This window comes from Pseudomonas sp. MF5691 (genome assembly GCF_016405645.1).
Classification (GTDB): domain Bacteria; phylum Pseudomonadota; class Gammaproteobacteria; order Pseudomonadales; family Pseudomonadaceae; genus Aquipseudomonas; species Aquipseudomonas shahriarae.
In genome coordinates this window covers 1-449851 of record NZ_JAEKDC010000002.1, presented here as the reverse complement: position 1 = coordinate 449851, position 449851 = coordinate 1, and the positions used below count along the sequence as shown (strand labels likewise).

The following is a 449851-nucleotide window of genomic DNA, read 5'->3' as shown; positions in this document are numbered from 1 at the left end:
TGCCGTACATATAGGGCACGGCGAATTTATTGCCCGGGTCGTTGGCTTCAATCAACTGCATCAGCTTGGGATCGAGGTGGTTCCAGTTCGGCAACTGGCTGCGGTCCAGGGGTTGGAACACCCCGGCCTCGACCTGCTTGGCCAGGAACACGTTGGACGGCACTACCACGTCGTAGCCGGAGTTGCCGGTCAGCAGCTTGGCCTCCAGGGCCTCGTTGGTGTCGAAGATGTCGTAGATCAGTTTGATCGCCGGGTTCTGGGCCTTGAAGTCGTCCAGGGCCTTGGGGGTGATGTAGTCGAACCAGTTATAGACCCGCAGGGTTTTTTCTTCGGCGTGGGCGGCGGTGCTCAGCACGGCGGCACAGAGCACAAGCGACTTGAGCATGTTCATTGGGCAGCCCCCTCAAAACCTTCGAGAACGTTGACGGCATTGATGCCGATTTCTTCCACCGCATAGCCGCCTTCCATCAAAAACAGCGTCGGCTTGCCCAGGCGAGCGATGCGCGCACCCATGGCCAGGTAGTCCGGGCTGTCGAGCTTGAACTGCGAGATGGGGTCGTCCTTGAATGTGTCGACGCCCAGGGACACGACGATGATGTCCGCGCCATAGCCTTCGATTGCCTGGCAGGCCTGCTCCAGTGCGGCGCTCCAGGTGTCCCAGGCGGAACCGGCCGGCAGTGGGTAGTTGAAGTTGAAGCCTTCACCGGCACCGTCGCCCAGCTCATCGGCGTAGCCGAGGAAAAACGGAAACTCTGCCTCCGGATGCCCGTGGATCGAAGTGAACAGCACGTCACTGCGCTCATAGAAAATCGACTGGGTGCCGTTGCCGTGGTGGTAATCGACATCGAGGATCGCGACCTTTTTGTGGCCCTGATCGAGAAAGGCCTGGGCGGCGATGGCGGCGTTGTTGAGGTAGCAATAACCGCCCATCAAGTCACTGGCGGCATGATGCCCCGGCGGGCGGCACAGGGCGAAGGCACTGTGGGCACCGTTTTGGATCGCGTGTTGTGCGGTCAGCGCGACCTGCGCTGCGCTGTAGGCGGCTTGCCAGGTGCCGGCGGTGATCGGCGCACCGCCATCGAAGCTGTAATAGCCCAGTTGGCCATGCAGGCTGGTGGGTAATACGCGGCGCAGGGTGCGGGCGGGCCAGGTGTAGGGCAGCAGGTCACCGTCCTGGCCGAAGGCCGTCCAGCGTTGCCAGGCCCCTTTGAAAAACTCCAGGTAGTCGCGGCTGTGAACACGTTGCAGCGGCGCCAGGCCGAAGTCCTGCGGCGCTTGCACCGGGCCTAGTTCACGGTCCTTGACCCGTTGCAGCACATGGTCGGCGCGCGAAGGCATTTCGAAGCAGGGCATCAACTGGCCGTCCATCAATTCGCAACGGCCATGGTGCAGGTGGTGATCGTCCGAGTAGATCGTCAGCATTTTTATTGTTCTCCGCAGGCAGGTTGGGATGCCTTGCAGTGTTGCGGTGTACGCAGGTTTGGAGAACGGCAGGAGCGGCCAAAAGGGGATAAATATGGCCAAATTGTCTGTCCGAAATTCGCCCCTACATGGGGCGTCATGCTCGAAATTGACTCGGCGCTACACCGCTCCAGCGTACAAAGGCATGCCGGAAGCTCGCGGTCTCACTGAAACCCAACTGCTCGGCGATGCGGTAGATCGGCCACTGGTCTTGCGCCAACAGTTGCTTGGCGCGCTCAAAGCGCAGTTCGTCCAGCAGTTCCTGGTAGCTGCAGCCCAGGTCATGCAGGTGCCGGCGCAGGGTGCGGGGTGAACAGTTCATCTGCTGGGCCAGGCCATCCAGCCCGGGGGCGGCGTGCAGTTGCGCCGCGAGCAACTGGCGCACTCGCCCCAGCCAGGCCTCGCGCCCGGTGAATTCGGTGTTCTGTTTGCGGCAGCGTTCGGCCATTGCCCGGTGGGTCACCGTGTCGGCCAGGGGCAACGGTTGGGCGAGCCAGCGTTGGTCAAAGGCGAACGCATTGGCAGTGGCCTGGAATTGCAGCGGGCAGTCGAAACACTCGGCGTAGCGCGCCTGATAATCCGGCGCGGCATGCTCAAAGCGCGCACCCAGCAGCGGCAGCGGGTGGCCGAGCAAGTCGTCGCAGATTACCTTCAGCGATCCCAGGCACAGCTCCACATTGAAGGCGGTCAGTGCCGGGCTTTCGCGGTAATCGCTGGCGGTGAACCAGATACGCTCACCGTCTTGCTCCAGGCTCAGCTCGAACAGTGTTCCCAACAGCGCCGGATAACGTAGGGCCAGGCGCAAAGCGTCACCGAAAGTGGCACTGGTGAGCAGCGCATAGCCGAGCATGCCGTAGGCCGATACGTGCATCCGTCGCCCCACGATCAGCCCGATATCACGCTGCAAGGCCACGGCATTGGCGCACACCTGCATTTCCTGGTGCGTGGCGATGCGTGTGTCGGCGCGGCTCAAGTCCGCCGCACAGATGCCACTGCCGGCCAGCAGCGCTTCGGCGGGCAAGCCTTCGGCCTTGAAGGTGCTGAGCACCAGGGAAACGGCATTGAGGGTGGTGAGGTGGGAGTGCAGCATGGGAACTTCCAGCCAGGGGATGGCTGGAAGTGGAGCAAGTTATATGCCGCTCAGCTCAGTTCACCGCACAGGTCCAGTTCGACCAGACGCCGTACTGCGTCGTTGGGCAGCCCGGCGCCGAGCAGGGCTTGCAGCTTGCCGAACACGGCTTCGCGGGTCATGCCGCCACCGGACAACACGCCGACCCCACGCAAGCGGCTGCCCGCTTCATACACGTCCAGTTCCACGCCACCTTCATGGCATTGGGTGATTGCGACCACCACCACGTCCCGATCCAGCGCGCGCTGCAGGCTGGCGAGGAACGCCGGGTTATCGCTGGGCCCGGTGCCGCTGCCAAAGCATTCGAGCACCAGCGCCTGGATGCCGCTGGCGACCAGGGCGTCCAGTTGCCCGGCATCAATGCCCGGCACCAGCGGCAACACACCGACATTGGCCAGGGCCTTGGGCTGGCGGTAGTCCAGGGCGGCGGGCAGGGCCTGGGCCTTGGCCACGCCACCGTTGCGCTGCAGTGCAGCAAAGGGATGACGGCCAAAACTGCGGATTTTCGCGCAGCGGGTCGGCGCCATCAGTGCGCCGTGGAAGTACAGGTGCACGCCGGGCGCGAGGCCTTCGCCCAACGCTGCCAGGGCGCCGCTGACGTTTTCCCAGGCATCGCTGTCAGGCACGCCGGCCGGCAGCATTGAACCGGTGAACACTACGGGCGACGGTAGGCCCAGCAGTTGGAAACTCATGGCTGCCGCGCTGTAGGCCAGGGTGTCGGTGCCATGCAAAATCAGCACGCCACCGCAGCCCTCGTCCACAGCCTCGACCACGGCGCTGCGCAGGTGCTGCCAGTAGGCGGGCGTCATATTGGCGCTGTCGATCAGCGGCGACATTTCCCGAAAGCGCCAGGCTGGCGCTGGCAGGTGGGCAAGCTGTTCGCGCATGCGCGCTTCAAAGCCCGAAGCGGGCGCCAGGCCGTTGGCGCTGGCCTGCATGCCGATGGTGCCGCCGGTGTAGAGCACCATGATGGTGTTAGCTTTGGACATCGAAGAATCTCCTGAACGAAAAACGCCGCCGGGCCCAGAGCATGCCCAAGGCCGGGCGGCGTGTCATCTATCTAGGCTCAGCGTTGCACTTGGGCGTTCAGTTCAGCAGTCGCTTGAGCCGTTGGCTCCGGCTGCACCGGGTTGGCCGGCCAGGCCTTGCGGTCCAGGTCCAGGTCAGGGAACTGGCTGGAATCGAACACCGGGGTCTTGATGCCCGCCGCGCGCTGGCTGTCGTAGTCGTTGAGGATGCGCATAGCGATCTTGAACAGGAACGCCAGGGCGAACAGGTTGACGAACGCCAGCATGGTCATGGTGATGTCGGCGAAGGCGAACACGGTGCTCAGGTTCTCGATCGAACCCCAGAAGATCAGCACCAGCACCAGCGCGCGATAACCGATCAGCACCTTGCGGTTGTTGCCCACCAAAAAGCGCAGGTTGCTCTCGCCCAGGTAGTAGTTGTACATGATCGAGGTGAACACGAACAACGCCAGGGCCACCGAGATAAACATCCGGCCCCAGTCACCGACCACCGCCGCCAGGGAGTTCTGGGTCAGGGCAATGCCGTCGCCTTCAAAGCCTGGGGTGTAGAAGCCCGAGAGCAGGATCAGCAGGGCGGTGCAGGTGCAGATGATGAAGGTGTCGAGGAACACGCTGAACGCTTGCACCACACCTTGGGCGACCGGGTGTTCCACCGAGGCCACGGCTGCCACGTTGGGCGCGCTGCCCAGGCCCGCTTCGTTGGCAAACACGCCGCGCTTCACACCCATGATGATCGCGCTGCCCACCAGGCCGCCGAAGGCCTGGTCCAGGCCAAAGGCGCTCTTGACGATGGTCGCGAGCATGGCCGGTACCTGGTCGAATTGCAGCACGATCACGTAGACCGTCACGGCGATATAGACCAGGGTCTTGACCGGTACCAGCAGGTCGGCAATCGAGGCAATGCGCTTGATCCCGCCGATAAACACCAGGCCCAGCAACACCGCCAGCGCCAGGCCGGTGTAGGTGGTGTCGAAGCCAAAGGCGTTGTTCAGCGAGTGGGTCACGGCATGGGCTTGCAGGCCATTGAAGGCGAACCCGAAGGTCACCAGCAGCAGAAACGCCATGACCATCCCCAGCCAGCGTTTTTGCAGGCCGTGCTGGATGTAATAGGCCGGGCCGCCACGGTAGGTGCCTTCGGCGTCGGTACGTTTGTAGAGCTGGCCCAGGGAGCACTCGATAAAGCTCGAAGACATGCCCACCAGCGCGGTGACCCACATCCAGAACACTGCGCCCGGGCCGCCCAGGGTCACGGCAATGCCGACCCCGGCGATGTTACCGGCACCCACCCGTCCGGCCAGGCTGAGCATCAGCGCCTGGAACGAACTGAGTTGGCCGGCACTGCTTTTCAGGCTGTCGCGAAACACCGCGAACATATGAAAGAAGTGACGAAACTGAACGAAACGCGAGCGGATCGTGAAGTAACCACCGAGCCCGACAATGAGCACGATCAGTACTTTTCCTGAGAGGAAGTCGTTGATGACTTCTAGCATGGAGTATTCCTCGCTGTTTTCTGTAAAGGCAAAAGCCGGACGGCTCGACTCCACACCATTTCGCAGACAGCACGATAGGTGGGGCGAGGGCTCGTCCCGGTTCCATGTCGCGGGTTGTTATTAGTTCGGCGTTCGCATGCGGCTGACGATCGTGCATGCGAAGAGGGGCGGCACTATACCTAGGTGTGCGCCAGCCGTCTGCAAGCAGCGCAATTGAGCGAGGAATGGTCGAGCGTCACACTGACCTAATGTGGGAGCTGTTGAGCTTTGGCGAGGTTGCGATAGGCATGAGTCTTTACACAACTCTTTTCTCTGGTGCTTATTGGGTTTGTGTACATATCCGTTGCTGGGGTTACGGCGGCTATTGGTTCCGCTCTTACAGCGGGTCACTTTTGGAAAAGAGCCCCAAAAGTAACCAAAAGGGCTCCTGCCCCACCACTCGGCACCTCGCCTAGGCTCGGTGTGCCCGTCATCCGACATTGATTTGGGGGGCCGCCGCGATGGGCCATCCATGGCCCAGCGCGGCTAACCCGGCGTCCTGCCGGGTTACCCCCCAAATCAATATCGGATGACGGCCAGCGTGGTTTAACGGGGCGCCTAAGATCAAAATCACAAGCAAAGCGAGGCGGCCTGACAGCCGACCTGATCGTCCAGGCGTGCGCGGCCCCCTGTGGGAGCTGGCTTGCCTGCGATGGCGGCAGGTCAGCCAATAGATTTATCGACTGATACACCGTCATCGCGGGCAAGCCAGCTCCCACAGGGAATGCAGCTTCGCGCTCTGGCTCTGCTGTTGCTTTGCTGTTGCTCTGCTTTTGATCTGGCTTTTGATCTCAGGCGCCCCGTTAAACCACGATGGCCGCAGGCAGGTATTGCGCAGTGGGCACCCCGGCATGGATGCCGGGGTAGCCGCGACACGGCCATGGATGGCCGATCGCGGCGGGCCCACGGAGCAATGCCTGACTGCGGGCATGCCGAGCCTAGGCGAGGCACCGAGTGGTGGGGCAAGAGCGCTTTGCTTACTTTGGCGCTCTTCCAAAGTGAGCCGCCGTAAGGGCGGAACCCTAAGTGGCCATGACCGCAGCAATGGATATGTACTCACACCCCACAACCAAAAAAGAGCAAGTCGTGTAGATACTCATGCCTATCGCAACCTCGCCAAGGCTCAACAGCTCCCACCGTTGATTTTTGTTGCCTGGTTAGAAGTAGTAACCAATATTCACGTTGGTGCGGTAATACCACTCGTTGCTGCCCACCGAGCTGGTATTGGTAAAGCCGCTGCCATTCTCGGCCCCGCCATAGGGGTTGGCGTTGCGCGCCCAGGTAAAGTCGACCCAGGCCATCACCGGCATCGCCAGGAACTGCGCGCCCACGGTGAACATCTGCGAATCATCCCAGGCGCTCTTGTCTTTCATCATCCGGCTGTAGTCGGTGTACAACTTGACCTTCTTCAACTGCCCCAGCGTCGGCGTGTAGACGTCATAGCCGAGGTTGATCGAGGCGAGGGTGGCCTTGGACGCGATCAGGTACGCGGGGGGCAGGCCGTTGCCGCCCATCAGCACCGAGTCCTTGCTGACGCCGGTGGGGTTTTCAGGGTCGTATTCGTAGCGGATGGCCTGGCTGGTAACGGTCCACAGCCCCTTGTTGATGATGGCGTGTACACCGGCGGCCCAGTAGTCGCCGTCGTCCCGGGTGGTGGCGTTGTACAACTGGGCGGTGGCCAGCGAGGCGCCGATCTCGGTTTTCCAGCCATCGCTGTTGAAGGTCCGCGCTACGCGGGCGTTGAGTTGGTTGCGCTTCTCGTTGTCCTGGCGCGATTGGATCGCGGCAATCGCATTGTCCTTCAGGTCGGCGTAACGCCCGACTTCAGGCGAGTAGCGAAGGTCGCTGGGCAACATGCGCGGGAAGAAACCCAGTTGCACGTCCCAGTCCTGGTCCTTGTAGCTGTACTTGAGGCCGGTGCCGGCACTTGAGGCATAGCCCATGAAAAACGGCAGGTGGTAGCTCCAGCCAAATTGCGGATACGGCTCCAGGCCAAACGGCTTGAACGGCGCTCCCAGTTGCACGTTGGAGTTGGCATTGAGCCGATAGCCGACGAAACCACGGTCGATGGAGCGCTTGCCGTCGTCCTGGAACCAGTAGCCGATATCGCTATAGAGGCTCTTGTAGGTGGCCTGCACGTCCAGGCGGAACGTGTCGAAGAGGAAGCGGCCATTGTTCTCGGTGGTGTCCCAATGCTCGTCGCGATAGTTGGTACGCAGCGCACCACCGATATCCAGGCTGGCGTCGCCGGCCTCACTGCGCCAGGCAATATGCGGGAATGGTTTATTGGCGGCGTTGGCCCGCACCGGTTCGGAAGGGATGGGTTCTGCGGCGAAACTGCTGAAACTGGCAAACATCAATCCTGCACACAAGACACGCTTCATAGAGACCTCTCTACCGGGTAATCGGCAACACTCGTCCGCTTGCCTTTAAAGGCAACTAAGGAGGGAGCGGGTCTTACCGGGTTTAAGTGTTGGTTATTATTGTTTTATCGGCGAAACGCCGTTTAATCAGTGAATGCACAGGGGTAGAGCAGGAAGTGTGCCAGGCGGCGTATTTACTGGGGTTTTATAAAAACCTGCTTGAAAACAATTGTTTATATGGGAAACAAAGCGCTTTGTATAACCCATGAAACAACCTGTAAGTGCGGTAACAAAGTTGCTCGGGATAGGTGCGTCTTTATTGCACGCTGCCAATGAAACGGGCAATTTTGTGTTTTACGGGTGAATAATAAGTTGCCTACTTATTTACTCGATAGATGGTCTGCCTGACATCGTGGCGAGGGGACAAGCCCCCTCGCCACAACAGCCCCACCACCGAGCCTATGCAGACTAAAGGTCCAGCACCAAGCGCCGGCTCTTGCAGCCCGAAACGCACACCATCATCGACGTGTTCGCCGCACGCTCGGCCTTGGTCAGTACCCCGTCGCGGTGGTCGATCTCGCCTTCCACCACCCGCGTTTCACAGGAGCCGCACACCCCCTCGCGGCAGCTGTGGTCAATGTCGCAACCGGCTTCAAGCAGCACATCCAGCAAACTCAAACCGGGCTCCACCGACAGCGTCTTGCCGGACTTTTTCAGCTCCACGCTATAGCGGCTCTGGGCATCTTCGCTGGGCGGCAGTTCGGCGGCGGTAAAGCGCTCGATATGGGCATGGGGATAACCCAGGCGCTCACAGGTGCCCTCGAACGCATCCAGCATCGGCGTCGGCCCGCAGCAGTAGAAGTGCGTATCTGCCGGTTGGCCAGCGAGGTAGGCGGCGAGGTCCGGCGGCACGCCTTTCTCGTCGTTGAAGTGGTACACCACCCGCGCATCCAGGCCGTTCAAGGCTTCCACCAATGCCGCTTCCTGGCGCGAGCGTGCGCAATAGATCAGCTCGGCGGATTTTCCCTGGGCCAGCAACTGGCGGAACATGCAGTAGATCGGGGTAATGCCGATGCCACCGGCCACCAGCACACTGTGGCTGGCGCTCAGGTCCAGCGCGAAGTTGTTGCGCGGCGCCGAGATCGACAGCGGCATGCCGACCCGCAGTTGGCTGTGCACATATTCCGAGCCGCCGCGGCTGTTGCGGTCACGCAGGATGCCCACGGTGTAGCGCCCCTGGTCGCTGGGGGAGTTGAGCAGCGAGTAGCTGCGCACCAGGCCGTTGGCCAGGTGCAGGTCGATGTGCGAGCCGGCCTCGAACGGCGGGAACACGGTATCGCCCAACGGCCGAAACTCCACGCTGATGATGCCTTCGGCTTCATAGCGCAGGGTATGCACGCGGGCATTGAGCAGGGAGGGCTTAGACATCATTCACCTCTGTGACGGTACGCAGGTCGACATCGAGCTGGGCACTGGCCTCGATCTCGACCCGTAGTTCAGGAAACACCAGTGCGTTGACGGCCACCAGGGTGGACGTGGGAAACACGGCCTGCCCGGCGAAAAAATCCCGTCGGGCGCGGCCCACTTGGTCTTTGTCGGCGATATCAGTGAGGTACACCGTCAGCCGGTAGATATTGCCCACGTGCCCGCCGGCCGCCGTCACCAGCGCCTGGATCTTGCCCAGCACCACCAGGGTCTGGGCGTAGCAATCCAGGGGGGCCTCGCGGCTGGCGGGGTGCGCGGTCATCCCCGACATCACCACTTCGCGGCCGATCAGCAGCGCATTCGACCAACTGGCCCCGGCGGGCGCCACCACGACCGCGTTCATGGCAGTTGCTTCGCGTCGATCAGTTCAAGCTGGGCCTTGGCCGCGTTTTTCAGGTAACGGCGCATGCGCACCACGCCCAGGTCGTGCTGGTAGAGGTTTTCGCGCTGGTTGGCGTCCGGCTCCATGAATTCCAGCAGCACCCGATCCTGCTCCAGCACGGCCCAGTGCCGCGCTTCCAGGCGGTTCTTGTAAAGGAAGCGCCAGGTGTCGCGCTGCCAGCCGGTCAGCGGTCGGCAGCGCCAGTGGAACACCGCCGAGAGCGCGCGGCTGCTCGGCGTGTAGCTGCCGATAATGGTGAAGTTGCCGCCCGGGCCGCCGGTTTTCGGGTAGGGGATTTCCAGGCGCAGCCAATGGCAGCCGTTGTCCATGAACTCGGTCCAGTCGAAGTTCACCCCGCGCTGGCCTTCCTTCTCGAAGAAGAACCCGTTGTCGGTGTCGCGGGTGACGAACTTGGCGGTGGCTTCGCCTTCACTCATCGAGTGCGACATCTTGTGCAGGTAGGTGCCGTGCATCGGGTCCATGACGTTGTCGATCACGTAGCGGTAGTCGCCTTTCCACTCGGTGTAGCAGACGAAGCTGCTCCACTCCGGCGAGGTCAGTTGCTCGGGCAGCACCAGTTCCGGCGGGGTCTCTAAATGCGCGTCGGTGGCATTGAACAAAAAGATCGCGCCTGCCGCTTCGCGGGTATGGAACATGCGGGTCGGGCGGCTGCCTTCGAGTTTGCAGCCGGGGCTGCCGGGCACCTTGGTCACGGTGCCGTCACAGCGCACTTCGACGCCGTGATACGGGCATTGCAGGCGATCACCCAGCACCGGGCCCTGGGACAGCGGCGCGCCGCGATGGGGGCAATGGTCTTCGAGGGCGTGTACGCGGCCATCGTTGTCGCGCCACAGGGCGATCTTGTAGCCGAGGCGGCGCACCGACACCGGCTTCTCCCCCAACAGGTCCGAAGGCAACACCGGGAACCAGAGGTCTTTGAGGCCATTGGCCAGATGGTTTTCAACAGGGTCGACGGTCAATTGCATAGTCATTGTTCTATTCCTTCTGCCGGGTCATTCGCCCAGCCGGGCCATCAGGGTTTGATAGGCATCTGCCGTCCACTCGCCGCTGGTCAGCGGGCAGGGCGGGCCGGCCAGGTTGAGGTGGGCGAGCAGCGCCGGCAGCTCGGTCACGCCGTTGCCGAAGGCGCGTTCGATGGAGTCGCCCAGCAGCTCTTCAAACTGGGTATTGGGCCGTTTGCGCGCCTGATGGGGCTCGAGGAAGCGTTCGGTAGTGCTCATGTCATTGACCTCCGTTGCGTACCCGTTCGCGGATGGTTTCGCGCACGGGGATAAAGTCGTATGTCGGGAAAACTTCAGTGCTGAACACGCCCCACGCCGAGCGCTCAAGCTCGACGTTAAGGGCTGGCAGCAGGCTCGGCGGCAAGCGCAGGGTGACGATCTGGCCCAGGCCCATGGCCACGGTCCAGCTCACCAACTCCACGCCCTGCGGTGGAAAACGCTCCCACCAATCCTGCTGCTTCATATGCCGCTGAATGTCTTCCAGGTTCTTCGATTGGTCGTGCTTGAGCAGCACGGTCACCAGCAAGCTGTCGCTCATGTTCAGGCCGCGCTTTGGGTGGGGATGGTCCAGGCGTCGTAGCCATAGACCCAATCGGCGTTGCCGCCGTCCTTGAGCCACTGGTTGCCCCGCGAGCCGATCTGGATCTGGCTGGTGCGTTCCAGGCGCGCCTGCTGATAGCCCTGCAAGGCCGCGGCGACCTGGGACGGGCTGTCGAGGTCTTGCAGGTAACGGGCGAGCACCACCGCATCCTCGATGGCCTGGCCGGCACCCTGGGCCATGAACGGCATCATCGGGTGGCAGGCATCGCCCAGCAGGGTGATCGGGCCCTTGGACCAGAACGGCAGCGGGTCGCGCTCATACAGCGCGGTCTTGAGCACATCGCTGCACGCATCCAGCAGGGCGCGGGCGTCGGGGTGGAACGCCTGATAGTGGCTGCGCAGCTCGTCGGCATCGCCAGCGCTGGTCCACGATTCTTCGTGCCAGCTGTCCTGGGCGGTGGTGGCGAAGATAAAAATATCTTTGCCCTGGTTGAGCGGGAACGTAACGATCTGGCTCTGCGGGTTGGGGCCCCACCACTTGGTAAAGGCCTGGATATTCGGCACATGGGCCACCAACTCGGCCGGCACCACCGCGCGGTACGCCACCACCCCGGTAAAGCGCGGGTGCTCTTCGCCAAACAGCGCGTTGCGCACCACCGAGTGGATGCCGTCGGCGCCTATCAGCACATCGCAGCGGTGCTGGCTGCCGTCCTTGAAGTGCAGGCAGATGCCGTCGTCAGTGTGCTCAACCCGCTCGGCGCGCTTGGCGAATTGCACCTGCTCCAACGGGAACACTTCGGCCAGGGCAGCCAGCAGGTCGGCGCGGTGGATGGTCAGTTGCGGGGCGCCGTACTTTTGCTCGGCGGCGTCGGACATTTCCAGGCGTGAAGTCTCTTCGCCGCTGTCCCACATCCGGCTGATGCGATGGGTCGGCCGGGCGGCCGGGATGCGCACGGCGGCGCCAATCCCCAGGCCATCCAGCGCACGTACCGCGTTGGGGGTGAGGTTGATGTCGGCGCCGACCCGCAAAAAGGCCTTGGACTGTTCAAACACGGTGACCTGGTGACCGGCGCGGTGCAGGGCGATGGCGGCGGTCAGGCCGCCGATACCGGCACCGGCGATAGCAATATTCAGGGAAGGCATGGGCGACTCCTGCTCAGGATTTGGGTTTGTCGGTGAGGAACTTGCCTTGCGGCGCCTCGACGTGTTGTTGGCGCCGGGTATTGCCGTCGATACCGCCGGCAATTGCCCATTCGGCGAACACCGTGGGGCCCGGCTCAAAGGTGCGTGGCTGCCATTCGCCGGTCAGTTGATCTTCGTCGGCGTAGTACTCCACCAGCGCGCCGGCGGGGTTCTTGAAGTACCAGAAAAACGCCGAAGACACCGGGTGACGCCCAGGGCCGATCTCGGTCGGCCAGCCGCTGCGGGACACGTGCATGCCACCGCCAAACACCTCGTGCACATCGCGCACGGTAAAGGCCACATGGTTCAGTCCCGCCCGTGGCGCCGGCAGTTGCAGCATGAACAGGTCGTGGTGGCCACCTTCCTCGGCGGTGCGCAAAAAGGCCCCGCGATCCGGATAGCGGTCCGAGGCCTGGAAGCCGAAACGCTCGTGGTAGAAGGCTTCGCAGGCGTTCACGTCCTTGACGAAAAACACCACGTGACCGACTTCAATCGGCGTGGCGCGCTCGTAGATCGGCGCCGCCTTGTTGATCCGGCCCTTGGTCTGCCAGGTGTTGTGGCCGCTGCACTCGATCTCCAGCTCGCGCTTACGCGTGACTTGCAGGCGGATCGCTAGGCCGTTGGGGTCGGTGCAGCCGATGCGCCCGTTGCCTTCGACAAACCCCGGGTCGTTGGCGATGCGTTCGGCGTACAGCGCAAGGTCCGCCGCGTCGGCCACGCCCCACACCACTTCACGCACGGTGGAGCCGGCCTCGATGGCGGGCGGCAGGCCGGGTTTGTTCAGGTCGGCGAGCACTACGCGGCAGCCATTGAGGGTCTCGAAGATCACCTCATCGGGTTGCGTGCTGACCTGGGTCAGGCCCCAGTCGCTGAAAAAACGCACGCAGGTGTCGAGGTCCTCGACGCCATAGGTGACTTCATCAATACCTAAAACGCTCATCACGCTACCTCGTGTGGCACACCGGCCCAGGCCAGTGGCTGTTGGTTCATGCCCCAGTAGAGGCTCTTCTGTTCCATGTATTGCAGGATCCCCAGGCGGCCTTTTTCGCGGCCCAGGCCGCTGTCGCGCCAACCGCCGAACGGTGTGGAAATCGAGAACTGTTTGTAGGTGTTGATCCACACGGTGCCGGCCTGCAAGCGCCGGCCCAGGGCCCAGGCGCGCTTGTAGTCGCGGGTCCAGATGCCTGCCGCGAGGGCGTACAGGCTGTCGTTGGCCTGCTCCAGCAATTGCTCTTCGTCGTCGAAGGGCATGGCCACCAGCACCGGGCCGAAGATTTCTTCCTGGCATACCTGTTGTTGGTTGTGCAGGCCCTCAAGGATGGTCGGCGGGTAGAAGTAGCCCTGGTCATACAGGCCACCGCTGGGGCGCTGCCCGCCCAGGCGCAGGCGCCCGCCTTCGGCCAGGCCGAGGGCGACATAACGTTCCACCGATTCACGATGGCCGGCGCTGATCAGCGGGCCCATCTGCGTGTTTTCGTCGGCCGGGTCGCCCATGCGCAGGTTCGCGGCGGCGGCTACCAGGCGTTGCATAAAGGGCTCGTACAGGGCGCGCGCGACAAACAGCCGCGAGCCGGCAATACAGGCCTCGCCCGAGGAGCTGAAAATGCCGTAGAGCACGCCCGCCACTGCGTGGTCGAGGTCGGCGTCATCAAGGACGATGGTCGGCGACTTGCCGCCCAGCTCCAAAGACACCGGCATCATCTTGTCGGCGGCGATATGGGCGATGTGCTTGCCAGTGCGGGTGCCGCCGGTGAACGACACGCGCTTGACCAGCGGGTGGCGGGTCAGGGCGTCGCCCAGCAGCGAGCCCTTGCCGGGCAGCACGCTGATCAGGCCCTTGGGCAGGCCGGCCTCTTCGCACAGACTGGCCAGACGCAGGGCCAGCAGCGGGGTGATTTCCGCCGGTTTGATCACCACCGCATTGCCCGCCGCCAGGGCTGGCGCGACCTTCTGCGCCTCGCTGGCAATCGGTGAGTTCCACGGGGTGATCGCGGCGACCACGCCCATCGGCTCATACACGCTCATGCTGACGAAATCACCGCGCGACGGGGTGATGGTTTCTTCCAGGGTTTCGCAGGCGGCGGCGAAGAACTGGAAAGTGCCGGCCGCACTGGCCACCAGCGCACGGGTTTCATTGATCGGCTTGCCGTTGTCCTGGCGTTGCAGCTGCGCCAGTTCCTCACTGTGCAGGCGGATCAGCTCGGCGATGCGGTACAGCACACCGGCCCGCTCATGGGGTTTGCGCTGGGCCCAGCCGCTGTGCAGGAAGGCCTGGTGCGCGCCCTGGATGGCGTCTTCCACATCCTGCAAATCGGCAGCGTTAAGCCAGGCCACGGCCTCGCCAGTGGCCGGGTAGCGGCTGGCGTAGCGCTCGCCACGGCCCAGGCGCCAGTGGCCGGCGATGCAGATCGGTAAAGTCTGTTCGAGGGTCATCGACGGGCTCCTAAATTGAGATGGCATGGGCGTGGTTGCCCAAGGCACGGACCACGCTGTACACGGTCAGCGCCGAGGTCTTGGGGTTGGCCAAAAGCGGCTTGCCGCGCAGGCTCAACTCGAAACGGCCAAAGGCGCCACGGGCTTCGAAGTGGTGGACGTTTTCGTCGCTGTGGGGGTCGGCGATCAGCGTGACGTGGGTGCGATCCAGGCCCAGCCCGGCCAGGGACAGGGTGGCCGCAACGTTGGCGTTTTTCGGGTACAGCCGTGCGGCCTCACGGGCACTGCCCTGGAAGATCACCGTGGCTTCGCGGATGCTGTCCAGGTCGCAAGCCTGCTCGCCGGGAGTGTTCTTCCAGGCGCGGGCTGGCTTGCGCCCGGTGTAGTTGACTGAGTCCAGGCCGCCGACCTTGGCCGCCGACAACGCATCAATACCGCCAATCGCCCCGGGCAGCAGCTCGATGCGGGTCTTGCCGCGCTCGGCGGCGGCCTCCAGGCGTTCCACCAGGCCCACTTCGGACAAGGCGCCGACCGACACAATCAGGCAGGCAATCCCACGCTCCAGGGCCGGCAGCACATGCTCTTCGATGGCGCGGTGGCCGGCGCACTCCACCAGCAAATCCGGGCGCGTATCGGCCGGCAAGGCGGTCAGCACCTGCGGCGGTTGTTTGAAACTGGCCAGGCGCTGGCGCACCAGGGCTTCGGAGCCCTCGGAAGCGATGACGTAATCCACGCACAACTGCGGATCGTTCTCCAGCAGCTCCAGCACGCCGACGCCAATGGCGCCGCAGCCGATCATGGTGATATGCAACATGCGACGATCCTCAGGCGGTGGCCTTCTGGGCTTTGGTTTCGCTGTTGGGCGGGCCGGCGAACTGGGTGGCGAAGTTGCCCACGCTGAGCATGTCCACTTCCAGCAGGAACGGGCCGGGCTGGCTCAAGGCGCTGTCAACCACCTTGCCGAAATCCTTGAGGTCGGTGACCAGGCCATGGCGCAGGCCCATGGATTCGGCGAGCTTGGTGTAGTCCGGGGTGTGCAGGTCGACATAGCAATGCCGGCTGCCGTAGACCGCGTCCTGGATATTGCGGATCACCCCGTAGCGCTGGTCGTTCATCAGCAGAATCACCAGGTTGGCGCGCTCCTGGACCAGGGTCGCCAGCTCACCCAGGTTGAGGATGAAACCGCCATCGCCCGCCAGGGCAAACACCTTGCGCTCGGGCGCGGTTTCAGCGGCTGCCACCGCGGCACCGATGCCCATCGCCAGGCCCTGGCCAATACCGCCGCCCAAGGCGTGAACCCCGGCGCGTGGGTGGTACAGGTTGAGCAGGCGGTTGCCCCAGATGCTGTTGGACAGGGTCACATCGCGCACCCAGGAGAAGTTGCGCCCGGTGCTGGCCTGCAATTGCTCGACCATCGCCGAGTACGGGCCCAGGTCCGCCACCAGTTGGCTGCGCGACTGTTCACGCACGGCCTTGAGTTCGGCGAGGAACTGCGGGTCGGTGTGCAGGCGGCCTTCCAGGCGGTCAGCCAACCCTTCCAGGGCCAGGGCCGCGTCGCCGCAGATAAACAGTTCGCTGGCATAGCTGCGGCCTTCGATGGCCGGGTTGGCGTCGATGCGCAGCGTGTTCTGCGGCAGCTTGAGCGCGTACTTGAAGGTCTCATTGCTGCGCAGGCGCGACCCGGCGATCAGCAGTGCATCGCAGGTTTGCAGGAACTGCTCGACCCGCTTGTTCTGCGAAAAGGCCCCCAGGCAACGTTCGTCGTCTTCGTTAACCACGCCGCGACCCTGGGTCGAGGTGATCACCCCCACGCCCATCGCCAGCAGGCGCTTGACCTGCGCCCCGGCATGCCGCGCGCCGCCGCCGAGCCAGAGCATCGGGCGTTTGGCACTGGCCAGGCGCGCGGCCACCAGGTCGAGGGCTTCCGGTGCCGGCACAGCGACTGGGATCGGCAGTGGCGACAGGTCGGTGGGCATTGGGATAAAGGCCGACTGGATGTCGATCGGGATCTCGACGCTGACCGGGCCGGTGGGCGCGGTCAGCGCGGTCTGCACCGCGAGCTTCAGGGTACTGATGGCGGTCTCGACGCTGCGCACGCGGAAGGCCGCCTTGGACACGGCCTTGAGCATGTTCAACTGGTCGCGGGCTTCGTGGATATACGCCAGTTCCTGGTCCAGGTACGGCGTCTCGATCTGCCCGGTGATGTGCAGCACCGGGGTGCCGGCAGTCTGCGCTTCAACCATGGCCCCAGCCGCATTGCCGGCGGCAGTGCCGGTGGAGGTCAGGCACACGCCCAGGCCACCGGTGGTGCGGGCATAGGCGTCGGCCATGTTGGCGGCGCCGGCTTCACCCCGGGCCATGACAAAGCGGATATTGCCGCGCACGGCGAAGGCATCGAGGATCGGCATGTTGTGGATCGAGATCACGCCAAACGCGGCCTTGACGTCGCATTGTTCGAGAAAGGCGGTGATGGCAGCGCCCACGGTGACAGTGTTTTCATTACGCATGGCGGGACAGGCCTCCAGAGACATCGATATGGCTGCCTGTGGTGTAAGCCGACAGAGGCGAGGCCAGAAACAGGATCGCGCGGGCCGCTTCAATCGGCAGGCCCAGGCGCCCCAGGGGAATATGTTTTTGTTGGGCCAGGCGGGCGGTCCATTGCGCCCAGTCGAGGTCGCGTTCTTCACGCGCTTCGAAGCGGCGGCGCCATTGCCCGGACTCCACCAGGCCAATCAGGATGCCGTTGACGCGGATGCCTTGCGGGGCGAATTCGGTGGCCATCGAGCGCACCAGGTTCTTGATCCCGGCGCGGGCAGCGGAGGTGGCGACCATGTGCGGTTCCGGCTGGCTGGCCAGCAGTGAGTTGACGCAGACAATCGCGGCGTCGGCCTGGCTTTGCAGCTGCGGCGTGAAGGCGCGGACCGGGTTGATCACCGAAAAAAACTTCAGGTGCAGCTCTTCGGTCCAGGCGCTGTCGGTGGTGTCGGCAAAGGTCGAGACCCGGCCTTGCCCGGCGTTGTTGATCAGCACGCTGGCGGCGCCCAGCGCGGCCTGGCTGGCGCTGGCAAAGGCGTTGACCGATTCGCCATCGAGCACATCGCACACCTGGGCCAGCAGTTGGCCTTGCGGGAAACGTTGGCGCAGGTCGCTTTCGGCACGGCGCAGGCGTTCTGCATCGCGGCCGCAAAACGCAACGGCCGCACCGGCTTCCAGCAGCAGTTCGACGCATGCCAGGCCAATGCCCGAGGAGCCTCCGGTGACGATTGCGGTGCGGCCCTGCAATGAATAAAGGCTCATCTCAATCTCTCATCAAGGCAGTGACGCGGGGCTGCCCGCTGTGGGCGCCGCCGTTGTAGTTGAGCAGGCGCGACAGCTCGTCGGCGCTGCGCCGCACTTGGTTCAGCAGCTCCTCAAAATTCACATGACCGATCTGCGTGGTCGGGATGGTCACGCCGAGGGCGGCCACGATGTCGCCGCTCTGGTCGCGCACGGGCGCGGCCACTGTGGAAATCGCCGACTCAAAGAACCCTTCGCCGCTGACAAAGCCGCGCTGGCGGTCGGCCTGGAGCATGTCGAACAGCTCCATCACGGTTTTCGGGGTGCAGTGGGAGTGCTGTTCCAGGTGCTCCTCGGGGTACAGCTCGCGCAGTTCGGCCAGTGACAGGTCTTCGAGGAGGATGCGCCCCAGCACCGTGGCATGGGCCGGCAGGCGGGTGCCGACGTTGACCGCGTTGGAGAACACCGAAGGCGGCGACACCTTGGCCACGTACACGATGGAACGCCCGTCGCGCACCACCAGGTTGCTCGGGTAGTTAACCCGGTCGCACAAACGGGCCAGCAGTGGCTGGCCGAGTTCGGTCAGCTCCAGCGACGCCAGGTACTCGAAGCCCAGGCGCAGCACCGACATGCCCAGGCGGTATTCGTTGCCGCTGCGGGTGACGAAGCCCATGGTTTCCAGGGTGGTCAGCAAGCGGAAAATCGTCGAGCGCGGCAGCGCCAGGCGCCGCGCCAGTTCCGGCGCGGTCAGGGTCCGGTTGCGCCGGCTGAACTCGCAGAGCAGCAACAAGCCGCGCTCCAGGCCCGGCACGATGTATTTGTCCTGAGCATCCTTCAGCAGATCTGAGTCGTTCATAGGGTTCTACCTGTCAGGGATTGTTTGAGGGCGTAGGCCAGGCGACCGGCAACCACCAGCGGTTGTTCGATGGGGCTGGCATGGCCTGCGTCGGCGATCAGGTTGAAGCTGGCACCCAGGGCCTTGGCCACGCCCAGGCAGGTGTCGGGTGGGGTGATGCTGTCGGCTTCGCCGCAATGCACCTCGCAGGGCATTGCAGGTTGGCCGTGGCGCAGCAAGTCGTCGCCGCACAGCAGTTCGATGGCCTGGCGATAGCCCAGCGGGTTCAGGCGGGCCATGTTCCAGTGCACCCAGGCCAACGCTTGGGGCTGGGCACTGGGCGAGAGCATGTGGGCGCTGCGCTGCTCGGCCAGCCCGGCGATGCCCAGGCGTTGCAGGTTGTCCAGGCGTTGCTGGCGCACTTGCTGGCGCTGCGCGTTGCGCTCGGGCGCGCCATAGCCACGAGCGGGGCTGATCAGTACCAGGCGGCTCACGCGTCTGGCCTGGGCACTGCGGGCCAAGGCCAGGGCGGTCAGTGCGCCCAGGGAATGGCCGACCAGCACGCACTCGTCCACCTCCAGCGCATCGAGCATCTGCACCAGGCGCGCGGCGTATTGCTCGGCCTTGGGTACTTGCGATTCCAGGGGGCTGGAGTCGCCATAGCCGGGCGCGTCCCAGGCGATGACCCGCGCCTGGGCCGCCAGATGTTGTGCCACCTGCAGCCAGGACGCCGCGCCCGAGCCGATGCCGTGCAGCAACACCACTGCCGGTCCCGTGCCGCATACCCGCAGGGCCTGCTGACCACCTGCTGACGCGACCCGTTGCTGGGGGAAATCGCGCTGCAGTTGGGCTTGCAGGTCAGCCGTCGAAGCGGCGTGCGTGAGTCCTGGCAACATGGGCTTACCCGCGCTTGATCGAGGCCAGAGGGTGCTCTGGCGGATAGGTCGGGGTGATCGGTTTTTTCGCGCCGAGCATCACGCACATCAGCGCGTCTTCATCGCCGATGTTGATTTCTTCGCGGTACACGCCGGGCGGCACGGAAATCACGTCGCGGTCGGTGAGGATGGTCTCGAAGCGCTCGCCGTCCTTTTCCAGCACCACCTTGAGTTTGCCGCGCAGCACGAAAAACACTTCTTCGACGTCAATGTGCAGGTGCGGCGGGCCTTCATGGCCAGCCGGGATGACCATGGTGGAAAAGGTGAAGTGCTCCGACGGGATGGTGTTCATGTCGGTGCTGATGCCAGTGCCGCCCGTGCCGATGTAGCGCATTTGCGCGCGGCGGAACTTGGGGTCGTAGTCAGCCTGGAACTTCAGGGCATCCCAGTCGTACTTGCGCGTCTCGTAACGGGCGATGCGCGTGCTCATCCAGCTTTCCAGGCTGGCGCCGGCAGGGCGGTCCCAGCTTTTCGGGGTGTCGTTTTGGGCAGATAGATCAGTCATGACAGTCTCCAGATCAAGGCATGACGAACCCGCCGTTGACCGGCAGGGTTTGTCCAGTGATAAAGCGGGCAAGGTCGGACAGCGCGAACAGCACGGCGCCGCTGACGTCTTCGGGCAATTGCGGGCGTTGCAGGGCCCGTTGGTCGTTGTACAAACGGTGGCGCGCCTCGGGCACGTAGGCGGTGGCTTCCACCAGCACCAGGCCGGGGGCGATGGCGTTGACGGTGATGTTGTCGCTGCCCAGCTCTCGCGCCAGGCTGCGGGTCATGGCGATGATCGCGCCCTTGCTGGCGACATAGGCCAACAGGTTCGGCGCGCCCCACAGCGGAGTGTCCGAGGCCAGGTTGACGATGGCGCCCTGGCCGCTGGCGCGCAGGGCCGGCAGGCAGGCGGTGGTCATCAGCCAGGTGCCGCGCACGTTGACCTGCATCACCTGGTCCCAGGTGTCGATGCTCAATGCTTCGCAGCCCTTGCCGCCGGAGTTGGTGATCGAGGCGTTGTTCACCAAGCCATCGAGGCCGCCCAGCAGGCTGATCGTCGCGTCGACACAGGCCTGGATCGACGGGGGTTGGGCCAGGTCGACGGTGACGGCCTGCACATCCAGGCCCAGCGCCCGCAACTCACCGGCGGCCTGCTGCACACGTTCGTGCAGCACATCGGCAATCACCACTCGGGCACCGGCCTGGCCGATGGCCTGGGCAAAGGCATAGCCCAGGCCACGGGCGCCACCGGTGACCAGCACGCGACGGCCTGCAAGCAAAAGGTCATGGCGGCTCATCATTGGGTGCTCAACATGGCTTTGGGCATGTAGTGCAGGACGCGTTTTTCCGCCCACACCACTGCGCCGTAGGCGATCACCCCAATCAGGGTCAGCGCGACAATGGCGACGAACACCCCGGCGGTATTGCCCTGGCCCTCGGCGTCCACCAGCAAAAAGCCCAGGCCCTGGTTGCCGCCGACCAGTTCACCGACGGTGACGCCGATCACGGCCAGGGTCGAGGCAATGCGCAGGCCGGAAAACAGTGCGGCCATGGCCGAGGGGAACTCCACCAGGCGGAAGATCTGCCAGCGGTTGGCGTTCATGGTGCGTACCAGGTTGATCATGTCCGGGTCGACGGTGCGTATCGCCGAGAGCACGTTGATCATCACCGGGAAAAACACGATCAGGATCGCGATCAGAATCTTCGGGTAGATGGTGTAGCCCAGCCACATCACGAACAGCGGCGCGAAGGCGACTTTCGGCGCGATCTGCAAGGCCAGGATGTACGGCGACAACATGGCCTCGGCAGCCGGCGACAGGCCCAGCGAGACACCGATCACCACCCCCAGCAGGGCGCCGAGGGCGAAGCCGACAACGATCTCCAGCGCGGTGATCAGGGTGTGTTGCAGCAGGCCGCCGGTCTGCCACATCACCAGGCCTTCCTGGGCTACGCGGCTGAGTTTGGGCATGACGAACTCGGGCATGCCGAGCAGGCCGGGGCCCCATTGCCAGAGGACCAGGAACAGGATCAGCAGCGCGACGCTACCGAGCACGGAGTTATTGTTTTTCATCGTGTACGTACCTCAATGTCCCGGTGGTTCACTGTGCGGCGACCGGGCTGTCGACGAATTGGTTGGTGAAGAGGTCTTCAAGCGGAGTCGCCTGGGTGACGATGCCTTCGCTGACATAGAACTGCAGGACCTTGTCCAGGTGCTGCGGATCGATGTGCCCGAGCACGGCCTGCTTGGCGTAGACGTGTTCGACGTAGAGCTTGAAGATCTTCTCCAGCGAGTCCTCCTTGCCGGCATACGCCGGTACCGCCTTGGCGAAGGTCACGGCAGCGGCGCGCGGGTCCTGGATGATGTCGCGCATGCCTTGCAGGGTGCCCTGGATCACGCCGCGCACGAGCTTGGGCTGGTTCTTGATGGCGTCGTCGGAAGCGAGAATCGCCTGGGCCATGCTTTCGAAGATCTGGTCCTGGGGAATCAACTTGATCTGCACCCCGGCTTCCTCGGCATTGATCACCCAGTCCGGCACCCCGGCCATGGCCTGGGCCTTGTTGGCGGAGAACAACTGCCAGACGCCGGCGGGGCCGGCGGCCTGGATGTTCACGTCGTTCTTGCCCAGCCCGGCTTTGCGCAGCGAAGCGAGCAGGGCGTAGTAGGTGGTGTCGGAGTACGACATCACCGTCATGGTCTTGCCCTTGAGGTCGCTGATGCGGTTGATGTTGTCCTTGGCGTTGGTGGCGATCATCGTCACGCCGCCGTCGCCCAGCACCGCCACGGCGCGTACCGGGATGCCATTGGCCCGCACCACGATAGGCGTGTCACCGATGGCCCCGCCGATCAACGCGTTACCGGCGCCGATCTGCTTGGCCACATCCACGCCACCTTTGGCGGCGATGAACGTCAAGTCCAGGTCCTGGGCCGTGTAGTAGCCCTTTTCCTTGGCGATGATCCACGGTGCGAACGCGGGCGAGTTGGGCGGCGCCGGCAGCAGGTAGGTGACCTTGGTCGGCTGCGCCTGGGCGGCACAGGCCACACCGAGGCCCAGGCTGAGGGCGCAAAGACGTTGAAACAGAGACTTGAGCATGGGGACTCCGGAATCGGTTGGGGGCCGCAAGGGCGGTGATCAGTGCAGTTCGGTGTCGGCGCCGACCTGGAGCAACTCCATCAGGCGGCCTACCAGCGGGCCGATTTCCGGCAGCTTGCGGCGCTCCAGGGGGTTGTCGCGAAACGGCAGGTCGATGCTGATTTCTTCGATGATCGTGCCGGGGCGGGCGCTCATGACCAGCAAGCGGTCGGACATGGCGATGCCTTCGATCAGGTCGTGGGTGATGAACAGCGCGGTTTTCTTCTCGTCGAAGAGCATCCGTGCCATGTCCTGTTGCAGGATCATCTTGGTCTGGGCATCGAGGGCCGAGAACGGCTCGTCGAGGAACAGCACCTGCGGGTCGATGGCCAGGGTGCGGGCCAGGGCGGCGCGCTGGCGCATGCCACCGGAGAGCTGGAACGGGTAGTGATCGGCGTAGCCATTGAGGTGGCAGCGGTCGAGCAGGTCCAGGGCCACCTTCTGCCGGGTGGCGGCAGGCACGCCCTGGATTTCCAGGCCCAGTTCGACGTTGCGGCGGATGCTGCGCCAGGGCATCAGCAGGTCCTTTTGCAGCATGAACGCGACCTGCGGCACCGGCCCGGTGACCGGCTCGCCACCGACGAACACTTCACCTTCGCTGGGGCGGTACAGACCCGAACCCATGTTCAGGATGGTGCTCTTGCCGCAACCGGAAGGGCCGATGATCGACACCACTTCACCCCGGCGAATCTTGAAGTTCACCTCGCGAATGGCGAAGGGCGCGTCCGCTTTACCCTTGGCCGGGAAACATTTACCGACATTGCGAAATTCAATTTCAGTCGGCTCCAGCTCTTCCCTGAGAGCTTGGTTATTCCATTGGGGCGTCACGGCGTACATCTCTTTCACAGCCATCAGGAAGGTACTCTGGTCTGTTTTATAGGTGATACGCCGTTTAGTGCATGAACAATGCCAGGGGTTTATTTCCTACAGGTTTTTAGTAAATGTCCTTTTATATGAATGACTTGGGGTTAAGTAATTGAAAGTTTGACGTTTCATATATGAAACGTTGGTTCTTATATGGCACGAATTTGCACACTGTTCGGGCATGTAATGGGAAGTTGCGAGAGGTCGGTGCTTTTTCAGGTAACGCGGGGAAGTTAATAAACGGCTTATTTGTTTTATATATAAAACGCAGTTGCGCGCTTCTATATAGGTACTAGTGGGAGCGAGCCAACTCGCTCAGGGGGCAGGCGTTAAAAAAGCAAAAAAAAAGGGCCTGAAGATCGAAATCTTCAAGCCCTCAAAAGGGTGAGAGGTGTCTAGTCCCTCAACCTGGTGAGCGGTGCTACATGCGTTCAGGCCTTCAAAGGCACCAGACGCGGGGCAATCATGTTTTCCGGGCGCAGGATGTCGTCGAGCATGGCGTCGTCGAGCAAGCCTTCTTCGCGCACCAGTTCCAGCACGCCACGGCCGCTTTCAAGGGCGATACGGGCGATGCGGGTGGCGTTTTCATAGCCGATGTACGGGTTCAGCGCGGTGACCAGGCCGATGGAGTGCTCCACCAGTTCGCGGCAGCGTGCTTCGTTGGCGGTGATGCCGACGATGCAGTGTTCGCGCAGCATGTCCATGGCGCGTTGCAGCAGGCGGATCGAGTCGAAGATCTTGAAAGCGATCAGCGGCTCCATCACGTTCAGTTGCAGTTGGCCGCCTTCGGCCGCCATGGTCAGGGCCAGGTCGTTACCGATGACCTGGAAGGCCACCTGGTTCACGGCTTCCGGGATGACCGGGTTGACCTTGCCGGGCATGATCGAGCTGCCTGGCTGACGCGCTGGCAGGTTGATTTCGTTGATCCCGGTACGTGGGCCGCTGGACAGCAGGCGCAGGTCGTTGCAGATCTTCGACAGCTTCACCGCGGTACGCTTGAGCATGCCGGAGAACAGCACGAACGCGCCCATGTCGGAGGTGGCTTCGATCAGGTCGGCCGCCGGTACCAGCGGCTGGCCGCTGATGGTGGCCAGGCGTTGTACGGCCAGGGCCTGGTAACGCGGGTCGGCGTTGATGCCGGTACCGATGGCGGTGCCGCCCAGGTTGACTTCGGTCAGCAGCTCCGGAGCCAGGGTCTTGAGGCGTGCCAGGTCTTCACCCAGGGTCGTGGCGAAGGCGCGGAATTCCTGGCCGAGGGTCATCGGCACGGCGTCTTGCAGTTGGGTGCGGCCCATTTTCAGAACGTGGCCGAACTCGACACCTTTGGCGGCGAACGCCTGGATCAGGCTGTCGAGGCTGGCCAGCAGCGCGTCATGGCCCAACAGCAGACCCAGGCGGATCGCGGTCGGATAGGCGTCGTTGGTCGACTGCGCCATGTTCACGTCGTTGTTGGGGTGCAGGTATTGGTATTCGCCCTTGTTGTGGCCCATGGCCTCCAACGCGATGTTGGCGATGACTTCGTTGGCATTCATGTTGGTTGAAGTGCCAGCGCCGCCTTGAATCATGTCCACCACGAACTCTTCGTGGAAGTCGCCGCGTATCAGGCGGGCACAGGCTTCGCTGATGGCAGCGTGCTTGGCTTCGCTGAGCTGGCCCAACTCGCGGTTGGCATCAGCGGCGGCTTGCTTGACCATTGCCAGACCGACCACCAATTTCGGGTAATGCGAAATCGGAACGCCGGAGAGACGGAAGTTGTTCACCGCTCGCAGGGTCTGGATGCCGTAGTACGCTTGGGCAGGTACTTCGAGTACGCCAAGCAGGTCTTTTTCTGTACGGAATGATGCAGCAGAGGACATGACGGAAATCATCTCGATATGGACCCGGGCTAGGCCGGAACGCTGTGAATGCTAGGCTTGTGGAAATTTTTGGGCCAATGCTATTAAGCGCTGGCCTATGCACAAACGGCATAATGTTGATGTGACCCGGTTATCATGGCGGGCGTGTGTGCCAAAATGGTGCATGCCCTGGAGAATCAGATGAACCTTGAAAGCAAATGGCTGGAAGACTTTAGCGCCCTGGCGGCCACGCGCAGCTTCTCCCAGGCGGCGGAGCGGCGCTTTGTCACCCAGCCGGCCTTCAGTCGACGCATCCGCAGCCTTGAGGCGGCCCTGGGACTGACCCTGGTCAACCGCTCGCGCACGCCCGTCGAGCTGACGGCGGCGGGGCAGTTGTTTTTGGTCACGGCGCGCACGGTGGTCGAGCAACTGGGTGAAGTGCTGCGGCATTTGCATCACCTTGAAGGCGGCCAGGGCGAAGTCATGCAAGTGGCGGCAGCGCACTCCCTGGCGCTGGGTTTTTTCCCACGCTGGATCGCGCAATTGCGCAACGAAGGGCTGAACATCGCCACGCGCCTGGTGGCCACCAACGTCGGCGATGCGGTGCATGCCCTGCGCGAAGGCGGCTGCGACCTGATGTTGGCGTTCTACGACCCGGACGCAGCCATGCAAATGGATCCGGAGATTTTCCCGTCACTGCACTTGGGCAACACTGAAATGCTCCCGGTGTGCGCCGCCGATGCCGATGGCAAGCCGTTGTTCGACCTGGAAGGCGAGGGCAGTGTGCCGCTGCTGGCCTACAGCGCCGGGGCGTTCCTCGGCCGTTCGGTGAACCTGCTGTTGCGCCAGCGCGCGCTGCGCTTTACCACGGTGTATGAAACCGCCATGGCCGACAGCCTGAAAAGCATGGCCCTGGAAGGGTTGGGGATTGCCTGGGTGCCACAGTTGAGCGTGCGCGCCGAACTGGCCCGGGGCGAGCTGGTGGTGTGTGGCGGGCCGCAGTGGCATGTGCCGCTGGAGATTCGCCTGTATCGCTGTGCGTTGGTGCGCAAGGCGAACGTGCGATTGCTGTGGCGCAAGCTGGAAGGTGGGGCGGCGCAGAATAGCTGAGCCCAACACAAACTCAATAAGCACTAGATAGAGAGTTGTGTAGATACCTATGCTGCGATAGCGGTGTATCAGCCGACATTGCAGGCAAGCCAGCTCCCAGAGTATTTCGGGGTGTTTTCGCTGACTCTAAAGTCAATAAAACCGCAGGTTTGAAGCGTAAGACAGATGGTCGGCACAGGGGCTGTTTATCTGCATTATTACGGTATACTGCGCGGCCTTCGGCCGGTCCAACCGGCCTTAATTCGTACAACAAGCCACGCCGGATTTCCCGCGTGGCTTGTTGTTTTTTGACGCGCCTGCGGGCGCCCAGAGAGAAGAGGCACGACGATGAGTGCATTGGTTGGCGTGATCATGGGCTCCAAGTCCGATTGGTCCACCCTTAGCCACACCGCCGATATGCTGGAAAAACTCGGCATTCCGTTTGAAGTGAAGGTGGTTTCCGCCCACCGCACGCCGGACTTGCTGTTCCAGTATGCCGATGAAGCAGAATCCCGTGGCATCGAGGTGATTATCGCCGGTGCCGGTGGCGCAGCCCACCTGCCGGGCATGTGTGCGGCCAAGACCCACTTGCCGGTGCTCGGCGTGCCGGTGCAGTCGTCGATGCTCTCGGGTGTGGATTCGCTGCTGTCCATCGTGCAGATGCCCGCCGGGATTCCGGTGGCCACCCTGGCGATTGGCAAGGCCGGCGCGATCAACGCGGCATTGCTGTCGGCCAGTATCCTGGGCGCCAAGCATCCACAGTTCCACGCGGCCCTGAAGAAATTCCGCGCCGAACAGACTGACAGCGTCCTGGACAATCCAGACCCACGCATCGCCTGAGGTTGTTGATTGATGAAAATCGGTGTAATCGGTGGCGGCCAACTGGGTCGCATGCTGGCCTTGGCGGGTACGCCGCTGGGGATGAACTTCGCGTTTCTTGATCCGGCGCCGGACGCCTGTGCGGCGGCCCTGGGCGAACACCTGCGGGCGGACTACAGCGACCCGGACCACTTGCGCCAATTGGCCGATGAAGTCGATCTGGTGACCTTCGAATTCGAAAGCGTGCCAGCCGAAACCGTGGCGTTTCTGTCGCAATTCGTCCCGGTGTACCCGAGCGCTGAAGCACTGCGCATCGCCCGTGACCGCTGGTTCGAAAAGAGCATGTTCAAGGACCTGGGCATTCCGACTCCGGCCTTCGCCGACATCCAGTCCCAGGCGGACCTGGATGCGGCGGTCGCCAGCATCGGCCTGCCGGCGGTGCTGAAAACCCGCACCCTGGGTTATGACGGCAAGGGCCAGAAAGTCCTGCGTACCGAAGCCGATGTGGTCGGCACGTTCGCCGAACTGGGCAGTGTCGCCTGCCTGCTGGAAGGCTTCGTGCCGTTCACCGGCGAAGTCTCGCTGGTGGCCGTGCGCGCCCGTGATGGCGAAACGCGCTTCTACCCGTTGGTGCACAACACCCACGACAGCGGCATCCTCAAGCTGTCCGTGGCCAGCACCGACCACCCGTTGCAGGCCCTGGCCGAAGACTATTCCAGCCGAGTGCTCAAGCAACTGGATTATGTCGGCGTGATGGCATTCGAGTTCTTTGAAGTCGACGGTGGCCTCAAGGCCAACGAAATTGCCCCGCGCGTGCATAATTCCGGGCACTGGACCACCGAAGGCGCCGAGTGCAGCCAGTTCGAAAACCACCTGCGGGCGGTAGCGGGCTTGCCACTGGGTTCCACGGCCAAGGTGGGCGAGAGCGCGATGCTCAACTTCATTGGCGTGGTGCCGCCGGTAGAGCAGGTCATTGCGATTGATGACTGCCACCTGCATCACTACGGCAAGGCGTTCAAGGCCGGGCGCAAGGTCGGCCACGCCAACCTGCGTTGCAAGGACCGCGCGACACTCGACGCGCAGATCGCCAAGGTCCAGGCGCTGATCGCCGCGCAATAACCCACGGGCTGGCGGGAACCATTGGTGACCGCCATCCTCTGATTGCAGGACGCCAAAGTCTGACTAGGCTTCAGCTAACTTTCATTCAGAGGGAAATGCCATGGGTATCATTGGGACCATCTTTATCGGTTTGATCGTCGGCCTGCTGGCGCGTTTCCTGAAACCAGGCGACGACAGCATGGGCTGGATCATGACCATCCTGCTGGGTATCGCCGGCTCCCTGGCGGCGACCTATGGCGGTCAGGCCCTGGGTATCTACCAGGCAGGTCAGGGTGCAGGTTTCATTGGCGCGCTGGTGGGTGCCATTGTGTTGCTGGTGATCTACGGTCTGCTGAAAAAGAAGTAATTTAGCGACAGGCCCTCTGCGCTGCGCAGGCGCAGAGGGCTAGAATGCCGGCACTGTTCTTATTTGCCGAGCCCCTTCATGCGCCGCCTTCTGTTGACTGCCCTTTTGCTGGGTTCAAGCCTGGCCCACGCCGCTGAGCTTACGGAAACCGACTGGCTGGAACTGATGCCCGAGTCGGACCAGAAGGCTCTCGAACAAATGCCGGATATCGACCACAACTCCCCAGAAGCCCTGGGCACCTTTACCGAAAAGGGTGGCCTGAAACAGAGCAAGGGCTTGCCGGCGGTGATGTATTCGACCAAGACCGTGGCCGCCATGAACGGCAAGCACATCCGTCTTGGCGGTTATCCGGTGCCATTGGAAACCGATGCCAAGGGCCGCAGCACCCTGTTTTTCCTGGTGCCTTACCCGGGCGCCTGCATTCACGTACCGCCGCCGCCGCCCAATCAACTGGTGCTGGTGCGCTATCCCAAAGGCTTGAAGCTGGACGATATCTACACGCCGTTGTGGGTCACTGGCACGTTGAAGGTGGAGACGGTCAACAACGACCTGGCGGATGCAGCGTATGCGCTGGATGCAGGGGTGGTGCGGGTGGTGCAGGAGTCGGACCTGTAACCGGCGCCAAAAATCCCCTTGTGGGAGCAAGCCTGCTCCCACATTCGATTGGGATTACAGGGGCAGGCTGGCGATGCTCACACCCATGGTGTGACTAGCACCCGGTGCCAATGCCACCACATCGTCCAGCACGTTCGCCGTCTCGATGCACAGCATGCCCTGCCAGCCATCGTCGGCCATATCATCGAAAGCCTTGGCCCGTTCGGTCCATGGGTTCCAGATCACGGTCGATTTGGACCCTTCGCTGGTGAGCTGGATCCGGCGTTGCCAGTCTTGATCGACGATGTTCAATTGAGCTGGAGTATCGAGGTAGATACGATCGGTCTCTGCAGCGAAGTGCAGTGCGCCGGCCTGTTGCTTGGTCACCCAGCCGTCGGCGGTATCGATATAGTCCAATCCGTCCAGGCCTTCGACCTGCACCTTGCGCACGTCGCTGACTGCGAAGTAGCTGTGCAGCGCCTGGCTGATGGTCACGGTGTCGGTGCCACGGTTGTGGCTGGTCAGGCGGATATGCAGTTGCTCGTCGAGCAGGATGCTCATTTTCAGATCGACCTGATGCGGCCAATCCGGGAAGCCGCCAGCAGGTGCCGGCAATACCAGCTCAACCCGATTGTCTTCGACGCCGGCCAAGGTCCAGATGGCCGTGCGCGCGAAACCATGGGCGCCGGCCGGCTGATCACTCTGGCGCATCGCCTTGACGCTTTGCGGGTTGCGGTCAAACACACCAAACCACGGCCAGCACACCGGCACACCCGTACGGATACCTTTGCCAGCCTTGAATACGGCCTGGTCGTTGGGCCAGATCACCGGCTTGGCGCCCGCGGGCTGGTAGCTGAAGATGTGCGCGCCTTGTTGGGCCACCAGCACTTCGGCGCCGTTGTGGCGGATGCGCCAGCAGTCCAGCTCATCCATTTTCACGGTTTCAAGGTGGGGCGTAGGCATACAAGGCTCTCTTAGTGACAGGCAATGGGGCAATGGACCGCCAAACCGCCGCGAGGTTTAACGCGCCCGCGACGGAACCGAGCGAGTGCGACCGCTGCCATCAATGGCGACGAACACAAACACCGCCTCGGTGACTTTGCGCCATTCGCTGGACAGCGGGTCATCGCTCCACACTTCGACCATCATCTGGATCGAGCTGCGGCCGATTTCCAGGGCCTGGGTGTAGAAGGACAGCTGCGCGCCCACTGCCACCGGAACCAGGAAGGCCATGCGGTCAATGGCGACGGTAGCCACGCGACCACCGGCGACCTTGCTGGCCATTGCCGTGCCAGCCAGGTCCATCTGCGCCACCAGCCAGCCGCCGAAAATATCGCCGAAACCGTTGGTTTCACGGGGGAGTGCGGTGATTTGCAGGGCGAGATCGCCTTGCGGGATAGGATCTTCTTGTTCGAGTTCGATCATGCCGGGGGTGCCTCTGACCCGTGACTCTTGGACTATGTAATCGGTGAATAGCCGTCTTGGAAAAACGATTCAGCCCCGAACATACTACGTTCGTCACGTTTTTCGAAAGGCGCCTGAAGGGAAACTCTGCGAAATCGGCTGGCCGGTGCCAACGACGTTTTCGCGCAACTTCCACGGATATGCCGGTGCAAGGTGGGCAGTATATCGGTCGATAGCCTGCGCGACGACCGTCCGGCCCTGATTTTGTACATCTATCTGCACGGCTTTACAGGCGTCAAGGAAATGGCCAAAACAGTCATGCAACTTGAGGGGTTTGACCATTGTGCCTTTTGAACTCTGCGCTCCAGTATTTGCTGGCGTTTTCGGTCCCCGATAATAATTCGAAGAGGGAATAGGCGGGCCTTGCAAGGTGGTGACTTTGCGAGTCGGCGCCAGTCGCTGTGCAGGTGTTTAGACTGTGCTTTTGCGGGCAATTTGTTATCTTGCCGGACCTGCCAGGCCAAACCAGCACTGTTGCGGATTCCTGATCTGACCTAATAAGAGAAGCCTTGCCATGACCACAGTGCCTTCAAGCATTGCGCCGCCCGCACGACCGCTGAACCGCAACGACTACAAAACCCTGTCGCTGTCCGCCCTGGGGGGCGCGCTGGAGTTCTACGACTTCATCATCTTCGTGTTCTTCGCCACTGTGGTCGGGAAGCTGTTTTTCCCCGCCGACATGCCCGAATGGCTGCGCCTGATGCAGACCTTCGGCATCTTCGCCGCCGGCTACCTGGCGCGGCCGCTGGGCGGGATCATCATGGCGCACTTCGGCGACCTGCTGGGGCGCAAGAAGATGTTCACCCTGAGCATCTTCATGATGGCGGTGCCGACCCTGATCATGGGGCTGTTGCCGACCTACGCGCAGATCGGCCTGTGGGCCCCGATCCTGTTGTTGCTGATGCGCGTGATCCAGGGCGCGGCGATTGGTGGAGAAGTGCCGGGCGCGTGGGTTTTTGTTTCTGAACATGTACCGCCACGCCATATCGGCTATGCCTGCGGCACCCTGACCAGCGGCCTGACCGCCGGGATCCTCCTGGGTTCGCTGGTGGCCACCGCGATCAACACGATCTACACCCCGGAGCAAGTGTCGGACTACGCCTGGCGGATCCCGTTCCTGTTGGGCGGTGTGTTCGGCCTGTTCTCGGTGTACCTGCGCCGCTGGCTGCACGAAACCCCGATCTTCGCCGAAATGCAGCAGCGCAAGACCCTGGCCGCCGAGCTGCCATTGCGTGCGGTCCTGCGTGACCACCGTGGCGCCATCGTGCTGTCGATGCTGCTGACCTGGCTGCTGTCGGCCGGCATTGTCGTTGTGATCCTGATGACCCCGACCGTGCTGCAGACCATCTACCACTTCAGCCCGACAGTCTCGTTGCAGGCCAACAGCCTGGCGATCGTCACCCTGAGCCTGGGCTGCATCCTCTCCGGCGCACTGGCTGACCGCTTCGGCGCCGGGCGCGTGCTGATCGCCGGTTGCGCGTTGCTGCTCGCGACCTCGTGGACGCTGTATCACAGCCTGCTGGACCACCCAAACTGGTTGTTCCCGCTGTACACCCTTACCGGCCTGTTCGTCGGCGTGGTCGGCGTGGTGCCCTACGTGATGGTCAAGGCCTTCCCACCGGTGGTGCGCTTCAGCGGCCTGTCGTTTTCCTACAACGTTGCCTACGCGGTGTTCGGTGGTCTGACGCCGTTGGTGGTGTCGCTGCTGATGAAAGAAAGCCCGATGGGCCCGGCGTACTACGTCGCCGTGATCTGCACGATGGGGATGCTGGTGGGTGCCTACCTGTGGAAACGCGGGCGGTAAACGCCTCGGGCTTACTGATGCACATGGATGTGCTGATCAAAACTCAGGAAGGTTCGGACGCCAGGTAGACAGTCGGGCTTGGCATTCTGATACGGGCAAGCGAGAGCCTCCCGCTAACATGGTGTCTAGCGCCGTCGCTGCGTCGCCAGAGCTGATGACTTGATGCTCGACCATAAGGTCGAGTAGCCACAGTGCACCATGTACTTGCAGCCCGTCCTGGATAGCCTGGCGACGGAGCTTCCCATCTCCTGTGAGCAGTGGTCTTCCGGTTATCTGTGCCAGCAGGTAGCAGGAGACGTCAGCCAAGGCGCTGTTGTTGTGTGCAATTTTGAGCGCCCAGAGTTTTTGTACACCTCGCTCGTCAAATGACTCGACCACCAGCCCTTGGGCGAGCAGTTCATCATGAGCGAAGTCCTCGAGTTCGTGCATGACGAAATCAGTGCAGCAGAGCGTGAAAGGTAGCCTGAACATATGCTCCAGCAATCCCGCGTTTCTGAAATCAATCCAGATATTGGTATCGCTGATATAGATCAGGCTCATGCACTCTCCAGTGAGCCCAGAAAATTGGGGTCTAGAGCCTTCACTGGGCGACGCAGTAACTCAGCTGCCCGTGACTTGGTGATCAAGCCCTCCGCCAGGCCCCAGAACACCAGCGATTCGAAACGCTGAGGCGGCTTGCACGGCAACTGCTCGGGTTCTGCCTTGCGCCAGCCATTGCTGCTGAACTGAATGGTCAGGGATTTGTAGCCACTTTCTCCCAGCAGATTGAGGTCCTTCAACCGACGGAGCGCCGCATGCATCGAGAGTCCATACTGGCGTTTGGCAATCAAGAGTTCGCGAGGGTGGACGCGTGAGCGTTGATGGCTCCCGAAATCTCCGGTGACACTTTTGGCTGGATAAAGAAAAGCCCCCGCGAAGCGGTGACAGCAGTGTTCTTTATCGCGTTCGGACATCTCATCGGGTAGCTGCATCACCCAGTGTCCCAACTCATGAGCGGCGGTAAAGCGAATGCGCTCGCCTGGTCTTTGGGCGTTCAGAGCTATCAGCACATGTTCGCCATCATGGGTGGCGGCACAGGCTCCCTCGAAATCATCCGGGCCGTTGAGCATCACCACTTTGATACCGTGCTCCTCAAGTTGCTCAGTCAGATGGGCGATTGGGTCTGCGCCGATGCCCCAATATTTGCGCAGCTCCTCGGCCGCCCATTCGGCCTCCTCTATAGAGGTAACGGACAACATCTGTGGCGGCGTTCTGGCGGTCTGGATATCCAGCGGATCGAAGCACTCCTCTAGGGCTATGTATCGCTCCAGGTGTTCACGAACCTGTTCCTCGACCTGTACCTGGCGGTATTGAGGCATCTTCGCCAGCTTGCGGAACTCCAGCGGCGCAAGTGGCAGGGCTTCAGGGCGGAAAAAATACTCCGGGCTCACCTCCAGCGCCCTGGCCAATTGCAGAAGACGCTGGGAGTTCGGAGTACTCAAGCCTTTTTCATACTTGCTCAGGCCTTGCTTGGTGATGTCGCCGAGACTGAGTGCCAGTGCTTCCAGCGACATACCACGCAACAACCTTGCGCGGCGAATTCGGTCATTGATCATGTGAGGTCTCCTTAGGTTGACAAGACTATGCTTTGCTTATTTTTTGTCAACCTAAGGGGGCCTCTGGTTACGTCGTGTCATTGGCAGCGACGTGCGGAGGTTAGTCAGTGCGGTTCCTAGAGGAAACCCTAAAGATCTGTCGGAAAATTCCGGGCGACCTTTCGCTCAATACTGGCCTTTCATCTAATTGTCATATTCCAGACATAGAGTGTTCACACGGCCTACCGATACTTGGCCCCGATCCAACTATCCCTATCTGCTAGGAGTAAGGCATGAAACTGAAGCGTTTGATGGCGGCAATGACTTTTGTCGCTGCTGGCGTTGCGACTGCCCACGCGGTGGCCGCTGGTGTTGACCCGGCAATTCCGGCTTATACCAAAACCACTGGTGTATCGGGCAACTTGTCCAGCGTCGGTTCCGACACCCTGGCCAACCTGATGACCCTGTGGGCCGAGAACTACAAAAAAGAATACCCGAACGTCAACATCCAGATTCAAGCCGCCGGTTCTTCCACCGCGCCGCCTGCACTCACCGAAGGCACCGCTAACCTGGGCCCTATGAGCCGCAAGATGAAGGACAACGAACTGCAGGCTTTCGAGCAGAAGTACGGCTACAAGCCGACTGCTATCCCGGTGGCCGTGGACGCCCTGGCTGTGTTCGTACACAAGGACAACCCGATCAAGCACCTGACCATGGCCCAGGTTGACGCCGTGTTCTCGTCGACTCGTCTGTGCGGTGCCAAGGCTGACGTCAAGACCTGGGGCGACCTGGGTGTGACCGGTGACCTGGCCAACAAGCCGGTGCAACTGTTCGGTCGTAACTCGGTATCCGGCACCTACGGCTACTTCAAGGAAGAAGCCCTGTGCAAAGGTGACTACAAGCCCAATGTCAACGAACAGCCAGGTTCGGCTTCGGTCGTGCAGTCCATCAGCTCCTCGCTGAACGGCATCGGTTACTCGGGCATCGGCTACAAGACCGCCAGCGTGAAAACCGTGGCCCTGGCCAAGAAAGAAGGCGGCGAGTTCGTCGAAGACACCGAAGAGAACACCCTGAACGGCAAGTACCCGCTGTCGCGCTTCCTCTACGTGTACATCAACAAAGCCCCGAACAAGCCTCTGGCCCCGCTGGAAGCCGAGTTCGTGAAACTGGTTCTGTCCAAACAGGGCCAGGAAGTTGTAGTCAAAGACGGCTACATCCCACTGCCAGCCAAAGTTGCCGCCAAGGCATTGGCTGAGCTGGGTCTGCAAGAAGGCAAATAAGCCTGTACTACCTGGTGTAGATGCATGCTCTTGTGTGGGAGCGGGCTTGCCCGCTCCCACAACAAGCCGGCCTACACCCCTAATTTTTCGGTCCGCTGCCAGCCCTGCTACGCGGCGGATTTCTTGCGTCACTGCATTGTCATCTTTCTGTCATACAGGATCGCTAGGGTGTGCGCATGAATGATCTGGCCAATTCCACCATGACGACGACTTCTCCTCCCAAGCGCATTGACTTCAATACGCCTGAGCTGCAACGCAAGCGCCGCATCCGCGCGCTCAAGGACCGCCTGACCCGTTGGTACGTGCTGGTCGGCGGTCTCGCCGTCCTCGGCGCTATCACCCTGATTTTCTTCTTCCTGGCCTACGTGGTCGGGCCACTGTTCCAGGGTGCCAGCCTGACCAAGGACGAGGCCCTGACGCCTGCCTGGATGCAGGATGCCGGCAAGCCGTTGCTGATCTCGCTGGAAGAACAGAACCAGGTTGCCATGCGGGTTTCCGACAAGGGCCAGGCATTGTTCTTCACTGTCGACACCGGCGCTGAGCTCAAGCGGGTCGACCTGGCCCTGCCGGCCGGCGCCAGTGTGGTGTCCATCGGTGAAGACCAGCCGGGCAGCCCGCTGGTGATCCTCGGTCTGTCCAACGGCCAGTCCCTGGTGTTCCGCCACACTTATAAAGTGTCCTACCCGGACGGTAAGAAGACCATTTCGCCGGAAATCGAATACCCCTACGGCGAAGCGCCGATGGTGCTCGATGAGGCCGGTCGTCCGCTGGAGCATGTGGCCCTCAACGCCACCGACACCACGCTGGTCATTGCCGGTTCCTCTGGTTCGCACCTGAACGTGCTGTCGGTGAGCCGCGAAGAAAACATGATGACCGGCGAAGTGGTCAGCGAGCAGAAGCGCATCGACTTGCCGCAAATGACTGAGCCTGTGAAAGCGATCTTCGTCGATCCGCGCCAGCAATGGCTGTATGTGATCAACGGTCGCGCCCTGGCCGATGTGTTCAGCCTGCGCGACAACAGCCTCAACGGTCGATACAAGTTGTTGGAAGATGGCAGCGCCGAAATCACCGCCAGCACCCAGCTGGTGGGCGGTATCTCGCTGATCGTCGGCGACTCCAAGGGCGGCCTGGCACAGTGGTTCATGGCCCGCGACCCGGATGGCGAGCAACACCTCAAGCAGATCCGCACGTTCCAGATGGGCAGCACACCCGTGGTGGAAATCACCGCTGAAGAGCGTCGCAAAGGCTTTACCGCCCTGGATGCCTCCGGCAACTTCGGTGTGTTCCACAGCACCGCGCATCGCACCCTGCTGGTGGACCCGGTGGTAGAAGGCCAAGGCATCTTCGGCATGTCGCCACGGGCCAACCGCGTGCTCGTCGAAGCCGGCGGCAAGCTGCAGCCGTTGTCCCTCGACAACCCGCACCCGGAAGTGTCCTGGAGCGCGTTGTGGAGCAAGGTCTGGTACGAAAACTACGACGAACCTAAATACGTCTGGCAATCGACCGCCGCCAACAGCGACTTCGAACCCAAGATGAGCCTCGCGCCGCTGACCTTCGGTACGCTAAAGGCCGCGTTCTACGCCATGTTGCTGGCTGCACCACTGGCCATTGCCGCGGCGATCTACACCGCCTACTTCATGGCCCCGAGCCTGCGCCGCAAGGTCAAGCCGGTGATCGAGCTGATGGAAGCGATGCCGACGGTGATCCTCGGCTTCTTCGCCGGCCTGTTCCTGGCGCCGTATGTCGAAGGGCACCTGCCGGGGATTTTCAGCCTGCTGATGTTGTTGCCGATTGGCATCCTGGTAGCGGGTTTTGCTTTCAGCCGCCTGCCTGAGTCGATCCGCCTGCGTGTTCCCGATGGCTGGGAAAGTGCGATGTTGATCCCGGTGATCCTGTTTGTGGGCTGGCTCTCGTTGTACATGAGCCCGTACCTGGAAACCTGGTTCTTCGGTGGCGACATGCGCATGTGGATCTCCCACGACCTTGGCATCACCTACGACCAGCGCAACGCCCTGGTTGTCGGCCTGGCCATGGGTTTTGCGGTGATCCCGAACATCTACTCCATCGCCGAAGACGCCGTGTTCAGCGTACCGCGCGGCCTGACCCTGGGTTCCCTGGCCCTGGGCGCCACGCCTTGGCAGACCATGACCCGCGTCGTATTGCTGACCGCCAGCCCGGGGATTTTCTCGGCGCTGATGATCGGCATGGGCCGTGCGGTGGGTGAAACCATGATCGTGCTGATGGCCACGGGTAACACCCCGGTCATGGAGATGAACCTGTTCGAAGGCCTGCGAACGCTCGCAGCCAACGTCGCGGTGGAAATGCCCGAGTCGGAAGTGGGCGGCAGTCACTACCGGGTGCTGTTCCTCTCGGCGCTGGTACTGCTGTTGTTTACCTTCGTCATGAACACCCTCGCCGAGCTGATCCGTCAGCGTCTGCGCAAGAAATACTCGTCGCTTTAAGAAAGGTAGAAGTCTGTGAAACAGAACTCCCTGAATGGATGGTTCAAGAGCGGCGCCCCCGGCGTCTGGATCAGCGGTGGCGCGGTGGCCATCGCGGTCATCATGACCATTGGTTTGCTGGCTGTGATTGCCGTGCGCGGCTTGGGTCACTTCTGGCCGGCTGACCTGATCCAGGCCAACTACGGCGTGCCGGGCCAGGCCAACCACATCGTCATCGGCGAAGTGGTACAGAAAGAACAAGTGCCGCGCGAGCGCCTGAAAAGCGCTGGCCTGCCGGTGCCGGACGAAGGTCCGGAGTTCATGACCCGCGAGCTGATCAAGGTCGGCAACCGTGACTTGAACGGCAATGACTTCACCTGGATCGTCGGCGAGTGGCTGACCAACCAGACCACGCCTGCCGAGTTGATGGCCATCGAGCGTCGTGAGTGGGGTAACTTCTACGGCACCCTGGTCAACGTCAAGCAGGATGGCAAAGTCATCGCCGAAGGCGAGGCTGCGTGGCCAGAGCTGCAGGCGCGGGTTGAGCGGGTGAACAAGCTGGCTGCCGATCTCAAGACCCTTGAGAAGAGTGACATCGGCGCGATCAACGCCGGCCTCGAGCGCATCCGCCTGCAAGGTCGCAAGCTGGAGCTGGACGGCAAGCTCGACGCCGCCGCCCAGGCCGATATGGATGCCGATCGCGCCGAGCTGAATGCCCGTTACCAGGCTGTCGAAGCGCGCCTGGCCGACCTGCACGCCCAGTTCAACCGCGACAGCCTCACGGCCCGCGATGCCAACGGCAAAGAGCTGGAAATCAATATTGGCCACGTGGTGCACGCCTACCAGCCGAACGCCATGGGCACCCTGACCAAGATGGGTTTCTATGTCAGTAAGGTCTGGGAATTCCTCAGCGATGACCCACGGGAAGCCAACACCGAAGGCGGGATTTTCCCGGCGATCTTCGGCACCGTGATGATGACCCTGATCATGGCGATGATCGTGACCCCATTCGGCGTGCTGGCGGCGGTCTACCTGCGTGAATACGCCAAGCAGAACGCCTTGACCCGCATTATCCGTATCGCGGTGAACAACCTGGCGGGCGTCCCGGCGATTGTCTACGGCGTGTTCGGCCTGGGCTTCTTCGTCTACGTGCTGGGTGGCTCGGTGGACCGCCTGTTCTTCCCCGAAGCCCTGCCGGCACCGACCTTCGGTACGCCGGGCCTGTTGTGGGCTTCGTTGACCCTGGCGCTGCTGGCGGTGCCGGTGGTGATCGTGGCCACTGAGGAAGGCCTGGCGCGAATCCCACGCACCGTGCGTGAAGGTTCCCTGGCACTGGGTGCAACCAAGGCGGAGACCCTGTGGAAAATCGTCCTGCCCATGGCCAGCCCGGCGATGATGACCGGCATGATCCTCGCCGTGGCCCGCGCCGCGGGTGAAGTCGCACCGCTGATGCTGGTGGGTGTGGTCAAGCTGGCGCCGTCGCTGCCGCTGGACGGCAACTACCCGTACCTGCACCTGGACCAGAAGATCATGCACCTGGGCTTCCATATCTACGACGTCGGCTTCCAGAGCCCCAACGTCGAAGCGGCTCGCCCGCTGGTGTACGCCACCGCGTTCCTGCTGGTGCTGGTGATCGCCACGCTGAACCTGTCGGCGGTATGGATTCGTAACCACCTGCGCGAAAAATACAAGGCGCTGGATAGCTGATTGAATTGAACGCGGACCTAATGTGGGAGCGGGCTTGCTCGCGAATGCGGTGTCTCAGTAATAGATTGGTTGACTGACCTGACGCTTTCGCGAGTAAGCCCGCTCCCACAGGGAACCGAGTTGGAAACAGATTTGAGGTAAACCGCAAGGCCCACTATGAAGCCGCGGTTCAACGAAACGAATTGGTAGCACAGGGAGCATCCCATGCAACATGAAACCCATTCCCACGGCATCAACATGTCAGCCCTGGGTCGCGACAAGCAGAGCCTGAGCCTGGCCGAAGAAACCGTGGCCATCGAAGTTCCGGGCCTGAGCCTGTACTACGGTGAGAAGCAAGCGCTGTTCGACGTCAGCATGAACATCCCCAAGCAGCGCGTGACCGCCTTTATCGGCCCGTCGGGCTGCGGCAAGTCCACGCTGTTGCGCACCTTCAACCGCATGAACGACCTGGTGGACGGTTGCCGTGTGGAGGGCGCGATCAACCTCTACGGCAGCAACATCTACCGCAAGGGCGAAGATGTGGCCGAGCTGCGTCGCCGGGTAGGCATGGTGTTCCAGAAGCCCAACCCGTTCCCCAAGACCATCTACGAAAACGTGGTCTATGGCCTGCGCATCCAGGGCATCAACAAAAAGCGCATCCTCGACGAAGCAGTGGAGTGGGCCCTCAAAGGCGCGGCGCTGTGGGATGAGGTCAAGGACCGCCTGCACGAATCGGCCCTCGGCCTGTCCGGCGGCCAGCAGCAGCGTCTGGTGATTGCCCGGACCATCGCCGTGGAGCCGGAAGTACTGCTGCTCGACGAACCGTGCTCGGCACTCGATCCGATCTCGACGCTGAAAGTCGAAGAGTTGATCTACGAACTCAAGTCCAAGTTCACCATCGTCATCGTGACCCACAACATGCAACAGGCGGCACGGGTTTCCGATTACACCGCGTTCATGTACATGGGCAAACTGGTGGAATTCGGCGATACCGATACCCTGTTCACCAATCCGGCGAAGAAGCAGACCGAAGACTACATCACCGGTCGTTACGGCTAGGAAGCTGTGGTTCTGATTGCACTGACGCTGCGGTTCTCCGCACCTTACCGGACGCTCCAAGGACGCCAACATGATTAGCAAAGAAGGCCTTACCCACCACATCTCCGCGCAGTTCAACGCCGAGCTTGAGGAAGTGCGCAGCCACCTCCTGGCCATGGGCGGGCTGGTGGAGAAGCAAGTCAACGACGCGGTCACCGCGCTGATCGAGGCCGACTCGGGTCTGGCCCAGCAAGTGCGCGAGATCGACGACCAGATCAACCAGATGGAGCGCAACATCGACGAGGAATGCCTGCGCATCCTCGCCCGTCGCCAGCCGGCGGCGTCCGACCTGCGTCTGATCATCAGCATTTCCAAGTCGGTGATCGACCTCGAGCGTATCGGCGACGAAGCCACCAAAATCGCCCGTCGCGCCATCCAGTTGTGCGAAGAAGGCGAAGCGCCACGCGGTTACGTCGAAGTGCGCCACATCGGCGACCAGGTGCGCAACATGGTGCGCGACGCGCTGGATGCCTTTGCGCGCTTTGACGCCGACCTGGCATTGTCCGTGGCCCAGTACGACAAGATCATCGACCGCGAGTACAAGACCGCCCTGCGTGAGCTGGCGACCTACATGATGGAAGACCCGCGCTCTATCTCGCGGGTATTGAGCATCATCTGGGTGCTGCGTTCCCTGGAGCGGATCGGTGACCACGCGCGCAATATCTCGGAATTGGTGATTTATCTGGTGCGCGGCACCGACGTACGACACATGGGCCTCAAGCGCATGAAAGCCGAAGTTGAAGGCACAGCCGATCAAATCCCTAATGTTCCGGCCGAATCTGACGATAAGTAAGATTGCCCGAGAAATAAACGCCCGACCTCTGGTCGGGCGTTTGCGTTTGTGGCGTATGAGTTTTGCGCTGCGGGCGGCTGTAAAGTCCCGGCGTGACTGACGAGTTTTTGGCAAAATGCCATCAGTTAAGCGTTTTGCTTGCCGGGGTTTTGAGAGGATGAAGGGTCGATGAGTAAAGTCAGTGTATTGGTGGTGGATGACGCCTCGTTTATTCGCGACCTGGTGAAGAAGTGCCTGCGTAACTACTTCCCCGGTATCAAGATTGAAGATGCGGTGAACGGCAAAAAGGCCCAGGCCATCCTGATGCGCGAAACCTTCGACATGGTGCTGTGCGACTGGGAAATGCCGGAAATGTCTGGCCTGGAACTGTTGACCTGGTGCCGTGAGCAGCCTCAGCTCAAGTCCATGCCGTTCGTCATGGTCACCAGCCGCGGCGACAAGGAAAACGTGGTCCAGGCCATCCAGGCCGGCGTCTCCGGCTATGTCAGCAAGCCGTTCACCAACGAGCAATTGCTGAACAAGGTCAAGCAGGCCCTGAACAAGATCGGCCGCCTCGACGCCTTGCTGGCCAGTGCGCCGACCAAGATGAACTCGGCCTTTGGCAACGACTCCCTCAGCGCCCTGACCGGCGGCAAGCCCGAAGCGGTCAAACCGGCCCCGGTGGCTGCGCCGAGCAAAGGTTTGCTCAACAGCCCGGCAGTGCAGCCCACCGCCGCCCCCTCGGCCTCCAGCGGTCGCGGCCAGGGCCAACTGCGCCTGTCCAGTGGCACCCAGCAATGTGTGATCAAGGGCCTGAGCATCAAGGAGGCGCTGCTGGTGGTACGCCGGGGCGACGTCCTGCCACAAGTGCTGGAAAGCGCGGTGCTTGACCTTGAACAAGGCGAGAACGCCGAAACCGCACGCCTCAACGGCTACCTGCACGCCATCGTCGCCTACGAGCCGCGCCCTGACAGCGACTGGCTGCAACTGACCTTCCGCTTTATCGACCAGGACGCGCAGAAGCTCGACTACATCTCCCGGCTGATTGCCCGGGGCACCGCGCAGAAGCATTTTGTGCCGGGTGCCTGAAGCAAAACCTCGATCACCTGTAGGCGCTGGCTTGCCAGCGATCTCGGTCTGTCTGTCGCTGCATCAGTGACAGGCAAGCCGACTCCTACAGGGGTCGTTAGTCCACACAACATTGTCATGAACCCTTGCTAGCCTGCCGTTCAGTCATACCCGGCAGGTTTATCCGATGCTTGTGCGTTTTATGTTGTTTTGTGGCCTGTGCGCGGTCGCCTCATCGACCCTGGCCATGACCCTCTATCGTTCCACCGATGCCCGTGGCGTGGTGTTTTTCAGCGACCAGAAGACTCCTGGCGCCCAGGCGTTTGTCTTCCAGGAGCGTCGGGTGGCGCCGGTAAAGCGCCAGGCGCTTGATCCTCAGCCGCCACGTCACCTGCGGCCCGCCCAGTTCCAACGTTACTCCTTGCCCTGGCGTGGCGGTCCGTTCCGCCTGACCCAGGGCCCTGGGGGCACGTTCAGTCACTCTGACGTCAAGAGTCGCTACGCCATGGATATCGCCATGCCTGAGGGCACGCCGATCATCGCTGCGCGGGGCGGCTTGGTGGTGAAGACCGAGAACAACCAAGCCGGGCGCGGCAGTGACCCTTCGGGGAACTTCGTGCGGGTGTTGCACGATGACGGCACCCAGGGCGTGTATCTGCACCTCAAGCAAGGGTCGGTCAGCGTCAGGGGCGGGCAGCGCGTGGGGGTGGGCAGCCCGCTGGGGCTGTCGGGCAATACCGGCAACAGCAGCGGGCCACACCTGCATTTTGTGGTGCAGCGCGATACGGGGGCAGGGTGGGTGTCGATTCCGTATGAGTTCACGCAGCCGGTACAGGCCTTGCCCAACTTTGCGTCGGGGTTGTAGGAGCCGGCAAGCCGGCTCCTACAGGGGCTCAGTCGAGCATCAGGACCTTGGCCAGCACGATTTTCGGGCCTTTCATCTTCTTGATGATGATCCGCAGGCCTTCCACTTCCAGCACTTCTTCCTCTTCCGGCACCCGGTTGAGGGTGTCGTAGATCAGGCCGGCGAGGGTTTCGGCTTCGATGTGGTCCAGGTCGATACCCAGTAGGCGCTCGATCTTGAATAGCGGCGTGTCACCACGCACCAGCAGCTTGCCCGGCTGGTAGGCGAGAATGCCGCGCTCGGCCTTGCGGTGTTCGTCCTGGATATCGCCCACCAGCACTTCCAGCACGTCTTCCATGGTCAGGTAGCCGATGATGTTGCCGTCGGCTTCTTCTACCAGGGCAAAGTGCGCGCCGCCCTTGCGGAACTGCTCGAGCAGTTGCGACAGCGGCATGTGCCGGGATACGCGCTCCAGTGGGCGGGTCAGTTCGGCCAGGTTGAACGACTCGGGAATATGGTCCAGGGCCGCCAGTTCCAGCAGCAGGTCCTTGATGTGCAGCAGGCCGACAAACTCACCCCGCACCGGGTCGTACACCGGGTAGCGGCTGAATTTGTGGCGGCGGAACAGTGCAAGGATTTCCTTGAGCGGCGCGTTGAAGTCCAGGGTCACCAGGTCTTCCCGCGAGTTGGCCCAGTCCACCACTTCCAGCTCGCCCATTTCCACGGCCGAGGCCAGCACGCGCATGCCTTGGTCGCTCGGGTCCTGGCCACGGCTGGAGTGCAGGATCAGCTTGAGCTCTTCACGGCTGTAGTGGTGCTCGTGGTGCGGGCCGGGCTCGCCCTGGCCGGCGATGCGCAGGATCGCGTTGGCGCTGGCGTTGAGCAGGTAGATCGCCGGGTACATGGCCCAGTAGAACAGGTACAGCGGCACCGCCGTCCACAACGACAGCAACTCGGGTTTGCGAATGGCCCAGGACTTGGGGGCCAGCTCACCGACCACGATGTGCAAGTAGGAAATCACGAAGAAGGCAGCGAAGAACGACACACCCTTGATCACTTCGGCCGATTCGACGCCCATGGCGCCCAGCATCGGCTCCAGAATGTGCGCGAAGGCCGGCTCACCGACCCAGCCCAGGCCCAGGGAGGCAAGGGTGATACCCAGCTGGCAGGCCGACAGGTAGGCGTCGAGCTGGCTGTGTACGGTGCGCAGGATCTGCCCGCGCCAGCCATTGGTGTGGGCGATCGCCTCGACACGGGTGGCGCGCAGTTTGACCATGGCAAATTCCGCCGCAACGAAGAAACCGTTGAGCAGTACCAGGATCAGTGCAAAAAGAATCATGCCGAAATCGGCGAAGAGTGTCGCGAGGGTGATACCAGGGGAAGGGTCCATGATGGGGTTTTGCGGGTTCCGTGTATTCAAAAAGGGGTGAGGGCTGTGCCTCAAGGGCGGGCACAAGTCAGGCAATGTAGCGGCTGAAGGGGCGCTTGCCTAGTGGCGGCTGCCGGGTGGATCCGTGAATGCCTGCTGCAGCGGGCTTATGCGGGAGCTGGCTTGCCTGCGATGCAGGCGCCTGGGGCTTACAGAAGCACCCAGGAGATGCTATGGCAGGCAAGCCCGGTCCCACCGGCGGTGGGGGGTATTTTCAGATTAATCCTTCACCGCGATTGTTTGCGCATGGGTGACCTGGGTCGGCGCGAAGTGGCAGGTAAAGGTACTGCCGTGGCCCAGCACACTGCTGATTTCCAGGCGGGCCCGATGACGCAGCAACACATGCTTGACGATCGCCAGGCCCAGCCCGGTGCCGCCGGTGTTGGAGTTACGGCTGGAGTCGACGCGGTAGAAACGCTCGGTCAGGCGTGGCAAGTGCTTGCTGTCGATACCAATCCCCGAATCCTGCACGCTCAGGTGCGCCCCTTGGTGATCGGCCCACCAGCGGATGCGGATCGTGCCTTTGTCCTGGGTGTACTTCACGGCGTTGAACACCAGGTTGGAAAAGGCGCTGCGCAACTCGCCCTCGCTGCCCTTGAGCAGCACCGACGGGTCGGCTTCCAGGGTAATGATCTGGCCGCGCTCGCCGGACAAGGCCTGGGCATCGTTCTTGATGGTCTGCAGCAGGCCCTGTACGGCCACGGGGTGGTTGTCCGAGGGGTAGTCGGTGGCTTCCAGCTTGGCCAGCAGCAGCAGGTCGTTGAGCAGGGTCTGCATGCGTGAGCCTTGTTGCTGCATTTGCTGCAAGGCACGGCTCCAGCGCGGGTTGACCTCTTCGACGTTGTCCAGCAGCGTCTCCAGGTAGCCACAGATCACGGTCAGGGGCGTACGCAATTCGTGGGAGACGTTGGCGACGAAATCCTTGCGCATCTGTTCCAACTGATGGATGCGGGTGACGTCGCGCACCAGCATCAAATGCTCGTTGTTGCCGTAGCGCGTGAGGTACAGCTGGATGCGCACCCGGTCGTTGGTGGGCGAGGGGATTTCCAGGGCTTCCTCATAGTTTTCCTGCTCGAAGTATTCCTTGAAGCGCGGATGGCGTACCAGGTTGGTCACCGGCTGGCCGCTGTCCTGAGGCGTCTTCAGGCCCAGCAGGGTCTCGGCGGCGCGGTTCCACCATTCCAGGTTGCCGTCGCTGTCGAGCATGATCACCGCGTCCTTGAGCGCGGCAGTCGACTCCTGGACCCGGTCGATCACCGCCTGCAGGCGGCCACGTACCCGCTGATCGCGGCGTTGCAGGTGGTAGATGCTGTCAAACACCTCGCCCCACAGGCCGTAGCCGTCGGGTGGTGCCTCGTCGGGTTTGTGCTGGCGCAGCCATTCGTGCAGGCGCAGCAATTGCTTGAGGGTCCAGCCCAGGTAAAGGCCCAGGCCAATGGCCAGGCTCCAGCCGTAGTAGCCGCTGATCAGGCCCACCAACAGGCAGCCGGTGACCAGCAAGAGCATGTGGCGGATCAGGGTGCCATGCCAGTTTTGATTCACTTGAACATGCGTCCTTGTCGGCTGTTAAGTCTGAGTGGGGCTGGCTCAGCCCTTGGTGGAAAACCGATAACCGGTACCGCGCACGGTTTGTACCAGGTTCTCGTAGGCATCGCCCAAGGCTTTGCGCAGGCGGCGGATATGCACGTCCACGGTGCGTTCCTCGACATACACATTGCCGCCCCACACCTGATCGAGCAATTGCCCGCGGGTGTAGGCGCGCTCCTGGTGGGTCATGAAGAACTGCAACAGGCGGTATTCGGTGGGGCCCATCTCGGCAGGTTTGCCGTCGATGGTCACGCGGTGGCTGATCGGGTCCAGCAGCAGGCCACCGACTTCAATCGGTGCCTCGCCATCGGTCGGGCCGGCGCGGCGCAGCACGGCCTTCAGGCGGGCAACCAGTTCCCGTGGGGAAAATGGCTTGGTGATGTAGTCGTCGGCGCCGACTTCCAGGCCCTGGATCTTGTTGTCCTCTTCGCCCTTGGCGGTGAGCATGATGATCGGGATATCCCCGGTCAGCTCATCGCGCTTGAGGCGCCGAGCCAATTCGATGCCGGAGGTGCCGGGCAGCATCCAGTCCAGCAGGATCAGGTCCGGCTTGCGGTCGACGATAATGGCGTGGGCCTGCTGGGAGTTCTCTGCCTCCAGGCAGTCATAGCCGGCCATTTCCAACGCAACGGCGATCATTTCGCGAATGGGCGCTTCGTCGTCAACGATCAGAATGCTCCTGCCAACCATGCTAAGTCCTCTTGTCATTTAACTGTCTTGCGCCGCATTAGATAACGGAATTATTGCAGTCGTGTGACAGTATTTTACTGGCCTGCGCAATAGGCGTGGTCCTGAACTACGCTTTGAGTCCGAATCCTGACAACCGCAAAAGGAAGGTTCCGATGAATCAACGTACTTTTTCCTGGAAAGCCCTGCTGGTCACGGCGGCGTTGACCCTGCCGACACTGGCTTTCGCGGCAGAGCCCGCCATGACTAAAGACGGGATGTTGGTGGATCACAAGGAGATGACCCTCTACACCTTCGCCAAGGATGCCGACGGCAAGTCCATGTGCAATGACAAGTGCGCGACCAACTGGCCGCCGTTGAAGGCCGAGTCCACCGATAAACCGATGGGCAAGTGGACCGTGATCACCCGTGACGACAACACCAGCCAGTGGGCCTATGGCGGCAAGCCGCTGTACACCTTCATCATGGACAAAAAAGCTGGCGACGCGACCGGCGACGGCAAAATGGACGGGGCCTGGAAGATCGCCAAACCCTAAGCCATTACTGTGGCATGCGGGCTCCTCGTGATGAGGGTGTGGCCCGCTCGCCACGGTTATCGCAGGGCGTAGTCAGCGACAATCCCGAGGAAGATCGCCAACCCCGCCCAATGGTTGTGCAAAAATGCCTTGAAGCACTTCATCCGGTCCCGATCCCGGGTGTACCAGAACTCCCAGGCAAAACACCCTGCTGCCGCCAGCAACCCCAGGTGGAACCAACCGCCCAGCTCGAAGCGTGAGCCCGCCAGCAGCAGGCAGAGCAGCGCCAAACCCTGCAGGGTGAGGATGATCATCCGGTCGGCATCGCCAAACAGGATCGCGGTGGATTTGACGCCGATTTTCAAATCATCATCGCGGTCAGTCATCGCGTAATAGGTGTCGTAGGCCACCGTCCACAGCAGGTTGGCGATATACAGCAACCACGCAATGGCCGGCAGGCTGCCGGTCTCTGCGGTAAACGCCATGGGCATGCCCCAGGAAAACGCCGCGCCCAGCACCACTTGCGGGTAATAGGTGTAGCGCTTCATGAACGGGTAGCTGACCGCCAGCGCCAGGCCGCCCAGGGACAGCCAGATGGTCGCGGCGTTGGTCAGCAGCACCAGCACAAAGCTGATGCTCATCAATACGGCAAAAAACACCAGGGCTTCTTTCGAGCTGATCTTGCCACTCGCCAACGGGCGTTGCGCGGTGCGCTTCACGTGGCCGTCGACCTTGCGGTCAGCCCAGTCATTGATCACGCAACCCCCGGCTCGGGTCAGCGCGACGCCGAGCACGAAGATCACGATATTGCTCAACGAAGGCGAGCCCTCGCCGGCAATCCACAACGCCCAGAGGGTGGGCCACAGCAGCAGATAGATGCCGATGGGCTTGTCCATCCGCGTCAGTTGCACGAAGTCCCAGGCCCGTGGGTTCAGGCGGTTCAGGGATTGGAGCAGGCGCTGGTACATCAGCCATTCTCCGCAGATTGCTGCACCGCTTGCCACAGGCTCGGCAGGAACACTTCCGCCACCAACACGCTCAACGCCCCGCGATCAAAACGCGAGCGCCGCGCCCATAAGCCACGGGCCTGATCTGCCTTCGGCAGCCAGGCCCGTGGGTAATGGCAGACTTCGATGGCCTGGCGGCTGAAGGCCCGGTCACAGAACAGCAGCTCACCCAGGGAGCGGCTGCCCAACTCATCCATATGCAAGCCATCGCCCTGCAAGGCACTGCGCGCTGCAACGCTGCGGGCGAAGACCCAGGCCTGGCCGTGACCGCGTAAATACACCTCGCGCACCCAGCCAATACTGGCGACGGGTAGGTCGAGGGCGGCGCATTCGTCGTCTCGCAGGGGCTGCCAGCCTTCGTACAATGGCGTGACACTGAAGCCGTCGTTGGACAGGTGCGTCAGGCGGCGGGTCAGAGAGCCCTCATCGAACAGCCAGTCGAGGGCAGGAGGCGTGGGCAGGGGGTGCAGAAGGCTCTGGTTCAGCCATTGGCAAGCATCGGGAACGGCAATCGAATGCGGCACGGGGAGTCATTATTGGCAGTTAATGAGGCGCCGAGCTTACCATGCTCACCCGGATTTTTGCCGGGTTGCGCCAGGACATTGGGTCGAACGTGCTTGCATCTGGGCGCCCCGATCAGTACAAAACGCCCTGAGCCGCACAGCAATGCTGGATCTATCGACTGTCGGCCAGTACGCCTGGACCCTGAGGAAGTAAGTAATGAAGAAGTGGCAATGTGTAGTCTGTGGCCTGATCTACAACGAAGCGGACGGATGGCCGGATGACGGGATCGCCCCCGGCACCCTGTGGCAGGACGTCCCGGAAGACTGGCTGTGCCCGGACTGCGGCGTCGGCAAAATGGATTTCGAAATGATCGAAATCGGTTGATTCGCTGAATTTAAGAAACGTACTACAAGGAGAATGGAATGAGCGCACCTGTCGTGATCATCGGTACGGGCTTGGCCGGTTACAACCTGGCTCGGGAGTTTCGTAAACTCGACAGCGAAACTCCGTTGTTGCTGATCACCGCGGATGACGGGCGTTCCTACTCCAAACCCATGCTCTCCACCGGCTTTGGCAAAAACAAGGACGCCGATGGCCTGAGCATGGCGACCCCTGGCGCGATGGCCGAGCAACTCAAGGCCGAAGTGCGCACCCATACCCGCATCAGCGGCATCGACCCTGGCCACAAGCGCCTGTGGATCGGCGAGGAGGCGGTGGTCTACCGCGACCTGATCCTGGCCTGGGGCGCCCAGACGGTACAGGTACCGGTCGAGGGCGATGCCGCTGATCTGATTTTCCCGATCAACGACCTGGAAGACTACGCGCGCTTTCGCCGCGCCGCTGCCGGCAAGCGCCGTGTGCTGCTGTTGGGCGCGGGCCTGATCGGCTGTGAGTTTGCCAACGACTTGATCCTGGGCGGCTACACCATCGACCTGGTGGCTCCGTGCGAGCAAGTCATGCCGACCCTGCTGCACCCGGCCGCGGCCGCAGCAGTGCAAGCCGGGCTGGAAGGCCTTGGGGCACGCTTCCACCTGGGGCCGGTGCTCAACCGCCTGCAACGCACGGTGGACGGCCTGGAAGCCCATCTGTCCGATGGCACGGTGATCGAATGCGACCTGGTGGTCTCCGCCATTGGCTTGCGCCCACGGGTGGACCTGGCGGCTGCGGCCGGCCTGCAAATCAACCGTGGAATCATGGTCGACCGCCACCTCAAGACCTCCCACGCCAATATCTACGCCCTGGGCGACTGCGCCGAGGTCGATGGCCTGAACCTGCTGTACGTCATGCCCCTGATGAGCTGCGCCCGCGCCCTGGCCCAGACCCTGGCGGGCAACGCCACGGCGGTCAACTACGGGCCGATGCCCGTCACGGTGAAAACCCCGGCGTGCCCACTGGTAGTCTCGCCGCCGCCACGGGGCCTTGAGGGCGTGTGGAGCGTCGAAGGGCAGGGCGGTGACATCAAGGCCTTGTGCCGCGATGCCAGCGGGCGCCTGCTGGGTTACGCGCTGACGGGCACTGCGGTCATGGAAAAACTGGCCCTAAATAAGGAACTTCCGCCTCTGCTGGCGTAAATGCTGGTCGTTCTGTCGGAATAAGCACCTTTTTCCCCCTAGAAAGGTCGCCGCGAGACTGGCGCAGGCACCAATGGCATGCCATTCTCACTCCCGTCTGCCGCAGAGTAGAGCCTGCGGCGCCTTGGCGCTGCTCCAGCAGAGAGCAGCACGGACATAACAACAAAAAACCGTCAAAGAGGCTTCACCTATGCGTAAACCAGAACTCGCAGCCGCCATTGCAGAAAAAGCAGACCTGACCAAAGAACAGGCCAACCGCGTCCTCAACGCCGTTCTTGAAGAAATCACTGGCGCCTTGCACCGCAAGGACAGCGTGACCCTGGTTGGTTTCGGCACCTTCCTGCAGCGCCACCGCGGCGCCCGCACCGGCAAAAACCCGCAAACCGGCGAGCCGGTGAAAATCAAGGCGAGCAACACCGTAGCGTTCAAACCGGGCAAGTCGCTTAAAGACAGCGTCAACCCGTAAGCACGGCACCGTCTCGAAGGGAGGCGGGGAGGTATGAAAAATGGGCACGCCGACTGGGTTGGGTGCCCATTTTTATTTGCTCTTGAACAGCAACTGCATGCTGTACGCTGCCTTGTTTACACGTTCAAGTCCAATGTTTCTATCAGCTCGCAAGTCTTCCGGTAAATCAAAGTGCCCCATGCATTCGTTTTCCCCGATGGCTTCTCGTAGATGAGTAATTACGCGAAAAACAACATGGTCCCTTCGCCAACAGGGGGAATGCTCTATCCCCGAAAGTTGTTCTGCGGTCGCTGGATGGCTGGTACCACCCATCCAGATTCGCCTTTATAAAGGCAAATTGGATTTTGTCGTAATGGGAGTTGGGTTTTTTATACCCCGGATCACTGAAAAGTATCTTCCAGCTTGGAATGCCCGACGAGCGCAGGCTGCAGAATATCGGCCTGAATAATCGGCGCGACGTGTCTACTATCCTCGATAGAGGCAGGGATCTTTGTACAAAAATGGGCGAACACCTCGATCAAATGGCCGAGCGCTGGTGGTATGAGCTCAATGTAGCGTGCGATCACGAAGCCCGGTTCATCGTTTGCATTGACGGCCGGAAAGTAAAATAAATCGCCGGGCTTAGGTGCTGTCAGATCCGTCATGAATTGGGTTAGTCGCAATAAATAAAAACATTCAGTTTTTTGCTATAAGCACTTTGAAGGAACTTGACTAGATCTTTCAATTCGCTGGAGTTTAAGTTTTTTAACTTTGTCGCTTTTTCGATTTCAGTCACTAAAGGTAGAATTTCGCCGAATAGAATACTTGTGTCGGCGTAATAATCAGAAAATTTGTGCGTCTTTGGGAAATCTTTTCTTGGTGCTGATGCGCCCATAAGAGCGCCATGGGTAGATTCACTCAAGCAAAAAACTGGAGTGTTCTCATTAATGTCTTTCTGATTTTCTGCTGCCATAAAGTCAAGGGGCATAAAAATTTCCGTGTTGGACGGGACGAATATCACAGCACTTTATCAAATGAGGATCGTGATCTGTCAGGTTATCTCTAAATATCTTAAATAAATATTTAAGCTTTTTCCTGTGCCCGGCGGAATAATTGAGAATTTTAAGGGGCAGCGCTCAAGGAGTAAAAAGGTTAATGCGGGAGTTTCTTTGAATTGGCATTTGTAATTTACGAATTAAATGATAAGAATAAGTGATTCTGTCGTTTGTTTTTGAGCGTTCGTGATGTTTTTTGTATGAGTTGTTATTTTTCTGTTAGGTCTGAATTTATTATGGTCATACCTATCCTCGGGATAGCGTAAACCAAATAAGCAGTCAATTACTGTATCGACATTTTTGCCATAGTCCTCAGGGAACCCGATTTTTTCAGCAAGAGCTACGTACAGTTGATCCACGCCTTCTATTTTAGAAAAGTCCAGTTCAATAATCTCTTTTATATTCACAAATTTCACCTGCCAAGGTTGATTTCTATGAATGAAATCATGGGGATTTGAGTGTAATGGACTTTAAATAAAATAGTCCCGTTTTCCCCTTTGGTAAGTTTGCTCGCTTACTATCAGTTGGCCACTTTGCTCTTAAAAAGGCAAGGTGTTTTTGATGGCTGAAAGTTTCTCCACTATGGCACCTCTGCTGATTAAGTGACTCAATGCTTCATCGAGACTCGGAAATGTCAGTATTTCTTCGTTTTCATCATCTTCAATGACTTCCATTTGGGACTCGTCTATTGAGAAAAAATAGGTGTAATACAGATTGTTCTGTTTTTTTATGGCGTATTGAAATAGAAATGAGGCCCCATCTATTTCACGTCTTTCCTCGTAGCCTCGGCGTTTCCCAGCGTTGAGTGCCTCTATGAGATTGTTCATACTCTAACCTGTAATATCAATGCGGACCATTGTGCCATCGGCGCGCTTAATGTTGACGTGCGGTAGTTCACCGTGGCCTGTACCTTTCGGATCGTCGTGGCCATAAACACGACCTGTTTCTTTATTAATGGGGTAATCTTTTCTGTATCGTACTTTTCCATCTCTCTTTTTGAATTGGTCCATCTTGTTTTTCTTTCTTATACCTTGGGCGTCTTGCGATCCTATGCCTCTGACTTTTTGGCTGTTTGGAAATGCTTCTTTCAATAACTCGTTCGCTTCTTTTTTAGTTTTCACTTTTACGACGGTTTTTTGAGGGCCGTTACGCAGGGCGTCCACTTTCTTGGCGCAGGCTGCCAGGCCCAAGGGGTCTGACCACATGAATGGGTTGGGTGAGTAGGCATAGGTGTTTAGACCTCCCGCCAACCCAATCGGATCCGGCGTAGTAAACCGCCCCACATCCGGATCATAAAACCTGAACGTATTAAAATGCAGCCCCGTCTCCCGATCCAGGTACTGCCCCTGGAACCTCAGGTTCTGCTCTTCAATAAAGTAAGGCTCCCGCACCTCCTCCACGGTATTGCCCCACACCCGATAAGTCGCCTGCCACAGGGTGTGCCCATCAGCCTCGGTCAGTTGCTCCGGCAAGCCATTGAGGTCGTTGTGGTAATAGCGAATTTTTTGCAGCGCCCCGATGCCATCGACGCGGGCCAGGGGTTGGTAGCCTTCGTCTTCATAGAGGTAAAGGCTGGTCTGGCTGTGCTTTTGCTCCTGTAACAGGCGTAAACCGTCCCACATGAACTGGGTTTCGCCCAGTGGATAGCCATTGCTGTCATGTTCGGTTTTTCCGATGCGTCGGCCCAGCGGGTCGTAGGCCATGCGCACCACGCTGCCGCCTTCATTGCGCACTTCAATCAGCCGGCTTTCGGCGTCGTAGGCAAAGTATTGTACGCCACGGGCGCCGCTGCGTTTTTCGATCATCCGGCCAAAGGCATCGTAGCGGTAGCGTTTGTCCTGATAGGTCAGCAGCTTGTTATGCACCACCAGCCCGGCCCCGGACTGTGGGCCGTCCAACAGGTTGGCGGCCGCGTCGTAGGCGAAGGTTTCGCGCTGGCCGTGCAGGCTGTCCTGGCTGGCGATGACGCGGCCGGTGGCGTCGTAGTGCAGCAGTTGGCGATGCTGCGTAGAGGGTTGCTGGTCGAGCTTGCCGATCAGGTTGTCGGCGGGGTCGTATTCGAAGTGCTTCTGTACCGCCGCCGGCAACAACGCCGGCTGGCTGGTGTGGCGGCGTTGGCGCGCGCGCAGGCGGCCGCTACGGTCGTATTCGCTGCGGGTGCTGATCTGGCCTTGGGTGCGCAGGACTTCGCGGTGCAGGCGGTCGCGCTCAAAGTCACTGATGAGTTGGCCGTCGAGGTTGATCTGGTGCAGATGGCCGCTGCCGTAGTACAGGCGGTTGAGCCAGCGGCCGTCCGGCAGTTGGCTCTGGATCAGGTTGCCGAGTTCATCGTAGTGGTGCTGCAGTTCGCCGGCCGAGCTGCGTTCGGTGAGCAATTGGCCAACCGCGTCATAGGCAAAGCTCAAGGCTTGGGCATTGCCCTGCAGGTCGGTGAAGGACACGTCCGTAAGCTGGTCCAATGGATCGTAGGTGTAGTCGGTGCGGCCATCGTCGGTGGTTTTGGCGACCAGTCGGCCGACGGCATCGCGCTCCAGTCGATGCACGATAGGGGCGGGCGGCGTCTCCGGGATCACGGCCATGCCCGTGCCGTAAGGTGCCGCCAGGGCGGTCATGGTGGTGACGTTGTCCAGGCGGTCGTAGCTGTAGCGCTTGGCGCTGCCGTCGAGATCTTGCTGCTCCGTCAACCGATCCCCATCATCCCAGGCAAACCGATAACGTTCGCCGTTCTCGTTGATCAGCGCCTGCAGCCGACCAAAGCTGTCATACCCGAACTGCACCTGCCGGCCATGGGCGTCGGTGCGTTGGCGCACCTGGCCGCGACGGTTGTGTTGATAGTGTGTGGTGTGGCCGGCCGGGTCGGTGTAAGCCGTCAGTTGGCCGCTGATATCTCGCTGGTACTGCTCGCGACGACCGTCGGGTAATTGGCTGCTGAGCAGGCGGCCTTGGGCGTCATAGTGGAATTGGGTACGTTCGCCGAGGGCGTCGGTGATGACTTGCAAAAAGCCCTGTTCGTTGTAGCTGAACCGTGTCGGGTAACCCGAGCAGTCGATGTGCTCGAGCAGTTGCCCGAGCGGGTTCCAGCGCAGTTTTTTGCTTTTGCCCGTGGCGTCGATGATCTCGACGACTTGGCCATGGGCGTCATAGCGATAACGGGTGACATGGCCCAGCGGGTCAATGGCGACGGTGCAGTTGCCGCGCTGATCATAGCGGTAGCGCCAGCTGTTGCCGGCGGCGTCGGTTTGCACCAACGGCAGGGCCCAGTGCTCGAGCCATAACGTCGAGTCGCTGCGCCCCAGTGGGTCGGTTTCGCCGATGAGGTTGCCGGCCTCGTCGTAGCTGTATTCATAGCGGCCGCCCTGAGGGTCGGTGGCGTTGAGCAATTGACGCTCGTCGTTCCATTCGAACAGCCAGGTCTGGCCGAGGTTGTCACTGTAGCGGGTGATCTGGTGCTGGCTGTTCCAGTGCCGGGTGCTGACACGCTGCAAGCTGTCGGTAATGCGTGTGGTGCCGGCCAGCAGGTCATAGTCGAACCGGTAAGCATCGCCTTCATTGGTCCAGTGCTTGACCACCCGCCATTCCTGGCCATCCATCAGGGCCCACTCGTAAAAGCAGTGCAAGCCGGTGGGCAACTGGTGTTCCACCATGCGCTGCCCGGTGTTGTAGGCGAAGCGCCGTTGCACCTGGCCGCTGGCATCGCGTACCTCGGCCAGGTTGCCGATGGCGTCGTAACCATAGCTGACGAGCACTTCTCGGCGTTGATCGGGGTACACGCGCTCGATGCGGGTTACGTGGAGCGGGTCGCGGATCAGTTCGACCTGCACCAGGTCGAAGGTGTCGCGCAGCCGCACCAGGCTTCCGGCCTCGTCATAATCAAGGTAGATGCGGTTGTCGTTGCGGTCACCCAGTTGGCTCAGGCGCAATCGCGACGGGTTTGCCGGGGTGGCTTCGAACAGGCGATACACACCATCGTCGCTTTCAATCAGTAACGGCCCATCGCGGTGGCGCCGTACAGCAAGCCCTTCACCGGCACTGAACACCGCGCCGCCCAGTGGGATGGTGCCCATGTCGATGGGCCGGCCCTGTTCGTCGGTGTAGAGCAGGGTGTCGCCGCCTTCGGGGTGGGGCAGCACGTCGACGCACACTTCGTAGGGCACGCTCCAACCGGCGCCAAACAAGCTGCCTTGGCGTTCGTCGCGGCTGTTGTAGACGCGTTGCCAGTCAATCGGCAACAGACCGGGCAGGACGAAATCCAGATCGTCATCGCCGCCGAGCACCTTGGCCCCGGTGGCCGCATGTACCGGGTTCGACGAGCCCATGGCCGCGTTGGCCGCAGCACCCATGGCACTGCTGACGGCCATCGACACCGCCCCGCCAACCAGCATGCACGGCAATTTGCTGAAGAACTTGCCCTTGCCCCCCTTGAGCATCAGCAGCACTGTCACGGCCAGCCCGACCCCCGGGGTCTTGCCGCTGCGAATTTCGCGTACCACCACCGAACCGCCGCCGATGGTGACGTCGGAGGAGATCAGCCCGGAGGACACCACTTTCGCATCGCAGGTGCTGCGGTCACCGCTGCGTACCGCGGGCTGGCCGTTGATGGTCACCTTGGCCGAGCCTTCGGCCATGAACTGTGGCGGCATCGGTGGGTGCTTCATGCAAAGCACCAGGTCTTCGGGCTTGGTCTCTGTGCCTGGCGCAGGTGAAGCCACGGTGGGGCGCCACATCTGTGAGAAGAACTCGCCTGCCATGTCCAGGTAACTGGCTTCGGCTTCAGGCGCTTCTTCCGGCGCCTGCATTTCCAGCTCGGTGCCGGCCGGTGCCACATGGGAAACAACCGCCCCGGCGGCACGGGCCGAGGGGATGTTATTGGTAAACGTGTCGAAGGAACCGGTGAGGATATTGGCCTGCACCGTCGGCGGGAACAGAGCGTTGCCGATGCCCTCGCATAAATTGCTCAGGCCCTTGTCGGCCCCGCTCTTGCTCATCGCAAGCCCCACAACCACGCCCACGACCGCGCCGAGGAGGAAGCACCCCAGCCCGCCCGTGACAACCGTGATCCCGGTGGCGGCGACCACTGCAGCGGTGGCCAGCGCCGTAATCGCGATGTTCGCCGCCACCTCCAGCACGCCGCCGAGAATGTCGGCCATCATCGACGTGTGGTCCATGGCATCGCCCATTCGGGCGGCCCATAACGCGTCAGACATGCAGGATGCCCATCACGCAGGCACGTCGAACGACAACGAGTTCTTGATGATCGCCCAATGCGCCGCCTCAGCATCACCAAGCTTGTCGGCCTTTACATAACTCAAGGCAAGCATCTTGCGCGTCCCCGGCAACACCAGGGCCAACTGGTACTGGAACACCTTGTCGTTGCCCTTGTTGAACTGGCTGCGCAGCTCGATCCCTTCGACCTCCTGGGCGGCGCCCAGGCGTACCGGCACGCTGGGCAGGCAGCGCAGGTCCTGCACCTGTTTTTCCAGGCGCTTGAGCTGGTCGTCGAAGTTGCTGTGCAAGGTTTCGCCTTCCGCCAGCAAGCTGCGGCTGACGATCAGCGAAGTCCCCAGTTCCGGGAACTTGAGGATATTGATCGTCGCGTCCTGCAGCTCGCCGGCGGGCAGTTGAAACTGGAATTCGTTGATGCGGTACGTCATGGCAAACAGGTCTCGTCAGGAGCTTTTAGGCGCGGGGAACGCGGCTTTGATATTGGCGTCGATGCTGGTTTTTATGCCTTGGCCATCCGGTGTGGCGCCAGGCCCGCCGCCGTTGTTGAGGTGCAGCACGCCGCCGGTGTTGAATTCGGCGTCGCCGCTGGCGTAGAAGCTGATTTGCACGCCAGTGAGGTTGATCTGCCCGCTGGCGTTCAACTCGAGGATGCTTTCCCCGCACACCAGGCGCAGGTTTTCGCCGACCTCGATGACATAGCTCTGGCTGATGCTGTCGGTCTTCTTCTGGCCAACGGAGAGCACGTCTTCCTGCTTGACGATGCGCAGGCGGTTATTGCCAATGGTCACCGTCTCGTTATGCCCAATGCTCTTGTTGCGGTCATGCCCCACCGAGTGGCTTTCATCCACCTCCACCACGATGTCCTGATTGCGCTCGGCATGGATGTACAGCTGCTCCAGGCCCTTCTTGTCCTCCATGCGGATTTCATTGAAGTTCGCCGGGCTGCCGCCCTTGCTGGAGCGGCTTTTCATCCCGCTCTGGGTGGCGTTTTCCGGCAGGTCGTAGGGCACCGTCTGTTCGGCGTTGTACACCCGCCCGGTAATGATCGGCCGGTCCGGGTCGCCCTCAAGGAAGCTCACAATCACTTCCTGGCCGATGCGCGGGATCTGCATCGAACCCCAGTTTTTGCCGGCCCAGGATTGCGACACGCGAATCCAGCAGGAGCTGTTTTCGTTGGACTGATCGTGGCGGTCCCAATAGAAATGCACCTTTACCCGGCCATACTGGTCGGTCCAGATTTCCTCGCCCTTGGGCCCGACCACCAGTGCGGTCTGCGGGCCTTTGACGATGGGCCGGTGGGTGTTGGCCAGCGGGCGGAAGCTCTGTTGAGCGTCGATGCAGGTCAGGCTGCTGTCGAACTGCGCCGACGCCGCGCCGCCTCCGGATTCCAGGCGTTCCTGGGTGATGTAGTAGCGCGCGCCGAGGATCAGGTACTCGCGGTTCTGGTCGCGGCGGCTGAAGCCGGTGAGGCTGAACAGATGGCCGGAGCCCAGGCCCCGGGCGTTGCCGCTGAACTCCACTTGTTCGTGCAGGGTTTGCAGGGCTTCGATACGGGTGCGTGCGTAGTGTTCGCCGTCTTCGCTTTTGACGTAGGTGCCGGGGTAGTCGTACAGCGGATAGTCGCCAGCGGTGTGCGGGCGCGGCATGGCCGAGCGCACGTCGATGCTGGCGCTGGGGCGCTGAAAGTCGTAGTCGTTGAGCTCAAGGGAACCGGGCTGGACTTGCTGCACCAGGTGCCAGTTGTGCATATGGTCGCGTTCGCGCTGCTGCTCGTCCTTGGGGTAGTAGGGCACCGAGGTGTAGCCGGGCACCGTGGCGTGGGCGCCATAGGCGTCGGCCAGCACCAGCACGTGGCGGTCCTGCTCGTGACGGAAGAAGTAGTAGATGCCTTCCTGTTCCATCAGGCGGCTGACGAAATCGAAGCTGGTCTCGCGGTACTGCACGCAGTATTCCCACTCGCGATACGGTCGGCTCAGGGCATCTTCGAAGTCGGAAAAGCCCAGGTCGCGGAACACCTGCTTGATGATCTGCGGGATGCTCAGGTTCTGGAAAATCCGGCAGTCGGAGGTGCGGCTCAGCAGCCATAACCACGGGCGCAGGGTCACCTGGTAACTGGCGAACTGGCCCTGGTCGATGTTCTGGCTGCAGCGTGCGACGAGCCCATGGAAATACCGCTCGCCGCCATCCGCCAGTTGCAGGCTGACGCTCATCGGCTTGCCCAGCAACTGGTTGAGATCGATATTGGCGTCCAGCGAGTTCAGTTGCAGCTCGTAGCTGAACAGCCGCCCCAACTCTTCGTCACCGCCCATTTCATTGAGCAGCAGCACATCCGGCCCCAGGGGGCTGGTGATCTTGGCCAGGCGTGAGGCTTGGTTGAAAAGCATCGGTTGTCCCGTAAGTGTCTTAATAACTGAAGAAACCGAATCCGATGTGGGAGCGGGCTTGCTCGCGAATGCGGTGTATCAGTTGATACATCCGGCGACTGACTCACCGTATTCGCGAGCAAGCCCGCTCCCACATTTGGATTGCACTTCGTCAGGTTATTCGGTGTCGCTGAAGGTGTAGTGCAATTCGTTATCCCGCGTGCCGATCCGCACCCCCGCCAGTGCCTTACCTTCGAGCATGCGCGTGAGGAACTCGCGGCTCATGTCCGGCAGCAGGCTGTTGGTGAGGATGGTGTCGATCATCCGCCCGCCGCTTTCGGTTTCGGTGCAGCGCGAGACGATCAGGTCGATCACCGCGTCGTCGTAGTCGAACGCGACTTTGTGGGTGTTCTCTACACGCTTCTTGATGCGGTCCAGTTGCAGGCGGGTGATCGCCTTGAGCATCACGTCGCTGAGTGGGTAATACGGAATCGTCACCAGGCGCCCGAGCAGGGCCGGCGGGAAGATTTCCAGTAGTGGCTGGCGCAGGGCCTTGGCGATGTCCTCCGGGTCGGGCACGTTTGCCGGGTCTTTGCAGACGTGGGAAATCAGCTCGGTGCCGGCGTTGGTGGTCAGCAGGATCAAGGTGTTCTTGAAGTCGATCACCCGGCCTTCGCCGTCCTCCATCACGCCCTTGTCGAAGACCTGGAAGAAAATCTCATGCACGTCCGGGTGAGCCTTTTCCACTTCGTCCAGCAGCACCACGCTGTAGGGTTTGCGCCGCACGGCTTCGGTCAGCACGCCGCCTTCGCCATAACCGATATAGCCCGGTGGCGCACCTTTGAGGGTCGACACGGTATGGGCTTCCTGGAACTCGCTCATGTTGATGGTGATCACGTTCTGCTCGCCGCCGTACATGGCTTCGGCCAGGGCCAGGGCGGTTTCGGTCTTGCCCACGCCGGAGGTGCCGGCCAGCATGAACACGCCAATCGGCTTGCTCGGGTTGTCGAGGCCGGCGCGGGAGGTCTGGATGCGCTTGGCGATCATCTGCAACGCGTGGTCCTGGCCGATGATGCGTTTCTTCAGGTGCTGGTCGAGGTTGAGCACCGTCTCCAGTTCATTGCGCGCCATACGGCCCACCGGGATGCCGGTCCAGTCGGCAACCACCGAGGCCACGGCCTGGTAATCCACGGTCGGCAGGATCAGCGGGGTTTCGCCTTGCAGGGCGCTGAGGCGCTGTTGCAGGTCCACCAGTTGTGCGCGCAACTCGTCGTTGCCGCTGTCGACAGCGCCAGCCTTCTCGCGCAGGGTCGCCCGGGTGGCGAGCAGCTCGTCCACCAGGGTTTTCTCGTCGGCCCAGCGGCTTTCCAGCGTTGCCAGGCGCTCGCGCTCGGCGCTCAGCAAGGCTTCGCTATTGCTCTGGCGTGCACCAATGGCGATGCCGATCGCATGCTCACGGGCGATGATTTGCAGCTCGGTTTCCAGGGCTTCGATACGGCGGCGACTGTCGTCCACCTCGGCCGGCACTGCGTGGAGGCTGATGGCGACGCGGGCGCAGGCGGTGTCCAGCAGGCTCACCGATTTATCCGGCAACTGGCGTGCCGGGATATAGCGGTGGGACAGCTTCACCGAGGCTTCCAGGGCTTCATCGAGGATCTGCACCTGGTGGTGTTTTTCCATGGTCGAGGCCACGCCGCGCATCATCAGCAGCGCCTTGTCTTCCGACGGCTCGGCCACTTGCACTACCTGGAAGCGGCGGGTCAGGGCCGGGTCTTTCTCGATGTGCTTCTTGTACTCGGCCCAGGTGGTGGCCGCCACCGTGCGCAAGGTGCCACGGGCCAGGGCCGGCTTGAGCAGGTTGGCTGCATCACCGGTGCCGGCGGCGCCACCGGCACCGACCAGGGTGTGGGCTTCGTCGATAAACAGGATGATCGGTTTTGGCGAGGCCTGGACGTCTTCGATGACCTGGCGCAGGCGCTGTTCGAATTCGCCTTTCATGCTGGCGCCAGCTTGCAGCAGGCCCACATCCAGGCTGCGCAGTTCTACGTCCTTCAACGCCGGCGGCACGTCGCCGGCGACGATGCGCAGGGCAAAACCTTCGACCACCGCCGTCTTGCCCACCCCGGCCTCACCGGTGAGGATCGGGTTGTTCTGGCGTCGACGCATCAGGATATCCACCAGTTGCCGAATTTCTTCGTCACGCCCCACGATCGGGTCGAGCTTGCCGCTGCGCGCCTGCTCGGTGAGGTCAACGGTGAAACGCTTGAGAGCTTCCTGCTTGCCCATGGCACTCGGCGCCATGGCGCCGCTGGCTTCGCCCGGCACGGCACCGGCGTTGAAACCGTCACTGGCGCTCAGGGCGTTTTCCGGCGAATCACCGACATATTCATCAAAGCGCTCGCTCAGGGCCTCGGCCTTGATCTTGTCGAACTCCCCCGACAAACCCAGCAGCGCATGCCGCAGGCTCGGCGTCTTCAGAATGCCCAGCACCAGGTAGCCGGTACGCACCTGGCTTTCGCCAAACATCAGGCTGCCGTACACCCAGCCGCGCTCTACTGCTTCTTCCACGTGGGACGACAGGTCGGTGATCGAGGTCGAGCCACGGGGCAGGCGGTCCAGGGCTTCGGTGAGGTCGCGGGCCAGGCGCGCCGGCTCGACGTTGAACTGGCGGATGATGCGATGCAGGTCCGAGTCCTGCAGTTGCAGCAACTGGTGAAACCAGTGGGCCAGCTCCACGTAGGGGTTACCGCGCAATTTGCAGAACACCGTGGCGGCTTCGATGGCCTTGTAGGCCACGCTGTTGAGTTTGCCGAACAGTGCGGCGCGACTGATTTCACCCATGCTCTGAATTCCTTGAGGTGGTGGCCTGATCGGCGTAATGCCGGGCCAGGATTAGGTCGTTGGCGTCGTGCCCGGGTTGGCCGAGCCACGTGTTGAAGCCCAGGCGGAACTGGCCGTTGAGTTGCAGCGCCGGGACTTCGGGTTGTTGCAGAACCAGGTTCAAGTCCCAGTCCAGTTCATGGCCCAGGTATTCGGCAACCCAGGCCACAAGCTCGTTGAACGGCTGGCTGCCGGGCAACATGCCCATGTAGTCGTCCAGCATGAGCGGGCCCAGGCGGATGCGAAATTTATGCTGGCGGTCCCACACATGGCTGCCCAGGCAGAAGTCCACGCCCAACTGATTGGCGCTGACGCTGACCCGGCTGCGCTCTGGCAGCTCCAGCCATTGGCCGACGTACTCTTCAATCTCCACCGGCAGGCCGAAATACTCGCCGAGAATCGCCTTCAGGCCGTCCGGGTAGCGGGTTTGTGCCGAGAGGTGGCCGCTGTAATGCAGCTTTGCGGTGTCGGGGATCAGGCCCTGGTCGAGCAGGCTGGGCATGCCCCGGCCACTCAAGGCGGCGAGGCGTGCGGACCAGTAATCATCGTCGGGCCGATCATGGCTGACGGTCGGCCGCGCTTCGGCCCAGGCCCGGTAGAACAGGGTCAGCAGGCGGTGGTGGAACACATCAAGGAAGCGCTTGCTGGTGCTGTCGGCGTTGTTGCGCTGGCGTTCGCGCACGTATTCGGTGATGTGCAGCGGCAGCGGACCATTGGGGCCGCCGAGGCCAAAAAAGAACTGCTCCAGGCGCGCAGGCGTGCCGTCGGCGCCGGGCGCTACCGACGCCAGGGTGGCCGGGGCGAAGGTGCAATCGGCCTGTTGTCCGAGGCGCAACGGGTCATCGGCCAGGCGCAGGGAATGGCCCAGGCGCGGCAAGTCTGGCGATTCGCACTCGATACGGCGCAGCGCCTGGAAGAAGTCATATTCCCAGGGCTCCTGGTGCATCGCCTCCAGGGTACTCACAGGGTCGGACGACGTCCGGGCTTGGCTTTCCATCGCATGATCTCGCCGCGTTCGGTGGTACGGATCACCGTCTCGGTAAAACTGTTGATCGACACATAACGCGCCAGGAACCGTTCCAGTACCGCACCGAGCAGGAACACGCCGGTGCCGCGAAACGCGTTTTCATCAAATTCCAGGGTGATCTCCAGGCCACGACCAAACACGATCGGGCCGGGCATCGGCAGGCGGCGGGTCACCGCTTTGCTGCTGACCTCGCGCAGGCCTTCGATCTGCAGTTGCAGGGCGGCGTCGTTGCTGTCGCCATACAGGCGCAGCAGTTCACGCAACGCGGCGGCGCCCTGGCCCTCGCTGAGGGACAGGTAGTTGAGCGACAACTGGCTGATCAGCCGCCAGGCCTTGGCATCATGGGCGTGGCTGGCGCGCGGACGGCTGGGTCCGGCGACGCAGCGCACGGCCAGCACCGGGGCGCTGTCGGACAGGGTGAAGTCAGTCTTGCCGTTGCCCACACTCATGAACAGCGGCAGGTCGCGGTTGGTGCACAGCGCGGTCACGCCCAGTTGGCGCAGGTCGTGGCGGTAGGGCGCCTGCTGACTGTCGACCAGGCTGACAAAGGTCTCGCTGCCCACATACGTGGAGCGCGGGCCATTGCGCCGCTGGTCGCTGGATAGCACGCGCGGCTCGCGGCGCACGCTGTAATAACTCTGGTCGCGGCCGTAGCGCGACGGATCGCGCACGGCGTAGAACGGCAAAAAGGCTTGTTCCGGCCCGGTGCCATGGCCGGTGATGCCGCTCAGGGAGTGAATCTCGAAGTCCATGGGCCGGGTGCGGTCGGCAATCACATGGTGCTCGTTGACCCGTTCGGACAGGTGAATCCGGTCCACGCGCTTGGGGAACAGGTTGATCGCCGGGGTGCAGAACGGCACGAATTGCGCGGCCCCCACACTGCCTTCCAGGCTCGGGTCGTGGCGGTCGAACAGCACGATCAACTCCAACTCCTGGCCATCGCAGCGTCGTACCGCGCGGCTCAGTTCAGCGAACTCGACGAACAGGTAGCGATGGGGCAGGGCGAAGTATTCCTGCAACAGGCGATAACCCTGGAACGCCCGCGATACCACTGGCATCGCCGCCTCGGCGTCGTCGAACCCGCGCGGACGCAGTGCGTCCTGTGGCAGACGCTCCACCCAGTCACCGCCGGGCTGGCGCGCAAACACCGCGCAAACATTGCCGAGCAACTGCTCGTAGAGGCGGAACGGTTGCTCATCGGCGCCGCTCAGGTACAGCGGCAGGCTGTCCAGGGCCAGGCTGTTGAAGGGCAGCTCGGCGCCGGTACGCAAGGTCAGGCGCAAACCGGCCTTGGCCTTGGGTTCGCTGGCGGCCAGGCGCCCGAGCACGGCGGACGGGTTGCCGAAGTAATCGGCCTGGCTGACCTGCAACGGCCACAGCATCACTGGGTGCGCGGTGCGGTACTCGCAGCAGGTCTGGGTTTCGCGGCCCAGGGCGGCACGCAATACGGTGTCGCGAGGCAGTGGAAAGCCGCTGGCCAGGGAGCCCTCATCGGGATCGGCCTGCAGCTGCACCACGGTCATCGACGGGGTCGGCGCCAGGTAGTGCGGGTAGGCGATTTCCAGCAGATTGTGGGTGAAGGTCGGGTACTCGGCATCGAGCTTGAGCTGCACCCGGGCGGTGAGATAAGCGAAGCCTTCGAGCAAACGCTCGACGTACGGGTCGGCGCAGTCCATGCCGGACAGGGTCAGCCGGCTGGCGATCTTCGGGTATTCCTTGGCGAACTCCGCAGCGCTCTCGCGCACATGGTGCAGTTCCTGGTTGTACAGCTCCAGCAGGCGCGGGTTCATGGGCGTCTCCGCTGGTCGGCATTGACCACGCGTACATGGCCGGACTCCAGGTCCAGGTCGGTCTGCAGCAGCAGGCGCAAGGGCACCGGCTGCGCCCACAGGTCGCCTTCGATCTCGAAACTCAGGGCGTTGTGATTCATCTCGCCATGGGCCACGCGCGCCTTGACCCGCAGGGTGTGGCGCAGGATGCGCGGCTCGAAGGTGGCAATCGCCTGGTAGATCAGGGCTTCCAGAGCATTGATATCGACACTCGATGCACTGTTGCCCGCCAGCGCCGGCAGGCCGTAATTAATCACCGACGTCCCCGCCGGGGTGTGCAACGTGGCATCGGCGCTGAGCAGCGACGTGGTATTGAGCAGCCACGCCAGGTCCCGCAGCACCGAGGCTTTGAGCTGGGTCAGGGACAGCACGCGCTTGTCCGCGCTTTCCTTGGGATTGCTCGGCTCGTCGTCGGTCAACCGGTCCAACAGGGACGGTTGCAGGCGGTCGCGGGTGGCGATTTCGGTTACCACGTAAAAAATGCCACGAAGTTTTTCTGGTCCATAGCACCAAGCAAACAATGACCGCTTTCGGCAACCATAGACGCCTCCAAGCGACCCTCAATATGTCTGATGGCCTGATACTGAGAGCGACACTCCTGGCTCGGTGCAGGTTCTGGTGCAAAGTGCTGCACAATGATGATCTGTGCATTGTTAAAACTCTCGACCCTTGGTTGGCCATTGCGGTCGATGCTCAGATGGCAAGGCCAAGGCATATCCAGAGTCAACAGGCTCTGGTCGGGCTTACGCAATGCACAGCGTTGTGCATGACTTTCCAAGGTCAGTCGTTGACCTCCAACCACCACCTCGGGGTTGGATTGGGTGGCGTCGATTTGTTCAGCTTGCTCCGCACAGGCATTCAGGCTCAACAGCACGCTCATTGACAGTATGCATTGCAGGGTGCGTGTGATCATTTCAACTCCCAGAACCAGACCTGTCGGGATCGGTGCGCCTGGTCGGCAAAGTCACCCGTTACTGAGCCTCGGTTCCATAGGTCAATATGGTCGCCGGTACGTGCTTCCAGAGATTGTCCCATCCGGGCAAAACAATCTTTGAAGAAAATAATCCCGGTTTTTTGGTAAAGCGTACGACGGTCCTCGGCGCTGCCCGTAAGAATGGTTGGGCGACCGAGATGATGACGCCACAGCCAGTTAGCCAATGACTCCGCGCCTCGGGCGTGGTCATGCGCGCACTTGGGTTCGCTATAGGTCGATTTGTTTACCTTGATGGTTTTTTCGGCGTTAAGCGTGATGCTCATACGGATGGCGCATTGATTGTCCCAAGGGCCGTCGCAGGGTGTTGGCGTTGTGGGGTAGTTTGCCCACAAATTAATAAACGAAGGTTTGGCCATGACTCAGACACCGAAAAGAGGAAGGTCGAAATTCGAGCAAGCACCAAAATCCCCCGGCGTGTGGCGCCGGGGGGCTTCGTATCAACGCTTGGTGTTGGAACGGATATTCCAGCCGAACTTGATCGGGCCGCCGTCCTTGGTGCCGTCGGCTTTCTGCGGCTGGTAGTCGACCATCACCTGGGCAAAGTTCAGGGTGACGTTTTCGGTCAGGCGATCATCGCTGCCCGAACCGCCGGTGCTCAGGGAGGTGATCAGTACTTCTTCGAGGTTGATGATCATGTACTCGACCTGGCTTTCGCCGCCGGCCTTGCGCACGGTCAGCTTGACCTTGTCGATGTGCTTGCCGCTGGCGCAATGCATCATCAGGTTAGGCGAAGCCTTGTCCACGTACTTGGTCAGCGACAGGTCCTGGATATTCACCTTACCCGCACCGCCGCCACTGCCAACGTGCATGTTGCCGGACTGGGCCATGCCCCAGCTCCAGTTCAGCACGTCGATTTCGTCCTTGTGGGCCTTGTCCATGGACTCGCCCTTGATGTCGCCGATCTTGATGAAAATATCAACAGCCATGTTTTCTCCCTGTGTGGCACGGGCCACTTGATTTGGTGATCGTTCCCACGCTCTGCGTGGTAACGCATCCTGTGACGCTCTGCGTCACCGGGACGCCGAGCATCCCGGGCGGCATTCCCACGCGGAGCGTGGGAACGAGCGAATGACTTACGCGCTTTTTGCCGAAGGCAGTTTCGATACCAGGCGCAGCGACACGGTCAGCCCTTCGAGCTGGTAGTGCGGACGCAGGTAGAACTTGGAGTTGTAGTACCCCGGGTTGCCTTCGACGTCTTCCACGATCACTTCCGCCGCAGCCAATGGGTGCTGGGCCTTGGTGGTTTCGGTGGAGTGCGCCGGATCGCCGTCGACGTAGTTGAGGATCCAGTCCTGCAACCAGCGCTGCATCTCGTCCTTCTCTTTGAAGGAACCGATCTTGTCGCGCACGATGCACTTCAGGTAGTGGGCGAAACGGCAGGTGGCGAACAGGTACGGCAGGCGCGCGGCCAGGTTGGCGTTGGCGGTGGCGTCTGGGTCGTCGTATTCGGCCGGTTTCTGCAACGACTGGGCGCCGATGAACGCGGCGAAGTCGGTGTTTTTCTTGTGCAGCAGTGGCATGAAACCGTTCTTCGCCAGCTCTGCTTCACGGCGGTCGCTGATGGCGATTTCGGTCGGGCACTTCATGTCCACACCACCGTCATCGGTGGGGAAGGTGTGGGCCGGCAGGTTTTCCACTTCGCCGCCAGATTCCACGCCACGGATGCGCGAGCACCAGCCGTAGTGCTTGAACGAACGGTTGATGTTCACCGCCATCGCGTACGCGGCGTTGGCCCAGGTGTACTTCGAGCTGTCGGCGCCGTCGGTGTTTTCTTCGAAGGCGAAGGCTTCCACCGGGTCAGTCTTGGCGCCATACGGCAGGCGTGCCAGGAAACGCGGCATGGTCAGGCCGATGTAGCGCGAGTCTTCCGATTCGCGCAGCGAGCGCCAGCCGGCGTATTCCGGGGTGGTGAAGATCTTGGTCAGGTCACGCGGGTTCGACAGTTCCTGCCACGAGCCCATGCCCATCACGGTCGGCGATGCAGCTGCGATGAACGGTGAGTGCATCGCGGCGCAGACTTTCGACAGCTCGCCCAACAGTTCCACGTCAGGTGGCGACTGGTCGAAGTAGTAATCGCCCACCAGGCAACCGTAAGGTTCGCCGCCGAACTGGCCGTATTCTTCTTCGTACATCTTCTTGAAGATCGGGCTCTGGTCCCACGCGGTGCCCTTGAATTTCTTCAGGGTCTTGTGCAGGTCAGTCTTGGAGATATTGAGCACGCGAATCTTCAGCTGCTCGTCGCTCTCGGTGTTGTTGACCAGGTAGTGCAGGCCACGCCAGGCGCTTTCCAGCTGCTGGAAATCCGGGTGATGAATCACCTGGTTGACCTGGGCGGTGAGCTTGGCGTCGATGGCGGCGATGATCGACTCGATCGACTTGATCGCGTCGTTGGAGACCAGGTCGGTTTGCGCCAGGGCCTGCTCGGCCAGGGTGCGCACGGCCGTCTCGACGGCTTCGCGGGCACGCTCGGTCTTGGGCTTGAATTCTTGCAGCAACAGCGAGGCGAACTCACTGGTTTCTTCGGTGGCGCCCAGGTTCTGTGCGCCTTCGCGGGCGGTATTCTCGCTCATGATTACTGGTCCCCAGCAGGTTTTGGCGCGCTCGCAAGGGCCTGCAGCAGTGCCGGGTCCTTGATCGCCTTCATGATGATTTCTTCAGCGCCAGTCTTGCCGTCCATGTAGGTCAGCAGGTTGGCCAGCTGGGTACGCGCTTCGAGCAGCTTGTTCAGCGAGTCGACCTTGCGCGCCACGGCAGCCGGGCTGAAGTCGTCCATGCTTTCAAAGGTGATGTCCAGGCTCAGGTTGCCTTCGCCGGTCAGCTCGTTGGGTACGTGGAAGGCTACGCGCGGCTGCATGGCCTTGAGGCGTGAGTCGAAGTTGTCGACGTCCACTTCAAGGAACTTGCGATCAGCGACCGGCGCCAGAGGCTCGGCGGGCTTGCCGGCGAGGTCGGCCATCACACCCATCACGAAGGGCAGTTGGACCTTTTTCTCGGCGCCGTAAAGCTCGACGTCGTACTCGATCTGCACTCGAGGCGCGCGGTTGCGCGCGATGAATTTCTGAGAACTTTGCTTCGCCACGTTGCTGCTCCTGGTCGCTTGAGCGACGGTGTTGTTACTGCTCAGTCGGGCGGCTTACTCGCCGTCCGGGCCGCGCAGGTTTTCAAATTGGGACATGCCGTCGGGAATCAGATTGCGCACGATGGTCGCGAAATCGGCGTGCACCAGATTTTTCGCCCGGTTCAACAGCACCGGCAACGGGCTGGAAGGCTCGTGCCGGGTGTAGTACGCAAGGATTCGGTCCAGGTCGCGCAGCACCTCATCGCGGCTGGCGATGTCGCCAGTATTGCGGGGTGCGGCAGGGGCGGCGGCGTGTTCGACCGAGGCGTGGCTGTCGTCACTGACAACTTCGGGTTCACGGCTGTCGCCGCTCTGCGCAGCGAACTGGCTGAAAATCTGCAGGGCCTGCTTGAGCAGGTGTTTCAGCGCGCCGAGGTCTACGCCCTGGGCGGAACCGACTTGCTCGCTGACGTGTTTTTCAATGGTTTCACAGGCCGCACGGGCCTCGACGAGGGCTGCGTGGGTGGCTTGCAGCTGCTCTGGATCACTGTCGAGGAAGGCTCCGGCCAGTTGCTCGGTACCAAGGGTTTCGCCGGGGAAACTTTGCAGGCCGCTGGCGTTCAGGGCGCCACGCAGGCTCACGGGGCCAAACGCCCGCGAGCGCGTGAGGACACTTTCGCGCAGCAGGCGGATGTTCGTGTCGCAGGTCATTCCCGCGAGGGCGTTGATGCGTACGGTGGGGTCGTTGTGGTCATCGGCATCCAGGCGTGGATGCAGATCGGCCCAGTACTGCTGGAGCAGTTCACTGATCAGGGTCAGGACGCTGGCCAGCCCGCCAACACCTTGCAGGGCGAGGGAGCTTTGCAGCAAAAAATGAGTGATGCGCAGGTCTTTGCTGCGCTGCAGCAAGTCCAGGCACTGTTGCTGGATGCTGCGCCAGTCTGGCGGCTCGGCGGGCAAAATGGCGTCGCCCATGCTGCGCTCAGGTTGACCCTGGGCAGCACGTTCCAAGTGCAGGAAATCCGCGTCATATTCCAAGTCTTCGCCACACGGCGAAGTCGCGGAAACAGCGGTGAGCAGCAGCGGCACATCCACCAAATTCGATCTCCATATCGGCCCTTTAGTCTTGGGCAATTCATGCGTTAGTTGCGCGGCTAGTTGCGCAATTTATCGGCATGTTTTCCTGGTCAGGTCAGCGCACTGATTTCAGTGTGCCACTACTCATCTTCAAGAAGTTGTGCATTTTTGGTGTAGTAGTTATGCGTTGTCAAGGTAAGCTATTCGTCCTGTGTGACAGATGTGCGGTGTTTAACAACCTGTGCGACCGATGAGTCAAAATAGGAATTCCCTGACGCTTTTTGTCACATTGACTGGTTAAAATCGGCGATCATGCTGATAAGCCAGCCTTTTTGGCGTGGTTTAAAGGATTTGCCAGGGCGCGCTTGGGAAGGTATTTCCCTTAGGCCGCCCGCGCGTGAGGTACAGCAAGGAGGCAAGATGTCACTGTGTTTGACTATTACTAGTTATCACAAGATCACCCCAGGTCAATGTCCGGAAAAGTCCATGGATAATGGAGTGATGGCAATTGGCCGCTCCAGTGAAAACGACTGGATATTGCCTGATCCAGAACGTTTGGTCTCCGCGCAACATTGCGTTATTCAATACAAAGATGGTCGTTACTATCTAACCGATAACAGTACTAATGGTGTGGAATTGGTTAACGCCGGCATTCGTTTGCGCCGGGGAAACAGTGAGCCATTACAAGACGGTGAATTGATCCGCATCGGCGACTACGAGATCCAGGCACGGATTGATTCCGGGGTGAAGGTGACCGACAGCCAGCCTTTCGGCACTGACGGCTCCAACAGTTTCGAAGCCCTCATGGGGCGCCAGGGTGCCGGTGTGGTCACGCCGCTGCCGACCCCGGTGATCGCCCCACAGTTCCAGGGTGCGTCGTCAATGGACACGCTACCGGACCTGTTTGATTTCCTCACGCCGACGGCCGTACCGCCGCCCACCCAGCCTGACCATGTACCGGCTGAGCAGCATGATTTCCGCCCGCCCGTGGCGGTTACCGTGCCCGCCCCCGAGCAGCCGTTGCACTCAGGGTCGGTGATTCCAGAAGACTGGGATCTGTTTGGCGAAACACCTACGCCGTCGATCAGCCCGCCACCACCTGTCATCGCGCCGCCTGAGCCGCCCCTCGCGCCCCCTGTGCTCGAGCCTGCGCGCCCTGTGGCAGACGCCAACCAGCCCGATTTGCTGCAAGCCTTCCTGCGTGGTGCCGGTCTCGATCAACTGCGCCTGGACAAGGCCCAGGCCGAGGCGCAGATGGAAAGCATCGGCCGCAGCTACCGGCTGATGGTCGAAGGCTTGATCGACGTACTGCGCGCACGCAGCAGCCTCAAGGGCGAGTTCCGCATGCAGCAGACGACGATCCAGCCGGTGGAAAACAATCCGTTGAAATTCGCCCCGAATGCCGACGAAGCGTTACTGCTGCTGCTACGCCACGGCAACCAAGCGTTTATGGCGCCGGACCTGGCCGTGCGCGACAGTTTCGACGACCTGCGCGCGCACCAACTGGCGGTGATGGCCGGTGTCGAAGCGGCCATCAAGCATCTGTTGACGCGCTTCGAGCCGGCCCAATTGGAAGAGCGCATGGGCAAGCCCGGCGGGCTGTCGAGCCTGTTCAACGGTTCGCGCCAGGCCCAGTACTGGCAACAGTTCACTGAGCTCTACAACAGTATTTCCCGTGAGGCCCAGGAGGATTTCCAGGACCTGTTCGGCCGTGAATTCAGCCGGGCCTATGAAGCACACAGCGCACGACAGCGGCGCTGAAACCGGAACAACGGACAGCCACATACGTCATTGAGGACGCAGGATGATTTTCAGGTTTTTACTCGCAGCCGCCAGCGTGTTGCTGCTGACGGCCTGTGCCAAGGATGCCGCGCCGCCCCAGGCGCCAGAGGCACAAATCGACACCACCCGTGTCGAGTTGCACTTCCATGCCATCGCTGGGCTCAACCCCGGCACCACGGGCCAGCCAGCCCCGGTACGGGTGCGGATTTTCGAGCTGAAAAACGCCGCTGCCTTCAGCCGTGCCGACTATTTCGCCCTGGCAGATCGCGCCCAGCCGACCCTCGGTTTGGACCTGCTGGACCAGGATGAAGTGGTGGTCCAGCCCGGCCAGCAATTGAGCATCCAGCGCGACCTCGATCCGGCCACCCGGCAGATCGGCCTGCTGGTGGGCTATCGCGAGCTGGACCGCGCGCAATGGCGCACGGTGCTCAGCGTGCCACCCCGCCAGGCCAGCGAATACCAGATCAGCCTTGATGTGCGCGCCGTACGTGCGCACCTCAGCGTTTCCCCATCCAGCCCTGCCCAATAAGAAGCAATCGGAGCCCCCATGTCCTGGAACAATCGCGTGGTCTGGTCGGAAGGCATGTTCATCGGAACGCAGCACTTCCAGCAGCATGACCGTTACCTGGAAAACCTGATTGATGCCCGCAGCCGCCCGCTGTCGGCCGGCGCCTGGGGGTTTTCCGAACTGCTGATCGACCAGGGCCTGCTGGCCCAGGGCAAGCTGGCCATTGTCTCGGCCCGTGGCCTGTTGCCCGATGGCACGCCGTTCAATATCCCCCAGGATGACCTGGCGCCGAGCCCGCTGAACATCGACGACAACCTGCGTGACGGCCTGGTGTACCTGGCCTTGCCCCTCAAGCGTGCCGGTGCCCGCGATACGGTCGACGAAGGCGAGCCCCTGGGCGCTGCGCGTTACCTGAGCCAGGTGCGCGAGGTGCGGGATGACAACGCACCCTTCGAGAACCGCGCACCGGTGGCCGTCGGCTCCCGTGCCTTGCGCTTGCTGACCGCCGCCGATGGCATCAGCGACTACGCCGCCATCGGCCTGGTGCGCATCAAGGAAAAACGCGCCGACCGCGCCCTGGTGCTGGATGACAGCTACATCCCGCCGGTGCTCGATGTGGCCGCGAGCAAGCCGCTGACGGCGTTTCGCAGCGAACTGCTGGGCCTGTTGCACCAGCGCGGCGAAGCCCTGGCCGGGCGGGTGGTGGCCTCGGGTGCCGGTGGCGCCTCGGAGATTGCCGACTTCATGCTGCTGCAACTGGTCAATCGCGCCCAGCCGCTGATCCAGCACCTGAGCCAGTCGAGCCCGCTGCACCCAGAGCGTTTGTTCAGTGAACTGGTAAGCCTGGCCGGCGAGTTCTCGACCTTCTCCACCTCGGGGCGGCGCCCCGAGGAATACCCGCGCTACCAGCATGACGACCTGGCCCTCAGCTTCGCCCCGGTGATGCAGGCCCTGCGCGAGGCGCTGTCGATGCTGATCGACAGCAAGGCCACGCCTATCCCGATTGTCGAAAAAGCCTATGGCGTGCATGTGGCGATGCTGGCGGACAAAACCCTGATCGACAGCGCCAGCTTCATCCTTGTGGTGCGTGCCGATGTCCCGGGCGAAACCCTGCGTGCGCGCTTCGGCCAGCAGAGCAAGGTCGGCTCGGTGGAGCACATCCGCGACCTGGTCAACCTGCAACTGCCGGGCATCGGCCTGCTGCCGTTGCCGGTGGCGCCACGGCAAATCCCTTACCACGCGGGCTCCACCTACTACGAGCTGGATCGCGGCAGTGAGCATTGGCAGCAACTGATTCACTCCGGCGGCTTCGCCTTCCATATCGCCGGGCAGTTCCCGGGCTTGAACCTGGCCTTCTGGGCGATCCGAGGATAATCCGCGATGCATCCCAATGATGACGACCGCACCCAGTTCATGCCGCGTCCGGGTGGCCGAGCGCCGGAGCCTGCCCGCGCAGAACCAGCGCCTTTGTCGATGCCGGCGGCGCCGATCCTCACCGGCAAAAGCCAGGGCCTCAACCCGCTGGAAAGCGCCGCCGGCCCCTTGCTGGCACTGCTGACGCGCCTGCGCAATACCATCGCCCATCCCGCACCCTCAAGCCTGCGCGCGCAGTTGCTGGCCTACCTGCGCCAGTTCGAAGAACGCGCCGAGGCGGCCGGCGTGGCCCGCAACGAAGTGCTGTTGGCCCGCTACGCGCTGTGCACCGCCCTCGATGAAGCGGTGCTGAGCACGCCTTGGGGCAGCGCCAGTGACTGGGGCAAGCAGAGCCTGCTGATCACCGTGCACAACGAAGCCTGGGGCGGCGAAAAGGTCTTCCAACTGCTGGACCACTGCCTGCAAAGCCCGCGCGAACGCCTGTATCTGCTGGAGCTGTTGTACCTGTGCATGTGCCTGGGTTTCGAAGGCCGCTACCGGGTAATGAACGACGGCCGCAGCCAGCTCGAAGCCCTGCGCGAACGCACGGCGGCGGCGATTCGCAGTGCCCGTGGCGAGCATGAGCGCGAGCTGTCGCCCCATTGGCGCGGCGTGACCGTGGCCCGCGATCGACTGGCGCAATTCATGCCGCCGTGGATCGCCGTGGCCATCGGCCTGGCTTTGCTGCTGGCGCTACTGTTTGGCTTGCGCCTGAAACTGGCGTCGGATGCAGAGCCGGTGTTCAAGAACATCCATGCATTGGGGGAAATCCCGGTGCAGGCCATCGACCGCCCGGTGGCGCAGCCGAAAATCATCGAGCGCCCACGCCTGGCGGGCTTTCTGGTGGAGGACATCAAGGCGGGCCGGGTCGCGGTGGAAGATGCCGTCGACCGCTCCGTGGTGACGATCCGTGGCGATGAACTGTTCGCCTCGGCCAGCTCCAGCATTGTCGATGACTACCAACCCCTGATGCTGCGCATCGCCGATGCCATCCGCAAGGTCAAGGGCCAGGTGCGGGTGACCGGGCACAGCGACAATCGGCCGATTGCCACCCTGCGCTTCCCGTCCAACTGGGCCTTGTCCGAGGCGCGGGCCAAGTCGGTGCTGGAAATCCTCGCGGCCAAGACCGGCCAGGGCGAGCGCTTCAGCGCCGAGGGTCGCAGCGACACCGAGCCGGTGGCGACCAACGCCACAGCCGAAGGCCGTGCCCGCAATCGTCGGGTTGAAATCACCGTATTGGCGGAGGGCGTCGAGTGAAGGCGTTTTTCAGTTTCATGATTCGCTGGGTGATCCCCGTGCTGGGCCTGATTGCCCTGGGCCTGATCATCTGGTTTGTCGGGCCGTTGCTCGACGTGCTGGTGCCGGAAGGCCGGCGCTGGGCCTTGATCATCCTGGTCTTCGCGGTGTGGATTGCCTACCGCGTGTTTCGCATCATCCAGGCGCGCCGTCAGGCCGCCGAAGTGATGCGCAGCCTGGCCGCCGAAACCCCGGCCGACCCCAACAGTGTCGCCACTGCCGAAGAGTTGGCCACCCTGCGCCAACGCATGGACGAAGCCCTCGCGCTGTTGAAAAAGGCCAAGTTGGGCGGTGACGAACGGCGCAACCTCTATGAGTTGCCGTGGTACGTGATCATCGGCCCGCCGGGCTCGGGCAAGACCACCGCGCTGGTCAACTCCGGGTTGCACTTCCCCCTGGCTGCTCAGTTGGGTGCCGGTGCGGTGCGCGGCGTGGGCGGTACACGTAACTGTGATTGGTGGTTTACCGATCAAGCGGTGCTGCTGGACACCGCCGGGCGCTACACCACCCAGGACAGCAACTCCACGGTGGATAAAGCCGCCTGGCTGGGCTTCCTCGACCTGCTGAAAAAGCAGCGCGCCCGCCGCCCGATCGATGGCGCTTTTATCGCCATCAGCCTGTCGGACCTGCTGCTGGGCACTGACGCCGAGCGCGCCGCCCACGCTGCCGCAATCCGCCTGCGCATCCAGGAGTTGTACACCCAGTTGGGCGTGCGTTTCCCGATTTACCTGATGCTCACCAAGCTCGATCTGGTGCCGGGGTTCATGGAGTTTTTCGACAACCTGAGCAAGGAAGATCGCGCCCAGGTGTGGGGCATGACCTTTGCCCTGGACGACGGCAAGCACAGCGACAGCCCCCTGGCCCATCTGCAAAGCGAATTCGCCGGCCTGGAGCAGCGCCTCAACGAGCGCCTGGTGGAACGCCTGCAACAGGAGCGCGACCCGGCGCGGCGCGACCTGATCTATGGCTTCCCGCAGCAATTCGGTGCGCTGAAGGATTGCCTGCAAAGCTTCCTCGAGGGCGTGTTCAAGCCCAATGCCTTTGAAGAGCGCGTGTTGCTGCGCGGCGTCTATTTCACCAGCGGTACCCAGGAAGGCAGCCCGATTGACCGACTGATCGGCGCCATGGCCCAGAGCATGAACCTCGACCGCCAGCACCTGGCGCGCCAGAGCGGTACTGGGCGCAGCTACTTCATCGAGAAACTGTTCAGCGCCGTGGCCTTTGCCGAGCGTGGCCTGGTGGGGGTCAACCCGAAGGTCGAGCGCCGCCGCAAATGGGTCGCCCGTGGCGTGCTCGCCGCGACGGTTGCGCTGGTGCTGGTGGTCAGCAGTCTGTGGTGGCTGAGTTATCGCGCCAACCAGGCGTATATCGCCCAGGTCGACCACAAGGTCGCACCACTGGGCCAGGCCGTGCAGAGCCTGAGCCCGGCACAGCGTGATGTGCTGGCGGTGTTGCCGCTGCTCAACGCGGTTAAGAACCTGGCGGGCGATTCGCCAAGCTGGTCCGAGGGCCTGGGCCTGTATCAGGGCGACATGCTCGAAGCCGAATCTGCCAGTGTCTACCGCAAGCTGCTGATCGCGGTGTTCGCCCCGCGCCTGGTGACGCGCATCGAAGAGCAACTGCACGGTGGTGGCAGTTCCGATTTCCTCTACGAAGGCTTGAAGGCCTACCTGATGCTGGCGGACAGCGAGCATTACGACCCGGACTTTATCAAGGCCTGGATCGCCCTGGATTGGGACCGCAACCTGCAGCGCGACCTGCCCGCCGATCAGCGCCAGGCCCTCAGCGCTCACCTGCAGGCGCTGTTCGACCGCCATCCGCCGAATGCGCGCCTCGACCCACGGCTGATCGACGACTTGCGCCGGCAACTGCAACAACTGCCGGTGGCCCAGCGTGTGTACGACCGCGTCAAGCGCCAGAAACTGCCCGACGGCGTGACCGACTTCCGCATCAACGAAGCCGCTGGGCGGGATGCTGCGCTGGTGTTCAGCCGCAAAAGTGGCAAGCCGCTGGGCGAACCGTTGAGTGGCTTGTTTACCGCCAAGGGCTATCGCCAGGGCTTTTTGCTGACCAGCCTGAATCAGGCCGGGACCCTGGCCGAAGAGCAATGGGTATTTGGCCAGGCGCCGGCAGATCAACAGAATGTGGCGAGCCTTGCCGCCGACGTGCGACGCCTGTACTTCCAGGACTATCAGCGCCAGTGGGACGCCTTGCTGGCGGATATCGACTTTGTGCCCATCACCAGCGTGGCCCAGGCGGCGGACGTGTTGCGGGTGATCTCCGGGCCGACCTCGCCGCTGAAAAAGCTGCTGGTGGCGGTGGCCAAGGAAACCGACCTGCAAGCTGAAGAACGCCAATTGGCGGCCAAGGGCGTGCCGGTGGAAGGTGGTGTCGACAAGCTCAAGGAGCGCCTCGGCAGCCTGCTCGGCGAGGCCCAACCGACGGCCAGTGCACCGGCCCTCACGGAAGACCCGGTGACCGCGCACTTTGCCGAACTCAACAGCATCGTCGCCAAGAACGAAGGCGAGCCGGCGGCCATCGACGGCCTGCTGGCGGATATGAATGCGCTGTATGTGCAGGTCAGCGCCATGGTCGGAGCCAGTGGCGATGCCTTGCTCGGCGAAGCCAAGAACCAGGCCGCAGCGGCCGCCACCCGGGTCAGCCTGAATGCCGAACGCCAGCCGCCGCTGGTACAGGGCATGGTCAAGTCGGTGGTCAACTCCACCACCAACAGCATGATGGGCGGGGTGCGCAATCAACTGAACGCGGCCTGGGTCAGTGAAGTGGTGAATGTGTATCGCCAGTCCCTGGCCGGGCGCTACCCAATGTCCCCCGGCAGTGCTCGGGACGCCACCCTGGACGACTTCGGCCAGTTCTTCGGGGTGGGCGGGGTGATGGACAACTACTTCCGCAAATACCTGCAACCCTACGTCGATACCTCCGCGCAGACCTGGCGCTGGCAGCCGGGGGCGGCGCAGAAGCTCGGCATCGCGCCGGGCGTGCTGCAAACCTTCCAGCGCGCGGCGACTATTCGGGATGCGTTCTTTCGCACGGGGGGCACGCAGCCCATCGTGCGTTTCGAGCTCAAGCCGGTGGCGATGGACGCGACCATCACCCAGTTCCTGCTTGACCTGGACGGCCAGCAACTGAGCTACGACCACGGCCCGAGCCGGCCGGTGGCGATGCAATGGCCGAATCCCGGCAGCAGTGGCGGGGTGCGTATCTCGATCATGCCGCCATCGGCCAGCGGTCGCTCCGGCGTCACCCTGGATGGCCCATGGGCGTGGTTCCGCCTGTTAGAGCAATCGGAGCTTTCTGCCGGCAATTCGCCGGACCGCTTCAACCTGCGTCTGCGGGTCGACGGCGCGAGCATCGCCTATGAATTGCGTGCCAACAGCGCCTTCAATCCGTTCAAGAGCCGGGTGCTCAGTGGCTTCAGCCTGCCGGAGCGGTTATGACCACCCTGGGGTTCTACGGCAAGTTGGCCAGTCGCGGGGACTTTGTCAGCCGTGCCTTGCCCCAGAGCTTTATCGGCCCCTGGGACAGTTGGCTGGCTGCCGGTTTGCTCGCCAGCCAGCACAGCCTGGGCGACAACTGGCTCAACGCGTACCTGGTCAGCCCGCTGTGGCGTTTCGTGCTGGCGCCGGGGGTGTGCGGGCCGGATGCGGCGGCGGGTGTCGTGATGCCGAGCATTGATCGGGTCGGGCGGTATTTCCCGCTGGCGGTGGTCGCCTTGTTGGATCACGACACCAATCCGGCGTCCCTGGTGGGTGGCCCGGATGCCTGGTTCGAACAGATCGAGGAGCTGCTGCTCAGCACCTTGCAGCCCGGCGCCACGTTCGAAGGGTTTAACCACGGCGTTGACCGCCTGGGCTTGCCGGCCAGTGAACCGCGTGCCCTGGACAGTCGCTTCGCCAGCCTGCAACGGGTCGCCGCCACCGTGCCCCATGGGCGCATGACCGCCCTTGCCGAACAGGCCTGCGAAGGCGCCAGCCTGTGGTGGGGGCGTGGTTCGCAACGTATTTCCCCCGGTTTATTACGGTGCCAGGGTTTGCCTGCTGCCGGCGATTTTGCGCAATTTCTGCTCGGACAAGAAGGTGTGGTGTAGATGGGGTCGACGTACAAATCCGCGAGCAAAAGCCATGTGGGCATGGTGCGCCAGGTCAATGAAGACGCGTGCCTGGACCTCCCGGAAAACCGCCTGTGGGTGGTGGCCGACGGCATGGGCGGGCACGCGGCCGGCGACTATGTCAGCAGCCTGATCGTCGACAGCCTGCGCGGCCTGCCCGTGGGGCGGTCCCTGGACGAATATACGGCGGCGCTGCGCACCGAGCTGACCCGGGTCAACGCGGCCGTACGTGAAGAAACCGCCAACCGTGGCGTGACCATGATGGGCAGCACCGTGGTGGTGTTGGCCGCACGCGGCCTGCGCGGTGTGTGCCTGTGGGCCGGCGACAGCCGCTTGTATCGCCTGCGCGATGGCGAGTTGGAGCGCATCTCCCGCGACCACAGCTACGTGCAGGACCTGCAGGACAGCGGCCTGCTCAGCGAAGCCGATGCGCGGGTGCATCCGCGGGCCAATATCGTCACCCGCGCCATTGGTGTGGAGGCGCAATTGGAGCTGTCGGTGGTCGACCTGTTGATCGCCCCCGGTGACAGCTACCTGCTGTGCAGCGATGGCCTGAACAAGACCGTCGAAGACCACGAAATCCGTGACGTGCTGAGCCATGCCGAGCCTGACGAAATCGCCCGCAGCCTGGTGCACCTGGGGCTCAATCGCGGTGCGCCCGACAACATCACCACCCTCGTCGTGAAGGTGTCGCCATGACCCTGATCATCCCCGGCTACGACATCGACGGCGAAATCGGCGAAGGCGCCATGGCCAGCGTGTACCTGGCGACCCAGCGGTCGCTGGAGCGCAAGGTGGCGTTGAAAGTCATGGCCGCCGCGCTGGCTGCCGACCCGAGTTTCTGCGAGCGTTTCCTGCGCGAGGGCAAGACCCTGGCGCGGCTGTCGCACCCGCACACCGTGACCATCCACGACATCGGCAATGTCGGCGAGCTGTATTACATGGCCATGGAATACCTGCCCAATGGCACGCTCAAGGAGCGCATCGCCGCCGGCCTGACGCCGGAGCAGGGGCTGGTGTATATCCGCCAGATTGCCTCGGCCCTGGGTTACGCCCACGCCCAGGGTTTGGTGCACCGCGACGTCAAGCCGGCGAACATCCTGTTTCGCGCCGATGGCACGGCGGTGCTGTCGGACTTCGGGATCGCCAAGTCCCTGGATGACCGCACCCAGTTCACCCAGGCCGGGTTTGCCGTGGGCACCCCCAGCTACATGAGCCCGGAACAGGCGCGGGGCCAGGAAATCGACGGCCGCGCCGACCTGTACGCCCTCGGGGTGGTGCTCTACGAAATCCTCGTCGGCAAGCTGCCTTACAACGGCACCGATGCACTCTCTACCGCCCTGGCGCACCTGACCGAGCCCTTGCCGGAACTGCCGCTGCACCATGGCCGTTATCAAGAGGTGCTGAAAAAACTCCTGGCCAAGGATCCGGCGCAGCGTTTTCCGGATGCCGCGGCGCTGCTGCTGGCCCTGGACCGGTTGCCCCTGGAGGCGCCGAAAGAAGCCTTGGAGGCGACCTTGATTCGCCCCGCCGTGATGCCGGCCGGTCAGGATCTGGCCGGGTTGACCCCGGTGTCCATCGAAATTCCCAATGCCGCGCCGCAACCGCAACCGCAACCGCAACCGCAACCGCAGTCGCAAGCAGTGCGCCAGCCGGTGGTGAGCCCCACGCAGCATCGCGCGGAGTCCGAGCAGCGGCGTGGCCCGGTCCTGGCATTGGCCGCCGTGGCCGTGGCGGTCGCGCTGGCCATCGGTGGCGCCAGTTACTGGTGGCTGAGTGACGACGCCCCTGCGCCGCCGCCTGCTGCGGTCGTGCCCGCTACGCCGGCTGCGGTTAAACCGCTGGCCGCTGATAGCGACGGCGGCCAGCGCCCCTTGCTGATGGCCGGCAAGAAAACCCTGTTCCAGCGCGTCCTGAGCAAGCCCGGCGCCAAGCTCTCCAGCGAGGCGGGCGGCGCACCGGGTAAGGCCTTGCCCGCGTTCTCGGTGCTTTATGTGTACCAGCGCAAAGATGTCGACGGCAGCCCATGGCTGCGCATTGGCGCCGCCACCGACGGGCGCAGTGACGGTTGGTTGCCGGCCGCGCAAGTCAGCGACTGGAAGCAGAGCCTGGTGCTCAAGTTCACTGAGCGTTCGGGGCGGGCTCCGGTGATGTTCCTGCGCCAGCCTGGTGAGGTGGAAAAGCTCCTGGCTGACCCGGTCGCCGCGAAAAACCTGCTGCTCAAGGCGCAGAAAAACCCTGAGGACAATCAACAGGTCCTGGCCCTGGAGCCCACAGCCAGTGCCGTGCCGCAGAACCAGTTCTACCTGTTGCCGATCTTCGACGCCAAAGAGAGCTTCGATGAGAATGGCCAGCCGGTGCAGTTGCTCAATGTGGCGTCCATCGACCCCGGCACTGCCGCCGCCAAGCCGGCCACCCCGCTGATCAATGCGAATGCCGATGCGTTCCGCACCGCCGTGGTGCTGGTGGTGGATACCACGGTGTCGATGCAGCCGTATATCGACCAGGTGCGCGATGTGGTCCATGAACTGCAAACCCGCATTGCCGAGCGCGGCGAGTTGGACAGCGTCAGCTTTGGCATGGTCGGCTTTCGCAGCAGCGTGAAGAAAACCCCGGGCCTGGAGTACGTGGCCAAGACCCTGATCACCCTCGACCAGGGCCGCGACCCCCAGCGGTTTCTGGATATGGCGCGGCAGGTCAAAGCCTCCACCGTCTCCAGCCACTCGTTCAATGAAGATGCGTTTGCCGGGGTGATGCAGGCGGTGGAAGGCATGGATTGGTCCGGCTATGGCGGGCGCCTGATCCTGCTGGTGACCGATGCCGGGGCCCTGCGCAAGAACGACCCGTTTGCCGCGACCCAGATGAACGAAGCCGAAGTGCGCCAGGCGGCGCTGGGCAAGCAGATCAAGATCTATGCCCTGCACCTGCGCACCGACGCCGGCAAGAAAACCCATGGCGGCGCCGAATCCCAGTACCGCATCCTGACTGCCGACGCCAACCCACGGATCGGCGATCTGTACACGGCAGTGCCGGGCGGTGATGTGCGCAAGCTGGGCGAGCGGGTCGATGAGATCGGCACGGTGTTCGCCAACCTGGTGCATCAAGTGCGCAGCAATACCCCGCAGCCGGTGCCGTTGCTCAGCAGCGCGCCGAGCCTGGCGGACAAATCCGCCGCCGTCGGCTATGCCATGCACATGGACTTCCTCGGCCACAAAGGCGCGAGCCAGGCGCCGCAACTGGTCAGCGCCTGGACTGCCGACCGCGACCTGACCAACCCGGCACTGCCGGCGTTCCAGGTCTGCGTGATGCTGACCAAACTGCAGCTCAACGATTTGCAGCAATCGCTGAAATTGATCGTCGATGCGGCACGCAAGACCCAGACTTCGCCCAGGGATTTCTTCCAGGAAATCGCCAGCGCCTCGGCCTACATGAGCCGCGACCCGCAGGCCCTGCGCAAGGGTGGCAACCTCGCCGACGGCGGCATTCTGGGTGAATACCTGGAAGGCCTGCCGTACCGCAGCAAGTCCCTGAACATGACCCAGGACCTGTGGCTGTCATTGAGCGTGGCCGAACAGGAAGACTTTATCGACGAGCTGGATTCGAAGATCCGCCTCTATGAAACCTTCCATAACGACGTGGCCAACTGGGTCCGTTTCGGTGACGCCGAACCGGGCGATGCGTTGTACCGCGTGCCACTGTCGACGCTGCCTTGATGCTGAACCTGAGCGCGGTGCACAAGAACCGGGGCCTCGGTAGCCAGCGCTATAGCCTGGTGATCCCGGCACTGCACCTGGGTGCAGGTGAACAGCTGGCGATTGTCGGGCCGAGCGGTTGCGGCAAAAGCACCTTGCTCGATCTGCTGGCGTTGGTCCTGGCACCTGATCAGGTGGGCCGTTTTGAATTCAACCAGTTGGATATCGGCGGGCTGTGGCGGGCCAATCAGCAATCCACGTTGGCCGGGTTGCGCAGCCGGCATCTTGGTTACGTGCTGCAGACCGGTGGCCTGCTGGGCTTTCTCGATGTGCGCAGCAATATCGCCCTGTCCCGGCAGCTGTTGGGCCTGAAGGACGATGGCAGCGTGGCGCGGCTGGCTGCGCAGTTGCAAATCAGCGACCAGTTGGCCAAGAAGCCTGGCGCGTTGTCGGTGGGTCAGCGCCAGCGCGTCAGTTGCGCCCGTGCCCTGGCCCATGCCCCGCAATTGGTGCTGGCCGATGAGCCGACTGCGTCCCTGGATCCCCTCAATGCCGAGCGCGTGATGCAGGCGCTGCTGACCCAGGCCCGTGAGCACCGCGCCGCCTGCGTGATCGCCACCCATGACGAGCCCCTGGCCCGCGCCAGTGGCTTGCAGGTGCGGCGCATCAGTTGCCAGCGCGACAGCGACGGTGGCGTCACGGCGACTCTCGGGGAGGCGTGTTGATGCGTATCCCTCTGTTGGCTTCCCTCGCTTGGCAGGATTACCGCAACGATGGCTGGCTGTCGGCCTGTTCGGTGCTGGCGCTGGTGGCGGTGATCGCGCCGTTGCTGGTGTTGTTCGGCCTGAAATTCGGGCTGGTCAGCAGCTTGACCGAGCGCTTGGAGAATGACCCGGCGACCCGCGAAATCATCCCGTTGGGCGGGGGGCGGTTCAGTCGCGCCTTTGTCGAGCAACTTGGTCAGCGCAGCGATGTGGCGTTTGCCATCCCGCGTACGCGGCAGATTGCGGCCACGGCCCAGGTGGGCACGTTGACCCTGGAGATGCTGCCCACCGCGCCGGGTGATCCATTGCTGGGCGGTTTGCCTATCCCGGCGGGCCTGGAGCAGATCGTGCTGAGCCACACCGCCGCCGAGAAGCTGGCGGCGCGGCCGGGAGATTGGCTGCAAACCCGCTTTGCGCGGCAAGTGGCCGGGCGCGTCGAGGCCCGGGATGCGCGGTTGCAGGTGGTGGCCGTGCTGCCCCTGGAAGCGTTTGCGCGGGACGGTTTGTTTGCCGGCTTGAGCCTGCTGGAAGCGGCGGAAGATTATCGCGATGGCCGTGCGGTGCCGGCGTTGGGCTGGGAGGGTGACGCGGTGGGCGTGAGCGAGCAGCGGGTGTACCCGGCGTTTCGTTTATATGCACGCAGCCTTACCGATGTTGAGCCGCTACGGCTGTATTTCGCCGCGCAGAACCTGTTGGTCTCGACCCAGGCGCTGAGCATCGCCCAGGTGCAGTCGCTGAGTCGCAACTTGGCGATCGTGTTCTGGATCATCGCCGGCCTGGCCTTGACGGGGGCATTTGCGGCGATTTTCGCTGGGGCGTTGGCCGCTGTCGCGCGCAAGCGCCGGGAGTTATCGGTGTTGCGCCTGTTGGGGGTTTCCACGGGCGCGCTGTTGTTGTTCGTGACGCTGCAGGCGCTCTACAGCGCGGGGTTGGCCGCTGTGCTCAGCGCCGGGCTGTATGGCCTGGCCGAGGCGGGTTTGAATCAATTATTCGTGCAGGTGCCGGGCGAATACGCCAGCCACCTGTTGGCGCGGCATTACGCCCTGGCCCTGGTCGCGGTGCTCGGCGTCAGCGCCGTGGCGGCCGTGTGTGGGGGGTGGCGGGTCGCGCGTATCCAGGCTTCTGAGGGCATCAGAGATGTATAAGTTATTGGGCGCCGCCATGGCGCTGAGCCTGGCCACTGTGGTCTGGGCCGACGAGGCAAGCGATAAGCTCGACAACCCCAAGCCGTTGGCCGATGACGTCAGCCTGCCGCTGCCGTGTGAGGGCAACATGGTGTTCCGCTACGCCTATGTCCTGGCCCAGGGCACCCTGGACGACCGAGAGGTCAGCCTCGGCTACCCGTTCAGCGAAGGCGAGGCGGGCTACAAGCAGTCGTTTATCTCGGGTTATCGCCGCGACTTTATCAACGGTCAATTCACCCTCAAGGATTTGCCCAAGGGCTGGAACAAGGTCATCGCGCCACTGATGCCCAAGACCGACGCCAAGACCCCGCTCAAGCCGATGCTCTACTTTATCGGCAAGTACGAAGTCACCGCGCGCCAGTACGCGCAGGTCATGTCCCAGGCCCAGTCCCTGGCCAGTGGTGAGCCGGCGCCAGCGTGCGAGGTGCCTGAGGGCATGGCCGGGCGCTTGCCCAAGGTCAAGCTGTCGCGCTTTGAAGCCGAGCGTTTCTCGGCGGTCTACAGCGCCTGGTTGATGAAATATCACCGCGACTTGCTGCCGGTCAGTGGCCGCGGTGCTTCGGCGCAAGATGGCGGCCTGGGGTTTGTGCGGCTGCCCACCGAGGTGGAATGGGAGTTCGCCGCGCGCGGCGGCCAGGCAGTGAGCCGCCAGGATCTGGAAGGCCGCTTGTTCCCCCGGCGTATCGAGGGCAGCGACAGCGACGGCCCGCTGGGCGATTGGGCGGTGTTCAACCAGGTCGCCGGCGGCACCGGCCAGGCGGCGCGGCTGATGCCTATCGGTACCAAGTTACCGAACCCCATCGGCATGTTCGATGTGATCGGCAACGCCGCGGAGATGGTCCAGGAGTCGTTCCAGCTGGTTCACGCCGGGCGCCGCCAGGGCACCTACGGCGGCTTTATCGTCAAGGGCGGCAACTACCTGGAGGGCGAGGGCACGCTGTTCAGCGGCATGCGCCGCGAATACCCGCTGTTCGGCGCCGATGGCACGGAGCAAAGCAACGAGACCACGGGCTTCAGGGTGGCGATTGGCGCGCTGTCGGCACCGCGCTCACGCTACAACGAACTGTTCGCGCAGTGGCAGAAAGAGGGGCGCCTGGCCGCGCTGACCGACGCTATCGACGACGCCCAGGACCCGACCAAGCGCCTGGACAGCATCATCGCCGCCAGCGTCGACCCACGGCTGCAGGCCGAGCTGGGGCTGGTCAACGAAGAGCTCAAGCGCAACGTGTCGCTGATCGCCCAGCAGCGCGAGGAGGCGGCTGGCAACCTGATCCAGTCTGCCGCCCTGGTGGCCGAGACCATCAATAACTACAACATCCGCCTGATCAATCTGCAGAAGAGTCGCCAGCAGTCCCTGGACGCCAAGGACGAGGCCAGCGCGCAGTTGTTCGCCACGGCCATCGCCAATGGCCGCAGCGCGCTCGACGGCGCAGTGGCGATCTATATCGACAACCTGGCCACCGGCACGCGCTACACCGATGCGGTGATCCAGGCGCAGTTTCAACGGATCCAGCAAGAGTTGGAGCGCAAGCCGGTACTGGGCAAGAGCCTGGTGACACGCGCGACGTTATTCGTTCGCCATGTCGGCAACTATCGCAAACAACAGCGAGCCGACCCGGCAACGATTTTGAAGGAATTGCTCGCAGCGAGCGGTCAGCGGTCTTGACCGTTGGTTGTATAGCGAGCTTGGAAGGGACTCAGGCGGCATGGGCCGTGCTGGGCAAGACAAACTTAAAAGAGAACACACCTATGCTTTTTTCCCGTAAGGCGGTTTCCAAGCGTTACTTGCTGCTGATCGCGGCTGGCTTCAGCACCGTGCTGACCGGTTGCGCCACGTCGCCGGCCTCCAAGGTCGCGTCGAGCACCAAGGTCGAGTACTACCCCAGCTGCTACGAGCCGGTGCAGCACCTGCGCGCTACTGATTCGGACATGACCAAGTCGGTCGTCACCGGCGCCGCCCTCGGCGCGGCCGGTGGTGCGCTGTTGGGTGCCCTGACCGGCGACTCGGACAAGCGTGGCCGCAATGCCGCCATTGGCGCGGCGGGCGGAGCCTTGGCGGGCGGCGCGGCGGGTTACTACACCGAGCGCCAGAAGCAGATCAGCGATGACAACCAGCGCATCGCGTCCTACGCCACCGACTTCAACAAAAGCGCCTCCGATATCGACCGCAGCACCGCGTACGCCAAGGCGTCCCAGCAGTGCTACCAGAGCGCGTTCACCAAGCTGGTGGCTGACCGCAAGGCCAAGACCGTCAATGACATCGAAGGCCGCAAGCGCCTGGCAGAAATCGTCGCCGGTCTGAAGGAATCCAACGACCTGATCGTTGCGGTCAACGGCAAGGCCAGCGAAGACCTGAACAACTACACCCAGGCCTACGAGAAAGACCTGCAACAGGTGGGTGTGCAGCGCAATGACGTGGTGACCGTGGCCACGGCCGATACCGCCCCGGCGGCGGTGCCGGCGAAAAAAGGCAAGTCGACCGGCAAGGTCGTGACCAAGCGTCCGCCACTGCCCAAGGTGCCGACCGAAGCGGTGAGCACCGAGCGAAGCATCCAGACCGCCAAGGTCAAGCAGACTGAAAGCAAGCAAGTGGCCAGCGCCGGTAAAGCACAGATCGAAGGCACCTGCCGCGATCCGAACCTGGCCGACTGGGCACCGGTGCCTTGCCCTAACGTCTAAGCCAAGTTGTTGCTATAAGCGGTAAACGCCAGCCGATCTCCTGCTAACGCGGGAGATCGGTAGCGTTCCGCGCACAAATCGTTAAACTGCTGCGGCCACCCAATAATTACACTGAGGCCGTGTGCATGAAATTTCGTTTTCTTCTGTGGGTGCTGGGCCTGATGATGGCCAAAGCCAGCCGCAACAACCCTGCGTTCCAGCAGCAGTTGGGTGACAAGGATCTGGCATTCCAGCTGCAGACCCTTGACGGCAAGGTTGCCCGTCACTTCATCGTCAAAGATCAGCGCATCACCAGCCACTCGGGTGTCCACCCGGAGCCGGCATTTGCCATCGCGTTTAAAGACGCCGCCTACGGCTTCGCCACAATGCAGGCGAAGAACAAGCAACTGGCGTTCATGACGGGGATTCAGGACAAGTCGATCCAGATCAAGGGCAACCCGGCCCTGGTGATGTGGTTCCAGGGCTTGACCAAGTATCTGAAGCCGAAGAAAAAGAAGGCCTGAGAGACCGGGTTGGATTCATCGCAGGCAAGCCAGCTCCCCACATATTGAGTGCATTCCAACGTTGGAACCCGGTCAACTGTGGGAGCTGGCTTGCCTGCGATAGCGGTACAACAGGCGCCGGCTTCAGCCCTGGCTGAACTGCGACGCCAGTTCGCGCAACAACACCTCGGCATCCAACACCTTGCTCACCACCTCCTCGGCCTTGTCGCGGCTCAGGCCCAGGCGCTCCAGCAGTTCGTCCGGAATCTCGGCCTCAGGCCCGGAGCCAATCCCACGCCCGCGCAGCAAGCGCACGGCCAGGCATACCAGGTTCGGGTATTCGGCGTATTGGCCGTCGTAGCTCGGGTCATGCTGGAAGCGCAGGGCCGTGGACAGCTCTTGCGGCATATCCCAGTAACGCATCAGCCAGGCGCCGATCTGCTCGCGGCTGATGCCCAGCAAGTGCTGCTCGACATAGCTGTGGCACAGGTGCGGGTTGACCTCCAGGTGCCTGCAGATCAGCGAGAAGTGCGGCGGGAAGACGTGGGCCAGCAACAGGTAGCCAAAGTTGTGCAGCAGGCCCGCCAGGTAGGTCAGGCCGGCTTCCGGGCGCTGGGCGCGGGGCATGGCGCGGGTCAGGCCCTCGATCACTGCGGCGGTGTAGATCGACTGGTGCCAGTAGGGCGTGGCCTGTTGCGGATGGTCCTTGGGCAGGCTCAAGGTCTTGCCCAGCGCCAGGCCCAGGGCCAGGTTGATCACCAGGTCGAAGCCCAGCACACGCACAATTGCGTCTTCTACCGAACGGATCTTGCCCGGTGAGGCGTAGTACGGCGAGGCCGCCCAGCTCACTACTTGCGCGGCCAGGGCCGGGTCGGTCTCGACCACGCCGGTGATGTCGTCGATGGTTGCGTTGGGATCGACCCGCAGCTTGATGATCTTCTGCGCGGTATCGGCCAGCGGTGGAATTTCAATGGTGGCTTCCAGGCGTTGCTGGATGCGGCGCGCGGTAAACGCCTGCATCGCCTGGGTAATTTCGTCGCGGTCGTCGTTGGGACGGTCGAAGTTGGGCAGGATGCGGCTCAGGGGTTCGCCGAAGTTGGCGGCACTGGCTTTGTTCAGCAGGCGCTTGAAGTCGTCGCTGGCGATTTCCAGCAGCACGGTGGCTTCGCCCGAGTGCACCAGCAGGGTCGGCTCGCGCAGCAGGCTTTCCTCGTACAGGCAAGGCGAGCTGGTCAGCGGCGGCAGGCCGGGCAGCAGGCTCAGGCTGTGTTTGCCGAGCATGCGATCCAGGCGCTCCGGCGCGACAGCGGTCAGGTTGCGGCCGGTCAGTTCGGTGAGGCGATTGAGATCCAGCAACTGGCTCTGGGGAAACAGCACCATCAGGGCGCCCACCGCGTCATCGAGCAGTACCGCTTGAACCTTTCGGGCCGGGTTCAGGCCGGGGTGGTCGGTGACTTCCGTGTAGTTGACGGCGAGTTTTGCGAGCAAGTCCCGAATGACCGGGGGTGCGGTCGGCGGGGCTGTGGCGTGGGCAACTTCTGACATGGCCGGATCCAATTTCCTACATTTGCTTGGAGTATAACCAGCTTGGTCCGGCCGGGGGTGTCTAACTGCGGTTTGTGATGGTGTCGGCTATTGGCGGGCTGTCAGACCTGGCCGTATTGCTGGCCGTGGCGCAGCCAGCGATCCAGCAGCGGGCTGACGTGGTGCGGCCAGCGCTCCAGCAGGGCCTGGGCTGCATCGCGCACGGCAGGTAGCAGGTCGGCATCGCGCATCAGGTCGGCCACTTTGAATTGCAGCAGGCCGGTCTGGCGGGTGCCGAGCATTTCGCCGGGGCCACGCAGTTCCAGGTCTTTTTCGGCGATCACGAAGCCATCGTTGGTCTCGCGCATGATCCCCAGGCGCTGGCGACCAATCTGCGACAGCGGCGGATGGTAGAGCAGCACGCAGTGGCTGGCGGCACTGCCCCGGCCGACCCGGCCGCGCAGCTGGTGTAACTGTGCCAGGCCCAGGCGTTCGGGGTTTTCGATGATCATCAGGCTGGCGTTGGGCACGTCCACGCCGACTTCGATCACCGTGGTGGCCACCAGCAATTGCAGGTTGCCGGCCTTGAACTCGGCCATCACCGCGGCTTTTTCCGCAGGCTTCATGCGCCCGTGAATCAGCCCGACCTTGAGCTCGCCCAAGGCGCTGGTGAGGTCTTCATAGGTGGTTTCAGCGGCCTGGCAGGTCAGCTCTTCGGACTCTTCGATCAGCGTGCATACCCAATACGCCTGGCGCCCTTCGGCACAGGCGCCGCGCACCCGTTCGATCACTTCGACCCGTCGGGTGTCGGTGACCAGGACCGTGTTGACCGGCGTTCGGCCCGGCGGCAACTCGTCGAGGATCGAGGTGTCGAGATCGGCGTAGGCACTCATGGCCAGCGTGCGCGGGATCGGCGTGGCGGTCATGATCAACTGGTGCGGGTTCATCCGCCCGCCCACGCCCTTTTCGCGCAGGGCCAGGCGTTGTTGCACGCCGAAACGGTGCTGTTCGTCGATGATCACCAGGGCCAGGTTCTTGAATTTAACTTCGTCCTGGAACAGCGCGTGGGTACCCACCACCATCGGTGCGCCGGCGGCGATCTGTTCCAGGGCGGCCGTGCGGTTCTTGCCCTTGAGCTTGCCCGCCAGCCACGCCACTTCCAGGCCCAGGGGTTCGAGCCAGCGCTTGAAGGTGATGAAGTGCTGCTCGGCGAGGATCTCGGTCGGTGCCATCAGGGCCACCTGATAACCGGCCTCCAGGGCCTGCAGCGCGGCCAGGGCGGCGACCACGGTCTTGCCGGCGCCAACATCGCCCTGGATCAGGCGCAGCATCGGTTCTTTCTGGCTCAGGTCGTAGGCGATTTCATTGCCTACGCGTTGCTGCGCGCCAGTCGGTGCAAAGCCCAGGTTGGCCAGGTACTGCGCGGGCAGGCGCGTGGCCTTGGGCATCGCCGGCGCCCGCAGGGAGCGCATGCTTTCGCGCAGGCGCTGCTGGGACAGTTGGTGGGTCAGCAACTCTTCAAAGGCCAGGCGATGCTGGGCCCAGTGATGACCCAGGGCCAATTCATCGACATCGGCATCGGCCGGCGGGTGATGCAGGTAGCGGATCGCGTCGGCCAGGGGCGCCAACTGGTAGTCGCGGGCCAGCTCTTGCGGCAGCCAGTCGGGCAGGCTTTGGGGGCCGAGCAGGGTCAGGGTCTGCATGCACAGCTGGCGCAGGCGCTGTTGCGTCAGGCCTTCGGTGAGCGGGTAGATGGGGGTGAGGGTGGTGTCTACCGGCGGGGGTTCGTCGCCGGTAATGGCGCGGTATTCCGGGTGGTAGATTTCCAGGCCCGACGCGCCCGGCCGCGCTTCACCGTAGCAGCGCACACGGGTGCCGCGCTTGAGGCCTTCCTTTTGCGCGTTGCTGAAATGGTAGAAGCGCAGGCTCAGGCCGCCGGTACCGTCCTGCAGGCGCACCACCAGGCTGCGGCGCTTGCCCATCACCACATCGGCACCGCTGACGGTGCCTTCGACCACGGCATCCTGCCCAGGGCGCAGATGGCCGATGGGCACTACGCGGGTGCGGTCCTGGTAACGCAGGGGCAGGTGAAACAACACGTCCTGGAGGTTCTCCAGGCCGACCTTGGCCAGTTTCTCGGCCATGGCTTCACCGACACCCTTGAGTGCCGTCACCGACACCTGCGACAGCTCAGTCATACACGTACTTAGTTCGCGGCAGGCGGCTTGGCCACCGAGCACAGGCGGATCGAGTCGGCGAGGATATCAATCGCTTTCGGGCGCGGGAAACTGGCGCGCCAGGCAATCGCCACGGTACGGAACGGCACGGGCGGGGTGAGCGGACGCACTTCAATCACGCCGGCCGCGTAGTGGTGGCTGTCGACGGCCGACAGCGGCAGGATCGAGATGCCCAGGCCGGACGCCACCATATGGCGAATGGTCTCCAGGGAGCTGGACTCCACGGTGGTGTGCTTGGCGCCGTCGTTGCCCTTGGTCAGGGTCGGGCAGGCTTCCAGCACCTGGTCGCGGAAGCAATGGCCTTCACCGAGCAGCAGCAGGCTCTTGTCGTTGAGCAGGCTGGCGTCAATCGTGTCTTTTTGCGTCCACGGGTGCGAGGCCGGCATCAATACATAGAACGGCTCGTCGTAGAGCGGCAATGTCAGCACGTCGGCTTCGTTGAAAGGCAGGGCGATGATGATCGCGTCCAACTCACCGTTGCGCAGTTTGTCGCGCAGTACGTGGGTGAAGTTTTCTTCGATATACAGCGGCATCTGCGGCGCGACGCGGTGCAGTTGCGGGATCAGGTGCGGGAACAGGTACGGGCCGACGGTATAGATCGCGCCGACTTTCAGCGGGGCGGTCAGCTGGTTCTTGCCGGCCTGGGCCAGCTCACGAATGCTCTGGGCCTGCTCCAGCACCTTCTGCGCCTGGGCAACAATGCCTTCGCCAACCGGGGTGAGGCGCACGGCGCTTTTGCTGCGCTCGAAAATCAGCACACCGAGTTCGTCTTCAAGCTTTTTCACGCCCACCGACAGCGTCGGTTGGCTGACATGGCAACGTTCGGCTGCATGGCCGAAGTGTTGCTCTTGGGCGAGGGTCACGATGTAGCGTAATTCTGTAAGAGTCATAGCGGGCGTCCATGAGGTTGCGGGCCAAGCATACCGGCTGCAAACGATAGACGCACGTTATCAGAGCTTGATTGGGGATTGAGCGGTTTGTGCGGGGGATTTTGCTTAATGGCGTTGGCCGTTTTGTGTGGGGGTGGGCTTGTTCGCGATGGCGGTGTGTCAGTCACTGTGGATGTTGACTGTTACACCGTCATCGCGGGCAAGCCCGCTCCCACACAAACCCGCTCCCCCAGGGGTTAGCGGCGGCGCTTCTCGATGTTGTAGACAAACGGCGCAACGATTTCGATGCTGCCGTTGGTCAACATCTCGGCCGGAGGCTTGGGCAGCGGTTGGGCGCGACGGATCATCTCCAGGGTAGCGCGGTCCAGGTCGGCGTTGCCGGAGCGGCCCACCAGCTCATAGGACAGCACCTTGCCTTCGGCATCCACCACGAACCGCAAGCGGTTCAAGCCTTCCTTGCCACGGGCCTGGGCGCCTGGCGGGTACTTCTTGTACTTCGCCAGGTGACCGAGCAGCGTGCTTTGCCAGGTGGCCTTGGCCGCGATCTGTGCCGGCGAAGGGCCGGGTTGCGGCTGCGCGGATTTCTCCGAAGGCGCGTTGTTCTGAGGGGTTTCGCTCGGCGGATCCTCGGAGGGTTTCTCCTTGGGCTGCTCGACCTTTTTCTCAGGCTTGGGCGGCTGCGGCTTAGGCTTTGGCTTGACCGGCTTGGGCACGGAAATCGTGGGCTTGGGTGCCTCGGCCAGTTTCGGCAAGGGCAACTCTTCCACCGGTGCCGGCGGTTGCGGTGGCGTCACCACCTTCGGCGGGGCCGGAGGGGGTGGGGCTGGCATCGGCGCCAGGTCGATGACCATGGCAGCCGGTGGCAACTGCACCATCTGTGGCGCCGACCACTGGAGCGCGAGGATGATCGCGACGGCGTGGACGCCCAGCACGACGGCGAGGCTGGTGCCATAACGCGTCAGTTTGTGGCGCGTCGTGATCATTTCTTGGCTGCCGTCTCAAGTCCGACCAGACCGACCTTGAGGTAGCCGGCTGCCCGCAGGGCATCCATCACGCTCATCAGGTCGCCATAGTCCACGCCCTTGTCGGCCTGGAAGAAGATCGTCGTGTCTTTCTTGCCCTGGGTCCGGGCGTCGAGCACCGCACCGAGGGTTTCGGGTTTGACTTCGTCTTCGCCCAGGAACAGACGCTGGTCAGCCTTGACGCTGAGGAACACCGGTTTCTCCGGCCGGGGCGCGGGTTTCGCGCTGGAGGCGGGGAGGTCGACCTTGATATCCACCGTGGCCAAAGGGGCTGCCACCATGAAGATGATCAGCAGCACCAGCATCACGTCGATAAACGGCGTGACGTTGATTTCGTGGTTCTCGACGAGCTCGTCGTCGCCTTGATTCAAATGCAGGCCCATGGCCGATTACCCCACTTTCACCATGTGCGGTTGCGAGCTGCGCTCGGTAGGCAGGTGATCGAGGTCGCGGCTGACCAGCAACAGGACTTCTGCCGAAGCGTCCGACACCTGGGCCTTGTAGCCGGCGATCGAACGGGCGAACACGTTGTAGATCACCACCGCCGGAATTGCGGCGACCAGGCCCAGGGCAGTTGCCAGCAGGGCTTCGGCGATGCCGGGGGCAACGACGGCGAGGTTGGTGGTCTGGGTCTTGGCGATGCCGATGAAGCTGTTCATGATGCCCCACACGGTACCGAACAGACCGACGAACGGCGCGGTGGAACCGATGGTCGCCAGCACGCCGGTGCCGTTGCTCATGTTGCGACCGCAGGCTGCCACCAGGCGCTCCAGGCGGAAGCTCACGCGTTCCTTGATGCCTTCCTTTTCGCGGGTGTTGGCCGACAGACGCATTTCTTCCAGTGCGTCGTGTACCAGCAGGTGCGCCAGGGTGCCCTTGATGGCCGCGCTTTCGCTGGCTTCTTTAAGGGTGGTGGCTTTTTTCAGGTTGGCGATTTCCGTGCGCAGGCGGCGTTTGGCGCCCAGCAGCTCGAAGCCTTTGGCAATCCAGATGGTCCAGGTGATGATCGAGGCGATGGCCAGGCCGATCATCACGATCTTCACGATGATGTCAGCGTTCTGATACATGCCCCAAGGCGACAGGTCGTGAGCCATGCCCAGGGTGTTGTCTTCTTCCAGAACCACGCCGGTTTCATCTTGCGGGGCTACGCCTTCGGCGGCAGCCGGGTCGGTGGCCGCAGGAGCGACAGCTGGAGCACCGGGTGCTGCGGCATTTTGCTCTGGTGCGGGGGCCGCGGCCGGGGCTGGCGCAGTAGCGGCAGGCGGAGTGGCCGGTGCCGTGGCATCGGCGAGCGCGGCGGTCGGTGCCAGCAGGACGCTGAACAGCAACGCAGTTATCGCGCGCCAGACGCGGGACGGGCTGTGAGGCTTGGTTGGCGAAGCGGGGAGGTTATTGCGTGTCATGCTGGCCGGACCTGATAGAAAAAATAAGGGCTTGCCCTGCCAGACCGCATAAAGGGTCGAGGACAAATGGGCGGTTATTATTGCAAGTAATTCTTGTTAACAGAAGTAATACAGTATCTTTATTTGTGCTTTTTCTGGCCGCTGGTCACCTGCGAGGGCTAATCTAGACCTTTGAGAACGGAGTTTTGTGATGTCTGCGCCTTCTGTGGTGATCGCCGGTTGTGGTGATGTAGGTAGTCGGCTGGCTAGTCAATTGCTGGCTGCCGGATGGGAGGTGCATGGCCTGCGGCGTAATGTCTCGCGCCTGCCCGAAGGGGTGATCGGGATTGCCGGCGACCTGTTCAAAAAGGATTGTCCCGACACCTGGCCGATCGGCGGTGTGGACTACCTGGTGTACTGCGCAGCCGCCACCGACCATGACGAAGCGGGCTATCGCAAGGCCTATGTCGAAGGCTTGCAGCATGTGCTGGAATGGCTTGACGACTATGGCCAGCAGCCCAAGCAGCTTGTGTTTGTGTCCAGCAGCAGTGTCTATGGGCAGCAAAATGGCGAATGGGTCGATGAGGCGTCGCCTACCCAGGCCCTTGGCTATTCCGGGCAGGTGATGCTGGAAGCCGAGCAAGTGGCATTCGACAGCGGCATCCCGGCCACGACTGTGCGCTTGACCGGTATCTACGGGCCGGGGCGTGAATGGTTGTTGAGCCAGGTGCGCCAGGGCTATCGCGTGGCGGTGGAGCCGCCTTTGTACGGCAACCGGATACATGTTGATGATGCGGCAGGGTTGTTGGCGTTTCTGCTGCAACATGTAGAGCAGGGCGGTTCGTTGGACAAGGTCTATATCGGCGTCGACGACGCGCCGGCGCCGCTGGCTGAGGTTGTGGGCTGGCTGCGTGAGTACCTTGGGGTGACCGAGTGGGCCGAAGACGCCAGCGTGCGGCGCGCGGGCAGCAAGCAGTGCAGCAATGCGCGGGCCAAGGCGCTGGGCTGGACGCCAACCTATCCGAGTTATCGCGAAGGCTACGCCGCTATCCTCAAAGGCTGACTTTTCTTGCTAGGCACCGGCTTGTGTGGGAGCTGGCTTGTCGGATCGCTATGACAGCATCACCTCGGTGTCACTGACACACCGAGGTGCCTGCATCGCGGGCAAGCCCGGCTCCCACGCAAGCCCGCTCCCACATTGAGGTTACTGTTTTTCCAGCAACCACTGGCGTGGCCCGGGGGTAAACGAAGGGACTTCGTCGGCCTGGGAGGTATTGATCGCCTGGAAAATCTCCAACTGCTTGTCATTGCGACTGAAGATCCACGGGTTGCCCTGGCCACCTTGTTGCAGCCAGATGCTGTCGTAGCCACCGCTCATGGAGGCGCAGTCGCCCGCCAGGCACAGTGAGTACTGCTCGGCGCCCGGCAGCCCGCTTACTTGGCCGTTGGCCTGGAACTGCACGGTGGCGCCCAGGCCGCTGCCGCTGGTGATTTTCCAGCTGCCGCCCATATAGGCCGAGTACAGCGCCCGTTCGAAGTTGGCACCCAGGGGCGCGCCTTCGGGGGCAGGGTCCTTGGGGCGGTCAAATAGCTGTTCGGGCTCGTTGTCGTTGGCCACTTGCAGCAGCTGTTTGCCCTTGCGCTTGAGTTCGGTGGTCGAGCTACCGTAGAAATCAACGTTCCAGGTGCCGGACTTTTCCCCGGCCAGGGTGCCTTCGGGGCGTTCAAAGCCATTGAAGTAGCGTGCCTGGTTGGCCTTGGTGTTGACCTCCCATTCGAGGTTCGGACCGTAGGCTTGCAGGGCTTCGCGCAAAGGGCCGCCCTTGGACGCCGCATCAATGGCGACCTGGTTGATCCAGGTGCCGCTCACATCCCGGGTGGCAGGATTGCTGGCACAGCCGCCAAGGAACAGGGCGAGCAGCGTGGAGGCAACGAGCGCTTTGCGCATTATGAAATCCTTTTAAAACGAAGTCGGCGCAACCCTGTGGGTTGCGCCGAATGTATTACTCGATGACCAGAATCGCGTCCATCTCAACCTGGGAGCCCTTGGGAAGGGCGGCAACGCCAATGGCGGCGCGGGCTGGGTAGGGTTGTTCGAAGTACTTGCCCATGATCTCGTTGACCTTGGCGAAGTGGCTCAGGTCGGTGAGGAAGATGTTCAGCTTGACGATGTCCTTGAACGAACCGCCTGCGGCTTCGGCTACCGACTTGAGGTTTTCGAAGACTTGTACGGTCTGGGCTTCGAAGCCTTCAACCAGTTCCATGGTCTTTGGGTCCAGAGGGATCTGGCCGGACATGTAGACGGTGTTGCCCGCCTTGATCGCCTGGGAATAAGTACCGATGGCAGCAGGTGCCTTGTCGCTGGTGATAACAGTCTTGGTCATAAATGACTCCTTGTAATGTCCGGGCTATAGGGGGAGGCGTTATGCGCGCATGCGAGTGATGCGGATAACCCCAGTCAGGGCACGCAGTTTCTTGATCACGCGGGCCAGGTGTACACGGTCGTGCACGCTGACCACCAGTTGGACCACGCTGATGCGACCATCACGTTCGTCCATGCTGATTTTTTCGATATTGCCGTCGGCGGCGTTGACGCTACTGGCCAGCAAGGCGATCAGGCCGCGCTGATGCTCCAGCTCGACCCGCAGCTCGACGTTGAATTCGCCGGTCACATCCTTGGCCCAGGACAGCTGGATGCATTTTTCCGGGTTGTGGCGTATTTCGCTGATATTGCGGCAGTTGTCCAGGTGCACGACCATGCCTTTGCCGGCGGACAGGTGGCCGACAATCGGGTCGCCCGGGATCGGTGTGCAGCATTTGGCGTAGCTCAGCACCAGGCCTTCGGTGCCGCGAATGGCCAGCGGGCCTTCGGGGCTCGGCAGTTGCTCGCCCTCGCCGAGCAGGCGGCGGGCGACCACGTAGGCCATGCGATTGCCCAGGCCGATGTCTTCGAGCAAGTCCTCGATGGCTTCCTGGCGGTACTCGTGGAGGATCGCCTGCACGCGCTCGGCGGGGATCTTCTCCAAGGAACTGTCGAAACCGTTGAGCACCTTGTTCAGCAGGCGTTCGCCCAGGCTGATGGACTCGGAGCGGCGTTGCAGCTTCAGGGCGTGGCGGATATGGGTGCGGGCCTTGCCGGTGACTACGAAGTTGAGCCAGGCCGGGTTCGGCCGGGCCCCCGGCGCGCTGACGATCTCCACGGTGGAGCCGCTTTGCAGCGGTTCCGACAGCGGGGCCAGGCGGCGGTTGATCCGGCAGGCGATGCAACTGTTGCCGACGTCGGTGTGCACTGCGTAGGCAAAGTCGACCGCCGTGGAGCCCTTGGGCAGCTCCATGATCCGGCCTTTTGGCGTGAACACGTAGACCTCGTCCGGGAACAGGTCGATCTTCACGCTTTCGATGAACTCCAGGGAGTTGCCGGCACGTTGCTGCATTTCCAGCACGCCCTTGACCCACTGACGGGCGCGGGCATGGGTGCCTTTGGGCTGCTCGTCGCCGCTGGATTTGTACAGCCAATGGGCGGCGATGCCGTTGTTGGCCATCTCTTCCATTTCCCGGGTGCGGATCTGGATCTCGATCGGCACCCCATGCATACCGAACAGCGTGGTATGCAGCGACTGATAGCCGTTGGCTTTGGGGATGGCGATGTAGTCCTTGAAGCGGCCTGGCAGGGGTTTGTACAAATTATGTACAGCGCCCAGCACGCGGTAGCAGGTATCGACCTTGTCGACGATGATCCGGAACGCATACACGTCCATGATCTCGTTGAAGGCCCGGCGCTTGCCGCGCATCTTCTTGTAGATGCCGTAGATATGCTTCTGCCGCCCGCTGACTTCGCCTTCAATCTCGTCGATTGCCAGGCAGTGGCTCAGGGACTCTTCGATCTTGTTGACGATTTCCTTGCGATTGCCCCGGGCGCGCTTGACCGCCTGGTAGATGCGCGCCGAGCGCATCGGGTGCATCGCCTTGAAACCCAGGTCTTCGAATTCGATACGAATGGCATGCATGCCCAGCCGGTTGGCGATGGGCGCGTAGATTTCCAGGGTTTCCTTGGCAATGCGCCGGCGTTTCTCACCGGACAGCACTTCCAGCGTGCGCATGTTGTGCAGCCGGTCGGCCAGCTTGACCAGGATCACCCGGATGTCCCGGGCCATGGCCATGGCCATCTTCTGGAAGTTTTCCGCCTGGGCCTCGGCCTTGGTCTCGAAGTTCATCTGGGTCAGCTTGCTGACTCCGTCGACCAGGTCGGCCACGGTTTCGCCAAATTGCGCACTGAGCGCTTCCTTGGCAATGCCGGTGTCTTCGATCACGTCATGCAGCATCGCAGCCATCAGGCTCTGATGGTCCATGTGCATGTCGGCAAGAATATTGGCCACCGCAAGAGGATGGGTGACGTACGCCTCGCCGCTGCGGCGGCGTTGGCCGTCGTGGGCTTGTTCGGCATAGAAATACGCTCGGCGGACCAGGTTGACCTGGTCGGTGCCGAGGTAGGTCGATAAGCGATCGGCGAGGGCGTCTATGCTCGGCAAAGTGTTAACTCCTGCCGAATGCTGTGACCCCGCGCCGTGCTACGTCGACCAGGCATAGGCTTAGACGGCCTCGTTGGACTCGTCCTCGAACGCTGCAAACAGCGGTTCGTCTTCAACGATTTCAGCGCTGGCAATGTATTCATAGCTCATCACGCCGGCAGCGATTTCGCGCAGGGCCATCACGGTAGGCTTGTCATTTTCCCAATTGAGCAGTGGCTCTTTGCCGCCAGTGGCCAATTGACGGGCACGCTTGGTAGAGAGCATGACCAGCTCAAAGCGGTTATCCACGTGTTCTAGGCAGTCTTCAACGGTTACGCGGGCCATGGTATTCCTCGGAGCGAATGCAAGATGCGCGCTGCCCGGTTGGGCGAGCGGACTCAACAGTTTAAAAAATCACCAGCGTTTAGGGAAGCGCTGATTTTCTGCAGGCCCCGGCAAACACGCTACAAGTGCCAATGTAAGGCCCTTGCAGCGGTTTTGGGAAGAGCCATTCAACCGAGCAGTTCGGCCAACAATTTGCCAAAACGCTGCTGTTGGCGTTTTTGCTGGAGCTGATTGGCGCGGAAAATCGCCTTCAAGTCGTCCAGGGCGTGGGAAAAATCGTCGTTGATGATCAGGTAGTCGTAGTCCACATAGTGGCTCATTTCACTGACGGCTTCGCGCATACGGCCGTCGATGACCTGATCGCTGTCCTGGCCGCGATTGGTCAGGCGCTGTTGCAAGGCCTCCAGGGACGGCGGGAGGATAAAGATCGAGCGCGCCTTGGGCATCAATTGGCGCACCTGTTCGGCGCCCTGCCAGTCGATTTCCAGGATCAGGTCGTGGCCTTCGTCCAGGGTCTGCTGCAAGTGGCTCTGGGACGTGCCATAGAGGTTGCCGAACACCTCGGCGCGCTCCAGGAAGTCACCGTGTTCGATCATCTTCACGAATTCGCTGCGTTCGACGAAGTGATAGTTCACGCCGTTCACTTCACCCGGGCGCATGGCGCGAGTGGTGTGGGAGACCGATACGCGGATCTCCGGGTTGGTGTCGGTCAGGGCCTTGACCAGGCTGCTTTTGCCCGCGCCCGAGGGGGCGGAAATGATGTACAGGGTGCCGGTGCTGTGGGTCATGGGAGTTGCCTTACTCAATATTCTGTACTTGTTCGCGCATTTGCTCGATCAACACTTTGAGGTTGACCGCAGCCGTGGTGCTGCGCGGATCGAAGGCTTTGGAGCCCAGTGTATTGGCTTCGCGGTTGAGTTCCTGCATCAGGAAGTCCAGGCGCCGACCGGCGGCACCGGCCGACTTGAGCACGCGGCGCACTTCCAGGATATGGGTGCTCAGGCGGTCGAGTTCTTCGGCGACGTCGCTTTTTTGTGCGAGCAGGACCATTTCCTGTTCCAGGCGCACCGGGTCGAGGTCGGCCTTCATGTCGGTGAAGCGGTCGAGGACTTTCTGACGCTGGGTGGCCAGCATCTGCGGCACCAGTTCGCGCAGGGTCACGACGTCGGCCTCGATGGCCGTCAGGCGTTCGTTGATCAGGCGGGCCAGCTCGGCGCCTTCACGCTCGCGGCCGGCTTTAAGCTCCTTGAGGCCCTGGTTGAACAGGGCCAGGGCTTCGGCGTTCAGCGCTTGCGGGTCAGTGGCGTCGGCCACCAGCACCCCAGGCCAGGCCAACACTTCCAGGGGGTTCAGGGCCGCTGGCTGTTTGATCAGGCTGGCGATGGTCTCGGCGGCGGCGACCAGTTGCGCGGCGCGCTCGCGGTCAACCTGCAGCGGCTTGCCGGTGGTTTCCTCGGTAAAGCGCAGGGTGCATTCCAGTTTGCCGCGGGAGATGCCGGCACGCAGGGCTTCGCGCACTGCGCCTTCAAGGTCGCGGAAGGATTCGGGCAGGCGCAGGTGCGGCTCCAGGTAGCGGCTGTTGACCGAGCGCAATTCCCAGCTCAGGGTGCCCTGGACGCCGGCTTTTTCGACGCGGGCAAAGGCAGTCATGCTGTGCACCATGGAGGTACCTCGCGATGCAGTCCCGCAAACGGGCGGGCTGGTGGGTAGATTGAAGCCGACTGGCTGCGAAGGCGCAGGATTGTAGCGCAACGGGGCGGGCGCCCCCAAATGCGGGCTGTGACAAAGGGTGCCAGGGGTTGTCCATTCGTTACCGAATTTATTAGCAGTGCCGAGAAGCGGCCTGCGGCTCTATAATGCTCGGCAGTTTTTCGTCCTCTGTACAGGTATCCCCTATGAAACGTCCAAGTGGTCGCGCTGCCGATCAGCTCCGCTCGATCCGCATCACCCGCAACTACACCAAACACGCCGAGGGATCTGTACTGGTCGAGTTTGGCGATACCAAGGTCATCTGCACCGTCAGCGTCGAGAATGGCGTGCCGCGTTTCCTCAAGGGGCAGGGCCAGGGTTGGTTGACCGCAGAGTACGGCATGTTGCCGCGCGCCACCGGCGAGCGTAACCAGCGTGAAGCCAGCCGTGGCAAGCAGGGCGGTCGTACCCTGGAAATCCAGCGTCTGATCGGCCGTTCCCTGCGCGCTGCGCTGGACATGTCTAAACTGGGCGATGTAACCCTGTACGTCGACTGCGACGTGATCCAGGCCGACGGCGGCACCCGCACCGCCTCCATCACTGGCGCCATGGTGGCCCTGGTCGACGCGCTGAAAGTGATCAAGAAGCGCGGCGGCCTGAAAGGCGGCGACCCGCTCAAGCAGATGATTGCCGCCGTATCGGTGGGCATGTACCAGGGCGAGCCGGTGCTGGACCTGGACTACCTGGAAGACTCGGCTGCCGAGACCGACCTGAACGTGGTCATGACCAGCACCGGTGGGTTCATCGAAGTGCAGGGCACCGCCGAAGGCGCGCCATTCCAGCCGGCAGACCTGAACGCCATGCTGGCCCTGGCCCAGAAAGGCATGAGCGAAATCTTCGAACTGCAGAACGCCGCACTGGCTGACTGAAACCGGCCTCAAGGAGCAACGCGATGAGTGACAACCAGCTTCCCGTGTCAGCCCAGAACAAGGAAGTGCGCCAATGGGCGATGCTCTGTCACTTCGCGGCGTTCCTGGGCCTGGTGTTCCCCTTTGGTAGCGTGTTGGGGCCATTGATCCTGTGGCAGGTGAAGAAGGACATGGACCCGCTGATCGACGACCAGGGCAAGGAAGCGCTGAACTTCCAGCTGACCGTGGCCATCGCCTGGCTGGTCTGCTTTGTCCTGGGGTTCGTGGTGATCGGCTTCCTGTTGATGGTGGTGCTGGTAATTGCCGCACTGATCTTGACCATCATTGGCGGGATCAAGGCCAACAAAGGCATTGCCTACCGTTACCCGCTCACCTGGCGATTGATCAAATAATGATCGCCCACAAAAAAACCGACAGCGATGTCGGTTTTTTTGTACCTGGATATTGACCTCAGATGGTCAAGGTCCAGTCGTAGTCCACGATCAACGGCGCATGTTGCGAGAAGCGCGGTTGACGCGGCAGACGTGCGCTGCGGACAAACCGGCGCAGGCCGGGGGTCAGCAACTGGTAGTCAAAGCGCCAGCCCAGATTAAGCATCTCGGCCTGTTCGTTGTCCGGCCACCAGCTGTACTGGTCGCCTTCGCGGCTGACTTCACGCAGGGCATCTACATACCCCATGTTGCCGACAATCTCGTCCATCCAGGCCCGTTCCGGCGCCAGGAAGCCCGGGGATTGCTGGCTGTCGCGCCAGTTCTTGATATCCAGCTTCTGTTGCGCCACGTACAACGAGCCACAATAAATGTACTCGCGGCGTTTGCGTCGCTGTTTATCCAGATAACGGGCGAAATCGTCCATTAGCTTGAACTTCTGGTTCAAGTCTTCATCGCCGTTCATCCCCGAAGGGAGCAGCAAGGTAGCAATACTGACTTTGTCGAAATCGGCTTGCAGGTAGCGCCCGTAGCGATCGGCTGTCTCGAAGCCGAGGCCGCTGATGACCGCCTTGGGTTGCAACCGTGAGTACAGAGCCACGCCACCTTGGGCAGGGACTTCGGCATCACAGGCATAAAGGAAGTAGCCATCCAGTTGGAAGGCTGGGTCGTCCAGTTCAAAGGCGGAGGCGCGGGTGTCCTGCAGGCAGATGACGTCGGCATTCTGGGCTTGCAGCCAACTGAGCAAACCACGCTCGACTGCAGCCTGAATACCATTAACGTTCACACTGATGATCCGCATAAATGGCCCCAAAAATCGCGTGCGTGTATGATACACGCCGTCTACCTATTTAGCTAAATCCGTGGTATCTGAGGCTTTTTTCATGCAGGCGTATCAACGCGATTTCATTCGTTTTGCCATCGATCGCGGGGTTTTGCGCTTCGGTGAGTTCACCCTCAAGTCCGGGCGCACCAGCCCATACTTCTTCAATGCCGGCCTGTTCAACTCGGGTTCTGCCCTGGCGCAACTGGGGCGTTTCTACGCCGCCGCCATCGTTGAAAGCGGTATTGCCTTCGACGTGCTGTTTGGCCCGGCCTACAAAGGTATTCCGTTGGCCGCCGCAACCGCAGTGGCCCTGGCTGAACACCACGACCGCGATCTGCCGTGGTGCTTCAACCGCAAGGAAGCCAAGGCCCACGGTGAGGGCGGCAGCCTGGTCGGCGCGCCGCTGACCGGCGATGTGCTGATCATCGACGACGTGATCACTGCCGGTACCGCGATTCGTGAAGTGATGCAGATCATTGCGTCCCAGGACGGCGCCAAGGCTGCGGGCGTGCTGATCGCGTTGAACCGCCAGGAACGCGGCAACGGTGAGTTGTCGGCGATCCAGGAAGTGGAACGTGACTTCGGGATTCCCGTGGTGAGCATCGTGTCGCTGAACCAGGTATTGCAGTTCCTGGAAGACGACCCGCAGCTCAAGCAGCATCTGCCGGCAGTGCGTGCGTACCGCGAGCAGTTTGGCGTCTGACACAGGGGATACCCACCCTGTTGCAGATTGGCCACAAAAAAGCCCCCGTTCAATCCAGTTGAACGGGGGCTTTTTGTTTCAGCGCTTACGGACGCTTGCGATTGCTGATCAGCGTACCCATGCCCGTATCAGTGAAGATCTCCAGCAGCACCGCATTGGGCACCCGGCCGTCGATGATCAGCGAGCTGCCTACGCCACCCTGCACCGCTTCCAGTGCGCAGCGGATCTTCGGCAGCATGCCGCCGTAGATGGTGCCGTCGGCGATCAGATCGTCGACTTGCTGGGTAGTCAGGCCGGTCAGAACCTTGCCTTCCTTGTCCATCAGGCCGGCGATATTGGTCAGCAGCATCAGCTTCTCGGCCTTGAGTGCCTCGGCCACCTTGCCCGCCACCAGATCGGCGTTGATGTTGTAGGACTCGCCATTGGCCCCCACGCCAATCGGCGCGATGACCGGGATGAAGTCGCCCTTGACCAGCAGGTTGAGCAAATCGGTGTTGATGCCGATCACTTCGCCCACCTGGCCGATGTCGATGATTTCCGGCTGGGTCATCTCCGGAGTCTTGCGGGTCACGGTAAGTTTCTTCGCACGGATCAGCTCGGCGTCCTTGCCGGTCAGGCCGATGGCGCTGCCGCCGTGACGGTTGATCAGGTTGACGATGTCTTTGTTCACCTGGCCGCCCAGGACCATCTCCACCACGTCCATGGTCTGCGCATCGGTAACGCGCATGCCGTCGATGAAATGACTCTCGATGGACAGGCGCTTGAGCAGGTCACCGATTTGCGGGCCGCCGCCGTGCACCACCACCGGGTTGATCCCGACAGCTTTCATCAGCACGATGTCACGGGCAAAGCCGGTTTTCAGCTCGTCGCTTTCCATGGCATTGCCGCCGTACTTGATCACCAGCGTCTTGCCGACGTAGCGTCGAATGTAAGGCAACGCTTCGGAAAGGACCTTGGCGGTGTTGGCGGCGGCTTCGCGTTCGAGGGTCATTCAGGGCTCCGGGGCAAATAATCAGAACGGTAGTTGGAGATCAGGGGCAACACGTTTCAACTGGGCGTGGAACACGTCCTTGATGCGCTGCAACTCGGCCTCGGTATCCGCCTCGAAACGCAGGACCAGCACCGGAGTGGTGTTGGACGCGCGAACCAGGCCCCAGCCTTCGGCATAATCGACTCGCACACCATCAATGGTGGTCAGGTTGGCGCCTGCACCCCATTGCGCATCGTGCAATGCGTCAATGATGCTGAATTTGCTCTCTTCGGTCACATGGATATTGATTTCCGGCGTAGAAATATCGTTCGGGAAGGTCTCGAACAAGTCTTCAGCGCTGGATTTTTCCTTGCTGAGGATCTCCAGCAGGCGGGCGGCGCTGTAGATGCCGTCGTCAAAACCGAACCAGCGCTCCTTGAAGAACACATGGCCGCTCATTTCGCCGGCCAGCAGGGCGCCGGTTTCTTTCATTTTCTTTTTGATCAACGAGTGACCGGTCTTCCACATCAGTGGGCGGCCGCCGTATTCCTTGATCAACGGCGTCAGGCGCCGGGTGCATTTGACGTCGAAGATGATCTCGGCACCGGGGTTGCGCGCCACTACGTCGCGGGCGAACAGCATCAGCAGGCGGTCGGGGAACACGATGCTGCCGGTGTTGGTCACCACGCCTACGCGGTCGCCGTCGCCATCGAAGGCCAGGCCGACATCGGCGCCCACTTCTGCGACCTTGGCGATCAGGTCCACCAGATTTTCAGGCTTGCCCGGGTCCGGGTGATGGTTGGGGAAATTGCCGTCGACTTCGCAGAACAGCGGGATCACTTCGCAGTTCAAGGCTTCGAGCAGTTGCGGGGCGATCACGCCGGCCGCGCCGTTGCCGCAGTCCACCACGACTTTCAGGCGCCGCTCGAGCTTGACGTCACGGGTGATTTCGTCCGAGTAGCGCTGGAGGATATCGACCTTGGTGATGCTGCCCTTACCGCTGGTCAGGTCATTGGTCTTGAGGCGAGTGTGCAGGGCCTGGATCTGTTCGTTGGCAAGGGTATCGCCGGCAATCACGATCTTGAAGCCGTTGTAGTCCGATGGGTTGTGGCTGCCAGTGAGCATCACGCCGGATTTGCCGGCCAGCACGTTGGCGGCGTAGTACAGCGCCGGGGTCGGCACCAGGCCAACGTCGCTGACATGACAGCCGCTGTCGGCCAGGCCCTGGATCAGGCGCTCCACCAGCTCGGGGCCGGACAGGCGACCGTCACGTCCCACAGAGACGTTGGGCTCGCCCTGGGCCAGGCTTTGCGAGCCGATGGCGCGGCCGATCCAGTAGGCGGTTTCGGCGGTCAGGGTTTTCGGGACGACACCACGGATGTCGTAGGCGCGGAAAATGCTGTCGGGAAACGTCGGTGCGACTGGGGCTGCGTTGCTCATCACTGGGGAAACTCCATCGATACGGGGCGGACAGGCCTGAATGTGGCGACCGGCAGGCTCAAACTGAAGGGTAAGACGGCGTTTTTGCCCTAGAGTTCGTGGTGCGAAAATGCCACTGGGGCATGTCGGACGCAGAGTCCGGCATGCCTGAGCGTAGTCAGTGGCTGCCGGAATGCCCGAAACCGCCCGCGCCACGCTGGGTTTCGTCGAACTCGGTGACCAGTTCGAAATGTGCCTGCACCACCGGCACCAGGACCAGTTGAGCAATGCGCTCGCCGACGGCGATGTTGAAGGCAGTCTGGCCACGGTTCCAGCACGAGACCATCAATTCGCCCTGGTAGTCCGAGTCGATCAAGCCCACCAGGTTGCCCAGCACGATCCCGTGTTTGTGACCCAGGCCGGAGCGCGGCAGGATCAAGGCGGCCAGGCCGGGGTCGCCGACGTAGATCGACAGGCCGGTGGGGATCAGCAGGGTCTGGCCCGGCTCAAGGACGGTGTCTTGCTTGAGCATGGCGCGCAGGTCCAGGCCGGCGGAGCCCGGTGTGGCGTAGGCCGGCAGTGGGAAGTCGGTGCCGAGGCGGGGGTCGAGGATCTTGGCTTGCAAAGCGTGCATGGACATTAAACCTGGTTCAGCCGTTGGGCGATAAAAGAGATCAGTTGGCGGGCAATCTTGCCCTTGCTGGTCTGGGCGAAAAGGGTGGCGTGCAGCTCGCGATCAATCACGCTGCAGGCGTTTTCCTCGCTGTTGAAGCCGATGCTCGGGTTGGCGACGTCATTGGCAACGATCAGGTCGAGGTTTTTGTCTTTCAGTTTGCGTGCGGCGTAGTCCAGCAGGTTTTCGGTTTCGGCAGCGAAACCGACGCTGAACGGACGATCCGCGCGGGTGGCGATGGTGGCCAAAATGTCCGGGTTGCGCACCATTTGCAGGAGCAGGCCGTCGCCGCTTGTAGGGTCTTTCTTGAGTTTTTGTGGGGCAACCACTTCCGGGCGGTAGTCTGCGACCGCTGCCGACGCGATAAACACATCGCAGGGAATCGCCGCCTCACAGGCAGCGAGCATGTCGCGGGCGCTGACTACGTCGATGCGGGTGACCCGGTCCGGGGTCGGCAGATGCACCGGGCCGGTGATCAGAGTCACGCGTGCGCCTGCCTCAACCGCCGCTTCTGCCAGGGCAAAGCCCATTTTCCCTGAGCTATGGTTGGTGATGTAGCGCACCGGGTCGATGTTTTCCTGGGTCGGGCCGGCGGTAATCAGTACGTGCTTACCGGTCAGGGCCAGATGCTGGAAGCACTCGGCGGCACACAGCGCCAGGTCCGTGGCTTCGAGCATGCGCCCCAGGCCGACGTCGCCACAGGCCTGGCTGCCGGAGGCCGGGCCGAAGACCTTGAGGCCACGGCTTTGCAGGAGTTGGGTGTTGGCCTGGGTGGCGGGGTCGCGCCACATGGCCTGGTTCATTGCCGGGGCGATGGCGACGGTGGCGTCGGTGGCCAGCACCAGCGTGGTCAGCAGGTCGTCGGCAATGCCTTGGGCGAGGCGCGCGATGAGGTCAGCAGTGGCGGGTGCGATCAGCACCAGGTCGGCCCATTTGGCCAGTTCGATATGGCCCATGGCGGCTTCGGCTGCCGGGTCCAGCAGGTCCAGGTGCACCGGGTGGCCGGACAGGGCCTGCATGGTCAGCGGGGTAATGAACTCACTGCCGCCACGGGTCATGACCACGCGCACTTCGGCGCCCTGGTCCAGGAGCCTGCGAACCAACTCTGCGCTCTTGTAGGCGGCAATACCGCCGCCGACGCCGAGAACGATGCGTTTCCGATACAGACGCTGCATTGGTTTGCCTTTCCAGTTCAGTGATGGCGTTGCGATCCCCCTCCCCAGGTGAAATCGCGCGCAAAAAAGAGCGGCTAAGATAACACAGCGTCCGCCATGCAACAGCGGCGCACATGCACACGGAGGTGCCATGAGTATTCGCAATTGGCCTGCGGCGGAGCGCCCGCGGGAGAAGCTTTTGGAGTTGGGGGCGGCAAGTCTCTCGGATGCCGAGTTGCTGGCGATTTTCCTGCGTACCGGCGTCTCGGGTAAAAGCGCGGTGGACTTGGCGCGCCATCTGCTGGGGCAATTTGGCAGCCTGCGTTCGTTGCTGGAGGCCCGCCAAACCGTCTTCATCCAGCATCTGGGCCTGGGGCCGGCTAAGTTCGCCCAGTTGCAGGCGGTGCTGGAAATGGGCCGGCGCCATCTGGCCGAGCATGTGCGCAATGAGTCGGTACTGGAAAGCCCGGTTGCCGTGCGTGACTACCTCAAGGCGCTGCTGCGCCATGAGCCCCACGAAATATTCGGCTGCCTGTTTCTTGATTCAAGGCACCGGGTGCTGGGCTTCGAAGCGCTGTTCCAGGGCACCATAGACAATGCCATGGTGTACCCGCGACAGGTGGTCAAGCGCGCCCTGGACTACAACGCAGCGGCGTTGATCCTGTGCCACAACCACCCCTCCGGGAATGCCGAGCCCAGCATTGCTGATCGAAAACTGACCAAGCATCTGCAAAAGGCCCTCGATCTGGTGGACGTGCGGGTACTGGATCACATCATTATCGGCGACGGTGACCCGCTGTCGATGGCCGAATACGGTTGGCTGTAACGCAGTTGCTTGTAGGGGCCGGCTTGCCGGCTCCTACAACGGCCGGGTCAGGGCTTTACGCTGACCTTGGAGAAATCCTGGCGCCCAAACGGGCTGACCTGATACCCCTCGACATTTTTACGGGTCAGGGCAAAGGCCGTCGGATGAGCCAGTGGCAACCACAGCGCCTGCTGCTGGATCTGCGCCTGTGCCTGTTGATACAGCTTGCTGCGCACGCCTTGCTCATTGGTGGTCTTGCCGGCACTGATCAGCTTGTCCAGTGCCGGGTCGCAGTAACGGGCAAAGTTGGTGCCGGATTTTACCGCCGCGCAGGAAAATTGCGGGGTCAGGAAGTTATCCGGGTCGCCGTTGTCCCCGGCCCAGCCCATAAACAGCAGGTCGTGCTCGCCAGCCTTGGCGCGGCGGATCAGCTCGCCCCATTCGATCACGCGGATCTCGGCCTGGATGCCGACCTTGGCCAGGTCCGCCTGCAGCAGTTGTGCGCCCAGGCTTGGGTTGGGGTTGAGCAGGCTGCCCGAGGGCCGGGTCCAAAGGGTGGTCTTGAAGCCGTCACTCAGCCCGGCGCGGGCCAGCAGGGCCTTGGCCTTGGCGATGTCCTGTGGATAACCCGGCAATTCCTTGGCAAAACCCCAGGTATTGGGCGGGTAGGGGCCGGTGGCGGCTTCGGCGGTGCCTTCAAACACGGCCTTGAGGTAGCTGGCCTTGTCGAAGGCCAGGTTGATCGCCTGGCGCACTTCTGGCTTGTCCAACGGTGGGTGCTGGCTGTTGATGGCCACAAACGCGGTCATGAAGGCTGCGGTCTTTTCCACCTTGAGCGCCGCATCCTTTTGCGCCTCGCCGATATCCAGGGGCTTGGGTGACAAGGCGATCTGGCACTCATCCCGGCGCAGTTTCTGCAGGCGTACGTTGGCGTCCGGGGTGATGGCAAAGATCAAGTTATCCACAGCAGGCTTGCCGGCGAAGTAATCCGGGTTGGCTTTGTAGCGAATCGCTGCATCTTTCTGGAAACGCCCGAAAACAAAGGGGCCGGTGCCGATGGGTTGGCTATTGAGCTTTTCCGGGGTGCCGGCCTTGAGCAACTTGTCGGCGTATTCGGCCGGGTAGATCGAGGCAAAGCCCATGCTCAGCGCGGCGAGGAACGTGGAGTCGGCGTGATCCAGGGTAAAGCGCACGGTCAGCGGATCCAGGGCGTCGATCTTTTTGATCAGCGCCGGCAGTTGCAAGGACTGGGCGTGGGGGAAGCCGCTCTGGGCGATCTGGTGCCAGGGATTGGCCGGGTCGAGCATGCGTTCGAAGCTGAAACGTACATCTTCGGCGGTAAGGCTGCGGCTTGGGCTGAAATACGCGGTGCGGTGGAATTTGACGCCCGGGTGCAATTTAAAGGTGTAGGTCAGGCCGTCCGGCGAGACTTCCCAGCTGTCGGCCAGGCTCGGCACCAGCTTGCCGCTCGTGGCGTCGTAGTCCACCAGGCGGTTCATCAGCACATCCGCCGAGGCGTTGGTGGTGGTCAGCGAGTTGTACTGCACCACATCGAACCCTTCGGGGCTGGCCTCGGTGCAGACGCTCAACGTGGAGGCCGCCTGGGCCAGCGGGGCGAGGAAGAGCGGGGCGAGTAGAAGTGGCAGGGCAGCGAGGCGCATGGTCGGTTTCCTTTGCAGATCGGAGGCCCATCTGCGAGTGCAGTCTGGAAAAGGCCTACCGTAGTGGCCTGATTCACAAATGACTAGCCCATTTTTGCCTGTGCATTTAGGACAAATACTGTTTTGATGGCGCTTCAGGTCATTTTGCCCGGGGCCTTGGCCTACAAGCAGCGGCGATAAATCATTCGGTGCGACGAGCGGTCCGGCGGCACGGCGGCCCACCCTGGCAGCGCTTGAGAGCTGCTTGGGCGAGATTTACAGCGGGAAAAACACACCGGCTGTTGTTGCACTGGGGTCTTTCTGGTATAAAGCAGCGCTCTTTTCTAGGGGCCCGGTTCCTTCACTGTAGGTGTAGCCGGTAAGACCCTTAAAGAAACGCGGCGCCTGGCGCCAAATGACTGAGAGATTAAGCGGCCAACCCATGCCGGGTTGGGCATGTGGTTTTAGAGGGCTGAGGCATGTCGAGAGTCTGTCAAGTTACCGGTAAGGGTCCGGTGACTGGGAATAACATTTCCCACGCAAACAACAAAACCCGTCGTCGTTTCCTGCCAAACCTGCAGCATCACCGCTTCTGGGTTGAAGAAGAGAAACGTTTTGTCCGTCTGCGCGTATCTGCCAAAGGCATGCGCATCATCGACAAGCGTGGCATCACTGTCGTGCTCGCTGAACTGCGCCGCGACGGCAAAATCTAAGGAGCTAAATCATGCGTGAATTGATTCGAATGATCTCTAGCGCCGGTACTGGTCACTTCTACACTACCGACAAGAACAAGCGTACTACCCCGGACAAGCTCGAAAAGAAAATGTTCGACCCGCGCGTTCGCAAGCACGTGATCTACAAAGAAGGCAAAATCAAGTAATTGGTTTTCTTTCTTGTGAAAAAAACCCGCATCTCACGATGCGGGTTTTTTTTGCCTTTTGAAAAGTCGCGGTCGACCGATCAGGCTTTTTCTTCGAACACCACGTAGATCTTGCGGCACGGCTCCAGCACTTCCCAGGTGCCACTGAAACCGGCCGGGATCACGAAGCGGTCACCGGCGCGCAAGGTCTTGGCGTTGCCTTCGGCATCGCGTAGCACCGAAACCCCCTGCACGATCTCGCAGTACTCGTGCTCGGTGTAGTTCACCGTCCATTGCCCGACTTCACCCTCCCAGACCCCGGCGTTCATCTGGCCGCACGGGCTGTTGTAGTGGTTGAAGAGCGTCTGCTCGGGGTCGCCCTTGAGGATTTTTTCTGTGGCGGGGCGGTAGCGTTCGGCGGCGGTGTTCGCCTGGCTGAAATCGACGACATCCTGAATGTTCATGCACGTATCCCGTCTAGGCCTGGGGTTGGAGAGCCAAAGTCTATGTTTATTAAAATGAACATCGCAAGGGCGTTTGCGGCCGTTATGTCAAATATATTGAAACATCCCTTGCGGCTGGTTTAGGGTGGCGGGTGCCTCGGACCGAATAGCTGGCTGGCCGGGCAAGCATTTGGAAGGGAGCGGTTATAACGCCGGGCCCTTATATTTAATAAGAGGAGGACACTCGCATGACCACCCTGACCCGTGCCGACTGGGAACAACGCGCCAAGGATCTGAAGATCGAAGGCCGCGCCTATATCAATGGCGAGTACACCGCCGCAGTTTCCGGCGACACGTTCGAATGCCTCAGCCCAGTCGATGGCCGCCTGCTGACCACGGTTGCCAGTTGTGACGTCGCCGACGCCCAGCGCGCCGTGGAAAACGCCCGCGCCACTTTCAACTCCGGTGCATGGTCTCGCCTGGCCCCGGCCAAGCGCAAAGCCACCATGATCCGTTTCGCCGCGCTGCTCAAGGCCAACGCCGAAGAGCTGGCCCTGCTCGAAACCCTGGACATGGGCAAGCCCATCGGCGATTCCCTGGGCATCGACATCCCTGGCGCGGCGCAAGCCCTGAGCTGGAGTGGCGAGGCCATCGACAAGATTTACGACGAAGTCGCCGCCACCCCCCATGACCAACTGGGCCTGGTGACCCGCGAGCCCGTCGGCGTAGTGGCGGCCATCGTGCCGTGGAACTTCCCGCTGATGATGGCCTGCTGGAAGCTGGGGCCGGCGCTGTCCACCGGCAACTCGGTCGTGCTCAAGCCTTCGGAAAAATCGCCGCTGACCGCCATCCGCATCGCTGCCCTGGCCGTTGAAGCGGGTATCCCCAAGGGTGTGCTCAACGTGCTGCCGGGTTATGGCCACACTGTCGGCAAGGCCCTGGCGCTGCATATGGACGTCGATACCCTGGTGTTCACCGGTTCGACCAAGATCGCCAAGCAACTGATGATCTACTCCGGCGAATCGAACATGAAACGCGTCTGGCTGGAAGCTGGCGGCAAGAGCCCGAACATCGTGTTTGCCGATGCCCCGGACCTGCAAGCCGCTGCCGAATCCGCGGCTGGCGCCATTGCTTTCAACCAGGGCGAAGTCTGCACTGCCGGCTCGCGCCTGCTGGTGGAGCGTTCGATCAAGGACAAATTCCTGCCAATGGTGATCGAGGCCCTCAAGGGCTGGAAGCCGGGCAACCCGCTGGACCCGGCTACCAACGTCGGCGCGCTGGTGGATACCCAGCAGATGAACACCGTGCTGTCGTACATCGAAGCCGGGCACGCCGATGGCGCCAAGCTGGTGGCCGGTGGCAAGCGCACCCTGCAGGAAACTGGCGGTACCTACGTCGAACCGACGATTTTCGACGGCGTGACCAACGCCATGAAGATTGCCCAGGAAGAGATCTTTGGCCCTGTGCTGTCGGTGCTGACGTTCGACAGCGCGGAAGAAGCCGTGGCGATTGCCAACGACACGCCTTATGGCCTGGCCGCTGCGGTCTGGACTTCGGATATCTCCAAGGCGCACCTGACCGCCAAGGCCCTGCGCGCCGGTAGCGTGTGGGTCAACCAGTACGATGGCGGCGACATGACTGCGCCATTTGGCGGGTTCAAGCAGTCGGGCAACGGTCGCGACAAGTCGCTGCACGCGTTCGACAAGTACACCGAGCTGAAGGCGACCTGGATCAAGCTGTAAACCCGGACTCCGGGCCCCAGCTGCAGTAGATCCACATGTGGGAGCGGGCTTGCCCGCGATAGCGGTATATCAGTCACTCATGAGTTGGCTGGTACTCCCTCATCGCGGGCAAGCCCGCTCCCACAGTATTTTGCGTGATCTGGAAATAACCCACAGGAGCGTGGCAATGCGTTGGGCGACTTACTTCGCCGTCCTGGCCTCGGTACTCAGCGTCGGCCTCGCCCTGGGCGTGAGCATGCCGCTGGTGTCCCTGCGCCTGGAAAGCTGGGGCTATGGCAACTTTGCCATCGGCATCATGGCGGCGATGCCGGCGTTCGGTGTGCTGTTGGGCGCCAAGGTCTCCAGCCGCCTGGCTTCCTGGTTGGGCACGGCGAACCTGATGCGTCTGTGCCTGTGGGCTGGGGCGATTTCCATCGGTTTGCTGGCGGTACTGCCCAGCTATCCGGTGTGGCTGGTGCTGCGGTTGATGATCGGGGTGATCCTGACCATCGTGTTTATCCTCGGCGAAAGCTGGATCAATCAACTGGTGGTGGAGCAGTGGCGTGGCCGGCTGGTGGCGCTGTATGGCTGTACCTACGCCTTGAGCCAACTGTCGGGGCCGTTGTTGCTCGGCGTACTGGGGACCGATCATGACTATGGCTTCTGGGTCGGCGTCGGCCTGCTGATCATTGCGCCGTTCCTGCTGTTGGGGCGCAGCGGGGCGCCGACGGCGGAGGCCTTCAGCGTGACCTTTGGCGACTTGTGGGGTTTTTGCCGGGGCCTGCCGGCGATTGCCTGGGCGGTGGCGTTGTTTGCCGCGTTCGAGGCGATGATTCTGACGCTGCTGCCGGTGTATTGCCTGCAGCAGGGTTTTACCGCTGAGGTGGCGCTGGCGATGGTCAGCACCGTGGTGGTCGGCGATGCCTTGCTGCAATTGCCGATTGGCGCGCTGGCTGATTACCTGCCCAGGCGTACCCTGTTTCTGGGGTGCGCGGTGTTGTTGCTGCTGTCGAGCCTGGCCATTGCGCCGCTGCTCGATACCTGGCTGATCTGGCCGATCTGGGTGCTGTTCGGTGCCAGCGCCGGGGGCTTGTTCACCTTGTCGTTGATCCTGATCGGCGAGCGCTACCGTGACGATGCGTTGGTGCGGGCCAATGCCCATATTGCGCAGTTGTGGGGGATTGGTTGCCTGATCGGCCCACTGGTGGCGGGCGCGGGCAGCCAGTGGATCAGCGGGCATGCGTTGCCATTGTTAATGGCGGCGGGGGCCTTGGGGCTGGTGATTCTGTTGTTGCGCCAAGGGGCGTTTGGCGCCGAGCAGCCGGCCTGACCTGGAAGTGCTCCCAGATTGGATTTTGGTGGTGCTTAGAGCATGCGCTCCAGGCCCACAGTGGTGGCAAACCAGGCATTGAAGCGGCGCCACCAACTGCCCGGCTCGCGGGTCAGGGTGTGCAACTGGCCGTTGTCTTCTGTCACCCATACCACCTGGCCATCCTGCAGCTTCGCCTCATAACTCAAGGCCGGCGCCATCCCTTGCAGGGCCAGGTTGCGTACATGCTCGGCCAGCTCGGGGCTGTCCACCAGCACGCCAACCTCGGTGTTCCACAGCACCGAACGCGGGTCGAAATTGAATGAGCCGATAAACGACTTCTGCCGATCAAAGATCATCGCCTTGCTGTGGAGGCTGGAGTCCGAGCCATGCAGCGCGCGGCTGCCCAGCATGTGCGGGCCACTGCCGCCGCCGTCGCCCGGTTGGCGGCGCAGTTCGTACAGTTTCACCCCGTGCTCCAACAGCGCCTTGCGATAGGGCGCATAGCCGCCATGCACTGCCGGTACGTCGGTGGCCTCCAGAGCGTTGGTCAGCAGACGCACGTCGACACCGGCGTCCGCGCGGCCGGTCAGGTAAACCAGGCCCGGCTGACCGGGGACGAAGTAGGCCGAAATCATCATCAGTTCACTGTGCACGCCTTCCAGCTCCGGCCCCAGTTGGGTGGTGAGCAACAGTTGTGGGTCGGGATCGGCCTTGGCCAGCACCTTGCTCGGCGCATCCCACAGCGCCTGGTTCCACGCCCAGATCAGCTCCCGGCGCCAGATGTCCATGCGGGGCTGGGTCTGGTAGGTGCGCAGGCGGTTGTACAGGGCATGGTTTTGCTGGCGCGACTCGGCCAGGGAGTTCTCCAGAAGCCCGCGCGCCGTGGCCAGGTCGCGGGAGGACGGGGCGCTGGAGATGAAGTCGGCAATGGGTTTGCTCAGCGCACTGTTCCAGTACTGGTCAAAGCTGTGGCCCAGTTGCTCGGCCACAGGCCCGACGCTGAGCATGTCGATATCGGTGAAGTTCAGGTTGGGCTCGGCATCGAAATACTCATCCCCCAGGTTGCGCCCGCCGACAATCGCCACGCTGTTGTCCGCCAGCCACAGCTTGTTGTGCATGCGCCGGTGCTGCAGCGACAGGTTGAACAGCCGGCCCATGGCCCGTGTCACGCCGGTGCTGCGCCCCAGGTGCAAGGGGTTGAACAGGCGAATCTGGATCTGCGGGTGCGCGGCCAGGGTGGCGATGATCTGGTCCAGGCCGTCGCTGGTGGTGTCATCCAGGAGGATGCGCACCCGCACGCCACGGTCGGCCGCCGTGAGTAGCTCGGCCACCAGCATGCGCGTGCTGATGCCGTCATGGACGATGTAGTACTGCAAGTCGAGGCTGGTCTGGGCATTGCGGATCAATTCGGCGCGAGCCATGAACGCTTCGCTGCTGTTGGGCAGCAGGCGGAACCCGGAGCGGCCCTGGTAGGGCGCGGCCTGGGCCTGGATCGAGCGGCCAAAGGCGGACTGCGTCGCCGGCAGCGCCTCGCTGGCCACCCGGGGCACATCCAGGGTGGCGCAACCGCCCAGGCCCAGGAACCCCAGCAAAAAAAACGCTAACAGCCGTTGGCTCATCAAGGCGACAGGTTCCGAATCAGGGCGTTGGTGGGCATATGACGGTGATTGCTGGCAAAAGGTCAGTCCACCCGCTGTTCGGCTTCGGCGAGCATTTTGATCGCCGTTGCCCCGACCTTGCGCACCGCCTCTTCAATTTGGGGGGTTGGCTTGGCAGCGTAGTTCATCCGCAGGCAGTTACGGTATTTGCCCGAGGCCGAGAAGATGCTGCCCACGGCAATCTGTACGCCTTGCTCGACCAGGGCCCGGTTGAGCTTGAGGGTGTCGAAACCTTCTGGCAGTTCCACCCACAGCATAAAGCTGCCCTGGGGCCGGCTGGCGCGGGTGCCGGCGGGGAAATAGCGGCTGACCCAATCGAGCATCAGGTCGCGATTGCGCTGGTATTGGCTGCGCATCCGCCGCAAATGCGGCTCGAAGTGCCCGTTCTTGAGGAACTCGGCAATGGCGATCTGCGGCTGGGTGGCGGTGGAGCCGGTGCTGATGTATTTCATGTGCAGCACCCGCTCCAGATAGCGGCCCGGCGCTACCCAACCGATCCGCAGACCGGGGGCCAGGGTTTTGGAGAAGGAACTGCAGAGTAGGACGCGGCCATCTTCGTCGAAGGATTTGATGGTGCGTGGTCGCGGGTAGCTGTAGGCCAGCTCGCCATACACATCGTCTTCGATAATCGCCACGTCAAAGCGCTGGGCCAGGGTCAGCAGCGCCCGTTTGCGTGCCTCGGGCATGATGTAGCCCAGGGGGTTGTTGCAGTTGGGGGTCAACTGGATGACTTTGATCGGCCATTGCTCCAGGGCCAGTTCCAGGGCTTCCAGGCTGATGCCGGTGAGCGGGTCGGTGGGGATTTCCAGGGCTTTCATGCCCAGGCCCTTGAGGGTCTGCATGGCGCCGTGGAAGCTTGGCGAGTCGACGGCGACGATATCGCCGGGCTCGCAAATGGCACGGATGCTGGAGGACAGTGCCTCATGGCAGCCGGTGGTGATCACGATGTCCTGGGCGTCGAGTTGGCAGCCGGAATCCAATGACAGACGGGCTATTTGTTCACGCAGCTCCATACAGCCGTAGATATTGTCGTAGTACAGGCCTGGCAGATCCTGGCGGCGGCTGACCCGGGCCAGGCTGCGCAGCAGGGGTTTGAGGGTCGGTGACAGGACATCCGGCATGCCACGGCCCATCTGTATGACATCTTTGCGCGGCACCGCGCGGATCAGTTCCAGCACCTGGTCCCACTGGGAAATCTCCACCGGGCGCTGGGCCGGCCGACCCACGGCAGGCAGCGCGGGCAGTTCGCGACCGACGGGCACGAAGTAGCCGGATTTCGGCTTGGGCGTCGCCAGGCCGTTGTCTTCGAGCATTCGGTAAGCCTGTTGCACGGTGCTCAGGCTGACCCCGTGTTCCACACTCAAGGCACGCACGGAGGGTAAGCGATCGCCGGGGCGATAGAAGCCCTGTTCGATACGGGTGCCCAGCAGTTCGGCGAGGTTGACGTAGAGGGTCATTGCGGTCACTCCCAGGGGACCAGTACAGATGCAAGGAAAATACAGGATTCAGCCCGTGGTTGGGAGTATCTGTATGGATTTAATAAAAGTTGGTTGAATCTGTAATGGTTTTGCCGTGCCGTCCATTCTAGTCACTCATGGCAACAGGCAAATGAGGGGCAGGACAATGAATGGCTTGAGCGATGTGCGGCTGGCACTACACAGTCAGGAACTGGAAGCAGGGCAGGAGCGCGGGCTGACCGGGCTGGCGCCGGGTAATCCGAGCCGTTGGGAACTGTTCTGGCGCCGTCGCCACACGCGCCAGGCCTTGCTGGACCTGACCACGGAGCAACTGCGCGATATCGGCTTGAGTACTGAACAAGCGCGCCGGGAAGGCTTGAAGCCGTTCTGGCGCAGTTGAGTCAGAGCAGTTCTTTCAGGCGGTGCCAGAGCATGCCCAGGGCCAGTAGCGGTGAGCGCAAGTGCTTGCCGCCAGGGAAGGTGATGTGTGGCACCTGGGCAAACAGATCGAAGCGCCCACTCTGCTGGCCGCTGATGGCTTCTGCCAACAGTTTGCCGGCCAGGTGGGTGGCGTTCAGGCCATGGCCGGCGTAGGCCTGGGCAAAGTACACATTGGGCTGGTCGGCCAGCCGGCCAATCTGCGGCAGGCGGTTGGCGCCGATGCCGATCATGCCGCCCCATTGATAGTCGATCTTCGCTTCGGCCAATTGCGGGAAGACCTTGAGCATCTTCGGCCGCATATAGGCGCCAATGTCCTGGGGATCGCGTCCGGAATAGTGGCAAGCACCGCCAAACAGCAGGCGCCGGTCGGCCGATAAACGGAAGTAGTCCACCGTGACCCGCTGATCACACACCGCCATGTTTTGCGGCAGTAACTCGGCGGCCTGGGTTGGGCTCAAGGGTTCGGTGGCAATGATGTAGCTGCCGGCGGGCAGCACCTTGCCGCTCAGGTGAGGGTTGAGGCCATTGAGGTAGGCATTGCAGCCCAGCACCAGAGTCTTGGCGCGCACACTGCCGTGGGCGGTGTGGACTTTGACTTCAGGGCCGTAGTCGATGCGCAGGGCTTCGGACTGCTCGAACAGCCTCACGCCCAGTTGCTGCGCGGCGCCCGCTTCGCCAAGGGCCAGGTTCAGCGGGTGCAGGTGGCCGGAGCCCATGTCGATCATGCCGCCCACGTAACGGTCGGAGCCGATCACGCTGCGCATTTCCCCGGCTTGCAGCAGGCGCAGTTCATGTCGATAGCCCAGGTCGTGCAGCTCTTCGGCGTCGGCGGCCAGGCCCTGCAAGTCGCGGGGCTTGTTGGCCAGGTCGCAGTAGCCCCAGGTCAGGTCGCAATCAATCTGGAAGCGCTCGACCCGCTGGCGCACGATTTCCACGGCTTCCAGGCCCATCAGCTTCATCTGCCGCACGCCTTCGCTGCCGACCACATTGGCAAACTGATCGAGGCCATGGCCGACGCCGCGAATCAACTGCCCGCCGTTGCGCCCGCTGGCGCCCCAGGCGATCTTGCGTGCCTCCAGCAGCACCACGCTAAAGCCCCGTTCAGCCAGCTCCAGCGCGGTGTTCAGCCCGGAAAACCCGCCGCCGACCACGCACACATCGGCGACCACTTCGCCCGCCAATGCCTGGTAATCGGGTTGCGCCAGGCTGCTGGCGGCGTAGTAGGAAGCGGTGTGCCGGGCGCTGGCGGTCATGGGGAGCATCCGTGTTTGGAAAATTTGACGCAGGATACAGCGGTCGGGTGAAGCTGTCTCACTCGGGGCTTTTAGGGCAAAATCCACGCCTATTCGCCGTTCGGTATGGGTTTCGATGAGTTGCAACAGCCAGAAAGTCAACGCGCTGCGCCGGCAGATCCCCTCGTTCGAGTGTGTGCCGGGTTGCCATGATTGCTGTGGGCCGGTGACTACATCCACCGAGGAAATGTCGCGCCTGCCGCGCAAGACTGCGGCCGAGCAGGAAGCGGCCATGGATGAGCTGAACTGTGTGCACCTGGGGCCCAACGGTTGCACGGTGTACGACGAGCGCCCGTTGATCTGTAGGTTGTTTGGTACCACGCCCAGCCTGCCATGCCCCAACAATCGAGGCCCGGTGGAGCTGATTCACCCGCGGGTGGAGAAGCAGATTCACGAGTACATGGCGACGACGCGGCAGGTGCTGGTCTGACAGATGTACCCGGTCAAAAGGTGGGAGCTGGCTTGCCTGCGATGACGGTGTAGCGCCCACAGGGTCAATCCGGGATCGGCAGGTTCAGGCTCTCCTTCACCTCTTCCATCACGATATAGCTCTTGGACTCGCGCACATGGGGCAGCTTGAGCAGGATATCGCCCAGCAGTTTGCGGTACGACGCCATCTCGGAAATCCGCGCCTTCACCAGATAGTCGAAATCCCCCGAGACCAGGTGGCACTCCAGCACATGGGGCAGTTTCAGCACGGCACGTCGGAATTCTTCGAAGGTATCGCCGGATTTGTAGTCGAGGCTGATCTCGACAAACACCAGCAGGCTACCCTTCAAGTGCTGCGGATTGAGGCGGGCGTTGTAGCCCATGATGATCCCCTCGCGCTCCAGGCGCCGGACCCGTTCGGTGCACGGCGTGGTCGACAGTCCTACCTTCTCCCCTAGCTCGGTAAACGAAATCCGCCCGTCGGCCTGCAGGATGCGCAGGATGTTGCGGTCGATCTTGTCCAGCTCCCGCTTGGTCTGGGTATTGGTCCGCATAGGGGATGCTCCTCCGTGAAAAGGGTTTTTGCCGAGAATTGTCGCCAAATATAGGCACTTATATAGTGAAATGCACTGGTCATTGCTTTTTATACTGCTCACATCTTTGTGCCGAACAACAAACGTCAGCGGTCAAGCCGTGATGAGGATATAAAAATGCGGGTTTTGGTCTTGGGTAGCGGTGTCATTGGTGTGGCCAGTGCCTACTATTTGGCGCGTGCCGGTTTTGAGGTGGTCGTGGTCGACCGCCAGCCGGCCGTTGCAATGGAGACCAGCTTCGCCAACGCCGGCCAGGTCTCGCCCGGCTATGCATCGCCGTGGGCCGCGCCGGGTGTGCCGCTCAAGGCCATCAAGTGGTTGCTGCAGCGCCATGCGCCGCTGGCGATCAAGGCCACGGCCGATATCGACCAATACCTGTGGATGGCGCAGATGCTGCGCAACTGCACGGCCAACCGTTATGCCGTGAACAAAGAACGCATGGTGCGCCTGTCCGAGTACAGCCGCGACTGCCTCGATGAGCTGCGCGCCGAAACCGGCATTGCCTACGAAGGGCGCAGCCTGGGGACTACGCAATTGTTCCGCACCCAGGCGCAACTGGATGGCGCGGCCAAGGATATCGCCGTGCTGAAAGAGTCCGGCGTGCCGTTCGAGCTGCTTGACCGCGCCGGCATTGCCCGCGTCGAGCCGGCCCTGGCCAGTGTCACGGATATCCTCGCCGGTGCCTTGCGCCTGCCCAATGACCAGACCGGCGACTGCCAGATGTTCACCACCCGCCTGGCCGACATGTGCAAGCAGTTGGGGGTGGAATTCCGTTTTGAGCAGGACATTCAACGCCTGGACCACGCCGGTGATCGCATCAACGGCGTGTGGATCGACGGCAAGCTGGAAACCGCCGACCGCTACGTGCTGGCCCTGGGCAGTTACTCGCCGCAGTTGCTCAAGCCGCTGGGGATCAAGGCGCCGGTGTATCCGCTCAAGGGTTACTCCCTGACCGTGCCGATCACCAACCCGGCGATGGCCCCGACTTCGACTATTCTCGACGAAACCTACAAGGTTGCGATCACCCGTTTCGACAACCGCATCCGCGTCGGTGGCATGGCTGAAATAGCCGGTTTTGACCTGTCGCTGAACCCGCGTCGGCGCGAAACCCTGGAGATGATCGTCAACGACCTTTATCCTCAGGGCGGTGATTTGAGCGAAGCGACGTTCTGGACCGGCCTGCGCCCGACCACCCCGGACGGTACGCCGATCGTCGGCGCCACGCCTTTCAAAAACCTGTTCTTGAACACTGGCCACGGCACCCTCGGCTGGACCATGGCCTGTGGCTCTGGTCGCCTGCTGGCGGACCTGATGGCGAAGAAAACCCCGCAGATCAGTGCCGCTGGCCTTGATATTTCCCGTTACGGCAACCCTCAGGAGTCCACAAAACATGTCAATCCAGCGCCAGCTCACCAATGAGCGCATGAGCCAGATCGTTGTCCACAGCGGTACCGTGTATCTGGCAGGGCAAGTCGGCGACGACATGAGTGCCGGAATTGAACAGCAGACCCGTGAAACCCTGGCCAATATCGAGCGTTTGCTGGATTTGGCCGGTACCGATAAAACCAAGTTGCTGTCGGTGACGATCTACCTCAAAGACATCGACGCCGACTTTGCCGGCATGAACGCGGTTTGGGACAAGTGGCTGCCAAAAGGCGCGGCCCCGGCCCGTGCCACGGTCGAGTCGAAACTGTGTGAGCCAGAAATCCTGGTCGAGCTGTCTGTCGTGGCCGCTCTGCCTTAAACGATCCCTCTTGCGGTGCCGGCGCTATTGGCCGGTACCGGTTTTTTCTTCCCACCGCCGCCTAGAAGCCTGCCGCCATGCGTCCTGCCCGTGCCCTGATCGACCTACAAGCCCTGCGCCACAACTACCAATTGGCCCGCGAACTGACCGGGGCCAAGGCCCTTGCCGTGATCAAGGCCGACGCCTATGGCCATGGTGCCGTGCGCGTGGCCCAGGCCCTGGAAGACCAGGCCGACGGTTTTGCCGTGGCCTGTATCGAGGAGGCGCTGGAGCTGCGCGCCGCCGCAATTCGTGGGCCGGTGTTGTTGCTCGAAGGGTTCTTCGAGGCCGACGAACTGCCGCTGATCATTGAGCATGACTTGTGGTGCGTGGTGCATTCGCTGTGGCAACTGGAGGCGATTGAACAGGCGCGCCTGAGCAAGCCGCTGACGGTGTGGTTGAAGCTGGATTCGGGCATGCACCGGGTTGGTTTGCATCCCAAGGATTATCACGACGCCTACCAGCGCCTGCTGGCCAGTGGCAAAGTGGCCAAGATCGTGTTGATGAGCCACTTCGCTCGCGCCGATGAACTGGACTGCACAAGCAGCGATGAGCAGGTCGCGGTATTCGATGCGGCGCGCCAGGGCCTGGCGGCCCAGGTCAGCCTGCGCAACTCGCCGTCGGTAATGGGTTGGCCGGGCGTCTCCAGTGATTGGGTGCGGCCCGGCATCATGCTCTACGGCGCAACGCCCTTTGGCGAAGACCAGGCGGTTGCCGCGCGTTTGCAGCCGGTGATGACCCTGGAATCGAAAGTCATCTGCGTGCGCGAACTGCCGGCGGGCGAGCCCGTGGGTTATGGCGCACGGTTCGTGACGCCCAAGCCGATGCGTATCGGCGTGGTTGCCATGGGCTATGCCGATGGTTATCCGCGCCACGCGCCGACCGGTACGCCGGTGCTGGTCGCCGGCCAGCGCAGCCAGTTGCTGGGGCGGGTGTCGATGGACATGCTGTGTGTCGACCTGACCGATGTGCCCGAGGCCGGCCTGGGCTCGACCGTCGAGTTGTGGGGCAAAAACATCCTCGCCAGCGATGTGGCGACCGCCGCTGACACCATTCCCTACCAGATTTTTTGCAACCTGCGCCGAGTGCCACGGCTCTATTCCGGCGCCTAGCTGCCGGACGCCGAAGACGTCCAGCGGGATTCAGACCAAAGTGTTGTAAATACTGAACGCTGTCGCCATGATGACGCTCAATTACAACAAAGCCTGAATCCTAGGAGGCTCCTGCATTGGACGTCGGCGAACGACTGCAATCCATCCGTAAACTGAAAGGTCTTTCCCAGCGTGAACTCGCCAAACGTGCGGGCGTCACCAACAGCACCATTTCGATGATCGAGAAAAACAGTGTCAGCCCTTCCATCAGCTCCTTGCGCAAGGTGCTGGGCGGCATCCCCATGTCGATGGTCGAATTCTTTTCCGAGGAGATCCTCCAGGAAAAACCGACCCAGATCGTCTATAAAGCCAATGAGCTGATCGACATTTCCGATGGTGCGGTGACCATGAAGCTGGTGGGCCGTGCGCATCCCAGCCGGGCGATTGCGTTTCTCAACGAAATCTACCCGCCAGGCGCCGATACGGGCGAGGAAATGCTGACCCATGATGGCGAGGAAACCGGGATTCTGTTGGAAGGTCGTCTGGAATTGGTCGTGGGCGTCGAAACTTTTGTGCTCGAAGCCGGCGATAGCTACTACTTTGAAAGCACCAAGCCGCACCGTTTTCGCAATCCGTTCGATGTGCCGGCGCGACTAATCAGCGCAGCCACACCCGCGAACTTTTAACAGAAGAGGCGCCCTGCCTACCTTGCAGAGGTGCCCGTAGTTGTATTTCGCCATACTGAATCCCCCCTTGGATAATAGGGTTGTTTCAGTGAGGCGGCCTAACCGTTATACTTTCGCCGCCTGCGAAACCGTGGCCGCAGGCGTGAATAGCCACCATGAGGGTGAACGCGTGAACCTAATTATGAAAATGCTGGCTGTACCAGCAACCGTACTGGCCCTTTGGGCTGCCAGCGCTCAAGCTGCGACCAATGATGATATTGCCAAGCGTCTTGAACCCGTCGGGAAGGTCTGTATTCAGGGCGAAGAATGCAAGGGGATGGAAGTCGCTGTGACAGCAGGCGGCGGCGCGAAAACGCCGGACGAGATCATCGCCAAACACTGTACTGCTTGCCACAGCACTGGCCTGTTGGGCGCACCGAAAATCGGTGACACTGCTGCCTGGAAAGAGCGCGCCGACCACCAGGGCGGCCTTGATGGCATCCTGGCCAAGGCCATCACCGGTATCAACGCCATGCCGCCTAAAGGAACCTGCGCCGATTGCTCGGATGCTGACCTCAAGGGTGCGATCGAGAAGATGTCTGGTTTGAAATAAACCGATCTTCGCCAAAAAGCCGCTGACCAGCGGCTTTTTTGTGGGCGCAATTTGGCGGCCAAGGCTGTTCATTGCAGCAAAGACCCGGCAAGCTCGGTCCAACCCCTAATCATGGAATGTCAGGAGGGTCGGATGGTGCAGTTGTGTTCAATCGAGCAAGCGGTCGATGACGTACTGGAGCGCTTGCCTGCGCATATCCACATGGGTATGCCGCTGGGCCTGGGCAAGGCGAATCTGTTTGCCAATGCCTTGTACCGGCGCATCGCCAAGCTGCCTGAGCGGGCGCTGACGATTTACACCGCGCTGAGCCTGGGTCGCCCGCCGTTGGGCGATGGCTTGCAGAAGCGTTTTCTGGAGCCGTTTATCGAGCGGGTGTTCGGCGATTATCCTGAGCTGGACTTCCTCGCCGCCCTGCGCAAGGACAGCCTGCCGGCCAATATTCACGTGCAGCAGTTTTTTATGCAGCCCGGCAGCCTGCTGCATAGCACCTCGGCCCAGCAGGATTACGTCAGCAGCAACTACAGCCATGCCGCCCGCGATATCAACGCTGCCGGCCTGAACCTGATCGCGCAGTTGGTGGCCAGCAGCAGTGAGCACCCGGATCGCCTGAGCCTGAGCTGCAACCCCGATATCACCCTCGACCTGTTACCGATGATCGCCAAGCGCCGCGCGGCAGGCGAGACCATCCTGGTGGTGGGCCAGGTGCATGATGATTTGCCCTACATGCCCGGTGATGCCGAGCTGGGCATGGATCAGTTCGACTTCCTGATCGACGAAAAAGACCGCACCACGCTGTTTTCCACGCCGAACATGCCAGTGGGTTTGCAGGACCACTTCATTGGTTTGCACGCCAGTACCCTGGTACGCGATGGCGGCACCCTGCAGATCGGTATCGGTTCGATGGGCGACGCCCTGACTGCCGCATTGCTGGCGCGTCAGGCCGATAACGAAGGCTACCGGCAGTTGCTCACCGACCTGGATGTGTACCAATGGGCGCCGCTGATCAGCCGCGAGGGCGGGGTCGAGCCGTTTGCCCGGGGCCTCTATGGCTGCAGCGAAATGTTCGTCAATGGCCTGCTGGTGCTGGCCGACGCCGGCATTGTGCGGCGCAAGGTGTACCCCGATGTGGCGACGCAGCAGCAGGCCAATGCGGGTCTGCTGGACGACGCGGCACAACCGGATGGCGTGTCGATCCACGGTGGCTTCTTCCTCGGCCCCCGCAGTTTTTACCAGCGCTTGCAGGAAATGACCCACGCCAAGCGCCTGGAATTCAACATGACCCGCATCAGCTATATCAACGAGCTGTACGGGCAGGAAGAACTCAAGCGTTTACAGCGCCTGGATGCGCGGTTTATCAACAGCGCCATCATGGTCACGTTGCTGGGCGCCGGTGTTGCCGACCAACTGGAAGACGGCCGCGTGCTCAGTGGCGTGGGTGGGCAGTACAACTTTGTGGCCCAGGGCCATGCGCTGGAGGGCGCGCGCTCGATCCTGATCCTGCGCAGCTGGCGTGAAGCGGGCGGTGATGTCAGCTCCAATATCGTCTGGGAATATGGCCATTGCACGATTCCCCGGCACCTGCGCGATATTGTCATCACTGAATACGGCATCGCCGACCTGCGTGGCCAGACCGACGCCAAGGTGATCGAGGCGCTGCTCAATATCACCGACTCACGCTTCCAGGCGGGCTTGATCGAGCAGGCGCAAAAAGCCGGCAAGTTGCCCAAGGACTTTCAGCTCGACCCGCGCTTCGCCGACAACACGCCGGAGCGTTTGCAGGCGGTGCAGGCACGGCATTCAAGGCTGTTCCCGGAGTACCCGCTGGGCAGTGACTTCACCGATGAAGAACGGGATTTGTTGCGCGCGTTGAACTGGCTCAAGAGCAAATTCAAGCTGACGGAGATTCTGGAGTTGGGCAAAGCGGCGCTGGATGCGCCTGAGCCTGAGGCGTTTCCCGAGCACTTGGTGCGGATGCGCCTGGATAACCCGGAGGGGTTTAAAGAGGATTTGTATCAGCGCCTATTGCTTGCTGGCCTTAAGGCCACCGCACACTAACGGCCACCACAAACCAAATGTGGGAGCGGGCGTGCTCGCGATAGCAATGGATCAGCCACTCGTGAGTTGACTGACAGACCGCTATCGCGAGCAAGCCCGCTCCCACATTTTTAAGCGTGCCCGCTCAGGATTAATCGATGAAGGTCACGACGCCACCGGCCAGGGACTTGACCCGCGCCAGCGACTCAACCCGGTAACCCTGGGCATCCAGCTCAGCACGCCCACCCTGGAACGACTTCTCGATCACAATCCCCAGGCCCGCCACGGTGGCGCCGGCCTGTTTGATGATCGAAATCAGCGCCTGGGACGCCTTGCCGTTGGCCAGGAAGTCGTCGATCACCAGCACGCGGTCGCTGCTGGTCAGGTGGCGTGGGGAGATTGCCACGGTGCTTTCGACTTTCTTGGTGAAGGAATACACCGTCGCCGACAGCAGGTTTTCCGTCAGGGTCAGGGACTGCTGCTTGCGGGCGAAGATCACCGGTACGCCCAGGTTCAGGCCGGTCATGATCGCTGGCGCGATGCCTGAGGCTTCGATGGTGACGATCTTGGTGATCCCCGAATCCTTGAACAGCGCGGCGAATTCGTCGCCGATCAGTTTCATCAGCGCCGGGTCGATCTGATGGTTCAGAAAGGCGTCGACCTTGAGTACCTGGTCGGAAAGCACGATGCCTTCTTCGCGAATTTTCTTGTGCAGTGCTTCCACAAAAGCTTCCTCTGGTGGCGCAAGGGGCGCCGAAAGTAGATTAAAAAGTAGTCGATTCTAGCGCTTTAGCATCGCGCGTATATCCGCCAGGGCGGTGTTGCCGCGTACCGCCTTGACTTCAGTTGGGGTGTCGTCGTTGCCTTCCCAGGCCAGGTCGTCCGGTGGTAGCTCATCGAGGAACCGGCTTGGGGCGCAGTCGATGATTTCGCCGTATTGCTTGCGCTTGGCCGCAAAGGTGAAGGCCAGGGTCTGACGTGCGCGGGTAATGCCCACGTAGGCCAGGCGCCGTTCTTCCTCGATGGTGTCGGCTTCGATACTGGAGCGGTGTGGGAGGATTTCCTCTTCCATGCCCATGATGAACACGTAGGGGAATTCCAGGCCCTTGGACGCATGCAAGGTCATCATTTGCACACCTTCGGCGCCGTCTTCCTCTTCCTGCTGGCGCTCGAGCATGTCGCGCAGCACCAGCTTGCCGATGGCGTCTTCGACGGTCATTTCGCCGTCTTCGTCTTTTTCCAGGGTGTTCTTCAGCGCCTCGATCAGAAACCAGACGTTGCCCATGCGGTAGTCCGCGGCCTTGTCGCTGGAGCTGTTGGTGCGCAGCCAGTTTTCATAGTCGATATCCATGACCATGCTGCGCAGGGCGCTGATCGGGTCTTCGCCGGCGCATTGCTCGCGCACCCTGTCCATAAAACGCTTGAAGCGCGACAGGCGATCGGTGAAGCGCGTGTCCAGGTGTTCGCCCAGGCCGATTTCGTCGGTGGCGGCGTACATCGAGATCTTGCGTTCGGTGGCGTAGTTACCGAGTTTTTCCAGGGTGGTGGAGCCGATTTCCCGGCGCGGCACGTTGATCACGCGCAGGAAGGCGTTGTCGTCATCCGGGTTCACGATCAGCCGGAAGTAGGCCATCAGATCCTTTACTTCCTGGCGTCCGAAAAAGCTGTTGCCGCCGGACAGACGATACGGCACCTGATGGTGCTGCAACTTCAGCTCGATCAGCTTGGCCTGGTAGTTGCCGCGATAGAGGATCGCAAAGTCGCTGTAGGGCCGGTCGGTGCGCAGGTGCAGGCTGAGGATTTCCACGGCCACGCGTTCGGCTTCGGCGTCTTCGTTGCGGCAGCGGATCACGCGAATCTCATCGCCGTGGCCCATCTCGCTCCACAGCTGTTTTTCGAATTCGTGGGGGTTGTTCGAGATCAGCACGTTGGCGCAACGCAGGATGCGGCTGGTGGAGCGGTAGTTCTGCTCCAGCATCACCACTTTCAGGGACGGGTAGTCGTCCTTGAGCAGCATCAGGTTTTCCGGGCGCGCACCGCGCCAGGCGTAGATCGACTGGTCATCGTCGCCGACCACGGTGAACTGGTTGCGCGTGCCGATCAGCAGTTTCACCAGCAGGTATTGGCTGGCGTTGGTGTCCTGGTATTCGTCCACCAGCAGGTAGCGCACCTTGTTCTGCCACTTTTCGAGGATATCGGCGTGTTCCTGGAACAGCTTCACTGGCAGCAGGATCAGGTCGTCGAAGTCCACCGCGTTGAACGCCTTGAGCGTGCGTTGGTAGTGGGTGTAGACGATGGCGGCAGTCTGTTCCTTGGGGTTGCGCGCGTTTTCCAGGGCCTCGGGCGGCAGGATCAGGTCGTTTTTCCACGAGCCGATCATGTTCTTGATCTCGTCGACCCCGTCGTCGCCCGCGTATTCCTTCTGCATGATGTCGGTCATCAGGGCCTTGACGTCGGTCTCGTCGAAGATCGAGAAGCCCGGCTTGTAGCCCAGCCGCACATGCTCCTTGCGGATGATGTTCAGCCCCAGGTTGTGGAAGGTACACACAGTGAGGCCACGGCCTTCGCCACCCTTGAGCAGGGTGCCGACGCGCTCTTTCATTTCCCGCGCCGCCTTGTTGGTAAAGGTCATGGCGACGATGTACTGGGCACGGATGCCGCAGTTCTGGATCAGGTGCGCGATCTTGCGGGTGATCACGCTGGTCTTGCCGGAGCCAGCACCGGCGAGCACCAATAGAGGGCCGCCGACGTAGTTCACGGCTTCTTGCTGCCGGGGATTGAGTCGGGACATACAGGGTTTTGGGAGTCTTTGAGCGAAAAGGGCGGGCATTTTAACAGGCTGGCAAGATTCTGCCGCCTCTGAACGACAGTGTGACGTACCACTCGATCTAAATTTGCCGGTTTTGTTACTTTGCCGCAGGATGTGCGGTGTTTTTGGGTCTATTGTTCGATCTAGACCTGCACTGCGCGTATTTGATAACCAATATCATTGGTCATTATCAGGCTGCGCGTCATAATGCCCGCCGCCAACGAATTTTTGCAAAGTCTAGGGAGCTAGCTTGTCTACGCCTGTCGAACCCTTGCGTTTGCTGCTACTGGCCGATGAGCCAGCGTGGGCAGCGTTGTTGCGCGAGTGCCTGGCGCCGATGGGCGATGGGGCTGTGCTGGTCAGTGCGCCAAGCTGGGAGTCGGTGAGCAGCCTGTTCGACGACGACCGCACGGCTGTCTTGCTCACCACCCCGGGTCTGCAACCTGGCCCTGGCCGTTGTAACCTGCCCACCGTAATGCTGCTGGAGCAGGAACCGCTGGTTGCACCGTTGGGCGCCAGCGATTGGTTGATCCGTGGCGCGTTTGATGTGGATACGCTGCGCCGCTGCCTGCGCCATGTGCGCGAACGCGGCTTGCTGGAAAACACCCTGCAACGCCTGGCCGCACAAGACCCCTTGACCGGCATCGCCAACCGCCAGGGTTTCCAGACCCTGCTGGCCGCGCGCCTGGCGGAAAACGACGGGCGTGGCCTGGCCCTCGGCCACCTGGACCTGGACAACTTCCGCCATGCCAACGATGCCCTCGGCCATCAGGCGGGCGACCGGCTGATCCTGCAAGTGGTCTCGCGGCTCAAGAGCCAACTGGAGGTCGGCGACCAACTGGCGCGCCTGGGCAGTGATGAATTTGCCTTGTTGATCGACACCCGCCGTGCGCCGCAACGCGCCGAGTGGATGGCCGAGCGCATCACCGAGGCCATGGCCGAACCTTACTGGGTCGATGGCGAGAGCCTGCTGATCGGTTGCAGCCTCGGTGTGGCCCATGCCCGCGCCAAGGCCGGCGCCGACCCGTTGATGTGGCACGCGCATATCGCCATGCAACAGGCCAAGAGCACCCAGGGCTGCACCTTTCATATCTTCAATGAACGCATCAACCGCAATGCCCGTAGCCTCGCCGACCTGGAAAGCGAACTGCGCCGGGCGCTGCGCCGTGACGAACTGGAACTGCATTACCAGCCGCGGCTGGACCTGGACGATGGGCATATCGTCGGCCTCGAAGCCCTGGTGCGCTGGCGCCACGGTGAACGTGGCTTGCTGCCGCCGAGCGAGTTCGTGCCGCTGGCCGAGCAGAGCGGCCTGATCGTGCCGTTGGGCTACTGGGTGATTTCCCGGGCCCTGCGCGATATGCAGGACCTGCGCGAGCGCGGCCTGCCGCCGTTGCACATGGCGGTCAACCTGTCGTTCCGTCAGTTTCAGGACAGCCAGTTGCTCTCGACCCTGAGCCGTTTGATTGCCGAGCGTGGGGTGGAGGCGCAATGGCTCGAATTCGAGCTTACTGAAACCGCCGTGATGCGCCGCAGCGACCTGGTCAAGCAGACCATGGATGCCTTGGGCCGCCTGGGTGTGCGCTTCTCCCTGGATGACTTTGGCACCGGGTTCTCGTCCTTCGTGCACCTCAACAGCCTGCCGATTGCCTTGCTCAAGATCGACAAGAGCTTTGTCGGCGGTATGGAAGAGCGCGAAGAAAACCGCAAGCTGGTGCACGCCATGATCAACCTGGCCCACAACCTCAACCTGGAAGTGGTGGCCGAAGGCGTGGAAACCCCGGAGCAACTGGCGTTGTTGCGCTTGTTCGGCTGCGACCAGGCCCAGGGTTACCTGATCAGCAAGCCGTTGCCGCTGGCGGAATTGGTGGAATACCTGACGTTTGGCAGCAGCCAGCAGGCGTTGTTGGGCGATGTGATCTAGCCCTGTAAACCAATCAAAAAGGTGGGGGCTGGCAAGCCAGCTCCCACACTGACCGAGTACATCCTTCAGTTAGGCTGTGGGACCGCATCGACTTGCGGCTCCTGGGCAATCATCCGCTTCATCTTCGCCTCAAACGCCCAGGTCAGGGTAATCGCCGCACAGGCAAGCCCCAGCGCCAGACCCCACCACACGCCGGTCGGGCCCCAGTCCAAGGTAAACGCCATCAACCAGGCCGCCGGTGCGCCAATCAACCAGTAACAACCCAGGCCGACGAGGAACGTGGTCTTGGCATCCTTGAGCCCTCGGATGCAACCCATGGCGATGGTCTGCACGCCGTCGAACAGCTCGAACCACGCCGCCACGGCCAACAGGCTGACCGCCAGGCTGATCACTTGGGCGAAGGCCGGGTCGTCATGGTCGAGGAACAGGCCGATCAGCGGGTCTGAAAACAGCCAGAACACCATGGCAAACCCCAGCATCACGCTCGCGCCGAAGGCGATACCCACGCGTCCGGCCAGCCGTGCATCGAGCAGTTGCCCGCCGCCATAGTGCAAGCCGATGCGCATGGTGACGGCATAGGACATGCCCGCCGGCACCATGAACGCCACCGAGACGATTTGCAGGGCAATCTGGTGGGCCGCCAACTGCGTACTGCCCATGGTGCCCATGCACAGCGCCGCAAAGGCGAACAAGCCGACTTCCACCGCATAGGTGCCGCCAATCGGCAGGCCCAGGCGCCACAGCTCGCGTAAGTAATGCAGGTTGGGCCGCAGCAGGCCCTTGCCCAGGGGGTAGGCCGCGTAGGCGCGGTTGTATTTGATGTACCACAACAGTGCCAGGGCCATGCAGTTGGCGACAATCGCCGTGACCAGGCCAATGCCCATCAGGCCCAGCTTGGGCAGGCCGAACATGCCTTCGATCAACGCATGGTTGAGCAGGTAGTTGAGCACCGTGCCGCACAGGCTGATCACCATCACCGGCGTGGCTTTGCCGATGGCGCTGGTGAAGCCGCGCAGGGCCATGAACGTCAGGTAGCCGGGCAGGGCGAACGGCAGGATCATCAGGAATTGCCCGGCCGACTGCACGTTGGTTTCGGTCTGGCCGAACATCAGCAGCACCGGCTTGAGGTTCCACAGCAGCAGGCCGGCCACCAGGGCCATCAGCCAGGCCAGCCACAGGCCGGCCTGGGTCAGGCGGGTGGCGCCCTCGATGTCGCCGGCGCCCTGGCGAATGGCGACCAGGGTGCCCACGGCGGCAATCACGCCGATGCAAAAGATCGACACAAACGAATAGCTTGCCGCGCCCAGCCCGCCGCCGGCCAGGGCTTCGGGGCTGAGGCGGGCCATCATCAGGGTGTCGGTCAGCACCATCAACATGTGCGCCAACTGCGAGGCAATCAACGGCCCTGACAGCCGCAGAATGGCCCAGAGTTCGGTACGCGCCGGATGCTGCATGATCATCACGCTCAATAATTGCACAAGGGGTAGAAGGGTTGATTCTCGGCGCTCTCAGCGCTTTGCACAAAGGGATAAATGCGATCATTCGCATGATTAAAACTCATGCCAAGATGAATCTGGTAGGGTTTCGGAATCGTGCCGTCGGAGTTTTCCTCATGTCTCGTCGCCTGCCTCCGCTGTATGCCTTGCGTGCATTTGAAGCCGCCTCACGGCATAACTCCTTCACCCGTGCGGCCGAAGAACTGTCCATCACCCAAAGTGCAGTCAGCCGGCATATCCGTACCCTGGAGGTGCATTTCGCCTGCCGCCTGTTCCAGCGCAGCGGGCGCACCTTGCAGTTGACCGAGTCGGCGCGCCTGCTGCTGCCTGGGGTGCGCGAGGGTTTCGCCGCCCTGGAGCGCGCCTGCCATACCTTGAATGCCGAAGATGACATCCTGCGCATGAAGGCCCCGTCGACCCTGACCATGCGCTGGTTGCTGGCGCGCCTGAGCCGGTTCCGGCACTTGCAGCCGGGCAACGAGGTGCAGTTGACCAGCGCCTGGATGAGCATCGACGAAGTGGATTTCAATCAGGAACCGTTCGACTGCGCGGTCTTGCTGAGTGACGGGCACTTTCCGGCGGACTGGGAAGCCAGCTACCTGTTTCCCGAACTGTTGATCCCGGTGGGCGCGCCGAACCTGCTCAATGACGGCCCCTGGGATGTGGAGCGCCTGGCCAGCGCTGAACTGCTGCACCCCACGCCGGATCGGCGTGACTGGCGCCGCTGGTTGCAGCGTACGGGGCTGGCGTCCCGCGTCGCCATCAAGGGCGGGCAGGTGTTCGATACGCTGGAGCTGGGGATGATTGCCGCTGCCCGGGGCTATGGCGTGTCCATGGGCGATCTGTTGATGGTCGCCGAGGATGTGGCCCAGGGGCGCTTGAGTTTGCCATGGCCGACTGCGGTGGCCAGCGGCGAAAGCTATTACCTGGTCTGGCCCAAGACCCGCCCCGGCGGTGAGCGCCTGCGCAGGCTGTCGGACTTCCTGCAAAGTGAAGTCCAGGCCATGGCCTTGCCGGCGGTGGAACAGCTCGAGTGAAACGATGCAGCTCCCTACACACGGTGCCTTTGAGTGATGCCCCTGTAATTTGCTCAAGTATTGATTGGGGCCGCCGAAGTAGGTGTGTCGGAGTCGCCTTTAGTTGCGGCTCAGCGTGCCCCCAATCCAAGAAATTTGCCGATTAGCGCTATGAGATCAGGACGATCCGGGCCTCGGCCAGGAGCTGTCATGTCTCAACCCCGCGCCCGCATCGCTTCGCAGCTGGGCATTGCCTTGGCGGTCATATTGGCTGTCGTGATCAGCGGCAGCACGGTGTTTGCCCTGCGTTCCCTGGACTCGGCCAACCTGCTGACCCGTGAAGAACACCTGGCCAGCGAAGCGCGTTTGCTCGCCGACCAACTCAATACCTTCCACAGCACCCTGCGTGAGAGCACCCAGCGTTTGAGTGGGTTGTTTGAAAAGCGCTTCGGCGCCGGGTTGAGCGTACGTCCCGAGCAGATGGTGAGTGTGGCCGGGGTGCAGACCCCGAGCCTTTACCTGGGCACTGAAGTACTGAACAACAACTTCGACGAGGTCGATGAGTTCAAGCAGATGTCCGGCGGCGTGGCCACGGTGTTCGTGCGCAGCGGCGAAGACTTTGTCCGTATCAGCACCTCCCTGACCAAACAGGACGGCAACCGCGCCATCGGCACCGTGCTGGATCGCCAGGGGCCGGCCTACCAGCGCCTGCTCGCCGGGCAGAGCTACATCGGTCGCGCGGTGCTGTTCGAACGTTCCTACATGACCCAGTACAGCCCGGTACGTGATGCCAGCGGCCAGGTGATTGCGGTGTTGTTCATCGGTTTCGACTACACCGATGCGCAGAACGCCCAATTCGCCAACCTCAAGCGGTTCCGCATTGGCCAGACCGGCTCGCTGGCGCTGCTGGACGAGCAAAAACACTGGCTGGTGCCGCCTGCCGGCGTGCAGGCGCTGGAGCAGGCCGTTCCGGTGATCCTGGAGCTGGCGCAAAAGCCTGGCCAGGGGCGTTTCTGGAGTGACAAGGGCGAAGACTTCTACAGCGTTGCGGTGCCATTTGACGGCGGCCCGTGGTCGGTGGTGGCGAGCATGCCCAAGGCCGAGATCCGCGCGGTGACCTGGGCCGTGGGTATCCGCCTGGTGATCGGCAGCGTGCTGGCGATGCTGTTGGCGGTAGGCGCGGCGGTCTGGTTGCTGCGCAGCAAATTGCAGCCCCTGGGCGACCTGGTGCGCCAGGCCGAAGCCCTGGGGGCCGGTGATTTGAGTGCGCGGCTGAATGTGTCCAGCCACGATGAAATCGGACAGCTGGCACGCAGCTTCAACCAGATGGGCGAGGCCTTGTCGACCATGGTCTCCCATATCCGCAAGGCGGCCGAAGAGGTCAACAGCCGCGCCCAGGCGCTGTCAGGTTTGTCGGGAGGCGCTTATGAGGGCATGGAGCAGCAATCCGGCGAGATCACCAGCATGGCCGGCGCGGTGGAAGAGTTCAGCGCCACTTCGCTGAACATTGCCGACAACATGGGCAATACCGAACGCATGGCCCAGGAAAATGCCCAGCAGACCCGCATTGGCCGCAACTCGATGCAGGAGGCGTCGTCGTCCCTGGAGCATATCGCCACGGCACTGAACAGCACGGCCAAGGTGATCAATACCCTGGGCCAACGTTCCCAGGAAATCGGCGGCATCGTCGGCGTGATTACCTCGATCGCCGAACAGACCAACCTGCTGGCACTCAACGCCGCCATCGAGGCGGCGCGGGCCGGGGAGCAGGGGCGTGGATTTGCCGTGGTCGCCGATGAGGTGCGCAACCTGGCCTCGCGTACCCGCCAGGCCACCGATGAGATTTCCGGGATGATCCAGAGCATCCAGCAGGAAACCGGCAATGCCATCAGCACCATGGAACAGGGCAATGTGCTGATGCAGGAAGGCTTGTCGCGCAACGCCGACGTGGCCTCGGCCCTGGCGCGCATCGACGAGCAAAGCCGCTCGGCGGGGCAGCAGTTTGCCGCGATTACCACAGCGACCCAGGAGCAAAGCAGCACCGCGACCTTGCTCAGCAGCAACCTGCAGAGCATTGCCCTGGCCAACAGTGAGCAGCGGGAAGTGGTCTCGAACCTGGCGATTACCGCCAGGGAGCTGGAGACGTTGGCGGCAGGGCTGCGGCAAGAGGTGGATCGGTTTCGGTAAGGCTGATCAATTCCCGAGTCCCGGATCCACCCGTTTGCCGATGTCCTTGAGCCGCGCCAGTTGATCAACCATCCCTGGCGCTTCGTCGAGGCTGCTGGCGAAGGTCCACAGGTACGTCATCACCGCATAGACATGGCCGGCCTTGACCGCTGGCGACAAGGCCAGTTGGCTGATCGCTACGATGAACAGTAGCGCTGCCAGCGCGCCGAGAAACAGGTAGGCGACGGCTTCGCGGTCCGACAGCCAGATACGCAGGCGTGACAGCAGTTGGTAATGGCGTCGCAACGTCTGGGCGCCAACCTTTTCCACCAGGCCAATCTCTTTCTCCAGGCGGTTATTCAACCGTTCGTGCAACTGCTCGTTACGGCGGGCAAAGCGCGGTAGCAGGATGATGCAAAGCAGCAGTGCCGCAAAGCAGGCCAGGCCCACCCAAGGTTCAATCACCAATAACATCGCGGCCGCGCCAACGATGGAGACCAAGGCTGTTGCGATCACCGGCACATGCTTTTCGAAGAAGTCGACAAAGTCCCGCGCCAGCACCACCCGTGCGGCGGCCTTGGACGTGCTGTGATTCTGTAGACGCTGGTTGAGAATCACAGGCACGGCAAGATCGGCGTAGATCCGCGTGAAGGTACGGGTATCCAACGCCCGGCGTGCGGCGCCGACCACCCAGAACGCCATCACCACGGCCGCATAGAACAGCGCACTGCTGGCATCGCCGCGCAGGATCGAGTCCACGGCGAAACCGGCAAACAGGGGATAGGCCAGCAGCAACGCGTTCTCCAGCGCAACCAACGACAGCGTGCAGAACAGCTTGCCGGGATAAGCCTTGGCGATTGCCTTGAGGGTTTGGCTGGCCGATTGCTGGCCGATTTTCTTGCTTTCTTCGATCAGGATCTGTGGCGTTGTGGATGGCATGGGTGCACCAAAGGAGTAATAGGCGCTACTATTGAGCGACTGCTCAAGTATCCTTGAGCAGTCGCTCAAAAAGCAAGCGCCGCTTATCTGACGGCGCCCGTAAGGAATTGCCCATGTCGCGTATCGACCGTAAAGACCAGATCATCGCCGCTGCCTTGGAGCTGTTTCGCAGCAAGGGCTTTGCCGATGTCTCCACCCGCGATCTGGCGGAGCATGCGGGCTTGTCCCGCAGCCACGTGTATCACTACTTCAGCGACTGGAAAGAACTGCGCCGCGAAGCCTTTGTTCGCTTCGCCAATGAGCAGTTGGACGAAGTGCGCGGGCCATTGGCAGATGCGCCGCCGCTTGAGGCCTTGGTGGGTTTCCTCAAGGGTTGCCTGCCGTGTACCGCCGACGCCGGCTGGGCGCTCTGGCTGGATGCCTGGGATGAGGCGATGCATGACGCGGAACTGGCTCAGGCGTATCTGTTGGTCAATGCCCAGTGGCAAGCCATGCTTGCCGATGTGATCGAGCAGGGGATCGCTGCCGGGGTATTCCGCTGTGGCTCATCCAGTCGTGCGGCCCGCCAGATCTTTGCGGTGACGATGGGTTATACCGATGACCTGTTGCTCAAGCCCTCCGTCGAGTCGGCGCAAGTGGTACTGGGTGAGGTGATGGAAGTGGCGGGGCTGCTGCTGGATTTGCCCAGGGATCGCTAAGTCACGGCGGTTGGCCGGTACTGCAACGCTTCGGCCAGATGATGGCGAGCGATGGCGTCTGCCTGTTCCAGGTCGGCCAGGGTGCGCGCGACCTTGAGTAGCCGATGAGCTGCGCGCAACGACAGGGTCAGGCGCTCACAGGCGCTTTCCAGCCAACCCTCATCGGCTTTCGATAGCTCGCAGTGGCGCCGCAAACCCGTCAGGTCGAGGAATGCATTTGCACAGCCCTGGCGTTGTTGTTGGCGATCCCTGGCGCTGGCGACGAGGGTTGAAGCGCTGGCAGTGTCATTGCCGGTTTGTTTGGCTGGGTTCAGCGCGGTGCTTTCCCGGGCAACGGTCAGGTGCAGGTCGATTCGATCCAGCAACGGCCCCGAGAGCTTGTTGCGGTAGCGCTGGATCTGTTCCGGCGTACACCGACAGCGCCCGCTGGGTTCGCCCATATAGCCGCAGGGGCAAGGGTTCATGGCTGCCACCAGTTGAAAACGTGCGGGGAAGCTCACGCGGTCGCGCGCCCGGGAAATCACGATATGCCCGGACTCGAATGGTAGGGGTATTTATCACATATTTATACTGGCTCAATGATGTTGCCTAGCTGCTTGGCTGGTAAGATGAAGCAGACCTCTATGGATTGAGACCTTCATGAGAAATATAAAGAAATCGGAAACATTCAATAAGTCTGAAAAGCTCCTTGCTAAATTAGGTGATAAAGCATTTTTGTCACTCTGGTCTTTTGCAAATGTTTATACCGATGAAGGTTTAAAGATAGACGAAAAAGGTCAGCGAAAGGGTCAAGGAGAAGAGCTGTGTGACTTGTTGGTTGTGTTTGGCAATCACGTTCTTATTTTTTCGGATAAAGGACAGATTGAATATAGGCCAACGGATGATATTAAGGTGGGCTGGCGTCGTTGGGTAGATCGGGCATTTTTGAAATCGGCTTATTCTACCTATCGGGCTGAAAAATGGATCAAGCAAATGCCGCACAGGATATTTCTCGATAAAGAGTGTTCCGAGAAATTCCCCATAGCTATACCTGATAAAAATACGATGAAAGTCCATAGAATTGCTGTGGCACGCGGAATCACTGAGCATTCAAAAAAGTATTACAAAGATGATAGCGGGACTTTATTCATTAGGCCCGATATTGTTGGTAAGGACCATTTTGAAAACCCATTCATGATTGGGACAGCGGACTCAAAAAAAGGGTACGTGCATTTCTTTGATGAGGAAAGTATCGATAAGGTTTTCGATGAGCTAGATACCATCAAAGACTTTACGGATTATTTGTCACAAAAAGAAGATTTAATAAACGCCGGAATGCTTTTAGTCGCTCCGGGAGAAGATGAGCTATTGGGTTATTACCTTTCAAGTAGAGAGGACTCGGAACACATCAGTTCCCCTAAGTTCATAATACCAAAACAACGGAAAGATGAGATTTTAGCCGTTCAAACTGGATTTTATGAAGGGCATAGGAAAACAGAAGAATATAAGCTGTTGAAGGAGATAGGCCGAACCTCCTCTTTCTGGGATAGATGTATTGAGTTGATGGGTGGTGCCGCGTTCACTGGAAAATGGCACGAAACAAATGGTAAAAATTATGATGAGGAAATTACAGTATTAAAATATATGGCAGCCGAAAGCCGAATGGCTCGTGCCACCCTATCTGACGCATTTTTGGATGTTACCCGGAAGCCATTCCCATCCAGTGAGACACGCCCGAGAGTTCGAGTTTGCGGGTCGCCCACGAATCCGGAAATAGGTTATGTATGGTTAGTTCTTAAATTTTCAGAGCTGCAAAAGGATTATGCCGAATACCGTGAGCATCGCAAAGCGATGATTGCATCCTATTGCATGGCCTGCAAAGATGCGTTTCCACAGTTTGAGACGATAGTTGGAATCGCAGTGGATGCAGTTAATAATAAGGGTGCAAGCGAAGAGTTGATTTATGTCCATACGAATGAGTGGACAGAAGAAGAGTTCCAGCATGCAAGGTTCTTGCGAGAAGAACTGGGGCTTTTGAAAAACATTAAATCAGCTATTTTGAAATACACGATTAAGACCGAAGAAACTGAGCTGTCGAAGCTAAGAAGGCGGAAGAAAAAAAGTAATAAGCAACAAAAAACTGCCCGGAGAAAAAATCGTTAGGATAGTAGTCTGTCGTCAAGCTTGTTTTTAACGGTTGGACTTGTCCAAGCGTTAAAAATGAGCCTATATAAATTTTAGTATAAAGCACTTGATTAAGGTCCAACCATAAATCATCATTATCGTCCGACCTAAAAAATATTTTCGCTTCACTATTGACACGCACTTTTGTTGAATTTAAGCCATAAAACGAACTTCTCGAAAATTGAAATATCAAAAAAATGATATGAAAACATATAAAAAATAGCATGCACTTTTTTAGTGCGTTCGCGGAAATAGGTCAAAAACCGCCGATTATTTTTCTTGTGAACTATAGTAAAGTAAAAATATTACCCCCTCTAAAAACGGCCTTTTTTTGAGTTGCCATTTTTCCACTATCTAAAAAACATCAAAAAACAGCCAAGAAGTTTTGGACAAAATATTTTTAAAGGAAGCGATGCTTTTTAGATTGATGTGATAATCAAAATAGGTCATTTAAAGTTCTGTTTTAGTTTTTGATACCCAAAGTGCCAAGCAAATGTTAAGCACTCGATAATGAGCCGATTTTGAAGGTTTTAGATAGTATGGCTTGGCGGATGTGTGTCCGTGGGGGCTGTGGGGGCTGTGGGGGTGTGTATGTGTGTGTATGTGTGTGTGTATGTATGTGCGTGTCTTGAAAACCCTAGGGGGTTTTCGCTTTGTTTTTTAATTCCAGCATTGCCTGCGAAAGCAGGCTACGCCTTTGCTTTCTCAGGCAAAGCTAGTCTTCCTCGTTTTTGTCTGAAAAAACAAGTGACGCCTTACCTGATTTTTGAGTTTTACTCTCAGGGCTTAAATTCTCAAATACTAAGTTTAAGCATTGAACACTTAGTGGCTATACAAGCTATTTATGCCACGCTGGCACCCTGTTCAACATGTATTTTCATACACGGCTAGTGGGCTGATGAATTGCCTAACATCCCCGTTCTATTCATCTAGGCTGCTACAACGGAACAATCTCTTGAATTTCCTACGTTGAACGCAGGCGTGAATACTGAATTTATTATGGTTATGTGATTTTTACGCAGGAGAGACTTGAAGATATGAAATTATGTGATATAACTTAAATTACAAGTTGAAACTGCTGCTATCAGTATCAACGCCGAACCCTGAATGCAACTACATTCGGGGTTCACCTTTTCTTATGTTGTATCATTTTTTTTGATAAAGTCAAATCAAGGGCCGAAAATCCTTGCACTAACCTTATTAGTAGTAGATTTAATAACCTGCGTAGTGTCGTGAATCACAAGGCTTGTTTTTTCTCCAAAAGTAAGGCGTGTAGATATTAAAGCATCCAGTTGTTCACGTTTAAAACGTTCGGCATTCGCTTCTAAGAAGTCGATCCTCTCCTTTCGTGTCATCTGCTTCAATGCGTCTAAATTCTTTTCTTTGTAAGCATAAAAGGCCATTCGTATGTCCCTTTTCTCACTTTGTCGGAAAGCAATGACATCAATAGCTATGTCAACATCTTGGATTGCTTGATATTTGTCTTGGCTGCTCTTGATTGCCTCTTCAAGTTTTTTGTAGTTTTTCAAAGTTTTTTTGTATCTATCATCAAGGCTTTTTAGCTCATTGAGGCCCTTCTCAATTTCTCTATTCTGTTTGTTGAGTGTTGTAGTGTTCGCCTTAACTTCGGTCTTGAGATTTTCATTTTCTTCTTGAAGTGTTTTGTTATCTACTCTGCTTTCTTCCAGAATAGGTTTTATTTCTTGTATGTGTTTTTCAGCGTCAGCAATCGCCGACTCAGTTTGTGATAATAAATTAAAGCTCCTCATTATCTTGGCCTTGTGGGCGTCTTTTGCTATTGCTTCAAGTTTTTCTTTGTGCTCCTTGGTTTTCTCATGTATGGACGCTTCGATGTTGTAGCCAAATTCTTTCAACCTTTTGTTAACATACCCATAAACAAGACGCTGGTAAGTTTCGCCTATTTTCTGTGATGCTTTGAATGAGCTATTTTCAATTGCTGGCTCCCCCTTGCTTTTTAGATATCTATTAACTAAATCAAGCTGAGCTTGCACCAAGTCATATTGACCAGTCTTAGAGTTCTTTCCAGATATAAAGATGTGTGGGTGGACGCCAGTATTTGTTTGGCTCTGACTTAATACTTCATCGCCATGAAATACACAGGTTTTTATGTCGTATTCAGGTAGGTGCTTCTTGTGGAAGTCATGAATTATACGTAAATAGTCAACCGGCCTAACTTCGTTTATGTTGTTTCTTGTTGGGAATTTGAAAAAGCATTCCTGCACAACTGTTTTGCTTTTGTGTAATGAGTTATTGCCGAGTGCAATAATCTCATTGTGTAGCTCTATATAGGTGCCTATGGCCTTCTTTTTGTCACTTGCTCGCTTAACGCCTATCAAATCAATTTGATCGACAAGGGAAGGGGGAAGGGGGCTGCTTTGGGCCTCCAGAACACTCGTTAGAAGGTTTTTGAGGGCTTCCGGTTCGTCAGCCTTGGCTAACAGCTTTTTTAGCTTGTAGGCGTATTTTGAACGGTCGTCTTTGAGTTTTGAAAGGTCTTCATGTGTGCCTATGTCACTCTGAACCGATGACATTATTTCATTGACAAGCCCCTGCCTGTCTTCAAGAGTGAGACTGTCAAGCCTAATCATCTTGTTGTTGTGGATGATGAAATTGCGGTGAGATAGGTCTTGATTGAATTCGAGGTCTTTCTTCATCACAGTGCGGAGGCTGTGATTAAGTGAACTCTTTAATTGAGACAATCCGGCAGTTTTTTTTACTCTGCCCTGCTGGGCGGAGTAGTTCATTCTCTTCCATAGCATAGTGGTATTTTTTAATTCATTCATTTAGTCCTCATAGGTTGTTGTAATTTGCTGTCTGCTTCTGCCCTTCCGGCAGGAACCCGTGAAATACTCGCAAGCGAAGCGTCTTTCCGCAGGAAAGTGTGAGGATTTCATCAGCGGGTTGATAAAAACTCATACTTTAAGTATTTGAGTTGTTTAACTACAAGTTACCATGAATTGTTTTATTTTCAAGCGAGCACAAAAAAGGCCACCTGATTAGGTAGCCTACTTTGGTTGTGATGGTATCAATTAAAGTATTCGTTGAGATTGTTGATGCCAAACTCTTTAAGTGGATTATGTAGGCTGAACTGTTTTGCTATGCGGTCAATTTCAAAGCCATTCTGGAAAATCTTAGCAAACAAAGTTCTTGTTGTTTTGTCGAAGTTGAATTTGAAAGTGATGTCATTAGCAACAAAGAATTGATTTATTTTTAAACGGCCATCTTCTGTTTTATACAAATCAATTATGTCGTTTTCCGAGTAAATGTTTATAGTGGTTTTCTTGATATTTATTTGTATTTGTAATTCTGCAAGTTTTTGTTCAATGTCATTGATATTCGCTTCTGTTTTGCTAACTACCTCTAAGAATTCTTTTGGGATAATGCCGCTGGTGAAACCGGCAAAAGATTTCATTAGGTTGTCTCTATAACTTTTCTGTTCAAGCAAAAGGTTGTTCAGTTCCACAATTTTCTTGTTGTCTTTGGTTTGGCTCTCTCTATTCGACAGAAGCTTAATTAATAATTCTCTAAAATTCTCTACCCGTTCCTCTTCATCAATGTCTTCTTGTGTTGGGAGACGATAAGTCATCCCGCTTTCACGAGTTATCCATTCATATTGACGTTCGGGATTCGGGTCTTCGTTTTGCCATGGGTGAACGTCGAAGTCTTCCTTTGTTGTTGATTGATATATGAGTTCAAGAAATAACCCAAAAGCTAGGTCAAAACGAAAACGTGGTTGGTTACATCCATTTTTTAATTCTTTGCGTGTGTAGCATTGAAAATACGGATAAACAATACCTTTGGGGTTTGTTTGTTTTTCAAAAAGCATAGATGCTTCACAGCAATCGCACTTGATGCTATGGCGGAAAATGTTCAAGCTCCCAACACTTTGGTTGCCATAATTTTTTCTATGTGCTCTGTTTTTCATTGCGGCTATTGCTTCATTAAATAGCTCGTATGAAACAATTTGCGGGTAATAGTTTTCAATGTATCGCTCAAATACTTTCTTTTTGTTTTCGTCTCTTCGCTGAGCCATGTAGGCACCGAGAACGTATTTCGTATCTATTAGATGCTTTATATTTCTATTTGACCATTTTCGTTTTGAATAAGCATTGAGCTTTTTAATAGACAGCGACACGCCAACATATTTCAAGCTCTCAAAGAAGTCTCTTATTTCCTGAGCTTCTTCTTCCTCGATTTCAAAGCAGTTAAGCTCTGTATTGTATCGGATGCCATAAGGTGGGTTATGGGCGTTAAAAATGACCTTTTCTTCTTCCGCTAGTTTTTTGGCTCTATTCCATGCGGATTTTCTGCGAACTGATTTTGTCTTACTTTCTTCGTATGCTCGCTTTGCGATAACACTTAAAAGGATATCTTGCTGTAAGTCATCAATACGGTTTTTTTCGTTTGGTTTTTCATACCGTTGACCATCAATGGTGGTTATTAAAATAACCCCTTTTTCAAGGATGCCATTGACTAATTCTTTTGCTTGTAGAAGTCTTTGGCGACTAAGCCGGTCGATACTTTCAACGAATATATAATCGCCCTCTTTGATATGCATATCGCTAATCATATCAATGAGTTCTTTTAGTTTTCCTTTTCGTTTGTTGCTTCCATCGTGTGCAGATATGCCCGTATCCGAGTAGATATTCTCAGGCGGCAACTCAATACCTTGTTGCTTTGTAATGGCTTGGATTGAAGCCATTTGACGGTCTACGGAGTCCCTACCGGCTTCACCTTGGGCCTTAGATGAGTAGCGGATGTAAGCGTAGGCAGTAGGCATTCCGGGCTTCCTGTGACGTTTTAGAAAGTGTGAGAATACCACCTGCCAGTCTCCAATGGCTCGCGCAGCACCTCCAGCACCTTGCGATCAAATTCCGGCAGTTCATCGAGAAACAACACGCCGTGATGGGCCAGGGTGATTTCCCCAGGTTGTGGCTTCGAACCGCCGCCCACCAGCGCCGGCCCGGACGCCGAATGGTGCGGCTGACGAAATGGCCGGTGGGGCCAGTGGCTCAACGGTGCGAGGCTGACCACCGACTGGATGGCCGCCACTTCCAGGGCTTCCTGTTCGCTCAAGGGCGGCAGCAGGCCGGGCAGGCGGCTGGCGAGCAAGGTCTTGCCGGTGCCGGGTGGCCCGCTGAACAGGAGGTTGTAGTACGCTACACCCCCTCTCAAGAATTAGGCAGCACATCGTGGAATCCAGGAAGGCTTATAGCTATATCCGTTTCTCAAGCCCTGACCAGGCTAGGGGGGACAGCTACCGGCGGCAGAGGGCCGCAGCGGAAGCCTACTGCGCTGCGAAAGGTCTAGAGCTCGTAGATTCGGAGGAATATCGATTCTTCGACAAAGGCCGCTCTGCCTACAAAGGGGAGCACCTGGGAGACATGGGTCAGCTCGCGCGCTTCCTTCGGCATGTGAGGGACGAAACAATCCCGAAAGGGTCTGTTTTGATTGTCGAAAGTCTTGACCGGTTAAGCCGTGCAGAAGTCTGGGATGCACTCCCTAGATTTTTAGACATACTTAACCAAGGGATCGACATCTACACCTCAAGCGATGACACCTTGTATACCGCAAAGTTTGATGCCCAACAGCTGATCCTCAGCATATTCAATATGAGTCGGGCTCATAATGAGTCGAGTCTGAAGGCCGACAGGGTAGGTAAGGTATGGCGACGCAAGCAAGATGACGCTCGAGAGTTCGGCAAGGCGTTGGGCGCCGCGTGCCCGTATTGGATTCGGTATGTAAATGGTGCATACGAACTGATTCCAGAGCGAGTTAAGGTTGTAAAAGACATTTTCCGCTTGGCGGAAAATGGATATGGCCATCGAGTAATCGCCAAAACGCTAAATGAAGCAGGTATCCCGGTTTTTGGTTCAAACAGGAGAAACTCCACAGGCTTATGGGGGGGAAGCTCCTGCGCAAAAATATTATCTAATCGAGCGTTGATTGGGGAATACCAACCAACCGGTCTTGAAGACGATGGTAGTGGAGTGAAACGAACGAAGCGTGGGGAGCCGGTGAGTAATTTTTTCCCTGTAGTTCTCTCAGAAGAGGAGTTTTATTCTGCCCAAGCCGCCCGGGATTCCCGCAGGATTAGTAAGTCATCCAAACAGTCGGCAGACTTCAACGTTTGGCAGGGAATTGCGAAGTGCGTGAAGTGTGGAGGCCCCATGCACTTAGTAAATAAGGGGGCACCACCCAAAGGCGGGAAATATCTTCGATGTTATGTTTCCTCAAAAGGAGCATGCCCAAGCAAGCTGATCAGGTTTGATATCTGTCAGATAATATTTAAAGAGATGCTGGCCAAGATAAACAGTATTAGCCTGGTAAAAAACACCCAGTCTGATCTTAATCGAGAGCTAAATACAATTAACTCAAAAATTGGCGAGATTCAAAATCGTCAAAAAGAACTGAAGGATCAAATTCTTAGTATGGGAGGGCGTATTCCTTCCATGTTGGTATCAACTATGGCGGTGCTTGAGGATAAATTAGCGGAATACAGGATTCTGCAGAATAAACTTAACTTGGATATTGGTGAGCAGAGAATCACTAGCAAGGATGATTTTTTTGCTAGGTTAGATTTAGTCAGCTATGAAGGGCGCTCACGTGCTAATGCGTTGGTCAAACGACTGCATATCGTGGTGGAAATGGAGCGTCGTGAGGATGACGCGGTATTCCGGATTCGTGATGCGGGAGGTTTTTTGTTCTCCATAATTTATGATAATGATAATCATATAAGCTATTGGGGTAACTCAAAAGATGCGCACGCACTGATTACAGCGCATGGAGACAAAATAGCATACTTAAAAAGTCTGCCAGAGTTGGCTGTAGGCGAAAATGATTTATTTGATTTGGCTAGAGAGGTAGCAGGACTAGAAAGATTGTATAAGGATATCCTGTCAAAGAAATAAGCTATGGCCAGAGCCGAATAGTGGGAGGGTCAAGGGGCATCAGTTTGGTTCGTCTTACCGGCTTTTTGGTGAGGCGAATAAACTGTTGCGCGGAGCGTACCCTTGACGCTAACGAACTTAGCCCACCCTCTGCAAGGTGGTTGAGCTCGCTCAACTACCGCCGCCAGTCGGGCAAGCTCCGACGCGGGCCGCGAAGGGCGGGACTTTGACTTACACCCCGAAGGGGCCGCGCTTCTGAAATGTAGTCGAAGACGGAATGTAAGAAGCATAGTCGGTCGATATGTTTCGATTTGGCATTGAACGCACTAACTCTCCACTGTAATAATTACGTGATCTGCAGGGAGAACGCACAGTGTTCCAGTTTCTACATATCGACTCTTATAGCCTTTCGACGCCAAAAAAAGGAAAGCAGGGTGGGCACTGTGTAGCAAGCATAGTTGGTGAGGCATTACGCAATCCTCGCAACTGTCCCCATATTGCTCTTCCCAAACCACCAATCAAAGTGTATGGGAAAAACCTTGAGGATTTAGAGTCGGCGTGTGTTAGCTGGTCAGAGTCCTTAGCAGAGGTCACTGGTAGGAAAACTAGAAAGGATGCCTTATGTTTAGTTGCTGGGGTTGTTTCTGCTCCTCATACCATTGACACTGAAGCCTGGCAGAAATTTAAAGACGAAACGGTGGAATGGCTCAAAAGAAAATATGGGGATCAGCTTCATACAGTTTTAGAGCATACCGACGAGGATAATCCTCATATTCATTTTTATGTAGTACCCAAGACGGGCCATAGGTTCGATTCAATTCATGACGGAAAGCGAGCTGTATCGGAAAATACCGGAATCTTAAAAAGGGCTCAGAACGAAGCTTACAAGGCTGCTATGCGCGCTTTGCTTGATGACTTCAATGCATCTGTGGGGTTGCCAAATGGGATGCTGAGATATGGCCCGAGACGACGGAGATTAACCCGCAGGGCCTGGAAAGAGGAGCAGGCCCAAGCTTCAGGCTTGATGATTCAACTTGAGTCTATAGCAAACCGCAAAGAGAGTTTTGAGAAAGCCTCGAAAGAAATTAAGTCCAACCTCAAAGCTGCGCATTACAACGCTCGGATCGCCGGATACAACCAAGGAATTGAAAGTTTTGAGAAGCGAAGTTTTCTCAATAAGTTAATTATCAGTTCTAGAAAGGCAAAGACGGACATCCTGATGCTCAAGCAGCAGGTGGCTGTAACTACTAAGGAGTTGGAGGCATGGAAGTCGAAGGCCCGAAAAATAAATGTCAGGTCTAAAGAGTTTTTCACAAAGTGGCAGAATATGATTTTAATGTATTCTGAAGCCCGGAACAAGCTAGCCTACATGGCCAGCATTAGTCCCCGCGCCGAAGAATTACATGAGGAGCTCGAAACAGTACGCGCACAACTGAAAGAAGAGACGCGCCGTAGGTCGGCAGCGGAAGACTCTTTAGAAGCAAGCCAGGCAACTGAGGAGCGTAACGGCTTCCCAAAAAGCGCTAGAGTGTGGCTGGAGAAAAGTCAGCTTCGTGATGGCCCTGCCCTCTAATTTATCAATTTAACAAGACGTTATACATGCCGCACGACGTGGCCTCTTATATGAGGCTTTACCTATGACTAAGTTTTTGAAGCAGGAAGAAAAGCAACTCATGGCGGATCTCTCCCACCATGTGTCAGCGGAGAGTGTGAGATCTTTGATTTGGGATAATTCTGACATTTTTGATGCATGCCTTGAAGGTGGTGAGACTGTGACCATCCTGCGACGTAGTGTCCCTGATGATTTCTGGTTGGGTTTCCGGCAGCTAGTAAAATTAGGAGTAGCGAAAGATACATCGCCAGCAGCACTTTCAGACGAATATGACCAGACTGTAGAAGTGAGCAGAACGGTGCTAGAAGCGCTGCTACTGATGCTTGTAAAGCTCGTAGAGGCCCTTCTGTGCAAAGATCGTGACGAGCCGGAGGCAAAGCCGCGTGGAAGCCGTCATCATGCGCTGGGGGAAGGCCTGGAGCCTTAGAATCGATCAGCCCCTGAGCTTGATGTTCAATCTCTACGGGAAGAACGCTCTGGGCAGGCGGATTGGCTATGCCGCGCTTCGCGGCTAGCATTTGGTCGCATTTCACGCAGCCACATGAAAAGCTTGAATCATTAATGTTAACTCCCCTTCTCCACTTTTTAGGCTGCTCAGGCCAATCATTGGATGGTTCATCAATACAGGTGATTTCCTGGCTAACCATGCTTTGGATATATGTGATTCTGGGCACGATTTCGCCAAATTTGTTCAGTGTGTCCACTGATAGCAATTTTAAGTTATCAAGGCTTCCTTCCAAGACACCAACCATTGCCGTTAGCTGAGCATTTTTGCGCGCTGGGTTGGTCACTGCTGCTTTTAATGGAGCGGCAAGCTCCATAAGGCTTTCCGGTAGGGATACTTTATCGAAGGCCTTACGCAACACTTTTATTTTGGTGCTATGGCCTGTCACGCCGAATGGCTGAATTTGCCTTGCTCTTGCAGCCTTAATTGCATAGCGATGACGAATCGCATCTTCGTTTTCACTATGTGCGTATAGTTGAAATGCGTATGTAAGTTTTTTGAATATATAGGAAATTGCTGGGGTCGTGGTTCCGCCCTGGGTGTCTGCTGCGTTTGGTTCAGGGTATAAAAATATACTGTCTTTGTGGTCTCTAAGATAGTTTAAGGGGCGGCTTGGTTCTTGAGCATAAATACTAGACAGCTTCTGCTCTATAACCTTATTGAGGTTGCCAGTAAAATAATACAAGACGTGCCAGTGCGGTGTGCCGTCTTTATGCACTTCCACGACTCTTATCCCCTGGAAATCCTTCCCTGATTTGTAACCTGCATTGCCGATTGAACGCCCGATCTGAGCGAAGACCCTCTTGAGGTAAGATTGGCCATCATCAAAACTGGAACCATCAAAAGATTTAGAGCTGCTGTGATATTCAGGTGGGCAGGTAAGGGTCACGAAGACCCAGCTCATCCCTCGTTTCTTTGCCACAATGTCCATCGCTTTTGCCTGAAGGTAAGCCTGATTGAACGTAGACCGTGCTGAATTTTTATAAATTTCAGTCAGGTTTTTCCTTGGGCTTTTGGCTACGCGCTTAGCGATTTCTTCTTCACGCGCTTTCAGGATTTCAATTGTTGCGTCCGAACAATACGGCATCTTCCCTTTTTCTTGTGCGCCCAGGACGCCGTCGCCCCTGGCCTTTTGCTCCCTTGCTGAGTCTAGAAGTCTACCCAGGTTGCTCAACCAAAACTGCTGACTGCTAAGTCGCTTGAGCCTGCCAGAAACTGTTGACGACTTAATCGATGCGACAGATACGCCAAACTCGTGATCATGCAGTGAATGACATTCTTTGATTTCTTCTGTTGCGCTGGCTGTAAGCACCCAGTGTCGGCGGGCGATGTTGGTCGCAACCTTCCTAATCGCTTCAGGGGGAAATTTTAATAATTCTTCCAGGGACGGAGGGGAGTAACTGAAGGAAGGCTGAATCCCAGGCACGACGTCGCTCTAACAAAAGCGTCGTGCTCTGGTGGGTTGATTGATGGCTTCTAGCGCGAGAACTGTCTCAAAGCTAACCGTCCCTGGCTAGTTGAAAAAATGCAATAAGACAGGAGCAATGATAGAAATTGGCTATTGACAGATAGTCAAGGATAGATTTTAGCTTTTAAGGTGTTTCAGTGCTGGGCGTCGCGCAATACCCGCAAGCATTGTCGGCATAGGTATCAAAAAACGACCGTTTTATGACTCCATGAGATAAGCTCATAAAAGGTGTCATAAAAATAGTGTTTCTATTTAATGATACTAACGGTATGATACCTTTAGGTTTAATGATACCAGGAGCTAATTTGAGCCGGATATTTGCGTATTGCAGGGTTAGTACCACAGATCAGACCGTGAACAACCAGATTCATGAGATCGCTAATGCCGGATTCAGCATCGAAAACCATCGAACTGTGACCGAAACAATCAGCGGCTCAGTAGCCATGTCTGAGCGTCCGGGCTTTCAGAAGCTTATGGATCGGGTTGAACCAGGGGATGTGCTAGTTGTAACTAAGCTAGATCGGCTCGGTCGTAACGCGGTAGATGTGCGCCTTACGGTGGAGCTTTTGACGCGAATGGGCGTCAGAGTGCATTGTCTAGCCTTGGGCGGGGTGGATCTGACGAGCCCAGCTGGAAAAATGACTATGTCTGTCATAAACGCAATGGCGGAGTTTGAGAGGGATCTGTTAGTGGAGCGTACTCAGGCAGGGCTTACAAGGGCAAAGCTCGAAGGAAAAATTTTAGGTCGTCCCCCTGCCCACGAAACAACTGCTGATGTGCTAAAGCTGAAGGAGGAAAAATTCACTCAAACTCAAACAGCAGCGAAGCTGGAGGTCAGCCTCGCCACTGTTAAACGTCATTGGAATAAATCCCTAGGCTAGAACGGCATACCACCCAGGTTGCGTTTCAATAGGGCTTGTACGCGTGGACGTCCACCTATCGCAGACTTAAATCCTAAGCCCGTCCTATAAATCTCGGGAAGGTAAAATCGATCAGAGTCTTCGATTCGGTCGATGTCTTCGTAAATAACGCCAATATCTTTGAGTGACCTGATTAACTCTTCAGATAGGCCGACATTACCCGGATTGAACGGAACTTTCTTAAGTTCCTCAGGAATGTCCTGAAGCCTAAGTTGCCATTCGCGAAGAGGTAAAATTTCTGTGCTGGCCTCTTCAACCTTTTCCCGACTGCATTCGGAAAGAGACTGTCTGATAGCTTCAGGGTATAGAAGACGGTCTGGCCAGGCTTCCACTCTCTTAGCTTGCATTTGTTTAGCGGAGAACTTTAGGAACCTCACTACGTCCCTGGCCTGTAGCCTGCCGTTCAAATCGCAGAGCGCTGCAAATACCCACCTTGCGCTATTTGCCTCCTTAGACGCATTGCCGCCCATTTTCTTACCCCATAAATCTTCTAGGGCCAATAACAGCTCTTCTCTGGATAAGACTTCTGCAAGCTCGGTTCGCGCACCAATGATATTTGACTTACTGCACAACCAGTAAACTAATCTGAGGAACGTTTCAGGAGTCCATTCAAGCCTAAATGGCTGAAACCTAGAGAGGTATTGAGCGATATTTTGTCTAATTGATGCTTGAACGTAGTCCGCTCGCACAAAACAGACGAACCCAATGCGCCTTTGTCTAAGTGCGTTTAAGGTATTAGGAATCTCCAATAGTGCCTTGATAGCCGTTCGTTGTGATTCAGAAGACGGGCTATCAAACATGTCTTCGATGCCGTCAATTACGTACACAATAGATTTGTTGTTGTTGATAAGCCAGTTATTTAGCTCCACGAATGTATGGAAGGGCTGGCCAATAGCTCCGACCAAATTAGTTTCCCAGGTTTCAGTCCAGTCAATATCAGTTTTGGAAACTAGCTTCATGATCTTAACTTGAATGCTATTCAGGCTAATAGATGGAACTCCTAGCGCTGAAGTGAAGCTTTCAACAGCATCCTTAACTACGGCAAGAGAGTCACCATCAATGTTTTGAGAGCTCAAGGCTGGAAAAATATGGCATTCTGATAGTTTGGATGTGTTGATGTTTATCTTGATTAAAAACTGTTCCCAGGTTTTAGTTCTGCACAGCTGTAAGAAAGTAAACGTCTTGCCAGCGCCTTTAGCGCCCACTGATACAATATTGGGTAACTCGTCACTGTAATGTTTGGCAAGATTACGTAGTGGGTCGGTTACTAGCATTTCTGTACTCGTCGACTTCTCGGCGAACTGAAACCCTTCACAAACTTGATGCAGCGCGCTAATGTCGGACTTTAAGTTGGCTCGTTCAGTTTCTTCCTTATCAACCTCCAAGTCCTCAAGCTGTGTTCTAATTTCTGCCCATTTTTTTGCACTATCATAAAGCGGAGATTTTGATAAAATTTCGATGGCCTGGGTGACTGAGTTAATACTCATCAGAGATGATTCAAACTCAGCTTCAACCCAATCTATACTCGGAGAGATTTCTTCGAGGTCTTCCGTACTTCCGGCCCCTGTATACGCGCCGTTTAGACGCTCAATGGCCAGCGTATAATCTGGAAGCTTTCTCAACGTTGGTGTTAACAAACTCAATACGACGGATGGCTTCGTCAGTGACTCTAAGTCTTTTTTAATTCCAAATTGAGACTTTCCTACGTTTTCTAGTATGGCTGCCATCCCTAGGACAGACTGATGGGCTACTGTTGTGACGAAGAAGTGCTCCACCCTTGTATCAAATAAGATAGGGCTGGATAACTCAGAAAGTCCTGCTCGTAAATCAATAAATACCATATCTACGCCAAGTGACTTACCTAGCGCATGGATGTGATCAGTCAAGAGCCAGGGGTTCTTTGGGTTTTTTGCTATGTGAGAAGGGAGGACAGGCATGTCCATTATCTCGGATAGCTTAACTGCTGAAGGAAGTACGAAAAGTTCTTTTTTGGAGCCGTCATAATTTATTGACGTCTTGCGAAGTTCCCCCGCGAAATAAGATAGAGCATCGTCAGTCGTGTCTGGAGGGTAATGCATTGCTTCCAAAAACTTAACGAATGATACGGTCGGCATGCTTGTGGCGTCTAACCATAGGCTTATTCCGGGCGCCTCTAAGTCAGCATCCACTAAAAGTATTTTAGTCGTTTCAGTGGTCGGAGCATTGAGAACAGCCGACGCGTAAGTCATCAAGGCAGTAGTTCTGCCCACCCCGCCTTTAAATGAGTGGAATGAAACCATTTTTGGGCCGCTGACGAATTTTTCGGGTAACCGTCTATCTATCTGTGGTTTTAGATACGCCTGTTCGCGCCAAAGCGGGTATTGAGTCGGCTTAGCGACAGATTCATTCGGTGAACTGAAGGAGACCGGATAGTGGCTATCACCAATTGCCAGAATGATCGAGCTTGCCTCAGCGTCATAATTGGAGGCAAATACTTGTTCAAGCCAACCTGATGCTAACGTCTGGACAGATGTTTCAATTTCGACACCATCGTAAAAGCATCGCACTTGGCTGACGCCTAGAGGGAAAGTGCTAAAGTTTTCCGTCGATATTTTGAATTCTCTTTCAACATCGAGCCAAGTCAATGGTGGCTTCTTCAGCTGATCAAGGCTCATCTAATTTCTCCAGCTATCCATTCGTTGACCTTTTCTAAGGTCGCTTCCAGGTGTGTGTCATCTGCAGGATGCTCACATTTTGATCCGTATCGCCACACTTGATTGAGGGAGCCAGATCCGCATTTTCGCGGCGATAGTCCTCCTGCTGTCCTAAGTTGTGGCAGATTCAGGCTGACTGGCAATCTGTACTCTTTGCCCATTTTGAGCTTATCCATCACCTGGTTCAGATCATGGCTTTTAAGGCCAATGGTGTGCTCATCCAATACATCGGCATTGTTGTCTTTAAGGTAAATAGCTTTCAGACCGCATTCAGCAGCATAGAAAAGAAGCAAGCGATGCGGGTTGGCGCGGTTCATGGCATTGGAAGCTTGCCGAAGCTCGACCCAAGCCTTTACGAGTTCACGTCTTGTGATGGGGATCATCCGGCTGTTCCTCAATCCGAAGCGGACGATAGTATCAGCAGCAAACGATCCTGTGTTCGGGTGTGCTGGTTGCCACACTTGCCAGTCTGGGCAACCTAAGCAGATTTAGAGGTGTATTCGCGTACAACATGAGCAGGTTGTGGGCACCCGCTGCGGCAATCAGCAACGCGCGCTTGGCGGCAAGTTGGCCCTGCACCTCGCTCAGGTCCGGGTAAGGTTTGTTCAGGTACAGCAGCCCGTCGGACTTGTACGGCTCGATCGGCACCCGTCCATTCAGGTGCGCCACCACTTGCAGCAGATGATCCACTGCAATCACCTTCAACCCGGAGGCCAGGCACGCCTCCTCAGCATTGGCCCTGGGCACGATCACGCTGCGCCCGGCCTTGCGTGCCGCCAGCGCGGCCGGCAACACCCCTTTGACGGCACGCACTTCGCCAGACAGGGCCAGTTCGCCAAGGCATTCAACGTCATCCAACTCCAGCGCCGGTACCTGCACGCTGGCCGCGAGAATCCCCAGGGCAATCGCCAGATCAAAACGCCCGCCGTCCTTGGGCAGGTCGGCGGGCGCCAGGTTGAGGGTGATACGGCGTGCGGGGTATTGCAGCGCGCTGTTGAGAATGGCGCTGCGCACCCGGTCCTTGCTCTCCTTGACCGCGGTCTCCGGCAGGCCCACCAGGGTCAGGGACGGCAAGCCATTGGCCATATGCACTTCGACAGTGACGGCGGGGGCTTCGACGCCGATCTGGGCGCGGCTGTGGACGATGGCGAGGGACATGCTCGTTCCTTGAAAGGGAGGGCCGCGTGCTGCGGTTTTTCAAGGGTAGACGAGGGAGGGTGAGGCGCTGTGTGCAGGTTTTACAGAACGTATCCAGGCGCTGTCATTGCAGGAGCCGGCAAGCCGGCTCCAAGAGGGGACGCGGTGGTTATTCCTGAGGTGGATTCAGCCGCGCTTCCAACTCCGCCACCTTCGCCTCCAGGCTCTCCAGCCGCGCACGGGTGCGGGCCAGGACTACCATCTGGCTGTCGAACTCCTCACGGCTGACCAGGTCCAGCTTGCTGAACCCGCTTTGCAGCAGCGCCTTGAACTGGCTTTCGATTTCATTGCGGGGCAGCGGGGTTTCGCCGCTGAACAGGCGAGAGGCGTGGCCGCTCAGGGCGTCGAGGAGGTCTTTGGGCGCGAGCATGGGAAACATTCCGGAAAACAGTTGGCCGGCAGTGTATCACGCAGCGCCTATAGTCTTTTCAGCGTGGCCTGCGCACGCTTTTCGCGCATTGGGCTGAATGCGGATGCACTGTTTTTGTGCGTATCCAGGCTGCTGCACCGGCCCATTGGTGGGCGTAGACGGGCAACGGATTGATTTCAGTGACTTTTACGGAGCTGGCAAGGTTTCTGCTTAGACGATCATGACCCATGCACTGATGCAGTCGCTGTGACGAATGCAGTGCGCTGACGGACCAGGGTACATGTTTCGTCACCAACGGTTAGCTGGCGTCGCAAAGGCATTTGCCGAGGCGACGATGCGTTACAAAGCCAGGCACTGCGCTTAGACTTGAGACGGGTTTGTTTTCCTGGGGCAAGTCCACCAATTCGGGAGAGAGTTTTCATGAAGCTAGTCACTGCCATCATCAAGCCGTTCAAGTTGGACGATGTACGCGAGTCACTGTCCGAGATCGGCGTGCAGGGCATTACCGTCACTGAGGTCAAAGGCTTCGGTCGGCAGAAGGGTCATACCGAGCTGTATCGCGGCGCGGAATACGTAGTCGATTTCCTGCCGAAGGTGAAGATTGATGTCGCCATTGACGACAAGGATCTTGATCGGGTTATCGAGGCGATAACCAAGGCGGCCAACACTGGCAAGATCGGTGACGGCAAGATCTTCGTGGTCAATCTGGAACAGGCTATTCGCATCCGTACCGGCGAAACCGATACCGACGCAATCTAAGCCGCCAAACCCCAACGCCCCAGGAGAAAACAATATGACTCTGCGTAAATTCGCAGGGCTAGGAGCCCTGTTGTCCATCGTAATGCCCAGCCTGGCCATGGCGGCAGACGAAGTGGCGGCTCCAGTCCTCAATTCCGGCGACACTGCCTGGATGCTGACAGCCACCGCACTGGTGCTGTTCATGACCATCCCTGGCCTGGCGCTGTTCTACGGCGGCATGGTCCGCTCCAAAAACATTCTTTCTGTGATGATGCAGTGCTTCGCCATTACTGGTCTGATCAGCATCCTGTGGGTCGTCTACGGCTACAGCATCGCGTTCGACACCACGGGCATGGAACAGGGCGTCGTCAACTTCAACTCGTTCTTCGGCGGCATGGGCAAGGCGTTCCTGGCGGGTGTCACACCGTCCAGCATCACTGGGCCTGCGGCGCTGTTCCCGGAAGCGGTGTTCATCACCTTCCAGATGACCTTCGCGATCATCACCCCGGCGCTGATTGTCGGTGCGTTCGCCGAGCGCATGAAGTTCTCCGCCATGCTGCTGTTCATGGCCATCTGGTTCACCCTGGTCTATGCGCCGATCGCGCACATGGTCTGGAGCGGCAACGGCGGCCTGATGTGGGACTGGGGCGTGCTGGACTTCGCCGGCGGCACCGTGGTGCACATCAACGCCGGTGTGGCTGGCCTGGTGGCGTGCATCGTGCTCGGCAAGCGTAAAGGCTACCCGACCACCCCAATGGCCCCGCACAACCTGGGCTACACCCTGATCGGCGCGGCGATGCTGTGGATCGGCTGGTTCGGCTTCAACGCCGGCTCCGCTGCTGCGGCCAACGGCACGGCCGGCATGGCGATGCTGGTGACTCAGATCGCCACTGCTGCTGCGGCACTGGGCTGGATGTTCGCCGAGTGGATCACCCACGGCAAGCCAAGCGCCCTGGGCATTGCCTCGGGTGTGGTAGCCGGCCTGGTGGCCGTTACCCCGGCCGCCGGTACCGTAGGCCCGATGGGCGCCCTGGTGATCGGCCTGGCGTCTGGCGTGATCTGCTTCTTCTGCGCCACCAGCCTCAAGCGCAAGCTGGGCTACGATGACTCCCTGGACGCCTTCGGTGTGCACGGTGTGGGCGGGATTGTCGGGGCGATTCTCACTGGCGTATTCGCGGCGCCGATCCTGGGTGGCTTCGGCACCGTGACCGATATTGCCGCACAGGTCTGGATCCAGGCCAAGGGCGTAGGCTTTACCGTGATCTATACCGGCATCGTGACCTTCGTAATTCTCAAGGTGCTGGACTTGACCATCGGCCTGCGTGTGACCGAAGAGGAAGAGGCCGTTGGCCTGGACCTGGCGGAGCACAACGAACGTGGCTACAACTTGTAAGAACGTATGAAAAAAAACATGCCCGGCTTGCCGGGCATTTTTTTGTCTGGTATTTGCCTGTGGTGACGGCGCGTGAGCATTTTTGTGCCGAGTTTGTGATTGGATCCACACGGTACTTTTCAGTGTGCGAATGTCTTACAGGCATGTAGGCGTATTCGGCACTTTGTTTTTTCCCAGAGCGCGCTAGAATGCGCGCCGATGGGCGCAGAACTGTATATGGCGACAGACCCTGATTACCCTGTGGGCCAAGCCCCGGGTCATTTCAAGGGCAGCCTATCGGGTCGCCAACTGAGTTTGCCGGTCAAGGCCGGCCACTTGGCAATGGGCACATGGCAACGCGTTTATCTGGACGAGCACCCTGATCATGGCGGTGCTCGTAAAGTCCTCGCCACCTGCACGGTGATGGGGCATAAGCCACTGGTTATCCGGTGGACGTTGATTTTTTTCCGGCAGCCTTCGACAGATGGTGAAGCTGGGCTATAACTAATCTGCTTTTCGCAAGTCATGAGGTAGAACATGAGCGACGATGATCTGGAAAACGACGAACTGGAAGTAGGTGACGAAGACGACACCGAAGAAGGCCTTGAAGCGGTAGCGGAAGACGTTGCTGACGATGACGGTGGCGATGATGCACCTGTTCCGGCCGCCAAAGGCAAGGCCAAGGCTGCTGTTTCGGTAGACGAACTGCCGAGCGTCGAGGCCAAGAACAAAGAGCGCGATGCGCTGGCCCGTGCGATGGAAGAGTTCCTCGCCAAAGGCGGTAAAGTGCAGGAAGTCGAGGCCAACGTGGTGGCAGATCCACCGAAGAAGCCGGATAACAAGTACGGCAGTCGGCCTATCTGAGGCCGGTTACTTGCTTGCTGAAAAAGCCCGCCGTCGCTGCGGGTTTTTTCATGCCTGGAACAAGCTCCAGCAGGCTCCCACCTTGGATTTCCAGTGGTATCGCAGCCGCGTTATTTCCAGCTGTGGAGCAGCTCCGGTAGCTCGGTCAGGCTGCGAATCTGCGCATCCGGCAATGCCTCACCTTCCCAAACCTTGCCGGTCGGGTTGAACCACACGGCTCGCAGCCCCGCCTGCTGCGCCCCGGCGATGTCATCGCCAGGGTGATCGCCAATATGCACCGCCGCACTGGCATCCACCCCGCCCCGCTGCAACGCCTCTTGAAACAAGCGCGCATCCGGCTTGGCGATGCCGATATCCTCGGCCCTCAGGGCAAAGTGGAAGTAATCCGCCAGGCCTACGCGCTGCACATCGGCATTGCCATTGGTGATCACCCCCAGCAGAAAGTGCTGGCGCAGGGCTTGTAGCATCGGCTCGGCTTCGGGGAAGACGGTGAGCTGGTGCCGCGCATGAATGAACGCTTCAAAACACACATCGGCCATTTCCGTGGCTTGCGGCTGTGGATAACCGGCCTCTTCAAAGGCGTGCATCAGCACCCGCTGGCGCAGCACACTGATCCGGTGTTTGAGCTCGGGATGACGTTGCAGCACCTGCTGGCGCAGGCTGGCGAAATGCTCCAGGGGCAGGTCGCCGACCTTGGACGCATGGGTCGCCAGCCATTGGCGCATCGACGCTTCGGCGCTGATGATGACGGGGACGTTGTCCCACAGGGTGTCGTCCAGGTCGAAGGTGATTAGCTTGATGCTCATGAGTCGCCGCCTTTAACGCGTTTGGCCCTGGGATGGGCGCTGTCGTACACCGTTGCCAGGTGCTGGAAGTCCAGGTGGGTGTAGATCTGGGTGGTCTTGATATCCGAGTGGCCGAGCAGTTCCTGCACGGCGCGCAAGTCTTGTGACGATTCCAGCAGGTGGCTGGCAAAGGAGTGCCGGAGCATGTGCGGATGCAGGTTCTGCCCCAGCTCCCGCTCGCCGGCGGCCTTGACCCGCAACTGAATGGCCCGTGGCCCGAGGCGTCGGCCTTGCTGGCTGACAAACACCGCGTCGTCCGGCGGATTGCTCAGGGCTCGCAGGGGCAGCCACACCAGCAGGGCGTCGCGGGCCTTTTTGCCGATGGGCAGCACGCGGGTCTTGCTGCCTTTGCCGTGCACTTGCACCAGGCCGTCGGCCAGGTCCAGTTGCTCGAGGTTGAGGCTGGTCAGCTCCGACAGGCGCAGGCCCGAGGAATAGAACAGCTCCAGGATCGCCTGGTCGCGGTGCGCCAGGAAGTCATCTTCGACCGCGCCATCGAGCAATTGCAGGGTGCGGTCGGCATCCAGGGTCTTGGGCAGGCGGCGCTCACCCTTGGGCGGCGCCAGGCCGTTGGCCGGGTCGTGATCGCACAGGCCTTCGCGGTTGAGGTAGTGATACAGACCACGTACCGCCGACAGCAGGCGCGCCAGGCTGCGGGAGGATTGGCCTTGCTGGTGCAGGCGTGCAATCAGGCTGCGCAGGCCCTGGATATCAAGGGCCTTCCAGCTGCTGATCTGGTGTTTCTGGCAGAACGCCAGGACCTTGTTCAAGTCCCGTCGGTAGGCTTCCAGCGTATGGGGAGACACCTGGCGCTCGCTGCGCAGGTGAGCGCAGTAGGCGTCCAGTTGCCGTTCCATGGCTAGCGCACCGCGCGCAGGGCAGTGGTAAAGCGCGGCAGGCTGCGGCTTAACACTTCGGCAATGTAGGTCAAAAACAGCGTGCCTACCGTGCTCTTGTAGTGCTGCGGGTCACGGCTGGCAATGGCCAGGACGCCATGCAGGCCTTGATGGTTGAGGGCGACCACGGCAGTCGAGCCGATCTGCACGCGCTGGTCCTCGCCAAACAGGAAGTCCAGCTCATGCTCGCGCAGGGTGCCGCTGATGGTCTTGCCTTCCGACAACAGGCCGCCAATGGCGGTCTGCGCTTCGCTGCCCTTGACCCAGCGCCCGACCGGCATCGGGTTGTCACTGAACAGGATCAGGCTGACAAACGGCACCTGGAAGTCCTGGCGCAGGCTGTCTTCGACGGCAATGGTCAGGTCTTCCAGGCTGGCGGCATCCAGCAGTGCCAGGATCAGGCGGCGGGTCTTGTCGAACAGGCGGTCGTTGTCGCGGGCCACGTCCATCAACTGTGAGAGCCGATGGCGCATTTCGATATTGCGCTCGCGCAGGATCTTCATCTGCCGCTCCACCAGCGACACGGTATCGCCGCGCTGGTGAGGGATGCGCAGGGCCGGCAGCAGTTCGTCGTGTTCGACGAAGAAGTCCGGGTTAGCCTCCAGGTAAGCGGCGACGGCCGCTGCCTCCAGGCTTTCGCAAGGGGATCCTTCGGGCTGCTTGGCGGGTGCCTGGGGCTTATCGGTCATTGGCGAGTCGCTCTCATAGACGGACCTGTCCTTCGTATACACGGGATGCCGGGCCGGTCATCTTCACCGGTTGGCCTGGGCCTGCCCATTCGATGGACAGGCGTCCGCCGGGCAGGTCGATCAACAGGGGCGAATCCATCCAGCCCTGGCTGATCGCAGCCACGGCGGCGGCGCAAGCGCCGGTGCCACAAGCCTGGGTTTCCCCGGCGCCGCGTTCCCACACGCGCAATTGCGCACGGGAGCGGTCGATGACCTGCAGGAAGCCGACGTTGACCCGCGCCGGAAAGCGCGGGTGATGTTCGATCTTCGGTCCCAGTTCATGCACCGGCGCATTGTTGATGTCGTTGACCCGCAGCACCGCATGGGGGTTGCCCATGGACACAGCGGCCACCTCGACCACAGTGCCGTCGACATCCAGTGGATAACTCAAGGCCTGGGCCTCAGCCTGGAACGGAATATCGGCCGGCACCAGGCGCGGGGCGCCCATGTCGACGCTGATCTGGCCGTCGCTGCGGATATCCAGCTCGATAATGCCGCTTTTGGTCTCGACGCGAATCTGCCGTTTGGCGGTCAGGCGCTTGTCCAGCACGAACCGGGCGAAGCAGCGCGCACCGTTGCCGCACTGTTCCACTTCGGAACCGTCGGAGTTGAAGATCCGGTAACGGAAATCCACCTCCGGATTGCTTGGCGCCTCGACGATCAGCAACTGATCGAAGCCGATGCCGGTATGGCGGTCGCCCCACAGCTTGGCGTGCTTGGGCAGGATATGCGCGTGCTGGCTGACCAGGTCAAGGACCATAAAGTCATTGCCCAGGCCGTGCATCTTGGTAAAACGCAGCAGCATGGCTTACTCCGGCAGCAGGCTTTCGCCAGCAAACAACTCGGCTACCGTCTCGCGGCGACGCACTTCAAACGCTTGATCACCGTCCACCAACACTTCGGCGGTACGCCCGCGGGTGTTGTAGTTGGAGCTCATGACAAACCCGTAGGCACCGGCCGAATGCACGGCCAGCAGATCGCCTTCTGCCAGGGCCAGTTCACGGTCCTTGGCCAGGAAGTCGCTGGTTTCACAAATCGGGCCGACGATGTCATAGGTGCGCGGGGCGCTGTCGCGCGGGCGCACGGCGCTGACATCCATCCAGGCCTGGTACAGCGCCGGGCGGATCAGGTCGTTCATCGCCGCATCGACGATGGCGAAATCCTTGTGTTCGGTGTGCTTGAGGTACTCGACCTGGGTCAGCAGTACGCCTGCATTGGCAACGATGTAGCGGCCCGGCTCGAATATCAGCTTCAGGTCGCGGCCTTCGGTGCGCTCGCGTACGGCCTTGACGTAGTCGGCCACCAGCGGCGGCTCTTCGTCGCGATAACGCACGCCCACGCCACCGCCCAGATCAATGTGGTGCAGGTAGATGCCGCACTCGCCGAGGCGGTCGATCAGCGCCAGTAGGCGGTCGAGGGCATCGAGGAAGGGGGGCAGACTGGTCAGTTGCGAACCGATATGGCAGTCCACACCCAGTACTTCCAGGTTTGGCAGTTGGGCGGCGCGGATATACACGTCTTCGGCGTCGGCAATCGCGATGCCGAACTTGTTCTCTTTGAGACCGGTGGAAATGTACGGGTGGGTACCGGCATCGACATCCGGGTTGACGCGCAGGGAGATCGGCGCACGCACGCCCATCTCGGCGGCCACCACTTGCAGGCGCTCCAGCTCGTCGGTGGACTCGACGTTGAAGCAATGCACGCCGATTTCCAGGGCGCGGCGCATGTCTTCGCGGGTCTTGCCGACCCCGGAGAACACGATTTTGTCAGCCTTGCCGCCTGCGGCCAGTACACGCTCCAGCTCGCCACGGGACACGATGTCAAAACCAGCGCCCAGGCGCGCCAGGACATTGAGTACACCCAGGTTGGAGTTGGCTTTTACTGCATAGCACACCAGGCTTGGCGTGCCCTCCAGTGCATCGGCAAAGGTGCGGTATTGCGCTTCGATATGCGCTCGCGAGTACACATAGGTCGGGGTGCCGAAGCGTTCGGCAATCGCGGACAGCGCCACGCCTTCCGCGAACAGCTCGCCGTTCCGGTAGTTAAAAGCGTCCATGAAATTCCCTTAGTAGGTGTCGTGCTTGTGCGCTTTGGATTGCGACGTTTGCGCCTGTTCATTCGGGTCTTTGCTGTCATCGGGCAGGTACAACGGGCCTTTTTGACCACAGGCACTGACGAGGCAAGCGACCGCGACGAGCGCAGCAAGGGAAGAGATCAGGCGCTTCATGGCTAAATCCTTGAATATGCATTAATTGCGCCCGAGTATACCGACCACCCGCCAGCTTGCCTATGTGCCGGGACACCCGTCCGGCGGGGCTTTGCCGAGTATGTCGTGAAGTGGCCTACATTAATTTGGGATATTTCTCGCGGCTGATGGGAACGAAATCGGTATTCTTTGCAATCATGATGGCGCCTCCGTATCGTGCGGCGCTTGAGCGTGAGTAGACACTTTTTGAGGTTCCCACCATGAGTTTGACCGAAGCCCGCTTTCACGACCTGGTCGATGCGACCCAGCAAGCGCTGGAGGATATTTTCGACGAGAGTGGCCTGGATGTGGATCTGGAAAATTCTGCCGGCGTGCTGACCGTCAAGTTCGAGAACGGCAGCCAATTGATCTTCAGCCGCCAGGAGCCGCTGCGTCAGTTGTGGCTGGCGGCACGTTCCGGAGGTTTTCACTTCGACTATGACGAAGAAGAAAAACGCTGGTCCCACGACACCAGCGATGAGCTGCTGAGCGAAATGCTTGCACGCATCACTCAGGAACAGGCCGGCGTCGAGCTGGATTTCGACGAGATTTGATCGTGACCCAGCCCACACCCGCCCGTCCGCCCAAGCCGCTGTTCAGCAATGTCAGCCCGGCAGTGCCGTCACCTTGTATCAGTTTGTGTCGGCTGGATGAGCAGAAAGTCTGCCTTGGCTGCTTCCGACACGTGGAAGACATCCGGGAATGGCGTTCCGCCGACGATCAGCGGCGCCGCGTGATCGTCGCACAGGCCGAGCAACGCAAGGCCGGTGCCTGACCTTCAGACCAGCCCATCTTGTTTATTTGGTGTGCTGTGGTAGTGTCCGGGTACACCTCAACTCATCGAGGTCCGTGAGAACCCCGCCGTTTATTGGCGGGGTTTTGCTTTTTTGTGCAGAAAAAAAGGAGTCTGCCGCAATCATGACTGCACCTTCCATCATCCTCACCCGTCTCGATGTGCAACGTCTTGAGCAACTGATCGACCGTATGGACGATAAACTGCCAGGCGTCATCGCCCTGCAAGCCGAACTTGACCGCGCTGAAGACGTGGTTGGTCACGATGAAGTGCCTGCCGGTGTCGTGACCATGAACTCCAGCGTGCATTGCCGCGAGCAAAGCAGCGGCAAGGACTATCACCTGACCCTGGTCTACCCCAAGGACGCGAATGCCGACGAAGGCAAGATCTCGATCCTCGCCCCTGTGGGCAGTGCGCTGCTGGGCCTGCAGGTTGGCCAGCACATCGACTGGCCCGCTCCAGGTGGCAAGACCCTCAAGCTTGAGCTGCTGAGTGTCGAAGGCCAGCCTAAAGACGGCGGCGCATTCACGCTCTAGACCTGATTCAAGGCCTGGTTGAGCGCCTGCTCCAACTCGGCCTTGTAGCGCAGGTAGAGATTGCTTGGGCTTTGAACATCACCGAGTAGCCCGGACAGGTCCAGGTCGGTGATGTAGCAACGATAGCGCTCGGTTTCCCGACGCTGCCCGACGATCTCCTGGGCGACCACTGCAAACAGCTGGTCGCCAAATTCCAGTTCACAAAACTCCCGCTGATTGCAGTACAGGGTAATCCCTACCTGGCCTGGCGCGCCCTTGCCGATAATCGCCTGCACGTCGTAGAACGGTTTGTTGGCCGGGACCTGGGGTGCCGGTCGTGGCTCGACCCGACGGGCCCGACCGCTTGCCGATGGCAACAGCTGGTAATACAGCGTTTGCACGGCCCCCAGTGGCTGCTGCGGGTCCAGCGGTGAGAGCGCGTCCCGACGATAGATGACCGACTGCAGGAAGCGCTGCAAAGGGGCGAGCAAGCTTTGCTCATCATGAAACGGCAGGCGCTGTTGCCAGAGGGCGTTGAATTCGTCGAGCACGTACAGCTCGGCGAAACCGTCATTGATGCGGTAGAACACCTGCACACAATCCGCCTGGCCCATAGGTAGCAGCGCTGCCAGATCATGGTCTTCCAGGGCCATGGCATCCAGGTGCAACGGGCTGTAGCTGGCCAGTTCTTCACAGAGGTATTCCACCAGCGCCTGCTGGTTGGCCAGGGACACATGATTGGCCTGCCCCGGCGCCAGTTCCATGACGTGATAGTGCTGCTGCACCTGGATCAGATAGCGGTGGTTGAGCTGGCTGAGCATCAGGTTTTGCGCGGTATCGAAAATCTCTTCCACACGCTGGGCAATGAACTGCGCACGGTTATGGCAGAAACAGCGCACCCGCAGCCGTGGCAGTTGGTCGTGTGGTAACTGATTCAGGTAATCGCGCAGGCAATCGAGCAGGGCGTGGGGGCCCTCGTAACGGCTGACCATTACCTCGTTCCAGCTGTTGAGTGTCACCTGGTCCAGGGTCAACACCAGGTTTTCCCTGACGCCGGCGTAACTCAGGGAGTCGGTGCGCTCGGTGGTCATCAGGATATTCAAGTCACGGTGGTGCTTGAGCGGGTCGACGCCGACGTTGACCAGCAACAGCACCTCCTCGGGTATCGCCGTACGCAGCAGGCGTTCCTCATCCACCGTGGCCAGGGGCAGGGCGACGGTCTGTTGCAGGCTGCCCAGCAGATTGAACAGCTCGAATTCGCTCAAATCGCTGGTGCCCGGATGCAGGGCCAGGCGAGTACTGCTGTCGATCACGCCGTTGCGATGGCACCAGGTGAGCATCTCCAGCAGGTCGCGGCTGCGTTTGATCGGCGCAAAGTGCTCCCATTCCAGGGCCGTCAGGCTGCCGTTGTACAGGCCCCAATGGTACTGGCCCGGCTCCTTGCGATTAGGCGAGTGGACCAGGGTGAGGGTGTCTTCGGCCAGGTCCGGGGCAATCCCCGGGTTGATGAACTCGACCTTGCCGGCCTTGCGTTCAAAGGCGGCGTACAGGCGCCGGCCCAGCACATTGAGGTCGCGCTTGTTGATCAGGCTCACGGTCTGTTCGGTGCGGGCGAATTGGGTCAGGAAGCGATAGCTGTAATTGAGCTCATTGACCAGGGCGCGGCGTTCGGACGCGACCTGTCGCACTTTCCACTGGCTGCGGCTGTCGAGCAGGGCCAGTTGCCGCTGGTCCCAGCCCCATTCATGGGCCAGGCGCTCCAGCAGCGCACGTTGCCAGCCGGTGGCGCGCTGGCCGGTGGTGAGCTTGCGGTTGACCTTCAGGTACAGGCTGCGCCGCACCAGTTCCAGGCGCTCGGGTTCGTTGCGCCCGCGCAGGTATTCTTCGATGCGACGGTAGACCACGATATACGGGTCCAGCTCATCCAGGTCCAGTTGGTTGGCGAACACCGCACGTTTGAAACGCAGGCTCAGGCACTGCACCTTGGGGTGCTCGCTGGCATACACCTCGGTGAGCAACAGCTTGAGCACCGACTTGTAGGGTGACTCGATACCCTTGAACAACTGCCACAGGCCGGCGCCGATAAATTCTCCCGGCGGGATATGGGCCAGGTGCCCGAGGTCGAGGGTTTCGTCGGCGCGGATAAAACGTTTGGAAATCAGCGCGTGGGTAAATTCGGCGTAGCGCGCTTCTTCGTAGACTGGCACCAGCCACCAGATTGGCGTGCGCCCGGCCAGCCAGATGGCGGTGCGGTAGAACTCATCGAGCAACAGATAGTGCTGGCTGGTGCCGCAGTCATCTGAGCTGAGCTGGGTATCGCGACCGCCCTGAGCAAAACGGCTGGGTTCGATCAGGAAAAAATGCGCCTCGGCGCCCATGCTCAGGGCCCAGGCCTCCAGCAACTGGCACTTTTTGCGCAATTCGACCAGCTCGGCCTCGTTTACCTCGGCGGCGTGGCAGACCCACACGTCCATATCACTCTGGTCGGCCTGGGCCAGTGTGCCAAGGCTGCCCATCAGGAACAGACCGTGGATCGGGGTGGGCGGGTTGCCGTGGCGTGGCTTGTAGGAAAACGAGCGGGTCAGGCGCTGGGCTTCGGCCAGGACCTGGGCATCCGGTTCAAAATTCGACAAACCGGCCGGCGTGCTGCCCGAAACATAACCAGGCAACAAGGGGTGATTGACATGGAAAAACAGCGGCAGCAGTGCCAGCACGCTTTGCTGGCGCGGCGTCAGGCCTTCGACAGCCCGGGCCATGCGGCCGGCATTGAGGGTGAGGAAACGCGAGCGCAGTTGGGCCAGTACCTTGCGGTCAATGCCTTCATCCAAGTCAGGGCGGATTTCATGGGTACTGGTCATGTCGAACTCAACGGCTCGCAGGCCCGGCGTGGGCGGCCGTGTAGGAGTTTACAGACAGAATCGTAGGAGGTTTAAGGGGAATTTGTTTTTGGCGCCAGAATTTTATCGTCGGCGCAGAAGTGCCCGCGGAATCCGTGAACAGAGGATTCCGTGGGCGATACGGTGGGTCAGGCGGCTTCTTTGGTGGTAGCGGTGGTCAGGATCGTCAGCAGTGTTTGCGCTTGTTCTGCTGCGTCGCGGCCCAGACTGGTCAGGTAGCCGCCATCTGGCTGGTCGATCAGTTTTTTCTCGAACAGGCGTTTGGCCGCAGCAATGGCAGTGGGAGCAGCGGTCTGATGGACTTTCAGACCTTCCTGGGAACTGCCCAGGTTGAAAAGTGCAAGGATTTCCAGTTCGGCAACCAACTCAGGGGTATACGACATAAGGACTCCAGACGTTCTAGGAATTGTCAGACGCTAGCAGCCCCTAAGGTGAACGTACTTGGGCGAACTGTCCAGTCTGGAGGAGCGAGCTTGCTCGCGAAAAGCGTTAACGTTGACCCGGGGCAGTTGGAGAAACGCGGCGCGCTCAGGTTTTTCGCGAGCAAGGGCAGGGTTACTGGTTTTCCGGCGGCAGCTCTGGCAGGGCGCGCAGGGCGGTTTCATACCAGTCGGTGTTGAACGGCCGGTCTTCTTCCAGCATCGCGTCGATTTCCACGGCCAGCACGTGAGCCATCAGGTTCAGGATGTCTTCGCGCTCGTAGCCCACCAGGGTCAGCTTGTTGAATGTGGCCTTGGCCGCCGGCGGGTTATCGCTTTCGATCTGGTTTTCGATCGCTTGGGTCAAGGTGGATTCGGCGAACTCTTCGTCGTCGTTGTCGATATCGGTTGGCTCGCTCATGGCTGCCTCCTGTCAGGAAAGGGCGCCAGTCTACCTCCATTCAGCCCGGTGATGCTGCTGGTCAGGTGGCGCGTCACGTTCTATAACCTAACCAGCCAACCCCTGCACGGCCTGGAGGCTTTGTGATGCTCAAGCTCTACGGATTTTCGGTCAGTAACTACTACAACATGGTCAAGCTGGCGCTCCTGGAAAAGGGCCTGCCCTTCGAGGAAGTGGCGTTTTATGCCGGGCAAACCCCTGAAGCCCTGGCGGTGAGCCCGCGCGGCAAGGTGCCGGTGCTGAAGGTGGAAAACGGCTTTATCAACGAAACCAGCGTGATTCTCGAGTACCTCGAACAGACGCAATCGGGCCCGGCCCTGCTGCCAGGCGATGCGTTCCAGCGTGCCCAGGTGTTGGCGTTGTGCAGGGAAATCGAGTTGTACATCGAACTGCCGGCCCGGGCTTGCTATGGCGAGGCGTTCTTTGGCATGCCGGTACCGCAGGCGATCAAGGACAAGGCCAAGGCCGAGTTGCTGTTAGGGGTTGCTTCGCTGGGGCGGCACGGCAAGTTTGCGCCGTATGTGGCAGGGGAGCGTTTTACGCTTGCTGATGTGTACTTCATGTACAGCGTGGACTTGGCGTGCGCGGTTGGTGGGAAGCTGTTCGGCCTGGATCTGCTGGCTGAGTTGCCGAAGGCCAAGGCTTTGCTGAAGACGCTGCAAGACCTGCCCAACGCCCAGCGAGTGGCGGCGGACAAGGACGCGGCGATGCCGGCCTTTATGGCGATGGTCGCGGCGAAGAAGTAATAAATGTGGGAGCTGGGCTTGCCCGCGATGCAGGCACCTCGGTGTGTCAGTGACACTAAGGTGATGCTATCGCAGGCAAGCCAGCTCCCACACAAGCCAGCTCCCACAGTTGACCGAGGTGATTGAAGGCCACGGTCAAAGGTGGGAGCTGGCTTGCCTGCGATGCTTTTAGCGGCTGGCGAGCAGGGCCTGGCCGCGCACCACGGCTGCCTTGACCTGGGCTGGAGCCGTGCCGCCGATATGGTTGCGAGCATTGACCGAGCCTTCCAGGGTCAGTACCGCAAACACGTCCTGCTCGATCTGGTCGCTGAACTGGCGTAGCTCTTCCAGGCTCATTTCCGCCAGATCCTTGCCAGTATCCACGCCGTATTTCACCGCATGGCCAACGATTTCATGGCAGTCACGGAATGGCAGGCCACGGCGCACCAGGTAGTCCGCCAGGTCCGTGGCGGTAGAGAAACCGCGCAGGGCCGCCTCGCGCATGATGGCGTGCTTGGGCTTGATCGCCGGGATCATGTCGGCAAACGCGCGCAGCGAGTCGCGCAGGGTGTCGGCGGCGTCGAACAGCGGTTCCTTGTCTTCCTGGTTGTCCTTGTTGTAGGCCAGAGGCTGGCCTTTCATCAGGGTCAGCAGGCCCATCAGTGCGCCGAATACACGGCCGCTCTTGCCCCGCACCAGCTCTGGCACGTCGGGGTTTTTCTTTTGCGGCATGATCGAACTACCGGTGCAGAAACGATCCGGCAAGTCGATGAACTGGAACTGCGCGCTGGTCCACAACACCAGCTCTTCGGAGAATCGCGACAAGTGCATCATCGCGATGCTGGCGGCGGCGCAGAACTCGATGGCGAAGTCGCGATCCGATACGCCGTCCAGGGAGTTGCCGCCCACGGCGTCGAAACCCAGCAGTTGCGCGGTGTATTCGCGGTCGATCGGGTAGGTGGTGCCGGCCAGCGCGGCGCTGCCCAGGGGCATGCGGTTGGCGCGTTTGCGGCAATCGACCAGGCGCTCGTAGTCGCGGCTGAGCATTTCGAACCAGGCCAGCAGATGGTGGCCAAAGGTCACAGGCTGCGCGGTTTGCAGGTGGGTGAAGCCGGGCATGATGGTGCCCGATTCACGCTCTGCCTGCTCCAGCAGGCCTGTTTGCAGGCGGGTGATTTCGGCCAGGATCAAGTCGATTTCATCGCGCAGCCATAGGCGGATATCGGTGGCTACCTGATCGTTGCGGCTACGCCCGGTGTGCAGTTTTTTGCCGGTAACGCCGATGCGATCGGTCAGGCGCGCCTCGATATTCATGTGCACGTCTTCAAGGTCCACGCGCCAGTCGAAGGTACCGGCCTCGATTTCGCCACGGATCGTGGTCAGGCCGTCAATGATGCTGTCGCGCTCGGCATCGGTCAGCACGCCGACCTTGGCCAGCATGGTGGCGTGGGCGATGGAGCCCATGATGTCGTGGCGATAGAGGCGCTGGTCGAAATTGACGGAGGCGGTGAAGCGCGCGACGAAGGCGTCGACGGGCTCACTGAAGCGGCCGCCCCAGGACTGGTTGGTCTTGTCGGTGCTCATGGATTCGCTCGTGATCTGCTTAAAAGAGGCATGAAAGTGTGCCGCCGATAATAACAGGGTTGCTGATGGAGGCGTTGATACGCCGCGTCGGCATTTTTATTTGTTTGCTGGATGGCAAAGTGCCTTGCCGTCTGCCGCGTCCGGGATGAGACTGGAGGTGGGAGTGACGCGGGGGTTTAACCCGGCCGGTTCCTGAGGTAAACAAAGGATGTTTATTGAAACGATATTTGACGATTGAGCAATGTCGTCTTCATGAGCGTCTACAGTTGCACTGACAGGGGTGCACTGCACCAATGCCAGGCAATGAGGTCGAACTCCAGGCTAACCTTAAAGTAGAGGGGGTGTTCATATTGTGTATCAGCAAACCCTATGACGATGCCCTGCGGTATCGGGTTATGGGCGGTATTGAACAGGTCCGGGTAAATATTGGTGTCGCTCTCGGGGCACTTTTTGCCGCTCGCGCTAGTCTTAGCGTGGATCGCCGTGACGGAAGTCACCGCACCTGTCTACGCTATCCTTGTGCGAGACTCACGCAGGAATCCAGCGCAATATGAATGTCCTGATCGTTGATGACGAACCCCAAGCCCGCGAGCGACTGAGCCGTATGGTCAGTGAGCTTGAGGGATACAGTGTCCTTGAACCCAGCGCTTGCAGTGGCGACGAGGCATTGGCCTTGATCGAAAGCCTGAAGCCGGATGTGGTGCTGCTCGATATCGCCATGCCGGGCCTTGATGGCCTGCAGGTAGCTGCCCGCTTGAGCGAGCGCGAGTCGCCGCCGGCATTGGTGCTTTGTGCCAGTGAAGAGGAGTTTCCCTCGCAGGCCCTGGAGGCCAGCGGTGTCAGCTTCCTGGTCAAGCCAGTGGCTGCCGATGCGGTACTCAAGGCCTTGAAGAAGGCTGAGCGACCCAATCGCGCCCAACTCGGCGCCTTGACCCAGCCCGCAGCGCAAAGTGGCAACGGCCCGCGTAGCCATATCAGCGCGCGGACCCGCAAGGGCATCGAGCTGATTCCCGTGGACCAGGTGATTTATTTTATCGCCGACCACAAGTACGTGACCTTGCGCCACGAGGTCGGCGAAGTGCTGCTCGATGAGCCGCTCAAGGCCCTGGAAGACGAATTTGGCGAGCGCTTTGTGCGCATCCATCGCAATGCGCTGGTGGCCCGCGAGCGTATCGAGCGCCTGCAACGCACGCCCCTGGGGCATTTCCAGTTGTTCCTCAAAGGGCTCAACGGCGATGCGTTGATCGTCAGCCGACGCCATGTCGCAGGCGTGCGCAAAATGATGCAGCAGCTTTAGCCCGAGGGCTTGAGCGACCTGCATGCCCCGAATCCCGGAGTGACGCGGCCAGGGAGGCCCCGCACTTGCTGATTCAAATCAAGGCGGTTCTGCCTGAGCTGTTATTATCTGCCGTATCTATTCAGTACGGATTGATCCATGTCCTCTCGCGAAATCCGCATCGCCACCCGTAAAAGTGCCCTGGCCTTGTGGCAGGCCGAATACGTCAAAGCCCGCCTTGAGCAAGCCCATCCGGGCCTTACGGTGTCCCTGGTGCCCATGGTCAGTCGCGGCGACAAGCTGCTCGACTCGCCACTGTCGAAAATCGGCGGCAAGGGGCTGTTCGTCAAGGAGCTGGAAACCGCTCTCTTGGAGGATGAAGCCGACATCGCCGTGCACTCGATGAAAGACGTACCGATGGACTTTCCCGAGGGCCTGGGCCTGTATTGCATCTGCGAGCGTGAAGACCCGCGCGATGCCTTCGTGTCCAACACCTACGCCTCCCTTGATGAGTTGCCCCTGGGCAGCATCGTCGGCACATCCAGTCTGCGTCGCCAGGCCCAGTTGCTGACCCGTCGCCCGGACCTGCAGATCCGCTTCCTGCGGGGCAACGTCAATACCCGCCTGGCCAAGCTGGATGCCGGCGAGTACGACGCGATCATCCTGGCGGCGGCCGGCCTGATTCGCCTGGGCTTTGAAGACCGCATCACGTCGGCCATCAGTGTCGAAGACAGCTTGCCGGCCGGTGGGCAGGGGGCCGTCGGTATCGAATGCCGTACCGCAGACCGTGAAATCCAGGCGCTGCTCAAGCCCCTCGATCATCAGCAAACCGAAATTCGCGTCACCGCCGAACGCGCCCTGAACAAGCACCTCAACGGTGGCTGCCAGGTACCGATCGCCTGTTACGCGGTCCTTGAGGGTGACAACCTCTGGCTGCGCGGCCTGGTGGGCGATCCCGACGGTGGTTTACTGCTCACCGCTGAAATCCGCGGGCCACAAGCCGAGGCCGCCAGCCTGGGTGTGAAGGTTGCCGAAGAATTGCTGGCCAAAGGCGCCGGCGCCATTCTGCAAAAAGTCTATGGCGAGGCCGGTCCGCAGTGACCGGTTGGCGTGTGCTGCTGACGCGGCCTGCCGAGGAATCGGCAGCCCTGGCGGCCTCGTTGTTCGAAGCCGGTATCTTCAGCAGCTGCCTGCCGTTGCTGGAAACCGAACCCTTGCCCATCACTCCTGAGCACCAGGCGGTTTTCCAGGGCCTGGATCGCTACTGCGCGGTGATCGTGGTAAGCAAGCCGGCCGCGCGCGTGGCGCTGCAATTGCTCGATCAGTACGCGCCAGCGGTGCCGGCGTTGCCATGGTTCAGCGTCGGCGCAGCAACGGCCCAGGTTCTGGCTGACCAAGGCCTGGATGTGAGCTACCCCGAGGTTGGGGATGACAGCGAAGCCTTGCTTGAAGTGCCCAGGTTGCGCGAGGCTGTCGCCATTGGCGATGCCCGGGTATTGATCCTGCGCGGGCAGGGTGGGCGAGAGTTGCTGGCTGAGCGTTTACGCGGCCAAGGTGCTAGTGTCGATTATCTGGAGTTGTATCGTCGGTTTCTGCCGGCCTACGACCCGGATGTGCTCGCCCAGCGCATTGCTGTGGAACGCTTGAACGGCCTGGTGGTCAGCAGTGGGCAGGGTTTTTTGCATTTGCAAAGCCTTGCCGGCGCCCATTGGCCACGCGTGGCACAGTTGCCGTTGTTCGTGCCCAGCCCACGCGTCGCCGAAATGGCGCGGGCGGCGGGCGCGGAAAAAGTTGTGGATTGCCGCGGTGCCAGTGCCGCGGCTTTGCTAGTGGCGTTACGGAGCCAGCCCGTTCCCACTCTCTAATAACGCAAAGGATGGACACGTGAGCGAAACAGCCTTGCCTAAAGATGAAGCTCAGCCCGCGCTTGATGCGCCTGTTGAGACCCCGGTCACTGCGCCGCGCCGTGGCAACGGCCTGGCGGTCTTCGCCTTGCTGCTCGGTGCCGCCGGTGTTGCGGCCGGCGGCTGGGGGCTCTGGCAGGTCCGGGCCCTGCAAGCGAGCAGTCAGCAACAGTTGGGGCAGGTGCGTACCCTGGATGAACAATCCCAGGGTATTGAGCAGGCACAACAGCAGTTGGCCGCGCGCCTGGCGCAATTGCCGGGTGCTGATGAGCTGGAAGAACGCCGTCGATTGGTGGCGCAATTGCAGGGCGACCAGCAACGCCTGAATCAGCGTCTGGAAACCGTCCTGGGCGCTAGCCGCAAGGATTGGCGCCTGGCCGAGGCCGAGCATCTGCTGCGTCTGGCCAGCCTGCGCCTGTCGGCCTTGCAGGATATCAACAGTGCCCAGGCGCTGGTGCAGGGCGCCGATGAGATCCTGCGCGAGCAGAGCGATCCCGGTTCCTACGCCGCCCGTGAGCAGTTGGCCAAGAGTTTGGCGGCCTTGCGCAGCGTCGAGCAGCCAGACCGTACCGGGCTGTACCTGCAACTGGCGGCGCTGCGGGACCAGGTGGTGCAACTGGCCGCCGTGTCCCCGGAATATCAGCTGCAAGAGAGCCCACAGGGCCGTCCGAGCACCGACACGGACAGTCGCTGGAGCCAATGGTGGGAACAGATCTCCCGCTACTTCCGGATCGACTTCAACCCCGACGATAACATCCGCCCGCTGCTGGCAGGCCAAGGCTTGAACCAGGTGCGACTGGCCCTGAGCCTGGCGCTGGAGCAGGCGCAATGGGCGGCGCTCAATGGCGAACCGGCGGTGTACGCCCGTGCGTTGGGCGAGGCGCGCAGCGTCTTGCAAGACAACTTCAACCAGGACAACCCGCAAAGCCAGGCCATGTTGGCGCGTATCACCGAGCTTGAGCCCAAGGCCGTCTCGGTGGTGACCCCGGACCTCGCCGCGAGCTTGTCTGCGGTGCAGGCTTACCTTGAACGCCGCCATCTGTCTGCCGATGAAGCCAAGGCTTCCGCCGGTAAGCCGGCGACCCAGGAGTAAAGCCGATGAAGCGTTTCTATGTGATCCTGGTGCTGGCGATTGCCCTCGCCCTGGCGCTGGCGGTAGGCATCTCGAAACACACCGGCTATGTGCTGATCACCTATCCCCATGTGCTGCATTACGAGTCTGGCCTGTGGTCGACCCTGGTGGCGGTGTTTGTCGTCGGCCTGGCGATCTATCTGCTGCGGGTGCTGCTGGGGCTGGTGACAACCTCTGGTGGCGTGGTCAATCCCTGGTCGCGCCGCAATCGCAGCCGACGGGTGCAGGTCGCCATCGAGCAGGGGCAGATGGACCTGGCGGAAGGCCGCTGGGCCAGCGCCGAGCGACACCTGCACCGTGCTGCAGAAGCCGAGCGCCAGCCGCTGCTGTATTACCTTGGCGCGGCCCGGGCCGCCAACGAGCAGGGGCGTTATGAAGAGTCCGACGGCCTGCTGGAGCGCGCCCTGGAGCGTCAGCCCCAGGCCGAATTGGCCATCGCCTTGAGCCACGCGCAGTTGCAGATGGACCGTGGCGACACCGACGCCGCCCTGGTGACGCTGCAGGCCATGCATGAACGCCATCCGCACAACGCCCAGGTATTGCGTCAACTCCAGCGCTTGCACCAGCAGCGCGGTGACTGGTCTTCGGTGATCCGCCTGTTGCCAGAACTGCGCAAGGACAAAGTGCTGCCTGCCGCCGAACTGGCAGATCTGGAGCGCCGGGCCTGGGGTGAAAACCTGAGCCTGGCGGTCCAGCGTGAAGAGCACGGTGAAGCCGGCCTGCAATCCCTTGAGCGGGCCTGGCAGCAGTTGACCTCGGCCCAGCGCCAGGAGCCCCAACTGGTGCTGGCCTATGCCGAGCAGTTGCGTCAGATGGGCGCCGATGCCAAGGCCGAAGAGGCGTTGCGTGTGGCGCTCAAGCGCGGTTATGACAGCCACCTGATCCGGTTGTATGGCCTGTTGCGCGGTAGCGATCCGGCACGCCAGCTGAAATTCGCCGAAGGTTGGCTCAAGGATCATCCGGGGGATGCCAGCCTGTTGCTGACCTTGGGTCGGCTCTGCCTGCAAAACAGTTTGTGGGGCAAGGCGCGGGACTATCTGGAAAGCAGCCTGCAAGTGCAGCGCAACCCCGAGGCCTGCGCCGAGTTGGCGCGGTTGCTGGCGCAGTTGGGTGATACCGAGCGCAGTAATCAGCTGTTCCAGGAAGGCCTTGGGCTGCTGGATAGCCGTCTGCTGGCTTCACCGCTGCCGGTGCCTGCACGGGTTTGACGTAGGATTTTTTGAAGGGTTGGCTGGGAAACATCTGGCAGCCAGCCCTTCAAATCCCCTTGGTTAGGGGCGTTTCAGGGGCTGAGGTGGTTTCCCACACTGAGCCACGCAAAGTTACCTACCTTCTGACGGTATATCCCTGCGATCTCACGGAAGCGTCTGCTCCAGCGCGTATTGAAAGGGGTAAGGTCTTTCCTCTACCGTAACTACCTATCTCTTGCGTTGCGGATAAACAATGTCTTTGGCCCCCTCACGCTCCTTGTTCTTCCTGGCGTTCATGGCCGGTGTGCTGACGTTGGGCGCGTCTTTTTATCTGGAATATGGGGCATTGCTGCGACCTTGTTTCCTGTGCCTGATCCAGCGCAGCCTGCTGGCGGTGTTCACCCTGATCAACCTGATAGCGACGCTCCATGGCCCCAGGCGTGTGGGCATTTACCTGTATTGGGCGGCGAGCATGGGCTGTGCATTGCTCGGCGCAGTGACAGCGGTGCGCCAGGTGCTGTTGCAGAATATCCCGCCTGACCAGATGCCCAACTGCTGGCCAAGCCTGGAATACATGATCGAAAACCTGACGCTGGGGCAAGCCCTGCAACTGGCATTCAAGGGCACCGTCGACTGTGTGGAAATCAACTGGACGTTGTTCGACTTGAGCATCCCGGAATGGAGCCTGCTGTTCTTCATTGCCATGCTCATCCTGGGAGGGACGCAGTTTTCACGCCTGTTGTCCGGTCAGGGTTTGCGGTTTGTGAAGCACTGATTGGGGTTGTTGGCTCGTAGGATGGGATTAAACACTTGTATGAACTTTCTGGTCTGCGTACCTTGAAGCCATAGTCATGCGGGCATAATCTGGCCCGCACGCGTTATTGAAACAGTTTGTTCGATGCGGCGTTGTCCGGTGCCGCTTTATCCTCGAAGTGTTGCGCGGGCAAAAGCGGCACCGCCCATAAGGGAAGAGATCATCATGTTGGAAAGTTGTCAGAATGCTCAGGAACGCTGGGGTGGTGTGCATAAGCTGATCGACAGCTGGTTGAAGGCACGTCACGAATTGGTTCGAGCCTTTGATGCTCTCGGTGAGAAGCCCGAAGCGCTGGCTGAGAACCGTGGATCTCTGCAGGACTTCTGTGGTGTCTTGGTGGATTACGTCTCGGCAGGTCACTTCGGGGTCTATGAGCAATTGACCAAGGAGGCCGAGGCCTTCGACGACCAGCGTGGCCTGGACTTGGCCGAGACTATCTACCCGCGCATTGATGTCATCACCGAAAAACTCCTGGCCTTTAACGACCTTTGCGACAAAGGCAAGTGCGTTGCCGAAAAATTCAAAGAGCTGGGCGGCCTGCTCCATGAGCGTTTCGAACTGGAAGACTGCCTGATCGAAGTGCTGCACAACGCCCACAAGGAAGAGCCTGCAACCCAGGCTTGAGCCTCAGCGGCAAGACAAAAAACGGTGCGCATGGCGCACCGTTTTTCGTTGGGTTCAGCTACCGATTGCGAGCAGCTCAATCTCGAAAACCAGTGGCGTGTAAGGCGCGATCAGCTCACCCGCACCGTCTGCGCCATAAGCTTGGGCCGATGGAATGACCAGGCGCCACTTCGCGCCAACCGGCATCTGTTGCAATGCGCTTTGCCAGCCGCTGATCACGCTGTCCAGGCGAAACCATTGGGGCTGGGCACTCTGGTCGAAAATCGTCCCATCGGGCAATCGCCCCACGTACTTCACTTGGACCCTGTCACGGGCGCCCGGCTTTTTCCCGCTGCCGGCGGCCAACTCTGTGAGCAAGATGCCGTCGGCCAATTCGCGTACGCCGGCCCGGGCTTTTTCCGTGGACATGAATTGTTGCTCGGCGGCGAGGGCCTTTTCGCTTTGCGGCACTTGGGCCTCGGCGCTGGCCTGTGCTTCGTGCTGGGCAAGAATTTGTGTGATACGTGCGTCATCCAGGGCCAGGGGCTTGCCTTGATAGGCCTGCTTGAGACCTTCGAGCAAGGCCTGGATCTGCAAGTCGGGGACTTCCTGGCGCAGGCGTTCGCCTAGGCTGGCGCCCAGGCTGTAGGCCAGATCGTGGCTGTCTTTGGACGCCGTCGGCTCACTTGCGTTGGCCACTGAAAGCGACAAACCCAGGATGAAAAAAAGGTAACGCGACATGGGTGTTCTCCAGCCGAAAGTACGGTGGATTATGCCAGTGTGGATGGGCAAAAACCGGAGCGGTTTTTCGTTATATCAATAAGAATTTTTGTGCGGTGCAACGCAACGCATTCGATACTGTCAACATGCCCTAGCGGCGGTAAGAGCAGAGGGCTAGTATGAGCCGCACCCACGTCAGCCAGGAGGTAAACCATGTCGGCCAAACAGAAGCCTGTTAATACCCCGTTGCACTTGCTCCAACAACTCTCGGGCAGCCTGCTCGAACATTTGGAAAGTGCTTGCTCCCAAGCCTTGGCTGATGCAGAGAAATTGCTCGCCAAGCTGGAAAAACAACGCGGCAAGGCTCAAGAAAAACTGCACAAATCCCGCACTAAACTGCAAGACGCCGCGACCGCCGGCAAAGCCAAGGCGCAAACCAAAGCCAAGGGCGCCGTCAAAGAACTTGAGGACTTGCTCGATGCCCTCAAGGATCGTCAATCCGAAACCCGCACCTACATCCTTCAACTCAAGCGCGATGCCCAAGAGAGCCTGAAACTGGCGCAGGGCGTGGGTCGTGTGAAAGAAGCTGTGGCCAAAGTGTTGAGCACTCGTACACCAGCCAAGGCAGTTGCGGCCAAGGCGCCGGCCAAAGTTGCGGCCAAGCCTGCTGCTAAAAAAGCGCCTGCTAAAGCTGCTGCTGCGAAACCAGCCGCCAAGCCAGTTGCTAAAACTGCTGCTGCAAAACCAGCCGCCAAGCCAGCTGCTAAAACTGCTGCTGCAAAACCAGCCGCCAAGCCAGCTGCTAAAACTGCTGCTGCAAAACCAGCCGCCAAGCCAACTGCTAAAACTGTTGCTGCAAAACCAGCCGCCAAGCCAACTGCTAAAACTGCTGCTGCGAAACCAGCCGCCAAGCCTGCTGCTAAAGCTGCTGCTGCGAAACCAGCCGCCAAGCCAGTTGCTAAAACGGCTGCTGCGAAACCAGCCGCCAAGCCTGCTGCTAAAACTGCTGCTGCGAAACCAGCCGCCAAGCCAGTTGCTAAAACGGCTGCTGCGAAACCAGCCGCCAAGCCAGTTGCTAAAACTGCTGCTGCAAAGCCAGCGGCCAAGCCAGCTGCCAAACCTGCTGCTGCGAAACCAGCGGCCAAGCCGGCTGCCAAGCCTGCTGCTGCAAAACCAGCGGCCAAGCCAACTGCCAAACCTGCTGCTGCAAAACCAGCGGCCAAGCCAGCTGCCAAACCTGCTGCTGCGAAACCAGCAGCCAAGCCGGTTGCCAAACCTGCAGCTGCCAAACCCGCGCCAGCTCCAGCAGCTGCCAAGCCAGCGACTCCTGCCGCACCGGCAGCGCCAGCCGCTACCACTGCACCGGCCAGCAGCACGCCTGCCCCGGTAGCACCAGGCACCACCCCAACCAGCGCTTCCTAAGTGCCGGTGGCCGCGGCGCGCAGCTGAAGCAGCGCGTCGTGGTCAAGGTTGGCGGCTTCGGTCGCCAGTCCTTCAAGCCATGTCTGATGCGTGGCGCGTTCTCCCGTTGGCCAAGCCTGTGCCAGCGCTTCCAGACGTAACAGCAACTGCTGTTCGGCTTCCAGCTCCAGGGCCTTGACCCGCTCGCGCAACGCTCCCAGCCCCACATCCTGCTGCGCCATGGCGCGCCATTGCTTGCGCACCCTGCGCAAGGGCTCCACAACGTCTGCCTGCCAGGGACCGGCGATTGCTCGCAGCGCCTGCACGCGTCCAGGTTCAAGTGCCACCCCGCGCTGTTCCAGCCACAGCCCGCACAACAACAGACACACATCCGCCCCTTGCTCCTGCAAGCGCAGGCAGGCATCTTCAGCGCCCGTACGGGCGTAGGTCGAGAGGGCAAAGCTCCACAGGTCAGCGCACATGTTCACACCCAAGCCAGCGGCCAACGAAGCTGGTAGACTCCGCCGCCATTATGATCCGACTTCAAAGCCTAACATTACAGCGTGGCCCGCAACGTCTTCTCGAAGACGCCGAGCTGACCCTGCACGCCGGTCACAAAGCCGGCCTGATCGGTGCCAATGGCGCCGGCAAATCCACGTTGTTCGCCCTGTTGCTCGGTGAGCTGACCCCGGATTCCGGGGACTGCCTGCTGCCAGCCGACTGGCGTATCGCCCATATGCGCCAGGAGATCGACACCCTGGACCGCATCGCGATCGACTACGTGCTCGATGGCGACCTGCGTCTGCGTCAGGTGCAACACGACCTGGCCGAGGCCGAGAAAGCCCAGGACGGTGCCGCCCAGGCCCGCCTGCACTCGGAACTCGACAGTGCCGACGGCTACACCGCCGACGCCCGCGCGCGCAAAATGCTCGCCGGCCTCGGGTTCACCAACGAACAGATGGACCGCCCGGTTGCCGACTTCTCCGGTGGCTGGCGCATGCGCCTGAACCTGGCCCAGGCGCTGATGTGTCCCTCGGACCTGTTGCTGCTCGACGAACCGACCAACCACCTGGATCTGGATGCAATCCTGTGGCTGGAGGATTTCCTCAAGAGTTACCCAGGCACGTTGCTGCTGATCTCCCACGACCGGGATTTCCTCGACGCCGTGGTCGATAACATCGCCCATGTCGAACAGAAGAAAATCACCCTCTATCGCGGCGGCTACACCGCGTTCGAGCGGGCCCGTGCCGAACGCCTGGCCCAGCAACAGCAGGCCTTCGAGAAGCAGCAGGCGCAACGCGCGCATATGGAAAGCTACATCGCCCGGTTCAAGGCCCAGGCCACCAAGGCCCGTCAGGCCCAGAGCCGGATCAAGGCCCTGGAACGCATGGAAGAGCTGTCGGCGGCCCACGTCGATTCGCCGTTCGACTTTGTGTTCCGCGAGTCAGTGAAAATCTCCAGCCCCTTGCTCGACCTCTCGGATGCCCGCCTGGGTTATGGCGACAAGACCATCCTGGAGAGGGTCAAGCTGCAGCTCACCCCGGGCGCGCGCATCGGCTTGCTCGGCCCCAACGGCGCGGGCAAGTCGACGCTGATCAAGAACCTGTCGGGCGAGCTGCAACCCCTGGCGGGGCGCCTGACTCGTGGCGAGAACCTGGTGGTGGGCTACTTCGCCCAGCATCAATTGGACTCCCTCGACGCCAAGGCCAGCCCGCTGTTGCACCTGCAACGCCTGGCGCCAACCGAGCGCGAACAGACCCTGCGCGACTTCCTCGGCGGTTTCGACTTCCGTGGTGCGCGCATCGACGAGCCGGTGCTGAATTTCTCCGGCGGCGAAAAAGCCCGCCTGGCCCTGGCCCTGATCGCCTGGGACCGTCCCAACCTGCTGCTGCTCGACGAACCGACCAACCACCTGGACCTGGAAATGCGCCTGGCGCTGACCATGGCCCTGCAGGAATTCAGTGGCGCTGTGCTGGTGGTGTCTCACGACCGCCACTTGCTCAAGAGCACCACCGACAACTTCCTGCTGGTGGCCGATGGCAAGGTCGAAGAGTTTGATGGCGACCTGGACGACTACGCCCGTTGGTTGACCGACTACCGTCTGCGCAACGCGCCGGTCAGCAACACCCCGGTCAACCCGGACAAGACCGACAAAAAAGCCCAGCGCCAGGCTGCTGCGGCCCTGCGCCAGCAGTTGGCACCGCACAAACGCGAAGCCGACAAGCTTGAAGCCGAATTGGGCAAGGTCCACGAACGCCTGGCCAAGATCGAAACCAGCCTCGGCGACAGCGCGGTGTACGAAGCGGCCCGCAAGGATGAGCTGCGCGACCTGCTGGCCGAACAGGCCAAGCTCAAGGTGCGCGAAGGGCAACTGGAGGAGACCTGGATGGAAGCCCTCGAACTGCTGGAAGGCCTGCAAGCGGAGTTGGAGGCGCTGTCCTGATGGAAGCCTTGCAGCTGCCACTGCCGGCGCAATGGATCGAACCGATGTGGGTCGGTGTGCAAATCCTGCTGATCCTGCTGGCCGGTTACCTGGCCCAGCGCTTCGTCGCCAAGGGCCTGACGCGCCTGGGTGAGCGCTATCCGTTTCCGCCGCAACTGCTGATGCCCCTGCGTGGTGGCCTGCGTTGGCTGATCATGGGCAGTGCGCTGATCTTCGTCCTCGAACGCCTGGGGGTCTCGGCCACCGTGCTGTGGACCGCGCTCTCGGGTTTTGTGGCCGTCGCGGCGGTAGCGTTCTTTGCCATGTGGTCGGTGCTGTCCAACCTGCTGTGCGCGATCCTGATCTTCACCGTCGGGCCGTTTCGCCTGGGTGATGTGGTCGAGCTGGTGGACACCGTCGACAAGCCCGGCGTCAAAGGCCGGGTGATCGCGATCAACCTGCTGTACACCACGCTGATCGAAGTGGCCGAAGCGGGCACCGACAGCGCCGTGGTGCAAGTACCCAACAGCCTGTTCTTCCAGCGCTCGGTACGCCGCTGGCGCGGTAGCGATATCAGCCCTTTACCTTAAAAATTCTCTAGCCAGCCCTCGGTCCTTGGCGTTAGCTTAGTGCTGACAACGAATTTGCTACGAGGTGTGTAATGGCGCTCGACACATGGCTGGCCTTCTTCCTGGCCAGTTGGATCATCAGTCTCTCCCCCGGCGCGGGCGCCATCGCCTCCATGTCCAGCGGCCTGCAATATGGTTTCCTGCGCGGTTACTGGAACGCCATTGGCCTGCAATTGGGCCTGGCGATGCAGATTGCCGTGGTGGCGGGCGGCCTGGGCGCCGTTCTGGCGACGTCCTCAACCGCGTTCTATGCGATCAAATGGTTTGGCGTGGCGTACCTGGTGTACCTGGCCGTCAAGCAATGGCGCGCCCTGCCCATGGACATGAGCGATGACGGGCCAGTCCGCCCGATCGGCAAGCCGCTGGCGATGATGTTCCGTGGTTTCCTGGTCAATGCCAGCAACCCCAAGGCTCTGGTGTTCATGCTGGCGGTGCTGCCGCAGTTCGTGAACCCACAGGCGCCGCTGCTGATTCAGTACCTGATCCTCGGTGCGACCATGATTGGCGTGGATATGATCGTGATGGCGGGCTACACCGGGCTGGCGTCGAAGGTGCTGCGCCTGTTGCGCACGCCCAAGCAGCAGAAACGCGTGAACCGCACGTTTGCCGGGTTGTTCGTGGGCGCTGCGGGTTTCCTCGCCAGCCTGCATCGCGCCACGGCCTGACTGAACAAGTCCAATCAAAACTGTGGGAGCTGGCTTGCCTGCGATGCAAGCGCCGCGGTGTATCAGTGACACCGCGGCGCTTGCATCGCAGGCAAGCCAGCTCCCACATTGATGTGTGCTAGCCGAGCCATTGAGCTTCAGTGCAGGATTTTCGGCGCCTCATCCCTTGGCAGGTTGTTGCGCAATGCCGGCTGCCCAGGCTCCTGGTAGCCACCGCCCAGTTGCTCCTGCAGCTGGCGCGCCACATCTTCACCCAAGGTTTTCGACACTTCCTTCACCACCCGTGGCCGGCTCAGGCTGACGCGCACGTCGCGACTGTTCACCAGCTTGGTGTCCTGGCCCTCACCCATGGCGGTAAACGCCGAGGTGATTTCATAGGTGCGGGTGTTGATCAGGCTGAAGTCCGCCACGACCGCCAGTCCCAGCACCGCTGAATAGCTGTTGGTGCGATCCAGGGCGTTGATGTCCTGGGTGAAGTCGATATCCGACAAAGTACCAAACAGCACATAGTCGGCGCCCTTGAAGTGGCCGGCCTTGATCCGCTTGATCACGTCGTACACATCGCCCTTGGCCTCGCTGGTGTAGGGCGTGCCCTGGACCAACTGGAACTGGCGCGACTTGAGAATCTCCCCCTTGATATCGCCGCTGAATTTACGCAGCTCACTCTGTTCGATGTAGCTGTTGCGGCTCTCGAACTCGGTGTAGCTGGACGCACCGCTGGCGTTGTACGGGCTGGCCTGGAAGTTATTGGTCGCCGCGACGGCGTGGATGTATTCCTCCACCCGCGCCTCGTAGGCCAGGTCCGTCACCGCGATTTTCGGCGCCGCCCAGGCGCCAACGCTGCACAGCAGGGCGATGATGCCGATCCATGGACGCATGGCTTAGCGCTCCGTGGTCTTGCGGATTTCTTTTTCGTCCATCCATTCCGCCAGGCCGCTTTCGACGTCGATCAACTGCAGGCTGAACTTGTAGAACACGTCCTTGTAGTCGGCGCTGCGCTTAACGATGGAGCTGATGGAGCCTTCCAGGCGGTACTTGGCGGCAACCATGTTGCCGGTCTTGCTGACCGTGGATTTCTTGTACAGGCCGCTCTGGTTTTGCAGCTTGAGCTGGTCGACCTGGCTTTGCATATCGGTGTTGTCGCTGGCGAAGCGGGCGGTGCCGGTCTTCATCAGTTGGGTCTTAATCGAGGTGGTGATCTCGCGGGTGTCGATGTACTCGCTGGTCTTGTTCTTCACGTCATACACCTGCACCACCGGGCGGCCCTGGAGGATGCCGGACTGCGCCAGGGAGCGGGTCATGCTTTCGGCGATCATCTGCAGGTCGGTGGAACCGAACTCGTTGGTCACCAGTTCCACGGCCTTGGTGTCGCCGTAGCTGATATTTTTACCGCCGATGACCGGCGAGGTGTTGGCGCAGCCGCTGGCCAGGACGGCGACTACGGCGAGGAACGAAAAGCGTACAAACATGGGAATGTCTCTCGAAAACTGAATAGGGGGCTGGCTCAAGGCGTCTTGACTTCAAGGCGGAAGTCGGCGGCCTGGGGCAGGTTGGCGATGGCCGGCAGGAAGGTGGCCTGGTTGGCGTAGAGGTTCAGCACTTTCCAGGTTTCTTCGTCACCCACCGGGAAGCCATCGGCGCCCAGCCAGGCGAAGCGGTAATACATCATCTGGTTGCTGCTGGTGATGTTGCTCAGTTGCACCTTGGCCGTCAGGAAGCCGTTCTCGCGGGCTACCCGAATGGCGCCGACGGCGATGCCCTTGAACTTGCCCATCACCACGACTTTGCTCGCGGCGCTGCCTGGTTCCGGCGGCGGGGTGGCGCAACCGGCGAGGAAGATCAGCGCCAGGGCGCCGAGGATGAAATGACGCATAGCGTGCTCCTTAAGGTTGTTTGAGGCTGGCGACGGCCTGGGCCGGGTTGCTCGCGACCACATGGGCGGCCACGCCGCTGGTGAAGACCTGGTTGCCGACCACTCGCAAAGTGATCACCTGATGGCGTTGTTCGGCCTTGACCGTCACCAGGGTGCCGCCCAAGGCATTGGGCAGGCTCACCTGGTGCTCACCGTGCTTGAGGCGCAGGCGCGTGACCTGGGTCAGGTCCGGCAGGGTGCGCCAGGTGCGGGTATCGGCGCCTTCGGTGACGGCGGACGCGATGCCCAGCACCAGGCCGGCCATCGGGTTGGTCTGGTTGAGGTTTTTTTGCGTCACGCCGCGGCTGATGGCGCGCACGGTGGTACGCAGGATGATCCCCGGCATGTCGTCGCGCAGGGCGCGGCGCGACATTGCAGTGGTGCTGTTGAGGGGCGTGAGGTTCTGCTGCCGACCATCGACGCCGATCTGCGCAAAGGTGGCCGTCGAAGTGTCTGGCTTGATCACCGGGAACGACAGCGGTGTGATCACCCAATGCCCGTCGATAGGGATCGGCAACGGCAGGCGGATCGAGTCGCGGGCCGGCGCCAGGCCGCTCTGCACTACGATCAGCACGTCGCTTTCGTCAGCTGCCACGCGGGAGGCATCCAGGTCGAGCAGGGCCTGTTCCAGCAACGGTGTATTGGGGCGCAGTTCGGCGGCTTTGCGGTAGCCCGGCGCGGCCAGGTCCTTTTCGCCCAAGGCTTCGTAGATGAAACCGGCCAGGTAATGACTGAACGCGCTCTGGTAGCTGTTCTTCAGGCCCACCACGTCCGGCGCATCGAGACTTTCCACCGGATAGCCGCGCAGATCCTTGAACTGCGTGGCCACGCCCTGGCGCTCGGCTTCGTTTTCGCGCTTGAGGTATTCCTTGTCCCGCAGTTCGGCGATCACCGCTTCGCGTTCGTGGGTTTTCTTGATTTCGGTGCGCGCGCCGTCGAAGTCATTGACGGCCAGCAGGTTCAACGCCATCTGGGTGGTGAGCATGACTTTTTCATAGTCATACCCTTCGTAGCGCCGCACCTTGTCGTTGACCAGGAAGCTACCGAATTGCGCGAGATAGCGCTCGGTGTCGAACCTGACCGACTCTTCCCACTTGTACACCACCAGGTCTGCCCGGTGCCAAGCCGCCTGGCTGCCGGTCAGATCGCCCTTGGCCCGCAGCAACTCGCCTTTTTCGAAGTAGTAGAGAAGGTCTTTGTCTTCGCTGCTGTTGTTCTTCTCCAGCAGGGTCAGCGCGCCATCGACATTGCCGCTGGCCAACTGCTGGTTGGTGGCTTGCAGTTCAGTGTCGTAGCTGCGGAACATCGAACAGCCCGACAGCAGCGTGAGTGCCGCGAGGGCAAGGGAGGTAAAGACGCGAGATGCCATTGAGGTGCTGCTTCCCTGAGCGTAATCGGCCGAAGGGGCTGGTCGGGCCAAATAACCAAGTGCAGGAAAAACCTTTTCCCACACATCCCTCATAAAAAGAGGAGCCTAAATGCCGTTTCGCGATAACGAAGGCGGCGCATTATAGGCCTCGTTACTGGCAAAACAATGGCTTTTCCGCTGCTTTATTTGAGGGTTGGCCCCTACCTGAGCGAGTCATTTCAGCGGCCAAAGCACTAACGTCTTGAGTCAAACCGATTAACATTCGACAATGTGTTACTTCTTGTTTCCATTTGGGATTCATTCATGACTGCCCCCTCCCGTTTTCTCGCCTGGCTGTTGCTGCCGGCGTTGGTGTCGTGCAGCTTCAATCTGCTGGCTGCTACCGCAGAGGGTGCGCCCCAGGCCCTGCATTTACTGGACTACATTGGCGCTGACTATCCGCCGACGGTGGAGGCGGGCAAGGTGGTCGACGACTCCGAATACCGCGAACAGGTGGAGTTTCTCGGCGTGTTGCAGGGGCTGGTGGCAGAGCTGCCCGACAAGCCCGAGCGCGCGAGCCTGGTCAAAGGCGTCGATGAGCTGCTGGCCGCTGTCACTAACCGCCAGGATGGCAACGCGGTAGCGCGCCAGGCGCGTCAACTGGGTGCGCAACTGGCGGCCGCCTATGAGGTCAGCCAGGCGCCGGCCATTACCCCGGACCCTACGCGCGGTGCGCCGCTGTACGCCCAGCACTGTTCGGTGTGCCACGGTGACGCCGGTGCGGGCGATGGCCCGGCCGGTGTCGGTATGGCCCCACCGCCGGCCAACCTGCGCGATGCCCAGCGTCTGGACCGTCTGAGCCTCTACGGTATCTACAACACCCTGGGCCTGGGCGTCGAAGGCACCGACATGCCGTCGTTCGCCGACCAGTTGGATGACCGGCAGCGCTGGGACCTGGCCACCTATATCGCCGGCTTTACTGCCGACCCGGCCGCCGCGAAAAGCGAAAAATCCTTCAACCTGGCCGACCTGGCACGCCAGACCCCGGAAGAAGTGCTGGCCGCCGAGGGGCCGGACGCGGTCCGGGTGTTCCGCGCCCAGCGCGCCCAGCCGCCCCAGGTCCAGCGTGGCCCGGCGCAGTTGCTGGAGTACACCGCTGCCACCCTGGACAAGAGCCTGGCAGCGTTCCGCAGCGGTGAGCACGAACAGGCCTACGACCTGTCGGTAGCGGCGTACCTGGAAGGCTTCGAGCTGGTGGAAAGCTCCCTGGACAACGTCGATGCCAACGTGCGCAAGGACACCGAGAAAGCCCTGATGGCGTATCGGCAGTCGTTGCAGGATGGTTTGCCGATCGAGCAGGTCCAGCAGCGCCTGGACGTGGCCAAGGGCAAACTCACTGAAGCGGCCGGCCTGTTGGGCGGCGACGGCCTGAGCTGGTCGTTGAGCTACATCTCGGGCTTGCTGATTCTGCTGCGTGAAGGGTTGGAAGCGATTCTGGTGCTGGCGGCAATCCTGGCCTTTTTGCGTAACACCGGCCAGCAATCGGCGGTGCGCAGTGTCAACGTCGGTTGGGCCCTGGCGTTGGTCGCCGGTGCGGCGACCTGGGCCCTGGCGGCGTATGTGATTGACGTCAGCGGCGCCCAGCGTGAACTGCTCGAAGGCTGTACGGCGCTGTTTGCCAGCGTGATGGTGCTGTGGCTCGGGGTGTGGATGCACGACCGACGCCACGCGGCCGCCTGGCAGGACTACATCAAGAGCAGCCTGGTCGGCGGTGGTGGGCGTTTTGGGTTTGCGGTCCTGGCGTTCTTCTCGGTGTACCGCGAACTGTTCGAAGTGATCCTGTTCTACGAAACCCTGTGGCTGCAAGCCGGTCCTGCCGGGCATAACGCGGTACTGGCCGGTGGCGCCACGGCGCTGGTGCTGTTGATGGGCTTGGCGTGGATCATCCTGCGCGGCTCGGCGAAGCTGCCGTTGGCGCTGTTCTTCGGGATTAACGCGGCGTTGCTGTGCGCGCTGTCGGTGGTATTTGCCGGGCATGGCGTGAAGGCGTTGCAGGAAGCGGGCATCTTCGGCACCCGGCCGGTGGCGTTCTTTGACTTCGACTGGCTGGGCATCCATGCCGATGCGTATTCGTTGAGTGCCCAGGCCGTGGCGATCATTGCGATTGTGGTGCTGTACAGCCGCAGCCGGTTGGCCGATAAGCGCCGGGTGGCGGCTTCCTGAAGGTACTGGCGGTCAAGTTGTGGGAGCTGGCTTGTGTGGACGCTGGCTCCCACACAAGCCAGCTCCCACATTTTTAATCGGTGTCGCCCATTCAGTCGCTCTCGTGGGTCAGCTCCAGCACCCGGTCCACCAGCTTGTTGATCCCCGATGCCACTTCGCTGATGTTTTTGCCCAGCATATAGGCCGGCGTGCTCACCAGCTTGCGCGCCTTGTCTTCGACGATTTCGTCTACCGCGCATTCCTGGTGGGTGGCACCCATCTTGTCCAGGGCGGCCGCGGTGTCGGCGTCGTTGCCGATGGTGCAGGTCACGCCAGGGCCGTAGATTTTTGCCGCCAGGGCCGGCGAGATGCAGATCAGCCCCACGGGCTTGCCTGCTTCGGCAAAGGCTTCGGCCAGTGCCAGTACGTCCGGGTTGACGCTGCAACCGGCGCCTTCGATGGCAAAGTTCGACAGGTTCTTCGCCGCGCCAAAACCGCCGGGCACGACCAGCGCATCGAACTCTTCCACGCGGGCCTCGCGAATGTCTTTCACCTCGCCTCGGGCGATGCGCGCCGACTCCACCAATACATTGCGCGACTCGGGCATTTCTTCGCCCGTGAGGTGATTGATCACATGCAGCTGCGCGATGTCCGGGGCAAAGCACTGAACCTGAGCGCCGCGCTGATCCAGGCGCAGCAGCGTGATAACACTTTCATGGATTTCAGCGCCGTCGTACACGCCACAGCCGGAAAGGATCACTGCAATCTTTTTGCTCATGGGCATTTCTCCTGATTTATGGCGTTAAATGTCTACTTATTTGTCTCGCATTGCCATTGGGATATCCGGTCACTGGCCTAACCTTGATGTAACAATAATTGACCGGACTGGCCCATGGACTTCGTCCCTTACGCGGTACCGTTTTTCATTGCCTTGATTGTGGTCGAACTGTTGGCTGACCGTTGGCGCGGCGAGCGCAACTACCGGGTGGCTGACGCCATCAACAGCTTGAGCACCGGTGTATTGTCCACCACCACTGGGCTGCTGACCAAAGGCGTGGGCCTGCTGACCTACGCCTTCGCCCTCAAGCATTTGGCACTGTTCGAGCTGCCAACCCAGAGCGCCTGGACCTGGGTGTTCGCCTTTGTCCTCTACGACTTCTGCTACTACTGGCTGCATCGCTGCGGCCACGAGCGCAATATTCTGTGGGCGGCGCACTCGGTGCATCACCAGAGCGAGGACTATAACCTCACCACCGCCTTGCGCCAGACCAGCACGGGCTTTTTGCTGAGCTGGATCTTCTATCTGCCACTGGCTGTCGTCGGCGTGCCGCTGCTGGTGTTTATCAGCGTGGCGTCGCTCAACCTGTTGTATCAATTCTGGGTGCATACCCGCCATGTGCCCAAGCTCGGTTGGTTCGAGTGGTTTTTCGTCACCCCGTCCAATCATCGGGCCCACCATGCACAGAACGCTCTCTACATGGATCGCAACTACGGCGGGGTGTTCATTATTTGGGACCGTTTGTTTGGCTCGTTCCAGGAAGAAGACGAAAACGAGCCGGTGATCTTTGGCGTGACCACGCCTCTGGCCAGTTGGAATCCGCTGTGGGCCAACCTGCAGTTCTATGCCCAGCTGTGGAGTGATGCCCGGCGTACCGAAAGTGGGTGGGACAAACTGCGCATCTGGTTCATGCGCACCGGCTGGCGCCCGGCGGACGTCAAGGCCAAGTACCCACTGGCCAAGCCGGACTTGAGCCAGTTCCGTAAATTCGAGGTGCCCCTGGACGCGCGCCAGCAGATTTACATCGCCCTGCAATTTGCCGCGTATGTGGGGTTGGGCAGCTATTTGATGAATGTTGGCGAAGGCATGCCGACGGCTGCGCTGGTGCTGGGTTGGAGTGTGATGGCACTGGGACTGTTTACCCTGGGCGTGGCCCTGGAAAATCGCCCGTGGGCCTTGAAGGCCGAGTTGCTGCGGTTGGGGCTGAATGTGCCGCTGGTGTGGCTGGCGCCGCTGGTCGGGTTGTGGCCGGCCAGTGCGTTGGGCTGGCCGGGGCTTGCCAGCTATAGCCTGCTCAGTGTCATCGGCCTCTACTGTTGCAGGGGCCGGCTTACTCGATGGGTGTCGTAGGCTCGGGCTTTTTCAGCTCGGCCAGTTGCTCCTGCGCCAGCCGGGCTTTTTCGGTCGCGCAGTTTTCCCGGGTCAGGCGGGCGTTGCGGATGCGCCGGCGCAGCCACAAGCCCAGGCCGAGTACCAGCAAGGCACCCAACACCCACAGCTCATATTTCTTGACGCTGCCCAGCATACCTTCGAGCACAGCGCCGAAGTGGTAGGCCGCCGCGCCCAGTGCTGCTGCCCAGATCGCCGCGCCGATACCGTTGAGAAACAAGTAGCGCCCCGGCGGGTAGCCGGACAGGCCAATGGCCACGGGCATGACCGTGCGCAGGCCATAGACGAAGCGGAAACTCAGAACCCAGATATCGGGGTGTCGGCGGATATGCTCCAATGCCCGATCGCCCAGCAGTTGCCAGCGTGGCCTGCGCGCCAACAATTTGCGCCCATGCTTGCGGCCCATGAAGTACCAGAGCTGGTCGCCGGCGTAGCTGCCGAAGAACGCCACCACCACCACCACGTTGATATCCATGTATCCGCGGAACGCAAGGAAGCCTGCGAGAACCAGGATGGTCTCACCTTCAAAGAACGTCCCCAGGAAGAGGGCAAAGTAGCCAAAGTCATTCAGAAATTGTTGGAGCATTGTCTGGGTGCTGGCGAAATGAACGCGCAGCCTACGCCTTCGTGAACATTCATGAAAGTATCGAGATGTGTCACGAAGTGAACATTTCCTACGGAAAGCATGAATGCGACTACAGGTCACATGCCGGTCGTATGAGTAAGCACAACTGTCATTCCTTCGTCATAATGGCCGCTTATAACTGTCACGCTCGCCCGTCAAGTCGGGCTCAGGAGTCTGCCGTGAGCTTTACCCCCGCCCAACGCCTGTTTCCCGCTACCCGCCTGCGCCGCAACCGTCGTGATGATTTTTCCCGTCGTCTGGTGCGTGAAAACGTCCTGACGGTGAATGATCTGATCCTGCCGGTGTTTGTGCTCGACGGTGAAAATCGTCGGGAAGCGGTGGCGTCGATGCCGGGTGTCGAGCGTTTGACCATTGATCTGCTGCTGCAAGAGGCGGCGCAGTGGGTTGAACTGGGGATCCCGGCGCTGGCGCTGTTCCCGGTCACGCCCGCCGGGCTCAAGTCCCTGGACGCCGCCGAGGCCTGGAACCCCGAAGGCATTGCCCAGCGTGCGACCCGCGCCCTGCGCGAGCGTTTCCCGGAGCTTGGGGTGATTACTGACGTGGCGCTGGACCCGTTTACCACCCACGGGCAGGATGGCATCCTGGATGAAGAAGGCTATGTGCAGAACGACATCACCGTCGACGCACTGGTCAAGCAGGCGCTGTCCCATGCCGCTGCAGGCGCCCAGGTGGTGGCCCCGTCAGACATGATGGACGGCCGGATCCAGGCGATCCGCGAGGCGTTGGAACTGGCCGGGCACGTCAATGTGCGGATCATGGCCTATTCAGCCAAGTACGCCAGCGCCTACTACGGCCCGTTCCGCGATGCGGTCGGCTCGGCGTTGAACCTGGGCAAGGCCAACAAGGCCTCGTACCAGATGGACCCGGCCAATAGCCACGAAGCCCTGCACGAAGTGGCGGCGGACCTGGCTGAAGGCGCTGATATGGTGATGGTCAAGCCCGGTATGCCGTACCTGGACATCCTTTATCGGGTCAAGGAGGAATTCAAGGTGCCGACCTTTGTCTATCAGGTCAGTGGTGAATACGCCATGCACATGGCTGCGATTCAAAATGGCTGGTTGAGTGAAGGCGTCATCCTGGAATCCCTTACCGCCTTTAAACGTGCGGGTGCCGATGGCATCCTGACTTACTTTGCCGCCCGTGCCGCCCAATTGCTTAGAGAGCAACAATAGCCCTCACAGGAACACTCGATGAATACCGAAGGACTCACAGAAGTTGCCGTAAAAGATGCGCACCCGGTAGTTGAACAGGTCGCCGAAACCCCGCCGGAGCTTGCGCCTGAGCAGCCTGCCGTGGTCGCGGAGCCGGTGGTGGCGGCACCGCCTATCGTGATTCCGAACCTGGATGACAGCAGCCTGTACATCCATCGCGAGCTGTCGCAACTGCAATTCAATATCCGCGTGTTGGAACAGGCGCTGGATGAGTCCTATCCGTTGCTGGAGCGTTTGAAGTTCCTGCTGATCTTCTCCAGCAACCTGGACGAGTTCTTCGAGATTCGTGTCGCCGGCCTCAAGAAACAGATCACCTTTGCCCGTGAGCAGGCCGGCGCCGACGGCTTGCAGCCGCACCAGGCCCTGGCGCGCATCAGCGAGCTGGTGCATGGCCATGTGGATCGCCAATACGCCATCCTCAACGACATCCTGCTGCCGGAGCTGGAAAAGCACCAAGTGCGCTTCATCCGTCGCCGCAACTGGACCGTCAAGCTCAAGACCTGGGTCCGTCGCTATTTCCGTGACGAGATCGCGCCGATCATCACCCCGATTGGCCTGGACCCGACGCACCCGTTCCCGCTGCTGGTGAACAAGAGCCTGAACTTTATCGTCGAGCTCGAAGGGATCGATGCCTTCGGCCGTGATTCGGGCCTGGCGATCATCCCCGCACCGCGCCTGTTGCCACGCATCATCAAGGTACCGGAAGAGGTCGGGGGGGCTGGCGATAACTATGTATTCCTTTCGTCGATGATCCACGCCCACGCCGATGACCTGTTCCAGGGCATGAAGGTCAAGGGTTGCTACCAGTTCCGCCTGACCCGAAACGCCGACCTGGCGGTAGACACCGAAGACGTCGAAGACCTGGCCCGCGCCCTGCGTGGCGAGCTGTTCTCGCGGCGCTACGGTGACGCGGTGCGCCTGGAAGTGGCGGATACCTGCCCCAAACATTTGTCGGACTACCTGCTCAAGCAATTCAACCTGGCCGAGACCGAGCTGTACCAGGTCAACGGCCCGGTGAACCTGACGCGCCTGTTCAGCATCACCAGCCTGGACAGCCATCCGGAGCTGCAATACACGCCGTTCACCCCGCAGATTCCGAAACTGCTGCAAAACAGCGAAAACATCTTCAGCGTGGTCAGCAAGCAAGACATTCTGCTGCTGCACCCGTTCGAGTCGTTCACCCCGGTGGTCGATCTGTTGCGCCAGGCCGCCAAGGACCCCCATGTCCTGGCCGTGCGCCAGACCCTCTACCGCAGCGGTGCCAACTCGGAAATCGTCGATGCGCTGGTGGACGCCGCGCGTAACGGCAAGGAAGTCACGGTGGTGATCGAGCTGCGTGCGCGGTTCGACGAAGAGTCCAACCTGCAACTGGCCAGCCGCCTGCAAGCGGCCGGTGCGGTAGTGATCTATGGCGTGGTGGGCTTCAAGACCCACGCCAAGATGATGCTGATCCTGCGCCGCGAGGCCGGTGAGATCGTGCGTTACGCGCACCTGGGCACCGGTAACTATCACGCCGGCAACGCTAAGCTCTACACCGACTACAGCTTGCTGACTTCCGACGACGCGCTGTGCGAAGACGTCGGCAAACTGTTCAGCCAGTTGATCGGCATGGGCAAGACGCTGCGCATGAAAAAGCTGCTGCATGCGCCGTTCACCCTGAAGAAGGGCATGCTCGACATGATTGCCCGCGAGACCCAGTTCGCCATCGACGGCAAGCCGGCGCACATCATCGCCAAGTTCAACTCGCTGACCGATCCGAAGATCATCCGCGCGCTGTACAAGGCCAGCCAGTCCGGCGTGCGTATCGACCTGGTGGTGCGTGGCATGTGCTGCCTGCGCCCGGGCATTGCCGGGGTGTCCCACAATATCCACGTGCGTTCGATCATCGGCCGCTTCCTGGAGCACACGCGGGTGTTCTACTTCCTCAATGGCGGTGAAGAGCAGATGTTCCTCTCCAGCGCCGACTGGATGGAGCGCAACCTCGACAAGCGTGTGGAGACCTGCTTCCCGGTGGAAGGCAAGAAGCTGATCATGCGGGTCAAGAAAGAGTTGGAGAGTTATCTGACCGATAACACCCACAGCTGGAGCCTGCAGTCCGATGGGCGCTACGTGCGCAACACCCCGACGGGCAACCAGAACCCGCGCAGTGCCCAGGCCACGTTGCTGGAGCGGTTGGGCAGCCCGTTGCTGGCGGTTCGCTGATATCGACTAGACCTACATCTCTCACTGGGAAATCGGACAGGACCGTCAGATTTCCCAGGTTGGGGATCCCATGCTCCCGTTCCTAGACTGACCTTGGGCTATCAGACGATAGCCTGTACAGGGCAGTTAAGGAGTTTTCGATGGTGGGATCAGGCATAGGTATCGGGTTCGGAACTGCGGGGCTATTCGAGGCGCTGGCCTTGCCGCCGAAGGGCTACCGCAGTGCACAGGCCATGGCGTCCGATATGGCTGGGGCGGTAGTCACTTCAGAGTCCCTGGTGCGGGACTCATTAAAAAGTATTGCCAACATCGATCAGGGTCTGCAGGGCGGCAATGCCTTTGTGCAGGTTAACCCCGATGCGCGTGAACAGGCTCGGGCGCGTGACCAGGAGCGAGCCAGCGGTACCGTGCGCGGTTTTTTGCACGGCGTGCCGATTGCCCTGAAAGATGTCTTCGAAACCAGTGGGAAAATGCACACCAGTGCCGGTTCCCGTGCGCTGGTCGGCTCACCGACGAGCAAAAACGCCAAGGTTGTGGATAACTTGCTCAAGGCCGGGGCCGTGATCGTGGGCAAGACCAATATGAGCGAACTGTCCAACTTCCGCTCCAGCGTGCCGGTGGATGGCTGGAGCTCCCGTGGTGGGCAAACGCTTAACCCCCATCGGCTGGGAGGGCAGGTGGCAGGGTCCAGTTCGGGATCGGCGGTGGCGGTCGCCCAGGGGCTTGTGCCGCTGGCATTGGGCATCGAGACCAATGGCTCGGTGATTGCCCCGGCGGCCTACAACGGCGTGGTCGGTTTGAAAACCACGGCCGGGCTGGTGAGTACCGAAGGGGTGATGACCAGTTCAAAACTGGACGCGGTGGGCACCTTTACGCGCAACGTGCGCGATGCTGGCGAAGCGCTCAATGCCATGACCGAAACAACGGCCTACACCGCCGGGCTCACACCGGATGCCTTGCAGGGCAAGCGCATTGGCTACACGCCGCTGCCGGTGCTGTCGCCTGAAGACGCCAGGGACCCGGCCCTGCGCGCGGACCGGAAGCACTTCGAAGACGCGATCGCGATGCTCGGGGCCAAGGGGGCAGTCATGGTGCCGATAGGCAGGCTGGACGCGGGTGTCTCACGTGAGGCTTACGATCAATACAGTGACGCGCTGCTGGCCGGGATCAAGCAAAACCTGAACAGCTACCTGGCCGGCCGGGAAGGCCTGCCAGTGAAGTCGCTGGCTGAACTGATTGCCTTCAACGAGCGCGACAAGCAAGCCGGGGAACCGGACCAGGCGTTGCTGGAGCACATCAACAGCCTGGACGTGACGGATGAGCAGCGCGAGCAACTGTGGGCGGCCGTTCTGCCGATTTTCAAAGGCACCCTCGACAAGCCGCTGAGCGAACACCGCCTCGATGCCATCGTGTCGAACTTTCGCGCCGACAGTTACTACTTTGCCGCCGCCGCCGGTTACCCCGGCATCTCGGTGCCCTCGGGCATGGATGATGAGGGTATGCCGACCGCGCTGCACTTTTACGGTACGGGCAACAGTGAAGCCACACTGCTCGCGGTCGCCTATGGTTATGAACAGGCCACGCAGGCTATCCGTGAGCCGGCGTTCCTGCCGGGGGCGCCGGTGTCGTCCGAGAGCGTCTAGGGGTTAGCGCACATTCAGGCTGAAGCCCACTCGCGTCAGCCACTCGGCTTCCTGGGCGAAATCCGCCTGGGTCAGTTGGTTCTCGTCCAGCCAGCCTTTAGGGAACACCACATCCAGGCTGTCGCCGTTGGCGCGCAGGGTGACTTGCGGCATCTGCTGAGTGCCGCGAATGTGGTGGAACAGGATCGCAAAGCGCAGCAGGGCACACAGGCGAATCAGCTTGATGCCCTCGGCGCCGAACTCGGCGAACTTGTCCCTGGGGATGTTACGGCGATGGCCGCGCACCAGCAGCGCCAGCATCTGCTGATCCTCGCGGGAAAACCCTGCCAGGTCGGAGTGTTCGATCAGGTACGCGCCGTGTTTGTGGTAATGGTAGTGGGCGATATCCAGCCCTACTTCATGGACCTTGGCGGCCCAGCCCAGCAGTTCACGCCAGACCCCGTCTTCCAGTTCCCAATCTGCAGCGACCTGGTCGAAGGCATGCAACGCTTTGCGCTCGACCCGCGCCGCCTGTTCCAGGTCGACGTGGTAACGCTCCATTAGCGAGCCCAGGGTGCGTTCACGCACGTCTTCGTGGTGATGGCGACCCAGCAGGTCGTAGAGCACGCCTTCACGCAGGGCGCCATCGCAATGGTCCATGCGTTGCAGTTCGAGGGCGTCGAAGATGGCTTCGAGGATTGCCAGGCCTGCAGGGAAGATGGTCCGGCGGTCGGGCTTGATGCCGTCGAAGTCGATCTTCTCGGCATCCCCAAGTTTGAACAGCTTGCGCTTGAGCCAGGCCAGGCCTTCGGCATTCACCTCACCGGTGCCATGGCCGCCGGCCTTCAGGGCCAGGCCGATGGCGCGGATAGTGCCGGATGAGCCGATGGCTTCATCCCAGGTCAGGCGGTGCAGGGCGTGTTCGATGCTCATGATCTCCAGCCGCGCCGCCGTGTACGCCTGGGCGTAGCGGGCCGGGGTGATCTTGCCGTCCTTGAAATAGCGCTGGGTGTAGCTGACGCAACCCATTTGCAGGCTTTCGCGCAGCAACGGCTCGAAGCGCTGGCCGATGATGAACTCGGTGCTGCCGCCGCCAATGTCGGCCACCAGGCGCTTGCCGGGGGTGTCGGCCAGGGTGTGGGAGACGCCGAGGTAGATCAGGCGTGCTTCTTCACGGCCGGAAATCACTTCTACCGGGTGCCCGAGGATCTCCTCGGCACGGCGGATGAATTCGCCGCGGTTACGCGCTTCGCGCAACGCGTTGGTGCCGACGATGCGCACGGCGCCCTGGGGCATGCCGTTGATCAGTTGGGCAAAACGCTTGAGGCAATCGAGCCCGCGCTGCATGGATTCTTCGTTGAGCTTGCGCTCGTCGTCGATTCCGGCAGCCAGTTGTACCTTTTCGCCGAGCCGCTCAAGGATGCGGATCTCACCGTTCTGGGCCTTGGCCACGACCATGTGAAAGCTGTTGGAGCCCAGGTCGATGGCGGCGATCAGGGACAGATTCTTGGCTTGGGATTGCGGCATGGGTAGGGGATCTCGGTCGATAACCTCGCCATCGTGCCACGATCAAACGCTGACGCCAACGCGTAGTGCGCAGAGGAGTTCTCCTACGGAGGTTCGGGACGCAGGTTTGTAGGGAATGTAGGGGGGCTCCATTGGTTCCTTGTAATTATTCCGTAGGATCTATGGGAAACAGTAGAATTTCAAAATTTGGAAACTTCTCTTGATTTAACCTACATCTTAAGAACAGTTATACCCATTGGTTATTTGTTTGGTACTACTCTTAAGCTTGGTTAAGGCGACGATTGTTTTTTATTGTTCTGACAGTAATTAGGGTATTGTCTTATTCTTTAGTGGGGTGCATGCGGGAGAGACTGTCGCTCGGCAATTCTGCCTTGGTGTTATTTATTTACAGCTCATTTGTCACGGATGGCGGGATGTTGGGCAATGCAATTGCCCGGGTAGGAATAAAGGCACCTGATAACTTCTAGTGACAGGTTCAGCATGAAAAAAATATCTGGTTTGGTAATGGGTGTTGTCTGTTTGGCCGCAAGCGTGGTTGCACACGCCGATACAAGTGGTTCGGGGAACTTGAGGGTCATTGGTACTATCAAGCCAGCGCCCTGCACGGTCAGTATCAGCAGCGGCGTCATTGATTATGGTCAGATCAGTGCAGCTTCTATCTTGCCAAATGCTTTCAACCCCTTGCAGGAGAAAACCCTGCCGCTGTCCGTGAACTGCGGCACCGCGGCTACGCAGATGGCGCTGTCGGTATCTGACACGCAGGCGGCCAGCACCGTTGCGGGTATCCTGGGAACCGGCTTCGCTGAATCCCAGAACTTTGGCCTGGGTGCGGTGGATGGCCGGCGTACCGGTGGCTATTCGGTCAGGCTTTCGAACCTGTCCAGCGCCGGTGCCAGCCTGCTACCGCTCAAAAGGACCAGCTCTGTCGCAGCCTGGATGTATAGCGCCGATGGCCGGGTCGACAAGTTCCCGTACCAGCACTCCTGGAGCCGCACCACCAGCCCGGTTCCAGCACTGGTCAACGTTGTCAGCGGCACGATCAACGTCAAGGCCGTCATCAACCGGGGCAGCGCCCTGGACCTGAGCAAGGATGTTCCTTTGAACGGCCTTGCCACCTTAGTCGTTACTCGTATCTAAACAGGTAGTAAATCCGCACTGCAGTCGTAACTAGCTGTTGCGACTGCGTGCGGGCTGCTTACAGTTCTGGGTGTATTGACGGTCTCTTAAATTGTGTGTGGGTAGAACTTGATGAGTTTTCTTTTCAATACAGTTGCTGCCCTGCTAGGGGGCGTAAGTCTTTCTCTGCTACTACATGGCAACGTACTGGCTGACGGTATGGAGCCTGAAACATCTGTTGTAATTCTTTATGAAGAAAATGGCGAAGCGACTATTAATGTCAAGAATACCGATGCCGGTCCGGCTTTATTACATTCGGTCATTCAAAATCTTGCTGAAGACCCGGAACCATTATTGATTGTTACGCCGCCAATTGCGCGCGTGGAACCTGGCGAAACACAACTAGTGCGCTTTATCGCAACCCTCAAGGAACCACTCAAGACTCAACGCTTGAAGCGGGTCACTTTTGAAGGGATTCCCCAGGCCAGGGCCGAAGGGCGTGCGACCATTGGTATCACCATTCGCCAGGACCTGCCGCTGATCCTGCACCCCCAGGGTTTGCCGCGGCTTGAAGAGCCCTGGAAGTTGCTCAAGTGGACCCTGCAAGGCAATCGCCTGGCCGTGCAGAACGACAGTGCCTACGTTGTCCGCCTGGGTTTACAGGTGCAGCTGCTGCCGGCCAAGCGCCCGGCAATATTGTCGCGCACCTATGTGCTGCCTGGCGAAACGCTGTGGACCACGGTCGAGGGCAATGTCGCAGGGGTCAATGCCGTCGAGATTCAACCGGCGACGGTCTACGGCTATTCGACCTCCGTCTACCAGGCTCCCGTTGCTGTCGAGGCGGGTTGATCGAGCTATGAGAACTGTCGATAAAGCCGGTTGTTTCAATCAGTCCGCATCGTTCTTCCGGGCCCCGGGCTCCCTGGCGTATGGCTCGGGCATTGTCATCGGGCTGGCCTCACTGTGCAGCGGGCCTGCCCATGCCTTGGAGCTGGGAGAGGGGTTTGATCTTGCCGTACTCTCTGCGAACGGTATTGACCCGAAGGTTGCCCATTATTTTCGCAGTGCGGCGCGCTTTCGCGAGGGCGTCCATGTGGTCGGGTTGAGGGTCAACGGCAACCCACTGGGCTTGGTGGAAGCGCGTTTCGACTATGAAGGGCAGCTGTGTTTCACCCCCGGCCTGCTGGAAAAGGCCGGGCTGCGCGTCCCGGCGACCGTCACTCGGCAGGGCATCGCGCGCGATCAGGCGTGCCATGATTTTGTCGGTGAGTACCCGGCGACCCTTGTGCGGCTGAGCCCTGGTAGCGATGAAGTCTCCCTGGTGGTGCCCACCCAGTCGATGCGCGAATTTGAATGGGGCGGGGGCAATGCTTCCCAGGGTGGCATGGCGGCCTTGTTCAACTACGACGTGCAGGGTTTTGAGGATCATTTCAACAGTGGCTCTTCTCGCTCCGTCTCCGCCTATACCGAGGCGGGGTTCAACCTGGGCAACTGGATTGTGCGCAGTCGCCAGTTTTATATCTCCGATAATGGCAAGGCCAGCAGCGAGCATGTGAACGCCTACGCCCAGCGTGATTTCGCGGGCCTGCGCTCGACCTTCCAGGTGGGTCAGATCTCCAGCAACAACCCGGTGTTCGGCGGGCTGCAGCTCTCCGGCCTGCAACTGTTCCCCGATGGGCAGTCGCGCGCGGCCGGCGGCAGCGCGGTGGTGGTCGAAGGGCTGGCTCGCAGCCCGTCCAGGGTTGAGGTGCGCCAGTCAGGGGTGTTGATCCATACCACCCTGGTACCGGAAGGCCCTTTTTCCCTGACTGACCTGCCGTTGCTCAATGGCACCAGCGACCTGGAGGTAAACGTGATTGGCACCCGTGGCGGTGGGCACAGCTTCAGGGTACCAGCGGCGTCCTTTGGCGCGAGTGTGCCGGTGGTGCCGGGCTACTTCTTTTCCATGGGCAAGGTGCGGGGCGCAACGCTGGGCGAGCGGGAGCCCCCGGTGGTGGCGATGGCCAGTGGTACCTGGGGCCTTGGGCGCAGTTCTTCACTGGGCTTTGGCCTATTGAGCACTGACGAGTACCAGGCTGCGGGCGGAACATGGAGCAGCGTTTTTTTCCAGCGGCTGGCAGTGGGCGGGCGTCACAACCTGTCTCGCGATGGTTCAGGCAATGTCAGCGGCGCTCGCAGCTCCATTTCATTGAGTAGCCCGCTGTCTGCCAGCCTTGAGGCCAACCTCAGTGCTACACGCCAGACACGGGGGTATCGCGAAGTCACGGAAGCCGGGCTGTCGAGCGCCCGCGACGACCTGGACGCGCGCTTCAAGAACCAATACACCCTGGGCCTGAGCTGGGCTGACCCGCTGTTGGGTGGCTTCTCCATCAGCTACTCGCACAGTGCGCAATTTGACGGGCAATCGGCTGAACATGTCTTTGCCTCCTGGAACCGAGACTTCAGTGGCACCCAGGTGTCGTTGATCGCCGACTCCCGGGTGGGTGGGGCTCGACCGCGCAAGGAGCGGAATATCCGCCGCCACGAGCGCAATGATGCTCTCGAGACAGGGCTGTCGCTGCGGTTGCAAGTCACCATGCCATTTGGCGGCGAACGTCGTGTCACTTCCTATGCCAGCCGGCGCGGGGGCGAGGTGGAGTTCGGCAGCGCGTTCAGTGATCGGGTGAACGACTATGTGAATTATGAGGTGGGTGTTGCCCGGGAGCAGACGAGTGGTGATCAGTCGGTTCAAGGCCGGGTAAATGCCATACCGCGTTACACCCAGGTTGGCTTGGGCATGCGTCGCGACTCTTTCAGTACCAGCTACACCGGGCAATTGCAGGGCGGCGTGGTGGCCCATGAACGCGGTGTGACGTTCTCGCCCTACGCCGTCCAGGACACCTTTGGCATCGTCTCGGTGGGCGATGTTGGCGCGGTCAAGGTCGCGACCCCCCAGGGCCCGGTCTGGACCGATTATCGCGGGCAGGCGGTGATCGCCGGTTTGCCGGCCTACCTCAACAGTAACGTTGAGGTGCAGACCCACTCCCTGCCCAAGCGTGTCGACCTGAAAAACGGCACCAAGGCACTCACGGCGGGTCGTGGATCCTTCAATACCGTTGATTTCGAGGTGGTGAAAGTGCGCCGCCTGCTGCTGGAAGTGCGTGACGAGCAAGGGCGCCCCTTGCCTCAAGGGGCCTCGGTATTCGGCCCGGACAATGCCTTCCTGACCAGCGTGGTGGGTGAGGGCATGGTGTTCCTGAACAATCTGGACGAGTCGCAAACCCTGAGCGTCTCCCTGCCGGATTCAACCTCCTGTGTATTGCAACTCAACCCTGAGCCAGAAACCGATGACGACAAACTCTACGAAACAGGTTCGGCAGTCTGCCGTGCGCAGTGAATCCCTGAACCTCCTTGGGCCTGGCCTCGCTCTGTGCAGCGTGCTGCTGTGGGCGGGGCTGATGCCGGGGGAAGCGCTGGCGGGTGAATGCCGTATGTCCTTGAGCCAGCCCCGGGTCGACTACGGTTTGATCCGCAGCGCGGAGCGGGCGGGAGACCAGTTGGCCCTGGGGAAACGCACGCTGCAACTGAACATCGCCTGTGCCGAGTCGGCACCCATGGCCCTGCGTTTCACGGGGGTGTCTGCCGGGTCGAAAGGCTTTCGGTTCGGCCGCCAAGGCTATTTCACCCTGAGCCTGCAGCATCCTCAGGTGGATGGGCAGGCGGTGGAGTTGCGGGTGTCGGGAGAGCCGCCAAGCGGACAGTTGTTGCCCGGCCAGACGCTGGTCGCACGGGCAGGCGGCGCCCCGATACACGGGCGCCGATTTACAGCGCTGGTGAACATCGAGACCTTTGTGCCAGCGGTCGGGCTGGCAGTGCGTGACGAAACGGCCTTCGAGGGGCAGGGCAGTTTCGAATGGGTACCCGGCGCCTGAAGCCTCAGCCTGGTTGTTCCACCGAGCCTATAAAGTTAGCCAATTCGGGCGTGCGCGGTTGGGCAAACAGGACGTTCGGGTCGCCGACTTCATGCACCTTGCCCTGATGCATGAACACCAGCTTGTCGCCGACCTCACGGGCAAAGCGCATTTCATGGGTGACCATGATCAGGGTCATGCCGTCCTTGGCCAGTTGGCGCACCACGCTGAGGACTTCATTGACCAGTTCAGGGTCCAGCGCCGAGGTGATTTCATCGCACAGCAACACCTTGGGCGACATCGCCAGCGCGCGGGCGATCGCCACCCGTTGCTGCTGGCCGCCGGACAGGCGATCGGGGAATGCATCGAACTTTTCCCCCAGGCCGACCCGCTCCAGCATCTGCCGGGCCAGCTCCGCAGCCTTGGCCTTGGCGACTTTTTGCACGACCTGGGGCGCGAGCATGACGTTTTCACCCACGGTCAAATGGGGGAACAGGTTGAATTGCTGGAACACCATGCCGACTTTTTGCCGCAGGCTGCGCAGGTCGGCGCGGGCCGCGTCGAGGTATTCGCCGTCGACCTCAATCACCCCGTCGTTGATCGACTCCAGGCCGTTGAGGGTGCGCAGTAGCGTGGATTTTCCCGAGCCGCTGCGGCCGATGATTGCCACCACCTGGCCTTCCTCGATACTCAAGTCGATGCCCTTGAGCACATGGTGATCGCCGTAATACTTATGCAGCGCGGATATTCTAAGCAGAGGCATGCAGTCTCCTTTCCAGGTAGCGGGCACTGAGGGACAAGGGGTAGCAGAGCAGGAAGTAACCGAGCGCCACCAGGCCGTAGACCATGAAGGGCTCGAAGGTGGCATTGGCGAGCATGCCGCCGGTCTTGGTCAGTTCGGTGAAGCCGATGATCGAGGTCACCGCTGTGCCCTTGACCACCTGCACCGAGAACCCCACCGTCGGCGCCACGGCAATTCGCAGGGCCTGGGGCAATATCACGTAGCGCAGTTGCTCATAAGGGTTGAGGGCCAGGCTGGCGGAGGCTTCCCACTGCCCGTGGGCGATGGAGTCGACACAGCCGCGCCAGATCTCGGCCAGGTAGGCACTGGTAAACAGGGTCAGGGCAATCGCGGCGGCCAGCCACGGCGAGATATCAATCCCCAGCAAGGCGATGCCGAAAAACACCAGGAACAGTTGCATCAGCAGCGGTGTGCCCTGGAACAGTTCGATATAGGTCCGGGCAATATTGCGCGGTAGCGCCTTTTTGCTGATGCGCAGGGTCATCACCAGCAGGCCAATCAGCCCGCCGCCGACAAACGCCACCAGCGACAGCAGCAGGGTCCATTGCAGGCCGGTCAGCAGGTTGCGCACGATGTCCCAGAACGAAAAATCACTCATCGGCTGTTCCTCATCACATAGCGGCGACCGATCCAATTGAGCAACTGGCGGATCATCAACGCCATGCACAGGTACACCAGCGTGGTCAGGGCATAGGTTTCAAAGGCGCGGAAATTGCGCGATTGAATAAAGTTGGCGGCAAAACTCAACTCTTCAGTGGCGATCTGCGAGCACACCGCCGAGCCAAGCATCACGATGATGATCTGGCTGCTCAGGGCCGGCCAGACCTTGCCCAGCGCCGGCAGCAGCACCACATGGCGGAACGCTTCGAAGCGGGTCATCGCCAGCGCTGCCGCGGCCTCCAGTTGGCCACGAGGGATCGCCTGGATCCCGGCGCGGATGATCTCCGTGGAATAGGCCCCCAGGTTGATCACCATCGCCAGTACTGCGGCCTGCCATTCGGAAATCTGTACCCCCAGTGAAGGCAGGCCGAAGAAGATAAAGAACAACTGCACCAGAAACGGCGTGTTGCGAATCAACTCGACATACACCCCGAAGAGCCAGCAGAACGGCTGGATTTTCCATGCCCGCACCACGGCGCCGACGATGCCCAGGGCCACGCCGAGGAGGGCGCCGATGGCTGTCAGCTCCAGGGTGAACAGCGCGCCGCGCAACAACAGGTCGGTATTGGCCAGCACCGGCACAAAGTCGAATTGATAGGCCATCAATCAGCTCCGCTTCAGAGATCGGCAGGCAATGGTTCTTTGAGCCACTGCATCGCGTTCTTTTGCAGGCTGCCGTCAGCCTTGGCGGCGACCAGGATCTGGTTGACCTTCTCCAGCAGTGCCGGCTCGTTTTTGTTCACGCCGACATATACCGGCGAATCCTTGAGTTTGACTTTCAACGCCGGTACCCGCTTGGGGTTGCGCTCGCTGATCGCCACCATCACCACGTTGCCACTGGCGATCAGGTCCACCTGGCCGGCGAGGTAGGCGGCGATGGTCGAGTTGTTATCCTCGAAGCGCTTGATCGTGGCTTCCTTGGGTGCGACGGCGCTCAACTCGATATCTTCGATGGCACCGCGGGTCACGCTGATGGTCTTGCCCTTGAGATCGTCCAGGGTCGCAATCGCCGCGTCAGGCGGGCCGAACACGGCGAGATAGAACGGCGCGTAGGCCTTGGAGAAGTCGATGACCTTCTCGCGATCCGGGTTCTTGCCCAGGCTGGAAATCACCAGGTCCACTTTGCCGGTGGTCAGGAACGGGATGCGGTTGGTGCTGTTGACCGGGGTCAGTTCCAGTTTGACCTTGAGCTGCTCGGCCAGCAGTTTGGCGGTGTCGATGTCCAGGCCGCGCGGCTTCATATCGGGGCCGACCGAGCCGAAGGGCGGGAAGTCCTGAGGCACCGCGACCTTGAGGGTGCCACGGGCGACGATATCGTCCAGGCCATTGGCCTGGGCTGGCGTCTGGCTGAGCATCAGGCTGGCAAACAAGGCAGTGAGCAGGGCGCTGCAACGCTTGGTCATGGCAACTCTCCGAAAAGGGCGAAGGGATTTTCTGAGTCTTGCCAGTGCACAGCCCATGCCATGCCGCGCCAAAGCGGCTGCAAGGCAGGGTTTTACAGGTGTATAGCGGTCTTACTGGTCTGAACAGTCAGAAGCGATTGCGCACCCTTTTCGAGCGCCCGCAAAACCCGGCGAGCCCCTTTGGGGCGTGGCTTGCCGGCCAGCGAGAATAGATTTACAACTAGCCTCACTGTTGACCGAAATCTTGAGTTTTTTATGAATTCCATCGCCCAAGCCGTACCGGAAGCGGCTTTGCAAGCCATCCGCAAACTGATCAAGCAACGGGGCTTCGGGCCAGGTGATGCACTGCCTTCCCAGCGCGACCTGGCATTGCAGTTGGGGGTCAGTCGGGCCTCGTTGCGCGAGGCCTTGTCTTCGCTCAGTGCGCTTGGGCTGGTCAGCGTGCAGCCGGGCAAAGGCGTGTTTGTGCAAGCGCCACCGACGGTCGACATGAGCGGGGTGGCCTGGCCCTTTACGGCGCAGGCCAGCCCCCTGGATATCTTCCAATTGCGTTATGCCCTGGAGGGCTTTGCGGCGGGGCTGGCGGCCATGACCCTGACCACCGAGGAACTGGATGGGCTCGAAGACAATGTCCAGGCCATGCGCCGGGAACTCAAGGCCGGGGATTTCGAGGCCGCTGCGCGGCTGGACTTCGCGTTCCACCAGCGCATCCTGTTGGCCAGTGGCAATCAGGCGATGATGAGCATCCTCAGCGCCAGTGCCGAGGTGTTTCTGGAAAGTCAGAAGCTACCGTTCATCCGACCGGAACGGGCGATGGAAACCTGGCAGGAGCATCGCAAGATCCTCCGGGCCCTGGCCCGGCGCAGCAGCGCGGCGGCGCACAAAGCTATGCAGGAGCACGTGCGTAACGCTGCGTTGCGCACGGGAATAGCCTTTGTGACTCCGACGGCCTCTTGAACCCGCCATATCCAAAATGATGACGCTCCATAGCAAGAGTCAATCAGCAGCGGCTTCCTGAACGCAGGAAGGGCGGCTATGATGGGCAACGTTTTTTTTGCTTACAACCCGGAGACATCCATGAGCAACGATCTTATCAAGCACGTCACCGACGCGACCTTTGAGGCCGAAGTACTGCAGGCCCAGGGCCCGGTGCTGGTTGACTACTGGGCTGAGTGGTGCGGTCCTTGCAAAATGATCGCTCCGGTCCTGGACGACATCGCAACCACCTACGAAGGCAAACTGACCATTGCCAAGCTGAACATCGACGAGAACCAGGAAACCCCGGCCAAGCATGGCGTGCGTGGTATCCCGACGCTGATGCTGTTCAAGAACGGCAACGTCGAAGCGACCAAGGTCGGCGCACTGTCCAAGTCGCAATTGGCTGCATTCCTCGACGCCAACATCTAAGCGTCGTCAAAAAGCCCCGCAAATTGCGGGGCTTTTTCGTAAAGCAGGGCTAGACGCTCTGAAATTCAGGTGGTACATTCGGCCCCGCACTGGTTTCTCCACTGCCCCCTGCAAGCCGTCGCCGACGCATTCCTTTCGATTAGTACGCGATCCTGTCGCCTTCTCTGCGGCGCGGCCTCATTAAGCCAAAAGCTTAATTCCCCCCCTCTATAAATGATTACGTCATTCCTATATGAATCTGACTGAACTCAAGCAAAAGCCGATTACCGACCTGCTCCAACTGGCCGAAGAAATGGGCATAGAAAATATGGCCCGTTCGCGCAAGCAGGACGTGATTTTCTCCCTGCTGAAAAAGCACGCGAAAAGCGGCGAGGAAATCTCCGGTGATGGCGTGCTGGAGATTCTCCAGGACGGCTTCGGCTTCCTTCGCTCTGCAGACGCGTCCTATCTCGCCGGCCCAGACGATATCTATGTCTCGCCGAGCCAGATCCGTCGCTTCAACTTGCGCACCGGTGACACCATCGTTGGCAAGATCCGCCCTCCAAAGGAAGGCGAGCGTTACTTCGCCCTGCTCAAGGTCGACACGATCAACTTCGATCGTCCTGAGAACGCGAAGAACAAGATTCTCTTCGAGAACCTGACGCCGCTGTTCCCGACCGTGCGCATGAAGATGGAAGCCGGTAACGGTTCCACCGAAGACCTGACCGGTCGTGTGATCGACCTGTGCGCTCCGATCGGCAAAGGCCAGCGTGGCCTGATCGTCGCACCGCCGAAAGCCGGTAAGACCATCATGCTGCAGAACATTGCAGCGAACATCGCGCGTAACAATCCCGAAGTTCACCTGATCGTGCTGCTGATCGATGAGCGTCCGGAAGAAGTCACCGAAATGCAGCGCACCGTGCGCGGCGAAGTGGTTGCCTCGACGTTCGATGAGCCGCCAACCCGCCACGTGCAGGTTGCCGAAATGGTGATCGAGAAGGCCAAGCGCCTGGTCGAACACAAGAAGGACGTGGTGATCCTGCTCGACTCCATCACCCGTCTGGCCCGTGCCTACAACACCGTGATCCCGAGCTCCGGCAAGGTATTGACCGGTGGTGTCGATGCCCACGCCCTGGAGAAGCCGAAACGTTTCTTCGGCGCCGCGCGTAACATCGAAGAAGGCGGCTCGCTGACCATTATCGCCACCGCGCTGGTTGAAACCGGCTCGAAGATGGACGAAGTGATCTACGAAGAGTTCAAGGGTACCGGCAACATGGAACTGCCTTTGGACCGTCGCATCGCTGAAAAGCGTGTGTTCCCGGCCATCAACATCAACCGCTCCGGCACCCGCCGCGAAGAGTTGCTGACCGCTGACGACGAACTGCAGCGCATGTGGATCCTGCGCAAGCTGCTGCACCCGATGGACGAAGTGGCAGCCATCGAGTTCCTGATCGACAAGCTGAAAACCACCAAGACCAACGACGAGTTCTTCCTGTCGATGAAACGTAAGTAATACGACGTTTCAGGTCCGAAAGAATGGCGCCCCCAGGGGCGCCATTTTTTTGCCTGAAATCTTTAACCACAGCTGGTGGGCAATTGCGCCGTCGATAGGGCTGCCAGCCGCCCTCAGAGCAGGTACGATGTACGCCTATTTTACGGGTGGCATGGTTAATGAAATTCAAGGATCTTCGGGATTTCGTGCAGCAACTTGAGCAGCGCGGAGAGTTGAAACGTATTCAGGTGCCGGTTTCCCCGGTCCTGGAAATGACTGAGATTTGCGACCGCACCCTGCGTAACAAGGGGCCGGCGCTGCTGTTCGAAAACCCCACAGGCTTTGATATCCCCGTGCTGGGCAACCTGTTCGGCACGCCCGACCGGGTGGCGTTCGGCATGGGGGCCGAGTCGGTCAGCGAACTGCGCGAGATCGGCAAGCTGCTGGCCTTCCTCAAGGAGCCCGAGCCGCCCAAGGGCCTGAAGGACGCGTGGTCGAAGCTGCCGATCTTCCGCAAGATCATTGCCATGGCGCCCAAGGTGGTCAAGGACGCGGTCTGCCAGGAAGTGGTCATCGAAGGCGATGATGTCGACCTGGCGATGCTCCCGGTGCAGACCTGCTGGCCCGGCGACGTCGGCCCGCTGATCACCTGGGGCCTGACCGTCACCAAAGGCCCGAACAAGGACCGCCAGAACCTGGGGATCTACCGTCAGCAAGTGATTGGCCGCAACAAGGTGATCATGCGCTGGCTGAGCCACCGTGGCGGCGCCCTCGACTTCCGTGAGTGGTGCGAGAAGCACCCCGGCCAGCCGTTCCCGGTTTCCGTGGCCCTGGGGGCCGACCCGGCCACCATCCTCGGCGCCGTGACGCCGGTGCCCGACAGCCTGTCCGAATACGCCTTCGCCGGCCTGTTGCGCGGCAATCGCACCGAACTGGTGAAATGCCGTGGCAACGACCTGCAAGTGCCGGCCACCGCCGAAATCATCCTCGAAGGCGTGATTCATCCGGGCGAGATGGCCGATGAAGGCCCTTACGGCGATCACACCGGCTACTACAATGAAGTCGACAGCTTCCCGGTGTTCACCGTCGAGCGCATCACCCACCGGGTCAAACCGATCTACCACAGCACCTACACCGGCCGGCCGCCGGATGAGCCGGCGATTCTCGGCGTGGCGCTGAACGAGGTATTCGTACCGATCCTGCAGAAGCAGTTCCCGGAAATCACCGACTTCTACCTGCCGCCCGAGGGCTGCTCGTACCGCATGGCCATCGTGACCATGAAGAAGTCGTATCCGGGCCATGCCAAGCGCGTGATGCTCGGTGTGTGGTCGTTTTTGCGACAGTTCATGTACACCAAGTTCGTTATTGTCACCGACGACGACATCAACGCCCGGGACTGGAACGACGTGATCTGGGCGATTACCACGCGCATGGACCCCAAGCGCGATACGGTGATGATTGATAACACACCCATCGACTATCTCGACTTCGCCTCGCCGGTGTCGGGCCTGGGTTCGAAGATGGGCCTGGATGCCACCCATAAATGGCCGGGTGAAACCACCCGTGAGTGGGGCCGGGTGATCGTCAAGGATGAAGCCGTGACGGCGCGTGTCGATGCGATGTGGAAAGAATTGGGAATAGATTGATGCGTGTAACCCTGCAACCTTCCGGCGCGGTCCTCGACTTGCAGCCGGGCGAGCGGATTCTTGAAGGTGCGCGGCGCCTGGGCTACGACTGCCCGCAGGCGTGCCGTAACGGTGTGTGCCATGTGTGCGCGGCGCTGTTGGTCGAGGGCCGGGTGCAACAGGCCGGCGAGGTGCGTGACCATGGCGAGTTCTACACCTGCATCGCCGAGCCGCTGGAGGATTGCATCGTGCTGTGGGATGGCGTGCTTGCGCCGGGGGAGTTGCCGGTGCGCACGCTGGCCTGCCAGTTGAGCGAGTGCGTGGAGCTGGGTGGCGATGTGTGGCGCGTGCGCCTGCGGGCCCCGGCCGGCAAAGCGGTGCGTTACCACGCTGGTCAGTACCTGATGATCGAGCGCGAAAACGGCGAGAAGTCGGCGTTTTCCCTGGCCTCGGCGCCCCACGCCGGGCGCGAGCTGGAATTGCATGTGCTGGTACGCGAAGACAGCGCCCGCAGCCTGATCGAGCAGTTGCAGCGTAACCAGATGGCGCGGGTCGAGCTGCCGTTTGGCGATACCCACCTGGCCGAGCTACCCGACGGCCCGCTGGTACTGATCGCGGCCGGCACCGGCATGGCGCAGATGCACAGCCTGATCGAACATTGCCGGGCCACGGGGTTCAAGTATCCGGTGCACCTGTACTGGGGTGTGCGTCGTCCTGAGGATTTCTACCAGGTCGAACATTGGGAACAGTGGCAGCAATTGCCCAATCTGTTCCTGCACAAAGTGGTCAGCGACCTGTGTGGTTGGGAAGGGCGCTGTGGCTTGTTGCACGAGGCGGTGTGCGAAGACATAAGCGACCTCAAGGCCGTGCATGTGTATGCCAGCGGATCGCCGGCGATGATCTACGGCACGCTGGACGCGCTGGTGAATGCCGGGATGGATGCGCACCAGATGCGCGCTGACGTATTTGCCTACGCCCCTCGCTCCTGACCGCTACGAAAACATTCTCGTAAGCCGATCAAACTGTGGGAGCGGGCTTGCCCGCGATAGCGGAGTGTCAGCCAACAAATCTGGCACTGATACACCGCCATCGCGGGCAAGCCCGCTCCCACATTGAACTGTGTCTACTCAGGTGTGCGGCGTCAGAATCGCACGCCCGTGGTCACCATCGCCGCATTGAACCCCAGCAACACAAACTCCGCCGCCACCGGCCCGTAGTGCGCACCCACCGACGGAATGATCACCGGCGCCACGCCGTAGCGGTTCAGCGGGATCTTGTCGCGGTACTTGCCGCGATAGCCCTGGATCGCCCCGCCGGTCAGTTTCAGATACACCGGATAGTCGGCCATGTCGAAGCGCTTGCCGGCGTAGGCGTAGTACGAGCGTTGGCGAAACGAGTTGCGAAAGGTCGCACCGCCATACACCCACCCCGCAGCGTCATTGCGCTCCAGGCCGATCAGGTCTTGATGGTTATTGTGCTCGGGGTCCGGCGCAAAGTGCCGGGTGTAGACGCTGGTCTGGGCGTACCAGAAGCCTTTGTCGTCGTTGGCCGGCGCTTCGGCGGCCAGGGCGGTGGTGGCCTGCGCCAGGAGCAGCAGGCCGGAAAGTCGGTTTTTCATGGTGCGACCTCGATAGTCGGTGAATGCGCGGCTAAGTGGGTCGTGACGTGACGCTATTTTGAGGTCCCGTCGGGCATAAAGGCTGAACGGGCGCTGAAAATAGCGCGGTTTTGCGCGGCAAACCTGACGAAATGGGGCCTATTGCTCATGCTTTTTCATATTTTTAAAAGGTATTGATTGCAAGGGGAGCGGTATGGGGAGCGGTCGACATATTGAAGCGCTGCGCGAGGGTGCGTCGGCCCGCTACGGGTCTGACGCGGTGGCCGGGGTGATCAACCGCCAGCAGTGGCGGCAACCTGGCCCATAGTACTTTTTCGCCTTACGGTTACAGCGGCGCGTTCTATTACGGTAAAGTCGCCTATAACTGGTAGTACACAGGAGACCTAAGCGATCTGCCATGACCGTTCTCGAATCCGAACTTCTGCAATTGGCTTACCCGCCGCGGCTTGATCTGGGGCCGCAACTCACTCACGAACAATTGATGAGCTCGATGCAGGCCACCATGGGTCTGCACAAGGGTGGGCCGGTCTGGCTGTTTGCCTATGGCTCGCTGATCTGGCGCCCTGAGTGTTCGGCAACCCAGCGCCTGCGCGCCCGGGTCCATGGCTATCATCGAGGCCTGTACCTGTGGTCCCACGAGCACCGGGGTACGCCGGAGTTACCGGGGCTGGTGTTTGGCCTGGATCGCGGCGGCTCGTGCAGCGGCTTTGCTTACCGCCTGCCGGAAGATCAACTGGAGGCCTCGCTCTATGCCTTGTGGCAGCGCGAGATGCCTTACCCATCCTATCGGCCACACTGGCTCAGTTGCCGGCTTGAAGACGGCAATCAGGTGCAGGCATTGGGTTTTGTGCTGGAGCGACACCTGCCCAGCTATGCCGGTAACTTGCCCGACAGTGTGCTGAACCAGGTGTTTGCCAGCGCTTGCGGGCGTTACGGCACCACTCGCGATTATGTCGAGCAGACCGTCAACGCCCTGCGTAGCCACGCCATGCCAGACAAGAATCTGGAGGCGCGGCTCAAGCGATGTGCCAAAGGCATCGCGGCGATTAACGTGCCGAGCTGACGCTATTGGTGTGCCACAGGGTTGGGATCAGGAACGCGATGGCCAGCAGGCACGCGCCGATCAGCAGCACAAAGCCGCCGTCCCAGCCGAAGTGGTCCACGGTGTAGCCCATGGCTGCACTGGCTGCCACCGATCCGCCCAGGTAACCGAACAGGCCGGTAAAACCTGCGGCTGTACCTGCGGCTTTCTTCGGCGCCAGTTCCAGGGCCTGCAGGCCGATCAGCATCACCGGGCCGTAGATCAAAAAGCCAATGGAGAACAGCGCGATCATGTCGACCATCGGGTTGCCTGGCGGGTTGAGCCAGTACACCAGGGTCGCCACGGTCACCAGAGCCATGAACACAATGCCGGTCAGGCCACGGTTGCCACGGAAGATCTTGTCCGACATCCAGCCGCACAGCAGCGTACCGGGGATCCCCGCCCACTCGTAGAAGAAGTACGCCCAGGACGACTTGTCGACGGTGAAGTGCTTGGCTTCCTTGAGGTAGGTCGGTGCCCAGTCCAGCACGCCGTAGCGCAGCAGGTAGACGAACACGTTGGCGAAGGCGATGTACCACAGCATTTTGTTGCGCAGCACGTACTTGACGAAGATTTCCTTGGCGCTGAATTCGTCTTCGTGGCTGGCGTCGTAGCCTTCCGGGTAGTCGTTCTTGTACTTCTCGATCGGCGGCAGGCCCACCGATTGCGGGGTGTCGCGCATGGTGATGAAGGCAAACGCCGCCACTGCCAAGGCCACGGTGGCCGGGACGTAGAACGCTGCGTGCCAGTCGTTGAACCAGGCCATGCCCAGCAGGAACAGCGGGCCGATCAGACCGCCGCCGACGTTATGCGCCACGTTCCACACCGACACCACGCCGCCGCGTTCTTTCTGCGACCACCAGTGCACCATGGTCCGCCCACTTGGCGGCCAGCCCATGCCCTGGGCCCAGCCGTTGATGAACAGCAGAATGAACATCATGGTCACGCTGGAGGTTGCCCAAGGCGCGAAACCGAAAATGAACATCACCCCGGCCGATACCAGCAAGCCAAACGGCAGGAAGTAGCGCGGGTTGGAGCGGTCGGACACCAGGCCCATGAGGAACTTGGACAGGCCGTAGGCAATGGCGATTGCCGACATGGCCAGGCCCAGTTGACCACGGGTATAACCCTCGTCGATCAGGTACGGCATGGCCAGGGAGAAGTTTTTGCGCAGCAGGTAGTAACCCGCGTAGCCAAAGAAAATACCGGCGAAGATCTGCCAGCGCAGTCGTCGGTAGGTACTGTCGATCTTTTCTTCAGGCAGGGGTGCCTGGTGGGGGGCAGGACGAAAGAAAGCAAACATTCAAGAGCTCCAAATTTCTTGTTTTGACTGCGGATGCGAATGTTACAGTTTCGTTACCGAAAATAGCATCGCCTCTTATCTGCAAACACAGGAAACGGGAGTAATTGCATGTTCTTTTACGAACATGTCGCTAATAGATAAGTATGGGGCGTGATCAGATTCCTCACGGCACTTGAGATCAAATGTGGGAGCTGGCTTGCCTGCGATGGCGGTGGACCAGTTACCAAAGACGTAGCTGACCCACCGCCATCGCAGGCAAGCCAGCTCCTACACTAATTGCATTTCAAATCACTGGCGGACCTGCACGACCACCTTGCCCACTGCCTTGCGCTGCCCCAGGTCATTGATCGCCTGCGCCGCGTTGTCCAGCGGATACACCTGCGACACCAATGGCTTCAACTTCCCCTCGGCATACCAACCAAACAGCTGCTGGAAATTCGCCGCGTTATCCTGCGGCTGGCGCTGGGCAAACGAGCCCCAGAACACCCCGACCACCGCTGCGCCCTTGAGCAGCGCCAGGTTCACCGGCAGCTCGGGGATACGCCCGCTGGCAAACCCCACCACCAACAGACGGCCGTTCCAGGCAATGGCGCGGATGGCCTGGTCAAACAGATCGCCCCCTACCGGGTCGTAGATCACATCGGCACCGTTGCCATCGGTCAGGCGCTTGATCTCATCCTTGAGGTTGCTTTCGCTGTAGTTGATCAACTCATCGGCGCCCGCCGCCTTGGCCACGGCCAGCTTGTCGGCACTGCTGGCGGCGGCAATCACCCGGGCACCCATGGCCTTGCCGATCTCCACGGCAGCCAGGCCCACGCCACCGGACGCGCCCAGTACCAGCAGGGTCTCGCCAGCGGCCAGGTGGCCACGCTGCTTGAGGGCGTGCATCGAGGTGCCGTAGGTCATGCTGAAGGCGGCGGCGGTGTTGAAGTCCATGCTCGGCGGAATCGGCAGCACGTTATAGCCCGGTACCGCGACCTGCTCGGCAAAGCTGCCCCAGCCGGTCAGCGCCATGACCCGGTCGCCGACCTTCAGGTGGCTGACCTTTTCCCCGACTTCGCTGACCACCCCAGCCGCTTCGCCGCCCGGCGAGAACGGGAAGGGCGGTTTGAACTGGTACTTGCCCTCGATGATCAGCGTGTCCGGGAAATTCACCCCAGCGGCATGGACGTCCAGCAGGATCTCGTTCTTCTTGATCGCCGGGCTTTCGACGTCTTCCAACACCAGGGTTTCGGCAGGGCCGAAGGCTTTGCACAGCACGGCTTTCATCGGACTATTCCTTTTGGCGTATTGGCCGATAAGTGTAGGTGGGTAAGGTCACGGGTCAACGAGCATGCCCCGGCCTGATAAGTCGCCATAAGCTTGTGCTCTGCCTTGCTAGCGTTATGCTACTGGCAACCGAATGTGAGGAATGAACTGTGAAAGCGTGGATCCTGTTGATGCTGGCCCTGACGTTGCCGATGGCAGCCCATGCCGAAGAAGCCAAGGAAGGCGAAGCGCCGAAGGTCAGCTATTACAGCCTGACGCCGCCTTTTGTGGGCAACTATGCCCTGGATGGCGGCCCGAAACTTCGGGTGTACAAAGCGGATGTGGCCCTGCGCGTGACCGGCCCCGAAGCGGCGGCGGCGATCAAGGCCAATGAGCCATTGATCCGCAACCAACTGGTGGCGTTGTTTACCCAGCAGACTGTCGAGAGCATGGGCAGTGTCGAGGGTAAGGAAAAGTTGCGTCAGGAAGCGTTGAAGCAGACGCAGCAAGTGATGAATGACGAGACGGGCAAGCCGGTGGTTGAGGATTTGTTGTTTAACAATCTGATTATCCAGTAACGCCCATCCTGTGGGCGTCGGCTTGTTGGCGATGGGGCCTTGAAGCTATCGACGCTCACAAGACCGTCACCGTCAGCAACCCGAACTTTGGCGCCAACCTCAGGAGGGGTAGCGCCTCTGCACGATGATGATAAAGATTCAGAGGGTCGGTTGGTTTCTATTGTGGAGGTTTTTCTATCGCAAACGTTATGCTTTTGGAGACGGAAATTGTGGGGCCTCCGCCTGATCCAGGATTATCGAATATAAAAGTAAAACGATAAGTTGTTCCTTTTGAAATATGGGTATCCTCGGAGGATATCCAGCTGTGCCAATTACCGCCCTTTATAGGTACTCTTGCCAGTACCACCCCACTGGGGCATATAACTTCAAATATCGGATTTCTGCTTTGGTTGAGTCCACTAAATTTATACTGGATCGTGGAGACAAGTCCGGATGGGCGGGAGTTCAATGAGTTTGGAAAACCAGCAACTAAGTTGCTGGTTATAATAGGGCTTATATATAGATTTTCACTCTTTTTCTATCCGTTCGCCATACTCCATCGGGGGGCGCGTCGAAGACAAAGTAGAACTCGAATGTGTCTACTGTGTTAGATGTTGTGTATTTTGTTGACGACCCCCAAACGCGCCATTGGCCATCTTGTGGAGGGTGGACTGCTAGTATCGGGCCGCCGAAGGTAACAGAGTGAATCTCGAAACGCGGGTTTTTTCCCGTCACCGCACCTCGTTCAAACATATAGCGGAGCGCATGTATGATGTAAATGCCATTACTCCAAGTGGCTTCAACCTCGATTGCTCCTTTGTATCCATGTAATGAATATTCCCCTCTCACTGTCGTTACGCTGGTGGGGTTATTTCGGTCGACCTTAATCTCTATTGTTTCTGAGGGGGCTTCGTCGCTGGAGCCCTTCTTGTCCGAGTCTGATATGTCGCTCATTTTTTGCTCTCCCGAGAGTCTCGATGCAATGAATTTGCGGTCGATTGTTATAGTTAATAACGAGAGATAAACGCCGGCTACTGTCAGAATTGACAGTTTTTCATTTTGTTTTTTAATAAGCTCAGTGATTTTTATAAGTGAAAGTTCAAGAAGCCAGACTCTTCCTGAACCGCGCCAACGCCACCGCAAAAAACAACAAGCCAATCCCCGCCAGCGCCAGCAAATCCGGCCACACCACGCTCACCCCCGCATCGCGAAACAGAATCGCCGCACTCAAACTCACAAAATGTGTGGATGGCGAGCCCTGCATCACCCATTGCAACCATTCGGGCATGCTGTCCAGCGGCGTACTGCCGCCTGACAACAGCAGCATCGGAATAATCACCGGGATCGCCAGCAAGCCAAATTGCGGCGTCGAGCGGGCGAGGGTAGCGAGGAAGATGCCCAGGGCAGTGCTGGCAAACAGATACAGCGCGGTTACCAGCAGGAACAGACTCAATGAGCCGGCCAGCGGCACGCCGAGCATGCCCTTGACCACCACTTCCAGTGACAGCCAGGTACACAGCACCACCACCAGCATGTTGCTCCAGATTTTTGCCAGCATGATTTCCAGGGCGGTCAGCGGCAGCACCAGCAAATGGTCGAGGGTGCCATGTTCGCGTTCGCGCAGTAGCGCGGTGCCGGTCAGGACGATGGCGAGGATGGTGATGTTGTTGACGATCTGGATCACCGCCAGGAACCAGCCGCCTTCCAGGTTGGTGTTGAACAATGCCCGGGTGGTGAGGGTCGCCGGTGCGCGCTGGCTGGTGTCCGCCTGGCCGCTGTAGGTCAGCAATTCACGCTGGAAGATCCGCCCGATATAGCCCGCGCCCATGAAGGCCTGGCTCATCGCCGTGGCATCCACATTGACCTGCACGCTCGGCTGGCGGCCGGCCAGCAGGTCGGCCTGGAAATTGGCCGGCACGTTGATCACGAAAGTGTACTGGCCGCTGTCCATGACCTTATCCAACTGGTCGTAGGCCAGTGGCACGGCGGGCTGGAATTCCGGTGGTTGCAGGGCTTCGGCCAACTGGCGTGACAATTGGCCATGGTCTTCATCGACAAAGGCCACGCTGGCGTTATGCACGCCAATCACTGAACCGGCCGCTGGCATATAAATGGCGACGGTGAAGGCGTAGAACAGAAACAGCAGCAACACGCTGTCGTGGCGCAGGCTGGTGAGCTCTTTGATTCCCAGGCGCAGGATATGGGCGAACTTATGCATCAGGCCTCCTGCTTCTTGAGCATCACCAGGCTCAGCCCGGTGAACCCCAGGAAAAACCCGAACAGCGCCAGGCACTGTGGCCACAGCTGGCGCAGGTCCAGGGCTTTGGTAAAGGTGCCGACGGCGACATCCAGGAAGTAGCCGGCGGGAAACAGCATGCCCATCAGCGCGGCCGCCCCTTCCAGCGAGGAGCGCGGCACGATCAGCCCGGAGAACTGGATGGTCGGCAGGCTGGTGATGATCATGGTGCCGAGAATCGCCGCGATCTGGGTGCGGGTGAACGCAGAAATCAGCAGGCCCATGCTGGTGGTGGCCAGCACATACAGCAGGCCGCCAAACGCCAGGGTCACGCCACTGCCCTTGAACGGCACGCCGAACAGCCAGCGGTTCATCGCCACCAGCAGCGCCAGGTTGATCAGGCTGATAACCAGATACGGCGCCTGCTTGCCGAGGAGAAACTCCAGGCGGGTCAGCGGTGTGGCGTAGAAGTTAGTGATCGACCCCAGCTCCTTCTCGCGCACGATGCCCAGGGCGGTGAGCATGGCCGGGATAAACGCCAGGATCAGTGCCATCACGCCGGGGCCGATGGCATTTACGCTGACCACGTCCTGGTTATAGCGAAAGCGCGTCTCCAGTCTGGCGGCGGCGGGCTGGGCTCGCGGGGAGCTGTTGAGTTCCGCCAACTGCTGCAGATTGGCCTGGTGTACCGCTTCGACATAGTTGCGGCTGGTCTCGGCGCGAAACGGCATGCCGCCATCCAGCCAGGCGGCCACTGCCGGTTGGCGCCCGGCGTACAGGTCGCGGCCAAATCCGGGAGGAATCTCCAAGGCGAGTTTGATTTCCGAGCGTTGCAGGCGCCGGTGCAGCTCGGCCGAATCGCTGATCGGCGGCTGTTCGGCGAAGTAGCGCGAACTGCGAAAGGCCTCCAGGTAGGCGCGGCTTTGTGGGGTCTGGTCCTGGTCATACACGGCGAAGGCGAGCTTCTCCACGTCCAGGGAAATGCCGTAGCCGAAGATCACCATCATGAAAATCGCCCCGAGCAGGGCAAAGGCCATGCGCACTTTGTCGCGCAACAACTCCTTGCCTTCGCGACTGGCCACTGCCAGCAGGCGGACCAGGCTGAAGCCGCGCTTGCTGACCGGCGGCGTGGTCGGTGTGCTGACGGTTGCGCTGGGCGCGGCGGCCTCTGGGGCTTCCTGGGCTTGTTCCAGACAGGTGACAAATGCGGCTTCCAGGGTCTCGCCGTGGAAGTGTTGCTGCAGGGCGTCCGGGGTGTCGCAGGCCAGCACCTTGCCGGCGTGCATCAACGAGATGCGGTCGCAGCGCTGGGCTTCGTTCATAAAGTGGGTGGAGAGAAAAATCGTCACCCCTTGCTCGCGGGACAACTCCACCAGCAAACGCCAGAAATCGTCGCGCGCAGCGGGGTCCACACCGGACGTGGGTTCGTCGAGGATCAGCACTTCCGGGCGATGCAACACCGCCACGGCCAGGGACAGGCGCTGGCGCAAACCCAGGGGCAGCTCGCCGGAGGGTTGTTCGGCGACACTGCCCAGGTCAAAACGCTGAATCAATTCTTCGATGCGCGGGCCGCTGTCGGCCTTGGGCAGGTCGAACAGCTGTGCGTGCAGCACCAGGTTCTGGCGCACGCTGAGTTCGCCGTACAGCGAGAAGCTCTGGGACATAAAGCCCACGCGCTTGCGGGTTGCCAGGTCCTTGGCATTTACCGGGTTGCCCAGCAGTGTGGCGCTGCCTTCACTGGCCGGCATCAGCCCGGTGAGGACTTTCATGGTGGTGGTCTTGCCGCAGCCGTTGGAGCCGAGAAAGCCGAAGATCTCGCCACGGCCAATAGCGAAGCTGACCTTGTTGACTGCCGTAAAGTCGCCAAAGCGCAGGGTCAGGTCGTGGGCTTCGATGGCGATGTCGGTGTTGTCGTTTGCCCGAGGAGGGATCACCAGCGGCTGGTTGTTGTGCGCGCTGTCACCCTGGAAATGGGTGAAGGCCTCATCCAGCTTGCCGCTGGGCGTGACCGCCGCCAGTTCGCGGCTCAGGCCATCGGCGATCAGCTTGCCGCGGTCGAGCATCAGGCAGTGCTCGAACTGCTCGGCTTCTTCCATGTAGGCCGTGGCCACCAGCAGCGTCAGTTGCGGGCGTTCGCTGCGTACGGTTTCTACCAGTTCCCAGAAGCGCCGGCGTGACAAAGGGTCGACGCCGGTGGTGGGTTCATCGAGGATCAACAAGTCCGGGTCGTGGATCAGCGCGCAGCACAGCCCCAGTTTTTGCTTCATCCCGCCCGACAGTTTGCCCGCCGGCCTGTCGGCGAAGCGTGCCAGGTCGGTGGCCAGCAGCAGGTTGTGCATGCGCTGCTCGCAATCGGCTTTGGACAGGCCAAACAGGGTGGCGAAAAAACGGATGTTCTCGCTGATGGACAGCTCGGGGTAGAGGTTGCCGCCCAGGCCCTGGGGCATAAACGCGATCAACGGGTACAGGCTGTTGCGGTGGCGGCGGTCTTCGATGGAGCCGCCCAGCACCTGCAAGTCACCGTCCTGCAGTTTTTTCACCCCGGCGATCAAGCCCAACAGGCTCGACTTGCCCGCCCCATCCGGGCCGATCAACCCGCAGCGGGTACCGGCCGGCAGGCTGAAGGCGATGTCGATCAGCGCCTGTTGCTTGCCGTAGCGGTGGTTGATGCCCGTGGCCTGCAGCGCCAGCCCGGTCATTGCAGGTTAGCCGGCCAGTCCAGGTCGGCGGTGCGCACATAGCCGGCGCCGGGCATGCCGGGCTTGGCCTGGGGCACGGCGCTCGGTTGAGTCAGGCGCAGTTTGACGCGGAACACCAGTTTCTGGCGCTCGTCGCGGGTTTCCACTTCTTTGGGGGTGAACTGCGACTTGGCGGCGACAAAGCTGATCTTCGCTGGCAGGGGTTGATCCGGCAGCGCATCGAGCACGATCCGCGCTTCACTGCCCACGGTCAGGCGACCGGTGACGGAGGCGGGCAGGTAGAGGTTCATGTACTGGTCATTCGGATCTATCAGCAGCAACACGCGCCCGCCGGCACCGAGCACTTCGCCAGGTTCGGCCAGGCGCAACTGGATGATGCCGTCGATGGGCGCGCGCAGGCTACTGTCTTCGATCTCGCTGGTCAGTTGTGCCACCTGGGCCTGGGCCGCACCGATGGCGGCCTTGACCGCATTGACCTGGGCCTGGGCTGCCGTCACCGCCGCATTGCCGGTGTTCTGCCGTGCCTGTTGCTGGTCGATCAGCTGTGCGCTGGCGAAGCCGCGGCGGTACAGCTCCTGGGTGCGCTTGAGTTCCTGGCTGGCCAGCAGGTTTTCGCTCTGGCGCAATTGCACGTTGGCTTCGGCGGCGGCGAAGTTCTCCTTGGCGCGCAGCACTTCGGCCTCGGCCTGGGAACGCTGGGCCTCCAAGGTGCGGGTGTCGATACGCGCCAGCAGTTGGCCCTTGAGCACTTTGTCGCCTTCATCGACCCGCACTTCAGCCAGGCGGCCGGGGATCTTGGTGGCGATCTGCACTTCGGTGGACTCCAGCCGGCCATTGCCCATGTTCAAACCTTCCGGCAGGCGGTCCAGGGTGGACTTCCAGTAGCCGAAGCCACCGGCGGCCACCAGCAATAGAATCAGGAGAAAGGCAAAGAAGTGCGAACTGCGATGTGACGTCGACATGGGTGCATCCTGCGGTGTTAGCGTCCTAGTTTGCCGGGATCGTAACCGATAGCCGTTGATACCGGTCAAATGAATACCGTTAGGCGTTAACGCAGGGCTATTACCGCCGCCCATTGCTGGGCCGTCACCGGCATCACCGACAAACGACTGCCTTTTTGCACCAGCGGCAGTTCGGCCAGGGCCGTCTGTTGTTTGAGGTAGCCCAGCCCGAGAACGTTGGGGAAGGTCTCGACATGCGCCACTGTAATGGCGCTCCATGGATTTTTTTCCGGGGTGGCCTTGGCATCGAAGTAATGGCTGTCAGCTTCCAGCGCTGTCGGGTCCGGATAAGCCGCCTCAATGATTTTCCCTACGCCGGCAATCCCCGGTTCGGGGCAACTGGAGTGGTAAAAAAAGAACGCGTCACCCACGGCCATGGCCCGCAGGAAGTTGCGTGCCTGGTAATTGCGCACGCCATCCCAGCGCGCCTCGCCGAGTTTCTCCAGGCCCTTGATGGACAGCTCATCGGGCTCGGACTTCATCAGCCAATAGGCCATGGTTTTGCTCCTTTGCAGGGGATTGGGCAGGTTGTCTGTCAATTTCATGACAAACCGACGGTCGGTTGACGTCAAGGTTTGCGTGTTGGTTCACGTTACCGCAGAATGCCGGGATTTTAAGCTTGACGCAGCTGGAACGGACTACTTTGGAACGTTGCTGTCATCGTGTGTGATAGGCCTGAAGGGGGGCAATCGATGAAACGCAAACCGGATTTACTATGGATTTTGGTTATTTTGTTCGGTCTGGGCGTCGTGACCACCGGGTACGCGCAAAGCCTGTGGTCGAACAAGACCGAAGCCCCGGTTGAATTTGCACAGCAGCAGCCACAAACCTTCAAGCGTTGATGCTATTTCGGCGCCGTTGATTCCAGCGGCGTCCCCTCTGCGATATACCACTTCTTATCGGTAACGGTGCCATTCAATGGCACGTCCCAGCTGGCCTGCGCCAGTCGTTTGACTTTCTGGCACTCATGGGCCAGGCCCAGCAGCGTCGGCTTGCGCCACGACGAGCGGCGCGCCAGGTACGCCAGGCTGCGATCGTAAAAGCCGCCGCCCATGCCCAGCCGCCCGCCCGCATCATCGAAACCCACCAATGGCAGCAGCACCAGGTCCAGGGCCCAGACCTTGCGCTGGCGCCCGATATTGACCCGTGGCTCAAGAATGCCGAAGCGATTGGGCGCAAGTTTTTCCCGGGGACGTACCCGTTGGAACACCATCTTGGTCCGTGGCCAGGCACTGAGCACCGGCAGGTAGGTGGCCTTGCCCCGGCGCTGGGCGGCGCGCAGCAGCAAGCGCGGATCGATTTCGCCGTCCGTGGGTAGGTATAAAGCAATATGTTTGGCCCGGCGAAACAGCGGGTGCTGTGCCAGTTGCCGATACAGGCCAAGAGCTGCCTGGCGCTGCTCGCCCGGCGTCAGGGCGCGGCGGGCATTGCGCAACATGCGTCGAAGTTGCGGACGGGAAAGCGGCGCAGGTTCGGTCATGGTGTTCGGCTCATAAAACAATGCCAGTCCGGGGACTGGCATTGAGTTTGGGAATTCAGGCTCCCCGACAGAACCGCTGTCGACTAAGCCCTTGAACCCGAAAGTTCAAGGTGGAAGAAGCAGTAGGCTTTAAGGCTTTCCGTCTAGCGGACATGCACACCAGCCCAACGTGCAACTTCCAGGGTAGTGCGAATCGGCTCCGGGACATCGCCGACTGGCAAGCACGCCAGGGAGTGGGGCGAGTATACCCCAAACAGACTCGGCAATCAGCCCTTGGGTGCGTCTGAATCGCTGGAAAGCACCAGATCCACACGTTCCAGCAGGTCACGCACCTGCTCGCGTGTCGAGCCGCTGGCCTGTACGTCAGGGCGCTCCTGCTTATGCAGCAAATCGTGGGTAATGTTCAGGGCGGCCATCACGGCGATACGGTCGGCACCGATGACTTTGCCGCTGCTGCGGATTTCACGCATCTTGCCATCCAGGTAGCGGGCGGCGCTCACCAGGTTGCTGCGCTCTTCCTGGGGGCAGATGATCGAATACTCTTTGTCGAGAATCTGCACGGTGACGCTATTGCTTGAACTCATGAGTCTTGCTCCAGGGCCTTCAGGCGCGAAATCATCGACTCGACCTTACGCCGGGCGATTTCGTTTTTTTCAATGAGGTGAGCGCGTTCCTCGCGCCAGGTCTTTTCCTGAGCTAATAGGAGTCCGTTTTGACTCTTTAGTTGCTCGACCCGGGTAATTAGCAATTCGAGTCTGGCCATCAGCGCTTGCAAGTCGGCGTCTTCCATAGGGTTCCACTGGATTTGTCTGATGAATGGCAACTGCAGGATAAACGATCTGACGCCCTTGATAGTCGGGTGCGTCTGCCGGTGCTAGGATACAGCGCTTCATTCTAGACATCGCGCCGCCTGGCGCCTAGCTCATCATGCCTATTCAGAATTCCCCGTACGACGCTTTTTCCAAACTGCTGAGCACCAGCGGTCACCCTTGCTCGCCTGCCGAACTGCATGGCGTGCTGCTGGGCCGTAGCTGCACCGGTGTCGGCTTTGACGCCGACAACTGGCTGGCCGACGTCGCCGAGCTGCTGGAAACCGAGCCTACCGAAAACGTGCGCAACGCGTTGATCGGCTTGCAAGAAATGGTTAAAGGCGAGCTGACCGGTGATGACGTCACCGTAGTCCTGCTGCTGCCAACCGATGATGCGCCGCTCACCGAGCGTGCTGCTGCACTGGGTCAATGGTGCCAGGGCTTCCTCCATGGCTTTGGCGTGAACGCCGGCGGCCTGGAGCTGAGCACCGACGCCAAGGAAGTGTTGCAGGACCTGGCAGCCATCTCCCAGGTGCAAGACGCCCTGGAAGAGTCCGAAGACGGCGAAGGCGACTATATGGAAGTCATGGAATACCTGCGCGTCGCGCCGCTGCTGCTGTTCACCGAGACCAAAAAGTCTGCTGAACCCGCAGCAGTCAAGCCGTCGCTGCACTAAGAGAGGGAACCCACCTGCCCATGATCCATATCCCCAAAGCGGAATACACCCGCCGCCGCAAGGCGCTCATGGCGCAGATGGAACCCAACAGCATCGCGATCCTGCCGGCCGCCGCCGTGGCGATCCGCAACCGTGATGTCGAACACGTCTACCGCCAGGACAGCGACTTCCAGTACCTGAGCGGCTTCCCCGAGCCCCAGGCAGTGATTGTGTTGATGCCTGGGCGCATTCACGGCGAGTACGTGCTGTTCTGCCGTGAACGCAATGCCGAGCGCGAATTGTGGGACGGCCTGCGCGCCGGTACCGAAGGCGCGATTCGCGAATACGGCGCCGACGATGCCTTCCCGATCACCGATATCGACGACATCCTGCCCGGCCTGATCGAAGGTCGCGACCGGGTGTATTCGGCCATGGGCAGCAATGCCGAGTTCGACCGGCACCTGATGGAGTGGATCAACGTGATCCGCTCCAAGGCGCACCTCGGTGCGCAGCCGCCGAACGAATTCGTTGCCCTGGATCATCTGCTGCACGACATGCGCCTGTATAAATCCGCCGCAGAAGTAAAGGTCATGCGCGAAGCCGCACGGATTTCCTGCGCGGCCCATATCCGGGCAATGCAGGCCAGCCGCCCGGGGTTGCATGAATTCAGCCTGGAAGCCGAGCTGGACTACGAGTTCCGCCGGGGCGGGGCGAAGATGCCGGCCTATGGCTCCATCGTCGCTTCGGGGCGCAACAGCTGCATCCTGCACTACCAGCAGAATGATGCGGTGCTCAAGGACGGTGACCTGGTGCTGATCGACGCCGGTTGTGAAATCGACTGCTATGCCAGCGATATCACCCGTACCTGGCCGGTCAACGGCAAGTTTTCCGCCGAGCAGAAGGCGATCTACGAAGTGGTGCTGGCCTCCCAGGAAGCCGCCTTTGCGCAGATCGCGCCGAACAAACACTGGAACCAGGCCCATGAAGCGACGGTGCACGTCATCACCGCCGGGCTGGTGAAGCTGGGCTTGTTGCAAGGTGACGTGGACGAGTTGATCGCCAGCGAAGCCTACAAGGCGTTCTATATGCACCGCGCCGGGCACTGGCTGGGCATGGATGTGCATGATGTGGGCGAGTACAAGGTCGGCGGCGAGTGGCGGGTGCTGGAAGTGGGCATGGCCCTGACCGTGGAGCCGGGCATCTACATTGCCCCGGATAACCAGAACGTGGCAAAGAAATGGCGTGGCATAGGCGTGCGCATTGAGGATGACGTGGTGGTGACCAAGCAAGGCTGTGAAATTCTGACCGGTGGCGTGCCCAAGACCGTGGCCGAGATTGAAGCACTGATGGCGGCCGCCCGATGAGCCGGGTCAACCTGGCGATTATCGGTGGCGGCCTGGTGGGCGCCAGCTTGGCGCTGGCGTTGCAGGCCGGGGCCAAGGCTCGCGGTTGGAAGATCGTGCTGATCGAGCCCTTTGCCCCCGGCGACAGCTACCAGCCGAGCTACGACGCACGTTCCTCGGCACTGTCCTTTGGCGCGCGACAGATCTACCAGCGCCTGGGTGTGTGGCAAGACATTTCCCGGCGCGCCGAGCCGATCAAGCAGATCCATGTTTCCGACCGTGGGCGCTTCTCTACCGCGCGCTTGTCGGCGCTCGAAGAGGGCGTACCGGCCCTGGGCTATGTGGTGGAAAACGCCTGGCTCGGGCAGTGCCTGTGGCAAGGCCTGGACAAAGACGTGATCAGTTGGCGTTGCCCCGCAGAAGTCAGCCGCATGGAACCGCTGGCCGACGGCTACCGCCTGACCCTCAACGATGAAACTGTCATCGAGTGCGATCTTGCGGTACTGGCCGATGGTGGCCGCTCCGGCCTGCGCGAGCAGTTGGGCATTGGCGTCAAGCAACGGCCTTACAACCAGAGCGCCCTGATCGCTAACATCACCCCCAGCGAAGCCCATAACGGCGAGGCTTTCGAGCGTTTCACCGACGAAGGCCCGATGGCCTTGCTGCCGCTGGCAGACAACCGTTGCGCACTGGTCTGGACTCGCGTCGGCATGGACGCCCAGCGCTTGGCGCAACTGGATGAACGCAGTTTTCTCAGCGAGTTGCAGGGCGTGTTTGGTTATCGCCTGGGCACCCTGAAACAGGTTGGCGCGCGCCACTTGTATCCGCTGACCCTGGTGGAGGCCGAGGAGCAAGTGCGCTCGCACCTGGTGATCCTCGGCAATGCCGCCCACAGCTTGCACCCGATTGCCGGCCAGGGTTTCAACCTGTCGCTGCGCGATGCCTATGCGCTGGCCGAGGCCCTGTTGGCCGGGCCGCAAGTGCCGGGTGACCTGGCGACCTTGCAGGCCTACCGCGAACGCCAGCGTCTGGACCAGCAATTGACCGTGGGCTTCTCCGACCAGGTCACCCGCCTGTTTGGCAGCGGCCAGCCGCTGGTCGCCATGGGCCGCAACCTCGGCCTGCTGGGCCTGGACCTGTTGCCGCCGGCCAAGCGCTGGTTCGCCCGGCAGGCCATGGGCCTGGGCACGCGTCCCGATGCGTAAGTGGTTGACGGAGCGCCTGGGCAAGGCGCGGTTGTTGCGCTGGATCATGACCCTGTATCCGCCGTATCTGGGCGCAGGCGTCCGTGTGCAGCACATGAGCGCTGATTTTCGTCAGGTGAAGGTGCGCATGGGCCTGGGCTGGTACAACCGCAACTACGTCGGTACGCAATTTGGCGGCAGCCTGTACTCGATGGTCGACCCGTTCTACATGCTGATGCTGATGGAGAACCTGGGGCGCGACTACATCGTCTGGGACAAGGCCGCGACCATTGATTTCATCTCGCCGGGCAAAGGCCCGGTGTTTGCCGAATTCTCCATCGACCAGGCCTTGCTCGATGAGGTGCGACGGCAGACCGAGGGCGGCGAGAAATACTTGCCGCACCTCAAGGTGCAGATTCACGACGGCTCCGGCACCCTGGTGGCGCGAGTCGACAAAACCCTTTACGTGCGGCGCAAGCCGCCAGCGAGACAGGCATAAAGCATGGACATGCGCGCAGATGTGCTGATTGTCGGGGCCGGAATGGTCGGAAGCGCCCTGGCGCTGGCGTTGCAGGGCAGTGGCCTGCAGGTGCTGCTGCTCGACGGCAGCCCAATGAGCGTCAAGCCATTCGACGCCGATGCGCCGTTTGAACCGCGGGTGAGCGCCTTGTCGGCCGCCAGCCAGCGCATCCTCGACCGCCTGGGTGTGTGGGATGGCATCGCCAGCCGCCGCGCCAGCCCCTACGGCGAGATGCAGGTGTGGGATGGCAGTGGCACCGGGCAGATCCACTTTTCGGCGGCCAGTGTGCATGCCGAGGTGCTGGGGCATATCGTCGAAAATCGCGTGGTCCAGGACGCCCTGCTTGAGCGCCTGCACGACTGCGACCTGGGCCTGCTGGCCAATGCACGCCTGGAGCAGATGCGCCGCTCCGGCGATGACTGGCTGCTGACCCTGGCCGATGGCCGCACTTTGCGCGCGCCGCTGGTGATCGCCGCCGACGGCGCCAACTCGGCTGTGCGCCGCCTGACCGGCACCGCCACCCGCGAATGGGATTACCTGCACCACGCCATCGTCACCAGCGTACGCAGCAGCCAGCCGCACCAGCGTACCGCCTGGCAGCGCTTCACCGACCATGGTCCGCTGGCGTTCCTGCCGCTGGTACGAGATGGCCAGGAAGATTGGTGCTCGATCGTCTGGTCGACCACGCCAAGTGAGTCCGAACGCCTGATGGCCCTGGACGACGACAGCTTCTGCCGCGAACTGGAGCGCGCTTTTGAAGGGCGCCTCGGCAGCGTGGTCAGCGCCGACCCGCGTCTGTGCGTACCGCTGCGCCAGCGCCACGCCAAGCGCTACGTCGCCGAAGGCCTGGCGCTGATTGGTGATGCTGCCCACGTTATCCACCCATTGGCGGGGCAGGGGGTGAACCTGGGGTTCCTCGATGCCGCCGTGTTGGCCGAAGTGCTGCTAAAGGCGTGCGAGCGCGGTGAGCGCTTGGCGGATGTGAAGGTGCTCAGTCGCTACGAGCGTCGACGCATGCCGCACAACCTGGCGCTGATGGCGGCGATGGAGGGCTTTGAACGGTTGTTCCAGGCTGACCAGTTGCCATTGCGCTGGTTGCGCAATGCGGGGCTGAAGATGGTCGACCAGATGCCCGAGGCCAAGGCGCTGTTTGTGCGCCAGGCATTGGGCTTGACCGGAGACCTGCCGGATCTGGCCAAGGCCTGAGGCCTTCTGTCGCACCTTAAATGGCATTCGTGCAACATCTCGTAACTCCTCCGGCCAGTGTTCGGTTGAGATGCTAAATGTGAGTCCTTATCATTTGCGCTCACTTTTCCTACGAGAGACCGCACCTATGTTGGCACCCAAGCGCCTCCTGACTGCCCTGGCACTCACCCTTATCGCCAGCACCACCGCCCAGGCGGCTGACGAAGTGGTGGTCTACTCCTCTCGTATCGACGAGTTGATCAAGCCGGTGTTCGACGCCTACACCAAGAAAACCGGGGTGCAGGTGAAGTTCATCACCGACAAGGAAGCGCCGCTGATGCAGCGCATCAAGGCCGAAGGCCAGAACGCCACCGCCGACCTGCTGCTGACCGTCGATGCTGGCAACCTCTGGCAAGCCGAGCAGATGGGCATCCTGCAGCCGTTCACCTCCAAGGTGATCGACGCCAACATCCCTGCGCAATATCGCGCTTCCAGCCACGCCTGGACCGGCTTGAGCCTGCGGGCGCGGACCATCGCTTACTCCACCGACCGCGTGAAACCGGCAGAGCTGACCACCTACGAAGCCCTGGCTGACAAGCAATGGGAAGGCCGCCTGTGCCTGCGCACCGCGAAAAAGGTCTATAACCAGTCGCTGACCGCCACCCTGATCGAGACCCATGGCGCAGAAAAGACTGAAGAACTCATCAAGGGCTGGGTCAATAACCTGTCCACCGATGTCTTCTCCGATGACGTCGCGGTATTGCAGGCAATCAACGCCGGGCAGTGCGACGTGGGGATCGTTAACACTTACTACTACGGCCGCCTGCACAAGCAGGACCCGAAGCTGGCAGTCAAATTGTTCTGGCCGAACCAGGGCGACCGTGGCGTGCACGTCAACCTGTCGGGCATTGGCCTGACCAAGTACGCCCCGCACCCGGAAGCCGCCAAGGCTCTGGTGGAGTGGATGACTACGCCTGAGGCGCAGAAGATCTTTGCCGACGTCAACCAGGAGTTCCCGGCCAACCCGGCGGTAGAACCCTCGGCTGAAGTGGCGAGCTGGGGCAAGTTCAAGGCTGACACCCTGCCGGTGGAAGTGGCGGGCAAGCGCCAGGCCGAGGCGATTCGCCTGATGGATCGTGCGGGCTGGAACTGAGTACAATTTGTAGGACGCCGCAGTTCTAGTGTGGGAGCGGCTTGTGTGGGAGCTGGCTTGCCTGCGATAGCATCACCCCGGTATCGCTGATAAACCGAGGTGTCTGCATCGCAGGCAAACCAGCTCCCACACAAGCCCGCTCCCACAGTGCTTTGTGCAGGTTTCCACATCATCCACTGCTTGAGAATTCCTTTTGGCCCACCCCGCCCAACGCCGCTGGTACCTGCCAGTCTTCACTGTCGCCGCCCTGGTGCTGCTGCCGTTGAGCGTGTTGTTGCTGTCCTGGCAAAGCATCGACACGCAAATCTGGTCGCACCTGTGGGACACCCAGATGCCGCGTCTGCTGGGCAACACCTTGACCCTGGTGCTGGGCGTCGGGGTCGGTGTAACGGTGCTGGGCGTGAGCCTGGCGTGGCTGACCAGCCTCTGTGAGTTCCCCGGCCGGCGTTGGCTGGACTGGGCGTTGATGCTGCCGTTTGCCATCCCGGCCTATGTCCTGGCGTTTGTCTTCGTCGGCCTGCTGGACTTCTCCGGGCCGGTACAAACCCTGCTGCGCGAGTGGTTCGGCACGGGCCTGCGCCTGCCGCGCGTGCGCTCCACCAGTGGCGTGATCATCGTGCTGGTGCTGGTGTTCTATCCCTACGTCTACCTGCTGGCGCGCACCGCCTTTCTGGCCCAGGGCAAGGGGTTGATGGAAGCGGCGCGGGTGTTGGGCCAATCACCCTGGCAGGCGTTCTGGCGGGTGGCCCTGCCCATGGCGCGCCCGGCTATCGGCGCCGGCGTGGCCCTGGCGTTGATGGAAACCCTGGCGGATTTCGGCGCGGTGTCGGTGTTCAATTTCGACACGTTCACCACCGCCATCTACAAGACCTGGTATGGCTTTTTCAGCCTGTCCAGCGCCGCGCAACTGGCGAGCCTGCTGCTGTTGGTGGTGATGCTGGTGCTCTACGGCGAGCGCCGGGCCCGTGGCGCCAGCCGCCCGAGCAACGAGCGACCGCGGGGCAAGGCGCTCTATCACCTGAGTGGCTTCAAGGCCGCCGCCGCCACTGGCTGGTGCGCCCTGGTGTTTGCCTGCGCCTTTGTCATCCCGATGCTTCAGCTGCTGGCCTGGTTCTGGCAGCGCGGGCGTTTCGACCTCGATGAGCGCTACGTCGGGCTGATCATGCATACCCTTTACCTGGGTGGCATGGCCGCGTTGATCACAGTGAGCGTGGCGTTGCTGCTGGCGTTTGCCAACCGCCTGGCGCCAACCCGCGCCATCCGCGCCGGGGTCAGCCTGGGCAACCTGGGCTACGCCTTGCCGGGTTCGGTATTGGCGGTGTCGATCATGCTGGCGTTCAGCTATTTGGATCGCGAGTTGGTGATCCCTGTGTCCAGTTGGCTGGGCGGTGCTGGCAAACCGTTGCTGTTGGGCAGCCTGTCGGCGCTGCTGATGGCCTATCTGGTGCGCTTCCTGGCCGTGGCCTACGGTCCACTGGAAAACAGCCTGGCGCGCATCCGCCCGTCCTTGCCGGAAGCAGCGCGCAGCCTGGGGGTCAGTGGGCCACGACTGTTTTGCAAAGTGTATCTGCCACTGTTGTTGCCCGGCACCTTGAGCGCCGCGCTGCTGGTGTTTGTCGATGTGCTCAAGGAAATGCCCGCGACCCTGCTGATGCGCCCGTTCGGCTGGGATACGCTGGCGGTACGCATCTTTGAGATGACCAGCGAAGGCGAGTGGGCGCGCGCCTCCTTGCCCGCCCTGACCCTGGTGTTGGTCGGCCTGTTGCCGGTCATCGGCTTGATCCGACGTTCGGCGCGACGAATCGGTTAGGTGTCAGTCCTACGGCTTGAGGCTACAATGCGCGGCATTCGGTGCGGCCCGTCTTTCGGGTTGGGTTGCTGATTGTGGCTGCAAGCCTTGTATTTCAAGGTGTGTAGCCCGAACAGCAACCGTCCGCACCTTCGCCACGCCCGGAAGGAGAAACCCATGGGACAGCGTACGCCTCTGTATGACCTGCATCTCGCCCTTGGCGCGAAAATGGTCGATTTTGGCGGTTGGGATATGCCTCTGCACTACGGCTCGCAAGTCGAGGAGCACCATCAGGTGCGCCGTGACTGCGGGGTGTTTGATGTTTCCCACATGACCGTGATCGATATCTCGGGCCTGCAGGCCAGGGAATGGCTGCAGTACCTGTTGGCCAATGATGTCGATCGTTTGCATGGCTGCGGCCATGCGTTGTACAGCGCCATGCTCAACGAGCAGGGCGGGGTGGTGGACGACATGATTGTCTACCGCACCGAAGAGGGTTACCGGCTGGTGGTCAATGCGGCCACCCGCGACCAGGATATCGCCTGGATGCAGAGCCAGTTGGGCAGCTACCAGGTGCAGATGCGCGAACGCCCGGACCTGGCCATGCTGGCGATCCAGGGCCCCCAGGCCCGGCACAAGATTGCCGAGTTGGTCACCCAGTCTCGCGGCGTGTTGATCCAACAGCTCAAGCCTTTCGAGGGGCGTGCCGACGGTGACTGGTTTATCGCGCGCACGGGCTATACCGGCGAAGATGGCCTGGAAATCGTCCTGCCTGCCGATCAGGCCCCGGGGTTTTTCAACGACCTGGTAGGCGCGGGCATCTCGCCCATCGGCCTCGGTGCTCGCGATACCCTGCGCCTGGAGGCCGGCATGAACCTCTACGGCCAGGATATCCACCTGAATGTGTCACCGTTGGCCGCCAACATGGCCTGGAGCATCGCCTGGGAACCCGTCAGCCGCGATTTCATCGGGCGCGCCGCCCTGGAAGCCGAGCGTGCGGCCGGGGTGCAGCTCAAACTGGTAGGCCTGGTGCTGGAAGAACGCGGGGTTTTGCGCGCTCATCAAGTGGTTCGTATCGCCAATGTTGGCGAAGGAGAGATCACCAGTGGTAGTTTCTCTCCTACGCTGAGCAAATCCATTGCCCTGGCGCGTGTACCGATGGCAACCGCCGACCGTGCCGAGGTAGAAATTCGCGGTAAGTGGTACCCGGTGCGAGTGGTCAAACCGACCTTCGTGCGCCATGGTAAAACCTTGATCTAATCTTTTCCGGGCCAATGGCCGCTGACATTTCTTTTTGAGGACACAGACTATGAGCGATATCCCTGCCGCACTACGTTTTGCCGAAAGCCACGAATGGGCACGCCTGGAAGCTGACGGCAGTGTGACCGTCGGGATCTCCGATCACGCCCAGGAAGCATTGGGTGATGTGGTTTTTGTTGAGTTGGCTGAGGTGGGCAAAGTGTTCGCTGCAGGCGACGCAGCAGGCGTTGTGGAGTCGGTGAAGGCTGCTTCGGATATTTATTCGCCAGTGTCGGGCGAAGTGATTGCGGTCAACGAGGCGTTGGCCGATGCCCCTGAGTCGCTCAACGACAAGCCGTACGAGGCCTGGATCTTCAAGGTCAAGCCAAGCAATGCCGCCGAACTGGACAAGCTGCTGGATGCCGCTGGCTATAAAGCCGCCATCGGCGAATAACACCGCCCCCTGCAGGAGCCGGCAAGCCGGCTCCTGCAAAGGTCAGGGCTTGAGCGCCTGCTTCACCGCTGCGACAGCACGCTCCACATCCGCCTTGGTCATCGCTGTAAACATCGGCAACGACACAATCAAACGCCCGACTTTTTCCGCTACCGGGAACATGCCTTCCCTGAATCCCTGTGCCCGATACAAACTCAGCAAGTGGATCGGTGGGTAGTGATAGCCGATGCCCACGCCCTGAGCCTGCATGCGCTCCATAAACGTGGCGCGGGCCGGCAGGCCATCCCCACGCTCAGGCAGTACCAGTTGGAACAGGTGCCAGTTGCTGTTTTCAAAGTCCGCAGGCGGTAATTGTGCGCCGTACGTTGTCTCGAAGTCGCTGCCAAAACACTCGAAATAATGCCGGGCCAGCGCTTGGCGATGGGCAGTTATCTGCTCGATATGGGCAAACTGGCCCAGGCCAATGGCGGCGGCGATATCGGTCATGTTGAACTTGCCGCCCAATACATCCACGTCCAGGCCATCAAACCCGCTGCGGGTCACGCCTTGCAGGCGGTACTTCTCTGCCAGGCGCGCCTCCTCAGCATTGTTCAATACCAGGCAACCGCCTTCGGAACAGGTGATGTTCTTGTTCGCCTGGAAACTGAACGAGACAAAATCCCCGGTGGCGCCAATGCGCTGGCCATCCCAACGGGAGCCCAGCGCCTGGGCGGCATCCTCGATGATCCGCAGACCGTACTTGTTGGCCAGCGCGTAAAGCATCGGCATGTCCAGCGGCAGGCCGGCCAGGTACACCGGGATGATCGCCTTGGTGCGCGGCGTAATAGCCGCTTCCAGTCGGGCCAGGTCGATATTGCGGGTCACCGGATCAATATCGGCAAACACCGGCGTGGCGCCCACCTCCAGAATCACATTGGCCGTTGCCACCCAGGAAATCGGCGTGGTGATCACTTCATCCCCCGGCCCGACACCGGCGATGCGCAAGGCAATCTCCATGGTGCAGGTGCCGGAGTTGAAGGTGCGTACCGGCCGGCCGCCAAAATATTCCGACAGCTGCGCTTCGAACGCCTGCACCTTGGGCCCGCTGGTGATCCAGCCGGAACGCAACACATCACCGACCGCCGCGATGGTGGCTTCATCAATGGTAGGTTTTGAAAACGGCAGGAAGGGCAGTTGGCTCATGACGTTGAAGGCATCCGTTTTAAGAAGAACTAAGAATAAAAGCTCATATCAACCCCGGCATCGTCGCACGGGGCAACTGAATATAGCCTGTCGTCCGTGAACGAATCGTCGAACGACGAGCGCAAAAAAGCCGCTTCATAAGCGGCTTTTTTGCGTGTCGTGTATTACTCGGCGGCGATGGCGTTCTTCGCCAGGATGGCGTTGGCCAGTTCCATGTCAGTGGCCTTCAGGCCGGGGTTGTCGGCACGCACTTTCTGCATGGCGGCTTCCAGGTAAGGGCCACGGATGCCGCCGTCGCTGGCGACGAAGCTACCGGCGTCGTCCTGGGCGGCGACTACCAGCTTGTGGTCCTTGAAGGTCAGGTACGTGGAGCCGGTGGTGGCGCCGGACGAGATGACATTACGCCAGAAGCTGTCGGCCATGGCCGATCCAACTGGGAGAGAGAGCACGGCGAGGGTGGCGACAGCATATTTGAGACGCATGATGGGTGACTCCGACTGGGTTATCTGAACGGTTTGATTGTAGATAACCCAGCCTAGTTCCATGACTGACTAAACAGTTTCGATCCGTAAAATCACGCCGTCCTGACCAATCACCCGTACTTGAGCCCCTGCAGGCGCATCGGGGCCGGTGACCATCCAGACGCCGTCACCGACCTTGATCTTGCCCCGACCGTCGATAATTGCCTGATGCACCACAAAGGTGCGGCCAACCAGCTCCGATCCGCGCATATTCAGCCCTGGCTGGTCGCTGGCCTTGGCACTGCTGCGCTGGCGCTTCCACCAGTACACCGCCGTCAGTATGGACAGCACGGCAAACAGCAGCAGTTGCAGTTCCAGCCCAAGCCCCGGAATCAGGAACTTGAGTACGCCAACGGCCGCCGCCGCGATCCCCATCCACAGCAGATAACCGCCGGCACCAAACACTTCAAGAATCAACAGCACCGTGCCCAGCGCCAGCCAATCCCAGAACGACAGGTGTTGCAGGAATTCCCACATGGTGCCGGCCTCAGGCTTTCTTGTTGTCGAAGGTAGCCTTGACGATTTCGCCGATGCCGCCCACCGCACCGATGACCTGGCTGGCCTCCAGCGGCATCAGAATCACTTTGCTGTTGTTGGCCGAGGCCAGCTTGCCCAGGGCATCAATGTATTTCTGCGCGACAAAGTAGTTGATGGCCTGCACGTTACCGGTGGCAATCGCTTCCGACACGACCTGCGTAGCGCGGGCTTCCGCCTCGGCCTGACGTTCACGGGCTTCGGATTCGAGGAACGCGGCCTGACGACCCCCTTCAGCCTCGAGGATCTGCGCCTGTTTCTTGCCTTCAGCGGTCAGGATTGCAGAAGCCCGCAGGCCTTCGGCTTCGAGGATCTGGGCACGCTTGATCCGCTCGGCCTTCATCTGACCGGACATGGCAGCCATCAAGTCGGCAGGCGGGCTGATGTCCTTGATCTCGATACGGGTGATCTTGATGCCCCAGGGAGCAGTGGCTTCATCGACCGTGCGCAGCAGCTTCTCGTTGATGCCGTCGCGCTGGCTGAGCATGGCGTCCAGCTCCATGGAGCCGAGCACCGTACGGATATTGGTTTGCAGCAGGTTGCGGATCGCATGTTCGAGGTTGTTCACCTCGTACGCCGCCTGGGCGGTGTTCACCACCTGGAAGAAACACACTGCGTCGATCTGCACCGTGGCGTTATCGGCGGTGATCACTTCCTGAGGTGGAATATCCAGCACGCTTTCCATGACGTTGATCTTGCGACCGATGCGGTCCATCACCGGAATGATGATATTCAGGCCCGGCTTGAGCGTATTGGTGTAGCGGCCGAAGCGCTCCACTGTCCACTGGTAGCCCTGGGGTACGACCTTGAAGCCCATGAACAGGATGGCGATGGCCAAGCCTACGAAGAGAAGAAGCACTGTTCCGATCTGCATAACGATTCCTTGTCTGGTGGTGGCGGTAACGCGAGGTCTGTCGATTGTAACGGGCTTGTCGCAGATAAGAACGGTTTACTCGTTCGCAGGCGTGACCCTTAACACTTCTTCCAGGGTGGTCAGCCCCGCAGCAACCTTGTGGGCGCCCGACAATCGCAGGCTGTGCATGCCGCCCTTGAGCGCCTCGCGACGCAAGGCCTGCAGATCGGTATCGGCGCTGACCAGGGCCTTCGCCGCGTCATTCATCAGCATGATCTCGTAGACCCCGATGCGTCCACGATAGCCACTTTCCCGACACTCTGCGCATCCGTTGGCCCGGTATACGCTGGCGGGGGGCGGCGTGCAGGACTGGGTGGCGCTGCACCAATCGTCCTGGTTCAGTGCCACCGGGCTTTTACAGTGCGGGCACAACCGGCGCACCAGACGCTGGGCCATGACCCCAATTAATGTGGCCTTGATCAAGTAATGGGGGATGCCCAGTTCCAGCAGGCGACTGATCGCGCTGGGGGCGTCGTTGGTGTGCAGGGTCGACAGCACCAGGTGGCCGGTCAATGCCGCCTGGATCGCCATTTCAGCGGTTTCCAGGTCGCGGATCTCGCCGATCATGATGATGTCCGGATCCTGGCGCATCAGCGCGCGGATGCCGCTGGCAAAGGTCAGGTCGATATTGTGCTGGACCTGCATCTGGTTGAAGGCCGGCTCCACCATCTCGATCGGATCTTCCACCGTACACAGGTTGACCGTGCGGGTCGCCAGCTGTCGCAGGGTGGTATAGAGCGTGCTGGTCTTGCCTGATCCGGTGGGGCCTGTGACCAGGATGATACCGTTGGCCTGGCCGGTCATATGTTGCCAGCGCTGCAGGTCATCGGCCGACAGTCCCAACTGCGGGAAGTCCTGAAGCAGTACCTGGGGATCGAAAATCCGCATCACCAGCTTCTCGCCGAAGGCCGTGGGCAGGGTCGCAAGGCGCAGTTCCACTTCGATACCCGTGGGCGTCTTGGTCTTGACCCGGCCGTCCTGGGGTTTGCGCTTCTCGGCGACATTCATCCGGCCGAGGCTTTTCAGGCGGCTGACCACGGCGGTCGTGACCTGGGGCGGAAACTGATAGACATCGTGCAGCAACCCATCAATACGGAAGCGCACGCGGCCCTGGTCGCCGCCGGGTTCGATATGGATATCGCTGGCGCGCTGGCCAAAGGCAAATTGCAGCAACCAGTCGACAATGTTGACGATGTGCGCATCGTTGGCATCGGGCTCCTGGTCGCCGGCACCCAGGTGCAGCAGTTGTTCGGCAGGGACCGCCGTGGGGGTGGTCTGGTCGGCCCCGCTGACCGACCGGGCCAGCCGGAAGAACTCCTGGGTACAACTGCGGATCGTCTGGGGGTTGGCCAGTACGCGCTTGATCGAGCGTTTCAACACGTGGGCCAGGCCGGCCTCCCACTCTCGCAGGTACGGTTCGGCACTGGCCACCGTCACGCTGTCGCGATCAAGGGCGACGGCAAGGATATGGTGGCGCTGGGCGAAGGCGTGGGACATCAGGGGCACCATGCTTGCTACGTCGATTTTCAGCGGGTCGATGCGCAGATAGGGTTGCCCCACATGACTGGCGAGCCATTGCGTCAGTTGCTCCAGGGACAGCGCCATGCCGGGCCGGGCGGGATCGGGCAGTGACTGGTTGGCAAGCAATTCCAGCGGGTGCAAGCCATTGCCCGGGGTGCGCCGCAAGCGCTCGGCCAGGGCGTTGTCGAGCATGCCGTGGGCGGTGAGGGCGGGCAGCAGTTCGTCGAGGCAAAGCCTGCGATCCTGAAGTTCTGGCGCAGCGGGCATGGTGGTTTCCTGGGCGGTTTCAAGTGGTAGCGCCAAGGCTAGTCCGGTCCTGGTTGCTGTCGCCCCGAGGGTTGTTGCCGCTTTTTACTGCGCCACTGCCTGTACGGTTTGCAGCCTCGTGGATTCAACGGGTTGCAGTTCGAGCGAGCACACGCTGATCAGGTTACGAAGTTTTTCGCCGATCACCTGGGCGCGGTGCCAGCTCAGGCCATCCATCACCACGTCGATGTTCAGCAGGTCTTCGTCGCGTGTCACGCTCACCTGTTGTGGCACCAAAAACTGCAAGGCGAAGTAATTGAGGATCCGACACAGCACATCGGGTTCAGCCTCGGCGAGGATCTGATAGCGCGCCTGGCAATGGCTGTTGCTGACTGCCCAGGCGTCGAGGCGCGTGGCTGGGCTGGCGGGGACTGAATGCATGGCCGTTCTCCGAGTTTGACTGGAGAAATTTTTACATGGGCTGTGGGGTATTTCTTATCTATGTTGGAGTGATATGCCTTATAAATGAATCAGGCAATTCGCAGAATATGGATTGAAAGGTATTTTTATGCACAGTGAGTTGGATATCTACGACCGCCGGATTCTGGCGCTGCTCCAGGAAGACGCATCGCTCTCCAGCGCGCAGATTGCCGAACAGGTCGGCCTGTCGCAGTCGCCCTGCTGGCGACGGATCCAGCGGCTCAAGGAGGAGGGGGTGATTCGAGGCCAGGTGACGTTGCTCGACCGCAAGAAAATCGGCCTTAACACGCAGATCTTTGCCGAGGTCAAACTCAACGCCCACGGGCGTTCCAACTTCACGGAATTCACCGAGGCGATTCGCGGGTTCCCGCAAGTGCTGGAGTGTTATGTGCTGATGGGGTCGGTGGATTTTCTACTGCGCATTGTCACCTCGGATATCGAGGCATATGAGCGTTTCTTCTTCGAGAAACTGTCGATGGTGCCGGGGATACAGGAGGTCAACTCGATTGTGGCACTGTCGGAGATCAAGTCCACTACCAGTCTGCCAGTGTTGCGGTGAGAGGGCGGGTGTCATCGCGGGCAAGCCCACCTTCAAACCGGTCTCCTCTAGAAAGCTCGGTCAAATGTGTGTGGGCTTGCCCGCGATAGCAATCTTACATGCGCAACAAGGTCTTCCAGGCACGGTTCTGATACACCGCAATCACCTGATGCATCCGCGCATCCAGCGACTCATCGGTGATCGGCTGGTTGGCCAGTACCGCCAACTTGTTCAGTTCACCGTACAAGCGATCCAGTTCTGGAACCTCCAGCAGGTGACGGGCATGGTGCAGCCAGGCCTGCAGACGCTCGATGCGCGGCAGTTGCTCGGCCAGGTCTTCCGGCTGTTGCTGGTAGCGCGGCAGGCGCAGGGCGACGGCTTCGTCGGCCAGCAGGCGTGGCAGCCAGTTGGCGACCTGGGCCGCACCTTGGCGGTTGCCGCGCACATTGCGCTCCAGGCTCCAGGTGCGGGCCAGCAGCCAGCGGGACGTGTTCAGTGAGAACAGGCCCCAGCGCACGTCGGTCAATTCTTCGAGGAACTGTTCCGGCGCGGCCTTGCGCACGTCTTCATCGTCTTCACCGGCCTGGACCAGCGGGCGCCAGTCTTCCAGCAGGGCGTCGAGGGCGCTACGCAGTTCGCTGGTGGATTGGCGTGGTGCGGCCTGGCCAAGGCTGCCGATCAGGGCGCGCATTTCGGCGAGGTTGTCTACCCAGTCCTGCAACAGGCGCCAGTGGCCGTTGAAACGGTACTGTTCGGCCAGGCGCTGGCTGCTGCCCAGCAAATGCCAGGTCAGCGCGGCGAAGGCGTCGTCCAGGGGCATTTCTGGTTGCAGTTGCGGGGCCGGCAGGCTCAGGGAATAGCTGTTGGCGTCGAACAGGCGATAACCGCGCTCGGCCTTGCTGATATCGCAGGGCATCAGCGCCAGGGTCTGGGCCAGTTCGGTAGCCAGTTCCAGCAGGGCGGCAGGTTCGCCTTCGCGCAGCTCCAGCTCCAGCTCGCAGATTTCTTCCTTCTGCTTGCCGGCAATCACATGGCCCAGGTCCAGGGCGGCTTCGATCACCACCTTGGCCTTGCCACGGCCCCAGGCGATCTCGGCACGTTCGCGCACGAAGTCGGTGGTGAAGATCGGCTTGAGGGTCTTTTTGTCCAGCTCGGCCAGTTGCTCGGGCCAGCATTCGCCGTCGAGTTTCTTCACGTCGAGCTTGGCCTTGGCCAGTTTCCAGTCGTATTCATTACGCTCCGACAAGCCGGCAACGCTGTGGCCGCGGGTCTTGAGGGTCTGGATCACTTCGTCGCCATCCTTGCGCAGGCGCAGGGCAACCTTGGCCTGGGCCAGGTCGCGCTCGGGGGTGTCGAAGTACTGGTTCATCAACTCACGGCGTTCCCAGCCACTTTTGTTGCGTTTTTTCAGGAGCGGGTGCTCACGCAGCGCGGCGAGGGTCTCGCGGCTGACGCGGAGCTTGATTTCGGTTTCTTTTTGCATGGCCGGAACATCCAGGATCGGGAGTGCAGCCGGGAGAATAGGTGGCTGCCAAGGTCGTGCAGTGTACAGGACTGAGCCGGGCAACGTGCCGCAACGGGTTTATTGTGCAGCGCAGATGGTTCTATGATGGGTTTCATCTGTGGAAGTTGAGAGACAGCGCATGCCTTTACCGTCCATGAAAGAACAATTTGCCGCCCTGATTGCCGCGCCCTCTGTCAGTTGTACCCAAGCGTCTCTCGACCAGACCAACCGCCCGGTGATCGACTTGCTTGCCACCTGGCTCGGCGACCTGGGTTTTGCCTGCGATATCCAGCAAGTCAGCCCCGGCAAATTCAATCTGTTGGCCAGCTTCGGCAGCGGCCCCGGTGGCCTGGTGCTGGCGGGGCACAGCGATACGGTGCCGTACGACGAAGCGCTGTGGCAGACCGATCCGCTGAAGCTGACGGAAGTCGACGGCCGTTGGGTAGGGCTGGGTAGCTGCGACATGAAGGGGTTTTTCGCGCTGGCCATCGAAGCGGTCTTGCCGCTGTTGGATCAACCGTTCAAGCAGCCGCTGCTGATTCTCGCCACCTGTGATGAAGAAAGTTCCATGGCCGGCGCCCGCGCCCTGGCTGCGGCCGGACGCCCGCTGGGGCGTGCCGCGGTGATTGGCGAGCCCACAGGCCTCAAGCCGATCCGCCTGCACAAAGGCGTGATGATGGAGCGCATTGATATCCTCGGGCGCAGTGGCCATTCGTCGGACCCGAGCCTGGGCCACAGCGCCCTTGAAGCCATGCATGACGCCATGGGTGAGCTGCGCGGCCTGCGCCTGGCCTGGCAGCGGGAGTACCGCAACCCACAGTTCAGCGTGCCCCAGCCGACCTTAAATTTTGGCTGCATCCACGGCGGCGATAACCCCAACCGCATTTGCGGCCAGTGCTCCCTGGAGTTCGACCTGCGGCCCTTGCCCGGCATGGATCCCCAGGTGTTGCGCGAGGCCATCCGCCAGAAACTGCGGCCCATCGCCGAGCGCCATCAGGTGCAGATCGACTACGCGCCGCTGTTCCCCGAAGTGCCGCCCTTCGAGCAGCCTGAAGACGCCGAACTGGTGCGGGTCGCGGAACGATTGACCGGTCATCGTGCCGAAGCAGTAGCGTTCGGCACTGAAGCGCCTTATCTTCAGCGCCTTGGTTGTGAAACCCTGGTACTCGGCCCTGGGGACATAGCCTGCGCCCACCAGCCGGGCGAGTACCTTGAAATGTCACGCTTGACGCCTACAGTGCGTCTATTGCGGGAATTGATTGAACATTACTGCCTCAAGCCTGCATAAATTAACCCCATTGCATCCCGTACTTAAAAGGAGAGCGAGCGTGTCGCCAAGCCTGTTCCGACGATAACCATCAGCCCGCTGTGCGTTTAGCGATTCATCCTTTTTTGGCTGCTTTTTATTACAGGCCCAGGTTTTATGCCCGAATACGTCAATTGGCTTCGTCACGCTTCGCCCTACATCAATGCCCACCGTGACTGCACCTTTGTGGTCATGCTGCCGGGTGATGGTGTGGATCACCCCAACTTCGGCAATATCGTCCATGACCTGGTGCTGCTGCACAGCCTCGGCGTGCGCCTGGTACTGGTGCATGGTTCGCGCCCGCAAATCGAAACCCGCCTCGCCGCTCGCGGCCTGACCCCGCATTACCACGATGGGATGCGCATCACCGATGCCGCGACCCTGGAGTGCGTGATCGACGCGGTCGGCCACCTGCGTATCGCTATCGAAGCGCGGCTGTCCATGGACATGGCGTCCTCGCCGATGCAGGGCTCGCGCCTGCGGGTGGCCAGCGGCAACCTGGTGACCGCGCGGCCTATCGGCGTGCTGGACGGCATCGACTACCACCATACCGGCGAAGTGCGCCGGGTCGACCGCAAGGGTATCAATCGCCTGCTCGACGAACGCTCCATCGTCGTTCTTTCGCCCCTGGGCTATTCGCCGACCGGGGAGATTTTCAACCTGGCCTGTGAAGATGTGGCCACCCGCGCTGCCATCGACCTGGGCGCCGACAAGTTGCTGCTGTTTGGCGCAGACCTGGGCCTGATCGACGAAAACGGCCGGCTGGTCCGCGAACTGCGTCCCCAACAAGTACCGGCGCACCTGCAGCGCCTGGGCAACAATTACCAGGCCGAACTGCTGGATGCGGCGGCCGAGGCCTGTCGTGGGGGCGTAGGGCGCAGCCATATCGTCAGTTATGTCGAGGACGGTGCGCTGTTGACCGAGCTTTTTACCCGCGACGGCGGCGGTACGCTGGTGGCCCAGGAGCAGTTCGAGCTGGTGCGTGAGGCGGCGATTGAAGATGTCGGCGGCTTGCTGGACCTGATCAGCCCGCTGGAAGAACAGGGCATTCTGGTACGCCGCTCCCGGGAAGTGCTGGAGCGGGAAATCGAGCAATTCAGCGTAGTGGAACGCGAAGGCATGATCATCGCCTGCGCTGCGCTGTACCCGATTGCCGACTCGGATGCTGGCGAACTGGCGTGCCTGGCGGTCAATCCGGAGTATCGCCATGGCGGCCGTGGCGATGAGCTGTTGGAGCGCATCGAAACCCGCGCCCGCACCCAAGGCTTGAAGACCTTGTTCGTGCTGACGACCCGCACCGCCCACTGGTTCCGCGAGCGCGGCTTTGTGCCGAGCAGCGTGGATCGCCTGCCGTCGGCGCGGGCCTCGTTGTACAACTTCCAGCGTAACTCGAAGATCTTCGAAAAGACCCTGTAAACACGGTATTCGGTACACCCAATACCTAATGTGGGAGCGGGCTTGCTCGCGAAGGCAGTGTGTCAGTCAGCGCATTTATTGACTGGCACACCGCCTTCGCAAGCAAGCCCGCTCCCACATTCTTTGTCCGGGTTTATTCTTTGATGAATTTTCCGGTCACATAGGCCGAATAGTCCGGTAACACGGTCTCTACTTTCCCTTGTTCCTTAAGAAACTTCGCCGTCTCCCCAATGGCCTTGGCTGTCCCACCATTGAGCAAGGCTTCGGTTCGCTGCGCCTGTGCATCGGGGAAGGTGCTGCCTTCCAGCAGTTCGGGGATGTCTGCGGCGTTTGCGCCGGTCAACCGGGCGATCTTTTGCACCGGGGCGGAATCCACCGTCCAGCTGCTTTTATTGGCTGCATAGTCGGCAAACGAATCCAGGGTGATCTTGGCAAACTTGGCCACGACCTCCGGATGTTTCTCGGCAAAGTCCTTGCGCACTACCCACACCTCGAACGTCGGCGCGCCCCATTGGCCCACCTCGGTAGCGTCGGTCAACGTCTTGCCGGTCTTGCGGATTTCTCCCAGGGCCGGCGACCAGACAAAGGCGCCGTCGATATCCCCGCGTTTCCAGGCTGCGGCAATTTGCGCCGGTTGCAGGTTCACCACTTTCACCTGGCGGGTGTCCAGGCCCCAGTGTTTCAAGGCCCCGAGCAGGCTGTAGTGGGATGTGGAGACAAAAGGAGTGGCAATGGTTTTGCCGATCAGGTCCTTGGGTGCGTCAATTTGGCTACCGTTACGCACTACCAAAGCTTCAGAACTATTGATTTGAGCCGATACGATGAACGCCACAATGGGTAGATTACGGGATGCGGCGGCCGCCAACGGGCTGGAGCCGAGATTGCCGATCTGCACATCGCCTGAGGCAATCGCGGTGATGACTTGCGGGCCACTGTTGAAGCGGCGCCAGTCGATTTTCTCGCCAATGGCTTGTTCGTAAAGACCATCGGCCTGGGGCACTTTGCTCGGATCAATGCCGGTCTGGTAGCCGATGGTGAGGTTGGCTGCCTGCACGCCAATAGAAAGTGTAAGCGATAGTAAAACTGTAACAAATTGACTAGAGGATGCGCGTTTGGCCATGATGGCGTCGCCTTTTTGATCGTGAGTGACGTGTGCAAGATTCTGCTCACACTAAACGATCTAAAAAATGGCCAACAAATACCCTTTGGGAATTAGCTTATGGAGCGATACCCCACTGCGGGCTAGTTGCTCCATGGAAAGTGTTATTCCTGAATAGTATGAAAAAGGATGAAATAATTCTTTTTGGGTGTATGAAAAACTCATTACCCTGCAAGGACCAAATCAACTGCGGTTAGACGAAAGTAGTAGACACACAAGGTTACGATTGACTTGTCAGTCACTATCTGGCGCTAATCGCGCATCTGTGGATCGAGGGCGTCAGACCCGAGACCAAAGAACTACAAAAATTAGAAACGAGAGGAGCGGTACATGAAGAAGTCCACATTGGCGTTCGCCATCGCGGCTGGGGTTTTGGCTCAGCAAGCAGGCGCCGCTGGTTTTGTTGAAGACACCAAGGCATCCGTCAGTTCTCGGACCCTGTATTTTGATAACGATCAACGCGAAGGCGGTGCTGACCAGCGCGAAACGGCCACTGGCCTGAAGTTCAACGTCCAGTCTGGTTTCACTGAGGGCACCGTTGGTTTTGGTATTGATGCCCAGGCATTGGTCGGCATTCACCTGGACGGTGGCCGTGGTCATCACCCAGACAACAACTCTTTCGTTCCAAGCGACACCGACGGTTCGGCTGTGAGCAATTGGAGCAGCGCGAGCGCCAACGTCAAAGCCCGCTTCTCCAAGACCGAAGCCCACCTGGGTGGCGCTCTGGCGCCAAACCTGCCGATTCTGATTGCAAGCGACGGCCGTCTGCTGCCACAGACCTTTGAAGGCGGCACTGTCACTTCCAAAGAAATCGACAATGTGACGTTTAACGCCGGTCAACTTGAGCACGCCACCGGCCGTGCTTCGACCAACAGCACGGGCCTGTCTATCGCGGGCGCTACTCAGGAAAGTAACCAGTTCCGCTTTGGCGGTGCTGATTGGAAGGTCACCAAAGACCTGACCTTGCAGTACTACTACGCCAACCTGGAAGACTTCTATAAGCAACACTTCCTGGGCCTGGTTCACGTCTACCCGATCACCGAAGGTCAGTCGTTCAAAACCGACGTGCGCTACTTCGATAGCAGCTCCGACGGCAAGAATGGCCAGGCTGGCTATCAGTTCAGCAACAACGGCGGTTACGCGAAGGACGCTGGCGAGGTTAATAACAAAACCTGGAGCGCCATGTTCACTTACACCTTGGGTGGCAGTGCGTTCCTGCTGGGTCACCAGCGCGTCAATGATGATGGCGGTTTTGTCTGGATGAACCAAGGCAACGTTGTCGACGGCAATGGTCGTAACGAAGGTGCCGGTGGTTCCAGCTTCTACCTCTTCACCGATAGCATGATCAACCCTTTCGTGCGTGCGGGTGAAAACACCACCTTCGGTCAGTACTCCTATGACTTCGCTGCGTTGGGCGTTCCAGGTCTGAAAACCTCGATTGTTTACCTGCGTGGCGACAACATCAAAGCCAAGAACGGTGGCAGCGACCAGTCCGAGTGGGAGCGCGATATGCGCATCGACTACACCATCCAGCAGGGTGCCCTGAAAGGCTTCGGCACCACGCTGCGTCACGGTGTCTATCGCGGTAGCGGTACCGGCGTTCAGGACCAGGATCAGACTCGTCTGATCTTTAACTACACTTACAGCTTCCTGTAAGCCAAGTTAAGAAAAAAACCTCGCGTTTATCGCGAGGTTTTTTTTTGCATGATGGCCCACGTGCAGACTCTTCATATTCATTTATCATCTAAACAAATCGATATTTATTCTTTTTAAATTACTCCAGGCACAGGCACAGTGGGTTCCATAAGCACCCATCAGGAGCCACACCATGAGCCTCAGACTGGGCGATATCGCCCCCGACTTTGAACAGGATTCCAGCGCCGGCAAGATTCGTTTCCACGAGTGGCTGGGCGACAGCTGGGGTGTGTTGTTTTCCCACCCGGCGGACTTCACCCCGGTGTGCACCACCGAGCTGGGTTTTACCGCCAAGCTCAAGGACGAGTTCGCCAACCGTGGGGTCAAGGCCATTGCCCTGTCGGTGGATCCGGTGGACTCCCACCACAAGTGGATCGAGGACATCAACGAGACCCAGCACACCGTCGTCAACTTCCCGATCCTGGCCGATGCCGACCGCAAGGTCTCGGACCTGTACGACCTGATCCATCCCAATGCCAATGACACGCTTACTGTGCGTTCGCTGTTCGTGATCGACCCGAACAAAAAGATTCGCCTGACCATCACCTACCCGGCCAGCACCGGGCGTAACTTCCATGAAATCCTGCGGGTCATTGACTCGCTGCAACTGACCGACAACTACAAGGTCGCGACGCCGGCCAACTGGCAGGACGGTGATGAGGTGGTGATCGTGCCTTCGCTCAAGGATGAGGACGAGATCAAGAAACGCTTTCCCAAGGGCTATCGTGCGGTTAAGCCCTATCTGCGGCTGACCCCGCAGCCCAACCGGTAACCCGAATCCAATGTGGGAGCGGGCTTGCTCGCGAATGCGGTGGTTCAGCAAGAAATGTGCTGACTGATACGCCGCAATCGCGAGCAAGCCCGCTCCCACAAGTTAATCGCATTTCAGGACTCACATAGCAGGGGTTTTCAGGCCGTTTCGACGGCCTTTTTTTTCGCCCGCCGAATGCTCTTTCTCATATGCAATTTAAGAATAAACAAATGAATAAATAAGATTTATAGATATATGAATCTGCTGATATGGTCTGTTCCATCTTGGCGCCATCGCTGCACTGCGAACCGCCGACACTTGCTCAAGGAAACTCCAGATGCTGGTCGTAACACTTGGTGGCAGTCCCAGTCAGCGTTCCCGCTCCGGGGTCTTGCTGGATCATTCCCGGCGCTGGTTGCAGCAGCAAGGCGTGGAAGTGGTGAGTTATCAGGTGCGGGACTTCCCGGCCGAAGATTTGCTGTATGCCCGCTTTGACAGCCCGAAGGTGCTCGACCTGCTGGCCCAAGTGGCCAATGCCGATGGTCTGGTGATTGCCACGCCGGTGTACAAGGCCTCGTTTTCCGGCGCGTTGAAAACCGTCCTCGACCTGCTGCCGGAACGGGCCCTGGCCCACAAAGTGGTGTTGCCCATGGCCACCGGCGGCAGCATTGCCCACATGCTGGCAGTGGATTACGCCTTGAAACCGGTGCTGTCGGCGCTGAAAGCCCAGGAGCTGCTGCACGGGATTTTTGCCGAAGACAGCCAAATTGCCTACGGCGAAGGCAGTGCCCAGGCGCAGTTGGTGCCGATCCTTGAGCAACGCTTGAGCGAAGCCCTGGAGCAGTTCTACAGCGCCATGGCTCGCCGCCCGCAACCGCTGGACCCCCATGTGTTGAATGAACGTTTGTTGAGTGCTCGCTGGAGCATCTAAGCCGAACCCGAATACCAGAAACCCTCACCTTACTCAGCCGCCAACGGCCAAGCAGGTGCAGCCACAACCCTCATCGTCAATTTGGAGAGCGCCATGCGCACTGTCATCTTGCGTCGGGGCCTGGTCGCACTGTTTGCTGCGGCTGTGTCCTTCGGCGCCATTGTTCAAGCCCAAGCCGCAGAAACCCTGCGGATCGGTTATCAGAAGTACGGCACCCTGGTGCTGCTCAAAGCCAAGGGCACCCTGGAAAAACGCCTGGCGGACCAGGGCGTGAACGTGCAGTGGACCGAATTTCCCGGCGGCCCGCAGTTGCTGGAAGGGCTGAATGTGGGCTCCATCGACTTTGGCGTCACTGGCGAGACTCCGCCGGTGTTCGCCCAGGCCGCCGGTGCCGATCTGCTCTATGTGGCCTACGAACCGCCAGCGCCGACCAGCGAAGCCATCCTGGTACCCAAGGACTCGCCGATCACATCGGTGGCCGAGCTCAAGGGCAAGAAAGTCGTGCTCAATAAGGGCTCCAACGTGCATTACCTGCTGGTGCGCGCCCTGGAAGACGCAGGCCTGAAATACACCGACGTACAGACCGTGTTCCTGCCGCCCGCCGACGCCCGTGCCGCCTTCGAGCGTGGCAGTGTCGACGCCTGGGTCATCTGGGACCCGTACCAGGCGGCTGCCGAGAAGCAACTGCAAGCCCGCACCCTGCGTGACGCCACCGGCATTGCCGATAACCACCAGTTCTACCTGGCCACCAAGCCTTACACCGAAAAACACCCCGAGGTGATCAAGGCGCTGATTGAGGAAGTGCGCGCCGTGGGCGAATGGTCCAAGGCCAACCCCCAGGAAGTCACTGAGCAAGTCGCACCGCTACTCGGCCTGCCGGCGGACATCACCCTGACTTCGGTGAAGCGCCAAGGCTACGGCGCGCTGTTCCTGACCCCGGCAGTGGTCGCCGCCCAGCAGAAAATCGCCGACAGCTTCTACCAACTCAAATTGATTCCCAAGCCCTTGAGCATCAAGGACGTGATCTGGACGCCACCTGCGAGCGTTGCCAAAGCGCCGTAATCCGATTTCTTCAGGAGACAACTCCATGAGCCTCACTATTTTCTGGTTCCTGCCTACCCATGGCGACGGCCATTATCTGGGCACCGCTGAAGGCGCTCGTGCCGTGGATCACGGCTATCTGCAACAGGTGGCCCAGGCCGCTGATCGCCTGGGCTTTGGCGGGGTGTTGATCCCTACCGGACGCTCCTGCGAAGACTCGTGGCTGGTGGCCGCCTCGTTGATCCCGGTGACCCAGCGTTTGAAGTTTCTTGTCGCTCTGCGCCCCGGGATCATTTCCCCGACAGTGGCGGCGCGGCAGGCGGCGACCCTGGACCGGCTGTCCGGTGGCCGGGCGCTGTTCAACCTGGTGACCGGCGGTGATCCGGAGGAGTTGGCCGGCGACGGTCTGTTCCTCAGCCATGAGGAGCGTTACCAGGCCTCGGTGGAATTCACCCGCATCTGGCGTCGCGTGCTGGAAGGCGAAACCGTGGACTACGACGGCCAGCACATCAGCGTCAAAGGCGCCAAGCTGCTGTACCCGCCGATCCAGCAACCTCGGCCGCCGCTGTACTTCGGCGGATCTTCCGAAGCGGCCCAGGACCTGGCAGCCGAACAAGTGGAAATGGTCCTGACCTGGGGCGAACCGCCGGCTGCGGTGGCGGAAAAAATCGAACAGGTGCGGGCCAAGGCGGCCAAGCTCGGGCGCACTGTGCGCTTCGGTATTCGCCTGCATGTGATCGTGCGTGAAACCAACGAGGAGGCATGGAAAGCCGCCGACAAACTGATCTCCCACCTGGACGACGACACCATTGCGCGGGCCCAGGCATCCCTGGCGCGCTTTGATTCGGTGGGCCAGCAACGCATGGCCGCCCTGCATGGTGGCAGCCGCGACAACCTCGAAGTCAGCCCCAACCTGTGGGCCGGTGTCGGCCTGGTACGTGGCGGGGCCGGCACGGCGCTGGTGGGCGACGGCCCGACCGTGGCGGCGCGGGTCAAGGAGTACGCGGACCTGGGCATCGACACCTTTATCTTCTCCGGCTATCCCCACCTGGAAGAGTCGTACCGGGTCGCGGAGCTGCTGTTCCCGCACCTGGATATCGAACGTCCCGAGCTGCCGAAAAGCGCCGGCTACGTCAGCCCGTTTGGCGAAATGGTGGCCAACGACATTCTTCCCAAAGCCGCGTCGCAGAGCTGAGGCGCCGTCATGAACAGTCAACGGATTTTGCATCGACTGGCACCGTGGGCGCTGCCGATCCTGTTGCTGGCGGTGTGGCAGTTGTCGGTGTCGGCGGGCTGGTTGTCGACACGGATTCTGCCGGCCCCCAGCGCGGTGATTGCAGCCGGGGTGCACCTGGTCAGCAGCGGTGAAATCTGGACGCACCTGGCCATCAGCGGCTGGCGCGCCGGCCTCGGTTTTGTGATCGGCGGCGGCATCGGCCTGGCCCTGGGGTTTATCACCGGCCTGTCGAAATGGGGTGAGCGCCTGCTGGACAGCTCGGTGCAGATGATTCGCAACGTGCCGCACCTGGCGCTGATCCCGCTGGTGATTCTGTGGTTTGGCATTGATGAAACGGCGAAGATTTTCCTGGTCGCCCTCGGCACGCTGTTCCCGATCTACCTCAACACCTATCACGGTATCCGCAACGTCGACCCGGCGCTGGTGGAGATGGCACGCAGTTATGGTTTGTCGGGCTTCAGCCTGTTTCGCCAGGTGATCCTGCCCGGGGCCTTGCCCTCGATCCTGGTGGGGGTGCGTTTTGCCCTGGGCTTTATGTGGCTGACGCTGATCGTTGCGGAAACCATCTCTGCCAGTTCCGGTATTGGCTACCTGGCGATGAATGCCCGGGAGTTCCTGCAAACCGACGTGGTGGTGCTGGCGATTGTGCTGTACGCGGTACTCGGCAAGTTGGCGGACCTTGCCGCGCGTGGCCTGGAGCGGGTTTGGCTGCGCTGGCATCCGGCCTATCAAGTGCATAAAGGAGGTGCGGCATGACCGCCCAACAACCTCCACGTCTGCTGCGGGGCATCCCGTTGGCGGTGCGCACATTGCGCAAGGCATTTGGCGCGCGGGAGGTGCTCAAGGGCATCGACCTGCATATTCCGGCGGGTCAATTTGTCGCCGTGGTCGGGCGCAGCGGCTGCGGCAAAAGTACCTTGCTGCGCCTGCTGGCCGGCCTGGATGAAGCCAGCAGCGGCGAGTTGCTGGCCGGCTCTGCAGCGTTGAGCGAAGCCCTGGAAGACACGCGGCTGATGTTCCAGGAAGCGCGCCTGCTGCCGTGGAAAAAGATCATTGATAACGTCGGCCTGGGCCTTAAGGGCAACTGGCGACCCCAGGCCATGGAGGCCTTGGAAGCGGTCGGCCTGGCCGAGCGTGCCGATGAATGGCCAGCGGTGTTGTCCGGTGGCCAGAAACAACGGGTGGCCCTGGCCCGCGCCTTGATTCACCAACCGCGCCTGTTACTGCTGGATGAACCCTTGGGCGCGCTGGATGCCCTGACCCGGATCGAGATGCAGCAACTGATCGAGAACCTGTGGCGCAAACACGGGTTTACCGTGTTGCTGGTGACCCATGACGTCAGCGAAGCCGTGGCCATTGCCGATCGGGTGATCCTGATCGAAGACGGCGAAATCGGCCTCGACCTGCACGTCGAACTACCGCGCCCGCGGGTCCGTGGCTCCCATCGCCTGGCGGCCCTGGAAACCGAAGTGCTTAACCGTGTGCTGTCACTGCCCGGCACGCCGCCTGAGCCGGAACCTGTTTCACCGTTGCCTACGCAGTTGCGTTGGGCGCACTAACTCACTTGTCCCTTGAGGAATAACACCATGACTATCAAAGCGATCAACGTGCGTAACCAGTTCAAAGGCACCATCAAGGAAATCGTCGAAGGCGACGTACTGTCGGAAATCGACGTGCAGACCGCGTCCGGTATCGTCACGTCGGTGATCACCACCCGCTCGGTGAAAGAGCTGGAGCTGGTGATTGGCAGTGAAGTGATTGCCTTTGTGAAATCCACCGAGGTGTCGATCGCTAAACTGTGATGATCGTTCCCACGCTCTGCATGGGAATGCACCCCGTGACGCTCTGCGTCACAAGAGCGGACGCAGAGCGTCCTATGAGGCGTTCCCACGCAGAGCGTGGGAACGATCATTGAGGGCGCTTGGGCAAAAACACCGGCAAATAAAGCCCCACATACGCATCAAACACCCGCATCCCTTCCTCCGCCATGCGCGGGGTGATCTGCCCATGCTGATGCACCGAGCGTGCATACACGCGGTCGCTCAGCTCCAGCGCCAGGGCAAACACGTCCACATCCGCCGGCAGCACCGGCACTTCAAAGTGGCGGTTGAACACTTGCTGCATCAAGTCCCCCAACTCCAGGTCATGCTGGCGGTCGGCCTGGGTCACTTCGGTGAGGCCGTGCTGGGCGAGGATCAGTTGGCGGGCGGCGGCGTCCTTGCTGTAGATCGCCAGCATGCGCAACTCCACCAGGCGCGACAGGTCGCGCCAGTGGTGCAGGCTGTCGTGGTCGATGGGGGCTTGCAGCGCGGCGCGGAAGGCGGCGTGAATGTCAGCGGTCAGGGCTTCGAGCAAGGCCGGGACGCTGGCGAAAAAGTGATACACCGATGACGGCGGAATCTGCGCCCGTTCGGCCACGCTGTAAATCGACAGACTGGCCACGCCTTCGGCGGCCAGCAGGGTGCGGGCAGCATCGAGGATCGCGTCGATCCGGGCCTGGCTGCGGGCGCGGGGTTTGCGAGGGGCGGCGGGGCGGGTCATGGATGTCTCCTACAGGGCAGCGGGCATTGTACGCGACCTTGATCGTTCCCACGCTCTGCGTGGGCACGCCTCTTAGGACGCTCTGCGTCCGCTGTTGTGACGCAGAGCACCACGGGCTGCATTCCCACGCAGAGCGTAGGAACGAGATAGCAGGCCATAAAAAACGCCGCAGGCCATAAGCCTGCAGCGTTCATTTGTTGCAGCATCCGCTTACACGGTATGCAGGTACCAGTTGTACTCAAGGTCGGAGATGGAGTGTTCAAACTCCTCCAGCTCACTTTCCTTACAGGCGACGAAGATATCGATGTATTTCGGGTCGATGTACTTGGCCATCACCTCGCTGTCGTCCAACTCGCGCAGGGCATCGCGCAGGTTGTTCGGCAGGCTTTGCTCGTTCTGCTCGTAGCTGTTGCCTTCCACCGGTGCGCCAGGTTCGATCTTGTTGGTCAGACCGTGGTGCACGCCCGCCAGGACCGAAGCCATCAGCAGGTAAGGGTTGGCATCGGCGCCGGCCACGCGGTGTTCGATACGGACGGCGTCGGACGAGCCGGTCGGTACGCGAATCGCCACGGTGCGGTTGTCCAGGCCCCAGCACGGCGAGTTCGGCACGTAGAACTGTGCGCCGAAACGACGGTAGGAGTTGACGTTGGGGCACAGGAAGGCCATTTGTGCAGGCAGGGTCTCCAGCACACCGCCGATCGCGTGACGCAATGCGGCGTTCTGCTCGGGATCCTCGCTGGCAAAGATGTTCTTGCCGTCTTTGTCCAGGATCGAAATATGCACGTGCAAACCATTGCCGGCCTGGCCTGGGTAAGGCTTGGCCATGAAGGTGGTGTCCATCTCATGGTCGTAGGCAATGTTCTTGATCAAACGCTTGAGCAGTACCGCGTAGTCGCACGCCTTGATCGGGTCGGCGACGTGGTGCAGGTTCACTTCGAACTGCGCCGGGGCACTTTCCTTGACGATGGCGTCAGCCGGGATGCCTTGCTCTTTGGCACCTTCCAGAATGTCCTGGAGGCAGTCGACGTATTCGTCGAGGTCGTCGATCAGGTAGACCTGTGTCGAGTGCGGGCGTTTGCCGGAAATCGGCGAGCGGGGAGGTTGTGGCCGGCCGTTCACGTTCTCCTGGTCGATCAGGTAGAACTCAAGCTCGAAGGCGGCGCAGATGGTCAGGCCCATGTCGTCAAACTTGGTTACAACTTGGCGGAGCACTTCGCGCGGATCGGCGAAGAAAGGTTCACCTTCAAGTTCGTGCATGGTCATCAGCAGTTGCGCGGTAGGGCGCTTTTGCCAGGGTTCATTGCACAGGGTGTCGGGGATTGGATAACAGATTCGGTCAGCATCACCGATGTCCAGGCCCAGGCCGGTGCTTTCCACCGTTGAGCCATTGATATCCAGGGCAAATAAAGAGGCCGGCAAGTTGATGCCTTTCTCGTAAACCTTGTGGAGGCTGGTGCGTTCGATGCGCTTACCGCGCACCACACCATTCATATCCGCAATTAGAAGGTCTACGTACAGAACCTCAGGATGATCCTTAAGGAACGCGTTCGCTTCGTTAAGCTGAACGGCACGCGGGGGTACCGACATGATGCAACACCTTTGTTGTTAAAAATATCAATCATTGATCTTTTCTGGTTTCAGTCAACCCGAACGGCTTGCCGAAGTCAAGCGAGGCCTTTTTTGCCCTAAAAAAGCGCCTTGAGGGGTTTTTTGCGGCTTTTTTGGGCAGTTTTGCCAGTTTGACCGGCTTGGGACTAGCAGGCTTGAGCGGGCCGTGTTGTATTTTTTACGGGGGTGTTGTGTAAAAAAATGAACAAGGCTAAGCTCGATTCAAACCCATAACAGCAATAATACCGGGGTGCTTCATGTCTGGCCTGCCGTTAATCGGCGTCACCGCCTGCTCCAAACAGGTTGGTCTGCATGCTTATCACATCAGTGGCGACAAATACGTCCGCGCCGTGGCAGTCGCTGCCAAGGGCCTGCCATTGATTATTCCGTCCCTGGCGGAGCTGTTCGAACCGGCCAATATTCTTGACGGTCTGGATGGCATTCTCTTTACCGGCTCCCCTTCCAATATCGAACCCTTTCATTACGACGGTCCGGCCAGCGCGCCCGGGACTGCTCATGATCCTGCACGGGACCAGAGCACCCTGCCGCTGATTCGCGCTGCGATTGCCGCAGGCGTACCGGTGCTGGGGATCTGCCGGGGCTTCCAGGAAATGAACGTGGCCCTGGGCGGCAGCCTGCACCAGAAGGTTCATGAGTTGCCGGGTATGCTTGATCACCGCGAAGACGATACCCAGCCGCTGGACATCCAGTACGGCCCGGCGCACGCCGTGGCGATCACGCCGGGCGGGGTATTGGCGGGCCTGGGCTTGCCGGCCACGATCCAGGTCAATTCGATCCACAGCCAGGGCGTTGAGCGCCTGGCGCCGGGCCTGCAGGTCGAAGCGACCGCGCCGGATGGCCTGATCGAGGCTTTTTCGCTCAAACAGGGCAAGGCATTTGCAGACGCTTTTGCATTAGGAGTGCAATGGCACCCCGAATGGCAGGTAAGCTCCAACCCGTACTACCTCGCGATCTTCCAGGCATTTGGCGATGCCTGCCGAACGCGGGCGAAACAAAGAGACGCACACGCGTCAAACAACGCCTGACCTTTAATGGATGTCAGGAAACCCAGCCCAGAGGCATTTATGAGTAACAACCTCGACCAGCTCACCGATTGGTTGAAAGACCACAAGATCACAGAAGTCGAATGCATGATTGGCGACCTCACGGGGATCACCCGGGGCAAGATCTCGCCGACCAACAAGTTCATTGCCGAAAAAGGCATGCGCCTGCCCGAGAGCGTTCTGTTGCAGACCGTGACCGGCGACTATGTCGAAGACGACATCTATTACGAATTGCTCGACCCGGCCGACATCGACATGATCTGCCGTCCCGACCAGAACGCGGTGTTCCTGGTGCCCTGGGCCATCGAGCCCACCGCCCAGGTGATCCACGACACCTACGACAAGCAAGGCAACCCGATCGAGCTGTCGCCGCGCAACGTGCTCAAGAAAGTCCTCAAGCTCTACGCCGACAAAGGCTGGCAGCCCATCGTGGCGCCGGAGATGGAGTTCTACCTGACCAAGCGCTGCGAAGACCCGGACTTCCCGTTGCAACCGCCGATTGGCCGCTCCGGCCGCCCGGAAACCGGTCGCCAGTCCTTCTCTATAGAAGCGGCCAACGAATTCGACCCACTGTTCGAAGACGTCTACGACTGGTGCGAGCTGCAGGAGCTGGACCTGGACACCCTGATCCACGAGGACGGCACGGCGCAGATGGAAATCAATTTCCGTCACGGCGATGCCCTGTCCCTGGCCGACCAGATCCTAGTGTTCAAGCGCACCATGCGTGAAGCCGCGCTCAAGCACAACGTGGCCGCCACCTTTATGGCCAAGCCGATGACCGGCGAGCCCGGCAGCGCCATGCACCTGCACCAGAGCATTATTGATATCGCCACCGGCAAGAACGTGTTCTCCAATGAGGACGGCTCCAAGAGCGAGCTGTTCCTGCACCACATCGGTGGCCTGCAGAAGTTCATCCCCGAGCTGTTGCCGCTGTTTGCGCCCAACGTCAACTCGTTCCGCCGCTTCCTGCCCGACACCTCGGCGCCGGTGAACGTGGAGTGGGGTGAAGAGAACCGCACCGTGGGCCTGCGCGTGCCGGATGCCGGCCCGCAGAACCGCCGCGTGGAAAACCGCCTGCCGGGCGCCGATGCCAACCCGTACCTGGCCATCGCCGCCAGCCTGCTGTGCGGTTATATCGGCATGGTCGAAGGCATCAGCCCGAGCGCCCCGGTGGTCGGTCGTGGCTACGAGCGACGCAACCTGCGCCTGCCGTTGACCATCGAAGATGCACTGGAACGCATGGAAAACAGCAAGACCATCGAGAAATACCTGGGTCACAAATTCATCACTGGCTACGTCGCGGTCAAGCGGGCCGAGCATGAAAACTTCAAGCGCGTGATCAGTTCGTGGGAGCGGGAATTCCTGCTCTTCGCCGTCTGATGCGCCGGGTGCGGCCAGGATGGGCCGCACCTTCACCTACTTTTTGGAGATTGGTATGTCCAGCAACAACCCGCAAACCCGTGAATGGCAAGCCCTGAGCAACGATCATCACCTGGCGCCGTTCAGCGACTTCAAGCAGTTGAAAGAGAAAGGCCCGCGCATCATCACCAACGCCAAGGGCGTTTACCTGTGGGACAGCGAAGGCAACAAGATCCTCGACGGCATGGCCGGCCTGTGGTGTGTGGCCATCGGTTATGGCCGCGATGAGCTGGCTGACGCCGCCGCCAAGCAGATGAAACAACTGCCTTACTACAACCTGTTCTTCCAGACTGCCCACCCGCCGGTGCTGGAACTGGCCAAGGCCATCGCCGATATCGCCCCGGCCGGCATGAACCACGTGTTCTTCACCGGCTCCGGCTCCGAAGGCAACGACACCATGTTGCGTATGGTCCGCCACTACTGGGCGATCAAGGGCCAGCCGAACAAAAAAACCATCATCAGCCGCAAGAATGGCTACCACGGTTCCACCGTGGCCGGCGCCAGCCTGGGCGGCATGACTTATATGCACGAGCAGGGCGACTTGCCGATCCCGGGCATCGTGCATATCGCCCAGCCGTACTGGTTCGGCGAAGGCGGCGACATGAGCCCTGAAGAGTTCGGGGTGTGGGCCGCTAACCAACTGGAAGAGAAAATTCTGGAACTGGGCGTGGACAACGTCGGTGCCTTTATTGCCGAGCCGATCCAGGGCGCCGGCGGTGTGATCGTGCCGCCAGCAAGCTACTGGCCGCGCATCAAGGAAATCCTCGCCAAGTACGACATCCTGTTTGTCGCCGACGAAGTGATCTGTGGCTTTGGCCGCACCGGTGAGTGGTTCGGTAGCGATTTCTACGATCTCAAGCCGGACATGATGACCATCGCCAAGGGCCTGACCTCGGGCTATATCCCCATGGGCGGCCTGATTGTGCGCGACGAAGTGGTGGCGGTGCTCAACGAAGGCGGCGATTTCAACCACGGCTTCACCTATTCCGGGCACCCGGTGGCTGCTGCGGTGGCCCTGGAAAACATCCGCATCATGCGCGATGAAAAAATTGTCAGCCGCGTCCATGACGAAACGGCACCGTATTTGCAGAAGCGTCTACGCGAGCTGGCGGATCATCCGCTGGTGGGCGAAGTGCGCGGTGTCGGCATGTTGGGTGCGATCGAGCTGGTCCAGGACAAGGCCACGCGCAAGCGTTATGAAGGAAAGGGCGTGGGTATGATCTGCCGCACCTTCTGCTTCGAAAATGGCCTGATCATGCGCGCCGTGGGCGACACCATGATCATTTCGCCGCCGCTGGTGATCAGCAAGGCCGAGATTGACGAGCTGGTGACCAAGGCTCGCCATTGCCTGGACCTGACTTTGGCGGCATTGCAGGGCTAAGTGCTAGGCTCAGGATGCAGCGGCTGCGGCTGTTGCATTCGGGTAATGATAAATGCGGGGCTTTGGTTGAAAGCCGGCCCCTGAACTTGCCAGACTGTCGCCCTGTTTTGTCGCCCTTCGACGGGCCATGAAACGTAGAAAAATGTGGCCCAAAAAAGAAAAATTGGAGCATGACCGAATGAAGGCATTAGGTTTGAAGAACGCCGGCAAGACCCTCCTGGCCTTGTCCCTGATGGGCGCAATGGCCGGCACGGCCCAGGCTGCCGACAAAGTGCTGCACGTCTACAACTGGTCCGACTACATTGCACCGGACACCGTAGCCAACTTTGAGAAAGAGTCCGGCATCAAGGTGGTGTACGACGTTTTCGACAGCAACGAAACCCTGGAAGCCAAGCTGCTGGCGGGCAAGTCCGGCTACGACATCGTCGTACCGTCGAACAACTTCCTGGCCAAGCAGATCAAGGCCGGTGTGTATCAGGAGCTGGACAAGTCCAAGCTGCCAAACTGGAAGAACCTCGACACCGACCTGCTCAAGGCCGTGGGTGATGCCAGCGACAAAGGCAACCTGCACGCATTCCCGTACATGTGGGGCACCATCGGCATCGGCTACAACCCGGACAAGGTCAAGGCTGCGCTGGGCGTCGACAAGATCGATTCGTGGGATGTGCTGTTCAAGCCCGAGAACATCGAAAAACTCAAAAGCTGTGGCGTGAGCTTCCTCGACTCGCCAACCGAAATGATCCCGGTGGCCCTGCACTACCTGGGCTACCCGACCGACAGCCAGGACAAGAAGCAACTGGCTGAAGCCGAAGCGCTGTTCCTCAAGATCCGTCCTTCGGTGGGTTACTTCCACTCCTCCAAGTACATCTCGGACCTGGCCAACGGCAACATCTGCGTGGCCGTGGGTTACTCGGGTGACCTGGAACAGTCCAAATCCCGCGCGGCTGAAGCCGGTGGCAAGGTTAAAGTTTCCTACGCCATTCCCAAGGAAGGCGCAGGCAGCTTCTACGACATGGTCGCCATCCCCAAAGATGCCGAGAACCTGGACGCCGCCTATCAGTTCATGAACTACCTGCTCAAGCCTGAAGTCATGGCTGAAATCACCAACAGCGTACGTTTCCCGAACGGTAACAAGGCTGCCACGCCGCTGGTGAGCAAGGATATCTCGGGTGACCCGAGCATCTATCCGACGGATGCAGTGAAAGCCAAGCTGTATGCAATCAGCGATCTGCCGGCCGCTACCCAGCGCTTGCTGACGCGCAGCTGGACCAAGATCAAGTCGGGTAAATAAGCCTTGATAGGTGTGGGAGGGGGGTTGGATGGGAGCGGGCTTGCTCGCGAAAGCGGCGTGTCAGTAGAGGCATATGCAGGCTGACACGCCGCCTTCGCGAGCAAGCTCGCTCCCCCACAAGCCCGCTCCCACCCATTAAATGACAGAAAGCTTTGCCGGATCGGTTTATCGAGGGTAAGTTGCGCGCCGGTTTTGTTGTCGGGCAACAACTTTGGGCCCAACTATTTAAGAGGACCTCCACTTGCCAATTTCTTTATTTCGCAAAGCCTTGCTGGTAGGGGCGGGTCTCACGTTGGCAGTCAGCGTGCAGGCGGCTTCGACTGTGCATGTTTATAACTGGTCGGACTATATCGGCCCCGACACCCTGTCCAACTTTGAAAAGGCCACCGGCATCAAGCCCGTCTATGACGTGTTCGATTCCAACGAAACCCTGGAAGGCAAATTGCTGGCCGGGCGCACCGGGTATGACGTGGTGGTGCCGTCCAACCACTTCCTGGGCAAGCAGATCAAGGCGGGCGCGTTCCAGAAAATCGATAAGGCGCAGTTGAGCAACTACGCCAACCTCGACCCGGCGCTGCTCAAGCGCCTGGAGAAGAACGACCCGGGTAACCAATACGCCGTGCCTTACCTGTGGGGCACCAACGGCATTGGCTACAACGTCGACAAAGTCAAAGAAGTGCTGGGTGTCGACAAAATCGACTCCTGGGCCGTGCTGTTCGAGCCGGAAAACATGAAGAAGCTGGCCAGTTGCGGCGTGTCCTTTATGGACTCGGCGGATGAAATGCTGCCAGCGGTGCTCAACTACATGGGCCTGGACCCCAACAGCACCAACCCGGCCGACTACAAGAAGGCTGAGGAAAAACTCCTGAAAGTGCGTCCCTACGTGACCTACTTCCACTCATCCAAATACATTTCGGACCTGGCCAACGGCAATATCTGCGTGGCCGCCGGGTTCTCCGGCGATGTGTTCCAGGCCAAGGCCCGCGCCAGCGAGGCTGGCAAGGGCGTAAACATCGCCTACGCGATTCCGAAAGAAGGCGGCAACCTGTGGTTTGACGTGCTGGCGATCCCCAAGGACTCGACCAACGTCAAGGAGGCCCACGCCTTCATCAACTATTTACTGCAACCTGAAGTGATCGCTCAGGTCAGTGATTACGTCGGCTACGCCAACCCTAACCCAGGGTCGGATACGTTGATGGAGCAATCAATACGCACCGACGAAGCGGTTTACCCACCGCAGGCGGTTCTCGACCGGACATTTGTCAACTTCGAGCTACCCCCGAAAGTGCAACGCTTGATGACCCGTAGCTGGACCAAGGTCAAGACGGGCAAGTAAGGCTCACACTATCTAAGGTTCGTCTGTATTGGACGTTCTGCACTCTTTTTTTCTGGGAGTTTCGTAAATGGCAGTTGCCTCCGGCGCCTATAAGAAAGCCCTCGAGGGCGACCAGACACCGAAAAAGGTGTTGGTCAAAATCGACCGGGTCACGAAGAAGTTCGACGAGACGATTGCCGTGGACGATGTGTCCCTGGAAATCAAGAAAGGCGAGATCTTCGCCTTGCTCGGCGGATCGGGTTCGGGCAAGTCCACCTTGCTGCGCATGCTCGCAGGTTTCGAGCGCCCGACCGAAGGGCGGATTTTCCTCGACGGTGTTGATATCACCGATATGCCGCCCTACGAGCGGCCGATCAACATGATGTTCCAGTCCTACGCCTTGTTCCCCCACATGACCGTGGCGCAGAACATCGCCTTCGGCCTGCAACAGGACAAGATCCCTAAGGCCGAAGTCGAGGCCCGCGTGGCCGAGATGCTCAAGCTGGTCCAGATGAGCCAGTACGCCAAGCGCAAGCCGCACCAGTTGTCTGGCGGCCAGCGTCAGCGGGTGGCCCTGGCCCGTTCCCTGGCCAAACGCCCGAAACTGCTGCTGCTCGATGAGCCGATGGGCGCCCTGGACAAGAAGCTGCGTTCGCAGATGCAGCTTGAACTCGTCGAAATCATCGAGCGCGTCGGCGTGACCTGCGTGATGGTGACCCACGACCAGGAAGAGGCCATGACCATGGCCGAGCGCATCGCGATCATGCACCTGGGCTGGATCGCGCAGATCGGCAGCCCGATCGACATCTACGAAACCCCCACCAGCCGCCTGGTGTGCGAGTTCATCGGCAACGTCAACATCTTCGACACCGTGGTGGTGGATGACGCCGAAGGCCACGCAGTGCTCAAGTGCGCCGACCTGGACCGCGATATCTACGTGGGTTATGGCATTGCCACGTCGGTGGAAGACAAGTCGGTGACCTACGCTATCCGCCCGGAAAAGCTGCTGGTCACCACCGAGATGCCGACCTGCGAGCACAACTGGTCCAGCGGCAAGGTGCATGACATCGCCTACCTGGGCGGCCATTCGGTGTTCTACGTCGAGCTGCCGAGCGGCAAGCTGGTGCAGTCCTTCGTCGCCAACGCCGAACGCCGTGGCGCGCGGCCGACCTGGGGTGACCAGGTCTACGTGTGGTGGGAAGACGACAGCGGCGTGGTACTTCGCTCATGAACATGAAGAAATTCAAACGGCGATTGCACCGAATAATTCCCAGCGGCAAGCAGGTGGTCATCGGGATTCCGTTCCTGTGGCTGTTCCTGTTCTTCATGCTGCCGTTCTTCATCGTCCTGAAGATCAGCTTTGCCGAAGCGGACGTGGCGATCCCGCCCTACACCGAGATCTACACCTACATCGAGCAGAAGCTGGAGGTGGTGCTCAACCTGGCCAACTACAGCCTGCTGGCCGGCGACGAGCTGTACATCGCCGCCTACCTGGGCTCGTTGAAGATGGCGTTTTTCAGCACGGCCTTGTGCCTGCTGATCGGCTACCCGATGGCCTACGCCATCGCCAGTGCGCGCAAAGAGATGCAGACCGTGCTGGTGCTGCTGATCATGATGCCGACCTGGACCGCGATCCTGATCCGCGTGTATGCGTGGATGGGCATCCTCAGCAACAACGGCTTGCTCAATGGCTTCCTGATGTCCATCGGCCTGATCAACGAGCCGTTGCAGATCCTCAACACCAATATCGCGGTGTATATCGGCGTGGTCTATTCGTACCTGCCGTTTATGATCCTGCCGCTGTACGCCAACCTGGTGAAGCACGACCAGAGCCTGCTGGAGGCCGCGTCGGACCTGGGTTCGAGCACCTTCAACAGCTTCTGGAAAATCACCGTGCCGCTGTCCAAGAACGGCATCATCGCCGGCTGCATGCTGGTATTCATCCCGGTGGTGGGCGAGTTCGTGATCCCGGAACTGCTGGGCGGCCCGGAAACCCTGATGATCGGTAAAGTGTTGTGGCAAGAGTTCTTCAACAACCGTGACTGGCCGGTGGCTTCTGCGCTGGCGGTGGTGATGCTGGCGATCCTGATCGTGCCGATCATTCTGTTTAACCGCAGCCAAGCCAAAGAGATGGAGGGCAAGGTATGAAGCGCTTCAGTTTCTCCAGCTTCATGCTGGTCGTAGGGCTGCTGTTCATCTACCTGCCGATGCTGATCCTGGTGATCTATTCGTTCAACGAATCGAAGCTGGTGACGGTGTGGGGGGGTTGGTCGATCAAGTGGTACGTGGGTCTGTTGGACAACTCCCAGTTGATGGGCTCGGTGGCGCGCTCCCTGGAAATCGCCTGCTACACGGCGGTGGCCGCGGTGGCGCTGGGTACGTTGGCAGCGTTCGTGCTGACCCGTATCAGCCAGTTCAAGGGCCGCACGCTGTTTGGCGGCCTGGTGACCGCGCCGCTGGTGATGCCGGAAGTGATCACCGGTCTGTCGCTGTTGCTGCTGTTCGTGGCCATGGCGCAGATGATCGGCTGGCCCCAGGAGCGTGGCATCGTCACCATCTGGATCGCCCACACCACGTTCTGTGCGGCGTATGTGGCGGTGGTGGTGTCGGCGCGCTTGCGTGAGCTGGACCTGTCGATCGAAGAGGCGGCCATGGACCTCGGTGCGCGGCCGTGGAAGGTGTTCTTCCTGATCACCATCCCGATGATCGCGCCGTCGCTGGCGGCGGGCGGCATGATGTCCTTCGCGTTGTCCCTGGATGACCTGGTACTGGCCAGCTTCGTCTCGGGCCCGGGTTCGACCACCTTGCCGATGGAAGTGTTCTCGGCGGTGCGCCTTGGGGTCAAACCCGAGATCAACGCCGTGGCCAGCCTGATTTTGCTGGCGGTGTCGCTGGTGACGTTCCTGGTGTGGTTCTTCAGCCGCCGTGCTGAAGAGCGGCGCAAGAAGGCCATCCAGCAAGCCATCGAAGAAGCGGCAGCGGATGGCTGGAAACAGCCGGATGTACGCCGGGCGCCAGCACCGGTCTAAACGCCGGAATAGGCTCAAAATGTGGGAGCTGGCTTGCCTGCGATAGCAGAGTGTCAGTCACTGAAGATGTGACTGAACCACCGCTATCGCAGGCAAGCCAGCTCCCACATTTGATTGCATTTCAAGTTGATTAAGCCGTCCACGGCGACTGGCGAATCACTTCGACAAAGTTCATCGGCTTGAACCCCGGTTCCTGATCCACCAGCACATCGGTCTTCACGTTGCCAAACGTGGTCTGCGGGCGATGGCGCAAACCGTCGGCAAACGCGCAGATGATGCACTCCTTGAACCCTTCACCCCGTGGATGCGCATGCACCACCGCCTCGCGCTGCACGTGGGTAAACGCGGCGTAGTCCATGCCCAGCACGTCCATCTCCACGCCAGCGGTCACCAGGGCGACGGTAGGGCGCAGGTGCTTGGGCACGCCTGGCGTGGTATGCAGGGCGATGGACAGCCATACTTGCTCGATATCGTCATCGCTCAAGCCATAGGGCTTGAGAAAGGCGGCGGCCGCGTTGGCGCCGTCCACTTCAAAACGCTCGTCATCGCTGCGGTGCCCGTCCATCAGGCCCAGGTCATGGAACATCGCGCCGACGTACAGCAGTTCCGGGTTATAGGCCATCTGCTTGCGCTCGCCGCTCAAGGCACCAAACAGGAACACCCGGCGGGAGTGGTGGTAGAGCAGGTCGGATTCAATGTCGCGGATGTATTCGGTGGTGGCCTTGGCCAGGGCGCTGTCGGGGATTTGGATGCCGGCGATGGTGGTGCTCATGGTCATGATCCTCAAGAAAACGCGGGGTTGGCGCTGATGAGTGCAGTCTGATCGCCCAGTTGCCAGGCAACCACCACCGCAGGGGCGCGATCCCGGCCAATGTGCCTTCATATCGCGCCATGGTTGTACACGATCCAGTGTGGGAGCTGGCTTGCCTGCGATAGCATCGCCTCGGTACATCAGGTATACCCAGGGGATGCCATCGCAGACAAGCCAGCTCCCACAGGGTTTTGCGACAGTCCAGAGGAAGGTTTACCCATGCACAAGACCGTCGCGATCCTGATCTTTCCCGGCGTCCAGTCACTGGATGTGACCGGTCCCATGGATGTGTTCTGCGAGGCCAATCGCTTCCTGGCGCCGGAGGATCATTACCAGCTCGAAGTCATCGGCCAGGTCCAGGGTCAGATCGCCTGTTCCAACGGTCTGTCCTTGCAGGCCCACACCCATTACAGCGAAGCCCTGCAAGCCTATGACCTGCTGTTGGTCGCTGGCGGCCCGCAGTTGCCCTTCGAGGATTTCGGCCTGGCGTTCAATCAATGGCTGCAGGACGCCAGCGCCAGGGCCCGGCGCTTCGGTTCGATCTGTAACGGCGCCTTCATGCTGGCCCGGGCCGGATTGCTGGATGGCAAAACCGTTACCACCCACTGGAGCGACGCGGCTGATCTGGCGCGCCTATGCCCCTCGACTCAGGTCGACGCCGACCGCCTCTACGTGCAGGACGGCAACCTCTACACGTCGGCCGGGGTCACGGCGGGTATCGACCTGTCGTTGTACCTGCTGGCCCAGGACCACGGCCCGGAAGTGGCCCTGAGCGTGGCCAAGCGCCTGGTGGTGTTTACCCAGCGCAGCGGCGGCCAATCGCAGTTCAGCCCGTTTCTCACGCCCCACGCCGAAGCCACCTCGGCCGTGGCACAGGTGCAGTTGTATGTGCTGGCGAACCTGACCGGCGACCTGGGCATTGCTGATCTGGCCCGCGCGGCCAATATGAGTGCGCGCAATTTCTCGCGGGTATTTGCCCGCGAGGCGCGGATCACTCCGGCGGAGTTTGTCGAGCGGGCGCGGGTGGATGCGGCGCGGGTGCTACTGGAAAGCAGCACGGCGCCGCTGAAGACCGTGGCCTACCAATGCGGCTTTCGCGACGCCCAGCACCTGCGCAGTGTGTTCAATCGCCGGCTGGGGGTGACGCCGCAGCAGTTCCGACTCAACTTTGCGGCGCTGGTTTGAGCTCCCACATGTTTAGTGTGTTTCTTCAGGGCTGTTGTGGGGGGCGGGAGGGCAACAGTTTGAGGGTGCCACGGGTATTGGCCTGGACCTCTTCTTCATCAAAATGCGCCTGTTCGTACCCGCCTTCGATATAGGTCTCGGCCTGATCGGCATAGTGCTTGTCGAATGGCACGCCGCTTTGGCCCACCGGGTTGATGGTCAGGGCGTGAGCGGCGTCGGCGAAGTCCACCAGGCGCCGGGTGGACGGGCCGTAAGTCACCGGCCACGGCGCCGGGCCAATGATTGCCGACAGGTTGTTCGGCACTTCGTGGCTGCCCGGTGCGGCAAACGGCCCGACATTGACGATCTGGTCCAGCGGCTGCTTGATGCCCAGCGGATGGCCGTGGGTCAGGGTATGGGCCTTGCCCCACTGCCATTGTGCAGGGTCGTCGCCGAAGGTGCTTTTCAGATGGGCCAGGCTGTTGTCCCAGGCGCGCTTGACGGTCGCGGCGCGCTGCCCGTTCCACCACGGCGAATCGGCAGCGGCGGCCAGGCGCGGCAAGGCGGCGTCGACCACACGGGTGGTGATCAGGGTCTTGAACATCTCGTCACCCAGCTTGGGACGAAAGGCCGCGTCGGTCAGGTCGTATAACAGTTGGTTGAACAGCGTGGCCGGGATCGACTCCACCGGGTAATCACCTTTCCACGCGGCCAACTGTTCCAGCAACTTGAGTTCGGCGGGATCCTTGACCATCTCGCGCAGCACCGGCAACAGCGGCGCCAGCAGGCGTGGCCCGTAGGCGGTGGTGGTGCCCAGTTGCAGGGCCTGGCTGTTGTCCAGGTCCCATTTGACCTGGCTGTCGCTCAATTGCGCGTTCAACTGTTGGCCACGGTCCGCCAGGTTGTAGTAGCCGGGGATCTGCACGCCAGTAGGCGACACCGGCTGGGCATTGGCCGAGACCACGTAGCCACGGGCCGGGTTTTCTTCCTGGGGGTTGGCGCTGAAAGGGTAGAAGCCCAGCTTGTCGGCCTGGGCCGTGCTGCCATCGAGGATGAATCCGGCGTTGGCCCCGGCCGGGCGGATCGGCAACTGCGCTGCAGCCCACCAGCCAATATCGCCCTTGGCATTGGCCCACACGATATTCAGCCCCGGCGCATGCACCTTGGCCACTGCCATGCGGGCCTTGGCCAGGGTGTCGGCGCGGTTGAGCTGGTAGAAACCATCGAGGATCGGGTTTTCGGTATCGAGGAACGCCCACCACATGGCAATCGGCGTGGTGCCGGCATTGGCGCCGAGCACGTCGTTGATGATCGGGCCGTGGGGCGACTGGCGCAGGGTCAGCGTCACCGGGGCCTGGCCCTTGACCGCGATCTGTTGCTCGCTGGTCGTCATGTCGACCCACTGGTCGTGGTAGCGCACCTGGTTGGGGTTGTCCGGGTTGACCTGCTCGGCGATCAGGTCGAGGTCATCGTTCTGGAACATCGTCAGGCTCCAGCCGAACGCTTTGTTGTGGCCCAGGAACGCCACCGGCACCAGGGCGTTGTGATAGCCGTAGAGTTCAAAGCCGGGCGCCGACAGGTGCGCCTCGTACCACACCGACGGCACCGAGAAGCGGATATGCGGGTCGCCCGCCAGCAACGGCTTGCCGCTCTTGGTGCGGTTGCCGCTGATGGCCCAGGCGTTGCTGCCTTCGAACTGCGGCAGGCCATTGTCGGCCAGGGCCTGTTCGCTGAGGCGGGCGATGGCACTCAAGCCCTGCCAGTCGGCGGCGGCCAGGCTCAGGTCGCCCTTGGGTTTCCAGTCGAGGTCAAACACCTTCAGGTAGTCGCTGCCCAGTTGGTCGCGCACGTAGGTCAGCAAGGGCTCTGTGCGAAAAGCCGCAGCAAAGCTGTAGGCCAGGTAACCGGCGATGCTGATGGTGTCTTCGGCGGTGAACGGCCGCTTGGGGATGCCCAGCACGTCAAACTCCATGGGGCTGGCGTGGCGGTCCTGATATTGGTTGATCCCGTCCAGATAGGCTTGCAGGGCCTTCCAGTGCGGTGACTGGCGGTCCATCTGCGCCGCGTAGGTGGTGGCGCGCTCGCGGATGCGCAGGCTGCGGAATAGCTTGTCGGTGTCGAGCAACTTGGCGCCGAGCACCTCGGCCAGCTCACCGCGCGCCAGGCGGCGCATGATTTCCATCTGGAACAGGCGGTCCTGGGCATGCACATACCCCAGGGCACGATACAGGTCGGCCTCGTTCTCGGCGCGGATATGCGGCACCCCACGGTCGTCGTAGCGCACCGTCACCGAGCCTTGCAGGTTGGCCAGCTCCACCGTGCCCTGGCGGGTCGGTTGCTTGCTGTAGACGTACCAGCCAGCCCCGAGGGCGATCAACACCAGCAGGGCCGCGAGACCCGACAAGACGCGCTTCATGAACGATCCTTATTATTAGAAGTTGGGCTAGGAGCCTTTTGGCCAGGAACAATAGCAGCCCACCGCCAGGGTGTGGGTCGCATTCACCGCCCGGCCGCCGTTGAGCGCCTGCAGGATCGGTTCGATAAAGCTGTTGCTCGAATTACAGGTCAGGCCCTCGCTGTACGGGCCGAAATACGCCAGTTTGCCGTTGCGGTCCCAGATGCCCACCGCTGGGCTGGCGGGCACCTGGTCGGCGCCGGGCAGGGCGGTGATGATTTTCATCGCGCCGAGGTTCTCGGGCAGTTGGCCGTGGCTGCCGGTTTTTTGCAGGGCATAGAACTCCACGCCCTGGGGCGCGTATTGCTCGATCAGTTCGCTCAGGTGCTGCTGGTTGCCGACATTGCACGGGCAGGCCGGGTCCCAGAAGTGCACCAGGCGGATCGGGCCGGGCCCGGCGAGGTCGTCGGGCAGGCGCAGCAGGTCGCCGGAGAACACCGCCGTATGTTCGCTGAATGCCCGCAGGTAGCGGCCCTGGAACCAGTCATACGCGGCCCACAGCACGGCGGCGCAGATCAGCAGGATCAGGCTGGCGAGCAGGGCAGAGCGGTAGGGTTTTCGCATTCAGAACAATCCTCGACGGTGGCGTAGCTTGCCATGCTTGCCCTGACAGATGAATATCGCGACTCGATATTCATCTGTTCACTGCTGTGAAGCCCTAGTCTGGAAGTACTTATGCCCGTTACCTTTGACCCCGATCATCTGCGCGAAAGCTTGCGGCCCCTGGTGGACGCGCAGCCGCTTTCGGCTGAGGCCAGGGTCTACCAGCGCTTCTACGGGCTGGACCTGGCCGCGCGCAAAACCCTGGTGGCCAGCCGCCTGGGGCGCTTCGAAGTGGATGGGTTCGAGGTAGTCAGCCAGGTCTGGTGGCCGGCGCAACCTGTGGCAACACTGTTTATGTTCCACGGTTTCTACGACCACATGGGGTTGTACCGCAGCGTGGTGGAATGGGGTCTGGACCAGAGCTTCGTGGTGATTGCCTGCGATTTGCCGGGCCATGGCCTGTCCAGCGGTGAGCGCGCCAGTATCGACGACTTCGCGGTGTACCAGCATGTGGTGCAGGGCTTGTTCGCACAGGCCGACGCGCTGCAGCTGCCCAAGCCCTGGCATCTGTTCGGGCAAAGCACTGGCGGGGCGATTGTAGTGGACCATCTGCTCAACCAGGGCGCCAGCAGCCCGGCGCAAGGCCAGACCTTCCTGTTGTCGCCACTGGTGCGGCCGCGTGCCTGGGGTTGGTCGCAACTGAGCTATTACCTGCTCAAGCCGTTCGTCAAAGGCATCGCCCGACGTTTCAGCGATAACAGCAATGACCCGGCGTTCCGTCCGTTCCTCGAAGCCGATCCGCTACAGCCCCGGCAGTTGCCGACCGCCTGGGTGGGCGCGCTGGCGCGCTGGATCAAACGCATCGAGGCCGCGCCGCGCAGCACGCGGCGGCCCCTGATCGTGCAGGGCGAGGAGGATATGACGGTGGATTGGCAGCACAACCTGCAGGTGCTGCGCGGCAAGTTTGATCAGCCGCAGATCCTGATGTTGCCCAAGGGCCGGCATCATCTGGCCAATGAACTGCCGCAAATTCGCGAGGAATACTTCAAGTTCCTCAGCGACCATCTGACCTGACGCAATCAAATCTGGGAGCAGGCAAACCCGCTCGCAGATTGTTACGGGGCCAGGCTTGAAGTGCTTTGCCCCACCGCCAGCCCGGCGCGGATCGCCGCCAGTGCCGCCTGGTAGTAAGCCTTGCCTTCTGGCGATTCGGCAAAGGTGGCGAACTCTTCCAGCTCCGGGTCCGACAGATCCCGATAGACGTACAGCAAAGTGTTGTTCAGGTCATTGCCGATCTGCTGCATCAAGCGCTCGCGCTGGCCGTTGAGCATGCTTTGCGCCTGACCGCCGCCCAACAGGCCGGGGATCATCTGGCTCAGGCTATCTGCGGCCACGCCGGCAATCGCCAGGCTGACCTCGGCCCCGGCTTCGCGGGCGGGCAGGGCCTGGGCCAGGTGGCCGATGATCAGGCTGCGGGTGGCGTCGGCCTGGATCTGCGGCAAACCCTGGGCGTTCTTGGCCAACTGGTCACGGCGGGTCGCCAGCAACTCGGCGGCGACAATCTTGCGCCCCAGCGGCGATTGGAAAAACGCCAGCGCCGGTTTGGGGTCCGCCAGGTTCTGGCGCAACTGGGCTTCGGCGCGCTGATCCATGGCCTTGGGGGCGAAGCGTTTATTGCTGTTGTCCACCAGCGCCTGGTACACCGCCGGCGGCAAGCTGTTGCGGTAGCGCTGCTGGGCAGCACTCAAGGCGTCATTAAAATGCGCGCGTTGTTCCGGCCAGCCGGCGACCGCATACAACTGGTCATGGCTGTCTGCCCAGGCGGGCAATACGCAGAACATCAGCAAGGATAAAAACAAACGACGCATAGGGACTCCTGTCAGTCGGCCACTATTGTCCGTGTCGGGCGTAGGATTTGTCGAGAAGTCCTATCAGTCACCTGACTAAAGTGTGTTTAGGCGCTAGGCGGCGCTGTCGGTTTGCCAGGCGTATGGATACTATGCGCGCCATGCAAATATCCCCTGATGACCCGCTGCTGCTACGCATTGTCGACGACCTGGCCGTGAAGGGCTGGTCGCAGCAGAACATCTTCCTGCCAGAGGCTCTGACCCTGGAACTGGCGGCTGAGTGCCATAAACGTGCCGCTGAAGGTGAATTGGCACCGGCCGCTGTCGGACGCGGCCCGGCCCAGGAGATTCGCGAGGGGATCCGTGGCGACCATATCCAGTGGCTGGAGCCCGGCCAGGCAGCTATCTGCGACCGCTATCTGGCGTTGATGGACAGCCTGCGGCTGGCGATGAACCGTGGGCTGTTCCTCGGCCTGGAAGAGTTCGAATGCCACTTCGCCATGTACCCGCCGGGGGCGTTTTACCTCAAGCACCTCGACCGTTTTCGCGACGATGACCGGCGCATGGTCTCGGCGGTGGTCTACCTGAACCAGGACTGGCTGCCCGAGCACGGCGGCCAGTTACGCATGTACCTCAAGGACGGCGTTGAGCACGATGTGGACCCCGCCGGCGGTTGCCTGGTGGTGTTCCTGTCGGGGGAAGTGCCCCATGAAGTCCTGCCTGCCCACCGCGAACGCTTGTCCCTGACCGGCTGGTTTCGCCGGCGGGGCAACGAGCCGTTTTGAGCATGCAAAAGATTCTGGTCAGCCGCTGCCTGCTGGGGCATCGCGTACGTTACGACGGTGGGGCCAGCGGGCCGTTTGACCAACTTGCGACCTGGCAAGCCGAGGGCCGAGTGGTCGCGGTGTGTCCGGAAGTGGCCGGTGGCCTGCCTACCCCACGGCCATCTGCCGAGATTCCGGGCGGGCAGGGCATGGATGTGTGGGAAGGCCGCGCCCAAGTGTTGACCGCCAATGGCGAGGACTTCAGCGAAGCCTTCCTTGACGGCGCGCGCCAGGCCCTGGCTTTGGTGCAGCTTCATTGCATCCGCATCGCCGTACTCAAGGCCAACAGCCCGTCATGCGGCAACCTGCTGACGTATGACGGCACCTTCAGTGGGGTGAAAGTCACGGGCGAAGGCGTGACGGCCGCGTTGCTCAAGCGCCATGGGGTACTGGTGTTCAGCGAGCTGGAGCTGGTTGAGGCGGCTGCCGCCCTGGCCCAGCTCTCAAACCCGACCTAGATCCAATGTGAGGTTAGGCTTGTGCCCACATTGCTTATTGGGTGGGTTTGCTGGTGTCAGCCTCAAACCACTTTTTCGACAGCGCCGTCAGCCGCCCATCGGCCTTGATCCGCTCCAGTGCTTTGTCCAGGCTCGATTTGAACGCCGGGTTGCCCTTCTGGAAGGGGATCGCCAGGGTCAACGTCGCGTTGGCATTCACCGGGCGGCGCAGGTCCACACCTTCAGCGGGCTGCGCCTTGGCTATGAACTGGCTGCTCTTGAGCGCATCGAGGCTGCCCAGCAGGGGCTTTTGCTGCTTGTGTGCAATCAAGCTTGCGCTGGAATAGCTATACGGCGCGCTGAAATCGAAACGATCCTGCAGTTCAGGAGTCACAGCGATGTGGTTGATCGCCACGTCGTACTTGCCGCTTTCCACGCCGGGCAGCAAGTCGCTGTCGTCGGTGGTGATAAAGGAGGCGCGTACGTCCATTTCCCGAGCCAGTAACTCACCCAGTTCCACTTCAAAACCGGTGAGTTTGTCGCCTTCCTTGAAGTTGAAGGGCGGCGTGTCCGCTTCCAGGGCAATGCGCAGCTCCCCACGGTCAAACACGTCGTCGAACAGTTCGGCGTGAGCCAGGGGGCTCAGCAAAGGCAGCACAAGTAACAGGCCAGGCAGAAAACGCATGGTCACTCCTAAAGAATTCGAAGGTGCGAGACGCGGTTAAGGCTCGCTTTGCTATGGTGTCGAGTGCCTTGGACAACGTTTCGTCACTAAGTTGTCATAACCCTACAGATTTCACAGAAAAACTGGAGAAGTTAATGAAAGCCATTTTGTCTCGTGCAACCCTGGCCAGCCTGCTGCTGGGGGCTTCAATGCTGGCGTCTGCCGCAGATATCCCACGTACACCGGCGCCAAAGGGTGCTGAAGTGTTCATTGTTTCACCCAAGGATGGTGCTACGGTCGATAAGACCTTCACCGTCGAGTTCGGCATCAAAGGCATGGACCTGGAACCCATCGACAAACAGGTGCCAGGCGCAGGCCATCACCACCTGCTGGTCGACCAGACCCAATTGCCTGACCCAAGCCAGCCGATTCCGGCCACCGATACCGTGATTCACTTCGGCAAGGCGCAAACCAAGACCGAGCTGACCCTGGCCCCAGGCAAGCACACCCTGCAACTGGTGGCGGGCGATAACCTGCATCGTCAGTTCGAGCCTACTGTAGCCTCAAAAGTGATCACCGTTACCGTCAAGTAAGATTTGTTCAGACGAAAAAAAGGGAGCCCCGAGGGGCTCCCTTTTTCGTACACGCTTGAAACCTTAGAACAATACGCGGCTACGAATAGTGCCGCTGATGTGCTGCAGCTTCTCTTGCGCCAGGTCCGAGTATTCGGCGTCGACGTCGATCACCACGTAGCCGACCTTCTCGTTGGTCTGCAGGAACTGACCGGAGATGTTGATGCCGTTTTCCGCGAAAACCTTGTTGATCTCCATCATCACACCCGGGATGTTCTGGTGGATGTGCAGCAGGCGGTGCTTGCCAGGGTGAGCCGGCAGGGCCACTTCCGGGAAGTTGACCGAGGACACCGACGTACCGTTGTCGCTGTACTTGACCAGCTTCTCTGCCACTTCCAGGCCGATGTTGGCCTGGGCTTCAGCGGTGGAACCGCCGATGTGCGGGGTCAGGATCACGTTGTCCAGGCCGCGCAGCGGGCTTTCGAAGATGTCGTCGTTGGAGCGCGGCTCCACCGGGAACACATCGATGGCGGCGCCGATCAGGTGCTTGTCCTTGATCGCGTCGGCCAGGGCATCCAGCTCGACCACGGTGCCGCGTGCGGCGTTGATCAGGATCCCGCCCTTCTTGATGGCGCGGATTTCTTTCTCGCCGATCATCCACTGGGTCTCAGCGGTTTCCGGCACATGCAGGGTAACGATGTCGGACATGCCCAGCAGTTCGGTCAGGCTCGACACCTGGGTGGCGTTGCCCAACGGCAGCTTGGTCAGGGTGTCGTAGAAGAACACCTGCATGCCCAGGCCTTCAGCCAATACCGACAGTTGGGTACCAATGGAGCCGTAACCGACGATACCCAGCTTCTTGCCGCGGATTTCGAAGGAGTTGGCCGCGCTCTTGATCCAGCCGCCACGGTGGCAGGAGGCGTTCTTCTCAGGGATACCGCGCAACAGCAGGATGGCTTCCGCCAACACCAGCTCCGCCACGGAACGGGTGTTCGAGTACGGGGCGTTGAACACCGCGATACCGCGCTCGCGCGCTGCATTGAGGTCGACCTGGTTGGTGCCGATGCAGAAACAGCCGACCGCCACCAACTTCTTGGCGTGGTCGAAGATCTCTTCGGTCAACTGGGTGCGGGAGCGAATGCCGATAAAGTGCGCGTCGGCGATCTTTTCCTTGAGCTGGGATTCCGGCAGAGAACTGGTGATGTACTCAATGCTGGTGTACCCGGCGGCCTTTAGGACGTCGACGGCCGATGGGTGGACGCCTTCCAGAAGAAGGAACTTGATCTTGCTCTTATCGAGAGAAGTCTTGCTCATCTGCGTAAACCTGTATCCCGGAGAAAAATGGCAGGGAATCGGATCGCTTAAGCTGACCCGGACGGCAGGAAAGCCGTCACCGCAGAAACGCCCTTGGGCTCTGTCCTGCGGGGGCGGTATGCTAGCATACGCGCCCCGCTAAACACTCATTCCTGCGACGTGAAGCGTTCTCAGGATGACCATGAATTGTTCGAGAGTTCTGTCGATGACCCATCCTGCCCTGATTGATGAGCTAAAGACCCTGGTTGAGCCCGGCAAAGTGCTGACCGATGCCGACTCCCTGGAGGCTTACGGCAAGGATTGGACCAAGCACTTCGCCCCCGCGCCGACCGCTATCGTCTTCCCCAAGACCATTGAACAGGTGCAGGCCATTGTCCGCTGGGCCAACACGCACAAGGTGGCGCTGGTGCCATCCGGTGGGCGTACCGGTCTGTCGGCGGCCGCCGTGGCGGCCAATGGCGAAGTGGTGGTGTCGTTCGACTATATGAACCAGATCCTCGACGTGAACCTCACCGATCGCACCGCCGTGTGCCAGCCGGGTGTGGTCACCAAGCAGTTGCAGAACGTCGCCGAAGAAAACGGCCTGTACTACCCGGTGGACTTCGCCTCGTCCGGTTCCAGCCAGATTGGCGGCAATATCGGCACCAATGCCGGCGGGATCAAGGTCATTCGCTACGGCATGACCCGCAACTGGGTGGCGGGCATGAAGGTCGTCACCGGCAAGGGCGATGTGCTGGAACTGAACCGCGACTTGATCAAGAACGCCACCGGCTATGACATGCGCCAGCTGTTTATCGGCGCCGAAGGCACCCTGGGCTTTGTGGTCGAAGCCACCATGCGCCTGGACCGGGCGCCGAAAAACCTCACCGCCATGGTGTTGGGCACTGCTGACTTCGACTCGATCATGCCGGTACTGCACGCGTTCCAGAGCAAGCTGGACCTGACCGCCTTTGAGTTCTTTTCCGACAAGGCCCTGGCCAAAGTCCTCGGCCGTGGCGATGTGCCGGCTCCGTTCGACACCGAGTGCCCGTTCTACGCCCTGCTGGAATTCGAAGCCACCACCGAAGAAGTGGCCAACCACGCCCTGGAAACCTTCGAACACTGCGTCGAGCAGGGCTGGGTGCTGGATGGCGTGATGAGCCAGAGCGAAACCCAGTTGCACAACCTGTGGAAGCTGCGCGAGTACATCTCCGAGACCATCTCCCACTGGACGCCGTACAAGAACGACATCTCGGTCACCGTGTCGAAAGTGCCGGCATTTCTCAAGGAAATCGACGCGATCGTCGGCGAACACTACCCAGACTTCGAAATTGTCTGGTTCGGCCATATCGGTGATGGCAACTTGCACTTGAACATCCTCAAGCCGCAAAACCTGTCCAAGGACGAGTTCTTCGCCAAGTGCGCCACCGTCAACAAGTGGGTGTTCGAGACCGTCGAGAAGTACAACGGCTCGATCTCCGCCGAGCATGGCGTGGGCATGACCAAGCGCGACTACCTGACGTACAGCCGTTCCCCGGTTGAAATCGAATATATGAAGGCAGTGAAAGCGGTGTTCGACCCGAACGGGATCATGAACCCGGGCAAGATCTTCGCTGTTTAACCATCACGAAAGAGGAAGCGGGCCATGAGCTATCAGCACAAGTACGTCGACGGCACCAACATCCACTTTCCACTGGGTAAAGTGGTCTGCATCGGGCGCAACTACGCCGAACACGCGAAGGAACTGGATAACCCGGTGCCGACCGAGCCTCTGCTGTTTATCAAGCCGGGCAGTTGCGTGGTGCCGTTGGAAGGCGGCTTTGCCATTCCAGCCGAGCGCGGTTCGGTGCATTACGAAGCGGAAATCGCGGTGCTGATCGGCAAACCCCTGTCGAAAACCCCGAGCCGTGAAGAAGTGCTGGACGCCATCTCCGGCTTCGCCCCGGCCCTGGACCTGACCTTGCGCGACAAGCAGGCCGAACTCAAGGCCAAGGGCCTGCCGTGGGAAATCGCCAAGTCCTTCGACGGCGCGGCAGTCATTGCCCCGTTCGTGGTGGGCAGCACCTTCCCGGACTTTACCGATATCGGCATTCGCCTGACCATCAATGGCCAGGTGCGCCAGGACGGTAACAGCGCGCAGATGCTCAACCCGATCGTGCCGATGATCCAGCACATGGCCGGTTGCTTCTCGCTGCAGGCCGGGGATGTGATCCTGACCGGCACCCCTGTGGGCGTGGGCCCGCTGCAAGTGGGTGACGAACTGGTGCTGGAACTGCCGGGTGTCAGTCGCTTCGAAAGCGCCGTACGCTAACCCCATCCCTCTGTAGGAGCCGGCTTGTGTGGGAGCTGGCTTGCCTGCGATAGCATCCCCGCGGTGTGCCTGATACACCACGGTGCTTGCATCGCGGGCGAGCCCGGCTCCCACACAAGCTCGTACACAGATTATTTGTGCGTGCTGCGCACATCAGGGCTTTGCATTTTTTTCACACGCCATCCGGATAATCCTCGGCCATATGGCACCCAGGCGCTCTGAGCCCTGGGCCATCACCGACAGCCGATTATCTGGAATGCCTCCATGGCCGTACCCCTTTCTTCTGCGAATCCCACCCCGCGCCCGCGCCTGAATATGCGCTGGTACTCCTGGCTGTTGCTGGCCGGGGTGATCATGTACGGGGTTTCCTGGTTGATGCACTGGGATGACCGGGGCGCGTTATGGGTGTTGGAGCGCTTTGAAAGCCCGGTCGAACGCCGAGAAAGCGTCTGGCTTCCGGACTACCAGACGGTGATCGACGCCAAGCCATTGCCCGGCATGGAAAAGGACGAAGCGTCGGACCTGGCCTACAACCCGCAGACCAAAACCTTATTCGCAGTGATGGGCCGCAACCCGTTCCTGGTGGAACTCAGCCTGCAGGGCGATGTGCTGCGCAAGATTCCCCTGGTGGGCTGGAGCAACCCGGAAGGCGTGACGGTCATGGAAAACGGCGTGATAGGCATCGTGGATGAGCGCAGGCACAACGTGACGCTGGTCAAGGTGGATGCCGACACCCACGAACTGGCTTTCGCCGACTTCCCAAGCTACGACCTGGGCCCCTCCGAGAACCAGAACAAGGCATTCGAGGCCATCACCTGGGACAAACGCAATCAACAGCTGGTGCTGGGTATCGAGCGCCCGGCGCAGTTGTTTACCTGGGCCAGCGATGGCGGCCAGGTCCTAGCGGGCGACAAGCGGAAGTTGCCCAGCTCCGAACTGGATATCCGCAACCTCTCGGCCTTGAGTGTCGATCCGCGTACCGGCCACCTGTTGGTGCTGTCCGCCGACTCTCATCTGCTGCTGGAGCTGGACGAAAAGGGTCAGCAGGTCAGCTTCATGACCGTGCTGGGCGGCTTCAATGGCCTGAAAAGCACGATCCCCCGCGCCGAAGGCGTAACCATGGACGAAAACGGCACGCTGTACATGGTCAGCGAGCCCAATCTGTTTTATCGGTTCGATAAGCAGAAATAGCTGATTGATTACGTCGGACTCTTCTCTATGCGCGGCATTCCCCAGACATTGAGCTGCGTTTAAGTTTAAATTCAGACGGCTGTGATATTCATTTGCCAGTTTTGACTTTGAGCCAGCCTCCATGCGCCGATTTGCCCGCCCCAAACCTGCCCTTCTTATCCTACTGTTGATCGCCCTGGTTGCCGTGGGCGTGGTTGCCCAGCAGTTTCGTTTATTCGAGCGCGCCTGGTTCAACTGGCAGACCTGGCGCCAGCCGCTGGATGAACGCTCCATTGGCCTGGCGGACTATGAGGTGGTGCTGGAAGCCCAGGTGATTGAGGGCCTGGATGATGATGTCTCGGCGTTGACCTACGACCCGGTGCGCAAGAGCCTGTTTACCGTGACCAATCAAAACGCCGAACTGGTTGAACTGTCCCTGGACGGCAAGATCCTGCGGCGTATCAACCTGGTGGGGTTTGGCGATGCCGAAGCGGTGGAGTTCATCAGCGAGAACACCTATGTGGTCAGCGATGAGCGCCAGCAGCGGCTGATCAAGATTCACCTGGAGGACGACACGCAGTTTCTCGACGCGGCCGAGGCCGAGCAGATGACCCTGGGTGTGCACCTGAAGGGCAATAAAGGCTTTGAAGGGCTGGCCTATGACTCGGTGGGCAAGCGCCTGTTTGTCGCCAAGGAGCGGGACCCGATGCTGATCTACGAAGTGCACGGCTTTCCCCATTTCAAACCGGAAAAAACCTACTCGGTCCACGTAGTCAACAACCCCCGACGCGATGCCGGGCTGTTTGTACGCGACCTGTCCAGCCTGCAATACGACGAGCGCAGCGGCCATTTACTGGCGCTGTCCGATGAGTCGTACCTGGTGCTGGAACTGGATATCGACGGTCGCCCCTTGAGCAGCTTGTCGCTGCTCAAGGGGCGCAATGGCTTGAAAAAACGCGTGCCCCAAGCCGAGGGTATCGCCATGGATGACGATGGCACGTTGTACCTGGTGAGTGAGCCGAACCTGTTCTATGTCTTCAAGAAAAAGCCCGAGCAGCGGTAGGCGCGGATCAGAACATCCACTGCACACCCAGCGAATAGCCGGTCTGGCTGCCTTCGGCATGGCCCAGGCGGCCGTTCACTTCGGCGTACACCCCAAGCTGTGGGGTGATCGCCAATTGGCTGCCGACCTGCGCGCGGCCGAAACTCTTGTCCACTGAACCCAGGCGTGCGGTGCGGGCCTGGCCGTCGGCGCGGGCGGTCAGGTCGAGGTCGTCGAGGCGGCCGTCGGCCAATTCCTTGACCCAGGCGATGTCGCCGTAGGGCATCAGGCTCAGGCCGTAAGGCAGGGCCACGGCACCGCGCACACGCCAGCCGAGGCTGGCTTCAAGGGAGTCGAAGGATTGCTCTTCATATTCGAGGGCGGTGCGCAGGTTCTGCTTCTCGTGGAACTTGTCGATGCGCGAGTGGCTGTAATCGAGCCCGGCAAACGGCCCGGTCTTGATCGCGCCCAGATCGAAGTCATAACCGCCGAGCACTCGGGCACCCAGGGACAGGGCGTCGGTCTCGCCAGTCAGTTGCTGGTTAAGCAGCACGGGGCCACCATTGGCCTGGATCAGCAGGTTGCGTTTTGAGTCGAAGCTGCTGTGGCCCACGCTCAGGTCACCGGCCAGCCAGGTCGGGCCGCCATCGTTCAACAGGGCGTAGACCGCAGCTTGCCAGGTGTCGCTTTGCAGCTTGCCACGGTGTTCCAGCTTGTCGCGGCCGTTGAGGTAGCTGAGGCTGGCGCCGATGTTCAGGCTGCTGCTCAGTTGATAGTCGCCCAGGGCATGCAGGCCCAGGCGCCGGGCCTCGGGGTTGGGGGCGGTGTCGAAGCCGCTGTCCGGGTTGTATTCGCCGTCCACGCCGATCTCGCCATCGAAACTGCCCACTTCACGGCTGGCCGATTGCAGGGTCAGCCAGCGCCGGTCATGCAGGCGCACCATGGCCTGGTGCTGGCGCTGCAGGTTGTCCTGCATATTGCGCGCAACTGCGCCGCCCGAGGTGGTGGAAGCCATCAAGTCGGCATTGGTCAGCTCCAGCACCAGGCGGCTGAGCAGGCGCGAATAGTCGCGCAGGCGCTGGTCGATGCGTTCCTGGCCGAAGGCGTTGGTCAGGACCGTCTTGTTGTCTTCATCGGGGTCGTGCCAGGTCGAGCCGCCGGGGATCGCCGGGTTGTCGGTCTGGGTGTAGCCGTCCAGGGCACCCAGTTCCCAGTTGGTGGCTTCCACATACAGGATTGGGATATTGAGCCCCTCGAAGGCTTCGCCGTCACTGCAACAGCCGGTGCCGGCGGGGTATTGCGCGTCCAGGCCGGGGTTGGTGAACAGGTTGATGTTCAGCTCCTTGGCGATCTGGAAGGTGTGCTCGCGCAATGAGGCGAGGGCCGGGTTGGCGGTGCTGTTCTGGCCGGCGTGGGCGTACATCATGTCGCCGGTGATCAGGCTGTCGAGGTTGATCATGGCCAGCATATTGGCGCGCTGGCTGGCGCTCAACGAATCGACAAAGGCCCTGGAGCCACGCAAGCCTTCCTCTTCGGCGCCGAAGCCGACGATCTGCAAGCCGTTTTCCAGTTGCAGGCCGCCGAGGTTCTTCGCCACTTCGGTCAGCACGCTGGCGCCTGAACCGTTGTCGTCCAGGCCTTGCAGGGCCGGGCGGCCGAAGTAGGTATCGAAGTGCGCGCCAATCACCACGTACTGCGGTTTGGTGCCGGCGGCGTAGGCCACCACGTTCTGCGAGGCGCGGCTGCCGCCATTCCAGGTGAAATCCTGGCGGCTGATGTCATAGGCGCTGCCCATCTGGCTCTGCATCCAGTCGGCGGCCCCGGCGAAGTTGGCCGTGCCGCGATAGCGGCCGGGGTAGTCGGTGATCAGCTTTTCCAGGGTGACATTGGCGTGCTCGCCATAGTCGTAGGCATGGGATTGAGTCGACAGCAGGGCACAGGCAACGCTGACAGCGAGGGCTAGGGGCTTGATCACAAGGTCTTCCTTGAGGTGGTTGAGAGAGTGGCTCGGCGGGACCGATTGCACAATGCGCGCCTCATTCCATGGGGCAAGCGCGAATTGGCGCGTTGTTGGAAGTGGGGGTCGCCTGGCTATAAGTTGTAACGGATTTGATACCAGATGCGGCGGGGGCTGCCGTGACCTGGCGCACAGATTGGGGCAGGCGGGGGAGGGGATGCTGCGAAAAGTAGCGGTTTTGTTACATGTCCATCGGATGGAGCGCGGTCAAAAATGTGGGAGCGGGCTTGCTCGCGAATGCGGTGTGTCAGCTAGCAAAATCGGTGACTGGCACACCGTATTCGCGAGCAAGCCCGCTCCCACAGGGGTTCTGTGTGTACTTAGGCCTTGAGGGTCTTCACGCCTTCACGGGTCCCCAGCAGCAGCACATCAGCAGGCCGTGCCGCAAACAAGCCATTGGTCACCACACCGACGATGGCATTGATCTGGGTCTCCAGCTCCACCGGGTTGGTGATCTGCATGTTGAACACGTCGAGGATGATGTTGCCGTTATCGGTCAGCACACCTTCGCGGTACACCGGGTCGCCGCCCAGTTTCACCAGCTCGCGAGCCACGTGGCTGCGGGCCATGGGGATCACTTCGACGGGCAGCGGGAAGTTGCCCAGGACCGGGACCAGCTTGCTGGCGTCGGCGATGCAGATAAAGGTCTTGGCCACGGCCGCGACGATCTTCTCGCGGGTCAGGGCTGCGCCGCCGCCCTTGATCAGGTTCAGGTGCTCGTCGCTTTCATCGGCGCCGTCGACGTAGAACTCCAGGTCGCTCACGGTATTGAGCTCGTACACCGGAATGCCATGGCCCTTGAGGCGCGCGGCGGTGGCTTCGGAGCTGGCCACGGCGCCGTCGAATGCGCCCTTGTGCAAGGCCAGCGCGTCAATGAAGCAATTGGCGGTGGAGCCGGTGCCGACGCCGACGATGCTTTTATCGTCGAGTTTAGGAAGGATTAAATCGACGGCGGCCTGGGCCACTGCCTGTTTGAGTTGATCCTGGGTCATGCGGGCTCCGGAACGGGCGGGGAGTAAAGAGGGGCGCGAGTATAACCCAACAAAACCTCTGGATTCGTGTGGTCGTCCGGCCAAAAGGCGGGTTAGACTCCTCGGCCCTGCCCAACCCGCCCAGTGATGCTTTCCGATGCTCGAACAGTACGTCAAAAAGATCCTCACCTCGCGCGTTTACGACGTTGCCGTGGAAACCCCGTTGCAGACCGCCCGCCAGCTCTCCGAGCGCCTGGGCAACAAGGTCTGGCTCAAGCGCGAAGACTTGCAGCCGGTGTTTTCCTTCAAGATTCGCGGCGCCTACAACAAGTTGACCCAACTGACGGCCGAAGAACGCGCCCGTGGCGTGGTCACCGCCTCGGCGGGTAACCATGCCCAGGGCCTGGCCCTGGCGGCCAAGGTGCTGGGGGTCAAGGCCACGATCGTGATGCCCAAGACCACCCCGGAAATCAAAGTCGAAGGCGTACGCTCCCGTGGCGGCAAAGTGGTGCTGCATGGCGACTCCTTTCCGGAAGCGCTGGCGTATTCGCTGAAGCTGGTCGACGAAAAAGGCTACGTCTACATTCACCCTTACGATGATCCGCACACCATTGCCGGGCAGGGCACCGTGGCGATGGAGATCCTGCGCCAGCACCCGGGGCCGCTGGACGCGATTTTCGTCCCGGTGGGCGGTGGTGGTCTGATTGCCGGTATCGCGGCGTATGTGAAGTACCTGCGCCCGGAGATCAAGATCATCGGTGTCGAGCCGGACGACTCCAATTGCCTGCAGGCTGCCATGGCCGCGGGCGAGCGCGTGGTGCTGCCGGCCGTGGGGATCTTTGCCGATGGCGTGGCGGTGGCGCAGATCGGCCAGCACACCTTCGATATCTGCAAGGACTACGTGGATGAAGTGATCACCGTCAGCACCGATGAAATCTGCGCGGCGATCAAGGATATCTACGACGACACCCGCTCCATCACCGAGCCTGCAGGGGCATTGGGCGTGGCGGGGATCAAGAAGTATGTAGAAACCCGTGGTGTCAGCGGCCAGACCTTTGTCGCCATTGATTCCGGGGCCAACGTCAACTTCGACCGCCTGCGCCATGTGGCCGAGCGCGCCGAGTTGGGTGAAGGTCGCGAGGCGATCATTGCCGTGACCATTCCCGAGCGCCCGGGCAGCTTCAAGGCCTTCTGCGAGGCTGTGGGCAAGCGCCAGATCACCGAATTCAACTACCGCTACCATTCCGGCAGCGAAGCGCACATTTTTGTCGGGGTGCAGACCCACCCGGAAACCGACCCGCGCAGCGCGCTGATTGCCAGCCTGAGCGAGCAGGGTTTCCCGGTGCTGGACCTGACCGAGAACGAACTGGCCAAGTTGCACATTCGCCATATGGTCGGCGGCCACGCGGCGCACGTCAGCAATGAACTGGTGTTCCGCTTCGAGTTCCCGGAGCGTCCGGGGGCCTTGTTCAACTTTCTTAACAAATTGGGCGGGCGCTGGAACATCTCGATGTTCCACTATCGCAACCACGGCGCGGCCGACGGCCGTGTGGTCGCCGGGCTGCAAGTGCCGGCCAACGAGCGCCATCTGGTGCCGGCGGCGTTGGCAGCGATTGGTTACCCGTATTGGGATGAAAGCGACAACCCGGCCTATCAGCTGTTCCTCGGTTGAGCGACTACGCTGATTGGGCGGCCTTTAAGGAATCGAGAGCATGGAATATCTGACAACCCTCAAGACGATCCACATGGTGGCAACGGTGCTGCTGTTGGCCAGTGGCCTGGCCCTGGCCGTGCTGAGCTGGCGCAAGCGCGCCGCTGGCCCGGCGGTTACGTTGCATCGGCCATGGCTGTTTGTCTGGTTGTTGATGGGCGTAAGCCTGGTGAGCATGCCGTTTACCGGCTGGTGGCTGGTGCACCTGGTCGGCTGGCCGTTGGGGCAGACGTGGATCCTGGGTTCCAGCGTGATCTACAGCGTCGCGGCGCTGGCCTGGTTCTGGCTGGTGGTGCGCCTCAATCGCCTGCGGCTGGGCGGTACGGGCAGTGCGAAGTTCACCCTGGCCCTGGCGATTGTCAGCCTGGTGGGGTTTGTGGCGATTGCCGGGTTGATGGGCGCCAAACCCGTTTAAGGCTGGAAACCGGGTCGCCTTCATTCGCGAGCAAGCCCGCTCCCACATTCGACTGCATTCCAAAGGTGGAACCCGATCAAATGTGGGAGCGGGCTTGCTCGCGAAAGCTTTATCAGCCGCGTAGGCTAATCACCGGCCAACCACGCTTCTGGGCCTCGGCCCGCAGATTTGCATCCGGATCCACTGCCACCGGGTGAGTCACCTGCTCCAGCAGCGGCAGGTCATTCATCGAATCGCTGTAAAAATAGCTGTCTTGCAGGCTAGAGCCGGTTTCTTCCAGCCACCGATTCAAGCGCGTCACCTTGCCCTCACGGAAGCACGGTACATCGGTGCTGCGCCCGGTGTAGCGGCCATCGGCCATCTCGCATTCGGTGGCGATCAGGGTTTCAACCCCCAAACGTGCGGCAATCGGCGCGGTGACAAAGCGGTTGGTGGCGGTGATGATCACCAGCGTGTCACCTGCGGCGCGGTGTTTGGCCAGCAGTTCCACGGCCTGGGGCAGGATGATCGGCTCGATGCAGTCGCGCATGAAGTCGCGGTGCCATTCGTCGAGCTGGGCCATCTCGGTGCTGCCGAGGATTTCCAGGCTGAAGTTCAGGTACGCGGCGTTATCCAGCTTGCCGGCCAGGTAATCCTGGTAGAACTCGTCGTTGCGGGTCTTGTAGGCAACGGCATCGAGGATGCCGCGTTCACACAGGTAATCACCCCAGGCGTGGTCACTGTCGCCGCCCAAAAGCGTGTTGTCCAAGTCGAATAAAGCCAGGCGCATTGCGGTTACTCGCTGAAAAGTCTGTAAAAAGGCGTCCAGAATACGGTCTTTTCACAAGAGTGCACATAAGGTAAGCAGCCTCGTTGCCGCTGCAACAAGCTTTGTGGAACAATGCGGCGACATGCGTTTGCGAGGTTGTTGCCGTGATCGACCCCGATGGTTTCCGTCCAAATGTCGGGATTATTCTTACGAATGATGCCGGACAGGTGCTATGGGCTCGCCGAATCAACCAAGATGCCTGGCAGTTTCCCCAGGGTGGGATCAACCCCGACGAAACCCCTGAAGACGCCCTGTACCGTGAGTTGAACGAAGAAGTCGGCCTGGAGCGCGAAGATGTGCAAATTCTGGCCTGTACCCGAGGCTGGTTGCGCTATCGTTTGCCGCAACGCCTGGTGCGTACCCACAGCCAACCGCTGTGCATCGGCCAGAAGCAAAAGTGGTTTCTCCTGCGCCTGATCTCCAACGAGCAGCGGGTGCGGATGGATTTGACCGGTAAACCGGAGTTCGATGGCTGGCGCTGGGTCAGTTATTGGTATCCGTTGGGCCAGGTGGTGACATTCAAGCGCGAGGTTTATCGTCGCGCTCTCAAAGAGCTTGCCCCGCGCCTTTTATCGCGCGACTGACGACGGAGTTCGACCCCGAGCCATGCTCAATACGCTGCGCAAGATCGTCCAGGAAGTTAACTCCGCCAAGGATCTCAAGGCGGCGTTGGGGATTATTGTGTTGCGCGTCAAGGAAGCCATGGGCAGCCAGGTCTGCTCGGTTTACCTGCTGGACCCCGAGACCAACCGTTTTGTGCTGATGGCCACGGAGGGCTTGAACAAGCGCTCCATCGGCAAGGTCAGCATGGCGCCCAATGAAGGTCTGGTGGGCCTGGTGGGGACGCGTGAAGAACCCCTGAACCTTGAAAACGCGGCCGATCACCCGCGTTATCGCTACTTTGCCGAAACCGGTGAAGAGCGCTACGCCTCATTCCTCGGCGCACCGATCATCCACCACCGCCGCGTTGTCGGCGTATTGGTCATCCAGCAGAAAGAGCGCCGCCAGTTCGATGAAGGTGAAGAAGCCTTCCTCGTGACCATGAGTGCGCAGTTGGCCGGGGTGATCGCCCATGCCGAAGCCACCGGCTCGATTCGCGGCCTGGGGCGCCAGGGCAAGGGGATCCAGGAAGCCAAGTTCGTCGGCGTGCCGGGTTCACCGGGCGCGGCGGTCGGTACTGCGGTGGTCATGCTGCCCCCGGCCGACCTGGACGTGGTGCCGGACAAGTCCGTCGACGACATCGACGCAGAAATCAAACTGTTCAAGACCGCTCTGGAAGGCGTGCGCGCCGACATGCGCAACCTGTCGACCAAGCTGGCCACCCAGCTGCGCCCCGAGGAACGGGCGCTGTTCGACGTGTACCAGATGATGCTCGACGACGCGTCCCTGGGTAACGAAGTCAAGACCGTGATCAAGACCGGCCAGTGGGCCCAGGGCGCGCTGCGCCAGGTGGTCACCGATCACGTCAACCGCTTTGAACTGATGGACGACGCCTACCTGCGCGAGCGCGCCTCGGATGTGCGCGACCTCGGTCGGCGCCTGCTGGCCTACCTGCAGGAAGACCGCACCACCAACCTGGTCTACCCCGACAACACCATCCTGATCAGTGAAGAACTGACTGCCACCATGCTCGGCGAAGTGCCGGAAGGCAAACTGGTGGGCCTGGTCTCGGTGTTGGGCTCGGGCAACTCCCACGTGGCGATCCTGGCCCGGGCCATGGGCATCCCGACGGTGATGGGCCTGGTGGACCTGCCGTATTCCAAGGTCGACGGCATCTCGATGATCGTCGACGGGCACCGTGGTGAGGTGTATACCAACCCCAGCGAAGTGCTGCGCAAGCAATACGCCGAAATCGTCGAGGAGGAGCGCCAGCTGTCCCAGGGGCTCGATGCCCTGCGCGAACTGCCCTGCGTGACCCTCGACGGCCACCGTGTACCGCTGCTGGTCAATACGGGCCTGCTGGCGGACGTGGCGCGTGCGCAACAACGTGGCGCTGAAGGGGTGGGCCTGTACCGCACCGAAGTGCCGTTCATGATCAACCAACGTTTCCCGAGCGAGAAGGAGCAGCTGGCGATTTATCGCGAGCAACTGTCCGCCTTCCATCCGTTACCGGTGACGATGCGCAGCCTGGATATCGGCGGCGACAAGTCACTGTCTTATTTCCCCATCAAGGAAGACAACCCCTTCCTTGGCTGGCGCGGTATCCGCGTTACCCTCGACCACCCCGAAATCTTCCTCGTCCAGACCCGCGCCATGCTCAAGGCCAGCGAAGGCCTGAACAACCTGCGCATCCTCCTTCCGATGATCTCCGGCACCCACGAGCTGGAAGAAGCCCTGCACCTGATCCACCGGGCCTGGGGCGAAGTGCGCGACGAAGGCGCCGACGTGCCGATGCCGCCGGTTGGCGTGATGATCGAAATCCCGGCAGCGGTGTACCAGGCCAAGGAATTGGCACGGCAGGTGGACTTCCTGTCGGTGGGCTCCAACGACCTGACCCAATACCTGCTGGCCGTGGACCGCAACAACCCACGGGTGGCCGACCTCTACGACTACCTGCACCCGGCGGTGCTGCAAGCCTTGCAGAACGTGGTGCGCGACGCCCATGCCGAAGGCAAGCCGGTGAGTATCTGTGGGGAAATGGCCGGTGATCCGGCGGCGGCGGTGCTGTTGATGGCCATGGGCTTTGACAGCCTGTCGATGAACGCCACCAACCTGCCGAAGGTCAAGTGGATGCTGCGCCAGATCAACCTGAGCAAGGCCAAGGATCTGCTGGCGGAATTGATGACCATCGACAACCCGCAAGTTATCCACAGCTCGCTGCAGCTGGCCCTGAAAAGCTTGGGGTTGGCGCGGATGATCAATCCGTCTGCGACAAAAACCCTCTAGACCGAGGGGGGCCATCGCAGGCAAGCCAGCTCCCACACTTGGAATGCATTTCAAACTGTGGGAGCTGGCTTGCCTGCGATGACGGTCGCCCAGTCTCCACTAAATCCTCAGTTCCACCTCGCCCAGCCGCCCGCCATGGGGGCCAAAGCTGCGCTCGACCATGTGCCGCAGCCCATCGGCATGCACAATCAGCGCGGTACTCGCCCGCGTCCCGTAACTGGGGCTGGCGATAAACACACTCGATAACAGACTCTCCGTGGCCAACCCGACACCGGTATCCGGCAGTTCGGCAAAGGGTGCGGTCTGCGGGTCGCTCAAAATCCCCAGCAAGGCTTCAGGCTGCGGATCATCCAGCACTTGGGCCAGTGCTGCCTTGGCCTTGAGCAGCTTTGGCCAGGGCGTATCCAGCCCGGCATTGGATAAGCCATAGATCCCGGCCGTCAGTTGGGTAGGCGTCGACTCATTGGCGTTGTAGTGCCACAGCTCTTGAGGCGTGCCAATCAGCAGGTTGAAGCCGGCATATTCAATTGATCTGCCGTTAACATCGGCTAAATAGTGGTCAATCGGCAGGGAACCGTGGAGAAAACGCGCCACCAACTCGCCCCGGGACTTGCGCGCCGGTGGCTGGTGCGGGTCACGGATATTGGTCAGCGCGGCAAACCGTCCGTCGGCGCCGATCCCCAGCCAGGTGCCCCCGGCTTCCTGGTCGCGACCGGCATACACCTGCGGTGTATCGGGCCACTGGGCCAAGGGCAGGCTGGGCCGGGCGTAGAATTCGTCACGGTTGGCCGCGACGATCAGGGGCTGGGCATGTCCCGGCCGCCAGGCGAAAACAATCAGGCACATAAGGCGATCCTTTTGTGTTTTGCTCACTCTACCCATAGATCCGCCGGCTATCCATCGTATCCAAGTTGGGCCAGATGCCTCCCATCCGTTAACATGCCAGGCTGCTTGGCGCGGGTGCGAACTTCTTCATTTGATCGAGCCGCTGTAACGCAGGCTTAATCGTCCACCGGCAAGGTCCGTGCGCAATAACGAATGATTTAACGAGGAGTCGCAATGCTGCCTTACCCGCAGATCGACCCGGTGGCCCTGGCCATCGGTCCGCTGAAAATCCACTGGTACGGGTTGATGTACCTGATCGGCATCGGCGGCGCCTGGCTGTTGGCTTCCCGACGCCTGAACCGCTTTGATCCGACCTGGACCAAGGAGAAGCTCTCCGACATGGTGTTCTGGATGTCGATGGGCGTGATTGTCGGCGGGCGCCTGGGTTATGTGTTGTTCTACGACCTGAGCGCGTACCTGGCCAACCCGACCCTGATTTTCGAGGTGTGGAAGGGCGGCATGGCGTTCCACGGCGGTTTTATCGGCGTGATGCTCGCGGCCTGGTGGTTTGGCCGACGTAATGGCAAGTCATTCTTCCAACTGATGGACTTTATCGCGCCGATGGTGCCGATTGGCCTGGGTGCCGGGCGTATCGGTAACTTCATCAACGCCGAATTGTGGGGCAAACCGACCGACGTGCCGTGGGCCATGGTGTTCCCGCCGTTCAGCGACCCGGCGCAGTTGGCGCGCCATCCGTCGCAGTTGTACCAGTTCGCCCTGGAAGGCGTGGCGCTGTTCCTGATCCTCTACATCTACTCGCGCAAACCCCGCCCAACCATGGCGGTTTCGGGGATGTTCGCCCTGTTCTACGGGATTTTCCGTTTCATCGTCGAGTTCGTGCGGGTGCCGGATGCGCAGTTGGGCTACCTGGCGTTCGGCTGGCTGACCATGGGCCAGGTTCTCAGCATTCCGATGATTCTTGCTGGCCTGGGCCTGCTCTGGTGGGCTTACAACCGCCCGCAGGCGATCAAGACCAGCGCGCTATAAATTCGAACGCCGGGGCCTGAGGGCCTCGGCTTCACCGATACAGGTAATGTCATGAAGCAATATCTCGAGCTGGTTTCCCACGTCATCAACAACGGCACCAAGCAGGCCAACCGCACTGGCGTGAACACCATCAGCTTCCCCGGTGCGATGTTGCGCTTTGATCTGCAGGAAGGTTTCCCAGCCATCACCACCCGCAAAATGGCCTTCAAGTCGGCGATTGGCGAGATGTGTGGCTTTTTGCGTGGGGTGAATAACGCCGCCGAATTCCGCGCCCTGGGCTGCAAGGTGTGGGACCAGAACGCTAACGAAAACGCGCAGTGGCTGGCCAACCCGTTCCGCCAGGGCGAGGACGACCTGGGCGAGATCTACGGTGTGCAATGGCGCAAATGGCCGGCGTACAAGCAGATCCCGTTGAGCAACCAGGCCGCTATCGAGCAGACCCTGGCCCAGGGCTATCGCCAGATCGCCGAAGGCGAGGAAGACGGTCAGGCCTACGTGGTGCTGTACAAGGCCATTGACCAGATTCGCCAGTGCGTCGACACCATCATCAAGGACCCGGGCAGCCGGCGCATCCTGTTCCACGGCTGGAACTGCGCCCAGCTCGATGAAATGGCCTTGCCGCCGTGCCACCTGCTGTACCAGTTCCACCCGAATGTCGAGACCAGGGAGATTTCCCTGACCCTCTACATCCGCTCCAACGACCTGGGCCTGGGCACGCCGTTCAACCTCACCGAAGGCGCCGCACTGCTGAGCCTGATCGGTCGCCTGACTGGCTACACACCGCGCTGGTTCACCTATTTCATCGGTGACGCGCACGTCTACGAAAACCACCTGGACATGCTCAACGAACAGCTCAAGCGCGAGCCTTTCGCCGCGCCGAAACTGGTGATCAGCGAGCGCGTGCCGGAGTTTGCCAAGACCGGGGTGTACCAGCCAGAGTGGCTGGAGCTGATCGAGCCGAGCGATTTCTCGCTGGAAGGCTATGAGCACCATGCGCCGATGACGGCGCCGATGGCGGTCTAGTCGAGACCGTATCGTCTGCATCGCAGGCGAGCCAGTTCCCACATGTGACCGAGTACTCAGGCACATGTGGGAGCTGGCTTGCCTGCGATGGCGTCAACTCAGTCACTCCATTATCTAATGCCCGTGACTACGACCCACATGTGAATGCTCCGCCTCACTGGCCGCCACACTCCCACTGACCTCCAGCCGCTGCAAAATCCCACACTGGTCGATCTCCGGCCCTTCGCCACAGCGCTGGCGCAGGTCGATCAACTGTTTCTGCAAGGCCAGCAGCCCATCAATCCGCGCCTTGACGTGATGGATATGCTCGTCGATCAGCGCATTTACATTTTCACACTGGTCCTGGGGGCTGTCGCGCAGGCCCAGCAGGCTGCGGATTTCCTCCAGGGTCATGTCCAGGCTGCGGCAGTTGCGGATAAACGTCAGGCGCTCGGTGTGGGCCTGGGTGTACAGGCGGTAGTTGCCCTCGCTGCGCGCCGGTGGCGGCAGCAGGCCTTCCTTTTCGTAATAACGGATGGTTTCCACCGGGCAGTCGGTCAGTTTGGCCAATTCACCGATCTTCATCGCAGCAATCTCCAAAAGGGTGCTTGACCCTATAGTGGCTACAGGGTCTTTACTTGGCAACAGGCACCTTCATGGACGCGACACAATGAGCGAATCCCTGCGCACCCCGCACAAGCACGACCACAGCCACGATCATGATCACGACCATGATCATAGCCATCACGACCACGGCCATGATCATGACCACAGCCATCATGATCACGCGCAAAAGCTTGCCCCTGTGAAAGAGCATGATCATGGCGGCGGCTCCTGCTGTTCCGGCGCGGCAGCCCCCTCGTTGGTGACGTTGACGCAAACAACCAGCGCCAACGCGCGCCTGAGCACTTTCCGCATCGAGGCCATGGACTGCCCCACCGAGCAAACGCTGATCCAGAACAAACTGGGCAAGATGGCCGGTGTGCAGCAGTTGGAATTCAACCTGATCAACCGCATCCTCGGTGTCACCCACGACCTGCCGAGCACCGCGCCGATCGTCGAGGCCATCAAGTCCCTGGGCATGCAGGCCGATCCGATCGAGGAGGGCGTGCCGGCCGCCGCACCACCGGCCAAGAAGCACTGGTGGCCGCTGGCCCTGTCCGGCTTTTGCGCCCTGGCGGCGGAGGTGATCCATTTCACCGACGCGGCTCCGACCTGGGTGGTGGCGCTGGTGGCGCTGGTGTCGATCCTAAGTGGCGGCCTCACCACCTACAAAAAGGGCTGGATTGCCCTGAAAAACCTCAACCTGAACATCAACGCGCTGATGAGCATCGCCGTGACCGGTGCGATCCTGATCGGCCAGTGGCCGGAAGCGGCGATGGTGATGTTCCTGTTTACCGTGGCCGAGTTGATCGAGGCCAAGTCCCTGGACCGTGCGCGCAATGCCATCAGTGGCTTGATGCAAATGACCCCGGAGCAGGCCACGGTGCGCCAGGCTGACGGTAGCTGGGTCGAACAAGAGGTCAAGACCATTGAACTGGGTGCCATCGTGCGGGTACGCCCCGGCGAGCGCATTGGTCTGGATGGTGAAGTCACCGCCGGCCAGTCCACCATCGACCAGGCGCCGATCACCGGCGAAAGCCTGCCGATCGAGAAAACCGTGGGCGATAAAGTCTTCGCCGGCACCATCAACCAGGCCGGTTCCCTGGAATACCGGGTGACCGCTGCCGCCAATAACTCGACCCTGGCGCGCATCATCCACGCAGTGGAACAGGCCCAGGGCTCGCGGGCGCCGACCCAGCGCTTTGTGGACAGCTTCTCGAAAATCTACACCCCGGCGGTGTTCCTGTTTGCCCTCGGCGTGGCCGTGATCCCGCCGCTGTTCATGGGCGCGGTGTGGTTCGACTGGATCTATCGCGCCCTGGTGCTGTTGGTGGTCGCGTGCCCTTGTGCCCTGGTGATTTCCACCCCGGTGACCATCGTCAGCGGCCTGGCGGCGGCGGCGCGCAAAGGCATCCTGATCAAGGGCGGCGTGTACCTGGAGGCCGGCTACAAGCTCGACTACCTGGCCCTGGACAAGACCGGCACTATCACCCACGGCAAGCCGGTGCAGACCGACTACCTGGCGTTGTTCCCCAATGTAGAAGACAACGCGCCGGCCCTGGCCGCCAGCCTGGCCGCGCGTTCCGACCACCCAGTGTCGCTGGCGATCGCCAATGCCGCTGTGGATAAAAAACTCCCGCTGCAGGTTGTGGATAACTTCGAAGCCCTGGCCGGGCGCGGGGTCCGTGGCGAGATCAACGGTGAGGTCTATCACCTGGGCAACCACCGCCTGGTGGAAGAGCTGGGCCTGTGCTCGCCGGCCCTTGAAGAAAAACTCTTCGCCCTGGAAAAACAAGGCAAGTCCGTGGTGCTGCTGCTCGACAAATCCGGCCCGCTGGCGCTGTTCGCCGTGGCCGATACGGTCAAGGACAGCAGTCGCGAAGCCATCCAGCAGTTGCACGACCTGGGCATCAAGACCCTGATGCTCACCGGCGACAACACCCACACCGCCCAGGCAATTGCCGCCCAGGTGGGCATCGACCAGGCCCAGGGCGATCTTTTGCCCACCGACAAGCTCAAGGCTATCGAGGACCTGTACGGGAAAAACCACCGGGTCGGCATGGTCGGCGACGGCATCAACGACGCCCCGGCCCTGGCCCGCGCCGAGATTGGCTTTGCCATGGCGGCAGCAGGCACCGACACGGCCATCGAGACCGCCGACGTGGCGCTGATGGACGATGATTTGCGCAAGATTCCGGCATTCATACGCTTGTCGCGACAAACGTCGAGTATCCTCAAGCAGAACATCGCCCTGGCGCTGGTGATCAAGGCGATCTTCCTGGCCGTCACCTTCATGGGCATGGCCACCATGTGGATGGCGGTGTTTGCTGACATGGGCGTGAGCCTGCTGGTGGTATTCAATGGTCTGCGCCTGTTGCGCAAATAGTCGATGAGAGGGTGGTGTGCTGAGTGCCGAGTTGAAGGCGTTTTACATGGTCGCCCGCCTGGGCAGCATTACCCAGGCGGCGAAAAAACTCGGCCTGAGCCAACCCACGGTGACCACCCAGATCCGCCATCTGGAAAGCCAGTACTCGGTTGAGCTGTTCTATCGCGGTGGCCGCCGCCTCACCGTCAGCGACGAAGGGGCGCGGCTGTTGCCGATGGTCAAGGCGCTGTTGCAGCAGGAGGCGGATATCGAGTTTTTCCTGCGCAACAGCGGCCAGGTCCAGGGCACGTTGCGCATCGCCGCGACCGCGCCCTATTACATCCTTGATCTGGTGAAAACCTTCCGCGAACGCTTGCCCCACGTGGAAGTGGCAGTGGAAATCGGCAACTCCCAGCAGGTCCTCGAAGCGCTGGATGATTACCGGGTGGACGTCGCCGCCTCCTCGCAATTGCTGGAAGACCCGCGCCTGATCCGCCGGGTGTTGGGCACCGACCCGCTGGTGCTGGCGGTGCATCGCAATCATCCGCTGGCCGTGCTGGAGCATGTGCCGCTCAGTGCGCTGGCGGGGCATACCCTGTTGATGCGCGAGGCAGGCTCGACCACCCGGCGCTTGACCGAAGAGATGCTCAAAGGCGCTGGCGTGGGTTATGGGCCGCTGCTGGAAATCGGTAGCCGTGAGTCGATCCGCGAGGCGGTGCTGCGCAATATCGGCATCAGCATCATCGCCCGCCAGGAAGTGCCCCATGACCCGCAACTGCGGGTGCTGACCATCGAGAATGCGCCGCAGATTCCTGAATACCTGTACTGCCTCAAGGAGCGTAAAGGTGCGCGGTTGCCGGCGGCGTTTCTGGGGTTGGCGCAGGAAATGTCGCCGCTCTGAAAGATTTTGGGTGGTTTTGAAATCGCCATCGCAGGCAAGCCAGCTCCCACATGTGAAGGTATTCACAGCTCCAAATGTGGGAGCCGGCTTGCCTGCGATAGCGGTAGACCCAACACCCCATGGCTCTGCCCCTACCCAAATCCACCAATACCACTATCACCCGCTTTTGCCTTCCTGCCACACCAGGGACGCATTTGCTGCCTAGCATGGCCTTCATCAGTTTGATGAGGTGCCACCATGAACACAGCCCAGCTCAACCCCGGCGCGCCGATGACGGTGCGTGGTATCCAGAAGCGCTTTGGCGCCTTTACTGCCCTGGACCATGTGTCCCTGGACGTCGCCGCCGGTGAACTGGTGTGCCTGCTCGGCCCCTCGGGCTGCGGCAAGACCACCTTGCTGCGCTGCATCGCCGGCCTGGAGCGCCAGGACAGCGGCGAGTTGTACCTGGGTGATCGTGACGTTTCCCTTCTGGCACCCCAGGCGCGGGACTACGGCATTCTGTTCCAGTCCTACGCGCTGTTCCCCAACCTCAGCGTCGAGGCCAATATTGGCTATGGCTTGGCTGGCAGCGGTCGCGATGAAGTGCGCAAACGCGTGGCGCAGATGCTGGAGCTGGTGGGCCTGACCGGCAGCGAAAAGAAATACCCCGGCCAACTGTCCGGCGGCCAGCAGCAACGGGTCGCCCTGGCCCGTGCCCTGGCGCCGGCCCCGTCGCTGTTGCTGCTGGATGAGCCGATGTCGGCCCTCGATGCCCGGGTGCGCGAGCACCTGTGCACCGAGTTGCGCCAGTTGCAACGCCGCCTGGGCATCACCACCCTGATGGTCACCCACAACCAGGACGAGGCCATGCTGATGGCCGACCGCATCGCCGTGATGAACAACGGCAAGGTCGAGCAGTACGCCACCCCTCAAGAGATCTACGACCGCCCGGCCACCCCGTTCGTGGCCGAGTTTGTCGGCCAGGGCAACTGGCTGCCCTTCAGCCGCAACAGCGCCAGCCACGCCCAGGTTGGCGGGATGAATGTGCGCCTGGCCGAAGACAGCGGCAAGGCCGCGTCGGGCCGCCTGTTCTGCCGGCCGGAAGCGATCAGCGTCAACCCGCCGGTACACGAAGAAAACCTGTTCCCGGCCAAGGTCCGCGAGATCACCTTCCTCGGCAACCGTTGCCGCATGAGCTTTGAACTGGACCAGTTGCCCGGCCATCCGCTGCTGGCCGAACTGGCGCCGGAAGCCATGCCACGCCTGGGCGCCCAGGATATCTGGGTGGCGCTGCCGCCGCGCAGCCTGCAGGTGTTTGCCTGAGATGGCCACTGATATGACCCTGCCAGTACCCGGCCGTGTGGCGCGTCAGGCTTCCCGTGCGCAAATCGGCGACCGTATCTTCGTACTGGGCGGCAAGCTACTGCTGCTGTGCCTGTTGGGCCTCGCCGTACTGCTGCCGTTGCTGGCGATCTTCTGGCGCGGTTTCAGCGCCGAAGACGGCCAGGGCGGCGGCCTGGTGGCGGCGCGTGAGCTGCTGACCAGCGCCAACTTCCACTGGCTGCTGGGCAACAGCCTGAAGGTTTCCCTGAGCGTCGCGATCATTGTCGTACCCCTGGCCTACCTGTTTGCCTACGCCTTGCAACGCACGCTGATCCCCGGCAAGACCCTCTGGCGCGGCCTGTCGTTGCTGCCGCTGATGGCGCCGTCGATGCTGCCGGGCATCGCCCTGGTGTACCTGTTCGGCAACCAGGGCATGTTGCGTGGCCTGCTGTCCGACAACATCTACGGCTTCTGGGGGATTGTCCTCGGTGAAGTGATCTACACCTTTCCCCATGCGCTGATGATCCTGCTGTCGGCGCTGTCCCTAGCGGATGCGCGGTTGTTCGATGCCGCCTCGAGCATGGGCGCCAGCCCGGCCCGGGCGTTTCGCAGCATCACCTGGCCGGCGACGCGCCAGGCCGTGTTCGCCGCGTTCTGCCTGGTGTTCACCCTGACCATCACGGACTTCGGCGTACCGGTGGTGGTGGGTGGTGACTATCAAGTGCTGGCGCTGGAGGCCTACAAGGCCGTGGTTGGCCAACAGCAGTTCGGTCGCGGCGCCTTGATCGGCATGGTGCTGCTGCTGCCGGCGTTGCTCAGTTTCGCGGTGGATACCTGGCTGCGCCGGCGCCACGGCGACTCCATGAGCGGCCGCGCCCAGGTGTTCCAGCCGGCGCCATCGCGTCTGCGTGATGGCTGCTACCTGGCGATTGTGCTGCTGATCTGCGCGGTGCTGCTGTTGGTGTTCGGCATGGCGGTGTACTCGTCGCTGGTGAAGTTCTGGCCGTACAACCTGTCGCTGTCGCTCAACCACTACCAGTTCAACGACACCGCTGGCGGCGGCTGGCTGGCCTATCGCAACAGCCTGACCATGGCGATCTGCACCGCACTGATTGGCAGCGTGCTGATCTTCACCGGCGCTTACCTGATGGAAAAGACCAAGGGGCAGAAGGGCTTGAACCTGGCGCTGCGCATGCTCAGCTTTGTGCCGATGGCGGTGCCTGGCCTGGTGCTGGGCCTGGGCTACGTGTTCTTTTTCAACCTCAACGGCAACCCGCTGCATGTGCTCTACGGGACCATGACGCTGCTGGTGGTGTGCACCATTGCTCACTATTTGACCACCGCGCAAATGACCGCCACCACCGCCCTGCGCCAACTCGACGCCGAGTTCGAAGCCGCCGCGCTGTCGCTCAAGGCGCCGCTGTACCGCCACTTTATGCGGGTCACCGTGCCGATCTGCCTGCCGGCGCTGTTGGACATCCTGCGCTACCTGTTTGTCTCGGCGATGACCACCGTATCGGCCGCGATCTTTCTCTACAGCCCCGACACCATCCTTGCGGCGGTGGCGGTGCTGAACATGGACGACGCCGGCAACGTGGGCGGCGCGGCGGCCATGTCGACCCTGATTCTGTTCACCTCAGCCGGCGTCTCGCTGCTGCTGGCGTGGGCCTCACGCGGCTTGTTGCGCCGCTCCCAGGCCTGGCGCCAAACCGCGCCCGGTCAATAACTCTGCCCCACACAAGGAAACGCACCATGTTCAAGCCCCTGGCCCTCGCCGCTGCTGTGCTCACCGCGTTCAGCCTGAATGCCTTTGCTGCCAAGACCGAGTTGACCGTGTACACGGCCCTTGAAGCCGAGCAGTTGAAGACCTACAAGAAAGCCTTCGAAGCGGCCAACCCGGACGTCGAGATCAAGTGGGTGCGCGACTCCACCGGCATCATCACCGCCAAGCTGCTGGCAGAAAAAGCCCGCCCACAAGCCGATGCGGTGTGGGGCCTGGCGGCCTCCAGCCTGGCGATCCTCGATCAGCAAGGCATGCTGCAAAGCTATGCGCCGAAGGATCTGGACAAAATTGGCAAGAACTACCGCGACGCCGCCAACCCACCGGCCTGGGTCGGCATGGACGTGTGGGCTGCGACCATTTGCTTCAACACTGTCGAAGCCGAGAAACAGGGCCTGAGCAAGCCGATCAGTTGGCAAGACCTGACCAAGCCTGAGTACAAGGGCAAGATCGTCATGCCTAACCCGGCGTCGTCCGGCACCGGTTTTCTCGACGTCAGCGCCTGGTTGCAGACCTTCGGCGAGAAGCAGGGCTGGCAGTACATGGATGACCTGCACCAGAACATCGGCCAGTACGTGCACTCCGGTTCCAAGCCATGCAAGTTGGCGGCTTCCGGTGAGTTCCCAATCGGCATTTCCTTCGAATACCCAGCGGTGCAGCTCAAGCGCCAGGGCGCGCCACTGGATATCGTATTGCCCAAGGAAGGCCTGGGCTGGGACATCGAAGCCACTGCGGTGATCAAGGGCACGGCCCACCCGGAAGCGGCACAGAAGCTCGCCGATTTCTCTGCAAGCCCCGCAGCGATGGAGCTGTACAAGGAAAACTTTGCCGTGCTGGCCCAGCCAGGCATTGCCAAGCCACAGACAGAATTGCCGGCGGACTATGAGCAGCGCCTGATCAAGAATGACTTTGCCTGGGCCTCGAAAAACCGCGATAACATCCTGGCTGAATGGCGTAAGCGCTATGACGGCAAGTCGGAGAAAGTGGCAGGTCAATAATATTCGTTGGGGCTGATGGCCTCGTCGCCGGCAAGCCAGCTCCCACATTTGAAGGTGTTCACAATTCACCCTGTGGGAGCTGGCTTGCCGGCGATGGCGGCCTCAAATTCAGGACATCACTTAATGACACACCACAGCGATCTGCTGATCATCGGCGCCGGCATCCTCGGCCTGTCCCATGCCTACGCCGCCGCCAAACGCGGCCTCAAGGTCACGGTGTTCGAGCGCACGGCCACGCCCCTGGGCGCCTCGGTGCGCAACTTCGGCCAGGCCCTGGTCACCGGCCAATCGCCGGGGCAGATGCTCGACCTGGCCCGGCAAAGCCGCGAGATCTGGGGCCAGTGGGCGCAACAGGCGAACCTGCAGCTCAAGCGCAATGGCTCTTACCTGTTTGCCCGCACCGAAGCCGAAGAGCACCTGCTGGAGGCTTTTTGCGCCGGGCGCGCCAAGGCGCATGGCTACCGCGTCAACCTGTTGCAAGGCGCAGCGCTGAACGACTTGTATGGCGGCCAGTTCCGCCATCACCGCGCCGCGCTGCACGGCCTGGACGATCAGCAACTGTATTCCCGTGAGGCGCTGCCGGCGCTGATCGAGTACCTACGCCGCGACCTCAAGGTGGAGTTCCACTTCTCCACCCTGGTACGTGACATCGAACCGGGCCAGGTGCACAGCACCGCCGGCAGCTTTCGTGGCAAGCAGATCATCGTGTGCTCCGGCCACGACTACCAAACCCTGCTGGCCGAACAGATCGCCGCACTCCAGCCGCAAATCTGCCAACTGCAAATGCTGCGCGCCCGGCCCAAGGTGGAGCTGAACCTGCAACACGCGCTGCTGACCGGCCTGAGCTGCGTGCACTACGGCGCCTTTGCCGACTTGCCGGAAGCGGCGCCGGTGCAGGCGCAGATCCTGCGTGACACACCGCACCTGCATGAACATGGCATCCACCTGCTGATCAGCCCGACGCCCCATGGCGAGTTGATCATCGGGGATTCCCACCATTACGGCAGCGATCCTTCGCCATTCAACGCCGAACAGGTGGACAACTGGATGATCGAACTGGCCGAGCAGACCCTGGGCTGTCAGATTCAGGTCGTCGAGCGCTGGCAAGGGGTCTATGGTTCCCGTGGGCCGGGGCCGTTTTCGTTCCTGCGCGCCGCCGAGGGGGTCAGCGTGGCGTTGATGCACACCGGCGTGGGCATGAGCGTGGGGCCGGCGCTGGCCGAGCGCAATATCACTGAACTGTGGGGGCAGGCGTAATGAACGCTGAGCAGGTGGTCGCTGAAGTCTTTGGCCTGTACGAGCAGCACGGCGCTGCCGATTACATTGGCGAGCCGGTGTCGCAGATCGAGCATATGTCCCAGGCCGCGCAACTGGCCATGGCTGAAGGCTTTGACGATGAAGTGGTGCTGGCGGCGTTCTTCCACGATATCGGGCACATCTGCGGCCAGGGTGAGGAGAACATGGGCGGCTACGGCGTGGTCAGTCACGAACGCCTGGGCGCCGATTACTTGCGGCGTGCCGGGTTCAGCGAGCGCCTGGCGAAACTGGTGGAGTATCACGTGCAGGCCAAGCGTTACCTGACCTTCAGCCAGCCGGACTACTATGCGCGCTTGAGCGAGGCCAGCCGCCGCACCCTGGGTTACCAGGGCGGGGTGATGACGGCCGACGAGGCCCGTGTGTTTGAGCAGGACCCGCTGTGTGCGGTGAGCCTGCGCATGCGCCACTGGGATGAGCAGGCCAAGGCAATGCACGTGCCGGTGCTCGACCTTGAGGTGTTGAAGGCCAAGGCTCGGCACCTGCTGGCGGCTTAAGCCTCGTCCAGGCGCTGGGCCAGGGCTTCGATCTGTTCCTGGCGCTCGGCCTGGCTCAACCGTGCATGGGGGTTGAGCGATGACCATTGCGGATGGGCACGCGCCTTGTGCAGGGCCTCGGGCAGTTTGCCTTCGCGCCAGCTCTTGTCCTGCGGGGTGTCGACCTTGATGCTGTGCATCGCCGCATGCCCCCGCAGGTTCAGGGCCTTGAGCAACTGGCGCTGGCGCAGGGCCAACAGGCGCAACACGCTGTCATCCACGGTCAGCTCGCGCTGGCCCTTGATCTTGCCCAGCAAACGGCTGCCGTAGCTGCGCGCAGTTTGCAGGGCGCCCCCGGCAATCGCCCCGGCCAGGGCGGCGGCGCCCAGGGTCAGGCCGCCGACCAGCAAGTCCACGCCGGCACCGGCCGCAGCTCCCGCGGCAATCCCGCCGCCGACCCGCACCCCCAGTTGCTTGAGAGTTTCGGGGTTGAACAAATCATCGCCCCAACGTCCGTCCAGCAGCGGCAAGTCGCTGGCAGCGGCGTCTTGCGCACGGAAGCCGTAGAGTTTGAGCAGGGCCTCGACGCAACGTTGTTCGCGCTGGCGCACGGCTTTACGCAGATCGCTGACGGCTTGCTGTTCATCCTCGATGACCACGCTGCGCCGGCACGCGGCGCAGTCGATCAGCAGCTCGGCGATCAGGCGTGCGGCGCTTTGCTGGCGCGCCTGGCGTTGGGCCTCCTGGTCGAGAATCAGCCGCTCCAACTGTGGCCGTGAGCTTTCCAGCAACAGGGCCAGGCTTTCATACAGCCGCCGCTCGCCATCTTCTGGGGGCGCCACGCTGTCAAAGCGCACCAGCGCGTGCAGGCCCAGGCGGGCCAGGGCTTCGCGCCAGTCCGGCTCGCGGTGTTCGGCGCTGCTGACAAAGTTGAGCACCGGCAGCAGCGGTTTGCCGCAACTGGCCAGCACTTGCAGCTCGTCGCGGTACTTGGCCAGCACCGGTTCCCGGGCGTCAATCACGTACAAGCCGGCGTCGGACGCCAGTAACTGGCGCAGCACCTTGGCCTCCTGCTCAAAGCGCTGGCGGGCTTCGCTGCCTTCGAGGAAGCGCGCCAGGCGGGCCGGGCCATCCAGGCGTTCGCCGGGGCGGTCGAGGCGCTCCAGGTAATCGAGCAGGGCGATGGCATCTTCCAGGCCCGGCGTGTCGTACAGCTCCAGCAAGGCTTCACCGTCCACCGACAGGCGTGCGCCTTCGACATGCCGGGTGGTGCTGGGGCGGTGGGACACTTCGCCAAAGCCCACGTCCCGGGTCAGGGTGCGCAGCAGCGAGGTCTTGCCGACGTTGGTGTGGCCGACCACGGCCAGTTTCAGGGGTTTAGTCATGGCCCGTCTCCAGCCAGGTGAGCGGCGCGCAGTCGGCGAAGGGGAGGTCCAGTTGCTGCAAGGCCGTGTGCCAATCGCCAAGGCGCTCGGCATCCAGCGCCTGGCCCGGTGGCGCTTGTAACAGCCAGACCCGGGTGGCGCTGGCGCTGCGGGCCAGCTCGCCAATCAGCGCGAGGCTGCCGCGATCCGGCGAGCGGCGCGGGTCGCAGGCGATCACCAGGCGTGCGGGTGGGAAGCGGGTCAGTTGCTCCAGTAGTTTGTGGCGAGACTCACGGCTGTCGAGGATGCCGGCGTCCTTGACCATGGCCGGAAGTTTGGGCGGCCAGGGGTGCTGGTCGTCGAGTTCGATGGCCACCAGCAGGGCGCCATCGCTGTGCAGTTCGCTGGCACCGCCGCTGACGTGGTGCAACTGCTCAGGCGCGGCATCGCTGACGCCAAGGCGTTCGCTGCTGGGCATCAAGGCATCGCGCAAGTGGCTGTAGCCGGGCAGGTTGAGGTCCAGGCCCAAGGCCGCGCGCCCGCGTTTCCAGCGCCATAGGCACAACAGGGCGAGAATCAACCGGGGCAGCAGGCCATAGACCAGCAACACCCCCACCAGCCACGCAGCCCAGGCCTGGCGGGCGCTTTCGATAGTCAGCGCCGAATCGCCGCTGGTGCGAATCATCTCCACGCTGGGCACGCTGAAGCCGAGCAGTGCGGGCAGGCTGCCCAGGGCCTGGGTCACGCTGACAAAGGTATCGGCCCCAAGAATGGTGGTTTCCCAGACAAACCCGTAGCGCCGGGTGGCCATCAAGGTCAGCAGGATCACCAGCGCGCTGCACAGCGCCAGCAGCCACAGGCCATTGACCAGCACGCCGACCGCCCAGCGGTTGAGCTTCTGGCGTTGCAACAGTAACAACAGCGCCGGCGCCAGTTGTGCGGCCTTGGCATCGCGGGCAAGTTTTTCGCTGAGCCACAACCACAGGCGGCCCAAGCTGGCGCTGTGTTCGCCGGCAAACAACAGGCCCAGGGCCCAGCTCAGCAGCAGGATCAGGTTCAAGCCCAGCAGGCTGCCCAGGGCCCAGAACACATTGACCGGGGTCTGGCCGTTGCCCAGGGCGGCGAAGGCCAGGCCGGCGCCGCTGACGATGGCCAGCACCATCAGCACCATCAGCGCCAGGCGTGCGCCTTGCAGCCAGTGGAGCAGGGCGGCGCGCAGGCCGTCACGTTCGGCCAGCCACAGCGCGCGGTTTTGAATGCGCGTCGGCAGGTCGCCGCCGTGGCTGCGGGCCAGGCGATTGGCTTCCAGGTCTTCCAGGGGGCCAGCGTGTTCTTCACGCAGGCGCACGGTTTCCGTCAGCCAGAGTGTGTGCAGAGGTGTAAGTGCTGTCACGCGCCATCCTGTTGTGTCAGTGAGCCTGGAGCATAACCGCTGGCCCGCGCCTCTGGTATTCTCGTCGCCATGAAAAAAACTCTCCCTTTAAGCCTGATCGCAGCCCTCGGTGAAAACCGCGTGATCGGCGTCGACAACAGCATGCCCTGGCATTTGCCGGGGGATTTCAAATATTTCAAGGCCACCACCCTGGGCAAGCCGATCATCATGGGGCGCAAGACCTGGGATTCCCTGGGTCGACCGTTGCCGGGTCGCTTGAACATTGTGGTCAGCCGTCAGACCGATTTGGTGCTCGAAGGTGCGGAAGTTTTTCCGTCCCTCGATGCAGCCGTGGCGCGGGCCGAGGCCTGGGCGTTGGAGCAGGGCGTGGATGAGCTGATGCTGATCGGCGGCGCGCAGCTGTATACGCAGGGGCTGGAGCAGGCGGATCGCCTGTATTTGACGCGGGTGGAGTTGAGCCCGCAAGGGGATGCGTGGTTTCCGCAGTTTGATACCCGCCAATGGAAGCTGGTGTCGAATGTGCAGAATCCGGCTGAAGGTGACAAGCCGGCCTATAACTTCGAAGTTTGGGAAAAAGCCTAAAAGCATCGCGGGCAAGCCCACTCCCACAGTTGACCGATTTTTACTGAAGAAACCGGTTCAACTGTGGGAGCGGGCTTGCCCGCGATAGCGGTCTATCAGGCCTGCGCCAACTCAGCATGCTCATCGGCATTGAGCAGCTCTTTATCCGTCTGCTGCATGATCTGGCTGGTAATCGCCCCCGCCGTCATCGAACCATTCACGTTCAACGCCGTACGGCCCATGTCGATCAGCGGCTCCACGGAAATCAGCAGCGCCACCAACGCCACCGGCAAGCCCATGGCCGGCAGCACGATCAGCGCGGCAAACGTCGCACCGCCGCCCACGCCCGCTACACCGGCCGAGCTCAGGGTCACAATCGCCACCAGGGTGGCGATCCACAGCGGGTCCAGGGGGTTGATGCCCACGGTTGGCGCCACCATCACGGCCAGCATCGCCGGGTACAGGCCGGCACAGCCGTTCTGGCCAATCGTCGCGCCAAACGAGGCGGCGAAGCTGGCGATGGACTGCGGGATGCCCAGGCGGCGGGTCTGCGCTTCGATGCTCAGCGGGATGCTCGCCGCGCTGGAGCGGCTGGTGAAGGCAAAGGTCAGCACCGGCCATACCTTGCGGAAGAAGCGCAGCGGGTTGATCCCGGCCAGGGACAGCAGCAGGCCGTGGACCACGAACATCAGCCCCAGCGCCAGGTAGGACACCAGCACGAAACTGCCGAGCTTGATGATGTCTTGCAGGTTGGAACTGGCGACCACTTTGGTCATCAGCGCCAGTACGCCGTAAGGGGTCAGCTTCATCACCAGGCGCACCAGGCGCATCACCCAGGCTTGCAGGGTGTCGATGGCGTTGACCACTTTCTGACCTTTTTCCACGTCGTCCTTGAGCAGTTGCAGCGCGGCAACCCCCAGGAACGCGGCGAAGATCACCACACTGATAATCGACGTCGGCTTGGCCCGGGCCAGGTCGGCGAACGGGTTTTGCGGGATAAACGACAGCAGCAACTGCGGGATATTCAGGTCGGCGACCTTGCCTGCGTAGTCACTCTGGATCACCTGCAGGCGCGCCAGCTCCTGGGTGCCGGCCACCAGGCCTTCGGCGGTGAGGCCAAACAGGTTGGTCAGGCCGATACCGATCAGCGCCGCAATGGCGGTGGTGAACAGCAGCGTGCCGATGGTCAGGAAACTGATCTTGCCCAGGGACGCGGCGTTATGCAGGCGGGCCACGGCGCTGAGGATCGAGGCGAACACCAGCGGGATCACGATCATCTGCAACAGTTGCACATAACCATTGCCCACCAGGTCGAACCAACTGATCGAGGCCTTGAGTACCGGGTGACCAGCACCATAAATGGTGTGCAGGATCACACCAAAAACCACCCCGAGCACCAGTGCCAGCAGGACCTTCTTGGCCAGGCTCCAGTGGCTGTGACGGGTTTGGGCCAGGCCTAGCAGTAACGCCAGGAACACCAGCAAATTGAGAATCAGCGGCAGATTCATTGAAGCTCCAATTAAATGGCTGCCAGTCGCCTGAGCGTGCGACTGCGAACCGGAAAGCCTAACAGCTTGAAATATATTGATTTAATACCTTTATGGAATGACTACTGTCGTTTTTGGAATAAGGCTTTGGCGCCCAGACGTATGCCGGTGGCGGTATCAGGACGCAGACGGTCGTGCTGGTGCCGGGAACGGTCATAAGGATTTGTTAGCGTTTATGCCTTTCACTCAGGGAGAAAACGCACATGAAGCTCGCGCCGAGACTGTTTGCCGCCGCGCTATGCCTGGGGCTTGTCAGCCAGGTCATGGCCGCCACCGAGTTGAAACACTGGCCGGCACCCGCCGCCAAGCAACTCAACGAAATGATTGCCGCCAACGCCAACAAGGGCAATTACGCGGTGTTCGACATGGACAACACCAGCTACCGCTTCGACCTCGAAGAGTCACTGTTGCCGTACATGGAAAACAAGGGCCTGATCACCCGCGACAGTCTCGATCCGTCGCTCAAACTTATGCCGTTCAAAGACACTGCTGACCATAAGGAAAGTCTGTTCAGTTACTACTATCGCCTGTGCGAAGTGGACGACATGGTCTGCTACCCGTGGGTCGCCCAGGTGTTTTCAGGCTTTACCCTCAAGGAACTCAAGGGCTACGTCGATGAGCTGATGGCCTCCGGTAAACCGGTGCCGGTCACCTACTTCGAAGGCGACGTGGTGAAGAACATGGAGGTGCAGCCGCCGAAAATCTTCACCGGCCAGACCGAGCTGTACAACAAGCTGATGGAAAACGGCATCGACGTGTACGTGATGACCGCTGCCTCTGAAGAGTTGGTGCGCATGGTCGCCTCGGATCCGAAGTACGGCTACAACGTCAAGCCGCAGAACGTCATTGGCGTCAGCCTGTTGCTCAAGGACCGCAAGACTGGCGAGCTGACCACCGCCCGCAAGCAGATCAGCGCCGGCAAATACGACGAAAAGGCCAACCTCGGCCTGGAACTGACCCCCTACCTGTGGACCCCGGCAACCTGGATGGCCGGCAAGCATGCGGCGATCCTCACCTACATCGACGAGTGGAAAAAACCGGTGCTGGTCGGCGGCGACACCCCCACTAGCGACGGCTACATGCTGTTTCACGATGTGGACGTGGCCAAGGGTGGCATCCACTTGTGGATCAACCGCAAGGACAAGTACATGACCCAGATTAACGGCATGATGGCCAAGCATGCGGCGGCCCAGGCCAAGGAAGGGTTACCGGTGACGGCGGATAAGAACTGGGTGATCGTCAAGCCGGAGGCGATTCAATAAGGCCCCGCCACAGAGTTGCCAGGCTTTACCGTTGGGTGTAGAAAGGACCATCACGCTTTAATGCATTGTATGCGGTGCATTTGAGTGATTTTTCATGTTTTGCATTGTATAGGATGCAATTTAGCGTGGATGAATTAGGTCTTTTAATCAAACAATTGCGTAAAGCCGCTGGCCTCTCACAGACCCAGCTTGCGCAACGGCACGGGATGAGTCGTGCAACCATCTCTGGGATCGAGAACAACAGCATCCCGGAAGTGGGGATTCGCAAGGTTGCCGCGATCCTTGAGGGCTTGGGATACGAATTGACCGCGACTCCCAGGCGTCGGCGCATGACGCTCGATGAGCTGAAATCAGGACGCATCCATGACCAGGCACAATGACCGACTGTCCATCGGCACTGGTGGTGTGGTGGCAGGAACACTCGGCCGGAGCGAAGAAAACAGGCACGATTCGGTTTTCTCGTATAACGATGCGGTGGCCGAAGAGAATGCCGTCTCCTTGACGATGCCGGTGCGCCTGGAGAGTTACAACTGGGAGTACGGCATCCATCCGCTGTTCGAGATGCACCTTCCCGAGGGGTATCTCAAAGACGAGCTCGTGCGGCGTTTCAGCAAGTCAGTACGCGGCTTCGACGACCTGGCATTGCTGGGTATCGTTGGGCCACACCAGCTTGGCCGAATCAGCATTGTCCACGCTGGCGGTGAGGCATCGCTGCCGCAGATCAACCTGTCTGAACTGTTGGTCCATGACGGGGCAAACGATCTCTTCAGTGACCTATTGCGAACCTACGCCGCCTACTCCGGGGTTTCGGGCGTTCAGCCGAAAGTGCTGGTGCGCGATATTGACGAGATGGCGCCTGATATGGCGCGGTTTACCCACCGGGGTGTCACGCACCTGGTGAAGGCGTTCAATGAACAAGACTTCCCTCAGTTGGCGGCCAACGAGTTTTTTTGCATGCGGGCGGCATTGCACTGCGGCCTTGAAGTGCCGGTTTTTCAACTGAGCAAAAACGCGAAATTCCTTGTTGTGCAACGGTTCGACGTCAGTGATGGCGCCTACCTCGGGTTTGAGGATATGTGCGTTCTGTCAGGGTTGGCGACGCGCAGGAAGTACGACGGGACTTACCAGGGATGCGCCAGGCTGATCAAGTCTTATGTCACGCCAAGCCGGGTAACCAAGGCGCTGGAAGATTTTTTCATGATGGTGGCGCTCTCTGCCGGTATCCAGAATGGTGACGGGCACCTGAAAAACTTCGGTGTGCTTTATGAGAACTGTGCCGAAGAGGCTGACATCTGGCTCGCGCCGGCCTACGACCTGGTGACCACCACGGTCTACCAGGGCAGCGACATCATGGCCCTCTTGCTGGACGGTTCTAAGGCCTGGCCCAAACGCAAGATGCTGGTCCAGTTCGGTCGCCGTTCGTGCAATCTGACAGAGGCGCGCTGCAATGAGTTGCTCGCCAGGGTGCAGGATGGCATGAGCCGCGCAATGACGGAGCTTTTGGCCTATCGAAGTACTCATCCCGCGTTTGAAGGGGTGGCAGACAAGATGGTTGCTGCATGGTCGGCAGGTTTGGCCAGGAGTATCGCCCCGGGGTAATTTGCGCGATTTCTTCGGCGCAAAAAAATGCCCCGCACTTGGCGGGGCATTTTTATGGGCGGGGCTTACAGGCCGTCGAGCATGGCCTTGTTACGCACTGCACCCTTGTCGGCACTGGTGGCCAGCAGGGCGTAAGCCTTCAGGGCGGTGGTGACTTTGCGCGGACGCTTCTCCACCGGCTTCCAGCCTTTCTTGTCCTGCTCGACCCGGCGTGCCGCCAGTTCTTCATCGCTGATCAACAGGTTGATCGAGCGGTTCGGAATGTCGATCAGCACCTTGTCGCCATCCTGCACCAGGCCAATCGCGCCACCGGCAGCGGCTTCTGGCGAAGCGTGGCCGATGGACAGGCCCGAAGTACCGCCGGAGAAGCGCCCGTCGGTCAGCAGCGCACAGGCTTTGCCCAGGCCCTTGGACTTCAGGTACGAGGTCGGGTAGAGCATTTCCTGCATACCCGGGCCGCCTTTCGGGCCTTCGTAGCGGATGATTACGATGTCGCCTTCTTTCACTTCGTCGGCGAGGATGCCGCGTACCGAGCTGTCCTGACTTTCGTAGATCTTGGCGCGACCTTCGAACACATGGATCGACTCATCCACGCCAGCGGTCTTCACCACGCAGCCGTCGAGGGCGATGTTGCCGTACAGCACAGCCAGGCCGCCTTCTTTGGAGTAGGCGTGTTCGACACTGCGGATGCAGCCATTTTCACGGTCGTCGTCCAGGGTGTCCCAACGGGTCGACTGGCTGAAAGCAGTTTGCGTCGGGATGCCAGCCGGGCCTGCCTTGAAGAAGGTGTGCACGGCTTCGTCGTCAGTCAGGGTGATGTCCCACTTGGCGATGCCCTCGGCCAGGGATTTGCTGTGCACGGTCGGCAGGTCGGTGTGCAACAGGCCGCCACGGGCCAGGGAGCCTAAGATCGAGAAGATCCCGCCGGCGCGGTGCACGTCTTCCATGTGGTACTTCTGGATGTTCGGCGCGACCTTGCACAACTGCGGCACGTGGCGGGACAGGCGGTCGATGTCGCGCAGGTCGAAGTCGATCTCGGCTTCTTGCGCTGCGGCCAGCAAGTGCAGGATGGTGTTGGTGGAACCGCCCATGGCGATATCCAGGGTCATGGCGTTTTCGAACGCCTTGAAGTTGGCGATATTGCGCGGCAATACCGACTCATCGTTCTCGGTGTAGTAACGCTTGCACAGCTCGACGATGGTACGGCCGGCCTGCAAGAACAACTGCTCGCGGTCGCTGTGGGTGGCCAGGGTCGAACCGTTGCCCGGCAAGGCCAGGCCCAGGGCTTCCACCAGGCAGTTCATCGAGTTGGCGGTGAACATGCCGGAGCACGAACCGCAGGTCGGGCAGGCGCTGCGCTCGTATTCCGCGACCTTCTCGTCAGAAGCGCTGGAATCGGCGGCGATGACCATGGCGTCAACCAGGTCCAGGCCGTGGGAGGCGAGCTTGGTCTTGCCGGCTTCCATCGGGCCGCCAGAGACGAAAATCACCGGGATGTTCAGGCGCAGGGCGGCCATCAGCATGCCAGGGGTGATCTTGTCGCAGTTGGAGATGCAGACGATGGCGTCGGCGCAGTGGGCGTTGACCATGTATTCCACGGAGTCGGCGATGATCTCGCGGCTCGGCAGGGAATACAGCATGCCGTCATGGCCCATGGCGATGCCGTCATCCACGGCGATGGTGTTGAATTCTTTTGCTACGCCGCCAGCACGTTCGATCTCGCGGGCGACCAGTTGGCCCAGGTCCTTGAGGTGGACGTGGCCCGGTACGAATTGGGTGAACGAGTTGGCAATCGCGATGATCGGCTTCTTGAAGTCGTCATCTTTCATCCCCGTGGCACGCCACAGTGCGCGGGCGCCGGCCATGTTGCGGCCATGGGTGGATGTTTTCGAGCGGTAATCTGGCATTGGAGCACTCCGGGCGGCTAATCAAGTACTAAAGGGGAGTGAGCTTCTAATTGACGACTGGAACACCCGAAAAATGGCCGTGTGTCCGGAAGTTGCCACTCGCGTCGCGGGATCGCCGCTTGCTTGGGCCTCGAGCTCATAAACCCGCCGGGGGATGACTGGCGATGAATAGGGTCGATTCTACACCGCTGGCGTCGGGAGGGAATGGCGAGAAGCATGTCCCGGGGCTTTATCGCCCGACCCTCGTATTTGTCAGCCAGCCCCAGAGGCTGAAGGCGATGAAGCTTGCGGCAATGGTCATCAGCAAATGCGTTCCGGTTTGCGCAAGGGCGGCGCTGCTGATCGCGGCCGTGAGGAACATGATGCTGTTGCCCGCCGAGGCGGCCGTGCCCGCGCTGCTTGAGAACAACAGCATCGCCGCCGAAATCGCCGCCGGGCGCACCAGGGTCACGGCCAGGGCGCTGATCAGCATCGGGATCAGCAGGGTTATGGTGGTGATGGCGTCAAGGCTGACGATCAGCATCAGTAGCACACCGGCCACCAGCAGTAACCCCAGGCCGATATTGATTTGCCGGGACAGCGAGATGCGTTTTTGCAGAAACGAGGCCGCCACGCCGCCCAGCAGATAGGCCACGCCGTAGACCATCAGCACCAGGGCGTACTGGTATTCGGAGAGTTTCAGCCCATCCATGAACATCAGGGGGGTGACACTGATCAAGGCGAAGTAGCAGGCGAACACCAGTGCGGCGATCCACCAGTAGCGCAGGAAGTCCCGGTTGCCGGCCACGGCTTTCAAGGTGGCGATGATCGACACCGGTGCGCGATGGGGGCTGGCGGACTTGGACGGCAGGATGCACAGCGCATGGATCAACATGGCCAATGCCATCACTGCGAACCCGTAGAAGCTGCCTTGCCAGTCAAAGGTGGTTTGCAGCCAGGAGCCGATCAGCGGCGAAAGGGCGACGAACGAGCCGCTCAGGGTCATGTAATACAGGCGCACGCGAGCCCGGTCCTGCTCCTCGAACAGGTCTTCCACCAGGGCGTGGCCCAGCACGAAGAAGCCACAGCCCATGGCCTGCACGCTGCGAAACAGCAGGAAGGTCAGGTAGTCCGATGCCAGCGTGCAGCCTATAGCCCCGAGGATCGACAGTGTGATGCAGCCAAGCAGGACTTCCTTGCGCCCCCATTTATCCGAGAGTGGGCCGGCGATCAGTTGGGAGACCGAAAAAACCAGGGTAAACAGGCTGATGGACAGCGCGACATTGGCGCTGGGCGTGTCGAACCTGGCGGCGAGGGCCGGAAATGAAGGCAGCAGGATATTGATCGGGAAGAAGCTGATCAGGGCAATGCAGGTGATGAGGATGAAGCGGGAAAGATACTGGCGTTTGGCTGGGCCATCGAGGACGGGCGAGCAGGTGGAGTCAGACATTGTTTTTGTTTTCCGCAGTGAAGCCAGAAACCGATACTAGTCTGCAAAAAGTGGAATTCAATCAAAACCTTTGAAGGAAATTTCCTGGGGAGCGCGCGGCTTGCGACGGTAGGAAAAATCTTTCTGACACTGCACAAAAAAGGTGGGAGCTGGCAAGCCCACTCCCACCTTTGATCTGCATGTTACTTAGCTATTGGGCAACAACCGGCACGTAATGCTCTTGATGTAGCGCGTCTCGGCAATCGCCGGGTGCACCGGGTGGTCCGGGCCCTGGCCACCACGCTCCAGCATCTGGATATTGCGGTCCAGGTGGCGGGCGCTGGTCAGCAGGATGTTTTGCAGGTCGTCTTCCGGCAGGTGCATGGAGCACGAGGCGCTGACCAGGATGCCGTCCTTGCTGAGCAGGCGCATGGCTTGCTCATTGAGGCGGCGGTAAGCGCCTTCGCCGTTTTTCATGTCTTTTTTGCGTTTGATGAAGGCGGGTGGGTCGGCGACGATCACGTCGAAGCGCTCTTCGCTGGCTTTCAATTCTTTCAACGCTTCAAACACGTCGCCTTCGATGCAGGTCATCTTCTCGGCAACGCCGTTCAGCGCGGCGTTGCGCTCTACGCCATCCAGAGCAAAGGCCGAGGCATCGACGCAGAACACTTCACTGGCGCCAAACGCGGCAGCTTGCACGCCCCAGCCGCCGATGTAGCTGTACAGGTCGAGCACGCGCTTGCCTTTGGCGTACGGGGCCAGGCGTGCACGGTTCATGCGGTGGTCGTAGAACCAGCCGGTCTTCTGCCCCTGGATCACCGGGGCTTCGAATTGCACGCCGTTTTCTTCCAGGGCAACCCATTCAGGGACCAGGCCGAACACGGTTTCGACGTAGCGGTTGAGGCCTTCGGCGTCGCGCGCGGCGGAATCGTTCTTGAACAGGATGCCGCTGGGCTTGAGTACTTGGGTCAGCGCGGCGATCACGTCTTCTTTATGGGCTTCCATGGTCGCCGAAGCGATCTGCACCACCAGGATATCGCCGAAACGGTCGACCACCAGGCCCGGCAGCAGGTCGGAGTCGCCGTAGACCAGGCGGTAGAACGGCTTGTCGAACAGGCGGTCGCGCAGGGACAGGGCGACATTCAGGCGGTGCACTAGCAGCGACTTGTCCAGCGGCAACTTGATGTCGCGCGACAGCAGGCGCGCGCAGATCAGGTTGTTCGGGCTCATGGCCACGATGCCCAGGGTCTTGCCGCCGGCCGCTTCGAGGATGGCCTGGTCGCCTGCCTGGAAGCCGTGGAGTGGGGTGGCGGCCACGTCGATTTCGTTGCTGTAGACCCACAGGTGGCCGTTGCGCAAACGACGATCGGCGTTGGCTTTGAGACGCAGGCTTGGCAGGGACATGACGTCGCTCCGGAAAAAAGAGCGGGAGTATACCCTTTGCGCGCCCGTTCATGTGGGCGCTGGCTTGCCTGCGATGCAGACGGCGCGGTGTATCTGACGTACGGCGGCGATGCAATCGCAGGCAAGCCAGCTCCCATATTGGATCGGGGTTCGGTTCGGGTTTTTGAGGTGTCGGTCAGCTTTGCTTAGAGGTTAGAATTCGCGCCTAGTCCAGAGTATGTACCTATGTCCCAAGAGCTTTCCGCCGAACAGATCCAACAGGCCCTGCAAGGCATCAGCGTGCCGCCCCAACCGCAAATCATGGTGGATTTGCAGATGGAGCAGTACATGCCCGATCCGGACCTGGAGGTGATTGCGCGGCTGATCTCCCAGGACCCGGGCCTCTCCGGCTCGTTGCTGAAAATCGTCAACTCGCCGTATTACGGCCTGAGCAACAAAATTGCCTCGATCCAGCGCGCGGTGAACCTGTTGGGCAGCCGCTCGATCGTCAACCTGATCAACGCCCAGTCGATCAAGGGCGAGATGAGCGATGACACCATCGTCACCCTCAACCGGTTCTGGGACACCGCCCAGGACGTGGCGATGACCTGCCTGACCCTGGCCAAGCGCACCGGCTCCCAGGCGGTAGACGAAGCCTATGCCCTGGGGCTGTTCCACGATTGTGGCGTGCCGCTGATGCTCAAGCGTTTCCCGGACTACATGAGCGTGCTGGAAGATTCCTACGCCAAGGCGGGGCCCGATTGTCGGGTGGTCGACACCGAGAACCGCGCGTTCCACACCAACCATGCGGTGGTGGGCTATTACACCGCCAAGTCCTGGCGCCTGCCGGAGCATGTGACCAACGCCATCGCCAACCACCACAATGCCCTGGCGATTTTCAGCGATGAGTCGGCGCGTAACAGCCCGCTGAAAAACCTGCTGGCGATCCTGAAGATGGCCGAGCATATCTGCGCGTCCTATCGGGTACTGGGCAACCAGACGGTGGACCATGAATGGGACAGCATCGGCCACCTGGTGCTGGATTACGTGGGCCTGTCGGACTACGACTTCGAGAACCTGAAGTTGTCGATCCGCGAGTTGGGCGCGCACTAACCTTTCTATCGCGAGACGAATATGCCTGAGCTGCCAGAAGTCGAAACCACCCGGCGCGGAATTGCGCCGCACCTGGAAGGCCAGCGGGTCAGCCGCGTGGTGGTGCGTGAACGGCGCCTGCGCTGGCCGATCCCCGAAGACCTGGATGTGCGCCTGTCCGGGCAGCGCATCGTGCTGGTGGAGCGGCGGGCCAAGTACCTGCTGATCAACGCCGAAGTCGGCACCTTGATCAGCCACTTGGGCATGTCGGGCAATTTGCGCCTGGTGGAAGTCGGTCTACCGGCAGCCAAGCATGAGCATGTGGACATCGAGCTGGAGTCGGGCCTGGCCCTGCGCTACACCGACCCCCGGCGCTTTGGCGCGATGCTCTGGAGCCAGGACCCGCACAACCACGAACTGCTGCTGCGCCTGGGGCCGGAGCCGTTGACCGACCTGTTTGATGGCGAGCGCCTGTTCCAGCTCTCCCGTGGGCGCTCGATGGCGGTCAAGCCGTTCATCATGGACAACGCGGTGGTGGTGGGGGTGGGCAATATCTACGCGACCGAGGCGCTGTTTGCCGCGGGGATCGACCCGCGCCGGGAGGCCAAGGGCATTTCCCGTGGGCGTTACCTGAAGCTGGCGATCGAGATCAAACGCATCCTCGCGGCCGCCATCGAGCGCGGCGGTACGACATTGCGCGACTTTATCGGTGGCGATGGGCAGCCGGGGTATTTCCAGCAGGAACTGTTCGTCTACGGCCGGGGTGGCGAGGCGTGCAAGGTCTGCGGGAGCGAATTGCGCAATGTGATGTTGGGGCAGCGGGCGAGTGTGTTTTGCCCCAAGTGCCAGAGCTGATTGTGTGTGACGGCGGTTGCCGTCATCGCGGGCAAGCCCGCTCCCACATTTTGCTTTGTGAATACCTTCAAGTGTGGGAGCTGGCTTGCCTGCGATGAGGCCCGCCCAGCCACCACAAGGTCTCAGGCCTTGCCGGTAATCAACCGGTACTTCTCCATCAACTGCTCTTCAGTCTCAGGGTGTGCCTCATCCAGCGGGATGCAATCGACCGGGCACACTTGCTGGCACTGGGGTTCGTCGTAGTGGCCGACACACTGGGTGCACAGGTTGGGGTCGATCACGTAGATCTCTTCACCCTGGGAAATGGCAGCGTTCGGGCACTCGGGTTCGCAGACGTCGCAGTTGATGCAATCGTCGGTGATGATCAGGGACATGGAAACTCCTGCCAGGGCGCTCTGCCAAGGCATCTGAAAAACTAATGCGCGCAATTGTGCCGCATTGGCGCCCGCAGTGCGAGCGGGCGCCGGTCGAGCGGTCTTACTTCTTGAAGCGCAGCGTCAGCGCATCGGCGACCGCAGGGTGCACAAACTTGGTGATATCCCCGCCCAATGCCGCGATTTCCCGGACCAGGGTCGAAGAAATGAACGAATAACGTTCCGACGGCGTAAGAAACAGGCTCTCAACGTCCGGCGCCAGTTGGCGGTTCATATTGGCCAGCTGGAATTCATACTCGAAGTCCGACACCGCCCGCAGCCCGCGCAGGAATACATTGGCGTTCTGCTCCTTGGCGAAGTGTGCCAGCAGCGTCGAAAAGCCCACCACTTCCACGTTAGGCAGGTGCTTGGTGACCTCACGGGCCAGCTCCACGCGCTGTTCCAGGGGAAACAGCGGGTTTTTCTTGGGGCTGGCCGCGACCGCGATGATCACATGGTCGAACAAGCGCGAGGCGCGTTCGACCAGATCGCCATGGCCTTTGGTAATCGGGTCGAAGGTACCTGGGTACAACACTCGGTTCATCGCGTCGTCCTGGCGGAGTCCGTTGGGGAACCGGATGGTATCGCAGCCATCCCGGTCGGCCAAGTCAACTTATTCAGAAGAAAGCACTATAGACACCGCGAATACCTGGTTTTTTCATGCTGTTTTCAGACGTTCGGCCAGCGCCGTCGCCAGTTGCGCGGTCAGGCCGTACACCGAAAGCTGGGGGTTGGCGCCGATACTGGTGGGGAACAGCGAGCCATCGTGGATCGACAGGTTGCGCAGTTGGTGATGCCGGCCAAGGCTGTCGGCCACGGCATTTTTCGGCTCTTCGCCCATGGCGCAACCGCCCATCACATGGGCGCTGCCCAGGCAGGTGCGATGCAGCTCCAGGTTCAGGCCGTCGATCAGGCTGCGGGCCTCGGCCAGTGTGCTGACGTAGCGCGCATCGTGGTGCAGTGGCTTGACCGACTTGGCGCCGGCGGCGAACTGGATCTCGGCCATGCTATGAAACGCCCGGCGCAGGCCGTCCCAGGCGTAGGGCGAGACCTCATAGTCGAGCACCGGCGTGCCATCGCCGCGCAGGCCGACGCTGCCGCCCTGGCTGTCGGGGTGGAAGCCGTCCCGCAGCAGCGCCAGCATCGCGTGGGTCTTGGGCAACTGGCTCATGTCCAGGGCGTTTTGCGTGCCATACCCCCCGAACAACGTGCTGGCCAGCGCCGGGTGCAAGGGTGGCGCTTCGAGCTTGTAGGACATTTTACCGGTGGTGCCGTCCTGCCATTGGAAGTGGTCGGAGTAGATCGACTGCGGCGCGCCGTAGAACGGGTTGATCACCTCATCGAACAGCCCCGCGGAAAAATTCACCAGATGCAGGAAGGTGCGCTTGCCCAGGCGCGAATGCGGGTCGGGTGCGTCCGAGCGCATCAACAGCGCGGGGCTGTTGATGCCGCCGCCGGCCAGCACGTAATGCTTGGCTTTGACCGTGATCTTGCGGCCGGTGGGCGCGACGCAACGGGAGTCCATGGCCACGCATTCGAGGCTGGTGATGGTATCGCCACTGAACTTCAAGCGCTCGGCGCGGGCCAGGTAGAGCAATTCGCCGCCTTGCTCCAGGGTCGAGGGAATGGTGGTCACCAGCATTGATTGCTTGGCGTTGACCGGGCAGCCCATGCCGCAATAGCCCAGGTTGAAGCAGCCGCGCACGTTGCGCGGGATCACATGCCAGCTGTAGCCGAGCTTTTCGCAGCCTTTGCGGATCACATCGTTGTTGGGGTTGGGCGGCAGGGCCCAGGGTGCGATGCCCAGGCGCTGCTCCATCTTTTCAAACCACGGCGCCATCTCGGCGCTGCTGTGGCCCTTGACCGCGTACTCGCTGGCCCAGTGAGCCAGGGTCGGGTCGGGCGTGCGAAAGCTCGAGGTCCAGTTGATCAGCGTGGTGCCGCCCACGGCGCGGCCCTGCAGGATGGTGATGGCGCCGTCCTTGCTCATGCGCCCGATGCCTTCCTGATACAGGCTGGCGTAGGCCTCGTCTTCCAGCAGCTTGAAATCGCTGCTGGTCTTGAGCGGGCCTTCTTCGATCAACAGCACTTTGTAGCCAGCGGCGCTGAGGATTTCTGCGGTGGTGCCACCGCCTGCGCCGCTGCCGATGATCGCGACATCGGCCTCCAGCACCAGGTCCTGGTCGAGGGCGGCGCCGTTATGGGTCTTCCAGCCGCGGGCCATGCCATCGCGGAACACATCAGGTACGGGCATCAGCTTGTTCTCTTATTGTTATGGCTACGGAGTGGCTATCAACGTGGGTTACCCAGGCTAGATCCTCGGTGGCCCGGGGTACCCGCAATGGGCCCAGGACTCGGGCCGGAAGTACCAGGCCATGATCACCAGCTTGAGCAGCGAGCCCTGGCCCATGCGCAGCAGGTTGAGGAAGCTGTTTTCCCAGCGATGCAGGAAGTTGCGGATCTGCTCGCTGCTGGCGTTTTCCCAACTGCCCCAGATGCCGGTCAGCGGGCCACGGGTGACGGCCATGCCCAGTACGTCGAACAACTGCTGGGTCAGCTTGAACATCTCCGGCGACAGGTGCTGCAGGCTGTAATCGAGTTTTTTCAGGGTGTCTTCAATGCCTGCCGCCACCACCTCGGCGCTGGCCGCGCCTTCGAGCAACACCGGGATCACTGCGCGCAAAAACGGCAGGTCGCTGTTGCGCAACATGGCAAAGCCGCTGGCGGGGGTACTGCTGGAGCAGCCGCTGAGGCTGGCGCCAAGGCCGGCGGTGGCCAGGAAGGCGCTGGCGCACAGGCCGATTTTCAAGACGCCGCGCCGCGACAGCGTGGGTGATTCAGTCAGGCTAGGGTTCATTTTTATTGTTGTCCCGGTGGTAACGGTTTTAGCGCACGAACAGCTTCTGGATCAGTTTCTGGATGGCTTTGCCATACGGCGGGTAAATCAGCTTGGCCGCATTCAGGCGCTGTTTGATCAGCACCCCCTTGGCCTTGCTGAAGGTGAGAAAACCCTCATGGCCATGGTAGTGGCCCATACCCGACGGGCCGATGCCGCCAAACGGCATATCGTCCTGGGCCACATGCAGCAGGGTGTCGTTCAGGCACACGCCGCCGGAATGGGTTTCGTGGAGTACGCGATTCTGTTCGGCCTTGTTGTAGCCGAAGTAATACAACGCCAGCGGGCGCGGGCGCTGGTTGATGTAGGCAAAGGCCTGGTCGATGCCGCGATAGGGCACGATGGGCAGCACCGGGCCGAAAATCTCGTCCTGCATCACGGTCATCTCATCGCTGACATTCAGCAGCAGGCTATGGGCCATGCGCCGGGCCTGGCCCTGGTCGTAGAGCGGCAACAGGGTCGCGCCCTTGTCGGTGGCGTCCTTGATGTAGGCATTGAGCCGGGCGAGTTGTCGCTCGTTGATGATTGCGGTGTAGTCCGGGTTGTCGGCCAGGGTCGGATAAAACCCGCGTACCGCCTGGGTGTAGGCCTCGACGAAACCGTCCACCCGGTCTTCGGGAACCAGCACGTAGTCCGGCGCCACACAGGTTTGCCCGGCATTCAGCGCCTTGCCGAATGCGATCCGTTCGGCGGCGTCTTTGAGTGGTACATCGGCCGAGACAATGGCTGGGGATTTGCCGCCCAGCTCCAGGGTGACTGGGGTCAGGTGCTCGGCGGCGGCGCGCATCACATGCTTGCCGATGCTGGTGGCCCCGGTGAACAGCAGGTGATCGAACGGCAGCTTGGAGAACGCCATGCCCACTTCGGCTTCGCCGAGCACCACGCACACCAGGTCGTCGGGGAAAATTTGCGCCAGCAGGGTCTTGAGCAGTTGGCCGGTGGCGGGGGTGGATTCGCTGAGCTTGAGCATCACCCGGTTACCCGCCGCCAGCGCGCCGACCAACGGCCCTATGGCCAGGTACAGCGGGTAGTTCCAGGGCACGATCACCCCGATAACGCCCAGGGGCTGATAGATCACTTTGGCAGATGCCGGCTGGAAGGCTATACCTACAGCGCGGCGCGATGGTTTCATCCAGCCTTTGAGGTGTTTGCTGGCGTAGTGAATGCCGTGCAGGCTGGGCATCAGTTCGGCGAATAGGGTTTCATCGGCGCTGCGATGGCTGAAATCGTTGCTGATGGCCTCGATCAGCGCCTGGCGCTCATCGCTGAGCAGGTCACGCAATGCCTTGAGCCACTGCTGGCGCTGCGCCGCTGGCGGCATCGGGTTGGCCGCGTAGGCGCGGCGCTGGGCAGCGAACAGGTCCTGGAGCTGGTCCAGCGCCTGGGAATCTTGCAGGTAGGCAACATTGGCAGACATGGCGCAGTTCCCGAATATTATTGGAGTACCTGGGTTTTTAGAGTCATTGCTCTAATTTGTCAAATGCCTTCGCAGTAACATGCAGTTTTATCCTGGCAAGGATAGACCGTAAGATGTTTGCATCAGGATTCAAGAAGCCGATACCCCATGGCACCACGAGTAAAGACCAGCGAACGCATCGTGCAAACCAGCCTGGAGTTGTTCAACCAGCAGGGCGAGCGCAGCATCAGCACCAACCATATTGCCGCCCATATGGAAATATCCCCGGGCAACCTGTACTACCACTTCCCGAACAAGCAGGCGATTATCGCGGTGCTGTTTCGCGAGTATGAAGCCCTGGTGGACAGCTTCCTGCGCCCGCCCCAGGGGCGCGCCATGGTGGTCGAAGACAAGCGTTTCTACCTGCAGGCGGTACTGGCCGGCATGTGGCGCTACCGTTTTTTGCACCGTGACCTTGAGCATCTGCTGGAGAGCGACCCGGAGCTGGCCACCGGCTACCGGCGTTTCTCCCAGCGCTGCCTGATTCAGGGCGGCGCGATTTACCGGGGGTTTGTCGAGGCCGGGATCCTGAACATGGACCCGGTGCAGACCGAAGCCCTGACCCTCAATGCCTGGATTATCCTCACCTCCTGGGTGCGCTTTTTGTGCACCACCAACGAGAACTCCGCACACCTGAGCGCCGAGGCGATCAAGCGCGGGGTGTACCAGGTGCTGGTGCTGGAGGCGGGGTTTATCACGCCACAGGCCAAAGAAGCCGTGGACGCGTTGTTCAAGGAATTTTACGTGCCGTTAAGTCAGGCACTGGAAGAAGTGAAGTAGGCCCTTTCCCGAACGTATTTCCAGGAGTCCGTTATGCCGCTTGCACAACTGATCAGCCCGCAACAACTGGCCGAGCGCCAGCAGCACGCAGGCTTAGTCATCCTCGATTGCCGGTTTGCCCTGGAAGATCCGGATTACGGGCGTTGCAGCTATGCCGAAGGGCATATCGAGGGGGCACAGTATGCCGATCTGGAACGCCACCTCAGCGGGCCGGTGACTAAAGGCGTGACTGGACGCCATCCGCTGCCGGCACCCGAGGCGCTGGTCCAGCAGTTGCGGGCCTGGGGCATCCATGCCGACAGCGAAATCGTGCTGTATGACGATGGTCCTGGCGCATATGCCGCCCGTGCCTGGTGGCTGCTGGCCTGGTTGGGCAAGCGCGACGGGGTGTCGATCCTCGATGGTGGCCTGAAGGCCTGGCACAGCGCCGGTTTCCCTTTGAGCCTGGATGCGCCGGGCACCGAGCCGGGGACCTTTGCTGGCACTGCCGACTACGACCTGCTACTGGACGCAGAGCACCTGCAAAAACGCCTGGGCCAGCCGGGCCTGACACTGATCGACGCCCGGGCCTTGCCGCGCTTTCGCGGTGAGGTGGAACCCATCGACCCGATTGCCGGGCATATTCCCGGCGCGCAATGTGCGGCGTTCAGCGAGAACCTGGGCAGTGACGGGCGCTTCTTGCCGGTGGAGCAGCTCAAGCAGCGGTTTGCCGACAAGCTGCAAGGTCGTTCGCCGAATGAGTTGGTGGCGTATTGCGGCTCGGGCGTGACGGCGTGTCACAACCTGTTTGCCCTGAGCCTGGCGGGGTATCCGTTGGGCAAGTTGTATGCGGGGTCGTGGAGTGAGTGGATCAATGATCCGCAGCGGGCAATTGCTACTGGCGACTGATTTCACCAGGCAAGCCAGCCACATTATTTATCGAGTTGAGACAGCAGCCATTGCGGGATCCGCCGCTCCAGGTAGTACCCGGGCTGTTTCAGCGAACCATCGACAAACCCCACGTGACCGCCCTTGGCCTGCAATTCAAACTCGATGCAGTCCGACAGTTCACTGGCCTGGGGCAGGCTGTGGGCAAACACAAAAGGATCATCTGCCGCCTGGATGATCAGCGTCGGTGTGCGAATCGCCCCGAGGAAGTAACGGCTCGACGCCCGCCGGTAATAGTCCTCGGCACTCAGGTAGCCATGCAGTGGCGCAGTGACGCGCCCATCGAAATCCCAGAACGTGCGCATCTTTTCCAGGGAGCCCAGCTCGGCCAGGGTTTTCAGTGCTTCTTCGCGACCATCCTGTAGGAATTGGCGCTGCTTGACCCGGATATAGCCGAGCATCTCGCGCATGAAGTGCTTCTGATAGACCCGTGAAAAGCCCAGGCCGATACGGTCGGCGCACTGGTCCAGGCGAAATGGTACCGACACCGCGGCCGCGCCTTGCAGGCCGGAGTTGTCGCCGGTTTCGCCCAAGTGCTTGAGCAACACATTGCCGCCCAGGGAGTAACCCACGGCATACAGCGGCGCCAATGGGCGCTTGGCCCGCAGGTGCGCGATGGCGGCCGCCAGGTCTTCACTGGCCCCGGAGTGATAACTGCGGGCCAGCAGGTTGGGTTCGCCGGAACAACCACGCCAATTCAACGCGACACTGGCCCAGCCCTGACTGGCCAGGGCTTTTTGCAGGCCGGCGACGTAGGGCGAATTGGACGAGCCGGTCAGCCCATGCAGCATCAGTACCAGGGGCGCATGCGGGTCGTGGGGGCCGTGCCAGTCGAGGTCGAGGAAGTCGCCATCCTCCAGCCATAGGCGCTCGCGTTGGCGTTCGAGGTGGGTGGTGGGGCGCCAGAGCGGGCCCCACAACGTTTGCAGGTGAGGGTTGCCGAGGCCGAAGGCGGGGGTGAAGCGGTGGGAGGGTTGCGGCACGATGGGTGGTCTCGACACTGCTTTAATGTTGGCTGCGTATTTTGTGGCTGTGGCTGTGGCTTGTGGCTATGGCTGTGGCTGTGGCTGTGGCTGTGGCGAGCGGGCTTGCCCGCGTTGGACTGCGCAGCAGTCCCATTTTCTAGGGTCGCTGCGCAACCCAACGCGGGCAAGCCCGCTCGCCACAGTAAAGTGGCTTGCCACGTTATTTAGTCAGCGGTCTGGACCGTACGTTGCCACAACGCGTAATACACCCGCCCGGATTTTTGTTCGCGGTGCAGGCGCCAGTTGCCCGGCAGGCCCAGGGTCGACGGCGCGGTTTCGCTTTCGGTGTAGACCCAGGCGTCATCGGCCAGCCACTGGCGCTCTTCCAGCAGCGCGCAGACGGTTGGCAACAGGTTCTGGTTGAACGGCGGGTCGAGGAACACCACGTCGAATGCACTGGCTGGCTGGGTTTCCAGGTAGCGCAGGGCATCGGCGGTTTGGACGTGACCGGTGGTGCAACGCAGGGTGCCCAGGTGTTCGCGCAGGCTGGAAACCGCCACGTTGCTCGCGTCCAGGGCCTGACCCAGGGCGGCGCCACGGGACAGGGACTCGAGGAACAGCGCGCCGCTGCCGGCGAACGGGTCAAGCACCTTGGCCCCTTCGATGTACGGCGCGAGCCAGTTGAACAGGGTCTCGCGGACCCGGTCCGGAGTCGGGCGCAGGCCCACGACATCGGGGAAGCTCAGCTTGCGGCTGCGCCATTGGCCGCCAATGATGCGCAGCTGGCCCACACCGTTATGCACGTTATGGACAGGTTTTTTAGGGCGGGATGGACTAGCCATTAATGCTCCGGAACCCCGAGCGGCTGCTCGGCAGGTTTATCAGTGGGGGGCGGTAGTGGCTTTTGCGCGGTGGTGGGACCAGCGGTCACGATCACCATTTTATCGCTGCTCAAGTGCTTGTTCAGTGCAGCCTTGACCTGTTCGGTAGTCAGGGCCTGGGATTGCTTCATGAAGTCTTCCAGGTAGTTGAGCGGCAGGTTGTAGAAACCCATGGCGCCCAGTTGCCCGACGATATCGGCGTTGCTCGCAGTGGACAGCGGGAAGCTGCCGGCCAGTTCGCGCTTGGCGTCATCCAGTTCTTTTTGCGTCGGCCCGGTCTTGAGGTAGTCGGCCAGCACTTGTTCCACCAGGCGCAAGGTGCCGCCGCTCATCTCGGCGCGGGTCTGCAGGTTGATCATGAACGGACCACGCACCTGCATCGGCGAAAAGCCCGAGTACACGCCATAGGTCAGGCCGCGCTTCTCGCGCACTTCGCTCATCAAGCGAGTGCCAAAGCCACCGCCGCCAAGGATCTGGTTGCCCAGGGACAGGGCCGCGTAGTCCGGATCGGCGCGGTTGATGCCCAGTTGTGCGAACAACAGGTGCGTCTGCTTGGAGGGAAACTCGATATGCCCCAGGCCGGCCTTGGGCTCGGTCGGCTCGGCGATCTTCGCCAGTGCCGGGCCCTTGGGCAGGGATGCGGACACCTTGGCTGCCATGGCTTCGGCGTCGGCACGGGACAGGTCGCCGACCATCGCGATCACCGCGTTACCGGCGGCGTAGGCCTTGGCGTGGAATGCCTTCAGCTGTGCCTGGGTAATGGCCGGAACGCTCTCGGGCGTGCCTTCGCTCGGGTGCGCATAGGGATGATCGCCGTACAGGCGCTTGAACAGCTCGATGCTCGCCAGCTTGCCCGGGTTCTGCTTCTGGTACTCGAAGCTGGCCAGCAACTGGTTCTTGATCCGCGCCAGGGAGTCGGCCGGGAAGGTCGGCTGGCCGATCACCTGGTCAAACAGCGTGAGGGCGGCCTCGCGCTTGTCGGCGGCACTGAGGCTGCGCAGCGACACCAGCGCCATATCGCGGTAGGCGCCGTTGCTGAAATCCGCCCCCAGGCCTTCAAAACCGGCGGCAATCTGCCCCACATCCTTGCCCGGCACGCCTTCGTTGAGCATGGCGTTGGTCAGCAGGGCCAGGCCCGGCGTGTTGCCGTCCTGGCTGCTACCGGCAGCGAACAGGATGCGCATGTCGAACATCGGCAGTTCGTGGGCTTCGACGAACAGCACCTTGGCGCCTTCGGCGGTGTTCCAGGTCTGCACGTTGAGCTGGCGGTTGGTTGGGTTCTTGCCGTCCAGTTCTGCCAGGGATTGCAGGGTCTTGCTGGACTTGGCCTGCTCCAGCGCCGGGCTGGCAACGGAGTCGTCCGGGCGACCGATATACACCGCGACTGCCGCCACCAGAGTCACGACGATCAGGCCAGGCAGCACCAGGCGGTTGTTTTTGCGATCACTCATGAGTGCTCTCCTGTGGCATGACATGGGCGACACTCAGGCGTTCGCGGGTGAAATACGTGCGCGCGGCCTTCTGGATGTCTTCGGGCGTCACGCTTTGCAGTTCGGCAAGCTCGGTGTCCATGAGTTTCCACGACAGGCCGACCGTTTCCAGGGAGCCAATGGCTGTGGCCTGGCTGGTGATGGAGTCACGCTCGTAGACCAACCCGGCAATGACCTGGGCGCGAATACGCTCCAGTTCCTCGGCGGTCGGTGGCTTGGCCTTGAGTTCATCCAGCAGGCGCCAGAGCCCGGCTTCGGCCTGGGCCACGGTTTTCTTCTTCTGCTGGTTGGGGGTGGCGCTCAAGGTGAACAGGCTGTCGCCCCGGGTGTAGGCGTCGTAGCTGGTCGAGGCAGCCGACACCAATTCTTCACCGCGTTCCAGCTGGCTCGGGATGCGCGCGCTGTAGCCGCCATCAAGCAGTGCCGAGATCAGGCGCAGGGCGTTGACCGAGCGCTTGTCTTCGGCGGTGGCCAGGCCGGGTACGTTGAAGCCGAGGATGACGCTCGGTAGCTGCGTCTGCACATGCATGGTCAGCAGGCGTTCGCCTGGTTCGGCCAGCTCCAGGGGCTTTTTCGCCGGTGGCACGTCACGCTTGGGGATCGGGCCGAAGTAACGCTGGGCCAGGGTTTTCACCTCGTCCGGGGTCACGTCGCCGACCACCACCAGGGTGGCGTTGTTCGGCACATACCAGGATTGGTACCAGTGGCGCAGTTCCTCGACCTTCATGCGGTCCAGGTCGGCCATCCAGCCGATGGTCGGCGTGTGATAGCCGCTGGCCGGGTAGGCCATGGCCTTGAAGCGTTCGAAGGCCTTGGACATCGGGTTGTCATCGGTGCGCAGGCGGCGCTCCTCCTTGATGACTTCGATCTCGCGGCTGAATTCGTCGGCCGGCAGGCGCAGGGTGGCCATGCGGTCGGCTTCCAGCTCCAGGGCCACGCCCAGGCGGTCGCGGGCCAGCACTTGGTAGTAGGCGGTGTAGTCGTCGCTGGTGAAGGCGTTCTCTTCGGCGCCCAGGTCGCGCAGGATCAACGAGGCTTCGCCGGGGCCGGTCTTGGAGCTGCCCTTGAACATCATGTGTTCCAGGGCGTGGGACAAACCGGTCTGGCCAGGGGTTTCATAGCTGGAGCCGACCTTGTACCAGACCTGCGAGACCACCACCGGGGCGCGATGGTCTTCGCGCACGACGACCTTGAGGCCGTTGTCCAGGGTGAATTCATGGGTGGGTTGTGGGTCGGCAGCCAAGGCTGAAAGGGGCAGACAAACTGTGCTGAGCAGCAGGCCTGCGGCGCGGCGGGCTAGAGCATTCATTCGTTTTTAAACCTGTTGGGCTGCCCGCTTGGTCTTAGCGTCGGCGGGCGAGGAGGTGCTAGGATACTGATCCGTATTAGCGGCGGCCACTGCGGCTGTCATATCGTTTCGGATCCAGTCGTCGTAAAGATGGAGTTATCCGTGGGTTTCCCCGGTTTTAATTCGCTTTTCGCCGATTTTATCGCTTCAGTCCTATATTGAATCGATTTGTTGAGGCTGTATTCACGCCTCACAAAATGCTGCGCATGAACAAGCTGGCTAAAAAACAGTCTGTTGCGCATCGAATATTATTTACCGAGGCGCCTCCTTGGCGCGTCGCTACCGTGAGATAGCCGTCCTCCATGTTTGGTTCCAACGACGACAAGAAGAGCCCAGCTGCGGCTGGCGAGAAAAAAGGCCTGTTCGGATGGCTGCGCAAAAAGCCGCAGGAAACCGTCGTCGAACAGCCGCAAGTCCAACCCGAGCCTGTGCCTGAGCCTGTTCTGCAAGCGGAACCGGCGATTGAGCCCGTGGCCGAGCCTGTCGTCGAGACGCCAGCGCCGGTGGTGCTGCCTATCGCCGAGCCGGTCTTGCAGCCGGAGGTGGAGGCTGCGCCAGAGCCAGAGCCAGAGCATAAGCCGTGGCCGCCATTGCCGGTGGCTGAAGAACCTGTTGCGTTGGTCGAGGATGTGCAGGCCGAACATGTGACGCCGCCGATCCCTGTGGTGGTGGAGCCGGTCCAGGTCGCCGTCGAGCCCCAGCCCGTTGTCGTTGAGCCGGCGCCGTTGGTGGTCGAGCCAGTGGTTGCCGAGCCCGTTGCGGTGGTCGCCGAACCCGTCGCTGTACCTGCTGAAACCAGTAAGACCGGCTTCTTCGCCCGCCTCAAGCAAGGCCTGAGCAAGACCAGCGCGAGCATCGGCGAAGGCATGGCCAGCCTGTTCCTGGGCAAGAAGATCATTGATGACGAGTTGCTCGAAGATATCGAGACCCGCCTGCTGACCGCTGACGTGGGCGTCGAAGCCACTGCCGTGATCATCCAGAGCCTGACCCAGAAGGTGGCGCGCAAGCAGCTCACCGACGCCGACGCGCTTTACAAGTCATTGCAGGCCGAACTGGCTGCCATGCTCAAGCCGGTGGAAGCGCCGCTGGTGATTACCGAGAAAAAACCCTTTGTGATCCTGGTGGTCGGCGTCAACGGCGCCGGCAAGACCACCACCATCGGCAAGCTGGCGAAGAAGCTGCAACTGGAAGGCAAGAAAGTCATGCTCGCCGCCGGTGACACCTTCCGCGCCGCCGCCGTAGAGCAATTGCAGGTGTGGGGCGAGCGCAACAAGATCCCGGTGATCGCCCAGCACACCGGTGCCGATTCCGCCTCGGTGATCTTCGACGCAGTGCAGGCCGCCAAGGCCCGCAACATCGACGTACTGATTGCCGATACCGCTGGTCGCCTGCATACCAAAGACAACTTGATGGAAGAGTTGAAGAAAGTCCGCCGGGTGATGGGCAAGCTCGACGCCGACGCGCCGCACGAGGTGCTGTTGGTGCTGGACGCCGGTACTGGGCAGAACGCCATCAGCCAGGCCAAGCAATTCAACCAGACAGTCCAACTGACTGGCCTGGCGTTGACTAAGCTCGATGGCACGGCCAAGGGTGGGGTGATTTTCGCCCTGGCTAAACAATTCGGGCTGCCGATTCGTTATATCGGTGTAGGCGAAGGTATTGATGACCTGCGCACGTTTGAGGCCGAACCCTTTGTCCAGGCACTGTTTGCCGAGCGGGAGCGTTCATGATTCGTTTTGAACAGGTGGGCAAGCGCTACGCCAACGGGCATGTCGGCTTGCATGAGCTGAGTTTCCGGGTGCGCCGTGGCGAGTTCTTGTTTGTCACCGGTCATTCCGGGGCCGGCAAAAGTACGTTGCTGCGCCTGCTGCTGGCCATGGAGCGCCCGACCACCGGCAAACTGCTGCTGGCAGGCCAGGACCTGGCCACCATCAGCAATGCGCAGATCCCGTTCCTGCGCCGGCAGATCGGCGTGGTGTTCCAGAACCACCAGTTGCTGTTCGATCGCACGGTGTTCAATAACATCGCCCTGCCATTGCAGATCCTCGGGCTGTCCAAGGCCGAGATCGTCAAGCGTGTGGATTCGGCTCTGGAGCGCGTGGCGCTGTCGGACAAGACCGACCTGTATCCCGGCGACCTGTCCACCGGCCAGCAACAGCGCGTCGGCATTGCCCGCGCTATCGTCCATCGCCCGGCCTTGCTGCTGGCGGACGAACCCACCGGTAACCTCGACCCGCGCCTGGCGGCGGAGATCATGGGGGTCTTTGAAGACATCAACCGCCTGGGCACCAGTGTGCTGATTGCCAGTCACGACCTGACATTGATCGCGCGTATGCGCCATCGCATGTTGACCCTGCAGCGCGGGCGCCTGATCGGTGACGGGGAGGCTGGCGTATGAGTGCCACACGCAGCCCTAAAGTTTCCGAGCGCGTGGCGCCGAAAGCCGCCGACCCGCAACCGCAGAAAAAGAAACGCGACGATGATGACGGTCCTGACTTCAGCACCTTGCTGCACGCCTGGATCGAAAGCCATCGCGCCAGCCTGGTGGACAGCCTGCGCCGCCTGGGCAAGCAGCCGATTGGCAGCTTCTTCACCTGCCTGGTGATGGCCGTGGCGTTGAGCCTGCCGATGGGTTTGTCGTTGCTGCTGAATAATGTCGAGCGCCTGGGCGGTTCCTGGCAGCGCGCGGCGCAGATTTCCCTGTACCTGCAACTGGATGCCAGCGCCACTGAAGGCGAGGCCTTGCGCGAGCAGATCAAGAACCTGCCGGGTGTGGCGGATGCCGAGTACATCAGCCGCGACCAGGCGCTGGAAGAGTTCCAGCAACAGTCCGGCTTGGGTGAGGCGCTCAAGGAGCTGCCGCAGAACCCGCTGCCGGGGGTTGTGCTGGTCACGCCCAATGAAATCGACAGGACGGCCCTCGAAGCATTAAGGCAAAAATTGGCTGAACTGCCCAAGGTGCAACAGGCGCAGCTTGATTTAGTGTGGGTCGAGCGTCTGGCGGCGATTCTCAAGCTGGGCGACCGGTTTGTCTTCGGCCTGACGGTGTTGCTGGTTTCTGCATTACTTTTGGTGATAGGCAATACCATTCGTCTTCATATTGAAAACCGCCGCACCGAGATAGAAGTGATTAAACTGGTCGGCGGCACAGACAGCTATGTGCGTCGTCCTTTTCTATATATGGGCGCGCTTTATGGCTTCGGTGCAGGGATTCTGTCCTGGGGCGTCCTGGCGTTTGGCCTGGATTGGCTGAACGACGCGGTAGTCGGCCTGGCCGGTTTGTATGGCAGTGACTTTGCCCTGGCTGGCGTACCCGCGGCCGATGGTCTGTCACTCTTGCTTGGCGCGGTCTTGTTGGGGTATATCGGTGCTTGGATTGCGGTCGCACGGCATCTGCGTGAGCTGGCGCCGAAGTAGTTAATGTCAGATTAATGTGGTTTCGTTTGTATTGACCGTATCAGTGGTTTAGGGAACTTGTCCTACGGTTCCCGGTCAATTTTCGCAGTGCTGAACTGCACGAGTTATGTGAGTCGGAGGTTTTTTCGTATGACCACTTCTTTGCAACCTGCTTATGCTCTGGTCCCGGGTGCGAACCTGGAGGCTTATGTGCACACGGTCAACAGCATTCCATTGCTGACGCCTGAGCAGGAGCGTGAACTGGCCGAGAGTCTCTACTATGAGCAGGATTTGGGGGCGGCTCGGCAGATGGTGCTCGCCCACCTGCGTTTTGTCGTACATATCGCCCGTAGCTATAGCGGCTACGGCCTGGCCCAGGCTGACCTGATCCAGGAAGGCAACGTCGGCCTGATGAAGGCTGTAAAGCGCTTCAACCCGGAAATGGGTGTGCGCCTGGTGTCGTTCGCTGTGCACTGGATCAAGGCGGAAATCCACGAGTTCATCCTGCGCAACTGGCGCATCGTGAAAGTGGCGACCACCAAGGCCCAGCGCAAGCTGTTCTTCAACCTGCGCAGCCAGAAGAAGCGCCTGGCGTGGCTGAACAACGAGGAAGTCCACCGTGTGGCGGAAAGCCTCGGTGTGGAGCCTCGGGAAGTGCGCGAGATGGAAAGTCGCCTGACCGGCCATGACATGGCCTTCGACCCGGCCGCCGAAGCGGACGACGACAGCGCTTTCCAATCGCCGGCCAACTACCTGGAAGACCACCGGTACGACCCTGCGCGTCAACTGGAAGATGCCGATTGGAGCGACAACTCCAACCACAACCTGCACGAAGCGCTGGAAGTGCTGGACGACCGCAGCCGTGACATCCTCTACCAGCGCTGGCTGGCAGAAGAAAAAGCCACGCTGCACGACTTGGCGCAGAAGTACAACGTGTCGGCCGAGCGTATTCGTCAGCTTGAGAAGAGCGCGATGAATAAGCTGAAACTGTCGATCGCCGCCTAGCACGCTGCGAACGACCAAAAAAATGCCCCGATCGAAAGATCGGGGCATTTTTGTTCGTGCCCGAGAAACCTCAAGCCTTACGCGGTCCAGGGTGTAGGCGCTGGCTGGCCTGCGATCGCGGTGGGTCAGCCAGCCCTATTGGGTGGTGTCAGTTGGCCCTCGGCGCCTGCCGCGTACTGTTCAGCTCATTCAAATAGCCGGTACCACCCAACTGCCCCATCTGCTGACGAATCCAAGCCGCCCGCCGCGCCACATACGCCGTCGGATGGCTGGCACTCCACACCCGTGGATTAGGCAGTACAGCGGCCAGATAGCTGGCCTGCTGCCGCGAAAGTCCCTTGGCACCCACGCCAAAATGATGCCGCGCCGCCGCCTCTGCGCCAAATACCCCTTCATCCCACTCCACGCTGTTGAGGTACACCTCAAGGATCCGCTGCTTGGGCCACAGGATCTCGATCAACCCGGTAAACCAGGCTTCCAGGCCCTTGCGCAAATAACTGCGGCCGGCCCACAGGAACAGGTTCTTCGATACCTGCTGGCTCAGTGTACTGGCGCCGCGAATCGAACCACCGCGCTCGTTATGCAGCAAAGCGGCCTGGATCGCACCAAAGTCAAAGCCCCAATGCTGCGGGAAGCGCTGGTCCTCGCCGGCCATCACCGCGACTTTCAGGTCATCGGAGATCTCATCCCACGGCACCCAGGTCCGTTGCAGGTCAATGGGCTCGCTGTCGATCCAGGATTCGATCTTGCGCTCGACCATCAGTGCGGTGAACGGCGGCGGGACGACACGAAACAGCAGCACCAGCAAAACACTGCCGATGACAAACCATTTCACGACTTTGAGAAAACGACTGAAGAGGACACGCAGCATAGAGATGGCTTGGCCGAACCCGTTGAGCGGGCCATTATACAGACCCTGCCCAATGAGTCTGACTGGAGTTCCTCATGTTGCGTGGCTTTCTGATGCTGGCTGCCTTTTTCGGTTTTACCGGTGTTGCCCTCGGCGCATTTGCCGCCCATGGCCTGAAAAAGAGCCTGAGTGCTGAGTACCTGGCGATTTTCCACACCGGTGTGACCTACCAGTTGGTGCACGCCCTGGCGTTGTTTGGCGTGGCCTTATTGGCCGCGCATATGCCTGGGCGGCTGGTGCTGTGGGCCGGTGTGTCGTTCAGCATCGGTATCCTGTTGTTCTCCGGCAGCCTGTACCTGTTGACCACCATCGGCATCGGCAAACTGGGGATCATCACGCCGTTTGGCGGCCTGGCGTTCCTGATTGGCTGGCTGTGCCTGGGGCTCGCCGCCTGGCGCCTGCAACTGACCGCCTGACGCTTGTAGCTGACCTTCAGGTCACGATCAGGCTAGAATGCTGGCCCCTAAAAACGATGGCGGCCCGTGGCATGCGCATTCAATTGAACGGCGAATCCTATGAACTGCCCGACGGTGAAACCGTCGCGGCCCTGCTGACCCGTCTGGAACTGACCGGACGTCGCGTCGCAGTGGAGCTCAACCAGGATATCGTCCCGCGTAGCCAGCACACCGAAACCGCCCTCACCGAAGGCGACCAGGTCGAAGTGGTCCACGCCATCGGCGGCGGCTAGGCCCGGGGCAACTACCCGAATTCTGCAGAACCTCACCCCAACTCGAGGATTTCCCATGAGCATCGTTCGTAGCGACAAGCCCTTCGTCCTGGCCGGTCGTACTTACCAGTCGCGTTTGCTGGTAGGCACCGGCAAGTACCGCGACATGGAAGAAACCCGCCTGGCTATCGAAGCCTCGGGCGCCGAAATCGTGACAGTGGCCGTGCGCCGCACCAATATCGGCCAGAACCCGGGCGAACCGAACCTGCTGGATATCCTGCCGCCGGATCGCTACACCATCCTGCCGAACACTGCCGGTTGCTACGACGCCATCGAAGCCGTGCGCACCTGCCGCCTGGCCCGTGAGCTGCTCGACGGCCACAACCTGGTGAAGCTGGAAGTGCTGGCGGACCAGAAAACCCTGTTCCCCAACGTGATCGAAACCCTCAAGGCCGCCGAAACCCTGGTCAAGGAAGGTTTCGACGTGATGGTCTACACCAGCGATGACCCGATCATCGCCCGCCAACTGGCCGAGATCGGCTGCATCGCGGTGATGCCACTGGCCGGCCTGATCGGCACTGGCCTGGGGATCTGCAACCCGTACAACCTGCAGATCATCCTCGAAGAAGCCAAGATCCCGGTGCTGGTGGATGCCGGCGTCGGTACCGCGTCCGATGCCACCATTGCCATGGAGCTGGGCTGCGAAGCGGTGCTGATGAACTCGGCCATCGCCAACGCACAACAGCCGATCATGATGGCCGAAGCCATGAAACACGCGATTGTCGCCGGCCGCCTGGCGTATCTCGCCGGGCGTATGCCGAAAAAACTTTACGCCAGCGCCTCCTCGCCGCTGGATGGTCTGATCAAGTAAGAGCCATTGATGACTGAATCAAACGAAACGCCGAACCCCGTGGAAGAAGGCGACGAGTCCAAGCACCGCCGCATCAAGAGTTTTGTGATGCGTGCCGGGCGCATGACCGAAGGCCAGCAAAAGGGCCTCGACCAAGGCGCGCCGCTGTTCGTCCTGCCCCTGGCTGACGCGCCGGTGGACTTTGACCAGGTGTTTGGCCGTTCTGCCCCGCGCTCCCTGGAGATCGGCTTCGGCATGGGCCATTCCCTGCTGGAAATGGCTGCAGCGTCGCCCGAGCAAGACTTTATCGGTGTGGAAGTGCACCGTCCGGGCGTGGGCGCACTGCTCAACGGCGTGCTGACCCAGGGCCTGAAAAACCTGCGGGTCTATGACTGCGACGCGATCGAAGTGCTCAACCGATGCATCGCCGACAACAGCCTCGACCGCCTGATGCTGTTTTTCCCGGATCCATGGCACAAGAGCCGTCACCACAAGCGCCGTATCGTCCAGGCGTCCTTCGCGGAGCTGGTGCGCAGCAAACTCAAGGTCGGCGGCATCCTGCACATGGCCACCGATTGGGAACCGTATGCGGAGTACATGCTGGAAGTGATGAACGTCGCCCCTGGCTACCGCAACCTGGCCGAAGATGGTCAGTGCGTACCACGCCCGGCCGAGCGTCCGATCACCAAGTTCGAACGCCGTGGCGAGCGATTGGGGCATGGGGTTTGGGATTTGAAGTTCGAAAAGCTGGCGTAATCAGCTAGCAAGCTGAAATGCGATTAACTGCGGGAGCTGGCTTGCCGGCGATAGCATCACTTCGGTGTCACTGATACACCGAGGTGCTTGCATCGCAGGCAAGCCAGCTCCCACAGTTGTTTTGTGGTGGGCTTTGAGTCAGCGGCGGTCGGCAACCACGCCAATCAACACCAGCACCACCAACAGCACCGGTGCCAGGCTGTAGTTATTGAACTGGCTCAACCCCCGCACAATCCAGGGTGTGGCGTAGATCAGCGCAGCACCGCTGCCGATCATGCACAGCAGGGCCATCAACGGTACGCGCAAGGCGCCGGCGATGTTGCCCAGGCGTGCTTCGACCCAACCCTTGATATCGGCGCCGAATAGCACCAACAGGCAGCCTACCAGCGCCAGGGAGATTTCCGACAGGTTGCTACGGCTCCAGCGGGATACGGTGGCGAGCAGGTCGAGTACCAGATCCATTCGATTTCCTTAGAGCGATCAGCTCAAAAACTTCTGCAGCAGGTCATTGAGAAAGAGTTGCCCACGGTCCGTGGCCGCCAGGCGTGACGGTTCGACCTGCAATAAGCCACTTTGTTCGGCATCCCTGCGGGCTTGTTCCAGGCTGGCCAAGTCCAGGCCGGTGCGCTCGGCATACAGCCTGGCTTCGACGCCCTCGGTCAGGCGCAGGGCGTTCATCAGGAACTCAAAGGGCAATTCTTCATTGCTCAGCTCTTTCGACCCGGCCTGGAAGGTTTTTGCCGGGTTGAGGTAGTCCTTAGGTGCGCGGGTCTTCCAGGTGCGCACGATGCGCCCGTCTGGATGGCTGAGCTTGCCGTGGGCGCCGGCGCCGATGCCGATAAAGTCGCCAAAACTCCAGTAATTGAGGTTATGCCGCGCGGGCCGGCCCGGCTGGGCGTAGGCCGAGACTTCATATTGCGCGTAGCCGTGTTCGGCGAGCAGGGCCTGGCCGGCTTCCTGGATATCCCACAGGGTGTCGTCTTCCGGCAGCGTCGGCGGCTGGTTCCAGAACACAGTGTTGGGTTCCAGGGTCAGTTGGTACCACGACAGGTGGGTCGGCTTGAGCGCAATCGCCTGGCGCAGGTCGCCCAGGGCGTCGTCCAGGGATTGGTCGGGCAAACCGTGCATCAGGTCCAGGTTGAAGTTATCAAAGCCGGCCTGGCGTGCCATGCCGGCGGCGCGTACGGCTTCGTCGCCGTTGTGGATGCGGCCCAGGGCCTTGAGCTTGTCCTGCTGGAAGCTCTGGATGCCAATCGACAGGCGATTGATCCCCAGCTTGCGGTAGGCGACGAACTTCTCTTGCTCGAAGGTGCCGGGGTTGGCTTCCAGGGTGATCTCGATGTCGCGGGCAAACCGGATACGTTGCTCCACGCCCTCCAGCAACCGGCCCAGCGCCGCAGCACTGAACAGGCTTGGCGTGCCGCCGCCAAAGAAGATCGAACTCAGCTCGCGGCCATACACCGCGTGCAGGTCCTGATCCAGGTCCGCCAGCAACGCGTCGACATACTCTTCTTCCGGCAGCACCTTGCTGGCGGTGTGGGAGTTGAAGTCGCAATAGGGGCATTTACGCACGCACCACGGGATGTGGATGTACAGCGCCAAGGGCGGCAGCACTGGCAGGGCCGCCCGAGGTATTTGCGCGCCACCGAGGATCAGGGGCTGCGCGGAGGTGTTCTGGGTCATTTCAAGCCCAGACGCTGGCGCAGCAAATCCATTGCGCGGGCGCGGTGGCTGATCTGGTTCTTGTCGGCGGGGCTCAGTTCGGCGCTGGACACATTGCGCTCCGGCACCCAGAACAGCGGGTCATAGCCAAACCCGTGCTCGCCGCTGGCCGCATGCAGGATGCGCCCGTGCCACAAACCTTCGCAGAGAATCGGCAGCGGGTCGTCGGCATGCCGCACCAGGGCCAGCACACAGACAAACTGCGCGCCGCGCATCGCGTCCGGCACGTCCTTGAGGGCGTCCAGCAGCTTGGCGTTGTTCGCCGCGTCGCCTTTGCCGTCGGCATAGCGCGCCGAATAGATGCCGGGGGCGCCGCCGAGGAAGTCCACGGCCAGGCCGGAGTCGTCGGCCAATGCCGGCAGCCCGGAAATGCGCGCGGCATTGCGGGCCTTGAGGATGGCGTTCTCGACGAACGACAGGCCGGTTTCCTCCGGCTCCACCTGGCTGAACTCGCCAATCGAGCGCAATTGCACCGATTCGCCGAGCATGGCCTGGAGTTCCTTGAGTTTGCCGGCGTTATGGCTGGCCAGTACGAGTTGTGTCAGGTTCATTATTCGGCCGGGAACAGTTCTTGGGTGAAACTGAAGCCGTGGGCTTTGCCGCCGGTTTCAACATTGATGGTAAAGGTGCGGAACTCCTGCTGCGGCACCGAGTAGGGGGCGAGGTAGTAGATCGCGCCTTTTTCGGTGATTTGCTTGAAGGTCAGCATTTCACTCTTGCCGGTCAAGTCCTTGATCGTGCCGGTCACTTGGGCCGCCACGGGCTCCACGCCCTTGATCACCGAGACATTGATCATGCCCTTGTTCTTGCTGCGCACCACGCCCACGGCCTGGGCCGTCTCGGGTTGCAGGAAGCTGGAGGTGAAGGTGCTGTAGTGCACGGTGATATCACCAAACGCCTTCTGCCGATTGCTGTCGATAGGGCCGGCAGCCATGGCGCTGGCGCCCAGGCAGGCGGTGAGTAGAAAAATAGCCAGGCGACTCATGATCGTCCTCCTCGAAAATGGTTAGACGGCAATCTGATGATCGGTCAGGCCAGGACTGCTGACCCGATAAATCCCGATTTCACCTAAAAGATTAGGCCATAGCTTACTTGCCCAGCCGTGGCGATGCTGTTGATCGACGGCAAGGCGGTTGATCACCTTGGCTTCGCGCCCGCTGCACAGCGCTTCGAAGTCCTCGAAGGTACAGAAGTGAATATTGGGCGTGTTGTACCAGGTGTACGGCAGGAAGTCCGATACCGGCATCCGGCCCTTGGTGGCCAGGTACCAGCGGCAGCGCCAGTGGCCGAAGTTGGGGAAGGTGATGATGCACTGGCGGCCGACGCGCAACATTTCGTCGAGGATCCGGTCCGGGTAATGCACAGCCTGCAGGGCCTGGGTCATCACCACGATATCGAAGCTGTTGCTGGCAAAGTTGCCCAGGCCCTTGTCCAGGTCCTGCTCGATTACGTTGATGCCCTTGGCCACGCATTGGGCGATGTTGTCCGGGTCGTTTTCCAGGCCATAGCCGGTGACTTGCTTGTTGTCGCGCAGCCAGCTCAGCAGTTCGCCATCGCCGCAACCCAGGTCGAGCACGCGGCTGCCGGCGGGGATCCAGTCTTGGATGATTTCCAGGTCGGCTCTCATGGCGTTCTCACAAAGTTATGCGGTTCATGTAATTGCTGAAGGCCTGCAGATAGCGCGGGATCGGGATCAGGAAGGCATCGTGGCCCTGCGGTGCGTCGATCTCCAGGTAGCAGACGTCTTTGCGCGCAGCCATCAGCGCATCCACCAGCTCCCGCGAACGGGCCGGCGAGAAGCGCCAGTCGGTGGTGAACGACATCACGCAAAACTTGGCCGTGGCGCCTTCGAAGGTCTTCGCCAGGTCGTCATCAAAGTTTGCCGCCGGGTCGAAGTAGTCCAGGGCCTTGGTCATCAACAGGTAGGTGTTGGCGTCGAAACGCCCGGAAAACTCCTCGCCCTGGTAACGCAGGTAGCTTTCGACCTGGAATTCGACGCTGTGGAAGTCGTAGTTGAGCTTCTCGCTCTTGAGCCCACGGCCGAATTTTTCGCCCATGGAGTCATCCGACAGGTAGGTGATATGTCCGACCATCCGCGCCAGCATCAAGCCGCGCTTGGGGATCACCCCGGCTTCCTGGAATGAACCGCCGTGGAACTCGGGGTCGGTGAGGATCGCCTGGCGCGCCACTTCGTTGAAGGCGATGTTCTGTGCCGACAACTTCGGGGCCGAGGCGATGGCCAGGCAATGGCGCACGCGGTCGGGGTAGGTAATGGTCCATTGCAGGGCCTGCATGCCGCCCAGGCTGCCGCCGATCACCGCTGCCCATTGCTGGATGCCCAGCCGGTCGGCCAGGCGTGCCTGGCTGTGCACCCAGTCTTCCACGGTCAGTACCGGGAAGTCGGCGCCAAACGGCTTGCCGGTTTCCGGGTTGAGGCTGCTGGGGCCGGTGGAGCCGTTGCAGCCGCCGAGGTTGTTCAGGCTGACCACAAAGAACTTGTTGGTGTCGATGGGTTTGCCAGGGCCGATGCAGCTGTCCCACCAGCCGGGCTTGCGCTCGTCGGCGCTGTGGTAGCCGGCGGCGTGATGATGGCCCGACAGGGCGTGACAGATCAGCACGGCGTTGCTGGCCGTGGCGTTCAACGCACCGTAGGTTTCATAGATCAGGTCATAGGCTGGCAGCGACCGCCCGCAGGCCAGGGCCAGGGGTTCGCTGAAGTGCGCCACTTGGGGCACGACCAGTCCAACAGAATCGGGGGGAAAGGCAGTTGGCATCGACCCTGCTCTCGTTTAAATGAGGCGTAAGTCTAAAGAGCGGGGGGCCTAGCGGCAAGCGAAGGCCTGCATGGATTCACTTCAAGACACAGTTACAAAAATGTGGGGGCTTGCCTGCCCCCACATGTTGTCCTGCGCAGCCCGCAAACAGTCGTCAGATCAGCAAGCGCAGGATGTCCGGCATCATGGTCATTGCCGCCAGGTTGTTGATCACCAGCATGTCCAGGAGCTTGAGCACCATGAACGCGAGGATCGGCGAGATATCCAGGCCGCCGAGGTTCGGCAGGATCTTGCGGAATGGCGCCAGGGCCGGTTCGCAGATCTGGTTGACCAGTTCGGCGCCAGGGTTATGGCTGCCCGGTGCGACCCAGGACAGGATCACGCTGATGATCAGTGCAAAGAAGAAAATCTTCAGGAACAGCGCGGTCACGCCGATCAGGGCCCAGACCAGCAGTTGCAGGAAGTTGCCCATGGTGCCGTAGGTCAGCAGCAGCGTCAGGGCCATCAGCGCCAGTTGCACCAGGATCGCCAGCACCAGCGACGACATGTCCAGGCCGAAAAGGCTCGGGATTACCCGGCGCAGCGGCTTGAGCAGCGGCTGGGTGGCCTTCACGGCGAATTGGCAGAGCGGGTTGTAGAAGTTGGCGCGTACCAGTTGCAGGACAAAGCGCAACAGCACGATCAGCAGGTAAAGGCTGCCGAGGGTTTGCAGTACATAGACGGCAGCGGTGTTCAAACCAATCATATTGGCTCCTTATTGACCCAGTTGTTCGGCAAGTTCAGCCGAGCGGTGCGCGGCGGCACCCAGTGCTTTTTCGACCAGGGCTTCAAAGCCCCCGGCCTGGAATGATTCGATGGCCGCCTGTGTGGTGCCATTGGGCGAGGTCACGCGACGACGCAATTCGGCCGCATCCACATCGCTGGAGACCACCATATGTGCGGCGCCGAGGGCGGTTTGCTGGGTCAGTTGCTCAGCGATTTCCCGTGGCAGGCCCAACTTCACGCCGGCGGCGGTCATGGCTTCGACCAGCAGGAAGAAATACGCCGGGCCACTGCCGGACACGGCGGTGACGGCGTCCAGTTGCTGCTCTTCTTCCAGCCACAGGGCCACACCCACGGCCGACAACAGCTCCTGGGCCTGCTCACGCTGGGCGGCGCTCACTTGGGCGGTGGCGTACAGGCCGCTGACACCCTGGCGCAGCAGCGATGGAGTGTTGGGCATGCAGCGCACGATGGGCTGGGCGCCGAGCCAGTTGTTCATGCTGGCGCAGTTGATACCGGCGGCAATCGACACCACCAGTTGCTGCGGCGCCAGGCTTGGGCGCAAGGCTTCGCACACGGCTTTCATGGCCTGTGGCTTGACCGCCAGTACGATCACGTCGACGCCCTGGATGGCTTCGGCGTTGTCGGCGAAGGTTTCGATACCGTGTTCTGCGCTCACCCGGGCACGGGTCTCGGCGCCCGGATCGCTGGCGCGAATCTGCGAGGCTTGCAGGCCCTTGGCCCGCAGGCCACCGATCAGGCTGGCCGCCATGTTACCGGCGCCGATAAAGGCTATACGCGTGCTGCTCATGACAGGTCCTTACTCAGATGGAAGTCAGCCATTTCATGGCTGGCCGTAGTCGCGGGCACCAAACAGCGCGGTACCGATCCGCACCCAGGTGGCCCCTTGGGCAATGGCCGACTCAAGGTCATGGCTCATGCCCATGGAAAGTGTGTCGAGCCCCAGGTCCAGGCTCACTTGCAAGTCACGCACAGCGGCAAACGCCGCATCTTGCTGTGCCCGGTCGTCGGTGGGCTCGGGGATCGCCATCAGGCCACGCAGCTTCAAGCGGGGCAGGGCCTGGATCGCCTCGGCCAGCGCTGGCAGGTCGGCGGGTGTACAGCCGGACTTGCTGGCTTCGCCACTGACATTGACCTGAATGCAGATATTGAGCGGCGGCAGGTCGGCCGGGCGTTGTTCGGACAGGCGTTGGGCAATTTTCAGGCGGTCCACGGAATGCACCCAAGCGAAGTTCTCGGCGATAGCGCGCGTCTTGTTCGATTGAATGGGGCCGATGAAGTGCCAACTCAAGGGCAGATCGGTTAAATCGGCCTGTTTGCCCAGGGCTTCCTGCAAGTAGTTCTCGCCGAAGTCGCGCATCCCGGCGGCGTAGGCTTCGCGCACGGCTTGCGCGGGTTTGGTCTTGCTCACGGCCAGCAAGTGCACGCTGGTTTCATCGCGTTGCACGGCCTTGGCCGCGGCACGGATCCGCTCGGTAACCAGGCCGATATTGTCTGCTATGGTCGACATTAAAGTTGCGCCCGCGGATATGGAGTCCGCGGCATTCTACTGGAAATGGATAGCCCTATGGACATCACTGAACTGCTGGCCGCAAGCGTCAGCGAGGGCGCCTCCGACCTGCATCTGTCGGCAGGCTTGGCGCCGAGGATGCGCGTCGATGGCGAGGTACTGCCACTGGATTGGCCGGTGCTGAGTGCTACGCAAGTAGCGGACTTGCTCAGCCCGATCCTCCATAAACACCAGCAAAAGGATTTCGAAACATCTCTTGAAACGGATTTTTCCTTCGATTTGCCTGGCGTCGCGCGCTTTCGCGCCAACGTGTTCTGCCAGCACCGTGGGCTGGGGGCGGTGTTCCGTGCGATCCCCTCTCGGGTTCAGAGCCTGGAAGCCCTGGGGCTGGGGGACATATTCCGGCGCATCGCCGAATTGCCCAGAGGGCTGGTGCTGGTGACTGGTGCCACGGGCTCGGGCAAGTCCACCACCCTGGCGGCGATGGTCGATTACCTCAACAGCACCCGTCAGCAGCACATCCTGACCCTTGAAGACCCTATCGAGTTTGTCCACGAACCGCGTAAAGCGCTGATCAGCCAACGCCAGGTGCACCGCGACACCCACAGTTTCTCGACGGCCCTGCGTTCGGCGTTGCGCGAAGACCCGGATGTGATCCTGGTCGGCGAATTGCGCGACCTGGAAACCATCCGCCTGGCCCTGACGGCGGCGGAAACCGGGCACTTGGTGTTCGGCACCCTGCACACCAGTTCGGCGGCGAAAACCGTGGATCGGCTGGTGGATGTGTTTCCGGCGGGGGAAAAGGCCATGGTCCGCTCGATGCTCTCGGAATCGCTGCAGGCGGTGGTGTCCCAGGTGTTGCTGAAGAAAGTCGGCGGCGGGCGCGTGGCGGCCCATGAAATCATGCTCGGCACACCGGCGATCCGCAACCTGATCCGCGAGGACAAGGTGGCGCAGTTGTATTCGGCGATTCAGACGGGCGGGGCGCTGGGGATGAAGACGTTGGATATGAGCTTGAAGGGGTTGGTCAGTCAGGGACTGGTCAGGCTTGAAGATGCCCGGGAGCAGGCGCGGGTGCCCGCAGATATATAGGATGTGGGAGCTGGCTTGCCTGCGATGCAGGCAACTCGGTGTGTCAGTCACACTGAGGTGATGCTATCGCAGGCAAGCCAGCTCCCACACAAGCCAGCATTCACATTTGCATTTACTGTCAGCGCTGCACAATCCGCAGGTTGTTCTGCTCTTTGGGCAGCACGCGCTTGGCAATCACGTAGTTCTTGTTCCAGAACGGCTTTTTCAGGGTGTCGATGCTGACCGACTTGCCACGGCGCGGTGCGTGGATAAAGCGGTCGTTGCCCAGGTAGATGGCAACATGGTTGACCTGGCGGCTCTTGAGCTTGAAGAACAACAGGTCGCCGGGCTTCAGATCCTTGCGATCGACCTTCTGCCCGTGGCCGCTGGCCATGGCGTTGGAGGTGCGTGGCAAATCCACTGCAGCCACATCATTGAAGGCGTATTTCACCAGGCCGCTGCAATCAAAGCCTTTACTTGGGCTACTGCCGCCCCAACGATAAGGGGTACCGAGCACGTTGACGGCACGGCTCAAGACTTTGCTGCTTTGCTGGTTATTGCTCGCTACCAGGCCCGGAACTGCTTTAACGTTGGCCTTGCTCAGCTGAGTCGGGCGCTTGACGGTGAGCTTTGCCGATTTGGCGGAGGTGGTAGTGGCGTGAACTTTAGGGGTAAAACCATTAACGTTCGGAAGTCGTTGCTCACGATTGGTGGCGTGGGCGGCCAGTGGCATCAATAGGCAAATGGTTAGCCATGTCTTTAAAAATGGTCGCATAAGGCAGGCTCTTGTTGGTTTGCGCGCAACTTTATAACAGCTTTTAGTGTCTTTCTCAGGCCGTCTGTCGACTGAACCTTGACGTCAAAATCAGGAAAACCGCGACGAACTGTCGCAATTGTCCTACACAAGTCAGGCGGTATAAGGCTTTGAGGGAAGCGACGATAACATTTGCCGTACGTCGGGTGCCTGTAAAAAAGTCACAAAGAAACCAGAAATATTTATCTATCGAGGCTAAAGAGGTCATTCATGAACACCTATCGACAGGATGTTTCGCAACAGGACACCCATAGCAAGGTGATCGGTTACCTGCTCTGGATCTTCGGTTTTACCGGGGCACACCGCTTTTACTACGGCAAGCCGGTGACCGGGACGATCTGGTTCTTCACCTTTGGTTTGCTGGGTATTGGCTGGCTGATCGACCTGTTCCTGATCCCGGCGATGGACCGTGAAGCCGACCTGCGTTTTACCGCCGGGCCGATCGAGTACAGCGTGGCCTGGATTCTTCTGACGTTTCTTGGGGTGTTTGGCTTGCACCGCATGTATCAGGGCAAATGGCTCACCGGCCTGTTGTATCTGGTAACGGGCGGCTTGTTCCTGGTCGGCGTGCTGTATGACTTCTGGACGCTGAATACGCAGGTTTCGATCCGCAATGCCGAGCGGCTGGGCGGGCGCTAAGCCTGGCTAGGCTCATGTGGGCACGGTCAAATGTGGGAGCAGGCTTGCCTGCGATGCGGGCACCTCGGTATGTCAGTGGCACTGAGGTGATGCAATCGCAGGCAAGCCAGCTCCCACACAAGCTGGCTCCTACATTTTTGACCGTGCCCACTTTAGAGCGGATCAGGCCTGGTAGCTGATCCGTCCATCCACCAGGGTGTAGCGCACAGTCGCCGGCAAGCTATGGCCGATGAATGGGCAGTTTTCACCCCGAGACAGCCACTGCTCGCCAGCCACGGTGGAGCTGGCCGGATCAAACAGCACCAGGTCCGCCGCAGAACCCACCGCCAGCTTGCCCGCCGGCAGGCGCAGCGCTTGGGCCGGGCCTGAGCTCAGGCGTGCCAGCAGCGTTGGCAAGTCCAGCAACCCATCTTCCACCAGGGTCATCGCCAGCGGCAGCAGCAACTCGACGCTGCTGATCCCAGGCTCTGTCGCGCCAAATGGGGCCAGCTTGGCATCCCGCTCGTGGGGTTGGTGATGGCTGGAGATCGCCGAAACCACCCCGGACTTCACCGCTGCGCGCAAACCGTCGCGGTCGGCGCGGGTGCGCAGTGGCGGTTGCACGTGGTACAGGCTGGAGAAGTCGATCAACGCCTCATCGGTCAGAATCAACTGGTACAACGCCACATCGGCGGTCACCGGCAAGCCGCGGGCCTGGGCCTGGGCGATCAGGGCCACGCCCCGGGCGCTGGTCAGTTGGCTGAAGTGCGCACGCACCCCGCTTTGTTCCACCAGCAGCAGGTCACGGGCCAGGGCTACGGTTTCTGCGGTTTCCGGGATGCCTGCCAGGCCGAGGAAGCTGGCGGTAGGGCCTTCATGGGCCAGGCCGCCTTCAGCCAGGTCGTGGTCCTGGGAGTGGAAGATCACCGTCAGGTCGAAGGTGGCTGCATATTCCAGGGCACGGCACAGGGTGCGGGTGCTGCGGAAGCTTTCCAGGCCATTGCCGAAGGCCACGCAACCCGCGTCGCGCAGGGCAATCAGCTCAGCCAGTTGTTCGCCATCCAGGCCTTTGCTCAGGGCGCCGATGGGGAACACTTTGCAATTGCCGGCCTCGCGGGCACGGTCGAGGATCAGCTCGGCCACGGCCGAGGTGTCCAGTACCGGCTTGGTCTGCGGCGGGCAGCACAGGCTGGTGACACCGCCGGCAGCGGCGGCGCGGGTTTCGCTGGCGATGCTGCCTTTGCGGCTGTAGCCCGGCTCGCGCAGGGCGACGTTCAGGTCTACCAGGCCGGGAGCAGCCACCAGGCCTTTGGCGTCGATGCTCTGAACCGGGCTGAAACCGCTGGGGGCGGCGCCAATGGCAATGATCTTGCCAGCTTCCAGGTGCAGATCAGTGACTTGATCCAGGCCGCTGGCCGGATCGATGACTCGGGCGCCGAGAATGCTGAGCTTCACTGGGCGTTCTCCTGCTCGAATTGACGTTGGGCGGTTTGCCCGCTCATGGCCATGGACAGCACGGCCATGCGTACGGCGATGCCGTAGGTAACCTGGTTGAGAATCACCGAGTGCGGCCCGTCGGCCACCGCCGACTCAATCTCCACCCCGCGGTTGATCGGGCCGGGGTGCATGACAATGGCATCCGGCTTGGCACCGGCCAGGCGCGCGGTGGTCAGGCCGAACAGGCGGTAGAACTCGCCTTCGCTGGGCAGCAGGCCACCGGCCATGCGCTCGCGTTGCAGGCGCAGCATGATCACCACGTCCACATCCTTCAGGCCCGTGGCCATGTCGGTGTAGACCTTCACCCCGTATTGCTCGATGCCTACCGGCAGCAGGGTTTTCGGTGCAATCACGCGGATATCCGGGCAGCCCAGGGTTTTCAGGGCCAGCATGTTCGAGCGCGCTACCCGCGAATGCAGGATATCGCCGACGATGGCCACCGAGAGGTTTTCAAAGCCACCCTTGTGCCGACGGATGGTGAGCATGTCGAGCATGCCCTGGGTCGGGTGGGCGTGGCGGCCATCGCCGCCGTTGATGATCGCCACCTGCGGGCACACGTGCTCGGCGATAAAGTGCGCCGCGCCCGAGTCGCCATGACGCACCACGAACATGTCGGCCGCCATGGCCTCCAGGTTACGCAGGGTGTCGAGCAGGGTTTCGCCCTTGCTCGCCGACGAGGTGGAGACGTTCAGGGTGATCACGTCGGCTGACAGGCGCTGGGCTGCCAGTTCGAAGGTGGTGCGGGTGCGCGTCGAGTTCTCGAAGAACACGTTGCAAATGGTTTTGCCGCGCAGCAGCGGGACTTTCTTCACCGCTCGGCCGCCGACTTCAAGGAACGAGTCGGCAGTGTCGAGGATTTCGGTGAGCAATTCGCGGGGCAGGCCGTCGAGGGACAGGAAGTGTTGCAGCTGGCCCTGAGCGTTGAGCTGCAGCGGGCGCTTGGCATCTAGAGGCGTCATCGCGGGGACTCTTTACAAGGCGGTTTAAAGGGCGAGGTCTTGCAGTTCGAGTTCGAGCGGCGTGGGACCGGACAATTTTACCCGCTGCAGGGCTGAAAGCGACAGGGTCGCGCCCACCACATCCGGGCTGATCGGCAGTTCGCCAGCCTCGAGGTCTAGCAGGCAGACCAGGGTGATGCTGGCCGGGCGGCCGTAGTCGAACAGCTCGTTCATGGCGGCCCGGATGGTGCGGCCGCTCATCAGCACGTCATCAATCAGCACTAGGTGCTGGCCTTCGATCTCGAACGGCAGGGCTGACGGGCGCACTTGTGGGTGCAGGCCGTTCTGGCTGAAGTCATCGCGGTAGAAGGACACGTCCAGGGTGCCCAGGGGCGAGTCACTGCCCAGCTCTTGCAGCAACGCCTGGGCGACCCACACACCGCCGGTGCGGATGCCGATGAAGCGCGGCTCGCTGATGGCGCGGTGTTGCAGATGGGCCTTGAGGCGAATCGCCATCTGGCTGATCAGTTCGGCGGGATTGGGCAGGCTCATGGTGGCTCCTTCAAGGGCTCGGCCAGCGTGACGCTGACAAAGTCCGGGCTCAAACGTAAGAAGACGCGGCAAGCCGCGTCAGTCAGGATTCAAATAAAGCAGTGTTTTCATCCAGCCAGCCCTGCAACAGCAAGGCGGCGGCAATGGCGTCGACCGGGTTGTCGCGGTAGCTGCCTTTCTGCCCGCCACGGTCGCGGCGCTCACCCTTGGCCTCGAAGGTCGTCAGGCGCTCATCGTGGGTATAGAAGGGCAGGTTGTAGCGGCCATTGAGGCGACGGGCGAACTTTTCGGCACGCAGGCACATGTCGCTGGGGGTGCCGTCCATGTTCAGCGGCAGGCCGACCACCACCGCGTCGGGCTTCCATTCCTTGATCAGGGCTTCGACCTGATTCCAGTCCGGAATGCCGTTTTGCGCCTTCAAGGTACACAGCTCGCGGGCCTGGCCGGTGATGACCTGGCCCACGGCCACGCCGATCTGCTTGGTGCCGTAGTCAAACCCGAGGATCAGTCGCAAGGCCATCAGGCGTGCCCCGCCTGGCTGGTCAGCAGGTTGAGGTTGACCCCCAACTGCTTGGCCGCGGCATTCAGGCGCAGTTCGCTGGCGGTATTGAACAGAATGTCGGCATCGAACGGGCAGGTCAGCCAGGCATTGTTGGCCAGTTCTTCTTCCAGTTGCCCGGCTTCCCAGCCCGCGTAGCCCAGGGTAATCAGGCTCTGCTGCGGGCCGACGCCATCGGCGATGGCAAACAGCACGTCCTGGGAGGTGGACAGCGACACGCCCTCCAGGTCGACAGTGGCCTGGAACGTCGGGCCGCTGGGATGCAGCACGAAACCCCGGTCCGTCTGCACCGGGCCGCCGAAATAGATCGGCACTGCCTGGCAACTGGCGGGCGGGTCGATCTCCGGGCGCAGTTGCTCAAGGATATCCGCCAGGTTCAGGCTTTGCGGGCGGTTGACCACCAGCCCCATGGCGCCATTGGCCGTGTGCTCGACGATATAGGTCAAGGTGTGCGCAAAGTTCGGGTCGGCCATATGGGGCATGGCGATCAGGAATTGGTGCTTGAGGTAAGTCGGGCTGACATTTTTCATGTCCGCTAGTGTGGCGTTGGAGGGGCGAACTGACAAGCTGGGGATGTGTAGGAATACGGTTAGCGGATTTGTTTCCCGTGTAGGCGCGAGCTTGCAGTGGTCAGTTGCTGGAAAGCCGGTCGCCTTTGGCAAAACGCCAGGTGCGGATGATTTCCAGGCGGTCGATATCGTTCAGGTCGCCGGTAAACGGGGCGAACGGTGCAGCCAGGCGCACGATGCGTTGCGCCGCCTGGTCCAGCAATGGCTGGCCGGAGGACTCCAGCACCAGCACTTCATACAGGGAGCCGTCGCGGTTGATCGACACCAGCAGGCGCAAGTTGCCGTAGATCTGCTGGCGACGGGCCTCGTCCGGGTAGTTCAAGTTGCCGATGCGCTCGACCTTCTTGCGCCATTCGTCCTTATACCAGGCGCCTTTGTCGCGCATGGTGGAGGCGGCATTGAGCCGGTAGATGCGCGGGCGCTTGGCGTACAGCTGTTGTTCGTTGGCCAGTTCGGCTTCCAGGCTGGAGATTTCGCTGGAAAGCTGCGAGCTGTCAAATGTGGGGGCGGGTTTGCTTGGCGTAGGCTCGGTCTTCACGGCTTCGCGCTGGGTCACGGCCTTCTGGGGTTTTGGCGCAACGGTGGCGACGGCGGCCTTGGGCGCGGCCTGCTTGACCTCAGGCTTGGCCGCTGGAGGCGGGGTGACCTTATTGATCTTGTTGTCCTGGAAGGGCGCCACTTCGGTGGTCTTGGGCACCGCCTTTTTATCCAGGGTGCCGCTGCCCTGCTGATTGTCCTGGGCCAGGAAGTCAGCCTTTTCGGGCTTTTTTTCACTTTTGAAGGTGGCGAGGGTGATTTCCAGGGTTTTGCTGATCTGCTGGGGTTCGACGAAGGTGAAGCCCAGGCCAAGGATCAACGCCAAATGAATCAGCGCTGCCAGGAACAGGGTAAATCCGAGCCGATCAGCCGGGCGTACGCCGCTATGGGTGAATTGGGGGGGCAGGTCGGACGGAAGCGTCATAACAGGAAAACCAACATCGCGCGTCTCACGGGTGGCGCATGATAGCGCAATGTTGGTTTACATCTGGCTGTTCTATGTCACTTGGCTTGTAGCTTGTCGGCAATTGCTGCCATGAGCATTTCGCCGATATTGGTGCCGAACGCGTTGTCTATTTCGCGGATACAGGTGGGACTGGTCACGTTGATTTCGGTCAGGTGCTCGCCAATTACGTCAAGGCCTACAAACAGCAGGCCCTTTTCCCGCAGGGTTGGGCCAACCTGGGCGGCGATCCAGCGGTCCTTGTCGCTTAGCGGGCGGGCTTCGCCACGACCACCGGCCGCGAGGTTGCCACGGGTCTCGCCGGCCGCCGGGATGCGTGCCAGGCAGTAATCCACCGGCTCGCCGTCGATCATCAGGATGCGCTTGTCGCCGTCCTTGATCGCTGGCAGGTAGGCCTGGCCCATGATCTGCTGGGTGCCGAGGGCGGTCAGGGTCTCAAGGATCACCGACAGGTTCGGGTCGCCCGCGCGGTGACGGAAGATCGAGGTGCCGCCCATGCCGTCCAGCGGCTTGAGGATCACATCGCCATGCTTGGCGGCAAATTCACGCAATACATCGGCGCGGCGGCTGACCACGGTCGGTGGCGTGCACTGCGGGAACAGGGTGGCGAACAGCTTTTCGTTGCAGTCGCGCAGGCTCTGCGGCTTGTTGACGATCAGCACGCCGGCGCGCTCGGCCTGCTCCAGCAGGTAGGTGGAGTAGACGAACTCCATGTCGAACGGCGGATCCTTGCGCATCAGGATCACGTCCAGGTCGCTCAGGGGGCTGTCGATCTCGTCTTGCAGCTCAAACCACTTCTCTGGGTTGGCGAACACCTGCAAGGGGCGCATCCGCGCCCGCGCCTCGCCGTCGCCCTGGTAAAGGTCGCGCTGCTCCATATAGAACAGGGTCCAGCCGCGGGCCTGGGCGGCGAGCAGCATGGCCAGCGAGCTATCCTTTTTATAGGAGATGCTGGCGATAGGGTCCATGACAATGCCGACGCGAACGCTCATGGGGAATTCCTCTAACAAATAAGGGCGCATAAAAGTGGCGTCAGAGTGGCGCTGCGGCTGTTGTGGGTCAAGGAAAAACCACCTTGCCGGTCGGCCGATAGATTGCCTTCCCAGTCTGTGCTAAAAAGGCTGCCATGGCGTGTCGGCCCTTGCACGGCAAGGGTTTTGGCGCTGGTCCCAGGCCGCACCCGGCAGTACACACCGAAAACCGATTCGCTGTGGCGATGGTAGAGCAGATATGGAACAGCATTCCAACGCCTTGAAAGTGATGGTGATCGACGATTCGAAAACGATTCGCCGCACCGCTGAAACGCTGTTGAAGAACGTGGGGTGCGAAGTCATCACGGCCATCGACGGTTTTGATGCCCTGGCCAGGATCGTTGACCACCACCCGCACATTATCTTTGTCGACATCATGATGCCGCGCCTGGATGGCTATCAGACCTGCGCCCTGGTCAAGAACAACCCGGCGTTCAAGGCCATTCCGGTGATCATGCTCTCGTCCAGGGACGGCCTGTTCGACAAAGCCAAGGGGCGCATCGTCGGCGTCGATCAATTTTTGACCAAGCCTTTCAGCAAGGAAGAACTGCTGAGTGCGATCAAGGCCTATGTGCCGGGTTTCGCTGCAGTAGAACAAGCACATTGACCCAGCCCCCGGGGCTTGCGTCAACCAATGTAGTGGGGAAAACCATGGCACGTGTTCTGATCGTCGACGATTCGCCGACTGAAATGTACAAACTGACCGGCATGCTGGAAAAGCACGGTCACCAGGTCCTCAAGGCCGAAAACGGTGCCGATGGCGTTGCCCTGGCCCGCCAGGAGAAGCCCGACGCCGTCTTGATGGATATCGTCATGCCCGGCCTCAATGGCTTCCAGGCCACGCGCCAATTGTCCAAGGAACCGGAAACCAGCGGTATCCCGATCATCATCGTCACCACCAAGGACCAGGAAACCGACAAGATCTGGGGCGCGCGCCAAGGGGCCAAGGCGTACCTGACCAAGCCGGTGGAAGAAGACAAGCTGATTGAAGTCCTGAACTCGGTGCTCAAACCCTGACGGCACGTTCCCATGACCGAGTCGCAAACCGCCTTTGAGCTGCTGCTGGACATCGATCGCCGCTGCCGCCTGCTGGCCGCTGATTTGCCGTCCCAGGAAACCCGGTCGCACAGCTGGAGCGGCATCGGCTTTCGCCTGGGCGGGCATTGGTATGTGGCGCCCATGGGCGAAGTCGCCGAGGTGCTGCATGAACCGCGCTGCACCTTGATGCCGGGGGTCAAGCCCTGGGTCAGGGGCGTGGCCAACCTGCGCGGGCGCTTGCTGCCGGTGATCAACCTGTGTGGGTTTTTCGGCTATGAGCTGTCGGCGGCGCGCAAGCAGCGCCGGGTGCTGGTGATCGAGCACGAAGACACCTTTGTCGGCCTGCTGGTGGATGAAGTGGTCGGCCTGCAACACTTTGCCCAGGACCTGCTGCTTCCGGCATCGGCCAGCGTGCCCGCCGCCAGCGCCGCGTTTATCCAAGGCCAGTTCAGCGGCGACCCGCTGTGGCAGGTCTTCAGCCCCTTCGCCCTGGCCCAGGCCCCGGGCTTTCTGGATGTTGCCGCATGAGCACCGCCACCCCCGTCAAACCGCAGGAAGCCTCCCGTAGCCGTTCGCAGATCATCGTGCTGTTTATCGCGCTGATCATCTTCATCATGCTGCTGTTCGCCAACTTCGCGTACCTCAACACCCAGTCCACCTACGACAAGCAGTACATCGGCCACGCCGGCGAGCTGCGGGTGCTGTCCCAGCGCATTGCCAAGAACGCCACGGAGGCCGCCGCCGGCAAGGCCGCCGCGTTCAAGCTGCTGAGTGAGGCGCGCAATGATTTTGCCCAGCGCTGGGGTTACCTGAAAAAAGGCGACCCGGCCACCGGCCTGCCCGCGGCACCCGCTGCCGTGCGCAGCGAAATGCGCGCCGTGCAGCATGACTGGGAAGCCTTGCTGAAGAACACCGACGTGATCCTGGCCAGCGAGCAGACGGTGCTGTCCCTGCATCAAGTGGCGGCGACCCTGGCCGAAACCGTGCCGCAATTACAGATCGAGTCGGAAAAGGTCGTCGAGATCCTGCTGCAGCGCGGCGCGCCCGCCAGCCAGGTGGCGGTGGCCCAGCGCCAGTCGCTATTGGCCGAGCGCATCCTGGGAGCGGTCAACACGGTGCTGGCGGGAGATGACACGGCGGTCAAGGCCGCCGACGCCTTTGGCCGCGACGCCAACCGTTTTGGCCAGGTCCTGGCCGGTATGCTCCAGGGCAGTGCCGGCCTGAAGATCAGCGAGGTGCAAGACTCGGACGCCCGGGCGCGCCTGGCGGAAATTGCCGAGCTGTTCGAGTTTGTCTCCGGCTCCGTGGATGAAATCCTCGAAACCTCGCCACAACTGTTCCAGGTGCGCGCCTCGGCGAGCAACATCTTCAGCCTCTCGCAGACCCTGCTCGATGAAGCCTCGCAACTGGCCACCGGCTTTGAAAACCTGGCCGGCGGGCGCACCCTCGACACCATCGGCGGCTATGCCCTGGGCTTGCTGGCGCTGGCCTCGATTATCCTGATCGGCCTGGTGATGGTGCGCGAGACCAATCGTCAGTTGCGCGAAACCGCCGAGAAAAACGAACGCAATCAGAACGCGATCATGCGCCTGCTGGACGAAATCGAAGACCTGGCCGACGGCGACCTCACCGTGACCGCCTCGGTGACCGAAGACTTCACCGGCACCATCGCCGATTCCATCAACTATTCGGTGGACCAGTTGCGTGACCTGGTGGCGACCATCAACCTCACTGCCGGTGAAGTGGCCGGTGCGGTGCAGGAAACCCAGGCCACCGCCATGCACCTGGCCCAGGCCTCGGAGCACCAGGCCCAGCAGATCGCCGAAGCCTCCACGGCGATCAACCAGATGGCCCAATCCATCGACCAGGTATCGGCCAACGCCGCCGAGTCCTCGGCCGTGGCCGAACGTTCGGTGGAGATCGCCAACAAGGGCAACGAGGTGGTGCACAACACCATCCACGGCATGGACAACATCCGTGAACAGATCCAGGACACCGCCAAACGCATCAAGCGCCTGGGGGAATCGTCCCAGGAAATTGGCGATATTGTCAGCCTGATCGACGATATCGCCGACCAGACCAACATCCTTGCCCTCAACGCCGCGATCCAGGCGAGCATGGCCGGTGACGCCGGGCGCGGCTTTGCGGTGGTGGCCGATGAGGTGCAGCGCCTGGCCGAGCGCTCGTCGGCCGCCACCCGGCAGATCGAGAACCTGGTGCGGGCGATCCAGACCGACACCAATGAAGCCGTGATTTCCATGGAGCAGACCACCACCGAAGTGGTGCGCGGCGCGCGGCTGGCCCAGGACGCCGGGGTGGCCCTGGAAGAAATCGAAGGGGTGTCCAAGACCCTGGCCGCGCTGATCCAGAGCATCTCCAACGCGGCGCAGCAGCAAACCTCGTCGGCGGGGCAGATCTCCCTGACCATGAACGTGATCCAGCAGATCACCAGCCAAACCTCATCGGGCTCCACGGCCACCGCCGAAAGCATTGGCAACCTGGCCAAAATGGCCAGCCAGTTGCGCCGCTCGGTATCGGGCTTCACCTTGCCGCCCGTGCGCAAGACCGATGAATGACATGCCCCCCCAAAACCACCGCAATCTAAATGTGGGAGCGGGCTTGCTCGCGAAAGCGGTGTATCAGTCACCTAATGTGCCGACTGACCCAGCGCTTTCGCGAGCAAGCCCGCTCCCACATGGATTCTCACTTTTCACCCATTCAGACGGGAGTCGTTATGGTTGACCGGCACGACTACGTCGCCCTCGAATGGGTCAAGGGCGAGATCGCCGACACCCTGAAGCAGGCCCGTGCGGCACTGGACGCCTTTGCCGACGATGCCAGCGAGCAAGCCCTCGCGCAGTGCCTGGAGGGCATTCATCAGGTCCACGGCGCCCTGCAGATGGTCGAGTTCTACGGCGCGGCACTGCTCGCCGAAGAAATGGAGCACCTGGCCCAGGCCCTGCAAGCCGGGCACGTCAGCCAGCGCGAAGAAGGTATCCGCCTGCTGCAACAGGCCCTCGGGCAACTGCCGTTGTACCTGGACCGCGTGCACAGCGCCCGGCGCGACCTGCCCCTGGTGGTGTTGCCGCTGCTCAACGACCTGCGCAGCGTGCATGGCAAAAGCCTGCTCTCGGAAACCAGCCTGTTCAGCCCGCAACTGCTGGTGATTGCCCCGCTGCCCGATGACGCCCTGGCCCAGCGGGCACCGGCCGACTTTGCCGAGCAACTGCAGCACTGGCGGCAAATGCTGCAACAGGGCCTGGCCGGGCTGCTGCGTGAAGATCACGGCCCGAGCAACCTGGAAGACATGGCACGGGTCTTCGCCCAACTGGAAGCACTGTGTCACGGCGCGCCATTGCTGCCGTTGTGGCAAGTCACCTCGGCGCTGGCCGAAGGCATGCTCACTGGCGTGATCGCCAATAGCCCGGCATTGCGCAGCCTGCTCAAGAGCTGCGACAAGGTGCTCAAGCGCCTGCAAACCCAGGGCATCGAAGGGATCAACAGCCCGGCGCCGGACCAGTTGCTCAAGAGCCTGCTGTTTTATATCGCCAAAGTCACCCGGCCGACGCCGCGCATGCAAAGCCTCAAGGAACGCTACGGCCTGGATGAAGCCTTGCCCGACAGCACCGTGGTCGATGCCGAGCGCGCGCGCCTGGCCGGGCCTGACCGCAATGCCATGGGCTCGGTGCTCGGCGCGTTGTGTGAGGAGTTGGTACGGGTCAAGGAACGCCTGGACCTGTTTGTGCGCAGCGACCGCCAGCACATCGCGGACCTCGACAGCCTGTTGGCGCCCTTGCGCCAGATCGCCGATACCCTGGCGGTGCTTGGCTTTGGCCAGCCGCGCAAAGTCATCATCGACCAGTTGGCGGTGGTCCAGGGCCTGGCCCAGGGGCAGCGCGAGCCCAACGACGCGGTGTTGATGGATGTCGCCGGGGCCCTGCTTTATGTCGAAGCGACCCTGGCCGGGATGGTCGGCACTGTCGAGCCGCAAAACCGTGAAGACAGCCGCCTGCCCACCACCGACCTGACCCAGATCCACCAGTTGGTGATCAAGGAATCGTGCCAGTGCCTCAAGCAGGCGCGGGAGTTGATCATTGACTGCCTTGAGGCGCAATGGGATACACAACGTCTGGAATCCCTGCCAGAGCTGCTGACCCAGGTGCGTGGCGCCCTGGCAATGATTCCGCTGCCCCGTGCGGCGAGCCTGATGCGTGGTTTTAATGACTACGTGGATGAGCAGTTGATGGTCCAGGACACTGCGCCCTCTGCGGCACAACTCGAGCATCTTGCCGACGTGCTCACCAGCCTGGAGCACTACCTCGAACGCATGCTCCAGGACCCGGACGCGCCCGGCGAACGCGTCTTGGACATCGCTTACGAAGGCCTCGCGGCGCTGGGTTACGCGCCGCTGCAGGCCCAGCAGACCTGGCGCCAGGAGCGCTCGGCGTTGAGCGATGAAACCACGGATAACACCCAGACACTGGCACAGGCGCTCGCCAGCCCGACGCCGCGCCTCAACCCGCCGGCACTGCAACGCCCGGGCAGCCTGTTGCCGCCACCGGCCGACGAAGAGTCGGTGGATGATGAACTGCGCGAAGTGTTCCTGGAAGAAACCGCCGAAGTATTGGAAGTGCTGCAGCGCTTGATACCCCAAGGCGCTGCCAGCCTCGAAGACAAGACCGCCCTGAGCGATATGCGCCGTGCCTTCCATACCCTCAAGGGTAGTGGGCGCATGGTGCGAGCCCTGGTGCTGGCGGAGCTGGCGTGGGCCGTGGAAAACCTGCTGAACCGCGTGCTCGAGCGGGTGGTCGCGCCGGGTGCCGAGGTCCAGGCCGTACTGGATGATGTGCTGGTGCTCTTGCCGGCGCTGATCGCCGAGTTCGCCGCCGACGCCCAGCGCCAGCGCGATGATGTCGACCTGCTTGCCGCGCGCGCCCATGCCCTGGCCAGTGGCGCGCCGTTACCCGAAGCCATGGAGCCGGACGACAGCGCACTCGACCCGCTGCTGCTGGAAATTTTCCGCAACGAAGCGCAGAGCCACCTGGACAGCCTCAACCAGTTTTTGCACCAGGCCACCGAACAGATGCCGCTGCCCGTCAGCGATGAGTTGCAACGCGCCCTGCATACCCTCAAGGGCAGCGCCTACATGGCGGGGGTGCTGCCCATCGCCGAACTGGCGCGGCCGTTGGACCACCTGACCCGTGAATACAAGGCCCATCGCTTGCCGTTGGACCTGGATGAAATCGAACTGCTGCTGGAGGGCGAAGCCTTGTTCCAGCGCGGCCTGCGCCAGTTGGACAGCGATCCTCTGGTGCCCATCAACGGCGCGGCCGACTTGATCAAGCGCACCCAGGCGCACCTCGACAGCCATCTCGAAGCGGTGCTCAATGCGCCGAGCGCCGGCCTGCGGGTCAAGCGCGACCCACACTTGATCAGCAACTTCCTGGCCCAGGGCATGGACATCCTGCTCGACGCCGAAAGCCTGCTGCGGCGCTGGCAGCAACACCCTGGCGAGCGCCAGGAACTCAGCGCATTGCTGGACGAGCTGACCACCCTGGGCGAGGGCGCGCACCTGGCCGACCTGCACCCGATGGATGAGCTGTGCGAAGCCTTGCTCGACCTCTATGGCGCAGTGGAAGAGAGCAGCCTGGCGGTCAGCGAGCGGTTTTTCCAGGAGGCCGAGCAGGCCCATGAAGCCCTGATCAACATGCTCGACCAACTGGCGGCCGGCCAGGAAGTCAGCCCGGCATCGGCGCGCATGAAAGCCTTGCGCGAGTTGCTCGATGAAGGGCTGGACCCCAGCGCCACCGGCCTGATCAAAACCGACGGCAGCCGCGCATTGAGCATTGCCGAACTGGGGGCGGCCACCACGCAGTTGCAACAGGACTGGGCGGTGGACGATGAAATCGTCGAGATTTTCCTTGAGGAAGCGGTGGATATCCTCGACAGCGCCGGGCAATCCCTCAAGCGCTGGTTGCTGGAGCCCGACGGCGTGGCGCCGCTGTCGTCCCTGCAACGGGACCTGCATACCCTGCGCGGCGGCGCGCGCATGGCCGAAATCGGCCCGGTGGGCGATCTGGCCCAGGAACTGGAAAGCCTTTACGAGGGCCTGGTGGACCGGCGCTACAGCTACTCCGGTGAAATAGCGCAAGTGTTGATGGACAGCCACGAACACCTGGCCTTGCAGTTGGAGCAGTTGCAAGAGCAGCAACCCCTGAGCGACTCCAACGCCCTGATCAGCCGCTTGCGCGAGGTGCGCCAGAACGCTGCGCCGGTCGCGGCGCCCACTGCACCCGAGGCGCAGGGGGCCGGCAGTGATCCCGAGCTGCTGGATATCTTTCTTGAAGAAGCGGCCGACATCCTCGACAGCTCCGGCGCCGCGCTGTTGCGCTGGCAGGCCGAGCCCCAGGGCCGTCAGGAAGTCGAGACCCTGCTGCGCGACCTGCACACCCTCAAGGGCGGCGCGCGCATGGTCGAAATCGGCCCGATCGGTGACCTGGCCCATGAGCTGGAGTTTCTCTACGAAGGCCTGTCGGCGGGCTTGCTGGCGCCCACCAGCGAGCTGTTCGCGCTGCTGCAAGGCTGCCATGACCGTCTGGCGCAGATGGTCGAGGCGGTGGCGGCGGGGTTGCCGGTCGGCTCGGTGGAACGCCTGATCGAACGCATCAAAAGCCTGGTCCAGCCCAGCGAAGACCAGGCGGTACCGGTCGCCATGGTCGCCAGCAAACCGGAAGCGCCGGCAGCCAGCGAGCCGGGCGCGGACATGGTGAAAATCTCTGCCGAGCTGCTGGATGATCTGGTCAACCTGGCCGGTGAAACCTCGATTTTCCGTGGGCGTATCGAGCAGCAGGTCAACGATGCCCGCGCCGCCCTCAGCGAGGTGGAAACCACCATCGAGCGTATGCGCGACCAACTGCGCCGCCTCGATACCGAGACCCAGGGGCGCATCCTCAGCCGTCAGCACGCCGAAACCGAGCGCCTGGGCTATGAAGAATTCGACCCGCTGGAAATGGATCGTCATTCTCAGTTGCAACAGTTGTCCCGTGCGTTGTCCGAGTCAGCCTCGGACCTGCTGGACCTCAAGGAGACCCTCGACCAGCGTAACCAGGACGCGCAAAACCTGTTGCAGCAACAGGCGCGGATCAACACCGAGTTGCAAGAGGGCCTGATGCGCACGCGCATGGTGCCGTTCGAGCGCATGCTGCCGCGCCTCAAGCGTATCGTGCGGCAAGTGGCCGGCGAACTGGGCAAGGACGTGGAATTCGTGGTCGGCAATGCCGAGGGCGAGATGGACCGCAACGTGCTGGAACGCATGGCCGCGCCCCTGGAGCATATGCTGCGCAACGCCGTCGACCATGGCCTGGAATCGCGGGATGCGCGGTTGTTGGCGGGCAAGCCGGAGAAGGGCCGGATCACCCTGGACCTGAGCCACGAAGGCGGTGACATCATCTTCGACATGCGTGACGACGGTGCGGGCGTGCCTCTGGATGCGGTGCGGCGCAAGGCGATCAAGCGCGGCCTGCTGGACCCGGAGATGGAGATCAGCGATCGCGACGTGTTGCAGTTCATCTTGCAGCCGGGCTTCTCCACCGCCGAAAAAATCACCCAGATTTCCGGGCGCGGCGTGGGCATGGACGTGGTGCATGAAGAAGTGCGCCAACTGGGCGGCAGCATGGTGATCGACTCCACGCCGGGGCAGGGCGTGCACTTTCGTATTCGCCTGCCGTTTACCGTGTCGGTCAACCGGGCATTGATGGTGCAGTGCTTTGAGGATCAGTACGCGATTCCGCTGAACACCATCCAGGGCCTGGTGCGCGTGCTGCCCAATGAGCTGGAAGGGCATTACCAACTGGACCCGCCGGTGTATGAATACGCCGGCCAGCACTACGAGTTGTATTACCTGGGCGAGTTGCTGCACACCGTGGCCCGGCCCAAGCTGTTGGGGCAAAGCCAGCCGCTGCCAGTGCTGCTGATGCAGTGCAACGAGCGGTACATTGCGGTGCAGGTGGACGACATGGCCGGCACCCGGGAAATCGTGGTCAAGGGCCTCGGCCCGCAGTTTGCGGCGGTGCAGGGGCTGTCGGGGGCGACCATCCTCGGCGATGGCCGGGTGGTGTTGATCATCGACCTGCTGGCGCATATCCGCGCCCTGGCCCCGGCCTTGCCGGCCCAGGCGGCGGACACCGCATTGGCGGTCAACGAACCGCAGAAAAAACAGCGGTTGCTGGTGCTGGTGGTGGACGATTCGGTGACCGTACGCAAAGTCACCAGCCGCCTGCTGGAACGCAACGGCATGAACGTACTGACCGCCAAGGACGGCATCGACGCCATCGCCTTGCTTGAAGAACACACCCCCGACCTGATGTTGCTGGACATCGAAATGCCGCGCATGGATGGTTTTGAAGTGGCGATCCAGGTGCGCAACGACCCGCGGCTCGCGCGCCTGCCGATCATTATGATCACCTCGCGCACCGGCCAGAAACACCGCGACCGGGCCATGGCGATTGGCGTCAACGACTACCTTGGCAAGCCCTATCAAGAGTCGGTGTTGCTCGAAAGCATCGCCTACTGGAGCCCGAAACATGCTTGACCACCGCACCAGTCAACTCACCGGCTTGCTGCTGCCTCTGGCCGACCGCAACCTGCTGCTGCCCAACGTGGCGGTGGCCGAGCTGATCGACTTCCAGCGCGGCGAACCGGCCAGCGACGCCCCGCCGTGGTACTTGCGGCCAGTGACCTGGCGCGACCAGCAACTGCCCCTGATCAGCTTTGAAGCGGCCTGCGGTGGCTCCAGCGTCGTCAGCGAACGCGCACGAATCGTCGTGCTCAACGCCCTGGGCGGGCGCCCGACATTGAAGTTTATTGCGCTGGTGATCCAGGGCATTCCCCGCTCGTACAAGCTCGACAGCCAGTTGAGCTATGTGGACGTCCCCCTGTCGCCGCTGGAACTGGCGGCGGTACAGGTCGGCGAGCATGTGGCGAAAGTGCCGGACCTGATGGGGCTGGAAGCGCTGCTGGTCGAAGCTGGCCTGGCCTGAACCCCCGTTCTCAGCACCTCTGAAGACCCAATGTGTGGAGACCTTCCACAGCTAGCTGCGCACGAAAGCTTGAAGCAGGCCGTAATCGTTCAGATCGGCTGCGCGCAGTGCCTGGATGTAGCGCATACGGACTTCATTGGCGGCGATCAGGTTAGCGCTTCCCCAGGAGAAAAGTGCGAGCCCTTGTTGTCTGAGCAGGCAGTCAGCCATCAAGCGCGCGTGGCGACCGTTGCCATTGGGGAATGGGTGCAGTGAAACCAGTTGGTGATGGAAGCGGACAGCAACCTCTTCGCACGGGAATACATCGTGTTCCAGCCAATACGTTGTGTTGTCTAGAAGGTGACGTAGGTTGACTGAAATCTTCGTCCAGTCGCAGCCGATATTTTTGTCGGAGTGCCTGAATGTCCGAGCCCATTTCCATGTATCACTGAACATTCTGACGTGGAGTTGACGGCAGAAATGTTCATTCAAGACATCAAGCTTGTTTTGTCGCCCCAGCCAACGCATTGCCTTGAGGATGTTTGCAGCTTCCCATTCATCCAGCTCGCCTTGGGTGGTGATGTGCCTAGGCTTGAGCCCTGCTACTTCGTCGGGATCCAGGGGTGTTTGGCCGGGTTTCAGCTCAAGTACTATCGCCACAATCGAGCCCATGAGCCGCGGAGCAATTCCATACGGCGAGCGGCCACCTGACGCTCGACGAACGTATCTGACGGGCGCTGGTTTTCGAGGCCCATCGTATGAGCGACACCCATCACTTCTTGCCTGGCCAGTACCTCGGCGCGCGCCTGCACCATCTCGCGCAGCGGTTTTCTTGGCACCAGAGCGTAAACAAGCTCACAGTCCAGACCTGCCGCCAACTTACGCAACTGGGCGAGTGTGATGCGATCATCGGCTTCGGCCTGCTCCGACTGCTGCAACGTCGCAAAGGCAACGCCAAGCAGGGCTGCCTGGGACCTCAGCGATCGGCCCAATGATTCTCTGATCGAGCGCAGCCATCCTCCAGGCGGGGTGGATTTACCGCTTAGTGTTTCAAACGGCTCCAGGGCCTTTTCTACTTGGGCAAGGCGCAGTTCGTTGAGTGAGGAGGAGGTCATGGGGGCACCCGTATTTGCCTATCAGATGTTCACACCGCGAAATTGCGGATGTGTTTGCATCGTTGATCTTAATTTATCGAATGCCTATAGGCATACATTTTCAGGCTATATGTATGTTTATAGGCAGTCAATATTGAATGCTTTGTATGTCTATAGGCATTCATTTTTAGTGTGGGCAAAAGGGTTCGGATACAAAAGGCTAGTGAGGCGATGTCCGAGCAACAACCCCCAAAACCTGTAGGAATGATCGTGCGGCATGATGCCTTCAGATTTTTCCCGCACGTTTACGCGCCGCCCATGAACTTGTCGCTCGCCGCCTTCGCGCCTAGGCTTGGTCGGTCATCGCAAAAAACGGTGACACGGACGTGCAAGTCCGGTTACATATCGGCGCACCAACGCCCATAGCCATTCAACGGGCGTTTTTTATGCCTGCTGTGTTTGTTATGGCGGCTGTGCGTGGGAGACCTTCGGGTCTGCCGGGGGCCGATATGCCCGGTCTTGCACACCTGCGCACAGCTGCCACCCGATTTGCGTGCAAGCAAGTGGTGTCAGTCTCCTTCACATATCGGAGATGTTCACCATGATCAAACCCACCCCCAACCCACCTACCTCATCCAGTATCTTCACCGTCAACCCACACCAGAACACCGAAACCCTGCTGGTCAACGCCAGCGAAACCCTCGCCTCCCTCAACGCCCTGACCTGCGCCCTGGCCTTTGAGCTCAACGGCGCCCAGCGCGGCGTACTCCTGGCCATCCAACAAATGACCGAACTGGGCCAACTGCTGGTCGAGCGTGCGCTGGAGCAAATATCGCCTGCGGCCGCTGCGTAAAACTTGATCAGTCCCAGAAAGGGACCGTTCGTTCCCTTTTTGGGACTGATGCCTGCTCGGGTAAAGCCCCACGTAAACCCGCCGATAACCCAAGGAGTCTTTCGGTGGAAGCAACAACACAATGTGGCTATTTGATGTATTTGCCCGGCTGTATAACCTCAACCCATTTACCTTCGCTTTCATAATGTGGCTTGTGGTGCTGGTGATCACCGCCAGCGTGACGATGAAACACCCGACCAGGCGCGGCAAGCTCTTAGGGTTTGGGATCACGTCCGTAGGTGCGGTGTTGATTCTGGGGCACCTGGAACTGCTGACGCTCAGCGCCACCGGCAAAGAAATCAAAGGGGTTGTGACCAACTTTATAGTCATGACCCTGGGCGGCCTGGGCTCGGGCCTGCTGGCGGTGGCTATCTCGAAAGGACCGAGCAAGGCCGAGCTCCAAAAGACCCGCAACTTCGTCCGCGGCTGGGGCCTGAGGATCTTTGAATACCTGTTCGTGTTTATCCTCATGTGCTCACTTGCCTTGTCTGCGCTCTGCCTGCTCTTGTGGTTCTTCGGTTGGCCTGTGGTAACGGGGCATGTCGTGTCGGGCCTGTTGCTGGTTTTCCTGGGCGCAGCGTCGGGCTGTGCGATCGTCTCCTATCTGCGTCGGTTGATGAAGTGGGAACAGCTGGGCGTGGCCGTGTTGTTTGGGCTGTTGCTGTTTCTGCTGCCCGTGTACGTGCAGGCGATTTGGGGGCTGGTGAGCTGGAGCCTGGCGGCGGTGCTGGGGTTCCATGGCGTAGCGGGCATTGCGATGGGCTGGACCGTGTGGCGCCAGCGCATGGAATGGCGGCGCTCCTGACCGTTACTCCAACCGTAACAGTCCACCACCGAGCTTGATTGATACCCCCCCGATTCACTCCTATGGTGAGCTCCACGACAGCGAACCCGTGGAGCGATCATGACAACAACAATAACCCCCGACTCGCGCTGGACGCGGCGCCGCGACGAGAAGCGGCGGCGGCTCGGGCTGGTGCAGGCGTTTGCCGACGGGGCCGTGCTGCCCAGCGACCGGATCGTCGAGGCCCTGCAAGCCCTGATCCTGCCCGGCGACCGGGTGGTGCTGGAGGGCAATAACCAGAAGCAGGCTGACTTTCTCTCGCGCTCCCTGGCCAAGGCCGACCCGGCCGTGCTCCATGACTTGCACATGATCATGCCCAGCGTCGGGCGTTCCGAGCACCTGGACCTGTTTGAAAAGGGCATCGCACGCAAACTCGATTTCTCGTTTGCCGGCACCCAATCCCTGCGCATCAGCCAGCTCCTTGAAGATGGCCTGCTGGAAGTCGGCGCGATCCACACCTACATCGAACTCTATGCGCGACTGGTCGTAGACCTGATCCCCAACGTGGTGCTGTCCGCCGGCTTTATGGCCGACCGCGCCGGCAATATCTACACCGGCCCCAGTACCGAAGACACCCCGGCGCTGATCGAACCGGCGGCCTTCAGCGATGGCATCGTCATCGTGCAGGTCAACCAATTGGTCGACGACGTCAGCGACTTGCCCCGTGTGGACATCCCGGCCAGTTGGGTGGATTTCGTGGTGGTGGCCGACAAACCCTTCTATATCGAACCGCTGTTCACCCGCGACCCCCGGCATATCAAGCCGGTGCATGTGTTGATGGCGATGATGGCGATCCGTGGCATCTACGAAAAACACAATGTGCAGTCGCTGAACCATGGCATTGGTTTCAACACTGCCGCGATTGAACTGATCCTGCCGACCTACGGCGAGTCCCTGGGCCTTAAAGGCAAGATCTGCCGCAACTGGACCCTCAACCCGCACCCGACGCTGATCCCCGCCATCGAAAGTGGCTGGGTCGAAAGCGTGCATTGCTTCGGCACCGAACTGGGCATGGAAAACTACATCGCCGCGCGCCCGGATGTGTTCTTCACCGGTCGCGACGGCTCGTTGCGCTCCAACCGGATGTTCTGCCAACTGGCGGGGCAATACGCGGTGGACCTGTTTATCGGCGCCACCTTGCAGGTGGATGGTGACGGTCATTCGTCCACCGTGACCCGTGGCCGGCTCGCCGGGTTTGGTGGCGCGCCGAATATGGGCCACGACCCGCGCGGGCGCCGCCACGGCACCCCGGCCTGGCTCGACATGCGCCATGACGACGCCCCCGAAGCCTTGCTGGAACGCGGCAAAAAACTGGTGGTGCAAATGGTCGAGACCTTCCAGGAGGGCGGCAAACCGACCTTCGTCGACACCCTCGACGCGGTGGAAGTGGCGCGCAAAAGCGGCATGCCCCTGGCGCCGATCATGATTTACGGCGACGACGTGACCCACTTGCTCACCGAAGAAGGCATCGCCTACCTGTACAAGGCGCGCTCCCTGGAAGAGCGCCAGGCGATGATCGCGGCGGTCGCCGGGGTGACCGTCATCGGCTTGCGCCACAACCCCAAGGACACTGCGCGCATGCGCCGCGAAGGCCTGATCGCCTTGCCCGAAGACCTCGGCATCCGCCGCACCGATGCCACCCGCGAACTGCTGGCGGCCAAAAGCGTGGCCGACCTGGTGGACTGGTCCGGTGGCCTGTACAACCCGCCCGCCAAGTTCAGGAGCTGGTAAATGCACGCACTCAAACTGCACACACTGACCCTGGCCGAGCAACTGGCGGACCTGGCGGTCGAGGCGCTGATCGACGAAGCGGACCTGTCGCCCAAACCGGCGCTGGTGGATCGGCGCGGCAATGGCGCCCATCAGGATCTACACCTGGGCCTGATGCACGCCTCGGCGCTGTCCTTGTGGCCGGCCTTCAAGGAAATGGCCGAAGCGGCGATTGCCTTGGGTGAGATTGGCCTGCCGCTACGCGAAGCCCTCGGACGGATCGGCCGCGAAGGCGAGCAGGCGATGCTCGCCACCACTCAGGGCGTGAATACCCACCGTGGCGCGATCTGGGCCCTCGGTCTGCTGGTGGCCGCTGCCGCGCTGGACCCCACCTCCCGTCACGCCAGTGCCCTGAGCCTGCGGGCTGCGCGCCTGGCCCTGCTCAATGACCGTTTTGCACCGCAACCGCTCAGCCACGGCGCGCAAGTCGCGCAACGCTATGGCGTGCGTGGCGCCCGCGAAGAAGCGCAACTGGGCTTCCCCGCCGTGCTGCAACGCGGCCTGCCGCAACTGCATGCAAGCCGCCTGCAGCACCACGGCGAGCAGAACGCGCGCCTCGACGCACTGTTGGCGATCATGACCCAACTGGCCGACACCTGCGTGCTCTACCGCGCCGGCACCGACGGCCTGCAGGCCATGCAACTAGGCGCCCAGGCCGTGTTGGATGCGGGCGGCAGCGCGAGCCTGGCGGGGCGGCGTCGCCTCAATGAATTGGACCAGCAACTGCTGGCGCTGAATGCTTCCCCCGGTGGCGCCGCCGACCTGTTGGCCGCGTGCCTGTTTATCGACCGCATCGAGTCTTGCGACGGAGCGTTTTGATGGAAACCCTATCTTTTGAATTCCCCGCCGGGCAGCCGCCCAAAGGCCGCGCGCTGGTGGGTTGCGTCGGTTCCGGCGACCTTGAAGTGTTGCTGGAACCAGGTACGGCGGGCACCTTGAGCATCCAGGTGCAAACCTCGGTCAACGGCGCCGAGCAACGCTGGCAGCACCTGTTCCAGCGGATCTTCCAGGAACAGACCCCACCGGCCTTGAACATTCAGATCCACGATTTTGGCGCCACCCCCGGCGTGGTGCGTTTGCGCCTGGAGCAAGGTTTCGAGGAGCTTGGCCATGACTGATTTACTCAATAGGCACAGCTTCGTCGAACTCGGTGCCCGCCAGCGGGCCAAGGCCTTGCTGGATGCCGGCAGCTACCGTGAACTGATCGACCCGTTCCAGCGCGTGATGTCGCCGTGGTTGAGTCGCCAGGGCGTGGTGCCGCAGGCCGACGATGGGGTGGTGATCGCCAAGGGCACGCTCGACGGCCTGCCGCTGGTGATTGCGGCCATCGAAGGCAACTTCCAGGGCGGCAGCCTGGGTGAAGTGGGCGGCGCGAAAATCGCCGGTGCCCTGGAACTGGCCGCCGAGGACAACCGCAACGGCATTCCCACGCGGGCTGTGTTGCTGCTGGAAACCGGCGGCGTGCGCTTGCAGGAAGCCAACCTCGGGCTGGCGGCGATTGCCGATATCCACGCCGCGATTGTCGACCTGCGCCAGTACCAGCCGGTGATCGGCGTGGTGGCCGGCAGCGTGGGCTGTTTTGGCGGCATGTCCATTGCCGCTGGCCTGTGCAGTTACTTGCTGGTGACCCGCGAAGCACGCCTGGGCTTGAACGGCCCACAAGTGATCGAACAGGAAGCCGGCCTTGAAGAATACGACTCCCGTGACCGGCCCTTTATCTGGAGCCTGACCGGCGGCGAGCAGCGCTTCAACAGCGGCTTGGCCGACCGTTATGTGGCGGACGATGTGGCGCAGATCCGCCAGCCGATCAGTGAACTGTTGCAGCAAGGTTTGCCGGCAGTGCAACGCAGCCGTCAGGCCGACTATTACCTGGCACGCCTGGCTGCGCTGGACGCCGAACCGCAGATCGAACCGGCCACGGTTCGCGACCTGTATCAGGGAGAACGCCCATGAGAGGCTTGCAGTGGTTCAACGCATTGAGCGCCGGCGCAGCGCCAGTGGCGGGTTTGCCGGCGTCGTTGAAAGTCGCCGATGGGGTACTCGGCGAGCATGCCGTACGCTTTATCGCGGTGGTGCCGGATGCTGCCAACCGCTTCCCCCGGGCGCGCCAGGGGGAAGTCGGTTTGCTCGAAGGCTGGGGCCTGGCCAAGGCGGTGGATGAAGCCATTGCCAGCGGCGATCAACGCCCGATTGTTGCCATCGTCGACGTGCCCAGCCAGGCCTATGGCCGTCGCGAAGAAGCCCTGGGCATCCATCAAGCCCTGGCGGCGGCGGCAGACAGTTATGCCCGCGCGCGCCTGGCCGGGCACCCGGTGATCGGGTTGCTGGTGGGCAAGGCCATGTCCGGGGCGTTTCTCGCCCATGGCTACCAGGCCAATTGCCTGATCGCCCTGCGCGACCCTGGGGTGATGGTGCACGCCATGGGCAAAGCCTCGGCGGCGCGGGTGACCCTGCGCAGCGTCGAAGAACTGGAAGCCCTGGCCGCCAGCGTGCCGCCCATGGCCTATGACATCGACAGCTATGCCAGCCTCGGCTTGCTCTGGGAAACCCTGACGGTCAGCCAGATCGAACAGCCGACCGTCGACGACCTGGCGCGGGTCAGGGATTGCCTGGTGCAGGCGATCAAGGATGTGCAGAACAGCGGCGTGCGCGATTTGCGCGGGCGCCTGGGCGCCGCCAACCGTGCCGCGTCCAGCCATGTGCGCCAACTGCTGCGGGAACAATGGTGAACGCCCACGACTTGCTCTGGGGCATGACCCCGGCGCACCTGCCTGCTGACGCACCGGCCTGGGTCCTGGCGGTGATCGGGGCGGGGCATCCGGTGGTGGTACGCCGGGCGCTGGTCGATCCGGGCTACGTGGCGGTGGGGGTGCGTGGGCGTTTGCGCGAGCAGCGTTTTGCGGCCGTGATGCCCCTGGCGGCTGTGCAACGGCGAGTGACACCCGAGGCCCTGCGCGGGGTGATTTCGCCCCGGAATCTACCGGCGTTGCGCGCCCTCGATCAACTGCGGCCGGTGCTGGCGCAAGAGGCTTGGGGCGTGACCGGCAGCGCGGGGTTCGAGTTGGCCACGGGCATTGAAGCGCTGCATGCCCAGAGCGATCTGGACCTGCTGCTGCGCACTCCCGAGCGTCTTGATCGCGGCGATGCCGAGGGTCTGTTGGCGATTCTGAACACCGCGCCGTGTGCCGTGGACCTGCAATTGCAAACCCCTTATGGCGCTGTCGCCTTGCGCGAATGGGCCGGCCCCGCGCAACGGGTGCTGCTGAAAAACGCCAGCGGTGCGCACTTGGTCAGCGACCCTTGGCAGGCGGTGGCATGAGCAGCCTCTTGGTGTTTCCGGGGCAGGGCGCCCAGCGTCCGGGCATGCTCCAGCAACTGCCCGCCAGCGTCCTTGATGAGGCCAGTGATGCGTTGGTCGAAGATGTGCGCCAGCTCGATTCGGCGCACGCCCTGGCCAGCACCCGCGCTGTGCAACTGTGCCTGCTGATCGCCGGCGTGGCCCATGCCCGGCAATTGCAACGCATCCCGGATTACGTGGCGGGTCTGTCCATCGGGGCCTATCCGGCGGCGGTGATCGCGGGCGCCCTGGAGTTTGCCGATGCGCTCCGGCTGGTCAGCCTGCGCGCTGAACTGATGCAGCACGCTTATCCACAGGGCTATGGCATGACCGCACTGATCGGCCTGGAGTTATCCACCGTCGAAAGCGTGCTCGCCGAGGTCCACAGCACGCAAACCCCGGTGTACCTGGCCAATATCAATGCCGACAACCAGTGCGTGATTGCCGGCAGCGATACCGGCATGCAGCGTGTCGCGGATCGTGTCAAAGGCCAGGCCGTGGCCAAGCGCCTGGCCGTCAGCGTGCCGTCCCACTGCGCTCTGCTGGAGCAGCCGGCCGAGGCCCTCGCCGAGGCATTCGCCAAGGTTGCGCTCCATGCGCCGGCCATCACTTACCTGAGCAGTACCCGGGCGCGGCCGATCCGTGATCCCGCGCAGTTGCGCGACGACCTGGCGTTCAACATGTGCCGCATCGTCGATTGGCGCGGCACCGTGCAAAGCGCCTATGAGCGTGGTGTACGCCTGCAGATCGAACTGCCACCGGGCGCAGTCCTCACTGGCCTGGCGCGGCGTGTGTTTGAGCAAGGCACCGTGATCGCCTTCGAAGGCGCGCGCCTGGACACCTTGCAGGCCCTGCTGGAACAGGAGGGCCGCCACCACCGATAAAGCGTGAGCTTGGCTTTCGAAGCACAAAAACAACAATTTCGATCAAGCATCAAGAGGACTACCAGCATGATTATTTACGGTGTGGCGTTTCTGGCCTTGTGTACCCTTGCAGGCTTGTTTGTCGGCGAGCTGTTGGGCAAATGGATGGGCATTCCGGCCAACGTCGGCGGGGTGGGAATCGCGATGTTGCTGCTGATCGGCCTGGGCAGTTACCTCGGCAAGCGTGGCCTGTTTACCGGCAAATCCGAGCAGGGCGTGAGCTTCTGGGCGGCGGTGTACATTCCCATTGTGGTGGCCATGGCAGCCCAGCAAAACGTGTATGGCGCGATCAGTGGCGGCCCCATGGCGATCCTCGCCGGTGCTAGTGCGGTGGTGGTGGCATTTGCCCTGGTGCCGGTGCTGGTACGCATCGGCAACCGTGAGCCGGATGCGGTCGTTCCCACCAAGTCGGCAGGGTGAGCGCCATGTACGAATCCTTGATGAAAGTCATCACCGGCTACGGCCTGATCAGTGGTTTTGCGGTGATCGGCCTGACCATGTGGGTGTCCTACTGGATCAGCGACAACTTCACCAAAGGCCGCCTGCATGGCTCGGCCATCGCGATCCTGCTGGGGCTGGTGTTGTCCTATGTGGGCGGTGCGTTTACCGGCGGGGCCAAGGGCGTGGTGGATATCCCGCTGCTGTCGGGCATCGGCCTGCTGGGCGGGGCGATGCTGCGGGACTTTGCCATCGTCGCCACTGCGTTTGGTGTGAGCGTCGATGAACTCAAACGCGCCGGGTATGTGGGGGTGCTGGCGTTGTTTGTCGGCGTCGGTTCGTCATTTATCGCCGGCGTCGGGGTGGCCATGGCGTTTGGTTATACCGATGCGGTGAGCCTGACCACCATCGGCGCGGGTGCTGTGACCTATATCGTCGGGCCGGTGACCGGGGCGGCGATTGGCGCCAGTTCCGAGGTGATGGCACTGTCGATTGCGGCGGGGTTGATCAAGGCCATTTTGGTGATGGTAATGACCCCGTTCGTCGCGCCGCTGATCGGCCTGAACAGCCCGCGCAGTGCGGTGATCTTTGGCGGGTTGATGGGCACCTCCAGCGGTGTGGCTGGCGGGTTGGCGGCGACTGATCCGAAGCTGGTGCCTTATGGCTGCCTGACGGCGGCGTTTTATACGGCGCTGGGGTGTTTGTTGGGGCCTTCGTTGTTGTTTTTGATGATGCGGGGGTTGGTGGGGTAGGGCACAACATTTCGATTGAATGATCGGGCCTCATCGCGGGCAAGTCGCACCGCCGCCCCCGCATTTTGATGTGTGAATACATTCAAATGTGGGAGCTGCGGTGCGACGATTCGACTTGCCTGCGATGGCGGTTTCAAATTTGCCGATTGGCATACATCCGACACTCCGCCAACAACGCCAGCAAGTTCGGATCACGCTCCTTGGCCTTCAAGAACACCACGCCAATGTGCTGCTGCAACCGGTAGCGTGGCTGCAACGGGATCAGCTTGACCCGGTTCTCATACACCGCCGCAATCCTCCCCGGCAGCAGCGCATAGCCAACGCCCGAGCTGACCATGCTCAGCAGGGTGAAGATGTCGTTGACCTGCATCGCCACCTTCGGCTCGAAGCCCGCCTGCTTGAACACCCGCGCACCGTCCTGGTGGGTGGCGAAGCCTTGGGTCAGGGTGATGAAGGTGGCGTCGCGCACCTGGGCCAGATCGATTTCCTGTTCGCGGTCCAGGGGCGAGTCGGCGGGGGTGGCGAGGAAGATGTCGTCGGAAAACAGCTGAATCTGCGCGCAGTCCGGCTCGACGGCCTGGTCGTCGAGGGAGATCAGGATCGCATCCACTTCCATGTTCTTGAGCTTGTACATCAGGTCGACGTTGGAGCCCAGGATCAGGTCGATATTCAGCTCGCTGCGCCTGATTTTCAGGCCCATGATCAGTTGCGGCACGGTCTTGACCGTCAGTGAATACAAGGCGCCGAGCTTGAAACGTTCGGCAGAGAAACCGGCGGCTTCGCGGGTCAGGCGCACGCTGTCGACCACCTCTTGCACCAGCTTCTGTGCGCGTTCTTCGAGGACGTAGGCGCTTTCCAGCGGGGTGAGGTTGCGCCCTTCGTGTTTGAACAGCGGGCAACGCAGGGCGTTTTCCAGGGAGTGGATGGCCCGGTGCACGCTGACATTGCTGGTCTGCAACTCGGCGGCGGCGCGGGCCAGGTTGCCGGTGCGCATGAAGGCCAGGAAGATTTCCAGTTTCTTGAGGGTGAATTCTTCGTCGATCAGCATGGCGATGACTCTTATTCGAATGCGTTCGATTGTGCCCGCAAAACCCCGCTGCTCCCAGCCATGTAGCGCCATCTGTACCGCAGTCGTCATAACGGTCTTGCACTCTCGTCTGGCAGGCCTGAGCCTTATGGGGTAGACGCAGCAGTTTTGGAGGTCGGCGACACATGTATCACGGAGAACGATTCAACGCCTGGAGCCATTTGCTCGGCGCCGTGGCAGCCTTTATCGGCGCGGTGTGGATGTTGGTGGTGGCGAGTATGGACGGCAGCCCGTGGAAGATCGTCAGCGTGGCGATCTACGGGGTTACGCTGCTGGTGCTGTACAGCGCCTCGACGGTGTATCACAGCGTGCGCGGGCGCAAGAAAGCGATCATGCAGAAGGTCGACCACTTTTCGATCTACCTGCTGATCGCTGGCAGCTACACGCCGTTTTGCCTGGTGACCCTGCACGGGCCGTGGGGCTGGACGCTGTTCGGGATTGTCTGGGGGCTGGCGGTGATCGGGATCCTGCAGGAGATCAAGCCGCGTTCCGAGGCGCGCATATTGTCGATTGTGATTTATGCGGTGATGGGCTGGATTGTGTTGGTGGCGGTCAAACCGTTGATTGCCGCGCTGGGCATGGACGGGTTTATCTGGCTGGCGTCGGGCGGGGTGTTGTACACGGTGGGGATTATCTTTTTTGCCCTGGAACACCGGTTAAGGCATTCCCATGGGATCTGGCACTTGTTTGTGATTGGCGGCAGCCTGCTGCATTTTGTGGCGATCATGCGCTACGTGCTCTGAAACTGTAGCCGCTGGCTTGTGTGGGAGCTGGCTTGCCTGCGATAGCATCACTGCGGTTTAACTGATGAACCGAGGCGCCTGCATCGCAGGCAAGCCAGCTCTCATAAAAGCCCAGTCCCACATGGGTTTTGTGGTGTTTTAGAGACGGTCTAACTGCTCCTGGGCACGGCTGCCAAAGATCTCCAACAGGCTCGCCAACATATGCGGCGGCGGTTCGTCGGCGCGGGTCAGGGCATACAGGGTGATGGGCAACGGCGGGGCCAGGGGGCGGATGCAGGTGCTGTCGGTGGATGCACCCAGCGCGGTGAAAGGGTCGATCACCGCCAGGCCGGCGCCGGATTCGACCATGGCGCGGGCCAGGGAATAGGTCTGCACCGAGATCCGCACGCGCGGCGGCGGCTCGACCGCTTCCAGGTAGCTGTCGAGCCGCGCCGACAGTGGGTCGGCACTCGACAGGCCAATCAACGGCGCGCCCGCCAGGGCCATCAAGGGCAAGGGTTTGCCCAGTTCCGCCGCCGGCCAGAAGCCCCGTGGCGCCAGGGCCACCAACACGCCGTGGGCCAATGCCTGGGCCTTGAGCCCCGGATGGTCCGGGGACTTGAGGGTCAGCGCCACATCCATCTCGCGCATCAACAGGTTTTGCACCAGCTCACGGCTGTGGGCGCTGGACAGTTCGCAGGCGATGTCCGGGTAGCGCTGGGTCCATTCGCCAATCGCTGGCGGCAGCAGCGACAAGGCCAGGGCCGGCGTAGCGCCGATGCGCAGGCTTTGGCCGGGTGCGCGCCGCAGGTTCTGCGCCAGGCGCCGCACGCCTTGCAGGCTTTCGCTGACCTTATCGACTTCGCGCTCCAGGGCCAGGGCTTCCGGGGTGGGCTGCAGCTTGCCGCGGATGCGCAGGAACAGCGGGAAGCCCAGTTGCAGCTCGGCATGTTGCAGCACCTTGGTCACCGCCGGTTGCGAGACATGCAGCAACTGCGCGGCGGCGCTGACCGAGCCGGTCTGGCGGATGGCCTGGAAGATTTCGATATGACGCAAGCGCATGACGAGTCCATAACCTTTGTTTATAGGTGGCCCATCTTTATTCATTGTCCGGCGCCTGTCACCTGCCCCTACCCTTGGACGCTCATTACAACGCTTGGGAATCGACATGGCTCAGCAGGTTTGCATCATTGGCGGTGGGGTCATCGGTCTGGCGAGTGCCTATGCCCTGGTGCGCGCCGGCATGGACGTGACGGTGGTCGAGGCCCGCGACAGCCTGGGCAGCGAGACCAGCTTTGCCAATGGCGGCCAGTTGTCCTATCGCTACGTTGCGCCGCTGGCGGACAAAGGTGTGCCGCTGCAAGCCATTGGCTGGCTGCTGCGCGGTGATTCACCCTTGAAGCTGCGCCCGCGCCTGGACCCGGCGCAATGGCGTTGGATGGCCTCGTTCCTTGGCGCCTGCCGGGCTTCGGTAAACAAGCGCAATGCCGGCCACTTGTTGCGCCTGGCCAGCCTGAGCCAGGGCATCTTGCAGCAGTGGCGCGAAGAAGACGGGCTGGATGGTTTCGACTGGAAACGCAACGGCAAGCTGGTGACGTTTCGCAGCCACCACACGTTTGAACACGCTCGCAATAAGGTGCTCGATCGCCTGCAACAGCAAGTGCTGTCGGCGGCCGATTGCACGCGCCTGGAACCGACCCTGGGGGCCACGGACTTTGTCGGGGGCATCTACACACCCAATGAAGAAGTGGCGGATTGTCATAGCTTCTGCCAGCAATTGGCGGCACGCCTGGAAGCGTCGGGTCGTTGCCGGTTTGTGCTGGGGCGCAAAGTCACGGGCATCCGCCATGCCAACGGCACGGTGCAGGCGATTGAGTTGGGTGGCGAGGTGATGCCGGTGCAGCACCTGGTGCTGGCGGCGGGGGTGCGCAGCCCCGAGCTGGCCTTGCCGGGCATTGCGTTGCCGCTGTATCCGCTCAAGGGCTACAGCCTGAGCGTGCCGATTGGCGAGCAGCACGCCGCACCGAAAATCAGCATCACCGACTATGACCGCAAGATCGTCTACGCACGGATCGGTGAGCAACTGCGGGTGGCGGCGATGGTCGACATCGTCGGCTTTGATACGGGCCTTGAGCCCAAGCGCCTGGCCCTGATCAAGCGCCAGGCCAGTGAGACGTTCCCCTTGGCCGGCGATTACAGCCAGGCCATCGAATGGGCCGGCATGCGCCCGGCCACCCCCAGCGGCGTGCCGCTGATTGGCGCCAGTGTGTACCGCAACCTGTGGCTCAACCTTGGCCATGGCGCCCTGGGTTTCACCCTGGCCTGTGGCAGCGGCCAGCTGTTGGCCGAACTGATCGGCCGGCATACCCCTTCCATTGATATGCAGGGCCTCGCGCCCCGCGCCGCATAGGACACTGCAATGACCATCACCCGGATCAACAGCAATAGTCGCCTGTCGGGCGCCGTGACCTACCAGGACCTGGTATTCCTCTCCGGCCAGGTGCCGGGCGAGGGCCAGGACGTCGCCACCCAGACCCAAGAGGTGCTGACCAAAATTGATGCGTTGCTGGCCGAAGCCGGCAGTGACAAGGATCATCTGCTCAACGCGACGATCTACCTGAAAAACATTCAGGAGGGCTTTGCGCCGATGAATGATGCCTGGTCCGCCTGGCTCACGCCCGGCCAGGCACCGACCCGCACCACCCTGCAGGCGGAGCTGGCACGCCCGAGTGTGCTGGTGGAAATCAGCGTCATCGCTGTGCGCCGCCCATAACAAGAAAACCAACGGAGAATAACAATGCAAAAAATCACGTTGATCGGCACTGCGCTGGGGCTGTTGTTGACTGCCCAGGCCCAGGCCAATGAAGCGCCGCTGACGGGCACCCTGGCCAAGGTCGCGAACGCCAAGAGCATCACCCTGGGCTATCGCGATGCGTCGGTGCCGTTTTCCTATGTCGGCGACCATACCGGCAAGCCCATGGGCTATTCGGTGGACCTGGCGAGCAAGATTGTCGAGCGTATCCAACAGAAGACCGGCGTGCCCCAGCTCAACGTGAAGTACAACCTGGTCACCTCCCAGACCCGTATTCCGTTGGTGATCAACGGTACCGTTGACCTGGAGTGCGGCTCCACCGGGGTGACGGCCGAGCGGCAGAAGCAGGTGGCGTTTTCCTATGGCTTTATCTATGTGAAGGGCCAGTTGCTCACTGCCAAGGACAGCGGTATCCAGCGCTTCGCCGACCTGCGCGGCAAGAACGTGGTGACCACTGCAGGCACCACCAACGAGCGCTTCCTCAAGAGCTACAACCACGAGCACAAGCTGGATATGTCGGTGATCAGCGCCAAGGATCACGGCGAGGCGTTCCAGATGCTGCAATCGGGCCGGGCCGTGGCGTTTTATATGGACGATGCGTTGCTCTACGGCGAGCGCGCCAAGGCCAAGGACCCGCACAAGTGGGTGGTGGTGGGCGAGGAGCAATCGCGGGAAATCTACAGCTGCATGGTGCGCAAGGACGACCCGCAGTTTCTGGCGGTGGTCAACGAGACCCTGGGCGAGCTGTACAGCTCGGGGGAAATCAATGGGATCTACCAGCGCTGGTTTGAACAGCCGATCCCGCCGAAGGGCTTGAACCTGGAATTCCCCATGACCAGCGAGCTGAAGGCGATTATTGCCAAGCCGGTCAGCGATCCGGTGGAGTAACCCACCCATCCCGATGTGGGAGCTGGCAAGCCAGCTCCCACCGTTTTGATTGGGTTTGCACAGTGGGGTTAGAAATCGCCCCACAGTTGTTGCGCGACGGATAGCGCAACTACGGGCGCGGTCTCGGTGCGCAATACTCGCGGGCCCAGGCGTGCGGCGTGGAAGCCAGCATTTTGCGCGCTCTGGACTTCGCCATCGGTCAAGCCTCCCTCCGGCCCGATCAAAAACGCCAGGCTCAACGGTTTGGCATGGCTCACCAGTGGCTCGGCCACCGGGTGCAGCACCAACTTCAAATCCGCCTCGGCTTGTTTCAACCAATCGGCCAGCAACAACGGTGGGTGAATCACCGGCACCGTGGAGCGCCCGCATTGCTCACAGGCGCTGATTGCGACCTGGCGCCAGTGCAGCAGGCGCTTGTCGGCGCGTTCGTCCTTGAGGCGCACTTCGCAGCGCTCGCTGAAAATCGGTGTGATGGCGTTGACCCCAAGCTCGGTGGCTTTCTGGATGGCCCAGTCCATGCGCTCGCCACGGGACAAGCCCTGACCCAGATGAATGTGCAAAGGCGACTCCACCTGGCCGGCGAAGGCTTCGGTCAGTTGCACCGTCACGCGTTTTTTCCCGACTTCCAGCAGGCTGCCGCGAAATTCCTGGCCAGAACCGTCGAACAGTTGCACGGCATCGCCTTCCTTCATGCGCAGCACGCGGCTGATGTAGTGCGCCTGGGCCTCGGGCAACTCGTGGTCGCCAAGGCTCAACGGGGTATCGGTGAAAAAGCGGGACAGTCTCATTTCTGTTCTCGGGAAAATGCAAAACCTGTGGGAGCCGGGCTTGCCCGCGATGCGGCAGGCCAGGCGCCAGATTAATGGGGTGGGTTCAATCAGCCGGGGTCGCGAAAGCCTGGGTGGAAGTCCTTGGGCACGGCCACGCTGACTGTGCTGTTGGTGGCGATATCAATGCCTTCAGTGGCCACTTCAGCGAGGAAGTCGATCTGCTCCGGGGTAATCACGTACGGCGGCAGGAAGTACACCACACTGCCCAGCGGGCGCAGCAATGCGCCGCGTTCCAGGGCGTGCTCGAACACCTTCAGGCCGCGCCGTTCCTGCCAGGGGTAGGCGGTCTTGGTGGCCTTGTCCTGGACCATCTCGATGGCCAGCACCATGCCGGTCTGGCGCACTTCCGACACATGGGGGTGGTCCACCAGGTGCGCGGTGGCCGTGGCCATGCGCTGGGCCAGGGCCTTGTTGTTCTCGATGACGTTGTCTTCTTCGAAGATATCCAGGGTCGCCAGGGCCGCCGCACACGCCAGCGGGTTGCCGGTGTAGCTGTGGGAGTGCAGGAACGCGCGCAGGGTCGGGTAGTCGTCGTAGAAGGCGCTGTACACATCTTCGGTGGTGACCACGGCGGCCAGCGGCAGGTAGCCACCGGTGAGGGCCTTGGACAGGCACAGGAAGTCGGGGCGGATGCCCGCCTGCTCACAGGCGAACATGCTGCCGGTGCGGCCGAAACCCACGGCGATTTCGTCGTGGATCAGGTGCACGCCATACCGGTCGCAGGCTTCGCGCAGCAGCTTGAGGTACACCGGGTGGTACATGCGCATGCCACCGGCGCCCTGGATCAGCGGCTCGACGATCACCGCGGCGACGCTGTCGTGGTGGTCCGCCAGGGTCTGTTCCATGGCCTGGAACATGTTGCGCGAGTGTTCTTCCCAGCTCATGCCTGCGGGGCGCAGGTAGCAGTCCGGGCTGGGCACCTTGATGGTGTCCAGCAGCAGGGCCTTGTAGGTCTCGGTGAACAGCGGCACATCGCCGACCGACATCGCGGCGATGGTTTCGCCGTGGTAGCTGTTGGTCAGGGTGACAAAGCGCTTTTTATTCGGCTGGCCGCGGTTGAGCCAATAGTGAAAGCTCATCTTCAACGCGACTTCGATGCACGACGAGCCATTGTCGGCATAGAAGCAGCGGGTCAGGCCTTCGGGGGTGAGCTTGACCAGGCGCTCGGACAGCTCGATCACCGGCTGGTGGCTGAAACCGGCGAGGATCACGTGCTCCAGTTGGTCCACTTGGTCCTTGATGCGCTGATTGATACGCGGGTTGGCGTGGCCGAACACATTGACCCACCACGAACTGACCGCATCGAGATAGCGCTTGCCTTCGAAGTCTTCCAGCCATACGCCTTCACCGCGCTTGATCGGCACCAGCGGCAGTTGCTGGTGGTCTTTCATCTGGGTGCAGGGATGCCACAGCACGGCGAGGTCGCGTTGCATCCACTGGTTATTCAAGCCCATCTTTTAGTCTCCTCGAAGCGCTGCCACTGCCTGCGCAGGCAAAACAATCGCGCAAGCCTATGCAATGGTGGGCTGTGTCACAACCCATGGGCGGTGAATTGGCAGTAAATGTAGGACGGTCTGTCACGTTTGTGCTGAATAGTCCTTAATCCCTAGTTAATTTACTGTTCATAGGCTCAATATCGGATAAGTCGATCTTTTGAAGCGAAATTTTCCGCTTTATGTCGATAAGTAAAACGCTAGTCTTGGGCACGGCTCTTACGGGATTTGGGGAATGCAACTACGAAACACATCGACCCGCTACGGCTGGGTCAGCATCGTTATCCACTGGAGTGTGGCGCTGGTGGTGTTTGGTTTGTTCGCGCTGGGCCTGTGGATGGTCGGCCTCGACTACTACAGCCTGTGGCGCAAAGACGCCCCGGACTTGCACAAAAGCATCGGTATTACGCTATTCGCCGTGATGCTGGTGCGGATTGTCTGGCGCCTGCTCAGCCCGCCGCCGCCCGCACTGGCCAGCTATAGCCGCATGACACGTATCGGCGCGGCGTTTGGCCATGGGTTCCTGTACGTCGGCTTGTTTGCCGTGATGATTGCCGGTTACCTGATTTCCACCGCAGACGGTGTCGGGATCCCGGTGTTTGGCCTGTTTGAAATTCCTGCCGTGGTTTCCGGTCTACCGGACCAGGCAGACGTAGCCGGCCTGGTGCATTTTTACCTGGCCTGGGTGCTGGTGGTGTTTGCCGGCCTGCATGGCGTGGCCGCGTTGAAACACCACTTCATTGATCGTGACGCGACCCTGGTTCGTATGCTGGGGCGCAAAGCCTGATGTTCAACCTCGACTCACAAGGAATAGAAAGCATGTTGAAAAAGACTCTCGCCGCTCTGGCAATCGGTACTGCTCTGCTGTCTGCCGGTCAGGTGATGGCTGCTGATTACAAGATCGACAAGGAAGGCCAGCACGCCTTCATCGACTGGAAAATCAGCCACCTGGGCTACAGCTACATCCACGGTACCTTCAAGGACTGGGATGGTACGTTCAGCTGGGATGCCGCTAAGCCTGAAGCCAGCAAAATCGCCGTCGACGTGAAAACCGCCAGCCTGTGGTCCAACCACGCTGAACGTGACAAGCACATCGCCAGCAAGGACTTCCTGGACGTTGGCAAGTTCGCCGATGCCAAGTTCGTTTCGACCGCAGTTAAACCAACCGGTGAAAAAACGGCTGACGTGACCGGCGACCTGACCTTCCACGGTGTGACCAAGCCTGTGACCTTCAAGGCCACGTTCAACGGTGAAGGCAAGGATCCGTGGGGCGGCGAACGTGCTGGCTTCAACGCCAAGACTACGCTGAACCTGAATGACTTCGGCGTCAAAGGCCCTGGCCCGACTTCCCAGACTGTAGACCTGGACATCACGCTGGAAGGTGTCAAAACGAAGTAAATTCGCAGGCTGCATAAAAAACCGGATTGTGAGATCCGGTTTTTTTTAGCCTGGAATACGGTCAATGTAGGAGCTGGCTTGCCTGCGATAGCGGCAGGTCAGCCACCTGCGATGCAGGCTGAAGTACCGTCATCGCAGGCAAGCCAGCTTCTGCAGTTGATCGTTGTCGAGCCCATAAAAATGCCCCGGATCTTTCGATGCGGGGCATTTTTCATGGCGCTTTGAAAATCAGCGGTTGCGGGTCAGCAACGCTGGTTTTTCACCACGAGGGCGGCCTGGCAGTTGATCCAACTGCTCAGGTGTCGGGAAGCGATCGCTTTTCGACTCCTTGTGGATGATCTTCGGCGTCGTGCCGCTGCGCGGGTTCTGCACGGCAGGTTCCGAGGCGCGTGGCTGCTCATCACGTGCAGGGCGGCGGTTGCGCGACTCTTCGCGACGGGCCTGGCCATCACGCGGTGCGCCGTTACGCGGACCATTGCGCTTGGCCGGTGGGGTGCCGGTGGTAGCGCCGTTGCTGCTGCGCGGACCGTTCTGGCGACCCTGTGGCTGGCCGCCGGTGCGCGGAGCGCCTGCACCAGCGCCCGGTGCCGGGGCACCTGGGCGACGACCACGGCCCTGGGCCGGTTTGGCCTGTGGCACGTAGTCCACGCGGTTACCGAAGTTATCCACGTCATCGTCGAGGAACTCGTCCGGTGCGCGGTCGGCTGCGGCGCGTGGCGGCTGGCTCGGCTGGCGCTGTTCGCGGGCCGGGGTGCCTTCGCGGGGCTTTTGCTCGCGGGCTGGGCGTTCGCCACGGCCGTTGGTAGGTGCCTTGTCTTTGCCACCTTTGTCCTTGCCTTTGTCGCGACGACCACCGCCACCACCGCCGCCGTTCGGGCCATCGCCCTTAGGACCACGTGGGTTGCGCGGGTTACGCACGTCCGGACGCTCGCGCACTTCCGGTTTTTCGGCTTCTACGGTGCTGGCATCGAAGCCCATCAGGTCGCCGTCGGCGATTTTCTGCTTGGTCATGCGCTCGATGCTTTTCAGCAGTTTTTCTTCATCCGGGGCGACCAGGGAAATGGCCTCGCCCGAACGACCGGCACGGCCAGTACGGCCGATACGGTGCACATAGTCTTCATCGACGTTTGGCAGCTCGAAGTTGACCACATGCGGCAGTTGGTCGATATCCAGGCCGCGGGCGGCGATATCGGTGGCGACCAGGATCCGTACGGAGCCGGCCTTGAAGTCGGCCAGGGCCTTGGTCCGCGCGTTCTGGCTCTTGTTGCCGTGGATGGCGACGGCGGTCAGGCCGTGCTTGTCCAGGTACTCGGCCAGGCGGTTGGCGCCATGCTTGGTGCGGGTGAACACCAGCACTTGTTCCCAGGCACCGGCGGTAATCAGGTGGGCCAACAGCGAGCGCTTGTGGCTGGCTGGCAGGCGGAACACCCGCTGCTCGATACGCTCGACCGTGGTGTTGGGCGGCGTGACTTCGATGCGCTCGGGGTTGTGCAGCAGCTTGCCGGCCAGGGCGGTGATGTCGTTGGAGAACGTTGCCGAGAACAGCAGGTTCTGACGCTTGGCCGGCAGGCGCGCGAGGACTTTCTTCACGTCATGGACAAAGCCCATGTCGAGCATGCGGTCGGCTTCGTCCAGCACGAGGATTTCCACGTGGGACAGATCGACGCTGCCTTGGCCACACAGGTCGAGCAAACGACCAGGGCAGGCGACCAGCACGTCAACTCCACGGGACATGGCCTGAACCTGGGGGTTCATGCCAACGCCGCCGAAGATGCAGGCACTGACGAACTTCAGGTCGCGGGCGTACAGCTTGAAGCTGTCATGCACTTGTGCGGCGAGTTCGCGGGTAGGGGTCAGGACCAGTACGCGGGGTTGGCGCGGGCCGTGACGCTGGGATTTGTCCGGGTGACCATTGGGGAACAACCGCTCCAGAATCGGGAGGGCGAAGCCGCCGGTTTTACCAGTACCTGTCTGAGCCGCGACCATCAGGTCGCGACCTTGCAACACGGCGGGAATAGCCCGCTGTTGCACCGGAGTAGGCTCGGTATAGCCCGCTGCCTCGATGGCGCGGACTAAAGCCTCGGAGAGACCGAGGGAAGCAAAGGACATGAGTAATCCTGTTTGTAGTTAGGGCTTGGCCCAAAGGGATAATCTTGCCGGGCGTGAATCGCGTTTAGAGGAACGCAACCCCGTCCGGTCCTGCTGGGGCTGGCAGGCACTCCAACGGCTCGCGCGGGCTGCAAAGCTGCGCAGTAGCGGGGTTGGATGCCTGTTATACGACCACAACGGCCGGGCGTAAGCCTGGCGGAAAGGCCGGAGTATAACAGAGCAATCACCGCGCGCCGCTTTCCTGCTGCTCAACGGTTTGCTCCAGCGGCGGCGAGGGGGCAGTTTTGGCACTGTTGCCGGCATATTTTGCACTCAGGGCGGCATAGGCGGGCTCTTGCTTGAAGCGCTTGAGCTCGGCACCAAAGCGCTGCACCAGCAAGTCCATGCCCGCGCCACGGCGTACGGCGAGGAATTGTTTCTGGCTGCTGATCACCGGCGACGCCTGGGTAACGTGGTGTTCCAGGCCTAACTCCTTGAGCACATGCTGGCCAACCCGGCGGTCGGTGATCACCAGATCAATCCGGCCACGGGCCAGTTTACCGAAGTTGGCCTCATGGCTGGGGGCCGGCTCGCGGGTAAACAGGGTGGATTCGCTGAACCCGGCGCTATACAGGTAGCCGGGGGAGGTGCCGATGGTCAGCCCTTTGAGGTCATCCAGGGTCTGGAACGGATGTGGGCGCTCGTTGGCGTAGAACATCACAAACTCAACCTGGGACAGCGGTTCGCTGGGATAAAGCAGCGCCGCGTCGCGTTCGTGGCTGTGGAAAATATCCAGCGCGCCATCGGCCAGGCCCTGGTCGAGCATGGCCAGGCAACGTTTCCAGGGCAGGAACTGCCATTGCACCTCGATCCCCAGGCGCTCGAACACGATGACGGTGGCCTCGTAGTCGAGCCCGCGCATCTGGCCGTTTTCTTCGTAGACGTAAGGGGCCCAGGGTTCGGTGACAATGCGCAATTTCTCGCCGTGGGCGGTCAGGCTCAGGCAAGTGAAAAGGACAGCGGTCAACAGCTGGAAAATGACGGGCATACCCTGAGGTTACGACTGTCGCAGGTTAAAGAGAAGCTCTGGATCGGGGATCTTCAGGCCGCAAACCTGAACTTTTATTGTGCCGCCGGGCCGGGAAGGAATCCCGGCTGGCGGTACAAAGGGGCAGCCTCAGCGTGGCAGCTTGAGGTTGTTCCAGATTGCCAGGCTCGGGTCAGCCTGGTTCAGGGTGTAGAAGTGCAGGCCCGGCGCGCCACCTTGCAGCAAGGTTTCGCACATTTCACTGATGACTTGCTCGCCAAAGGCCTGGATGCTTTTGACGTCATCGCCATAGGCTTCCAGCTGCTTGCGTACCCAGCGTGGGATTTCTGCACCGCAGGCGTCAGAGAAGCGCGCCAGCTTGCTGTAGTTGGTGATCGGCATGATGCCCGGCACGATTGGGATATTCACACCCAGGGCCTGCACGCGCTCGACGAAGTAGAAGTAGCTGTCGGCGTTGAAGAAGTACTGGGTGATCGCACTGTTGGCGCCGGCTTCGGCCTTGCGCACGAAGTTGCGCAGATCGTCTTCGAAATTGCGCGCCTGAGGGTGCATTTCCGGGTAGGCGGCTACTTCGATATGGAAGTGGTCGCCAGTCTCTTCACGAATGAAGCTCACCAGGTCATTGGCATAGCGCAACTCGCCGCTGGCCATGCCCATGCCGGATGGCAGGTCACCGCGCAGGGCGACGATACGCTTGATGCCGGCGGCCTTGTATTGGGTCAGCAGGCTGCGCAGGTCGGCCTTGCTGTCGCCTACGCAGGACAGGTGCGGCGCGGCGGGCACTTTGGCTTCGCTTTCCAGTTGCAGTACGGTGTTGATCGTGCGATCACGGGTCGAGCCGCCTGCGCCGTAGGTGCAGGAGAAGAAGTCGGGGTTGTAGCTGGCCAACTGCTTGGCAGTCGCCATCAATTTTTCATGCCCAGCATCGGTCTTGGTCGGGAAGAACTCGAAGCTGTAGCGACGGTCTTGGGACATGGTCATACCCTTGGAAACTCAAAAAACCGGAAGACATACACCGTCAATGTGGGAGCGGGCTTGCTCGCGAAAGCGGAGTTTCAGTCAACATACCTGATACTGAAACATCGCTTTCGCGAGCAAGCCCGCTCCCACAGAAGCCTGCCCTCCACATGGAGAGCAGGCAACAGGCCGATCAGTAGCGGTAGGCGTGCGGCTTGAACGGACCTTCAACCGTCACGCCGATGTAGTCGGCCTGGGTCTTGGTCAGTTGCGTCACGACGCCGCCGAAGCCGCGGACCATTTCCAGGGCCACTTCTTCGTCGAGTTTCTTCGGCAGTACTTCCACGGTCAGGCGCTCGGCTTTCTGGGCGGGCGACAGGTCGGCGTATTTCTGGCCGAACAGGAAGATCTGCGCCAGTACCTGGTTGGCGAACGAGCCATCCATGATGCGGCTTGGGTGGCCAGTGGCGTTACCCAGGTTTACCAGGCGGCCTTCGGCCAGCAGGATCAGGTAGTCATCGTTCTGTGGGTCGAAATCGCCAGCGCCGGTACGGTGAACCTTGTGCACCTGAGGTTTGACTTCTTCCCATGCCCAGTTCTTGCGCATGAAAGCGGTGTCGATCTCGTTGTCGAAGTGCCCGATGTTGCACACCACGGCGCGCTTTTTCAGGGCCTTGAGCATGTTGGCATCGCACACATTGACGTTACCGGTGGTGGTCACGATCAGGTCGATTTTGCCCAGCAGGGCTTTGTCGATGCTCGCTTCGGTGCCGTCGTTCTGGCCGTCGATGAACGGCGAGACCACTTCGAAACCGTCCATGCAGGCTTGCATGGCGCAGATCGGGTCAACTTCGGAGACCTTGACGATCATGCCTTCCTGACGCAGGGACTGGGACGAACCCTTGCCCACGTCGCCGTAGCCGATCACCAGGGCTTGCTTGCCCGACAGCAGGTGGTCGGTGCCGCGCTTGATCGCATCGTTGAGGCTGTGACGGCAGCCGTACTTGTTGTCATTCTTGCTCTTGGTCACCGAGTCGTTGACGTTGATGGCCGGGATTTTCAGCTCGCCCTTGGCCAGCATGTCCAGCAGGCGGTGTACGCCGGTGGTGGTTTCTTCGGTCACGCCATGGACGCGGTCCAGGATGGCCGGGTACTTCTTGTGCAGCAGCTCGGTCAGGTCGCCGCCGTCGTCGAGGATCATGTTGGCATCCCAAGGCGCGCCATCTTTCAGGATGGTTTGCTCCAGGCACCACTCGTACTCTTCTTCGGTCTCGCCTTTCCAGGCGAAGACAGGGATGCCAGCGGCTGCGATGGCGGCAGCGGCCTGGTCCTGAGTCGAGAAGATGTTGCAGGACGACCAGCGCACTTCGGCACCCAGGGCAACCAGGGTTTCGATCAGCACGGCAGTCTGGATGGTCATGTGGATGCAGCCGAGAATCTTCGCGCCCTTGAGCGGCTGTTCAGCGGCGTACTTGCGGCGCAGACCCATCAGGGCTGGCATTTCGGATTCGGCGATAAAGGTTTCGCGACGGCCCCAGGCAGCGAGGGACATGTCGGCGACTTTGTAGTCGGTAAAACCTGCAGGCGTGATTACAGCGCTCATGAAGAGCCTCCATTCGTAGTGTGCGAATGGGCGCCGTTGTGCGTTTAGTATCCAGCCAGGACAACCCGGCCGGGCAACGCCCCATCCGAGCCTGACAGGCCAGGGCCTGCTGCAGCGCCCCTCGGACAGGTGGCGGGAGAACGGTATCAGTCACAGATGACCGTTTTGAAGCGGTGGCGATTATAGCTGCCTGCGCCTGACTTCCCAAGCCTTTCTGTCGGGGGCATGAAGATCGTTCATGGTGCTGATAGGCAATGGCTCATAGAGCTTGGGCCGGCGCTCTGCCATGATGTTGCCCATCATTCGGCAAGACGCTTTGGAGTGAACATGAACTTCCACACCCGCAAATGGGTAAAACCCGAAGACCTCAACCCCAACGGCACCCTGTTCGGTGGCAGCCTGTTGCGCTGGATCGACGAAGAAGCGGCGATCTACGCCATCGTTCAACTGGGCAACCAGCGTGTGGTGACCAAGTACATCTCCGAGATCAATTTTGTCAGCGCCTCGCGCCAGGGCGACATCATCGAGCTGGGCATCACCGCCACCGAGTTTGGCCGCACCTCCATCACCCTGACCTGTGAAGTGCGCAACAAGATCACGCGCAAAAGCATCCTCACCGTGGAAAAAATGGTCTTCGTCAACCTCGGCGAAGACGGTCTGCCGGCACCCCACGGGCGTACCGAGATCAAGTACGTGAAAGACCAGTTCCAGGATGACAACCTCACTGAGTAACCCCGGCCCGGCCTGATTTGATTTACCAAATCTGTCCGGGTGGATCGCTTCCAGGCTTTCTCTGCACTCAGGACCACATCCTGTAGAGAGAGCCCGCAATGAAAGTGACCGCCAACCCGGCTGCCAAGACTCAGCCGTCATCGCGGCAACCCCCGCCACCCCCCGCCCAAGGCACCAAGACACCCTTGGTCGAGGGCGTCGGCCCGCGAAAGCTGAGCCTGTTTCGAGACAGTAAGGGGCAGGTGGAGGTGGTGCTGTCACCCCCTGCGGTCAGCCATCTGGTACTCAGCGGCGGTGGCGCCAAGGGCATCGCCTTCCCCGGGATGGTCCAGGCCCTTGAAGAAACCGGAACACTGCCAGGCATCTCCGCCATTTCTGGTTCATCTGCCGGTGCGATTTCTGCAGCGCTGCTGGCCAGTGGTATGGGAGCCAAGGCCTTCGGCACGCTCTCAAACAGCATTGATCTGCCCAGCCTGCTCAACAGCCCCAACCCTTTGACGGCCTGGCTGCAAAATGCCGGGGCGAGCCTCGGCAAACTTGCCGGGCGCCTGCCAGGCCCGGCGGGCAACATTTCCCAATTGCTGCTGACCATGATGCCGCGCCTGCAAACCCAGGCGCACTCGCTCGAAGACCTGATCCGTAACGAGTCACGCAAGTCGATCCTGGCCCATATTGCCGCCATGCCCAGGGCAGCCCGCCCCGACGAAGTGATGAAAATCGCCGACAGGCTGAGCGCCGGAGGGGCACCAACCTTTGCTGATCTTGACGTGCTGAGCAGGCATATCCCGGCGATCAAGCAACTGAACATCACGGGGACCGGCATGTTCGATGGTCGCCCGCAGTTGGTGGTGTTCAACGCCAGCCTGACCCCGGATATGGACATTGCCCGCGCCGCGCATATCTCGGGCTCCCTACCGGGACTGTTCAAAAGCCCTGCCGAGCAAGGCCATGGGTTTCAGGCAGGGGGGGAAACCACTTTTTTCCAGGACGGTGGCTTGGTGCTCAACACCCCGGCACCCGGGGTGATCGATCGCTCGTTTCTCGAGAGCCCGCTGAGCCAGCCGGAGTCGTTGATCGTCAAATTCGAGTCCCAGGCTCCTGCATCGCAGAAAAAGAGCGGCAGCGTCATAAGCGCTGTTGCGGACAAACTGACAGGCACTGCCCATACGGCTGCAGGTGCCTATCAACAGCAACGCCTCAAGGAATTTAACGAGCAAACCGTGGTGCTGCCGCTCAAATCCGCCAAAGGTGACTTTAGTGGCCTGCTCAGTGGCACGGTCAATTTCACCATGACCGCCGAGCAGAAAAAGCATTTGCAGGCCCAGGCCCGGCAAGCGGTGACGCAGCACCAGGAGCAGCGCAGCAAGGTGCGTGAGCGGCACTTGTTCGAGTCATTGGACGACGCGGTGCTGGCGATGGACGATGCAATGCTTGCCAGCGTGCAAGTGGCACTCCAGAAGGATCCCGCCGCGGCGAATGTGCTGCGTTTTCGCAAGCAGGCACAGCAGGCATTGCAAGCCCTGGACGCAGCGATTACCGAGGCCAACAAGGCAGGCAATACTTTGGTCTTCACGCCTGGGTTGCTCTCTGCGCTGCGTAACCTGGATGCACTGGTTACCCGGCCCCAGCATATCGAGTGGTTGGGGCGGCGGCTTAACGCCCCTGGGCAGCATAACTTCCAGCAACTGTTGCAGGTGGTTGCCAAGCACAATCAGGGGGCTTCCACGCCAACCTCCAAGGTCATGACCAGTGCCGTGGCTCAAATGCAGCGACGGGATATTGCCGTAAAAGCCGACAACTTCACCCGCGAAGTCATCTACCCCTCCCTCTACCGTGCAGGCCAGACGGCCGCCAACGTCGAGCTTCTGCAGCGGGCCGCGCGCGACCTGGCCACGGCAACGACGCCGGCCGAGTTCAATCGGGTGCTCGACGACATCATTGAACACTATGGTGCGCGTAATAAACCCTGGTCCAAGCCACTGAGCTCGACCACCGTGGAAATGGCCAAGGCCTGGCGCATCCCGCTTTAGTTCTCCGGCCACTGAACAGCCACTGCGCCAGCGTGTCGTAGCTACAGGCACCCCTTGGACACTGGAACATCATGGCCACCCAAAAAGACGGCAAAACTCCCAACCTGTCGCAGGAAGAGCAGCAGGATGTGGACAAGAACCAACCGCCCAGGGCAGCGGTGCTGCATGAAATCATTCGCACCCAGGGCGACCAGGAACTGGAGCGCAGCGTCGCGGCGCTGTGGTGGTCGGCGCTGGCCGCCGGCCTGACCATGGGCCTGTCATTAATGGCCATGGGGCTGCTCAACTCACGCCTGCCGGGCGGTGAAGGCTTCAAGGTGATTGCCAGCTTTGGCTACTGCGCAGGTTTTCTCGCGGTGATCCTTGCGCGCCAGCAACTGTTCACCGAAAACACCCTGACCGCCGTGCTCCCGGTGATGAGCAAGCCGACCCTGGGCAATGCCGGGCGCCTGCTGCGGTTGTGGACGGTGGTACTGGTGGGCAATCTTTGCGGCACCTTGCTGGTGGCCTACGTGATGCTGCACCTGCCTATTTTCGACACCAAGACCGACCTGGCCTTCCTCGACATCGGGCGCAAGGTCATGGAGAACGACACGGGCCAGATGTTTGCCAAAGGCATCGTCTCCGGCTGGATGATCGCCACCATGGTGTGGATGATCCCGTCCATGGAAAGCGCCAAGATGTGGATCATTATCCTGATCACCTACCTGATGGCCCTGGGTGATTTCACCCACATTGTCGTCGGTTCGGCGGAGGTGTCCTATCTGGTATTTGCCGGCGAGCTACCGTGGAAGGACTTCTGGCTGGTATTTGCCGGGCCGACCCTGGCGGGCAATATCATCGGCGGCAGTTTTATCTTCGCGCTGATCAGCCATGCGCAGATTCGCAGCGAAGGCAGCCTGCCGGGCAAGCAGGCTGCGGACCCGAGGCATCCGCAGTCGATCGACAAGGATCAGTGATGTTCAGACGTGGCCTGGGGTTCAGCCTGGGTCATTCGCTTTCACGTCTATCGCCTAATCAGGTCGTGCGTCGACGATCCAATAGAGAGAACACGTACATACCGGCCAACATGGCCAATACGAATATGATGATTTGCCCATGCCCCGTAAGCAGAATAGCGACGGCTGGCCCAGGGCAGATCCCCGCAACTCCCCAACCTATACCGAACACCAGGCTGCCGCCAATCAAGCGGGTATCCAACTCTCGGCTAATCGGTAACTGCATGGGGGCACCTAGCAACGATCGCTTGTTCTTGCGCGCCCAACTCAGGGGAATAACCGCCACTGCGATAGCTCCTCCCATCACCAGTGCGAGTGACGGATCCCAGGCCCCGGCCACATCAAGAAAAGCCAATACCTTGGCGGGGTTCGCCATGCCTGCCAGGAGTAGACCCAGGCCGAAGATCAGCCCTGCAAAAAATGCGCTCGACTTGATCATCTTCATGCTCCCACCACATGACGAATGATGTACACCGTTGCAATGCCTGCGAACATAAAGCAGATCGTTGCTGCAATGGAGCGGGGAGACAATCGAGAGATCCCACAAACACCATGACCGCTTGTACAACCGGAGCCGTAGCGAGTTCCCAAACCGACGAGCAGGCCTGCGATAATCAGGGCCGGCCACTCTGCCTTGATCTCGATTTCCGGCAATACGGTAAACGCCCCCCACAACAATGGCGCCATCACCAGGCCAAGAAGAAATAGCGCCTTTTCGCTCCAGCCTTCACTGCCAAAATGCATCACGCTTCCAATCAAGCCACTGATTCCTGCGATACGGCCATTTGCGAGAACAAACAAGCTAACCGCCAGCCCTATCAAGGCCCCTCCGCCTACGGAAGTCCAAGGCGTAAAGTTGATCCAATCAATGCTCATTTTGCATCTCCTGCACAGAAGTGCTGATAAAGGACATGGATCACCGCGAGCGCTACAGAGCTGCTGATTCGGTAATAGACTTGCTTTCCTGCCCGTCGCGTTTCCACCATCTCCTTGCGACGTAGCACCGCGAGTTGCTGAGACAACGTAGGTTGCTGAATGCCTGACAAGGCCTCTAAATCGGTAACATTTAGCTCGCCCTGCGACAACTGGCAGAGGAGGAGCAATCGTTCAGGGTTTGCCAGCGCTTTCAGTAGCTGGCCAGCGGCTTCAGCACTAGCTCGCAGTTGCTGGATATCAAGTTCATGTTCAAGAGGTGGCATGACTGCTGACTCATTTAGTGTTTATATAATATATATATTTACATAGTGAGCAGCTAAGGCTGTGGTGTCTAGACGGGTGTAGCCTGTATCCAGACCTGAAAAAGTCGACGCCAGTGAGACTAAACCTTATCCACCGATGGTGGGTGGCAGGCCGATAAAGCGGAAACCCACATAAGCGTGCAGGGTGCTGACACATGACGAATCAAATCTGGCCATTCTGACAAGGGGCTCCCTGTGGTTGCGACAGCCTTGGTGCTGGTAGCGGCGCTGTTGCATGCGACGTGGAACACCTTGATCAAGTTCAGCGGCGAGCGCCTGTTGGTGATCGCCTGCATGGACAGCGTGGCCCTGTTGTTTGTTCTGCTGGCAGTGGGATTTGTGTCGTTGCCGCCCCTGGAAATCTGGCCGTGGATCATCGCATCGGCCTTGTTCGAGTTGCTCTATCGCTACCTGCTGATCCAGGCCTACCGCGTTGGCGACCTGGGGCTGGTGTATCCGCTGATGCGCGGCTTATCACCGCTGGTGGTGCTGGCGTTGACCCTGGTGTTTGCCGGGGAAGTGCTCAGTACCCAGCAGATTGTCGGCATCCTGCTGATCCCGTTCGGCATGCTGTGCCTGCTTTGGCAGGGCGGTGGCGGGGAGCGGCTGCCCTGGTCGATGTTGCCGGTGGTGGCGCTGATCGGCCTGTGCATCGGCTGCTACACCTTCCTTGATGGCCAGGCGCTGCGGCGCTGGTCGCACCCGTTGGACTATCTGGTATGGCTGACCCTGCTCAGTGCCTGGCCCTTTCCCCTGCTGGCCATGGTGCGCAAGCGCGCGGCGTTCAGCCTGTTTTGGCGCACGCAATGGCGGTTGGGGCTGAGCGTGGGGTTGTGCGTGTTGTTGAGCTACGCTCTGGTGCTTTGGGCCATGCAGTTGGGCTCAATTGCCGAGGCCGCCGCGCTGCGAGAAGTCAGCGTGATCCTGGTGGTGTTGTTCGGTATGCGTTACCTGAAAGAACCTTTCGGCCGCTCCCGGCTCTTAGCCTGTGGGTTGGTACTGATCGGCATGCTCGTGATGAAACTCTAACCAGCGGATAAAACTAAAAAAGGAATGAGTGATGACTGTTGCTTTCTGGTGTGTGTTGATCGCAATTTTTCTGCCTTACCTGTGTACTGGCGTGGCCAAGTTCAGTGGTGGCAAATTCGGGCCCCGGCAGAACCACGACCCCCGGGCCTTCCTGGAAACCCTCGAAGGCTTTGCCAAACGCGCCCATAGCGCACAGCTCAACAGCTTTGAAGTGACCCCGGCGTTTGCCGCAGCGGTGATCATTGCCCACCTTGCGGGCAACGCGGAACTGGTGACCATCAACGTACTGGCGGTGCTGTTTATCACCAGCCGCCTGCTGTACATCATCTGCTACCTGGCGGACTGGGCGATCTTGCGTTCGCTGGTGTGGTTTGTGGGCATGGCGTTGATTGCGAGCTTCTTCTTCGCTTCGATCTAAGGCACGCAGCCAACCCTTGTGGGAGCTGGCATGCCAGCGATGGCGGATTTGAAACCGCCATCGCCGGTAAACCGGCTCCTACAAAGGCGCGTCCGGCACTTGAGGCAGCGCCGCACCCTTGGGCCACAGCATCCAGATCTGGCCTTGCTGCTTCATGTTCCCGGCCAGCTCGCCCGCTGCATCACCCGTGCCCCAGAACAGGTCTGCACGCACCTCACCGACAATCGCGCCCCCCGTATCCTGGGCCGCTACCGGCCGTACGATCGGTGCGCCATCGGGGCGGGTGGTGGACAACCACAGCAGGCTGCCCAGTGGGATCACCTTGCGGTCCACGGCCACGCTGTAGCCTGCGGTCAGTGGTACGTTCAGCGAGCCGCGCGGGCCTTCATTGCTGTCGGGCCGGGTGCTGAAGAACACGTAGCTGGGGTTGCTCGCCAGTAACTCCGGGATCCGCTCGGGATGGGCCTTGGCCCAGGCACTGATGGCGCCCATGCTCACTTCTTCTTTCTTCAACTCGCCTTGCTCCACCAGCCAGCGGCCGATAGGGCGGTAGGGGAAACCGTTCTGGTCGGCATAGCCCACGCGCAGTTGACGACCGTTCGCCAACTGGATGCGGCCCGAACCCTGGATTTGCAGGAATTGCAGGTCCATCGGGTGGGTCAGCCAGGCGATGGGCTTGGCGCTGGAGCCTTGCTGGTTGAGGGTGCCGGCATCGTCATAGGGCTTGAGTACCCGCCCTTCCAGGCGCCCACGCAGGCGTTTGCCCTTGAGCTCCGGGTAGATGCTTTCCAGGTTGACGATGATCAGGTCGTCTGGCACCCCGTACACAGGAACATGGGCGGTCTTGGTTTCGGTAAGGCTGCCGGGGTAGACCGGTTCGTAGTAGCCGGTGATCAGGCCATTGGGCGTGTTGTCTGCCGAGCGCAAGCCATACACCTCCAGCTGTTGCTTGAGGAAACCCCGGATATCACCGGCATTGCCCGGCACATTGGCCGCGGCAGCGCAGGTGGTGCCCCACACCGGATCGTTCTTCAGGCGTTGGCAGGCACTGCGCCAGGATTCGAAGCCGGCTTGCAGGTCAGTGTCCGAAACTTCCGGCAGGGCTTCCCAGGTGGCGCTGACATAGGTCGCCACGGCGTGGGGTTTTTCCGGCTCGGGCTTGGGGGTCGGGGCGTTGCCGCCGTCGCATCCGGCGAGCAGCGCGATCATCGGCAGAGCCCATGCCAGTCGGCGGCTCCAGGGGTTCAACAGGTTATTCATGCAAGTAATTCCCAAGGCGGTAGCCGGTACCGATTACGGCACAAGCGTCCATATTATTAATAGGGCTATTGGTCTTTCCGGGCGGGGCGGGGATACTGGCCGCCGTTTCCCGTGACCCTGAGCCACCATGACTTTTAAAAAACTGACTGTTGTATTGCTGGCCGCTTTGACGCTGACCGCCTGCGGCGGCGTGGATCCGAACTCGCCATTGGGCCAGCGCAAGGCCATCTTCAAGCAGATGCTCAAGACCGGCGAAGACCTGGGCGGGATGCTGCGCGGCCGTATTCCGTTCGACGGGGCGAAATTTGCCGAGGGTGCGGTCAAGCTCGACACCCTGTCCCATGAGCCGTGGAAGCACTTTCCAACGGTGCGCGAAGAAGATCACACCAGTGCCAAGGACGATGTATGGCAGAAACAGGCCCAGTTCCAGGAACTGGCGCGCAACCTTGAGGCGGCCACCGGTGAGTTGGTGATCGCCAGCCAGGTGCAGCCGTACAAAGCCAGTGACCTGAAGCCGGCCGTGCAGAAAGTCGAAGATGCGTGCAGCGCCTGTCATAAGCAGTTTCGCGACCATTGAGGCATCGGTCGGATGCGTCTTACTTGTCCAGGTCGTCGAGGGCTTGCTGTAGCTCTTTGCGCGACTCGGCGAGCTTGTCCTTACGCTTGTTGATCTTCTCGGAGTCGCCTTTTTTCATGGCCTTGTCGAGGTCAGCCTGACGACGGCTGACTTCGTGCTTGGCATCCAGCACCTTGTTCTCGCGTTCCTTTTTCAGGGAGGCGTCGGTGCAGTGGGCGGTGACTTCGCTCAAGGCTTTTTCCAGACCGGCTTGTTGCTCACTGTTGCCATGGGCCTTGGCTTGTTCGATCTGCAGGCTGATGGCCTGGCGCTTGGCAGCGCAACCGGTCAGTTGCGGGGCTGTCTCGGCAGCCAGCAAGGGAGTGGTCAGAAAACTGGTGACGGTCAACAGGGCAAGCGGTGCAAGAAACTTCATAAGAACTCCAAAATAAACAAGATCGTTGTCAGGTGGGCAGGATGATTTCTGCCGGTACCGATGAATGTAGCGGGCCGGGCCTAAAAGCCGTCGATCCCGGCAGCCCGTAGTGTTTCGCTCATGGCCACCACCTGAGGGTCGCGAAAAAAGGCGCTCAACTGCGCCGCGCGTCCCGGGCCGATTCCTGCCTCGGCCTGCCAGGCTTGCGTGTCGCGGGCGGCCAGGGCATGCCAGCCACCCACCAGGTTATTGCGGGCGGTCGGTGGAACCCCCAGCGCCATCAGCCATTGAGCGAACGGTCGCTGACGTGCGGTCTGCAGGCTCGCAAGCAGGCGCGTCGTGCTGCGGTCGCCGAATCCGTCAATGGTAGCAAGCTCTGTCTCATCAAGGTTCAACCAATCCACCAAACCGCTGATTTGACCGGCCTGGATCAAGGAGTTCCAGGTCTCGCGGCCAATGTGTGGCAGATCCAGCCCCTGCTTGCCACTGAGCCAGGTCAGTCGGGCCAGCAGTTGCTCCTCGCAGGCCGGGGCCAGACGCAAGCAGCTCAGGTGATGGAAGTCGCCCGCCACCGGGGCCGCGACATCGACCCGTGGATAGCTGCGCAGGATGACCTGGTCGAGCCTGGGAATCACTTGGCCGGCAAGGCTGATGGACACTTGGTCGCCGGGCCGGATATCGAGCTGTTGCCAGCGTTTCAACGAGCCGATGCTGACGCGCTTGATCTGGCGATCGTCGAGCATTACCGGGTGCAGTTCCAGGACCGGGGTGATACGGCCGGTGCGGCCGATCTTGAACTGCACCTGGCGCACATGGGCCAGGGCTGTGATGACCGGGTATTTCCAGGCAACAGCCCAGTAAGGCGTACTGGCCTGCCAGCGTTCGGCCGGGGCGCGCTGGCTTTGATGCAGCACCACGCCATCAGTGGCGAAGGGCAAAGGGTGCCCATGCCAGAACGCTCGCCAGTGACGGGCCTGCTCGAAGGTGTCGATGGGCTGGCTGTAGCGACGGCTGTCGGTAAAACCCCAGTGTGCAAGGGTGTCCAACTGCTGCTTGAGGTCCGCCGGCCCTTGCGGCCAGGCCCAGACAAACAGGCCGATGCCGGCGGCGTCGGCGTCATTGAGGTGTTGGCGGTTCATCAGCCCGGAGATTTTGCTGCGGGCATTCATGCCGCCCGTCTCCCCTTGTATATGGGCGTCCAGGCGCCAGTACAGCTCACCCTGCAAGAGCAGGTCGATGGCCTCGGGCAGTTGTTGCACAAGGCCGGGGATCTTGCGGGCCGAGTCCGTCCAGTCATGGCCGGACAGGCCGTCGCCGCGGCTGATCACCTGGGCCAGGCGACCCCCACGATAGACCAGGCTCACGGCCACCCCATCGACCTTGGGTTGTATCCACAGGTCGCTGCGTGTGCCGATCCAGTCTGCCACGGCGCGGTCGTTGACCAACTTTTCAAGGCCCGTGTGCGGGACGGGATGGGCGACAGTGCCCCGCGAGCTGGCCAGGGGATTTTGCGCAGGTGACGGCGCCTGTGCAAAGCAAGTCCGCCATTGCTCCAGGCGCATGCGGGCCTGGTCATAGAGCTCGTCGCTGACCAGGGATTGGCCGAGTCGGTGGTAGCTGTCGTCCCAGAGGTCGATTTGTCGTTGCAGGGCGGTGATTTCGTCCCGGGCCTTGTCGGCTTGCCAGTCCGGGCAGCCCTGCGCCCAAGCGACGATAGGGAAGAGCATCAACAGCAGGTAGGTCAGCAGGCGTGGTGTCATCATGAGCATCCTTGCTCTGAAGGGGCGCCCAGCCTAAAGCAAGCAAACGCCCATAAAAAAGCCCCGCAGGCGCGAGGCTTTTTACCGGGTGTTTCTGCTTACTTGAACAGACCGCCCAGGGCTTTCACGGTGTCGTTGCTGTCAGCCTTGGCCTGCTGCTTTTGCGCGGTTTCGTCGAGCTTGCCTTGGGACTCGCCGACTTTTTTGCAACCTTTGTTTACCTGGTCCAGTGCTGCCTGCATGGCCTTCACTTTCAGGTCCTCGCCATTGGCTTTGGCGGCGTCGACTTTGGCTTGCAGCTCCTGGCTCTGTTTTTCGCAGTTGCCGGTAGCGCCGCCCAGTTGGGAAGTCAGGGCGCCAGTCAGGCCGCTCAGGTCAGCGGCTTGCACTGGCAGGGCGAACAGGCTGAGCAGTACGGCGGCAGGAGCGAAGGTGGAAATACGCATGAAAAACCTCAATGTTCGATTGCCTGCGCACTTGGCTGTCCCGAGCAGGCGCAGTGCAGTATCCAATGTGGTTAAGGGCTCGGGAGGGCGCGAATTCTAGTGGGCCATCATTTAGCCTGCAAGGTTTGGATCCAATAAATGTGAACTATTTGCCAGGTTCGCCGTCGCGCTAACCCCCGCCCGCAAAAAAGCGCAACAAAAAGCCCCACCGGGAAAACCCGGTGGGGCTTTGGGTGCTACGTGCTGCGATTACAGACCGGCAGCGGTGCGCAGGTCGTCGGCGCGGTCGGTTTTTTCCCAGGTGAACGTGGTGAAGGTGTCGTCGCCGACGGTCTTCTGTTCAGGGGTACGACCGAAGTGGCCGTAGGCCGCGGTTTCCTGATACATCGGGTGCAGCAGGTCGAGCATGGTGGTGATTGCGTACGGACGCAGGTCGAAGATCTCACGCACCAGCTTGACGATCTTGTCATCGCTGATCTTGCCGGTGCCGAAGGTGTTCAGCGAGATCGACGTAGGCTGGGCCACACCAATGGCGTAGGACACCTGAATCTCGCAACGCTCGGCCAGGCCAGCGGCGACGATGTTCTTGGCCACGTAACGACCGGCATAGGCTGCCGAGCGGTCAACCTTGGAGGGATCCTTGCCGGAGAACGCGCCACCGCCGTGACGGGCCATGCCGCCGTAGCTGTCGACGATGATCTTGCGCCCGGTCAGGCCGCAGTCGCCCACCGGGCCGCCGATGATGAACTGGCCGGTCGGGTTGATGTGGAACTGGGTGTCCTTGCTCAGCAGTTCGGCAGGCAGCACGTGCTTGACGATCAGCTCCATCACACCTTCGCGCAGGTCTTTGTAGGAGACTTCCGGATTGTGCTGGGTCGACAACACCACCGCGTCGATGCCCACCACTTTGCCGCCTTCGTAACGGCAGGTCACCTGGGACTTGGCGTCCGGGCGCAACCAAGGCAGCAGCCCGGATTTACGGGCCTCGGCCTGGCGCTTGACCAACTGGTGCGAGAAGGTGATCGGTGCAGGCATCAGCACGTCGGTTTCGTTGCTGGCGTAGCCGAACATCAGGCCCTGGTCGCCGGCGCCCTGGTCTTCTGGCTTGGCGCGGTCGACACCCTGGTTGATGTCGGGCGACTGCTTGCCGATGATGTTCATCACGCCGCAGGTCGCGCCGTCGAAGCCGACGTCAGAGCTGGTGTAGCCGATGTCGGTGATCACGTCACGGACGATCTGCTCCAGGTCGACCCAGGCCGACGTGGTGACTTCACCGGCGATGATCGCCACGCCCGTTTTCACCAGCGTCTCGCACGCCACGCGGGCGAACTTGTCTTCAGCAATGATGGCGTCCAGCACCGCATCAGAAATCTGGTCGGCGATTTTGTCCGGATGCCCTTCAGACACGGACTCGGAGGTGAAAAGGGAATATTCGCTCATCTCGATGTTTTCCTGATATTTACCGATGGTGAGTGTCGCCAGTTGGCCGCTGAAAGTGGCGGACCTGAATCTGGAAACCATTACGTAAGCCTACATACAGGCTTTCCCCGGGAACGAGTCCCGCAGCGGTGGCCCAACGGGCCAGATCGTCCTGTTCAAACCCCAACCATAGATCACCGCAGGCCTCCCTGGCCCAACTCTGGTTGTGGCTGCATAAATCAGTTACTAGCAGGCTGCCACCCGGTTGCAGCAAACCGGCCATCTGCCTGAGAGCATCGGCCGGCGCGGCAAAATGGTGAAGAACCATGTTCAACACCACGCAATCGGCTTGCAGCCCGACCTCATTCAAGGCATCGGCCAGTTGCAGGCGGACGTTGCCCAATTGCTCGCGCTCGCACAGCTGGCGCGCCAGTTCCAGCATGGCCGGGCTGTTGTCCAGCGCCGTCACCTGGTGGAAGCGTCGTGCCAGGTCCGGCAGGAACCCGCCGTCGCCCGGGCCGACTTCCAGCGCCGTGGCACCTGGGTTGAAGCCCAGCTTGTCGAGCAGCGCCAATACGCTTTCGCGGTATTGAGGCAGCCCGGCAATCAGGTCCTGCTGGGCGCGGAACTTGTCTGCCACCCGGGAGAAAAAGTCCTGGCTGGCCGCAGCGCGTTGCCCGTGGACCTGGGCGATCCGCGACTGCACGTCAGCCGGCAGGGCCAGGTTGTCCACTTCTTCGAGCAATGCAGCGTGCAGCTTGCCACCCAGCAAATCGGTGTGGGGCAGGGCGCGACGGTAAAAAATCGCATTGCCTTCACGGCGGGTGGCCACCAGGTCGGCCTGGGCCAGCACTTTCAAGTGGTGGCTCATGCCGGACTGGCCAATGGCAAAGATCCGCGCCAGTTCCAGCACACCAAACGAGTCGTTGGCCAGGGCGCGCAGTACATTCAAGCGCAGCGGATCACCGCCGGCCTTGCACAGGGCCGCCAGCTCATCGCAATCGTCGGGGCGAATGGAAGGCGCAGGTAAGTTCATAAGGCCAGCAGTCTAGTGATGAGGTCAAATCCCCGCAAGGCCAATATCAAAAAGTTTTGATATTGGTCGATAATCGGTGGTTATAAGCAGGCGCTATAACCTTTAGACGAACGGCGGGAAGTGTTCTTGCCGCCAATGCAGTCCAAACCACAGGAAAAACCTACATAAGTCGGTATCTGTCATTGCCCCTGAGGCCTTGGCTGAGGGAAAATGCCGGTCCTTTTTTCCGTTTCTTTTATTCAACCTCCAGGAGATCAGCGATGCCCAGCCGTCGTGAGCGTGCCAACGCCATTCGTGCCCTCAGCATGGATGCCGTGCAAAAAGCCAACAGCGGCCATCCCGGTGCCCCAATGGGCATGGCGGATATCGCCGAGGTACTTTGGCGTGACTACCTGAAACACAACCCGAGCAACCCGTCGTTCGCCGATCGCGACCGCTTCGTGCTGTCCAACGGCCATGGCTCGATGTTGATCTATTCGTTGCTGCACCTGACCGGCTATGACCTGTCCATCGACGACCTCAAGCAGTTCCGCCAACTGCACAGCCGCACCCCGGGCCACCCGGAATTCGGCTACACCCCAGGCGTCGAGACCACCACCGGTCCCCTGGGCCAAGGCCTGGCCAACGCCGTGGGCTTCGCCCTGGCAGAAAAAGTCCTGGCGGCGCAGTTCAACCGTCCAGGCCACAATGTTGTCGACCACCACACCTATGTGTTCCTGGGTGATGGCTGCATGATGGAAGGCATTTCCCATGAAGTCAGCTCCCTGGCCGGCACCCTGGGCCTGGGCAAGCTGATTGCTTTCTACGATGACAACGGCATCTCCATCGACGGCGAAGTCGAAGGCTGGTTCACCGACGACACGCCAAAGCGTTTCGAAGCCTACAACTGGCAGGTGATCCGCAATGTTGACGGCCATGATCCGGAAGAGATCAAGACCGCCATCGAAACCGCGCGCAAAAGCGAACAGCCGACCCTGATCTGCTGCAAGACCACCATTGGCTTCGGTTCGCCGAACAAGCAAGGCAAGGAAGACTGCCACGGCGCCCCATTGGGTGACGCGGAAATCGCCCTGACCCGTGAAGCGCTGAAGTGGAACCATGGCCCGTTCGAAATCCCGGCTGATATCTACGCCGAGTGGGACGCCAAGGAAGCCGGTCGCGCCGCAGAAGCCGAGTGGGACCAGCGTTTTGCGGCCTACTCCGCAGAGTTCCCGGAGCTGGCCAACGAACTGGTACGCCGCCTGGCCGGTGACCTGCCTGCTGATTTCTCGGAAAAAGCCTCGGCCTACATCGCCGAAGTCGCGGCCAAGGGCGAGACTATCGCCAGCCGTAAAGCCAGCCAGAACACCCTGAACGCCTTTGGCCCGTTGCTGCCTGAGTTCCTCGGCGGTTCGGCTGACCTGGCCGGTTCCAACCTGACCCTGTGGAAAGGCTGCAAAGGTGTCTCGGCTGAAGACGCCAGCGGCAACTACATGTACTACGGCGTGCGCGAGTTCGGCATGAGCGCCATCATGAACGGCGTTGCCCTGCACGGCGGCCTGGTGCCTTACGGCGCGACCTTCCTGATGTTCATGGAATACGCGCGCAATGCCGTACGCATGGCCGCGCTGATGAAGAAGCGTGTGATCCATGTGTACACCCACGACTCCATCGGTCTCGGCGAAGACGGCCCGACGCACCAGCCGGTCGAGCAACTGACCAGCCTGCGCACCACGCCGAACCTGGATTGCTGGCGCCCAGCCGACGCGGTGGAATCCGCGGTGGCCTGGAAGCACGCGATCGAGCGCAAGGATGGCCCTTCGGCGCTGATCTTCTCCCGTCAGAACCTGCAACACCAGGTGCGTACTGACGCGCAGATCGCCGACATCAGCCGTGGTGGCTACGTGCTCAAGGACTGCATTGGCGAGCCGGAGCTGATCCTGATCTCCACCGGTTCCGAAGTGGGCCTGACCGTTCAGGCCTACGACAAGCTGACCGCCCAAGGCCGCAACGTGCGCGTTGTGTCCATGCCGTGCACCAGCGTGTTCGAAGCCCAGGACGCCGACTACAAGCAATCGGTCCTGCCGTTGCAGGTCAGCGCGCGTATTGCCATCGAAGCGGCGCACGCCGACTACTGGTACAAGTACGTGGGCCTGGAAGGCCGCGTGATCGGCATGACCACCTACGGTGAGTCGGCGCCGGCGCCAGCGTTGTTCGAAGAGTTCGGTTTCACCCTGGAAAACATCCTGGGTCAGGCTGAAGAGCTGCTGGAAGACTAAGTCAGTCTGCGTTGTCTGTACTGGCGCCATCGCGGGCAAGCCCGCTCCCACATTTGGATCTCGGTCTAATGTGGGAGCGGGCTTGCCCGCGATAGCGATGGAACATTCAACACTGAACGAACATTGATCGAGAACCCCATGCCTCAACCCCGTCCCTACAAAGTTGCACTCAACGGCTACGGCCGGATTGGTCGTTGCGTCTTGCGTGCGCTGTTCGAGCGAGGGGCGGCGGCCGGGTTTGAAATTGTCGCCATCAACGATCTGGCCGACATGGCCAGCATCGAATACCTGACGCGCTTCGACTCCACCCACGGCCGGTTCCCCGGCGAAGTGCGGATCGACGGCGATTGTCTGCATATCAATGGCAACTGCGTGAAGGTTTTGCGCAGTGCCACGCCCGAGGGCATCGACTGGGCGGCGCTGGGCGTCGACCTGGTGCTGGAATGCTCCGGGGCCTACCACACCCGGGCCGATGGCCAGCGGTTCCTCGACGCCGGCGCGCCGCGCGTGTTGTTTTCCCAGCCGATGGCCAGCGAGGCGGATGTCGACGCCACCATCGTCTATGGGGTCAACCAGGACTGCCTGACCGGTGACGAGTTGCTGGTGTCCAACGCCTCCTGCACCACCAACTGCGGTGTGCCGTTGTTGCGCCTGCTGGACCAGGCGATTGGCCTGGAGTATGTGTCGATTACCACTATTCACTCGGCGATGAACGACCAGCCGGTGATTGACGCCTATCACCATGAAGACCTGCGCCGTACCCGTTCGGCGTTCCAGTCGGTGATTCCGGTGTCCACCGGCCTGGCTCGTGGTATTGAACGCCTGCTGCCGGAACTTGCCGGGCGAATCCAGGCCAAAGCAGTGCGCGTGCCGACGGTGAACGTGTCGTGCCTGGATATCACCATGCAGACTGTCAGCGACACCGACGCCAGCGAGGTCAACCGGATCCTGCGCGAGGCTGCCACCAGCGGCCCGCTCAAAGGCCTGCTGGCGTACACCGAGTTGCCGCACGCCAGTTGTGATTTCAACCACGACCCGCATTCGGCCATCGTCGATGCCAGCCAGACCCGCGTTTCCGGCCCCAGGCTGGTGAATATCCTGGCCTGGTTCGATAACGAATGGGGCTTTGCCAACCGCATGCTGGATGTTGCGGAACATTATCTGCACATCGCTTCTTCAAAATTAGCCCTTCAAAATCAAGTAATTCAGGAACTGCGACCATGACCGTGTTGAAGATGACCGACCTCGATCTGCAAGGTAAGCGCGTACTGATTCGCGAAGACCTCAACGTCCCAGTCAAGGACGGTGTAGTCACCAGCGATGCGCGAATCCTGGCTTCGCTGCCGACCATCAAGCTGGCCCTGGAAAAAGGCGCGGCCGTGATGGTCTGCTCCCACCTGGGTCGTCCGACCGAAGGTGAGTTCTCCGCCGAAAACAGCCTCAAGCCTGTAGCCGATTACCTGAGCAAGGCCCTGGGCCGCGAAGTGCCGCTGGTGGCTGACTACCTGGGCGGTGTTGACGTCAAGGCCGGCGACATCGTGCTGTTCGAAAACGTGCGCTTCAACAAAGGCGAGAAGAAGAACAGCGACGAACTGGCCCAGCAATATGCTGCGCTGTGCGACGTGTTTGTGATGGACGCCTTCGGCACCGCGCACCGCGCCGAGGGTTCGACCCATGGCGTGGCCAAGTTCGCCAAGGTGGCCGCTGCTGGCCCGTTGCTGGCTGCCGAGCTGGATGCACTGGGCAAGGCCCTGGGCGCACCAGCCCAGCCAATGGCTGCCATCGTGGCCGGTTCCAAGGTGTCGACCAAGCTGGACGTGCTCAACAGCCTGAGCCAGATCTGCAACCAACTGATCGTGGGCGGCGGCATTGCCAATACCTTCCTGGCCGCTGCTGGCCATCCGGTAGGCAAGTCGCTGTACGAGCCGGACCTGTTGGACACCGCCCGTGCCATCGCGGCCAAGGTCAGCGTGCCGCTGCCGGTGGACGTGGTGGTTGCCAAGGAATTTGCCGAAAGCGCCGAAGCGACCGTCAAGCTGATCGCAGATGTGGCGGCTGACGACATGATCCTGGATATCGGCCCGCAAACGGCGGCCAACTTCGCCGAGCTGCTGAAAGCCTCCCGGACTATCCTGTGGAACGGCCCGGTCGGTGTGTTCGAGTTCGACCAGTTCGGCAACGGCACCAAAGTGCTGGCCAAGGCGATTGCTGAAAGCTCGGCATTCTCCATTGCCGGCGGTGGCGACACCCTGGCGGCCATCGACAAGTATGGCGTTGCTGAGCAGATCTCCTACATTTCTACCGGTGGTGGCGCGTTCCTTGAGTTTGTCGAAGGCAAGGTCCTGCCAGCCGTTGAAGTGCTGGAAAGTCGAGCCAAGGGCTGAGTCCCGCAGCCTGGAAAAGGAGCATTCCCATGATCAAGCCATTCGCGCTGGTGATTGCAGCAGGCCTGTTGGCTGGCTGCGGCAGCGCGCCCAAGGCGCCGGCAGACGACGCCCCAGGGGCTGCACCGCACAAGGGCTGCTACCAGGCCGACTGGCAGGCTGAAACCATGCCGGTGATCAGCAAGCGCATAGGGCCCGACGGTCTGGAGAAATACGATTCCCCGCCCAAAGGTAAGGAACAGGGTTGCCCTTGATGGGTCTGATTCACTAACCGACAGCAGTGGCGGCCTCGGGCCGCCGTTCGAGGATTGGCAATGAAAGGCGTTATCGCCCTGGCAGCACTGGCTCTATTGGCCGGTTGTGCCAACCTGAACATGTTCAACAAGGCACCAGCGCAGCAAGAACCATGGACCACCTGGGTATGCGACAGCCAGGCCCAGGTGAACTGGCGGTTTGTCGATACCGACCACAAGCAGGTGGATGTGCGCCTCGGCGGCTCCGACCTGGTGTATCGCCTCAAGGAAGATGTGGCCGCTTCCGGCGCGCTGTACAGCAATGAGCAACTGGCGTTTCACACAAAAGGTGAGGAAGGCCTGGTTTATTGGGTTGCCACCGATGATTTGATCGGCCGGGGCTGCAAGGCCCAGTAATACAGAGCACATGGGATCCGGTTCCAATTCGACAAAGATTGCGAACCGCACCCTGCAATAACGATTCAGCAGGCCAAGGCTCAACCCCTTGATCTGCAATAACTTGAATAGCAGCCGCCGCTACGGCAGGCTTGCACGATTAACGACCCTCGACCGGGAGAGAGACACAATGGCACTTATCAGCATGCGTCAAATGCTGGATCACGCAGCCGAGTTCGGCTACGGCGTCCCAGCCTTTAACGTCAACAACCTTGAGCAGATGCGCGCCATCATGGAAGCCGCTGACAAGACCGACTCCCCAGTGATCGTCCAGGCTTCGGCCGGTGCCCGCAAATACGCCGGCGCACCGTTCCTGCGTCACCTGATCCTCGCGGCAATCGAAGAATTCCCACACATCCCGGTGTGCATGCACCAGGACCACGGCACCAGCCCTGACGTATGCCAGCGCTCCATCCAACTGGGCTTCAGCTCGGTGATGATGGACGGCTCCCTCGGCGAAGACGGCAAGACCCCGACCGACTACGACTACAACGTGCGCGTCACCCAACAAACCGTGGCCCTGGCTCATGCCTGCGGCGTTTCGGTAGAGGGCGAGCTGGGCTGCCTGGGCTCCCTGGAAACCGGCATGGCCGGCGAAGAAGACGGGATCGGCGCCGAAGGCGTGCTGGATCACAGCCAGATGCTGACCGACCCGGAAGAGGCCGCTGACTTCGTCAAGCGCACCCAGGTCGACGCCCTGGCCATCGCCATCGGCACCAGCCACGGCGCGTACAAGTTCACTAAGCCGCCTACCGGCGACGTGCTGGCCATCGACCGCATCAAGGAAATCCACAAGCGCATCCCCAACACCCACCTGGTGATGCACGGTTCTTCCTCGGTACCGCAAGAATGGCTGGCGATCATCAACCAGTACGGCGGCGACATCAAAGAAACCTACGGCGTACCGGTTGAAGAAATCGTCGAAGGCATTAAGCACGGCGTGCGCAAGGTCAACATCGACACCGACCTGCGCCTGGCTTCCACCGGTGCGATGCGTCGCCTGATGGCCACCAACCCGAGCGAGTTTGACCCGCGTAAGTTCTTCGGCGCCACTGTGACTGCGATGCGTGATGTATGTATTGCGCGTTACGAAGCGTTCGGCACGGCCGGTAATGCTTCGAAGATCAAGCCTGTGTCGTTGGAAGCGATGTATCAGCGGTATTTGAAAGGTGAGTTGAACGCTAAGGTCAACTAAGCCTTAGCGTTTAGTCGCGTTGATGAGAAACCCGCCAAGAGGCGGGTTTTTCTATCTTTTCTTTAACTATTAGACGTTGCGCTCTTCGATTCGTAATGTAATATTTTTTCCCACAAGCCCGACGCTACCGCTCACTGTTCGAACAAAAGCGGACCATTGTCTGCCTGCGCTTGGTTCGAGTACGATTTTATTGTACAGTTCTATCTCGCCATCTTTGCAGATCATTTCCAAGTCAGAAACTACATTACCTGTAATGTCGCTAAGTGTTAGGTACTTTCCGTTTTTCTTAAAAGAAAATTGTTCTTTTTTTCTCTTGATTTATAAGCGTTTACGTGTCCGTGGCTGGTGATTCCCAAATAGTGGCCAGGGAAAAAATTACCGTCTGCGCTGGTGGTTATGTACTCCCCATTGCCCACATGTTCAAAGTTAAATACTACTGCGATGCTATGTTCGCCTGTGCTCGCACACAGGTGGTTTGTTTTTACATAGTTAAGCACTGGGAATGGTATTCCGTCGGCGTATTTGGCGTGATCACCGCTTTCATATGTGCCGTTTTCAATTTTTTGGAAACCCAGCCTACAAGTGAGGGGGTATCCGGAAGTGTACATACGAGCAGTGAGAGAGCCTTCCTTGTTCATGATGTACCTCAACCTATATAGATGGATGGCCTTGCTTAGGCCTAGGGTATGACCAATTTTAAATATGTATTTTTTTGGAGTTGCTGTCAGAAATGACAGTGTTTAATGAAGTTTTGCGATAGGTGTTATAAGTGAAATTTTTAATGTACTTAACGAAGGCTGACTGTAAAAGGGGGGCTATTTAACTGCAAAATAAATTTGTTGCTAATATCTCTCCCTCTCCACCCTCCGAGCGCTTAGGGAAACCTGCAGCGATAAGGTTTTTTATGGGTGAAGACTTTTCATTTGAAAGTTTGTGCGTTGAGTTAGGTGTGTGCAAATAGACTGTTTTAAGATTTGGATGAAATATCCTTTGTGTGTTTAATGACGGAAAGTTCTAGGTTTTGCAGGATTTGACAGGTTGAATTTAATGGTTGTTGGTTTATTTTTTATTGTGTGGTTTTTAGCGATTTAGGGCGAGCCATAGAATGTATTTATTTTATTAACTTGTTTGGCGAGGTTTTAAGTCATGGAGTATGATTTTGTAAATCCACCCGTTGTAAGTGCTGAAACTAAAAATGCTTTGGAACGCCGGAAGCATCTGGAATCGATTAAAGGCACGGTGTGGGAAAAATATCCGCCGTTTGAAGGTGGTATGTCGAATAAACCTTTAACCCCTGAGGAAACAAAGCTGCTTCAGCAGTATGACGAGGAGCAGGCTGAATTTGATAGTCGTCACTACTACTTCGAAGAGTCCCCCACAGACGATCAAAGAATCACCTATATAATCGGGCATCGCGGTGGAGACGAGTTCCCAGGTTTTAAAGGCTCGGTTAGCTATGAAGAGTTAGCATCTGGGGTCTTGTCGCAATTAAGAGCCGGTACTTATAAGCGGGGAAGTGGTGCTGCTTATTCCTTGGCTGAATTTGAGAATAATGTGAGGAAGGCCTATGAAAAAGAGTTGAAATTTGGTTGGCTGCGAAAAAATTGATTTTTCGCAGCGGCATCGCCTAGTGGTGATGGGAGCTTCGCGCTCTTATAAAAAGTTGGACTGTAAAGGGGGAGGAACGATTTTACTTTTAAATAGATCTGGCCTCTTTATCTCTTGAGGTTCGGGTTTTTGTACTCGGAATTTGCAGGCACTCACAAACCAATGTGGGAGCTAGCTTGCCCGCGATAGCGGTGTATCAGTCGATAAATGGATGACTGATACGCCCTCATCGCGGGCAAGCCCGCTCCCACATTTGGATGGTGTTCGGCTTATTTATCGACCAGTATTTTGGGGTTTGAATTCCCCCACACCGTATAAAGGTCAGCCAACAACGCCCCATTGATATCCTCTACCTCCGCCTGGGTGGTCTGGACATTCCCCTGCTTGCCAAACAGCACCACCTCATCCCCGCTCTTCACGGTTGGCAAATCCGTCACATCCACCATCAGCGTGTTCATCGACACCTTGCCCACCACCGGCACCCGATGCCCGTTGATCAGCACGATGCCTTTATTGGTGAACGCCCGGCGATAGCCGTCGGAATAGCCCACGGTGATGTTGGCCAGTTTTGAATCGCGCTTCAGGGTGTAGGTGCGGTCGTAGCCGACGGTGTTGCCTTTCGGGTAGCTGTTGACCGAGGCCACGTGGGATTTGAACTGCATCACCCGCTTGTATTCGGTAAACGACGGCACGGTGTCGCCAAACAGCAGGCCGCCGGGGCGCACCATGTCCAGGCGGGACTCGGGCACTTCCAGGGTGGCGAAGGAGTTGGCCGCGTGCAGGGTGATTTTACTGCGGTCCAGTTGGGCGACGTCGATCAGCCAATTGGCCTGCTCGTTGAAGGCCTTGAGACCGGTGCGTACGTCGGCGGCGTCTTCGACGGCGAAGTGGGTCATGATCGCCTTCACTTCCAGGTTCGGCACCTTGGTGATGGCTACGGCGTCGCGGCGGCCCTGGGCTGTGGTCATTTCTACGCCATTGCGGCTCATGCCACTGGAGTTCAGGCCCAGGTGTACTACCAGCGGGCGGCCATGATGTTCGGCGATCAGGCTGGCGCGCACGGCGAAGTCGAGGTTGCCCACCAGTTCTTCGACGTTGTACGGCAGCGCCGCTTCCAGTTCGCTCAGGGCGGCAGTACGCACGCGGATCAGTTGACCCTTGAAGCCGCTTTCGCGCACGACGCGGGCTTCTTCATTGCTGGCCACGCCCACGCAAGGCACGCCGAGCTTGATCACCGATGGCATCAGCAGGCCAATGCCGTGACCGTAGGCGTCGGCCTTGAGCACGGCGCAGATTTTCGACTTGTCGGCGAGGCTGGTTTGCAGGGTACGGATGTTGTGTTCAAACGCGGCTTTGCTGATCTCAACCCAGGCGTTGCTGTCCTGGATACTGACCTGGGCCACCCCGTCGGTCATCGACAAGGGCGGGGCAGCGAAGGCCGGGTTTTGCAGCAGAACCATGCCCATGGACAGGGCGAGTAGGGTGCGAGTGAAGGGCATTGATGAGTCTCCATGACTTTCTTATAGGTAAGCATTGCGCATGCGCGGCGCCATACTCGAATTGTCCTACAAGAAAGTCGAGACCCAGGGTCGCGGTTCTGTCCTAAAGCGTCGTGAGAATGATCAGACTGTCAGTTGTGATCAATATCCAGCTTGGCAAATGTCACCTTGCCGCCTTCCTTGCTGTCGCCACTGTTGTCTTGCACATATACGCCGGCCTTGAAGTACAACGGCTTCTTGCCCCAGGCGGCACCGAGGCGTTCGTTCCATTGGCCGTTGGCGGCCTCGATGCTCAGCAGGCCGGCTTTGTTCAGGTGGATGACGTAGGTGAAGTTGCGCTGCAGGGGCACATTCTCGGCCACGATAATCACCCGGCCTTTGCTGTCATCGGGGCGCATGCGCACCTTGGCGACGATGTTGCCGGTCTGGGTTTTTTCCTTGTATTGGTATTCGACTTTGACCAGCGGTTTCTGGCTGTCATAGGCATGAATCTGACCGATCACGATCTTGCCCGAGGAGGGCACCTGGTTGATGGCCAGGGTGGCGCGCAGGTAGTTGTCGGCCTCTGGGTAGGTCCAGTTGCGCAGCCGGCCGTCGGCATAGGTTTCCCGCAGTTCGCTGCGCGGGTAGATGGCGTTTTCGGTACGGGTACCGGTGACGGGGGACCAGAATTGCACGCTGCTGCCTTCGGCCTGGAAGTATTTGCCATTGAAACCACTGAGCAGTTTGGGGGTGTCGATGGTGGCTGGCGGGGTGCCAACAGGGATGCTCAGGTTCCAGGTGGACAGATCAATCATTGAGTGCGCCTTTGCTGTACGAAAGAAGGGTCAAAAGGCTTTGGCCCAAGGGCTGGCGCGTTCTTTATAAGCGGCTGGTAACGGTTTGTTAATGATTTTATGGCGGTTTATTGGCGCCAGTGGTCTGTCAAAAAGCCATCCTTCCCGTAATCCGTGGGCTGTAGGCGCTGACCGTTAGTCGGTTGTGTGGCCTTTGGCGCAATGATGGCATCGGCGCACCTTCTGCTTTATGGGATCCAAGGCTAGAGTGACTCCACATTGAATGTCCGGTTTTGTCGCAAAAATGACCGGAATGAACCCTCAAGGAAGAGATGCAGCATGGAATGCGCTCCAACCCCGGCCGAAGGCTGCTCAGTGCTCCTGGTGGTCGATGACTACCCGGAAAACCTGATCAGCATGCGCGCGCTCCTACAGCGCGACGACTGGCAGGTGGTGACGGCAGCCTCCGGCGAGGAGGCCCTGGGGCTTTTGCTCGAAACTGACGTGGACCTGGTGCTGCTGGATGTGCGGATGCCGGGTATGGACGGCTTCGAAGTGGCGCGCTTGATGCGCGGCAGCCAGCGCACCCGCATGACCCCGATCATCTTCCTGAGTGCCACTGAGCAATCGCCCGCCGCAGTGCTGGAGGGCTATGCCAGCGGCGCTATCGACTACCTGTTCAAGCCCTTCGACCCGCTGATCCTCAAGCCCAAGGTCCAGGCCTTGCTGGAGCATCAGCGCAACCGGCGGGCCTTGCAGCGCTTGAGTCATGACCTGGAGCTGGCCCGGGCCTTCAATGCCTCGGTGCTCGACAACGCCGCCGAGGGCATCCTGGTGGTGGGCGAAGACGGGGTGATCAGCTACGCCAACCCGGCTATTTCGCGACTGCTCAACGCCACGGTGGGCGAGTTGCAAGGCCAGGCGTTCCTGGGCTTCCTGCAAAAACCCCATATGCCCGACTGGTTTGCCTGCGAGTTGTACACCGGCTACCTGCGCGGTGAAACCTGGCGCCTGCATGACGCGATCCTGCGCACGGCGCCCGGCCAGCAACTGCCGGTGGCCATGTCCTGTGCGCCCTTGCCCCGCGAACAGAAGGCCATGGTGGTGACCGTGCAGGACATGTCGCAAGTGCGCCATCTGCATCAGCAACTGGAGTCCCAGGCCGTCACTGACCCCCTCACCGGTTTGCTCAATCGGCGTGGTTTCTATCAGACCGTGGAGACGATCCTGTTGCGCAACGAGCGCAGCGAGCATGCCACGGTGCTGCTGTATATGGACCTGGATGGCTTCAAGCGGGTCAATGATTCCGTAGGGCACGATGCCGGCGACCGGGTACTGCGCTGGGTCTCGGAGCAATTGGCGCTGTGCCTGCGCAGTTGCGACATTCTTGGCCGCCTTGGTGGGGATGAGTTCGTCGCGTTGCTGGAACTGGAATACCCGGAGCAGGCTGCCAAGCTTGCCGAACAGTTGATCGAGCGGGTGTCGATCTGCCAGCAAGTGGACGGCCTGGAGGTGATGCTGGGGGTCAGTATCGGCATTGCCATCTTCCCCGATTGCGGCCGCGACCTGAGCGGCCTGCTGCGCGCTGCCGATATCGCCATGTACGAAGCCAAGCGCGCCGGGCGTCAGCAATATCGCTATTACGATCAGGAAATGAACGGCCGGGCCCGCTCGCGCCTGATGCTTGAAAGCAGTGTGCGCGAGGCCATCGACCATAAGCAGGTGACCTTGGTGTACCAACCCCAGGTGTCCCTGGTGGACGGGCACTTGCGCGGGGTCGAAGCCTTGTTGCGCTGGCAGCACCCGAGTGTCGGCGATGTGCCGCCCGGGTTGTTCCTGCCCTTGCTGGAGGAGGCGCGCCTGATCAGTCAGCTCAGCAGTTGGATCTTCCACCAGGTGGCGCTGGCGCGACACGCCTGGGCCCCGGTCATGAGTGACGACTGGGTGCTGAGCGTGAGCCTGAGTAGCAGCCAGTTCAATATGCCCAACCTGGCGACCCAGCTGCAGCAGGCACTGGAGCGACATGGGTTGCAGGGGCGGCAACTGGAAGTGGAAATAGCTGAAGAAAGCCTGATGCACAATATCGAAGAGTCCACCAAGCAGCTCAAGCAACTCCGGCGCCTGGGGGTGCGAATAGCCCTCGATGACTTTGGCTCGGGCAACTGCTCCCTGGCGCATCTGCGTGACCTGGAGTTCGACACGCTCAAGCTCGACCCCGGCCTGGTTGCCCGCGTACTCAACTCGCCACGGGAGGCCGCGCTGGCTCGCAGTATTATCGAGCTGTGTGGGCACTTCGGCTTGCTGGTGATTGCCGAGGGCGTGGAAACCCTTGAGCAATGCCACTGGCTGCAGGCCAATGGCTGCCAATTCATCCAGGGCCCGCTGGTGGCCCCGTCGCTGATGGCCGACGATATTTCCCAGTGGCCGCAGCCTTTCGCGCTGCGCGCAGGCCCCTGCTGAATTCGCTACACTGGCGGCCTCACGCCCCTGCCGTTCGAACCCATGACTGCGCTGAAATACCTCCAGGCCTATCCCGCCGCCCTGCAAGAGCAAGTGCGCCAATTGATCGCCAAAGATCAATTAGGCGACTACCTGCACCAGCGTTACCCCGAGCGCCATGCGGTGCAGAGTGACAAGGCGCTGTACAGCTACGCCCTGGCCCTGAAGCAGGAGCACCTGCGCAATGCACCGGCCATCGACAAAGTGCTGTTCGACAACCGCCTGGACCTGACCCATCGCGCCCTGGGCCTGCACACCACGATTTCGCGGGTGCAGGGCGGCAATCTCAAATCCAAGAAAGAGATCCGCATCGCCGCGTTGTTCAAGGACGCGGCGCCGGAGTTCCTGAAGATGATCGTTGTCCACGAGCTGGCGCACTTCAAGGAATCGGACCACAACAAGGCGTTCTACAAACTCTGCGAATATATGTTGCCCGGCTACCATCAGGTGGAATTCGACCTGCGGGTGTACCTGACCTATCGCGACTTGCAGGGCGCAGCGCGGGATTGAACCAAGAGGAAGCGAGCATGGATGTGAGCAAGACCAAGAGCAGTTTCTACCGCCGCCTGTATGTGGCGTATCTGATCGACAGCCAATTGGCCAGCAGCGTCCCGGCGTTGACCGAAGTGACCGGCATGCCCCGGCGCACGGCCCAGGACACCATCGCCGCGTTGGCGGACCTGGATATCGTCTGCGAGTTCGAGCAGGAAGACGGCGCCCGCAATCATGCCGGGCGCTATCGGATTCGCGATTGGGGGGCGATTGACCGTGGCTGGATCGAGCGCAACCTGGTGCAGGTCAAGCAGGTGTTGGGTTATCCCTGAAACTGGGTTGGCAGACCTGACGCTATCGCGGGCAAGCCCACTCCCACATTTGATCGCAATCAACCTGTGGGAGCGGGCTTGCCCGCGATAGCATCCTCAAGCGCGCCGCATCCCAATATGCGGAATATCATCCTCCAGGTATTCCTCACCCTCGACCTTGAACCCATATCTGCCGTAGTACCCCTGCAAATGCGCCTGGGCTGAAAGAAAAATCGGTGTCTGCGGCCAGATATCGTCGATCTGCTTGAGGGTTTCCTCCAGCATCTGGTGGCCCAGGCCAGTGCCCCGGGCTGCCTCGGCCACCAGCACGCGGCCGATAACCACGTCACCGCCATGCAGCTCCGGGTCCAGCAGGCGCAGGTAAGCCACCAATTGGTTGTCCTTCCAGGCCATCAGGTGGTGGGTGTCGCCCTCCAGATCCTGATCGTCGATGTCCTGGTAGATGCATTTCTGCTCGACGACAAATACCTCTGCCCGCAGACGCAAAATGGCGTAGAGCTGTTCCTTGCCCAGATCATTGTGGTGCTTGCAAACCCAATCGACAGTCATCGTTCCATCTCGCATAAAGACCTGGCCTGGATAGTAATGCCCTGGCCGGCAACTGTCTTGGGGGGTGGCATAAACACCTGTGAAACCTTATTTTTTGTGAATGACGTCAATTTGCCATCATTGAGTGCTTTCGCGGTTCAGTTCTTTGTGTAATCTGCTGTACACCGCGAGCGATAAGCTACAGTCAGGTGCCTGGGCATTGTTCTTCCAGACGCCATTGCCCGCAAGGAACTGCCCGCTGTGCAAGGACATTAAGCATGCTGCGACTGTCTCGTGCCGTTGCTTTGCTGGTATTGCTGTTGCTGGTCCCGACGGTGGCCGCAGAACGTTTGCGCCTGGTGGCAGATGCATGGCCGCCGTTTACCGATGCGACCCTGCTCAATGGCGGGCTGGCTACCGATATCGTCAGCACCGCCCTGGCGCGTGCCGGCTTTGCCAGCGATTTCGAGCAGGTGCCGTGGGCGCGGGCGTTGATGGGGGTGGGCGACGGGCGTTATGACGTGTTGATCAATGCCTGGTACGACGAGGCGCGTACGCAGTTGGGGCAGTTTTCCGACGAGTACCTGCTCAACCGCGTGCGTTTTATCAAGCGCCGTGATGATCCCATCGAGTTCCAGAACCTGCAGCAACTGCATGACTATCCCGTCGCCGTGGTACGCGGCTACGCCTATTCGGCCGAGTTCGATGCCGATCCCCAACTGCAAAAAGTCCCGGTGCATAACTTCGCCATGGCCGTGCGCATGCTCGCGGCCCGGCGCGTGCGGCTGACGGTCGAGGATGAGTATGTCGCGCGTTTTCACCTGGCGCGGGAATCACCCAGGGTGCGCAACGCGGTGGAATTCCTGCCCAAGACCTTGAGCGAGAACAGCCTGCATATTCTGGTCAGCCTGAAAAACCCCAGGCATGAGCAGATTGTTGCCGGGTTTGATCGGGAGATTGCCCGGATGAAGGCAGATGGCAGTTATGCGCGTCTTCTCAAGCAACACGGGATGTAGTGTTCTTGAGGCCGCCATCGCGAGCATGCCCGTATTCGCAGATCAAAATGTGGGAGCGGGCTTGCTCGCGATAGGGCTCTAAGCCGCACTGGTTTCCTTGATCAAATGCGCCGCCAGCGTGCGCAACGGCCCCAGTTGCCGACAGATCAATGCCAACTGCGTCTGCACCAGGCGCTGTGCTTCGTCGATCTCATCCGGCATCTGCTCCAGCTCCACTGCCAGCGCTTCCTCGGCATCGCTCTGCACCGCAATCGGCTGTTTGTTCGCCAACCCACTGGCGATTTCGTCGATGCTCGTGGCGAGGGTCTTGCCCGCGCCTTCGATCAGGTGCTCGCGCACATCGGCCGGTAGTTGGGTGTCGCGGTGGGCACCCAGCCCCGACAGGTAACTGAGCAAGGTGTGGGACAGCACCAGGAAGCGGAAGCCAACGTCGGCTTCCTTACGGAAGTACCCCGGCTCCATCAGCATATTGGCCAGGGTGGTGGACAGCGCGGCGTCGGCGTTGTGCGCATTGCGCCGGGCCAGGCGGTAGGCCAGGTCGTCGCTCTTGCCGGCGGCATATTGCTGCATGATCTGGCGCAAGTAGATGCTGTTACAGGTCAGGGTGTTGGCCAGCACTTTGTTCAGGCGCCGGCCTTGCCAGTCCGGCAGGAACAGGAACACCGCCAGCCCGGCGATCAGGCTGCCGAGCAAGGTATCGAACAGGCGCGGCAGGAACAGCCCATACCCATCGCCCACCTGGTTGAAGCAGAACAGCACCATCAGGGTAATGGCGGCGGTGGCCAGGGTGTAGCGGGTGGTGCGGTTGATAAAGAACACCAGCCCGGCGGCGATGGCGAACATCGACTGCACCAAGGGGTTAGGGAACAGATCGAACAGGGCCCAGGCCACCGTCAGGCCGATGGCCGTGCCGACGATCCGCTGGCCAAGCTTGCGCCGCGTGGCGCCGTAGTTGGGCTGGCAGACGAACAGGGTGGTGAGGATGATCCAGTAGCCCTGGGACGGGTGGATCAAATGCACCATGCCGTAGCCGACACTCAGCGCCAGAGGCAGGCGCAGGGCGTGACGGAACAGCAGCGAAGTCGGGGTCAGTTGGGTACGCAGGCGCGTCCACATTTCCTGGAGGTTGCGCGGCGAGCGGTCCAGCAGGCTGCTGTCGCTGGCATCTGCCAGGCTGTCGGGGTTGCTGGCGTCGCTGAGCAGGCGGTCGAGGGTCGACAGGTTGGCCGCCAGCGCGCGCAACGAACGCAGCAGGCCACGCCAGGCCGGGTTGCTCTGGATGCGCAGGTGTTCGAGGGAGGCATTCAGGTCGCCCAGGGCCTCGGCGAAGCTGGCGTCATAGACAAACGGCTGGCGCAGCTGGATCGACTCGGCGAGGGCCTGGCAGGCCTTGCCTTGCTGGCGCAGCAGGCGCTGGCAACGGAACAGCACATCGCTGTGGAAGAAGGCTTCGGCCAGGGCGTTGTAGGGGTAGTGGGAGGAACTGGCGCGCTCGTGGATGTCCTGGGCCAGGAAGTACAGCTTGAGGTAGCGACTGACCTTGGAACCCGGCCGGCCATTGCCGACACGGTGCAGGATGATTTCCTTGGCCGCATTGAGCGCCGCCACCACCCGGCCATTTTGTTGCGCCAGCTCCAGGCGCCGCGCTTCGACGTCCAGTTGGCGAATGGGCTCGAACAGCGATGACTTGAGCTTGAGGTAACGCCCCAGCTCGCGAAACAGCCGGGCCAGGCTCTGTTGCACCGGCTGGTTGGAAAACATTGCCTGCCACAGCACCGACAGCGCGCCGTACCAGGCGGCACCGGCCACCAGCAGCAAGGGTTCGTGCCAGAAGTCGGTGACGGCGCCGCCGCGCTGGTCCACGCCGATCATGGTGTAGACCGACAGAATCAAAGTGGCCGAGGCAATGGCGCCATAACGCTCGCCCAGGGCGCCGAGCATGGTCAGGCAGAAACTCGCCAGGGCGATGGCGATGGCAAAAATCCACGGGTAGGGAAACAGCAACTCCACCGACAGCGCCGCCACGCTGAAACACACCAGCGTCACCGCCAGCGCATTGAGGCGGCCCTGCCAGCTGTCATCGGTTTCGGCCAGGGCGCTGGCGATAATCCCCAGGAACAGCGGGATCAGCAGCGACATTTCATCCTGATACCAGCACAGCGCCATGCTGCCGGTGAGGGCGATAAACACCCGTACGCTGTAACTGAACTTATCCAGTGCCCAAAGGCGCCGCATGGACTGCTTGAACGAGGTCGAGGACATGAAGTCTGGGGTCTTCCGGGACGATGCCGCTAAATTGAGCCAGTAATGACGTCACGGCAAGCGTGGCGATCACATTCATAAGCAAAAATTGTTTTGGCACACCCCATCAAAATGTGGGAGCGGGCTTGCTCGCGAATGCGGAGTGTCAGTCGCTGAATGAGCTGACTGACCCACCGTATTCGCGAGCAAGCCCGCTCCCACAGTTGATCACATTACCGTTCAGGCGTACTGCGCCGCCGCATACCCCGAAGCCCAGGCCCACTGGAAGTTGAACCCGCCCAGGTGCCCGGTCACATCCAGCACTTCGCCGATAAAGTACAGGCCGGGGCTTTTCAGCGACTCCATGGTCTTGGACGACACTTCCCGCGTATCCACCCCGCCCAGGGTGACTTCGGCGGTGCGGTAGCCCTCGGTGCCGGCCGGGACCAATTGCCAACTGCCCAGCTTGGTAGCGATATCTGCCAGTTCGGCGTGGGTGTACTGCTTCATCGGCTTGGACACAAACCACGTCTCGGCCAGCAGGTTGGCCATCTTCTTGGTGAAGATCTCGCCCAGCAGGGTCTTGAGCTCGCTGTTGGGGCGCTCGGCCTGTTGCTGTTGCAGCCAGGCGTGGGCGTCGTGGTCGGGCAGTAGGTTGATTTCTACCGTGTCGCCGGGCTCCCAGTACGAGGAGATCTGCAAAATCGCCGGCCCGCTCAGGCCGCGATGGGTGAACAAAATGTTCTCGCGAAAGCTCTGGTCGTTGCAGCTGACCAGGCAATCGACCGAGGTGCCGGACAGCTCGCCACACAGTTCCTTGAGCTGATCGGTGATGGTAAACGGCACCAGACCTGCGCGGGTTGGCAGCAGCTCATGACCGAACTGCTTGGCCACCTGATAACCAAAGCCGGTGGCGCCCAGGGTCGGAATCGACAGGCCGCCGGTGGCAATCACCAGGGACTCGCAGCGCAACTCGCCGAGGGTGGTCTGCAGTTGGTAGCCGCTGTCGAGCCTGGCGATCTCCTGGATCGAGGTGTCCAGGTGCAGGCTCACGCCGGTCTGGATGCATTCGTCGAGCAGCATGCCGAGGATGTCGCTGGATTTGTTATCGCAGAACAGCTGGCCGAGCTTCTTCTCGTGGTACGGCACGCCATGCTTGGCCACCAGCCCGATGAAATCCCACTGGGTGTAGCGGGCCAGGGCGGATTTGCAGAAGTGCGCATTGTGCGAGAGGAAGTTGGCAGGCTCGGTGTACATATTGGTGAAGTTACAGCGGCCACCGCCGGACATCAGGATCTTCTTGCCGGCCTTGTTCGCATGGTCGATCAACATCACCTTGCGCCCACGCCCGGCGGCGGTCAGCGCGCACATCAAGCCTGCGGCGCCAGCGCCAATGATCACAACTTCGGTCGAGCGCAAAACGGTGTCCTCACAAAATATTGATCTCAAATGCAATCAGAAATGTGGGAGCGGGCTTGCTCGCGAATACGGACTGTCAGCCAACCCATCTGGCGACTGGTACACCGCATTCGCGAGCAAGCCCGCTCCCACATTGGATCTCCATTGAATCGAAGAGCTTTACAGGATCCGCACGCGCAACGAACGGCCCTTGATCTTGCCGTCATTCAAGCGCTGCAACGCCTGCTTGGCGACGCTACGCTCCACTGCCACATAGGCCTGGAAGTCAAAGATCGCGATCTTGCCCACCTGGGCGCCCGGGATCCCGGCTTCACCGGTCAGCGCGCCGAGGATGTCGCCTGGGCGGACCTTGTCTTTACGACCGGCAGCAATGCACAAGGTGCTCATCACCGGCAGCAGTGGCGCGCCGCCCTGGGATTTGAGGTTGCTCAGTTGATCCCAGTTCAGCGGGGCCTTTTGCAGCAGTTCGATGGCCTGGGCACGGTGTGCCTCGGACGGCGCCACCAGGCTGATGGCGATCCCGGTCTCACCGGCACGCCCGGTACGGCCGACGCGGTGGATGTGGATTTCCGAATCGCGGGCCAGTTCGACGTTGATCACCATGTCCAGCGAGTCAATGTCCAGGCCTCGGGCCGCCACGTCGGTGGCCACCAGTACCGAAGTACTGCGGTTGGCGAACATTGCCAGCACCTGGTCACGGTCGCGCTGTTCCAGGTCGCCATGCAGGCCGACTGCAGAAATGCCCTTGGCGGTCAGGTGATCCACGGTTTCCTGCACTTGCTGCTTGGTAAAGCAGAAGGCCACGCAAGAGGCCGGACGGAAGTGCGACAGCACCTTGGTCACCGCGTCCATGCGTTCTTCCGGGGAGATTTCGTAGAAACGCTGCTCGATCTGCTCATCGGAGTGGAACGCTTCGGCCTTGACCTGCTGCGGCGCGCGCATGAATTTGGAGGCCAGTTGCTTGATGCTCACCGGGTAGGTGGCCGAGAACAACAGGGTCTGGCGACGGGCCGGGGTCTTGCTGATGATGTCTTCGATGGCGTCGTAGAAACCCATGTCGAGCATGCGGTCGGCTTCATCGAGGATCAGCGTGTTCAAACCGTCCAGCACCAGCGAACCCTTGCGCAGGTGTTGCTGGATGCGGCCCGGGGTGCCGACGATGACGTGGGCGCCATGCTCCAGGGAAGCAATCTGCGGGCCGAGGGACACGCCGCCGCACAGGGTCAGCACCTTGATGTTGTCTTCGGCGCGGGCCAGGCGGCGGATTTCCTTGGCCACCTGGTCAGCCAGCTCGCGGGTCGGGCACATCACCAGGGCCTGGCAACCGAAGTAGCGCGGGTTGATCGGGTTCAACAGGCCGATGCCGAAGGCGGCGGTCTTGCCGCTGCCGGTCTTGGCCTGGGCGATCAGGTCCAGCCCCTTGAGGATCACCGGCAAGCTTTGCGCCTGGATCTGCGTCATCTCGGCATAACCCAGCGAGTCAAGGTTAGCCAGCATGGCGGCGGAGAGCGGCAAAGTATTAAAAGCGGTGGCGATGGTGGTCACGGGACAGGCTCTGCAAAAACAAAATGTCGCGCAGTGTACCAGCCCCGTGGGAATTTCCCTGCAAGTTCTAGACGAGACGCCGCCTAATGCTCAATGTCGTGCTCGCGGCTGACCACTCGTTTGCCGTCTTTTGGCGACAATTGCAGGAAGATCGCCGCCGCCAGCATCGCCATGATGCCCACGGTGAGGAACGTCAACTGGAACGCCTCGAGCACGGTGTTGAGCCCATCGTTACCGGCTTGGGCAGTAAACCCGCCAAGCAGCGCACCGGCGCAGGCCACCCCCAGGCTCAGGGCCAGTTGCGCCACCACCGACAGCAGACTGTTGCCGCTGCTGGCCTGGGCATCGTCGAGGTCGATCAGGGTCACGGTGTTCATCGCGGTAAATTGCAGGGAGTTGATCGCCCCCAGTACCGCGAGCATCGCCAGCAACAGCGGGTAGGGCGTCTGTTCGCTGACCAGGCCCATGCTCGCCAGCATCATGCCCAGCAGCAGGGTGTTGCCGGTGAGCACGACGCGATAGCCCAGGCGTTCGATCAACGGCCGGGCGACCGACTTGGCGACCATCGCCGCTGCCGCCAGGGGCAGCATGCTCATCCCGGCCTGGGACGGCGAGTAACCCAGGGCGATCTGCAGCAGCAACGGCACGAGGAACGGCAGGGCGCCGCTGCCCAGGCGCGCGAACAGGTTGCCGAGAATGCCCACGGCAAAGGTCCGGGTCTTGAACAGCACCGGCGAGAACAGTGGGTTTTCGATATGCCCGGCGCGCAGCCAGTAGGCCGCCAGGCACGCCATGCCACCGAACAGCAACAACATCACGCGCAAGTGCGGCAGGTGCAGCTCGCCCAGGCCTTCCATGGCAATGGTGATCAGCACCATTGCCGCGCCAAACAGCAAAAAGCCCAGGCTGTCGAAGCGAGTACGCTCGCTGCCGCGCAGGTCGGGGATGAATTTCCACACGGCGTAGCAGCCGATCATGCCCACCGGCAGGTTGATCAGGAAAATCCAGTGCCAGGTCAGGTACTGCACCATCCAGCCGCCCATGGTCGGGCCGAGCAGGGGGCCGAGCAGGCCGGGAATGGTGATAAAACCCATGATCCGCACCAGCTCCGAGCGCGGGTAGGCGCGCAGCACCACCAGCCGGCCCACCGGCAGCATCAGCGCGCCGCCCAGACCCTGGATCACCCGTGCGCCCACCAGCATGCTCAGGCTGCTGGACAGGGCGCACAGCAGCGAGCCGATGCTGAACAGCATGATCGCGCCGAAGAAAATCTTCTTGGTGCCGAAACGGTCGGCGATCCAGCCCGAGGCCGGGATCAGCAAGGCCACGGTGAGCATGTAGGCGATGATCACGCCCTGCATGCGCAGCGGGTTTTCCGCCAGGTCCTCGGCCATGGCGGGCAGTGCCGTGTTGAGAATCGTGCCGTCGAGCGACTGCATGAAGAAGGCAATCGCTACCACCCAGGGTAACCAGCGGGCGGTCTTGGCATCGAGCACGACACGATTCGGCATGAGATCCCTTTTTGTTAGCAGGCTATGGGTTGCCGATTATGCGCCAACCTCTGCCGATTTTCCCACTGGCGGTTCGTCTATATCAGCGATGGCCACGTCCTTGCCCACCAGGAAGTCGAGCAGCGCGCGATGCACCGCCAGCGCCGCCTCCCGCGACTCCAGGTCGAGCAAATGGCCGGTGTGCTCGGCGCTGGCAAAGCTGCTGCGGCCCACGTATTGCTTGAACAGTTGGGCTTCATTGGCCGGGGTGTATTCGTCCAGCGTGCCGTTGAGAAAATGCACTGGGGTTTCGATCTGGCGCAATTGCGGCAGGTAGTTGCCATCGCCCAGGGCAAGCACCTGATGAATATGAAAGCGCGCCTGGCGGTACTCGGTGGTGGCCATGGTCGACAGGTGCCGATGGTTATTGCGCTTGAGCCGGCTGGAGAGGAATTTGCCGACGGTCTCATTGAGCAAGTGGCCGACGGCAGACTTGTCATCGGCCTCGATCAGCACCCGCACTCGCTCCACATATTCGAGCATTGCCGGGTTGAGATTGGGCGCCAGGGCCATCACCACCGAGCTTTCGATGGAAGGCGGGTTGCGCGCCAGGGTCAGCAGGGTCGAGATGCCACCCCAGGAGGCCGACACCAGGTGGTTGACCTGGAAACGCTCCACCAGCGCCCGCAGGATCTCGACTTCGTCGTCCTTGGTCACCAGGTCCAGATCAGTGTTGTGGGGGCGCGAATAGCCGGAAAACGGCAAGTCGAACATCAACACATTGAAATGCTCGGCCAGGCACTTGCTGGTGCGGGCGAATGAGCGGGTGGTGGACAGCGCGCCGTTGACCAACAGCACGGTCTTGCGTTGCGGATCGTTACCCAATTGCTCTACGTGAACGTTGTAGTGCTTGAACAACTTATCAATGACAAAACTTCCTTGGTACATGTCAACGCTCCGGCTCGCCCAGTCCCGGGCGAGGTCATGCATCATTTGCGAACAAATGGGTTGAGAGTGGCGGGATGCCACTAACCGTTATAACGAGGTTTTCGAGCGTCGACAACAGTCCGCCAACCAACGGGATGCTGCCAGGGAAGGTTCATCAGAACCCAGGGTATTCCCCTGTAGGAGCCAGCTTAAATTGTGGCAAGGCGCGCGCTTGTTGTGGCGAGAAGCCCCCTCGCCACAGCACAAGCCGGGCGTTTACAAGGTCAGGGTCAGGCGTTTTACCAACGCGCCCGGCAGCAGGTTGGACGAGGTGTTGCGCTCGCCATAGGTGCTGGCCGACAGCAGCAACTCGCGCTCGGCGGTCAGCGCTTCCAACTGCGACCCCAGCAGGTGGTAGACGCTATCGTCAAAGCGCATGGTGCTGACCGGTGCCTTGATCTCGCCGTCTTCGACCCAGAACGTGGCGAAGCGGGTCATGCCTGTCAGGCGCGCCGCCGGCTGGTCGGAGTAGTTCAGGTACCACAGGTTGCTGATATACAGGCCGGTGCCCAGTTGCTTGAGGATATCGGCCTGGGCCAGGCTGCCGGCGGCCATCTGCAAGGCGCTGGGGGACTCATCGCCGCTGGCGCCGTTGGTGCTCAAGCCGTATTCGGCGGCGCTGCGCGAGTTGACCAGTTGCCCTTGCGCCTGGCCATTGGCGATCAAGGTCACGTCGCTGCGCGGGTAACCGTCCCGGGAAAACGCCGGGCTCAGGGAGCCGGTGATCTGTTCGCCCATGCCCACCAGCGGGCTCAGGGCCTGGTCGCCAGCATACAGGCGCTGCAACGGGCTGCCCTTGCTGGCGATGGCCTGCGCAGAAAAACCACCCCAGGCGAGCATGCCGATGATTTCTTCCATGGCCGCCGGTGCCAGGTAGGCGCGGTATTGGCCGGGCGCCAGGGTGTGCAAGGGCCGGCCAAGAAACTCCAGTTGTTCGCGGGCTTGCTGCAAGCGCTGGGCAAATGCCGCGCTGTCCCAGGCATCGCCGGCGTAGCTGGCCTTGACCGCCTCGCCATTGGCATGGAACAGACTGAAATCAAAGTTGAAGCTATTGGCCTGGTGCCAGCCAAAAGCCCCCGACGAGCTGGCGAACCCGCGGCTGATCGGCCCGGCGGCATAGATGCCGACCAGGTCGAAACCTTGGGCGCCCTGGCTGATTTCGCCCAGGACTTGATCGAGGTCCGGCAGCGCCTGGGCCTGCTCGCTGCTGTTTTGCCAGGCCGTGTGATTGAGTAGCAGGTAAGGATCTTTGGGCAGCAAGGGCAAGGTGTCGCGCAATTGCTGCAGGCCCTCGGCCAGGCGCTGGCGGTCCACCTCGGGGGCGCCGGCCAGGGTGATGGCCAGGTCGGCGTGCCGGCCATCGTTGATCAGCTTGAGGTTGACGCTGGCCTGCTGTACCTGGCCGGCCTGGCGCACCTTGGCGTGGTTGAAACGCACGAATTCGGACGACTCCGCCGCGTAGCCCAGATGAAACTGTTCCCCATCGGCGATGGCCTGCTTGAGCCATTCCACCAGGTCCTTGAAAGCCTTCATCAGGCGTCTCCCCCAAACACATCCACATCGCTGAAGACACACGCCGGCGATGCATGGCCGACGCGGATCACTTGGTTCGGCTCGCCCTTGCCGCAGTTGGGCGTGCCCAGCACCTTGAAGGTGCTGGCATCGCCCACGGCACTGAGCTTGCGCCAGAACTGCGCGGAAATCGCCCGGTAGTTGGGGTTCTTCACCACGCCCTTGAGTTCGCCGTTCTCGATCAACTGGCCCCACTCGCAGCCGAACTGGAACTTGTTGCGCGCATCGTCGATCGACCAGGAACGGTTGGTCGACATCAGGATGCCGTGCTCGATGCCGCCGATCAGTTGCGCCAGGCTCTGGTCGCCAGCCTCGATATTGAGGTTGGCCATGCGGTCGATGGGTGCGCGGTTCCAACTGCTGGCGCGGCTGTTGGCTACGCCGCCCATGCCCGAGCGGTACTGCGACAGCGCCCCGCCCAGGGGCTTGAGCAGCAGGCCGTTACGGATCAGGAACTGCTTGTTGGCGGGCGTGCCGTCGTCGTCATGGGCGTAGCTGGCCAGTTGCTCGGGAATGTCCGGGTCAAAGGTCACGTTGAGCAGGTTGGAGCCGTATTGCAGGTGCCCGAAGTCGCTGGCCTTGACGAAGCTGGTGCCGGCGTAATTGCGCTCGTCGCCGAGAATGCGGTCCAGCTCCAGCGGGTGGCCGATGGATTCATGGATCTGCAGGATCATCTGGTCGGGCATCAACAGCAGGTCGCGCGGGCCCTGGGGCGTGTTGGGGGCCAGCAGCAGTTGCAGGGCCTCGTCGGCCACCCGTGGCGCGGCGCCTACCAGGCCGAAGCGGCTGATCACATCAAAGCCGCCTTGCTGGCCAAAGTTGCTGCCACCCAGGGTGCGGGTCTGGCTGTCGTTGCCGTGGTAGGCGGTCACGTTGACGCCGGGGAACACAAAACGCTGGGCCTGGCGCAGTTGCGCGCCGGCGCTGTTGAGGTAGATCTGTTCAACGTGGGTGGTGCCCAGGCTGACTTCCCAGTTCACCAGGCGCTCGTCCCTGGGCACGGCCGCTGACTCTGCGCCGAGCAGTTGGTAGCAGTCGCTCAGGGACGGGAAGGCTTGGTCGAGCTCTGGCGACAGGTAGTCGGCGATGTCGCTGGACACCGGCTGGTCGCGCAGGTCGAGCAGGGCGTGGGGCTTGATCCGCCGGGCCTGTTGTTCGGCACGCTCGAGGGCCGCTTGCAGGCCGGCCAGGGAAATATCGTGGGTGGCCGCGTAGGCTTCGACACCGTTGAGGCGCACGGTGAGCATGGCGCCTTCGTCGCGGCCCAGGTGCGGCGGTTCGGCGACATTCTTGCGTACCGACAGGTACTGGCCGGACTCGCGCACGTAGCGCAGGGAGAAAAATTCGGCGCGGGTGCGCAGGGCGGCGAAATGTTGTTTGAGTTGCGGGTGTTTGTCGAACATGGGGCCTTCCTTGTGGGCGGTGATGGCTTTGAGGGCCCCATCGCAGGCAAGCCAGCTCCTACCTTTTGAATGTGCTCACAAATCAAAATGTGGGAGCAGGCTTGCCTGCGATGCTTTTGCCTTGGCTTTAGACCGGGCAACCCTTGGCGCGCAGGATGGCGTCAAAGCGGTCAGGGTCCAGGGTGCCAGCTTCGATGGCAGCCAGTGTGGCTTTCTCGCGGGCCAGCAGGTCATGGCAGCGCACCAGCAATTCCGGCAGTTCGCTGCGCGAGGCGGCGACCACGCCGTCGCCATCGCCGATCATCAGGTCGCCAGGGGCTACCAGCATGCCAGCGCAGGAGATCGGCACGTTGATCTCGCCGCCGCCGTCAGTGCTCGGGCCACGGTGTACGCCGCCGATGGCGTAGGCCGGCAGTTCGCCGGTCTGCCATTCGTCGAGGTCGCGCAGGGCGCCGTTGATCACCACACCGACAATGCCAGCCTTCAGGGCCATGGCGCGCATGATGCCGCCGAACACCGCGCGGGTCAGGTCGGCGCTGCCGTCGATCACCAGCACATCGCCCGGGCGGGCCATCTGCATGGCTTTGAGAATCATCAGGTTGTCACCGGGGCGCACCCGCACGGTGAGGGCGCTGCCGAGCATCGGTGCATTGCCGTGGAAGGCTTTCAGGCCCAGGCCACCGACGTTACGGCCCAGGCAGTCGCTGACGGCCGCCGCCGGGATCTTGCTGAATTCCTTCAGCCATTTTGGGTCCAGCGGTTCAACGTTTGGATTGATCAGGAAGCCGGTAGGCCATTTGCTCGAAGAAACGACATCAAACATGAGAAAGCCTCGTGGCCAGGCAGAAGCCGGCGTGTCGGTAGGAAGGTGAAACGTTTGCGCGAGGGACTAGATTAGGCCGGCGCGGGGGGTGGGATCAAGGGCGGGGCAGTGTAGGAAGAGTCTGGGAAGATGGGTGTTGGCTGGTCGGGTCTTATCGGGAGCAAGCCCCCTCCCACATTTTGATGTGTGAATACGTTCAAATGTGGGAGCGGGCTTGCCTGCGATAAGAGCGCCGCGGTGTAACGGTTACTGCGCGGTCGGACCCACTTCACGCAACGGCTTGCCACGCACCGGCGCATCGCCGGCCACGTAGTAGTCCGCGGTGCTGCGCGGCAACTGGCGGCCACGCATCTTGTCGGCGATTTTTTCGGCGATCATGATGGTTGGCGCGTTCAGGTTGCCGGTGGTGATGATCGGCATGATCGACGCATCGACCACCCGCAGGCCCTGCATGCCATGCACGCGGCCTTCGCCATCGACCACAGCCATTTCGTCGGTGCCCATCTTGCACGAGCAGGACGGGTGGAACGCGGTTTCGGCGTGCTCGCGGATGAACTTGTCCAGTTGCTCGTCGGTTTGCACGTCGATGCCCGGGCTGATTTCACGGCCACGGAACGCGTCCAGTGCCGGCTGCTGCATGATTTCACGGGTCAGGCGGATGCCATCGCGGAACTCCTGCCAGTCCTGCTCGGTGGCCATGTAGTTGAAGAGGATGCTCGGGTAGTCCCGTGGGTTCTTCGACTTCACTTGCACGCGGCCACGGCTCGGCGAACGCATGGAGCCCATGTGCGCCTGGAAACCGTGCTCTTTCACACCGTTGCTGCCGTTGTAGTTAATCGCGACCGGCAGGAAGTGGTACTGGATGTTCGGCCATTCGAATTCTTCACGGGTACGGATAAAACCGCCCGCTTCGAACTGGTTGCTGGCGCCGATGCCGGTGCCGTTGAACAGCCATTCGGCACCAATGGCTGGCTGGTTGTACCAGAGCAGCGACGGGTACAGCGAGACCGGCTGGGTGCAGGCGTATTGCAGGTAAAGCTCCAGGTGATCCTGCAGGTTTTCACCGACGCCTGGCAGGTCGTGGACCACCGGGATGTCGAGGCTTTCCAGGAGTTTGGCCGGGCCTACACCGGAACGTTGCAGCAATTGCGGCGAGGCGATGGCGCCGCTGCATACCAGCACTTCTTTGCGCGCGCGGGCTTCAACACGCTCTTCGGCGGCACCGATCAGGTAACGCACACCGACCGCACGCTTGCCTTCGAACAACACTTTGTCGGCCAGGGCATGGGTGACGATGGTCAGGGTCGAGCGCTTCTTGGCGGTGTCCAGGTAGCCACGGGCGGTACTGGCGCGACGGCCGTTCGGCGTCACGGTACGGTCCATCGGGCCGAAACCTTCCTGTTGGTAGCCGTTCAAGTCTTCGGTACGCGGGTAACCGGCCTGCACGCCAGCTTCAACCATGGCGTGGAACAGCGGGTTGTTACCGGCTTTAGGCGTGGTCACGCTGACCGGACCTTCGCCACCGTGGTAGTCGTTCGGGCCGATGTCGCGGGTTTCGGCCTTGCGGAAATACGGCAGGCAGTCGAGGTAGCTCCAGTCTTCCAGGCCTGGCAGTTTTGCCCAGTTGTCGTAGTCCATGGCGTTGCCACGGATGTAGCACATGCCGTTGATCAGCGACGAGCCACCCAGGCCCTTGCCGCGACCACATTCCATACGACGGCCGTCCATATGTGGCTCTGGATCGGTTTCGTAGGCCCAGTTGTAGCGGCGGCCTTGCAGCGGGAATGCCAGGGCGGCGGGCATCTGGGTGCGGAAGTCCAGGCGGTAGTCGGGGCCGCCGGCTTCCAGCAGCAAAACGGTGACGCCTTCGTCTTCGGTCAGACGGGTCGCCAGGGTGTTACCGGCGGAGCCGGCACCCACAATGATGTAGTCGTATTCTTGGGACATAAATGCACCCTCTTTGGAGTTGGTCAGGTCGGGCCCCATCGCAGGTAAGCCAGCTCCCACAATCAAAATGTGGGAGCCGGGCTCGCCCGCGATAGCGGCCCCGCAGGCAATACAGAACTCGGGTTTAGAACACCGAGGCGTAGTCGCCCAGCTCAACCTGTACCGATTTGATGCGGGTGAAGTTGTTCAGCGAGCTGATGCCGTTCTCACGGCCCACACCCGACTGCTTGTAGCCGCCAACCGGCATTTTCGCGTCGGACTCGCCCCAGGCGTTGATCCAGCAGATACCCGCTTCCAACTGATGAATCACGCGGTGGGCGCGGTTCAGGTCCTTGGTCACCAGGCCCGCGGCCAAGCCGAAGTCGGTGTCGTTGGCACGACGGATCACTTCTTCTTCGGTCTCGTAGGTGAGGATGCTCATCACCGGGCCAAAGATTTCTTCACGCACGATGGTCATGTCGTCGGTGCAGTCAGTGAACACGGTCGGTGCCACGAATGCGCCCTTGGCGAAGTCGCCGTCGGTCAGGCGGTCGCCGCCGCACAGCAGGCGTGCGCCTTCTTCCTTGCCCTTGGCGATGTAGCCCAGCACGCTTTCCATGTGGGCGAAGCTGACCAGTGGGCCGAAGTTGGTGTTTTCGTCTTCTGGGTTGCCAACGCGGATGCGCGCAACACGCTCAACGATCTTGGCTTCAAAGGCGGCTTGCAGGTGCTTTGGAATGAACACACGGGTGCCGTTGGTGCAGACCTGGCCGGAGCTGTAGAAGTTGGCCATCATCGCGGTGTCGGCGGCGCGATCCAGGTCGGCGTCGTCGAAAATGATCAGCGGGGATTTGCCGCCCAGTTCCATGGTGACGTCTTTGAGCGAGGAGCTCGAAGCGCTGGCCATGACCTTCTTGCCGGTGTCGGTGCCGCCGGTGAAGGAGATTTTCTCGATGCGTGGGTGCTCGGTCAGCCAGGTGCCGACTTCACGACCGCTACCGGTCAGAACGTTGAACACGCCATCCGGCACGCCAGCTTCGGTGTAGATTTCGGCCAGTTTCAGGGTGGTCAGCGAGGTGACTTCGCTTGGCTTGAAGATCATCGCGTTGCCGGCAGCCAGGGCTGGGGCGGACTTCCACAGGGCGATCTGGATCGGGTAGTTCCACGCGCCGATACCGGCGACCACGCCCAGCGGCTCGCGGCGGGTGTAGACGAACGAGGTGGTACGCAGCGGGATCTGCTCGCCTTCGATGGCGGGCACCAGGCCTGCGTAGTATTCCAGCACGTCGGCGCCGGTGACGATGTCGACGTACTTGGTTTCAGAGAAGGATTTACCGGTGTCCAGGGTTTCCAGGGCCGCCAGTTCATCGTTGCGCTCGCGCAGGATTTCCACGGCGCGACGCAGGATGCGCGAACGCTCCATGGCGGTCATGGCGGCCCAGATTTTCTGGCCCTTTTCGGCGCTGACCACCGCACGCTCAACGTCTTCGAATGTGGCGCGTTGCACGTTGGCGAGAACTTCACCGTTAGCCGGGTTGATGGCTTCGAAGGTGGCATCGCTGCCAGCGTCGCTGTAGCCGCCGTCAATGTAGAGTTTTTGCAGTTCGAAACGGGCCATAAAGTCCTCGCAAGTGCATAAGTGGTTGGCGTTAACCACCAAAAGGTGCAGCCATAAGGTTCTGGCAACACCGTTCAGTAGCCGTTCAGGGGTTGAGCGTTTATGTGTGCTCTAACTCACCTGCTTGGCCAATTGGAAATCCATGTATTCGTAAGCGATCCGTTGCGCCTGCTCCGTGTCGAAAGCGTCTCCCGACAGGGCGCCGCGCAACCACAAACCGTCGATCAAGGCCGCCAGGCCTCGGGCTGCGCTGCGTGCATCTTCCAGCGGCAGCACACGGCGGAACTGGCAGCACAGGTTGGAATACAGGCGGTGATCGTTGATCCGCTGCAACCTGTGCAAAGACGGGTGGTGCATGCTGGTGGCCCAGAAGGCCAGCCAGGTTTTCATTGCCGGGCCGTTGACCTGGCTGGCGTCGAAGTTGCCGCCGATAATCACTTGAAGGTGCGCCCGCGGGGTGTCTTCCTTCAATGCCTGCCGGCGTTCGTGGACATTCTCGATCAGCACATTCATCAGGTACCGCATCGTTGCGGCGATCAGGCCGTTCTTGTCCTGAAAGTAGTGACTGATGATGCCGTTCGAGACGCCGGCCAAACGGGCGATCAGCGCAATGCTGGCATCCCCCATCCCGACCTGATCTATGGCCGTCAATGTGGCTTCGATCAACTGCTGGCGGCGTATGGGTTGCATACCGACCTTGGGCATGTAGCACCTCTCCTTAGGCCTGCCGACGGGCGTAAACGTTCGTCGGCGTGAAGGCCAGTCTATTTTGTTTTGATTGAACGTTCAATCAACAAAGAATAAGATCTGCGACAAATGGTCGCTGCCTACAGGTATTTCCTACGTGTCGGCAGACGTATCTGACATCCGTAAAAACCCTTGAAACAGCCCATGACAGCGCGTTGCTGGGGTCTGGGGTTTTTCGGGATGTCTTTATAACACCCGTCCGTCGACTGCCGAAAAATCGATGGCGTGGGTCAAGCGCTGCCTTGTGTCCTCTCTCGCACTGCCCGGAGCCTCTGTGCCATGAGTTCTGCCTCTCTAATAAAGACCCCACCGGAAAAAGTGCGGGTCAACGGTTGGGTGTTCTACACCTCTACCGCGTTGATCCTGTTGTTGACCGCCGTTCTGATCATCGCCCCGCAAGAGGCCGGCAGAATGCTGGGAGTCGCCCAGACCTGGCTCTCGAAAAGCTTTGGCTGGTATTACATGGTGGTTATCGCCGCCTACCTGGTATTTGTGGTGGGCCTGGCGTTTTCGTCCTACGGCAAACTGAAGCTGGGCAGCAAGGCTGATACCCCGGACTTCAGTTACGGCGCCTGGGCCGGCATGTTGTTCTCCTCGGGCATCGGCATTTCGTTGCTGTACTTCGGCGCGTCCGAGCCGTTGGACCACTACTTCAACCCGCCCGAAGGCGCCGCCGCCACCCATATGGCCGCGCGCCAGGCGTTGCAGCTGACCTTCCTGCACTGGGGCCTGCATGGCTGGGCGATCTACGCGCTGGTCGGCCTGGCCGTGGCGTACTTCGCATACCGCCATAACCAGCCGCTGGCCCTGCGTTCGGCGCTGTACCCATTGATGGGCGAGCGTTGGGTCAAAGGCGCGGCGGGTCACGCGGTGGACGGCTTCGGCATGTTCGTGACCCTGCTGGGCCTGGTGACAAACCTGGGGATTGGTTCGATGCAAGTGTCGTCCGGGTTGGAAAACCTGTTCGGCATGGAGCACAGCAACACCAACCTGCTGATCGTGATCATCGTGATGAGCACCGTGGCGACCATCGCCGCCGTGTCGGGCGTGGAGAACGGCATTCGTCGCTTGTCCAACCTGAACATCGTGCTGTTCAGCGGCCTGCTGATTTTTGTGCTGCTGTTTGGCCCGACCCTGCACCTGCTCAACGGCTTTGTGCAGAACATCGGCGACTACATGAACGGTCTGGTGCTGAAAACCTTCGACCTCTACGTGTACGAAGGCGATGGTGAGAAGTCCGAGCGCTGGATGGGCCTGTGGACCCTGTTCTACTGGGCCTGGTGGATTTCCTGGGCACCGTTCGTGGGCATGTTCATCGCGCGTATTTCCCGTGGCCGTACGGTGCGCGAACTGGTGGCGGGCGTGCTGCTGATCCCGCTGGGCTTTACCCTGGCGTGGCTGTCGATCTTCGGCAACTCGGCCCTGGACCTGGTGCTCAACCATGGCGCCGTGGAGCTGGGCAAGACCGCGTTGGAGCAACCCTCCATGGCGATCTACCAGTTGCTGGAGTACTACCCGGCGTCGAAAGTGGTGATCGGCGTGTCGATCTTTGTGGGTTTTGTGCTGTTCCTGACGCCGGCGGATTCCGGCGCGGTGATGATGGCCAACCTGTCGTGCAAAGGTGGCAACGTGGATGAGGATGCGCCGCACTGGCTGCGGATCTTCTGGTCGGCGGTGATCACCCTGGTGACCATCGGCTTGCTGTTTGCGGGCAACTTTGAAGCCATGCAGACCATGGTGGTGCTGGCGGGCTTGCCGTTCTCGGTGGTGCTGATCTTCTTTATGTTCGGTTTGCACAAGGCCATGCGCCAGGACGTGGCCATCGAACAGGAGCAGGCGCAATTGGCCGAACGCGGCCGTCGTGGTTTCAGCGAGCGCCTGACTGCCCAGGACCTGCAGCCGAGCCAGGCCGTGGTGCAGCGCTTTATGGACAGAAAGGTCACCCCGGCGCTGGAAGAAGCCGCCGTGGCCCTGCGCGCCCAAGGGCTGGATGTGCAGACGCTGCTGGGTAAATCCAAGCGCTGCATTGGCGTGCGGATCGAGATGGAAGGCAACCCGTTTGTCTACGAGGTGAGCCTGGACGGCTACCTGGCGGCGCCGAGTGAGTCGATCGAGGCCGACGAGGAGCGTGCGCGCTACTACCGCGCCGAGGTTTACCTGCACAACGGCGGCCAGGAGTACGACCTGATGGGCTTCACCCAGGAGCAGATCACCCGGGATGTGCTCGATCAGTTTGAAAGCCATCGGCAGCTCCTTGGCCGTGTCTATAGCTGATGGTTGAAGGCGGGTGGTGTCGTCACTGACACCATCTGGTCAAAATGTGGGAGCGGGCTTGCTCGCGATTGCGGTGTATCAGTACCAGGTTCATTGACTGATACATTGCAATCGCGAGCAAGCCCGCTCCCACATTTGTTTTGTGTTGCCTTTTAGCCCAGGTTCTTGCCCAGCAGGGCGTGGTACAGCTCGCTGTCCCCCAGAATCCCCACCACTTTGTTGTTGTCGTGCAGCACCAGCTTGTTGCCGGTCTGGTAGCGAATCTGCAAGGCATCGCGCATGCCGATATTCGAATCCACCAAGGTCGGTAGCCGCCCCAGGCCTTCCACGGCTTGCCCCGGCGCCCAGTTCTGCAGGTTCATTGCCACGCCATTTTGCCGTGCGCCCTGGATGGTGTTGCCTTCGGCCAGGTCCAGCCACGAATCGCCGCCCGGATCCAGGCATACCGAGCCGTTGACCCGCTTGCAGTTGTCCAGGGTGCGCATCAGGCTGCGGCCGCACAACACGTTCAGCGGGTTGGTATGGGCGACGAAGGTGCGCACATAGTCGTCCGCCGGGTTCAGCACAATCTCTTCCGGCACGCTGTACTGGATGATCTTGCCGTCTTTCATGATCGCGATCCGGCTACCCAGCTTCAGCGCCTCATCCAGGTCGTGGCTGACGAACACGATGGTCTTGCTCAGTTTGCGTTGCAGCTCCAGCAACTCATCCTGCAGGCCTTGGCGGATCAGCGGGTCGAGGGCCGAGAAGGGTTCGTCCATCAGCAGGATATCGGCGTCCATCGCCAGGGCGCGGGCCAGGCCGACGCGCTGTTGCATGCCGCCCGAAAGTTCGTCGGGCTTCTTGTTGCGCCATTGGGTCAGGCCCACCAGCTCAAGCTTCTCGTCCACCAGCTTGCGCCGTTCCTTTTCGGGGCGGCCCTGCATTTCCAGGCCAAAGCTGATGTTTTCACGCACGGTCAGCCAGGGCATCAGGGCGAACTTCTGGAACACCATGGCGATGCGCTTGGTGCGCATCATTTTCAGCTCTGCCGGGGTGCATGAGGCGATGTCGATCTGGCGTCCTTCATGTTCGACAAACAACTGGCCACGGCTCACGGTGTTAAGGCCGTTGATACAGCGCAACAGGCTGGATTTGCCGGAGCCGGACAGGCCCATCAGCACGCAGATCTCGCCTTTCTCGATATCCAGGCTGGCCTTTTCCACGCCGACGATCTGCCCGGTCTTCTTCAGGATTTCATTGCGGTGCATTCCCTCGTCCAGCAGCTTGAGGGCTTCGCGTGGGTCTTTGGAAAAAATCACATCGACATTGTCGAATCGGATAATGCTCATGCATCACCCCCTACTTTGGCGTCGGGTTGTTTGCAGATGCGGTCGAGCATGATGGCCAGCAGCACAATCGCCAGGCCGGCTTCAAAGCCCAGGGCAATGTCGGCGGTGTTCAGCGCGTTGACCACGGGTTTGCCGAGGCCGTCGGCGCCCACCAGGGCCGCGATCACCACCATCGACAACGACAGCATGATGCATTGGGTAATACCGGCAGCGATGCTCGGCATGGCGTGGGGCAGTTCGATGCGCGAGAGCAATTGGCGGCGCGAGCAGCCAAAGGCCTTGCCGGCATCCATCAACTCTTGCGGTACATCGCGGATGCCCAGGTAGGTCAGGCGGATCGGCGCGGCAATCGCGAACACCACCGTGGAGATCAGGCCAGGCACCACACCCAGCCCGAAGAGGGTCAGGGTCGGGATAAGGTAAACAAAGGTCGGCACGGTCTGCATCAAGTCGAGCACCGGGCGCATCACGGTGTAGAACATCGGTTTGTGCGCGGCAACAATGCCCAGCGGCACACCGATGACCACGCAGACCAGGGTGGCGAACAGCACCTGGGCCAGGGTCTCCATGGTTTCCTGCCAGTACCCCAGGTTGAGGATCAGCAGGAAGGAGGCAATCACAAATACAGTCAGCCCCCACTTACGTTGAATGTAGTGAGCAAGCAGCGCAATCAGACCGATCAATGCCAGCGGATTGAACCAGGTCAGCGCAAACGTCACGCCGTGGATCATCGTTTCCAGTGTCGATGCGATCGCGTCGAAATAATCGGCGCCGTTCTGCGTCAACCATTCGACGAAGGCAGCGATGTACTGGCCTAGTGGGATTTTCTGTTCAGTCAGCATGGTAGTGAATGTCCACATGCGAAGAGGGAAACATCCTGGGCCGGCGCGCCGGCCCAGGGTCAGCGGTTACTTGTCGAGGTAGGCTTTTACGGCGGCAAGTCCTGGTTTGCCATCAAGGGTGGTGACCCCGGCGAGCCAGGTGTCGAGCACTTGCGGGTTCTTCTTCAGCCAGGCCTTGGCGGCGGCGTCGGGTTTCATTTTGTCGTCGAGGACGTTACCCATCAGGGTGCTTTCCATGTCGAGGGTGAACACCAGGTTTTTCAGGAGCTGGCCGACGTTGCTGCACTCCTGCACGTAGCCCTTGCGGGTGTTGGTGTAGATGGTGGCCTGGCCGTAGTTGGGGCCGAATGAATCGTCACCGCCAGTCAGGTACTTCATCTTGAACCGGGTGTTCATCGGGTGCGGTTCCCAGCCCAGGAATACAATGGCCTGCTCCCGTTTGGTGGCGCGCTCGACTTGCGAGAGCATCCCCGCCTCACTGGACTCGACCACCTTGAAACCTGCGTCTTTCAAGCCGAACTGATTTTTGTCGATCAGGCTCTGGATCGTGCGGTTGCCGTCGTTGCCCGGTTCAATGCCATAGATCTTGCCGCCCAGCTCCTTCTTGAACTTGGCGATATCGGCAAAGTCCTTCAGGCCCTTGTCGTACAGCGCTTGTGGCACTGCCAGGGTGTACTTGGCGTTTTCCAGGTTGGCGCGCACGGTTTCCACGGTGCCGGCATCACGGTACTGCTTGATGTCGTTTTCCATGGTCGGCATCCAGTTGCCGAGGAAGATATCCATGTTCTTGCCATCGGCCAGGGACTTGTAGGTCACAGGCACGGAAATCATCGTGGTTCGGGGCTTGTAGCCCAGGCCCTTGAGGATTTCGCTGGTGGTGGCGGTGGTGACGGTGATATCGGTCCAGCCGACATCGGAGAAGTTGACGGTGCTGCACTGCTCGGGATCAGCAGCGTGGGCCGCAAAGGGAAGACTCAGCATGGCGGCCAACAACAACGGGGGGGAACCTTTCATGGGTTTGGACTCCTGGTGTTTTTCCGGCGGTGCGAGACCGCGCTTATAAGTGTTGCAGTTGGGGCGTGCGAGCAACGTGCAGCCTCGGTACCTTGCAAACGAGTCGAGACTGATCATGTACCAGTGAAAATCTGACGCCTACAGGGTGGGTCGCATCCAGTACAGGGATGGTCGTATCCAGTGTCGGTGACGTCGCATACAGGTTTTTCCACAGGCAAAACTGCACTTTTTCTCGATCTGCGCCGCAAAAAACGGCGATTACGCCCCATTGCGAGGGGACGACGCTGGTGAGCATGGGTATGTCGGTGTCAGACGCCGGACGGCGCAACGAAAGCTTGATGATGCCGCCATCTGGGCGACTTGAGCGTAGCAGCTCCGCCACCAGGCGTTACTGCGCCTGGCCTGTGCTATCGAGGAGTTTCGCGCAATGGCTATCAGCGTTTTCGACCTGTTCAAGATTGGCATCGGGCCGTCCAGTTCCCACACCGTCGGCCCCATGCGAGCCGCGGCGTTGTTCGTCCAGGACTTGCGTGAACGTGCTCTTTTGGAACAGGTGCAGCGCGTCGAAGTTCAGCTGTATGGCTCGTTGTCGGCCACCGGCATCGGGCATGGCAGCGACAATGCAGTGATCATGGGGCTGATGGGCGAGTGGCCGGATGCGATTGATCCGTCGCAGATCGGCCCGCGTATCGAGACCCTGCGTGAGACGCAGACGCTGCTGCTGGACAACCGTGTGCCGGTGCCCTTTGTGTGGTCGCGGGACATGCGCCTGATCGACGAAAACCTGCCGTTCCATCCCAATGCCATGACCCTGGTGGTCTACGGCGCCCAGACCGAGTTGCATCGCGATACCTACTATTCGGTGGGGGGCGGTTTTGTGGTGGATGAGGCCCAGGCGCGCAGCGGCGTGGCGGATATGGACCGCACCGAGCTGCCCTATGATTTTTCCAGTGCGGTGGAGTTGTTGCAGTTGTGCAACACCCACAACCTGCGGGTTGCCGACCTGATGCTGGCCAATGAAAAGGTCTGGCGCTCCGAGGAAGAAATCCGCAGCGGCCTGATGAAACTCTGGCGTGCCATGCAGGACTGTGTCGAGCAGGGCCTCAAGCATGAAGGCATCCTGCCCGGCGGCCTGAATGTGCGCCGCCGCGCCGCCAAGTTGCACCGCAGTTTGCAGGAGCTGGGCAAGCCGAATGTGATCGGCTCAACCTTGAGCGCCATGGAATGGGTCAACCTGTTCGCCCTGGCCGTCAACGAAGAAAACGCCGCCGGTGGGCGCATGGTCACCGCACCCACCAATGGCGCGGCGGGGATCATCCCGGCGGTGCTGCACTACTTTATGAAGTTCAGCGAAGAAGTCACCGAGGCCAATGTGGTGGACTACTTCCTCGGTGCGGCGGCCATCGGCATCCTGTGCAAGAAGAATGCGTCGATCTCCGGCGCCGAAGTGGGTTGCCAGGGTGAAGTCGGTTCGGCCTGCGCCATGGCGGCGGCGGGGCTGGCAGAGATTCTTGGCGCCTCGCCGGAGCAGGTGTGCAACGCCGCCGAAATCGGCCTGGAACACAACCTGGGCCTGACCTGCGACCCGGTGGGCGGCCTGGTGCAAGTGCCGTGTATCGAGCGCAATGCGATTGCCGCGGTCAAGGCGATCAATGCCGCGCAGATGGCCCTGCGGGGCGACGGCCAGCACTTTATTTCCCTGGACCGGGTGATCCGCACCATGCGCGATACCGGGGCGGATATGCATGACAAGTACAAGGAGACCTCGCGGGGTGGGTTGGCGGTGAGTGCTGTCGAGTGTTAAGCGAACGCAATGCTCAAAGCAGTGAAGATCAAATGTGGGAGCGGGCTTGTCGGATCGCCGCATCGCCGCGAAGACGTCGGCCCAGCAAACATTGATGTTGACTGACCCACTGCTTTCGCGAGCAAGCCCGCTCCCACAGGAGATCTGCGTTTAACTGACTGGCATTGGGGCTTGCCCGCGATGGTGGTGTGTCAAACCCCACTGCTCATAAAGTGAACACTCCACCCCCGATACGCCACCTTTTAGCGCGTCGCAAACAGATAAGTAGCCCCCAAACGATTTCCCTTCCGACCACCCATCACCTGTGCGTGTGGTGACACACTTTTCCTACGCCCTGAAAGCGCCTTCCCACAAGTGCTACCGATCTGCTCACAGACCCTGAGTGTAGGCTTTTTCCGGGTCATATCCCCACGCCGGGCGCGGGCTTATATAGACACCTCAACAGGTCGTTTTCAGGAGTTATTGAATACCTATTCAACTTTAGGCATGGCATTTGCTCTATCAATTCAAAGCCTCTCTCCTGACGGATGACGAGCGCAATAACAAGAGCCTCGCCTGAGGCCATTACCTGCTTTGTGTGAGGAGATACCGCGATGACGTCGTTCAACTCCGGGGCCCAACCCCAGAACCGTGCGCCTCAATCCATCGGCTTTTTGCTGCTGGACAATTTCACGCTGATTTCCCTGGCGTCCGCAGTGGAACCACTGCGCATGGCCAACCAATTGTCCGGCCGCGAGCTGTATCGCTGGACTACCTTGAGCGTCGACGGCAACCAGGTATGGGCCAGCGATGGCCTGCAAATCACCCCCGATTGCTCCATGCACAAAGCCCCGGCCCTGGACACCGTGATTGTCTGCGGCGGCGTGGGTATCCAGCGCACCGTGACCCGTGAACATGTGTCGTGGCTGCAAAGCCAGGCGCGCCAGTCCCGCCGCCTCGGCGCGGTGTGCACCGGCAGTTGGGCCCTGGCCTGCGCCGGCTTGCTCGACGGGTTTGATTGCAGCGTGCACTGGGAATGCCTGGCGTCGATGCAGGAAGCCTTCCCACGGGTGTCGATGAGTACGCGCCTGTTCACCCTCGACCGCAATCGCTTCACCAGTTCTGGTGGTACCGCGCCGCTGGACATGATGTTGCACCTGATCAGCCGCGACCATGGCCGTGAACTGTCGGCGGCGATTTCCGAGATGTTCGTGTACGAACGTATCCGCAATGAGCAGGACCACCAGCGCGTGCCGCTCAAGCACATGCTCGGCACCAATCAGCCGAAGCTGCAGGAAATCGTCGCGCTGATGGAAGCCAACCTGGAAGAGCCGATCGACCTCGATGAATTGGCCGTCTATGTCGCCGTCTCGCGGCGTCAGCTGGAGCGGCTGTTCCAGAAATACCTGCACTGCTCGCCGTCGCGCTACTACCTCAAGCTGCGCCTGATCCGCGCCCGGCAGTTGCTCAAGCAAACGCCGATGTCGATCATCGAAGTGGCCTCGGTGTGCGGGTTTGTGTCCACGCCGCACTTCTCCAAGTGCTACCGCGAATACTTCGGCATTCCGCCACGGGATGAGCGCGTAGGTTCCAACACCACCCAGCAAGTGGCGATGATGCCGATTCCGCAGGCGCTGGTGTTGTCACCGCTGGCCGGGCCGATGTCGGCGTTGAGCCAGGCGCGCAATGAGTCGACGTTTGCCAGTGTAAGGCTGTAGGCCGAGGCGTCTGCATCGCCGGCACGCCAGCGCCCACATTTTGATCTGTGAATACCTTCAAATGTGGGAGCTGGCTTGCCGACGATAGCGATGTATCAGGCCCCGGAATTCTGTTTGAACTGCATCAGGGCCGGCAACAACTGCTTATCAATCGCCTGGCGCACCGCCGGCAGAATCGTCGCGCTGCTGGTGTACATCTGCTCGACCATACCCTTGAGTGCCTTGGCCCGCGCCTCACTCAAACCGCGTACCGCGCATTCACAGGCCTGCTCGGCGGTGGCGCCGCTGGACACCTCGAAACCCAGGGAGCGCAGTTGGCTCAGCAGGTCATCCTGATCAATCAAATCCGCGTGCATCATGATGTTCATCCTGGTTAGGGGAGCCTTTGATTCTGGTGGGCCGCCAGCGGGTCGGCAAGGGCTGAATGACGCGATGGCTGGAACGACTATGAGCAGGTCGTTTTCGGGCCAGTTGCCGAGGGTGGTTGCGGGCACACTGGTTTTCAAGCAAGCAGAATGAAGGTTTGGTCACCCTCGGCCCGCACGCTCGCACAAAGCACTCTGCCCCGATCCTGTCACGGCTTGATCGGGGCTTTTTTTATTTGCCGGGTAGGCCGATGACGCGACCGAGCAGGGCCGGCCGGGGCAGGTCTGATTGCTCGGTGCTGATGGCCGTCAACCGCTGTGCAACCCCCTCACTGAAGGGGGCCGAGCGTGGCCCCGCCAGGTCGACATGCAGCAGCATCTGCTCATTGCCCGCCAGCTCCCGCTCTTCGCCCACCAGGTGCAGGCTGTGATACAGATGCAGGCGCTTGTTGTCATGGGCGATCAACTGGGTATGCACTTCGACCTCGGCGCCGAGTTTCACTTCGTGCAGGTAATTGAGGTGCAGTTCCAGGGTGAACAGCGAGTGGCCGCTGGCTTCGCGGTGGTCGCTGTCCAGGCCCAGGGTGTCCATCAATGCATCGGTGGCGTAGCTGAAGATCAGCAGGTAAAACGCATCGCGCAGGTGGCCGTTGTAATCGACCCAGTCAGGGAGGATGTTGGTGGTGTAGGTCGTCAGTGCGGGCATGTCGTCAATTCCAGATCTGTACTCGGTCAACTGCAGGAGCTGGCTTGCCTGCTCCCACAGATATCAACCGCCGTTATTCGGCGAAGCTCATGCCGTGTTTTTGCTTGGTGGTCTTCACCGCCTCCAGCACCGCCAGCAGGCAATCATCACGATAGCGTTCCAGCGCCGAAATGCTATGGCTGCCCAACTGCTCACGGGTGCCATCAACCACATCATCAATCAGTTTGTCGGTCAGTTCCGGCGCCGGCAGGTACGTCCACGGCAACTGCAGTGCCGGCCCGAACTGCGTCATGAAATGCCGCATCCCGGCATCGCCGCCGGCCAGGGTGTAGGTCAGGAATGTGCCCATGAACGACCAGCGCAAGCCGGCGCCAAAGCGGATCGCATTGTCGATCTCGCCGGTGGTCGCCACCCCATCGTTGACCAGGTGCAACGCCTCACGCCACAGCGCTTCCAGCAAGCGGTCGGCGATAAACCCCGGGACTTCCTTGCGCACATGCAGCGGGCGCATACCGAGAGATTGGTAGACCTTGATCGCGGCCTGGATTGCTTCGGGCGCGGTGTGTTTGCCACCGACCACTTCTACCAGCGGCAGCAGGTAAACCGGGTTGAACGGGTGGCCGACCACGCAGCGTTCCGGGTGCGTGGCGCCTTCATAAAACTCACTGGGCAATAGCCCCGAAGTGCTGGAGCCGATCAAGGCATCGGGTTTGGCCGCCGCGCTGATTTTGCTGTGCAGTTCCAGTTTCAGTTCCAGGCGTTCGGGGGCGCTTTCCTGGATGAAATCGGCGTCTTGCACGCATTCTTCGATGGTCGCGACAAAACGCAGACGCTCCTGGGAGGCGCCCGGCGCCAGGCCCTGTTGTTCCAGGGCGCCCCAGGCATTGGCGACGCGCTTGCGCAGGGCGGCTTCGGCGCCGGGCGCCGGGTCCCAGGCCACCACATCCAGGCCGTGGGCGAGGGCGCGGGACACCCAGCCGCTGCCGATCACACCGCTGCCCAGGGCGGCGAAGGTTTTGATTTCGGTGATAAAGCTCATTTTGGTAATTTCCAGTGCTAAAGAGGTTCATTGCGGGAGCCGGTTGCGGCAGGGGGATTAGCTGCGTTTGGTCAGGCCCATCTTGGTTCGGCCTTCAGCCGGGGTCAGCACTCGCGCGCCCAGGCGGCTGAGGATCTCCCCGGCCCGCTCCACCAGTTGCCCATTGGTCGCCAGTACGCCCTTGTCCAGCCACAAATTGTCTTCCAGGCCGACCCGCACATTGCCGCCCAGCAGCACCGCCTGCGCCGCCATCGGCATTTGCATGCGGCCGATGCCAAAGCCGGCCCACACCGCGTCGGCAGGCAGGTTGTCGACCATGGCTTTCATGGTGGTGGTGTCGGCCGGCGCGCCCCAGGGGATGCCCAGGCACAGTTGGAACAACGGGTCATCGAGCAAGCCTTCCTTGATCATCTGCTTGGCGAACCACAGGTGGCCGGTATCGAAAATCTCCAGCTCGGCCTTCACTCCCAGTTCCTGGATGCGCTTGGCACCCGCACGCAACTGGGCCGGGGTGGACACATAAATGGTGTCACCATCGCCGAAGTTCAGAGTGCCGCAGTCCAGGGTGCAGATTTCCGGCAGCAGCGCTTCGACGTGGGCCAGGCGGGTCAATGGGCCGACCAGGTCGGTGTTGGGGCCGAACTCCATGGGGTGCTCGCCGCCGCCGATTTCCAGGTCGCCGCCCATGCCGGCGGTGAGGTTGACGATGATGTCGATGTCCGCCTCGCGGATGCGCTCCATCAGTTCGCGGTACAGCGCTACGTCGCGGCTGAATTTGCCGGTGTGCGGGTCGCGCACATGGCAATGCACCACGGTGGCGCCGGCTTTGGCCGCTTCTACTGCTGCTGCAGCGATTTGCTTGGGGGTGACCGGCACGTGGGGGCTTCTGGCGGTCGTGTCGCCAGCACCGGTGAGTGCGCAGGTGATGATGACGTCGTGGTTCATGGGGCAGGTTCCTTACAGGCGGGCGTAGTGATGCCGTTCGCAGCCGGTATCAGCTGCGAAGCGGTGATTTGAAAGAGGTTATTGGCTGCTCAGTTGCAGGTTTTGCGCAGCCGGCTTGCCATCGAAGGTGGTCACACCTTCCAGCCAGCGCTGCTGGTCCTGGGGGTGATCCTTGAGCCACTGTCTGGCGGACTCGAACGCATCCTTGTGCTCCAGCAGCGGCTGCATCATCCGGCTCTCGTCGGCGGCGGTGAAGGTCAGGTTGGTCAGCAGCTTGTGCACATTCGGGCATTGCTCGGCGTAGGTCGGGGTGGTGACGGTCCAGACCGTGGCCATACCTTCGTTGGGCCCCAAAGCGTCCTCGCTGCCGGACAGATAGGTCATCTGCACATTGACGTTCATCGGGTGCGGCGCCCAGCCGAAAAACACCACCGCTTCCTTGCGACGCACGGCGCGGTCCACGGCGGCGAGCATGCCGGCCTCGCTGGACTCCACCAGTTGGAATTTGCCCAGGCCGAACTGGTTCTTGGCGATCATCGCCTTGATCTGGGTATTGGCCCCCGAGCCGGGCTCGATGCCGTAGATCTTGCCGCCCAGCTCTTTCTGGAACTTGGCAATGTCGGCGAAGGTTTTCAGGCCCTTGTCTGCCAGATAGGTCGGCACCGCGAGGGTCGCGCGGGCGTCCTTGAGGCTGGGCGCGTCGAGGACTTTGACCTGCCCGGCGTCGACGAAAGGTGTGATGGTCTGGGTCATCAGCGGGTTCCAGTAACCGAGGAACAGGTCCAGGCGCTGGTCGCGAATGCCGGAGAAGATGATTTGCTGGGATGCGCTGGTTTGCTTGGTGCTGTAGCCGAGGCCGTCGAGCAGCACCTGGGTCATGGCGCTGGTGGCGATCACGTCGGTCCAGTTCACCACGCCCATGCGCACGTTTTTACAGGAGGCGGCATCGGCGGCCCAGGCGCTGGTGCTCAACACGGCGCCGAGTGCGAGCACGCAGCGGCTGATCAGTCGGTTCATGATGGATCCCTCGGCAGGTCGTTATTGTGGGTTCCGGCGTCTTTGTGCACCGTGCAGCCAAGTTACCCAGCTTGCTGCCCGGTAAAACGCACGGCGGCGACCCACTTTTGCACTGCAGCGACCTTGTGCCCTTGAATGGGCGATGGAACTGGCGTATCACAGACCACGCTACCCGTCTCACGAGTGCGCACCATGTCCCAGGATTTCTACTTCCTGCTGATGCCGGGGTTCTCCGCCATCGGCTTTATCTCCGCCATCGAACCGCTGCGCGTGGCCAACCGCTTTCGCGGTGAACTGTATCGCTGGCACGTATTGAGCGCGGATGGCGGCGCGGTGTTGGCGAGCAATGGCATGTCGGTCAATGCCGACGCCGGCCTGGAGCCGCTGAAAAAAGGCGCGACCCTACTGGTGGTGGCCGGCTTCGAACCGCTGGAATTCGCCACTCCGGCCCTGGAGCACTGGCTGCGCCGTCTCGACCACGACGGCGTGACCCTGGGCGCCATCGACACCGGCAGCTTCGTCCTGGCCCAGGCCGGCCTGCTCGACGGCTACCGCCTGACCCTGCACTGGGAGGCCATCGACGCCTTCAAAGAGTCCTATCCGGCGCTGACGGTGACTCAGGAACTGTTCGAGATCGACCGCCGGCGTATCACCTGTGCCGGCGGCACCGCGTCCATCGACCTGCTGCTCGACCTGATCAGCCAGGCCCACGGCCCGGAGCTGGCGATCCAGGTTTCCGAGCAATTCGTGCTGGGCCGCATCCGCCCGCGCAAAGACCACCAGCGCATGCAGATCGCCACGCGCTACGGCATCAACAACCAGAAGCTGGTGCAGGTGATTGGCGAGATGGAGCTACATACCGAGCCGCCCCTGAGCACCCTGGTGCTGGCGCAGATGATCAAGGTTACGCGGCGACAGCTGGAGCGCCTGTTCCGCCTGCACCTGAACGACACCCCGAGCAACTTCTACCTTGGCCTGCGCCTGGAAAAAGCCCGGCAGTTATTGCGCCAGAGCGGCATGAGCGTGCTGGAAGTGAGCATTGCCTGCGGGTTTGAGTCGCCGTCGTATTTCACCCGCAGCTACCGGGCGCGGTTTGCCAAGTGCCCGCGAGAGGATCGGCGGCGGGAGGTGGTGTAAGTCTATTGGGCATATGCCGACCCCATGTGGGAGCTGGCTTGCCTGCGATCGCGGTGTATCAGTTGGCAGATAAGTTGCTGACCCACCGCTATCGCAGGCAAGCCAGCTCCCTCATGGGATGTGTGGTGGGGCTTATTTTTTTACCAAGGCCGAGCACGCGGCTTTAAACGCCTCATGCTGATACTTGTTCAGCGTCGCCGGCAATGCAAAGTCATGCTTCTTGTTCTGCGCATTGATGGTCTGCGGCGACAGCAGCGTCACTTCAACGCCGTCCAGCAACTGCAATACCCCTTCAATCTTGAACGTGGTCGGGCCGCCGGCGAATTCGCCTTTCTTGCTGCGTTTCTTGATCGCGATACGGGTGATGCCGTTGTCGCGCACAAACGCGGCCACCTGGCGGGCAAAGGCTTTGACGTTGGCGGCCTCGTCATCGTCCTCGAGGGCGATTTTCTTGGTGGCCAGGGCGACGTGGGTCAGGTCCTGGGCGGCAACGGCGATAATGGCTTCGCTGCCTTTGATTTCGATGCCGCAGAGAGTCATGGATAGCCTTGTTTCAGAGAAAAGGATGGGCGCGATTGTCGCTTATTCCTGGGCAATCGACTCCAAAAACTCCGACCGCTCATCACTCATCCGCGCCAGGCAGTCATTCTGCGCAATGGCATAGGCCTGGGTGCCGGTCACCGCCGGGAAGGTATCCACCGCGCAATCAGCATCCCGTAACTTTTCCCACTTCTGCTGGGCATCCTTCAGACGAGCGGTGATGTCTGCCAACTGTGCCTTGTTGCTGGCGTAGGTAGTGCCCATGCGTTCCAGCAAGCTCTGGTAGTTATCCTTGAGCAGCTGTTCGGCGGTGGTTTTGTTGTAGGAGGCGCATTCCAGGGTCTGTTTGTCGTTTTCGATGCCATCACACGGCGTGTTGTCGGTGTCTTCAGCCGCGTGGACGCCGGTGGCGAGGAGTACCAAAGCCAGGAAAATCGGTTTCATTGCGCCTTCTCATGTCAGGGGATGGGTCGAATTCTGGCTCAAGCGTAGGCCAAAGAACAGATGCAGGACAGACACGTCCGTGCACCCTTTGTCGTGGATTGACGCTTTCGGCAATTCCCCTGTCGTTTTTGCACCCGGCTCCGTCAGCCCCTGGGCATATGCTGGCCCCAAAGCGCCGGCAGACGATTCGGCGCATGAATCGCCAATAAGGGGACGCCTGATGAGCCCAGCCGAACTGCACGCCGACAGCATCGTTATCGACGGGCTGATCATTGCCAAGTGGAACCGCGACCTGTTCGAGGACATGCGCAAGGGTGGCCTGACCGCCGCCAACTGCACGGTGTCGGTGTGGGAAGGCTTCCAGGCCACGATCAATAACATCGTGGCCAGCCAGACCCTGATCCGCGAGAACAGCGACCTGGTGATCCCGGTGAAGACCACCGCCGATATCCGCCGCGCCAAGGAGCAGGGCAAGACCGGCATCATCTTCGGCTTCCAGAATGCCCATGCCTTTGAAGACCAACTCGGCTATGTCGAGATCTTCAAGCAGCTCGGCGTCGGCGTGGTGCAGATGTGCTACAACACCCAGAACCTGGTGGGTACCGGCTGCTACGAGCGCGACGGCGGCCTGTCGGGCTTCGGGCGTGAAATCGTCGGCGAGATGAACCGTGTCGGCATCATGTGCGACCTGTCCCACGTCGGCTCCAAGACATCCGAAGAAGTCATCCTCGAATCGAAAAAACCGGTGTGCTACTCCCACTGCCTGCCGTCCGGGCTCAAAGAGCACCCGCGCAACAAATCCGATGCAGAACTCAAATTCATTGCCGACCATGGTGGTTTTGTCGGCGTGACCATGTTTGCGCCGTTCCTGGCCAAGGGCATTGACTCGACCATCGACGACTACGCCGAAGCCATCGAGTACACCATGAACATTGTTGGCGAAGACGCCATCGGCATCGGTACCGACTTTACCCAGGGCCATGGCCAGGATTTCTTCGAAATGCTGACCCATGATAAGGGCTACGCCCGCCGCCTGACCAGCTTCGGCAAAATCATCAACCCGCTGGGCATTCGTACCGTGGGCGAGTTCCCCAACCTGACCGAGACCCTGCTCAAGCGCGGCCATAGCGAACGCGTGGTGCGCAAGATCATGGGTGAAAACTGGGTCAACGTGTTGAAAGACGTCTGGGGCGAATAAGCCATCGTTTTTTCTCCCCCGGCCATTCGCGCCGGGGCATTACCAAGAATTTTCTGGAGTTAAGTTTCCATGGCCAAGATCGCCCCGCAATTGCCTATCGAAGTCGACAGCGAAACCGGTGTCTGGACCTCCGACGCCCTGCCGATGCTGTACGTGCCGCGCCATTTCTTCGTCAACAACCATATGGGCATCGAGGAAGTGCTGGGCGCTGAAGCCTACGCCGAAATCCTCTACAAGGCCGGCTACAAGTCGGCCTGGCACTGGTGTGAAAAAGAAGCCGAATGCCACGGCCTGGAAGGCGTCGCGGTGTTCGAGCACTACATGAAGCGCCTGTCGCAGCGCGGCTGGGGCCTGTTCAAGATCCAGGACATCGACCTCGACAAAGGCACTGCCAGCGTCAAGCTCGAACACTCGGCCTTTGTGTATGTGTACGGCAAGGTCGGGCGCAAAGTGGACTACATGTTCACCGGCTGGTTTGCCGGCGCCATGGACCAGATTCTGCAAGCGCGCGGCAGCCAGATCCGCACTGTCGCCGAACAAGTCTACGGAGGCTCCGAAGAGGGCCACGATGACGGCTTGTTCACCGTCAAGCCGTTGTAAGCCGAGGACCGTGCCATGGCTTTCGAAGCAATGTTTGCGCCGATCCAGATCGGCAAACTGACCATCCGCAACCGCGTGCTCAGTACCGCCCACGCCGAGGTGTATGCCACCGACGGCGGGATGACCACCGAGCGTTATGTGAAGTATTACGAAGAGAAAGCCAAGGGCGGTATTGGCCTGGCGATCTGTGGCGGCTCCTCGGTGGTGGCGATCGACAGCCCGCAGGAGTGGTGGAGTTCGGTGAACCTGTCCACCGACCGCATCATCCCGCACTTCCAGAACCTGGCTGACGCGATGCACAAGCATGGCGCCAAGATCATGATCCAGATTACCCACATGGGCCGTCGCTCGCGTTGGGACGGCTTCAACTGGCCAACCCTGATGTCGCCCTCCGGCGTGCGTGAGCCGGTACACCGTGCGACCTGCAAGACCATCGAACCGGAAGAAATCTGGCGGGTGATCGGCAACTACGCCAGCGCCGCAGCTCGGGCCAAGGCCGGTGGCCTGGATGGCGTGGAACTGTCGGCGGTGCACCAGCACATGATCGACCAGTTCTGGAGCCCGCGAGTCAACAAGCGTACCGATGAATGGGGCGGCAGCTTCGAGGGGCGGATGAAATTCGGCCTGGAAGTGCTCAAGGCCGTGCGTGCAGAAGTCGGCCCGGATTTTTGCGTCGGCATCCGCCTGTGCGGTGACGAGTTCCACCCGGACGGCCTGTCCCACGAGGACATGAAGCAGATCGCCAAGTATTACGACGACACCGGCATGCTCGACTTTATCGGCGTGGTCGGCTCGGGGTGCGACACGCACAACACCCTGGCCAACGTGATCCCCAATATGAGTTTCCCGCCGGAGCCGTTCCTGCACCTGGCCGCCGGGATCAAGGAAGTGGTCAAGGTCCCGGTGCTGCACGCGCAGAACATCAAGGACCCGAACCAGGCCACGCGCATCCTCGAAGGCGGCTATGTGGACATGGTCGGCATGACCCGCGCGCATATGGCCGACCCGCACCTGATCGCCAAGATCAAAATGGGCCAGATCGACCAGATCAAGCAGTGTGTCGGCGCCAACTATTGCATCGACCGCCAGTACCAGGGCCTGGACGTGCTGTGCATCCAGAATGCCGCGACCTCCCGTGAATACATGGGCGTGCCGCACATCATCGAAAAATCCACCGGGCCCAAGCGCAAAGTGGTGGTGGTCGGTGCCGGCCCGGCCGGGATGGAAGCGGCGCGGGTCGCTGCCGAGCGCGGCCACGACGTGACCCTGTTGGAGAAAAAAGACTTTATCGGCGGGCAGATCACCACGGCGTCCAAGGCACCGCAGCGCGACCAGATCGCCGGTATCACCCGCTGGTTCCAGCTGGAACTGGCGCGGCTGAACGTCGACCTGCGCCTGGGCGTGGCGGCCGATGCCGCGACCATCCTCGACCTGCGTCCCGATGTGGTGGTGCTGGCCGTGGGCGGGCACCCGTTCCTCGAGCAGAACGAACACTGGGGCGCGGCAGAAGGCCTGGTGGTCAGCAGTTGGGACGTGCTCGACGGCAAGGTGGCGCCGGGCAAGAACGTGCTGGTGTACGACACCATCTGCGAATTCACCGGCATGTCGGTGGCGGACTTTTTGGCCGACAAGGGCTGCCAGGTCGAGATCGTCACTGACGATATCAAGCCTGGTGTGGCCATCGGCGGTACGTCATTCCCGACCTACTACCGCAGCATGTACCCCAAGGAAGTGATCATGACCGGCGACATGATGCTGGAGAAGGTCTACCGCGAGGGCGACAAACTCATCGCCGTGCTGGAGAACGAGTACACCGGCGCCAAGGAAGAGCGGGTGGTGGACCAGGTGGTGGTGGAGAACGGCGTGCGTCCGGACGAAGAAATCTACTACGCCCTCAAGCAAGGGGCGCGCAACAAGGGGCAGATGGACGTTGAGGCGCTGTTCGCGATCAAGCCGCAACCGTGCCTGAGCGAGCCGGGGGAGGGCTACTTGCTGTTCCGCATCGGCGACTGCGTGGCCCAGCGCAATACCCACGCTGCGATCTACGACGCCCTGCGCCTGTGCAAGGATTTCTGACCCAACACCGAACCAATGTGGACTCGGTCAAAAATGTGGGAGC

420 protein-coding genes, 1 other RNA gene, 5 pseudogenes and 1 riboswitch (1 of these 427 cut by a window edge) are annotated in these 449851 nt (G+C 61.0%); of the genes and pseudogenes, 206 read left to right on the top strand and 220 right to left on the bottom strand.

Going from position 1 to position 449851, the window contains the following annotated elements:
- The 25 genes from JFT44_RS04790 to aspA all read right to left on the bottom strand — a co-directional run.
- A protein-coding gene (locus tag JFT44_RS04790; RefSeq protein WP_057440563.1) for a polyamine ABC transporter substrate-binding protein crosses the window boundary here: on the bottom strand, positions 1-391 show its beginning. Its footprint begins 701 nt before the window's first position; 391 of the gene's 1092 nt are visible here — the first part of the coding sequence; its start codon is at positions 389-391; its stop codon lies off the left edge, out of view.
- A complete protein-coding gene (locus JFT44_RS04785) occupies positions 388-1422 on the bottom strand; it encodes a histone deacetylase family protein (protein ID WP_198830397.1) in 1035 nt (344 codons plus the stop codon). Before JFT44_RS04785 ends, JFT44_RS04790 begins: the two co-directional genes overlap by 4 nt.
- A 136-nt stretch (positions 1423-1558) precedes the next feature.
- Entirely contained in the window at positions 1559-2551 is a 993-nt protein-coding gene (locus JFT44_RS04780; RefSeq protein WP_057440561.1) for an AraC family transcriptional regulator, read from the bottom strand.
- A 50-nt stretch (positions 2552-2601) separates the two neighbouring features.
- On the bottom strand, positions 2602-3579 hold the full coding sequence (locus JFT44_RS04775; protein ID WP_120734359.1) for an asparaginase: 978 nt from the start codon (positions 3577-3579) through the stop codon (positions 2602-2604).
- A gap of 77 nt (positions 3580-3656) precedes the next feature.
- A complete protein-coding gene (locus JFT44_RS04770) occupies positions 3657-5108 on the bottom strand; it encodes a sodium:alanine symporter family protein (protein ID WP_198830396.1) in 1452 nt (483 codons plus the stop codon).
- Between the two features lie 1196 nt (positions 5109-6304).
- The gene (locus JFT44_RS04765; RefSeq protein WP_198830395.1) at positions 6305-7531 is read right to left on the bottom strand and encodes a hypothetical protein; all 1227 of its coding nucleotides are present in this window, start codon (positions 7529-7531) and stop codon (positions 6305-6307) included.
- Positions 7532-7978: 447 nt separating this feature from the next.
- The gene (locus tag JFT44_RS04760) at positions 7979-8938 is read right to left on the bottom strand and encodes a PDR/VanB family oxidoreductase (protein ID WP_057440558.1); all 960 of its coding nucleotides are present in this window, start codon (positions 8936-8938) and stop codon (positions 7979-7981) included.
- Positions 8931-9338 (bottom strand): Rid family hydrolase, encoded by a 408-nt coding sequence (locus JFT44_RS04755; protein WP_057961195.1) that lies wholly within the window; start codon positions 9336-9338, stop codon positions 8931-8933. Before JFT44_RS04755 ends, JFT44_RS04760 begins: the two co-directional genes overlap by 8 nt.
- Positions 9335-10369, bottom strand: coding sequence for an aromatic ring-hydroxylating dioxygenase subunit alpha (locus JFT44_RS04750; protein WP_057440556.1), 1035 nt, complete (start codon positions 10367-10369; stop codon positions 9335-9337). Before JFT44_RS04750 ends, JFT44_RS04755 begins: the two co-directional genes overlap by 4 nt.
- Positions 10370-10390: 21 nt before the next feature.
- Positions 10391-10618, bottom strand: a complete 228-nt coding sequence (locus JFT44_RS04745) for a recombinase-like helix-turn-helix domain-containing protein (protein ID WP_034116488.1) — start codon at positions 10616-10618, stop codon at positions 10391-10393.
- Between the two features lies 1 nt (position 10619).
- Positions 10620-10937 carry a hypothetical protein gene (locus JFT44_RS04740; protein ID WP_057440555.1) on the bottom strand — a complete coding sequence of 106 codons (318 nt, stop codon included), beginning with the start codon at positions 10935-10937 and terminating at the stop codon, positions 10620-10622.
- Positions 10938-10939: 2 nt separating this feature from the next.
- Positions 10940-12082: an FAD-dependent monooxygenase gene (locus tag JFT44_RS04735; RefSeq protein ID WP_057440554.1), complete on the bottom strand. Its 1143-nt coding sequence runs from the start codon at positions 12080-12082 to the stop codon at positions 10940-10942.
- Positions 12083-12095: 13 nt separating this feature from the next.
- Complete coding sequence (locus tag JFT44_RS04730; protein ID WP_115129304.1) at positions 12096-13061, bottom strand: VOC family protein; 966 nt, start codon at positions 13059-13061, stop codon at positions 12096-12098.
- Positions 13061-14554, bottom strand: a complete 1494-nt coding sequence (locus tag JFT44_RS04725) for an aldehyde dehydrogenase (RefSeq protein ID WP_057440552.1) — start codon at positions 14552-14554, stop codon at positions 13061-13063. Before JFT44_RS04725 ends, JFT44_RS04730 begins: the two co-directional genes overlap by 1 nt.
- Positions 14555-14564: 10 nt before the next feature.
- Positions 14565-15368, bottom strand: coding sequence for an aspartate dehydrogenase (locus JFT44_RS04720; protein WP_057444232.1), 804 nt, complete (start codon positions 15366-15368; stop codon positions 14565-14567).
- 10 nt (positions 15369-15378) lie between these two features.
- Positions 15379-17061 carry a thiamine pyrophosphate-binding protein gene (locus JFT44_RS04715; protein ID WP_057440551.1) on the bottom strand — a complete coding sequence of 561 codons (1683 nt, stop codon included), beginning with the start codon at positions 17059-17061 and terminating at the stop codon, positions 15379-15381.
- A complete protein-coding gene (locus JFT44_RS04710; protein ID WP_115129302.1) occupies positions 17054-17851 on the bottom strand; it encodes an SDR family oxidoreductase in 798 nt (265 codons plus the stop codon). The genes JFT44_RS04715 and JFT44_RS04710 overlap by 8 nt, the downstream gene beginning before the upstream one ends.
- Before the next feature lies 1 nt (position 17852).
- Positions 17853-18686 carry an IclR family transcriptional regulator gene (locus JFT44_RS04705; RefSeq protein WP_057440549.1) on the bottom strand — a complete coding sequence of 278 codons (834 nt, stop codon included), beginning with the start codon at positions 18684-18686 and terminating at the stop codon, positions 17853-17855.
- Entirely contained in the window at positions 18683-19561 is an 879-nt protein-coding gene (locus tag JFT44_RS04700) for an alpha/beta fold hydrolase (RefSeq protein WP_057440548.1), read from the bottom strand. Before JFT44_RS04700 ends, JFT44_RS04705 begins: the two co-directional genes overlap by 4 nt.
- Before the next feature lie 4 nt (positions 19562-19565).
- Positions 19566-20105 carry a cupin domain-containing protein gene (locus JFT44_RS04695; protein WP_029289969.1) on the bottom strand — a complete coding sequence of 180 codons (540 nt, stop codon included), beginning with the start codon at positions 20103-20105 and terminating at the stop codon, positions 19566-19568.
- A gap of 13 nt (positions 20106-20118) precedes the next feature.
- Positions 20119-20883 (bottom strand): SDR family oxidoreductase, encoded by a 765-nt coding sequence (locus JFT44_RS04690; RefSeq protein ID WP_198830394.1) that lies wholly within the window; start codon positions 20881-20883, stop codon positions 20119-20121.
- The gene (locus tag JFT44_RS04685) at positions 20883-21656 is read right to left on the bottom strand and encodes an ABC transporter permease (RefSeq protein WP_057440547.1); all 774 of its coding nucleotides are present in this window, start codon (positions 21654-21656) and stop codon (positions 20883-20885) included. The genes JFT44_RS04690 and JFT44_RS04685 overlap by 1 nt, the downstream gene beginning before the upstream one ends.
- Before the next feature lie 28 nt (positions 21657-21684).
- Complete coding sequence (locus tag JFT44_RS04680; RefSeq protein ID WP_198830393.1) at positions 21685-22677, bottom strand: ABC transporter substrate-binding protein; 993 nt, start codon at positions 22675-22677, stop codon at positions 21685-21687.
- A 39-nt stretch (positions 22678-22716) separates the two neighbouring features.
- Entirely contained in the window at positions 22717-23553 is an 837-nt protein-coding gene (locus tag JFT44_RS04675) for an ABC transporter ATP-binding protein (RefSeq protein WP_057440627.1), read from the bottom strand.
- A 458-nt stretch (positions 23554-24011) separates the two neighbouring features.
- A complete protein-coding gene (aspA, locus tag JFT44_RS04670) occupies positions 24012-25436 on the bottom strand; it encodes an aspartate ammonia-lyase (RefSeq protein WP_038444539.1) in 1425 nt (474 codons plus the stop codon).
- A 180-nt stretch (positions 25437-25616) separates the two neighbouring features.
- Here aspA and JFT44_RS04665 point away from each other — a divergent pair, with 180 nt between their 5' ends.
- The 5 genes from JFT44_RS04665 (at position 25617) to JFT44_RS04645 (ending at position 29403) form a co-directional block, all read left to right on the top strand.
- A complete protein-coding gene (locus tag JFT44_RS04665; RefSeq protein ID WP_057440625.1) occupies positions 25617-26525 on the top strand; it encodes a LysR substrate-binding domain-containing protein in 909 nt (302 codons plus the stop codon).
- A gap of 327 nt (positions 26526-26852) precedes the next feature.
- Positions 26853-27344, top strand: coding sequence for a 5-(carboxyamino)imidazole ribonucleotide mutase (gene purE / locus JFT44_RS04660; protein WP_057440545.1), 492 nt, complete (start codon positions 26853-26855; stop codon positions 27342-27344).
- Positions 27345-27356: 12 nt separating this feature from the next.
- On the top strand, positions 27357-28442 hold the full coding sequence (locus JFT44_RS04655) for a 5-(carboxyamino)imidazole ribonucleotide synthase (RefSeq protein ID WP_057444228.1): 1086 nt from the start codon (positions 27357-27359) through the stop codon (positions 28440-28442).
- Between the two features lie 100 nt (positions 28443-28542).
- Positions 28543-28788, top strand: a complete 246-nt coding sequence (locus JFT44_RS04650; protein ID WP_029289950.1) for a GlsB/YeaQ/YmgE family stress response membrane protein — start codon at positions 28543-28545, stop codon at positions 28786-28788.
- A 78-nt stretch (positions 28789-28866) separates the two neighbouring features.
- Complete coding sequence (locus tag JFT44_RS04645) at positions 28867-29403, top strand: DUF3299 domain-containing protein (protein WP_198830392.1); 537 nt, start codon at positions 28867-28869, stop codon at positions 29401-29403.
- 54 nt (positions 29404-29457) lie between these two features.
- Here JFT44_RS04645 and JFT44_RS04640 read toward each other — a convergent pair whose 3' ends face one another.
- Both JFT44_RS04640 and JFT44_RS04635 read right to left on the bottom strand, forming a co-directional pair.
- Positions 29458-30345 carry a D-hexose-6-phosphate mutarotase gene (locus JFT44_RS04640; RefSeq protein WP_128593290.1) on the bottom strand — a complete coding sequence of 296 codons (888 nt, stop codon included), beginning with the start codon at positions 30343-30345 and terminating at the stop codon, positions 29458-29460.
- Positions 30346-30402: 57 nt separating this feature from the next.
- Entirely contained in the window at positions 30403-30807 is a 405-nt protein-coding gene (locus JFT44_RS04635; protein WP_003176975.1) for an acyl-CoA thioesterase, read from the bottom strand.
- Between the two features lie 562 nt (positions 30808-31369).
- Here JFT44_RS04635 and JFT44_RS04630 point away from each other — a divergent pair.
- Positions 31370-32650: an MFS transporter gene (locus tag JFT44_RS04630; protein WP_169955454.1), complete on the top strand. Its 1281-nt coding sequence runs from the start codon at positions 31370-31372 to the stop codon at positions 32648-32650.
- Positions 32651-32686: 36 nt separating this feature from the next.
- Here the strand turns inward: JFT44_RS04630 and JFT44_RS04625 are convergent, their stop codons facing one another.
- Positions 32687-33190, bottom strand: a complete 504-nt coding sequence (locus JFT44_RS04625) for a DUF3368 domain-containing protein (protein WP_057961186.1) — start codon at positions 33188-33190, stop codon at positions 32687-32689.
- The gene (locus JFT44_RS04620; protein ID WP_128593291.1) at positions 33187-34245 is read right to left on the bottom strand and encodes a helix-turn-helix domain-containing protein; all 1059 of its coding nucleotides are present in this window, start codon (positions 34243-34245) and stop codon (positions 33187-33189) included. The genes JFT44_RS04625 and JFT44_RS04620 overlap by 4 nt, the downstream gene beginning before the upstream one ends.
- A gap of 272 nt (positions 34246-34517) precedes the next feature.
- Between JFT44_RS04620 and JFT44_RS04615 the strand changes: the two genes are divergently transcribed.
- The 7 genes from JFT44_RS04615 to JFT44_RS04585 all read left to right on the top strand — a co-directional run bounded on the left by JFT44_RS04615 (position 34518) and on the right by JFT44_RS04585 (position 43434).
- On the top strand, positions 34518-35504 hold the full coding sequence (locus JFT44_RS04615; RefSeq protein ID WP_198830391.1) for a phosphate ABC transporter substrate-binding protein PstS: 987 nt from the start codon (positions 34518-34520) through the stop codon (positions 35502-35504).
- A gap of 428 nt (positions 35505-35932) precedes the next feature.
- A complete protein-coding gene (locus tag JFT44_RS04610) occupies positions 35933-37966 on the top strand; it encodes an ABC transporter permease subunit (RefSeq protein WP_198830412.1) in 2034 nt (677 codons plus the stop codon).
- A gap of 15 nt (positions 37967-37981) precedes the next feature.
- Complete coding sequence (pstA, locus tag JFT44_RS04605) at positions 37982-39652, top strand: phosphate ABC transporter permease PstA (protein WP_198830390.1); 1671 nt, start codon at positions 37982-37984, stop codon at positions 39650-39652.
- Positions 39653-39856: 204 nt separating this feature from the next.
- Positions 39857-40690 carry a phosphate ABC transporter ATP-binding protein PstB gene (gene pstB, locus JFT44_RS04600; RefSeq protein WP_029289934.1) on the top strand — a complete coding sequence of 278 codons (834 nt, stop codon included), beginning with the start codon at positions 39857-39859 and terminating at the stop codon, positions 40688-40690.
- Positions 40691-40760: 70 nt separating this feature from the next.
- Positions 40761-41522 (top strand): phosphate signaling complex protein PhoU, encoded by a 762-nt coding sequence (gene phoU, locus JFT44_RS04595; protein ID WP_057961181.1) that lies wholly within the window; start codon positions 40761-40763, stop codon positions 41520-41522.
- A 168-nt stretch (positions 41523-41690) separates the two neighbouring features.
- Positions 41691-42590: a response regulator gene (locus JFT44_RS04590; protein WP_198830389.1), complete on the top strand. Its 900-nt coding sequence runs from the start codon at positions 41691-41693 to the stop codon at positions 42588-42590.
- A 166-nt stretch (positions 42591-42756) separates the two neighbouring features.
- Positions 42757-43434, top strand: a complete 678-nt coding sequence (locus tag JFT44_RS04585) for a M23 family metallopeptidase (RefSeq protein WP_198830388.1) — start codon at positions 42757-42759, stop codon at positions 43432-43434.
- A gap of 28 nt (positions 43435-43462) precedes the next feature.
- Here JFT44_RS04585 and JFT44_RS04580 read toward each other — a convergent pair whose 3' ends face one another.
- The 3 genes from JFT44_RS04580 to phoB all read right to left on the bottom strand — a co-directional run bounded on the left by JFT44_RS04580 (position 43463) and on the right by phoB (position 47119).
- Positions 43463-44803: a hemolysin family protein gene (locus JFT44_RS04580; protein WP_057440537.1), complete on the bottom strand. Its 1341-nt coding sequence runs from the start codon at positions 44801-44803 to the stop codon at positions 43463-43465.
- A gap of 258 nt (positions 44804-45061) precedes the next feature.
- Positions 45062-46348, bottom strand: a complete 1287-nt coding sequence (gene phoR, locus JFT44_RS04575) for a phosphate regulon sensor histidine kinase PhoR (protein WP_178112044.1) — start codon at positions 46346-46348, stop codon at positions 45062-45064.
- An 81-nt stretch (positions 46349-46429) separates the two neighbouring features.
- Entirely contained in the window at positions 46430-47119 is a 690-nt protein-coding gene (phoB, locus tag JFT44_RS04570) for a phosphate regulon transcriptional regulator PhoB (protein WP_003176964.1), read from the bottom strand.
- 152 nt (positions 47120-47271) lie between these two features.
- On the opposite strand from phoB, the gene JFT44_RS04565 reads away from it, so the two are divergent.
- Positions 47272-47652: a hypothetical protein gene (locus JFT44_RS04565; RefSeq protein ID WP_057444223.1), complete on the top strand. Its 381-nt coding sequence runs from the start codon at positions 47272-47274 to the stop codon at positions 47650-47652.
- A gap of 56 nt (positions 47653-47708) precedes the next feature.
- Here JFT44_RS04565 and ubiA read toward each other — a convergent pair whose 3' ends face one another.
- Positions 47709-48599, bottom strand: a complete 891-nt coding sequence (gene ubiA, locus JFT44_RS04560; protein WP_057440536.1) for a 4-hydroxybenzoate octaprenyltransferase — start codon at positions 48597-48599, stop codon at positions 47709-47711.
- Positions 48599-49162: a chorismate lyase gene (locus JFT44_RS04555; RefSeq protein ID WP_198830387.1), complete on the bottom strand. Its 564-nt coding sequence runs from the start codon at positions 49160-49162 to the stop codon at positions 48599-48601. Before JFT44_RS04555 ends, ubiA begins: the two co-directional genes overlap by 1 nt.
- 196 nt (positions 49163-49358) lie before the next feature.
- On the opposite strand from JFT44_RS04555, the gene JFT44_RS04550 reads away from it, so the two are divergent.
- The 3 genes from JFT44_RS04550 to JFT44_RS04540 all read left to right on the top strand — a co-directional run bounded on the left by JFT44_RS04550 (position 49359) and on the right by JFT44_RS04540 (position 51179).
- A complete protein-coding gene (locus JFT44_RS04550) occupies positions 49359-49526 on the top strand; it encodes a rubredoxin (RefSeq protein ID WP_032856748.1) in 168 nt (55 codons plus the stop codon).
- Positions 49527-49564: 38 nt separating this feature from the next.
- On the top strand, positions 49565-50713 hold the full coding sequence (locus JFT44_RS04545) for an NAD(P)/FAD-dependent oxidoreductase (protein ID WP_198830386.1): 1149 nt from the start codon (positions 49565-49567) through the stop codon (positions 50711-50713).
- A gap of 190 nt (positions 50714-50903) precedes the next feature.
- On the top strand, positions 50904-51179 hold the full coding sequence (locus JFT44_RS04540) for an HU family DNA-binding protein (protein WP_003213368.1): 276 nt from the start codon (positions 50904-50906) through the stop codon (positions 51177-51179).
- A 380-nt stretch (positions 51180-51559) separates the two neighbouring features.
- Here JFT44_RS04540 and JFT44_RS28585 read toward each other — a convergent pair whose 3' ends face one another.
- The 17 genes from JFT44_RS28585 to tssA all read right to left on the bottom strand — a co-directional run bounded on the left by JFT44_RS28585 (position 51560) and on the right by tssA (position 70682).
- Positions 51560-51823, bottom strand: a complete 264-nt coding sequence (locus tag JFT44_RS28585; RefSeq protein ID WP_225923827.1) for a hypothetical protein — start codon at positions 51821-51823, stop codon at positions 51560-51562.
- Between the two features lie 8 nt (positions 51824-51831).
- Entirely contained in the window at positions 51832-52146 is a 315-nt protein-coding gene (locus JFT44_RS04530) for a hypothetical protein (RefSeq protein WP_120734352.1), read from the bottom strand.
- A 207-nt stretch (positions 52147-52353) separates the two neighbouring features.
- Positions 52354-52620, bottom strand: coding sequence for a barstar family protein (locus JFT44_RS04525; protein WP_162947778.1), 267 nt, complete (start codon positions 52618-52620; stop codon positions 52354-52356).
- A 132-nt stretch (positions 52621-52752) separates the two neighbouring features.
- Positions 52753-53040 (bottom strand): hypothetical protein, encoded by a 288-nt coding sequence (locus JFT44_RS04520; protein ID WP_128593294.1) that lies wholly within the window; start codon positions 53038-53040, stop codon positions 52753-52755.
- Positions 53041-53043: 3 nt separating this feature from the next.
- Positions 53044-57417 carry an RHS repeat-associated core domain-containing protein gene (locus JFT44_RS04515; protein WP_198830385.1) on the bottom strand — a complete coding sequence of 1458 codons (4374 nt, stop codon included), beginning with the start codon at positions 57415-57417 and terminating at the stop codon, positions 53044-53046.
- A 12-nt stretch (positions 57418-57429) separates the two neighbouring features.
- Complete coding sequence (locus JFT44_RS04510) at positions 57430-57864, bottom strand: DcrB-related protein (RefSeq protein WP_083356086.1); 435 nt, start codon at positions 57862-57864, stop codon at positions 57430-57432.
- A 15-nt stretch (positions 57865-57879) separates the two neighbouring features.
- Entirely contained in the window at positions 57880-59820 is a 1941-nt protein-coding gene (locus JFT44_RS04505) for a type VI secretion system Vgr family protein (protein WP_057961028.1), read from the bottom strand.
- Positions 59821-59976: 156 nt separating this feature from the next.
- Entirely contained in the window at positions 59977-62640 is a 2664-nt protein-coding gene (gene tssH, locus JFT44_RS04500) for a type VI secretion system ATPase TssH (protein WP_057961027.1), read from the bottom strand.
- Positions 62633-63676, bottom strand: a complete 1044-nt coding sequence (gene tssG / locus JFT44_RS04495) for a type VI secretion system baseplate subunit TssG (protein ID WP_057961026.1) — start codon at positions 63674-63676, stop codon at positions 62633-62635. The genes tssH and tssG overlap by 8 nt, the downstream gene beginning before the upstream one ends.
- The gene (tssF, locus tag JFT44_RS04490; protein ID WP_057961025.1) at positions 63640-65496 is read right to left on the bottom strand and encodes a type VI secretion system baseplate subunit TssF; all 1857 of its coding nucleotides are present in this window, start codon (positions 65494-65496) and stop codon (positions 63640-63642) included. Before tssF ends, tssG begins: the two co-directional genes overlap by 37 nt.
- Positions 65493-66008, bottom strand: coding sequence for a type VI secretion system baseplate subunit TssE (tssE, locus tag JFT44_RS04485; RefSeq protein ID WP_057440531.1), 516 nt, complete (start codon positions 66006-66008; stop codon positions 65493-65495). The genes tssF and tssE overlap by 4 nt, the downstream gene beginning before the upstream one ends.
- Positions 66002-66448: a hypothetical protein gene (locus tag JFT44_RS04480; RefSeq protein WP_057440530.1), complete on the bottom strand. Its 447-nt coding sequence runs from the start codon at positions 66446-66448 to the stop codon at positions 66002-66004. Before JFT44_RS04480 ends, tssE begins: the two co-directional genes overlap by 7 nt.
- The gene (locus JFT44_RS04475; protein ID WP_120734345.1) at positions 66445-66885 is read right to left on the bottom strand and encodes a type VI secretion system amidase effector protein Tae4; all 441 of its coding nucleotides are present in this window, start codon (positions 66883-66885) and stop codon (positions 66445-66447) included. Before JFT44_RS04475 ends, JFT44_RS04480 begins: the two co-directional genes overlap by 4 nt.
- A gap of 81 nt (positions 66886-66966) precedes the next feature.
- Positions 66967-67455, bottom strand: a complete 489-nt coding sequence (locus JFT44_RS04470) for a type VI secretion system tube protein Hcp (RefSeq protein WP_029289879.1) — start codon at positions 67453-67455, stop codon at positions 66967-66969.
- Between the two features lie 147 nt (positions 67456-67602).
- Positions 67603-69099 (bottom strand): type VI secretion system contractile sheath large subunit, encoded by a 1497-nt coding sequence (gene tssC / locus JFT44_RS04465; RefSeq protein WP_057440528.1) that lies wholly within the window; start codon positions 69097-69099, stop codon positions 67603-67605.
- A gap of 2 nt (positions 69100-69101) precedes the next feature.
- Positions 69102-69608: a type VI secretion system contractile sheath small subunit gene (tssB, locus tag JFT44_RS04460; RefSeq protein WP_010168268.1), complete on the bottom strand. Its 507-nt coding sequence runs from the start codon at positions 69606-69608 to the stop codon at positions 69102-69104.
- A 54-nt stretch (positions 69609-69662) separates the two neighbouring features.
- Positions 69663-70682, bottom strand: a complete 1020-nt coding sequence (tssA, locus tag JFT44_RS04455) for a type VI secretion system protein TssA (RefSeq protein ID WP_057961042.1) — start codon at positions 70680-70682, stop codon at positions 69663-69665.
- Positions 70683-71084: 402 nt separating this feature from the next.
- On the opposite strand from tssA, the gene tagH reads away from it, so the two are divergent.
- The 13 genes from tagH to JFT44_RS04390 all read left to right on the top strand — a co-directional run bounded on the left by tagH (position 71085) and on the right by JFT44_RS04390 (position 88614).
- Positions 71085-72425, top strand: coding sequence for a type VI secretion system-associated FHA domain protein TagH (tagH, locus tag JFT44_RS04450; RefSeq protein ID WP_128593296.1), 1341 nt, complete (start codon positions 71085-71087; stop codon positions 72423-72425).
- A gap of 43 nt (positions 72426-72468) precedes the next feature.
- On the top strand, positions 72469-72975 hold the full coding sequence (tssJ, locus tag JFT44_RS04445) for a type VI secretion system lipoprotein TssJ (RefSeq protein WP_057961020.1): 507 nt from the start codon (positions 72469-72471) through the stop codon (positions 72973-72975).
- 18 nt (positions 72976-72993) lie between these two features.
- Positions 72994-74328, top strand: a complete 1335-nt coding sequence (gene tssK, locus JFT44_RS04440; RefSeq protein ID WP_057961019.1) for a type VI secretion system baseplate subunit TssK — start codon at positions 72994-72996, stop codon at positions 74326-74328.
- A gap of 6 nt (positions 74329-74334) precedes the next feature.
- Positions 74335-75624 (top strand): DotU family type VI secretion system protein, encoded by a 1290-nt coding sequence (locus JFT44_RS04435; protein ID WP_032856783.1) that lies wholly within the window; start codon positions 74335-74337, stop codon positions 75622-75624.
- Entirely contained in the window at positions 75621-79121 is a 3501-nt protein-coding gene (gene tssM, locus JFT44_RS04430; protein WP_198830384.1) for a type VI secretion system membrane subunit TssM, read from the top strand. Before JFT44_RS04435 ends, tssM begins: the two co-directional genes overlap by 4 nt.
- On the top strand, positions 79118-79771 hold the full coding sequence (tagF, locus tag JFT44_RS04425) for a type VI secretion system-associated protein TagF (protein WP_057961017.1): 654 nt from the start codon (positions 79118-79120) through the stop codon (positions 79769-79771). The genes tssM and tagF overlap by 4 nt, the downstream gene beginning before the upstream one ends.
- Entirely contained in the window at positions 79772-80491 is a 720-nt protein-coding gene (locus tag JFT44_RS04420; protein WP_057440523.1) for a PP2C family serine/threonine-protein phosphatase, read from the top strand.
- Positions 80488-83505, top strand: a complete 3018-nt coding sequence (locus tag JFT44_RS04415; RefSeq protein WP_198830383.1) for a serine/threonine-protein kinase — start codon at positions 80488-80490, stop codon at positions 83503-83505. Before JFT44_RS04420 ends, JFT44_RS04415 begins: the two co-directional genes overlap by 4 nt.
- Positions 83505-84209 (top strand): ABC transporter ATP-binding protein, encoded by a 705-nt coding sequence (locus JFT44_RS04410; RefSeq protein WP_057961015.1) that lies wholly within the window; start codon positions 83505-83507, stop codon positions 84207-84209. Before JFT44_RS04415 ends, JFT44_RS04410 begins: the two co-directional genes overlap by 1 nt.
- A complete protein-coding gene (locus tag JFT44_RS04405; protein WP_198791870.1) occupies positions 84209-85393 on the top strand; it encodes an ABC transporter permease in 1185 nt (394 codons plus the stop codon). Before JFT44_RS04410 ends, JFT44_RS04405 begins: the two co-directional genes overlap by 1 nt.
- Before the next feature lie 16 nt (positions 85394-85409).
- Entirely contained in the window at positions 85410-87098 is a 1689-nt protein-coding gene (locus tag JFT44_RS04400) for an SUMF1/EgtB/PvdO family nonheme iron enzyme (protein ID WP_233098289.1), read from the top strand.
- A gap of 83 nt (positions 87099-87181) precedes the next feature.
- Positions 87182-88111: a type VI secretion system-associated lipoprotein TagQ gene (tagQ, locus tag JFT44_RS04395; RefSeq protein ID WP_128593299.1), complete on the top strand. Its 930-nt coding sequence runs from the start codon at positions 87182-87184 to the stop codon at positions 88109-88111.
- Between the two features lie 125 nt (positions 88112-88236).
- On the top strand, positions 88237-88614 hold the full coding sequence (locus tag JFT44_RS04390; RefSeq protein ID WP_057961011.1) for an SCP2 sterol-binding domain-containing protein: 378 nt from the start codon (positions 88237-88239) through the stop codon (positions 88612-88614).
- 123 nt (positions 88615-88737) lie between these two features.
- Here the strand turns inward: JFT44_RS04390 and JFT44_RS04385 are convergent, their stop codons facing one another.
- From JFT44_RS04385 to exbB, 6 genes are all read right to left on the bottom strand, one after another.
- On the bottom strand, positions 88738-90138 hold the full coding sequence (locus tag JFT44_RS04385) for an aminoacyl-tRNA deacylase and HDOD domain-containing protein (RefSeq protein WP_057440518.1): 1401 nt from the start codon (positions 90136-90138) through the stop codon (positions 88738-88740).
- Positions 90139-90239: 101 nt separating this feature from the next.
- Positions 90240-92315 carry an ATP-dependent DNA helicase RecG gene (gene recG / locus JFT44_RS04380; protein WP_057961010.1) on the bottom strand — a complete coding sequence of 692 codons (2076 nt, stop codon included), beginning with the start codon at positions 92313-92315 and terminating at the stop codon, positions 90240-90242.
- An 8-nt stretch (positions 92316-92323) separates the two neighbouring features.
- On the bottom strand, positions 92324-93244 hold the full coding sequence (locus JFT44_RS04375) for a hydrogen peroxide-inducible genes activator (protein ID WP_057961009.1): 921 nt from the start codon (positions 93242-93244) through the stop codon (positions 92324-92326).
- A gap of 236 nt (positions 93245-93480) precedes the next feature.
- Complete coding sequence (locus tag JFT44_RS04370; RefSeq protein ID WP_057440517.1) at positions 93481-94227, bottom strand: energy transducer TonB; 747 nt, start codon at positions 94225-94227, stop codon at positions 93481-93483.
- Positions 94224-94649, bottom strand: a complete 426-nt coding sequence (exbD, locus tag JFT44_RS04365; RefSeq protein ID WP_057961008.1) for a TonB system transport protein ExbD — start codon at positions 94647-94649, stop codon at positions 94224-94226. Before exbD ends, JFT44_RS04370 begins: the two co-directional genes overlap by 4 nt.
- Positions 94650-94655: 6 nt before the next feature.
- The gene (gene exbB / locus JFT44_RS04360) at positions 94656-95669 is read right to left on the bottom strand and encodes a tonB-system energizer ExbB (protein WP_057961007.1); all 1014 of its coding nucleotides are present in this window, start codon (positions 95667-95669) and stop codon (positions 94656-94658) included.
- Positions 95670-95859: 190 nt separating this feature from the next.
- Between exbB and JFT44_RS04355 the strand changes: the two genes are divergently transcribed.
- Positions 95860-96711 carry an SDR family oxidoreductase gene (locus tag JFT44_RS04355; RefSeq protein ID WP_169989476.1) on the top strand — a complete coding sequence of 284 codons (852 nt, stop codon included), beginning with the start codon at positions 95860-95862 and terminating at the stop codon, positions 96709-96711.
- A 141-nt stretch (positions 96712-96852) separates the two neighbouring features.
- Here JFT44_RS04355 and JFT44_RS04350 read toward each other — a convergent pair whose 3' ends face one another.
- The 6 genes from JFT44_RS04350 to JFT44_RS04325 all read right to left on the bottom strand — a co-directional run bounded on the left by JFT44_RS04350 (position 96853) and on the right by JFT44_RS04325 (position 102163).
- Positions 96853-97596, bottom strand: coding sequence for a hypothetical protein (locus JFT44_RS04350; RefSeq protein ID WP_057961005.1), 744 nt, complete (start codon positions 97594-97596; stop codon positions 96853-96855).
- A gap of 55 nt (positions 97597-97651) precedes the next feature.
- On the bottom strand, positions 97652-98032 hold the full coding sequence (locus JFT44_RS04345; protein ID WP_025130815.1) for a RidA family protein: 381 nt from the start codon (positions 98030-98032) through the stop codon (positions 97652-97654).
- Between the two features lie 39 nt (positions 98033-98071).
- The gene (gene spoT, locus JFT44_RS04340) at positions 98072-100177 is read right to left on the bottom strand and encodes a bifunctional GTP diphosphokinase/guanosine-3',5'-bis pyrophosphate 3'-pyrophosphohydrolase (protein WP_057961004.1); all 2106 of its coding nucleotides are present in this window, start codon (positions 100175-100177) and stop codon (positions 98072-98074) included.
- A 60-nt stretch (positions 100178-100237) separates the two neighbouring features.
- Positions 100238-100501, bottom strand: coding sequence for a DNA-directed RNA polymerase subunit omega (gene rpoZ / locus JFT44_RS04335; RefSeq protein WP_057440512.1), 264 nt, complete (start codon positions 100499-100501; stop codon positions 100238-100240).
- A gap of 167 nt (positions 100502-100668) precedes the next feature.
- Complete coding sequence (gmk, locus tag JFT44_RS04330) at positions 100669-101289, bottom strand: guanylate kinase (protein ID WP_128593301.1); 621 nt, start codon at positions 101287-101289, stop codon at positions 100669-100671.
- Positions 101290-101299: 10 nt separating this feature from the next.
- Positions 101300-102163 carry a YicC/YloC family endoribonuclease gene (locus tag JFT44_RS04325; RefSeq protein WP_057440510.1) on the bottom strand — a complete coding sequence of 288 codons (864 nt, stop codon included), beginning with the start codon at positions 102161-102163 and terminating at the stop codon, positions 101300-101302.
- Positions 102164-102396: 233 nt separating this feature from the next.
- Between JFT44_RS04325 and rph the strand changes: the two genes are divergently transcribed.
- A complete protein-coding gene (gene rph / locus JFT44_RS04320; RefSeq protein WP_057961002.1) occupies positions 102397-103119 on the top strand; it encodes a ribonuclease PH in 723 nt (240 codons plus the stop codon).
- A 23-nt stretch (positions 103120-103142) separates the two neighbouring features.
- On the top strand, positions 103143-103511 hold the full coding sequence (locus JFT44_RS04315; RefSeq protein WP_120734336.1) for a DUF4870 domain-containing protein: 369 nt from the start codon (positions 103143-103145) through the stop codon (positions 103509-103511).
- Between the two features lie 58 nt (positions 103512-103569).
- On the opposite strand, the gene JFT44_RS04310 is transcribed toward JFT44_RS04315, so the two are convergent.
- The gene (locus tag JFT44_RS04310) at positions 103570-104349 is read right to left on the bottom strand and encodes an exodeoxyribonuclease III (RefSeq protein WP_029289816.1); all 780 of its coding nucleotides are present in this window, start codon (positions 104347-104349) and stop codon (positions 103570-103572) included.
- Positions 104350-104431: 82 nt separating this feature from the next.
- Between JFT44_RS04310 and pyrE the strand changes: the two genes are divergently transcribed.
- Entirely contained in the window at positions 104432-105076 is a 645-nt protein-coding gene (pyrE, locus tag JFT44_RS04305; protein WP_057444213.1) for an orotate phosphoribosyltransferase, read from the top strand.
- A gap of 85 nt (positions 105077-105161) precedes the next feature.
- On the opposite strand, the gene argB is transcribed toward pyrE, so the two are convergent.
- The 4 genes and pseudogenes from argB to coaBC form a co-directional block, all read right to left on the bottom strand.
- On the bottom strand, positions 105162-106067 hold the full coding sequence (argB, locus tag JFT44_RS04300) for an acetylglutamate kinase (protein ID WP_029289812.1): 906 nt from the start codon (positions 106065-106067) through the stop codon (positions 105162-105164).
- Positions 106068-106088: 21 nt separating this feature from the next.
- Positions 106089-107495, bottom strand: a pseudogene (locus JFT44_RS04295) (phosphomannomutase/phosphoglucomutase); the annotation flags it as partial.
- Between the two features lie 148 nt (positions 107496-107643).
- Positions 107644-108099, bottom strand: coding sequence for a dUTP diphosphatase (gene dut / locus JFT44_RS04290; RefSeq protein ID WP_057961001.1), 456 nt, complete (start codon positions 108097-108099; stop codon positions 107644-107646).
- Between the two features lie 5 nt (positions 108100-108104).
- The gene (gene coaBC, locus JFT44_RS04285; RefSeq protein WP_029289805.1) at positions 108105-109313 is read right to left on the bottom strand and encodes a bifunctional phosphopantothenoylcysteine decarboxylase/phosphopantothenate--cysteine ligase CoaBC; all 1209 of its coding nucleotides are present in this window, start codon (positions 109311-109313) and stop codon (positions 108105-108107) included.
- A 130-nt stretch (positions 109314-109443) separates the two neighbouring features.
- On the opposite strand from coaBC, the gene radC reads away from it, so the two are divergent.
- Positions 109444-110118, top strand: a complete 675-nt coding sequence (gene radC / locus JFT44_RS04280) for a DNA repair protein RadC (protein ID WP_057960999.1) — start codon at positions 109444-109446, stop codon at positions 110116-110118.
- Between the two features lie 47 nt (positions 110119-110165).
- On the opposite strand, the gene JFT44_RS04275 is transcribed toward radC, so the two are convergent.
- Positions 110166-111758: an ABC transporter substrate-binding protein gene (locus JFT44_RS04275; RefSeq protein WP_057960998.1), complete on the bottom strand. Its 1593-nt coding sequence runs from the start codon at positions 111756-111758 to the stop codon at positions 110166-110168.
- Positions 111759-112216: 458 nt separating this feature from the next.
- On the opposite strand from JFT44_RS04275, the gene rpmB reads away from it, so the two are divergent.
- Together rpmB and rpmG are read left to right on the top strand one after the other, a co-directional pair.
- Complete coding sequence (gene rpmB, locus JFT44_RS04270) at positions 112217-112450, top strand: 50S ribosomal protein L28 (protein ID WP_007920377.1); 234 nt, start codon at positions 112217-112219, stop codon at positions 112448-112450.
- An 11-nt stretch (positions 112451-112461) separates the two neighbouring features.
- Positions 112462-112617, top strand: a complete 156-nt coding sequence (gene rpmG, locus JFT44_RS04265) for a 50S ribosomal protein L33 (protein WP_003176906.1) — start codon at positions 112462-112464, stop codon at positions 112615-112617.
- Between the two features lie 80 nt (positions 112618-112697).
- Here the strand turns inward: rpmG and JFT44_RS04260 are convergent, their stop codons facing one another.
- Positions 112698-113060, bottom strand: coding sequence for a cupin domain-containing protein (locus JFT44_RS04260; RefSeq protein WP_057440505.1), 363 nt, complete (start codon positions 113058-113060; stop codon positions 112698-112700).
- A gap of 227 nt (positions 113061-113287) precedes the next feature.
- Here JFT44_RS04260 and JFT44_RS04255 point away from each other — a divergent pair, with 227 nt between their 5' ends.
- Together JFT44_RS04255 and JFT44_RS04250 are read left to right on the top strand one after the other, a co-directional pair.
- Positions 113288-114781, top strand: a complete 1494-nt coding sequence (locus tag JFT44_RS04255) for an aldehyde dehydrogenase (RefSeq protein ID WP_057440504.1) — start codon at positions 113288-113290, stop codon at positions 114779-114781.
- A 166-nt stretch (positions 114782-114947) separates the two neighbouring features.
- Positions 114948-116090, top strand: coding sequence for an MFS transporter (locus JFT44_RS04250; RefSeq protein WP_169989474.1), 1143 nt, complete (start codon positions 114948-114950; stop codon positions 116088-116090).
- A gap of 35 nt (positions 116091-116125) precedes the next feature.
- Here JFT44_RS04250 and JFT44_RS04245 read toward each other — a convergent pair whose 3' ends face one another.
- Positions 116126-117691, bottom strand: a complete 1566-nt coding sequence (locus tag JFT44_RS04245; RefSeq protein ID WP_198830381.1) for a phospholipase D family protein — start codon at positions 117689-117691, stop codon at positions 116126-116128.
- 62 nt (positions 117692-117753) lie between these two features.
- Positions 117754-119187 carry a PLP-dependent aminotransferase family protein gene (locus JFT44_RS04240; RefSeq protein WP_198791872.1) on the bottom strand — a complete coding sequence of 478 codons (1434 nt, stop codon included), beginning with the start codon at positions 119185-119187 and terminating at the stop codon, positions 117754-117756.
- A gap of 166 nt (positions 119188-119353) precedes the next feature.
- On the opposite strand from JFT44_RS04240, the gene JFT44_RS04235 reads away from it, so the two are divergent.
- Positions 119354-119587: a DUF1127 domain-containing protein gene (locus tag JFT44_RS04235; protein WP_128593302.1), complete on the top strand. Its 234-nt coding sequence runs from the start codon at positions 119354-119356 to the stop codon at positions 119585-119587.
- Between the two features lies 1 nt (position 119588).
- Here JFT44_RS04235 and JFT44_RS04230 read toward each other — a convergent pair whose 3' ends face one another.
- Positions 119589-120881 (bottom strand): FAD-binding oxidoreductase, encoded by a 1293-nt coding sequence (locus JFT44_RS04230; protein ID WP_198817202.1) that lies wholly within the window; start codon positions 120879-120881, stop codon positions 119589-119591.
- 115 nt (positions 120882-120996) lie between these two features.
- Between JFT44_RS04230 and JFT44_RS04225 the strand changes: the two genes are divergently transcribed.
- A complete protein-coding gene (locus tag JFT44_RS04225; protein WP_029289779.1) occupies positions 120997-121350 on the top strand; it encodes a YkgJ family cysteine cluster protein in 354 nt (117 codons plus the stop codon).
- 64 nt (positions 121351-121414) lie between these two features.
- On the opposite strand, the gene JFT44_RS04220 is transcribed toward JFT44_RS04225, so the two are convergent.
- Positions 121415-121903 (bottom strand): Lrp/AsnC ligand binding domain-containing protein, encoded by a 489-nt coding sequence (locus JFT44_RS04220; RefSeq protein WP_003206849.1) that lies wholly within the window; start codon positions 121901-121903, stop codon positions 121415-121417.
- Between the two features lie 156 nt (positions 121904-122059).
- Here JFT44_RS04220 and dadA point away from each other — a divergent pair, with 156 nt between their 5' ends.
- The 6 genes from dadA to JFT44_RS04190 all read left to right on the top strand — a co-directional run bounded on the left by dadA (position 122060) and on the right by JFT44_RS04190 (position 128149).
- Positions 122060-123361: a D-amino acid dehydrogenase gene (dadA, locus tag JFT44_RS04215; protein ID WP_029289774.1), complete on the top strand. Its 1302-nt coding sequence runs from the start codon at positions 122060-122062 to the stop codon at positions 123359-123361.
- Positions 123333-123686 carry a RidA family protein gene (locus tag JFT44_RS04210; RefSeq protein WP_057960992.1) on the top strand — a complete coding sequence of 118 codons (354 nt, stop codon included), beginning with the start codon at positions 123333-123335 and terminating at the stop codon, positions 123684-123686. The genes dadA and JFT44_RS04210 overlap by 29 nt, the downstream gene beginning before the upstream one ends.
- Before the next feature lie 77 nt (positions 123687-123763).
- Positions 123764-124837, top strand: coding sequence for an alanine racemase (alr, locus tag JFT44_RS04205; protein ID WP_057440500.1), 1074 nt, complete (start codon positions 123764-123766; stop codon positions 124835-124837).
- A gap of 116 nt (positions 124838-124953) precedes the next feature.
- Positions 124954-125502 (top strand): cupin domain-containing protein, encoded by a 549-nt coding sequence (locus JFT44_RS04200; RefSeq protein ID WP_029289768.1) that lies wholly within the window; start codon positions 124954-124956, stop codon positions 125500-125502.
- A 181-nt stretch (positions 125503-125683) separates the two neighbouring features.
- On the top strand, positions 125684-126094 hold the full coding sequence (locus JFT44_RS04195) for a cytochrome c5 family protein (RefSeq protein WP_057960990.1): 411 nt from the start codon (positions 125684-125686) through the stop codon (positions 126092-126094).
- Between the two features lie 132 nt (positions 126095-126226).
- The gene (locus JFT44_RS04190) at positions 126227-128149 is read left to right on the top strand and encodes an acetyl-CoA hydrolase/transferase C-terminal domain-containing protein (protein WP_057960989.1); all 1923 of its coding nucleotides are present in this window, start codon (positions 126227-126229) and stop codon (positions 128147-128149) included.
- A 130-nt stretch (positions 128150-128279) separates the two neighbouring features.
- Here JFT44_RS04190 and JFT44_RS04185 read toward each other — a convergent pair whose 3' ends face one another.
- Positions 128280-128852: a xanthine phosphoribosyltransferase gene (locus JFT44_RS04185; protein ID WP_029289761.1), complete on the bottom strand. Its 573-nt coding sequence runs from the start codon at positions 128850-128852 to the stop codon at positions 128280-128282.
- A 57-nt stretch (positions 128853-128909) separates the two neighbouring features.
- Positions 128910-130919, bottom strand: coding sequence for a DNA helicase Rep (gene rep, locus JFT44_RS04180; protein ID WP_057440498.1), 2010 nt, complete (start codon positions 130917-130919; stop codon positions 128910-128912).
- Positions 130920-131187: 268 nt separating this feature from the next.
- Between rep and JFT44_RS04175 the strand changes: the two genes are divergently transcribed.
- A complete protein-coding gene (locus JFT44_RS04175; protein WP_057960988.1) occupies positions 131188-132861 on the top strand; it encodes a bifunctional diguanylate cyclase/phosphodiesterase in 1674 nt (557 codons plus the stop codon).
- Positions 132862-132926: 65 nt separating this feature from the next.
- Here JFT44_RS04175 and JFT44_RS04170 read toward each other — a convergent pair whose 3' ends face one another.
- Complete coding sequence (locus JFT44_RS04170; protein WP_057440496.1) at positions 132927-134321, bottom strand: NorM family multidrug efflux MATE transporter; 1395 nt, start codon at positions 134319-134321, stop codon at positions 132927-132929.
- 152 nt (positions 134322-134473) lie between these two features.
- Here JFT44_RS04170 and JFT44_RS04165 point away from each other — a divergent pair, with 152 nt between their 5' ends.
- Together JFT44_RS04165 and JFT44_RS04160 are read left to right on the top strand one after the other, a co-directional pair.
- Positions 134474-135394, top strand: a complete 921-nt coding sequence (locus JFT44_RS04165; protein ID WP_198830380.1) for a LysR substrate-binding domain-containing protein — start codon at positions 134474-134476, stop codon at positions 135392-135394.
- Positions 135395-135583: 189 nt separating this feature from the next.
- Positions 135584-137560, top strand: a complete 1977-nt coding sequence (locus JFT44_RS04160) for a methyl-accepting chemotaxis protein (protein WP_115129273.1) — start codon at positions 135584-135586, stop codon at positions 137558-137560.
- Between the two features lie 6 nt (positions 137561-137566).
- Here the strand turns inward: JFT44_RS04160 and JFT44_RS04155 are convergent, their stop codons facing one another.
- The gene (locus tag JFT44_RS04155) at positions 137567-138478 is read right to left on the bottom strand and encodes an ABC transporter six-transmembrane domain-containing protein (RefSeq protein WP_057960985.1); all 912 of its coding nucleotides are present in this window, start codon (positions 138476-138478) and stop codon (positions 137567-137569) included.
- 113 nt (positions 138479-138591) lie between these two features.
- Here JFT44_RS04155 and JFT44_RS04150 point away from each other — a divergent pair, with 113 nt between their 5' ends.
- On the top strand, positions 138592-139176 hold the full coding sequence (locus JFT44_RS04150; protein ID WP_057960984.1) for a TetR/AcrR family transcriptional regulator: 585 nt from the start codon (positions 138592-138594) through the stop codon (positions 139174-139176).
- Here JFT44_RS04150 and JFT44_RS04145 read toward each other — a convergent pair.
- Positions 139173-139721 (bottom strand): annotated as a pseudogene (locus JFT44_RS04145) (ATP-binding protein); the annotation flags it as partial. The gene JFT44_RS04150 and the pseudogene JFT44_RS04145 overlap by 4 nt on opposite strands.
- 94 nt (positions 139722-139815) lie before the next feature.
- Here JFT44_RS04145 and JFT44_RS04140 point away from each other — a divergent pair.
- Complete coding sequence (locus JFT44_RS04140; protein ID WP_198830379.1) at positions 139816-141318, top strand: hypothetical protein; 1503 nt, start codon at positions 139816-139818, stop codon at positions 141316-141318.
- A gap of 1190 nt (positions 141319-142508) precedes the next feature.
- Here the strand turns inward: JFT44_RS04140 and JFT44_RS04135 are convergent.
- From JFT44_RS04135 to JFT44_RS04125, 3 genes and pseudogenes are all read right to left on the bottom strand, one after another.
- Positions 142509-144143: a hypothetical protein gene (locus tag JFT44_RS04135; RefSeq protein ID WP_198830378.1), complete on the bottom strand. Its 1635-nt coding sequence runs from the start codon at positions 144141-144143 to the stop codon at positions 142509-142511.
- A gap of 242 nt (positions 144144-144385) precedes the next feature.
- Positions 144386-146140: a recombinase family protein gene (locus JFT44_RS04130; RefSeq protein ID WP_198830377.1), complete on the bottom strand. Its 1755-nt coding sequence runs from the start codon at positions 146138-146140 to the stop codon at positions 144386-144388.
- Positions 146141-146184: 44 nt separating this feature from the next.
- Positions 146185-146514: pseudogene (locus tag JFT44_RS04125) on the bottom strand (ATP-binding protein); the annotation flags it as partial.
- A gap of 38 nt (positions 146515-146552) precedes the next feature.
- On the opposite strand from JFT44_RS04125, the gene JFT44_RS04120 reads away from it, so the two are divergent.
- Positions 146553-148271 (top strand): recombinase family protein, encoded by a 1719-nt coding sequence (locus JFT44_RS04120; protein WP_198830376.1) that lies wholly within the window; start codon positions 146553-146555, stop codon positions 148269-148271.
- A 352-nt stretch (positions 148272-148623) separates the two neighbouring features.
- Positions 148624-149823 carry a plasmid recombination protein gene (locus tag JFT44_RS04115; protein ID WP_198830375.1) on the top strand — a complete coding sequence of 400 codons (1200 nt, stop codon included), beginning with the start codon at positions 148624-148626 and terminating at the stop codon, positions 149821-149823.
- A gap of 98 nt (positions 149824-149921) precedes the next feature.
- Here the strand turns inward: JFT44_RS04115 and JFT44_RS04110 are convergent, their stop codons facing one another.
- Complete coding sequence (locus tag JFT44_RS04110; RefSeq protein ID WP_198830374.1) at positions 149922-151793, bottom strand: replication endonuclease; 1872 nt, start codon at positions 151791-151793, stop codon at positions 149922-149924.
- Positions 151794-152140: 347 nt separating this feature from the next.
- On the opposite strand from JFT44_RS04110, the gene JFT44_RS04105 reads away from it, so the two are divergent.
- Positions 152141-152716 (top strand): recombinase family protein, encoded by a 576-nt coding sequence (locus JFT44_RS04105; protein ID WP_198830373.1) that lies wholly within the window; start codon positions 152141-152143, stop codon positions 152714-152716.
- On the opposite strand, the gene JFT44_RS04100 is transcribed toward JFT44_RS04105, so the two are convergent.
- The 4 genes and pseudogenes from JFT44_RS04100 to JFT44_RS04085 form a co-directional block, all read right to left on the bottom strand.
- A complete protein-coding gene (locus JFT44_RS04100) occupies positions 152713-155409 on the bottom strand; it encodes a KGGVGR-motif variant AAA ATPase (RefSeq protein WP_198830372.1) in 2697 nt (898 codons plus the stop codon). The two genes, JFT44_RS04105 and JFT44_RS04100, sit on opposite strands and share 4 nt — an antisense overlap.
- Positions 155406-155831: a hypothetical protein gene (locus JFT44_RS04095; protein WP_198830371.1), complete on the bottom strand. Its 426-nt coding sequence runs from the start codon at positions 155829-155831 to the stop codon at positions 155406-155408. Before JFT44_RS04095 ends, JFT44_RS04100 begins: the two co-directional genes overlap by 4 nt.
- A 127-nt stretch (positions 155832-155958) precedes the next feature.
- Positions 155959-156606, bottom strand: a pseudogene (locus JFT44_RS04090) (magnesium chelatase domain-containing protein); the annotation flags it as partial.
- 148 nt (positions 156607-156754) lie between these two features.
- Complete coding sequence (locus JFT44_RS04085; protein WP_057444205.1) at positions 156755-157015, bottom strand: accessory factor UbiK family protein; 261 nt, start codon at positions 157013-157015, stop codon at positions 156755-156757.
- 420 nt (positions 157016-157435) lie between these two features.
- Between JFT44_RS04085 and glnK the strand changes: the two genes are divergently transcribed.
- The 4 genes and pseudogenes from glnK to sutA all read left to right on the top strand — a co-directional run bounded on the left by glnK (position 157436) and on the right by sutA (position 159989).
- Positions 157436-157774, top strand: a complete 339-nt coding sequence (glnK, locus tag JFT44_RS04080; RefSeq protein ID WP_002555808.1) for a P-II family nitrogen regulator — start codon at positions 157436-157438, stop codon at positions 157772-157774.
- A 34-nt stretch (positions 157775-157808) separates the two neighbouring features.
- The gene (locus tag JFT44_RS04075) at positions 157809-159146 is read left to right on the top strand and encodes an ammonium transporter (RefSeq protein WP_029289659.1); all 1338 of its coding nucleotides are present in this window, start codon (positions 157809-157811) and stop codon (positions 159144-159146) included.
- Positions 159147-159398: 252 nt separating this feature from the next.
- Positions 159399-159559, top strand: a pseudogene (locus JFT44_RS28575) (YjbQ family protein); the annotation flags it as partial.
- Between the two features lie 103 nt (positions 159560-159662).
- Positions 159663-159989, top strand: a complete 327-nt coding sequence (gene sutA, locus JFT44_RS04065) for a transcriptional regulator SutA (RefSeq protein ID WP_057440491.1) — start codon at positions 159663-159665, stop codon at positions 159987-159989.
- Positions 159990-160099: 110 nt separating this feature from the next.
- On the opposite strand, the gene JFT44_RS04060 is transcribed toward sutA, so the two are convergent.
- From JFT44_RS04060 to JFT44_RS04035, 6 genes are read right to left on the bottom strand one after another with little or no spacing between them, the layout of a single operon-like run.
- The gene (locus JFT44_RS04060; RefSeq protein WP_057960982.1) at positions 160100-160795 is read right to left on the bottom strand and encodes an HAD family hydrolase; all 696 of its coding nucleotides are present in this window, start codon (positions 160793-160795) and stop codon (positions 160100-160102) included.
- The gene (gene xerC, locus JFT44_RS04055) at positions 160792-161691 is read right to left on the bottom strand and encodes a tyrosine recombinase XerC (protein ID WP_057440489.1); all 900 of its coding nucleotides are present in this window, start codon (positions 161689-161691) and stop codon (positions 160792-160794) included. The genes JFT44_RS04060 and xerC overlap by 4 nt, the downstream gene beginning before the upstream one ends.
- A 2-nt stretch (positions 161692-161693) precedes the next feature.
- Entirely contained in the window at positions 161694-162419 is a 726-nt protein-coding gene (locus JFT44_RS04050; protein ID WP_057440488.1) for a DUF484 family protein, read from the bottom strand.
- Between the two features lie 13 nt (positions 162420-162432).
- On the bottom strand, positions 162433-163263 hold the full coding sequence (gene dapF / locus JFT44_RS04045) for a diaminopimelate epimerase (protein WP_057440487.1): 831 nt from the start codon (positions 163261-163263) through the stop codon (positions 162433-162435).
- A 3-nt stretch (positions 163264-163266) separates the two neighbouring features.
- Positions 163267-164514: a diaminopimelate decarboxylase gene (gene lysA, locus JFT44_RS04040; protein WP_057440486.1), complete on the bottom strand. Its 1248-nt coding sequence runs from the start codon at positions 164512-164514 to the stop codon at positions 163267-163269.
- 9 nt (positions 164515-164523) lie between these two features.
- Positions 164524-164685 carry a lipoprotein gene (locus JFT44_RS04035; protein ID WP_038444426.1) on the bottom strand — a complete coding sequence of 54 codons (162 nt, stop codon included), beginning with the start codon at positions 164683-164685 and terminating at the stop codon, positions 164524-164526.
- Positions 164686-164924: 239 nt separating this feature from the next.
- Here JFT44_RS04035 and cyaY point away from each other — a divergent pair, with 239 nt between their 5' ends.
- The 3 genes from cyaY to rnk all read left to right on the top strand — a co-directional run bounded on the left by cyaY (position 164925) and on the right by rnk (position 166032).
- Positions 164925-165257: an iron donor protein CyaY gene (gene cyaY / locus JFT44_RS04030; protein WP_057440485.1), complete on the top strand. Its 333-nt coding sequence runs from the start codon at positions 164925-164927 to the stop codon at positions 165255-165257.
- Positions 165258-165259: 2 nt separating this feature from the next.
- On the top strand, positions 165260-165478 hold the full coding sequence (locus JFT44_RS04025; protein ID WP_057440618.1) for a DUF1289 domain-containing protein: 219 nt from the start codon (positions 165260-165262) through the stop codon (positions 165476-165478).
- A 143-nt stretch (positions 165479-165621) separates the two neighbouring features.
- Positions 165622-166032 (top strand): nucleoside diphosphate kinase regulator, encoded by a 411-nt coding sequence (rnk, locus tag JFT44_RS04020; RefSeq protein WP_057444204.1) that lies wholly within the window; start codon positions 165622-165624, stop codon positions 166030-166032.
- On the opposite strand, the gene JFT44_RS04015 is transcribed toward rnk, so the two are convergent.
- The 3 genes from JFT44_RS04015 to JFT44_RS04005 form a co-directional block, all read right to left on the bottom strand.
- Complete coding sequence (locus JFT44_RS04015; protein WP_169960071.1) at positions 166029-168869, bottom strand: class I adenylate cyclase; 2841 nt, start codon at positions 168867-168869, stop codon at positions 166029-166031. The genes rnk and JFT44_RS04015 overlap by 4 nt on opposite strands.
- A gap of 167 nt (positions 168870-169036) precedes the next feature.
- On the bottom strand, positions 169037-169291 hold the full coding sequence (locus tag JFT44_RS04010; RefSeq protein WP_057440483.1) for a TIGR02647 family protein: 255 nt from the start codon (positions 169289-169291) through the stop codon (positions 169037-169039).
- A 172-nt stretch (positions 169292-169463) separates the two neighbouring features.
- Positions 169464-169748, bottom strand: a complete 285-nt coding sequence (locus tag JFT44_RS04005; protein WP_057440482.1) for a hypothetical protein — start codon at positions 169746-169748, stop codon at positions 169464-169466.
- A gap of 125 nt (positions 169749-169873) precedes the next feature.
- Here JFT44_RS04005 and JFT44_RS04000 point away from each other — a divergent pair, with 125 nt between their 5' ends.
- On the top strand, positions 169874-170533 hold the full coding sequence (locus JFT44_RS04000) for a glutathione S-transferase family protein (RefSeq protein ID WP_115129267.1): 660 nt from the start codon (positions 169874-169876) through the stop codon (positions 170531-170533).
- A gap of 168 nt (positions 170534-170701) precedes the next feature.
- Here JFT44_RS04000 and argH read toward each other — a convergent pair whose 3' ends face one another.
- The gene (gene argH / locus JFT44_RS03995) at positions 170702-172096 is read right to left on the bottom strand and encodes an argininosuccinate lyase (protein ID WP_115129266.1); all 1395 of its coding nucleotides are present in this window, start codon (positions 172094-172096) and stop codon (positions 170702-170704) included.
- A 550-nt stretch (positions 172097-172646) separates the two neighbouring features.
- Between argH and JFT44_RS03990 the strand changes: the two genes are divergently transcribed.
- The 7 genes from JFT44_RS03990 to JFT44_RS03960 all read left to right on the top strand — a co-directional run bounded on the left by JFT44_RS03990 (position 172647) and on the right by JFT44_RS03960 (position 179036).
- Positions 172647-173393 (top strand): LytTR family DNA-binding domain-containing protein, encoded by a 747-nt coding sequence (locus JFT44_RS03990; protein WP_057440478.1) that lies wholly within the window; start codon positions 172647-172649, stop codon positions 173391-173393.
- Positions 173394-173531: 138 nt separating this feature from the next.
- Positions 173532-174473 carry a hydroxymethylbilane synthase gene (gene hemC / locus JFT44_RS03985; RefSeq protein WP_198830369.1) on the top strand — a complete coding sequence of 314 codons (942 nt, stop codon included), beginning with the start codon at positions 173532-173534 and terminating at the stop codon, positions 174471-174473.
- Positions 174470-175237, top strand: coding sequence for a uroporphyrinogen-III synthase (locus JFT44_RS03980; protein ID WP_198830368.1), 768 nt, complete (start codon positions 174470-174472; stop codon positions 175235-175237). The genes hemC and JFT44_RS03980 overlap by 4 nt, the downstream gene beginning before the upstream one ends.
- Before the next feature lie 19 nt (positions 175238-175256).
- Complete coding sequence (locus JFT44_RS03975) at positions 175257-176369, top strand: uroporphyrinogen-III C-methyltransferase (RefSeq protein ID WP_057960978.1); 1113 nt, start codon at positions 175257-175259, stop codon at positions 176367-176369.
- A gap of 5 nt (positions 176370-176374) precedes the next feature.
- A complete protein-coding gene (locus JFT44_RS03970; protein WP_198830367.1) occupies positions 176375-177616 on the top strand; it encodes a heme biosynthesis protein HemY in 1242 nt (413 codons plus the stop codon).
- A gap of 235 nt (positions 177617-177851) precedes the next feature.
- Positions 177852-178373 carry a disulfide bond formation protein B gene (locus tag JFT44_RS03965; protein WP_057440473.1) on the top strand — a complete coding sequence of 174 codons (522 nt, stop codon included), beginning with the start codon at positions 177852-177854 and terminating at the stop codon, positions 178371-178373.
- Between the two features lie 204 nt (positions 178374-178577).
- Positions 178578-179036 carry an Rsd/AlgQ family anti-sigma factor gene (locus JFT44_RS03960; RefSeq protein ID WP_057440472.1) on the top strand — a complete coding sequence of 153 codons (459 nt, stop codon included), beginning with the start codon at positions 178578-178580 and terminating at the stop codon, positions 179034-179036.
- A gap of 54 nt (positions 179037-179090) precedes the next feature.
- On the opposite strand, the gene JFT44_RS03955 is transcribed toward JFT44_RS03960, so the two are convergent.
- Positions 179091-179756, bottom strand: coding sequence for an FKBP-type peptidyl-prolyl cis-trans isomerase (locus JFT44_RS03955; RefSeq protein WP_057960977.1), 666 nt, complete (start codon positions 179754-179756; stop codon positions 179091-179093).
- 192 nt (positions 179757-179948) lie between these two features.
- Between JFT44_RS03955 and JFT44_RS03950 the strand changes: the two genes are divergently transcribed.
- Positions 179949-181157: an AlgP family protein gene (locus JFT44_RS03950; RefSeq protein ID WP_198830366.1), complete on the top strand. Its 1209-nt coding sequence runs from the start codon at positions 179949-179951 to the stop codon at positions 181155-181157.
- Here JFT44_RS03950 and JFT44_RS03945 read toward each other — a convergent pair.
- Entirely contained in the window at positions 181154-181618 is a 465-nt protein-coding gene (locus tag JFT44_RS03945) for a TIGR02444 family protein (RefSeq protein ID WP_198791877.1), read from the bottom strand. The genes JFT44_RS03950 and JFT44_RS03945 overlap by 4 nt on opposite strands.
- A 50-nt stretch (positions 181619-181668) precedes the next feature.
- On the opposite strand from JFT44_RS03945, the gene JFT44_RS03940 reads away from it, so the two are divergent.
- The 3 genes from JFT44_RS03940 to JFT44_RS03930 all read left to right on the top strand — a co-directional run bounded on the left by JFT44_RS03940 (position 181669) and on the right by JFT44_RS03930 (position 184852).
- The gene (locus tag JFT44_RS03940) at positions 181669-183579 is read left to right on the top strand and encodes an ATP-binding cassette domain-containing protein (protein WP_198791878.1); all 1911 of its coding nucleotides are present in this window, start codon (positions 181669-181671) and stop codon (positions 183577-183579) included.
- Entirely contained in the window at positions 183579-184148 is a 570-nt protein-coding gene (locus JFT44_RS03935) for a mechanosensitive ion channel family protein (RefSeq protein ID WP_120734326.1), read from the top strand. Before JFT44_RS03940 ends, JFT44_RS03935 begins: the two co-directional genes overlap by 1 nt.
- 71 nt (positions 184149-184219) lie before the next feature.
- Entirely contained in the window at positions 184220-184852 is a 633-nt protein-coding gene (locus JFT44_RS03930) for a LysE family transporter (protein WP_057960965.1), read from the top strand.
- A gap of 137 nt (positions 184853-184989) precedes the next feature.
- Here JFT44_RS03930 and JFT44_RS03925 read toward each other — a convergent pair whose 3' ends face one another.
- The 4 genes from JFT44_RS03925 to JFT44_RS03910 are packed head-to-tail and all read right to left on the bottom strand — an operon-like array spanning position 184990 to position 188133.
- Positions 184990-185730 carry a hypothetical protein gene (locus tag JFT44_RS03925; protein ID WP_057440467.1) on the bottom strand — a complete coding sequence of 247 codons (741 nt, stop codon included), beginning with the start codon at positions 185728-185730 and terminating at the stop codon, positions 184990-184992.
- A 3-nt stretch (positions 185731-185733) separates the two neighbouring features.
- Positions 185734-186321, bottom strand: a complete 588-nt coding sequence (gene lpoB / locus JFT44_RS03920) for a penicillin-binding protein activator LpoB (RefSeq protein WP_057960964.1) — start codon at positions 186319-186321, stop codon at positions 185734-185736.
- 35 nt (positions 186322-186356) lie between these two features.
- A complete protein-coding gene (locus JFT44_RS03915) occupies positions 186357-186725 on the bottom strand; it encodes a YcfL family protein (protein ID WP_029289599.1) in 369 nt (122 codons plus the stop codon).
- A 10-nt stretch (positions 186726-186735) separates the two neighbouring features.
- Entirely contained in the window at positions 186736-188133 is a 1398-nt protein-coding gene (locus JFT44_RS03910) for a COG3014 family protein (protein ID WP_057440465.1), read from the bottom strand.
- A gap of 303 nt (positions 188134-188436) precedes the next feature.
- Here JFT44_RS03910 and JFT44_RS03905 point away from each other — a divergent pair, with 303 nt between their 5' ends.
- A complete protein-coding gene (locus tag JFT44_RS03905) occupies positions 188437-190335 on the top strand; it encodes an FTR1 family protein (protein ID WP_057960962.1) in 1899 nt (632 codons plus the stop codon).
- 91 nt (positions 190336-190426) lie between these two features.
- On the opposite strand, the gene elbB is transcribed toward JFT44_RS03905, so the two are convergent.
- Positions 190427-191092: an isoprenoid biosynthesis glyoxalase ElbB gene (gene elbB / locus JFT44_RS03900; RefSeq protein ID WP_057440464.1), complete on the bottom strand. Its 666-nt coding sequence runs from the start codon at positions 191090-191092 to the stop codon at positions 190427-190429.
- A gap of 114 nt (positions 191093-191206) precedes the next feature.
- Here elbB and JFT44_RS03895 point away from each other — a divergent pair, with 114 nt between their 5' ends.
- Complete coding sequence (locus tag JFT44_RS03895; RefSeq protein ID WP_120734323.1) at positions 191207-192442, top strand: sterol desaturase family protein; 1236 nt, start codon at positions 191207-191209, stop codon at positions 192440-192442.
- Here the strand turns inward: JFT44_RS03895 and JFT44_RS03890 are convergent.
- Entirely contained in the window at positions 192423-193067 is a 645-nt protein-coding gene (locus JFT44_RS03890) for a DedA family protein (protein ID WP_120734322.1), read from the bottom strand. The genes JFT44_RS03895 and JFT44_RS03890 overlap by 20 nt on opposite strands.
- Positions 193068-193285: 218 nt before the next feature.
- On the opposite strand from JFT44_RS03890, the gene hemB reads away from it, so the two are divergent.
- From hemB to JFT44_RS03875, 3 genes are all read left to right on the top strand, one after another.
- Positions 193286-194299: a porphobilinogen synthase gene (hemB, locus tag JFT44_RS03885; protein ID WP_057960958.1), complete on the top strand. Its 1014-nt coding sequence runs from the start codon at positions 193286-193288 to the stop codon at positions 194297-194299.
- Between the two features lie 18 nt (positions 194300-194317).
- Positions 194318-196540, top strand: coding sequence for a polyphosphate kinase 1 (gene ppk1 / locus JFT44_RS03880; RefSeq protein ID WP_115129255.1), 2223 nt, complete (start codon positions 194318-194320; stop codon positions 196538-196540).
- A gap of 233 nt (positions 196541-196773) precedes the next feature.
- Positions 196774-198183, top strand: a complete 1410-nt coding sequence (locus JFT44_RS03875; protein WP_128593637.1) for an amidase family protein — start codon at positions 196774-196776, stop codon at positions 198181-198183.
- A gap of 3 nt (positions 198184-198186) precedes the next feature.
- On the opposite strand, the gene ppx is transcribed toward JFT44_RS03875, so the two are convergent.
- Positions 198187-199689 carry an exopolyphosphatase gene (gene ppx, locus JFT44_RS03870; protein WP_057960956.1) on the bottom strand — a complete coding sequence of 501 codons (1503 nt, stop codon included), beginning with the start codon at positions 199687-199689 and terminating at the stop codon, positions 198187-198189.
- A 480-nt stretch (positions 199690-200169) separates the two neighbouring features.
- Between ppx and JFT44_RS03865 the strand changes: the two genes are divergently transcribed.
- From JFT44_RS03865 to JFT44_RS03850, 4 genes are all read left to right on the top strand, one after another.
- Complete coding sequence (locus tag JFT44_RS03865; protein ID WP_057440460.1) at positions 200170-200826, top strand: DUF1120 domain-containing protein; 657 nt, start codon at positions 200170-200172, stop codon at positions 200824-200826.
- A gap of 111 nt (positions 200827-200937) precedes the next feature.
- Positions 200938-201654, top strand: a complete 717-nt coding sequence (locus tag JFT44_RS03860) for a fimbria/pilus chaperone family protein (protein ID WP_198830365.1) — start codon at positions 200938-200940, stop codon at positions 201652-201654.
- Between the two features lie 7 nt (positions 201655-201661).
- Entirely contained in the window at positions 201662-204181 is a 2520-nt protein-coding gene (locus JFT44_RS03855; protein ID WP_198830364.1) for a fimbria/pilus outer membrane usher protein, read from the top strand.
- Entirely contained in the window at positions 204171-204716 is a 546-nt protein-coding gene (locus JFT44_RS03850) for a hypothetical protein (protein ID WP_307829618.1), read from the top strand. The genes JFT44_RS03855 and JFT44_RS03850 overlap by 11 nt, the downstream gene beginning before the upstream one ends.
- Positions 204717-204720: 4 nt before the next feature.
- Here JFT44_RS03850 and JFT44_RS03845 read toward each other — a convergent pair whose 3' ends face one another.
- Genes JFT44_RS03845 through JFT44_RS03830 form a run of 4 tightly spaced genes read right to left on the bottom strand, consistent with a single transcriptional unit; the run spans position 204721 to position 207560 of the window.
- Positions 204721-205458, bottom strand: a complete 738-nt coding sequence (locus tag JFT44_RS03845; RefSeq protein WP_057440457.1) for an amino acid ABC transporter ATP-binding protein — start codon at positions 205456-205458, stop codon at positions 204721-204723.
- On the bottom strand, positions 205445-206095 hold the full coding sequence (locus JFT44_RS03840; RefSeq protein WP_057960952.1) for an amino acid ABC transporter permease: 651 nt from the start codon (positions 206093-206095) through the stop codon (positions 205445-205447). Before JFT44_RS03840 ends, JFT44_RS03845 begins: the two co-directional genes overlap by 14 nt.
- Entirely contained in the window at positions 206092-206760 is a 669-nt protein-coding gene (locus JFT44_RS03835; RefSeq protein WP_057960951.1) for an amino acid ABC transporter permease, read from the bottom strand. Before JFT44_RS03835 ends, JFT44_RS03840 begins: the two co-directional genes overlap by 4 nt.
- Positions 206761-206774: 14 nt before the next feature.
- A complete protein-coding gene (locus JFT44_RS03830) occupies positions 206775-207560 on the bottom strand; it encodes a transporter substrate-binding domain-containing protein (RefSeq protein ID WP_057960950.1) in 786 nt (261 codons plus the stop codon).
- A 255-nt stretch (positions 207561-207815) separates the two neighbouring features.
- On the opposite strand from JFT44_RS03830, the gene JFT44_RS03825 reads away from it, so the two are divergent.
- The 5 genes from JFT44_RS03825 (at position 207816) to JFT44_RS03805 (ending at position 213052) form a co-directional block, all read left to right on the top strand.
- Positions 207816-208517 (top strand): FadR/GntR family transcriptional regulator, encoded by a 702-nt coding sequence (locus tag JFT44_RS03825; protein ID WP_057960949.1) that lies wholly within the window; start codon positions 207816-207818, stop codon positions 208515-208517.
- A gap of 120 nt (positions 208518-208637) precedes the next feature.
- Positions 208638-208967, top strand: a complete 330-nt coding sequence (gene trxA / locus JFT44_RS03820; RefSeq protein WP_029289563.1) for a thioredoxin TrxA — start codon at positions 208638-208640, stop codon at positions 208965-208967.
- A 232-nt stretch (positions 208968-209199) separates the two neighbouring features.
- Entirely contained in the window at positions 209200-210459 is a 1260-nt protein-coding gene (gene rho, locus JFT44_RS03815) for a transcription termination factor Rho (RefSeq protein ID WP_003176825.1), read from the top strand.
- A gap of 158 nt (positions 210460-210617) precedes the next feature.
- Positions 210618-212084 (top strand): 4-hydroxy-3-polyprenylbenzoate decarboxylase, encoded by a 1467-nt coding sequence (ubiD, locus tag JFT44_RS03810; protein ID WP_029289556.1) that lies wholly within the window; start codon positions 210618-210620, stop codon positions 212082-212084.
- Complete coding sequence (locus JFT44_RS03805) at positions 212084-213052, top strand: CDP-6-deoxy-delta-3,4-glucoseen reductase (protein WP_120734317.1); 969 nt, start codon at positions 212084-212086, stop codon at positions 213050-213052. The genes ubiD and JFT44_RS03805 overlap by 1 nt, the downstream gene beginning before the upstream one ends.
- 152 nt (positions 213053-213204) lie before the next feature.
- Here the strand turns inward: JFT44_RS03805 and JFT44_RS03800 are convergent, their stop codons facing one another.
- Positions 213205-213681: a hypothetical protein gene (locus JFT44_RS03800; RefSeq protein ID WP_057440452.1), complete on the bottom strand. Its 477-nt coding sequence runs from the start codon at positions 213679-213681 to the stop codon at positions 213205-213207.
- A gap of 397 nt (positions 213682-214078) precedes the next feature.
- On the opposite strand from JFT44_RS03800, the gene JFT44_RS03795 reads away from it, so the two are divergent.
- Positions 214079-214744, top strand: coding sequence for a gamma-glutamylcyclotransferase (locus JFT44_RS03795; RefSeq protein WP_057440451.1), 666 nt, complete (start codon positions 214079-214081; stop codon positions 214742-214744).
- Here the strand turns inward: JFT44_RS03795 and glpT are convergent.
- Positions 214728-216065: a glycerol-3-phosphate transporter gene (gene glpT / locus JFT44_RS03790; protein ID WP_057440450.1), complete on the bottom strand. Its 1338-nt coding sequence runs from the start codon at positions 216063-216065 to the stop codon at positions 214728-214730. The genes JFT44_RS03795 and glpT overlap by 17 nt on opposite strands.
- 288 nt (positions 216066-216353) lie before the next feature.
- Positions 216354-217334 carry an NADPH:quinone oxidoreductase family protein gene (locus tag JFT44_RS03785; RefSeq protein WP_170059878.1) on the bottom strand — a complete coding sequence of 327 codons (981 nt, stop codon included), beginning with the start codon at positions 217332-217334 and terminating at the stop codon, positions 216354-216356.
- A gap of 149 nt (positions 217335-217483) precedes the next feature.
- Here JFT44_RS03785 and JFT44_RS03780 point away from each other — a divergent pair, with 149 nt between their 5' ends.
- Positions 217484-217891 (top strand): flagellar basal body-associated protein FliL, encoded by a 408-nt coding sequence (locus JFT44_RS03780; protein WP_029289542.1) that lies wholly within the window; start codon positions 217484-217486, stop codon positions 217889-217891.
- A 492-nt stretch (positions 217892-218383) separates the two neighbouring features.
- Here the strand turns inward: JFT44_RS03780 and JFT44_RS03775 are convergent, their stop codons facing one another.
- From JFT44_RS03775 to JFT44_RS03755, 5 genes are all read right to left on the bottom strand, one after another.
- Positions 218384-218824: a hypothetical protein gene (locus JFT44_RS03775; RefSeq protein ID WP_152987978.1), complete on the bottom strand. Its 441-nt coding sequence runs from the start codon at positions 218822-218824 to the stop codon at positions 218384-218386.
- Positions 218825-218969: 145 nt separating this feature from the next.
- Complete coding sequence (locus tag JFT44_RS03770) at positions 218970-220088, bottom strand: ABC transporter permease (protein ID WP_057960944.1); 1119 nt, start codon at positions 220086-220088, stop codon at positions 218970-218972.
- On the bottom strand, positions 220088-222805 hold the full coding sequence (gene rbbA, locus JFT44_RS03765) for a ribosome-associated ATPase/putative transporter RbbA (protein WP_057440448.1): 2718 nt from the start codon (positions 222803-222805) through the stop codon (positions 220088-220090). Before rbbA ends, JFT44_RS03770 begins: the two co-directional genes overlap by 1 nt.
- Positions 222802-223767 (bottom strand): HlyD family secretion protein, encoded by a 966-nt coding sequence (locus tag JFT44_RS03760; RefSeq protein WP_057440447.1) that lies wholly within the window; start codon positions 223765-223767, stop codon positions 222802-222804. The genes rbbA and JFT44_RS03760 overlap by 4 nt, the downstream gene beginning before the upstream one ends.
- 86 nt (positions 223768-223853) lie before the next feature.
- Positions 223854-224303, bottom strand: coding sequence for an EVE domain-containing protein (locus JFT44_RS03755; protein WP_198830362.1), 450 nt, complete (start codon positions 224301-224303; stop codon positions 223854-223856).
- 195 nt (positions 224304-224498) lie between these two features.
- Between JFT44_RS03755 and JFT44_RS03750 the strand changes: the two genes are divergently transcribed.
- A complete protein-coding gene (locus JFT44_RS03750) occupies positions 224499-224648 on the top strand; it encodes a hypothetical protein (RefSeq protein ID WP_143110453.1) in 150 nt (49 codons plus the stop codon).
- Between the two features lie 2 nt (positions 224649-224650).
- Here the strand turns inward: JFT44_RS03750 and JFT44_RS03745 are convergent, their stop codons facing one another.
- From JFT44_RS03745 to JFT44_RS03730, 4 genes are all read right to left on the bottom strand, one after another.
- On the bottom strand, positions 224651-225286 hold the full coding sequence (locus JFT44_RS03745) for a 5-formyltetrahydrofolate cyclo-ligase (protein WP_057440445.1): 636 nt from the start codon (positions 225284-225286) through the stop codon (positions 224651-224653).
- Positions 225287-225343: 57 nt separating this feature from the next.
- A non-coding RNA gene (gene ssrS / locus JFT44_RS03740) (6S RNA) lies at positions 225344-225522 on the bottom strand.
- Between the two features lie 30 nt (positions 225523-225552).
- Positions 225553-225870: a cell division protein ZapA gene (locus tag JFT44_RS03735; protein WP_010207385.1), complete on the bottom strand. Its 318-nt coding sequence runs from the start codon at positions 225868-225870 to the stop codon at positions 225553-225555.
- Positions 225867-226076, bottom strand: a complete 210-nt coding sequence (locus JFT44_RS03730; protein WP_057440444.1) for a TIGR02449 family protein — start codon at positions 226074-226076, stop codon at positions 225867-225869. Before JFT44_RS03730 ends, JFT44_RS03735 begins: the two co-directional genes overlap by 4 nt.
- Positions 226077-226213: 137 nt before the next feature.
- On the opposite strand from JFT44_RS03730, the gene JFT44_RS03725 reads away from it, so the two are divergent.
- From JFT44_RS03725 to gcvH, 9 genes are all read left to right on the top strand, one after another.
- Complete coding sequence (locus JFT44_RS03725; RefSeq protein ID WP_198817213.1) at positions 226214-226771, top strand: YecA family protein; 558 nt, start codon at positions 226214-226216, stop codon at positions 226769-226771.
- Between the two features lie 20 nt (positions 226772-226791).
- Positions 226792-228114, top strand: coding sequence for a Xaa-Pro aminopeptidase (gene pepP, locus JFT44_RS03720; RefSeq protein ID WP_115129244.1), 1323 nt, complete (start codon positions 226792-226794; stop codon positions 228112-228114).
- Positions 228111-229298: a 2-octaprenyl-6-methoxyphenyl hydroxylase gene (gene ubiH / locus JFT44_RS03715; RefSeq protein WP_057960939.1), complete on the top strand. Its 1188-nt coding sequence runs from the start codon at positions 228111-228113 to the stop codon at positions 229296-229298. The genes pepP and ubiH overlap by 4 nt, the downstream gene beginning before the upstream one ends.
- Positions 229291-229776: a DUF4442 domain-containing protein gene (locus JFT44_RS03710; RefSeq protein ID WP_057444198.1), complete on the top strand. Its 486-nt coding sequence runs from the start codon at positions 229291-229293 to the stop codon at positions 229774-229776. Before ubiH ends, JFT44_RS03710 begins: the two co-directional genes overlap by 8 nt.
- Positions 229777-229785: 9 nt before the next feature.
- Complete coding sequence (locus JFT44_RS03705; RefSeq protein ID WP_169960161.1) at positions 229786-231003, top strand: 2-octaprenyl-3-methyl-6-methoxy-1,4-benzoquinol hydroxylase; 1218 nt, start codon at positions 229786-229788, stop codon at positions 231001-231003.
- A 127-nt stretch (positions 231004-231130) separates the two neighbouring features.
- A complete protein-coding gene (locus JFT44_RS03700) occupies positions 231131-232135 on the top strand; it encodes an extracellular solute-binding protein (protein ID WP_057440441.1) in 1005 nt (334 codons plus the stop codon).
- Positions 232136-232328: 193 nt separating this feature from the next.
- Positions 232329-233945: an iron ABC transporter permease gene (locus tag JFT44_RS03695; protein ID WP_169989461.1), complete on the top strand. Its 1617-nt coding sequence runs from the start codon at positions 232329-232331 to the stop codon at positions 233943-233945.
- Between the two features lie 156 nt (positions 233946-234101).
- Entirely contained in the window at positions 234102-235184 is a 1083-nt protein-coding gene (gene gcvT, locus JFT44_RS03690) for a glycine cleavage system aminomethyltransferase GcvT (protein WP_120734314.1), read from the top strand.
- Between the two features lie 49 nt (positions 235185-235233).
- On the top strand, positions 235234-235617 hold the full coding sequence (gene gcvH, locus JFT44_RS03685) for a glycine cleavage system protein GcvH (RefSeq protein ID WP_057440440.1): 384 nt from the start codon (positions 235234-235236) through the stop codon (positions 235615-235617).
- Positions 235618-235659: 42 nt separating this feature from the next.
- On the opposite strand, the gene JFT44_RS03680 is transcribed toward gcvH, so the two are convergent.
- From JFT44_RS03680 to JFT44_RS03655, 6 genes are all read right to left on the bottom strand, one after another.
- On the bottom strand, positions 235660-236799 hold the full coding sequence (locus tag JFT44_RS03680) for a DegT/DnrJ/EryC1/StrS aminotransferase family protein (protein WP_057960935.1): 1140 nt from the start codon (positions 236797-236799) through the stop codon (positions 235660-235662).
- Between the two features lie 164 nt (positions 236800-236963).
- On the bottom strand, positions 236964-237281 hold the full coding sequence (locus JFT44_RS03675; RefSeq protein WP_057440438.1) for a DUF2388 domain-containing protein: 318 nt from the start codon (positions 237279-237281) through the stop codon (positions 236964-236966).
- A 69-nt stretch (positions 237282-237350) separates the two neighbouring features.
- The gene (locus tag JFT44_RS03670) at positions 237351-237797 is read right to left on the bottom strand and encodes an NfeD family protein (protein ID WP_120734313.1); all 447 of its coding nucleotides are present in this window, start codon (positions 237795-237797) and stop codon (positions 237351-237353) included.
- Positions 237798-237807: 10 nt separating this feature from the next.
- Positions 237808-238728: an SPFH domain-containing protein gene (locus tag JFT44_RS03665; RefSeq protein ID WP_027608388.1), complete on the bottom strand. Its 921-nt coding sequence runs from the start codon at positions 238726-238728 to the stop codon at positions 237808-237810.
- Between the two features lie 75 nt (positions 238729-238803).
- The gene (locus JFT44_RS03660; RefSeq protein WP_198830361.1) at positions 238804-240555 is read right to left on the bottom strand and encodes a GspE/PulE family protein; all 1752 of its coding nucleotides are present in this window, start codon (positions 240553-240555) and stop codon (positions 238804-238806) included.
- An 84-nt stretch (positions 240556-240639) separates the two neighbouring features.
- Entirely contained in the window at positions 240640-240975 is a 336-nt protein-coding gene (locus tag JFT44_RS03655; protein WP_057960933.1) for a hypothetical protein, read from the bottom strand.
- A gap of 127 nt (positions 240976-241102) precedes the next feature.
- Here JFT44_RS03655 and JFT44_RS03650 point away from each other — a divergent pair, with 127 nt between their 5' ends.
- Positions 241103-241573: an Lrp/AsnC family transcriptional regulator gene (locus tag JFT44_RS03650; protein WP_057440435.1), complete on the top strand. Its 471-nt coding sequence runs from the start codon at positions 241103-241105 to the stop codon at positions 241571-241573.
- Between the two features lie 94 nt (positions 241574-241667).
- Here JFT44_RS03650 and JFT44_RS03645 read toward each other — a convergent pair whose 3' ends face one another.
- On the bottom strand, positions 241668-243035 hold the full coding sequence (locus JFT44_RS03645) for an inorganic triphosphatase (protein WP_198830360.1): 1368 nt from the start codon (positions 243033-243035) through the stop codon (positions 241668-241670).
- Between the two features lie 160 nt (positions 243036-243195).
- Between JFT44_RS03645 and argE the strand changes: the two genes are divergently transcribed.
- Both argE and argA read left to right on the top strand, forming a co-directional pair.
- Positions 243196-244344, top strand: coding sequence for an acetylornithine deacetylase (gene argE, locus JFT44_RS03640; protein ID WP_169960088.1), 1149 nt, complete (start codon positions 243196-243198; stop codon positions 244342-244344).
- A gap of 135 nt (positions 244345-244479) precedes the next feature.
- Positions 244480-245778: an amino-acid N-acetyltransferase gene (gene argA / locus JFT44_RS03635; RefSeq protein WP_032858930.1), complete on the top strand. Its 1299-nt coding sequence runs from the start codon at positions 244480-244482 to the stop codon at positions 245776-245778.
- 133 nt (positions 245779-245911) lie between these two features.
- On the opposite strand, the gene tauA is transcribed toward argA, so the two are convergent.
- The gene (gene tauA, locus JFT44_RS03630) at positions 245912-246898 is read right to left on the bottom strand and encodes a taurine ABC transporter substrate-binding protein (RefSeq protein ID WP_198830359.1); all 987 of its coding nucleotides are present in this window, start codon (positions 246896-246898) and stop codon (positions 245912-245914) included.
- 369 nt (positions 246899-247267) lie between these two features.
- On the opposite strand from tauA, the gene JFT44_RS03625 reads away from it, so the two are divergent.
- The 8 genes from JFT44_RS03625 (at position 247268) to JFT44_RS03590 (ending at position 254394) form a co-directional block, all read left to right on the top strand.
- The gene (locus JFT44_RS03625; RefSeq protein WP_198791885.1) at positions 247268-248593 is read left to right on the top strand and encodes an OprD family porin; all 1326 of its coding nucleotides are present in this window, start codon (positions 247268-247270) and stop codon (positions 248591-248593) included.
- Between the two features lie 172 nt (positions 248594-248765).
- Positions 248766-249404: a peroxiredoxin gene (locus JFT44_RS03620; RefSeq protein ID WP_057960929.1), complete on the top strand. Its 639-nt coding sequence runs from the start codon at positions 248766-248768 to the stop codon at positions 249402-249404.
- 316 nt (positions 249405-249720) lie between these two features.
- The gene (gene ssuE / locus JFT44_RS03615; RefSeq protein WP_057440432.1) at positions 249721-250314 is read left to right on the top strand and encodes an NADPH-dependent FMN reductase; all 594 of its coding nucleotides are present in this window, start codon (positions 249721-249723) and stop codon (positions 250312-250314) included.
- 93 nt (positions 250315-250407) lie between these two features.
- Complete coding sequence (locus JFT44_RS03610) at positions 250408-251376, top strand: sulfonate ABC transporter substrate-binding protein (RefSeq protein WP_057440431.1); 969 nt, start codon at positions 250408-250410, stop codon at positions 251374-251376.
- 25 nt (positions 251377-251401) lie between these two features.
- Positions 251402-252550 carry an FMNH2-dependent alkanesulfonate monooxygenase gene (gene ssuD, locus JFT44_RS03605; protein WP_057960927.1) on the top strand — a complete coding sequence of 383 codons (1149 nt, stop codon included), beginning with the start codon at positions 251402-251404 and terminating at the stop codon, positions 252548-252550.
- A 9-nt stretch (positions 252551-252559) separates the two neighbouring features.
- Positions 252560-253348: an aliphatic sulfonate ABC transporter permease SsuC gene (gene ssuC / locus JFT44_RS03600; protein ID WP_029289469.1), complete on the top strand. Its 789-nt coding sequence runs from the start codon at positions 252560-252562 to the stop codon at positions 253346-253348.
- Entirely contained in the window at positions 253345-254151 is an 807-nt protein-coding gene (gene ssuB, locus JFT44_RS03595; protein ID WP_057960926.1) for an aliphatic sulfonates ABC transporter ATP-binding protein, read from the top strand. The genes ssuC and ssuB overlap by 4 nt, the downstream gene beginning before the upstream one ends.
- Before the next feature lie 27 nt (positions 254152-254178).
- Entirely contained in the window at positions 254179-254394 is a 216-nt protein-coding gene (locus JFT44_RS03590) for a molybdopterin-binding protein (protein ID WP_003213899.1), read from the top strand.
- A gap of 106 nt (positions 254395-254500) precedes the next feature.
- On the opposite strand, the gene JFT44_RS03585 is transcribed toward JFT44_RS03590, so the two are convergent.
- Both JFT44_RS03585 and JFT44_RS03580 read right to left on the bottom strand, forming a co-directional pair.
- Positions 254501-255133 carry a TetR/AcrR family transcriptional regulator gene (locus JFT44_RS03585; protein ID WP_057440428.1) on the bottom strand — a complete coding sequence of 211 codons (633 nt, stop codon included), beginning with the start codon at positions 255131-255133 and terminating at the stop codon, positions 254501-254503.
- Between the two features lie 210 nt (positions 255134-255343).
- Positions 255344-256720 carry a glutamine synthetase family protein gene (locus JFT44_RS03580; protein ID WP_057440427.1) on the bottom strand — a complete coding sequence of 459 codons (1377 nt, stop codon included), beginning with the start codon at positions 256718-256720 and terminating at the stop codon, positions 255344-255346.
- A gap of 278 nt (positions 256721-256998) precedes the next feature.
- Between JFT44_RS03580 and JFT44_RS03575 the strand changes: the two genes are divergently transcribed.
- The 8 genes from JFT44_RS03575 to JFT44_RS03540 all read left to right on the top strand — a co-directional run bounded on the left by JFT44_RS03575 (position 256999) and on the right by JFT44_RS03540 (position 266240).
- Positions 256999-257787: a gamma-glutamyl-gamma-aminobutyrate hydrolase family protein gene (locus JFT44_RS03575; RefSeq protein WP_115129234.1), complete on the top strand. Its 789-nt coding sequence runs from the start codon at positions 256999-257001 to the stop codon at positions 257785-257787.
- Positions 257788-257826: 39 nt separating this feature from the next.
- Positions 257827-259185 (top strand): glutamine synthetase family protein, encoded by a 1359-nt coding sequence (locus JFT44_RS03570; RefSeq protein WP_029289457.1) that lies wholly within the window; start codon positions 257827-257829, stop codon positions 259183-259185.
- A gap of 55 nt (positions 259186-259240) precedes the next feature.
- The gene (locus JFT44_RS03565; RefSeq protein WP_057960974.1) at positions 259241-260605 is read left to right on the top strand and encodes an aspartate aminotransferase family protein; all 1365 of its coding nucleotides are present in this window, start codon (positions 259241-259243) and stop codon (positions 260603-260605) included.
- Between the two features lie 178 nt (positions 260606-260783).
- Positions 260784-261896: a polyamine ABC transporter substrate-binding protein gene (locus tag JFT44_RS03560; RefSeq protein WP_057960973.1), complete on the top strand. Its 1113-nt coding sequence runs from the start codon at positions 260784-260786 to the stop codon at positions 261894-261896.
- 241 nt (positions 261897-262137) lie between these two features.
- Positions 262138-263232, top strand: a complete 1095-nt coding sequence (locus JFT44_RS03555) for a polyamine ABC transporter substrate-binding protein (protein ID WP_198830358.1) — start codon at positions 262138-262140, stop codon at positions 263230-263232.
- A 67-nt stretch (positions 263233-263299) separates the two neighbouring features.
- On the top strand, positions 263300-264442 hold the full coding sequence (locus JFT44_RS03550) for an ABC transporter ATP-binding protein (RefSeq protein ID WP_029289449.1): 1143 nt from the start codon (positions 263300-263302) through the stop codon (positions 264440-264442).
- Entirely contained in the window at positions 264439-265359 is a 921-nt protein-coding gene (locus JFT44_RS03545) for an ABC transporter permease subunit (RefSeq protein WP_057960924.1), read from the top strand. Before JFT44_RS03550 ends, JFT44_RS03545 begins: the two co-directional genes overlap by 4 nt.
- Positions 265356-266240, top strand: coding sequence for an ABC transporter permease subunit (locus JFT44_RS03540; RefSeq protein ID WP_057960923.1), 885 nt, complete (start codon positions 265356-265358; stop codon positions 266238-266240). The genes JFT44_RS03545 and JFT44_RS03540 overlap by 4 nt, the downstream gene beginning before the upstream one ends.
- 130 nt (positions 266241-266370) lie before the next feature.
- Here the strand turns inward: JFT44_RS03540 and JFT44_RS03535 are convergent, their stop codons facing one another.
- Positions 266371-267012: an HD domain-containing protein gene (locus JFT44_RS03535; protein ID WP_057960922.1), complete on the bottom strand. Its 642-nt coding sequence runs from the start codon at positions 267010-267012 to the stop codon at positions 266371-266373.
- Positions 267013-267270: 258 nt separating this feature from the next.
- Here JFT44_RS03535 and JFT44_RS03530 point away from each other — a divergent pair, with 258 nt between their 5' ends.
- On the top strand, positions 267271-268236 hold the full coding sequence (locus tag JFT44_RS03530; RefSeq protein WP_057960921.1) for a GlxA family transcriptional regulator: 966 nt from the start codon (positions 267271-267273) through the stop codon (positions 268234-268236).
- A gap of 25 nt (positions 268237-268261) precedes the next feature.
- On the opposite strand, the gene JFT44_RS03525 is transcribed toward JFT44_RS03530, so the two are convergent.
- Both JFT44_RS03525 and JFT44_RS03520 read right to left on the bottom strand, forming a co-directional pair.
- The gene (locus JFT44_RS03525; RefSeq protein ID WP_198830357.1) at positions 268262-270631 is read right to left on the bottom strand and encodes a penicillin acylase family protein; all 2370 of its coding nucleotides are present in this window, start codon (positions 270629-270631) and stop codon (positions 268262-268264) included.
- 27 nt (positions 270632-270658) lie between these two features.
- The gene (locus JFT44_RS03520) at positions 270659-271234 is read right to left on the bottom strand and encodes a DUF6436 domain-containing protein (protein ID WP_057960919.1); all 576 of its coding nucleotides are present in this window, start codon (positions 271232-271234) and stop codon (positions 270659-270661) included.
- Between the two features lie 111 nt (positions 271235-271345).
- On the opposite strand from JFT44_RS03520, the gene JFT44_RS03515 reads away from it, so the two are divergent.
- Positions 271346-272287 carry an alpha/beta hydrolase gene (locus tag JFT44_RS03515; protein WP_057960918.1) on the top strand — a complete coding sequence of 314 codons (942 nt, stop codon included), beginning with the start codon at positions 271346-271348 and terminating at the stop codon, positions 272285-272287.
- A gap of 41 nt (positions 272288-272328) precedes the next feature.
- On the opposite strand, the gene JFT44_RS03510 is transcribed toward JFT44_RS03515, so the two are convergent.
- Positions 272329-273081 carry a DUF2059 domain-containing protein gene (locus JFT44_RS03510; RefSeq protein ID WP_057440422.1) on the bottom strand — a complete coding sequence of 251 codons (753 nt, stop codon included), beginning with the start codon at positions 273079-273081 and terminating at the stop codon, positions 272329-272331.
- A gap of 131 nt (positions 273082-273212) precedes the next feature.
- On the opposite strand from JFT44_RS03510, the gene JFT44_RS03505 reads away from it, so the two are divergent.
- Positions 273213-273845 (top strand): 2OG-Fe(II) oxygenase, encoded by a 633-nt coding sequence (locus JFT44_RS03505; protein WP_057440421.1) that lies wholly within the window; start codon positions 273213-273215, stop codon positions 273843-273845.
- Positions 273846-273847: 2 nt separating this feature from the next.
- Positions 273848-274342, top strand: coding sequence for a DUF523 domain-containing protein (locus JFT44_RS03500; RefSeq protein WP_198830356.1), 495 nt, complete (start codon positions 273848-273850; stop codon positions 274340-274342).
- Between the two features lie 34 nt (positions 274343-274376).
- On the opposite strand, the gene JFT44_RS03495 is transcribed toward JFT44_RS03500, so the two are convergent.
- On the bottom strand, positions 274377-275006 hold the full coding sequence (locus tag JFT44_RS03495) for a transporter substrate-binding domain-containing protein (RefSeq protein ID WP_198830355.1): 630 nt from the start codon (positions 275004-275006) through the stop codon (positions 274377-274379).
- Positions 275007-275140: 134 nt separating this feature from the next.
- Between JFT44_RS03495 and JFT44_RS03490 the strand changes: the two genes are divergently transcribed.
- The gene (locus JFT44_RS03490) at positions 275141-275578 is read left to right on the top strand and encodes a DUF4399 domain-containing protein (protein WP_057440418.1); all 438 of its coding nucleotides are present in this window, start codon (positions 275141-275143) and stop codon (positions 275576-275578) included.
- A gap of 63 nt (positions 275579-275641) precedes the next feature.
- Here the strand turns inward: JFT44_RS03490 and serA are convergent, their stop codons facing one another.
- Positions 275642-276871, bottom strand: a complete 1230-nt coding sequence (gene serA / locus JFT44_RS03485; RefSeq protein ID WP_029289418.1) for a phosphoglycerate dehydrogenase — start codon at positions 276869-276871, stop codon at positions 275642-275644.
- Between the two features lie 205 nt (positions 276872-277076).
- On the opposite strand from serA, the gene JFT44_RS03480 reads away from it, so the two are divergent.
- The 4 genes from JFT44_RS03480 (at position 277077) to JFT44_RS03465 (ending at position 281394) form a co-directional block, all read left to right on the top strand.
- Positions 277077-278471: an FAD-binding oxidoreductase gene (locus JFT44_RS03480; RefSeq protein ID WP_057960917.1), complete on the top strand. Its 1395-nt coding sequence runs from the start codon at positions 277077-277079 to the stop codon at positions 278469-278471.
- A 24-nt stretch (positions 278472-278495) separates the two neighbouring features.
- Positions 278496-279161, top strand: a complete 666-nt coding sequence (locus JFT44_RS03475) for a fumarylacetoacetate hydrolase family protein (protein WP_057440416.1) — start codon at positions 278496-278498, stop codon at positions 279159-279161.
- Positions 279162-279425: 264 nt separating this feature from the next.
- The gene (locus JFT44_RS03470) at positions 279426-280352 is read left to right on the top strand and encodes an SdiA-regulated domain-containing protein (protein ID WP_057960916.1); all 927 of its coding nucleotides are present in this window, start codon (positions 279426-279428) and stop codon (positions 280350-280352) included.
- Between the two features lie 121 nt (positions 280353-280473).
- Positions 280474-281394, top strand: a complete 921-nt coding sequence (locus tag JFT44_RS03465; RefSeq protein WP_057960915.1) for an SdiA-regulated domain-containing protein — start codon at positions 280474-280476, stop codon at positions 281392-281394.
- Between the two features lie 7 nt (positions 281395-281401).
- On the opposite strand, the gene JFT44_RS03460 is transcribed toward JFT44_RS03465, so the two are convergent.
- A complete protein-coding gene (locus JFT44_RS03460) occupies positions 281402-283348 on the bottom strand; it encodes an autotransporter domain-containing protein (RefSeq protein WP_057960914.1) in 1947 nt (648 codons plus the stop codon).
- Between the two features lie 362 nt (positions 283349-283710).
- A complete protein-coding gene (rpiA, locus tag JFT44_RS03455) occupies positions 283711-284382 on the bottom strand; it encodes a ribose-5-phosphate isomerase RpiA (protein WP_057960913.1) in 672 nt (223 codons plus the stop codon).
- Positions 284383-284518: 136 nt separating this feature from the next.
- Between rpiA and ilvA the strand changes: the two genes are divergently transcribed.
- Complete coding sequence (gene ilvA / locus JFT44_RS03450; protein WP_057440412.1) at positions 284519-286033, top strand: threonine ammonia-lyase, biosynthetic; 1515 nt, start codon at positions 284519-284521, stop codon at positions 286031-286033.
- A gap of 40 nt (positions 286034-286073) precedes the next feature.
- Complete coding sequence (locus JFT44_RS03445; protein ID WP_057960912.1) at positions 286074-286487, top strand: DUF2269 family protein; 414 nt, start codon at positions 286074-286076, stop codon at positions 286485-286487.
- 112 nt (positions 286488-286599) lie between these two features.
- On the opposite strand, the gene JFT44_RS03440 is transcribed toward JFT44_RS03445, so the two are convergent.
- Positions 286600-287256 carry an HAD family phosphatase gene (locus JFT44_RS03440; protein WP_057960911.1) on the bottom strand — a complete coding sequence of 219 codons (657 nt, stop codon included), beginning with the start codon at positions 287254-287256 and terminating at the stop codon, positions 286600-286602.
- Between the two features lie 143 nt (positions 287257-287399).
- On the opposite strand from JFT44_RS03440, the gene JFT44_RS03435 reads away from it, so the two are divergent.
- Both JFT44_RS03435 and ptsP read left to right on the top strand, forming a co-directional pair.
- Entirely contained in the window at positions 287400-287879 is a 480-nt protein-coding gene (locus JFT44_RS03435; RefSeq protein WP_053128161.1) for an RNA pyrophosphohydrolase, read from the top strand.
- Positions 287880-287901: 22 nt separating this feature from the next.
- Positions 287902-290181: a phosphoenolpyruvate--protein phosphotransferase gene (gene ptsP, locus JFT44_RS03430; RefSeq protein ID WP_057960910.1), complete on the top strand. Its 2280-nt coding sequence runs from the start codon at positions 287902-287904 to the stop codon at positions 290179-290181.
- Between the two features lie 99 nt (positions 290182-290280).
- Here ptsP and JFT44_RS03425 read toward each other — a convergent pair whose 3' ends face one another.
- Entirely contained in the window at positions 290281-291027 is a 747-nt protein-coding gene (locus JFT44_RS03425) for an NRDE family protein (protein ID WP_057440409.1), read from the bottom strand.
- Between the two features lie 213 nt (positions 291028-291240).
- On the opposite strand from JFT44_RS03425, the gene lgt reads away from it, so the two are divergent.
- Both lgt and JFT44_RS03415 read left to right on the top strand, forming a co-directional pair.
- Positions 291241-292053, top strand: a complete 813-nt coding sequence (lgt, locus tag JFT44_RS03420) for a prolipoprotein diacylglyceryl transferase (RefSeq protein WP_057440408.1) — start codon at positions 291241-291243, stop codon at positions 292051-292053.
- A gap of 51 nt (positions 292054-292104) precedes the next feature.
- Complete coding sequence (locus JFT44_RS03415) at positions 292105-293076, top strand: thymidylate synthase (protein WP_057960909.1); 972 nt, start codon at positions 292105-292107, stop codon at positions 293074-293076.
- Positions 293077-293190: 114 nt separating this feature from the next.
- On the opposite strand, the gene cadR is transcribed toward JFT44_RS03415, so the two are convergent.
- Positions 293191-293640 carry a Cd(II)/Pb(II)-responsive transcriptional regulator gene (cadR, locus tag JFT44_RS03410; protein ID WP_057440406.1) on the bottom strand — a complete coding sequence of 150 codons (450 nt, stop codon included), beginning with the start codon at positions 293638-293640 and terminating at the stop codon, positions 293191-293193.
- Positions 293641-293725: 85 nt separating this feature from the next.
- Between cadR and JFT44_RS03405 the strand changes: the two genes are divergently transcribed.
- The 7 genes from JFT44_RS03405 (at position 293726) to JFT44_RS03375 (ending at position 302815) form a co-directional block, all read left to right on the top strand.
- Positions 293726-296044 (top strand): heavy metal translocating P-type ATPase, encoded by a 2319-nt coding sequence (locus JFT44_RS03405; protein ID WP_186624972.1) that lies wholly within the window; start codon positions 293726-293728, stop codon positions 296042-296044.
- A 16-nt stretch (positions 296045-296060) separates the two neighbouring features.
- The gene (locus JFT44_RS03400; RefSeq protein ID WP_057960907.1) at positions 296061-296924 is read left to right on the top strand and encodes a LysR family transcriptional regulator; all 864 of its coding nucleotides are present in this window, start codon (positions 296061-296063) and stop codon (positions 296922-296924) included.
- A 237-nt stretch (positions 296925-297161) separates the two neighbouring features.
- Positions 297162-298226 carry a putative 2-aminoethylphosphonate ABC transporter ATP-binding protein gene (locus tag JFT44_RS03395; RefSeq protein ID WP_057440403.1) on the top strand — a complete coding sequence of 355 codons (1065 nt, stop codon included), beginning with the start codon at positions 297162-297164 and terminating at the stop codon, positions 298224-298226.
- A 1-nt stretch (position 298227) separates the two neighbouring features.
- Positions 298228-299952 carry a putative 2-aminoethylphosphonate ABC transporter permease subunit gene (locus JFT44_RS03390; protein ID WP_057960906.1) on the top strand — a complete coding sequence of 575 codons (1725 nt, stop codon included), beginning with the start codon at positions 298228-298230 and terminating at the stop codon, positions 299950-299952.
- A gap of 26 nt (positions 299953-299978) precedes the next feature.
- Positions 299979-301004: a putative 2-aminoethylphosphonate ABC transporter substrate-binding protein gene (locus JFT44_RS03385; RefSeq protein WP_057440401.1), complete on the top strand. Its 1026-nt coding sequence runs from the start codon at positions 299979-299981 to the stop codon at positions 301002-301004.
- Positions 301005-301127: 123 nt separating this feature from the next.
- Entirely contained in the window at positions 301128-302261 is a 1134-nt protein-coding gene (locus JFT44_RS03380; RefSeq protein ID WP_198817231.1) for a TIGR03364 family FAD-dependent oxidoreductase, read from the top strand.
- Positions 302261-302815 (top strand): phosphonate degradation HD-domain oxygenase, encoded by a 555-nt coding sequence (locus tag JFT44_RS03375; protein ID WP_057960904.1) that lies wholly within the window; start codon positions 302261-302263, stop codon positions 302813-302815. Before JFT44_RS03380 ends, JFT44_RS03375 begins: the two co-directional genes overlap by 1 nt.
- Here JFT44_RS03375 and JFT44_RS03370 read toward each other — a convergent pair.
- Both JFT44_RS03370 and JFT44_RS03365 read right to left on the bottom strand, forming a co-directional pair.
- Positions 302812-304179 carry a DUF3482 domain-containing protein gene (locus tag JFT44_RS03370; protein ID WP_057440398.1) on the bottom strand — a complete coding sequence of 456 codons (1368 nt, stop codon included), beginning with the start codon at positions 304177-304179 and terminating at the stop codon, positions 302812-302814. The genes JFT44_RS03375 and JFT44_RS03370 overlap by 4 nt on opposite strands.
- Positions 304172-305551: a DUF2868 domain-containing protein gene (locus JFT44_RS03365; RefSeq protein WP_198830354.1), complete on the bottom strand. Its 1380-nt coding sequence runs from the start codon at positions 305549-305551 to the stop codon at positions 304172-304174. Before JFT44_RS03365 ends, JFT44_RS03370 begins: the two co-directional genes overlap by 8 nt.
- A 69-nt stretch (positions 305552-305620) precedes the next feature.
- On the opposite strand from JFT44_RS03365, the gene JFT44_RS03360 reads away from it, so the two are divergent.
- Positions 305621-306133, top strand: coding sequence for a dihydrofolate reductase (locus JFT44_RS03360; protein WP_057440396.1), 513 nt, complete (start codon positions 305621-305623; stop codon positions 306131-306133).
- Positions 306134-306228: 95 nt separating this feature from the next.
- On the opposite strand, the gene JFT44_RS03355 is transcribed toward JFT44_RS03360, so the two are convergent.
- The gene (locus tag JFT44_RS03355; RefSeq protein WP_057960902.1) at positions 306229-307620 is read right to left on the bottom strand and encodes an L-cystine transporter; all 1392 of its coding nucleotides are present in this window, start codon (positions 307618-307620) and stop codon (positions 306229-306231) included.
- A 242-nt stretch (positions 307621-307862) separates the two neighbouring features.
- Between JFT44_RS03355 and JFT44_RS03350 the strand changes: the two genes are divergently transcribed.
- The 3 genes from JFT44_RS03350 (at position 307863) to JFT44_RS03340 (ending at position 310520) form a co-directional block, all read left to right on the top strand.
- Positions 307863-308921: a phosphorylcholine phosphatase gene (locus JFT44_RS03350; protein ID WP_057960901.1), complete on the top strand. Its 1059-nt coding sequence runs from the start codon at positions 307863-307865 to the stop codon at positions 308919-308921.
- Between the two features lie 125 nt (positions 308922-309046).
- The gene (locus tag JFT44_RS03345; protein WP_057960972.1) at positions 309047-309301 is read left to right on the top strand and encodes a helix-turn-helix transcriptional regulator; all 255 of its coding nucleotides are present in this window, start codon (positions 309047-309049) and stop codon (positions 309299-309301) included.
- Positions 309285-310520, top strand: a complete 1236-nt coding sequence (locus JFT44_RS03340; RefSeq protein WP_057960900.1) for a type II toxin-antitoxin system HipA family toxin — start codon at positions 309285-309287, stop codon at positions 310518-310520. Before JFT44_RS03345 ends, JFT44_RS03340 begins: the two co-directional genes overlap by 17 nt.
- A gap of 65 nt (positions 310521-310585) precedes the next feature.
- On the opposite strand, the gene ilvD is transcribed toward JFT44_RS03340, so the two are convergent.
- The 3 genes from ilvD to JFT44_RS03325 form a co-directional block, all read right to left on the bottom strand.
- The gene (gene ilvD, locus JFT44_RS03335; protein WP_057440393.1) at positions 310586-312427 is read right to left on the bottom strand and encodes a dihydroxy-acid dehydratase; all 1842 of its coding nucleotides are present in this window, start codon (positions 312425-312427) and stop codon (positions 310586-310588) included.
- A gap of 229 nt (positions 312428-312656) precedes the next feature.
- A complete protein-coding gene (locus tag JFT44_RS03330; RefSeq protein ID WP_169989453.1) occupies positions 312657-313856 on the bottom strand; it encodes an MFS transporter in 1200 nt (399 codons plus the stop codon).
- 186 nt (positions 313857-314042) lie between these two features.
- On the bottom strand, positions 314043-315239 hold the full coding sequence (locus JFT44_RS03325) for a class I SAM-dependent rRNA methyltransferase (protein ID WP_057960898.1): 1197 nt from the start codon (positions 315237-315239) through the stop codon (positions 314043-314045).
- Between the two features lie 279 nt (positions 315240-315518).
- Between JFT44_RS03325 and JFT44_RS03320 the strand changes: the two genes are divergently transcribed.
- The gene (locus tag JFT44_RS03320) at positions 315519-316331 is read left to right on the top strand and encodes an HDOD domain-containing protein (protein ID WP_198799508.1); all 813 of its coding nucleotides are present in this window, start codon (positions 315519-315521) and stop codon (positions 316329-316331) included.
- A 21-nt stretch (positions 316332-316352) separates the two neighbouring features.
- Entirely contained in the window at positions 316353-317165 is an 813-nt protein-coding gene (gene mutM / locus JFT44_RS03315; RefSeq protein ID WP_057440389.1) for a bifunctional DNA-formamidopyrimidine glycosylase/DNA-(apurinic or apyrimidinic site) lyase, read from the top strand.
- Between the two features lie 122 nt (positions 317166-317287).
- On the opposite strand, the gene JFT44_RS03310 is transcribed toward mutM, so the two are convergent.
- The 5 genes from JFT44_RS03310 to JFT44_RS03290 form a co-directional block, all read right to left on the bottom strand.
- Positions 317288-317539, bottom strand: a complete 252-nt coding sequence (locus JFT44_RS03310; protein ID WP_003213796.1) for a YfhL family 4Fe-4S dicluster ferredoxin — start codon at positions 317537-317539, stop codon at positions 317288-317290.
- Positions 317540-317642: 103 nt separating this feature from the next.
- Positions 317643-318122, bottom strand: coding sequence for a pantetheine-phosphate adenylyltransferase (gene coaD, locus JFT44_RS03305; protein ID WP_003176711.1), 480 nt, complete (start codon positions 318120-318122; stop codon positions 317643-317645).
- Positions 318123-318236: 114 nt separating this feature from the next.
- Positions 318237-319832 (bottom strand): GMC family oxidoreductase, encoded by a 1596-nt coding sequence (locus JFT44_RS03300; protein WP_057960897.1) that lies wholly within the window; start codon positions 319830-319832, stop codon positions 318237-318239.
- A gap of 57 nt (positions 319833-319889) precedes the next feature.
- The gene (locus tag JFT44_RS03295) at positions 319890-320435 is read right to left on the bottom strand and encodes a twin-arginine translocation pathway signal protein (protein WP_169960102.1); all 546 of its coding nucleotides are present in this window, start codon (positions 320433-320435) and stop codon (positions 319890-319892) included.
- Between the two features lie 28 nt (positions 320436-320463).
- On the bottom strand, positions 320464-321891 hold the full coding sequence (locus tag JFT44_RS03290) for a coniferyl aldehyde dehydrogenase (protein ID WP_057960895.1): 1428 nt from the start codon (positions 321889-321891) through the stop codon (positions 320464-320466).
- Between the two features lie 147 nt (positions 321892-322038).
- Here JFT44_RS03290 and JFT44_RS03285 point away from each other — a divergent pair, with 147 nt between their 5' ends.
- Both JFT44_RS03285 and JFT44_RS03280 read left to right on the top strand, forming a co-directional pair.
- A complete protein-coding gene (locus JFT44_RS03285) occupies positions 322039-322710 on the top strand; it encodes a TetR/AcrR family transcriptional regulator (RefSeq protein WP_029300622.1) in 672 nt (223 codons plus the stop codon).
- Between the two features lie 33 nt (positions 322711-322743).
- A complete protein-coding gene (locus tag JFT44_RS03280) occupies positions 322744-323598 on the top strand; it encodes a sulfurtransferase (RefSeq protein WP_057440387.1) in 855 nt (284 codons plus the stop codon).
- 23 nt (positions 323599-323621) lie between these two features.
- On the opposite strand, the gene JFT44_RS03275 is transcribed toward JFT44_RS03280, so the two are convergent.
- From JFT44_RS03275 to JFT44_RS03260, 4 genes are all read right to left on the bottom strand, one after another.
- Entirely contained in the window at positions 323622-324620 is a 999-nt protein-coding gene (locus JFT44_RS03275) for a hydrolase (RefSeq protein ID WP_198830353.1), read from the bottom strand.
- A gap of 206 nt (positions 324621-324826) precedes the next feature.
- Positions 324827-325444, bottom strand: a complete 618-nt coding sequence (gene rsmD, locus JFT44_RS03270) for a 16S rRNA (guanine(966)-N(2))-methyltransferase RsmD (RefSeq protein WP_057960893.1) — start codon at positions 325442-325444, stop codon at positions 324827-324829.
- Complete coding sequence (locus JFT44_RS03265; protein WP_057440386.1) at positions 325444-326934, bottom strand: pitrilysin family protein; 1491 nt, start codon at positions 326932-326934, stop codon at positions 325444-325446. Before JFT44_RS03265 ends, rsmD begins: the two co-directional genes overlap by 1 nt.
- Positions 326927-328282: a pitrilysin family protein gene (locus tag JFT44_RS03260; RefSeq protein ID WP_057440385.1), complete on the bottom strand. Its 1356-nt coding sequence runs from the start codon at positions 328280-328282 to the stop codon at positions 326927-326929. Before JFT44_RS03260 ends, JFT44_RS03265 begins: the two co-directional genes overlap by 8 nt.
- Before the next feature lie 341 nt (positions 328283-328623).
- Here JFT44_RS03260 and ftsY point away from each other — a divergent pair, with 341 nt between their 5' ends.
- The 4 genes from ftsY to rpoH all read left to right on the top strand — a co-directional run bounded on the left by ftsY (position 328624) and on the right by rpoH (position 332722).
- Positions 328624-330051: a signal recognition particle-docking protein FtsY gene (ftsY, locus tag JFT44_RS03255; RefSeq protein WP_128593391.1), complete on the top strand. Its 1428-nt coding sequence runs from the start codon at positions 328624-328626 to the stop codon at positions 330049-330051.
- The gene (gene ftsE, locus JFT44_RS03250; protein ID WP_198830352.1) at positions 330048-330719 is read left to right on the top strand and encodes a cell division ATP-binding protein FtsE; all 672 of its coding nucleotides are present in this window, start codon (positions 330048-330050) and stop codon (positions 330717-330719) included. The genes ftsY and ftsE overlap by 4 nt, the downstream gene beginning before the upstream one ends.
- Positions 330716-331738 (top strand): permease-like cell division protein FtsX, encoded by a 1023-nt coding sequence (gene ftsX / locus JFT44_RS03245; protein WP_198830351.1) that lies wholly within the window; start codon positions 330716-330718, stop codon positions 331736-331738. The genes ftsE and ftsX overlap by 4 nt, the downstream gene beginning before the upstream one ends.
- Before the next feature lie 129 nt (positions 331739-331867).
- The gene (gene rpoH, locus JFT44_RS03240; RefSeq protein ID WP_003176698.1) at positions 331868-332722 is read left to right on the top strand and encodes an RNA polymerase sigma factor RpoH; all 855 of its coding nucleotides are present in this window, start codon (positions 331868-331870) and stop codon (positions 332720-332722) included.
- 148 nt (positions 332723-332870) lie between these two features.
- Here the strand turns inward: rpoH and mtgA are convergent, their stop codons facing one another.
- Entirely contained in the window at positions 332871-333593 is a 723-nt protein-coding gene (gene mtgA, locus JFT44_RS03235) for a monofunctional biosynthetic peptidoglycan transglycosylase (protein ID WP_057960890.1), read from the bottom strand.
- Positions 333594-333667: 74 nt separating this feature from the next.
- Between mtgA and JFT44_RS03230 the strand changes: the two genes are divergently transcribed.
- The 4 genes from JFT44_RS03230 (at position 333668) to trmB (ending at position 335905) form a co-directional block, all read left to right on the top strand.
- A complete protein-coding gene (locus JFT44_RS03230; RefSeq protein WP_057440381.1) occupies positions 333668-334048 on the top strand; it encodes a DUF423 domain-containing protein in 381 nt (126 codons plus the stop codon).
- 71 nt (positions 334049-334119) lie between these two features.
- Positions 334120-334320, top strand: coding sequence for a sulfur carrier protein ThiS (gene thiS / locus JFT44_RS03225; protein ID WP_162947777.1), 201 nt, complete (start codon positions 334120-334122; stop codon positions 334318-334320).
- Positions 334321-334375: 55 nt separating this feature from the next.
- Entirely contained in the window at positions 334376-335170 is a 795-nt protein-coding gene (locus JFT44_RS03220; RefSeq protein WP_017845016.1) for a thiazole synthase, read from the top strand.
- A 9-nt stretch (positions 335171-335179) separates the two neighbouring features.
- Positions 335180-335905 (top strand): tRNA (guanosine(46)-N7)-methyltransferase TrmB, encoded by a 726-nt coding sequence (gene trmB / locus JFT44_RS03215; RefSeq protein WP_057440379.1) that lies wholly within the window; start codon positions 335180-335182, stop codon positions 335903-335905.
- Positions 335906-336043: 138 nt separating this feature from the next.
- On the opposite strand, the gene JFT44_RS03210 is transcribed toward trmB, so the two are convergent.
- The 9 genes from JFT44_RS03210 to JFT44_RS03170 form a co-directional block, all read right to left on the bottom strand.
- Positions 336044-336367: a DUF3392 domain-containing protein gene (locus tag JFT44_RS03210; RefSeq protein ID WP_029300493.1), complete on the bottom strand. Its 324-nt coding sequence runs from the start codon at positions 336365-336367 to the stop codon at positions 336044-336046.
- Between the two features lie 18 nt (positions 336368-336385).
- Positions 336386-337588 carry a radical SAM family heme chaperone HemW gene (hemW, locus tag JFT44_RS03205; protein ID WP_233098280.1) on the bottom strand — a complete coding sequence of 401 codons (1203 nt, stop codon included), beginning with the start codon at positions 337586-337588 and terminating at the stop codon, positions 336386-336388.
- Positions 337585-338181: an RdgB/HAM1 family non-canonical purine NTP pyrophosphatase gene (gene rdgB, locus JFT44_RS03200; RefSeq protein WP_027606096.1), complete on the bottom strand. Its 597-nt coding sequence runs from the start codon at positions 338179-338181 to the stop codon at positions 337585-337587. The genes hemW and rdgB overlap by 4 nt, the downstream gene beginning before the upstream one ends.
- Positions 338178-338612, bottom strand: a complete 435-nt coding sequence (locus JFT44_RS03195; RefSeq protein WP_029300487.1) for a DUF4426 domain-containing protein — start codon at positions 338610-338612, stop codon at positions 338178-338180. Before JFT44_RS03195 ends, rdgB begins: the two co-directional genes overlap by 4 nt.
- A 21-nt stretch (positions 338613-338633) precedes the next feature.
- The gene (metW, locus tag JFT44_RS03190) at positions 338634-339254 is read right to left on the bottom strand and encodes a methionine biosynthesis protein MetW (RefSeq protein ID WP_029300485.1); all 621 of its coding nucleotides are present in this window, start codon (positions 339252-339254) and stop codon (positions 338634-338636) included.
- A 7-nt stretch (positions 339255-339261) separates the two neighbouring features.
- Complete coding sequence (locus tag JFT44_RS03185) at positions 339262-340401, bottom strand: homoserine O-acetyltransferase (RefSeq protein ID WP_120734289.1); 1140 nt, start codon at positions 340399-340401, stop codon at positions 339262-339264.
- A 154-nt stretch (positions 340402-340555) separates the two neighbouring features.
- On the bottom strand, positions 340556-341146 hold the full coding sequence (locus JFT44_RS03180; protein WP_057440376.1) for a YggT family protein: 591 nt from the start codon (positions 341144-341146) through the stop codon (positions 340556-340558).
- Positions 341147-341155: 9 nt separating this feature from the next.
- The gene (gene proC, locus JFT44_RS03175) at positions 341156-341974 is read right to left on the bottom strand and encodes a pyrroline-5-carboxylate reductase (RefSeq protein WP_057440375.1); all 819 of its coding nucleotides are present in this window, start codon (positions 341972-341974) and stop codon (positions 341156-341158) included.
- 33 nt (positions 341975-342007) lie between these two features.
- Complete coding sequence (locus JFT44_RS03170) at positions 342008-342694, bottom strand: YggS family pyridoxal phosphate-dependent enzyme (RefSeq protein ID WP_169960107.1); 687 nt, start codon at positions 342692-342694, stop codon at positions 342008-342010.
- Positions 342695-342751: 57 nt separating this feature from the next.
- Between JFT44_RS03170 and JFT44_RS03165 the strand changes: the two genes are divergently transcribed.
- Entirely contained in the window at positions 342752-343786 is a 1035-nt protein-coding gene (locus JFT44_RS03165) for a type IV pilus twitching motility protein PilT (protein WP_198830350.1), read from the top strand.
- A gap of 118 nt (positions 343787-343904) precedes the next feature.
- Here JFT44_RS03165 and JFT44_RS03160 read toward each other — a convergent pair whose 3' ends face one another.
- Positions 343905-344540, bottom strand: a complete 636-nt coding sequence (locus JFT44_RS03160; protein ID WP_057440373.1) for a C40 family peptidase — start codon at positions 344538-344540, stop codon at positions 343905-343907.
- A gap of 249 nt (positions 344541-344789) precedes the next feature.
- On the opposite strand from JFT44_RS03160, the gene JFT44_RS03155 reads away from it, so the two are divergent.
- Positions 344790-345218 carry a TM2 domain-containing protein gene (locus JFT44_RS03155; protein ID WP_198830349.1) on the top strand — a complete coding sequence of 143 codons (429 nt, stop codon included), beginning with the start codon at positions 344790-344792 and terminating at the stop codon, positions 345216-345218.
- A 162-nt stretch (positions 345219-345380) separates the two neighbouring features.
- Here the strand turns inward: JFT44_RS03155 and JFT44_RS03150 are convergent, their stop codons facing one another.
- The 7 genes from JFT44_RS03150 to gshB form a co-directional block, all read right to left on the bottom strand.
- Positions 345381-346652: a dihydroorotase gene (locus JFT44_RS03150; protein ID WP_057440371.1), complete on the bottom strand. Its 1272-nt coding sequence runs from the start codon at positions 346650-346652 to the stop codon at positions 345381-345383.
- Positions 346649-347653 (bottom strand): aspartate carbamoyltransferase catalytic subunit, encoded by a 1005-nt coding sequence (locus tag JFT44_RS03145; RefSeq protein WP_057440370.1) that lies wholly within the window; start codon positions 347651-347653, stop codon positions 346649-346651. Before JFT44_RS03145 ends, JFT44_RS03150 begins: the two co-directional genes overlap by 4 nt.
- A 24-nt stretch (positions 347654-347677) precedes the next feature.
- A complete protein-coding gene (gene pyrR, locus JFT44_RS03140; RefSeq protein WP_198830348.1) occupies positions 347678-348184 on the bottom strand; it encodes a bifunctional pyr operon transcriptional regulator/uracil phosphoribosyltransferase PyrR in 507 nt (168 codons plus the stop codon).
- Positions 348185-348266: 82 nt separating this feature from the next.
- Positions 348267-348704 (bottom strand): Holliday junction resolvase RuvX, encoded by a 438-nt coding sequence (ruvX, locus tag JFT44_RS03135; RefSeq protein ID WP_005792259.1) that lies wholly within the window; start codon positions 348702-348704, stop codon positions 348267-348269.
- Entirely contained in the window at positions 348704-349273 is a 570-nt protein-coding gene (locus JFT44_RS03130; RefSeq protein WP_057960883.1) for a YqgE/AlgH family protein, read from the bottom strand. Before JFT44_RS03130 ends, ruvX begins: the two co-directional genes overlap by 1 nt.
- Positions 349274-349373: 100 nt before the next feature.
- Entirely contained in the window at positions 349374-350273 is a 900-nt protein-coding gene (locus tag JFT44_RS03125) for an energy transducer TonB (protein WP_115129202.1), read from the bottom strand.
- A 77-nt stretch (positions 350274-350350) separates the two neighbouring features.
- Positions 350351-351304: a glutathione synthase gene (gene gshB, locus JFT44_RS03120; protein WP_029300457.1), complete on the bottom strand. Its 954-nt coding sequence runs from the start codon at positions 351302-351304 to the stop codon at positions 350351-350353.
- A 238-nt stretch (positions 351305-351542) separates the two neighbouring features.
- Here gshB and pilG point away from each other — a divergent pair, with 238 nt between their 5' ends.
- From pilG to JFT44_RS03090, 6 genes are all read left to right on the top strand, one after another.
- Positions 351543-351950, top strand: a complete 408-nt coding sequence (gene pilG / locus JFT44_RS03115) for a twitching motility response regulator PilG (RefSeq protein WP_032858786.1) — start codon at positions 351543-351545, stop codon at positions 351948-351950.
- A gap of 44 nt (positions 351951-351994) precedes the next feature.
- Complete coding sequence (pilH, locus tag JFT44_RS03110; RefSeq protein WP_057440367.1) at positions 351995-352360, top strand: twitching motility response regulator PilH; 366 nt, start codon at positions 351995-351997, stop codon at positions 352358-352360.
- A 12-nt stretch (positions 352361-352372) separates the two neighbouring features.
- Positions 352373-352909 (top strand): chemotaxis protein CheW, encoded by a 537-nt coding sequence (locus JFT44_RS03105; RefSeq protein ID WP_057960881.1) that lies wholly within the window; start codon positions 352373-352375, stop codon positions 352907-352909.
- Positions 352906-354957 carry a methyl-accepting chemotaxis protein gene (locus JFT44_RS03100; RefSeq protein WP_057960880.1) on the top strand — a complete coding sequence of 684 codons (2052 nt, stop codon included), beginning with the start codon at positions 352906-352908 and terminating at the stop codon, positions 354955-354957. The genes JFT44_RS03105 and JFT44_RS03100 overlap by 4 nt, the downstream gene beginning before the upstream one ends.
- A 158-nt stretch (positions 354958-355115) precedes the next feature.
- On the top strand, positions 355116-360971 hold the full coding sequence (locus JFT44_RS03095; protein WP_198830347.1) for an Hpt domain-containing protein: 5856 nt from the start codon (positions 355116-355118) through the stop codon (positions 360969-360971).
- Positions 360964-361419 (top strand): chemotaxis protein CheW, encoded by a 456-nt coding sequence (locus JFT44_RS03090; protein WP_120734284.1) that lies wholly within the window; start codon positions 360964-360966, stop codon positions 361417-361419. The genes JFT44_RS03095 and JFT44_RS03090 overlap by 8 nt, the downstream gene beginning before the upstream one ends.
- Before the next feature lie 51 nt (positions 361420-361470).
- On the opposite strand, the gene JFT44_RS03085 is transcribed toward JFT44_RS03090, so the two are convergent.
- The gene (locus JFT44_RS03085) at positions 361471-362070 is read right to left on the bottom strand and encodes a mobile mystery protein B (RefSeq protein ID WP_057960878.1); all 600 of its coding nucleotides are present in this window, start codon (positions 362068-362070) and stop codon (positions 361471-361473) included.
- Positions 362049-362513, bottom strand: coding sequence for a mobile mystery protein A (locus JFT44_RS03080; protein ID WP_057440363.1), 465 nt, complete (start codon positions 362511-362513; stop codon positions 362049-362051). Before JFT44_RS03080 ends, JFT44_RS03085 begins: the two co-directional genes overlap by 22 nt.
- Before the next feature lie 580 nt (positions 362514-363093).
- Here JFT44_RS03080 and JFT44_RS03075 point away from each other — a divergent pair.
- The 11 genes from JFT44_RS03075 (at position 363094) to madM (ending at position 371448) form a co-directional block, all read left to right on the top strand.
- A complete protein-coding gene (locus JFT44_RS03075; protein ID WP_057960971.1) occupies positions 363094-363345 on the top strand; it encodes a DUF6124 family protein in 252 nt (83 codons plus the stop codon).
- A gap of 121 nt (positions 363346-363466) precedes the next feature.
- Positions 363467-364189, top strand: a complete 723-nt coding sequence (locus tag JFT44_RS03070; protein WP_198830346.1) for a hypothetical protein — start codon at positions 363467-363469, stop codon at positions 364187-364189.
- Between the two features lie 99 nt (positions 364190-364288).
- Positions 364289-365959, top strand: a complete 1671-nt coding sequence (gene mdcA, locus JFT44_RS03065) for a malonate decarboxylase subunit alpha (protein ID WP_120734282.1) — start codon at positions 364289-364291, stop codon at positions 365957-365959.
- Complete coding sequence (locus tag JFT44_RS03060; protein ID WP_057960875.1) at positions 365960-366817, top strand: triphosphoribosyl-dephospho-CoA synthase; 858 nt, start codon at positions 365960-365962, stop codon at positions 366815-366817.
- Entirely contained in the window at positions 366817-367116 is a 300-nt protein-coding gene (locus JFT44_RS03055) for a malonate decarboxylase subunit delta (RefSeq protein WP_057960874.1), read from the top strand. The genes JFT44_RS03060 and JFT44_RS03055 overlap by 1 nt, the downstream gene beginning before the upstream one ends.
- A complete protein-coding gene (locus tag JFT44_RS03050) occupies positions 367109-367951 on the top strand; it encodes a biotin-independent malonate decarboxylase subunit beta (RefSeq protein WP_198830345.1) in 843 nt (280 codons plus the stop codon). The genes JFT44_RS03055 and JFT44_RS03050 overlap by 8 nt, the downstream gene beginning before the upstream one ends.
- On the top strand, positions 367948-368727 hold the full coding sequence (gene mdcE / locus JFT44_RS03045) for a biotin-independent malonate decarboxylase subunit gamma (RefSeq protein ID WP_198830344.1): 780 nt from the start codon (positions 367948-367950) through the stop codon (positions 368725-368727). Before JFT44_RS03050 ends, mdcE begins: the two co-directional genes overlap by 4 nt.
- Positions 368721-369317: a malonate decarboxylase holo-ACP synthase gene (locus tag JFT44_RS03040; RefSeq protein WP_120734279.1), complete on the top strand. Its 597-nt coding sequence runs from the start codon at positions 368721-368723 to the stop codon at positions 369315-369317. The genes mdcE and JFT44_RS03040 overlap by 7 nt, the downstream gene beginning before the upstream one ends.
- A complete protein-coding gene (gene mdcH, locus JFT44_RS03035; RefSeq protein WP_120734278.1) occupies positions 369314-370219 on the top strand; it encodes a malonate decarboxylase subunit epsilon in 906 nt (301 codons plus the stop codon). Before JFT44_RS03040 ends, mdcH begins: the two co-directional genes overlap by 4 nt.
- Before the next feature lie 66 nt (positions 370220-370285).
- Positions 370286-370678 (top strand): malonate transporter subunit MadL, encoded by a 393-nt coding sequence (gene madL, locus JFT44_RS03030; RefSeq protein WP_057960869.1) that lies wholly within the window; start codon positions 370286-370288, stop codon positions 370676-370678.
- A 5-nt stretch (positions 370679-370683) separates the two neighbouring features.
- Complete coding sequence (madM, locus tag JFT44_RS03025; RefSeq protein WP_057960868.1) at positions 370684-371448, top strand: malonate transporter subunit MadM; 765 nt, start codon at positions 370684-370686, stop codon at positions 371446-371448.
- 133 nt (positions 371449-371581) lie between these two features.
- Here the strand turns inward: madM and JFT44_RS03020 are convergent, their stop codons facing one another.
- Positions 371582-372496, bottom strand: coding sequence for a LysR substrate-binding domain-containing protein (locus JFT44_RS03020; RefSeq protein ID WP_057440356.1), 915 nt, complete (start codon positions 372494-372496; stop codon positions 371582-371584).
- 164 nt (positions 372497-372660) lie between these two features.
- On the opposite strand from JFT44_RS03020, the gene JFT44_RS03015 reads away from it, so the two are divergent.
- Positions 372661-373278 carry a hemolysin III family protein gene (locus JFT44_RS03015; protein WP_057960867.1) on the top strand — a complete coding sequence of 206 codons (618 nt, stop codon included), beginning with the start codon at positions 372661-372663 and terminating at the stop codon, positions 373276-373278.
- 138 nt (positions 373279-373416) lie between these two features.
- Here JFT44_RS03015 and JFT44_RS03010 read toward each other — a convergent pair whose 3' ends face one another.
- Positions 373417-374319 carry a LysR family transcriptional regulator gene (locus tag JFT44_RS03010; RefSeq protein ID WP_057960866.1) on the bottom strand — a complete coding sequence of 301 codons (903 nt, stop codon included), beginning with the start codon at positions 374317-374319 and terminating at the stop codon, positions 373417-373419.
- 106 nt (positions 374320-374425) lie between these two features.
- On the opposite strand from JFT44_RS03010, the gene JFT44_RS03005 reads away from it, so the two are divergent.
- The 3 genes from JFT44_RS03005 to JFT44_RS02995 are packed head-to-tail and all read left to right on the top strand — an operon-like array spanning position 374426 to position 376957.
- On the top strand, positions 374426-375667 hold the full coding sequence (locus JFT44_RS03005) for a D-amino acid dehydrogenase (RefSeq protein WP_198830343.1): 1242 nt from the start codon (positions 374426-374428) through the stop codon (positions 375665-375667).
- Positions 375668-375676: 9 nt separating this feature from the next.
- On the top strand, positions 375677-376030 hold the full coding sequence (locus tag JFT44_RS03000) for a RidA family protein (RefSeq protein WP_198830342.1): 354 nt from the start codon (positions 375677-375679) through the stop codon (positions 376028-376030).
- A gap of 24 nt (positions 376031-376054) precedes the next feature.
- Complete coding sequence (locus JFT44_RS02995) at positions 376055-376957, top strand: transporter substrate-binding domain-containing protein (RefSeq protein WP_057960864.1); 903 nt, start codon at positions 376055-376057, stop codon at positions 376955-376957.
- A 68-nt stretch (positions 376958-377025) separates the two neighbouring features.
- Here the strand turns inward: JFT44_RS02995 and JFT44_RS02990 are convergent, their stop codons facing one another.
- Both JFT44_RS02990 and JFT44_RS02985 read right to left on the bottom strand, forming a co-directional pair.
- Positions 377026-377745, bottom strand: a complete 720-nt coding sequence (locus tag JFT44_RS02990) for a 16S rRNA (uracil(1498)-N(3))-methyltransferase (RefSeq protein ID WP_198830341.1) — start codon at positions 377743-377745, stop codon at positions 377026-377028.
- Positions 377746-377834: 89 nt separating this feature from the next.
- Complete coding sequence (locus JFT44_RS02985) at positions 377835-379241, bottom strand: adenosylmethionine--8-amino-7-oxononanoate transaminase (RefSeq protein ID WP_120734277.1); 1407 nt, start codon at positions 379239-379241, stop codon at positions 377835-377837.
- Between the two features lie 274 nt (positions 379242-379515).
- Between JFT44_RS02985 and JFT44_RS02980 the strand changes: the two genes are divergently transcribed.
- Positions 379516-380067 (top strand): cytochrome b, encoded by a 552-nt coding sequence (locus JFT44_RS02980; protein WP_120734276.1) that lies wholly within the window; start codon positions 379516-379518, stop codon positions 380065-380067.
- Positions 380068-380099: 32 nt separating this feature from the next.
- Complete coding sequence (locus JFT44_RS02975; RefSeq protein ID WP_057440349.1) at positions 380100-380678, top strand: YceI family protein; 579 nt, start codon at positions 380100-380102, stop codon at positions 380676-380678.
- Between the two features lie 228 nt (positions 380679-380906).
- Here the strand turns inward: JFT44_RS02975 and JFT44_RS02970 are convergent, their stop codons facing one another.
- From JFT44_RS02970 to ahcY, 4 genes are all read right to left on the bottom strand, one after another.
- Positions 380907-382787 (bottom strand): DEAD/DEAH box helicase, encoded by a 1881-nt coding sequence (locus JFT44_RS02970; protein ID WP_057440348.1) that lies wholly within the window; start codon positions 382785-382787, stop codon positions 380907-380909.
- Positions 382788-383010: 223 nt separating this feature from the next.
- The gene (locus tag JFT44_RS02965; RefSeq protein WP_057960862.1) at positions 383011-383814 is read right to left on the bottom strand and encodes an ABC transporter substrate-binding protein; all 804 of its coding nucleotides are present in this window, start codon (positions 383812-383814) and stop codon (positions 383011-383013) included.
- A 129-nt stretch (positions 383815-383943) separates the two neighbouring features.
- On the bottom strand, positions 383944-384789 hold the full coding sequence (metF, locus tag JFT44_RS02960) for a methylenetetrahydrofolate reductase [NAD(P)H] (protein WP_057440341.1): 846 nt from the start codon (positions 384787-384789) through the stop codon (positions 383944-383946).
- A gap of 175 nt (positions 384790-384964) precedes the next feature.
- Positions 384965-386374: an adenosylhomocysteinase gene (gene ahcY, locus JFT44_RS02955; RefSeq protein ID WP_038444076.1), complete on the bottom strand. Its 1410-nt coding sequence runs from the start codon at positions 386372-386374 to the stop codon at positions 384965-384967.
- A gap of 21 nt (positions 386375-386395) precedes the next feature.
- Positions 386396-386503: riboswitch (S-adenosyl-L-homocysteine riboswitch) on the bottom strand.
- A 198-nt stretch (positions 386504-386701) separates the two neighbouring features.
- Here ahcY and JFT44_RS02950 point away from each other — a divergent pair.
- The 3 genes from JFT44_RS02950 to JFT44_RS02940 all read left to right on the top strand — a co-directional run bounded on the left by JFT44_RS02950 (position 386702) and on the right by JFT44_RS02940 (position 390095).
- Positions 386702-387106: an acyl-CoA thioesterase gene (locus JFT44_RS02950; RefSeq protein ID WP_057440220.1), complete on the top strand. Its 405-nt coding sequence runs from the start codon at positions 386702-386704 to the stop codon at positions 387104-387106.
- Between the two features lie 98 nt (positions 387107-387204).
- Entirely contained in the window at positions 387205-389136 is a 1932-nt protein-coding gene (locus JFT44_RS02945; RefSeq protein WP_198830340.1) for a patatin-like phospholipase family protein, read from the top strand.
- A 71-nt stretch (positions 389137-389207) separates the two neighbouring features.
- The gene (locus JFT44_RS02940) at positions 389208-390095 is read left to right on the top strand and encodes a formate/nitrite transporter family protein (protein WP_057440222.1); all 888 of its coding nucleotides are present in this window, start codon (positions 389208-389210) and stop codon (positions 390093-390095) included.
- A gap of 58 nt (positions 390096-390153) precedes the next feature.
- Here JFT44_RS02940 and JFT44_RS02935 read toward each other — a convergent pair whose 3' ends face one another.
- Genes JFT44_RS02935 through JFT44_RS02925 form a run of 3 tightly spaced genes read right to left on the bottom strand, consistent with a single transcriptional unit; the run spans position 390154 to position 391333 of the window.
- On the bottom strand, positions 390154-390573 hold the full coding sequence (locus tag JFT44_RS02935; RefSeq protein WP_057440342.1) for a DUF6691 family protein: 420 nt from the start codon (positions 390571-390573) through the stop codon (positions 390154-390156).
- Between the two features lie 2 nt (positions 390574-390575).
- Entirely contained in the window at positions 390576-391010 is a 435-nt protein-coding gene (locus JFT44_RS02930) for a YeeE/YedE family protein (RefSeq protein WP_198830339.1), read from the bottom strand.
- Complete coding sequence (locus JFT44_RS02925; RefSeq protein WP_057440224.1) at positions 391007-391333, bottom strand: helix-turn-helix transcriptional regulator; 327 nt, start codon at positions 391331-391333, stop codon at positions 391007-391009. The genes JFT44_RS02930 and JFT44_RS02925 overlap by 4 nt, the downstream gene beginning before the upstream one ends.
- Positions 391334-391567: 234 nt before the next feature.
- On the opposite strand from JFT44_RS02925, the gene JFT44_RS02920 reads away from it, so the two are divergent.
- Both JFT44_RS02920 and JFT44_RS02915 read left to right on the top strand, forming a co-directional pair.
- A complete protein-coding gene (locus JFT44_RS02920; RefSeq protein ID WP_057440225.1) occupies positions 391568-392401 on the top strand; it encodes an EamA family transporter in 834 nt (277 codons plus the stop codon).
- A 31-nt stretch (positions 392402-392432) separates the two neighbouring features.
- On the top strand, positions 392433-392819 hold the full coding sequence (locus tag JFT44_RS02915) for an MAPEG family protein (protein WP_169960122.1): 387 nt from the start codon (positions 392433-392435) through the stop codon (positions 392817-392819).
- Positions 392820-392897: 78 nt separating this feature from the next.
- Here JFT44_RS02915 and JFT44_RS02910 read toward each other — a convergent pair whose 3' ends face one another.
- Positions 392898-394079: a murein transglycosylase A gene (locus JFT44_RS02910; RefSeq protein WP_120734273.1), complete on the bottom strand. Its 1182-nt coding sequence runs from the start codon at positions 394077-394079 to the stop codon at positions 392898-392900.
- A gap of 127 nt (positions 394080-394206) precedes the next feature.
- On the opposite strand from JFT44_RS02910, the gene JFT44_RS02905 reads away from it, so the two are divergent.
- The gene (locus tag JFT44_RS02905; RefSeq protein ID WP_057440228.1) at positions 394207-394656 is read left to right on the top strand and encodes a cytochrome c; all 450 of its coding nucleotides are present in this window, start codon (positions 394207-394209) and stop codon (positions 394654-394656) included.
- 19 nt (positions 394657-394675) lie between these two features.
- On the opposite strand, the gene JFT44_RS02900 is transcribed toward JFT44_RS02905, so the two are convergent.
- The 5 genes from JFT44_RS02900 to JFT44_RS02880 form a co-directional block, all read right to left on the bottom strand.
- A complete protein-coding gene (locus tag JFT44_RS02900) occupies positions 394676-395071 on the bottom strand; it encodes a DUF1090 domain-containing protein (protein ID WP_057440229.1) in 396 nt (131 codons plus the stop codon).
- A gap of 80 nt (positions 395072-395151) precedes the next feature.
- On the bottom strand, positions 395152-396831 hold the full coding sequence (ligB, locus tag JFT44_RS02895; RefSeq protein ID WP_370694593.1) for an NAD-dependent DNA ligase LigB: 1680 nt from the start codon (positions 396829-396831) through the stop codon (positions 395152-395154).
- A gap of 98 nt (positions 396832-396929) precedes the next feature.
- Entirely contained in the window at positions 396930-397277 is a 348-nt protein-coding gene (locus JFT44_RS02890; protein WP_057440231.1) for a DUF1090 family protein, read from the bottom strand.
- A 249-nt stretch (positions 397278-397526) separates the two neighbouring features.
- Positions 397527-398717 carry a methionine adenosyltransferase gene (gene metK / locus JFT44_RS02885; protein WP_057960856.1) on the bottom strand — a complete coding sequence of 397 codons (1191 nt, stop codon included), beginning with the start codon at positions 398715-398717 and terminating at the stop codon, positions 397527-397529.
- A 19-nt stretch (positions 398718-398736) separates the two neighbouring features.
- Entirely contained in the window at positions 398737-399732 is a 996-nt protein-coding gene (locus tag JFT44_RS02880) for a metalloregulator ArsR/SmtB family transcription factor (RefSeq protein ID WP_057960855.1), read from the bottom strand.
- Between the two features lie 260 nt (positions 399733-399992).
- Between JFT44_RS02880 and tkt the strand changes: the two genes are divergently transcribed.
- The 6 genes from tkt to fba all read left to right on the top strand — a co-directional run bounded on the left by tkt (position 399993) and on the right by fba (position 406258).
- Positions 399993-401990, top strand: a complete 1998-nt coding sequence (tkt, locus tag JFT44_RS02875) for a transketolase (RefSeq protein WP_057440233.1) — start codon at positions 399993-399995, stop codon at positions 401988-401990.
- Positions 401991-402128: 138 nt separating this feature from the next.
- Positions 402129-403214: an erythrose-4-phosphate dehydrogenase gene (gene epd, locus JFT44_RS02870; protein WP_057960854.1), complete on the top strand. Its 1086-nt coding sequence runs from the start codon at positions 402129-402131 to the stop codon at positions 403212-403214.
- Positions 403211-404374: a phosphoglycerate kinase gene (locus tag JFT44_RS02865; RefSeq protein WP_057440234.1), complete on the top strand. Its 1164-nt coding sequence runs from the start codon at positions 403211-403213 to the stop codon at positions 404372-404374. Before epd ends, JFT44_RS02865 begins: the two co-directional genes overlap by 4 nt.
- A 29-nt stretch (positions 404375-404403) precedes the next feature.
- Positions 404404-404628: a hypothetical protein gene (locus JFT44_RS02860; protein ID WP_057440235.1), complete on the top strand. Its 225-nt coding sequence runs from the start codon at positions 404404-404406 to the stop codon at positions 404626-404628.
- Between the two features lie 60 nt (positions 404629-404688).
- On the top strand, positions 404689-405024 hold the full coding sequence (locus JFT44_RS02855; protein WP_057960853.1) for an MliC family protein: 336 nt from the start codon (positions 404689-404691) through the stop codon (positions 405022-405024).
- A gap of 169 nt (positions 405025-405193) precedes the next feature.
- Positions 405194-406258 carry a class II fructose-bisphosphate aldolase gene (fba, locus tag JFT44_RS02850; protein WP_029297347.1) on the top strand — a complete coding sequence of 355 codons (1065 nt, stop codon included), beginning with the start codon at positions 405194-405196 and terminating at the stop codon, positions 406256-406258.
- Positions 406259-406524: 266 nt separating this feature from the next.
- On the opposite strand, the gene JFT44_RS02845 is transcribed toward fba, so the two are convergent.
- The gene (locus tag JFT44_RS02845) at positions 406525-406896 is read right to left on the bottom strand and encodes a hypothetical protein (protein WP_198830338.1); all 372 of its coding nucleotides are present in this window, start codon (positions 406894-406896) and stop codon (positions 406525-406527) included.
- A gap of 508 nt (positions 406897-407404) precedes the next feature.
- On the opposite strand from JFT44_RS02845, the gene JFT44_RS02840 reads away from it, so the two are divergent.
- Positions 407405-407866 carry a hypothetical protein gene (locus JFT44_RS02840; RefSeq protein ID WP_169990365.1) on the top strand — a complete coding sequence of 154 codons (462 nt, stop codon included), beginning with the start codon at positions 407405-407407 and terminating at the stop codon, positions 407864-407866.
- 269 nt (positions 407867-408135) lie between these two features.
- On the opposite strand, the gene alr (JFT44_RS02835) is transcribed toward JFT44_RS02840, so the two are convergent.
- Positions 408136-409365: an alanine racemase gene (alr, locus tag JFT44_RS02835; protein WP_198830337.1), complete on the bottom strand. Its 1230-nt coding sequence runs from the start codon at positions 409363-409365 to the stop codon at positions 408136-408138.
- Between the two features lie 131 nt (positions 409366-409496).
- Positions 409497-410162, bottom strand: coding sequence for a polysaccharide lyase family 7 protein (locus JFT44_RS02830; protein ID WP_057440238.1), 666 nt, complete (start codon positions 410160-410162; stop codon positions 409497-409499).
- Positions 410163-410480: 318 nt separating this feature from the next.
- Between JFT44_RS02830 and JFT44_RS02825 the strand changes: the two genes are divergently transcribed.
- From JFT44_RS02825 to JFT44_RS02815, 3 genes are read left to right on the top strand one after another with little or no spacing between them, the layout of a single operon-like run.
- The gene (locus JFT44_RS02825; RefSeq protein WP_186624956.1) at positions 410481-412601 is read left to right on the top strand and encodes a bifunctional diguanylate cyclase/phosphodiesterase; all 2121 of its coding nucleotides are present in this window, start codon (positions 410481-410483) and stop codon (positions 412599-412601) included.
- A 42-nt stretch (positions 412602-412643) separates the two neighbouring features.
- Complete coding sequence (locus JFT44_RS02820; protein ID WP_057440240.1) at positions 412644-413150, top strand: M48 family metallopeptidase; 507 nt, start codon at positions 412644-412646, stop codon at positions 413148-413150.
- 17 nt (positions 413151-413167) lie between these two features.
- On the top strand, positions 413168-413464 hold the full coding sequence (locus tag JFT44_RS02815; RefSeq protein ID WP_038444032.1) for a helix-turn-helix domain-containing protein: 297 nt from the start codon (positions 413168-413170) through the stop codon (positions 413462-413464).
- 96 nt (positions 413465-413560) lie between these two features.
- On the opposite strand, the gene JFT44_RS02810 is transcribed toward JFT44_RS02815, so the two are convergent.
- Positions 413561-414013, bottom strand: coding sequence for a GNAT family N-acetyltransferase (locus JFT44_RS02810; RefSeq protein ID WP_057960849.1), 453 nt, complete (start codon positions 414011-414013; stop codon positions 413561-413563).
- Between the two features lie 257 nt (positions 414014-414270).
- Between JFT44_RS02810 and JFT44_RS02805 the strand changes: the two genes are divergently transcribed.
- Entirely contained in the window at positions 414271-415008 is a 738-nt protein-coding gene (locus JFT44_RS02805; protein ID WP_057440242.1) for an ABC transporter substrate-binding protein, read from the top strand.
- Positions 415009-415086: 78 nt separating this feature from the next.
- Here JFT44_RS02805 and yccS read toward each other — a convergent pair whose 3' ends face one another.
- The 11 genes from yccS to betI all read right to left on the bottom strand — a co-directional run bounded on the left by yccS (position 415087) and on the right by betI (position 430737).
- A complete protein-coding gene (gene yccS / locus JFT44_RS02800; RefSeq protein ID WP_198830336.1) occupies positions 415087-417270 on the bottom strand; it encodes a YccS family putative transporter in 2184 nt (727 codons plus the stop codon).
- Positions 417271-417489: 219 nt separating this feature from the next.
- Positions 417490-418668 carry an NAD(P)/FAD-dependent oxidoreductase gene (locus tag JFT44_RS02795; protein WP_057440244.1) on the bottom strand — a complete coding sequence of 393 codons (1179 nt, stop codon included), beginning with the start codon at positions 418666-418668 and terminating at the stop codon, positions 417490-417492.
- 159 nt (positions 418669-418827) lie between these two features.
- Positions 418828-420165, bottom strand: coding sequence for an ATP-dependent RNA helicase DbpA (gene dbpA, locus JFT44_RS02790; protein WP_232545553.1), 1338 nt, complete (start codon positions 420163-420165; stop codon positions 418828-418830).
- Positions 420166-420296: 131 nt separating this feature from the next.
- On the bottom strand, positions 420297-421724 hold the full coding sequence (gene mdtD / locus JFT44_RS02785) for a multidrug transporter subunit MdtD (RefSeq protein ID WP_198830335.1): 1428 nt from the start codon (positions 421722-421724) through the stop codon (positions 420297-420299).
- Positions 421725-421760: 36 nt separating this feature from the next.
- Positions 421761-422651, bottom strand: coding sequence for an alpha/beta fold hydrolase (locus JFT44_RS02780; protein ID WP_198830334.1), 891 nt, complete (start codon positions 422649-422651; stop codon positions 421761-421763).
- A gap of 255 nt (positions 422652-422906) precedes the next feature.
- The gene (locus JFT44_RS02775; RefSeq protein WP_128593310.1) at positions 422907-424223 is read right to left on the bottom strand and encodes a TldD/PmbA family protein; all 1317 of its coding nucleotides are present in this window, start codon (positions 424221-424223) and stop codon (positions 422907-422909) included.
- Positions 424223-425665 (bottom strand): TldD/PmbA family protein, encoded by a 1443-nt coding sequence (locus JFT44_RS02770; RefSeq protein WP_170059550.1) that lies wholly within the window; start codon positions 425663-425665, stop codon positions 424223-424225. Before JFT44_RS02770 ends, JFT44_RS02775 begins: the two co-directional genes overlap by 1 nt.
- Before the next feature lie 127 nt (positions 425666-425792).
- Complete coding sequence (locus JFT44_RS02765) at positions 425793-426488, bottom strand: RraA family protein (protein ID WP_029297314.1); 696 nt, start codon at positions 426486-426488, stop codon at positions 425793-425795.
- Between the two features lie 246 nt (positions 426489-426734).
- Entirely contained in the window at positions 426735-428435 is a 1701-nt protein-coding gene (betA, locus tag JFT44_RS02760; RefSeq protein ID WP_057440344.1) for a choline dehydrogenase, read from the bottom strand.
- Positions 428436-428559: 124 nt separating this feature from the next.
- Positions 428560-430032 carry a betaine-aldehyde dehydrogenase gene (gene betB, locus JFT44_RS02755; protein WP_057444317.1) on the bottom strand — a complete coding sequence of 491 codons (1473 nt, stop codon included), beginning with the start codon at positions 430030-430032 and terminating at the stop codon, positions 428560-428562.
- A gap of 111 nt (positions 430033-430143) precedes the next feature.
- Positions 430144-430737, bottom strand: coding sequence for a transcriptional regulator BetI (betI, locus tag JFT44_RS02750; RefSeq protein WP_057440248.1), 594 nt, complete (start codon positions 430735-430737; stop codon positions 430144-430146).
- Between the two features lie 378 nt (positions 430738-431115).
- On the opposite strand from betI, the gene JFT44_RS02745 reads away from it, so the two are divergent.
- Positions 431116-433053 carry a BCCT family transporter gene (locus tag JFT44_RS02745; RefSeq protein ID WP_225923893.1) on the top strand — a complete coding sequence of 646 codons (1938 nt, stop codon included), beginning with the start codon at positions 431116-431118 and terminating at the stop codon, positions 433051-433053.
- A gap of 152 nt (positions 433054-433205) precedes the next feature.
- Here JFT44_RS02745 and choV read toward each other — a convergent pair whose 3' ends face one another.
- From choV to JFT44_RS02730, 3 genes are all read right to left on the bottom strand, one after another.
- Positions 433206-434384 carry a choline ABC transporter ATP-binding protein gene (gene choV / locus JFT44_RS02740; protein WP_029300678.1) on the bottom strand — a complete coding sequence of 393 codons (1179 nt, stop codon included), beginning with the start codon at positions 434382-434384 and terminating at the stop codon, positions 433206-433208.
- A complete protein-coding gene (gene choW, locus JFT44_RS02735; RefSeq protein WP_057440251.1) occupies positions 434381-435226 on the bottom strand; it encodes a choline ABC transporter permease subunit in 846 nt (281 codons plus the stop codon). Before choW ends, choV begins: the two co-directional genes overlap by 4 nt.
- Before the next feature lie 66 nt (positions 435227-435292).
- Positions 435293-436240 (bottom strand): choline ABC transporter substrate-binding protein, encoded by a 948-nt coding sequence (locus JFT44_RS02730; protein ID WP_057960844.1) that lies wholly within the window; start codon positions 436238-436240, stop codon positions 435293-435295.
- Positions 436241-436667: 427 nt separating this feature from the next.
- Here JFT44_RS02730 and JFT44_RS02725 point away from each other — a divergent pair, with 427 nt between their 5' ends.
- Both JFT44_RS02725 and JFT44_RS02720 read left to right on the top strand, forming a co-directional pair.
- Entirely contained in the window at positions 436668-438044 is a 1377-nt protein-coding gene (locus JFT44_RS02725; RefSeq protein WP_057440252.1) for an L-serine ammonia-lyase, read from the top strand.
- A gap of 593 nt (positions 438045-438637) precedes the next feature.
- The gene (locus JFT44_RS02720) at positions 438638-439741 is read left to right on the top strand and encodes a GlxA family transcriptional regulator (RefSeq protein WP_029300670.1); all 1104 of its coding nucleotides are present in this window, start codon (positions 438638-438640) and stop codon (positions 439739-439741) included.
- Between the two features lie 95 nt (positions 439742-439836).
- Here the strand turns inward: JFT44_RS02720 and JFT44_RS02715 are convergent, their stop codons facing one another.
- The 5 genes from JFT44_RS02715 to JFT44_RS02695 form a co-directional block, all read right to left on the bottom strand.
- Positions 439837-440100: a hypothetical protein gene (locus JFT44_RS02715; RefSeq protein ID WP_057440253.1), complete on the bottom strand. Its 264-nt coding sequence runs from the start codon at positions 440098-440100 to the stop codon at positions 439837-439839.
- A gap of 238 nt (positions 440101-440338) precedes the next feature.
- A complete protein-coding gene (locus JFT44_RS02710; protein WP_057440254.1) occupies positions 440339-440812 on the bottom strand; it encodes a thioesterase family protein in 474 nt (157 codons plus the stop codon).
- 73 nt (positions 440813-440885) lie between these two features.
- Positions 440886-441851 (bottom strand): L-carnitine dehydrogenase, encoded by a 966-nt coding sequence (locus JFT44_RS02705; RefSeq protein ID WP_198830333.1) that lies wholly within the window; start codon positions 441849-441851, stop codon positions 440886-440888.
- 57 nt (positions 441852-441908) lie between these two features.
- Entirely contained in the window at positions 441909-442796 is an 888-nt protein-coding gene (locus JFT44_RS02700; RefSeq protein WP_128593314.1) for a 3-keto-5-aminohexanoate cleavage protein, read from the bottom strand.
- A 78-nt stretch (positions 442797-442874) separates the two neighbouring features.
- Positions 442875-443813, bottom strand: coding sequence for a choline ABC transporter substrate-binding protein (locus JFT44_RS02695; RefSeq protein ID WP_198799506.1), 939 nt, complete (start codon positions 443811-443813; stop codon positions 442875-442877).
- Positions 443814-444005: 192 nt separating this feature from the next.
- Here JFT44_RS02695 and JFT44_RS02690 point away from each other — a divergent pair, with 192 nt between their 5' ends.
- Positions 444006-444950, top strand: a complete 945-nt coding sequence (locus JFT44_RS02690; protein ID WP_057960843.1) for a GlxA family transcriptional regulator — start codon at positions 444006-444008, stop codon at positions 444948-444950.
- A 132-nt stretch (positions 444951-445082) separates the two neighbouring features.
- Here JFT44_RS02690 and JFT44_RS02685 read toward each other — a convergent pair whose 3' ends face one another.
- A complete protein-coding gene (locus tag JFT44_RS02685; RefSeq protein WP_057960842.1) occupies positions 445083-445490 on the bottom strand; it encodes a DUF3010 family protein in 408 nt (135 codons plus the stop codon).
- Positions 445491-445532: 42 nt separating this feature from the next.
- Positions 445533-445934, bottom strand: a complete 402-nt coding sequence (locus tag JFT44_RS02680) for a lysozyme inhibitor LprI family protein (RefSeq protein ID WP_057960841.1) — start codon at positions 445932-445934, stop codon at positions 445533-445535.
- A 220-nt stretch (positions 445935-446154) separates the two neighbouring features.
- Between JFT44_RS02680 and JFT44_RS02675 the strand changes: the two genes are divergently transcribed.
- The 3 genes from JFT44_RS02675 (at position 446155) to dgcA (ending at position 449808) form a co-directional block, all read left to right on the top strand.
- Positions 446155-447132: a dipeptidase gene (locus tag JFT44_RS02675; protein ID WP_032858660.1), complete on the top strand. Its 978-nt coding sequence runs from the start codon at positions 446155-446157 to the stop codon at positions 447130-447132.
- A gap of 69 nt (positions 447133-447201) precedes the next feature.
- Positions 447202-447732, top strand: a complete 531-nt coding sequence (locus tag JFT44_RS02670) for a DUF5943 domain-containing protein (protein ID WP_027606002.1) — start codon at positions 447202-447204, stop codon at positions 447730-447732.
- Between the two features lie 15 nt (positions 447733-447747).
- Positions 447748-449808, top strand: a complete 2061-nt coding sequence (gene dgcA, locus JFT44_RS02665; RefSeq protein ID WP_057960840.1) for a dimethylglycine demethylation protein DgcA — start codon at positions 447748-447750, stop codon at positions 449806-449808.
- Positions 449809-449851 lie beyond the last annotated feature (43 nt).

Excerpts from the sequence above, each read along its gene's own strand:
- JFT44_RS04785 (WP_198830397.1), bottom strand. The coding sequence starts at position 1,422 with ATGCTGACGATCTACTCGGACGATCACCACCTGCACCATGGCCGTTGC.
- JFT44_RS04780 (WP_057440561.1), bottom strand. The coding sequence starts at position 2,551 with ATGCTGCACTCCCACCTCACCACCCTCAATGCCGTTTCCCTGGTGCTC.
- JFT44_RS04775 (WP_120734359.1), bottom strand. The coding sequence starts at position 3,579 with ATGTCCAAAGCTAACACCATCATGGTGCTCTACACCGGCGGCACCATC.
- JFT44_RS04770 (WP_198830396.1), bottom strand. The coding sequence starts at position 5,108 with ATGCTAGAAGTCATCAACGACTTCCTCTCAGGAAAAGTACTGATCGTG.
- JFT44_RS04765 (WP_198830395.1), bottom strand. The coding sequence starts at position 7,531 with ATGAAGCGTGTCTTGTGTGCAGGATTGATGTTTGCCAGTTTCAGCAGT.
- JFT44_RS04760 (WP_057440558.1), bottom strand. The coding sequence starts at position 8,938 with ATGTCTAAGCCCTCCCTGCTCAATGCCCGCGTGCATACCCTGCGCTAT.
- JFT44_RS04755 (WP_057961195.1), bottom strand. The coding sequence starts at position 9,338 with ATGAACGCGGTCGTGGTGGCGCCCGCCGGGGCCAGTTGGTCGAATGCG.
- JFT44_RS04750 (WP_057440556.1), bottom strand. The coding sequence starts at position 10,369 with ATGACTATGCAATTGACCGTCGACCCTGTTGAAAACCATCTGGCCAAT.
- JFT44_RS04745 (WP_034116488.1), bottom strand. The coding sequence starts at position 10,618 with ATGAGCACTACCGAACGCTTCCTCGAGCCCCATCAGGCGCGCAAACGG.
- JFT44_RS04740 (WP_057440555.1), bottom strand. The coding sequence starts at position 10,937 with ATGAGCGACAGCTTGCTGGTGACCGTGCTGCTCAAGCACGACCAATCG.
- JFT44_RS04735 (WP_057440554.1), bottom strand. The coding sequence starts at position 12,082 with ATGCCTTCCCTGAATATTGCTATCGCCGGTGCCGGTATCGGCGGCCTG.
- JFT44_RS04730 (WP_115129304.1), bottom strand. The coding sequence starts at position 13,061 with ATGAGCGTTTTAGGTATTGATGAAGTCACCTATGGCGTCGAGGACCTC.
- JFT44_RS04725 (WP_057440552.1), bottom strand. The coding sequence starts at position 14,554 with ATGACCCTCGAACAGACTTTACCGATCTGCATCGCCGGCCACTGGCGC.
- JFT44_RS04720 (WP_057444232.1), bottom strand. The coding sequence starts at position 15,368 with ATGTTGCATATCACCATGATCGGCTGCGGCGCCATTGGCGTCGGCGTG.
- JFT44_RS04715 (WP_057440551.1), bottom strand. The coding sequence starts at position 17,061 with ATGCGTAATGAAAACACTGTCACCGTGGGCGCTGCCATCACCGCCTTT.
- JFT44_RS04710 (WP_115129302.1), bottom strand. The coding sequence starts at position 17,851 with ATGAGCCTTTATTCATTGCAGGGCCGCACCGCAATCGTCACCGGAGGC.
- JFT44_RS04705 (WP_057440549.1), bottom strand. The coding sequence starts at position 18,686 with ATGAACGACTCAGATCTGCTGAAGGATGCTCAGGACAAATACATCGTG.
- JFT44_RS04700 (WP_057440548.1), bottom strand. The coding sequence starts at position 19,561 with ATGTTGCCAGGACTCACGCACGCCGCTTCGACGGCTGACCTGCAAGCC.
- JFT44_RS04695 (WP_029289969.1), bottom strand. The coding sequence starts at position 20,105 with ATGACTGATCTATCTGCCCAAAACGACACCCCGAAAAGCTGGGACCGC.
- JFT44_RS04690 (WP_198830394.1), bottom strand. The coding sequence starts at position 20,883 with ATGAGCCGCCATGACCTTTTGCTTGCAGGCCGTCGCGTGCTGGTCACC.
- JFT44_RS04685 (WP_057440547.1), bottom strand. The coding sequence starts at position 21,656 with ATGAAAAACAATAACTCCGTGCTCGGTAGCGTCGCGCTGCTGATCCTG.
- JFT44_RS04680 (WP_198830393.1), bottom strand. The coding sequence starts at position 22,677 with ATGCTCAAGTCTCTGTTTCAACGTCTTTGCGCCCTCAGCCTGGGCCTC.
- JFT44_RS04675 (WP_057440627.1), bottom strand. The coding sequence starts at position 23,553 with ATGTACGCCGTGACGCCCCAATGGAATAACCAAGCTCTCAGGGAAGAG.
- aspA (WP_038444539.1), bottom strand. The coding sequence starts at position 25,436 with ATGTCCTCTGCTGCATCATTCCGTACAGAAAAAGACCTGCTTGGCGTA.
- JFT44_RS04665 (WP_057440625.1), top strand. The coding sequence starts at position 25,617 with ATGAACCTTGAAAGCAAATGGCTGGAAGACTTTAGCGCCCTGGCGGCC.
- purE (WP_057440545.1), top strand. The coding sequence starts at position 26,853 with ATGAGTGCATTGGTTGGCGTGATCATGGGCTCCAAGTCCGATTGGTCC.
- JFT44_RS04655 (WP_057444228.1), top strand. The coding sequence starts at position 27,357 with ATGAAAATCGGTGTAATCGGTGGCGGCCAACTGGGTCGCATGCTGGCC.
- JFT44_RS04650 (WP_029289950.1), top strand. The coding sequence starts at position 28,543 with ATGGGTATCATTGGGACCATCTTTATCGGTTTGATCGTCGGCCTGCTG.
- JFT44_RS04645 (WP_198830392.1), top strand. The coding sequence starts at position 28,867 with ATGCGCCGCCTTCTGTTGACTGCCCTTTTGCTGGGTTCAAGCCTGGCC.
- JFT44_RS04640 (WP_128593290.1), bottom strand. The coding sequence starts at position 30,345 with ATGCCTACGCCCCACCTTGAAACCGTGAAAATGGATGAGCTGGACTGC.
- JFT44_RS04635 (WP_003176975.1), bottom strand. The coding sequence starts at position 30,807 with ATGATCGAACTCGAACAAGAAGATCCTATCCCGCAAGGCGATCTCGCC.
- JFT44_RS04625 (WP_057961186.1), bottom strand. The coding sequence starts at position 33,190 with ATGAGCCTGATCTATATCAGCGATACCAATATCTGGATTGATTTCAGA.
- JFT44_RS04620 (WP_128593291.1), bottom strand. The coding sequence starts at position 34,245 with ATGATCAATGACCGAATTCGCCGCGCAAGGTTGTTGCGTGGTATGTCG.
- JFT44_RS04615 (WP_198830391.1), top strand. The coding sequence starts at position 34,518 with ATGAAACTGAAGCGTTTGATGGCGGCAATGACTTTTGTCGCTGCTGGC.
- JFT44_RS04610 (WP_198830412.1), top strand. The coding sequence starts at position 35,933 with ATGCAGGATGCCGGCAAGCCGTTGCTGATCTCGCTGGAAGAACAGAAC.
- pstB (WP_029289934.1), top strand. The coding sequence starts at position 39,857 with ATGCAACATGAAACCCATTCCCACGGCATCAACATGTCAGCCCTGGGT.
- phoU (WP_057961181.1), top strand. The coding sequence starts at position 40,761 with ATGATTAGCAAAGAAGGCCTTACCCACCACATCTCCGCGCAGTTCAAC.
- JFT44_RS04590 (WP_198830389.1), top strand. The coding sequence starts at position 41,691 with ATGAGTAAAGTCAGTGTATTGGTGGTGGATGACGCCTCGTTTATTCGC.
- JFT44_RS04585 (WP_198830388.1), top strand. The coding sequence starts at position 42,757 with ATGCTTGTGCGTTTTATGTTGTTTTGTGGCCTGTGCGCGGTCGCCTCA.
- JFT44_RS04580 (WP_057440537.1), bottom strand. The coding sequence starts at position 44,803 with ATGGACCCTTCCCCTGGTATCACCCTCGCGACACTCTTCGCCGATTTC.
- phoR (WP_178112044.1), bottom strand. The coding sequence starts at position 46,348 with ATGCTCTTGCTGGTCACCGGCTGCCTGTTGGTGGGCCTGATCAGCGGC.
- phoB (WP_003176964.1), bottom strand. The coding sequence starts at position 47,119 with ATGGTTGGCAGGAGCATTCTGATCGTTGACGACGAAGCGCCCATTCGC.
- JFT44_RS04565 (WP_057444223.1), top strand. The coding sequence starts at position 47,272 with ATGAATCAACGTACTTTTTCCTGGAAAGCCCTGCTGGTCACGGCGGCG.
- ubiA (WP_057440536.1), bottom strand. The coding sequence starts at position 48,599 with ATGTACCAGCGCCTGCTCCAATCCCTGAACCGCCTGAACCCACGGGCC.
- JFT44_RS04550 (WP_032856748.1), top strand. The coding sequence starts at position 49,359 with ATGAAGAAGTGGCAATGTGTAGTCTGTGGCCTGATCTACAACGAAGCG.
- JFT44_RS04545 (WP_198830386.1), top strand. The coding sequence starts at position 49,565 with ATGAGCGCACCTGTCGTGATCATCGGTACGGGCTTGGCCGGTTACAAC.
- JFT44_RS04540 (WP_003213368.1), top strand. The coding sequence starts at position 50,904 with ATGCGTAAACCAGAACTCGCAGCCGCCATTGCAGAAAAAGCAGACCTG.
- JFT44_RS28585 (WP_225923827.1), bottom strand. The coding sequence starts at position 51,823 with ATGACGGATCTGACAGCACCTAAGCCCGGCGATTTATTTTACTTTCCG.
- JFT44_RS04530 (WP_120734352.1), bottom strand. The coding sequence starts at position 52,146 with ATGCCCCTTGACTTTATGGCAGCAGAAAATCAGAAAGACATTAATGAG.
- JFT44_RS04520 (WP_128593294.1), bottom strand. The coding sequence starts at position 53,040 with ATGAACAATCTCATAGAGGCACTCAACGCTGGGAAACGCCGAGGCTAC.
- JFT44_RS04515 (WP_198830385.1), bottom strand. The coding sequence starts at position 57,417 with ATGTCTGACGCGTTATGGGCCGCCCGAATGGGCGATGCCATGGACCAC.
- JFT44_RS04510 (WP_083356086.1), bottom strand. The coding sequence starts at position 57,864 with ATGACGTACCGCATCAACGAATTCCAGTTTCAACTGCCCGCCGGCGAG.
- JFT44_RS04505 (WP_057961028.1), bottom strand. The coding sequence starts at position 59,820 with ATGCTTTTCAACCAAGCCTCACGCCTGGCCAAGATCACCAGCCCCCTG.
- tssH (WP_057961027.1), bottom strand. The coding sequence starts at position 62,640 with ATGGGTGAAATCAGTCGCGCCGCACTGTTCGGCAAACTCAACAGCGTG.
- tssG (WP_057961026.1), bottom strand. The coding sequence starts at position 63,676 with ATGGAAAGCCAAGCCCGGACGTCGTCCGACCCTGTGAGTACCCTGGAG.
- tssF (WP_057961025.1), bottom strand. The coding sequence starts at position 65,496 with ATGAACCCGCGCCTGCTGGAGCTGTACAACCAGGAACTGCACCATGTG.
- JFT44_RS04480 (WP_057440530.1), bottom strand. The coding sequence starts at position 66,448 with ATGATCACACGCACCCTGCAATGCATACTGTCAATGAGCGTGCTGTTG.
- JFT44_RS04475 (WP_120734345.1), bottom strand. The coding sequence starts at position 66,885 with ATGGCCAAACCTTCGTTTATTAATTTGTGGGCAAACTACCCCACAACG.
- JFT44_RS04470 (WP_029289879.1), bottom strand. The coding sequence starts at position 67,455 with ATGGCTGTTGATATTTTCATCAAGATCGGCGACATCAAGGGCGAGTCC.
- tssC (WP_057440528.1), bottom strand. The coding sequence starts at position 69,099 with ATGAGCGAGAATACCGCCCGCGAAGGCGCACAGAACCTGGGCGCCACC.
- tagH (WP_128593296.1), top strand. The coding sequence starts at position 71,085 with ATGTCACTGTGTTTGACTATTACTAGTTATCACAAGATCACCCCAGGT.
- tssJ (WP_057961020.1), top strand. The coding sequence starts at position 72,469 with ATGATTTTCAGGTTTTTACTCGCAGCCGCCAGCGTGTTGCTGCTGACG.
- tssK (WP_057961019.1), top strand. The coding sequence starts at position 72,994 with ATGTCCTGGAACAATCGCGTGGTCTGGTCGGAAGGCATGTTCATCGGA.
- JFT44_RS04435 (WP_032856783.1), top strand. The coding sequence starts at position 74,335 with ATGCATCCCAATGATGACGACCGCACCCAGTTCATGCCGCGTCCGGGT.
- tagF (WP_057961017.1), top strand. The coding sequence starts at position 79,118 with ATGACCACCCTGGGGTTCTACGGCAAGTTGGCCAGTCGCGGGGACTTT.
- JFT44_RS04420 (WP_057440523.1), top strand. The coding sequence starts at position 79,772 with ATGGGGTCGACGTACAAATCCGCGAGCAAAAGCCATGTGGGCATGGTG.
- JFT44_RS04415 (WP_198830383.1), top strand. The coding sequence starts at position 80,488 with ATGACCCTGATCATCCCCGGCTACGACATCGACGGCGAAATCGGCGAA.
- JFT44_RS04410 (WP_057961015.1), top strand. The coding sequence starts at position 83,505 with ATGCTGAACCTGAGCGCGGTGCACAAGAACCGGGGCCTCGGTAGCCAG.
- JFT44_RS04405 (WP_198791870.1), top strand. The coding sequence starts at position 84,209 with ATGCGTATCCCTCTGTTGGCTTCCCTCGCTTGGCAGGATTACCGCAAC.
- JFT44_RS04400 (WP_233098289.1), top strand. The coding sequence starts at position 85,410 with ATGGCGCTGAGCCTGGCCACTGTGGTCTGGGCCGACGAGGCAAGCGAT.
- tagQ (WP_128593299.1), top strand. The coding sequence starts at position 87,182 with ATGCTTTTTTCCCGTAAGGCGGTTTCCAAGCGTTACTTGCTGCTGATC.
- JFT44_RS04390 (WP_057961011.1), top strand. The coding sequence starts at position 88,237 with ATGAAATTTCGTTTTCTTCTGTGGGTGCTGGGCCTGATGATGGCCAAA.
- JFT44_RS04385 (WP_057440518.1), bottom strand. The coding sequence starts at position 90,138 with ATGTCAGAAGTTGCCCACGCCACAGCCCCGCCGACCGCACCCCCGGTC.
- recG (WP_057961010.1), bottom strand. The coding sequence starts at position 92,315 with ATGACTGAGCTGTCGCAGGTGTCGGTGACGGCACTCAAGGGTGTCGGT.
- JFT44_RS04375 (WP_057961009.1), bottom strand. The coding sequence starts at position 93,244 with ATGACTCTTACAGAATTACGCTACATCGTGACCCTCGCCCAAGAGCAA.
- JFT44_RS04370 (WP_057440517.1), bottom strand. The coding sequence starts at position 94,227 with ATGATCACGACGCGCCACAAACTGACGCGTTATGGCACCAGCCTCGCC.
- exbD (WP_057961008.1), bottom strand. The coding sequence starts at position 94,649 with ATGGGCCTGCATTTGAATCAAGGCGACGACGAGCTCGTCGAGAACCAC.
- exbB (WP_057961007.1), bottom strand. The coding sequence starts at position 95,669 with ATGACACGCAATAACCTCCCCGCTTCGCCAACCAAGCCTCACAGCCCG.
- JFT44_RS04355 (WP_169989476.1), top strand. The coding sequence starts at position 95,860 with ATGTCTGCGCCTTCTGTGGTGATCGCCGGTTGTGGTGATGTAGGTAGT.
- JFT44_RS04350 (WP_057961005.1), bottom strand. The coding sequence starts at position 97,596 with ATGCGCAAAGCGCTCGTTGCCTCCACGCTGCTCGCCCTGTTCCTTGGC.
- JFT44_RS04345 (WP_025130815.1), bottom strand. The coding sequence starts at position 98,032 with ATGACCAAGACTGTTATCACCAGCGACAAGGCACCTGCTGCCATCGGT.
- rpoZ (WP_057440512.1), bottom strand. The coding sequence starts at position 100,501 with ATGGCCCGCGTAACCGTTGAAGACTGCCTAGAACACGTGGATAACCGC.
- gmk (WP_128593301.1), bottom strand. The coding sequence starts at position 101,289 with ATGACCCACAGCACCGGCACCCTGTACATCATTTCCGCCCCCTCGGGC.
- JFT44_RS04325 (WP_057440510.1), bottom strand. The coding sequence starts at position 102,163 with ATGGTGCACAGCATGACTGCCTTTGCCCGCGTCGAAAAAGCCGGCGTC.
- rph (WP_057961002.1), top strand. The coding sequence starts at position 102,397 with ATGAAACGTCCAAGTGGTCGCGCTGCCGATCAGCTCCGCTCGATCCGC.
- JFT44_RS04315 (WP_120734336.1), top strand. The coding sequence starts at position 103,143 with ATGAGTGACAACCAGCTTCCCGTGTCAGCCCAGAACAAGGAAGTGCGC.
- JFT44_RS04310 (WP_029289816.1), bottom strand. The coding sequence starts at position 104,349 with ATGCGGATCATCAGTGTGAACGTTAATGGTATTCAGGCTGCAGTCGAG.
- pyrE (WP_057444213.1), top strand. The coding sequence starts at position 104,432 with ATGCAGGCGTATCAACGCGATTTCATTCGTTTTGCCATCGATCGCGGG.
- argB (WP_029289812.1), bottom strand. The coding sequence starts at position 106,067 with ATGACCCTCGAACGCGAAGCCGCCGCCAACACCGCCAAGGTCCTTTCC.
- dut (WP_057961001.1), bottom strand. The coding sequence starts at position 108,099 with ATGCACGCTTTGCAAGCCAAGATCCTCGACCCCCGCCTCGGCACCGAC.
- coaBC (WP_029289805.1), bottom strand. The coding sequence starts at position 109,313 with ATGCAGCGTCTGTATCGGAAACGCATCGTTCTCGGCGTCGGCGGCGGT.
- radC (WP_057960999.1), top strand. The coding sequence starts at position 109,444 with ATGAGTATTCGCAATTGGCCTGCGGCGGAGCGCCCGCGGGAGAAGCTT.
- JFT44_RS04275 (WP_057960998.1), bottom strand. The coding sequence starts at position 111,758 with ATGCGCCTCGCTGCCCTGCCACTTCTACTCGCCCCGCTCTTCCTCGCC.
- rpmB (WP_007920377.1), top strand. The coding sequence starts at position 112,217 with ATGTCGAGAGTCTGTCAAGTTACCGGTAAGGGTCCGGTGACTGGGAAT.
- rpmG (WP_003176906.1), top strand. The coding sequence starts at position 112,462 with ATGCGTGAATTGATTCGAATGATCTCTAGCGCCGGTACTGGTCACTTC.
- JFT44_RS04260 (WP_057440505.1), bottom strand. The coding sequence starts at position 113,060 with ATGAACATTCAGGATGTCGTCGATTTCAGCCAGGCGAACACCGCCGCC.
- JFT44_RS04255 (WP_057440504.1), top strand. The coding sequence starts at position 113,288 with ATGACCACCCTGACCCGTGCCGACTGGGAACAACGCGCCAAGGATCTG.
- JFT44_RS04250 (WP_169989474.1), top strand. The coding sequence starts at position 114,948 with ATGCGTTGGGCGACTTACTTCGCCGTCCTGGCCTCGGTACTCAGCGTC.
- JFT44_RS04245 (WP_198830381.1), bottom strand. The coding sequence starts at position 117,691 with ATGAGCCAACGGCTGTTAGCGTTTTTTTTGCTGGGGTTCCTGGGCCTG.
- JFT44_RS04240 (WP_198791872.1), bottom strand. The coding sequence starts at position 119,187 with ATGACCCTCTACGTCAACCTCGCCGAACTGCTGGGCACCCGTATCGAA.
- JFT44_RS04235 (WP_128593302.1), top strand. The coding sequence starts at position 119,354 with ATGAATGGCTTGAGCGATGTGCGGCTGGCACTACACAGTCAGGAACTG.
- JFT44_RS04230 (WP_198817202.1), bottom strand. The coding sequence starts at position 120,881 with ATGACCGCCAGCGCCCGGCACACCGCTTCCTACTACGCCGCCAGCAGC.
- JFT44_RS04225 (WP_029289779.1), top strand. The coding sequence starts at position 120,997 with ATGAGTTGCAACAGCCAGAAAGTCAACGCGCTGCGCCGGCAGATCCCC.
- JFT44_RS04220 (WP_003206849.1), bottom strand. The coding sequence starts at position 121,903 with ATGCGGACCAATACCCAGACCAAGCGGGAGCTGGACAAGATCGACCGC.
- dadA (WP_029289774.1), top strand. The coding sequence starts at position 122,060 with ATGCGGGTTTTGGTCTTGGGTAGCGGTGTCATTGGTGTGGCCAGTGCC.
- JFT44_RS04210 (WP_057960992.1), top strand. The coding sequence starts at position 123,333 with ATGTCAATCCAGCGCCAGCTCACCAATGAGCGCATGAGCCAGATCGTT.
- alr (WP_057440500.1), top strand. The coding sequence starts at position 123,764 with ATGCGTCCTGCCCGTGCCCTGATCGACCTACAAGCCCTGCGCCACAAC.
- JFT44_RS04195 (WP_057960990.1), top strand. The coding sequence starts at position 125,684 with ATGAAAATGCTGGCTGTACCAGCAACCGTACTGGCCCTTTGGGCTGCC.
- JFT44_RS04190 (WP_057960989.1), top strand. The coding sequence starts at position 126,227 with ATGGTGCAGTTGTGTTCAATCGAGCAAGCGGTCGATGACGTACTGGAG.
- rep (WP_057440498.1), bottom strand. The coding sequence starts at position 130,919 with ATGTCCCGACTCAATCCCCGGCAGCAAGAAGCCGTGAACTACGTCGGC.
- JFT44_RS04170 (WP_057440496.1), bottom strand. The coding sequence starts at position 134,321 with ATGATCATGCAGCATCCGGCGCGTACCGAACTCTGGGCCATTCTGCGG.
- JFT44_RS04165 (WP_198830380.1), top strand. The coding sequence starts at position 134,474 with ATGTCTCGTCGCCTGCCTCCGCTGTATGCCTTGCGTGCATTTGAAGCC.
- JFT44_RS04160 (WP_115129273.1), top strand. The coding sequence starts at position 135,584 with ATGTCTCAACCCCGCGCCCGCATCGCTTCGCAGCTGGGCATTGCCTTG.
- JFT44_RS04155 (WP_057960985.1), bottom strand. The coding sequence starts at position 138,478 with ATGCCATCCACAACGCCACAGATCCTGATCGAAGAAAGCAAGAAAATC.
- JFT44_RS04150 (WP_057960984.1), top strand. The coding sequence starts at position 138,592 with ATGTCGCGTATCGACCGTAAAGACCAGATCATCGCCGCTGCCTTGGAG.
- JFT44_RS04140 (WP_198830379.1), top strand. The coding sequence starts at position 139,816 with ATGAGAAATATAAAGAAATCGGAAACATTCAATAAGTCTGAAAAGCTC.
- JFT44_RS04135 (WP_198830378.1), bottom strand. The coding sequence starts at position 144,143 with ATGAATGAATTAAAAAATACCACTATGCTATGGAAGAGAATGAACTAC.
- JFT44_RS04130 (WP_198830377.1), bottom strand. The coding sequence starts at position 146,140 with ATGCCTACTGCCTACGCTTACATCCGCTACTCATCTAAGGCCCAAGGT.
- JFT44_RS04100 (WP_198830372.1), bottom strand. The coding sequence starts at position 155,409 with ATGAGCCTTGATCAGCTGAAGAAGCCACCATTGACTTGGCTCGATGTT.
- JFT44_RS04095 (WP_198830371.1), bottom strand. The coding sequence starts at position 155,831 with ATGATCCCCATCACAAGACGTGAACTCGTAAAGGCTTGGGTCGAGCTT.
- JFT44_RS04085 (WP_057444205.1), bottom strand. The coding sequence starts at position 157,015 with ATGCTCGCGCCCAAAGACCTCCTCGACGCCCTGAGCGGCCACGCCTCT.
- glnK (WP_002555808.1), top strand. The coding sequence starts at position 157,436 with ATGAAGCTAGTCACTGCCATCATCAAGCCGTTCAAGTTGGACGATGTA.
- JFT44_RS04075 (WP_029289659.1), top strand. The coding sequence starts at position 157,809 with ATGACTCTGCGTAAATTCGCAGGGCTAGGAGCCCTGTTGTCCATCGTA.
- sutA (WP_057440491.1), top strand. The coding sequence starts at position 159,663 with ATGAGCGACGATGATCTGGAAAACGACGAACTGGAAGTAGGTGACGAA.
- JFT44_RS04060 (WP_057960982.1), bottom strand. The coding sequence starts at position 160,795 with ATGAGCATCAAGCTAATCACCTTCGACCTGGACGACACCCTGTGGGAC.
- xerC (WP_057440489.1), bottom strand. The coding sequence starts at position 161,691 with ATGGAACGGCAACTGGACGCCTACTGCGCTCACCTGCGCAGCGAGCGC.
- JFT44_RS04050 (WP_057440488.1), bottom strand. The coding sequence starts at position 162,419 with ATGACCGATAAGCCCCAGGCACCCGCCAAGCAGCCCGAAGGATCCCCT.
- dapF (WP_057440487.1), bottom strand. The coding sequence starts at position 163,263 with ATGCTGCTGCGTTTTACCAAGATGCACGGCCTGGGCAATGACTTTATG.
- lysA (WP_057440486.1), bottom strand. The coding sequence starts at position 164,514 with ATGGACGCTTTTAACTACCGGAACGGCGAGCTGTTCGCGGAAGGCGTG.
- JFT44_RS04035 (WP_038444426.1), bottom strand. The coding sequence starts at position 164,685 with ATGAAGCGCCTGATCTCTTCCCTTGCTGCGCTCGTCGCGGTCGCTTGC.
- cyaY (WP_057440485.1), top strand. The coding sequence starts at position 164,925 with ATGAGTTTGACCGAAGCCCGCTTTCACGACCTGGTCGATGCGACCCAG.
- rnk (WP_057444204.1), top strand. The coding sequence starts at position 165,622 with ATGACTGCACCTTCCATCATCCTCACCCGTCTCGATGTGCAACGTCTT.
- JFT44_RS04015 (WP_169960071.1), bottom strand. The coding sequence starts at position 168,869 with ATGACCAGTACCCATGAAATCCGCCCTGACTTGGATGAAGGCATTGAC.
- JFT44_RS04010 (WP_057440483.1), bottom strand. The coding sequence starts at position 169,291 with ATGTCGTATACCCCTGAGTTGGTTGCCGAACTGGAAATCCTTGCACTT.
- JFT44_RS04005 (WP_057440482.1), bottom strand. The coding sequence starts at position 169,748 with ATGAGCGAGCCAACCGATATCGACAACGACGACGAAGAGTTCGCCGAA.
- JFT44_RS04000 (WP_115129267.1), top strand. The coding sequence starts at position 169,874 with ATGCTCAAGCTCTACGGATTTTCGGTCAGTAACTACTACAACATGGTC.
- argH (WP_115129266.1), bottom strand. The coding sequence starts at position 172,096 with ATGAGCACCGACAAGACCAACCAGTCCTGGGGCGGCCGCTTCAGTGAG.
- JFT44_RS03990 (WP_057440478.1), top strand. The coding sequence starts at position 172,647 with ATGAATGTCCTGATCGTTGATGACGAACCCCAAGCCCGCGAGCGACTG.
- hemC (WP_198830369.1), top strand. The coding sequence starts at position 173,532 with ATGTCCTCTCGCGAAATCCGCATCGCCACCCGTAAAAGTGCCCTGGCC.
- JFT44_RS03970 (WP_198830367.1), top strand. The coding sequence starts at position 176,375 with ATGAAGCGTTTCTATGTGATCCTGGTGCTGGCGATTGCCCTCGCCCTG.
- JFT44_RS03965 (WP_057440473.1), top strand. The coding sequence starts at position 177,852 with ATGTCTTTGGCCCCCTCACGCTCCTTGTTCTTCCTGGCGTTCATGGCC.
- JFT44_RS03960 (WP_057440472.1), top strand. The coding sequence starts at position 178,578 with ATGTTGGAAAGTTGTCAGAATGCTCAGGAACGCTGGGGTGGTGTGCAT.
- JFT44_RS03955 (WP_057960977.1), bottom strand. The coding sequence starts at position 179,756 with ATGTCGCGTTACCTTTTTTTCATCCTGGGTTTGTCGCTTTCAGTGGCC.
- JFT44_RS03950 (WP_198830366.1), top strand. The coding sequence starts at position 179,949 with ATGTCGGCCAAACAGAAGCCTGTTAATACCCCGTTGCACTTGCTCCAA.
- JFT44_RS03945 (WP_198791877.1), bottom strand. The coding sequence starts at position 181,618 with ATGTGCGCTGACCTGTGGAGCTTTGCCCTCTCGACCTACGCCCGTACG.
- JFT44_RS03940 (WP_198791878.1), top strand. The coding sequence starts at position 181,669 with ATGATCCGACTTCAAAGCCTAACATTACAGCGTGGCCCGCAACGTCTT.
- JFT44_RS03935 (WP_120734326.1), top strand. The coding sequence starts at position 183,579 with ATGGAAGCCTTGCAGCTGCCACTGCCGGCGCAATGGATCGAACCGATG.
- JFT44_RS03930 (WP_057960965.1), top strand. The coding sequence starts at position 184,220 with ATGGCGCTCGACACATGGCTGGCCTTCTTCCTGGCCAGTTGGATCATC.
- JFT44_RS03925 (WP_057440467.1), bottom strand. The coding sequence starts at position 185,730 with ATGCGTCCATGGATCGGCATCATCGCCCTGCTGTGCAGCGTTGGCGCC.
- lpoB (WP_057960964.1), bottom strand. The coding sequence starts at position 186,321 with ATGTTTGTACGCTTTTCGTTCCTCGCCGTAGTCGCCGTCCTGGCCAGC.
- JFT44_RS03915 (WP_029289599.1), bottom strand. The coding sequence starts at position 186,725 with ATGCGTCATTTCATCCTCGGCGCCCTGGCGCTGATCTTCCTCGCCGGT.
- JFT44_RS03910 (WP_057440465.1), bottom strand. The coding sequence starts at position 188,133 with ATGGCATCTCGCGTCTTTACCTCCCTTGCCCTCGCGGCACTCACGCTG.
- JFT44_RS03905 (WP_057960962.1), top strand. The coding sequence starts at position 188,437 with ATGACTGCCCCCTCCCGTTTTCTCGCCTGGCTGTTGCTGCCGGCGTTG.
- elbB (WP_057440464.1), bottom strand. The coding sequence starts at position 191,092 with ATGAGCAAAAAGATTGCAGTGATCCTTTCCGGCTGTGGCGTGTACGAC.
- JFT44_RS03895 (WP_120734323.1), top strand. The coding sequence starts at position 191,207 with ATGGACTTCGTCCCTTACGCGGTACCGTTTTTCATTGCCTTGATTGTG.
- JFT44_RS03890 (WP_120734322.1), bottom strand. The coding sequence starts at position 193,067 with ATGCTCCAACAATTTCTGAATGACTTTGGCTACTTTGCCCTCTTCCTG.
- ppk1 (WP_115129255.1), top strand. The coding sequence starts at position 194,318 with ATGAATACCGAAGGACTCACAGAAGTTGCCGTAAAAGATGCGCACCCG.
- JFT44_RS03875 (WP_128593637.1), top strand. The coding sequence starts at position 196,774 with ATGGCGTCCGATATGGCTGGGGCGGTAGTCACTTCAGAGTCCCTGGTG.
- ppx (WP_057960956.1), bottom strand. The coding sequence starts at position 199,689 with ATGCCGCAATCCCAAGCCAAGAATCTGTCCCTGATCGCCGCCATCGAC.
- JFT44_RS03865 (WP_057440460.1), top strand. The coding sequence starts at position 200,170 with ATGAAAAAAATATCTGGTTTGGTAATGGGTGTTGTCTGTTTGGCCGCA.
- JFT44_RS03860 (WP_198830365.1), top strand. The coding sequence starts at position 200,938 with ATGAGTTTTCTTTTCAATACAGTTGCTGCCCTGCTAGGGGGCGTAAGT.
- JFT44_RS03855 (WP_198830364.1), top strand. The coding sequence starts at position 201,662 with ATGAGAACTGTCGATAAAGCCGGTTGTTTCAATCAGTCCGCATCGTTC.
- JFT44_RS03845 (WP_057440457.1), bottom strand. The coding sequence starts at position 205,458 with ATGCCTCTGCTTAGAATATCCGCGCTGCATAAGTATTACGGCGATCAC.
- JFT44_RS03840 (WP_057960952.1), bottom strand. The coding sequence starts at position 206,095 with ATGAGTGATTTTTCGTTCTGGGACATCGTGCGCAACCTGCTGACCGGC.
- JFT44_RS03835 (WP_057960951.1), bottom strand. The coding sequence starts at position 206,760 with ATGGCCTATCAATTCGACTTTGTGCCGGTGCTGGCCAATACCGACCTG.
- JFT44_RS03830 (WP_057960950.1), bottom strand. The coding sequence starts at position 207,560 with ATGACCAAGCGTTGCAGCGCCCTGCTCACTGCCTTGTTTGCCAGCCTG.
- JFT44_RS03825 (WP_057960949.1), top strand. The coding sequence starts at position 207,816 with ATGAATTCCATCGCCCAAGCCGTACCGGAAGCGGCTTTGCAAGCCATC.
- trxA (WP_029289563.1), top strand. The coding sequence starts at position 208,638 with ATGAGCAACGATCTTATCAAGCACGTCACCGACGCGACCTTTGAGGCC.
- rho (WP_003176825.1), top strand. The coding sequence starts at position 209,200 with ATGAATCTGACTGAACTCAAGCAAAAGCCGATTACCGACCTGCTCCAA.
- ubiD (WP_029289556.1), top strand. The coding sequence starts at position 210,618 with ATGAAATTCAAGGATCTTCGGGATTTCGTGCAGCAACTTGAGCAGCGC.
- JFT44_RS03805 (WP_120734317.1), top strand. The coding sequence starts at position 212,084 with ATGCGTGTAACCCTGCAACCTTCCGGCGCGGTCCTCGACTTGCAGCCG.
- JFT44_RS03800 (WP_057440452.1), bottom strand. The coding sequence starts at position 213,681 with ATGAAAAACCGACTTTCCGGCCTGCTGCTCCTGGCGCAGGCCACCACC.
- JFT44_RS03795 (WP_057440451.1), top strand. The coding sequence starts at position 214,079 with ATGACCGTTCTCGAATCCGAACTTCTGCAATTGGCTTACCCGCCGCGG.
- glpT (WP_057440450.1), bottom strand. The coding sequence starts at position 216,065 with ATGTTTGCTTTCTTTCGTCCTGCCCCCCACCAGGCACCCCTGCCTGAA.
- JFT44_RS03785 (WP_170059878.1), bottom strand. The coding sequence starts at position 217,334 with ATGAAAGCCGTGCTGTGCAAAGCCTTCGGCCCTGCCGAAACCCTGGTG.
- JFT44_RS03775 (WP_152987978.1), bottom strand. The coding sequence starts at position 218,824 with ATGAGCGACATATCAGACTCGGACAAGAAGGGCTCCAGCGACGAAGCC.
- JFT44_RS03770 (WP_057960944.1), bottom strand. The coding sequence starts at position 220,088 with ATGCATAAGTTCGCCCATATCCTGCGCCTGGGAATCAAAGAGCTCACC.
- rbbA (WP_057440448.1), bottom strand. The coding sequence starts at position 222,805 with ATGACCGGGCTGGCGCTGCAGGCCACGGGCATCAACCACCGCTACGGC.
- JFT44_RS03760 (WP_057440447.1), bottom strand. The coding sequence starts at position 223,767 with ATGTCGACGTCACATCGCAGTTCGCACTTCTTTGCCTTTCTCCTGATT.
- JFT44_RS03755 (WP_198830362.1), bottom strand. The coding sequence starts at position 224,303 with ATGGCCTATTGGCTGATGAAGTCCGAGCCCGATGAGCTGTCCATCAAG.
- JFT44_RS03750 (WP_143110453.1), top strand. The coding sequence starts at position 224,499 with ATGAAACGCAAACCGGATTTACTATGGATTTTGGTTATTTTGTTCGGT.
- JFT44_RS03745 (WP_057440445.1), bottom strand. The coding sequence starts at position 225,286 with ATGACCGAACCTGCGCCGCTTTCCCGTCCGCAACTTCGACGCATGTTG.
- JFT44_RS03735 (WP_010207385.1), bottom strand. The coding sequence starts at position 225,870 with ATGAGTTCAAGCAATAGCGTCACCGTGCAGATTCTCGACAAAGAGTAT.
- JFT44_RS03730 (WP_057440444.1), bottom strand. The coding sequence starts at position 226,076 with ATGGAAGACGCCGACTTGCAAGCGCTGATGGCCAGACTCGAATTGCTA.
- JFT44_RS03725 (WP_198817213.1), top strand. The coding sequence starts at position 226,214 with ATGCCTATTCAGAATTCCCCGTACGACGCTTTTTCCAAACTGCTGAGC.
- pepP (WP_115129244.1), top strand. The coding sequence starts at position 226,792 with ATGATCCATATCCCCAAAGCGGAATACACCCGCCGCCGCAAGGCGCTC.
- ubiH (WP_057960939.1), top strand. The coding sequence starts at position 228,111 with ATGAGCCGGGTCAACCTGGCGATTATCGGTGGCGGCCTGGTGGGCGCC.
- JFT44_RS03710 (WP_057444198.1), top strand. The coding sequence starts at position 229,291 with ATGCGTAAGTGGTTGACGGAGCGCCTGGGCAAGGCGCGGTTGTTGCGC.
- JFT44_RS03705 (WP_169960161.1), top strand. The coding sequence starts at position 229,786 with ATGCGCGCAGATGTGCTGATTGTCGGGGCCGGAATGGTCGGAAGCGCC.
- JFT44_RS03700 (WP_057440441.1), top strand. The coding sequence starts at position 231,131 with ATGTTGGCACCCAAGCGCCTCCTGACTGCCCTGGCACTCACCCTTATC.
- gcvT (WP_120734314.1), top strand. The coding sequence starts at position 234,102 with ATGGGACAGCGTACGCCTCTGTATGACCTGCATCTCGCCCTTGGCGCG.
- gcvH (WP_057440440.1), top strand. The coding sequence starts at position 235,234 with ATGAGCGATATCCCTGCCGCACTACGTTTTGCCGAAAGCCACGAATGG.
- JFT44_RS03680 (WP_057960935.1), bottom strand. The coding sequence starts at position 236,799 with ATGAGCCAACTGCCCTTCCTGCCGTTTTCAAAACCTACCATTGATGAA.
- JFT44_RS03675 (WP_057440438.1), bottom strand. The coding sequence starts at position 237,281 with ATGCGTCTCAAATATGCTGTCGCCACCCTCGCCGTGCTCTCTCTCCCA.
- JFT44_RS03670 (WP_120734313.1), bottom strand. The coding sequence starts at position 237,797 with ATGTGGGAATTCCTGCAACACCTGTCGTTCTGGGATTGGCTGGCGCTG.
- JFT44_RS03665 (WP_027608388.1), bottom strand. The coding sequence starts at position 238,728 with ATGCAGATCGGAACAGTGCTTCTTCTCTTCGTAGGCTTGGCCATCGCC.
- JFT44_RS03660 (WP_198830361.1), bottom strand. The coding sequence starts at position 240,555 with ATGCCCGCTGCGCCAGAACTTCAGGATCGCAGGCTTTGCCTCGACGAA.
- JFT44_RS03655 (WP_057960933.1), bottom strand. The coding sequence starts at position 240,975 with ATGCATTCAGTCCCCGCCAGCCCAGCCACGCGCCTCGACGCCTGGGCA.
- JFT44_RS03650 (WP_057440435.1), top strand. The coding sequence starts at position 241,103 with ATGCACAGTGAGTTGGATATCTACGACCGCCGGATTCTGGCGCTGCTC.
- JFT44_RS03645 (WP_198830360.1), bottom strand. The coding sequence starts at position 243,035 with ATGCAAAAAGAAACCGAAATCAAGCTCCGCGTCAGCCGCGAGACCCTC.
- argE (WP_169960088.1), top strand. The coding sequence starts at position 243,196 with ATGCCTTTACCGTCCATGAAAGAACAATTTGCCGCCCTGATTGCCGCG.
- argA (WP_032858930.1), top strand. The coding sequence starts at position 244,480 with ATGCCCGAATACGTCAATTGGCTTCGTCACGCTTCGCCCTACATCAAT.
- tauA (WP_198830359.1), bottom strand. The coding sequence starts at position 246,898 with ATGGCCAAACGCGCATCCTCTAGTCAATTTGTTACAGTTTTACTATCG.
- JFT44_RS03625 (WP_198791885.1), top strand. The coding sequence starts at position 247,268 with ATGAAGAAGTCCACATTGGCGTTCGCCATCGCGGCTGGGGTTTTGGCT.
- JFT44_RS03620 (WP_057960929.1), top strand. The coding sequence starts at position 248,766 with ATGAGCCTCAGACTGGGCGATATCGCCCCCGACTTTGAACAGGATTCC.
- ssuE (WP_057440432.1), top strand. The coding sequence starts at position 249,721 with ATGCTGGTCGTAACACTTGGTGGCAGTCCCAGTCAGCGTTCCCGCTCC.
- JFT44_RS03610 (WP_057440431.1), top strand. The coding sequence starts at position 250,408 with ATGCGCACTGTCATCTTGCGTCGGGGCCTGGTCGCACTGTTTGCTGCG.
- ssuD (WP_057960927.1), top strand. The coding sequence starts at position 251,402 with ATGAGCCTCACTATTTTCTGGTTCCTGCCTACCCATGGCGACGGCCAT.
- ssuC (WP_029289469.1), top strand. The coding sequence starts at position 252,560 with ATGAACAGTCAACGGATTTTGCATCGACTGGCACCGTGGGCGCTGCCG.
- ssuB (WP_057960926.1), top strand. The coding sequence starts at position 253,345 with ATGACCGCCCAACAACCTCCACGTCTGCTGCGGGGCATCCCGTTGGCG.
- JFT44_RS03590 (WP_003213899.1), top strand. The coding sequence starts at position 254,179 with ATGACTATCAAAGCGATCAACGTGCGTAACCAGTTCAAAGGCACCATC.
- JFT44_RS03585 (WP_057440428.1), bottom strand. The coding sequence starts at position 255,133 with ATGACCCGCCCCGCCGCCCCTCGCAAACCCCGCGCCCGCAGCCAGGCC.
- JFT44_RS03580 (WP_057440427.1), bottom strand. The coding sequence starts at position 256,720 with ATGTCGGTACCCCCGCGTGCCGTTCAGCTTAACGAAGCGAACGCGTTC.
- JFT44_RS03575 (WP_115129234.1), top strand. The coding sequence starts at position 256,999 with ATGTCTGGCCTGCCGTTAATCGGCGTCACCGCCTGCTCCAAACAGGTT.
- JFT44_RS03570 (WP_029289457.1), top strand. The coding sequence starts at position 257,827 with ATGAGTAACAACCTCGACCAGCTCACCGATTGGTTGAAAGACCACAAG.
- JFT44_RS03565 (WP_057960974.1), top strand. The coding sequence starts at position 259,241 with ATGTCCAGCAACAACCCGCAAACCCGTGAATGGCAAGCCCTGAGCAAC.
- JFT44_RS03560 (WP_057960973.1), top strand. The coding sequence starts at position 260,784 with ATGAAGGCATTAGGTTTGAAGAACGCCGGCAAGACCCTCCTGGCCTTG.
- JFT44_RS03550 (WP_029289449.1), top strand. The coding sequence starts at position 263,300 with ATGGCAGTTGCCTCCGGCGCCTATAAGAAAGCCCTCGAGGGCGACCAG.
- JFT44_RS03545 (WP_057960924.1), top strand. The coding sequence starts at position 264,439 with ATGAACATGAAGAAATTCAAACGGCGATTGCACCGAATAATTCCCAGC.
- JFT44_RS03540 (WP_057960923.1), top strand. The coding sequence starts at position 265,356 with ATGAAGCGCTTCAGTTTCTCCAGCTTCATGCTGGTCGTAGGGCTGCTG.
- JFT44_RS03535 (WP_057960922.1), bottom strand. The coding sequence starts at position 267,012 with ATGAGCACCACCATCGCCGGCATCCAAATCCCCGACAGCGCCCTGGCC.
- JFT44_RS03530 (WP_057960921.1), top strand. The coding sequence starts at position 267,271 with ATGCACAAGACCGTCGCGATCCTGATCTTTCCCGGCGTCCAGTCACTG.
- JFT44_RS03525 (WP_198830357.1), bottom strand. The coding sequence starts at position 270,631 with ATGAAGCGCGTCTTGTCGGGTCTCGCGGCCCTGCTGGTGTTGATCGCC.
- JFT44_RS03520 (WP_057960919.1), bottom strand. The coding sequence starts at position 271,234 with ATGCGAAAACCCTACCGCTCTGCCCTGCTCGCCAGCCTGATCCTGCTG.
- JFT44_RS03515 (WP_057960918.1), top strand. The coding sequence starts at position 271,346 with ATGCCCGTTACCTTTGACCCCGATCATCTGCGCGAAAGCTTGCGGCCC.
- JFT44_RS03510 (WP_057440422.1), bottom strand. The coding sequence starts at position 273,081 with ATGCGTCGTTTGTTTTTATCCTTGCTGATGTTCTGCGTATTGCCCGCC.
- JFT44_RS03505 (WP_057440421.1), top strand. The coding sequence starts at position 273,213 with ATGCGCGCCATGCAAATATCCCCTGATGACCCGCTGCTGCTACGCATT.
- JFT44_RS03500 (WP_198830356.1), top strand. The coding sequence starts at position 273,848 with ATGCAAAAGATTCTGGTCAGCCGCTGCCTGCTGGGGCATCGCGTACGT.
- JFT44_RS03495 (WP_198830355.1), bottom strand. The coding sequence starts at position 275,006 with ATGCGTTTTCTGCCTGGCCTGTTACTTGTGCTGCCTTTGCTGAGCCCC.
- JFT44_RS03490 (WP_057440418.1), top strand. The coding sequence starts at position 275,141 with ATGAAAGCCATTTTGTCTCGTGCAACCCTGGCCAGCCTGCTGCTGGGG.
- serA (WP_029289418.1), bottom strand. The coding sequence starts at position 276,871 with ATGAGCAAGACTTCTCTCGATAAGAGCAAGATCAAGTTCCTTCTTCTG.
- JFT44_RS03480 (WP_057960917.1), top strand. The coding sequence starts at position 277,077 with ATGACCCATCCTGCCCTGATTGATGAGCTAAAGACCCTGGTTGAGCCC.
- JFT44_RS03475 (WP_057440416.1), top strand. The coding sequence starts at position 278,496 with ATGAGCTATCAGCACAAGTACGTCGACGGCACCAACATCCACTTTCCA.
- JFT44_RS03470 (WP_057960916.1), top strand. The coding sequence starts at position 279,426 with ATGGCCGTACCCCTTTCTTCTGCGAATCCCACCCCGCGCCCGCGCCTG.
- JFT44_RS03465 (WP_057960915.1), top strand. The coding sequence starts at position 280,474 with ATGCGCCGATTTGCCCGCCCCAAACCTGCCCTTCTTATCCTACTGTTG.
- rpiA (WP_057960913.1), bottom strand. The coding sequence starts at position 284,382 with ATGACCCAGGATCAACTCAAACAGGCAGTGGCCCAGGCCGCCGTCGAT.
- ilvA (WP_057440412.1), top strand. The coding sequence starts at position 284,519 with ATGCTCGAACAGTACGTCAAAAAGATCCTCACCTCGCGCGTTTACGAC.
- JFT44_RS03445 (WP_057960912.1), top strand. The coding sequence starts at position 286,074 with ATGGAATATCTGACAACCCTCAAGACGATCCACATGGTGGCAACGGTG.
- JFT44_RS03440 (WP_057960911.1), bottom strand. The coding sequence starts at position 287,256 with ATGCGCCTGGCTTTATTCGACTTGGACAACACGCTTTTGGGCGGCGAC.
- ptsP (WP_057960910.1), top strand. The coding sequence starts at position 287,902 with ATGCTCAATACGCTGCGCAAGATCGTCCAGGAAGTTAACTCCGCCAAG.
- JFT44_RS03425 (WP_057440409.1), bottom strand. The coding sequence starts at position 291,027 with ATGTGCCTGATTGTTTTCGCCTGGCGGCCGGGACATGCCCAGCCCCTG.
- lgt (WP_057440408.1), top strand. The coding sequence starts at position 291,241 with ATGCTGCCTTACCCGCAGATCGACCCGGTGGCCCTGGCCATCGGTCCG.
- JFT44_RS03415 (WP_057960909.1), top strand. The coding sequence starts at position 292,105 with ATGAAGCAATATCTCGAGCTGGTTTCCCACGTCATCAACAACGGCACC.
- cadR (WP_057440406.1), bottom strand. The coding sequence starts at position 293,640 with ATGAAGATCGGTGAATTGGCCAAACTGACCGACTGCCCGGTGGAAACC.
- JFT44_RS03405 (WP_186624972.1), top strand. The coding sequence starts at position 293,726 with ATGAGCGAATCCCTGCGCACCCCGCACAAGCACGACCACAGCCACGAT.
- JFT44_RS03395 (WP_057440403.1), top strand. The coding sequence starts at position 297,162 with ATGAACACAGCCCAGCTCAACCCCGGCGCGCCGATGACGGTGCGTGGT.
- JFT44_RS03390 (WP_057960906.1), top strand. The coding sequence starts at position 298,228 with ATGGCCACTGATATGACCCTGCCAGTACCCGGCCGTGTGGCGCGTCAG.
- JFT44_RS03385 (WP_057440401.1), top strand. The coding sequence starts at position 299,979 with ATGTTCAAGCCCCTGGCCCTCGCCGCTGCTGTGCTCACCGCGTTCAGC.
- JFT44_RS03380 (WP_198817231.1), top strand. The coding sequence starts at position 301,128 with ATGACACACCACAGCGATCTGCTGATCATCGGCGCCGGCATCCTCGGC.
- JFT44_RS03375 (WP_057960904.1), top strand. The coding sequence starts at position 302,261 with ATGAACGCTGAGCAGGTGGTCGCTGAAGTCTTTGGCCTGTACGAGCAG.
- JFT44_RS03370 (WP_057440398.1), bottom strand. The coding sequence starts at position 304,179 with ATGACTAAACCCCTGAAACTGGCCGTGGTCGGCCACACCAACGTCGGC.
- JFT44_RS03360 (WP_057440396.1), top strand. The coding sequence starts at position 305,621 with ATGAAAAAAACTCTCCCTTTAAGCCTGATCGCAGCCCTCGGTGAAAAC.
- JFT44_RS03355 (WP_057960902.1), bottom strand. The coding sequence starts at position 307,620 with ATGAATCTGCCGCTGATTCTCAATTTGCTGGTGTTCCTGGCGTTACTG.
- JFT44_RS03350 (WP_057960901.1), top strand. The coding sequence starts at position 307,863 with ATGAAGCTCGCGCCGAGACTGTTTGCCGCCGCGCTATGCCTGGGGCTT.
- JFT44_RS03340 (WP_057960900.1), top strand. The coding sequence starts at position 309,285 with ATGACCAGGCACAATGACCGACTGTCCATCGGCACTGGTGGTGTGGTG.
- ilvD (WP_057440393.1), bottom strand. The coding sequence starts at position 312,427 with ATGCCAGATTACCGCTCGAAAACATCCACCCATGGCCGCAACATGGCC.
- JFT44_RS03330 (WP_169989453.1), bottom strand. The coding sequence starts at position 313,856 with ATGTCTGACTCCACCTGCTCGCCCGTCCTCGATGGCCCAGCCAAACGC.
- JFT44_RS03325 (WP_057960898.1), bottom strand. The coding sequence starts at position 315,239 with ATGTCCCTGCCAAGCCTGCGTCTCAAAGCCAACGCCGATCGTCGTTTG.
- mutM (WP_057440389.1), top strand. The coding sequence starts at position 316,353 with ATGCCTGAGCTGCCAGAAGTCGAAACCACCCGGCGCGGAATTGCGCCG.
- JFT44_RS03310 (WP_003213796.1), bottom strand. The coding sequence starts at position 317,539 with ATGTCCCTGATCATCACCGACGATTGCATCAACTGCGACGTCTGCGAA.
- coaD (WP_003176711.1), bottom strand. The coding sequence starts at position 318,122 with ATGAACCGAGTGTTGTACCCAGGTACCTTCGACCCGATTACCAAAGGC.
- JFT44_RS03300 (WP_057960897.1), bottom strand. The coding sequence starts at position 319,832 with ATGCCCGTACCTGATGTGTTCCGCGATGGCATGGCCCGCGGCTGGAAG.
- JFT44_RS03295 (WP_169960102.1), bottom strand. The coding sequence starts at position 320,435 with ATGAACCCTAGCCTGACTGAATCACCCACGCTGTCGCGGCGCGGCGTC.
- JFT44_RS03290 (WP_057960895.1), bottom strand. The coding sequence starts at position 321,891 with ATGTCTGCCAATGTTGCCTACCTGCAAGATTCCCAGGCGCTGGACCAG.
- JFT44_RS03285 (WP_029300622.1), top strand. The coding sequence starts at position 322,039 with ATGGCACCACGAGTAAAGACCAGCGAACGCATCGTGCAAACCAGCCTG.
- JFT44_RS03280 (WP_057440387.1), top strand. The coding sequence starts at position 322,744 with ATGCCGCTTGCACAACTGATCAGCCCGCAACAACTGGCCGAGCGCCAG.
- rsmD (WP_057960893.1), bottom strand. The coding sequence starts at position 325,444 with ATGGCTAGTCCATCCCGCCCTAAAAAACCTGTCCATAACGTGCATAAC.
- JFT44_RS03265 (WP_057440386.1), bottom strand. The coding sequence starts at position 326,934 with ATGAGTGATCGCAAAAACAACCGCCTGGTGCTGCCTGGCCTGATCGTC.
- JFT44_RS03260 (WP_057440385.1), bottom strand. The coding sequence starts at position 328,282 with ATGAATGCTCTAGCCCGCCGCGCCGCAGGCCTGCTGCTCAGCACAGTT.
- ftsY (WP_128593391.1), top strand. The coding sequence starts at position 328,624 with ATGTTTGGTTCCAACGACGACAAGAAGAGCCCAGCTGCGGCTGGCGAG.
- ftsE (WP_198830352.1), top strand. The coding sequence starts at position 330,048 with ATGATTCGTTTTGAACAGGTGGGCAAGCGCTACGCCAACGGGCATGTC.
- ftsX (WP_198830351.1), top strand. The coding sequence starts at position 330,716 with ATGAGTGCCACACGCAGCCCTAAAGTTTCCGAGCGCGTGGCGCCGAAA.
- rpoH (WP_003176698.1), top strand. The coding sequence starts at position 331,868 with ATGACCACTTCTTTGCAACCTGCTTATGCTCTGGTCCCGGGTGCGAAC.
- mtgA (WP_057960890.1), bottom strand. The coding sequence starts at position 333,593 with ATGCTGCGTGTCCTCTTCAGTCGTTTTCTCAAAGTCGTGAAATGGTTT.
- JFT44_RS03230 (WP_057440381.1), top strand. The coding sequence starts at position 333,668 with ATGTTGCGTGGCTTTCTGATGCTGGCTGCCTTTTTCGGTTTTACCGGT.
- thiS (WP_162947777.1), top strand. The coding sequence starts at position 334,120 with ATGCGCATTCAATTGAACGGCGAATCCTATGAACTGCCCGACGGTGAA.
- JFT44_RS03220 (WP_017845016.1), top strand. The coding sequence starts at position 334,376 with ATGAGCATCGTTCGTAGCGACAAGCCCTTCGTCCTGGCCGGTCGTACT.
- trmB (WP_057440379.1), top strand. The coding sequence starts at position 335,180 with ATGACTGAATCAAACGAAACGCCGAACCCCGTGGAAGAAGGCGACGAG.
- JFT44_RS03210 (WP_029300493.1), bottom strand. The coding sequence starts at position 336,367 with ATGGATCTGGTACTCGACCTGCTCGCCACCGTATCCCGCTGGAGCCGT.
- hemW (WP_233098280.1), bottom strand. The coding sequence starts at position 337,588 with ATGACCCAGAACACCTCCGCGCAGCCCCTGATCCTCGGTGGCGCGCAA.
- JFT44_RS03195 (WP_029300487.1), bottom strand. The coding sequence starts at position 338,612 with ATGAGTCGCCTGGCTATTTTTCTACTCACCGCCTGCCTGGGCGCCAGC.
- metW (WP_029300485.1), bottom strand. The coding sequence starts at position 339,254 with ATGAGAGCCGACCTGGAAATCATCCAAGACTGGATCCCCGCCGGCAGC.
- JFT44_RS03185 (WP_120734289.1), bottom strand. The coding sequence starts at position 340,401 with ATGCCAACTGCCTTTCCCCCCGATTCTGTTGGACTGGTCGTGCCCCAA.
- JFT44_RS03180 (WP_057440376.1), bottom strand. The coding sequence starts at position 341,146 with ATGATTGGTTTGAACACCGCTGCCGTCTATGTACTGCAAACCCTCGGC.
- proC (WP_057440375.1), bottom strand. The coding sequence starts at position 341,974 with ATGAGCAGCACGCGTATAGCCTTTATCGGCGCCGGTAACATGGCGGCC.
- JFT44_RS03170 (WP_169960107.1), bottom strand. The coding sequence starts at position 342,694 with ATGTCGACCATAGCAGACAATATCGGCCTGGTTACCGAGCGGATCCGT.
- JFT44_RS03165 (WP_198830350.1), top strand. The coding sequence starts at position 342,752 with ATGGACATCACTGAACTGCTGGCCGCAAGCGTCAGCGAGGGCGCCTCC.
- JFT44_RS03160 (WP_057440373.1), bottom strand. The coding sequence starts at position 344,540 with ATGCGACCATTTTTAAAGACATGGCTAACCATTTGCCTATTGATGCCA.
- JFT44_RS03155 (WP_198830349.1), top strand. The coding sequence starts at position 344,790 with ATGAACACCTATCGACAGGATGTTTCGCAACAGGACACCCATAGCAAG.
- JFT44_RS03145 (WP_057440370.1), bottom strand. The coding sequence starts at position 347,653 with ATGACGCCTCTAGATGCCAAGCGCCCGCTGCAGCTCAACGCTCAGGGC.
- pyrR (WP_198830348.1), bottom strand. The coding sequence starts at position 348,184 with ATGAGCCTGCCCAATCCCGCCGAACTGATCAGCCAGATGGCGATTCGC.
- ruvX (WP_005792259.1), bottom strand. The coding sequence starts at position 348,704 with ATGGCCTTGCGACTGATCCTCGGGTTTGACTACGGCACCAAGCAGATC.
- JFT44_RS03130 (WP_057960883.1), bottom strand. The coding sequence starts at position 349,273 with ATGAAAAATGTCAGCCCGACTTACCTCAAGCACCAATTCCTGATCGCC.
- JFT44_RS03125 (WP_115129202.1), bottom strand. The coding sequence starts at position 350,273 with ATGACGCTTCCGTCCGACCTGCCCCCCCAATTCACCCATAGCGGCGTA.
- gshB (WP_029300457.1), bottom strand. The coding sequence starts at position 351,304 with ATGAGCGTTCGCGTCGGCATTGTCATGGACCCTATCGCCAGCATCTCC.
- pilG (WP_032858786.1), top strand. The coding sequence starts at position 351,543 with ATGGAACAGCATTCCAACGCCTTGAAAGTGATGGTGATCGACGATTCG.
- pilH (WP_057440367.1), top strand. The coding sequence starts at position 351,995 with ATGGCACGTGTTCTGATCGTCGACGATTCGCCGACTGAAATGTACAAA.
- JFT44_RS03105 (WP_057960881.1), top strand. The coding sequence starts at position 352,373 with ATGACCGAGTCGCAAACCGCCTTTGAGCTGCTGCTGGACATCGATCGC.
- JFT44_RS03100 (WP_057960880.1), top strand. The coding sequence starts at position 352,906 with ATGAGCACCGCCACCCCCGTCAAACCGCAGGAAGCCTCCCGTAGCCGT.
- JFT44_RS03095 (WP_198830347.1), top strand. The coding sequence starts at position 355,116 with ATGGTTGACCGGCACGACTACGTCGCCCTCGAATGGGTCAAGGGCGAG.
- JFT44_RS03090 (WP_120734284.1), top strand. The coding sequence starts at position 360,964 with ATGCTTGACCACCGCACCAGTCAACTCACCGGCTTGCTGCTGCCTCTG.
- JFT44_RS03085 (WP_057960878.1), bottom strand. The coding sequence starts at position 362,070 with ATGGGCTCGATTGTGGCGATAGTACTTGAGCTGAAACCCGGCCAAACA.
- JFT44_RS03080 (WP_057440363.1), bottom strand. The coding sequence starts at position 362,513 with ATGACCTCCTCCTCACTCAACGAACTGCGCCTTGCCCAAGTAGAAAAG.
- JFT44_RS03075 (WP_057960971.1), top strand. The coding sequence starts at position 363,094 with ATGATCAAACCCACCCCCAACCCACCTACCTCATCCAGTATCTTCACC.
- JFT44_RS03070 (WP_198830346.1), top strand. The coding sequence starts at position 363,467 with ATGTGGCTATTTGATGTATTTGCCCGGCTGTATAACCTCAACCCATTT.
- mdcA (WP_120734282.1), top strand. The coding sequence starts at position 364,289 with ATGACAACAACAATAACCCCCGACTCGCGCTGGACGCGGCGCCGCGAC.
- JFT44_RS03060 (WP_057960875.1), top strand. The coding sequence starts at position 365,960 with ATGCACGCACTCAAACTGCACACACTGACCCTGGCCGAGCAACTGGCG.
- JFT44_RS03055 (WP_057960874.1), top strand. The coding sequence starts at position 366,817 with ATGGAAACCCTATCTTTTGAATTCCCCGCCGGGCAGCCGCCCAAAGGC.
- JFT44_RS03050 (WP_198830345.1), top strand. The coding sequence starts at position 367,109 with ATGACTGATTTACTCAATAGGCACAGCTTCGTCGAACTCGGTGCCCGC.
- mdcE (WP_198830344.1), top strand. The coding sequence starts at position 367,948 with ATGAGAGGCTTGCAGTGGTTCAACGCATTGAGCGCCGGCGCAGCGCCA.
- JFT44_RS03040 (WP_120734279.1), top strand. The coding sequence starts at position 368,721 with ATGGTGAACGCCCACGACTTGCTCTGGGGCATGACCCCGGCGCACCTG.
- mdcH (WP_120734278.1), top strand. The coding sequence starts at position 369,314 with ATGAGCAGCCTCTTGGTGTTTCCGGGGCAGGGCGCCCAGCGTCCGGGC.
- madL (WP_057960869.1), top strand. The coding sequence starts at position 370,286 with ATGATTATTTACGGTGTGGCGTTTCTGGCCTTGTGTACCCTTGCAGGC.
- madM (WP_057960868.1), top strand. The coding sequence starts at position 370,684 with ATGTACGAATCCTTGATGAAAGTCATCACCGGCTACGGCCTGATCAGT.
- JFT44_RS03020 (WP_057440356.1), bottom strand. The coding sequence starts at position 372,496 with ATGCTGATCGACGAAGAATTCACCCTCAAGAAACTGGAAATCTTCCTG.
- JFT44_RS03015 (WP_057960867.1), top strand. The coding sequence starts at position 372,661 with ATGTATCACGGAGAACGATTCAACGCCTGGAGCCATTTGCTCGGCGCC.
- JFT44_RS03010 (WP_057960866.1), bottom strand. The coding sequence starts at position 374,319 with ATGCGCTTGCGTCATATCGAAATCTTCCAGGCCATCCGCCAGACCGGC.
- JFT44_RS03005 (WP_198830343.1), top strand. The coding sequence starts at position 374,426 with ATGGCTCAGCAGGTTTGCATCATTGGCGGTGGGGTCATCGGTCTGGCG.
- JFT44_RS03000 (WP_198830342.1), top strand. The coding sequence starts at position 375,677 with ATGACCATCACCCGGATCAACAGCAATAGTCGCCTGTCGGGCGCCGTG.
- JFT44_RS02995 (WP_057960864.1), top strand. The coding sequence starts at position 376,055 with ATGCAAAAAATCACGTTGATCGGCACTGCGCTGGGGCTGTTGTTGACT.
- JFT44_RS02990 (WP_198830341.1), bottom strand. The coding sequence starts at position 377,745 with ATGAGACTGTCCCGCTTTTTCACCGATACCCCGTTGAGCCTTGGCGAC.
- JFT44_RS02985 (WP_120734277.1), bottom strand. The coding sequence starts at position 379,241 with ATGGGCTTGAATAACCAGTGGATGCAACGCGACCTCGCCGTGCTGTGG.
- JFT44_RS02980 (WP_120734276.1), top strand. The coding sequence starts at position 379,516 with ATGCAACTACGAAACACATCGACCCGCTACGGCTGGGTCAGCATCGTT.
- JFT44_RS02975 (WP_057440349.1), top strand. The coding sequence starts at position 380,100 with ATGTTGAAAAAGACTCTCGCCGCTCTGGCAATCGGTACTGCTCTGCTG.
- JFT44_RS02970 (WP_057440348.1), bottom strand. The coding sequence starts at position 382,787 with ATGTCCTTTGCTTCCCTCGGTCTCTCCGAGGCTTTAGTCCGCGCCATC.
- JFT44_RS02965 (WP_057960862.1), bottom strand. The coding sequence starts at position 383,814 with ATGCCCGTCATTTTCCAGCTGTTGACCGCTGTCCTTTTCACTTGCCTG.
- metF (WP_057440341.1), bottom strand. The coding sequence starts at position 384,789 with ATGTCCCAAGACCGTCGCTACAGCTTCGAGTTCTTCCCGACCAAGACC.
- ahcY (WP_038444076.1), bottom strand. The coding sequence starts at position 386,374 with ATGAGCGCTGTAATCACGCCTGCAGGTTTTACCGACTACAAAGTCGCC.
- JFT44_RS02950 (WP_057440220.1), top strand. The coding sequence starts at position 386,702 with ATGAACTTCCACACCCGCAAATGGGTAAAACCCGAAGACCTCAACCCC.
- JFT44_RS02945 (WP_198830340.1), top strand. The coding sequence starts at position 387,205 with ATGAAAGTGACCGCCAACCCGGCTGCCAAGACTCAGCCGTCATCGCGG.
- JFT44_RS02940 (WP_057440222.1), top strand. The coding sequence starts at position 389,208 with ATGGCCACCCAAAAAGACGGCAAAACTCCCAACCTGTCGCAGGAAGAG.
- JFT44_RS02935 (WP_057440342.1), bottom strand. The coding sequence starts at position 390,573 with ATGATCAAGTCGAGCGCATTTTTTGCAGGGCTGATCTTCGGCCTGGGT.
- JFT44_RS02930 (WP_198830339.1), bottom strand. The coding sequence starts at position 391,010 with ATGAGCATTGATTGGATCAACTTTACGCCTTGGACTTCCGTAGGCGGA.
- JFT44_RS02925 (WP_057440224.1), bottom strand. The coding sequence starts at position 391,333 with ATGCCACCTCTTGAACATGAACTTGATATCCAGCAACTGCGAGCTAGT.
- JFT44_RS02915 (WP_169960122.1), top strand. The coding sequence starts at position 392,433 with ATGACTGTTGCTTTCTGGTGTGTGTTGATCGCAATTTTTCTGCCTTAC.
- JFT44_RS02910 (WP_120734273.1), bottom strand. The coding sequence starts at position 394,079 with ATGAATAACCTGTTGAACCCCTGGAGCCGCCGACTGGCATGGGCTCTG.
- JFT44_RS02905 (WP_057440228.1), top strand. The coding sequence starts at position 394,207 with ATGACTTTTAAAAAACTGACTGTTGTATTGCTGGCCGCTTTGACGCTG.
- JFT44_RS02900 (WP_057440229.1), bottom strand. The coding sequence starts at position 395,071 with ATGAAGTTTCTTGCACCGCTTGCCCTGTTGACCGTCACCAGTTTTCTG.
- ligB (WP_370694593.1), bottom strand. The coding sequence starts at position 396,831 with ATGACACCACGCCTGCTGACCTACCTGCTGTTGATGCTCTTCCCTATC.
- JFT44_RS02890 (WP_057440231.1), bottom strand. The coding sequence starts at position 397,277 with ATGCGTATTTCCACCTTCGCTCCTGCCGCCGTACTGCTCAGCCTGTTC.
- metK (WP_057960856.1), bottom strand. The coding sequence starts at position 398,717 with ATGAGCGAATATTCCCTTTTCACCTCCGAGTCCGTGTCTGAAGGGCAT.
- JFT44_RS02880 (WP_057960855.1), bottom strand. The coding sequence starts at position 399,732 with ATGAACTTACCTGCGCCTTCCATTCGCCCCGACGATTGCGATGAGCTG.
- tkt (WP_057440233.1), top strand. The coding sequence starts at position 399,993 with ATGCCCAGCCGTCGTGAGCGTGCCAACGCCATTCGTGCCCTCAGCATG.
- epd (WP_057960854.1), top strand. The coding sequence starts at position 402,129 with ATGCCTCAACCCCGTCCCTACAAAGTTGCACTCAACGGCTACGGCCGG.
- JFT44_RS02865 (WP_057440234.1), top strand. The coding sequence starts at position 403,211 with ATGACCGTGTTGAAGATGACCGACCTCGATCTGCAAGGTAAGCGCGTA.
- JFT44_RS02860 (WP_057440235.1), top strand. The coding sequence starts at position 404,404 with ATGATCAAGCCATTCGCGCTGGTGATTGCAGCAGGCCTGTTGGCTGGC.
- JFT44_RS02855 (WP_057960853.1), top strand. The coding sequence starts at position 404,689 with ATGAAAGGCGTTATCGCCCTGGCAGCACTGGCTCTATTGGCCGGTTGT.
- fba (WP_029297347.1), top strand. The coding sequence starts at position 405,194 with ATGGCACTTATCAGCATGCGTCAAATGCTGGATCACGCAGCCGAGTTC.
- JFT44_RS02845 (WP_198830338.1), bottom strand. The coding sequence starts at position 406,896 with ATGAACAAGGAAGGCTCTCTCACTGCTCGTATGTACACTTCCGGATAC.
- JFT44_RS02840 (WP_169990365.1), top strand. The coding sequence starts at position 407,405 with ATGGAGTATGATTTTGTAAATCCACCCGTTGTAAGTGCTGAAACTAAA.
- alr (WP_198830337.1), bottom strand. The coding sequence starts at position 409,365 with ATGCCCTTCACTCGCACCCTACTCGCCCTGTCCATGGGCATGGTTCTG.
- JFT44_RS02830 (WP_057440238.1), bottom strand. The coding sequence starts at position 410,162 with ATGATTGATCTGTCCACCTGGAACCTGAGCATCCCTGTTGGCACCCCG.
- JFT44_RS02825 (WP_186624956.1), top strand. The coding sequence starts at position 410,481 with ATGGAATGCGCTCCAACCCCGGCCGAAGGCTGCTCAGTGCTCCTGGTG.
- JFT44_RS02820 (WP_057440240.1), top strand. The coding sequence starts at position 412,644 with ATGACTGCGCTGAAATACCTCCAGGCCTATCCCGCCGCCCTGCAAGAG.
- JFT44_RS02815 (WP_038444032.1), top strand. The coding sequence starts at position 413,168 with ATGGATGTGAGCAAGACCAAGAGCAGTTTCTACCGCCGCCTGTATGTG.
- JFT44_RS02810 (WP_057960849.1), bottom strand. The coding sequence starts at position 414,013 with ATGACTGTCGATTGGGTTTGCAAGCACCACAATGATCTGGGCAAGGAA.
- JFT44_RS02805 (WP_057440242.1), top strand. The coding sequence starts at position 414,271 with ATGCTGCGACTGTCTCGTGCCGTTGCTTTGCTGGTATTGCTGTTGCTG.
- yccS (WP_198830336.1), bottom strand. The coding sequence starts at position 417,270 with ATGTCCTCGACCTCGTTCAAGCAGTCCATGCGGCGCCTTTGGGCACTG.
- dbpA (WP_232545553.1), bottom strand. The coding sequence starts at position 420,165 with ATGCTGGCTAACCTTGACTCGCTGGGTTATGCCGAGATGACGCAGATC.
- mdtD (WP_198830335.1), bottom strand. The coding sequence starts at position 421,724 with ATGCCGAATCGTGTCGTGCTCGATGCCAAGACCGCCCGCTGGTTACCC.
- JFT44_RS02780 (WP_198830334.1), bottom strand. The coding sequence starts at position 422,651 with ATGTACCAAGGAAGTTTTGTCATTGATAAGTTGTTCAAGCACTACAAC.
- JFT44_RS02775 (WP_128593310.1), bottom strand. The coding sequence starts at position 424,223 with ATGAAGGCTTTCAAGGACCTGGTGGAATGGCTCAAGCAGGCCATCGCC.
- JFT44_RS02770 (WP_170059550.1), bottom strand. The coding sequence starts at position 425,665 with ATGTTCGACAAACACCCGCAACTCAAACAACATTTCGCCGCCCTGCGC.
- JFT44_RS02765 (WP_029297314.1), bottom strand. The coding sequence starts at position 426,488 with ATGTTTGATGTCGTTTCTTCGAGCAAATGGCCTACCGGCTTCCTGATC.
- betA (WP_057440344.1), bottom strand. The coding sequence starts at position 428,435 with ATGTCCCAAGAATACGACTACATCATTGTGGGTGCCGGCTCCGCCGGT.
- betB (WP_057444317.1), bottom strand. The coding sequence starts at position 430,032 with ATGGCCCGTTTCGAACTGCAAAAACTCTACATTGACGGCGGCTACAGC.
- betI (WP_057440248.1), bottom strand. The coding sequence starts at position 430,737 with ATGCCCAAGGTCGGTATGCAACCCATACGCCGCCAGCAGTTGATCGAA.
- choV (WP_029300678.1), bottom strand. The coding sequence starts at position 434,384 with ATGAGCATTATCCGATTCGACAATGTCGATGTGATTTTTTCCAAAGAC.
- choW (WP_057440251.1), bottom strand. The coding sequence starts at position 435,226 with ATGCTGACTGAACAGAAAATCCCACTAGGCCAGTACATCGCTGCCTTC.
- JFT44_RS02730 (WP_057960844.1), bottom strand. The coding sequence starts at position 436,240 with ATGAAAGGTTCCCCCCCGTTGTTGTTGGCCGCCATGCTGAGTCTTCCC.
- JFT44_RS02725 (WP_057440252.1), top strand. The coding sequence starts at position 436,668 with ATGGCTATCAGCGTTTTCGACCTGTTCAAGATTGGCATCGGGCCGTCC.
- JFT44_RS02720 (WP_029300670.1), top strand. The coding sequence starts at position 438,638 with ATGACGTCGTTCAACTCCGGGGCCCAACCCCAGAACCGTGCGCCTCAA.
- JFT44_RS02715 (WP_057440253.1), bottom strand. The coding sequence starts at position 440,100 with ATGATGCACGCGGATTTGATTGATCAGGATGACCTGCTGAGCCAACTG.
- JFT44_RS02710 (WP_057440254.1), bottom strand. The coding sequence starts at position 440,812 with ATGCCCGCACTGACGACCTACACCACCAACATCCTCCCTGACTGGGTC.
- JFT44_RS02705 (WP_198830333.1), bottom strand. The coding sequence starts at position 441,851 with ATGAGCTTTATCACCGAAATCAAAACCTTCGCCGCCCTGGGCAGCGGT.
- JFT44_RS02700 (WP_128593314.1), bottom strand. The coding sequence starts at position 442,796 with ATGAACCACGACGTCATCATCACCTGCGCACTCACCGGTGCTGGCGAC.
- JFT44_RS02695 (WP_198799506.1), bottom strand. The coding sequence starts at position 443,813 with ATGAACCGACTGATCAGCCGCTGCGTGCTCGCACTCGGCGCCGTGTTG.
- JFT44_RS02690 (WP_057960843.1), top strand. The coding sequence starts at position 444,006 with ATGTCCCAGGATTTCTACTTCCTGCTGATGCCGGGGTTCTCCGCCATC.
- JFT44_RS02685 (WP_057960842.1), bottom strand. The coding sequence starts at position 445,490 with ATGACTCTCTGCGGCATCGAAATCAAAGGCAGCGAAGCCATTATCGCC.
- JFT44_RS02680 (WP_057960841.1), bottom strand. The coding sequence starts at position 445,934 with ATGAAACCGATTTTCCTGGCTTTGGTACTCCTCGCCACCGGCGTCCAC.
- JFT44_RS02675 (WP_032858660.1), top strand. The coding sequence starts at position 446,155 with ATGAGCCCAGCCGAACTGCACGCCGACAGCATCGTTATCGACGGGCTG.
- JFT44_RS02670 (WP_027606002.1), top strand. The coding sequence starts at position 447,202 with ATGGCCAAGATCGCCCCGCAATTGCCTATCGAAGTCGACAGCGAAACC.
- dgcA (WP_057960840.1), top strand. The coding sequence starts at position 447,748 with ATGGCTTTCGAAGCAATGTTTGCGCCGATCCAGATCGGCAAACTGACC.